The following is a 461,373-nucleotide window of genomic DNA, read 5'->3' on the forward strand; positions in this document are numbered from 1 at the left end:
ACCCAAAACCCGATCGAGCAGGAGGGCACCTACACCCTGCCCGAGGCCCAGCTCGACCGCTTCATGTTCAAGATCAAGGTCGGCTACCCGACCGCCGAGCAGGAGCTGCAGATCATGCAGCGCATCGGCGGCGCCGCCAGCACCGCCAAGGTCGAGATCCAGCCGGTGATCAGCCCCGACGACATCGCCCAGGTCCAGCAGACCATGGACCGCATGATCGTCGAGCAGCCGGTCCAGAAGTACATCGTCGACGTCGTCGCCGCGACCCGCACGCCCGGCGCCGTCGGCCTCGAGAAGCTGGCCCCGTTCATCGACTTCGGCGCCTCGCCGCGCGCCACGATCGCCCTGTTCCAGGCCGCGCGCGCCCACGCCTTCATGCGCCACCGCGGCTACGTCAGCCCCGAGGACATCAAGGCCGTCGCGCCCGACATCCTGCGCCACCGCATCATCCTCTCTTACGAGGCCGAGGCCGAGGGCAAGACCGTCGAGGAGGTCGTGCGCGCGATCCTCGAGCACGTGCAGGTCCCGTAGCCGCCGCCATGGCCCGCCCGTCCGCCGATAAGTCGCCGCCGAGCCGGAGCGACGCCGAGGCCGCGAAGGAGCGCACCACCCAGCTCCTGCGCGAGATCCGTCGCATCGAGATCCAGACCTCGCGGCTCGTCAACCAGCACCTCGCCGGCTCGTACCAGTCGGTGTTCAAGGGCCAGGGCGTCGCCTTCTCCGAGGTCCGCGCCTACACCCCCGGCGACGACGTGCGCGCGATCGACTGGAACGTCACCGCGCGCACCGGCGAGCCCCACGTCAAGCTGTTCACCGAGGAGCGCGAGCTCACCGTCATGCTCGTCGTCGACATGTCGGGCAGCCTCGACCTCGGCTCGCGCGACTACGACAAGCGCCAGCTGGTGGCCCGCCTGGCCGCCACCTTCGCCTTCTCGGCGATCCGCAACAACGACCGCGTCGGCCTGATCGGCTTCACCGACGGCGTCGAGGTGTTCGTCCCGCCGCGCAGCGGTCGCAAGCACGTGCTCGCGGTCGTGCAGCAGGTGCTGACCCACGTGCCGCAGAGCCGGGCCACCCGCGTCGCCAGCGGCCTCGAATACCTGGCGCGGCTCGGTCAGCGCCACACCGTCGCCATCCTCATCAGCGACTTCGTCGACGCCGTCCCCGACGACGCCCCCGAGGCCGCCCGCGCCTTCGAGCACGCGCTCAAGATGGTGCGCCGCCGCCACGACCTGATCCCGATTCGCGTCGAGGATCCGCTCGAGCTCGAGCTGCCGGCCCTTGGCCTCGTCGCCCTCGAGGACCTCGAGCTGCTCGGCCTCGGCGGCGACAGCTTCCTCGACCTCAGCCCGCGACGGGCAAAAAAATACCGCGCCCGCGTCGACGCCGAGCGCGCCCGCCTCGACCAACTGCTGCGCAAGCTCAGCCTCGACAGCATGTCGATCCGCTGCGGCGACAACTGGCAGCAGCCCCTCGTCAACTTCTTCGCCCGTCGGGCCCGGAGGATGCGCCGGTGATGCTGTCGTTCGTCCACGGTCTGCTGCTCGCCGCCCTGCTCGCCCCGGCCCTCGCGCCCGCTCCCGAGCCCGAGCCCGCTCGAGGCCCCGCGCCCGAACCCGCCGACGCCCCCGCCCCCGCGAACCCGTCCGCGCCTCCGCCCGCGCGAGGCCCCGCGCCCGAGCCCGCCGACGCCCCCGCACGAGGCCCCGCGCCCGAGCCCGCCGACGCCCCTGCGCCCGCGCGTGGCCCCGCACCCGCCCCCGCGCCGAGCGTCGCCCCGATCGCCGCCGCGCCGCTCGACGAACCTGTCCCCGAGGACATGGCCGCTGCGCCAGCCCTCGACAGCCCGGTGGCGATCAGCGCGCGCGTGACCCCCGACCCCTCGCAGATCGGCGACCTCCTCAAGCTCGAGGTCACCGTCGCCTACCCGACCGGCTACGCCGTCAACGTCCCGCTCGGGCTCAAGCTCGACCCGATGTACCTGGTGTCGGTCGAGGAGAGCGAGCCCGAGAGCACTGGCCAGGGCCTGCGCAAGGTCTTCACCTTCACGATCCAGCAGTTCGCCGTCGGCGAGGGCAAGACCCCGAGCTTCCCGATCACCTACGTCGCCCCCGACGGCGCCGTGCAGACCGCCCAGGTCCCGTCGCACAACTTCGGCGTCACCGCGCTGCTGGCCAACGAGGCCGACCCCAAGCGCCAGGGCGAGGACCCCCCGGTCTCGCTCGAATACCCCAACAACACCGCCGAGACCGCGATCTACTTCACCGCCGGCGCGCTGGTGGCCGGCTTCGTCTCGGCGCTGCTGTGGCTGCGCTGGCGTCGGCGGCCGCGCCCCGTCGTCCTGCCGCCGCCCGAACCGGCTGACCGCGTCGCCCTGCGCGCGCTCGATCGCCTCAAGGAGGCCGACTACGCCGGCCGCGGCGAGTTCCAGCTGCACTACCTCATGCTCACCGAGATCCTCAAGGGCTACCTCGAGGGCCGCTTCGGCATCGACGCCCTCGAGCGCACCACCGACGAGCTGCGGGCCGCCCTGCTCCGCTCCGAGGCCGAGATCGCCCCGCTCAAGCCGACCGACGTGATCCGCTTCCTTCAGCAGTGCGACCTCGTCAAGTTCGCCCGCTTCGCCCCGCCGCCGACCGAGGCCGCCGCCGCCGTCGAGCAGGCCCGCGGCATGGTCGTGGCCACCACCGCGGTCGCGGCCGCCCCGACGACCGGTCCCAAGGACCAGGTCCCGAAGGACAGGGCCCCCGAGACATTGCCCCAAGACCAGGGTGCAAAGGACATGTCCTCCGCGCCAGCCCACAAGTACCCGCCCGAGTCGGACATCCCGACCGAGCCGGTGCCGCGGTTCAAGGGGGGTGACGAGTGAGCGCCCCCGCCGAGCGGCTCGTCGCCGTGCTGCGCAACCTCATGCCGATCCTCGGCTTCGCCGGGCTCGCCGTCGCCCTGGCGCTGGCGGGCCTCGCCGCCTACCTCGGGTCCGACCTGCGCCACGTCGTCATCGCCTCGCCGTGGTGGCTGCTGGCGGCCCTCGTGCCCCTGCTGGCGGTGGTCATCCGCGGCGTCGTCTCGCCGCGCCCGGCCACGCTTCGGTTCTCGCGCGCGAGCTCGGCCCGCCGCCTCGGCCCCGGCCTGGCCGCCCGCCTCGCCCACCTGCCCGACGGCCTGCGCCTGGCCGCCGCGATCTTGCTGGCGCTCGCGCTGGCGCGCCCCGAGTCGAGCCGCGCCACCGACCGCGTCGAGCACAAGGGCATCGACATCGTCGTCGCGCTCGACCTGTCCGACTCGATGGAGGCCGACGACCTGTACCCCAACCGCCTCGAGGCGGCCAAGGACGTCATCGACAGCTTCATCGCCCGCCGCCGCCACGACCGCGTCGGCATGGTCGCGTTCGGGGCCACCGCCACCACCGTCTCGCCGCTGACCGTCGACCACGGCGTGCTGCGCCAGCTCGTGCGTCGCCTGCAGCTCGGCAGCTTCGACGGCAGCAAGACCGCCATCGGCGCCGGCCTCGGCCAGGCGCTCAATCGCCTCAAGGAGCCCGACGCCGGCAGCGGTGAGTCCGGCGCCGAGAGCAAGGTCATCGTCCTGCTCACCGACGGCGTCCACAACGCCGAGGGCGTCGACCCCGACTCGATGGCGCGCATGGCCGCCGACCGCGGCGTCCACGTCTACACCGTCCTGATCGGCCGTCAGGCCGCCTCCACCGACCCCGCCCGGCTCGAGCGGATCGCCAGCACCACCGGCGGCTACGCCTACACCGCCGTCGATCAGCAGGCCCTCGTCACCACCTTCCAGGACCTGCTCAACAAGCTCGATCGCTCCGTCATCCTCGGCGAGCACATCCGCGCCCAGCTGTTCCACCTGGTCCTGTGGCCCGCCCTGCTCCTCCTCATGCTCGACATCCTGCTCCGCTCGACCCGCCTGCGGAGGTTCCCATGAGCAGCCTCGTACATGTCTCCAAGGACATGCCCCTTCGAGCATGCCCCCGAGGCCATGCACTCTCGGACATGTCTCTCGCGCACGCCGCGGAGGCCCGCACGAGCCCCGCCGCCCGAGCACCGGCCGCGCTCTCCCGGACTCCTCGCTCGCGCGCGCCCGTGGCCCTCCTCTCCACGTGTCTCCAAGGACATGCCCTTCCGGGCATGCTCCTCGGGACATGCGCTCCTGAACATGTCCCTCAAGCCCGCCCGCGGAGGTGCGCATGAGCCCCGCCGAAGTGGTCCGCGACCTGGCCCAGGACGCCGAGACGAAGGACGTCCTGACCCTCTTCGAGGAGGTCGTGCTCGCCCGCGAGGACCTGTTGTGGCTGCTCGTGCTGGTGCCGCTGGCCGCGGCGGCCTACCTCTGGGCCGCCCGCCAGCGCCGGCGCGGCCTCGCCAGCCTCGGCAGCCCGATCCTGGTCGAGCGCCTGGTCGGCAGCGTCAACCATGCCAGCCGGGTCGTCGCCGCCGTCGTCTCCGTGCTCGCGGTGCTGCTGCTGTCGGCCGGCCTCATGCGCGTGCAGTACGGCGGCGAGACCACCATCGTCGCCACCACCGGCCTCGACATCGTGCTCGCCGTCGACTACAGCAAATCGATGCTCGCCCGCGACGTCTACCCGTCGCGCAGCGAGCGACTCGCCGCCGAACTGCAGCGCTTCCTCGACGAGGCCGACCGTCGCGGCGACCGCGTCGGCCTGGTGGTGTTCGCCGGCGCCGCGCGCGGCCTGCCCGTCAGCCGCGACGCTCGCGTCCTCAAGCTCTACCTCGACAAGGCCGACCCGCGCACCGAGAACCCCGGCGGCACCGCGATCGGCAAGGCGCTCAAGCTCGCGCTCACCTTCCTCATCGATGCCCGCCGCGCCGCCGCGGCCGGTCCCGAAGGCGGCCCGACCAAATCGATCCCGACCAGGGAAGGCAAGGCCGTCGAGGACATCCCGCCCTCCGAGTCCGACCAGGTCGTCATCCTCCTGACCGACGGCGAAGACACCGTCTCGCGCCCGCTCGAGATCGCCGCCGAGGCGGCCAAGCTGGGCGTACGGATCTACACCGTCGGCATCGGCTCGAAGTCCGGCGAACCGATCCAGAAGTTCGACAGCGAGGGCAACCCCGACGGCTTCGTCACCGACGAGCAGGGCAACTACCTCATGACCCGCGTCGACGAGGCCACCCTCAAGGACATCGCCAAGACCACCGGCGGCGACTACGTCCTCGTCGAGCCCGACAAGTTCGGCCTCGACCGCGTGTCCGAGTGGATCCGCGAGCTCTCGAAGGGCCAGCGCGAGGACACGGTCACCGCCCACCGCGAGGAGGGTTACGCCTTCCTCATCATCCCCGCGCTGCTGCTGCTCGCGCTGTCGCTCGCGCTGCCCGAGCGCAAGAAGGGGCCCTGATCGATGCAGCTCTGCCGGACACCCGTCTCCCCGCCCCGCAAGAAGGGGCCCTGATCGATGCAGCTCTGCCGGACACCCCTCTCCCCGCCCCGCGAGAAAGGGCCCTGATCGATGCAGTTCTGCCGGACATCCTCCGTCGCCCCGCCCCGCGAGAAAGGACGCTGACCCCGTGCCGCTCGTATCGACCAGTAAGTTGCTCGCCGTCATCCTCGCTGCCGGCTGGCTCGCCGAGGCGCTCGCCGGCAAGAACGGCGACATCGAGGCCGGTATCGCCGCCTACACCAGCGGCGACCACGAAGCCGCCCTCGCCGCTTACGCCGCCGCCGAGGCCGAGTTCGGCGAGCGCCCCGAGATCTTCTACAACCGCGGCCTGGCGCTCGTCGCCAAGGGCGACAAGGACGAGGCCCGCAAGGCGTTCGAGCGCGGCACCGAGTCCACGCACCCCGACGTCCACTCGAGCTCCGAATACGAGCTCGGCAACCTCGACCTCGACGCCGAGGCCTTCGACCCCGCCATCGAGCACTACATCAAGTGCCTCAAGGCCAAGCCCGACCACGCCAACGCCAAGTGGAACCTCGAGCTCGCCCTGCTGAAGAAGAAGCAGAAAGAGGAAGAGGAGAAGAAGAAGCAAGAGGAAGAAAAGAAGGACGAAGAGAACAAGGACGAAGAGAAAAAGGACGAAGAGAAGCAGGACGAAGAGAAAAAGGACGAGCAGAAGCAGGACGAGAAGAAGGACGAAGAGAAAAAGGACGAGCAGAAACAGGACGAGAAGAAGGACGAAGAGAAAAAGGACGAGCAGAAGCAGGACGAGCAGAAGCAAGACCAGCAGAAGCAAGACCAGCAGAAGCAGGACGAGCAGAAGCAGGAGAAGGGCGAGCAGCCCCAGCCGCAACCGCAGCCTCAGCTCGACAAGGCCGACCTCGACAAGGCGCTCGAGCAGCTCGACGCCGAGGACAACTTCCAGCTCGACCGCCCCTCGCGCCAGATCCGCGTGGAGAAGGACTGGTGACCATGAGGGCCGACCTCCAGCTCGACCGAGCCTCGCCCCGACTCCGGACGGAGAACGACTGGTGACCGCGGCGCCGCATCGCCCAGGCCAGCGCGGCCAATCCTCGCCCTCGCTTCACCTGCCCGATGAGCCAGGCGAAGCGCACGCGACCTCTGCCGCCCTTCCGCCCCCTGCGCCCGATCCTCACCACCTCGCCCGTCGCCGCCTCTTGCAGCTCGCCGGCGCCGCAGGGCTCGGCCTCTATCTATCCCCGAGGACAGCTCGCGCCGACACCAAGTCGCGCATCGTCGCCGAGATTGATCGCGAACGGGTCGAGGTCGGCGAGGCCTTCGAGCTCACCGTCCAGGTCGACAGCGAAGGCGAGCGCGGCGCCGAGGTCCCCGAGCCAGTGCTGCCCGACATGACGGCTCTCGGCCTGCAGATCGTCGGCATGCCGGCCAACTACCGCAGCACCAGCAGCTCGTTCAGCTTCGGCACCGGCCGCGGCTCGACGATGACGACCCGCACGACTCAGACCAGCGTCTACACCCTCATCGCCAGCAAACCCGGCCGCATCGAGCTGCCGGTGCACATCCTGGAGGGCAAGACGAAGGTGACGCCGCCGCGGATCCCGGCGATCGAGGTCACCGGCCAGGCCGCCCCGACCGAGCCGGTCCCGGCGGCCGCCGACGGCCCGACCGAGCCGCAGGGCGACATCTTCCTGTGGACCCGCCTCGACAAGCCGACCCTGTTCGTCGGCGAACAGCTGACGTACACGCTCGAGATCTACGAGCGCCTGCCCTTCCTGCAGATCCAGCTGCGTCAGTTGCCGGGCTTCCAGGACTTTTGGAGCGAGGAGCTGCCTCAGGGCCAGATGCGCCAGGCGGTCGTCGGCAACACCGCCTACCGCGTCCACCCCGGGCTCCGGCGGGCCCTGTTTCCCCAGCGCGCCGGCACCCTCACCCTCTCGCCCGCCGAAGTCGGCATCGGCATGCGCCGCCGGATCACCGGCCGTCCCGTCACCGTCGAGGTCAAGCCGCTGCCCGCCGGCGCCCCCGCCGGCTTCTCGCCCAACAACGTCGGCGTGTACTCCATCCGCGCCGAAGCCGACCGCACCAACATCAAGGTCGGCGAGCCCTTTACGCTCACCGTCGCCATTCAGGGCACCGGCAACATCCGCGTCATCGACCCGGGCGCCTGGCCCGAGATGCCCGGCCTGCGCCGCTACGAGCCCAAGATCGAGACCGACGTGACCACCGGCGCGCAGCTCGGCGGCGAACGGCGCTACGCCTTCCTCGTCATCCCCGAGCGCGGCGGTACGCTGACCGTCCCACCGCACACGTTCCACTACTTCGATCCGGCCAGCGAGAGCTACCAGACCGCCACCAGCGCCCCGATCGAGCTCACCGTCGCCGGCGATCCGAACGCCGCCCCGACGCTCGCCAGCGACGCTCCGCCGCCCGCCGCCGCCGAGGAGGAGGGCATCCTGGCGCCGATCGTCGAGCCGGCCGCGTTGCCGCGGGCGACGCCGTCGCCCTCGTGGCTCACACCGTCGCGCTGGGCCTGGGCCATGGCGGGAGCGCCCGTGCTCCTGGCTCTCGGGACAGCTGCTTCCGCGCTTTGGCGCCGGCTCGGCCCCGACGAACACAGCCGGGCCGCCGCCGCCAGAGCCGCCAAACAGCGCGAGCTGCTGGCCCAGGCCGAACGCGGACTCGGCACCGGCGAGGGCTTCTATCCCGCCCTCGCCCAGCTGCTTCAAGCTGCCGCGATCGATCGCGCCGGCCCCGAGGGCGAAGGCCTGCCCCGTCACGCCCTGCTCGCCTTGCTGGCCGGCAAGGGCGTCTCCTCCGCCGACTGCGAGCGCTTGCGAGACCTGCTCGATCGCTGCGACGCCGCCCGGTTCGGCGCCCGCGGCGAATCTGCCAGCGAGCGGGAGGTCGCCCTCCAGGCCGCACGCGAGCTCCTGCACAGCTCGGCCGCCTTGAAGCCGGGCTCGCCCGCACGACCGCCCTCGTGAGCCACCCGCCCCCGGTCGTGCCGGTCGGCCTCCCCCCGACACCCGCGGGCCCTCGCGCTCGCCCGCAGCCTGCCGTCCTCCGAGGCTCTCCTGAACCGCCCTGACCCCGCCTCCTCGCCCGACCGAACCCAGGACTCGTCCCCGCCTCCGCCGCGCGACCGACCCCGCTCGACAGAACTCATGACCCGCATGCGAATCCGCGCGCTCTCGATCTTCGCCCTGTTCGCGCTCACGGCCGCCTCTGCGCGCGCCGACGTGGTCGACGACGCCTTCGCGCGCGGCAACGCCCTGGCGGCCGCGCGCGACTATGCAGGCGCCGTGCGGGCGTACGAGGACGCCGAGGCGCTGCTGCCCGGCCGCAGCGCCGCCCTGTCGTTCAACCTCGGCACCGCGTATGCGCAGCTCGGCGAGCTCGGTGCCGCGACGTATCACCTGCGCCGCGCCCTGCAGCCGCAAGCCGAGGCCAGCGTCGACATCGCCGAGGCCGCGCGCCGCAACCTCGGCGTGGTCCGGCAACGAGCCGAGGTCGCCGCCACCGCCGCCAACCTCCAGATCGATCGACCCGAGACGTGGCGCGACGCGGCCCTGTCGGCCCTCCGCTCGCCCGCGTTCGGCTGGTTGTCGGTCATCGCCGGCTGGCTGGCGCTGCTGTTGTGGATCACCCGGGCCCGCTACCGCGAAGCTGCCCGCAGCGCCCTCGCCGGTCTCGCCGCGGTCCTGGCCGCGCTCTATCTGGTGATCGGCGGCCTCCACGGCTACGCGCTGCGCACCGAACTCGGCGCCCCGCAAGCGATCGCGCTGCCGGCCAAGCTCGAGGTCCGCGAAGGCCCAGGTATTCACCGCAAGACCGTCTTCACCGTGCAGGGCGGGAGCCGTCTGAGCCTCGTCGAGCGCGGCGCCGGTTGGGGTCGTGTCCGTCTGCCCGGCGGGCTCGAAGGTTGGGCGCCGCTGTCGGGCCTCGGCGAACTCGCTGCGCCGCCACGCCGCCTGGCCAGCGAACCATCGTCGCCGTGAAGCTCTTGCGCTATCGCCCGCGTTCGCGTCCATTCGCAGCGTACAGCCGTCCGATCGCAGCGACGCTTGCAGACCTGCCTTCGCCCGGAGTGTGACCGTCGCCCGAACATCGTGGAGCGACTGCCGCCCGCGCGCTCCGCGTGTCGCCCGCCGCGTCCGGGTCGAAAATGGGCGTAGCGTTTTTTCACTGCCACGATACTGTAAACGTGTCGTGCTCGCGGTCCTCGCCACCAAGATTCGCAGCAACGGTGAAGGGTCGGTCGTAACCGCCATCAAGAAGCCATACGAGGGCTTTCTGATCAGCGAGCCGATGGTCGGGCGAGGCATGGTGATCTTCCGCGACCCCAATGGCCGTCGCATGGTGACGACCGTGGTGCGCAGGATCTTGACCACCGCCGAGACCGAGGGCCGCGAGGACCCGCGCGAGCGCCGGCTGATGTACGTCGAGACCGAAAACTCCGTGTATCGGCTGGCCTTCCTCGACGCCTCGCGCCACGCCGCCTCCGCCGCCAGCGGCTGAACCCCGCCCCTGGCAGCTCGCCGGCGCCTCGCCCGAGCGAAGGTCCGCTCGCTCTCGCAGCCCGAGCTGCGACGGAGCGCAGCCGAGGCGCTCACGATGCCGGCTCCTCTGCGGCCTTCGCCGCGACCAGACTCGCGCTCGTCGGGCCGCTCGAATCACCCGTCGCTGAACTCGCCCGCGAGCCGCTGTCGGTATCGCCATGCGCCGCCGGCCCACCCAGCGTCATGGACCCGAGGATTGTCGATACACCGATCGTCTGAACCATCGCTCGCCAGGCTACTCGCTCCGCGACGCCGCGCAATGGACGACTCGAGTTGGTGCTCACGAACTCCAGTGGGGTATCCGCGGCCGAGCACAGAGCATGTCCCATCGAACATGTCCTCACAGACATGCGATGATCATGCCAGCCCACGCGCACGCTGCAAGACACAACCGAGCTTGGGGCTCACCAACTCCGCTTGCGAGTTTGCCTCACGCCGGTGCCCACGAAAAAGCACTGGTTCGAGATCCACCGCCAGCTACATCTCTCGTCACCATGCTCGAAGCCATCGCTCCACGAGCCGACCCCGCGACGCCCGAGGCCTGCCCGTCACCCGGGGATGTCGGCCGCGAACTCGAGCACCACTGTCTCCGCCGGCATCGCCGACGACGGGGCCACCAACGATCCGATCGTCCACCCCTGCCCGCCGCTGGCCCGCAGGGCCTCGACCAGCGCCGCAGCCCGCTCAGCGGGCACGGTGAGCAGCAGCCCGCCGCTGGTCTGGGCGTCGGCGGCGAGGATGGTCCGCAGCGGTTCTTCGCGGCCCTCGACGACCAGGTTCGGCCGCACGAACGCCAGGTTGGCCTTCGAGCCGCCCGGGACGCGTCCGGCCGCCGCGTGGCCGAGCGCCCCGGGCAACGCGGGCAACGCCGCCATGTCGAGGCGCGCCGCCAGCTGCGACCCGCGGAGGATGTTGCGCAAGTGCCCGAGCAGGCCGAAGCCGGTCACGTCGGTACAAGCGGTCACGCCGAAGCCGCGCGCGATCGCCAGCGCCGGGCCGTTCAGCGTCGTCATGCTGGCGATCGCCGCGGCCATTTCGCCCGCCTCCGCCTGCCCCTGCTTGATCGCCTGGGCGATGAAGCCGGTCCCCAGCGCCTTGGTCAGCACCAGCGCCTGTCCTTCGCGCCCTGTCCGATTCGACAGGACCTCCGAGACAGCCACCTCGCCCGTCACGCTGAGCCCGAATTTGAGCTCCCCGTCGCGGACGGTATGGCCGCCGACCACCGCCACGCCGGCGCGGCTGCAGGCCCGCGCCGCGCCGCGCAGGATCGCCTGCAGCACCGACAGCGGCAGCTTGTCGTCGGGGAAGCCGACGATGTTGAGGGCGAACAGCGGGCGCCCGCCCATCGCGTAGACGTCCGACAGCGCGTTGCAGGCGGCGATCTCGCCGAACGTCTCGGGGTCGTCGACCAGCGGCGCGATGACGTCGACGGTCAGCACGGTCGCCCGCGTCGGGTCGTCGCCGACGCGCACGACCGCCGCGTCGTCGGCGAACTCCGTGCCGACGATGACCCGCGCGTCACCCCGTTCTTCGGGCGGGGGCATGCCCTCCAGGACCTGAACCAGGTCACCCAGCCGCAGCTTGGCGGCTCAACCTCCGCCGCGGGCAAACTCGGTCAAGCGGAGCGGTCGGGGGGCATCGCGCGGATCGTCGGGCTCGCTGCTCATGCACGAGCAGTGTATCGCAGACCCCGGGCCGCTACACTGCGGCGCATGGCCAAGCCCGTGCGTGACCTGGTCCTCGGGACCGCCGGCCACATCGACCACGGCAAGACCGCCCTGGTCCGCGCCCTCACCGGCGTCGACACCGATCGCCTGCCCGAGGAGAAGCGCCGCGGGATCACCATCGACCTCGGCTTCGCCGCCTGGCAGCTCGGCCCCGGCCTGGTCGCCAGCATCGTCGACGTGCCCGGTCACGAGGCCTTCGTCCGCACCATGGTCGCGGGCGCCGGCGGGGTCGACGCCGTGCTCCTGGTCGTCTCGGCCGAGGAGGGCGTGATGCCGCAGACGCGCGAGCATCTGCTCGTCTGCCGCCTCCTCGGCATCACCCACGGCGTGGTCGCCCTCAGCAAGGTCGATCGCCTGAACGGCGACGACGAGGCCCTCGCGCTGGCTGAAGCCGACGTGCGCGCCGCCCTCGAGGAGCTGGCCCCGGGCCTCGCCGCCGCCCCGATCCTGCCCTGTTCGGCGCACACCGGCGCCGGCATCTCCGAGCTCTCCGCCGCCGTCCGTCGCGTCGCCGCGGCGCTGCCCGCCCGCCCCACGCGTGACCGCCCGATCCTCCCGATCGATCGCTGCTTCGTCCTCAAGGGCCACGGCACCGTCGTCACCGGCACCTTGCTCTCGGGCCAGCTCGAGATCGCCGCCGATCCCTACCTCACCCTCGTCCCTGGCGAGCAGCGCCCGGTCCGCCCGCTGCGGGCCCGCGCCCTGCATGTTCGCGGGGCCGCGGCCACGCGCGTGCCGGCGGGCGCGCGCGCGGCGGTCAACCTCGGCGGGGTCGCGGTCGCCGAGTTGGCCCGCGGCGACGTGCTCACCCGCGGTCACCGGGTCGTCGCCGCGGCGGCCGTCCACGTCCTCCTCGAGCACCTGCCGCACGACACCCGCACCTGGCGCAGCGGCACCAGCGTCCAGGTCTGCGCCGGCACCGCGCACACCACCGGTCGCCTCGATCCCCTGGGTCCGCGGGACGGCGACGAAGATGCCCCGAAGACCATGTCCATTCCGCCAGGTGCTTCGGCGCTGGTGCGGATCCGCCTCGACGCTCCTCTGCCCGCCTGGCACGGCCAGCGGCTGGTCCTCCGCAGCCAGGGCGGCGACCTCGTCCACGGCCATACGTGCGGCGGCGGCGTCGTCGTCGACCCCGGGCCTCGCCCGGGCCGGGGCCAGCGGAGCCGCTGGCTGCGGGTCGCTCGCGCCCTCGCGGGATCGGACCTGCGCGCCCGCGTGACCGCGCTGCTGGCCGATGCCGGCGCCCTCGCCATCTCGCGCGACGAGCTCGAGCTGCGGGCCGGTACGCACGATCTCGATGCTGTCCTTTCAGACATGTGCCAGAGCACCGACGCCGTGCGGCTCGGCGACAGCCGACACGTCGCCGCCGCCGTGCTGCCCGAGCTGGCCGCCGCTGCCGTCGCCGTCGCCGTGCGGTTCCAGGCCGCCCACCCCGACCGCCCCGGTCTGTCGCGCGCCGCCTTGCTCGGCGGCCTGCCCGGCCGCGTCGCGCCCGACGTCGCAGCAGCCGCCCTCGACCACGCGCTCGCCCGCGGGCTGCTGGAGCTGCGGGGCGACGTGCTCGTGCGCGGCGGCACCGAGCCCACGCCGGGCCTCTCGCCGATCGGGCACAAGGTCCTCGATCTCTACATCCGCGCTGGCGTCGCCCCGCCCACCCTTAAAGAGGTACAGGCCGCGGCCAACCTCGGCGAGCGCCAGGCCCTCGACACGCTGACCGCCCTGCAGAAGGCCGGCGTCCTGGTGCGGGTCTCCCCCGATCTCTCGCTCGCCCGCGAGCACCACGCCGCGCTGGTCGACAAAGTCCGGTCTCACCTGCGCACGAGCCCGCAAATCGACGTTCAGGCGCTCAAGGCGTTGACGGGTCTGTCGCGCAAGTTCGTGGTGCCCTTCCTCGAGCACCTGGACCGGCTGGGCATCACTCGCCGGCAAGGCGAGGCCCGAATCGCGGGTCCAAAGCTCCACGTTTGAGCAGCGCCGCCATGCGAGAGCTAGTGACTCGCTCGCCGCCGACCACCCTCTCGCACCCGGTCGTCCCTTTGCACGCCATCCTCGCGCTCGTTCGCGCGGGCGCTTCCTACATGTCCCTTGCGCAAGGTGTCCCAATGCCGGTCCGTGACGAGCCTCGCGCCTCCCGTCCCTGTACAAGCTGGCGGCGAGCCGATACCGTACGCCGCATGCATGCTGTCACCTCGGCCTCGCCGACGGCTCGGTTCGCCGTCTCGCCGGGGTACGACGGCACGCCGTCAACCTCAGCTCCGTCCCGGTCCTAGCGGGGCAGGAGGGTCCAAGTGGGTCGCCTCAAGATATTCTCGCTGTTCTTCGGCGTCGGCCTCGTATCTGCGCTCGCCCCGATGCTCGTGGGCGGCTGCACGCAGTGCGAAGAGTTCCGCGAATGCACCACCAAGCCGGGCCTGCGCTATGTCGAGTGCGGCAACACCCAGCACGAGTTCAACGACGGCGTCTCGGTCGAGGACGAGGACATCGCCTGGGATTATTGCTACTGCAACAGCAGCCGGCTGCAGTGCGAGAACGGCTCGAGCCTGCGCATGTGCAATTACATGACCGTCGACGGCAGCACCGCCGCCCAGTACAACGACGGCACGGTCGCCGAGCTCACCACCGCGGTCGCGGGCTGCCTCGAATACACCGGCTGCGCCATCGAGACCGCGCGCTGCAACTACGGCAGCTGGTATCTCAACTGTTCGCGCGGCGAGGAGCGGGCCTTCGTCAGCGGCGCCGGCGCCGTCTTCAAGGACGAGAAGAACGCCGTCGACACCTGCGTCGCCCGCGGCCCCGGCGGCTTCCTCTGCACGCCGATCATCAGCGACTGCGAGGACCTCGACTCGTGCGCCAGCAGCAAGGCCTGCAGCGAGTTCTGTTCCAAGCCCGCCTGCTTCAACAACAAGAACGCCGCGAGTTGCATCGCCGACCCCGCGTGCCGGTGGACCCCGCAATGACCGCGCCTCGCACCCTCCTCGCCGCGGCGCTCTCGACCGCGCTCGCCCTCCCGGCCCCCGCCCTCGCCGCGCCCGCGCCTGTGCCCGTGGCCGCCGCGCCCGTCGACTGGTCGTCCACCTTCACGCCGGCCGGCGCCAGCGCCCACCTCGGCGACAAGAAGCCCAACGTCATCGTCATCGCCGCCAACCCCGGTTCGCAGGCGGCCTCGGCGGTGTTCCGCTCGGCGCTCACCGCCTCGCGGAAGGCCGGCGTGGTGATCGACGGCCAGGCGCTCGGCGCCGTCGAGAGCCTCGACGACCGCGCCATCATCGACCGCGCCAAGGTCCTCCCGGTCCAGCAGATCGTCATCGTCCGCGTGTTCGAGGGCAGCCCCGGCGACCCGCCCAGCTTCATCGCCATGGGCTACGGCACCGACGGCACCGTCTCCGTCGCGCTCAGCGGCACCGCCGGCGTCCCCCTGCCCGAGCCGGAGATGCCGACCGAGGTCAGCGTGCCCGACGCGGTCCCCGACACCGCGGAGGAGGGCCCCAAGGAGCCGGAGGAGTCGGACGAGGCCAAGCGAGCCCGCGAGGCGGCCGAGCAGGAGTACGCGGCCAAGCGCCTCGACGGCACCTGGGGCGCGCTGCGCCAGGGCACTCCGGGCACCTCGATCACTCCGATGCAGTTCTACGCCGCGATCGGCCGCGATGACCTCGCGCGTCAGGTCGACAGGCGCAAGAAGACCCGCCTCGGCGTCGCCCTCGGCGGCGGCATCGCCGGCGGCGGCCTGCTCGCGGTCGGCCTCACCTTCCTGATCCTCAACGCCACCGCAGCCCAGAACGGCCCCGATTTCGGCGCCGACGACCCGCTGCGGGGCGGCACCGATCGCATCCGCTACCCGCTGTCGATGCCCGTCTCGGGCACGCTGCTCGGCGTCGGCGCGGCCCTCCTCATCGGCATGGGCGTGTTCCTCGGCGTCTACAAGGCCCACCCGGTCGGCCGCCGCGAGGTCCCCGGCCTCATCGACCGCCACAACCGCGAGCTCCGCCAGAAGCTCGGCCTGGCCGGCGAGACCGCCAGCGTCCGCCTCGCTCCCAGCCTCGGCGCCAGCAACGGCCTCGTGCTCATCGGCCGCTTCTGAAGCAGGCCTGTCTCTCGGGACATGCTCTTCGGAGCATGTCCCTTCAGCCAGTCAGCACCGCCCGCACCGCCGTCGCCAGCGCGGCCTCCTCCTCCGGCGCGACCGTCCGCAGGTCGAGCAGCAGCTCGCCCCCGCTGACGCGCCCGACCACGCCGGCCCGCCGCAGCGCCGCCGCCGTCGCGGTCGGATCGGCCGTCGGCACCGCCAGCGCCGCGCTCGCCATCACGTCGCCCGGCAGCGAGCCGCCGCCGACGGTCGCCTCGCTGTCCCGGACCTGCCCCAAAGGCCAGCCGAGCAGCTGCGCCAGCGCCCCGGCCCGCGCGCGCAGCTGCTCCGCCGCCGGCGCCATCATGCGCCGCAGCGGCAGCGTTTCGGCCTGCCCGCTCGCGTAGGCGATCGCGGTCGCGTGCAGCGCCGCGACCGTGGTCTTGTCGGGCCGGAGGGCCCGCGCCAGCGGATGCCTGCGGCACTTCCCGACCAGCGCGGCCGAGCCGGCGAGCAGCCCCGCTTGCGGCCCGCCCAGCAGCTTGTCGCCGCTGCACGTCACGAGCTCTGCCCCCTGGGCCAGGTACTCCTGGACCGTCGGCTCGTCGCCCGCGATCCCGCCCAGCGAGCCCGACCCGAGATCGGCGATGAGCGGCGCCCCGCGCTCGCGGCCCAGCGCCGCCAGCTCGCCCAGCGTCGGCTGGTGGACGAACCCCGCCTGCAAGAAGTTGCTGAGGTGCACCCACAGGATCGCCGACGCCCCCGCCGATTGCCCCGGCAGCTCGCCCGCCAGCCCCGCGGCGTAGTCGGCCACGTGCGTCCGGTTGGTGCTGCCCGCCTCCCACACCTGCGCCCCGCCGGCCGCCGCCATCTCGGCCACGCGAAAGCCGTCGCCGATCTCCACCATCTGCCCGCGCGACAGCACCACCCCGCCCGGCCGGCCCACCGCCGTGCACGCCAGCAACAGCGCCGCAGCCCCGTTGTTGACCACGTGCACGTCCTCGGTCCCGAGCAGCGCTGCCAACAGCGGCCGCAGCCACGTCAGTCGCGACCCGCGCCGTCCCGTCTCGACCTCGAACTCGAGCTCGCAGTTGCCCGCCGCCGCCGTCATCGCCGCGACTGCCTCTCGGGACAGGGGCGCCCGCCCGAGGTTGGTGTGCAGCAGCACTCCGGTCGCGTTGATCAGCGCCCGCGGCCGCGGCGTCATCACCTCGGCCAGCCGCCTGGCCACCTCGCCGGCGATCGCCTCGACCTCGGGCGCCTCGGCGATCTCGCCGGCCTGCGCCCGCCGCCGCAGCTCCGCCAGCACCTCGTGGACCTGGCGCTTCTGGATCGTCCGCAGCGCCGGCGACGACGCGAGCGCCGGGTGTTCGAGGATCCGATCGACGCGGGGCAGGCGGAGCGACATGCCCTCTACTGCTGCCACAAGAGCAGCGCCACGACGAGCGCCGCGAACCCCAGCGTCGCCGCGGCCGGCAGCAGCAGCGACTCGCCCGACTCGCCCGCCAGGGCCTGCCGCACCCGCGTCACCGTCACCTCGCCCCCGCGCCGCAGCGCCGCGTCGACCTGCGCGCCCGGGTGGTGCACGCGTAAGGAGATCCCCCCGACCACGATCACGTCGCCGTGGGCCAGCGGCGTCGCCCCGACCAGCGCCGTGCCGTCGCGGTACACCCCGTTCTTGCTGCCCAGGTCGGTCACCGTCAGCCCCTCCGGCGTCACGTCGAGCGCCGCGTGCACCCGCGACACGTCGTCGCCCGCCAGCATCACCGCCACCCCGGCCTCGCGGCCGACCAGCGCCCGCCCTGGCCGCAGCGCGTGCGTCCGACCGCGCCCCGCTCCGCTCTCCTCGCGCACGAAGATCTCCGGCTCACGACCCACGCCGCGACCATAGCTCATCTCGCGCCCCCGAGCGCCACGAACGCCCCGTCGATCCAGCACTCCGGCCCGTCCGGCCCCGCCCCGATCACCACCCGTCGCAGCCGCGTCCTCGCCTGGCACGCCTCCAGTTGTACCCGCAACGACTTGAGCACAGGTCCTTCGGGACATGTCCCTTCGAACATCATCCCGGCCCGCTCGAGCTCCGCCTGCACCGCCGCGGCCGCCGGCGGGCTGCGCGGCGCGACCACCTGCGCAGCCCCGCGAAAGCCCAGCGCCGCCAGCAATTCCGGCCACGCCTCCGGCCCCAGCCACGGGTCGCGCACGCACGCCAGCGACCGATCGCTCGCCGCCGGCACGATCACCGCTGCGCTGCGCGGGCCCCCGATCGCCACCCACGCCCGCGGCGGCTCCAGCGGCCGCTCGCGCCCGACCCACACCAGCGCCGCCAGCACTCCCACGCACGGCAACGTCCCCGGCACCCAGCGCAGCACCGCCGGTCGCCGCACGAACCATCGCAGCCCCAGCCCGATCGTCGCCAGCCCCGCGAGCAGCGGCCACGGCGGCTCCGGCACCTGCGCGAACAGGCTCGCCAGATCGATCACCACCTGCCCGCCGAGCGCCGCCGGTCGCAGCGCCTCCGGCCCCCACCACGGCGCCGCCGCCAGCCCCACGATCCCGAGCGGCAGCACCCACAGCGTGAACACCGGCACCGCGATCACGTTGGCCACCACCCCGATCAGCGACGCCTGCCCGAAGTGCACCAGAACGATCGGCAATGTCCCGAAGGACACCCGCCAGCTCTGCGCCACCAGCCCGCGCGGCGCCTCCGGGTGGACCAGCACCGCCATCGCCGCCAGCGACAGGTGCAGCCCCGGATCCAGCGCCCACGCCGGTCGCCACGCCAGCATCGCCGCGGCCGTCCACGCCAGCGCCGTCAGCCCGTGCCCCGGCCGGCCCGTCAGCGTCGCCACTTGAGCCAGCCCGAACATCACCGCCGCCCGCAACGCCGGGGGTTCGCCGCCTGTAACCCCCAGGTAGGCCAGCACCGGCAGCCACGCCAGCGCTGCCGCCAGCGTCAGCGATCCACCGAGCAGCAGACCGGCGCGCAGCAGCGGCCCCTGGACCAGCGCCGCTGCCACTGCCACGTTCATCCCGCTGACCGCCACCACGTGGCCGAGTCCTGCCCTTCGCAGCGCTGTCCGGCGTTCGGGCGCGAGCGCCGCGGGCTGGCCCAGCACCGACGCCACCACGAAGCCCAGCGCCGGGTCGCCGCGTGCGGCTCGCGTCGTCCCGTCGCGCAGCTCGGCCACTGCCCGCCAGTAACCCTCGCTCCGCGGCCCCGCACGCCACGCGTTCTCCACCGAAAACGCCGCCACGGCCCCGTCGCGGGCTGGATCGAAGCTCCCCGCACCCGGCCACGACGGACCCTCGCGACGCGCGAGATCTCCGGCCTTGAGCCAGATTGGATCGCCCGCTGCAAGCGGACAAATCGCCTCGGGTACGTGCAGGGACCACACATTCGAGCTCCCTGCCGGTGTCGCAAACACGGCACAGCCCGCCGCTGCAGGGGCGCTCGCCCCGCGGACCGTCACGCGGATCAGCCCGGGCCCCGCGATCTCCGGCGCCTCCGCTTGCGGCAGCCGCCCACGCGCCGCCCCGGCCAGGCCTGCTGCCAGCACCACCGCGGGCGCTGCCAGCTTGCGGAGCCGCTGGCTCGCCGCTGCCGACAGCCCTGCCGCGCCTGCCAGCGCTGCTGAGTCTGCCCAGCCCGCATGCGCGAAACCGAGCACGACACCCATACACCAGGCCAGGCAGAAACACAGCGGCAGCACCTGGAAGAGTCGCTGCGACGGCGTTTCTTTTTGCAGCAGGGCGAGCGCGGACTTGCTCTGCCCTAGGACCTCGGATGCACTGCGAAATTGCCAGCGCCGGCCACGTGGCCCTACACTAGGCCCAATCGTGCTGCTGACGAAGATCTGGGCTGCAATCCTCGCATGCCTCGCGACGGCCTTCCTCGCGGGTATGTTCCTCCTGTCTTTTGGGACCGCTGGAGGCTTCACGGACGCGGACCGTGCCGCACTCAAGGCGAAGACCGAGGCCGGTGTGGTCGCGCTCGAGGCCGCGATCCAGGCCTCACCCGTCGCGCGAGCGCCGGCGATCCTGGCCGATCCGTATCTCAAACTCGCGCTCAATCCGGGTCAGCCCGGAGTCGGCAAGGTGACCCCGCCGTCGCTGGCTGACGCCTTCGCCACCGCCGCCAATTCGGCCGTGCTGTCCGACAACACGCAGATGACCGTCGGCCTGTTCGACAAGTCGGGCGCGCTGCTGGTGTACGCCGGCGGCGGGCACGACGAGCTCGTCGAGGCCGCGCTGCTGCCCAACTTCGTCACTGCCGCGACCGACAAGGAAGACCAGTTCTCCGCGGCGCTGCGCGGCTCGCTGCACGTCGTGCGGATCTCCAAGTCCGACGAGGCCAACCGGCGGCTCGTCGCCATTCACCCGCTCGACCTCGGCGCCAACTCGATCTTCCGCCGGATCCTCGGCACGCAGAACCCTGCCGCCCTGGTGCGCAGCGGTCAGCCGCTCGAGAACACCCTGATCAACCCCGGCAACAGCGGCGACGCGCTCACCAAGTTCGCCACGGAGCACGGCAAGGACGCCCCCGGCGTCGGTGCCAGCGACGCCTACAAGGTCGGCGACGGCCTCAACGCCCGCATCGGCTCGATCGGTCGTGTGCCCGGGCCTGCCGGCGCCGGCGACGACGGCACCATGCTCGTCGTGCTCTCGGCCAACACCGCCGCTGCCGGGCAGAAGGACCTGTTCTCCGCCCTCAGCGACGCCAAGGCCAACGGCTTGAGCGGCGAGCACCTCGCCATCCTCCTGTTCGTCCTCGCCATCGGCCTCGCCCTCGCCCTGTACTTGCCGAACCTCGAGGCCGCCAACCCGATCCGTCGCCTCACCGCCGAGTTCACCGCCATGCGGCTCGGCTCGCAGCAGCAGCTCTTCTACGACACCTACGGCACCGGCCCCGTCGCCGACCTCGCCAAGTCGGCGCACGCCTATCACGAGGCCCTGCGCTCGAGCCTCGCCGCCGGCGTCGCCGACGAAGACGTCGATCCCAGCGGTCGCGCCTCGCGGCGCGTCCAGGCCGTCAGCCCCACGCGTTCGCACCGCAAGGTCGGGCGCACCGGCGCTGCCGATCGCATCGACGCTGCGCCCGTGGTCGCCACCCCGGGCCCGGCCGAGGACGAGGCGCCGACCATGGCGCACCCCTCCTTGCCGTCCTCGAGTCAGCCGGCCGCCGGCCGCGGTCCTGGCTTCTTCACCATGCCTGCGACCAAGCCGCTGCGCTCGCGCGAGACCGTCATCGGCAACCTGATGACGATGGACAACGACGCCCAGGGCGCCGGGCCCGAGCCGGCCAAGGACGACGCCGTGCGCGAGGCCTACTACCAGGAGGTCTTCGAGGAGTTCGTGAAGTTCAAGCTCGAGAACAACGAGCCGATCGACAACTTCACCTACGAGAAATTCGCCACCAAGCTGCGGGCCAACACCGCCGAGCTGATGAAGCGGCCCGACGTGAAGGACGTGCAGTTCTCGGTCTACATCAAGGACGGCAAGGTCGCGCTCAAGGCGCGCGTCGTCCGCGGGTAAGCGCACGTCAGCGCGCGGCCCGAACGGGCTGCGAGCATCGAGGCCCGGGTCGGACCGCCATGGTCCCCCCGGGCCTCTGCATGTCCGCTGCATTACACTGGGCCCGATGCCGATCCTCAAAGTCGCCCAGATCGGGCACCCCGTGCTGCGCCAGAAGGCCCGCGAAGTCAGCCGCGAGGAGCTGCTGACCCCGGCGTTTCAGGCGTTCATCGACTCGATGATCGAGACCATGCGCGACGCCCAGGGCGCCGGCCTCGCCGCCAACCAGGTCCACGAGCCGGTGCGCGTGTGCGTCATCGAGGTCAAGGACAACCCGCGCTACCCCTACAAGCCCAACATCCCGCTGACGGTCCTCGTCAACCCCGTGCTGACCCCGCTGTGTGGCACGCGGTTCGAGAACTACGAGGGTTGCCTGTCGGTCCCCGACCTGCGCGGCATCGTCTATCGCTCGGTCGAGATCCGCGTCGAGGCGCTCGACCGCCTCGGCAACCCGATCGACAAGGTCGTCCGCGGCGTCACGGCCGGCACCTTCCAGCACGAGTGCGACCACCTCGACGGCATGCTGTTCGTCGACCGCGTCGAGGACCCTCGCACCTTCTGCACCTGGAAGGAGTTCGCCCGCCAGCACGAGGGCCGCTTCCGCGAGCACGTCAAGGAGCTCGTCGAGCACTACGGCTCCTGAGCGCCGCCACGCGCGACCTCGCCGCGGTGGTGCCTGCGTCCCCCTGAGCGCCGCGGATGTCCTGGCCGTGCCAGACTGACATGCCCCTTTGAACATGCCCGAACGGGCATGTCCGATGTGCCAGCTTCGGCTCGCGCTCGCCGCGGTCCGCCGGCGCGCAGCGGCGCCCGCAGACGCTGGCCCGCGGACCCGGCGATCTCGGGGTCCGAGCGGCCCGGGGCGGCGCGGACCCGGGTTCGGGCGGGCGCGTGCGGGCTTGCGATGGTACACTCGCGCCGCTCGTGACCCCCACGCGCCGCATCCTCGCCGCCAGCCTCGCCTCGCTGGCCCTGCACCTCTCGCCGCTCGTGCCCGGCGGGTGCGGCCTCGACATCAAGCTGGAGATGCCCGAGATCGAGTTCGAGGTCACGCAGTTCGAGACCGTCGAGCTCGACCAGGAGCTCAAGGGCGCCCCCCCGCCCGAGCCGCAGTCCGAGCCCGAGGTCACCCCGCCGCCGATGGGCCCTGACAAGCCGCCCGAGGGCGAGGGGCCCAAGCCCGAAGCCGAGCCGCCCAAGCCCAAGCCCAAGTTTGGCGAGAAGACCTCGCGCGTGGCCGAGCTCGGGCCTGGCAGCAGCAACTTCTTCATGTTGCTGGCGGCCAAGAAGGTCTCGGGCTTGCCGTTCGCCGAAGCGATCGTCGAGATCATGTCGCCGCTGCCCGACTTCGACTTCATCGTCACCGGCGGCGGCTTCCATGCCCTCAAGGACTTCAACTACATCGTCATCGCCAGCCCCAACCTGCGCGACCTGACCCAGACCTTCCTCGCCGTCGAGTATCGGCTGTCGCAGGCCGAGGTGCAGGCCGGCCTCGAGCGCGCCGCCGCGGCCGAGGGCCTCAAGATCGACTGGGAGGTCCGCGACGGGCGGACCATGGGCAACCCGCGGCCGGTCGCCAACCCCGACCAGGACGACGACCCGCGGTGGTTCGTCTTCCTCGACGAAGACGTCGCCGTCTACGTGCGCGAGGAGTTCTTGCCCGCGATCACCGAGGGCCCCGACGAGTCCAAGGGCAACACCGCCGGCAACTTCGTCGCCAACCTCACCAAGCTCAAGAGCTTCGCCGCCCGCGAGCCGCGGGCCGGCCTCCAGCTCGTCCTCAAGGACCTCCGCGCCAGCATCAAGCTCAAGGGCGAGCCCCCGTTCCCGATCCCCAACAACCTCGAGCTCATGGCCGAGGCCGCCGCCACGCCCGAGCTCATCATCAAGGCCGAGTACCTCGACGCCGTCGAGGCCGCCCAGATGGAGCGGCAGTGGACCGAGGACCTCCCGGCCTTCATGGACGCCAAGGTCCCGTTCTACGCCCGCTTCATGGTCCGCAGCTTCTACGACGCCACCGAGGTCGCCCGCGACGACAAGGCCCTCAACCTGCGCGCCGACTTCACCAAGGACCAGGCCAAGTTCATCCTCGAGCAGATCGCCGAGGGCGCGCGCCGCATGCTCCGCCGCACCCCCGAGCAGATCGAAGCCGCCCGCAAGCAGCGCGAGGAGATGTGGGCCGCGCGTAAGAACGGCAAGCTGAGCCCGAGCGAGGCGCTCACGCCGAAGGACCCCGGCAAGTCCGGCAAGCCCCCCGGCGAGCCCTTGCCGGCGCCCGGCGCCCCGCCCCCGCAGGACGGCGGCCCGGCCCCGAGCGCCCCGCCCGACGCGCCCGCGCCCGCGCCGACGCCCGCTCCCGCTCCCGCTCCGTCGCCCTGAGCAGCCGCGAGCTTCCAGCGCGAGTGACTCGCGCAGCAGACTCGCGGGGATGCTCGCGCTCGGCAACATCGACCGCGAACCGAAGCGCGACCTGCTGCACCGTCCGCGCGCCGCGGAGCTCGCCCCGTGCATCCGCGAGCCCGAGGCGCGAACCGAACCCCGCCGCAAACTTCGAACTCACCACGCTCGAGCTCGCCGCCGCATCCGCCGCGCTCGCCGACCGAGCTCGACGCCATGCCGCGGAGCGCCCGCGAGCGCTCCGCCCGCCCACCCATCTCCTCCTCGCAACTGTGGCCAGCGGCCCGCAGCGGCGCGTTCGAGCACATGTCCCTCAAGACATGTCCCTTCGACCCTCTCACAGCCCGCCGCTTCGTGGATCGGCGCCGGCCTGCGCGCTATCGTGGCGGCATGGCCTACCGACTCACCCGCAGCGAGTCCATCCATCAGGCCGCGCTGCGGATCGTCGACGAAGAGCTGGGCCAGGCGATCGCTCGCCTGCGTGAGGCCCACCCCGACGCTCCCGACACGCACACCCGCGTGCACGCGGCCCGCAAGGCGATCAAGCGCACCCGGGCCCTGGCTCGCCTGCTGCGCGACGGCCTCGGCGCCGGCTTTCACCGCGACAACCTCGACCTCCGCGACGCCGCCCGACGCCTCGCCGAGCGCCGTGACGCGGCCGTCGCCGCCGACGTGTTCACCGGCCTCTTCCCCGAGTCCGAGGGCGCGCTGGCCGTCGTCCGCGAGCGCCTCGCCGCCGTGCGCGACCAGGCCGTCGCCGGCGAGGACGCGCTCGACTCGGCCGCCGACGACCTCGCCCGCGTCCGCCAGCGCAGCGCCGACTGGCCCGCCCTGGCGCGGGGCTTCGACGCGCTCGAACCTGGCCTGAAGGCCAGCTACCGCCAGGGCCGCCAGGCCATGCGCGACGCCTTCGCCGACCCGAGCCCGGAGGCGTTCCACGCCTGGCGCAAGCGCGTCAAGGACCTCTGGTACCACACCCTGCTGCTGCAGAACGTCTGGAAAGGCGTGCAAGCGGCCTGGGCCGAGGCGATCGAGCAGCTCTCCGACGCGCTCGGCGAAGACCACGACCTCGAGGTCTTGCGCATGGCCCTCGGCCAGCACCGCGATCTCAACGCCGAGGCCCGCCGCGCCGTCCTTGCCCGCGCCGACGCCCGCAGCGCCGAGCTGCGCGCCCGCGCCTGGTCGCTCGGCCGCCGCCTCTACGCCGAACGCCCGCGCCGCTACATCGCGCGGATCAGCCACTACTGGCAGGTCTGGCGCAGCGGCCAACCCCGCCCGGCCGAACCCCGCCCCAGCCGCGGCGCCGAGGCCCCCAAGACCTCGCTGGCGCCCGATCCGGAGTTCATATGTCCCGGAGACCAGGTCGCCGAGGACATGGCCCAAAAGTCATGTGACGGCGATGACTGAAGCCCGACGCGCGGCCCGATCGACCCAGGCCGCGTGGCCGCGATCAGTCCTCGCCGACGTAGCCGTCCTCGAAGCAGTAGAGGCGCCGCGCGAAGTTACACTTGGAGGACAACGCGACCGTCCACTGCCGCTCGGCACGCCACGCCTCCCACGCTGGCCCCATCTCGACAGCCAATCCATTGAGCCCACGCATGGCTTGAAAGCGGCCCGCAGCCGATGTCCAGCTGTCGCAGTGGTCGAGCGGGTGCAGCACGTTCCCGAGGCCGGTGGTGTTGGTCCACACGAACTCCTCGGTCACCATCGCCCCGGTCTCGTCGATCGAGAGCCCGGTTCGTGGCCCGCTCGCCACCAGCTCGGCGAAGTCCGCCGCGATCACGCGCCCGTTGCGGAGGAAGTAGGGCACCTGCTGCAGATCGATCTGCTCGAACCGCGACGACGGCGACTGCGAACCGTCCGACAGCCACGCGCGGAACGTGTCGGCGTTGGCCAGCCCGACCGCCTTGGCCCGATCCCGACAGCGGATGTCGGCCCCGTCGAGCCCCCCGAGCGCGCCCGTGTAGACCTGGCTGGTCACGAACGCCAGACGCCCCTGCCACGTACAGCCCGCCCGGCACGGCGGCTCCTCGCCCGAGGCGACGCCGGTCCCGTTGAGGTCGCCCAGATCGCACACCTCGAAGCCCTCGTCGACGACCCCGTCCCCGCAGTGGGCCGCCAGCTGGCAGCCGTCGCAGCCGCCGTACTCGCTCGAGTTGCCGTCGCCGAGGTCGCACGCCTCCACGCCTGCCCGCACGAAGCCGTCGCCGCAGACCGCCGCGGCGCACTGGTGCGTGCACGCGCCATGGTCGGCGTTGGCGGGCCCGTCGTCGCACGCCTCGCCGGCATCGATCGCCCCGTCGCCGCAGTAGGACATGGCCTCGCCGGTGGAGGTGCTGGTGGTCCCGCCCGGATCGTCCGCCGTGGTGGTCGGCGCCTCGCCGGTGCTCTCCGTGCCGTCCGGCATCTCGCTGGTGGTCGCCGGGGCCGCGCTCGTCGTGCCCGGCTCGCTCGCCGTCGTCGCCGGCGCGCCCGGGTCCTCGCCCGTACAGCCATATGTCCCCCAGGACATGCCCGCAAAGACAGCCGCGATACGGATCCGCGTCAATGCCATCACGCGCCTTCGAAGCAGTAGAGGTGAGCCGACTCGAGGCATGTCGTGGGGTTCGCCACTGTGTCGAACGTCCAGGTCGAGTCGGTCGCCCCGGGCGTGCCGAAGTAGCCCGACTGATCGGCGAGCGTCGCCGACGTCCAGTCCTCGCAGTGCGTCGCACCCGGCACCGCCGAGCCGTCGGGCATCGTCCCGGTCCACGCGCCCGCGCCGGACACCAGCGCCCCGTGTTCGTCGCGGTCGATCGGCGCCAGCAGCGGCCCTGCGACCAGCGCGGCGAAGCTGACCGCCACCAGCGCCCCGTCGGGCCGCACGTAGCGGCCCTCGCCCGCGAACACCCGCTCACGCGCCGCTGCCGTCGAATCGCTGAGCCACGCCGTGTACGTCGCAAACGACGGCAGACCGCCCGCCTCGGCCAGCTGGCGGCAGATGCCGTCGGCGAACTCGAGCCCGCCGATGTCGTCGGGCCGGAACTTCTCGCTCGTGACGAAGACCACCCGCGCCCGCCGGCAGCCCGCGTCGCACCCCGCGTCGTCCGGGTCGTCGCACTCCTCGCCCTCGTCGACGATCCCGTCGCCGCAGACCGCCGCCGTCCCGCTGCTCGTGCCCGTCGTCGTCTGCCCCGCGGTCGTGCCCGTCGTCGTCTCGCCGTCGGACGTCGCCTCGCCGCTCTCCGTGCCCGTGCCCACCTCGCCGTCGCCCGTCGAGGTCATCACCCCCGTGTCCGCGTCGCCGCTGCTCGAGCCCGTCGAGGAGCTGGTGTCGGGCCGCTCCCAGTCGAACAGCTTGAGCCCCGGCGCCACGCACCCGGGCGCGAGCACGGCGAGGAGCACGAGCACGACGGACCGCATCGCCTTTCACCGTAGCAGCGCGCGAACACGCGCACAAGCCCTGCCCGTCCCCGCCAAACGCCGCTTACCGACAAGCGTGAAACCCGCACTCGCGCCGGCGCGCGTGGCCTCTGCGCGACATGTCTCTCGAGACATGTCGCGCCCGGGCTACGGCGTACTTCCGCCCCTCGCCGCGCGCCCTCGACCCGAGCTTTCTCCGTGTCCTCGACGAAATAACTTTAAGACATGTCCTTCACGACATGTCCCATGATTCATCATCCGCCGCCGCGCACCAGCCGTCGCAGCCACCGCCACGCGCGGACCCACCAGCTCGCCATCGGCTCCTCCAGCGTGTCCGCCGGCGAGGGCTGGCCGCTCCGAGCCAGCATCTCGGGCGTGATGTAGAGCCCGCGCATCGTCACCCGGCCCGGCTCGTGCTCGCCGATCGAAGGCCGCGCCAGCGGGGCGAACAGCCCCAGCGCCCGGCTGCGATACCCGAACCCGTCCGGCTCCGCGGAGCGCCAGAACTCGGGCTCCGACAGCCGCGCCGCCAGCTCCGGCTCGTCGGTGAGCGGCGTGACGCGGTAGCTGATCCAGAACATGTCCTCGAACCGCGGCTCGCTCAAGTACGCGACCACGCGGTCGTCGAGCACGACGTCCCACCCCTCCGACCGCCCGTAGTCGGTCGCCTTCAGCCGGCGCCCCGGCGCCTGTCGTTCGCCGCGACGAGCCACGCGTCGAGCATACCGCGCCAAGCCTCGCCTCTGCCGCGCGAGCTCGCGCCGCGAGCCATCGCCACGGCGCGAACCGCTGCGCCGCCGCTCAGCCCTGCGCCGCGCGGCGCAGCCGATCCGCGATCGCCCGCCCGAGCCCGACCTCGGGCACCGTCTCGACCACGATCGTCTCGACCTCTGGCGCGTCGAGCTCGCGCAGCGCGGCGAACAGCGCGTGCGCATAGCCCTCGAGCTCCGCCGGCATCACCTGCCAGCGACCGACGAACCCGGGCGGCCGCGGCCGCTGGCTCATCACCGCCACCGCGGGGCCGCCCAGCGCCGCCGCCTCGCCGGGCGCCACCAGCACCACCCGGGCCCGCGGCGCATAGTGACGGTGGCGCAGACCTGGCGATCGGGACATGGCCTCCGGGTCCTGTCCCGAGAGCACATCGACCTCGCCGACGGCCGCCCGCAGCGCCTCGAGCGGCAGCCCGCCCATGCGCAGCACCATCGGCACCGGCCGCGTCGCGTCGACCACCGTCGACTCGAGCCCGACCGCGCACGGCCCCCCGTCGAGGATCACCTCGACCACCCCGTCGAGGTCGGCGAGCACGTGCCCGGCGGTCGTCGGGCTCGGCCGGCCCGAGCGGTTGGCCGACGGCGCCGCCAGCGGCCGCCCGCACGCGCGCAGCAGGGCCAGCGCGGCCGGGTGGCCGGGGATCCGCACGGCCACGGTGTCTTGCCCGGCGGTGGTCGCGTCGGGCACGACGGCGGCGCGCGGCAGCACCAGCGTCAGCGGACCTGGCCATAAAGACATCAGCCGCTCGGCCGCCGGCGGCACCGATCGCGCCAGCGCTCGCGCCTGCTCCGGGGCCGCCACGTGCACGATCAGCGGGTTGTCGGCCGGCCGCCCCTTGGCCGCGAAGATCCGCCCCACCGCCGCCGCGTCGAGCGCGTCAGCGCCGAGGCCGTAGACCGTCTCGGTCGGGAACGCCACCAGCCCGCCGCGGCGCAGCACCTCGGCCGCGCGGGCGATCGCCGCCGGGTCGTCGGCCGGCAACAGGGCTGTCTTCACGGACATGTCTCTTCCGCCATCCCCGGCTGTCCGCCGGGACATGTCCTTCAGCTCATCTTCGCCAGCTCGAGCAGCGCTTCCTTCATCTGCAGCGCGTCGGCGAAGCGGTGGTGGACCTGCTTGCCGCACGCCTTGGCGAAGAACGCGTCCATCGCCCGCGCCTTCGCGGCCGGCACGCTGTCGGAGATGAAGTGGCTGACCGGCAGCGGCTCGCGCTCGCGGTGGGCCTGCAGCAGCGCGCGCGGGTGGGCGTCGAACAGGTCTTCGAACGGGTGGCGGCCGCCGGTGACCAGCTCGAAGAACGTCATGCCGAGCGCGTAGAGGTCGGCGCGGTGGTCGATGTAGTTGCCGGGGATCGTCTGCTCGGGGGCGATGTAGCGGGGGTCGCCCATGATGTGGTGCGTGTTGTGCGACGACAGGTCGGACAGGTCGCGCGCGACGCCGAAGTCGAGCAGCTTGACCACGCGCAGCAGCGGGTCGTGCGAGTCGCGGGTGACGAACACGTTGGCCGGCTTGATGTCGCAGTGCACGATCCGCCGCAGGTGGACGTAGCGCAGCGCGTCGAGGATCTGCGAGAAGATCTCGAGGATCACCGGGATGCCCATCGGCGTGCCGCTCTCGATGAACCAGCTGACGTCCTTGCCGCGCAGGTACTCCATCGCGAACCACAGCACGTCGAACTCCTCGGCCGTGCCGACCTGGCTGACGTGCACGAGGTTGTGGTGCATGAAGCTCGCGCACATGCGGGCCTCGCGGCGGAAGTGGCGATGCGCCCACTCGGGCACGTCGTTCTTCATCACCTTGAGGGCGATGTAGCGGTTCATCAGGCGGTCGAACGCCTTGTAGACCTTGCTCATGCCGCCCTCGCCGAGGCGCTGCACGATCTCGAACTGGCTCGTGCCCGTCACCACCGTGCCGGGCGGCAGCTCCGTGCCCTGGTAGCCCTCGTACTGCGAGGTCGACGTCGGCGTGATGCCCGTCATCCCGGCGTGAGGCCGATTGCCGGTGTTTTGATCCTCGTTGGACACGTGGGGGAGCGCGGCGGGGTTGGGCTAGGTTATGCAACCTACACCACCTGGTCCCGTCTCGTCAGCCGTCCTCGCGGGGGCCGGGGCGGCGGGTCCGATGCAGGTCGCGGCGCGCACCTTAGCCGCTAGTGCGGGTGGAGCACAAAAGACAGGCGGGCGGCGCGGTGGGGCGAAATCGCCACCCCCGCGCCGCCCGCCTGCTCGGCGCCCGGGGCGCCGAACGAACGATGTTCAGACGCCGAGCTCGAGGCTGACGGCGACGCCGTGGACCACCGCCGCGGTGCGCACCGCGTCGTGGATCTGCTCCGCCGTGCCGCCGGCCTCGCGGATCGTCTTCTCGTGGGAGACGACGCACCGCTCGCAGCCGAAGACGGCGCTGACGGCCAGGCAGAACAGCTCAAAGTCGAGCTTCGAGCTGTGCGGCTTGGCGATCCGGGTCATGCGCAGGCGGGCCGGTAGCTTGTCGTAGTCCTCGCTGCCGACCATGTGCTTGAACCGGTAGTACACGTTGTTCATCGCCATCAGCGCCGCCGCGGCGCGGGCGTCCTCGACGGTCGCCGCGTCGACTTGCTCGCGCGCGGCGTCGATGAGCACCTGGGTCAGGGTCGCGTTGCGGGAAGCGATGGCGCAGGCCACCGCGATCCCCCAGCGCTGCGCCGCGGTCAGCGACGACTCCTGCAGGACGTTCTGCAGGTTCACCTTGAGGTCCCTGGCGGCCTCGGGGAGCGACTCTCGCAGTGATTCGATGGTGTTGGCCATGGTGTCCTCCTTCCTTCGCGACCCTATCCGCTGCCCGTGCTTACGGGTTGAGGGTCGCCTCGCCCTTCTGCCAGTTGCACGGGCACAGCTCGTCGGTCTGCAGACCGTCGAGCACGCGCAGCACCTCGCCGACGTTGCGGCCGACCGACAGGTCGTTGACCGAGACCCAGCGGATGGTGCCCTGGGGGTCGACGATGAAGGTCGCGCGCAGCGGCACGCCGTCCTTGTGCAGGATGCCGAGCGCCTGCGACAGCTCGCGCTTGGTGTCGGCGACCATCGGGATCTTCAGATCGCGCAGGTCGTCGTGGTTGTTACGCCACGCCAGGTGGACGAAGTGGGTGTCGGTGCTGACGCCGAGGACCTGCGCGTCGCGGTCGGAGAAGTCGCCGCTGCGACGGCCGAACTCGGCGATCTCGGTCGGGCAGATGAACGTGAAGTCCATCGGCCAGAAGAAGAACACCCGCCACTTGCCGGTGTAGCTCTTGTCGTTGATCTCGGTGAACTCTTTGCCCTTGTCGCGGCTGACGACGGCCTGGAGGGCAAACTGGGGGAACTGATCGCCTACGGTCAACATGGTCTGGTCTCTCTTCCTTGGGCGAGCGGCAACGCTCGCGGACATGGGTGCAATAGCAGGCGCCGGACCATACGACAGAGTCAACGAAATCAGACACTTGTCCGTTTGCTCGGGGCCGGCCGACCCCGACCGGTCGTGGTCCACCGTCCCATCGGTACCGAAACACTGGCATTTCGGTGCCCGGCGATCCAGACTGGGGCCATGGACACCGACGATCTCCTGCGCCGCGGCCTCGACTGGGTGGCTCGGATCGCGCCCTACGACCTCGCCGCCGTGTTCACCCTCGACGACGGCGGCCTGGTCGTCCGCGCCGCCCGCGGCAACCTGGCCAGCCAGGTCCGCGGCCACCGCATCGACCTGGCGCGCTTCCCGACCCTGCGCGAGGCGCTCGAGACGCGCCGCGCCCGCGCCTTCACCGAGGACGATCACCGCCACGGCGACGGCGATCCCTTCGACGGCGTCCTGGACCTCTCGCCCGGCCACGCCTGCATGGTCGTGCCGCTGCACGCCGCCGGCCGCTCGCTCGGCGTGCTCACCCTCGACCGCACCCACTGCGAGCGCTATCCGCAGGCCGTGGTCGACCAGGTCGAGACCTACGGGCAGATCCTCGGCCTCGCGCTCGACAACGCCGAGCGCCGGGTCGTGCTCGAGACCCTGCGCGAGGCCGAGCTCGAGCGGGCCCGCGAGCAGGACGAGGTCGCCGCCGGCTACGGGGTGCTCGAGCGCAGCGCCAGCCCGGCCGTGCGGGCCGTGGCGGCGCGCGCCCGCCAGGTCGCCGCCACCGACACGCCGGTGCTGATCCTCGGCGAGACCGGCACCGGCAAGGAGCGGCTCGCCCGCGCCCTGCACCGCTGGAGCGCCCGCGCCGACCGGCCCTTCGTCGCTATCAACTGCGCGGCGATCCCCGCCTCGTTGCTCGAGAGCGAGTTGTTCGGCCACACCCGCGGCGCCTTCACCGGGGCCACGCGCGACCGCCTCGGCCGGTTCCAGCTGGCCAGCGGCGGCACGCTGCTGCTCGACGAGATCGGCGAGCTGCCGATCGAGCTGCAGGCCAAGCTGCTGCGCGTCGTGCAGGAGGGCGTGGTCGAGCCGGTCGGCAGCGACAAGAGCGTCAAGGTCGACGTCCGCCTGCTCGCCGCCACCCACGTCGACCTCGAGAAGGCGATCGCCGGCGGCCGCCTGCGCGAGGATCTTTACTATCGCCTGGCCGTGTTCCCGCTGCGCCTGCCGCCGCTGCGCCAGCGCCTCGAGGACCTGCCGCTGCTGTCCGCCGCGATGCTCGCCGAACAGAGCCAGCGGACCGGCCGCCGCGGCATGCGGATCAGCGAGGACGGCCTGACCCGCCTGCGCGCCCACGCCTGGCCGGGCAACCTGCGCGAGCTCAGCAACGTGCTCGAGCGCGCCACCATCGTCACCACCGGCGACGTGCTCGGCCCGGAGGCGTTCGAGCTCGGCGACATGTCCCATGCGCCAGGTCCCGTCGAGCCCGCGCTCACGGCCCCGCCGTCGGCCACGCCGATGCAGCACGACGGCCGGATCGCCACGCTCGAGGAGGTGACGGCCCTGCAGATCCAGCGGGTCCTGACCCACACGCGCGGGCGGATCTACGGCCCCGGCGGCGCCGCCGAGCTGCTCGGGGTCCCGCCCTCGACGCTGCAGAGCCGGATGAAAAAGCTCGGCGTCGCCCGCACCGCGTGAGGCGCGAGCGGCCAGCGGAGCCTCGCGGCGACGAGGCCCGACGTCTGCCAGATCCGTCCGAATGGACATGCCCGTTCGAGCATGCCCTTTCGGGCATGTCCACGACGACATGCCCTAAAGTTCAGCGACGCCTCAGCGGAACAGCAGGCTCCACAGCGCGTCGACCATCGACTCGGCCACGATCTCCTGCTTCACCGGCCGGCCGGTCTCGAGCTGGGGCGGCGGCGGTGGCACGCTGCGGGCGGCCGCGCGGGCGCGGGCCGCCTCGCCGATCGCCCGCCCGCCGGCCCGCAGGAACGCCTCCACCTCCTCGAGCTCGCCGGCGTCGAGGAACAGCCCGTGGTGGCGGCACTCGTCGACGATCACCCCGCTGATCGAGCCGAAGTTGCGGCGGTTCATCACCTCGCGGCAGCGCGGGCACTCGCGGTAGCGGACATCGGACTCGCGGGTCGCCGGCGCGGGCACGCGGGCGCGCAGGTCGGCCTCGTGCATGGCCCCGGTCCCGGGGCTGGGGTCGAGGCCGGAGGTCAGCACCTCGAGCTCGCCGGCGTCGAGCCAGATCCCGCCACAGCCCGCGCAGGTGTCGAACTCGATCCCGTGGCGGACGGCGGTCGCGTGCAGCGGCTCGCCGCAGCCCGGGCAATCGCCGCCGCGGGGCGTCCGGGCGCCCGGATCGCGGTACTCCGGCGGGCGAGCGGGCTCGTCGGGCAGCAGGTCGGCCAGGGCCTGTGAGATCCGGGCAGCGCGGGCGCGGGACTCCTCCGTCGGGCGGGGACGACGCATGACCGCACGATACCAGCGAACGCCCGGTCCCGTGGTAAGAAGCCCGCGAGCGCTCATGAGCACGACGCGAACCTTCCGCCGGATCTGCATCTTCTGCGGCTCGAACAGGGGTCTCGAGCCCGGCTTCGCCGAGGTCGCCCGCGGCGTCGGCGAGCACCTGGCCCGCAGCGGGATCGGCGTCGTCTACGGCGGCGGCAAGATCGGCCTCATGGGCGAAGTCGCTGACGCGGCCCTGCGCGCTGGCGGCCAGGTGTTCGGCGTCATCCCGCAGAAGCTGTGGGACGTCGAGGTCGGCCACGGCGGCCTCACCGAGCTGTTCGTGGTCGACAGCATGCACGCCCGCAAGATGATGATGGCCCAGCTCAGCGACGCCTTCATCGCCCTGCCCGGCGGCTTCGGCACGCTCGAGGAGCTGTTCGAGGCGATCACGTGGATGCAGCTCGGCTACCACCGCAAGCCGGTCGGCCTCGTCAACGTCGGCGGCTACTACGACCACCTGCTGGCCTTCCTCGACCACGGCGCCGCCCAGGGCTTCGTCCGTGACAGCCACCGCCCGCTGATGCTGGCGGCGCCCGACATCGGCGGCCTGATCGAGCAGATGGCCCACGTCGAGATCCCCCACTTCAGCCTCGGCCACGCCCCGCCGCGGCTGTAGCCGCGAGGCGCCCCGCCGCCCGGCTCACGCCGCAGCGCGCTGTCTCAATAGACATGTCCTCTCGGACATGTCTATTTCGCCATGTCCGGACGGACATGCCCCCGGGGGCATGACCTATCCGCCATGTCCGCGCAGCCAGGCCTCGATCTCGGCCCGGTCGGCGCTCGCGTCCAGCCCCGTCAGCTCCTCCGCGGCCGCGCGGGCCAGCGCGCGCGCCTCGGCCTGGGTCGCCTTGCGGGCCCAGCGGGTGCGGGCCAGCGCGAAGCGGGCCCACGCGGCGTCGCGCGGGCGCTCGTGGGCGGCGTACAGCTCGAGCGCGCGCTCGAACTGACGCGCCGCCTCGCCGACGCGGTTGCGGGCCAGCGCCACCTCGCCGAGGCCGGTCAGCGCCGGCGCCACGTCGAGGTCCTCGGGCCCGCGGGACGTCTGGAAGATGCCGAGCGCGCGCGTGTAGAAGCGGGCCGCCTTGTCGAGGTCGCCGCGCTGCAGGTGCAGCTCGCCGAGGCTCAGCAGCGCGTAGCCGACCTCCGGGTGCTCCGCGCCGAGGGCCTTGGCCGCGCCGACGGCCGCGCGCTCGAGCAGCTCCAGCGCCTTGGCCGACTCGCCGCGGCTGCGGTAGATGTTGCCGAGGTCTTGCTGGGCGTGCGACGCCTCGATGCTCTCGGCCCCATTGGTCTGCTCGCGGATCGCCAGCGCGCGCAGGCCGAGGCGCTCGGCCTTGTCGAGGTCGCCGCGGTCGAGCGCGAGGCGGGCCAGGTTGCCGAGCGCCAGCGCGACGTCGGGGTGCTCGGGCCCGAGGATCCGCTCGAACAGCTCGAGCGCCCGCTGGTAGCACACGCGCGCGTCCTCGAGGCGGTCGCGGCGGTAGTGCAGGTTGCCGCGGTTGTTGAGCGGCCCGGCCATCTCGAGCGCGTCGGCCCCGAGCTGCTCGCTGACGATCGTCAGGATCTGCTCCATCACCTCCTCGGCCTCGTCGAGTCGGCCGCGGTCGAGGTAGATGAGCCCGAGGATGTTGAGCGCCCAGGTGCCGCGCAGCGTGGTCGCCTCGCCCTGGGCCACGTTCATCGCCTGCGCCAGCCTGGCCCAGCGGATGCCCTCCTCGTGGCGAGCCATGCGACCGCCGACGAGGTCGGCCATGCCGGTGACGATGTCGGTGAGCAGCGCGTCCTGGCCGGTCTCGGCCGCCAGCACCATCGCCTCGTCGAGCCACGCCTCGGCCTGCTTGAGGTCGGAGACATCGCTGGCGAACATCGCCGCGCGGAAGCGGGCCAGCGCCGCCAGCGGGCGCCAGCCGACCGCGTCAGCCTCGGGGATCAGCGCGCGGCTCTGCCCCAGCCCCTCCTGAAAGCGACCGGTCACCCCGAGCGTCCGCACCTGCCGCAGCGCCTGGCGCACGCGCAGCACCTCGGCGCGCACCTGCTCGTCGGCGGGCGGCGGCGACTGGCGGGCCAGATACGACAGGTCGAGGCAGGTCGTCGGCGGCGGCAGGTCGCTCACCGCCGCGACCGCGTGCTGGACCGCGTCGGCGTCGATCGCCGCGAACCGCTCGAGCGTGCCGTCGAACGCCCAGCGCGCGTCGAGCAGGCACTCCTCGGCGCGGCCGACCAGGTCGCTCGACCAGCGCGGATCGATGCGGGGCATCATGCACAGCCGCGACTTGGCGTCCGCCCACGACGCGGTGAACACCTCGACGATCGCCGACGCGCGCCGGAACGTGCGCTCGCCGAGCGCCGGCGCCGCGGCGATGAACGCCGCCTCCACGCCCGGCCGCGCCGCCGCCCACTGCGTCACCAGCTCCTGCCCGCCGTCCCAGCACGCCTCGGCCTGCCAGCGGCCCTGCACCTGCGTGTACCCGACCTCGCCGGCGATCACGGCCCCGAGCCCGAGCACCGCCGCCGCCGCGAACCTTCGCCGTCGCCGCGGCGTCCCGCTCTCGAGCTCGGCCAGCAGCGCCGCCATCGACGGCCACCGCTGCGCCGGCTCGCTCTGCATCCCGCGCTCGATCGCCTGCCGCAGCCACGACGGCACCTTCGCCCCCGCCGGCGGCTCGCGCCGCTTGTTGCCGAGGATCGCCGCGCGAAAGTCCTCCGTCGTCTTGCCCGCGTACGGCCGCTCGCCGTACAGCCCCTCCCACAGCGACACGCAGAACGCGAACTGATCGGTGCGCGCGTCGACGACCGCGCCGTTCCAGTGCTCGGGCGCCATGTAGGCCGGCGTGCCCATCAGCGAGCCCGCCTCCGTCACTCCGCTCCACAGCACCGCCGTCGGCGCCCGCATCACCGTGTTCTCCTCCGGGCTGCGCGTCGCCAGCTCGCCGCGCGCCAGCCCGAAGTCCATCACCCGCACGCGGCCGTCCTTGCCGACCATCGCGTTGAGCGGCTTGAAGTCGCGGTGGACCAGGCCCGCGCTGTGGGCCGCCGCCAGCCCGCGCCCGGCCTGCAAGTACGCGCCGAGGATCTCCCGCGGCCCGTGCAGCTTGACCCACGCGTGCAGCGTCGAGCCCGACACGTACTCCATCGCCAGGTAGAGCGTGTTGGCGTACTCGCCGACCTCGAACACCTGGACCACGTTGGGGTGTGACAGCAGCGCCAGCGCCTGGGCCTCGCGGCGCATGCGGTCGCGCTCGTCGGCCCCGCCGCTGCCGCGCAGCAGCTTGATCGCCACGCGGCGGTTGAGGTCGGCGTCGTAGCCGAGCAGCACGCGGCCCTGCGCCCCGGCGCCGAGGCTGCCGAGCACGTGGAAGCGGCCGATCCGGCGCGGGAGGCCGTCGCCCTCGTCGCGCGGCGCCGCCTCCACGCGGGTCTTGTCGTCCTCGGGGGGGCCGGGCATGCGGGCCGACGAGCATAACCGGCTTCGCCGCGCGGCCCCAAGTGGTCTCGCGCCCGCACGCCCGCGAACGCGTACGCGTGATTCTGCGCCGCGGCTCGGGCCGCCGCGTCCGCTGCGAGTCGTGCGGCCACGCAAGAACCTGGCCCGAAGACCAGGTCCTCAAGCACCCTCGCCGCGCTCCGCTAGACCAGCCGGGCCACCTTGGCGCCGAACAGCCGCTCGAGCGCCGACATCAGCTTGTCGTCGGCCCTGACCCCGAACTTGTCGCCGAACACCACCTGCCCGGCGTAGCGGTCGGACACCACCTCGAGCTCCATCGAGCAGGCGCCGGCGTTGTCGGCCACGATCTGCTTGAGACGGAGGATCCGCTCGGGCGTCAGCTGCTCGAGCTGGACCTTGAGCAGGACCTTGCGGGTCGACTGCTCGCGCAGCGTGCGGACCTCCTGCACCGACTCGACCAGGATCTTGAACTTGCTCGCCTCGCCGTCGTCGCCGGTCTCGACCTCGCACTTGCCGGTCACGAACACCGGCTCGCTGCCGATCTGCGCCAGCCGCTCGCCGAGCGACAGGCCGGTCGCCTCGTCGCTGCGGGCGTAGGTCTTGGGGAACACCACCGACTCGACGCGGCCGAACTGGTCCTCGAGCTGGAAGAAGCCCATCGCCCCCTTGCCGCTGCGGGTCTGGACCTCGCGCAGGTCGCAGATCACCCCGGCGATCGTGACCTCCTGGCCGTTGTGCTTGGGCTCGATCTGTCCCGTGCGACAGGTCGCGTGCTTGTCGACGTCCTGCTGGTAGCGGTCGAGCGGGTGGCCCGTCAGGTAGAAGCCGAGCGCCTCGCGCTCCTTGAGCAGCTCCTCGCGCGGCTCCCACGGCTCGACCTCCGGATACTCCTCGGTGTAGACTGGCGCCGAGTCGGCGATCGCGTCGAACAGCCCGAACTGGCCCGAGTCGCGGTCGCGCGAGGCGCCCTGGCCCTGCTCGATCGCCCGCTCGATCGCCGCGTGCAGGCACGCCCGGCCGCGCTTGCCGCTGATCGCGTCGAGCGCCCCGGCGCACACCAGGCCTTCTTGCGTGCGCTTGTTGACCTTCTTGAGGTCGACGCGGCGGCACACCTCGAACAGCGACGTGAACGCGCCGTCGACCGAGCGCGCGGCCAGGATCGCGTCGACCGCGTTCTCGCCGACGCCGCGGATGCCGGCCAGGCCGAAGCGGATCTGCTCGTCGAAGCCCTCACCCTCGCGCTTGCGGCGGACCACCGAGAAGTCGCGGCCCGACTCGTTGATGTCGGGGGCCAGCACCACGAGGCCCATCGCGCGCGCCTCGGCGATGAACTTGACGACGTTGTCGTTGTTCGACTTGTCGCAGGTCATCAGCGCCGCCATGAACGAGGCCGGGAAGTGGTGCTTGAGGTAGCCGGTCTGATAGGTGATGAGGCCGTAGGCCGCCGAGTGCGACTTGTTGAAGCCGTAGCCGGCGAACTTGTCGATGAGGTCGAAGATCTCCTCGGCCTTGGCGTTGGGGATGTTCGACGACGTGGCGCAGCCCTCGACGAACAAGGCCCGCTGCTTGTCCATCTCCGACTTCTTCTTCTTGCCCATCGCGCGGCGCATCATGTCGGCCGCCCCGAGCGAGAAGCCGGCCAGCACCTGCGCCGCCTGCATGACCTGCTCCTGGTACACGAACACGCCGTAGGTCTCCTTGAGGACCTCGGTCAGCAGCTCGTGCGGGTACTCGATGGCGCGCCGGCCGTGCTTGCACTCGATGAACTGGTCGACCATGCCGCCCTCGAGCGGGCCCGGGCGGTACAGCGCCACCGCGGCGACGATGTCGCCGAAGCAGTCGGGGCGCAGCTTCTTCAGCAGGTCCTTGAAGCCCGAGGATTCGAGCTGGAACACGCCGGTGGTGTCGCCGCGGCTGATCATCTCGAAGACGCCGGCGTCGTCCATGGGGATCGCGCCGAGGTCGAACGGGTCGTCCTTGGGCCGGTGCTCGTTGACGAGGCGCACCGCGGTGTCGAGCACCGTCAGCGTCTTGAGGCCGAGGAAGTCGAACTTGACCAGGCCGGCCAGCTCGACGTCGGTCATCGTGAACTGGGTGACGATCTTGCCGTCGGCCTGGAAGCACGGCACGTGCTCCCACAGGTCGCGGTTGCCGATGACGATGCCGGCCGCGTGCATGCCCGCGTGGCGGTTCAGGCCCTCGAGCGCCTGGCCGATCTTCAGCACCTCGGCGACGCGGCCGTCCTCGCGGGCGCGCAGGCGCAGCTTGCTGGCCGCCTCGGCGATCATGATCGCGTCCGACAGCTTGGCCGCCGCCTCCGGGCTCTCCTTGGCCTTGGACTTGAGCGGCTCGGGGTCGGTCATCGCCATCGACAGCGTCACCTTCGGGCCCTCGGGCACGTGCTTGGCGATCTCGTTGGCCTCCGACGGCTGCAGGCCCATCACCCGGCACACGTCGCGCACGAGGCCGCGGGCCTTGAGGCTGTGGAACGTGGCGATCTGGCCGACCCGCCCCGCGCCGTAGCGCTCGGTGACGTAGCGGATCACCTCCTCGCGCCGGTCCATGCAGAAATCGATGTCGAAGTCGGGCATGCTGACGCGCTCCGGGTTGAGGAAGCGCTCGAACAGCAGGCTGTACTGGATCGGGTCGAGGTCGGTGATGCGCAGCGCGTAGGCCACCAGGCTGCCCGCGCCCGAGCCGCGGCCCGGGCCGACCGGCACGCCGATCTTCTTGGCGTGGGCGATGAAGTCCCACACGATCAAGAAGTAGCCGGGGAACTTCATCTGCGTGATGACCCCGAGCTCGTAGTCGAGGCGCTGGCGGTACATGTCGGGGTCGAACACCTGCCCGCGCCGCTGCAGCTCGCCGAACCGCTCCTCGAGGCCCTTGTGGGCCACCTTGCGCAGGTAGCCGGGCAGGTCCTCTTCTGTCCCATCGGGCAGCTTGAAGTCCGGCAGCTCGGGCTTGCCGAGCTTGAGCTCGACGTTGCAGCGGCGGGCGATCTCGCCGGCGTTCTCGAACGCGCTCGGGTAGTTCGACCCGAAGTAGCTCAGCATCTGGTCGGGCGTCTTGATGTAGAACGCGTCGCACTCGTGCTTCATCCGCTTGGGGTCGTCGAGCGTGCGCCCCTGGCCCATGCACATCAGCACCTCGTGCGCGTGGGCCTCGTCCTGGTTGACGTAGTGACAGTCGTTGGTGGCCACCAGCGGCACGCCGCAGTCGATCGACAGCTGGGCCAGCGCCGCGTTGACCCGCTCCTGGTCGGCCATGCCGTTCGGCTGCAGCTCGAGGTAGTACGAGCCCGGCTCGAAGATCGACTTGTACTCGAGCACCGTCTGGCGCGCCGCGTCCATGTCGCCGCCGTTGATGAGGCGCGAGATGTGGCCGCCGAGGCACGCCGAGAGCCCGATGAGCCCCGCGCTGTGCTCCCGCAGGATCTTCCGGTCGATCCGCGGGTTGTAGTAAAATCCCTCGAGGTGGCCCTTCGAGACCAAGAACTGCAGGTTCTTGAACCCGACCTCGTCGCGGGCCAGGAGCACCAGGTGGTAGTTCTTCCGGTCGGTCTTGGCGTGCATGTCGCCGTCGGACACGTACGCCTCGCAGCCGAAGATCGGCTTGACGCCGGCGGCCTTGGCCTCCTGGTAGAACTGCAGCGCGCCGAACATGTTGCCGTGGTCGGTCACGGCGACGGCGTTCATGCCCCGCTGCTTGACGATCTTGCAGAGATCCTTGGTCCGGATCGCGCCGTCGAGCAGGCTGTACTGCGAGTGCAGGTGCAAGTGGGCGAAGTCCGCGCCCCCGCCAGGGATGCTGCCGTCGGCTGCCATGGCCGAAGGCTTACCACGCCTCGCGCCGCGCTCGCGTGCCTCGCCCTCGCGACGCTCGCATGCTCTCGTCACACCGAGGTCGACAGCGGGGACGGCGCAGCGGGATCCACCCGGCCAGCCGCGGGCGAACGCACCGTCCACCTCGCCCTGGAGACCGCGTTCCACTCGCTGGATCCAGCCGACGCGGGCGACGCCGTCAGCCGTCGCTTGACCTCACAGATCTTCGACACGTTGCTCGACTGGGATCCACACGCCGATCCCCCGCGCCTCGTGCCCGAGCTGCTCGCCGACCTGCCCGAGATCAGCCCCGACGGTCTCACTTATTCGTTGCGCTTGCGGGAGGGTCCGCGGTTCCAGCGCGACACCTGTCTCAAAGACCAGGCGCGTCCCGTCCGCGCCGGCGACGTCGCGGCCTCGCTGCTGCGCATCCGCCCGGACAAGCACGCCGCGTGGTCGCTGCTGGCCGGCCGGATCGCCGGCCTCGACGCCTGGCATCGCACGCCCGACGAGCGCGCGCCGATCACCGCCGACGACGCGGCCGGCACCGTCACTCTCCGGCTCACGCGCCCGCAGCCGGAGTTCGCGGCGATCCTCGCCCACCCCGCGCTGGCGATCGTCCCGCCCGAGTGCGTCGATCACTACGACGGCTCGGCGCCCGAGCGCCCGCGGTTCGCCCGCCATCCGGTGGGCAGCGGGCCCTATCGCCTCGACCACGCCGCCAGCGAGTTCCCACGCACCGCCGTGCTCGTGGCCACCGACGCGCCGCGCCCGTACCCGCAGCCGCCCGGGCGGCCGCCGCTGCCGTGCACGCAGGCACCCGCGGCCGCGCGCGTGGTGCTGACCCACTTCCAGCACGGCGAGCCGGCCCTGCGCGCCTTCCAGGCCGGCGAGCTGGCGGCGATCGTGCCCGGCCAGGCGCAGTTCGCCGAGGTGGTGGCGCTCGGGCGACCTGTCCCCGGGGCCCTGCCCTCCGGGACAGGTCTCGAAAAATTCCCGGTCGCCGCGATCGACCTCCTCTACTTCAACATGGCGAGCCCGGAGATCGGGCATCACCCCGACCCGGCCCGCGCGCGCGAGAACCTGGCCCTGCGCCGCGCGATCGCCCGCGCGTTCGATGTCCCGCGCTACCTCGAGGTCGTGCGCAACGACGCGTGGGCCGAGGCTAGCGCCAGCGTGCTGCCGCGCGAGGTCTCGCCGCGCGTCGATCTCGCGGACGCACCGGCCCGGCCCGACCTCGCCGGCGCGCTGCAGATCCTCGCCGACGCCGGCCTGTCCCACAGGACATTTGTCTTGAACTACTGGGGCGGCCCCAGCGAGCCCGAGCGGCAAGAGGCCGCGCTCCTGCGCGAGTTCCTGCGCCCGCTCGGCGTCGACCTCCGCTTCACCCCGCGCGACAATTTCCTGTTCGACCCGGGCCTGCGCGCCTCGGCCCACCTGTTCGGCCTCCGCTTCGACGCCGACTACCTCGACCCGAGCAATTTCTTGTCGTCGCTGACCTGCCAGGCCCCCGACAACCTGGCCGGCTTCTGCGACCCGGGCTACGACGCCGCCTACGCCGCCTTCGCCGCCCTGCCCCCCGGCCCGACCCGCGACGACGCAGCCCGCCGCCTCCAGGCGCTGCTCGGCGAGCAGATGCCCGTGCGACCGATCGATCAACCGAGCGCGTGGTACCTCCACCAGCGCTGGCTCGGCGGACTGGTCCGCCACCCGCTGGCCGGCCTGCGCATCGAGCTGCTGTGCCCCGACATGCCCTGAAGGACATGCGCCGTCTCAATGCATCTTGAGACATGTCCATGAGAGCATGCCTCTTTGGACATAAACTTTCGCGCATGCTCTGGGAGACATGTTCCGATTGCCGAGGAGCGAGTGAAGCGCCGGGCTCCATTGAAGCGGGCCGCCAGAGCGCGGGGTCAGCGGAGTTTGAGCCGCAGCCGCACGCGCGAGGTCTCGTCGCTCACCGGATAGCGCACCGACTCCAGCTCGTCGCGCACGCATCCCTGCCACGACGAGGCCGACGCGTCGATCGGCACGGGCTCGAGGTTCAGGCTGCCGACGACGCCGCGACCCCGCGTGATCGACACATCCGCGGCGATCACCGGCGGAGCACCGACACACGCGCGAAGCGCCGCGAGGGCCCCGAGCGTCGCGGTCGTCGCCTCCGCGGTCGTCACGGTCGCTGCCGTCGCCATTCCGGCTTTCACCGCACGCGTCACCGGCTCCGAACCGGGCTTCACCGCGCGCCGCGACGGACGAACCGGGACGGGGTCGACGCCGACCTGCGGCGGCTCGCTCGGCGGTCCCTGCGACGGCTCGACCCGCGTCGTCTCGCTCGTCGTCGCCTCCAGCGAGATCGGCTCGTTCTTCGCCTCGATCTGCGTCGGCTCGGCTCGTGCCGGCTCGCTCCGCTGCGATGATTCGGGCGGTGCTTCCGGGCCCGTGAGCGCGGACAACAACGACGCGAGCACAGCTCCGATCACGCCCCCACCCGCGAGCCTCCACCACACCGCAGGACCGAAGGCGGGCGCCGGGCTCGGCGACGCCGGCAGCGAAGCCGCTTGCATCGCGGCTGCCTGGGATGGGGCCGCCGGTGATGCCGGAGCCGCCGCGCGCGAGGCGACCGAGCTGGGAGCGCGGAGCTCCTGGATCGACGCCGCGGTGCTGCGAAGCATCTGCCCGAAGTGCGCCATCGTCACCGTGCGCCGCTCGGGCTCGGGCGCCAGGACCTCCGCGAGCTGCTCCAGGAGCTCGCTCTCGGCCAGCTCCGGCGCCGCTTCGAGCAACACTTCGCGAAGTCGATCGTCGAGCGCTTCGCGGGGGCCGGCGTCGATGATCTTGTGGACCCGCGCGCCGCCGTTGCGCTCGCCGGTCACGAGCGAGTACAGGATGAGGCCCAGGGAGTACACGTCGCTCAGGCGCGTGTGTTTGATGCCGCGCAAGATCTCGGGCGCGACCCAATCGGGTTGCCCGAAGTTGGGGCCCGTGTCGCCGCGGTGCGGCGGCGCCTCGGCGTAGCGCTGATCGGAGGCGGCGAAGAAGTGATCGAGGAGGCGACAGTCGCTCAGATCGATCACGCGGACCCGCGGCGTGGTCCCTTGCTCGAGGATGAAGTTGCCCGGGTGGACGTCGCCGTGGATGATGCCCCGGCTGTGGGCCTCGCTCAGCGCCTCGGCGATCTCAGCGACGGTCTCGACCGCCGCGAGCGCATCGAGCCGGCCCCGCGCGAGCCGCTCCGCCAGGGTTGCGCCCGGGATGTACTCCTCGACGAGGTACCACGCACCATCTTCGCAGTGATCGCAGTCGTGAATGCGGACGAACGCCGGGTGCGACAGCTTCTGCAGCGCCGTCGCCTCGCGGCAGATCTTCGAGGCGCGCGGCTTGGCCTCCGTCCGCGGGCCGATCTTGACGATGACCTCGCAGTCGAGCACGTGGTGGTACGCGCGCCAGGTCTGACCGTTGCGCGTCTCGGCGAGGCGGAGCCGGAGCTCGAGGCGACGCTCGAACAGCTGCGGCGTGACGGTCGCGCTGCACGGATCGCCGCTCGTCGCCTCGGAGCACATCGGCTCGGGTGTCGGCGCCGGGCCCTTGTCCGCGGGCACCGGCCACACATGCAGCGCCGGCCGCAGCGTCGGGTCCGCCGCGCGCTGCGGCCACACGTGGGCGCCCGCGACCACCAGCCGCTCACGCAGCTCGGCCATCGTCGCCGGCCGCCGCTCCACCTCGGGATCGCCGGCCGCGAGCACGACGCGCTGCAAGGGCACGGGCGTGTCCTCCAGCCCCTGCGGCCAATCGGTCGCCGGGCGCCGCGCCAACAATCGATAGAGCGTGCGACCCAGGCCGAACACGTCGGTCCGCGCGTCGATCGTGTCCCCGGCCTCCGGCGGCCTGTAGCCCTCCGTCCCGAGCGGGATCCCGACGGCGGTCGGATGCCGGGGCGGCTTCAGCTCGAGCGTCGCCTCCGGCGTGACCTTGGCGAGCCCGAAGTCGACGAGCTTCGCGTCCTGTCCCGACCACATGATGTTCGACGCCTTGACGTCGCGGTGGATCACGCCGGCCGCGTGCGCTTGCATGAGCGCCTCCGCGATCTGGACCCCGATCCGCCACACCTCCACCGGCATGAGCCGCTTCGCCGCGCCGCACCACTGGTCGAGCGGCGCGCCGTCGATGAAGGCCGTGGCGATGTAATAACCGTGCGGGGTCTTGTCGCAGTCGATGAACTCGGCGATGTGCGGGTGCCTCAGCCTGGCGAGGATCCTGCCCTCACGATAGAACCTCTCCTCGCTGGCCGCGTCGAGCTCGGGGTGGAGCACCTTCACCGCGATCGTCCCGCCGCCTCGCAGGTCGTGCGCGCGATACATGCTCGCCGTCTCGTTGTCGTAGATGCGAGCTTCGAGCCGGAAGCGATCGCCCAACACGCAGCCGGCGAGATCGACGCGAGCAGGCGAGCGAGGTGAGGGCGGCATCCCCGTGAGCGTGGCGTGACGCGGTCGAACAGGTCAACCGCACCGCGAGGCCAGCATGGACACGCGCGCCGAGGTCGGCGACAACGAGGCCATGTCGCTCCGCGCCGCGCTGTCCCTCGTGCTCGCCGGCCCCGCTCTCGCGGCTCCTCCCGGCGCGCCGCTCATCCCGCCGGACGCCGACAACGTCGCCCTGTGGGACCACCTGAACGCCGCCGATCCGTCGCTCACGACGGCGCCGGCGCCGGTCGAGCGCGCCGTCGCGGTGGCCGAGCTCGCCGAGGCCAGGCTCGCCGGGGCGGACGCCGTCGACGTGATCGAGCTGCTCATGCTCGCGAGCGGAGCCCGCCGCGTCGCCTACCAGCGCACCGATGGAACGCAGCGCGGTCTACATCTTTGCGCCCTGCTGCACGACGCGGAGGTGGTGCTCGGCCGCCCGGAGCTGGCCTCCGCGGTCGTCGAGTCGGCCACCAAGTTCCGCGACGAGGCGCGAGCTGGTCTCACGAGTCACCCGACCGCGCCCTGCGTGGCACCTGCGAGTGTGAGCAACGAAATAAAAGCAGTACCCGAAGGCCCTGCGCCGCTCACCGAGACGGCTGACGCTCCGCCGCCCCGCCGACCCATCGCGAAGCTCGCCGCCGGCTCCGCCCTCGCGGTCGTCGGCGTGGCACTGGCGTGCGGCGCCTTCGCCAGCCTGGCCGGTCGACGCCGCGCCGACGTTTCCATCGCCGAGCTCAACGCCGCCTGGGTCGCCGAAGATCGCAGCCCGACCCTGCAAGAGCTCGAGCTCGGCGCCGCGGCGAACCGTCGCTACGAACGGCTCGGGACGGCGGCGTTGGTGCTTGGCATCGCCGGAGGTGTAAGCCTGCTTACAGGCCTTGCAGTGGCCCTCGCTCCGCAGCGCGCCGCCTCACGCGCGCGAGTTCGCGCCAGCGGCGCTGGGCTCGTATATACCTTCTGAAGCGCCCGCCGGGAGCTCTCGATGGTCCTCCGCCTCTGCCTCTCCCTTGTCCTCGCCCTCGTCACGCTCGCCGGCTGCACCGCGGACGCTCCGTCGTACGCCGCGCTGACGGCCGCCGCGAATCTGTCCGAAGGGACAGGCAGCACCACCACCGAATCGACGACGCACCTCCCCGCGGACACGACCGCGCCGTCGACGACGACGGGCGCGACCATGGGCGCGGCGGACAGCGGCACGAGCGACGCGAGCGCGAGCGAGGCCGGCCCGACCACCGCCGACGACGCCGAACTGCTGCCGCCGCAGATCCTCGCGGTCGACATGCCCGACGCGGTCCACATGGCCGGGCCGGTCGCGGTGCAGGTGACCGCCGAGCGCGCGACTGCGGTCCGGGCCACGCTCGACGGGCTCGAGCTGGCGCCGTTCGTGGATCAGGGCGGCGGCGTGTGGCTCGGCGCGGTGCCGATCTTCGGCTCGGTCGACGAAGGTGATCACGTGGTCGAGGTGACGGCGACCCACGGGCCGCTGCTCGCCACCTGGCCGCCGCTGTCGCTCTCGGTCTCGACGCCGGAGCCGGGCACGCAGGCGTGGGCGGTGCTCGCCCCGCCGGCCTCGACGACGCGGCGGGCGGCGGTCACCCCCGAGGGCGATCTGCTCGAGGTCGGCGCCTCGGAGGTCGAAGGCGTGATGAAGCCGGCGATCCGCAAGCGCTCCGCCAAGAACGGCGGCGAGCCGTGGCCCGAGGGCACGATCGTGCTCGACGCCCGCGAAGGCTCGGCGGACGCGATCGCGGTGCGGGCCGACGGGTGGATGTGGGTGGCGATGAACGTCGCCGACCCCAACAATAAAAAGTGGCAGCCGCGGATCGTCCTGCTCGACGCCGAAGGCCACGCGACGGGCGTCGAAGCACCGACCGAACCCGGACCCTCGGTGCGTGGCATCGCGGCGACCGAGGACGGCGGGTTCTTCGCGGTAGGCTTCGGCGCATCGGGTTTCGGAGACATCGACGTCGCGCACTGGCGGATGACCGGCGAGGACGTGGCGACCGCGACGGCGAAGCGGTGGGACTACTGGCCCATGGGCAACAAGGCCTTCCAGCACACGTTCGACGACATGGCCTTCGACGTCGTCGTTACAGATGGTGTCGCCTGGGTGGTCGGCGCGAGCACTGGTGACCACGATGAGCTCAAAATAAAACTGACCCGTGGCTTCGTCGTGCGCCTGGACGTGGAAACCGGCGCGCAGCTCGGACCCGGGTTTGTCGCCGCGCCCGTGACGTTGTGGCGTCACAGCATGTTCCTCGCCGCAAGTCACCATCCCGACGGTGTCATCGTCACTGGCAACGAGAGCACCATCGATGGCATCGACCAGCGAATCACGGTCCAGGCGTTCGACGCCAGCGGCGCGCGCATTTACCACAAGAGTGAATGGATCGCGACCGTCGCGTATGGGACCGGCGTCGCGTGGAGCGTCCACGGAGCCGTCCTTGCCACCGGCGCCGTGCACGACGGCGACGGACTCCGCGGCATCCTCTACGGTCGCGGGGCACCCGGCCTCAACTTCGATCACTGGTTCCCCGGAACTGAGCCCTCCGCGGCGAATGGGCTCGCCCTGGACGCCTACGAACAGGTGTACCTGGTCGGCGAACGAACCATCGGCGGCGTGCGGCAGGCACGAGCCGCACGGATCCACCGATAAGCGCCGCTCACTGCGGTATGAAACTGTTGCACGCCTCTTGGACGAGGCTCGCGGCGGCGCCGTTGAAAAACGTCGCGTACTGCTCTGCGCAGCAGTCGCCGTCATCGTGATAGGGGAACTGTTCGATCACGTCCGTCAGGTGCATCGGGCCGGGGGGGTCGTTGTAGGTGCAGCCCGGAACCGGCTCACCCACAAGCAACTGCGGCACGATGGCGAGGGCGACGATCGCATCCTCGTCGCCGCCCTTTGCTGCCACCACGGCATCGCGGACTTTCTTCGCGCTCAGGATCGATTGGTCGTCCTCGCGATCCATGATGAACACGAACACCAGGAGCGCGTCGGGCCGCAGAAAGCCGGCGTTACAGCCGTCGGGCCCGTTGAGCTCGGGCGAGAGCGCCGCGACCAGCGAGTCGGCCAGCGGCGGATCGGCCCCCCATGTACCCACCTGCGCGATGCACTTGAACGCCTCGATCGGGTCCGGCTCCCCCGCGATGATGTAGCGGTTGCCACCGTACAGGTCACAAGGCTTGTTGTACGCGTAGGCGCCTGCGTTGAACACGAGCCCTGCGCCCCGGGTCTTGTCGCACGTCCAAACTTGATCGACGTACTTCCCGCACTCGTAGTCGGGGGCGTACTCACCGCAGTTGCCCATGTTCAAACAGAAATCCGGCGATTCGCATTGCTGGCCGCGCCACATCTTGTCGGCGTTGATCGAGATGACGTGCGGATCGAAGTCGGCGAAGTCGTTCGCTATGGTCTCCATGAAACCGGGCAGGCTGGCGATGAGCTGTTCCTGCTCGGTCACCATCGTGTGCAGCGCCGAGATCGCGAACACGAAGTCGATCTTGCCCTTGCAGCCCGCGGGTGTCGGATCGCCGAGGTCCGGCGGCAGTTGCATGTCGAACGTCGACGCTGCGCCCGAGTCGCTCGCCGCGCTGCTGTCCTCCGAGCTGCCGCTGGTGGACGTCGAGGTCGAACTCATCGTCGTGTCCGAGCTGCTCGAGGTATGCGCCACCGAAGTGACGCCCGGGCCCGTCGAGAACCCCGGCGAGTTGTCGGCGCCGCAGCCGAGCGCGAGGACAGCGGCGAGGACGAGGGGACGCATGCCGTTCAGAGCCTAGCTCGGCCAGGCGCGCGATGTCACGCATTTCTGCGTCCGCACCGCTCTGGTGGCCATCAGCCTCGCCTCCGGAACCGGTGCGCCTGAACAGCTTCCGCCGGTCGTCGAGGCCGCCTCGGGCAGCGACCTCTGTCTCCGGGCGCGAGCCACTGCCCCGGGCCGCGAGTGGAGGTCACCGCATCCCATCCTCTTCTTCGGCAGCAGCGGAAGCATCCGTGCCTCGGTGCACGGCATCGCGGCGACCGAGGACGGCGGCTTCACTGCGGTATGAAGCTGTTGCACGCCTCGTGCACGAGGCTCGCGGCGGCGCCGTTGAAGAACGGCGCGTAGTTCTCCGCGCATACGTCGCCATCGTCGTGGTAGGGGAACTGCTCGATTACCTCGATCAAGTGCTGGGGACCCGGAGGATCATTGTAGGTGCAGCCCATGACCGGGTCGCCCACAAGCAACTGCGGGACGATCGCCAGCGCGACGACGGCGTCTTCGTCGCCCCCCTTCGCCGCCATGACGGCATCCCGGACCTTCTTCGCACTCAAGGTCGATTCGTCATCCTCGTTGTCCTTGATGAGCACGAACACCAGGAGCGCGTCGGGCCGCAGAAAGCCGGCGTTGCAGCCCTCGGGCCCGTTCATGTCGGGCGTAAGCGCCGCGACCAGCGAATCGGCGAGCGGTGAATCGTCGCCGAACGTGCCCACCTGCGCGATGCACTTGAACGCCTCGATCGGGTCCGGCTCCTCCGCGATGATATAGCGGTTCCCACCGTACAGGTCACAAGGCTTGTTGTACGCGTAGGCGCCCGCGTTGAACACGAGCCCTGCGCCCCGGGTCTTGTCGCACGTCCAAACTTGATCGACGTACTTCCCGCACTCGTAGTCGGGGGCGTACTCACCGCAGTTGCCCATGTTCAAACAGAAATCAGGCGACTCGCACTGCTGGCCGCGCCACATCTTGTCGGCGTTGATCGAGATGACGTGCGGATCGAAGTCGGCGAAGTCGTTCGCTATGGTCTCCATGAAGCCGGGCAGGCTGGCGATGAGCTGTTCCTGCTCGGTCACCATCGTGTGCAGCGCCGAGATCGCGAACACGAAGTCGATCTTGCCCTTGCAGCCCGCGGGTGTCGGATCGCCGAGGTCCGGCGGCAGTTGCATGTCGAACGTCGACGCCGCGCCCGAGCCGCTCGCCGCGCTGCTGTCCTCCGAGCTGCCGCTGGTGGACGTCGAAGTCGAAGTCATCATCATGTCCGAGCTGCTCGAGGTATGCGCCACCGAAGTGACGCCCGGGCCCGTCGAGAACCCCGGCGAGTTGTCGGCGCCGCAGCCGAGCGCGAGGACAGCGGCGAGGACGAGGGGACGCATGCCGTTTGGAGCCTAGCCCGGCCAGGCGCGCGATGTCACGCATTTCTGCGTCGGCGTCATCCTGTCGCCCGGTCGCCTCGCCTCCTCGACCTGTGCGCCTGGGCGGCTTGCGTCGGCCTTGCCGGTCGTCGAGGCCGCCTCGGGCAGCGACCTCTGTCTCCGGGCGCGAGCCACTGCCTCGGGCCGCGAGTGGAGGTCACCGCATCCCATCCTCTTCTTCGGCAGCAGCAGAGGCATTCATCACCGACTGCATGAGACCCGCGCCCTCACCGATGAGCGTCTCTCACCGGGGGACGAAGCTCCTCCACGCCCCGTGGACGAGGCTCGGCATTCGGACGACGCGCATGCTCTTGCTTCCTCATGTTACATGTCCCTTTCGACATGTCCCTTAAAACATCCTCGACGCGAGCTCGACGCGTCCTCGCTCACAGCCACGACCCGAGCGTCAGCGACAGGGTCAGCGTCTCGGCCACGCCTCTGCCCTTGAACTGCACCATGTCGATCGCCCCCTCGGCTCCGATGAGGAACCGCTTGCCGACCCGGCCCCAGATGCCGACGCCGAGCCCGTAGTGATACGCATCGGCCGCGCCGACCTCGACGCGCGCCCGTCCGGTCGCGAACCGGTGGCTGTAGCCGCCGCGCAGCAGCATGTAGCCGAACGCCCGGCGGTTGACCGCGCCGAGCCGCAGCTCCGGCGCCAGGTGCAGCGTGCGGTCGAACCCGGTGGTCCGGCGGTCGACCATCTCGTAGCCGGCGCGGCCGCCGAACGCGACAGCGAACCCGCCGCTGGCCCGGAACACCCCGATCGACCCGCCGATCGCCGCGCCCGGGCGATAGTCCGCCAGCACGAACGCCGCCGGGTCGACGCGCAGGTAGCCGCGCAGGCAGCCCATCGCCTGTCCTTCGCGCCAGCCCGGGCACCGCGGCTCCGCGGCGGCCGCCGCCGGCACCAGCCCGATCCACAGCCCCAAAAGTGGCGCCCAGCGCATCGACCGGACACTGTGACCGCACTCTTGCGCGCAGCAATCGCCGCCCGCGAGCCCAGCGACGCGGCGCACAGGCGATAATTGCGCCCCGTCACGCGCCCGCCTCTTTACGCCCCGCGCGCCTCTGCTAGCCTGCGCGCCACGAATCGCATGCAACGCACCTTCGCCATCATCAAGCCAGACGCCGTCGCCGCCGGTCACCAGGGCGGGATCCTCGCCGCGCTTCAGGAGTCCGGCCTGCGCCTCGTCGCCATCAAGGCCATTCGCCTCTCCACCGCCCAGGCCGAGGGCTTCTACGCGGTCCACTCGGCCCGCCCGTTCTTCCGCAGCCTCGTCACCTTCATGACCGAGGGTCCGGTGGTCGCCATGGTCCTCGAGGGCGAGGACGCCATCGCCAAGTGGCGCGGCCTGATGGGCCCGACCGACGCCACCAAGGCCGGCAAGGAGACCCTCCGCGGCCGCTTCGGCACCAGCATCGAGCGCAACGCCACCCACGGCTCCGACGCGCCCGACACCGCCGCCTACGAGATCGGCTTCTTCTTCAGCGGCCTCGAGCTCGCCGGCCTGTGAGCCGCCCGGGCGCCCTCGCATCACCTGTCCCATGAGCCAGCTCGTCGCCATCCGCGGTCCCGCGCGCGGCCTCCCCAAGGATGGCCCGCCGAACCTGCGCGACCTCGATCGCGACGGCCTCGCCGCCTGGCTCTCGGGGCACCTCGAGGGCGCCCCGCGCCACCGCGTCGGCCAGCTGTTCCGCTGGCTGCACGGTCGGCGCGCACCTGACTTTTCGGCCATGTCCGACGTGCCAGCCGCCGATCGGGCCCGCCTGGCCGCCCAGGCCAGCCTGCGCCGGCTCGACGTCGGCACCGTGCTGCACGCCCGCGACGGCACCCGCAAGCTGCGGCTCGTCACCGTCGACGGCCAGTCGATCGAGAGCGTGCTGATCCCCAACGACGAGCGCGGCTACACCCAGTGCGTCTCGTCGCAGGTCGGCTGCGCGCTGACGTGCCGGTTCTGCGCCACCGCCAGCCTCGGCTTCCAGCGCAACCTCGCCACCTGGGAGATCGTCGACCAGGTCTACCAGGCCCAGGACCTGCTGGCCCGGGACGGGGGCGAGTACGCGCCGCGGATCACCAACATCGTCTTCATGGGCATGGGCGAGCCGCTGCACAACTACAACCAGGTGCGGCGAGCCATCGAGCTGCTGACCGACCCTGACGGCGCCGGCCTGGCGGCGCGCCGGATCACGATCTCCTCCTCGGGCCTGGTCCCGGCGATCGAGCGGTTCGCCGGCGACCCGCTGGCCAAGGAGGTCGGCCTGGCGATCAGCCTCAACGCCACCACCGACGCGGTGCGCGACGAGGTCATGCCGATCAACACCCGCTGGAACATCGCCGCCCTGCTGGCCGCGGTCCGCTCGGTCCCCCCGCACCGTCGCCGCTACGTGACCTTCGAGTACGTCCTGCTGGCCGGCGTCAACGACAGCGACGACGACGTCCGCCGGCTGGCCGCGCTGGTCGGCGACATCCGCTGCCAGATCAACCTGATCCCCTTCAACCCCCATCCGCACGCCCCCTACGGCCGACCCAGCGCCGCCCGTGTGCGCCGCTTCCTCGACCTGTGCCGCGCCGCCGGCCTGCGCGCCTACGTCCGCACCCCGCGCGGCGACGACATCGGCGCCGCCTGCGGCCAGCTGGCGCTGTCCGGCGACAAGCCTTCGGGACATGTCCCTTCCGACATGTCCTCTGCGACATAGCACCGGACCGCGCGGCCCGAATCCGCGCGTGGGGCCGCGGCGGCCGGCGTGGTAGCCTGCGGCCCGACGTGGCCGGCCCCGGAGACACCCAAGCGCCCCGCGCCGGCGCCTCGGAGCTGGACGCGACCACGGCCCCGCCCGCGCTTTCGGCCAGGGACCCGCTCGCCACCGTCGCCAGCGCCAGGCCAGCCCCGCCGGTCCACGACCCGCTCGCCACCGTCGCCAGCGCCAGGCCGGCCCCGCCGGTCCACGACCCGCTCGCCACGATCGCCAGCGCCAAGCCGCAGTGGGACGCCCCCGCGCCGGGCGAGCGCGACGCCGCCGGTCCGCCGCGGATCGGTCGCTTCGTGGTCCTGCGCGAGGTCGGCCGCGGCGCGATGGGGGTCGTCTACGCCGGCTACGACGAGGAGCTCGACCGCCGCGTCGCGCTCAAGTTGGTCCAGACCAGCGGCCACGACGACCCCTCGTTCGGCCGCGCCCAGCTGCTGCGCGAGGCCCAGGCGCTGGCCCGCCTCACCCACCCCAACGTCGTCGCCGTCCACGAGGCCGGCGAGTTCCGCGGCGCCGTCTTCATCGCCATGGAGTACGTCGACGGCGTCGACCTCCACCGCTGGCTGGCGCAGGCGCCCCGCAGCTGGCGCGAGATCGTCGCCGCTCTGCGCCAGGCCGGCGAGGGCCTGCGCGCCGCCCACGACGGCGGCCTGGTCCACCGCGACTTCAAGCCGAGCAACGTGCTCGTCGGCGCCGACGGCCGCGTCCGCGTCGCCGACTTCGGGCTCGCCACCCGGCGCGGAAGGACAGGTTCTTCGGGACATGTCCCGAAGACCACGTCACCGCTGATCACCGCCGAGGCCCTGGCGACCCTCGCCGGCAGCGGCGCGCTGATCGGCACCCCCGCTTACATGGCGCCGGAGCAGCTGCGACGCGAGCCGGCCACCGCCGCCAGCGACCAGTTCGCGTTCTGCGTCACCCTCTACGAGGCGCTGTACGGCCGGCGCCCGTTCACCGGCGACACCCTCGAGGTCCTCGCCGAGCACGTGCTGCACGCCGAGCCGCCGCCGGCCGCGCCCGACCCGCGCGTGCCGCAGTGGCTGCACGCCGTGCTCGTGCGCGGCCTGGCCAAGGATCCCGCGCGCCGCCACGCCGGCATGGCCGAGCTGCTCGAGCTGCTCGGCCGCGATCCCGAGGCCGAGCGCCGGCGCACCCGTCAGCGGCTGCTGCAGATCGCCGTCGCCGTGGCCGCCACCGTGATCGTCGTGCTCGGCGGCGTCGCGGCCACCCGCGCGCTGGTCCGCGCCACCGACGAGCGCCGCGCCGAGGCCCGCCTCGACGTGCTGCGCGGCCAGCTCACCGCCCTCACCGTCGCCCGCAAGCCCGACGAGGCCGCCCGCCTGTTCGCCGCCTTCGCCGCCCTGCCCGACAACCGCGGCACCGCGGCCCTGGCCCGCGCCTACCGCGAGTGGGGCGAGGCCCAGACCGACCCCGCCGCCGCCATCGACGCCCACGCCGGCGCCTACATCGCCGCGCGCACCCGCGAGGACCAGGCCGCCGCCCTGCGCCTGCTCGCCCTGCGCCTCGCCGACAGCCGCAACTTCACCGCCGCGGCCGCCGCCGTGGCCGCCCTCGACGCCCGCGCCCCCGAGCTCGCCGGCGACCCCCAGCTCGCCGGCCTGCGCCTGGCCGCCGCCCTCGACCGCCGCGACCTGCCGGCCGCCCGCGCCGCCCTCGACCGCCTGCCGGGCGACGATCCGAGGAGGTCTTACGGACATGTCCTTGAGAACATGTCCTCGGGGACATTCATCGCCCGCACCGCGATCGGCCAGCGCCGCGGGGTCGACCCCGAGTTCACCGTCGGCGACTTCGACGGCGACGGCCGCCTCGAGCTGGCCACCCACGCCGACCAGCGCGAGTCGGTGGTGGTGCTGCGCGCCGACCCGAGCCTCACGCGCGTGGCCGAGGTGCCGGCCCCCGGCCTCGCCGCCGCCGCACGCATCTTGCCGCCCGCGCTCGGCGGCGAACCACTGCTGCTGCTCGGGTTCGAGAACCCTGGCGGCATCGGCGACGCCTTCGTCCGCTACGCCGTCCACCCCGCGCACGCCGGCCCGAAACTTCACGAGTGGCTCGACAGCGCGGTCCTCGGGGCCGCCGTCGCCGACCTCGACGGTGACGGCCGGGCCGAGCTCTACACCGGCAGCGGCCCGTACGCCCGCAAGCTGCGGCAGACCGCTCTGGATCCTCAAGGCGCGTGGCAGACCCGGCCCGCCCACCCCTCGACTGACGCCGCCATCTCCGACATCAACGCCGTGCTCGCCGGCGACCTCGACGGCGACGGCCGGGCCGAGCTCGTGGTCGTCGCCGGCCCGTGGTCGGCCTACGACGTCCGCGTGTTGCAGGCCGGCGACGACGGCCGCCTGCGCATGCTGGCCCGCCGCAGCCTCGGCTTCGTCGAGTCGGCGGTGCTGCTGCGGGCCGGCGGCGAGCTGCGGATCGCCGCCACCAAGCGCGACGACTACCCCAACCCCGGCCGCTTCTCCGAGGCCGCCCCGTACGGCGAACCCGAGGGCCTCTACGTGCTCGCGCTCGACGGCGACACGCTGGCCACGCGCCAGCACTTCGCGCTGCCCGAGGGCGCCGAGCCGCGCTCCGGGCCTCGCTGGCTGCGCGTCGTCGACCTCGACGGCGACGGCGTCGACGACCTCGTGGCCGAGAGCGCGCACGACCTGGCGATCCACCGCGGCGACGGCGAGGCCTTGCAGGCGCCGCTGCGGCTCGCCGGCGTGCACGTGCGCGCCGCCGCCGACTTCGACGCCGACCCCGCTCACGAGCTCCTGGTCGTCTTGCCCGGCGACGGCGACAACCTCGTCATCCTCGGCGCCGGCGACACCCCGCTGCCCGCCATCGACCGCCCCGAGCCCGAGGCCCGGCCGATCGGCGCCGTCTCCGACCCCGCGCTCGTCGACGCCTGGCAGCACGCCGAGGAGCTGGCCGCCATCGGCCTGCCGCGCCGCAGCGCCGACGAGCTGGCCGCCATCGCCCGCCTCTCGGAACATGCCCATGAGGACATGCTCCTTCGGGCAGCCGATCTCTACGCCGCCGCCGAAGCGCACGCCCTCGCCGCCGAGCACTACCTCGCCGCCGCCGCCAGCCCCGACCTGGCCGCGCGCGCCCTGGCCGGCGCGATCGCCAGCCGGCGCGCCCTCGGCGACTACGCGGCCGCGCTCGAGCTCGCGGTCCGCCGCGCCGCCCTGCCCGGCCTCGACCTCCGGATCCGCCGCGAGGCCGAGGCCGAGCTCGACGCCCTGCGCCGGGCCACCGCCCAGCGCCCGACGCTCGCGCTCCGCTTCGATCGCCCGCTCGATCCGTCGTGGCGCGTGTTCGACCCGCTGTCGTTCGCCCGCAGCCCCGGCGACGGCAGCCTGTCCCTTCAGACATCCGCCGATCGCGTGCTCGCCGAGTTCCCGCTCGAGTGGGACCGCGGCACCACCTCGCTCACCGTCGACGGTGCGCTCGGTGACCTCGAGTGGGGCAGCCACCTGACCATCGCCGTCACCCCGGTCGACGGCGACGACATCTACCTCGGCGTGCGCGCCGAGTCGCGCGGCCGCAGCGAGCGGCCCGAACAGAACGTCACCCCCGTCACCGGCGCCAACGGCAACCTCGGCTTCTACGGCCTCTCGCTCCCCCCCGGCGGGTCGCGGCGCTTCCGCGTCGGCATTCATCACTTCCCCGACCTCGGCACCGCCCACCTCGAGCTCGCCACCGACGGCGAAGCGCCGCGGCGGGTCGTGCTGCGCCAGGGCCCGCAGTCGCCGCCGCCCGGCCCGCTGCGCCTGCGGATCCTCAGCCGGCCCGTCCAGCCGAGCAGCGTCGCCGACCTGCAGGTGTTCGCGATCGAGATGGTCGGCCTGCGCCGCGGCACCCTGCCGGCGAGCCCGAGCGCGGACGACCCGTGGCGCGCGGTCGCCCGGCTGATCGCCGAGGACGAGATCGACGCCGCGCTCGAGCGCCTCGCCACTGCCCCGGCCGCCGCTCCCGAGGCGCTGTGGCGCGTCGACCTGCTGGCCCGCACCGGCCGCATCGACGACGCCGCCGCGGCCTTGCGCACCAGCCTCGCCGGCCTCGCCGAGGACCACCCGTTCCACGCGCGCCTGCGCCAGCGGCTCATGCGCGACCCCGACAACTTCATCCTCGCGGCCAAGCGCGTGCTCGGGCCGGCGCTGTACGACCTGTTCGTGGACCCGAGCCGGCTCGAGTACACGTGGCGACCGGCGCGGATCCGTCATCACCTCGCCGACCTCGCCGACCTGCCGGTGACGCTGCCCGAGCGCGCCAGCGCCGACGCCCGCCGCCACCATCGCAACGCCCTGTACCTGCGCGGCTTCGCCTGGCAGCGCGCCGGTCGCTACGACCACGCCCTGCGCGACCTCGAGGCCGTGCTCCCGCTGCTCACCGAGTCGGACGACGCGCCCATGCGCAAGTACGTGCTGCGCCGCCTCGTCGACGCCAGCATCCACATGCGCGACCCGACCCGCGCGCGCCGGTGGATCACCGCGGCCCTGCTCGAGTCGCAGACCGCCGACCTCCTGCTCGAGGGCCTGCGCCAGCGCCCCGGCGTCGAAGCGATCTTCACCTCCGCCGACTGGGCCCGCTTCGAGGCGCTCACGCGCCGCTGACGCTTGCCGGCCGCGCGGGCGCCAGGTATTCGTGTCCCCAGGAGGAGACCGCCATGAGGAAGCTGCGCGCGAGCGGCCCCCCGAAGCTGGAGGGCGAATCCCCGCTCCTGACCGCCGACGACCTCGCGGTGTGGTTCCACTGCTCGCGGCGAGCCGTCTACGACCGCGTCTTCCGCAACCAGATCCCCGGCGTCGTCCGCCTCGGCCGCAGGCTCTACTTCGATCGCGTCACCATCCAGGAGTGGCTGCGCCGCCGCCTGCTCGGCGCCCCGCCCGAAGACCTCGAGTTCCACTGACTCAGTGGAAGTAGCGCTGGATCTGCCCGCCGTTCTGCTCGAACTCGAAGGCGAACCCGAACTCGATCAGCCCCGTCCGCGGATCGATCAACTGCGCCGGCGGGTTGCCGAACGGCGCCGCCGCCCGCACCGCGCGGATCGCCTCCTCGTCGAGGTAACCCAGCCCGGCCGGCCGGTCGATCGAGATCTTGTGGATCGAGCCGTCGGGGTTGAGGCGGATGTAGAGCGACGTCACCCACGACTTGGTGCCGACCTTCATGCTGTCCGACGCCCGGCGCTCGTGCAGCGGGCCCGGCTCCCAGTGGCCGGCCACCGCGTCGCGCACCCGGTTGAAGAACGACGCGTACTTCCAGCGGCGCGAGTTGAGGACGTTGTCGGCCCCCTCGGGCACGTTCTTGTCGATCGAGTCCATCGTCCCGGCCTGGCCGAGCGCTCGCTCCATCGACCCTGGCGTGCCGCGCAGCCCCGGGTTGCCGCCCGGCGCTGCACCGCCTGGCGCCAGCGGCATCGGCCCCAGCGCGCCCGGATCGACCTGCGGCCCCTCCGGCTGCAACCCCTCGCGCACGCTCGGCGCCTGCTGCGGACGCCGCTTGTTCGGCGAGTTGTCCGCGTCGGGCGCGGTGCCCGGCAGCATCGGCAGCCCGCCCGGCGTCGGCCGCACGTTCGGCGCGCGCGTCTCCTTGTCGGTCGACTGGTCGAACTCCGACAGGTACTTGGCGTCGTCGGGCGCCTTCTCCTTGCTCGTCCGGTCCTGCTTGATGAGGCGGCCCTTCGGCGGCTCGCGCGGCTGCGCCTCGGCCTCCGGCGGCGGCTCCTCCTCCGGGGGCACCAGCGCCACGTCCATCCACCCCTCCGAGCGCGGCAGCGGCGGCGTGTCCCAGCCGAGCTCGATGAGCTGGTTGCCCAGCGGCCACAGCACCAGGTGCACCAGCAGCGACGCCAGCAGCATGAAGACCACCAGGGTCAACCCGGAGTTGTCGCGCGGGCGTGGCATGGGCCGTCCCCAGTATAGCCGCCTCGGTCGCCAACGGCTGCGGTATACCCTGCGGCCGATGACCGTCACCGCCCGCCCGCTCTCCCCCGGCGCCGAGGCCCTGCTGGGGCGCGAGGTCCCCGTCCTCGACCTGGGCTTCGTCCAGCCGATCGACTACATGGGCAACGACAACGACATCGTTCAGGCCGCTCGCGTCAGCTACGGCCCGTCCACGCGCAAGGTCCACGACGACCGCGGCCTGCTGCGCTACCTCATGCGCCACCGGCACACCACGCCGTTCGAGATGTGCGAGGTCAAGTTCCGCTGCAAGATGCCGATCTTCGTCGCCCGCCAGTGGATCCGCCACCGGACGGCCAACGTCAACGAGATGTCGCTGCGCTACAGCGAGGCGCCCGACGAATTCTACGTCCCGGCGCTCGAGCACGTCACCCTGCAGTCGACGACCAACCGCCAGGGCCGCGACGCCGAGACCGCCGTCCCCGCCGAGCTGCGCGAGCGGGTGCGCGCCCTGCTGCACACCCGCCACGAGCAGCTCTACGCCGACTACCAGACCCTCGCCGGCGAGCTCGGGATCGCCCGCGAGCTCGCCCGCACCCTGCTGCCGGTGTCGCTTTACACGCAGTGGATCTGGAAGATCGACCTGCACAACCTGATGCATTTCCTCGACCTCCGCCTCGACCCCCACGCGCAGATCGAGATCCGCCTGTTCGCCGAGGCGATGGCCGGGTTCGTCCAGGCGTGGGTCCCGCAGTCGTGGGAGGCCTTCGTCGACTACCGCCGCGAGGCCCTGCCCCTCACCCGCCTCGACGGCGTGGCCCTGGCCCACATGCTGAAGGGCGAGGACGCCGACGCCGCCGCCGCCCGGGCCGGCCTCCAGGGCCGCGAGCTGCGCGAGTTCCACGACAAGCTGGCCCGCCTGCGCGGCCTGACCGAAGAGTCAGGTTCGTAGCGACATGTCCCCGAGGGCATGCCCCGAAGGGCATGTCTCGAAGCGCACCTCAGCCCGCGACCCGGCGCGCCACCACGATCGCCACGTCGTCGGGCAGCGCCCCGGAGCGCAGGCGCACGAGGTCGAGCAACCGCGCGGGGATCGCCGCCAGGTCCTGGCCCGTCACGACCTCCGCGATCGCCTCCAGGCGCGCATATTTCAACAGCCCGTCGGTCGCCAGGAGCAGGGTCGCGTCGCCCAGGCTGCCCGAAAAGGCCACCGGTGACGCGCACCGGCTCCCCAGCAGCGGCTTGCGCGGCTGACCCGCGGTGAGGTCGACGCAACGACCCGCGGCGTCGAACAGCAGCGCGCCCGAGTCCCCGACGCTGGCGCCGAAGATCCGTTCGCCGTCCACCCGGAGCACCACCGCCGTCGCCTCGCCGAGCGGCAGCTCGCGATCGACCCGGAGCAGCAGCTCCGCCCAGCCCGTCCCGTCCGGCAGCCTGAGGCTCGCCGCCACCGCCGCGATCACGGCCTCCGCCGCGGCCGCCCCGCCGCCGCTCCCGCCCGCGCCGTCGGCGACCACCAGCGTGGCGCCGCTCGCCAGCGGGAACACGCCCGCGCGGTCCTGGGCGCCCTCGAGCGCGCACGCGAGGGCCAGCGGTCGTCGGGGGTGCACGAGCGAATCGGAGACCACGATGTCGCCGAGCTTACCAGCTCCGCGCGCCCGCAGACCACCCGAACCTCCGAGGATGTCCCCGAGGGATAGGTCGCGCCCGTGACGTGTGGCCTCCGCGTCCACGCCTCCGCCGGCCCGTGGACGCGCAGGCCTGCTCCGCCTCAGGACGGTCAACAGCGTCACCTACGCCCCGCCGGAGTGGATCTGCAAGTACGGCTATCACTACGGCCCCTGCACGCACGTCTGCGGCGAGTGAGCGCCGACATGTCCGCAAGGACATGCATGGCATCACCTGCCTGAGATGGCCTCATGGACATGCCCTTTAAAACATGTCCATGAGGCCATCCAGCCGGAGCACGCCGCCTCCCCCTCATCCAAAACTTTCGCAGGACATGCGCCTTTCAAACATGTCCTCGAAGTCACAAGACCCGTCTCGGGCCCGCTCTCGGGCCTCCGACCCTCGCCGCGCGCACCCGCCCGCCTTCGCCGCAGATCGGCCCTGCGCCCCCTGCCGGCGCCACTGGCTTGCTCGCGGCCGTCCGCCCGTTCACCCTCTGCGGACGGCATGGCACTCCGTCGGCGCTCCGCCCTGCGGCTCATCGCTCTCCCCGCATTCGGCCTGCTGCTCGGCCTCGCCTGCGGCCCCGACGACGCCTGCCCGCGGGCCTCGTGGTGCGGCGAGGACGGCCGCTGGTCGCAGATCGTCACCCTCGTCGACGACGCCGTCCTCGTCGATCTCGACGGCGACGGCGAGGACGAGGCCGTCGTCCTCTCGCGCGAAGGTCAAAAGCTCACCCTCGCCCGCGGCACCGGCTCCCATGCCTGGCGCGCCAGCCTCGATCTCGTCGAGCGCCCGGTCGCGCTCGCGGCCTTGCCCGGCGAGGTCGCGGCCGCGCTGAACCACCCGCCGCGGATCGCCATCTTCGGCATGGACGGCGACGGCCGGCTGGTCCGCCGGCGCGACATCCCGCTGCGCGACGACCCGATGCGCCTCGACAGCGCCGACCTCGACGGTGACGGCGCCCCCGAGCTCGTGGTCACCATCCCTGACGCCAGGCGGATCGCCGTCGTCGACCCGCGCGACGGCACCGTGCGCGAGCACCCGGCCGGCCGCCAGCCGCTCGACGTCGAGGTCGGCGACGTCGACGGCGACGGCCACCGCGACGTCGTCGTCCTCGACCGGGGCGCCGACGCGCTGCTCGTGCTGCGCGGCGCCGGCGACGGCACGCTCGCGCCCGCGGTCGCCCACCCGTCGACGTGGCGCGGCTTCTGGCTCACGCTCGCCGATCACGACGGCGACGGCGACCTCGACGCCGTCACCCGCGACGCCCAAGCGGGGGTCGTGCTGTTCCACCGCAACGACGGCCACGCCCGCTTCTCGAGCCCTATCGGCCTCTCCACCGTCAGCACCAGCCCCATGCACCTCGGCCTGGCGGCCTCCCCCTCCGCGGCGAGCGGCCTGACGAGCGCCAGCTTCCCTTTCCACGAAGTCCTCACCACCTACGTCGGCAAGGGCGCGTCCTGGCTCGGCCGCGTCGACCGCAAGCTCGATGGAGCGCGATGGATCGGCCCCGGCACCGGCGGCCGGCTGCTGATCGGCTCCCGCCTCCACCTCGGCCGGTTCGCCTGGCGGGCCGGCCCCACGCCGCTGCAGGTGGCGCGAAACAGCGAGGTCAAGTTCTACCACGAGCGCGCGCTGGCCACCGGCGACCTCGACGGCGATCACCTGCTCGACATCGCCGCCTCGTCCGGCAATCACGTCCACCTGTTTCACGGCCGCGCCGACCGCGACTTCGAACCCGCCGAACCACTCCAGCTCGACGCCCCTGCGACCGCGATTGTCGTCGCCGACGTCACCGGCGACGGCCGTGACGACATCGTCGTCGACGACGGCGACGACGTGCGCGTCTTGATCGCCGGCGCCGACGTCCCGTTTCAGCTCGGCCCGCGCGTCGCCACCGGCATCCCCGCGCGCGCCCTGGTCGCGCTGCGCACCGGCGCCGACCAGCCGCCCGCGATCGCCGTGCTCGCCGCGCCGAAGAACTCCGGCGACCTCGAGGTCCCCGGCGCCCGGGTGATCCGTTTCGGCCCGGACGGCCTCGCCAGCGCCACTGCCGGCATCGACGGCCTGTTCGTCGACGTCCTCGTCCCCGTCGACCTCGACGCCGACGGCATCGACGAGCCCCTGGTCCTCGGCCGCCGCGACGGCGTCCCCGTGCTCGCCCACCTGATCCCTGCCGGCGCCGGGTTCGAGCTGGCCGCCGAGCACGACCTCTCGGGCCTCTCCGATTTCGTGCCCAGCAGGTGGTCTCGCCTCACCACGGCCGACCTCGACGGCGACGGCGACCCCGAGGTGTTCGTCGGCGACGTGTCCCGCCGCTGGCACCTGGACGGCCTCGCCGACGGCGCGCTCGTGGCGACGGCGGCGGACGTGCCCGCCCCGTCGCACCTGCGTGACCTCGACGGCGACCAGCGGCTCGACGCGGTGATGTACCGCGACCGCACCCTCGCGTACCAGCGCGGCCTCGGCGACGGGACCTTCGCGCCCGAGGTGCTCGAGCACGAGTTCGCGAGCGGCGACAGCGTCGCCTTCCCCTCGCGCCCCGACGCGCAGTTCGACCTCGCCCTGCTCGAATACGAGGGCATCAGCGCTCACCTCGTGCGCGAGGTGATGCGGCCGGTCCGCGACGGCGAGAGCTTCGGCCTGCTCGGGGCCGGCAGCGAGCTGCTGACCGGCGACCTCGACGGCGACGGCTGCGACGACGTGGCGATCCTCGGCGATGGCGGCATCAGCTGGCGCTGGGGCGGCGAGACGGACCCGCTCACCCGGTCCGATGGCATCTACTACAAGGGCTGGAGCCGCGGCCTGGCGATCGGCGACCTCGACGGCGACGGCGCCGCCGAGGTGCTCACCGCCGACTTCGTCAACGGCGTCGACGCCTTCAGCGCTGCGCAGCGCGTCGAGCGGAGGCTCGACCTCTCCCTGCTCACGACTGAGACGATCGAGAGCCTCGCGGTCGCCGACGTCGACCTCGACGGCCACCCCGACATCCTCGCCCTCCACATGAACGAAACCACCCGGCTGGACATCGCCTTCGGCGCCGCCGAGCCGTTCGCCTTCGAGCCGTGGCAGACCGTCGCCGACATCCCGGTCCGCGCGCTCGCGCGATTCCAGGTCGGCGACTTCGAGGGCGACGGCGACCCCGACGTGCTCGTCAACCTGCTCGAGAACTCCCCGGTGCTGCTGCGCAACGACGGCGGGGGCGCGTGGCAGCCGACCGGCGTGCGCGGCCAGCGGGCCTTCTTCGCGCCGGTGGGCGACCGCGCCGAGCTGGTGGCGCAGGACGGCGCCGCCGTCTACCGCCACGACGACGCCGACCTCGAGCGCCGCGTCGTCCTCCACGACGACATCGCCGGCTGGCTGGTGCAGGCCGCCGACGTCGACGGCGACGGCCGCTACGACCTCACCGTCAGCGAACAAGAAGGCACGGTCGCTTGGCTGCTCGGCGGCGACGCGCCCGTGCGGGTCCCCCTCGTCGACGAGGTGGCGCTCTCGGCCGTGGCCTACCCGGACGTCGACGGCGACGGCCGCCCCGACCTCGTCGCCCTCGCTGGCGGCGGCATGCTGGTCCGCCAGACCCGCCGGCCGTGACGCCGGCACGACATGTCCCCGCGGACATGTCCCATCGGCGCGCCGTAGCACCGCCGCTGCGACTGATGTCCCATCCAACATGTTACAAAGGACATATGACCGCCGGCGCGCCGCTGCGAATGATGTCGCATCCGACACATCCCCGAGGCCGCGCGCTCGACGGCCCGGGCGCGTCGCTCCGCCGATCCGGCTTACGCGATCACTCCGCCTCGCCCGCGGGCGGCTCCGCGTCCGCCTCCCACGCGTCCGGGTCGAGGTCCACCGCCTCCGCCATGTCGCGCCAGTCGAAGCCGAGCGCCTCGGCCGCGCGCAGCCACGCCTGCGCCTGCGAGGGCGAGCGCGGCACGCAATCGCCGGTCGCGTACATCACCCCGAGCGTCGCCGCCGACCGCCCGTGCCCGGCCTGCGCCGCCCGCTCGTACCACTCGAGCGCCCGCGCCGGGTCGCGCTCGACCCCGCTGCCGGTCGCATAAAAGCCGCCGAGGTTGCCCATCGCTCGCACGTTGCCGGCCTCGGCCGCCCGGCGGCACCACGCTACCGCGGCGACCTGGTCTTCGGGACATCCAGCCCCGCTGGTGTGGATCACGTACAGCTCGAACATCGAATCGGCGTGGCCGCACGCCGCCGCCTGCTCGTGAAACTCGCGCCCCCGCGCGAAGTCCCGGCCCGCGCCGCCCAGGTCGAGGCACGCGTACACCCCGAGCATGTAGTGCACCTGCCCGTCGTCGTCGCGCTCGCGGGCCGCGTGCAACCACGCGAGCGCCCGGGCCCCGCGCGCCGGATCGGCCGCCCGCCACGCGACCCGGGCCGCCAGCGCCGCCGCCGGAGCGTCGCCCGCCTGCGCCGCCGCTTCGACCGCCGCGAACGCTCCGGCGAGCTCGCCCGCCTGCAGCAGCAGGCGCGCCCGCTCGCGCGCCGCGGCGTGCAGCCCGAGCCCCGCCGCCTCGACCAGCGCCGCGTGGATCGCCGCCTCGAGCTCCGCCAGCACTTCGCCGCGCACCGGCTCGAGCCCGAGCATCGCGTCGGTGCCGCGAAACTCGAGCGCGACCGCGGCGTTGCGCGCCGCCTCGTAGAGCCTGGCCGCGTCACCGGAGCCGAGCAGCCGTTGCAGTTCGTCGCGCTTGAGGACGGCGTCGAGGGTGCGTGACATGGCGTACCGGCCCGAAGGTACACCGCTCGCGTGATACCGTCATCGCCCCGTGCTCGAGCCGCTGATCCTCGTCACGGCGACGATCGTCGCCGTCCTCCTCGTGGCCCGCTCGCTCGCGGGCGACCGCCAGATCCGGCGGGCGCTGCGGCGGCGCCGGGTGACGGCGATCGCTACCGTCCGCGACGGCGAGCACGTGCGGCTCCGCGGCCGCGTGGTCCTGCCGCCGGGCGCCCTCGCGGCGCCGCTGACCGGCCGGGCCTGCGCGTACTACGTCGCCATCGTCGACCAGCAGAGCGCCAACAACGACTGGCGCCAGCTCGCGCACGAGGAGCGCGCCGTCGCGTTCGACCTCGACGACGGCACCGGTCGGGCGCGCGTCGACATGGCCCGGTCGAAGGCGCTGGTCCTCCGCGATCACCGGACCCGCCGCGGCCCCGAGAGCGACCCCACCGCCGCGGAGCTGGCGTTCCTCGACCGCCAAAAGCTCGCGACCACCGACTTCCGCGGCCGCAAAGCCGCCACCCGCTTCTACGAGGGCGCCCTCCCTGCCGACGCGCAGATCACCGCGCTGGGCGTCGCCCGCGTCGAGCTCCGCGACGGCGAGCGCCACGTCGTCCTCACCGCCCCCAGCGACGCGCCGCTGTACCTGAGCGACGAGCCCCCGGTCGTCCAGGCCCCGTGAACAAGCTCGCAAGGACATGTCCTTTACGACATGTCCCAATCTTCATCCACCAAGAGCCGGCGCGCGGCTCCGGCACGCCCTGTCCCTTGAGACAGCCACGAAGATCGCGTCCGCGCTCCCGCGCGCGCAGCGCCGCAGGCCAGCGAGATCGACCGGCTCGCCCCCATGACCCCGCATGAGGCCGCCCCTGCACCCCTGGCCTTGCCGGCGCGCCGGACGGTCGTACACAGCGCACGCGAGGGCCGCCGTCATGCTCACCAAAATTCCGTTCACCGAGATCCTCAAGTCCGTCCCTGGCTTCTTCGGGATCCGCCTCGAGGAGCAGCCGAAATACGAGGTGGTCGAGACGCTGGACGACGTCGAGATCCGTCACTACGCGCCGGCGCTGCTGGCCCGCCTCACGGTCGAGGGCGAGCACGACAAGGCCGTCGACCAGGCCTTCGACCGCCTCGCCCGCTACATCTTCGGCGAGAACCACCCCCAGGTCCGCATGGCGATGACCGTCCCGGTCGAGCAGCACCCCGAGGGCGAGCCCGGAGCGCTGGCCGTCCCGACCGAGCCCCACCCCGAGGGCGAGCGCATGGCCATGACCGTCCCGGTCGTGCAGAAGCAGGGCGGCAACGGCTGGACCGTCGCCTTCTTCCTCTCCAACGAGCTCTTCACCTCCGAGGCGCCGCGCCCCGACGACCCCGCGATCGAGCTGATCCACGAGCCCGCGCGCACCGTCGCCGCCCTGCGCTACCGCGGCAACTCCTCCGAGAACAAGCGCGAGGACTCCCGCCGCCGCCTGCTCGCCGCCCTGGCCAACCACCCGCGCTGGCAGATCGCCGAGAACGTCTACTGGGCCCAGTACGACGCCCCCTTCACCCTCCCGTTCGCCAAGCGCAACGAGGCCCTGGTCGAGCTCGAGTCGCGCTGACCCGCCGCTCTCCTCCCGCGCGACCGACTCGCCGACTCACGCTCGACGCGCGCCGCGCCGACACGTCGAGTCATCCGCCGAAGAGCGCCGTGGAAGCGTGTTCGACCACGCCCGCGAGTTTGCCCGCCGAAGAGCGCCGCAGAGCCGCATCCTCCCCCTCGCCTCCGGCCTCGGCCTGCCCATCAGGACATGTCTTCGATGACATGTCCTGCGAGACACATCACTGCGCTCGCCGCCGGCGCCGCCCGGCCAGCAGCATCAGCGACGCCAGCCCTGCCAGCCCCGCGTCTCCGGCTCCGCTCGCGCAGCCGCAGCCGCGGTCGCCGAGCCCGTCGTCCTCCGCCCGCCCGGTGCCCTTCTGGCACGCGGGATCGGGCTCGAACGGCGCGTCGCTCTTCTCCTCCGGCGGCTTCGCCGCCCACTCGATCTCGAGCTCGTCGGACAGCGCCCCGAGCTGCGCCCGCAGCACCGCCCGTCGGCTCTCCGGCACCGTCGGCGGTGGCGCGCAGTTGTCCTCGATCGAGGTGTACTCCGGCGGCGCGGAGTCGTTGAAGCGCTCGAACGCCAGCTCGCCCTCGACCAGGCTCCACGTCACCGGCGCGCCGATCATCACCTTGCCCTCGCCGTCGCGCACGATCGCCCGCGCCCCGAACGGCGTGCCGGCGAAGGCCGCCACGATCTCGAGCGACGCCGCCTGCTCGACCGGCGTCGCCACCACCGTGGCCACCGGCAGCACCGCGCCCGCCACCTCGAGCGTGATCGTGCGCGTCTCCCCCGGGCCGACGCGCATCGGCCAGATCGTCTCGGTGTCCTCGATCGGCGTCAGCGCCTGCCCAGGTCCGCCGTCCGTCGCCGCCAGCACCCGCCCCTGCGCCAGGTCCCAGGCGACCCGCTCGCCCGCCCCGTCGATCACGTTGATGGGGAAGCCGACCGTCACGCCCGGCACCAGCCGCAGCGGCTCGTCCGCGGCCGGGATCCGGTCGGCCGGTCGCGACGAAAGCCGCTCGGCGAAGCGCTCCGCCTTCAGCTCCATGTGCCACTCGAGCCGCGCTCGCAACCCGTCGACGGGGACCACCTCGACGCGGAAGCGGTCGGGCAGGACCTCCCATTCTTCCTCGAGACAGACCGCGCTCGGCGTGTAATCGACCTGCACCCCGCTCGGCCCGTCGAGGATCACGCAGCCGCCGTCTTTGAACGGCACCCCCGCGATCGCCATGTCGTAACACTCCTCGGCACCGTGGACCGTTACGCTGCCCGCATCGAACTCCGCGAGGTCGAAGCACACGGTCGAGCCCTGCAGGGCGCGCAGCCCCGATGGCTGCTGGATCTCCGAATAGAACAGCGGCGACAGCGACACGCGGAGACGCCCCTCCTCGCTGTTGGGCTCCGTGCAGCCGCTCGCGGCCAGACAGACGCTCAGGACCAGGCACCCGGGGACGACGTGGACAATCCAATGAGACATAGGCCCTCAGGATCTGCGCCGCTCGGGGCGAAGTCAACTCTCGGCTGCCCGACCTCGCTACCTGGAAACAGCGCCGCCGACCCACCCCCGACCGCGAAGCCGACATCCTGTCCTTCGCGCCATGTCACCGCATCGACCTCGGGACCCGTCCGACCTCGAAGCATTGCAACTTCGCAAAGCCACCAGGACGGCCCCCGACCCCGCGGCCTCGATCGACCCCTCCGGGCGACGGGCGATCGGACGTGCACACCGGTCGCGGAGCCCCTGGAACGACACCGACGCCTCGCCGGGGTCGCCAAGTCCCCGCCTCTCCACGCGGCTCGTTCGTTCACTGTCTCTCGAGACATGTCTTTCATGACATGTCCATGAATACATGTCCGATTCGACATGTCTCACTCGACATGTCCATGACATCCATCTCACCCGCGCAGCAGCCCCAGCCCCGGCACGAAGCGACCCACCCGCCCCGCGTAGCTGCGGTACTTGCCGCCGTGCACGCGCAACAGATACGGCTCTTCGACCCAGCGCACCTGCAGCTCGACCGCGAGCAGCAGGCAGGCGAACGACGCCAGCGCCACCGCGTTCGGCAGCACCACCACCAGCGCCGCCGCCGTGAACAGCATGCACGAGAAGATCGGGTTTCGTACCAGCGCGAACGGCCCCGCCGTCACCAGCTCGGTCCGCTCCTCGCCGCGCACCCCGATCCGCCACGAGCGGCCCATCGCCGTCTGGGCCGCGTAGGTCGCCGCGATCCCGACCAGCACCGCCCCCCCGCCGAGGATGAACTGCCCCGGCCCGACCTCGGGCGACGCCACCCACCCGAGCAGCCCGGCGATCGGCGCCACCAGGCTGAGCACCACCCCCAGCACGAACAGCGCCCCGCCCCACCACTCCACAGAACCTGGCCTTCCGGACAGCCCATGAAACCCCGTCGACCCGGTCTGGCGCAGGTGCTGGTACGTGCGCAGGCCGAACGCGACGGCGTAAAAGCCGAGGATCATGAGCAGGGCGACGACTTCGAGACGCATACGAATTCCTCGCCCGCCAATGTGAACCCTGCAGCCGCTACAGGGTCAAGCGAAGAACGTCACGCCGCCGGCGCGCGCGGCCCGAAGCGGGCGTACACCGCCGGCAGCACCAGCAGGGTCAGCAGCGTCGCCGACACCAGCCCCCCGATCACCACCGTCGCCAGCGGCCGCTGGACCTCGCTGCCCGGCGCGCTCGACAGCGCCATCGGCACGAAGCCTAGCGCCGCCACCAGCGCCGTCGTCAGCACCGGGCGCAGCCGCAGCTCGGCCGCCTGCGCGATCGCCCCGACGTGGTCGGCCCCGTCCGCTTGCAGGCGCTGGGCGAAGGTCACCAGCACCAGGCCGTTGAGGACCGCGACGCCGAACAGGGCGATGAAGCCGACCCCGGCGGAGATCGAGAACGGCAGGTCGCGCAGCCACAGCGCCACCACCCCGCCGACCACCGCGAACGGCACCCCGAGGAAGATGATCACCGCCGCGCGCATCGACCCCAGCGCGGTCCACAGCATGAACACGATCAGCGCCAGGGCCAGCGGCACCACCACCACCAGGCGGTCGCGCGCCGCCAGGTAGTGCTCGAACGTCCCGCCGTACTCCACGCGATAGCCGACCGGCAGCGTCACCCCGGCGGCGATCGCCGCCTGCGCGTCCTCCACCGTCGAGCCGAGGTCGCGCCCGCGGACGTTGAACTCCACGATCACCCGCCGCGACTGCTTGTCGCGGTTGACCAGCACCGGCCCCGTCGTGTGCTGCAGCGTCGCCACGTCGCCCAGCGGCACGATCTGCCCCGTGTTCGCGCGCAGCGGGATCGCCGACAGCGAGTCGAGGTCGCCGGTGATCGGTTGGTCGAACTTCACCATCATGTCGAACCGGCGCTCGCCCTCGAGCACCTCGCCGACCTTGTGTCCGACCGCGATCGCCTCGGTCGTGATGTTGATGTCGGCGATCGTCAGCCCGTAGCGGGCCAGCTTGGTCCGGTCCGGATCGATGCGCAGGTACTGCAGCCCTTGCAGCTGCTCGACGCGGGCGTCGACCACCCCGCGCACCCCCTTCACCCGGTCCAGCACCGCCTGCCCGATCGTGCGCAGCGCCTCGAGGTCCGGCCCGTAGATCACCACCCCGACGTCCGAGCGGATGCCCGCCACCAACTCGTTGGTGCGCATCTGGATCGGCTGCGAGATCGCCCCTGCCACCTCCGGCACCGCCTGCTCGACCCGCTCCGACATCTCCTCGGCGATGTCGTCCTTCGTCAGCCCTGGCCGCCACGCGTCGCGGTCCTTCAGCTGCACGTACACGTCCGACTGCTCGACCCCCATCGGGTCCGTCGCGATCTCCGGCGAACCTGTCCGCGAGACCACATGCACGATCTCCGGGATCTCCCGCATCGCCCGCTCGATGCGCTCGCTCGTCGCCACCGACGCCGACAGCGCCGTCCCCGGCATCCGCCGCGCCTCGATCAGCAGATCGCCCTCGTCGAGCTGCGGCACGAACTGCGCGCCCAGGCGGCCGAACAGCGCCACCCCGCCGGCCAGCGCAAGAACCCCCACCATCATCGTCGCCCACCGCCAGCGCAGCGCCGCCCGCAGCACCGGCGTGTAGAGCTTGTGGACCGCGCGCAGCAGCAACGTCTCGCGCGCCTCCGCGTGCGGCTGCACCAGGTAGCTCGTCAGCACCGGCACCAGCGTCAGCGAAAAGATGAACGCCCCCGCCAGCGCCAGCAGCACCGTGTACGCCATCGGGTGGAACAGCTTGCCCTCCATCCCGGTGAGCGCGAGGATCGGCAGATAGACGATGGCGATGATGATCTCGCCGAACACCGCCGCCCCGCGGACCTCGAGCGTCGAGTCCTGGATCACCGCGATGCGCTGCTCGGTCGTCAGCGCCGCCCCGGCCTGCCGCCTTGCCTCGCCGAGCCGGCGGGCCGCGTTCTCGACCACGATCACCGCCCCGTCGACGATCAGCCCGAAATCGATCGCCCCCAGGCTCATCAGGTTGCCTGACAGCCCGGCCGCGTTCATCACGATGATCGCGAACAGCATCGCCAGCGGGATCGTCGTCGCCACCACCAGCCCCGCGCGCAGGTCGCCGAGCAGCAGCAGCAGCACCAGGATCACCAGCGCCGCGCCCTCCGCCAGGTTCGTGGCCACGGTGGTGATCGTGCGGTCGACCAGCAGCGTGCGGTCGTAGAACGGCTCGATGCGCACGCCCTCGGGCAGCGTCGGCGCCAGCGCCTCGAGCTTGTCCTTGATCCCCTGCGTGACCGTGCGCGAGTTCTCGCCCATCAGCATCAGCGCCACGCCGACCACCACCTCGCCCTCGCCGTCCTTCGTCGCCGCCCCGCGGCGCAGCTTGGGCCCGAAGCGCACATCGCCGACCGAGCTCACCGTGATCGGCACGCCTTGCGGCGTCGCCCCCAGCACCACCCGCTCGAGGTCCTCGCGGCTGCGGACCAGCCCGTTCGAGCCGATCACCACCTGCTCCTGGTTGCGCTCGACGTAGCCGCCGCCGGCGTTGGCGTTCGACTGCTCCAGCGCCGCCGCCACCTCGCCGATCGACAGCCTCAGCGCCTGCAACCGCTCTGGCCGCAGCACGATCTGGTACTCGCGGTTCTCGCCGCCGAAGCTGTTGGTCTCGACCACCCCCGGCACCATGCGCAGCTGCGGCCCGACGTACCAGTCGAGCAGCTCCTCGAGCTCCATCAGCGAGTGCTCCTCGCTGCGCAGCGTGAACTGATAGATCTCGCCGAGCCCGGTCGAGATCGGCCCCATCTCTGGCCTCCCGTAGGCCGCCGGCACCGCCTCGGTCGCCTCGCGCATGCGCTCGTTGATCAGCTGGCGCGCGAAGTAGATGTCGGTGCCGTCCTTGAACACCACCGTCACCACGCTGAGCCCGTACTTCGACACCGAGCGGACCTGCGTCATCTTCGGCAGGCCCGACATCGCCCGCTCGACCGGGATGCTGATGTACTGCTCGACCTCCACCGGTGACAGCGCCGGCGCGGCCGTGATCACCTGCACCTGCACGTTGGTGACATCGGGCACCGCGTCGATCGGCAGCTCGAGCGCCGCGCGCACCCCGACCACCACGAACAGCAGCGTCGCCACCAGCACCAGCGCCCGGTTGCGCAGCGACCACGCCACGATCACGGTCAGCGCGTGCATGTCTAGTGCCCGTGGTCCTCGCCGAACGTGCCCTTCAGCAGCACGCTCTTGAGCGTCCACGCCCCGCGCGTCACCACCGGCTCGCCCTCGCGCAGCCCCTGGAGGATCTCCACCACCCCCGGAGCCGCCGTCCCGAGCACCACCTCGTGCAGCTCGAACGCCCCGTCCTCGCCGCGCACGAACACCACCGTCTTGCCGGCGACCTCGATGATCGCGTCGCGCGGGACCGCCAGCACCGGCGTCGGTTCGGCCCGCGGATCGGTGACGGCGATCCGCGCCTTGCCGAACAGGCCCACGCGCAGGATGCCCTCGCGGTTGTCGATCGGGATGCGGGCCACCACCGTCTGCGCCTCGGCGTCGACCGTCGGCGCGAGGTACTCGATCTTCCCGTGGAAAGGGTGATCGGGGTACGCGTTGAGCTCGACCTCGACCGCCGCGCCGACGCGGATCTTCGCCAGCAGGTGCTCGAACAGGCGGGCCACGAACCACGCCCGCTCGAGGTCGACGATCGTCGCCAGCGTCTGCTCCGGCGTCACCGGCTGGCCCGGCACCACGTTGCGCTGCGTCACGAACCCGGCGATCGGCGCCCGCAGCGAGAACACCGTCGCCTTGCCCTTCGCGCCCAAACCGAGCGCCTGCAGCCGCTGCTTGGCCGCCTGCGACTCGGCCTCGAGCGCGGCCGCCTCGGCGCGCGCCGCCGCCAGCTCCTGCTGCGACGCCATGCTGCGCTCGGCCAGCGCCTCGAGCCGCGTCAGGTTGGCCCGCGCCGACGTCGTCCGCGCCTGCAACGACGCCAGGTCGGCGCGCAGGCTGCCGAGGCTCGGCGCGCGCACCGTCGCCAGCACCTGCCCCGCCTTAACGACGTCGCCCTCGCGGAACAGCACCTCCTCGACGATCCCGCCGACCTTCGCCGGCACCTGGGCCGTGCGCCCCGGATCGGCCTCGACGTGCCCGGTCGCGAACAACACCGGCGCGACCACCTGCCGCTGCACCGGCTCGCTCTGGATCTGCGCCTCCGCGATCACCTGCTCCGACAGCGCCACCCGGCTCGGCAGCTCGTCGTGTCCGTGGCCTTCCTCTTCGTGCTCGCCGTGCTCCCCGCCCTCGCCGTGCGCGTGCTCGTCCTCGCCCTGCGCGTGCGGCTCCGCCTCGACCGCCCGCGCCCCGCAGCCGAGCAGCAGCAGCGCCGTCATCACCATCATCGATCGCACCCTCTGCATCATGGCTGCACCCGCTCCGGCAACAGCCCCGTCACGCGCGCCAGCTCGACCGCGCCGAGGGCCAGCGCCCGCCGGGCTTCGAGGTGGGCCGCGAGGTACTCGAGCAGCGTCTGCTGCAGCACCACCGCGTCGCGGATCGAGACCCGCCCGACCGCCATCTCCTGCGCCAGCGCCTCGAGGTGGCCCTCCGCGCGCTGCAGGCGTTCGGCCTCGAACAACCCCAGCTCTGCCTTGCGGGCCTCGACCTCGCGCAGCGCCACCTCGACCTCCGCCTGCACCACTCTTCGCCAGCGCTCGACCTCTGCCTCGGCGCGGCGCGCCAGCGCCTTGCTCTCCGCGATCTCTCCCTTGTACGTGCGTCCGAGCGGGGCCGGCAGCACGATCGGGAACGCGATCCCGCCGCCCATCACCTGCTCCGCGAACCCGTCGCGCTGCGCGTAGAGCACCACGCTCGGGTTCGGCGCTCGCAGCCGGCGGAACATCTCGACCTGGCGCACGAACACCTCGCGCTCCGCCTTGGCCAGCTCGATCTCCGCCCGCTTCGTCAGCGCCGCCGCGATCAGCTGCGACAGATCTTCGGGCACCGGCAGCGGCGTCAGATCGCCCTCGACCTCGAGGCTCGCGCCCTCCTGCCCGAGCAGCCCGGCCAGCACCCCGCGCGCGGCCGCGATCCGGCGGTCCGCCTCGATCTGCTGCCGGCGCACCCGCACCGACGCCGCCACCACCACGTCCGTGTTGATGCCCGAGCCGAGCCCGGTGCGCTCGCTCGTGCGGGCCAGCTCGACCAGCGTCTCCGACGTTTTGGCGATGCGCCCGATCATCGCCTTCTGCTCGCGCGCCGCGATCCACTCGTACCAGGCCGTCAGCGCCGCCGCCGCGACATCGCGCCGACTCAGCTCGATCTGCCGCTCCGCCTGCGACACCTCCGCGTCGGCCATCGCCATCCGCTTGCGCCGCTGGCCCGCGATCTCGAGCTCCTGCGACACTCGCCCGAACACATTGATGTCGCGGTCACCGGTCCACAGCCCGACGCGGCGGGCCGCCGTCACCTCGACCTGCGGGTTGCTCGGCAGCAGCGTGCGCGCTCCCAGCTTGCGGCCCTGCGCCGCCTCGCGGCCGGCCTCGGCGGCGCGGATGCTCGGGTGCCCGGCCAGCGCGCAGGCGACCACCGCCGCGCGCCCGAGCGGCCCCTGACAGCTCGCCGGAGGCGGCGGCGCGGCCAGCAGGGCGGCGGTGAACAGCGCGGGGAGCAGCGGCATTCGGGCCTCGTGAAGCGACGATCCGCGCGCAGACCGTGCAGGCGGGTCGGCGTCGAGGCTAGACCTTGTAGCGACTACAGGGTCAAGCGAACCGGGCTGCCGGGCACGTGCGAGGTGACGCACGTTTCATCGCGTCGTGACAGGCGAGCGGCCGCGGAGCAAGCTCGGGTTGTGATCCGAGACGACGAGCAGATGACCATCGGTGCGCTCGGCCAAGCCACCGGCGTCGGCGCCGAGACCATCCGCTACTACGAGCGCATCGAGCTGCTGCCGCAGCCGGCCCGCACCTCCGGGGGTTACCGCGTCTACCGGCCCGAGCACGTCCGCCGCCTCAACTTCATCCGCCGCAGCCGCGAGCTCGGGCTCAGCATCGACGCCGTGCGCGAGCTGCTGTCGCTCGCCAGCGACCGCCTGCGCCCGTGCGCCCGCGTCGACCGCCTGGTCCGCGACCACATCCACGACCTCGACCACAAGATCGAGGGCCTCCAAAAATTGCGCAGCGCCCTGCAACGCCTGGCCGACTCGTGCCGCGGGGGCGGGCGCGTATCCGAGTGCCGGATCCTCGAAGCCCTGCAGGAGGCCGAGGAGGCCCTCGCCGGCCCTGACGTCGAGTGCGCCGAAGAAGACTGCGCGGGCCGACGCGCCAGCGACAAACAGCCCAAACCCCGCCGCGAGCGCCGCGCCTGAGAAGTTCTTCCTCGGTATCGTTCGAGCTGCGTTCCGCCTCGCCCGCGTGCTCCGCGGCCGCCTGGCGCCTCCATCCGCGCCGACCTCCTGCACCCGCTTCCTCGCTCCTCACCCCGGGCCGTTCGGCGTCCTCCTGCGCACAGCCTGCGCTCGCTCCCCCGCTCCTCACCCGGGCCGTTCGCCGTCCTCCTGCGCACCTCCGCCGTCCGCGCCCGCTTCGTCGATCTTCACCCTCGTGCCCTTCGCCTTTCGTCGCCCTGCTCTCACCCACGTGCCGCTCGCCTGCGTCGGTGGCATCCTCGCCTGACCTTGCGCGGCCTCTCCCTCTCGCTGCCCGCCGCGATCGGCTTCATCGCCCGCCGCGGGACCCCCGTGGTCCGCGGCCTGCCATCACCCTTCGACCGGCAGCTCGCGCAGCGCCGAAGCCCGCCTCGCGCTGACGGCTCGCGCCTGCGCCCGCTGCTCGCCTCGATCGCCGCTCTCGGCTCGGTGCCGGGCGAGCTCGCCTCCCGCACCGGCACCCAGCCCCCGCGATCACTCGCCATCCCCGCCTCCTCGGCTCTGCGGTCGCCCTTCGGTCGGAGGCGCGCATGAGGATCCTCGTGGTCGAGGACGACGAGCGGCTGCTGCAGCTGCTCCAGCGCGGCCTCGGCGAGGAGGGCCACCTCGTCGACGCATGCACCACCAGCGCCGACGCTCTCGGCCAGGCGCAGACCATCGCCTACGACGTCGTCCTGCTCGACTGGATGCTGCCCGACGGCGACGGCCTCTCGCTCTTGCGCGCCTGGCGGGCCCGCGGCGTCGACACCCCCGTCCTCATGTTGACCGCCCGCGGCAGCGTCGGCGAGCGCGTGCTCGGCCTGCGCACCGGCGCCGACGACTACCTCGTCAAGCCGTTCGACTTCAGCGAGCTGTTGGCTCGCATCGAGGTGCTCGCGCGTCGGCGCGGCGGCGACGTCGTCCACCTCCGCGCCGGCGACGTCGGCCTCGACACCCGCCAGCGCGCCCTCGTCCGCGGCGGCCGCGAGATCGCCCTCACCGCCCGCGAGTTCGCCCTGTGCAACCTCCTGTTCCGCCGCGTCGGCGAGGTCCTCACCCGCAGCGAGCTGCTCGCTGCCGTGTGGGGCCCGAGCTTCGACGGCGAGCCCAACGTCCTCGACGTCTACGTCGGCTACCTGCGCACCAAGCTGGCCCAGCTCGGCGACGATGCCCCCACCATCCGCGCCCAGCGCGGCGTCGGCTTCCGCCTGCTCCCCGGGGGCGAGCGATGATCGCCTCAGGACATGTCCTCGAGGGCATGCCCCATCGGCCATGTCCCTTGCGACATTCCCCGAAAGACATGCCCCCGAGGACAGCTATCATCCCCCTCGCCGCTCCCGCCCCGCGAGGCCGCCGATGACCCTGCGCCGCCGGCTGCTCCTGTTCGGCGCCGTCCTCCCGGCCGCGCTGCTCGCCCTCGCCCTCTTCCTCATCGGCCTCGTGCTCGACCACCTCCTGCTCGAGTCGGTCGATCGCGGCCTCACCTTGCAGGCCGCCAGCGAGTCCGTCAGCCTGTTCGATCGGCCAGGTCAGGACGCCCACCTCCACTTCGGCGACTCCCCGCTGGTCGCCGACCTGCAGCGCCTGCACCACCAGGGCGCCCTCTACGGCCCCGGCGGCGCCCGCCTGCTCGCCTACCCCGCCGACACCTACGCCCCCGCTGCCCTCACCGCCGCCGACGTCGCCCGCGCCCCCGCCTTGCAGACGCGCGTGCTCGCCAGCGGCGAGCGCGTCCGCGAGCTCTCGCTCGCCATCGACTCCCCGCGCGGCGAACCGCACGCGCTGTGGCTCGCCGTCTCGCTCGCCGCCAACGACGCCGCCCTCACCGCCTACGCCCGCGCCGCCGCCCTCATCGGCGCCGCCGTCACCCTGCTCATGCTCCTGCTGCAGGTCGCCCACGCCCGCGGCCTCGTCCACCGCGTGCAGCAGCTCCACGCCCACATGCAGCGCCTGCAGGAGGGCGACTTCTCGACCTTGCCGCCCGCCGATCCTGGCACCGACGTCATCGCCAGCCTGCGCCACGCCATCGCCGACGCCACTGACAAGCTGCGCACCGCCTCCGAGCTGCAGCACCGCCTCGTCGCCGACGCTGCCCACGAGCTGCGGACCCCGCTGACCGCCATGCGCATGGAGATCGACGTCACCCTGCGGCGCGAGCGGTCGCCCGAAGAGCTCGTCGACGCGCTCGCCCGCGTGCGCACCGAGGTCGACCGCCTCGGCGAGCTCGCCAGCAAGCTGCTGGCCATGGCCAGCCTGCGCCGGTCCGAGTGGGAGCGCGTCCCCCTCGACGCCGTCGCCAGCGTGCGCGACGCCCTCGCCAGCCACCGCGCCGTCGCCGAGCGCCGCGCCATCGCCCTCCACCTCCACGCCCCCGACGCTGCGCCGATCCGCGCCAACCCGGGCCCCCTGCGTCAGGCCGTCGACAACCTGCTCGCCAACGCCATCAAGTTCGCCCCGCCCGGCAGCGCCGTCGACATCACCGTGCGCGACGACGACACCGCGCTCGAGATCCTCGTCGAGGACCGCGGCCCCGGCGTCCCGCTCGAGCACCGCGAGACCATCTTCACCCCCTTCCGCCGCCTCCACCGCGGCGTCGACGGGGCAGGCCTCGGCCTCGCCATCGTCCGCGAGGTCGCCGAGGCCCACGGCGGCCGCGCCTGGGTCAGCGAGCGCCCCGGCGGCGGCGCCTGCTTCCACCTCGTCATCGCCCGCGCGTGAGCAGCCCGCGCTCCGGGACATGTCCACAAGGACATGCCCCATGGAACACTGTCTTCAAGACATGTTCACAAGGACAGTGCGCCAGACCGGCTGACGCGGAGCTCGAGCAGTCGGGTTGCGACCTCATGGAATATGTCCCCCCGGACAGCTCGTCCTCCACGTCCGCACGGCGACGTCCGAGCCAGGCGTCCGCGACCGCTGGCCCCCGAGGGGGTCGCGCGTTCACCCTTCTGGCGCGACCGTCAGCTCGGTCTGCAGTTCGACATCCGCGAAGGAGCGGATCGTGATCACGCGACAGGCCCGCACGACCCCGCGCAGGCGGCGGACCTCGCGAGACTCGCTCGACAGCCCCTCGCTGACATCGAACGGCTCCTTGGGGCGCTTGAAGCCGGGCGTGATGAGCAGTCGATCGGACAGGTACACGATCCCGGTGTCGAGATCGGTGATGACCGGCTCATGCGGCCGGTCCTGGCGGCTCTCACCGAACAGCCCGCCGGTCACGCGCTGGTACCACACCACCTCCACGCGATGCCCGACGGGAACCGCCGCCTGGTAGATGACCACGATCTTCTGCATGCCGCGGATGGTAGCCCGCCGACCCTCGCGCATGCACGCCCCGAGAGTGACGCCCGCGCAAGACTCACGACCACGAGCATGCCCGATGCTCGATCGCGCCTTTGTTTCGAGCGCTCGCCGCGAGTCGAGCGTCGCTCGATCGTGCCCTTGCTTCGAACGCTCGCCGCGAATCACGCGTCGCGCTCACTCGCTCCGAGCGACCGCCGCGAGACCTCGGCGCGGCGTGCCCCTCACCGCCTCGCTCTGCGCTTCGGAGCAGCAGCGACCCGCTTCGAACCGCCCTCTCGCGCTCGTCCATGCGACCCGCACTTTTCGCTTCGCGTGACGCCTCGAGCGCTCCCCTCACCGCCTCAACCGTCCGCCCGCGGCGTCTCGTCGAGCAGCCGCAGCGACCGGTCGGCGCACAGCTCGAAGCGCGGCCATCGCTCGGGCGTCTCGGCCCACAACGCTTCGCCTTCACGGTCGACGAATTCGCCGCGCAGGAACTCGATCATCGCGAACGCTCCCCACAGCCGCCGCACCCGCCCCGAACCCCACGCCGCGAGCTTCTGCGCCCGCGCGCTCGGCCGCGGCCACCCACGTACCTCGACCTGGCTCGCCAGCATGCGAAACTTCTGTGCCTGATGGGCCAGCCGCTCCGGCCGCAGCACCGCCTCCAAAAAAGCACCCGAGCGCAGGCTCATGCGCGGCAGCCACTGCGCCGCCGTCGCGGGCTCGCGCATCAGCGAGTCATACGCCGCGCGCCCCTCCGCGATCACGTGCCGCACCAGCAGGTTCAGGTGTTGATGCGTCTCGACGTCGAGCGGCGCCGCCCGCAGCCCCAGGATCGCCCGCAGGCCCCCCGCCACGAACAGCCGCTCGCAGCGGGCCATCCCCAGCAGCGCGTAGCGGCCGATCAGCCGCTCGAAGCGATCGCGCTGCCCCGCGCTCCAGCGCTCGCGCACCTGCCTCGTCAGCCCTGGCAGCTGCGACCAGTCCTTGCGATCGGTCGCCGCGAACATCGGCACGAACTCGTCCCACAGCGCGCCCACGTCGTCCGCCGTCAGCTCCGGCGCATGCGAGCACACCAGCGCGTGCGGGTCCTCGCCGGCCGCCGCGCGGCGCAGCAGCGGCCCCACACGCGAGCGGCGGATCCACGTCCAGTCCTCCGGCGCCCATAGCTCCGGCGGCGGCGGCCTGCCATCGAGCCACTCGTCGTCCACGCGCGCGCGCGGCAGGTGCGGCCCGACCAGCGTCCTTCGCCACCACGCCCCGCTCGCGCGCTGCTCCGCCGGCGTCGTCGGCTCCAGCATGTACATGCGCACCCGCGCCGCTCGCGGCGCCCCGCGCTCGCGCGGCAGCGAATCGCCGAAGCACAGCGGCGAGCGCAGCTGCCCCGCCAGCACCCGCCGCATCAATCGCCCCGCCCCCGAGCAGCGCGCATGCCCGTACGGATCCCAGCGCCCCGTCAAGTTGCGCAGCACGCTGGCCTCGTGGAACCCCGTCGCCTCGTACACGATCGCGTGGTCGAAGCGCGGGTGATGCGGCGCCACCCACCGAGGCGGCGAGCGCTCGGTCGTCGGCCACCAGCGCGGCGTCAGCGTGTGCCACTCGACCTCGTCCCACGTCACCTCGAGCGCGGGGCTCATCTTGATCGCCGGCGCCGAGCGGGGCGGAAACACCCCGTACGCGTGCAGCCACCGCAGCGGCTGCAGCCCCCGGAACACCACGATCGGCCAGCGCAACGCCGCCGGCACCGCCCGCTCCCACCACGGCCACAGCGTCCACGTGAACGACGCCCACGTGTTCAGCGGCAGGCACAGCAGCGCCCCGAACGTATGCACCACGATGAGCCCCTGCAGCGCCAGCGTCGACGCCGGCAGCCCCGGCGCGAACAGCTGCAGCGGCGCCGAAGCCGTCGCGCTGTCGAAGCACACCCCGCACAGCGCGATCGTCAGCAGGTTGAAGAACCCGTAGTTGCCGGTCGCCGCGATCGCCAGCATCAGCCCCGCCGTCGCCAGCGCGAACACCACGCTGGCCGGCCCCGGCACGAACACCGCGAACGGCAGCACCACCTCGATCGCAAACAGCAGCACCAGCGCGCCCTTGTGCACCCACATCGGCGCGCGGTGGACCAGCCACCCGAGCGGCGTCGGCAGCGGCTGGCGGATCACGAACCCGTGGAGGAATCCCGCGTCGGCCGGCGTCGAGCCGGCGAACTTTTGCTTGCCGAACCCGAACATCACCCGGAACAGCAGCAGCCGGAACAGCCACGCCAGCGCCGGCGTCGGCGCCCCGCTGGCCGCGACCTCGGGGGCCCATGCCAGCGCCGGCAGGAACATGGCCCAAAAGCCAGCTTCGAGCAGCAGGCTGTCCCACGGGTACACCAGCACCACCGCCCGATCGAGCGACAGATAGAGCGCCCAGCAGGCCAGGAACGCCAGCGGCGTGTGCGGCCCGCCGACGACGATCGTCAGCGCCGCAGCCAGCCCCAGCCACGGCAGCGCGCGCAGCCAGCGATCGCCGGCGTGCAGCCACAGCAACCCCGGAAAATACAGCCAGCGGCGCGGCGCCGCGAAGTCGCGCCGGATCGCCGCCATCAGCTCCGCCACCGGCGCCACCCCCTCGCGCCCCGCGAGCGGCACGACCTGGAACGTCAGCGAAGCGAACGCGATCGCGTACACCACCCCGATCCCGCGCGCCACGAGCCCCCACACCAGCTCCGGCGACGCGTGAGCGAGTTGGTCGAGGACCTCGATGCCGGCAGGCTCGCACGGACCCCGCCCACGAGCAAGCCGGCCATGAGCCCGCCGCCCGGCGCTTCACGACGCCTAAAACCTGTCCTCAAGGACATCTTCTAAAGTAGAACTCGCGAGAGCAGCCTGGCCCCGACCTCGCCGCCTCCGAAACCTGTCCTCAAGGACATCTCCGTGCCCGCGATGAGCAGGCCGACTCGACCTCGCCGTCTCCCGGACCCCACCTTCACCTGCGATCCGCCCGCATCACCGCGGAGCGAGACCCAGCGCCTCGGCGATTCGCGTCAGCTCGGCCTGCACCTCCGCCGACGGATCGCCCTCGGCCAGCCACGCCGACAGCTCCGCGCGCGCCGCCGGCCCGTCCAGCAGCTCGAGCGCGTCGGCCAACGACATCCGCAGCTCCGCATCGGCGTGGCGTCGCGTCACGCGCTGCAGCAGCGGCTCCGTCACCGCCTGCACCCCGGTATCGCCGAGTGCGTCGATCGCCTCGGCCGGCCCGTCGGCGTCCATGCAGGCCAGCAGCTCGCGCGCGACCGGCTCCGGGCGTTGCTTCGCCAGGTACTGCAGCAGCATCGCCGCGTCGTTGCCCACGAACCCGTCGAACAGCGACCGACTGCCGCGCAGGTGCCGGATCAGCGTCACCAGCAGCGGCACCGCCGTCTCGTCCATGCGCGCCGCCAGGGCCGAGTACTGCGCCTCACACTCCGCCAGGCTCGACGGCAGGTCCGCGAACGGCCCGTGCATCGAGGCCAGCTCCTGGTAGAGCTGTTCCACATCGCGGAAGTGCAGCGGCGTCGCGGTCATCGCGCGAGCTTGCCACGGCCGCCGCAAAACGGCCAAGCCTCCCCGAGACATGTCCCCGGGGACAGGCCCTTTCATGCGCAGCGCGAGCCTCGGCCCGCGCTGTCCTCTATACTCTCGCCGATGCCGAGCGACCTCGAGCGCGTCCTCGCCTACCACGAGCGCACCGCCCACCGGCCTGGTCGTTACGCCGCCTCGCTCGGCTACCTCGACTGGGCCACCCAGCCCAACCCCTTCCGCCTCTACGACGGCGCCGAGCGTCACCCGCTCCCGCGCGCCCATCCACATGTCTCCGAGGACAGCCCGACCTGGGCCGACCTGTTCCGCGGCCCCGTGCGCCCCCCCGCCGCGCTCGACCTCGACCTGCTCGGCTCGCTGTCCTTCCACGCCTTCGCCCTCGCCGCCTGGAAGCAGGCCGGCAGCTCGCGCTGGTCCCTGCGCGTCAACCCCTCGAGCGGCAACCTCCACCCGACCGAGGTCTACCTGCTCGCTGGCCCGCTCGTCGGCCTGTCCGATCGGCCAGGTCTCTACCACTACACCCCCCTGCTCCACGCCCTCGAGCGCCGCGCCGCCCTCGATCCCGACGCATGGCGAGCCCTCGAATTCCCCGGCGTCCTCGTCGGCCTGTCGTCGATCGCCTGGCGCGAGGCCTGGAAGTACGGCGAGCGGGCCTTCCGCTACTGCAACCACGACGTCGGCCACGCCATCGCCGCGCTCGCCTTCGCCGCCGCGCTCCACGGCTGGCGCGCCGTGCTCGTCGATCCGCTGGCCGACGATCGCCTCGCCGCCGTGCTCGGCCTCGCCGACCTCGGCGAAGGCGACGAGGCCGAGCACCCCGACTGCCTGCTCGCCCTCCTGCCCGCCGACATCCCGCTGACCCTCGACCCCGCCGCCGTCCTCGACCTCACCCCGGCCGCGCTCACGGGCGTCCCCAACCAGCTCAGCGAGGGTCACCACGAGTGGCCGATCCTCGCGGAGATCGCCGCCGCCACGACCCACCCCGCCGCCACCCCGCGCCCGTGGCCGCCCCCGCCGCGTCCCCGCGCGTGCGACCTCGAGGTCCCGGCCGCGCCGTTGATCCGCCGCCGCCGCAGCGCCGTCGCCATGGACGGCCGCACCGGCCTCACCGCGGCTGGCTTTTACGACATGCTCTTGCGGACATTGCCCGAAGGACAGCCGTTCGCCGCGCTCCCGTGGCGCCCGGCGGTCGACCTGGCGCTGATGGTCCACCGCGTCGCGGACGTCGAGCCCGGCCTCTACCTGCTCGTCCGCGAGCCCGCCCGCGCCGACCGCTGGCGCGCCGCCCTGCCCGACGCCACGTGGCAGGCCCCGCCCGGGTGCCCGCCCGAGCTGCCGCTCGTCAGCGTGCGCGCCGGCGACGTCCGCCGCCCCGCCGCCCTCGTCAGCTGCGCCCAGGACATCGCCGCCGACGGGGCCTTCGCCGCCGCCATGTTCGTCGACCTGCGCGCCGAGCTCGAGCGCGAGGGCCCGGCCCACTACCGGCGCCTGTTCTGGGAGACCGGCGCGATAGGTCAGCTGCTCTACCTCGAAGCCGAGGCCCTCGGCATCGCCGCCACCGGCATCGGCTGCTTCTTCGACGCGCCCACCCGCGACCTGCTCGGCCTGCCTGAAGCCGACGGCCTGCGCAGCCTCTACCACTTCACCGTCGGCGGCCGCGTCGAAGACGACCGCCTGCGCACCCACGACGCCTACCACCACCTCGAGCGATCGTGAGCGACGCCCACGACCCCGCCACCCTCGACGCCTATCACTGCCGTGAGCGCCCGTGAGCTCGGCGTCGCGCCGGACGATGCCCGGCGCACCCCGACGCCCATCACTGCCTCGAGCGCCTGTGAGCTCGGCGGCCGCATCGACGACTCCGCCTGCGCACCCTCGACGTACCGCCGCGCCGACGCCCCGCTTCATACCTTTGACGCCTGACCATGGCCGCGAACGCCGGCGCCGACGACCACGCCGGCGTCCCCTCGACGCCCGCCAGCGCCTCGAGGGTCTTTCAGCTCGGCGGCCACGCCGATGTCACCGCCGCTCACCGCGAGCACCCGTAGAGCGCGGCCGCGTCGACGAGACCTACCAGCGCGCAGGCCCTCGATGCCCGCCGCTGCCGCGAGCGCCCCCGCGCCGGCGGTTCCGGGCCCATCAGGCGGACTGCTCGCGGCTCGTGACGAGCGCATCGCTCGTCACGATACTTTCAGACATGCCCTCAGGAGCATGTCCTTTAGAGCATGTCTCTTTCGACATATCCTGAAGAACATGCTCGATGCGCCAGGCGTGCCAGCTCTCCCCGCCGAGCACGTCGACCAACCGGACCCGCGCCACCCACGGCCCCTCGCCGGTGAGCGCGAGCCACCCGCTGTCGGCGTCGAGCTCCCGCCGGTTCCGTGTCCGCGCCGCCGCGAACGCCGGGCGATGCGGCGACTGTCCCTCGCCGGCCTCCGCGATCGGCCGAGCGACGATGGCCCAGGACGCCGACCCCGCGCCGGCACTCTCCCCGGACGCCAGACCCTCCGGTGCAACCGCAGCCACCCGCGCCTGCGCCTCGCCGACACTCTCCCCCGATGCAGCCGCAGCCGCCCGCGAAGCCTCGCCCGCCAGCGCCGGCTCCTGCTCCGAAGTCTCCGCGTCCGCTTGCACTTCGCCGCTGCGAACGCCTCGTGTCGAGGCTTCGCCCGCCGCCGAACAAGCCGCGCCCTCTCCCGCCTCTGACAGTCCCGTCTCGCCGTCCGCGACGCGAGCCACCGCGCCGATCGCCGGCGACGCCGTCGCAAATTCGACCGACCACGCCTCGACCGCCGCGCGAGCATCCCCCGCCGTCGCCAGCGCCGCCGTCGCCCGCGTCGGCGCCGAGAACCGCGCCCCCTCCAGAGTCGCCTGCACGCGCAACCCCGGGCCCGCCGCCGCGACCGCGAACGTCACCGCGACCACCGGCCGCTCGCTCCACGGCGGCTCCCCGGCGTGCCCGCGCGGGTCGAGCAGGGCGCGCCGCAGCTGCAGGCAGACCACGCTCACGCCTGTCCCTTCGGCCAGCTCGGTGCCGGCCGGGAAACTCCACGCCCACGCCATCACCTCGAGCTTGCGCAGCCCGAGCCCCGCCGCGCTCGTCGCTGCCGCCGCCACCTCCGCGGCCGTCACCTCCCCGTCGAGCGGCCCGACCCACACCGCAGTGTCCCCCGCGATCCCCGTCACCCCGCCCGCGGCCGCCGCCCTGGCAGCGTCGCCGGCGATCTCCATCACTCCGCCGGTTGCCGCCGCCCTGGCAGCGTCCGCCGCGTTCCTCGTCACCCCGCCGGTTGCCGCCGCCCCGGCAGCGTCCCCCGCGTTCCCCGTCACCCCGCCCGCCGCCTGCGCCCCGCGCAGCCGCAGCACCGCGGCCGGCCACGGATCGGCCTGTCCCGAGAGCCAGATTGCGCGCTCCGCCGGCCCCAGCCCGGCGCGCACGAACCCGATACCTGGCTTTTCGGCCATGCGCGCGTGGGCCAGCTCGATCGCCGCGGCCGCGCTGTCGCAGCCGATCCATCGCCGCCCCAGCGCGTGCGCGGCCGCCAGCGTGGTCCCGGCGCCGCAGAAGAAATCGGCCACCAGCCCGCCGGGGTTCGAGCTGGCGGCGACGATCCGGCGCAGCAGGCTCTCGTTCTTCTGCGTGGCCCAGCCGGTCTTCTCGCGCGAAAAACTCTTGATCTGGATCGAGTCGAGCGAGTCGCCGCCGCGCAGCCGCCACTCGGCCGGGCTCGCGTTCCACACGTCCTCGACCGGCACGCCGCCCTGCTGGTCGGCCTCGCCCTTGCGCCGCCGGTACTCGCTCGGGTGCGCGTTGACCTGGCGGTGGAACACGAACCGCTGCGGGTCCTTGACGTAGAAGTAGATGAGGTCGTGGTTGCGGATCCAGTTGTTGGCCCGCGCCTTGAACCCCGAGATCCAGCCGACCCGCCACACGATCTCGCGCTGGAAACAGCCGGGCCCGAAGATCTCGTCGAGCAGCAGCTTCACCGCGTGACCGACGATCGGGTCGACGTGCACGTAGAGGCTGCCGTGCGGCGCCAGCAGGCGGTGGATCCGCCGCAGCCGCGGGTCCAGCATCTGCAGCAGCCCCGCGACCCCGCCGGGCCAGCGATCGCTGTAGGCCCGCGAGCGCAGCTCCGGCCCCTCCGCGTCGGCCCCGACCCGCGTCGTCCGCTCGAACTCGTGGCCGGTCGCGAACGGCGGGTCGATGTACACCAGGTCGATCGCCCCCGCGTGCGTCGCCATCAGCGCGTCCATCGCCAGCAGGTTGTCGCCGCCGACCAGCAGCCCCGGCGCCCGCGTCGGCTCGGCCTCGACCCCGCCGATCACCTGCTCGACCTGCAGCCCCAGCGAGCGCGCGGGCACCTCGACGCGCGCGCCGTCAGGCCCGTACTTGCCCGGCCACACCACCTCGACCGCGCCGCTTGCCGATCGTGGACGCGGCATGTCTCAAGGGACAGGTGGGGGCGGCGGCAGCTGCAGCTCCGGCTGCGACAGCGAGCGCACGTAGGCGACCAGGACCTTGAGGGTCGGCTCGCTGAAGTGCGGGAAGCTCGGCATGGTCGGCGGCCGCCCGCCACGGATCGATCGCCGCAGCCGCTCGTCGCTGAGGGTGCTCATGAACCCGGGGTCGGTCAGGTCGCGCACGCCCGCGACCTCCGGCAGCCCCTTGCCGTCATGGCCGTGGCAGCGGGCGCAGTTCTGGGCGAAGATCTTGGCCCCGGAGATGTCCCGCTCGGGCCCGGTCGGCTCATGACAGCCCGCCAGCAGCCCGGCGAACAACATGGCACTTCGGACATGTCCGAAAAGCCCGCCGCGCGCCCCGGACGGCGAGGCGGGAGCGTGCGCGCGCGGGTCAGCGGTGGCGGACATGCGCGGCGACCTTAGCAGAGTCACCGCCGCAGCGTCCCCACGTTCGACCTGCGACCGCGCGTCCCGGGTGACTCACCGACGCTCGGGCCGCGACCGTGACGGGCTCTCCTGGGCCGCTGGCGCGACCCTGCAGCGTCCCCGCGAGTCGGCGTTCAGCACTGCCTGGGCCCCTGTCAGCGCCGCGGCAGCAGCGTCAGCGCTCGCCCCGGCTGCAGCGCGTCGGCGGGCTCCTGGTCCGCGGGCCGCGGCACCGGCCGGGCGCGGATCCCCGCGTGCTGCGGCGAGGTCGTCGGTGGAAGCTGCGGGGGCGGCGCGCTCGGCGGCGTCGTCATCGGCGGCGCCGTCGTTTCCGGCGTCGGCGCCGGCGCGTTCGGGCCCGGCGGGCTGGCCGGCGGCGCGATCGTCGGCCCCGGCGCCGGGTACTGCACCGGCCCTTCGACGCGCGTGTTGCCGTCCTCGGTGAGGATATAGCCCTCGGCGTCGACCGCGGCGTCGGCCGGCGGGATGTAGTCGCCGTTCGGCGTCAGCAGCCCGAGGCGCATGCCCAGGCTGTCGTTGTAGATGTTGACCGCGCGGGCGTAGCCCGTCTCGGCCCGGCGGTAGAACACGCCGGCGGCGATCGCCAGGCCCACGGTCGCCAGCACGCTGCCGAGCATCACCGAGTTAGCCCCGTTCAGCTTCTGGAAATCGAAGCCTTCGCGGGCCGTCGCCGCCCCGCTGGCGATGAACAGCAGCCCCGTGACCGCCCCCAGCGCCGCCAGGATCCGCGAGCGCCGCAGCTCCTTGTAGGGCAGCGCCTCCGAGCTGTTCTTCTCCGAGCGGAGGATCGCGTCGAGCGACTGCCAGCTGCGCTTGGTCGCCATCGGGTGCAGGCCCTTGGTGTAGCGGGTCCCCTGCGGCTCCTCGTGGCGGAAGATCCAGTTCTCTTTGAGCGCCTTCTCGCGCTCGGCCCGATCCTTGATCGTCTCGAGCTTGGCGAAGTCGGTCGGCTGCAGCTGCGGCGTCAGCGACATGCACCCGCTCACGCAGAGGCACAGCGCGAGGACCAGGGGCGAGGGTCGGCGGGCGCGATTCACGTCGCTCTCACGCTAGCACGGACCGCCGGCGCTGCTAAGAGCCCCCGCGGGCCGCGCGAGCCTGCCCTGCCGTCCGCTGGCTGCAGCCACGCACGCCGGAGCGACCCGGAGTTCGGCCCCGGCGACGCATGGGTGTCACGACCCCAGGTGCGCAACTCGCTGCGGATCTACGTCCGGCACCGGTTTGGCGGCGGGCGGCGCTGCCACGGCCTCGGCTTGCCCGGCCGTCCTGGTCCGCCGGGCCCCGGCTTGCGCTGCCGCCTTGCGCAGGCGACGTCCGATGGCGTTCTGGTGATCGGCCGCCCGCTGCACGAGCTCCGGGTCGCCGGGCGCCTCCAGCGTCCGCGCCATCGTTCGCGCCAGCGCCGGCATCGTCAGCACGTCGACGAGGTTGTGGCCGACCACGCGGCGCACCGCCTCGCGCGCCCGGGCCTCGTGGGGCTCGCGCAGCGCCGCCCAGAACACCTCCGGGATCGCCCGCCCTGCGATGTCGCCGTCGCGCCGCACCCCCAGCTGCGTCCGCTCGAGCGTCGTCAGGCGGCAATCCGGCCCGCGCCCGCGCCACAGCCGGCGCGCGACTGGCAGCAGATCGAGGTGCGTCCCGGCCAGCGCGTCGGTCGGCAGCCCGCACCGGCGCAGCCGCCCGCGCAGCAGCGGCAGGTCGAAGCTCGCCCCGTTGAACGTCACCAGCGGCCCGCCGAGCGCCCGCAGCCGGGCCTCGAGGTCCGCCAGCAGCGCCGCCTCGCCCGACAATTGCGTCAGCAGCCACTGCTCGATCTGCCACCCGGCCTCGTCCAGCGTCGCCAGCCCGACCACGAACGCCACCGTGCCCGCCCCGTGCCCGAGCCCGGTCGACTCGGTGTCGAGAAACACTGGCCTTTTGGACATGTCCTGTTCGCCATGTCCGTAAAGCCATGTAAATGCCTTCTGCCACTCCGCCGGCCCCGGCAGCTCGAGCCCGCGGCCGACCAGCAGCGGCGGCCTGGCCCCGAGGCACGGCCAGCGCGTGACCTCGCGGACGAACCCCGCCCCCGGCGCGACGCCGGGCAAGGCAGGGGTGGCGCGCTCGCCCTCGAACCGCCCCATCCGCCGCCAAAGCGCCGGCCGAGTCGGCGCACCGCCGTCCAGCGGGCCCGGCCGCGAGGAGAGCGACACCTCGCGCCCGAGCTCGCCCGCAACACGAGCCGCGGGGCTCCTGTCCTCATCCTCTCGTCCCGCGACCTCGTCCGCCCGCGTCCGAGCCCCGGCCTCTCGCCCCGCAACTTCGCCAGGCAACACGGGCGACGGCCTCACCGCTCCGACCCCTCGCTCCCCAACCTCTTCAGGTCGCGCAGGCGATCGCACCAACGCACCTGCCCCTCGCTCCCCAACCTCCGCAGGCCGTGGCGCCGTCATCCCGCGCCCGCTCTGCCCGCCGAACTCTGCCAGCGGCCCGGCGATCGCAGCGCCGATCCTCTCTCCGACACTGACAGCCCCGCGACGCTCCGGCGGCGCGACCGTGAAATCGCGTAGATCTTCGGCTCTGCGACGGCTCTCGACCGGACTCGGCCGTGGGTTCGTCCCCGCGGCGATGATCTCCCCGTTGGCCGTCACCTTCGAGCGGTTCGGGCGTGCCCGCGACGTCCACAACACGTACGTCCCCGACACCCGCGGATCGATCCGCCGTTCCTCCGCACCTGCCCCTCCAGACAGCCCGCCTGCGCGGCCCGCCAATGCCGGCGCCCGCTCGCCCGCGCGATTCGTCGGACCTGTCCCTTCAGACAGCCCAGAATCTGCCAGCGCCCGCGCGCTCGTGCGTCCTGCCGGCTGCGCGTCGTTCAGAGCTGGCCGGCTCTCGCCCCGAACCTTCTGTCCCGCCGCGACCGGCGCCTCGCTCCCCGCAGCGCTCCGCGTCATCCCCGCCGAAACCCGCCGATCGCCGCTCCCCCGACCTGCCCCTTCGGACAGCCTACCCTGGCTCATCCCACCCGGCTGCCCGCTCGTCGCGCGCGACGGACTCGGCGGCCCGTCCGTCCCAACGGAAGAACTCTGCGGCTCGCTCGCCCTCGGCGAGCTCTGTGGCTCGCCTGCCGCCGTCCCGCCTGCCGGCTCGGAGACGCTGTCCTGCTCGCGGCGCCCGAGCGCCCGCTCGAACCGCCGCAGCAGCGCCGAGCTCACGCAGCCCCTCGCAGGCGGTCGCGCAGCGCCAGCAGCAGCGCCATCGCATCGGCGCGCAGGCTCTCGCGCGGCTGCGGCGGCCGGGTCACGTGGTTGGCCCCCGGCAGCGACTGCATCGCCGCGATCCGGCTCGCCAGCCCCTTGAGCCCTGGCGTCTCGCCGGCCCGCACGACCTCGCCGCCGCCGGTCCCGAGCGGCTCACCCGCTCCTTGCACCCCGAGGCACGTCGGGCAGCCGCGCGCGCAGCGGCAGTTCGTCACCGCCGCGATCACCCGCTCGAACAGCTCGGCCCCCAGCGCGTACGCCTGCGACGCCAGCCCGGCCCCGCCTGGCAGGTTGTCGTAGACCAGCAGGCACGGCGACGCCCCGGCCTGCATCACCGAATCAGTCGACACCCGGCCGCCGCGGCCCGCGATCACCGGCGCCCACGAACCGGCCTCGGCCGAGCCCGCCACCACCGCGTGGCCGAGGTCGTGCACGTCACACATCAGCAGCATCGCCGCGCAGTGGTGGACCGCGTGGCCGATCGCCAGCGCCGCCGCCGCGCGCCGACCCGGGTCGGGCACCAGCGACAGCGCCCACTCGCCGAACGTGAAGTGGACCGCCAGCGTGTGCAGCTCGAGGTCCGGCAGGTGCACCGGCCCGGCGCCCACGTTCTCGTGGGTGCGGAAGCGCAGCTTCTTGAAGCCCGGCACCGTGCGGACCAGGTGGGCGTAGCCGAGCCCGCGGCCGCGCGGCGGATCCGTCGCTATCGGCTCGACCAGGCGGACCTTCACCTGCGAGATCGCCTCGGTGTAGTAGGTCGCCTTGACCTCGCGGACGTACGCCTTGCGCGGCTGCCAGTCGAGGCGCAGCACCTCGTAGGTCGTGCCCTCGATTGAGTAGATCGCGCCCGGATGGAGGTAGAGCGGCCCGTCCTCGAAATCGACCTCGGCGAGCAGCCGCCCGTCGCTCGCCAGCCCCGGGGCCACCTCGAGCACCGTGAAGTTCTCCTCGAGCCCGCCGCGCAGGTCGACCTTGTCGGCCGGGAACGCGTCGCCGATCGTGAAGTAGCGGGCCGACCCGTCAGCCCCGCGCTCGCCGTGCAGCGCCCCGCGCTCGGCCAGGTACGCCAGCGCCGGCCCGATCTCGCCCGCCGCGATGCCCGGGTACACCACCGTCTCCGCCGGCGCCTCGCCGGGCGGCATCACGATCGGCAGCTCGTAGGCCGCGCAGCGCAGGTGCGGGATCAGGATCTCCGGGTTGTCCGGGTCGACCTGCGCCCGCTCGGGCGGCTCGTCGAACAGGAACCCCGGCGTCGCCGCGATGAACTGGTCGAGCGGGTCGGACGACAGCACCAGCGCCGTCAGCGACGGCGACAGCCGCCGGCCCGCCCGGCCCGCGCGCTGCAGCGTGGCCGCCCGCGTCCCCGGGTAGCCCGCCAGCACCACCGCGTCGAGCCCGCCGATGTCCATCCCGAGCTCGAGCGCATGCGTCGTCGCCACCACCTGCGCCTCGCCGTCCTGCAGCGCCTGTTCGACCTCGCGCCGGCGCTCCGGCAGGTAGCCGCCGCGGTAGCCGCGGATCTTCTTCTTCGCCAGCTCCGCGCGGGCCAGGGCCGCCGCGTCGACGCCGACCGGCTCGCCCGGCGTCACCCCGGCCTCGTCCTCGCGCAGGTAGCGGGTCAGCAGCTCTACCGCCTTGCGCGTGCGGCAGAACGCCAGCGTCGCCACCCCCGCCGCGCGGAACACCGAGGTCACCGCGCGCGTGACCTTGAGGTAGTCGCGGCGCACCCCGGTGGCCGGGTCGACGACCTTGGGGTTCAGGACCACGAACGTGCGCGTCCCGGTCGGCGCCCCGTCGCGGTCGACCAGCACGAAGTCGGGCCGGCCGGTGACCGCCGCCGCCAGCTCGCGCGGGTTGTGGATCGTCGCCGAGCAGCAGATGACCGTCGGCCGCGCCCCGTGGTAGGCGCACACCCGCCACAGCCGGCGCAGCACGTTGGCCACGTGGCTGCCGAACACCCCGCGGTACATGTGCAGCTCGTCGAGCACGACGTAGCGCAGCTCGGCCAGCAGCGGCCCCCAGCGCTCGTGGTGCGGCAAGATCCCGCGGTGCAGCATGTCCGGGTTGGTCGCCACCACGTGGGCCCGGGTGCGGGCCGCCTTGCGCTCCTCCGGCGGTGTGTCACCGTCGTAAGCGCCGGCGCCGATGATGCCCGGCCCCACCTCGGCCGCCAGCGCGCGCAGGCTCCGGACCTGGTCGCGCGCCAGCGCCTTGGTCGGGAACAGCAGCAGCGCCCGCGCCCGCGGGTCGTCGAGCGCCGCCTGGACGATCGGCGCGTGAAAACACAGCGACTTGCCCGACGCCGTCGAGGTCGCCAGCACGACATCCTGGCCGCCGCGGGCCGCCGCGATGGCCTCGGCCTGGTGCGTGTACGGCCGCGTCACGCCGCGCTTGGCCAGCGCAGACAGCAGCCGCTCGTCGAAGCCCGGCGGCCAATCGCCGTAGCTGCCGGCGCGCGCGGCGACTTCGTGCTCGGCCACGACATCGGCGTGGCGTCCCTGGCAGAGCTGCTCGCGAATCGCGTTCAGCCCGGCGCCATCCAAACCATTCGATAAAACATCAGGCTCCCCCGCGGCGGTTGAGGTACGTTCTAGACCGCTCGAACGTGCCTCTGTCTGAAGGAGGGAGCGCGCGCGGGGAAAGCCTGAAGAGTGCTCTAGCATCGTTGCCCAGGAAGCGTTGCACTGAACACTTGCCAGGTAGCTACATCCGTTCAGGATCCGCGTCAAGGACTTTGCAGGCCCGCAGAGCGGCCGCTATGCCGAGCAAAAAGAGGTTTTGGGCGCGTGCGGCGCTCACGCAAGCGGACTCGGCTCGATCAGCGCAAGGGCCGCAGATCGCAACATGGCCGGGAATCGAGCAGATCTCTCCCGCATCGGACATGGCGCCGCGAACAGCGCGGGCTTCCGACGCTGTCCCGATGGGCCCTCGATGGAGGCGCTCCCATTGGGGAGCTACTGGCTGATTCGCGTCGTCTCGTCCGCGCGCCCGTACGCGATGGACCGGGGACCGTGACTGACGCTGCTTCCGACGTCTTGCGCGAGCTTCTGTCCTGCTTCCGCGACTCCCTTCGAATCTTCTCCGAGCTCTCCGAGCTGCTTCGCGTTGCGTGCCGTCGTCGCGACGGCGACGACGATCGGTGCGCGCGCCGAACGACGACCGCGCCTCGAAAGGATCGATCACCTCCCGCACTTCGTCAAGTCGCGGCGAAAATTCTCGCGCCGAATTTTCTCGCGACGCGAGCCGCTCGCGAGCGCCGAACCTCGCGAGCGAGGCCCGACGCTTCTAAAAAGTTTCTACAGGTGATCGAGGTCGAGGCCGCCGACGACCCAGTAGCTGCCGAAGTCCTGGAGACCGTAGACGCCGATGCCGACGCGGTCGCTGCCGAGGATGGTGTGGTTGCCGTCGCCGAGCGGGCCGTCGTCCAGCTTCACGCGGGCCAGCGAGTAGCCGGTCGCACCGATCTGGACCGGCGCGACCACCGGCTGGCCGTCGACCGACACGCTCGTCCCGGTCTTGAGGATGATGTCGACGAAGTTGCTCGCCCACGACGGCGGGGCGTGGAACAGGTAGTCCTTGCGGTACTGCTCGGTGGCGGTGGCCAGCAGCATCGACGGGTCGGCCTCGCCGAAGCCGCCGCCCTGGCCGACCATGTACTGCGCGACCATGAACCGCTTGTCGGCCGAGACCTTGAAGCGGGCGGTCGTCGCCGCCAGCTCGACGAAATCACCGGCCTTGGCCAGGACCTTCGGCACCCCCTGGTCGGGCACGAAGGTCAGGGTCGTGTTCGCCTCGGCCGCGATAAACCGCACGACCTGGCCGTGGTCGGGCGTCCCGTTGGGCGACTGCCCCGGCGGCACGACGATGTACTCCTTCGCCAGCGCCTCGTAGGGGAACATCGCCTCCTCGAGGTGATCGCAGGCGTCGACGTTCGTGGGCACGTTGCTGCACTTGTGTCCGGCGATGACCTGGACCGGCTTGTCGGCGCTGACCCCGGTGCCGGTGAGGTCGCCGCCCGCCGCGGTGGCGACCTGCAGCACGTCGCCGGCGTTCAGCACGACCACGCCGGTGCCGTCGGCCGCGACCCCGCCGCCCGCCTGCACCTTGTTGCCGGTCGCCGACGGCGCCAGCGTCACCGTGGTCCCGTCCTCGCGCGCGGTCACGGCGTAGAAGCCGGGGTAGTTGAGCTGCGGGAAGTGCGGGTACGAGGCGACCACGTAGTCGCCGGTCCAGGCGTTGACCGGCAGCAGCAGCGACGCGTCATTGGTCGCCGACGCATAAAGAAGATTGTACTGGTAGACCGTGACCGGGCGGTCGCTGCGCAGCCGGTAGGCCCCCTCGGCGACCACGGCCGAGGGCCCGAGCCCCTTCGTCAGCGCGGGGATCCACGGCAGCGTGATCGCCTTGACGCTCTTGGCCGCGACCATCTCCTCCTTGATCAGCATCGCCCCGCGGGTGACCGTGATCGCCGCCGGCACGTCGGCGGTGTTGGCGACCACCGCCGCGAACACCTTGGTGCCGCTGTTGTAGCTGTCGTGCTGCAGCGTGATGGTCGGGTAGTAATCGCACCCGATGTAGTTGAGCTGCAGGTTCTCGATCACGCAGGCGCCGTCGCACAGCCCGATGTCCGGGTTGCAGGTGATGCCCTGCAGCTCGTCGCAGTCCTCGGCGACCTCGCTCGAGAGCCCGTCGGCGGCGCACTTCATGGCCACGTCGCCCTCGCAGAACGGCGTGTCGGGCACGCACGCGAGGCAGCCGACGCCGGGGCCGCAGGCCGCCTCGCACGGCTCGCTGCTCTCGAACCCGCCCATCCCGTCGCACACCTTGGCCTCGCCGTCCTCGCACACGATCTCGCCCTGCATGCACGGCGGCGGCGGCTCGGTTCCGCTCTCGCTGTCGGTCGCGGTCGCCGGCATCGTCGACGACTCGGTCCCCATCGTCGTCGACTCGGTCGCGCCCTCGGTCGTCGTCGAGGAAGTCGGCGCGCTCGTGCCGGTCATCCCCATCGTCGTGATCGTCTCGGTCCCGGGCTCGGACGTCGGCGGCGGCCCCTCGCTCGTGCCCGTCTCCGTCGTCGAAGTCGTCAGCTCGACCGTCGTCACCCCGGTCTGCGACGTCGTCGCCGAGGCCATCCCCTCCGGCGTCCCGCACCCCGACACCATCACACCCACGCCCACGAGAATCAGCCCAGACCGCAGCATAGCGGCCACTGTATCACGCCGTTTGCATTTGTACGCGCGTACAAATTCTGCTGGACCCGCTTACACATGTGTGCAAATTATCTGTAGTGCGCGTGAGCAACTCGGGCGAGGCGAAAACCACTCCTGATGGTCGCGAGGAGCGGGGCGACCGAACCGCGCAGGCGCTGCTCGTCGCAGCGCGCTCGGCGTTCTCGCGCGGCGGCTACGCGGCCGCCTCGGTGCGGGACATCGCGCGCGCCGCGGGCGTCAACCCGGCGCTCGTCCGCTATCACTTCGGCAGCAAAGAGGGCCTCTATCGCAAGGTCATCGACGAGGCGATGAGCGGCCTGCGGACCCGGTTGCTGGCGGCCTTCCACCAGGCCGGCGCGCCGCGCGAGCGGATTCATCGGGTCATCGGCGCCTACCTCGACCACCTCGCGCAGGAGCGCGACTTCCCGCGGCTGATCCAGCGCGCGCTCCTCAACAACGACCCGCACCTGCGCCGGGTCGCGCACGAATATCTGCACCCGCTGGTCGACACGCTCAAGCCGTTCGTCGGTCGGCGGGTCGCTGGCACACTCGGCAGCCTCGAAGAGGTCATCGTCTCGGTGTTCGGGGCCATCATCGCGCCCTTCCTCTACGAGCCGCTGCTCAACGACCTGTTCCGCCGCGACGTGCTGTCGCCCGCCGCGCTCAAGCGGCGCCGCCGGCACATCGAGGCCCTCGTGGAAATCACCCTGGCCCAGCTGCTCCCGGAAACGGTCTAATTTTATGTCCACCGTCCGCCTCACCGACCCTATCGACATCGGCGCGCTCCGCCTGCCCAACCGCCTCTACCGCGCGCCCGTGCTCGAGGGTGCGGGCGGCGCCGACGACCCGGCCGCCGTCTACGCCCGCCACTTCGTGCCCAACGCCGCCGCGGGCGTCGGACTCATCATTCAGGGCAACACGATCGTCTGTCCCGAGGGCCGCACCTCGCCGGGCATGTCGGCGATCGGCGAACGCGAGCGCATGCTCGCCCTCGCCCCGCTGACGCGCGCGGTCCACGACGCGGGCGGCAAGATCGTCACGCAGCTCGGCCACGGCGGCCTGTTCGCGCTCGAGGGCTGGCACACCAAGTTCGCCCCGGTCCGCAGCTCGCCGCCGTACGCCCCGAGCCCGCTGCCGCTGTGGCTGCGCGCGCTGCATCGCAGCCAGACGCACGTGCTCACCACCGCGGAGGTCCAACAATTGATCGCCCGCTTCGGCCACGTGGCCGCCTGGGCGCGCGAGGCCGGCTACGACGGCGTGCAGCTGGCGGCCAGCAACGCCAAGCTGCTGCATCAATTCCTCAGCCCGATCTTCAACCGCCGCCGCGATCGTTACGGCGGCGACATCCACGGGCGCATGACCTTCATCCGCGAGATCCGCGAGGCCATCGCCCGCGAGGCCGGGGCCGACTTCCCGGTCCTCCTCAAATACACCGCCGTCGAGCTGACCCCGATCGGCCGCGGCATCGACCTCGGCGAGGGCGTCGAGATCGCGCGTATGGCCGAGGCCGCCGGCTTCGCCGCGCTGACGCCGGTGATCGCCGACGCGCTGCCCAACACCTCGATCGCCCGCGGCGAGTTCCCGCGCGCCTCGTTCGACAACCCCGGCCTGCGCCGCCGCCTGCTCGAGGCCACCGGCAGCCGCATGCGCGCCGCCCTGGTCCACGTCGGCATGTTCCTGTCCTCGCGCAAGTACCCGCTCTCGCCGATGTGGAACCGCGAAGTCTTCCGCGCGATCAAGGCGGCGGTCAGCTTGCCGGTGTTCGCGGTCGGAGGCATCCGCACGCCCGCCGAGGCGGCCGAGATCCTGGCCCGCGGCGAGGCCGACATGATCGGCATCGGCCGCCCGTTCTACGCCGAGCCCGACCTGGCCCGCCGCTTCCTCGCCGCCTCCGGCCCGTCCGACACCACCGCCACCGCCTGCGAGAGCTGCAACCGCTGCATCGTCCCGCAGATGCTGGGGATGCCGGGCGTCTGCTACAACCCCGGTAGCTTGCGCGCGGCGAAGATTCGCTCGCCTTTGCGCGCCGTGCCGGGCGTAGCATCTGCGGTTGGGACTCCATCAGATGACTCCATGTCAGGCCCGCGGGAACGGGTCCGTTCTGTCGGCTAGCAGTGCGAGCGGAGCGCGTCAAGAGTCAAGATCGACACGCGCGTGCAGGGCCGAGGTCGACGTCGGGCGGCGCGGCGCAGCGGCGCGGCTCGCGGCTCGCCGGAGCTGCGACTCCCCGAAGCTGCGGTAGGATCCGCGTCATGACTCTCCGCAAGAAGTGTCCCCGGTGCGGCAAGGAAAAGCCGCTCGATGATTTCCACCACTCCGACGACGCCGCGGACCGGCATCAGGGCTACTGCAAAAAATGTAACAATGAACGGCAGTATGAGCCGGGCGGCGCTGCCTATCCGAAGAAGCGGTCGTAGTTCACGCGTCACGTAACGGGCGGCGCACGCGCTAGTATGGGCACGTGCGCCGCTTCTTTATTCGCGGCGGTGGACTCGTGATCGCGCCACCGCTGTGCTGTGTGGTCGGCCTCCGGCGAGGGACGGGAACATGACCGACACCACCCGATCCCCACTACACCTCGCCGAGACTCTCATCGGCGCGGCGCTCGCCTTGTTCATCTCCCTGATCGCACGGACAGGCTGCGACTACCAGGTTGCGGGCCATGTCCGCGAGGACAGGCCATCGCCGCCGCCGCCGCTCGCCTCTCCATCGCTGCCGGCGCCGCCGGACGCCTCCGGCGCCCTCGGTCCGCGTGAGGACGCCGCGCTCGTCCCACGAGGGCGCGTAGGCGGCGACGAGACGCAGCGAGGTAAGCGTCGGCCATATCGGGGCAGGCCCGCCCCGAAACGACTCCACGGGGCGGGCTAGGCCGCGCTGGGGCGGGAACCCCAGCGAAGGCCCGACGACCCGGCTCGCGCTCCGCGTGGGCCGGGTCTTCGACTTCCCGGCGCGCAAGACTCGCCTGCGGCAGCGACAAGGCACGTTCTCGACCTCCTCCACCGGCTCTCCCGTCGTCGACCTCGACGTCCGGCGGCGCCAAGGACAGCGCCGCCGCGAGCACCGCCGGCGTCTCGACCTTCGACATGGACCCCGCGCCCAACCTCGGCGATCCGCAGTTCGAGGGGGGCAAGGGCAAGGTAGCCAGCGCAGCGGCGGACGTGAGCTTCGCAACCGGCGGGCGCGCCGGTGCGTCCGGCGAAATTCCGCGTGCGCGGGGTTGCCAGGCCACCATGCGGCGTGTACGCCTGGCCCAAGTATGTCGAATCCACCCCGTCTCCCTCAGTCCGAAGCCGAATTCCTGGAAATACTCGGAATTCTAAGCCAATTGACCGCTGATCCGGCCACGCTCGGCGAGCTTGTTCGTCCGCTGACGCCGGAGGATGAAGCGCTGCTCGCCCTCGATCCGGCGACGCTTCCAGCGGACCAGCGACAGGCGCACGCGAACGCCAGGCTGCGCCAGCTCTTCCAGGCCCACGTGAACCCGTCGACCGACCTGGGCCCGTCGACGATGCCCGATCTGGGCACGCTGACGATGCCCGACCTGGGCACGCCGACGATGCCCGACCTGGGCACGCTGACGATGCCCGACCTGGGCACGCCGACGATGCCCGACCTGGGCACGCTGACGATGCCCCACCTCGACCCGCCGACGATGCCCGACCTGGGCACGCTGACGATGCCCCACCTCGACCTGCCGGCGATGCCCGACTTCGGCCTGTCCGACCCGGGCCCGCTGACGCCAGAGGATGAAGCGCTGATCGCCCTCGATCCGGCGACGCTTACGCCGGAACAGAGGCGAGCGCGCGCGCTCGCCATGGCGCGCAAGCTCCTGCGACCGCCCGAGTAGCCCCGACAGGGCACTCGACCGAAGGCTCGGCCCGCGCCTGCTGGCCGAGCCTTTGGCTTTTCTGTCCGGTGATGCGCGAGACAGCGCGCGCCGGCCGGGGTAGACTTGACACATGCGCCGCCTTGCGCTGCTCGCCGCCGCTGCCGCCCTCGCGGGCTGCGGCACCGACAACTCGCCGGGGTTCTCCACGGGGCCCGGCGTGACGTCCGTGACGACGCTGGGGACCTCGACCTCGTCCACCAGCTCGGCCGGCTCGTCGTCGTCGACCTCGACGTCCGGCGGCGCCGAGGACAGCGCCGCCGCCAGCACCGCCGGCGTCTCGACGTTCGACATGGACCCCGCGCCCGACGTCGGCGATCCGCAACCCGAGGGGTGCAAGGGCAAGATCGATTTCCTGTTCGTGATCAGCGCCTTCGGCACGATGCGCCACGAACAAGATCAACTCCTGGCGAGCTACGACGGCTTCGTGGACGTGTTGGCGTCGAAGTTCGCCGACTTCGACCGGCACGTGATCAGCGTGAACACGGACGAGTTTTGGCGGGGCACGGGCTGCGAAGAGCCCGAGTTCTGTGGGAACGCGGGTAACTGCGGCCCATACGCGATGGACTACGTCTGCGGCTCGTACGCCGACACCGTGTTCAAGTGCGACCGGACCCGCGGCGCCGGCCTGCTCTACAACGCCGGCCCGCACGCCACGAACCACGTGTGCGAGCTCGACGGGGGAAACCGCTACATCATCAACGGCGCGACGGACCCGGACGCGTTCGCCTGCATCGCGCAGGTGGGGACCTTCGGCGCCAATTCACCGATCGCCGACACGCTCGTCGCGGCTGTGTCCGGCGAGCTCAACGGCCCGGGCGGCTGCAACGAGGGCTTTCTCCGCGACGACGCCCTGCTCGTGTTCGTCCTCATCATGGACAACGAGGACGAGCAATCGGTCCTGAGCGCGAAAAAAGTTCATGACGCGGTGGTGGCCGCCAAGGGCGGGGACGAGCACGCGGTCGTCGGCCTGGCGATCATCCCGCAGCCGCTAGAGGGCGAGCCCGTGCCAGATTGCGTCTACGACGACGGCCTTTGGCAGCAACACCTACGCGAAGTCGTGCAGACCTTCGACTACCACCGCGAAGGCAACATCTGCGCCGACAGCTACGACGGGTTCTTCAGCGAGGCCGCCGATCTCGTTCACGAGGCGTGTAACGCGTTCATCCCTCAGTGAGCCGCGCTCACTGCCGCACGAGCGCCGCCCGGGCGTACTGAACGCCAGCGGTGGTCAGCTCGCCGACCGGGAACACTTGATCCCAGGGGTCGACCGCGACGCCGTAGACCGCGGACGCCTCCGGGCCGGACGAGAATTTGTGCTCGTACACAAGACCCTTGCGCCCGAGCACAACGCCGCGGAGCAACCCGCCGACCTTCACCACGCCCCCGGCGATCACCCCGCCATGCGCACTCACGGCGACGCCGGTCCCGTACGCGACATCAGCGGCCGCCTCGGGAACCCACCATAGCCGGGCCCCGCTGGCGTCGTAAAGCGCCAGCTCGATCCGCTGCGACGTCCCGTCGCCCGTCGCCCCGTAGCCGACGACGACCACGCCGTCCGGATGTGCCGCGGCGCCGAGATACATCCCTTGCCGCCAGCCGCCGCTTACCTCTTGCACGATCACCGGGTCGAGTCGCGCGCCGGTTTCAAGATCCAGGGGCACGAGGACGCCGCGTGACTCCGTCCAAATGCCGTTGTGTTCCCCGACGCTCGCGCCGGCGACCCACGCGACGCCGTCCTTGATCACCACGTCGAACGCGAGGTCGTCGAAGGAGTGTTTAAAGAGCTCGTTGCCGTTCGGGACGTGGTCCCACCCCTTCGCGCTCACGACCGCGACGCCCTCGGCGGTCATGCGCCAGACCTTGATGTCCGTGTCGCCGTAGCCCGAGGCCCCGAAGCCGACCGCGATGCAGCCGCCCGCGTCGTCGCTGGCGATGCCCCGCACCGTCGACCCCGCATCGGTCGGCATCTCCACGCCGGTCTCCTGGCCCTCGGCGTCGAGCAAGACGATCCGCGGCCGCCACTTTTTGTCCGCCTGGCGGACGTTCATAGCGACCCAGATCTCGCCGGACGGCGTCAGCGCGACCGCATCGACCGCGCCCTCGCGTGAGTCGAGCACGATCGTTCCCTCGGCCCAGATCTCCGCGCCGTCCTCGCCTCGGCGCTTCCGGATCGACGGGCGCAGCGCGCCGTCGATCAAGACGGCGCCGACCTCGATCGCGTCCCCCTCGGGGGTGGCGACGATGCGCCGCGAGATCGAGCCGCTCGGCCCGAGCCTGCCCCACGCGAGATCGCCGGGCGCGGGCGCGGCGACCTCGAACATCACCGGCGGCCACACGTGCGCGAGCGGCCCGCGCGTGGCGGTCACTTCGAGTACGTGCGCGCCGTTGTCCACGGCGCCGTAGCAGGGCGCGGCGCCGGTCCACACGCCCCCACCCTGGTCGGTGAACGGCTCCAGCTCGGCGCCGTCGAGCGTGGCGCGCACGAGGCTCGCGCCGCCCTCGGTCGTCACCGTCACCGGCACCGGGCCGGCGAGGTGGACTTTCGCGGGCACGTCGACGTCGAGGATCCGCGGCGGGACAAACTCGGCGTTGCCGGCCGTGCTGCCGGCCTCGCTCGTGCCCGTCGCGTCCGTCGTGCCCTCGTAGTCGCCGGTCGCCGGGCTCGGCTCGTCGCTTGTGCTCGCGGGGCCGGTCGTCTCCGCCGCTCCGCCCTCGCTGCTCGTACCTGTCCCGTGGGTCATGTCGTTGGCCAAGAAGTCGGCCCACGACGGCGCGTGATCGGCACAGGCGCCGAACGCGAAGAGCATGCAGAGGGACAAAGCGCGAGCGCGGTTCATGGCGACCTCCGAGCGCAAAGCGGCTCAGAACGAGTATACAAAGCCGGCGCCGCCGGCGCGCGCTCTCGCGCGTGAGCCTGCGCGGGTCGGCGCGAACAGGACTGCCGCGCTTGTAATTAGGCTTACACACGCAACAGTGAGCAGGGCAGGCCATGTCGCATCGAGCCGGACATAGCGGTCGTTGGCGCCGTGCGCCGCGGCCCGTTCGGCGGCCGTGTACTCGCGGCCTCGCGCGGCGTCGACGATGGCGCCGAGTTCGGCTTCCGCCTGCTCACGTCGCACGAGGGCGCCGGCCATGCCCCCGAGCAAGCCGAGCCCGATCCCGCCGAGCACGGAGGCCGCGATCACGCGGCCGCGAGGTCTCCACGGCGGCCTGTCCTTCGCGCCAGGCTCGGGCATGCTGTCCTTCGCGCCAGGTTGCGGCCCCGGTCCTTCGGCCCGCGGCCCGGTCGTCGGCGTCGGCTCGGTCGTCGACGGCTCGGTCGTCGGCGGCTCGGTCGTCGGCGCCGGCTCGGGCGTCGGCTCGGCCGGCGCCGACGCGGGGCACTCTGCGTCCGCCTTGTCCACGAGGGACGCGTCGGTCGCTTCGAGCTCGACCCACGCGGCCTCCTCCTTCGGGGTGGCGAAGCCCCCTCGCGCGACTAAGCCGCGCGCCACGTCGAGAGCTTCGCACAGGTGGGCGACGTCCCCCGTCGTGCGGTAGAGCGCGCGCAGGCTGTCGTGGACGCCATAGAGCGCCGTGGGAGCGTGGACACCCGGGGCGGCGGCTCGCTCGCGGTGCAGCTTCAACGCGAGCTCCAGCTTGCCCTCGTTGAAGGCCGCGACGGCCTCGGCCTCCGAGGGCGGCGGGACGAGCATGGTCGACACCAGGACGAGGCGGAGCAACATGGCGACCTCCTACCGAGGGAAAAACGTGTGTTGCCGCTGCCCTTTGGCGACGCGAAGATCGAAGTGATCCAGGGCCTCGCGGATACACCCCGTCTCGGGCGAGCCCGAGGCGAGACCTCGAACGCTGGGCGGCTCGTCGGCGGCGATGGTCGTCAAGAGCGGCTCGGGTTCGATCTTCGCGCGCTTCAGGCAAGCCCGTGCGCGAGCCTCGGCCCGCCGCATGCGCTTCGCCCACGGCTCGGGCCGCGGCAGCTCGGGCGACTCGACGACCGCGCTCGCGGCCGCAGGCTCGACGACCTCGGGCGACTCGACGGCCGCGCTCGCGGCTGCGAACTCGATGACCGCGCTCGCGGCCGCGGGCTCGACGACCGCGCTCGCGGCCGCGGGCTCGACGACCCGCGGCGGCTCGGGCGACCCGACGACCGCGCTCGCGGCCGCAGGCTCGACGACGGGAGGCGCGACGACCCGCGGCTCGGCGGCGGGCGACTCGACGACCGCCGGCTCGCTCGGCGCGGCCGCCCACAGGAGAGCCACGGTCGCGCCGACGCCAAGGGCGAACGATGCGAGGGAGGCCCCGAGGACGAACGGCAGCGATGGTCGCTTCGCCGGCGCCGCCAGGCGCGACTGCACGATCTCGAGTGCCCGGACCAGCTCGGCCATGCTGCGGTGGCGCTCCGCTACACGCGACACGCCGCGCCGAAGCTCCACGACCAGCGGCCCGAGCTCGGGCGCAAACTCCTCCGCTCGGATCTCGCGGTGGCGCCACACCTCCCGCGCATACAAACGCCGCCCGGTGATCATCTCGTAGAGGACGACGCAGACCGAGAACACGTCCGTACCTGGCGAGACCTTGCCCTCGTTGACCCACTGCGGGCACATGTACGCCGGATTCCCGATCCACTCCATCTCCGCCGTCCGCCAGCGCTTGCCGGCCTCGGTCGGATCGCGTAGGTGCGGCTGCTCGTAGTAGTCCGCGGTCAAAAGTGCCGCACCGAAGTCGATCAGGCGCACGCGCTCGCCTTCGAGGATCACATTGTCCGGCTTCACGTCGCGATGGATCACGCCGGCGTTGTGAACCGCCGCGAGCACACGGCCGAGGTCGATCGCCAGCGCGAGCGCTCGCGCGGGCGGTATCGTCGTCTCACGGCGCAAGCGGTCGCGGATCGTCTCGCCCGAAATGATCTGCATGGCGAAGTAAGGCTCGCCCTCGGTCTCTCCGATGTCGTAGATCGCCGGGACGCCCGAGTGCCCGATCGCCGCGAGCGCTCGGTATTCCCGCCGAAAGCGCTCCGTGAAGCTCGTGTCCGCATAGCTCGGCTTGATCCGCTTGATCGCCACGTTGCGACAGGCGACGCGATCGTATGCGAGCTGAACGACGCCCATTCCGCCCACGCCGAGCGTTCGCAGCAGCGTGTATCGCCCGGCGAAGGGACCGAGCGGCAGGCCGGCCGCTTCCACCGGAGGCGCGTCGTCGTCGTCGTCGCCGAAGCCCGCGTCGAGCACCGGACTCACGTCGATCGGCGGATCGAGCAGGCCGAAGGTCAACTCCCGCGGGGCCGGACGGGTGATATCGGCGGGGTCGAGCGGCGGGAACGGGCTATCCGCGAGGACGGTCAAGGCGCGCTCCTTCTCACTTGGGGGCCGGCAGCGGGGCGAAGATGACCTCGTACTCCTGGCGCCGCGAGGACGTGACGGGCGTGTCGCCCGCGAGATCGTCGCGCTCCGGCCAGGTGATGAAGCCGTGCTCCACGGCGCTTGCGAGGCGATTCTCGCAGCGACAGGGGTTCTCGGGATCCACGTGCTCGCAGACGTAGTCGAGATATTCGCCCAGGTCTTGACGCGCGCGTGTGTAGGCAGTGTTCGCGCCGGTCGCGGTGCCGAAAATCGCAGACACCTCGTCGCGCGAGAGCCCGAGAATGACACGCAAGATGAATGCGGCGCGCGGGGCCGCGGACAGGTTCATCAGGACGGTCGTCAGGCACTTGCGCTGTACCTCGTGCTGGAGCACGTACAGCCGCCGCGGGTCGCCGCGGATCAACGGGTGTCCCATTCCGAGCTTGGTCGTCCCGTCGAACCGCCCGAGGCTCTCGTCGAGGTTGAACCCGTGAACCCGGTGGCGAGCGGAGAACAAGCGGATGACCTGCCGGAGGCGCCCGAACAAGTCGGCCGCGGGCTCGGCGATCGGCTCTCCCTGTAAACGCCTCGCGCCCGGCCGCTTGTATTCGTGCTGACGCAGGCCCGGGCGCTTGTACGCGCCGGGCGGGTGGCCAGGCAGCACGTCTGGGGCATCCGGCTGGAGCATCGCCATGCCCGCCTCACGCGAGCCTGCCATCCAGGTAGCGAACAACACCACGAGCGGGTGTTCGGCGGGCGGCCGCTCGGCGGGGGAGTCTTGTTGTGCGGCGGAGCCCGAGGATTCAGGGGTCGGGGTGGCCATCGACGTCCGATGTTGCAGCGGAAGCGCGCTTCCGTCCAGCCGGCCGACGGGCCGGAGGGCGGACGCGCGCCCTGGCCAGGCCAGGAGCGGCTATCCTCTGTCTATCATATGCCCATCCTCTGGATCAATGCTTGTTTGCGCGCACCGCGGCATGCGCGCGGCAAAACGCCACCTCCGCTCACCCGTACCTCGCGAATTTTGCAAAGGCGGCGCGCCGCATCCGACCTATCTCCTGTGACCTTCAACGGGCGTTCCGGTTCGGCTGAGGAGTGCCGACCGGGTCGGCAGCGGCGCGCCCCTGCCGAGATACGCGACCGCCGTATCTCCTGTTCAAAGGGGTCACGGATCGCCTCGTAACGGCATCTGACGCCCCGTCTAGCCGTTCGGCGGCCCCGTTGGCCCCCTCGCTCCCTCCAGAATAGGGCGGCGTCCCTCGGTCGCCTCGCAACGAGGTCAGTAGCCTCGCACTGCGGCACCGACATCCCGCCGCGGAGTTCAACCCCATGCAGACCTCGATCCGTGTCCTCCCGACGCAGCCCCAGCTCCTCGTCCTCCCGACGCAGACCCCGATTCAGAACCCGACGTCCGCCCCCGTCTTCCGCGTCGTCCCCGCCACGGCGGCGGCCGTGTTCTGGGTGCTGCTGACGCTCCTGCCGTCCCTGCTGCTCCGGACTTCCTGTGGCTGCCAGGTTGGCGGACACATCAGCGAGGCGCCGCGCTTCGTGAAGCCTGGACCTCGTTAGGCCCCCGTCAAACGTCCATCACGGGTCGGACCTCGTAGTCGGTCCGCCCCAGGTGCTTCCGAGCCCACTCGGTCGCTTCGCCCGGGGTCCGGAACATCCCGCGGGTGAGCACGGAGAACGGGCCCGACGCCTCGGTCGGGTGCCACATCGTGCGGCCCGTCTTGGTGTACGGGATCACGACCGTGTAATAGGCCGGCGCTTCGCCCCCGCGCCCGCTCCCGCGGGCGGCCTCCGCCGCCATCTCCAGGCCCGTCGCCAGGGCGTCGGCGAGGTCGTCGGTCTGATAGCCCTCGTCCTCGGAGCCGCCGGCGACGGCGACGCGGTAGTCGTTCCCATCGTACTCGAGTGTAACCCCGACCGCTTCGAGCTGCGCGCGGGCGCGGTCCGCCGTCAGCCGAGCGGCCCGCGTTGCCGACCTCGCCGACGACTTCGCCCGCTTCGCCGGCGACTTCGCCCGCCTCGCGGCGGACTGGCGCTTCTTTCCCAAGGTCTTGACGGCGGCGCGGCGGGCGGCGTTCGTGCGAGGCATCGGCCGATATGGCGCGAGATGTCCTTGTGGCGCCGGCCGAGCACGATGGCGAACCCCGCGCGCCGCAACCGGCCAGGCTGCGGCCCGGGCGGTGCCAGCCGCGAAGGATCGGCGCGAGCTCGAGGACGCGGCCTTCGGCCTCCGTCCAGCCCGCGCAGATGCCGGCTCGCTGCGCCTGCCTGACCCTCAAGCCCAAGCGGTCCGCCAGGATGCGGGGATCGCCATGCCGCCCGTGTAATGCCAATCCGCGCCGCCGTCCTTCAGCCCGAGCTGATTTATCGCGTACTCCCCGATCGACCTCCAAAGATCGGGACCCGGGCAATTGCTCTTTTTCGCTTCCCACTGACGATGCGCGTACACGTGCGTGATCGACGGGTAAAGCTGCCGGAGGCCGGCGATCAGCCTCCGGCCCGCGTTGACCTGCTGGGGTGCATCCTGCAGGTGATTCGCCCCGAAAGCCTCGGGCTTCCACCATTTTCCGTCCGCGCTTGGATAGTTGCCTTCAAACTCGATCGTGATCGAAAACGGGTTCGCCAGCGACGAGCCAAACCGCATTTGCTGGATCGGGTCGAAGTTCATCACGACGGAGCCGTCGCGCCTCACGACGAAGTGCGCGCGAACCTCGGCCCATTTCGGATTGCTGGGCTGCCAGGTGAAACCCGTCTGATGCAGGACGAGCGCCCGGACATCCGAGGGCGAGCGCCGGCGGCGAATGTATGATTTCGGCGCCTTGCCGCGGAGGTCGACCAGCGCGACGGGGAGGTCGAGCGGGTTGGGCGCGTCGTCGTCGGGGGCGGGCGCTTGCGGCCCCGGCTGCGGCGTGGGCCCCGGCTTGGGCGTGGTCTTCTGCGGCGGGCCCGCGAGGGCGAGGACGACCGCCAGGGCGACGGCGAAGCCGACGAGCGAGCGAGACACGCCCGATATGGCCGGCGCGGACGCCGGCGCGCCGCTAGGCTAGGAGCTTGCGCACGAATCCATGCGACGCGGGTTGAGCGTCAACGAACAGCGGCGAGGAAGCGCAGGGCGCGTTGGGACGCATCTATCTCCGCCGCCATCACCTTCCGCAAGAATGAGGGCAACCCATCCATGGTGACGACGTGGACGAACGTGTCCTTCTCGGGATAGTGCGCGCTACCCACGGTAAAGCGGACTAGGGCGTGGTCCACTGGCTCGAGCTTCAGCCCGTCGGGTCCGTCTACGGCGGCGAGCAAGTTTCCGTCGAGCACGATCAGCGGCACGACGACGGCGAATATCCTCACCTCTGTCTTTTTGTCGCCCTCGACGACGCATAAGGGTTGGATCTCGGCGGACGCCTTCGCCACCTTCACTGCGGCCTCAAACCAGGCATCCGCTGCCTTGTCGGTTCTGTGTTGATGGATCGAGGTAGACAGATGCTGGGGGACCAACGACATGCCACAGAAGGCGTCGTCGAGAGCGAGGACGTCACCCTTTGTGTCGCGAGGGTGAGCCCCACCGACCGGAATTTTCGCCAGTTCCCGGTCGAACCACTCCGGAAGTTCCGACTCGATGGTCCCCCGAGGGTCGAACATGTCTGGCGGCAATTTGTCCCCGAGGATCCATATATAGCCGCTCTTCACTTCTCCGACGATTTGGTGGTGGAACTCTCGAGCGTCCTTCAGACCGCCTATGCGCTGGGCAAAGATGTCCACCTCTCGGGTCGTACCGCCATTGGCGCCATCCCGATCCAGGTAGTAGAAAGCCCAGCTCTCGAAGCCCTCATTCGCGAAGATCTTGCGGGCCCTCAGTTCAGAGCCGAATCCGCCCTCGCTCAGCTCATTAAGAATTTGTAGGCGCTCTCCGTCGGCCATGTCCGCCCACCGGGCGGGTTTGGGCCTTTTGGGTTTGTTCATGGCGGGAGGACACCACGAGAAGTTCTCGCCAGCGACCGGCGCATCGGCGCCTCCGCGTGAGGTACATCATTCCTTTCACCCGAGGTGGGCTCGGGCGAAAGTTGCTTCCCCAGCCTATCTCACCAGGGCGCCCCGGGGCCCCGTGAAGCGTTCCCGGGGAAGGGCCTGGCAGGCGAGCACCGCGACTCGCTCCGACGCGCTCGTCGGCCGGCGCCACCACGTTTCGCCCGGTCGCCACACCTGCCAGCCGTGAACGTCGTCGCCGGCGCCCCATTGGGCCGCCGCGCCGCGGTAGCGGACGCGCATCACGGCGGCATCGGCGGCATGTCCTCGCCGCGGTCGAGGCGCTCGGCCAGCGCGGTCAGCTCACAGTCGCCGTCGAGGATCTGGAGCGCGAGCGTCGCCCCTTGCGCCACGCCGCTCGCCGGGTAGTTGGCGCACAGGCGATGAATCGCCGCGAGCCGGTCGCGGTACTGCCCGCCGTGGATCAGCATGGCTTTCGCGGCGTCCTCGGGGGTGATCGGCTGGCCGAAGACCTTGGAGAGCTTGGCCGTGACCCCCGCGGAGAGGCCGAACCCGATCACGCGTCCGATCGGGGAGTCGAGCGCCTCGCCAATGAACGCGCGAGCTTCCTTGATGGTCGAGCCCCAAGAGTCCGCAACGAGCAACTGGTCGAGCGCCTGGCGGGTCTGCACAATCGCCTGGGCTCCACCGGCGAGGCTGTCGAGCGTCTGGCGGCGATAGTCCGTCGCCCGGGCATCAAGCTCCCACGCCGCCGTAAGCTGGGCCGATGCGTGGTCTTGACATTTCTTGACGATCCCGATCGTCCGGTCGACGCATACTTCCTCGACCTTCGAGAGCTTGTCCCATTCGCTATTGCGGCGAGCGCGGAGTGAGCGCAGTTCCTCGCGGGCCTCGGCGATCTGCGCGTCGAGGCGCCCGAGCTCGGCGCGGGCGCTGGCCACGTCGGGCGCCCCGGCCTCGCCGACAATCTCGACCGCGCTCGCGCTGCCGTCGTCGTCGTCGTCGCCGGCCTGCCCCTCGCAGTACCGGTCGCCGACGTACAGACGCGGCCGCCCGGCGCGGTGCCGCCGGTTGTGCGAGCGCAGGGTCTTTTCCAGGCGCAGCGCGTCGTCGGGCGTCGTTTCCCAGGTGAGCATGCGCCGGCCGACGATCGGGCTTCCCGCCTGCGCCGCCTCCCTGCGCCCGGGCTGCGGGATCGTGACGGTGATCCAGACCCGCTCTTCGGCCTCGGCGTCGATCGGCTCGTCGTGGTCGCTCACCGGCAACTATGGCCGCCGGCAACGTTGCTGCGCCGGCGCCCCGCCGCCCAACGGGCGGGGCGCCGCCGTCTGCGAGCGTAGGACGCTCTTCGTTAACTAGTTAATTCCGTAAAGCAGATCGCGCGCGCGCGGTCAGACCGCCGCGGCCGTGGACGCGAGCTTCCGGCGCCGGTGACGTCGCAACACTCCAGGAACGCGGGCCACGCCGCGATCTGATGTCGCAGGTTCGTGGACGCGCGCTCTGGGCAGGGGTCGCAGTGCGGGCCGAGCCGCAGTCAACCCCCACGCGGGGCCCGGGAGCGGACCGCCGGTCGCGACACCTCACGGCCCACGGCCACCGGTGCGATCTCCCTGCGCAAGCCGGAACCCTTGCGGTAGCGGCGACGCGTCCGGTACCGTCCGCGCGGTGTCCTTCCCCCTTACAACCGAGGATTTGGCGAAATTGGCCAATCTCAGCATACCCACCATTCGGGAATGGCGGACGCTCGGGCTATTCGTCGGGGTCAAGACGACGAAGAAGGGCGGAAGCGGTGGGGTGCGGATCTTGTGGGCGGCCTCGGCTGCGGACAGGGTGGCGGAGATCGTGAAGCTCAAGGGCGAGGGCTGGGGTAACGACGCCCTGCGCGAGAAATTCGAGGCAGAGGCGAAAGCGCAGCAGAACGGCTAGTTACCCCGCGTTCGGCGGCAGCCGGCGCTCGACCTCACACCGAGGCCAGCCGGACGCAACAGCCGCAGGACGCGCTCGCCCATGTGGCGCTCGTCCGACAGGACGGCGAGCTCGACGCTCGAGTCGGCCTCGCCGCGCGTCGATCGTCAGCGGCCGAGGCGCCACACGCGCACGCCGCGCGCCAATTCGCGCAAGGGTGCATGCCCTCCGCTTGGCACCTCGTAGAGGCTCAGTTATCCTGTGCAAACGATGCCGAAGCCGCCGGACAGATTGCTGACAAGAGTCAAAGAGGTCATTGGGGACCACCAACCGATCGGTATGTTGGAAATCCTCCGCGCGATCACCCCTACTCCAGAACAGGAGACCCGAGCTGCGATCGAGCACTTGGTCCAGCGTGGTGAAATCGGGTTCGACGTTCAAATGAAATTGCGGGCAGATTCAGCCAGCCGGTAGGATTGCCAATGCGCAATGGTCGATTCTCCAACGCGGCCGGCCAGGACCAACGGAAGGACTTCGCCCGCGATCGGGACCGCATCCTTTACTGCAGTGCCTTTCGTCGTCTCGCGGGGGTCACTCAAGTGGCCAGCGCGTCCGAAGGTGTCCTGTTTCACAATAGGATGATCCATAGCCTCAAGGTGGGACAAATTGCGCGTCGGCTTGTTGAGCAGGCGCTGGAGCAGAATAAAGCGCTAGATATCGATCCAGAGGTCGCCGAAGCCGCTGGGCTGGCTCACGACCTTGGCCATCCACCCTTTGGCCATATCGGAGAGGAGACCCTTAGCGAGCTACTAAAGGAACTCGGAGATCCTGAGGGCTATGAAGGTAATCCTCAGTCCTTCCGAATTCTTGTGCGACTAGCCATCCGTTTCGACGATACGCCCGGCCTGGACCTCACGAGGGCTACCCTGGCCGCCGTCATGAAATACCCGTGGCTACACAAGAAGGATGATCCGAAGAAAGGGCGCAAATGGGCAGCGTACCACTCGGACGAACCAATGTTCAAGTTCGCGCGTGAAGGGCACGAGGCAGATCGCCCCACGCTTGAGGCCCAGATTATGGATTGGGCAGATGATATTGCCTACTCCGTGCATGATCTCGAGGATTTTCACCGAGCAGGGATGATTCACTGGTCGCAGATTCAAGAGAAGCTAGAGCTTGAAGCAATCATCAGCGGGGCTCGCGCCAAGTGGCCCGATGCTCCAACAGACGCGGTCAAACGACTTGAGGACGCAGCCCAACGGCTCTTCGCCATACTTCCAAGCCAAATGCGGGAGCCATTCGTAGGTAATGCAGATCAAAGACGAAAGCTCCGTTGGTGGACATCGACGTTGATTGGTCGGTACGTGCAACAAACCAGTGTAGAGGAAAAGCGGGTCACTAAACCTCCGGAATTCGAGGACGAGGTTCGCTTCCTCAAGCAAATTACATGGCGCTACGTGATCGAGAACACAGCCCTCGCTGGCCAGCAATTCGGCCAGCGAAAGATACTCAGCGAATTATTCCATGATCTCCACGAGATAGCCCGGTCGCCCAAACTGCGTAATGCCTTTCCTCATCGTAGCCGACATCTTCTCTCAGAGGAGGGAATTCAATACCCTCGTGCTGTGGCCGATGCGCTAGCGAGCATGACTGAAGCCGAGGTCGTGGCGTTGCATATGCGCTTGCGCGGAATCGATGGCGGTACGGTGCTGAACCCTATCGTTCGTTGAGAGCGCCTGCGAGAGTTTGCCGCGCCTAAGCGCGACGACCGCGCCGCGGCCTGCCCGCGCTACACAAGCCGCGGCTCGCGGCGATGGCCGCGAAGCGCGGCCCGGACGAGAGCGTCGTCGGGAGGCAGCGCCACCCGCAGATCCAGGATCAGCGAACCGGCCTCGCCCTTGGCCGAGCGGATGCCGCGGCCGCGCAGGCGCAGCGGCCGAAGGGGGGCGTGAGGCTGGCCCGGCAGCCGGACCGCCACGTCGCCCCACGGGGTCGGCGTCGTGATCTCCGCCTCCGTGATCACGTCATACAAGCTCACCTCCAGCTCCCCGCGCAAGTCGAGCCCGTCCCGGCGCCACGGACTGTAATCGACCTCCACGACGATCGCCGGCGCCCGCCCGCCTCCCCGGTCGAGCTCGACCGGCAACACGTCGCCCACGTTGACCCCGGGCGGCACGCGGACGACCCCGCCGAACCCGCCATAGTCCACCAGCATCGAACCGCCGCGCCACGCCGCCGGGCCCGACAGGCGCAGATTTACGATCCGCGTCGCCCGCGAGGGAGGCGGCGGAGCGGGGGCCGGCGGCTCCGGTTGCTCGAAGAGCGCAAGGGCCTGTGACAGGCGGCGGGCTTCCTCGGCCGCCGCGGCGTCATGCGGCCGCCGGTCCGGGTGAACCGCGGCGATCCGTCGCCGGAAGGCTCGGCGCCCCTCCTCGGGGGAGGCGTCGACGGGGATCCCCAGAATCCCCGCGGCCCATGCACGATCATTCGTCATAGGCCCCCCGAAACAGTGCGAGCAATCGGAGCCCCCGCGACCGCGCCCGATCCAGCACCGCCGACAGATCGACGCCGCGCGCGCTGGCCAGTAGCAGGGCGAGATACACCTCGCGGACGAGGCCCCGCGCCTCGCGCCGCCCCGCTTCGAGCCTGCTCACCGTGCAGCGGTCGAGCCCGAGCAGGTCGGCGAGCTCGCGTTGCGACAACGGACCCCCGCGCCCGAGCCGAGCGCGAGCCCGGCGAATGTCATTAGGCTGCATCCGCGGCGATATGGCGCCGCAGGGTGCGACTGTGCCGCCCGCACGGCCGTCCGCGCGGCGCGCTCGCCAGATCCGGCGAAATGGCTGCCGCAGCAGGAACCAAGTCCGAGCAGATCGAGAAGTGGCGCGATAAGTACCACGACGCGCGCAAGGCGGCGGAAGAGACCATCGCCGAATACAAGAAGAAGGCGGCGCGCTTCTGGAAAGAGGACATGCCGACCGTCGCCAAGTACGGCGGTGCGGGCGCGCTGCTCGGCTTGTGGGCCGGCTCCTACCTTTACGACAAGATGGCCGAATGGTTCGGCGCTGATTCGTATCTGGCCCTCTACGGGACCGCCGCGCTCGGCGTGGTCGTCGTGGCCTTCGCGCCGAAGATCGTCCGCGGTGCGGTGAGGAAGACCGAACAGCAGGGTCCTGCGATTGCCGCCCTTTCGGGCTTTGGCGTCGGTCTGGCGGGCATTGGGGCCTGGCGGGCTTGGCAGGACTACAGCGCGACGAACGCCTGATTTTCGCTGGTGATTGGAGATAACATCAATGTCGGCACCGATTGACATTCCGGCAATTGCGGCGCAACTCCAGGCGCAGGGTTACAACGACGCCGCGCGGATTCTCCTCGCCGGCGGCGAGGGTGCGCGGGCAATCTGCGCCCTTCTCGGGAACGGCGCGTCGCCCACGCCGTCGCTTTCCAACGCACTCGCGGCGGGCGGCAACACGGCGAGCATGCAGCAGCAGCAGCCGGCCGCGCCCGCTGGGGGCTGCGGCTGCGGCCCCCGCGGTGGCGGTGGCGGCTGCGGTGGCGGTGCGTGCGGCCTCAAGGGGCCCTGCGTCACCACGGATTCCTACGTGTGCGCGACGCCGCCGGCGACGCAGCCGTCGACGGCTCCTGTGCCCGGCGCTCCGTCCGCGGTCCCCGTCGTCGTCCCGCCGTCGGTGGGAAGCTGGAATTGCGAGACCGTGCGGCCGGATCTGGCGCCTTGCGAGGTCGGCCGCATCCGCCGCGAGGACAAGCTCATCACCGTCAGCGAGGCCACGCTCGCCGGTCCGCTCGCCGCCGGCGACACGATCGGAACGATCATCGCGGAGGTCGGCATTTCGCACAATCTCTGCGTCGACTCCCTGGCGGTGGAGATCGAGACCAACGGCGTTCGCGTCCCGGTCACGATCGGCCAGGTCATGCTACAGGGCGAGCGCATCGCCCAGGACCCCCAGGGGCCCTACGTGCATGTCTGGGAGTGGTCCGAGCCGGAGCGTCCGGACTACGTCGGGATCACCGACTCGCGCTGCGCCTGCAAGGAGCTTTGCGTGTGCGTGCCCGCCGAGGGCCGCGCGCGGCTCACGTTCGATCTGCCGAGCGCCGTCGCGGGCGGCTCTACGCTCGTCGTGACCGTCTGGGGCCGCCGTACGTGCTGGCTCACCTCCTGCGGTCCCTGCCCGCCGTGCCAGATCTGCGGCCAGGCGACGATCACGCCGGCCGAGGACGCGCTGGCGCCGAACACCCTCTACGCGGTCGCGTAATCCACGGGCCCGCCGCCGGGCCCGCGTGAGGTAATAGCAATGACTCCGATTGTGATTGGCGGCCTCTTGCTGTTCCTCTTGTTCGGGGGTCAGAAAAAGGCGGGCAATACCGTGAAGCCGGACCCCGGCTTCGCGCCGCGGCCCGAGCTCGAAACGCTCGCCTGTGCCGACGTGCTGGCCACGCGGCCGGAGGTTCATGCCGGGCTCGCACGCGGGCTGATCCCCTGGCGCGATTGGCTCGTCGCCGTCGCGTTCAACCGGGTTTATGGCGTGTGGCCCGATCCGGGGAACGCGGCGCACGATGCTCGCGCGAAGCTCCTGGGGACCTGCGTAGATGCCGGCCTCGACGACGCGCCGCCGCCGCCCAACTCGGATCCGGAGCTTCCGGAAATCAGCCCGGCGCCGACGCCGGGATCGTTCTACGCGATCAAGGGCGGCGACGTGCTCTTCGCTATCTCGTCGGCCGCGTACGGGACGAAGTCGGGCACGCCGGCCAACTATCAGGCCGCGAAGAAGATCAACGACGACCCCTATAACGCCCGCTTCAAGCGGCCGATCGCGGAGGTCGCCCCGAACGAAAAAGGGCTGTGGTCGGCGCGGATCACCTTCAAGCCCGTTTTCGGGTCGTTCTTGCAGCAGTACGCCGACGCGGCGGACGGCAGCCAGGGCGACGGCGGCAACTTCGCAATCCTCAAGATCCCGGAGTAACGGCCGTGGCGCTGCTTCCAGTCGACAAGGCCGCATATGCCGTCGTGCGCACGATGATCGCCGCGGGCGCTGCGGCGTGGGACGCGTGGGCGAAGAGCGGCGAAGCGAAGTGGCCGGACTCGAAGCCACACACGCGCGAGCTCGCGGACACGATCTTTCGCTACGTCCCGCGCATGGCGGTGCAAATCCCCGCGGGCGAAGACAACTGCCCGACCGAGCAGGACCGAGCCACCGGCACCTGCACGGCGATGCGCTACGACCGCGTTTTCTCGCCGCAGAACCGCCACCGGCTGATCGCGGCGCTCGACGCCCGTAGCAGCGTCGAGGTGCGCGCGGCATTCGCCGCGGTGCCCACGGACGGCGGCGATCTCGAGTGGTGGGCCACGGCGCTCGCCGCCGGAGCCTTGATCGCGATCGGCGGCCTCCCGTTCGCCGGCGCCGTCGTGGTCAAGGTCGCGGGGTTCTTGCTGGCCGCATGGGCGGCCTATGGGTTTGTGACGCCCAAGACGCCGAACGGGCAGTCGCTCGCGCAGAAATACGCAGCCCTCGTCGGTGACGGCCTCGAAGCCATCCTCGCCGGGGCGAACTCGGTCCTGCAAGTCGCACTCGTCGCCGCAGGCGGATATTTCCTCTACCAGCTCTTCTTTTCGGGGTCGCGGTGAGCCTCATCCTGTGGGGGCTCGGCCTGGCCGTGGTCGCGACCATGGCCACGCCGCCGGCGAAGGCGGCCTCCGTCCCGCAGGCGCCCGCCGGGCCGCCGCTCGCGCCGCCGTCCGGCTGGGACGACGCGCTGCCGCTTCCCACCGCGGCCGACGTCCAGGGTTTCGACCTCCTGACCAACTGGGGCGCGACTCCCGAATCGTTGCGGCCGTTGTTCGCGCTCGTGGAAATCAAGTCGCGGATCGCCGGCGCCGCGCGCTTCCTCGCGCTCGCCGCCCGCCGCGAGAGCGCGTTCGTTCTCACCGCGCACAACAAGAGCTCCGGCGAGCGCACGGCGAGCGCGAACGCCTACAGCAACAACAAGGCCAAGCGGCCCCCGCTCGTGTACGGCGCAGCGGCGGCGGCGTGGGGGTCGGGCGGCCTCTTCGGCCTCCTGGGGCCTTATTTCCTGTGGACGGGGATCCAGGAATTGGGCGGTGCGGCGCCCCTCCTGGGCTCGCCGCCGGAGATCATGTTCCTCCCGCGGGTCGCGGCCTTCGCCGGCGCCGTGTACATGCAGCGGATCCTGGCGAATTACCGCGTCGACGACGTGGCCGACATCAAGGTCGGCTGGGCGTCCCCCTCGCTGCTCGGCAACGGCCGGGGCGGCGCCACGTACAAAAAGGTTCGCGCCCGGTTCCTCGAGGACTCCGCGAAGCTGGGGATCAAGCTGAATGCGCCGCCGACGCTCCCCCCGAAATTGAGCGCCGCAGCGTGGCCAGGTGTCGCTGCCGTCTTCGAGGGCGTCGTCGGCACACCGCCGCGGCTCGCATGAGGCGCGCGCGCGCCATATCCGGCCGTGCCGCCCGCGAAGCTGAAGGGATACCCGAAGGTCTACAGCGTCGGCCGCTGGCGCGGCGCCGCCGCGGTACGCCGCGAGCACGGCGGCCAGGGAACGCTTACCGAGTTCTCGATCCAGCTCGCCCCCGACAGCGAGCCGCGGAAATTCGTGGGGCGGGGGCCGACGCCTGGCCACCGGCGGACGGATGCGATCCGCCAGGCACGCGAGGCCGCCGGCTTGCCCGCCCTGCCGCTGCGGCCTCGCAAGCCCCGCCAGCCGGGGCCGAGCGTCGCGGCGGCGTTGCAGGCCCCGGAGCGAGCGGAGACGCGGCGCCGGCTGGTCAACCGCGTGCGGGAGGTCGACGCCGACCACGCCCTCGCACTGGACCTCGAGGGCGCGGCCTGGCACCTGCTGGCGGACGCTGGCGACCTCGTCCTCGTCGGCGACGACGGGGAGCAGGTCGAGCGCTACCCCGGCCCGGAGAGCGCCGCCGACGAATTGCTGCGGCGCTTCGGCCCGGCGGTCGTCGACGCCGCCCGCGTGCGTCGTTTCTTCAACGCGCACGAGAAGGCCTATCCCCGCGGGTGGATCAAGCGAGCCGCGGAAGACCGCGCGCGCCAGCGCGACCGCGACCGCGACCGCGACGACCTCTTGCGGCGCATCGTCGACGCGCTCGCGGCCGGGCCGAAAAACGAGAGCGTGCTCGGGTGGACCTTGAAAGCGGACACCCGGGACGTGATGGACGCGATCCGGCTCGGCCTGGGTCGGAGCGTGCTGCGCTACGCGCCTACGTTCAGCGCGGGGGGCGGCGACCAATTCGAGCGCAACGATCAACCGTGGGGCCCCGGGCCCCGCGGCCACTACCCCTCCGGGCCGCAGCCGCCGCCGCGCTCGGCGCCCGAGGTTCAAGGCTCGGACGCACCGGCGGAAGCCCGCGCGGCGCGGAAGAAGTCGGCGAAGCGAAAGAAGCCGTCCAAGCGGAAGAAACCGGCGAAGCGAAAGAAGCCGGCCACGCGGAAGCCGAAGCCCCGGCCTCGCTGCGCGGGCTCGGTGCGGGCGGTGGTCGAGCGGGCCGAGAAGCTGAAAGCCCGCTATGACAACCTGGTCGCCGAACGGGCGGCCCGTCTAACAACGCGCCAGGCAAACCAGCGCGATGGGCTGATCGCGCGGCAGGCCGAGCGCGAGAAGCACCTGGCGGCCCTGGTGACGGGTCCGAAGAGCCCAGGGGCCCGGCGCCTGGCCGAGGCCGAAAAACGCCATGGGAGCCGCCTGCGCGCGCTGGAGGCCAAGCACAAAGCGGCCCTGGCCGCGCTGCCGCGCGCGGTCGAGTGCGAGATCCTCGGCGGAGCGCGGGCGCGGCGGGCCGTCGTTCGCGGCTGCGCCGACCTGTGCGGCCTCAACGTGGCCGGCGGCGTCGGCGGCGACGCCACGACGATCGCATTGCCGTCCGCGCGCGGGACTCCGCGTGTGTTGCCCGCGCGCTTCGTGCTCGTAGACGCCGAGACGCTGCGCCCGAGTCACGACCCGATCAGCTTTGAGCCGCGCGCCGACTACCCCGACGAGACGCAAGAACGGCGGTACGAGGATGACCCGGCCGAAAAATACAAGGTCGACATGATCGGCCAGAACATGATCCCCGGGTTGGTGCAGAACACCAACTCCGGCGCCGTGGACGGGACGCCGATCATCACGATCGACAAGATCGTCTTGAGCGGCAACGGGCGGGCCATGGGCGTGATCCGGCACTACCGCCGCGGGCGCACGGTGCTTTCCGACTTCCTGCGCATACAGATTCAGATCTTCGGCATCGACCCCCGCGCGCTCGCCCGCGTGAAAAACCCTGTGGTCGTGCGCGTGATCGACGTGCCCGCCGCGGACCGGGCGAGGCTCGTCCGCGACTTCAATACGGGCCTCACGCAGCAAATGTCGGCCGCGGACGAAGCCGCCGCGCTCGCCCGCCAGCTCCCCCCGGACCTACCGGCGATGCTGCGCGCCGGCGGGGCCGACGAGGGGCTCGGACCCTACCTCGCGAGCAAGGCGAGCGCGCCCCTCGTGGGCGCCTTGGAGCGGTCGGGCTTCATCAACCGCGCAAACCGGGCGCGCCTGATCAGCGACGACGGCCTGCTCACCCAAGAGGCGCGTGACGACGTGGCGCGGATGCTCGTCGCCGCTGTGTTGCCGCTCGACCTCGCGGAGCGAAGCCCCGAGCTCGCCCGCGCTGCCGAGCGGTCGGCCGCGGCCTGGCTCGTCGCCGCGGGCGCTGGCTCGGCCTGGGATGTCCGCCCGACGCTGGCCGCCGCCGGCCGAGACTATCTGTCCCTTCGGGCATCCGGCGCGTGTCTCTCGCGTTGGCGGGAGCAAGGGAGCATGGAGCCGCGGCAGGCAACGGGCCCCATGGCAAGCACCATGCTCGAGATCCTCGACCTCGCCGCGTCACGCCCCGTCGTCTTCTCGAAGATCGCGGCCGCCTACGCCAAGGCGAGCCGCGCGGGCGGTCTCTTCGGACAGGCGGATCCCGGCGAAGCACTGCGCCAGGCCGCGGCCGACAACCACGTCGACCCGGCGAGCGCCAACAGTCGGCGTCGCTGCGCACGCAAGGCGGCCTGAGTGCCCGAGGTCGCCGTCGCCGTCGCGCTCCTGGTCGCGCTCGTCTTCTTCCTCGGCGGCGTCGCGGCCCTCGTCGCCGTGCTCCGCGTGTTGCCGCGGCGCGTGGTGGCGCCGTTGTGCGCGGCGATCGACCGCGCGGGCGAGCGGCTCGACTCGCTGGAGCGGCGCCACGGCGAGCGCCTCGACGCGCTGGAGCGAGACGCGCGCGCGTGTGCTGGCCGCACGCCGCCGTAAGGGTCCCGCGCGCCAGATCGGCCATGCTTCGCGGACCGTTTAACGTGTATGTCGACGAGGCCGGCAATCAGAGCCTCAAGCCGGCCGTGTCGGGCGGCGGCGGTCCGCCGCGGTCGCTGCTCCAGTCGCTGGAGAGCAACATCCGGATCGTGATCGCCCGCTCGGCGATCGAGTACGTGTCCGGCTACTTCGCCGACCTCACCGCAGCCGGCAACGACGACGACATTTACATCCCCGCACCGATCACCGGGGCCCTCACGTCGATCCGGATCGTCGCCGGGTTCCAACCGTCCGCGAACATGCCGATCCAGGCGGCGATCGGCGGGACGAACGTCACCGACGGCCTCGTCACCATCCTCTCGACCGATGGCGCGGGCACCGTCCGCAGCGCCAGCCCGACCGGCCAGAATGCGGTCACGGCAGGCACCACCGCAATCCGGCTGCGTCACAACGCGACGAACACAGTCGCCGGTCACGCCTGGGTCGTTCTCGGCTTCTCGCACGGGTGACGCCATGTCGGGGCATTTTCAGGTCTTCATCGACGAGGGCGGAGCTTCGGTCCTCAAGCCCGCGGCGGCCGGCGGCGGCGGCGGTCCTTCGGCGGCGACGATGCGCGCGCTGAACGCCAGCGTAGCGACCGCCGTTGCGCGGTCGGTCGAGTGGGTCGGCGGGTTCCTGCCGAATCTCACCCTTGGCTTTTCGACGGCGCGCATCTTGCCTCCGCGGAATTCGACCATCGTCGCGTGCAACATGGCGATCGACTTCAACCCGACCGGGTCCATCCGGCTCTCGTTCCGGGTCGGGCTGACGATCTTCGGACAGGTGGTCTTTACGGCGTCGGACACGGCTGGCACCGTCAAGCCGGTCGATCTGGCGCCCGGCACCACGATCGCCGGGCTCCAGAGCATCGAAGTTATCGACAGCGGAATCGCCAACACCAGCGCCGGACACGGACACGTGTTTTTCGGGTTCGCGTAGGTGCCCGCGGCACAAGCGGGGGGACAGCGGCCATATGCGCCGATGCTCCCCCGCCGCCTCGCGTTGTTGCTCCCCAACGCGCTCACCCTGATCGGTCTCGTCCTCGGCCTCGCCGGCGCGCTCGCTCTCCAAAGGGGGGAGGTCGCGGGCGCCGCCAGCCTCTTGGTTGGTGGCCAGGTCGCGGACGTGCTCGACGGGGTGGCCGCGCGTCGGTTCAACGCGAGCACGGCGGCGGGGGCGCTCTTTGACTGGCACGCCGACTGCGCCGTCGCGGCTGCCGTCGCGTTCGCAGCCGGCGTCGCGTGGGCGATCCCGGTGTTCGTGCTCGTGCAGGCTTGGGCGCGCGTGCATGACGAGCGCGTGAGCGGCCGAACCGCCGCCATGCTCGGCGTCGTGGGGCTGGCGCTGGGGGCGTGGTGATGGAGCGGCCCGGCCCTTGGGAAGCGGTAGCGGAGGGTGCGATCTTCGCGTTCGCTATCTTCATCCTCCTCGGCTACGTGCTCGCCGGCGCATGACGACCCTCGACGCGCACCCCCGGCCCGCGCCGCCCTGGCTGGCCGCGATCGCAATGGCCGTCGCGGCGTATGTCGGCGCGGACCGCTGCGTCATGGCGCAGGCGGAGCCGGCGCCCGTTGACACGCGCGAGTCGAGCACCGACAACCGGGACGCCATGAGCTTCCCCCTCGCCGCCGCCCTGGTGTCGCTGCTCCTGCCGTTCGCCCTCCTCTCCGCATGCCGCGAGCCCGAGCCGGTCGAGCTGCCGAAGGACGGCGAATCCTGCAAGGTGGTCGACGACGGCGACGCGCCGTGCGCCGAGGGCCTGACGTGCAACACCGGCGACGGCTACCTCGGCAAGGACGGCCACTGCGCGACCGCCTGCGAGGGCGACGGCGAGTGCGAGGACGGGCAATTCTGCAACGACGAGGGCGCTTGCACGTGGACATGCAAGGCCGAGGTCGACTCCTGCCCGGTGGCGTCCGTCGAGCTCTTCTGCACGGCTGACGAGGGCGGCTTCTGCGTCGGCGCGGTCTGAGCGTCGGCACGGTGTGAGCGACGCGGCGTCCGCGGCGTCGCGTCCGAGCGACGCAGCGAACGCCGGCCGTGCCATATCCGGCCGTGAGCGTCCTCGACCTCGTCCGCGAAGAGACGGGCCTCGACCTGTCCAACGCAAAATTGACGGTCGACAAGCTCGCGCCGGCGTTCGCCGAGCGGATCGACGTGGTCCTGCACGACCTGGATCGCGCGCTCGAGATCAGCCGGAAGATCATGGACGCGTATCGGATGCTCCTGGTCGCGCCCTCCCCGGTGGCCGCGATTGGCGTGGCGTACAACGCGATCAAGAGCGCCTGGGGTTACTTGCAGGGCGAGGCCAACAAGAAGGCCGCCGAGAACCTCGAACGCCGCGCCGCCACGCGCGCCGCCTTCGTCGCCAGGTACTACACCCGCGGCGCCTGGTCGCAGGTGTGCATGAGCTCGAAAGCACCGACGCCCAAGGCGCTCGACTTGACCAAGGGGACGAAGAAGGCCGGGGCCCACCTGAGCCAGTACGACCCCTATTACGTGTGGCACGCGAGCCGCGTCGCGCAGTCCCAGATCCTCATGCCCACGTGGTCGGGGCCGCCATACGACGAGCCGGTCGTGCAGCCCGACCTGTGGGAAAAGGGTTTTTCTTGGCCGGAGCCGACGTTGCTCGGGGGGTTTCGCGGCCTCGCCTGCGGCGAGCCGCCGGGTGTGAAGCAGCCGAACGAGCCTTGCGCACTTGAGGTCTGGTGGGACAAGCCGGCGCCCGTGGGCCCGATCCCTGGGGCCTACGTTGAGAAGTATTGGGGCAACGCGCCGAACAAGGGCTCGCCGGACGCGGCCAACGTGCTCGACGCTTCGGTCCTGGTGAGGGGCTACGCGCCGCCGCCGGGGTACACGTATCTTTTTTCGTGGGGCACGTACCCCTGGAGCGGCTGGCAAGGCCCTCCGGGTGGCTCGTCCGGGTCTCCGATCTTCGACAAGTCCGCGGACATGGCGGCTCTCGCCGCGGCGATTCACAGCCTCACGCCGCTTCACGCACAAATCCCGTGGGACGATGTCGCCCGGGCCTATCGCCACTTCGTGCAGGTCAGCGGGTGGCGCAAACTGAAGCCGCTTCCGGACAAGCAAGTCGACGCCGGCGTCTACCTGGACGCGGAGCGCCTGCCGACCTCGACCTCGGCGCTGCCGCTCCCGATCCCTGAGACGGGATATCCGTGGGAGGTCATCCGAGAGATCGAGCTCTTGTTCCGTAGCTTCTTCCGGATCCGGCGAGCGGCCATCTACCAGTGGGCGTTCACCTCTGACCAGTTTAAGGCCGCCTGCAAGACTTCGCGCGATCCTCTCCTGCGCACGCTGGCCAACGGCGCCGAGCCCCCCGAACACGGCCCCTGGAAAGCGTGGGACCCCCTCGGCGAGGGGTGGGACGGCGGCATGACCGAGCCCGCGCCGCAGGCGGGCAAGCCCCCCGGGCCGGGGGTGTGGGGCAGCCCGAAGAACCTGACCGCAGGCCCGGGTCCCGGCGAGGTCGTCGCCGTCGCCGCCGGCGGTTATCTGCTCTACCGGCTGTTCCTTTGACCATGCGCGCCGCCTCCGCTCTCGTCCTCTTGCTCGCCTGCGGCCCGACGCCGCCGGCGACCTCGGCCACCAGCTCGGGCACGACCTCGGGCACGACCTCGACCAGCTCGGGCACGACCTCGACCAGCTCGGGCACGACCTCGACCAGCTCGGGCACGACCTCGGCGACGTCGATGGACGCGCCCACGACCGGCTGCGGCGAGCCGACCGCGGGCTTTTGTGAAGAGCACCCTTGGGGCCGGCCGACGTGCGGCAAGCCCGTCAGCGCGGCCGCCTGCGTAGAGCTTTGGGACGCGCTGACCGGCTGTGTGGACGCGTGCGCTTACATCGCATGTGCCGACGCGCTTATCGCCGCGCCGTGCGGCGAGCGCCCCTCGATCTGCGACCCGCTGATCGCGTGCCCTCCTGAGTGAACGCATGGCCGAGCCGCAGCCGCAGCCGACCAGCCTGACTCCGCCGCAGCGACCTCCCGAGCCCGTCGCGCAGCGTCAGGAGTTCCCGTTCCTCCATCGTCTTGACGCGCGTCGACGCCAGGAACGCGGCGCTGGCGGCCTGTTCGCGCGGCGGGAGTGCGGCCAGCGTGCCGCTCAGCCGCGGCAAGGGCGACTCGCCGAGGCGTCGAGGGTCAGCGCGGCGGCGGCCGAGCGGAGCCGTGGGCCACGCTGAGCGGGTGTGTGGACGCCTGCAGCTACATCGCTTAGTGGCCTCCAATCTGGACCCATTGTTCGCGTTCCTACCGGACTGAACGCTTGGCGGGACCCGCTGATCGCGTGCGAACGCTTGGCGGACAAGTGCCCAAGCCCGAACGTCGACCCAGGCGAACTCTGACGCAATTCTCGCAGGCGCTCGGACATATGTCCATGTGACTTGGACGATTGCCCGGTTCATCCGAACACATGTCCGGAACTCGGAGCGCATCCGAGCGAACCTAACATCCGTAGAGTGCGCATCTGCAGACAAGTCTTCGAAATCACTTCCCTCAACAAACTGGGGAGTCGCCGAAGTGGCGCCCGGAGCGCCGCATGCAGAACGCCATTCTCGTGCACCATTCAGCCAATCCCATGTATCCCTCTCGCACCATCTCCACGTTTGCTACCGTGCTCCTCATGCTCGCGGCCTGCAAGCATCCCACGCCCGGTGACCTGCCACCGACGTCCGCCACGGAGGGCGACACGAATCCCACGGCCCCTCCGATGTCCTCCTCCGACCCGACGCTGCCCACCACCTCGCTGCCCACCACGGGGGGCGGAGACGACCCTGTATGGGAGGGCTGTCTGGGCACCGCCGACGGCGTGAATTCCGCCTTCGTGCACCAGTGCGCGGGCACCGGGACCGCAATCGTCCGGTTCGACGTCGAAGTCTCGGGAAACCCAGTCGTGATCCCCCCCTTCCCGCCGCGGCCGGTCACCTTCGGGCCCGGGGTGGAGGGCGAAAGCTACGAAGAGCCCAAGGTGATGGCGTGCTGCGCTCCGGCGTTCGATGATGAGGAAGACATGGTGCTCCAGCCACACTACATGGCCTGTTACCGTGACCTCGCGGAACAAGCGTGCAGGTCCCTCTGGTCGCAAATCCTCGCCCTCAAAGACAATCCGGACGTCCCTAACGTCGCGAATCCGCAACTCCAGAACCTGGCGGACTGGGTCGCGGAACATCAGCTGGAGTGCTTCACGGAGCTCTGGAAGAATTCCGGCGCCATCGACCATGAGCCGCAGAACGCCACCGACTTCTTCACTCTGAACCGTACCTGGGTGCTGGGCGAGGGTGCCGATACGCTCAATATCAAAAACGTCGAGTTCGAAATCCAGGATGCCGAGGTCAGCGACATCTTTATTCCGGCAAATGCCGCCACATGGGGCCTCTGCCGCAGCGCCAGCGACAACAACGACTTCCACTTCCTCGAGGTCGACCCGTCGGACGGGTACGTCTTCACGCTCTTCGAAGGAGATGCCGAACTGCTCGGGCCAGGCACTCCCGCCTACGAGGGCTCCGCCGAATTCTCCGCGAACTCGTTTATCTCCACTCATGATTCGGAGGTCGGAGTGTGGATCGATGCGCTGCAGCTCGACACGGCAGAACCTGCAGTGATTACGAACGGCACGACTTCCACGACAGTGGACCGCGCCCGCGTCGCCTTGCTGCATGCAGTGCACGCGACCCCGGTTGGCACCTTCCTGTTCGAGATCGATCCCGGTGGCGCCCAGTTCTTTGTCTCCGGGTTCGCGGATGGGGAAGCCAGCGTCGAAACGGTCTACAACGCGTCGACGATCGAGATTGATCGCGCGCCTCCGATGCTCGTGGATCCGGAATACGTGTGGACGGTTTCCCCGTTCGACCTCGTGTATGAGGACGCCAACGAGGATGAGTGGACCCTCGCGATCGGGACGCTTATCTTCAGCCCCTGAGCCCACGGAGTCGCCTCACAATGCTCCCCGCCAGCCCACCACGCTCGTGCATCTTACTCTTGGCCGGTCTCCTCGTGGTGGGCGGCGGATGCCGTGACCGGGAGCGTCCGCCGATCGTCTGGGCCGGGGAGCACGTCCAAGTCGGCACCGACCTGGACCTCGACGCCTGGTGTCCGGGAACGTTGACGCTGCTGGACAGTCACACAGCTCTGCTGAAAGAGATGTTCGACGCCCCGGCGGACCATGTCGTGACATACTATCTGTACCCTTCTCCCATCAGCGATCGTATCTGCCCAAAGCCCAGTACGGCTTGCTACCTCCCGGATGAGGGCGCAGCGGTCACGACCGATCTCTTCAATCTCCACGAGATCGTGCATGCTGTCCAGTGGGCCCACGGCGGCATGCCTCATGTTTTTGACGAGGGTGCCGCGACCTATTGGGGGGGAAGAGGGCATGGCGCAGGCGCAGAGGACGCTCGTGGCCTCCAATTCCGCTCTTTGATAGATAACGCGTGGTCTGAGGGCCTCGGAAGTAGGGGATACTGGCTCGCCGCGAAATTCACGTCTTACCTGATCCACGCCAACGGCTTGGAGTCGTACGTCGCGCTCTTGAAGGCGACCTCATGGGACCAGTCTCGCGCGAATTTCGAGAAGACGTTCGATCAAGCCATGGGGATGACGCTGGACGACGCGATAAGCGACTACGAGGCGGAGTTGGAGTGGTGGTACTGCGATGCACCCGCCACGCAGTACTGGTTTCATGGGTGCGCGCAACCAGGCGACGTGCTTCCAACCGGCGAGACGACACACTTCGATCTGGACATTTCCTGTGCCGATCCCGAAGTCGTTGGACCATCGTCGCACGCATCTCCCGATGGTACCCTGAGGATCTGGCGAGACATCACCCTCGAACTCACGAGCACGGACCAGTTCATCACATTTGACGCCCCCCAGGACGGTGAACCCAGCACCGTGCTGGTGGAGCTCAAGCCCTGCACTACGGATTGTTCCCTGGCGCTAACCGAAACGGTGCGCTTGAACCCGGGTCCGGACGGTACCGAGTTCAGCCCTTCCGTGCTGCCTGGCCGCTACGTCCTGCGCGTGAGCCGCGCTGCCGAGGACCCGGGCCCTGTCCAAATTCGCTGGCTTCAAGCCGGGTCATGATCGAGCTGTTCACCCATCCGTCGCTTCCGCCAGCATCGCGCCGGTGCTGACCGGCTTCGCGTACGAGATCCGACCGAGCAAACGGAGCCTACTCCTCTGGGGTAAAGGCGTCGACGTGGGCCATCCGTAACAGCGCCTCCACGGCGAGTTCGACCAGTTCGGTATGCAGCACGGCGGGCAGTGCGAGCTGTTCACGCCGCCGACGCTTCAAGCGGCGATGCAGGCGCGGCCACTCCACGAGCAACGCGCGCTCCCCCGCGGCGGCGGCCTCGGCGAAGGTGGCGGCGTCGAGCTCGACAGCCGGCCCGCCGCGGCCGGACACGTTGAAGCGCCCGGCCCGCGTCAGCTCGATCGAGACGTGGGCCGCGTCGGTACCGAGGATCCACACCCCCGGCCTGACCTCGTCCCACGAGGGCTTTTTCTTCACCGCTTCGCGCTCCGGCGCTCGCGGCGTAAGCGTCCGGCGAGCTACGTCGTGACGAGGAGCCAGCCGAGGACCTACAAGAGGGCCTCGGAGGCTGAATGTCGAAAGAGAGTGATGAAGATCGTGATGACCGTGGCGCGGTCGTGCTGCAGCCCGAGCCGCCGGCGCGAGGGACGTTCGCGCTGCTGATCCCGAGCGACATGTCGTGGCAGGCGAGCTCGTTCGGCGGTGCGCTGCGGCTGGACTTCCGACCGATGCGGCCGAGAGACCGGGCGGCCCGAGCGCGGGCGAAGGTCAAGCCATGAGCACGGCGACGGAGGCGACGTGGCGCAAGCGGGTCGACGGCTGGATCGCCAGCGGTCAGACCTGCAAGGAGTACGCGGCGCGCATCCGGGTCAATCCACACACGCTGGGATGGTGGAAATGGCGCCTGCATGCGGCGCGGGCCGATGCATGCGACCAGGGCGCGGGCGAGGCCGGCTTCGTCGAGGTGACGCAGGAGGTCGGTGCCTTGCTGACGACCGAGCCCGGCGTGCTCGAGCTCGAGGTCGGGTGCGTGGTGCTCCGGATCCGTGGCCATGTCGAGGCCGACATGCTCGGGCGCGTGCTCGATGTGCTGGAGGGGCGACGATGATCCCGGCGTCGGTGCGGATCTTCGTATGCACCGAGCCGCAGGACATGCGGCGCGGGTTCGATGCGCTCGCGCTCACCGTGCGGCAGGTGATCGGCGAGGACCCGCGCGGCGGGGCGGTCTTCGTGTTCGCCAGTCGCAGGTCCGATCGCGTGAAGGTGCTGTGGTGGGACCGTAACGGCTACTGCCTGATGTACAAGCGGCTGCATCGAGCGCTGTTCCGCGTACCGGCGACGGACGAGCCGTCGCAGCGCTCGGTGGTCGTCGACACGAAGGACTTCGCGGAGCTGCTGCGGGGCGTCGAGCGAGCCCCACGCCGCGAGGGTCGAAATCGCTCTTGACGTGAATGCTCAAAAGCGTACGTAGGAGGCGTGACCGAGGTCGAGCTCGTCCGCCATGAACTCGAGAGCCGCATGCGCGAGCATGCGGACACGATCGACAAGCTGACCGCCGAGCGCGAGCGGTACAAGACGCTGTACATGGAGCTGCTCGAGCGCTGCAAGCTGCTCGAGAAGGGCATCGTGGTCGGCAAGAAGGCCGAGCGCTTCACCGCCGGCGACGATCCGCAGCTCGCCCTGCAGATCCTCGAGATGATGCTCGCCGGCCGCGACGTCGTCGTGGAGCAGGTCGAGGAAGAGCTCGAGCTCGACGACGCCGAGGATGAAGACGCCCACGACAACGAGGTCGATCGTCCTGCGTCTACCCGGCGACGCTCTCGCGGCCGTCGGCCCCTTCCCGAGAATCTCCCGCGGGTCGAGATCGAGGTCCTGCCGCCCGAGGTCGTGCGCGAGGGCCTCGACGCGTTCCAGCGGATCGGCCAGGTCGTCAGCGAGGTCGTCGAACGTCGACCGGCCTCGCTCGTCGTCGCGCGGATCGTCCGGCCGAAGTTTGTCCGCAAGGGTGAGGCGCCGGGCACGGTCGAGGACCAGGCGATCGAGGCACCGGCGGTGCAGATTGCCGAGCGGCTGGAGCTGCCGATCGAGCGCGGCCTCGCCGGCCCCGGGCTGCTCGCCGACACGATCGTCCATCGCTGGCAAGACCACCTGCCCGCGAACCGCCTCGAGGCGCTCTACGCCCGCGACGGGCTGCAGCTCGCGCGCTCGACGATCTGCGGCTGGCACGAGCAACTCGCGGATCTCGTCGAGCCGCTCGTTGAGGCGATGTTTGCCGACGCCTTCACGCAGCCCTATCTCTGCACTGACGCGACCGGCGTCCTCGTGCAGGCAAAGGAGCAGTGCCAGCGCGCCCACTTCTGGGTGCTCGTGGCGCCGGAGCGCCACGTCCTCTTCCGCTTCTCGCCGGCCCACGACAGCGAGGCCGTCGATCGGCTGCTGAAGGGCTACACGGGCTATCTCGTCGCCGACGCCCACGCGGTCTACGATCATTTGTACGCGAGCGGCGATGTCGTCGAGGTCGGCTGCTGGGCCCACTGCAGGAGGTACTTCTTCAAGTGCCTCGGTTCGGAGCCAGAGCTGGCCCGGCACGCGCTGTCGCTGATCAAGGCGCTCTTCAAGATCGAGCGCGCGCTGGCGACGGCGCCCCGCAAGAAGCGAGAGTCGGTCCGCCAGGCGAAGTCGAGACCGATCGTCGACGCCTTCTTCCTCTGGTGCGACCAGCAGGCCGCGCTCGCCCTCGATGGTACGCCGCTCGCCAAAGCCCTCGGCTACGCCCGCAATCAGCGGATCGCCCTGCAGCGCTTCCTTGGCGACGGCCGGCTGCCCCTCGAGAACAACATCTCCGAGCGCAACCTCCGGCGCGAGGTCATCGGCCGCAAGAACTGGCTGTTCCTCGGCAGCGAGGAGGGCGCCCGCGCCAACACACTCTTCGTGTCGCTCCTGGCGAGCTGCCAGCTCCACCGGATCGAGCCCTGGGCATACCTCCGCGACCTGCTGTGCCTGCTCCCGTCGTGGCCCCGGCGCCGCGTCCTCGAGCTCGCACCGGCCTTCTGGCAGGAGACTCTGAAACAGGAGGACACTCAGCAGCGGCTCGCCACCAACGTCTTCCGCGGCGTGTCCCTCGGGAAGCATACGAGCGAGGTGTAGCCGAACGGCGGGTCAGCCGGCAACGTAGCTCGCCGGACGCATACCTCGCGGCGGCCAGGCGCCGCGGCGGGCGTGTGGGGCGGCTCGTCGCGCGGCGGTGCCTCGAGACGGCGATCGGTCTCGACCTGCCCGTCGCGCAGCCCGTCAGCGTCGGCCATCGCGCGCGACAGCGCCGCCGACGTGAGCGCCCCGATCGCATGCGCCCGGCTCCACCGCGGCGGACTCCCGAGCCCGTCCCGGAGCGCCAGGAGTTCGCGTTCCTCCATCGTCTCGACGCGCGTCGACGCCAAGAACGCCGCCACGGCAGCAGCCCGCAGCGGGGTCTGTTCGCGCGGCGGGAGGGCGGCCAGCGTGCCGCTCAACTCCGCGGCGAGGCCGGCGGACAGCCGCTCGACGACCTCGGCGCCTTTGAGCGGCGACGGCTCGCCGAGAGCGTCGGCGTAGGCGCGCTGGTTCTGCGCCTGCGCGCGCACTTCGGCGAGGGCTGCTTCGAGGCCGCTGGCCTGCTCTTCGAGGTCGATCGCGATCTGCAACGCCGCGGCGTGCTCAGGGTTCGTTTGTGCGGTGGTCATGCTGCTCTCCGTTCCAAGGGTGCAAAGCGGGTCTGTTGGGCAATCCATGCAAGCTTGATCAGGTCCTCGGGGCCGTGGCGATTCTTCGCGACGCGCAACTCGGCGAGCCCGGCTGCGGCGGCCCGCTTGTCGGCGGTCGCATCGACGGTCAGCGTCAGCTCGGGCCGGTGCAGCAGCCCGACGAAATCCGCCTCCGCCTCGATGTCTCCGCCCTCGCGCAGATCTTCGAGCGTGGGCCGCTGATCGGCCCGTCCCGCCGCCATGCGGTTGACCTGCGCCAACGCGAGGACAGGCGCTTCCGCGGCCTTCGCAAGATCCTTGAGGGCCCGCGCGATGTCCCCGATCTCCGTGTATCGCTGCTCGCGCCGGTCGCTGCGCGCCTTTTGCAGGTAGTCGATCACGATCAACGGTGGGACTTGTTGGTCGACGGCGGTCGCGCGGAAGGCCATGGCCCGGCTGCGGATCTCGGCGACATCGCGGGTGCGATCGTCGATCCAGAACGGCGCGAGCCCCAGCCGACACCAGCCGTCCGCGAGGGCCTGCCGCGCGTGTTCGGGCGGCGTCTGGGACCGCACCGCGGCGAGGTCGCAGCGGCTCTCGCGGGCAAGGGCGCGCTCGATCAATTGCGTAGCCGTCATTTCGAGCGAGAAGAAGAGAACGGGCCGCAACGGCCGCTCGCCGGCGACGACCTGGCGCGAGCGCGGGACGGCGAGGTCGCACGCGATTCCGATCGCTAGCGCCGTCTTGCCTACGCGCGGCCTGGCCCCGAGGACATATAGATTCCCGGGCTCCATCCCGCCGCCGAGCACCTTGTCGAGCTCGGGGAAGCCGAACGGGACCCGCGGCGGGGGCCCAGCGGCCCAGCGCTCGCCGAGGTGTTGCAGCACGTCGCGGGCGCAGGTCGGGCCCTCGGCAGCGACGGCCGGCGCATCGCGCCCGATCTCGGCGAGCAGTTCTTCGACGGCCGCCGGCTCCGCCTCCGGGTCCCGCGCCGCCTCGGCCACGCGGAGCGCGGCTTCGCGGACCCGCCTGATGCGCGCGCGCCTGCGGATCTCTGCGGCATAGCGCCGCAAGATCGGCGCCGCGCGGGTGGCCTCCTCGCCGAGCCGGGCAAGTGAGCGCCCCGCGAGCTTGTGCTCGCCGCGGCCCCGGATCTCGTCCTCGACGGAAAGCACGTCGATCGGGACGCCCCGCGCCGCAAGCTCCAGCACGGCCCCCCAGATCTCCCGGTGGCCCTGGCCGTCCTCGAAGTCGTCCACGCGCAGCCATGCGACTTGCGCGAGCAGGCCGGAGAACACCAGCACCGACGCCAACACTACGCGCTCCGCCTCTTGCGCCGGGCGACTTGCGTTCATCCGTTCACCATGTGTCTAAATGGTCCTGTTCTATAGGTCATGTCTGTTCGGACATGGCCTTAGCGCGACTCGGTGCGGCGCCGGATCCGTTCGCACGCGCGCCGCCAACGCGAGCGGACCTGCTGCGGGCGCAGCCCCGGGTCGCTATCGTGCAGACGCGCCAGGATCACTTGCCGCTGCGCGTCCGTGACCAGGTCCAGGCAAGCCCGCAGCCTGCGCCCCGCGTCCTTGGCGTCGGGCTCGTCCCGCGCGACCAACCCGGCCACGCCGTCCCCGATGAAGACGATCCGCCCGGCCTGCCGTTGGAGTTTCCTGCACACCGTTTGAATCCCCCAGCGCAGGTGGGTCGCGAATCGCACGCTGCGGCCGAGGTCGAACGAGCGGACCCGGTCGACCAGCACGGCGCCGACCTCGGCCTCGACCTCGTCCGCGTCGACGCGCGCGGCGGCGGCCAGGGTGCGAGCCAGGGCCCTCGCATACGGCAGAAATGCCCGCATGATCGCGGCCTCGTCGCGGGCCTCGAACATGCGGCGCTCGTCCTCGGCGTCGACGAACTGGGCGCTACAGCGGCTCACGGGCGCCTCTCCCTGGCGAGCGCGACGACCTCGGGCGGAAGGCCGCCCCGATCGGCAGCACGAAGGAGCGGCGCGAGCTTGGCGGCGCGTTCGCGGTCGAGCCGCTCGGCCTGGTCGCGGCACTCGGCGGCGACGGCGAGGTAGGCGCGCGCCGCTCCCCGAAGCCTGCCCGTTTCGACCTGTCTCCCAGGACATGCCACGCGAGTCACGGAGTACCCCCGATCCAGCGCGGCGCAGGCAGCGGCGACGGGCGAGGCCGCGGCCGCGGCCGGGTGGGCCTCGGCGGCATCGACAGCGGCAGGCCAGGGGCGGCCCCGGCGAGCATCGGGACCCAGCGGGCCTTGTGCTCCCGTGCGCGCGAAATCTGAGCGTGCCCCGCAAGGGTGAGGCGCCAGCCGCGGCGCGTGTGCCAGTCGATCCGCGGGGCGTCGGCGAGAGCGGCCCGGACCAGCTCGACCCCGTAGCGCTCGACGATGCGGGCGGCGCGGACGCGCTCGACCGGCCGCACAGGTGCGAGGGCGCCGGCGGCCCCGCGCACAGGATCGGCAGGCGCGAGCGTCCAGCCGGTCCGCAAGTGGCCCTCGACGCGCCGGCGCTCGCGGTGGATCGCGCCGGCCTCTTCGAGACGGCGCAGGTGGCGATACACCGTCGCGCGGTGAAGGCCGGACAGCGCGGCGAGCCGATCGGCGCTCGGGCAGGCCCACCCGCCCGCGAGCTCGCGCCGCAGCACGTCCAACAAGGGCCTCGCCTGCTCATTCAGACAGCTATTTTCCGCCATGTTAGCGACCCTCCCGGCGCTGCTCAGCCTCCCAGCGCGCGAGCCTGGCGACTTCGTGGCGAAGCACGTCAATCCGTCCCCGCATGTCGTCGGCCAAGTTCTCCCGCATGGTCTTGATCGCCGCCGCCTCCTCGGAGAGGCGGACCGCTTCCGCAGCGAGGCGAGCCGCGTCCTCCCGCACCCGAGTCTCAAGGCCCGCGCTCGCGGCCATCTCCTCGCGGAAGCGGTCCTCCAAGCCGCTGATCAGGGCTTCGAGCTCGCGCACGCGCGGATTCACCGTGGGCCCGAAGGCGGCGTCGCGGTAAAAGGCCACCGTCCCCACGTCGAGACGGGTCTTGCCGGCGATCGCCTCGTCGCTCCATCCCTCCGTATAGAGCCCCGTCTCGACCTGGAAGTGAGCGTCCAGAAGATCGTACATGTCCCGCAGGGCGCGTGCGGCCTCGGGCGAGGGGCGGCCTCCTGCGTCGAGCGCCGGCGAGGGCTCCGGCTGCGACGTTGCGGACACCGGCGGCGTTACCGGCCGCGGGGCGGACGGCGGCGTCGTGGGCGGCCGCGCGATGCTGTGTGCGGGGTGCTGAATGACCTTCGCGTCGTCGCCGTGCTTACCTGTCGCTTCCTCGCTGTGTTTACGCATGTTCTTTGATTCCTGGCACTTTGGACAGGTTGCTTTCTCGCCGTCGCGCACGACAGCCCACCCGAGCCGCGTCCATCGCTGCGTGACGGCGATCGGGTTGATCTGCGGCTTGAAGGTTGCGAAGTCGCGGCGCTCGCAGGCTCCGCACACGATCCACATGCCCGTGCGCCCGTGTTCATCGCGACCAAAGACGAGGGCGTGCTTTCCCTCGAATTGGGACGGCCGGGTCTTGCTCTCGCTGCAGCGGATCAGCACGCGGCCGCCTCCGCGTCGATCTCAAGCTCGCGCTGCTCCCAGGGCGAGCGGGCGCCGGCGGCCCGCGCCAACATCTCGGCGAGCAAGTGTGCGCCCTCGCGGCAGGTCGCGTCGTACCGCGGAAGCGCAACCAGCCGGCGCTGCCACGCGGGCGAGCTGACCTCCACTTCCCACGGGGGCCCCTTGATCCGAAGCGTCGCGCCGGCCCATGTCGCGGTGTACGTGTCCCAAAGGACACCATGCGGATCGTCGTGGGCGAGGTCGGGTGCCCAACCCGCGCCCGGCCGCGAGCCTGGCCAAGCCACACCCGCCGCAAACAGTTGCCGCCATGCGGCGCCGAGGTGATGAAGCCGGTCCGCCGCGTGCTCGGGTCCGATGTTCCCGGCCTCGACCCACCGGCGACAGGCTTCTGCGGCCAACTCCCCGGGCAGCCGCCGCCGGCCGCGAGCATCGAGCGCGGCCGACACGAGCGTCGCGGCGGTGCGCGCGTTGTCGGCCAGGTCGACTTGTCCCTTGCGCGCGCGAGGCCATGGCACGGCGCGCGCCGTGGCCGCTTCGGCCGCGCGGACGAGGTCGTCGACGGCCGGGGCAACCCCCGCGGCCCGCGCCAGCATCCCGAGCGCGTCGCCGACGATCACCACGTGACGAGCCCGGAGACGCGACAGAGCGTCTCGGGCGCTGTCGTCGTTGAGCGCCAGCGTCTCAAACGTGCCGAGCAGAGAGTCGAGCCCAGGGAGGCGGACGAGCCGGGCGAGCTGCTCGCCCGCCGCGCTCTCAAAGGCCCGCGGTCCCCAGGTGCCCGCGGCGGCAGTCAACGGGCCGACAAGCAGCGGGCGCACGCCGTCGGGGATCGGGAGGGCCACCGGGCGCCCGTCGAGCTCCGCCCACGCCAGGCCGGCCAGCGAGGCCGCAGCGCCAGGGGCACGGAGCGACGCGCGCGACTTGTCGAGTTCGAGCGCGGCCGCGAGGGCCGGACCGAGGTCGAGCCGCCGATACTCCGCGCCGGCCGCCGGCCACTGGCCAAGCGGGCCCGCCACCACGCGCCCCTCGTCGAGCCCGACGATCCACCAGCCGCGGACCGTGACAGGACGCCGGCCGCGAGCAGGCATCAACGCGACGGCGGTCTGTAACGCTTGATCAACTTCACCCATTGCTGAACCTCATGCGCGAGCGGCGAGCCCGAGGCGGGCCGCCCTCTCGCACAGCCAAAGGGCCGTCGTGCTCGCGGCCTCTACGCGCACGGGCCTCCGCCGCCGGGGCCGACGGCCGGCGACCTTCGCCACCTGCTCCCGCACGATCAGATCGAACGACAGGCGGGCCACAAACATCGCGCCATAGAGCGCACTCGGGCCGCCGCACGCGGCGGCCTCTGCGGGTGTGTAGTTCATAGACATGTCTCTCGGGTCGGGCTCTCTCACGGGAGCAAGTCCGCCTCGTAGATGAACACCAGCAATGAACGGACGCGGTAGCGAAGGACCTCGCCGCTTGGCGCGTAGACAAACGCCGTGAGGGACGCCGAGGCACCGACGCGATCGGCGGCCTCCTCGGCGGCCTCCTCGGGCGATGCGGCGTCGATCTCGATCTCCTCCGCGTGGCCCGAGATCCGGACATGGTACTTGGGACAGGTCACATCGCCCCCCCGGTCGCGTGAGCGAGGCGGCCCGAAAGCGCGTTCGACCCAGGACGCTCCGCCCCTTCGCCGTAGATCTCGCGGGTCATCTTGGGGTCATGGCCAAGCGCCCACGCGATGTCATCGATCGGCGCGCCCTCCTCCATGCTCAGGTGGACGAAGCTGTGGCGGAGGTCGTGCGGATGCGGCCACGGCTTCGGCAGGCCGGCCAGGATTACAGCCTCCCGCATCACACGCCACACGGCGGTCTTGAGGCTTTCGGGATCATGGGTCCCGAAGAGCGGGCCGCGGACGCGGGGGCCCCACGTCCCTTGCTTCCCGAACATCAGCTCGATCTGCTTCGCGGCGACCCGAGCGGCATCGTCGTCAACGGCGATCTTCCGCTCCTTGCCCGACTTCGTGCGGACCAACTTGATCTTGTTCCCGCGGATGTCGCCGGCGTCGACGCGCGCCATCTCGTCGATGCGCGTCCCGGAGAGAAGCAGCATGCGAAAGAGCGTGTGCGGTGCCGTGTGATGCGCGAGGTCCTGGCCTTCGAGCCGACGCCGACTCCCGTCCTCGACGCGCGCGTCGTACAGGTCCGCCGCGACGGCCCGCAGGTCTCGCATTTCCTCAGACGTGATCGGCCGCGGAGGCTTGCGGCGATGCTTGGCCCGGACCCCGTAGTCCGGATCGCACTGGATCACGCCGCGGGCGCGCGCGAAGCGAAGCAGGTTCCGCAAGCGAGCTAGACAAGCCTTCGCAGCCGAGCTCCCCGCGTTCTTGCAAAGCCCCTTGTACCAGGCATCGATGATCTCGGCGGTGAGGTCGACGGCGCGGAACTCGGCGAGCGCCGGCCGCTCCGTCCCGGTGTGCTCGGGCTTCTGCGCGCGCTCCCGGAGCTTGGTGCGCAGGTACCGATACGCGCGCACCGACTTCGGCCGCAGGTGGCCGAGCGCCTCTTGCTCGATCTTGTCGGCGAGCCAGTGATCGGCGACGAGCTGCACCGTCGCCTCCGGAGTGAGGGGAGCGAGCGCCGCGCTGTCGATCGTCTCTTCGGGCTTGCGCTTCCGCTTGGAAGTCCGCGGGACGACTTCGTGCGTCGGCTGGCCGGTCGTCTCGCCGACCCTGCGCAGGTGGGCGAGCAGGCGGCCCAAGCACTTGACGAGCTTGCGGGCGACAGGCTCGTGGTAGGACTTGCAGAGTTCGGCGAACCAGGCGCGCACGACCGGCGGATGCAACGCGGTGGTCGGCAACGCAGCGAGCGACCCGAGACGGCGCAAGAGCATCGCGGCGTCCGTGTGCCCGCGAAACCCGAGGTCGCCGTCCCGCTCCCTGGCCTTCAGGTGTTCGAGCCAATCCCGCGCGGCGGCCTCGACCGAACCAGCCGGCGGCCCCGCAGGGTCGAGGCCAGGGAACGCGACCTCATGGGCACGCGCGTGATTCAGGATCGAGGTCAGCGAGCGCCGCGCGGTCGCGGCAACGCTCGGGGTGTAAGCGTGCGCAACCGTCGACACCCATTGCTCGATCGTCTCGGGGGTGAGCTTGCTTGCCCGTACGTCACGCAAGCCGCCGACCTGGGATCGGCTCGCTCGGCTCGACCGACCTCCGCGGCAAGTCGAGGGCGGTCGCGCTCGCGCTCGCTTGCTCGCCGACGCGACGCTCGGAGCGCTCGGCGGAAGGTGCTGGGGATGTCGGAAGCTCGCTACAACCCCGGCATCCACAAGCTGCGCCGCCACGCCAGCGGCCCGAGCGCCGCGGCGAAGAACGTCGCCTGATCGAACAGACCTGCTGTAAAGGACATGCTCTCGAAGTCATGTCCCTTCACACATGCTCCGAGGGCCACGCGATTCGCCGGGCTCGGGCCCGGCGATCGCGAGCACCAGCGGCGGCCACCCAGCGGCCACCCAGGCCGGCGAGCTCGCGCTGCGACGACAAACCCCGGCGCCGGGAGCCCATCGGAAATAAACGCATGGGGCCGAAGTGTTGTCGTGCCATGCGTTCGGGCTGGCTCGCGCTGGCGCTCGCGGGCTGCGCGGCGCGCTCGACCTCGACGGTCCCATCGGCGACCGAGCCCGAGCGCGTGAGCGCGGCGGTCCCGGCGGGCGCTGCCGTCTTCGTCGACCCACCGCCTCCGCCGTGTCCCGCCTCCGGGTGGCTCACGGCCGAGGTGTTGATTGGGCCGTGGAGCATCCGCTACGGATCTGCCCGGGGCACGCACACGCTGATGCAGCACGCGAAGCGCGACGATTACCTGGCCGATGGGACAGTTCACGGCGTGCGCCTGGTCCGTCCCGTGTCCTACCGCGATCGCTGGCAGGTGAGCGGCGGCAGCATGCTCGCGCTGCCGGACCAGGAACAGCGCAGCGAGCTCACGGGCTCCTGGCACGTCGACGAGACCGGCCTGCTCGAGCTGCGCTGGATCGGGCCGCAGCGGACCGAGATGACACGAGGGCGGGTGTGGGTCGACATCGAGGCCGGACCCCAACCCCACGCGCGGCTGCACCGACACCCGCTGACGCGCGGCGCCGACGAGGTGTGGCGCAGCGAGGTCTTTACCGAGGTCACGGAGGCCGGCGTGACCCGCGGCTTCACCAGCCGGATCGAGCTGCGCTTCGAGCCGCCGTTGCAGTCGAGCCCGTCGTCGTGCGGGGTGGAGATCCGCCGTGAGCTCGCGGTCTGGGGCGGCGGCCCGCCTGCCACGTGGAAAGACCGCGCGCGCGGCCTGTGCACTGTCGAGGGCCGCCAGGTTCGCATCGAGCCGGACGAGCGCCGACCCGGACGCTGGCCGGAACACGACGCTCGGCTACAGGGCGCCTACGCGCCGCTCGAGTTCGGCAGCTACGCGTGGATCGCCGCCGATATCCTCGTCGGCGGCCACGACTGGGAACCACACTCCCGCGGCCGCCCCGTGGAGCCGCCGATCCTTTGGCACGACGCCGCAGGCCGCGGCTGGTGCACGCCGGGACGTCCATAAGATGTCCTTGAAGACATGTCCCTAGGCACATGTCCTGGGGTCGGGCGTTCGCCGCCCCTGGCCTCAGCGCCGGCGCCGGCGCAGCAGCCCGACGAGCCCGAGCAGCCCGAGGGCCGCGCCCGGCGACGCGTCGCTGCGGCAGCCGCAGCCCTCCTCCTTCTTCGGCGACGTCCCGTCGCTGGTCCCGCCGTCGCTGGTCGCACCGCCGGTGGTGCTCGAGCTCCCGGCCGTCTCGCCCGTCACTCCGGCCGTCGCGCCCGTCGTCCCGCCCGTCTCGCCCGTCGACCCCGTGGTCCCCGTCGTCCCCGTGCCCGTGGCGGTGGTCGTCGCCGTCCCCATCGGATCGCAGTAGCCGCATTTCTTGCCGGGCTCCCCGGGGCAGTCCTTCTCGACGCAGTACCCGTCGCCCAGGTCCGAATAACAGGACGACCCCAGCTCCTGGTCCAGGCAGGCCATGTAAGGATCGGGGTCGGGCGCGACGTCGGCGCGGGCCGTGGTGCCGACGAGGAGCAGCGGGGACGCGAACAGGAGCACGAGAGCAGAGCGCATGGCCGGCAAGATAGCGGATCGGCGCTCGTCTCGGAATCACCGCCGCTCATGGGACGCCGCCGATCGATGTCGAGCGCCCCGCTCGGATTGGGGTCCGCCGCCGACGCGGGATCGCGCACCCATGGCCCCTCGGTCGCCAGGGCCTCATCTCGTGCGCATCGCATGTCCTTGAGGACATGCCTAAAACATCATGTTCATACGAACATGCCCCTCGGGGCATGTCGAAAATTTCACCGCACGAGCTGGCCCACGAACCTCGCCGTCGCCGCCAGCGTCTCCTCGGGCCGCTCGCGGTACGGGCTGTGTCCGCACCCCGCAAGCAGCAGCGTCTCGACCGGCCCGGCCACCCCGCCGGCGATCGCCTGCACCTGCGCGATCGTCCCGTACGCGTCGTCTTCGCCCTGGATCACCAGCGTCGGCGCCGTCACCTGCGGCAGGTAGCCCTCGAGGTTCCAGCGCCGGAACGCCGGGTCGAGCCACGCCTCGCACCAGCCGCGGAACGCCGCCTCCACGTTTTCGCCATGGTGCCGCTGCAGGCGCGCCCGCAGCTCGCCCGCCTCGTACTCGCGCTTCGCCGCCGCGATGCTGCGCACCGACACCTCCTCGCAGAACACGTGCGGCGCCATCAGCACCAGCCCGGCCACCCGTTCGCGCCCGGCCGTCGCCGCGTGGACCAGCGCGATCGACCCGCCGTCGCTGTGCCCGACCAGGATCGCCGAGCGCACCCCCGCCGCGTCGAGCACCGCGCCGACCACCGCCTCGCCCTCGCGCTGCATGTAGTCGAGCGGCCGCGGCAGCGCGATCGTCTGCGAGCGGCCGTAGCCGGCGCGGCTGTACACCAGCGCCCCGCAGCCGGTCGCCGCGACCAGCCGCTCGGGGAAATCGCGCCACAGGCTCACGCAGCCGAGCCCCTCGTGCAGCAGCACCAGCGTCGGCGCCTCGGCCGGCCCGGGCCCGACCCACCGGTACTCGAGCCGCTGCCCTGCCGCCGTCAGATAGCCTGTCTCTTGCGACATGCCTGATTCAACATGTCCTTCCAGACATACCCATCACACCGAACTCGGCAGTCTCTCGCGCCATGTCTTCAGAGCAGCTGCCCGTGGTGCGGCTGGGCCGGCTCGGGCAGCTCGGTTTCGCCGAGGCGCTGGCGCAGGTCGAGCTCGATCGTGCGGCACAGCGCCGACAGCGGCAGGTCGTTGGGATCGCTGCCGAACGGATCTTGGATCTCCTCGCCGAGCGCGTCGAGCCCGTAGAACGCGTACGACATCATCACCACCACCACCGGTGTCATCAGCCCCAGCGGCAGCAGCACCCCGAACGGCAGCGCGTAGCAGTAGGCGCCGATGATGTGGCGCAGCAGCACCTGATAGGCGAACGGGATCGGCGTATTGGCGATCCGCTCGCACCCGCCCTGCACGTCGGTCAGCGCCGTCAGCGTCTGGTGCAGCAGGCTCAGGTGCATCGGATGGATGAGCTCGGCGCGATAGGCCTCGTCGAGCTGCTCCGCCATCCGCTGGACCAGCGCATTGGGTCGGTTGCGCTCGGTCTTTATCTGCTCGAGCTCGCTGGCCGACATGAACGGCGCGAGGTCGGTCACCATCGTCTCCTCGCCGCGCAGCCGCATCCGCAGCGCGTGCGGGAACGCCATCACCAGGTAGATCAGGCGCCGGCGCCGCTCCAGCACCGCCGCGCCGTCCCCCGCGCCGACCAGCGTCTGCACCTGGCGCGCCAGCGTCCTGCAGGTATTGACCAGTTGGCCCCACAGCCGCCGGCCCTCCCAGTAGCGGTCGTAGGCCGTGTTGATGCGGAAGCCGAGGAAGATGCTGAGGACGAAGCCGATCAGCGTAAACGGCAGCGGCGTCACGTCGCGGCCGTCGAGCCAGCCGTAGCGCATGTGGCCCAGCGTCATCACCAGGGCGAACGTCCCGTTGAACGTCAGGCGCCGCCAGATCCGCGACAGCGTCGTCCCGCGGGCCGCGAACATGAAATACAGCCAGGACCCCCTGGTCGTGACGATCATCCGCGGCGAAGGTAGCCGTTCGGCGCCCGAAAGATCCACGCCGCGTGACGCGCGGCCGCGCCCTCGCTACCCTCCGCGGGCATGCCGGCTCACGACCGCCCCGTCGCCCGCGAAGACCTCGCCGCCGCCCTCGACATCCTCGGCAAGCGGCACCTCGTGCTCTCGATCCACGACGTCTCGTTTCCCGGGCGCGACGACGAAGATCTCGGGCGCGGCTCGCCGTACAGCGGCGGCGGTCGGGCCTTCCTCGGCTTCGTGCGCCAGCTCGGGTTCACCGGCGTGCAGCTCGGCCCGCAGGGACAGACCTCGCGCTACAACCCCTCGCCGTACGACGGCGCCCTGTTCGCCCGCGACATCCTCTCGATCGCCCTGCGCCCGCTCGCCGACGACCCCGCCTACGGCAACGTCCTCCCGCGCGGCGACCTCGACGACCTCCTGCGCGGACGGCCGGCGCGGCCTCGCCAGGGGATCACCGAACAGGCCGACTACGCCGCCGTGTGGCCGCGCCAGCTGGCCGCGCTCGCCAGCGCCTGGCACGGCTTCAGCCGTCGCCGCGCCGCCGGCGATCCGTCGGTCGCCGACCTCGCCGCCGCCTTCGACGGGTTCGTCGGCGAGCACGCCGGCTGGCTCGCGCCGGCCGGGCTGTACGAGGTCCTGTCGACCGCCTACCGGACCGGAGGGACATGGTCCGGAGCACATGGTCTTCGGGTCAGCTTCGACGGATCGCACTGGAGGAGCTGGCCGCGAGACCAGGAACTTTGGGTCAGCAAGAGCGCGCACGCGACGGCGCGGCGGGCCGGCCTGTCGCGGACCTACGCGCGCGAGCTCGAGTTCCTCGCCTTCTGCCAGCTGCTCGCAGCCCGCCAGCACGCCGCCCTGCGCGCCGAGCTGGCCGCGCGGCCGGGCCTGCCGGCCCTGCGGCTGTTCGGCGATCTCCAGGTGGGGATCTCCGTCGCCGACACCTGGGCGCTGCACGACCTGTTCTTGCCCGGCTATGCGATGGGCGCGCCGCCGAGCCGCACCAACCCCGACGGCCAGCCGTGGGGCTACCCGGTGCTCGACCCGCGGCTCTACCACGGGTCTGGCGGCCTCGGCCCGGCGCTGCGGCTGGTGGCCGCGCGCACCGACGCGATGCTGCGCGACTACGACGGCCTGCGCGTCGACCACCCGCACGGCCTGGTGTGCCCGTGGGTCTACCGCACCGACGAGCTCGACGCCTACCGCGCCGTCCAGGGCGGCGCGCGCCTGTTCGAATCGCCATGTCTCTCGGACCATCCGCGCCTCGCCCCGTACGCGATCGCGCGCGAAGACCAGCTCGACCAGGCCCTGCCGCGCCACGCCGACCGGTGGGTCCGCGCGCTCGACGACGACCAGGTCACCCGCTACGGCGCCCAGCTCGACGTCGTCCTCGGCGCCGCGCAGGCGCACGGCCGCGCGCTCGAGGACGTGTTGTGCGAAGTCCTCAGCACCCAGCCCTACCCGCTGCAGCGGGTGCTCGAGGGCCACGGCCTGGGCCGCTTCCGGGTCACGCAAAAGGCCAACCTGACCGACCCGAACGACGTTTATCGCAGCGAGAACGCCCGCCCCGAGGACTGGGTGATGCTCGGCAACCACGACACCCCGCCGATCTGGCGCCTCGCGGCCTCATGGCACGGGACCCCGCTCGCAGCCGCGCAGGCCGAGTACTTGTGCGGACGTCTGGGGTCGCGCAGCGACGACGACCCATTGCGCGCGCGCATGCTCGCCGACCCCGCCGCCCTCGTGCACGCCAAGTTCGCCGACCTGCTGGTGTGCCCCGCGCGCCAAGTGGCCGTGTTCATGAGCGACTTGTTCGGCGCCCACGACATCTACAACGCCCCCGGCGTGGTCGATCCGGACAACTGGACCCTGCGCCTGCGACCCGGCTGCGAGGCCGCGTACTGGCCGGCAGCGGCCCGCGGAGCGGCGCTCGACCTCGGGTGGGCCCTGGCGATCGCGCTGCGGTCGCGCGGCCCCGCTTGCGCGTCCGAGCACGCCGAACTGATCGCCAGGCTCGAGCGCGGCCTCGGGCGGCCGTGCTAGCCTGCAAGCGGCTCCCCCGCCATGAAGCTCCCCGTGCAGGTGCAAGCGCCGCCTGAGCAGCCGCGCACCGAAGTCGGCCTGCCGCGCGCGGCCGGCGAACGTATCCGCGAGACCATGGCGGTGGCGATCCAATTCGCCAACACGGCGATCCTGCCGGACCTCGCGCTGTCGCCGACGATGAGCACGCCGCCCGAAGAAGGCGGCATGGAGCGAACCGGTCCGCAGCCGCCGCCGGCGACTGCATTGACGGGCCAGGTCGGCCCGTACCGGATCTTGCGGCCGCTCGGGGCCGGCGGCATGGGGGCCGTGTACGAGGCGACCGATACGCGCACGGGCCAGCGCGTGGCCGTCAAGTCGCTGCTGCGCATGGGCCCGTCGGAGCTTCACCGCTTCAAGTACGAGTTCCGCAGCATGGCCGAGGTCGGTCACCCGAACCTCGTCACGCTCTACGAGCTGCACTCGCAGAGCGACCTGTGGCTCATCACCATGGAGTACGTCGGCGGCGTCGACCTGTGCACGGCGCTCCGCGCCCTCGTGCGCGCGCCCGACAGCGACCGCCGGCTGCGCGCGCTGATCCGCCAGCTCGTCCTCGGCGTCACCGCGCTGCATGAGCAGGGCCTGCTGCACCGCGACCTCAAGCCCTCGAACGTGCTCGTCACCTCGGGCGGCCGCGTCGTCATCCTCGACTTCGGCCTGGTCGCCGCGATCACTCGCACCAACAGCAACGAGACCCCGGCGGGCACTCCTCTTTACATGTCGCCCGAGCAGTGCGCCGGCCAGCTCGCGACCCCCGCGAGCGACTGGTACGCCGTCGGCGTGATGCTCTACGAGGCGCTGACCGGCAAGCTGCCGTTCACCGGCGGCTACGCCCAGATCTTCCTCGCCAAGCAGTGCGAGGAGCCGGCCCCGCCGCGCGGCCCCGGCCTGCCCGACGACCTCGCGGCGCTGATCTCCGAGCTGCTGCGCCGCGACCCCGAGAAGCGCGCCTCCGGGGCCAAGCTGCTGGCGTGGTGCGGCGGCGCGGCGCTGTCGCCGGCGCCGGCGATGGCCAGCAGCTCGATCCTGTTCGGTCGCAAGGCCGAGCTCGACGCGCTCGACGAGGGCCTCGCCGCCGCCGCCCGCGGCCGCACCGCCTGCGTCTACCTGCGCGGTCAACCCGGCGTCGGCAAGACCGGCCTCGTCCACGGCTTCCTCGGCGCCCTCCAGCCACGCGGCGACGTCGTCGCCCTCACCGCTCGCTGCTACCAGCACGAGACCGTCCCCTTCAAGGCCTTCGACAGCCTCGTCGACGCCCTCGCCGATCACCTCGGCGCGCTCGAGCCGTTCGAACTCACCCCGCTGCTCGGCACCCACACCGGCGAGCTCGCGCGCGTGTTCCCGGTGCTGCAGCGCGTGTCCGCCGTGCGCGAGCTGGCCCAGAGCGCCCGCGCCGGCGTGTCCGACCAGGAGTCGCGGCGCAAGGCCTTCGCCGCGCTCAAGCGCCTGCTCGCCGCCCTGGCCGCGCGCCGCCGGCTGGTCCTGTTCCTCGACGATTTCCACTGGAGCGACGCCGACAGCGTGCGCCTGCTGTCCGAGCTGCTGGCCCCGCCCGAAGCCCCGGCGCTGCTGCTGGTCGTCGCCTATCACACCGAGTGGCCCGGCTCGCCGCTGGTCCGCCACGAGTTCGAGCGCCTGCAGCTACGCGTCCTGCCCGAGCTCCACGTCGCCCGCCTCGACGTCGGCCGCCTCGACGAGCGCGACGCCCACGCCGCCGCGCGCGCCCTGCTGGTCGCCGCCGGCCTGCCGCCCGAGCCGTGGGCCGCCGCGATCGCCGACGAGGCCCGCGGCGACTCCTACGTGCTCGAGGCCCTCGTCCACGAGCTCACCCACGCCGACCTCGCCACCCTCACGCCCGAGTCCCTGTCCTTCGAGACATGTCTCCAGACGCGGGTCGACAACCTCTTCCCCGGCGACCGCGCCGCGCTCGAGCTGGTGGCCGCCGCCGGCGCCCCGCTGCCGACCGGCCTGCTCGCGCGCTCGCTCGGCGACCCTTCCGACATCCACGCCCGCCTGGCCCGCCTGCACGCCACCCGCCTGGTCCAGCTCGGCCGCCGCAACCACGCGCCCAGCGTCGAGCCGCTGCATGACCGCGGCCGCGCTCTGGTCGTGCGCGCCTTCTCGCCCGACCGCGCCCGCCAGCTGCACCGCCTGCTCGCCGACACCGCGCTGCAGCTCGGCCGCCCCGACGCCGAGTTCATGGCCCGTCACCTGTTCGCCGCCGGCGACCGCGAGCGCGCGGCCACCTACGCCGAGCGGGCCGGCAAGGCCGCCGCCGACGCCCTCGCCTTCGCCCGCGCCGCCGAGCTGCATGAGCTGGCCCTGCGCTGCACCCCCGAGTCGTGGCCGCGCATGGTCGCCTGCGCCCGCGCCAAGGTCGACGCCGGCCTCGGCCTCGAGGCCGCGCCGATCTTCCTCCGCGCCGCCGAAAAGGCCCCGCCGGGCCAGCGCGCCGAGCTGCGCGTCCGCGCCTGCGAGCAGTACTTCGCGGTCGGCGAGACGGCCCGCGGCGAGGCTGTCCTCAAGGACCTGCTCGAAGGGACAGGCTTCTCCGACCCCGGCAGCGGCGAGGTCCTGGCCGCCGCCTTCCAGACCGAGGTCGCCGCGCTGCTCGGCGGCGCCGAGCCGGACATGTCTTACGGGACAGGTTCCGAACCGGCCGCGCAGTCCGACGCGCTGTGGGCCGCCGCCAAGGGCCTGTTCATCCACAGCCCGGTGCGCTCGGCCTACTTCGCCGCCCGCAGCGCCGCGATCGCCCGCGCCGTCGGCGACGAGGCCCGCCACGTCCGCGGCATGGTCATCGTCCGCGCGCTGTGGGCCGCCGCCGGCGACTCCGCTGCCTTGACCCGCCTGCGCGGCATCATCGACGACTACCTGCGCCGCCGCGACGATCCCTACATCGTCGGCCTCTCGGTCCTGTTCGACGGCATCTCCGCCGTCAGCCGCGGCCGCTGGGCCGACGCCATGCGCGACCTCGAGTTCGGCATCACCCACCTGCGCCAGCGCTGCACCAACATCGCCTGGGAGTGCAACTTCGGCGCCGTCATGCTCATGAGCTTGCTCGAGTCGCGCGGCGAGCTGCGGGCCATCGCCCTGCGCAGCGCCGTCATGAGCGAGCAGGCCCAGCAGACCGGCGACTCGATGGTCGAGTTCGTCGCCGCCTACTACAGCGCCCTCGTCCTGCTCGCCGCCGACGCCCCCTCCGACGCGCGCGAGGTCGTCGCCCGCGCCGTCCGCCTCGGCAACGTCGCCGCCGGTTCGGCCGCCGGCCTGCGCGCCTCGATGATTGAGGCCCTCTGCGCCCAGTACGCCGGCGAGATCGCCATCGCCTGGACCGAGGTCGAGCGCGTCACCGCCCTGCTCGCTGCCGGCGGCGCCGCCTTCACCAAGAACCAGCGCGCCAACTTCATCAGTCTCCACGGACAGGTCGCATTGGCCATGGCCGAACGGTCAGGTACCGGCGACGCCCGCGAGCCCTACCTGGCCGCCGCCGCCGCCGACGCCGACGCCCTCAAGCAGATCGGCAACGCCGGCGCGCTCGCCTCCGCCGCCCTCCTCGACGCCGCCGCCCTGGCCCTCCGCGCCGCCGCCGCCCCCACCGTCGTCGAGGCCCTGCACGCCGCCGCCGAGGCCTTCGACGCCGCCGACATGCCGCTCGCCGCCGCCGCCGCCCGCCTCCGCCTCGGCACCTGGATCGGCGGATCCGAAGGCGAGCAGATGATCGCCCGCAGCGAAGCCTTCATGCGCCTGCAAGCGATCGCCTGCCCGGCCCGGTGGGTCATCACCAACACCCCCGGCCTGTCCCCGCCGCTGTGACATCGGCAAGGACATGTCCCGAAGGACATGTCACCGTTCGCTTGGCAACCTCGCGCGCCGGCGATATCGTTGAACGCGATGTCTCCCGCCGAAGCCACGCCGTCGTCGGCGCTGCCCGCCCGCCCCGAGGCGCAGAGTCTTCGCGTCGATGCGCTCGTCCACGACATCCTGTCCGGCCGGGTCCGCATCCCGGAAGTTCCCTCGAGTTGGGAGCCGAGCGACGTCCTCGCCCTGCTCGACAGCATGGATCGCGGCTACCCGATCGGCATCCTGCTCCTGTGGCAGCGGCCCGCGCCGCCCAAACGGCTCGTCTACGGCAGCGTCACGCTCGACGTCCCTGCCTGCGCCGACGCCTTGTGGGTCGTCGACGGCCAACAGCGCCTCCTCGCGCTGCTGCGGGTCTTCGCGGGCGCCGGTCGTCCCACGGAGTCGTACGCGGTGTCCTACGACCTCGAACGAGCCACATTCGAGCGGACGCACGGCGACTTCGACCCGCACGCCCTCCCGCTCACCGAGGTCCTCGATCCCGCGCGCCTGAACGCCTGGCTGAGCGCGCGCTCGGTGAGCAGCCGCCACCGACAGGCCGCGCTTCACCTCGGCGAGCGGCTGCGCGAATACACGATCCCGGCATACGTGCTCGGCACCCCTGACGAGACCGTCGTGTATGACCTCTACCGCCGCGTCAATGCTCCACACCGACGCCTCGCCCACGAAGCCGTGTTCGCAGCGCTCCATCGACGCGGCACCTCGGGGCCCCAGACACTCCGAGAGGTCGCCGAAGGTCTGGCGGACCTCGACTTCGGCCCACTCGAAGAACATGTCTTGAAGGGCATGTTCTTCGAGCCATCTCATTCATTGAATGCGATCGAAGGCGTCATCCGTGCGACCGTCCAGTTCTTGCGGGAAGACGCCGGAATCCCTCACGTCTCGCTCGTCCCGGTCCCGTCGTCCCTCTCCGTCCTGTCCCGCGTCCTCGCTCGCTTCCCCGCCGCCCATCCGCGCACCCGCGAGCTCCTGTCGCGCTGGCTCTGGCGCGACGCGCTCGCGGGCGCCCGTCACGGTGACCCCTCGCGGCAGCCAGAACTGAGGGCCATCGAGACCGAAGACGAATACTCGGCCGTCGGGAGCCTGTTGCGCTGCGCCGCGCCTCACCCGGCCGCGGACATCTTCCAGGATGGCGTCTTCGACCCCGGCTCGCCGGCTTCGCGGGTTCACCTGCTCGCGCTCCTCGACCTGGGCCCCCGTCACCTCGCCGATGGCACGCCCGTCACTCCGGCTCGACCGGCCGACGCCTGCGCCTACCAGCCGCTGATTCGTCCCATCGTCCCCAATCTGCCCGAGGGCGCTCACGAGCTCGACAACCTCATATTGCATCCCTCAGGGCTGGACGGGCTCGTCTCCCTCATCATCGCCTGCGAGTCGAGGGAGTTGCTGGCGACCCATGCCATTCCGCTGCCCGCCCGGGACGCGCTGCAGGCAGGGCACCTCGCGCAGTTCCTCCAGCTCCGCCACGCCGACATCCACACGCAGCTCCGTCGCTTCATCGACCGGCGAGCCCAGTGGCACGAGGCCGACACTCCGCCCGTCGAGGCGCTCCGGCTCGGAGGCGACTGATCATGCGTCTGGCCATCCTGCTCGGTGACATCGACGTCGCCCGCCTCGTGCGACGCGATGACGGCACCGTCGAGCTCACGTTCCTCGCGGACTACCGCGTGTCGTACCCGCGGCCGGTGCTCGGCCTCCACTACCTCGACAAACTGACGCGTCCCCTCCCCTTCACGTCCGGCCTCCCGTCGTTCTTCACCAATCTCTTGCCCGAAGCCGACGGTCCGCTCCGACGCCTCATCGTCCACGCCGCCGGGATCCGCGAACATCAGGAGCTCCGCCTCCTCGCCCATCTCGGCGAAGATCTGCCCGGCGCCGTCATTGTCCGCCCGCTCGACAGCTTCGAGGATCACGAGGCACCGAGCCCCGAGCTCGGCACCACGCCGCCACCGGCCACTGGCAACAAGCTGCGGTTCTCGCTCGCCGGCGTCCAGCTCAAGTATTCGATGGTCCGCCACGGCAAGGGGCTCACCTTGCCGGCCAGCGGCCGAGGCGGCGACTGGATCGTCAAGCTGCCCGACGCCGAGTACGAGCGCGTGCCCGAGAACGAGTACGCGGTCATGAGCTGGGCGCGCGAGAGCGGCATCGAAGTCCCCGAGTTCGACCTCGTCCCTCACGCCGACCTCGTCGGCCTGCCGGACCGCCGCATCGTCCGGGACGAGCTCTGCTTCGCCATCCGCCGCTTCGACCGTCTCCCCGGCGACCGCGTCCACATCGAAGATTTCGCCCAGGTCAACGGCGTCCATCCTTTCCGCAAGTACGACGACGAGCGTCCCGTCGCGGCGCGCCTCAACTTCGAGACGCTGGCCAACCAGATCCTCACCTTTTGCGGTGAAGCCGACCTGCGCCAATTCATCCTTCGCCTCGTCTTCACCGTCCTGTCCGGCAACGCCGACGCCCACCTCAAGAACTGGTCGCTCATCTATCCTGATGGCCGCACCCCACGTCTGAGCCCCGCCTACGACCAGGTGGCGACCATCGCCTACATCCCCTCGGATGAACTCGCCCTACCGTTCGCAAACTCTCTATCCTTCGAGACGGCCACTGTCGACGCCTTCCGCCGCCTCGCCCGCAAGCTCCGCCGCGACCCCGACGAGATGGAGCGATGGGTCACCGAGGACGTGGAGCGCATCATGGACGCCTGGACCACCCACGCTGCCGGCCTCCCGCTCCCCCTGGAAGCCCGCTTCGCCCTCGACCAGCACCACAAGCGTCTGCGCGCCACAGGAACCTTGCTCAAGTAAGTTGCCCCGAGGGACATGCCCGCTCGGACATGCCCCTCGCGCCAGCCCTCACAGCACGAACGGGATCACCGCTTTGCGGCTCGCCGGGTACTCGGGGAACTTCTGCTTGTACCACTTGTGGTGCGCCACCGCCCGCGGCACCAGGTTGGCCGCCGTGAACACCGCGAACGACAGCCCGGCGACCGACCAGGTGGCGATCGCCCAGCCCGTCCACTCGAGCAGCTCGCCGAAGTAGTTCGGGCACGAGATCAGCTCGTAGAGCCCGCCGCGGGGAATTTTGTAGCCCTTCTCGCCCGGCTTGCGCAGGCTGGCCAGGACCGCGTCGGCGCGGCGGTTGATGCGGTAGCCGAGCACGAACAGCCCGACCCCGATCCACAGCCGCGGGTCCAGCAGCCACGACAGCTCGTAGCGGCCGAACTCGCCGATCCAGCGCGCGTTCACGTAGGCGTTGACGAGGTTGAACACGAACCCCATCGCCACCACCGTGACCGGCGTGTGGCCGCCCGGGCGGATCTTCAGCGGGAAGATGAACGCCCGCTGGATGTAGTGCGACTGCCACAGCACCAGCAGCAGCAGCGGCACCAGGCTCCACGCACCGGCGAAGAACACCGCCAGAAACCACAGCACCGACGGCGACTCCATCACCATCCACGCCAGCCGCGTGTCCATCTGCGGCCCCCACCCCTCGCGCGCGTGGCGACCGTACGGCGCGACGATGAACAGCAGCGCCGGCACCGTCAGCGCGGCGACGAGGAACACTCCCTGGACCAGCAGCGTGTGAAACTCGAGCTCCGACATCCCCGCGAGTAGACCACACCGCCCCGGCCCCCGTCGCCCCCGCCGCGTGCGCTATTCGACGCCCGCCGGCCCCCGTCCGCGATCACCCGCTCACGCCGGGGAATCCCCCGCGCCTGTCCTTCACAACATGCTCCGAAGGCCAGCCTATGTCAGCGTCACGGCCAGCGCGGCGGCTGGCGAGCGGACCCTGGGCGCCCGGCCTCCCATGCTCCGAGGGGGAGTCTCGATCCTCGCCACGACGGACGCGACCGGCTCACGGGCGCACGCTCTCGAACTCCCCAACCTGGTCTCTGCCGCTCGGCTCACCCGGCGCTGCGGTCACTGCAGCGCCCGCCGCAGCGCCCCGGCGATCTCGCTCAACGCCGGCCGCGCGTTCGAGAGCCCGCCCGACGCGCTGACGTGCCCGTGGAACATCCCGCGGTGGCACGCGAACGCGACGGGCACCCCGGCCGCCTCGAGCTTGCCCGCGAACGCCTCGCCCTCGTCGCGCAGCGGATCGAACCCGGCGGTGAACACCGCGGCCGGCGGCGCCCCGGCCACGTCCGCGAACCATGGCGACGCCCGCGGGTCGCGCCCGTCCTCGGCGCCGCGCAGGTAGTGGCCCATGAACCACTCCATCGTCTCCTTCTCGAGGAAGAACCCCTTGCCGAGGCTCTCGATCGACGGGAACGACATCGTCAGGTCGACCGCCGGATAGATGAGCAGCTGAAACACCGGCCGCACCGCGTCGCCGCGGGTCTCGAGCCCGACCACCGCCGACAGGTTGCCGCCCGCGCTGTCGCCCGCCACCGCGATCCGCTTCGGATCGATCCCGAGCGCGCCGGCGCTGGCGACCACATGACGGAACGCCGCCACCGCGTCGTCGGCCGCCGCCGGGAACCGATGCTCGGGCGCCAGGCGGTAGTCGACGGCGATGACGACGCAGCGGGCCTCGTCGGCGAGGATCCGGCACACGGGATCATGCGAGTCGAGGCCGCCGACGACGAACCCGCCGCCGTGAAAATACACCGTCGCCGGCGCCAGCGCGGCCAGCCCCCGCGGCCGGTAGATCCGCACCGCGAGCTCACCACCTGGCCCCTGGAACCTGTCCTCAGAGACAGTCTCCAGGGTCGGCGCCAGCGGGGCCAGCATCGCCGTGTTGATGTCCATCTCCCGCCGGGCCCGCGCGACCGAGAGCTCGTGGAAATGCGGCCGCCGCATCCGCCGCTGCATCGCCAGCATGTGCTGCACCTGCGGGTCGAGCGTGTGCCCGTCGCGCTCGACCGGCCCGCCGCCCGCCAGCCTCCGCTGCAACGAGTCCGGCAGCGACAGCAGCAGCCGCGCAGCGAACGCCTGGAACCTGTGAGACACGGACAGCGGCTTCCCCATCGCCGCGACGATACCCGATCGCCCGCCCCCGCGCATCACCGCCGCCATGTCCCGTTCGACATGTCCTTCAGGACACCCGACCCCGCGGCGTCGCGTCCCCGGGCGGTTACGGCGAACCAGCGTTCTCGGGCGCGCTGGCCAGCAGCTCCTCGAGCACCTGCATGGCCCCGCCGATCCGCAGCAGCGTGTCGCGCACCTCCATCTGCTTGCCCTCGAGCTCGCGCAGCAGCTTCTGCCCGCCGTCGAATTCGCGCCGGAGTTCGGCGAGCCGCGCCTCGATCATGCTCCGCTCCATCCCCACCCTATAACACGCGGACCACGACGCCGACGCCGGTTTCATCCGCGACGCACGCGGCCGGCTCGCGCGGCCCAGCGCCGCCGCCTCCGCGGCCGCGCCACCCCCTCGCAACACGGGAACGCGCTCGGGTCCGCCCCGTCGCCACCGCACCCCGGCAGCTCCGGCTCAGCTGCGCACCTGGCGAGAGCAGGCACCGCCGCGATCACGGAGTGCATGTCCCCGAGAACATGCCTCTTAGAGCATGCCCCAAACGACATGTCCTGAAGTTTCTCCTAAAAAACTCACCCCGCGCGCCGCGTCCGTCGCCGCCCGCGGCGCTCCTGTCGGCGCGGCGCCAGCAGCCAGCGGTCCTCCGCCACCTCGTCGAAGCCCATCGCCGCCACGATCGCGGGCAGCTCCTCGGCCGCGCAGCCGATCCACCCCGCCAGCTCCTCCGGCAGCGCCGCCGGCCCCGCGCGCGTCGCTGCCAGCACCTTATTGAACACACGCTCTGCGACGTCGGCCCGGATCGCCCGCGGCCCGAACGGCGGGAACCCGAGCGCGTGCCAGGCTGCCACGTCCCCCTCGTCGTCCAGCGCCACCGAGCGCGCCTCGTCCGGCGGCGTCACCCATGAGCCCGAGCGCGCCGCCCACAGCGCCGCGCGCCGCTCGATCGCCCACGTCGTCAGCAGCTCCGGCGAGAACACCACCAGCTCCCCGAGCTTCAGCCCCAGCCGCCCCAGCAGCCGCCGGTCTTCGCCCGTCAGGGCGCGCACCTGCGGCTCGGCGCGGGCCCGCAGCACCGACCCCAGCCCCTGCTCGAGCTGGTACAGCAGCCCGCGCGCGGCCGGGCTCGGCGTCGGCCCCTCCGGCAGCGCCCGCAGCGACGCCAGCAGCTCCGCCACCATGTCGCGGGTCCACGCCACCATGCGGCGGCGGACCTGCGCGATCGAACCTGCCCCCATGGACATGTCCGCGAGGACCTGTACTTCGGGGCGCAGCAGATCGGGCCCGCGGGTCATCTGCGCCGCCGGCCGGCCCGCCAGCGCGATCCGCCCGCGCGCATCGACGGCGAAGGCCCCGTGCGGTGCCGCCACGATCGCCTCCGCCGGGCTCGGCGCCGGTGCCTCGCCGACCTCCGGCAGCTGCAGCGCCCGCAGGCGCCCGAACGGGCTGTCCTTCGGGCCAGGTTTGTTGCGGGCCCGCGCCGTCGCCCGCGGGTCGACGAACGCCTGCGTCAGCCGGTCGTGCAGCGCGTCGCTCAACCGGTCCTCGATCGCCCGCGTCCACTCCTGCCAGCGCGCCGGCGCCTCGATCCACCCCGGTCGATGGCTGATGTACGTCCACGTCCGCACCGCCGCGATCCGGCTCATCAGCGCCTCGATGTCGCCCTCGGTGTCGTCGAGCCGCCGCACCCGCCGCTCGATCCACCCGGGGTCGAGCTTGCCGTGCCTGGCGAGCTGCAGGTACACCGCCGCGAGCAGCCGGGCGTGCGAGCCCTCGAGCAGCTTGCGAAAGTCGGGGATCCGGCACACCTCCCACAGCAGCTCGACGGCGCCGGGCAGCTGCGCGAGGGCCCGCACTTCGGTCATGCCCGCCAGCTCGACCAGCACGTCTTCGTCGTCGCTGCGCTCGAGCAGCTGCAGCCCTGGCCGCTGCGGCCGCTGCCGCAGCGAGCGCGCCAGCGCCTCGATGCTGGTGAAGTCGAGCTCGGGGTTGCGCCACACCAGCCGCTCCACCGGCGGGAATTGATGGCGCTCGATCGCCATCACCAGGCCCTGCGGCAACGGCCCCAGCGCCGCCAGCGGCCCGAACGTCCCGTCCTTGGTGTAGCGGCCGGCCCGCCCGGCGATCTGCGCCAGCTCGGCGGCCTCGAGCGGCCGGTTCGTGCGCCCGTCGAACTTGCCCAGCGCCGCGAACGCGACGTGGTCGACGTCCATGTTGAGCCCCATCCCGATCGCGTCGGTCGCCACGATGTAGTCGACCTCGCCGGCCTGGTACATCGCCACCTGGGCGTTGCGCGTCCGCGGCGACAACGCCCCCAGCACCACCGCCGCCCCGCCGCGACGCCGCCGCAGCTGCTCCGCCAGCGCGTACACCTGGTCGGCCGAGAACGCCACCACCGCCGAGCGCGGCGGCAGCTGCGTCAGCTCGAGCGGCGCCACCCCGCGCAGGCGAGAGAACCGCGGGTGTCGCTCGATCCGCGCCGTCGGCACCAGCGTCTCCACCGCCGCCGTCATCGTGTCCGACCCGAGGAACATGGTCTCGGAGACACCTCGCGCTCGCATCAACCTGTCCGTAAAGACATGTCCGCGCTCGCGGTGGCCCGCCAGCTGGATCTCGTCGACCGCCAGGAACTCGACGTCCTTGTTCTCCGGCATCGACTCGACCGTGCACACCCAGTAGCGCGGCCGCGCCGGTACTCGCTTCTCCTCGCCCGTCACCAGGGCCACCGCCGCCTCGCCGACCTCCGCCGTCACGCGGTCGTAGACCTCGCGCGCCAGCAGCCGCAGCGGCAGCCCGATCACCCCGGTGCGGTGGGCCAGCAGCTGGGTCACCGCGCGGTGCGTCTTGCCGGTGTTGGTCGGCCCGAGCAGCGCCGTGATCGTCGACATCGCGTGGTCTCTCCGGAGCGTCCGCTCCGCGTGGGTGAGGTCAGCGGCTGGCGCGGAAGGCCCGCAGCTGGACCCCGAAGGAGCTATGCACTTGCGTCCCGGGCACCCACAGCGCCAGCATCGCGGGGGAAATCACCCTCGCACGATACGCCGCGCCCGCCGCCCCGGCAACCCGGGCACAGCGCCCGCGCGGCCCGGCCGGCGATCGCCGCCGCGGCGCCCGCGGACGTCGTGCGCGGCGGGATCTCCGCAACTCGCCGGCCGCGTCCGGCCGGAGCCCCCCGACTCCGGGCATGTCGCTTCGAACATGCCCCCGAGGACATGCCCGAAGCGACATGCCCCTGCGGACATGCCCCGCGAGACAGCCTCGCGCCTCAGAACTTCCCGGACACGAACGCCATCGGCCGCATCACCTTCCCGGCGCCGCGCATCGCCGAGGTGAAGAACGACAGCACCGCCGTCTGCACCCCGACCCGCACCTCGGTCCCGCGCACCCGGTACTGCAGCTTCGGCTGGACCAGCCCGACCCCCGCGCCCATCGCCGGCGCCGACAGCAGCGCCGCCGAAAAGCTGTCGAGGCGCCGGTGCTTCGGCGTCAGCTCGAGCGCCCACATCGGCTGCAGCTGGTACTCGAAGCCGCGAAACGGCCGCGACAGATCGATCATCGGCGACCAGGTCAGGAAGTGCTCCTGCTTGAGCACGAACACCCCTGCGAGATCCCACTCGCGCGGCGGCGCGGTCATCGGCGGCGAGAGCACCGCCGGCGCCTGCATGAGCCATCCTGCCAGCGACGCGATCGTGATCACGCTCCCACCATACGCCGCGCCCTGCGCCCCGACAACTCGCGCCGCTCGCTCGCTCGCCGACCGGGTCCAGGGGTCGGGGAGACACTGTTCGCGGCGGGATCTCCGCGCTCGTGCTATCGTCCGCGCGTGACCGTCAACCCGCTCCTGCGCGTGCAGTTCCGCGTCCCCTTCGACCAGATCCGGCCCGAGCACGTCGAGCCCGCGATCGCCGAGCTCCTCACCGACGCCCGCGCCGAACTCCAGGCCATCGCCGCCGCCCCCGGGCCGCGCACCTTCGACAACACGCTCGGCGCGCTCGAGACCGCGACCGAGCGGCTCGAGTTCGCGATGACGCTGGTCGGCCACCTCGAGAGCGTCGCCACCACGCCCGAGCTGCGCGCCGCCCACAACGCGGTCCAGGGCCCGATCGCCGAGTTCTTCGCCCAGATCCCGCTCGACGCCGGGCTGTGGCAGGCGCTGCAGGAGTTCAGCCGCACGCCCGAGGCCGCCGCGCTGACCGGCGCGCGCAAGCGGCTGCTGGAGCGCACCCTCGACGATTTCCGCCGCCAGGGCGCCGAGCTCGACCCCGCCGGCAAGGCCCGCCTCGCCGAGCTCAGCGCCGAGCTGGCCCAGATCACCACGCAATACTCCGAGCACGTGCTCGACGGCACCAACGCCTACGAGCTGTGGATCACCGACCCGGCTGACCTCGCAGGCCTGCCGCAGTCGGCGATCGACGCCGCGCGGGCCGGCGCCGAGGCCAAGGGCCGCCCGAGCGCGTGGCGGTTCACCCTGCAGCAGCCGAGCTTCGCCCCGTTCGTGACCTACGCCGACAGCCCCAAGCTGCGCGAGGAGATCTGGCGCGCCGCCAACATCTGCGCCAGCGACGGCCCGCACGACAACCGCGAGCTGCTGCGCCGGATCTTGCTGCTGCGCCGCGAGCAGGCCGCGCTGCTCGGGTTCCGCGACTTCGCCGACTTCGTGCTCAAGCCGCGCATGGCCAAAGACGGCGCCAGCGCCCGCGCCTTCGTCGACCGCCTGGCCGCCCGCACCGAGGCCGCCTTCGCCGCCGAAGCGCGTGACCTCCACGCCTTCCGCCAGCAGCTCGAAGGGCCGGCCGCCCCCGCGCCTGCGGCCTGGGACCTCGCCTATTACGCCGAGAAGCAGCGGCGCGCCCTCTACGACTTCGACGACGAGGCGCTGCGCCCCTACTTCCCGGTCGAGTCGGTGCTGAAGGGCCTGTTCGAGCTCGTCGGCGACCTCTACGGCGTGCGCGTCGAGCCGGTCGACGACTTCGCCACCTGGCACCCCGACGTGCGCACCTACGCCGTGCGCGACGGCGACGCCCTGCTCGGGGTGTTCTACGCCGACCTGTTCCCGCGCGAGCAGAAGCGCAGCGGCGCGTGGATGAACGCGCTGGTGACCGGCCGCCCTGACGGCCGCGGCGGCTTCGGCCCGCACCTCGGCCTCATCTGCGGCAACCTCACCCCGCCGATCGGCGACCGCCCGGCGCTGCTCACCCACGACGAGGTCGAGACGATCTTCCACGAGTTCGGCCACCTGCTGCACCACCTGCTCACGCGCGTCGAGCTGCGCAGCCAGGCCGGCACCAACGTCGCCTGGGACTTCGTCGAGCTGCCGTCGCAGATCATGGAGAACTGGTGCTGGGAGCGAGCCGCGCTCGACCGCTTCGCCCGCCACGTCGACACCGGCGCGCCAGTGCCCGACGAGCTGGTGAGCCGCATGCTGAGCGCCCGCAACTTCCGCGCCGCCTCGGCGATGATGCGCCAGCTCAGCTTCGCCACCGTCGACCTCGAGCTGCACCGCGGCTCGCTGCCGGCCACGCCGGCGGAGATCCTCGCGCGCGCCCGCGAGATCATGAATCGCTTCAGCTCCGCCCCGCTGCCCGGCGACTACGCGATGGTGTGCCGCTTCGGCCACCTGTTCTCGAGCCCGGTCGCCTACGCCGCCGGCTACTACTCGTACAAGTGGGCCGAGGTGCTCGACGCCGACGCCTTCACCCGCTTCCAGGGCCAGGGCCTGTTCGACCGCGAAGTCGGCCTCGCCTTCCGCCGCGCGATCCTCGAGCGCGGCGACAGCGACGACCCGGCCGCCCTGTTCCGCGCCTTCATGGGCCGCGACCCCGACCCCGAGGCCCTGCTGCGCCGCGCCGGCCTGGCCGCCGCCTGACCTTTCGGACCTGCCCCATGCGACCTGTCCTCCAAAACATGTCCATTGGCGCAGGTCCGAGCGCTGCCTCGCCTGTCCCGACGCCCACGCCGCCCGGGACCTATCCCGCCAACCTGTCCCTCGGGACATCTCGCTCCCCCTCTATCCACACCCCCCTCGCCGCCTGACCGCGGAGACCCTATGCGACCCGTACTCATCGGACTGTCCTGCGGGACATCCTATCCCGACCCCGGCCGCGCGCTGTTCCTCGGCAAGTCGCTCGACTACGGCGAGCAGCGGCTGTCGGCCGCGCTGGCCCGCGCCGGCGCCTTGCCGTTCCTCCTGCCTGTCCTTCCGGACACCTCGATGCTGGTCGCGCTGGTCGAGCGGGTCGACGCGCTGGTCCTGAGCGGCGGCAGCGACGTCGCCCCCGGCGTCTACGGCGAGGCCCCGCTGCGCCCCGAGTGGGCCGGCGACCCGGCCCGCGACGCCTACGAGCAGGCGCTGCTCGGCGCCGCGCTGGCCCAGGGCAAGCCGGTGCTCGGGGTCTGCCGCGGCATCCAGCTGCTCAACGCCGCCCTCGGCGGCAGCCTCTACCAGGACATCGGCTTCCAGGTCCCGGGCGCGCTGGTCCACCGCGACCCCGCCCGCTACGACGACAACGAGCACCCGGTGCGACTGCTCGCGGAGTCATGGCTGGCCGCGCTCTACGGCGCGCCCGAGCTGCTCGTCAACTCCGTCCACCACCAGGCCATCAAGGCCCTCGCGCCCGGCCTGCGCGCCTGCGCGTGGGCGCCCGACGGCATCATCGAGGCCGCCGCCGACGAGCGCCGTGACATCTACGGCGTGCAGTGGCACCCCGAGTGGCTCGACCGCGAGAGCCCGCACTTCGCCCGCCGCTGCGCCGGCGACCCGATCTTCAGCGCCTTTGTCGCCCGCGTCCGCGTCCGCGCCGGCGTCGCGTGAGCGCGGCTCTCACGACCGCGCGCCCTCGCATCACCAGCGCCGCAGCCGCTCGTGACGCGCAGTCGCGACGCCGCGCCGGCGCGGCGTGCATCGGCGCTCACTCGCGCCTTGCGGGCCTGTCACGACGATCTCGCCGCGATGTCCGATCGGCGTCGCCTGGATCTCCCGATCGGTTTCCGATAGCCTGCGCGATCATGCTCGCTCGCCCTGCGGCCCTGCTCTCGACCTTCGTCCTCCTCCTCGGCTGCGGCGGCGACGATCGCCCTGGCGGCGACACCGAGACCACCGGCCTCACCTCGGGCGACCCGGGCAGCGACGCCGCGACCGCCGCACCGACCACCACCGACGCGACCTCCGGGACAGGAACTTCAGGACAGGACCCTACGGGCATGTCCTCCGAGACAGACGACGTCACCACCGCCGATCCGCCGGTGACCACCACTGAAGATCCGCCCGACACCACCGGCGGCCCGGGCCCCGCCCCTGGCGCCCTGTGCGAGCCGGTCCCGAAGTGTGACGCCGCCCCGCCGACCATCCCTGGCCAGGGCGAGCCGGAGGGTGAGTACTCGCGCGGGCGCGACATGTTCTACGTCGAGGGCGAGGAGCAGTGGGTGATCGCCAAGTTCACCAAGTGGGGCTTCCCCGCCGACAAGGACATCGAGGGCAGCGCCGTCCACCTGTTCCTCGACCGCGGCTGCGCCGGCGAGTGGGAGGACCTCGGCGTCGCCATCACCACCGTCGAGGGCGAGCACGCGCCGGTCCAGGGCGTCGACGACTCCGGCGGCCGCGTCTATTACAAGATCTCCCAGTCCGACCAGCTTGAGCCGGGCCGTCACCGCGTGCACGGCGTCGTCGAGGAGTTCTGGGACACCGTCGACATCACCATCGACGTCGTCCCGGCCGGCGCCCCGATCTTCGTCAGCGACGTCGACGGCACCCTCACCACCAGCGAGAGCGAGGAGGCCTGGGACTTCTTGCTCGGCGACATCCCCGAGGCCAACCCGTTCGCCGCCGAGGCGCTGAGCCTGCTCGCGTCGAAGGGTTATCGCCCCATGTACTTGACCGCCCGGCCCGAGTGGCTCGACCGGCGCACGCGCGAGTTCGTGGCCCTGCGCGGCTTCCCCGCCGGGATCATTCACACCACGCTCACGTACACCGGCGGCATGGGCGACACCGCCGCCGCCTACAAGACCGGAGAATTTCAGCTACTCAAAGACAAGGGCCTCGTCCCGACCTGGCTGTTCGGCAACAAGGACAGCGACGCCGAGGCCTTCGAGTCGACCATGATCCCGACCGACCAGCGCGTGCTGTTCCAGTTCACCGACGCCGTCCACGGCGCCCGGCGGATCGAGAGCTACCAGGAGCTCCTCGCCGAATTCGAAGCCCTGCCCGACCTGTGCGGCCGATGAAGACCGGCACCTTGCTCGCCCTCGGGGCCGTCACCCTCGGCCTGTTCGGCTACACCCTGTGCCAGCTCGGCGGCCGCCCGCCCGAGCGGCCCGCCGAGGTCGCCCGCGCCGCCGCCGCCAAGAAGACCCGGGAGGCCGTCCAGTTCCGCGACCTCCGCGACGAGCAGGACGCCCGCGCCGCGCTCGCCGTGTCGCTGCGCAGCCGGCTCGAGCGCGCCCTCGAGGCCCCCGAGGAGCTGCCGCCGCTGCCGACCCCCAACGACCGACTCGAGGCCGAGACCGCCTTCGAGGTCGTCATGGGTCAGATCGAGGGCCTCGCCGACAAGGGCGGCCCCCACCCCAAGGGCAAGCGCAAGCGGCTCTACCGGGCCGCCAACGACGCCTTCGCCGCCCTCTCCAATCACCTCGACGGCCACGACCCGCGCGACCGCCTCGCCCTCGAGGACGCCCACGTCCGCCTCAAGGTCATGCTGCGCGAGATCGACGCCGGCCCGCCGGGCTCCTGACCCGAAGCGCATGTCCCCGGCGCCATGTTCTCCAGGACATGTTTTTAAGAACATGCCCCCGGAGACATGTTCATCCACGGTTCCGCAATTATCGAGACCGCCGGGCCTCGCGGCCGCGGCGGTCTCGCGCGGGCCCTCGCCCGCCTAGCGGTCGAGGAACAGCCCCGCCTGGATCTTCGTCTTCTTCTTCATCGCCGCGGCACCTCCCGGCTTCACGCTACCACGGCCCTCCAGCCGGCCTCGCGCCGCGGTTTCGCGCCCCGCTCACCGGCCCCGCGCGTGCTATCGTGAGCGCCTCGTGCAGCTCCGCGCCCGCGTCGCGCTCCTCTTCGCTGCCGTCCTCGCCTGTCACGACGACGCGGCCGAGGCCGACCCGCACGCCGTCGACTACGGCGACGCCTGCCGCGAGTCCGACTGCGCCCCCGAGATCCCGATGACCGGCCAGGTCTCGCCCGCCTTCGTCGAGCTCGACATCGCCATGCGCCAGTTCGTCAAGGCCCGCTGCGTCGGCGCCGGCGTGCTCAGCGTGTCGCTCCGCGGCCGTCGCGTCTACAAGCGCGGCTTCGGGCGCATGGCGGGCCCGGCCGCCGCCGACATGCCCGGGTGCAACGACGGCCCCATGGCCGACGTCGATCGCTTCCAGCCCGAGGCCACGTTCGTCCAGCCCGACACCCCGCTGCGCCTCGGCAGCGTCTCCAAGTTCCTGACCGCCGCCATGGCCCGCCGGCTGATCGGCGCCCGCATCGAGCAACATGGCCTTCAGGACATGTACCCGACGCCGTCCCACGCGCGCATCGCCGACCCCGCCCTCGGTCTGCTCCCGCCCGACCTGCTCGCCGCCTTCGCCGGCGCCCGCTGCGGCCCCGTCACCGTCGACGACGTCGCCGCCGGCTGCACCCGCAGCTGCGGCGACGCCGGCCCCGACGTGCGCTGGCGCGACGTCACCGTCGGCGACCTGCTCGCCCACACCAGCGGCCTGCCCGGCAAGGCCGCCAACTGGGGCGCCCACGTCGTCCCCAACTTCGGCGCCCTGCGCGGCTTCACCGGCGAGGCCGACTGGGCCGCCGAGGACGCCGCCCTGCGCGCTCGCTACCCCGAGTTCGCCGGCGACATCGAAGCCACGCGGACCTGGCTGCAGCAGACCCTCCCGGCCCGCCACGTCTATTTCGTCAGCCGCTACGATCGCCGCGACACCGACCCGCAGCGCGAGTGGCTCGGCGTCTTCCTCACCCGCTGCCTCGTGCGCGACCCCGCGGGCGCCAGCGACGACGGCGCGTTCAAGGGCCCCTACTCCAACACCAACTACGCCGTCCTCGACAGCGTCGTCGCCCATCTGTCCGCCAGCGGCCGCTACGCCGCCGAGGCCGGCCACCCCGAGCAGCACGCCGACTCGGCCCTGCGCGAGTTCCTCGCCGACCTCGAGCTGGGGGGCGGCGTCGCCAGCGTCGAGGCCATCTTCCGCACCCCCGCGGCCCAGGGCTCACCTGCCCTTTCGGACATCCCCGAGCTGCGCGCCTGGGACGGCCGCACCTACCGCCCGCTCGACTGGGAGGACAAGCGGCCCTACTGCGTGTGGCAGGGCGATCGCTGCGACTTCTCGCCCTGGCTCGCGCGCAAGTCGACCCGCCCGCGCTGGGACTTCGCCGGCCTGCCCGCGCCCCTGGGCGTCCCGCTCGCCGGCCAGGCGCTCACCGCCGGCACCGGCGCGCTGTCGGCCGAGGCGCCCGCGCTGCTGCGGATCGTCCACCGCTACGCCCTCGGCGACGACGACATCCTGCAAGGTCGTCCGCGCGAGAGCTGCGGCGAGGCCTGCAATTTCGTCATGGACAAGGCCGGCTCGCTCGGCGGCGGTCGGGCCTACGCCATCAGCCTGCCCGGCGGGACCCGGGAAGTCACCCTGCCCGGCCTCGCGCCCGACGGCCGCCTCTCCGACCTCGGCCCGCGCCTGCGCCTCGCCATCACCGAGCCCGCCGACGTCGACGTCGTCGTCATGGTCGGCCAGAGTGACGACGGCCGTGACGCCGGCAGCGTGGTCTACAGCGACCTCGACGAGATGATCCGCTTCGGCCTCTCGCGCGTCGACTGGGCCGCCGTCGAGGCCGAGCTGGCGGCTCAGGCCATCCGCGTGGTCGGCCTCGCGATCGACGATCGCGGCGACGCCAACTACTGGTGCGCCGACGATCGGCTCACCGTGCGCCGCGGCGACCCGGCCGGCGTGTCGAACGGCGAGCTGCTCAGCCGCGACCCTTACCGCCTGCCCGCCACCCGGATCGGCGTCGACGTCGTCGCCGTCGCCCGCGCCCTCGATCGCCCCGGCGACCAGGTCGTCGCCTGGTATGACGACGGCCACGTCGGTCGCGGCGATCCCCACGACCTCCGCGGCGCCGCGCGGCCCGAGCCCTACCGCCCCGCCCCCGGCCGGACCTATCGCGACCTCGCCGCCGTCGTCGTCACCCCGGCCGGCGAGGCGATCGCCCTCTATCACGACGGCGCCGCCAGCTTCGGCACCCTCACCGACCTCGCCGCCCACGGTCTCGGGCGCTTCGAGGGCCGCGACCCCGTCAGCGTCGACGCGCTCGCCCTCGCCCCTGACGGCCGCCTGTTCGTCCTGCACCGCGACGGCAGCGTCGACATCACCGACCTCGCCGCCTTCGCGCGCGACGAGTGAGCCGCGACCGCGATCACAGGCGACGGCTCAGTGGCGACCTCCTGTCGGCCCGCGCACGCCCGCGCGCCGCTCCGCCTCGCATCACCCGGCCCACGCCTTCGACTCCGTCCCTTACGAGCCCGCGTTCGCTGTTTCCGGCCGCGCCCGCGGCAAAATCACCGCCCTCGCAATTTTTCCTCCCGCCGCGGCGACTCCACGCCAGGACGGTGACGCTCATCATGCCCAGCCCTGCGAACAGTCCTTCGACCGCCTCACCCCATGACATGGTTGCCGTGGCGACCCTCGCACCTGGCGGCGCCGCGACCCCTCGACCTGTCCCGGGGGGCGCCCTATGCTCGGAGAGCCGGCCCGCCGCCGGGTGTTTGCATAGGGATGACGCCACCATGACTCGCCGCACGCTCGCCGCCGTGTTCTCCTCCCGTCCCGAGCTGCGCCCTGCTCGCGCCCTGCTCTCCCCGACCTGGCTGGGCGCCCTCGCCGTCCTCGGCGTCAACGACCACCTGCTCAAGGGCGCCGGCATCCTGCCCGGCGGTCTCACCGGCAAGCTCAGCGACTTCGCCGGCATGATCGTCGCCCCCGCCCTGCTCGCCGCCCTGCTCGGCGTCCGCAGCCGCCGCGGCCTGCTCCACTGTCACATCGCCGTCGGCCTGGTGTTCGCCCTCATCAACCTCTCGCCCGCCTGCGCCGACGCGTGGAGCTGGCTGATGGGCCTCGTCGGCTTCCCCTGGACCATCACCGTCGACCCGACCGACCTGGTCGCCCTCCCGGCCCTCGCGCTCGGCTGGCGCGTCCTCGTCCCGGCCATGCGGCCCGCCGCTCGACCTGTCTCTTCGGTCAGCCTCTCTCGCTGGCCCTCGCGCCCCGAGTTCGGCGCCGCCGCGCTCGGCTCGCTGCTGTGCGTCGCCACCAGCGACACCGGCGACGACGAAGGCGGCTGGGACACCGAGGGCGACCTGCTCTACCAGGACTTCCAGGGCGACGTGTACCTGCACAACAGTGACATCGACCGCGAGCTCGTCGTCCGCGTCCGCGACCTCCGCGAGGGCGTCGAGATCGACTGCTTCAACGCCCAGGGCAAGCCCGGCGTGCTGTTCTCCGACGCCCTCTTCGGCGAGGGCCAGACCTGGTCGATCCCCCCCGGCGCCAACGTCCCCGTCCGCGGCGACCTCGACCGCGTCTCCCGCGACTGCTACGCCGTCCTCGTCACCAGCAACACCATCGAGCCGACCGTCCTGTTCTGGAACAGCGGTGACATCGGGCTCGACTGGATCCCCGGCCAGCACGCCGACAGCGGCGAGTACCTCGCCGGCGCCGTCATCCTCACCGCCGACGAGGACGGCCGGGCCACGATCACCGACTCGCGGCAGCCGATCGTCTTCCCCCAGCGCGACCCCGCCGACGACGCCTACATCCCCGGCGACGACGCCGGCCGCGTCGCGTGGAGCAAGCCTCCGATCGGCGTCCACCGGATCGCCGACCTCGCGCTCGGCAGCGACGGCTGCGCCGCCTTCGACCTCGACGCTGGCCTGCCCCGCTTCTACTTCTGCAGCCCGCTGACCGAGCTCCCGTTCGCGGCCGGCCAGTACCTCTCGGTCGTCGACCAGGGCGACCGCCTCCTGCTCGAGCGCGCCCCCGATCCCGGCGACCCGACCCCGTTCGGCGCGGTCGAGGTCGTCGCCTCGCGCGGCAACCACCTCGTGACCATCAGCGGCGCCACTCTGGCCGCCAAGCCGGAGTTCGACGTCGAGCTCGGCCCCGAGCTCACCTGCGGCACCGTCGCCCAGCCGCAGACCTTCAGCGCCTCGTTCGGCGGCCAGATCGTCCAGTTCCGCCCCGGCGAGACCGTCGAGCTCGACGACGGCGCCAGCCACCTCGTCCTCCACGGCGTCCACGCCGAGCGGCGCATCATCCTCGCCCCCGACTGCGCCGAGGGCCCCGACGCGCTCGGCGACGACCTCGAGCTCGTCTACGTGCGGACCGCCTCGCAACAGCAGCCCTGACCTTTTCTACCTGCCCTTAAGTACAGGAACAAAAAGCCATGCCACGCATCGACCTCCGCCTCGGCCTGTCTCTCCTGCTCCTCGCTCCCGCCTGCGGCGACGACGGCGGCGCCAAGGACGCCAGCGCCTCCGGCGGCGAGGACGGCGGCAGCCTCGGCGCCGGCCAGGGCGGCGCCCAGGACTTCGGCCAGTTCAAGCAGATCCTCGAGCAGGGCGGGATCCCCGGCCCCGAGACCCTCGACGACGTCGGCTTCTTCAACGAGCACAAGATCGACCTGCCCAAGCCGACCTGCACCGGCGACGTCTGTCTCCACGGCCTCTACGGCGAGATGGGCAACATGATCTCCGGCTCGAACTGCATCACCGTGCTGATCGGCCTCAACACCGCCATCGACGTCGCCAAGCTCGAGCGCCCGCCGCTCAACCTCGCCCTCGTCATCGACAGCAGCGGCTCCATGGAGGGCGAGCCGATGCAGTACGTCCGCGAGGGCCTGCTGCGCATGATCGACGCCCTCGACCCCAGCGACCGCATCACCCTCGTCGACTTCGACAGCGACGCCGAGGTCAAGGTCGAGTACATCACCGGCAGCGACCCCGCGCTGTACCAGGCCATCAACCAGCTCGAGGCCGACGGCGGCACCAACATCTACGACGGCCTGCGCACCGGCTTCGAGCTCATGGCCGCCCACGCCGATCCTGGCCGGCAGAACCGCGTCGTCTTCCTGTCCGACGGCATGGCCACCGAGGGCATCACCAACGACGCCAAGATCCTCGCCATGGCCCAGGGCTACAGCGAGCAGGGCTACGGCCTCACCACCATCGGCGTCGGCCGCGACTTCGACGTGTCGCTCATGCGCACCCTGTCCGAGCAGGGCAGCGGCGCCTTTTACTTCCTCGAGGACCCCGCCGCCGTGCAGGAGGTCTTCGTCGAGGAGGTCACCGCCTTCCTCGTCCCGCTCGCCGAAGACGTCACGATCACCGCCGACATCGTCGACAACTACATCCTCCGGGCCGTACGCGGCACCAAGCTGTCGACCCTCGAGGGCAACCACGGCACCATCGAGATCCCCAACCTCCAGCTCGCCCACCGCGAGACCGTCGACGACAACGACGACGGCCGGCGCGGCGGCGGCGGGGCGATCCTGCTCGAGCTGCTGCCGCGCAACAGCCAGCCGCGGGTCGCCGACGTCGGCGAGCTCAAGCTGCGTTACCGCGACCCGGTCAACAAGCAGTACATCGAGGAGGTCGCCGCCATCAAGACGACCGTCGACCCCGACAAGATCGACCTCGAGCAGGGCGTGTTCGACAACCCCAGCAGCGAGAAGGGGTTCGTCATGCTCAACATCTACGTCGGCTTCGACATGGCGGCCACCCGCGCCGCCCAGGGCGACCTCGCCGGCGCGCTCAACATCCTCGAGAACCTCGACGGCGCCGTCGACGGCTGGCTCGTCGACCATCCCGACTTCGACATCGAGGATGACCTCAAGTACATCCGCATGTTCGCCGACAACCTCGTCGCCGCCGGCGCCAACGCCGATCCCGACGTGCCGATGCCCGCGCCCGAGCCGTGGCCGCAGGACTGAAGCGACCTGTTCTCGCGGAGATGTGCGTTCGCCGCCGCGCGGGGCGAACGCGAGTCCGCGCGGGCGCCGTCGCGCGCGCTCCCGGGCGCCTGCGCCCGCGGTGGCACCCTGCCCGCGATCCGGCGACACTCTGACCCCGCGCCCATGGTCCCCGTCGATCGCCACCGCCTGACCAACCTCCCCTTCGGGCGCAAGCTGATGGCCTCGGCCGCCCTGCTCCTGGGCCTCGGCCTGTTCTTCGGCGGCTGGATCGTCAGCGTCCAGCTGACCCGGTGGCAGACCTCGACGGTCGCGCTGTTTCAGTGGGGCGAGCGGCTCGAGATCTTGCGCCTGCGCCACGCTCAGGTGTTCTGGGCCCTGTTCCTCGGCCACTTCGTCTCGCTGGCGCTGGTCACCGGCGTGTCCGCCTTCTTGCTGCGGCAGGTCGCCCTGGCCCGCGGCGCGCGCAAGGCGTTGATCGGCGGCCTCGTCATCCTCGGCGTGCTCGACATCGCCTGCTGGCTGCTGCTGCCGATGTGGGAGGGCGCCTCGGCGCTGCTCGGCGGCGCCATCATCCTCGAGTCGATCCTGCTGCTCTACGTCGCCCTGCACCCGCTGCGCGACATGTGGATCTACCGCCGCTGGACCGGCACCGGCGGCCCGCCGGTGCGCGTCGCTATCGTGGGCGGCGGCTTCGCCGGCCTCTACGCCGCGCTGCACCTCGACCGCCGGCTCGGCTACCACAAGGACCTGCAGGTCAGCGTCATCGATCGTCGCAACTACTTCCTGTTCCCGCCGCTCCTGCCGAGCGTCGCCGCCGGCTCGATCGAGACCCGCCAGGTCACCTACCCCTTCCGTCGGATCTTCGAGGCCGCCAACGTCACGTTCAAGAAGGAGAACGTCGACACCATCGACCTCGACACCAGGACCATCCGCGCCCGCGTCGACGTCGACGACAACCCGATCACCGGCGAGCCCGAGACCATCTGGTGCGAGACCCAGTACGACATCCTCGTCCTCTGCCCCGGCTCCGACACCAACACCTTCAACACGCCGGGGGTCAAGCAGTACGCCTTCTTCATGCGCGAGCTCGGCGACGCGATCGCCGTCCGCAACCACATCATCGACAACTTCGAGCGGGCCGCGCGTGAGACCGACGTCGAGCGGCGGCGCGAGCAGCTGACCTTCGTCGTCGTCGGCGCCGGGCCGACCGGCGTCGAGCTGGCGGCCGAGACCCGCGACCTCATCGACCACATCCTCATGAGCCGCTACCCCGAGATCGATCCGGGGGAGGTCGGCGTGGTGATGATCCAGTCCGGCGACCAGATCTTGCCCGGCTGGCACAAGACGGTGGTCGGCAGCGCCGAGGGTCGGCTGCGCAAGCTGCGGGTCGACCTCCGCCTGAGCCGCCGCGTCGTCAACGTCACCCCGTTCGCCGTCACCCTCGACGACGGCACCAAGATCGCCACCCGCACCTGTGTCTGGTGCGCCGGCGTCAAGCCGTCGCCGCTGCTGGCCGCCTGCAAGCTGCCGCTGCACCGCTCCGGCCGCGTCGAGATCGGCGACGACCTGCGGGTCAAGGGCCGCGACGACGTGTTCGTGCTCGGCGACGCCGCCTTCCTGCTCCACGAGGGTGTCCCGCTGCCGCCGCTCGGCCAGGTCGCGTTCCAGCAGGGCCAGCACGCCGCCACCAACATCGACCTGCTGATCCGCAAGCAGCCGACGAAGCCCTTCAAGTACTTCAACTTCGGCGCCCTCGTCTCGGTCGGCGACAAGTTCGCCGCCGTCGACCTGTTCGGCGTGCGGATCTCCGGCTTCATCGCCTGGTGGGTGTGGCGCACGCTCTACCTCGCCAAGTTGGTCGGCTTCGGCAACAAGGTCCGCGTCGTCCTCGACTGGACCCTCGACCTCATCGTCGAGCGATCGATCTCGCAGATCGCCGCCGACCGGCAGGACTTCTCGGGCAACAAGTTCGCCGACAACGTCCCGCTCGCCGCTCGCCCGCGCCCGCAGGACGGCGTGCCTGACGGATTGTCAGCGCCGCCGCCCCCGACCGTGCCAACCCAACAAGCCCCGGTGGCCCCGACCGCGCCGCCGGCCTGAATTGGCCGCCTCCTCGCGCGAACGGCCGCTGGCATCGTCCTTGCTCAGGGACGAGGTATGGTCCTCGCGCGCTCGCTCTTCGCCCTCACGCTCCTCTCCGGCTCGCTCGCCCACGCGGCCGCCCCCGCCTCCCCGGCCCCGGCTCTGACCCGGCCCGCCGAGGCCGTCGTGGCTGCGCGGATCCCCGTCACCTACCGCGACGTCTACGCGCTCGCAGGTGTCCTGAAGGACATCTTCGCCGTCCACCCCGAGCGCGGTGACGTGCGCGCCATCCTCTCCGACAGGAACGACTCGGTCCTCGTCGTGTTCGCCACCCCGACCGGTCACGCCGAGGTCCGCCGCGTCCTCGCCGGCCTGCTCCCCGGCCCGCCGTGAACCCACGCGCCGCGCGGCCGCTCGACCGGGCGCGCCTCGCGTCTGCGCGACCTCCTGCGCGCACCGCTCGCGCGACCGATCGCCGCGCGCTGCCGTTCGCCGCCCCATCGATCTCTCACCCGCTCCGAAACCGACCCGACCCAAAGGACATGTCCCCATGCGCAGCTTCCTCCGCACCCTCGCCTTCCCGATCGCTTGCGCCCTCACCGGCGCCGCCGCGGCCCTCTTCGTCGTCACCGTGAACCAGGCCCCCGCGCCCGCCTGCCCAGCGGCGCCCACGATCCATATCCGCCACGAGATGCAGGCGCTGGCCACGGCGCCCAGCCTCCACGAGCGACGAGCAGCCCGCGTCGCGCCCCCGCGCGTGGCTCCGGTCGCCTTTGTCCACCCCACCGTCGCCGCGCCCGCGCGCGTCGCCCCGGTCGCCTTTGTCCACCCGACCATCGCCGCGCCCGCGCCCTTCGACGACCCCAGGAGCCGCCTCGAGGTCCCGGCGGGCGCCGTGCGCTGCGTCGAGACCGGCCGCTGCGTCGTCGACCTCGGCTTCTACCAGACCCTCCGGCGCGACCCGTCGCTGCTGGCCCGCGAGGCGCACATCCTCCCCTCGCTGAAGGACGGCCACATGCGCGGCCTCAAGCTCTACGCGATCCGCTCCGGCAGCTTGCCGAGCCTGCTCGGGCTCAAGAACGGCGACCTCCTGACCCGCCTCAACGGCGTCCCGCTCGACCAGGAGGGCGGCGCCAGCATCGCCGGGGCAGTGGTGGGGCTCATCCGCGACCGCGAGCAGCCGATCATCCGCATGGACATCGAGCGCAAGGGCCAGCCGATCGCCGTCTCGATCGACGTCGCCTCGCTGAAGGAGGCGCTGCAACCCGCCTCCGCGGGCCACTGACCCGCGCTCGATAGGACATGCCCCTGAGAGCATGCTCCATGCGACATGTGCATGCGAGCATGTCCCTTGCGACATGTATCGATGTACGCCGCGAGGCGAAGGACGACCCGATCCAGGCGCGACGGATGAGCCGTCGCGCCCTCGCTTTCACGCCGCCGAGCCCCGGCGCCGGCGTGCGAGCAGCCCCAGCGCGGCCAGCCACCACGCACCGACCGGCGCCGACCCGCGGCAGCCGCAGCCCTCGTCCGTGCCCACGCCCGCGGTCCCGCTCATGCCTGCGCTCGCGTCGGGCGCGCCCGTGACCTCGTCCTCGCCCGTTGACGAATCCTCCCCCGTCTCCGCGCTGCCCGAGTCGCCCGCGCTCGAAGTCCCCGTCGAGCTCGGGTCCGCGGGCGGCGGCAACGGCAGCGGGTCGGATGGCAGCGGCGGCGCCGGGTTGACCGCCAGCACCCGGACCTCGAGCTGATCGTCCGGCGGACCGCCGCCGAGCGGCTCGTCGGCGAACCACGTCGTGCCCTCCTGCACCAGCGAGAGCGTCTGCGACACCTCGCCCGGGGCCGACGCGCACAGGCGGAACTCGAACCGGCCGACCGCCCCGGGCGCTACCTCGCCGGCGGTCGCCACCCGCGTCGACGACAGCCACGTGTTCGGGTCATGCAACGGCGACGGCTGATCGCGCGGCGTCGGGGCCAGCCGCGTGTCGCCGTCCCAGCTCGCGTCGCCGGTGTTGCGCAGATCGATCCACGCCTCGATGCACTCGCCGACGATCAGCAGCACCGGCGGCTGCGAGGCCAGCGGGAACGACTGCCCGACGTACTCGGCCCGGTAGTCCGGCGTCCCGCACGGCCCGCTCGTCGGCGGCCCGCCGCCCCACCACTCCCAGTGCCAGTCCTCGCTCGGCACCGTCGCCTCGAACCCGAACTCGTCGCCGTGCGCCTCGAGCCACCCGAGCACCCCGGCCGCCGCGGTGTTGAGGTCGAGCGCGTGCCCGCTCTGGTGATTGCTGTAACCTGGCTTCGCGGCCAGGTTGCAGTTGTTGCAATTGCAGTTGATGTAACAGTTGTAGAGGTACTGCTGCTCCGCCATCGTGCGGAACCCGCTGACGACCTTGATGCCGACGCCGTCGGCCGCGGCCGCCTGCTGCATCGCGTAGAAGGCGTTGGCGGTCTCGACCTCGACCGGCTTGCCGTCGACGGTGACGACCGTGATCGCGTACGGATCGCCCTGCACGTAACCGACGTCCTCGTGCTCGTCGCAGTCGATCGCGTACGTCGGCATCAGCGAGCCGTCGAAGTAGACCGGGTCGTCGGGCTCCGGCTCGTGCGGCCCGGCCCACGCCGGACCCGCGAGCACGATCGAACCGAGCGCGACGCCGACCATCCATGGTGCTTCGTGCATTTCCGCCCCCTCGTACCGCAATTAGCCCCGGTCCCGCGGGCGCGCAAGCCTCGCTTCTCGCCCGCGCGAGCCGGGCGTAACCTCGAGGTCCGTGATCGACACACGCGACGTCGTCCATGCGCCTCCTGGCCCGCTCTCCCTCGCCGCCCGCGGCGTAAGCCTGCCCGCGGCGGCGGCGTTTCGCAGGCCGATGTCCGCCCCTCGCTCGGTGCCCCGCGTCCTCGGCCTCGGTCTCCTCCTGTGCGACCTCCTCGCCTGCGCTCCGACGATCCGGACCCCGCTCAAGCAGGCCCTCCCCTCGGTCACCGGCGACTCGAGCACCGCCACCGGCCCCTGCCTCGGCGAACCCGCGCGCATCGATCTGGGCGGTCCGGCCGTCGGGGGTGCGCTCGCCGACCTCGACGGCGACGGCGTCAAGGACCTCGCGCTCGCGGCCCTGGGCCCCGGCGGCGGCGCGGCGGTGTTCTTCCGCCACGACGGCCAGGGCGGCCTCGAGCCGTCGATGCGCGTCCCGATCCCGCAGACGCCCACGGCGATCGTCGCGGGTGACTTCAACAACGACGGCCTCGACGACCTGGTGATCGGGGCCGCCGATCCGCCGGCGCTGCACGTGCTGCTGGCCCGCGGCCGCGGCGAGTTCATCGCCGGCGCGACGCCGCTGCGCGTCGCCCCCGAGGCGCTGTGGGTGGCCCGCGTCGACGGCGACGAGAGCCTCGATCTGCTGGCGCTCGACGCCGGCGGCAAGGCGGTCCGCACCCTGCTCGGCGACGGCCACGGCGAGTGGAAGGAGGGCAAGCGCAGCGCCCTGCCGGCCCGCGTGCAGCCGGCCGCGCTGACCCTGGTCGACGCCGACCGCGACCAGATCCTCGACCTGGCTGTCCTCGGGGACAGCCGCAGCGACGCCGTCGTCACCCTCGTCCGCGGCGACGGTCGCGGCGAGTTCGGCAAGACGCTGCAGCGACGGGTGGTCGGTCGCGGCGCGCGGGCCCTGCTCGGCGCGCCGCTGGCCGGCGACGACGGCCACGACCTGCTCGCCCTCGTCGACGCCGCGGGCCCCGGCGCGGGCAGCCCGGTCGCCGCCGTGCTGGTCCACAACGGCCCGCTCGAGTACGCGGCCGTCGGCTACTTCGTGCCCGGCCCGCTCGGCGACGCGACCCTGTCCGACCTGGACCGCGACGGCGACCTCGACCTCGTCAGCGCGGCCGCCGACGGCAGCGCCGTGCACGTCGTGCCCGGCGACGGCCGCGGCGGCTTCGCCCAGGCCCAGTCCCGCCGCGCCACCGGCCTCGGCGCCGCGGTCCTGGTGCTCGACGGCAACCGCCCCACGGTCCTCGCCTTCGGCCCCGGCTCGCAGCAGCTGCACGTGTTCCCGGTCACCCGCTGCGGCGGCTGAGCCTCCTCCGAGGTCGCCCGCGCGGACCGCAGCCGTCGCGGAGCCTCCGCACATGCCCCAAGGAACCTTCCTGAAGGTCATGCTGCGGACGAGCACCCGAATTCGCCGCCTCGATGTTCGAACATGCTCCTTCGAGCATGCTCCTTCGAGCATGTCGAAACGAACATGCTCTCTTGAACATGTCTTCGAGTGAAGTACGGCGAGAAGCGATACGCGGTGAGACGACCTGACCCTTCGAGCAGGCGGTCCTCGCCCGACGTCGTCCGCTCCTGAAGAAGGCCCCGCCGCGGATTCGGGGACCGCGCAGATCGTCTCGAGCGCGCAGCCGCTGCGACGATCGGGCTGGTTCTCGCGCGAGGGCCAGGCGCGCGATGGCCCCTCACGCGCAGATCCGTGCCCTCCGTGCGCGTCGAGCACGTCGGGATCGTGGCGTGCGCAGGGCTCGAGAACGCCTCCTCGCGCCGCGCCCGACCAGCTTCTCGGGTCGCGTGCGCCGACCCCCACCGTCGCCACCCGCCGCCCGGCCGGCGCGCCAGCAGGTGGGACGCGCTCGCCCGTACCGACCGGAGTTCAGTCGGTGAAGCCTCGCCTGCGACCGCGACGGCGGCGAAAGAAGAATTGCGAGGCTCGTCGCTCGCCGGTCGTTCTCGACCGTCGGCGGCGCACGCTGCCGGCGCAGCGGTCGAAAGCGCCGCGCAGTCTCGGCATCGCGCCCCACTCCAGCGATCGTCGACGACGCCGCGGGGTGCGGGATCGATCGCGCCGCACGTGCGAGCCTGCGCGACGCGTCTTGTTCGCCAGCGCGAGGTCGCGAGGCTCATGTCGCGCCGGTCGCTCGCGCGCCGCGTGCTCGTGCTCGCTGTCGCGGCGTCCGACGTCGTGGACCGCGGGAGCGAACTCGTGAACACAACAAACATCGAGAGCATGACAACGCCGACGACGATCACGTCGAAGGGGTCATATCGCGCCCGCGCCGCCCGCAGCACCGGTTTTCGCGCATTGTTGCGTGATCACCAACAGATTCTCCGCGGCGATACAGTTTCTGCGATGCGGTTCGGGCGGCTCTTGGCGAACGTGGCGGGCGGCGGCGTGGCGATCTTCGGAGCGCTCGCTTGCGGCGACGATTCGCCGGGTGCGATGACGATGCCGAACGAGAGCGCGACCGAGGTCATGGGCTCGACGTCGGCGCCCGCGCAGACCACCTCGGGCGAACCGTCGCCGACCACCACCGACGCGCCCACCACCGATCCAGGCACCGACTCCACCGGCGGACAGATGACCACCGGCGAGGTCATCGGGACCACCGCGGACACCACCGAGGCGACCGACGCGAGCAGCACCACGGGCCCCGGCGGGCCCCGCTGTCCCGCCGGCGAGCTCGCGTGTGACGGCGACGTCGCGCTCACCTGCGACGACGACGGCAACATCATCGAGACCACGCCGTGCCCCGAGGTGTGTGTGCCGACCCTCGGTTGCGTGCTGTGCGTGCCGGGCACCGACGTGTGCGACGGCCCCGTCTCGAAGCACTGCCGCGCCGACGGCCTCGGCCTCGAGGAGAGCCTGTGCGACCCGCTGCAGGGCCTGCTGTGCGAGCCTGACAGCGGCCGCTGCGTCGGCGACTGTGCCAGTGACGCCCTGACCGCCAGCTACATCGGCTGCGACTACTACCCGACGGTCACGCCCAACATCGTCGCCGCCAACTTCGACTTCGCGGTCGCGGTCTCCAACACCACCGACGAGCCGGCGCAGATCACCATCACCCGCGACGACGTGGTCGTCGACAGCTTCGAGGTCGCGGCGGGCGAGGTCGAGGTCGCCCCGCTGCCGTGGATCGCCGCGCTCAAGGAGCCCAAGGCGAGCACGATCGTCCAGGCCGGCGCCTATCGCCTGCGCTCCGACCGGCCGGTCTCGGTCTATCAATACAGCCCGCTCGAGTACGACAAGCGCGACAAGTTCTCCTACTCGAACGACGCCAGCCTGCTGCTGCCGACCAACGTGTGGGGCGCGGCGACCCGCGTGATCACCCGCAACACCTTCGGCGCGCTGCCCGGCGCCTACGTCGTGGTCGCGCGCATCGACGGCACCCTGGTCGAGCTCACCCCGTCCAAGACCGGCGCGCCGGTGCTGCCGGGCGGCGGCGTCACGGCCGACGGCCACGGCCAGGCGCTGCTCAACGCCGGGGATGTCCTTTTGGTCATCTCGGGCGTGGCCGGCGGCACGCCCGATCAGGCCGACCTGACCGGCACCCTCGTCAGCGCCTCGGCCCCGGTGCAGGTGATCGGCGCTCACGCCTGCACCAACATCCCGTTCGACAAGCAGGCCTGCGACCACCTCGAGGAGAGCAACCTGCCGCTGCAGAACCTCGCCAGCGGCTATTTCCTGACCACCCCGCTGGTCAAGCCGCCCAAGCAGCCGGCCGCCAAGAAGGCGCGCATGATCCGGATCGTCGCCACCGCGCCCGGCACCAGCCTCACCTACGACCCGCCGCAACCTGGCGCTCCGAGCATGCTCGAACAGCCAGGTGACTACGCCGAGTTCACCTCGGCGCACGACCTGTGGATCGGCGCCAACCACCGGATCGCCGTCGCCGAGTACATGCTCGGCCAGGACGCCGGCGGCAACACCGGCGACCCCGCCATGACCGTCGCCGTCCCGCCCGAGCTGTTCCGCACCACCTACGCCATCCACGCCCCCACCAACTACGAGAGCAACTACGTCAACGTGGTCGCCCCCACCGGCGTCACCGTGACCCTCGACGGCAACCCGGTCCCCGAGCCCGGATGGACGGCGATCGGCAAGACCGGCTGGTCGGTGGCCCGCCTGCCGCTCGCCAACAAGGGCGACGGTGACCACCGGCTGACCTCCGACCACCCCTTCGGCGTGCAGGTCTACGGCTACGGCCAGTACACGAGTTACTGGTACCCGGGCGGCCTCAACCTCGCGCCGCTCCCCTGACGGCCCACTCGGAGCGCAAACTTCGGACATCTCCTGGCCTGCACGGCGGTCCAGGCAGGTGAATTCATGCCCACCAGCGAGAGGATTTCGAACTCTCAGCCGTCGACGAGCGCGGAGATCGTGGCGACCTCGGCGTCCGCGCGTGTGAGAGCTGCCAGCATCTCGGCGGCGCAGGCGGCACGATCGGCGGACACCGCGAGGACCGCTGGCATGAGCGTGTGGAGATCGCGGACGGTGCAGACCCGGTCGAGCGCCGGGCCGAGCAGCTCGAGGGCTTCCGGGAGATGGCCCATCGCGGCGAGCTCGACGACGATCGGCGCCACCGCTGCGGCCGCCAGCGGCTCGAAGCGCGCCAGGGCCAGCGCCGCCTCGATCTGGTCGGTCGCCAGCCGGGCCGCGACGAGCTCCGGTTGCAGGTCTTGGATCAACGAGACCAGGCCCTCTTCGCCGACGAACGCGCGCTCCATCAAGGCGAGCGCGCCTGCCTCGTCGCCGCGCAAGCCGAGGGCCGCCGCCGCCGCGAAGATCGTCCTGCCGGGGCGCGCCTGGCGGAACCGCGCCGTCATGTCGGGCGCGTCGCGCCACTCGGCGAGCGCTCGCTCGAGGCGGCGCTGGCCCTGCGGCGTGAACCACTTGTCGTCGGCGACGAGGCCGAGCTCGCGTTGGCCGGCGGCGACTTCGACGACGAAGTTGCGTCCGTCGTCGAGCGTCGCAGCGACCTTGTCGAGGGCTTCGCGGGTGATCGCGGCGACGACCTCGCGGGCCCGCGGGCGATCGCTGCTGGCGTGCATCGCCGCGAACTCGAGGCGAGCCTCGCGCAACTCGCCGGCGGTCAGCAGCCCTTCGCCGTACTGCTCGACCATCTCGGGCTCGGCAGCCTCGGCGCTGGCCCGCCACGAGGGCGCCCGCGCATCGTCCGGGCACGCCCGCGCGAGCCGGGCGGGCAGCCAGCGCGGCGGGTACGCCAGCGCGAGCGCGCCGTCGGGGTCGCCGCCGCGGACGAACGCGTCCACCACGTCTCGTCGCAGGGGCCCGTGGAACCGCGGAGCGACCGCGGCGAGCTCGCCTGCAGCCAGGGCCGCGGCGATCACGGCCCGCCCGGCATAAGACGGCACGCCGATGAAATCGGACGCTTGCGTGTCGAGCACGTGCTGGCGCGCCTCGGCGGCCGCGTCGGCGTCGCCGCGGCGCGCGTGGAGGATCCACAGCGCCGCGGCGATGGCACAGTGAGCCTCGCTGGCGCGATCGATCCGCGGGAACGCGCTCGTGAGGGCCTCGAGGTAGGCGGTCTCCATCTCCGGGTCGAGCTGCGCGCGCACCAGATACCACGCCAGCTCGGCCGCATGCGCCTTGTCGGGGTTGCTGGGAAGCACGCGGTGGAGCGCGATCAACGACACATTCGCGTCGTCAAGCTCGTGCTGGACCAGCAGGTCGACCACCTGATCGTCCTGGCCCGCCGGGACGCTCGTGAAGGCCTCGGCGAGCAGCTCGCGCGCCAGCTCGTCGCGGCCGCCGTCGCGCAGCGCCTGGGAGACCCGGCTGAGGGCCGCCGAGCGCGAGAACCACCGGCCCTGGACCGGGTGGGCACGCGCCCACGCGAGGGCGAGCTCGAGCTCCCCCGCCGCAACGGCTGCCTCGCCGAAGGTCCAGCCGAGCCCGAACGCGATGTCGATGACGGCGAACCGCGGCAGCGCATGGCACCAGCGCCGGGCGCAGGCTTCGTGGGTCGCAGGCGTGGTCACGAGGGGACCATAGCAGTGACGCACGGCTCGGCGATATCCGCCACGGCTCCGGAGGTCGCGACAGTGGCAGGTCCGCCGCCGGTGTACGGCCCGGGCCGTACCTGTCACTCGGTGCCGACCTTGCTCGCCGGGGCGGGTGAGGCCCCTACGTGCTCAAGGCGTCCGCCCGCCATGCGGCCTGGCGACCGCGCTACGGGCCATTTGCCAGTACACCCGCGACGGGTACCCGGGCGGCATCGCCTCTGAAGTTTCCGAAGGGACATGCCCTCACGGACATGCCCCATGCGTCATGCCCCATCGGACATGCCCCATCGGACATGCCCTCGCGGACATGCCTTAGCGCGACGCGATCGCCCGCACGCCGCCGGCCAGCAGGTGCAGGCCGAGCCCGTGCTCCGGCAGCGTCCCGGCCTCGCGCTGGGCGATCCAGTGCGGGTGGTTCTCCGGGTACAGGTACGCCTCCGGGTGCGGCATCAGCCCGAACACGCGGCCGCTCGGGTCGCACAGGCCGGCGATCCCACCTGGCGAGCCGTCGGGGTTGTCGGGCCAGCGCTCGGTCGGCGCCCCGGTCTCGTCGGCGTAGCGGACCGGGATGAGATGCCTGTCCTCGAGGACCTGTCGCAACGGACCTGTCTCGAAGACCAGCTTGCCCTCGCCGTGGCGGCTCGGCAGCTCGATGGTCGGCGGCAGGTCGCGGGTGAACACGCACGGGCTGGCGCGGTCGACCGCCAGGCGGACCCACGCGTCCCAGTAGCCGAGGCGGTCGTTCATCACCAGCGAGACCCGCTGCTGCAGCCCGGGCTCCAGGCCCGGCAACAGGCCCAGCTTGACGATGGTCTGAAAGCCGTTGCAGATGCCGAGCACCAGCCCGCCGGCCTCGACGTGGCGCTGCAGCCGTTCGCCCATGCGGTAGCGCAGGCGGTTGGCGAACACCCGGCCGCTGGCGATGTGGTCGCCGAAGCTGAAGCCGCCGATGAACACCACCAGCGGGTGGCCGGCCAGCGCGTCGTCGTCGGCGATCGCGTCGGCGACGTGGCGCGCGGTCACCCGGGCCCCGATCGTCTGCAGCGCGGCGCACGTCTCGGCCTCGCAGTTGAGGCCGTAGCCGGTCAGGACCAGCGCGCGCACCTCGGCGGCGCCCTCGATCGCCAGCGGGTTCATCGCTGCACCTCCTGCGCCCGCGCCGGCAGCGGCGCCGGTGGCCCGTGCAGCGCCGCCGGGCGGAACCGTTCGCGCAGCGCCGCCGCCGTCAATTCGACGATCGTCTGGGCTCCACGGCGCACGCGGAGCCAGCCGCCGCCGTCCTCGCCCGGCGCCGCGACCTGCCCCAGCGCCTGCAGCCCGTGCCCGCCGAGCCGCGCGGTCAGCTCGCCCGCGGCCGCCGGCTTGCACGTGAAGACGATGCGCCCGGTGCTCTCGCTGAACAGGAACTCGGCTGGCGTCAAGGACATGTCCTCCGGGACCGGTCGCAAAAGCTCATCGGTGACGGCGACCTCGAGCCCGAGCTCGCCGGCCAGCGTCATGTGGGCCAGGGCGACCGCCAGGCCGCCGCGGCCGGCGACGTGGGCCGAGCGGACCAGGCCGGCGTCGCGCGCCGCGGCGAAGGCGGCGTAGCGGGCCGCCGCGGCCGCGAGGTCGGTCGTCGGCACGCCGTGCAGGACGAGCCCGCGCTGGCGCGACAGCTCGCTGCCGCCGAGGTGCCGGCCGGTCGGGCCGAGCACGAACACGAGGTCGCCAGCGGCGATCGGCGCCAGGTCGAGGGCGCGCCGCACGTCGGGCATCTGACCGATCACCGAGACCAGCAGGGTCGGCGGGATCGAGATCTTCACGCCGCCGAGGTGGGCGTCGTTCTTCATCGAGTCCTTGCCGCTGACGAGCGGGACCCCGAACGCCTCGCAGGCGGCCCGCAGGCCCTCGCAGCAGCGCACCAGCTGGGCCAGCTTGTGCTCGCCGTCGGGCGTCTTGTCGCTCTGCACCGGGTCCGGCCAGCAGAAGTTGTCGAGCGCCGCCAGCCGATCGATCCGCGCCCCCGCGCACAGCGCCCGCCGCACCGCCTCGTCGACGCACGCGCGCGCCATCGCGTCGGTGTCGAGGTCGCCGTAGTGCGGGTGCACGCCCTCGGCCAGGATCACGCCCTCGGGACGCAGGTGACGCGCGCGCATCACCGTCGCCGTCGACGGCACGTCCTGACGGGCCCCGACCCACGGCTTGACCACCGACAGGCCCTTGACCTCGTGGTCGTAGCGGCGCCCCAGGTGCTCGTGCGAGGCCATGTTCGGCCGCACCAGCATGTCCAAGAGGTCATGGCCGATCGAACCTGGCGCATCGGCCAGGCGCTGCTCGCCGAGCACCGCGGCGACCGCTGCCGGCGCGCTCTCGGGCCGCGCCGGCGGGCTCCAACGGGCCCGCAGCGGCACCCGCGGGGTGCCCTCGTGGAGGAACTCGAGGCCCAGGTCGAGCACCGGCTTGCCGGCCCAGGTGGCGCGCAGCCGGCCGCTGCTCGTGAACTCGCCGAGCGGGGTGGCCTCGACCTCGCGCCGGCGGGCCAGCTCGAGCAAGGCCTCGAGCCTGTCCTTCGGGACAGCCAGCGTCATGCGCTCCTGAGCCTCGGAGATCAGGACCTCCCACGGCATCAGCCCGGGGTACTTGAGCGGCGCGAGCGCGAGGTCGATGTCGGCGCCGCCGGTGAAGGTGGCCATCTCGCCGATCGACGACGAAAGGCCGCCGGCGCCGTTGTCGGTGAGGCCGCTGTAGAGCCCGAGCTCGCGCGCCTCGGTCAGGAAGTCGGCGACCATCTTCTGCGTGATCGGGTCGCCGATCTGGACCGCCTGCACCGGCGACGACTCGTCGAGCTCGACGCTCGAGAAGGTGGCGCCGTGGATGCCGTCCTTGCCGATGCGCCCGCCGAGCATGACGACGACGTCGCCGGCGCGCACGACCTTCTCGGCGGTCGGGCGCCCGGCCGAGGTCACCGGCATGACCGCGACGGTGCCGCAATAGACCAGCGGCTTGCCGGCGTAGCGGGCGTCGAACAGCTCCCAGCCGCGGCTGTAGGGGATGCCGGATTGATTGCCGCCGTCGATGACGCCGCGGTGCACGCCGTCGCGGATCTTCCGCGGATGCATGAGCCCGGGCGGCAGCTGGCCGGCGAAGTCGGGCTCGCCGAAGCAATAGCCCCACACGTTGGTCAGCAGGTCGGCGCCGAGGCCGGTGCCGAGGCTGTCACGATTGACGCCGACGATGCCGGTCATGGCCCCGCCATACGGGTCGAGGGCCGACGGCGAGTTGTGCGTCTCGACCTTGTAGACGAGGTGATCGGCGTCGCTGAAGCGGACCACGCCGGCGTTGTCGTGGAACACCGAGACGAGGAACGGCGCGTCGCCGTCGTCCGCCGCCCGGGCCGCCGCGATCGCCTCGGTGGCCCCGCGGATGTACGTGCGGAACAGGCCGCGATCGATCGTCCGCGTGGCGCCGTCAGGGTCGGTGTACTCGATCGGCGCGGCGAAGATCTTGTGCTTGCAGTGCTCGCTCCACGTCTGCGCCAGGCACTCGAGCTCGGCGTCGGTCGGGTCGCGGCCGAGATCCACGAAGTGGCGCTGAATGGCCCGCATCTCCGTGAGCGTCAGCGCGAGCATGCCCTGCGTGCTGATCCGCATCAGCGTCGCGTCGTCGGCCGCGCCCAGCGCCACGGTGGCGACCACCGCCTCGTGGACCCCGCCGGCCCGCGGCACCGCGAACGCCTGCGGCCGCGGCGAGCGCTCGAGCGTCGCCCGCTCGATCAGCGGGTTGTGCAGCTCTCGCGCCGCTCGCTCGGCGTGGGCCTCCTCGAGGCCCCAGATCGCATAGGTGGTGCCCGTATAGACCTGCCCGCGCAGGGCCCGGCCGAGGCAGTCCTCCGCGGCTCGCTTGACGCTGGTGCCGACGCTGTCGGTCACGCCGGGGCGAAAGCCGATCGTCAGCAGCCAGGGATGGCCGGCGGCCCCCGCGGGCGCGCCGAAGTCGTCGGCGAGGGCGCCGATGGCCCCGACCTCGGCGACCGGATCGGTGAGCGCCGCGAGCACCTGCCGGGCCTCGTCCGGGCTGATGTCCAGATCGAGCCAATAGACCTTGCGCGACCGCAGGCCGGTCGGGTGCAGACCCGCGAGCTGCGCACCGGTCGCCGTCGCCAGCGCGTCGCTCAGGTCCGGCCGTACCGCGATCTCGAGCCGATACGTGCAGAGCTCGGGGACCGTCTCATGTGGATGCTCCGCTGATCGCTGGGCCACGGGGCCTTGCTTGGCGCAGGACCACTCCGCTGTCAATCGCGCCTCCGGCCGGCTAGAGAGGAGTTTCCGCAAGGTCGAGCCTTGACAACCGCGATCCCGTCATGCAAAAGTCCGGACGAGGCTGACGCTTGGAGTGTCTGGTCTGGCGACTTCGTCGCCGTGACGAGTCGCTCGCTCGTTGTGATTTCCGTGGCGTCGGCACGGCCCTTTACGGGCTTCGCATACCGCTCCGAGGTTCATCTGTGAACAATCTGCCCCCCGGCCCTGCGGGCCTTGTGGACGATCGGCAAGAGCCGGTCCGTGACGCTTGGGCCGAGTCCCTGCGCGAAGTATTCGTCGACGTCATCAAGCAGCTGCCGAGCACCGTCACGCTCGGCGAGTTGGTCGAGGTCACGCGACAGAACCCCGCCCTCGCCCCGGTGCTCGATCACTACACCGTCCAGGAGCTCATCGACCTGGTGAAGGACCGCCCGCGCTCGGCCGACCCGCTCGGCGCCGCCGCTGCGGCCGCCGTCGCCGCCGCCGCCGCCGCCAAGGTCAGCGAGCCGCAGTTCGACGAGGACGGCAACCCGCTGCTCGACCTCGACGCCGGCTCGGCCGTCATCCGCCGCCGCGCCGACGCGCCCGACGGCGACCTCCGCCTGCTGCGCGCCCTCCTGCGCCAGAAGACCGGCCGCCGCGAGCCCGAGCTCGTGCAGGCCACCGGCCTCGCCTCCGACCAGGTGCGCCTGATCCTCCGCAACCTGCGGACCCGCGGCTACATCCACATCGAAGGCACCGGCGTCAAGCGCCGCGTCAAGATCACCCGCCACGGGGCCGGCTACCTGCGCAAGCTCGACCCCACGGCCGTGATCGCCTGAGCTGCTCGCTGTCCCGCGGAGCATGTCCTCCGCGCCATGCTCGTCAGGACATGTCCTGAAGCGCATGTGCTCTCGGTCGTCCGCGACGCGTCCGCCCCCCTGACCTCCCCCGCGCACGAAAAGCCCCGCCGCGTCGCCGCGAGCGGGGCTCTCGTCACGCCCAGATACGGATGGTAGGGCGGCGGCGCGGGCTCAGCCCGGCACTTCCAGGGTCTCGCGGAGGATGCCGGCGAGGCAGTTGATCGCGTCCGAGAAGTCGTCGTCGCAGATCGACTCGATGCAGCAGCGGACCTTGTCGTCCTCGTTCAGCGACTGGCACACGTCGATGACGCGGGTGTTGGGGATCGCCTGGCCGGTGGCGGCGTCGGTGCAGCCGGGCCCGATGCCGAAGTCGTACTCCTTCTGCGCCGGGCTGTCGGTGTCGCCGGGCAGGATGTCGCCCTGGTTCCACACGCGGTAGACGAGGTCGAGCACGCCGCCGGCGGTCGGCTCGAACGGCGGCTCCGGGTTGTGCTCGGTCACCTTCGGCACGCCGAGGATGCCGAGCATGATGACGTCCTTCTTCTTCTGCTGGACCAGGTTGGTCTTGAGGTAGCCGATGTAGCGCGACAGCGGCTGCAGCACGCCCTTGTCCTCGGACATGCAGCTCTCGTAGATGCCGTCGGCGTTGGCGTCGACGCACGACACGCCGGCGTTGAAGCACGTCGCGCTGGTCGGCTCGTCCTTGACGCCTGGCTGGCCCGGCGTGTCCTCCCAGTACTGGTTGAACATCGGGTCGCTGGCGAGCTGCGGGTCGAAGTACTTGTAGTCCTTGACCGAGCACTCTGCCTCGTCCGTCAGGACGACGATCGCCAGCACCGCGCCGTCACGCAGGAACGGCTTGTTGCCCTGGTTCCACGGCTTGTTCGGGTCGAGCGCCTGCAGCATCGTCTCGAGCGGCGCCTCCATGCCGCAGCCGTCGATGCCCTGCGGGCCGATGCACGACAGCGCCTGCGCGACCGGGTCGCCGCCGTTCGGGTCGGCGTTGAGGATGTTGTCCTGGTCGAGCTGGAAGTTGATGAACGGGTCCGACGGGACCACCGAGCCCTTGCAGCCGTTGTTGCAGGCCTGCTCGACCTGGACCGGGTTGGCGCCGAGACCAGTGAAGCGGCCGATGCGGTCGACGCACGCGGTGTTGATCGGCGCGCCCTTGGCCGGGTCGTAGTCGGGCTTCTCGAACGGCGAACACAGCGGGTGACCGAAGTCGGTCGTCGTCACCATGATGTTGATGTTCGCGTTCACCGGCTTCTCGTTCTCGTCGGTGACGTTGCGCAGCTTGTCGATCAAGTACGGGAAGTTGGCCGCGAGGTTGGTCTGCTCCTCGCCCATCGTCCCCGAGTTGTCGATCACGAACAGCACGTCGAGCAGGTTGCACGCCGAGTCGGTGCCGCAGCTGCTCGCCGACGAGTCGTCCGGCGGCAGGTCGAACTTCATGCCCCCGGTCGTCGGGTTGACCGAGGTCATGCCCTCGGTCTCGTCAGGACCGGAGGTGAGCGTCAGGCCACCGGCGATCCCCGTCATCTGATTGGTGGTGACGTTGTCGGTGTCAGCCTTGTTGTCGTCGCCGCAACCGAAGAGCGCGAGCCCGAGCACGGAGAGGACGGTGAGGCGCTGTAAGTGTGAACGCTGAATGGTCATGTGAGCTCCCTGGCGGGCCGTGCCGCGCGAGCAGTCCTTCGTGCCACCATCGCACATGCTCGCAGCACAGCGCCACGGAAATTCGTGGCGCTAAGCGTGAGGCATTCCGTCCCCACGTTCGCAAAGATGGGCGAGAGAACTCACGATTACGTGCGACGCCTTCGCCCTGCGATGACACGGGCGGCAGCACCGCCGGCCATGCACGCGAACTTCGTCGCGCACTGTCCGAGCGCGCGCGCTGACGCGGGCTCGCGCGCGCTCAGAAGGTCGCCTGCAGCTGCAAGCGCACCTGGTCCATCGCGCCAGTGAACGCCGAGCTGTAGAGGCGGAGATAGTCGAGCTGCAGCTTGAGGAAGTGACGGGCGAAGAACACGTTCACCACGCCGCCCACCTCGGTCTGATCGGGCAAGCTCGTGCCGTGGCGCGCCGCGATCCCGCGCGAGCCGCCATAGCGCACGCCCAGCTCGAGCGGCGTATACGGGATCAGGTAGCCCGCCTGCGCGAAGTAGCCGATGCCGTTGCGCGCGGCGACGGGCGTGAGCGGCTGACCCATGAGATCGACGGCGTTGCCGGGGATCCGCCAGCCGTTCCGCCAAAAGAAGGCGCTGTCGAGCGAGAAACCGGCGATCCGGAAACTCAGATCGGCGGTCGCGTTGTGGGTGCTGGTCAAGCCGCCGTCGGCCGGGATGGCGCCGGCAAAGCCATGGGTGTCGTGCGGGTCGCGATCGATGAAGCCGTAGGCACCGCCGATGAGCATGCGCGGCTTCATGCTGCGGTCGAGGTCCGACTCCTCGAGGTCGTCGTACTGGCCGAACGGCAGCACCTCGAAGCGGCCGAGGTACATCAGGCCAAAGTTGCTCGGGCCGTACTTGGCGATGCCGTCGCCAAGGTAGACGCCGAGGTAGTAGCGCAGCTTGCCGAGCCCGGCGATGTCCTTCGAGCGCAGGTCGAGGCCGATGTCGCGATCGAAGGTGAACTCGTTGTTGGCCAGCGAGCGATCGACGAACTGCAAGCTCGTGATCTTGTTCATCCGCTGGTGGTTGTAAGGGACCTTGTACTGACCGACGACGAGGGTGAAGTCGCGGAAGCGGTCGAAGGTGAAGAACCAGTCGAGGATCGGCGAGCGGTGCGGGACGCCGTCCTTGAACCCGAGCTCGGCCGGCGCGAACGTGAGGGCGATGCGGTACTTGATGTTCTTGGTGAACACGTTGCCGCTCAGCCACACGCGCGCGCGCCGGAACTGCAGCGTGAGGTCGGTGTGCTCGGCGGGGCCGGGGCCCTGATCGGTGCCGGGCTGGCCGGGCACGTGCAGCACGCTCGCCTGCAGCTGCATGAAGGCGTTGAAAGCGAGCGAGAAGCGACCGCTGGCGCTGGCGACCTCGAGGCCGACGCCGGGCCGCCACTTGGTGCGGCCGTCAGCGGTGATCGGGTCCTCCGCCATGCGCGCGGCCTCCCACCGCGGCGCCCACTTCGAGGGCGGGGGCGTCGCGGGTGTGGCGGGCGTCACCTGAGCGGCGGCCCGCGGGGCCGCAGCCGGGGTCACGACCGGCGTCGCAGCCGGCGCCGGGGCAGCGACGCCCGGGCTCGTCGCGGGCGCGGGGCTCGGCGTCGCGGCCGGCGTCTCAGCGGGGGCGTCGCTCGCGGGCGGCGGCAGATCCGGCGACGGCGTCGGCTCCCACGGACCGGGAGACGCGAGGGCGACGAGCCCGCAGAGAAGCGTGACGTGCATGGCGGCTATGTGCGGGAACAGCCCCCGCGCTGTCCAATGAATGTACTTTCACCGGATCACAGCACGACGTTCACCAATTTGCCGGGCACGTAGACGACCCGCCGCGGGGTCTTGCCCTCGAGGTGCCGGGCCAGCTCGGGCGAGCCCATGACCAGCTTCACGACTTCGTCTTCGGAGATCCCGACAGCCACCTGCAGCTCGGCCCGTCGCTTGCCCCCGATCTGGACCACCAGCGGGAACGTGTCCTCCGTCAACCACGCGTCGTCGGCCGCGGGCCACGGCTCCTGCGCCAGCGAACGCGGGTGCCCCAGCGATTGCCAGATCTCCTCGGCCAGGTGCGGCGCGAACGGCGACAGCAGCAGCACGAACTGCTCGAGCGAGTCCCGCGGCAGCGGCTCGTCGGGCGCGGCGATATCGCGCACGTAGACCATCATCGCCGAGATCGCGGTGTTGAAGGCCAGCCGGTCGATGCGCTCGCTGACGGCGGCGATGGTCTTGTGCAGCAGCCGGCGCTGGCGGTCGGTGCCCTCGCCCGGGACCGTCTCACCTGACTCGAAGGCCAGGCGATGCACGCGCTGGAGGAAGCGGAAGCAGCCGGCCACGCCGTCGGTCTGCCACGGGGCGCTGTGCTCGAGCGGGCCCATGAACATCTCGTACAGGCGCATGGTGTCGGCGCCGTACTGGCGGATGACGTCGTCGGGATTGACGACGTTGCCGCGCGACTTGCTCATCTTGTCCCACTGGATCGTGACCGGGGCGCCGCTGTCCTTGACGCGCCACTGGTCGGTGTTCGCCAGCTGCTCGACCTGGAACGGCAGGAACGAGTTGACGCGCCCGTCGGGCAGCTTCTGCTGGTAGGTCGCGCCGAGCACCATGCCCTGGTTGACCAGCTTCTGGAACGGCTCGCGCGTGCCGACGTGGCCGAGGTCGAACAGGACCTTGTGCCAGAACCGCGAGTAGAGCAGGTGCAGCACCGCGTGCTCGGCCCCGCCGATGTAGAGGTCGACCGGCAGCCAGTAGTCCGCGGCCTCCCGGCTGAACGGCGCCAGGTCGTTGCTCGGGTCCATGAAGCGCAGGTAGTACCAGCAGCTGCCGGCCCACTGCGGCATCGTGTTGACCTCGCGCAGGCCGTGGCCCGCCGGGCCGTCGTAGCGGCGCCACTCCTCGGCCTTGGCCAGCGGCGGCTCGCCCGACTCGCTCGGCTGGTAGTCGTCGATCGCCGGCAGCGTCACCGGCAGCTCGCCGTCGGTCACCGGGAACACAACCCCATCCTCGCCGTGGACCAGCGGGAACGGCTCGCCCCAGTAGCGCTGGCGCGAGAACAGCCAGTCGCGCAGCTTGTAGGTCACGCGCCTGGTCCCGAGGCCCTGTCCTTCGAGCCAGGCGATGATCTTGCTCTTGGCGTCGGACGTCGCCAGGCCGTCGAGCAGCCCGGAGTTGACCGCCGTGCCGTCGCCGACGTGCGGCGCCTCGGCGATCGGCTTGTCGCCGCCCGACACGACCTCGACGATCGGCAGGCCGAACGCGGTGGCGAACGCGTGGTCGCGCTCGTCGTGGCCGGGCACCGCCATGATCGCGCCGGTGCCGTAGCCCATCAGCACGTAGTCGCTGATCCAGATCGGGATGCGCTGCTGATTGACGGGGTTGATGGCGAAGGCGCCGGTGAACTCGCCGGTCTTGTTGCCCTCGGCGGCCTCGGCCTGGCGGTCGCGCTCGCTGCGGGTGGCCGCGCGGGCGACGTAGGCGGTCACGGCGTCGCGCCGCTCGGGCGCGGTGATCGCCGCGACCAGCGGGTGCTCGGGCGCCAGCACCATGTAGGTCGCGCCGAACAGGGTGTCCGGGCGGGTGGTGAAGACCGTCAGCTTGCCCTCGGGACCTGTCCGATCGGCCAGCTGGAAGTCGACCTCGGCGCCCTCGGAGCGGCCGATCCAGTTGCGCTGCATCTCGAGCACGCTGGTCGGCCAGTCGAGGCCCTCGAGGTCGGCGATCAGGCGCTCGGCGTAGGCGGTGATGCGCATCATCCACTGGCGCATCGCCCGGCGGACCACCGTGTAGCCCTGCTCGACGTGCTCGGCGACCTCCTCGTTGGCGAGCACGATGCGCAACTCGGGGCACCAGTTGACCGGCGCGTCGTGGAGGTAGGCCAGGCGGCGCGCGTCACGGTAGGCGCGGACCGCCGCCTCGCCGCTCGCGGTCACCTCGGCGGGGATCGGCAGCTCGGCGATCGGCCGCGCGCGCCTGGCCTCGGCGTCGTAGAACGAGTCGTAGATCTGCAGGAAGATCCACTGCGTCCACTTGAAGTAGCGCGGGTCGGTGGTGTCGACCTCGCGCTCCCAGTCGTACGAGAAGCCGAGCGTCTTGAGCTGGCGCTTGAAGTTGACGATGCACTCGGCCGTGCGCTTGGCCGGGTGAGTGCCCGTCTTCATCGCGTAGCGCTCGGCCGGCAGCCCGAACGCGTCCCAGCCCATCGGGTGGAGCACGTTGTAGCCGCGCATGCGCTTGTAGCGGGCGACGATGTCGGTCGCGGTGTAGCCCTCGGGGTGGCCGACGTGGAGGCCGTCGCCCGAGGGGTACGGGAACATGTCGAGGACGTAGTACTTGGGCCGCTCGGGGTCGACCTCGGCGGCGAAGGTGCGGTGCTCGTCCCAGTACCGCTGCCAGCGGGCTTCGATCGCGCGAAATTCGTAGGTCATGGCGCGCCGCAACGCTAAGCCGAGCGCGCGCGATTGCCAAGAGAAACCCGCGGCGGCTCCGCGGAGGATCCGCCCGTCCGCGACCTCGGCGTGGACCGGTCGACTGCGGCGCGGCCCGACGGCCTCCGCGACCGGTCCGGCGACCTGCCTGACGCAGGCGCGGCCCGCCGCGACCGGCGCTCAGGGCTCCGGGCAGGGCCCGGAGCGGGGCGTCACGGCGATCGTCGCACCGGCCTCGACCTGGACCTTCGTCACCAGCGTGACCTCTTCCTTGCCGGGGCCGAAGCAGCGGCCGACGTAGCCGGTGTCGGTGAGCGCGCGGGCCTCGATGTGCCAGCGCCCGGCCGACCCGACGACCACCCGCATCTCCGCCGAGTTCTGGCTCGCGGGACAGGTGGCGGCGTCGCCGACCACCTCCTCGTACGGATCGACCTTGATCGTGCACGGGGCCGGCGGCGCCTGCTCGCAGCCGACCTTGGTCGCGCGCAGCGACACCGTGGTCGCGCCGTTGGTGCCGCACAGGTCGATGACGTCGACCTGCGCCACGATCTCGACCTCGCCCGGCGTCGCCCCGGGCGGGGTCGTCGTCGACCCGCTGCTGCCGCTCTCGGTGCTCGCGCCGCCGTCGTCGCCGCAGGCCATGACCAGCGCCAACGAACCTGTCCCCAGGAACCTGCTCCAAAGTCTCATCAAAGCTCCGTCTCCGTGCCCGTGTCGCCGCGCATCCTGTTTACATGCCCCATGGGTCATGTCCCCAAGGACATGTCCTGAAGCATCCTCGGCCCCCGCGCCTCGCCGACCTGTCCCGAAGTATCATCGCCGGCTCACTTGCCCTTGCCCTTGCCGGTGTTGGTCTTCGGCTTGCCCTGCGGCTCGACGTGCTTGTCGCCGCGCGCGCCCTTGCCGGTGGTCGCCGCGGCCCCGCCCTCGACGGCCTGCTTGCTGGCCTTGAGGACATCCTGCCACACCTTCTTGCGACCGGCCGGCAGCGCCGCGAGGCGGCCCGTCACCTCGGCCTCGACCGCCGGCCAGGTCTTGCCCTGGGCCAGCACCGTCGCGAACGCGGCCTCGATCGCCTCCGCGTAGTGCTTCGCCACATCGACCTTCGCCACCGCGCCGGCCTCGCTGAGCAGCTTGCCGCTGGCGACGAACTTGTTCTTGCAGGCCGCGTCGACCTGGGCCCGCGCCGCCGTGGCCGCCGCGATCTCGGCGTCGACCTCGGCCAGCCCGGTGCCCGCGTCGCTCGCCGTGGCCGCCAGCGGCAGGCCCGACCACAGGTCGCGCAGCTGCACGACGAGCAGCTGCGCGTGCTTCTGGCTGGCCCGCAGCGCGTCGCCGAGGTCCGCGTTGGCGTCCGCCTGGGCCTGCGTCTTGCCGGCCGTCATCTGCGCGCACAGTGCAACCTGCGCGACCGTGAAGCGGCGCAGATCGAGCGCGAGCTGCCGGCCCGCCGCCGCCGCGTCGGCCTGTCCTTCGGGACCGGTCGCCGCCCGCCCGAGCGCCTTGAGCGGCTCGGCCCCGCGACCCTCCTGGCGCCGGCTGACCTCGAGGTCCGCCTCGACCGCGGCGGCCGTGTAGCCCGCCCCGCCGGCCGCGAGGATCTCGGCCAGCCGCGCCGGCCCGGCGCTGTAGCCCCCGGCGGCCCCGTCGACCGTCAGCGCCGGCCCCTTGTACTTGCCGGTCTTGGCCTGCAGCGGCTGCTCGGCGGCCTTGGGCGCCTTGAGCAGCGCGAACGTCACCCGCGTCGGTCCGACGTAGCTGGTCTTCACGCTCTTGCCTGCCAGCGTGAATTTGGTCTTGTCGGTCAGCTCGCGCCCGCGGATCTCGCCCTCGACGCCCTTGCCTTCGGGACCTGTCCAATAGGACATGGCCTCCACGACAGGCGTCTTGATCACCGCGACCGGCTTCTTGCTGGCGAACTCGCGGCCCTGCGAGACCGCGACCAGCGGCTGGTCGGTCGGCGCGTCGTCGGGCAGCGTCAGCGTCACCTTCGACTTGCTGGCCGGCGCCTCGGGCTGCAGACTCACCTGTCCCAAGCGCCAGGTGGTGACCGCGTCGAGGTTCTTGCCGCTGATCTTGAGCGTGCCGGGCGCGCCGACCTCCTTGGGCACCGTCGTCAGCCCCGGCGTCGGGTGGACCGTGAACGCCACCGCCGAGCCCTTCTTGCGCGCCTCGGCCTTGAGGTCGCCCGACTTGGCGCCCTTGGCGATCGTCACCGTCGCCTTGGTCTCGCCCTGCTCGCCGGCCTTGAGCGGCTTGCTGCCGAGCTTGAACTTGGCCGCCTCGAGGTGCGCGCCGGTGAGCGCCACGCTGTCGCCCTCGAACGCCGCCGTCGGGCTCACCGCCGTCAGCGCCGGCGCGTAGAAGATCTCGTAGTCCTTCTTCAGCGCCGCCTCGCCGCCGACGCTCGTCACCGCCAGCGGCCCGGTGGTCCCCGCCGGCGCGGTGAAGCGGAGCGACGTCGCCCCGAGCTCGTCGACCTTCACCGGCGCGCCCGCGAGCGTCAGCGTCGTCACCCGGTCGAGGTTCTTGCCCTTGAGCGTCACGACCTCGCCGGGCGCCGCGAACTTCGGCGACGCGCTCGTGAGCCCCGGCGCCTTGACGAAGCCGGTGACCGCCAGCTCGGCGACCTTCTTCTTGGCCCGCTTGAGGAGCAGCTTCTTGGCGCTCTTGGTCTTGAGCGGCACGGTCGCGGAGATCGAGCCGGCCGTGATCTTCACTTCCTCGAGCGCGATCGCGTCGAGCATGACGACGTCGCCTTCGACGAAGTCCGTGCCGGTGATCGTGATCGTGTCGCCGGCGCCGAACTCCGCCGGAGTCACGGCCTGCAGCGTCGGCGCGGCGGAGGCCTCCGCGGGCGTCTGCTCGGCCCGCACCGGCGCCGCGGCGGCGAGCAAGATCGCGACCCCGATCGCCGCGCCGATCACGTTCGCTCCAGAACCCGACCACGTCATGACGCGCACCGGCGAAGATTCGCCCCGCGAGCCGGCGATCGTCAAGGTATCCTCGCCGGCGCCGTATGCCATCGCGTCGACTGTCGCTGTTCTCCGCCTCGCTCGTGTCCCTCGCGATGATCCCGCTGGCCGGCGCCGCCGAGCCGACCGGCAAGCACGCTGCCGGCAACAAGACCCTCGGCAAGCCGCTCGCGCGCGTCGTCGCCGCGGATCATCCGGCCGCGCGTCCGCGGCCGCTGAGCCTCGCGCAGGCGGGCAAGGCCGCCGCCCCGGCGCCGTTCGTGCGGGCCGCGCTGATCGATCTCGCAGCGCGCTCGAGCGAGCCGGCGCGGGTCCGCCTCGATCCCGCGCACGGCACCTTGCGGCGCTTCGACGGCCGTGTCGCCAACCCGCACGGCCTCGGCGTGCGCGCGTGCGAGGCCCTGCTCGCCGAGCACCGCGACGTGCTCGGCCTCGCCGCCGCCCCGGGCGCGGCCGATCTCGTGCAGACGCGCGTCATCAATGGCGACGCCGGCGACCTCGCGCTCCACTACGACGTCCGCTTCCGCGGCCTGCCGGTGTGGGGCGCCGAGGTCCGGGCTCACTTCGACGCCAGCGGCGCCCTCACCTCGATCGCCGCGCAGAACCTCGGCCGCCTCGATCCGCCGCAGCTCGTCAAGTTCGGGGCCGACGCCGCCCGCGTCCGCGCCCGTCGTGCCAACGGCCCTGACGCCGTCGATCGCCGCGCCGTCGACCTCGGCCCCGCCGAGCTCGGCGTATGGCCGCAGAGCCACGATCGCGGCGGCGTGCTCGCCTGGCGCCTGCTTCAGACCGTCAGCCTCGCCGAAGGCGGCTATCAACACTTCGAGACCTACGTCGACGCCGAGGCCGGCCGCGTGCTCGCTCGCCGCCCGCTCGTCGCCACCGAGACCGTCAACTCGACCACCGGCACCGCCAACGATCACTTCGGCAAGCAGGTCACCCTGCGACTCTCGCACTACCCGGGCAAGGGCGAGTACGGCCTCTACGACCGCAGCAAGGGCCTCGCCGCCGCCACCTTGCAGACCCTCGACGCCGGCAACAGCGACCTTCCGGGCAACGCCGCGCTGGCCACCAGCAAGACCAAGACCGCGTGGACGGCCGCCGAGGCGACCGCGCACGCCCACATGCAGAAGGTCATCGACTACTTCCAGGCCACCCACGCCCGCAACTCGTGGGACGGCAAGGGCGCCGCGGTCGAGCAGCTCATCCACTACGGCCAGGCCTACAACAACGCCTTTTGGGACCCGTACAACAAGCACATGGCCATCGGCGACGGCGACAAGTTGATCTTCAAGGAGTTCACGCGCTCGCTCGACGTCTCGGCCCACGAGTACAGCCACGCCGTCATCACCGGCACCGCCAACCTCGTCTATCAGAACCAGCCGGGCGCGCTCAACGAGAGCTTCGCCGACGTCATGGCGATGATGATCGACCGCGACGACTGGGTCCTCGGCGAGGACGTGGTCGGCCCCGGCTTCGGCGCCCCGTTCGCGCGCAGCTTCATCGATCCCAATTTGGGCGGTCAGCCCAAGCACATGGAGAAGATCTACAAGGGCACCGACGACTACGGCGGCGTCCACATCAACAGCGGGATCCCCAACCACGCCGCCTACCGCCTCGCCATCGCCCGCAGCCGCGAGCTCGTCGAGAAGGTCTGGTACCGCACCCTCTACAAGGGCCACATCGGCAGCCAGGCCAGCTTCGTCGACATGGCCCAGGGGACAGTCGCCGCCTGCAAGGAGCTCATCGCGCTCGGCCAGGCCACCGGCGCCGACTGCACCGCCACCGCCGAGGCGTGGGTCGACGTCGGCGTGCTCGCGGCCAGCGACGTGCCGAAGGACGGCTGCCCTGACAAGTCGTCCGAGAAGGACGGCCTGTGCTACTGCGACCCCGGCTTCGTCCCCAGCGGCGACGGCACCGCCTGCGTCGCGCTCGGCGGCGTCGACTGCCCCGCCAACTCGATCGAGGCCAACGGCCTGTGTCTGTGCCAGGACGGCTTCAAGCCCAACCAGGACGGCAGCCAGTGCGTCGCCGAGCAGAACGGCTGCCCGCTCAACTCCGGCTGGGACGCCGCCAAAAAGAAGTGCGTGTGCGACCCCGGCTTCGAGGGCGCCCCCAACGCGCCTGACGGCAAGTGCGAGCCTGTCGAGAGCGACTGCCCGGCCGACGCGCACCCCGAGTGGGCCGACCCGATGGACCAGGCCGACTACACCTGCGCCTGCAACGACAACTTCGAGGACGACGGCAACGGCAACTGCGTCGTCATCGCCGGCACCTGCGGCAACGAGTCGTTCTTCGGCCGCTGCGACGGCGACACCCTCGTCTACTGCCAGCCCGGCGTGCCCGACGACGAGATCCACGGCATCGACTGCGCCGGCGAGGGCCTCGTGTGCGGCAAGTTCGACTCCGTCGTCGGCTACGACTGCCTCAACCCTGACGGCAAGGGAGCGGCCGCCACCTGCGACGCTGACGGCTATCAGGAGTGCGGCGCGGGCAACCCGTTCTGCGTGTCCGAGCAGGACGCATCCACCGGCTTCTGCTCGCACGAGTGCAAGGCCGGCGGCGACTGTGAGAGCGCCTACGACTGCTGCGCCAGCGTCTCCGACGGCACCCGCGCCTGCCTCGTCGATCCGTACTGCGCCGAGAACATCGACACCAAGGCCACCTGCAAGGACATCCCCGGCGGCAGCACCTTCCACGGCAAGTGCGTCGGCGACGTGCTCGTCTACTGCGACGGCTCGACCGGCGTCACCCAGGAGGTCTTCTGCGTCAAGGAGGGCAAGGAGTGCGGCTTCGTCGACAAGGCGACCGGCTACAGCTGCGTCGACCCTGACTCGGGCGCCTTGCCGGAGGCGCCGGCCGACTGGTGCCCGCACGAGAAGGACGGCAGCTGCGACGTGCCCGACCTGTGCCCCGAGGGCTCCGACGGCGCCGACTGCAACGCGTGCGGCGACATCGGCGAGGCCGGCGCCTGCGACGGCGACCTGCTCAAGTTCTGCGACCCCGACGACGGCCTCGTCACCACCGACTGCGCCGCCACGCCGACCACCCCGAGCTGCGGCCCGGGCGACGACGGCACGTTCGCCTGCGGCCCCGGCCCCGGCCCCGACGACCCGACCACCGGCGGCCCCGGCAGCGACAGCGAGGGCTCGGACAGCACCGGCGAGGCCCCCAGCTCCGACACCGCCACCGCCGGCGAGGTCGGCACGATCACCTGCGCCTGCCGCAGCGACGCCCCCGTCGACTGGCGCCAGCTGCTGCTCGCCGCCCCGCTGCTGCTCCGCCGGCGCCGCAAGCATGGCTGAAAGAGCATGTCTCTCCGGGCATGCCCTTCGGGGCATGTCTCCGAGGACATGTATCTCTATAAAATCTCCGAAGCGCTGGCCTGCTCCGATGGGGCTGGTCGGTATGGCTACGAGCTCGAGATTCCGTCAGCCTCGCCCGCCGAAATCATCCGAGGCCGCGAGACCGGGCCCCACGCTCGAGCCCGATGGACATCCCTGCCTTGTCCTGCTCTCCTGTGTGCTCGCCATGGCTAAAAACTCGCCGACGAGACACGACCGTATGCATCGGCCCTCGCGGCCGTCCGCGCTCCCTGCTCTGCTCGCGGCCGGTTTGGTCCTCGGCCTCTCCGCCAGCGCCTCCGCGGCCTGCGTCGACGAGGCCACCTGCACCGTCAAGAAGCCGCTCCTGCTGTTCGTGCTCGACTACTCGACCTCGATGAACAGCCCGATCTCCGGCCCGCTGACCCGCTGGCAGGCCGCGGTCGACGGCCTCGTCGATCTCCTCGCGGAGAACGACGGCCTGCTCGCCGATCAGCTGCAGATCGGCGTGCTGCGCTTCGGCCACGATCCCGCGCCCGCGATCGCCGGCACCGCGATCGCCGGCGACGCCTCCGGCCTGGTCGACGGCCAGCGCCTCGACATCGGTTTTTATGATGCGCTCGCGCCCGACCATGCCTACCTGCAATGCAACGGCGACGCCCTGACCACCGCCCTGTTCGCCGTCCCGACGCCCCTCGACGGTCAGCCTGACGGCATCGAGTCCTGGACCGGCGGCGCCCTCGCACAGGCCAAAACCTACTTGCAGCAGACCCTCGCCGATCACCCGCTCGACCTCGGCACGCGCGACGCGGCGATCGTGCTCGTCACCGACGGCCCGTGGACCGACCCCTCCGGCGCCACCGAGCTGGCCCCACCGGACGCCGACCCCGCCCTCGTCGCCGCCGACCTTCTCAATGACATGTCCGTTCGGACATACGTGGTCGCGCTCGGCGAGGCTGCCAATCAGCCCTGGGCCGACGCGATCGGCGTCGCCGGCGGCACCGGCTCCGCGCGCCTCGGCCTGTCCTTGCAGGGCCTGAACACCTCCCTCGCGGCGAGCGCCCGCGCCGTCGCCCGGGACGTCCGTCTGCCGCGGTGCAGCCCGACCATGGCGCGAGCGACGGTGCTGCTCGACGCCTCGTCGTCGCTGCTCAACATCAACGGCGGCACCCAGGCCGGCCCCATGGGCACCACGTCCTGGGACCAGATCCGCGACGCCCTCACCGGCACCGCCTCGCTGTTCGACCGCCCCGTCCTCGCCAGCACGCGCGAGCACTTCTCGCTCTTCGGCCTTTCCGTGTTCGGCCACGACACGCCCGCGCCCGGCGAGCAGCAGCGCCTCGTCGACTACGGCCTGTGTCACGAGGCCCAGTTCGCCTGGGCTCTCGATCCCGAGACCTCGTGCGAGCTGCCAGGTTGCATCGATCCATGGCAGGCCCGCCCATCACCTGGACCTTCAAAAATTCCGCCGACGAGCCCGCCCTGCCGTTCGCCGGGCCCGTCGTCAGCCACATGCCGCGCTGCGACCTCCACCCCAACAACCCCCAGGCGTGCACCGGCTCCGGCAGCTACCTCCACCTCGGCCTCGAGCTCGTGCAAGCCGACCTCGCCGCCTACAGGTCCGCCTGCCTGGCCGACGGCGCCGCCATGCCGTGCACCGCGACGACCCCGTTCGTCAACGTCCTGATCGTCGACAGCCCCTACAACTCGAGCGACGCCGCGGTCCAGGTCCCGCTCGAGGCGATGCACGCCGCCGGCGTCACCACCCGCGTGATCGGCTTCGGCGAGCTCCTCGGCCTGCCGCTGCTCACCACCCAGCTCGACGCCATGGCCGCCTGGGGCTCGGGCGGGCTCGAGCCCCCGCTCGAAGCCAAGAACCAGCTGCAGCTCGAGGCCGCGCTGGCGAGCATCGCCGATGGTTTGCCCGCCGATCCGTGCTGCGACACCCGCGTGTGCAGCCCGGCCAGCTCCTGCGGCGACGGCATCGTCGACTTCGGCGAAGAGTGCGACGACGGCAACGGCCAGACCGGCGACGGCTGCAAACCCAACTGCTTCCTCGAGCCGCCCGACGAGACCACCACCGGCGACGAGACCACCACCGGCGACGCGACCGACACCGCGACCGACACGGCCTCGACCACCGGCACCTCGACCACCGACGCGATCACCAGCACGACCTCGACCGACACGACCTCGACCACCGGCACCTCGACCACCGACGCCATCACCGGCACCACCTCGACCACCACGCTCGACCCGACGACGACGACGACCGCGACGACCTTCGTCCCCACGACCGACGGCCCGCCCACCACGCAGGGCCCCGGCGACACCTCCGACACGACCGCCAGCAGCAGCAGCGCCACCGACTCCGCAGGCACCGGCGGCATGAACGCGAGCGACGGTTGCAACTGCAACAGCGACCCATCCCGCGACCTCGGGCCCGCCTTCTTGTTGGCCCTCGCCGCCCTCGCCCGCCGACGCCGTGACAGGGCCGTTTCGCCCTGTCTCTGAAGCCATGTCTCTGCGGCACCCAGGGGTCGAGCGGGTGCTCGATCCACCGGGGCTCTCAAACAAGTTGCGCGCTCACGTCGACCGCGTGAACTCGTCGATCTCGCCGCGCAGCCACGCCGTGAAGTCCGCGTAGTCGTGCGCCTCGGCCGACACCCGGGCCCCGCCCTCGCGCTTGCGGGCGAACAGCGGCTCCTCGGCGTGGTGGCGGCACACCGGGTATTCTGGCCCGGGCGCGCTGGTGTCGAAGCACCACTGCCCGCCCCCCCCGGCGTCGGCGAACGCCACCAGGTGGTCGGTGACGATCGCGTACTCGCTGCCGTCGTCGTCGACCCACCGCACCCCGGGCCCGACGCGCACGTGCTCGCGCGTGTGCGCGGCCGCCTCGCGCGGCGTGTACGCGCACAGCTCCACCACCTCGCCGGCCGCGTCGAGCACCCGCAGCGAGCCGAACGACGCCATGAACGCGCTCCAGCTCGGCGGCGGCGAGAACTCGACCTCCGGCCGCAGCGCCGCCACTAGTTCGCTCAGCACCGCCGGTGGCACCGCCCCGTAGACCGCCCCGAGGTCGCGCTCGGCCGCCACGGCGATCAGCCCGTAGACCAACTCGTCGAGGCCGCCGCTGCCCCCCTTGCCCTTCGCAACTGTCTTTCGCGCCATGTCCTCTCCGACCTTGCCCTTCGGACCTGCCCTCTACGCCATGTCCGGATCGACCTTGCCCTTCGGACCTGTCCTCCATGACATGTCCGAGAGCCCCCGGCCCCGGCCTCGCGCTTCGGACCTGTCCTTCATTCCCTGCCCCGAGCGCCTCAGAAGCGCAGGCGCAGCCCCGCCCCGCCGGTCCATTGCAGCCGCGTCGGCCCGAGGGCGATGCTGTCGAGCTTGCGCTTCGACTTGACCGCCTGCACCAGTAGGCCGATGGCTGCCCCGGTCACGAACAGGCCGAAGAGCCCGCTCCAGTAGCCGCCGGCCACCAGCCCGCCCTTCGGCTTCTCCGCCTCTTTCATGGGCAGGCCGCCCATAGCGTTCCAGTCCAGCGCCTCCGCGTACTCCTTCTTGCGCTGGACATGGATCGTCAGCATCGCCGCCGCGCCCCCGAGCGCCCCGAGCCCGAGCACCAGCAGCCCGGCGCCGAGCCCGATCTGCCGCTTGTACGCGCCGGCGATCCGCACCCGCCGTCGGCCGAGCTCGTCGATGCGCTGATCGACCAGCATCTGCTCGTCGGGCGACGCGTGCGGGCGGAACGCCTGGTACTCGCTCACCGCGGTGTTGAGCTTGCCCTGCGCCTCCGCCAGCACCGCCAGGTTGAAGTGCATCGGCCGCCAGTTCGGCGCGAAGAAGGCCACCCGGCGGAACTCCGCCTCCGAACCGACGTAGTTCCCCTTATTAAAATGGTCGACCGCCTTGAAGGCGTGCTTCTGCGCCTGAGGGTTAAGCGCCTCCGTCAGCTCCGCGCTCGCCGGCTCCGGCTGCTCCGCCTCGGCCGGCTCCCCCGCCTCGCGCGCATGGACCGTCGTGGGCGCGGCCAGCGAGGCCGCGCACGCGCAGGCCACGGCCGCGCGGCCGAGCCTTCGACATGCTGTTTCGGACATCTTCATGGCCGCTCGCCTCTCGGACCGGCTCTCCGGCGCCTCGACACCTGTCTCGAACAACATGTCCCTCACGCCATGCCCCGAAGGTCAGAAGCGCAGCGTGACCCCGGCCCCGCCGTTCCACTTGAGGCGGGTCTTGCCGAGGTTGATGCCGTCGAGCTGGCGCTTCGACTTGATGGCGTTGCGCAGCGGGATGATCGAGTACGTCGTCAGCAGCAGGCCGACGATCACGACGTAGATGCCGCCGTACAGCATCAGCTTCCCGCGCCGCTCGAACTTGTCGGACTCTTCGCGGAGGCCGGCCGCATGCTCCGCGTACTCGTTGTAACATTGGCTGCCCACGTCCGGCTGAGGACAGTTATTCCCCATCTGAACGACCGTCTCCGCCGCCGCGTCCCACTCCTTGGCCTTCTCGGTCTGCTTCGGCCCGAGGATGAACATCGCCACCGCGCCGCCGATCGCTCCGACCCCGAGCGTCATCGCCGTCGCGCTGAGCGCGATCTGCCGCTTGTACGCCCCTGCGATGTTCGTCTTCCGTCGCCCCAGCTCGTCGAGCCGCTGATCGACCACCATTTGCTCGTCGGGCGACCCGTGCGGCCGGAATTCCTTGTACTCCGACACCGCCGTCCCGAGCTTGCCCTGCGCCTCCGCCAGCACCCCCAAATTGAAGTGCAGCGGCCGCCAGCGCGGCGCGAAGAAAGCCACCCGGCGCCACTCCTCTTCCGAGTCGACGAACGCCCCATTTTTAAAATGTTCGATCGCCTTGACCGCGTGCTTTTGGGCCTGCGCGTTCAGCTCCTCCGAAGTCTCCGCCGACGACGGCGCCGGCCCCTCCGGCTCGGTCGCCGACGCCACCGACGGCGTCGCCAGCGAGGCGGCACAGATCACCGCGACCGCCGCCCGGCCCAGCTTGCGTCCTGTCCCTTCGAACATGTTCCTTGAACCTTGCAGCAGCATCACTCGCCGTCCTTCGGCACGATCTCATAGGACTTCGTCACCCGCGACCAGCGGGAGATCGGCACCTGCGCCAGCGCCTTCTCCAGCTTGTCCGCGTAGGCCAGGCCCTCGCCGGCGTCCATCGCCGCCGGCTTGAAGCGGTCGAAGTCCTCGCGGTGGGTGAACGCGTAGACCACCAGCGTCTCGCGGGCGGGCGTGTTCGGGTCGCGCAGGCTCGCCGCGATCGCCTTCTCGTCGGGCGTCGGCAGGACCAGGCTGGCCTTGCCCTTGATCGTCGGCAGCGGCACCGAGTCGCTCGGATACACCACCCCGCCGGCCGCGGTCTCCTCGAGCGCGATGACGATCAGGTACGCCGTCTCGCTGGCCGAGAACTCGAAGTGGACCCGCTCGCCGTCGACGAACTTCTCCGGCATCTTGACCCAGAAGTCGAACTGCTTCTGCTGGGCCGCGCGGTCGTAGGAGAACGCGTACGCCTGCGGGTCGCCCCACTCCATCGAGTCGAGCGCCTCCGTCGCCGCCTCGCGGCCGCCCTGGACGCCGATGCCGCCCTTGCCCACGCGGCCCTTCGCCGCGCCCTCGGCCGAGCGGACCAGCTTGCGGAAGCCCGAGCCGACGCGGACCGACTTGACGATCACCTCGCCGCACGGCCCGTCGGTGTCGGCGGTCAGCGTCTTCACGTTCTGGATCTCGTACTCCGCCTCGACCGAGCGGCCGTAGCGGGCCTCGAGCTTGAGCATGTCCATGTAGCCGCCGGCGAACGCCGTCAGGTCGCCGAGGCCGACGCGGTACTTCTTCTTGTAGCTCGACGACGACTCCTTGACCCGGACCTCGCAGCCGGGCGCGCGCTCGTCCGCGATCGTCCACGCCCCCGCCGTCGTCACCCGCACCTGGCGGCCGAGCAGCGCCTCGGCGTCGCCGGTCGGCTCGAGCAGGAAGTGGGTGTCGGACGAGAACCCGCCGATCTTCTCCGCCACCTCGGAGTCGGCCTTGGGCGCGGCCAGGAAGCCTTGCTTCGTACATGCCCCGAGGGACATGCCCCCGAGGACAGCCATCACGACCCACGCGGCGCGGCTCATCGCGAGTACCCCCACGAGACGATGAACTCGTCGGCGGCGCTGAGCTTCTTGCCGAGCGTCAGGTGCGGCGTCTGCTCGCGGTTGGCCTTCTTGGCCTCGCGCTTGACCCGGGGCCCGATCCACTCCGCCAGCTCCTTGAGCGAGATCTGGCCGTCGCCGTTGATGTCGCCCTGGCCGCTGCCGATCGCCTCGATCAGGTACTTCGAGAACAGCCCGCCCGAGCCGTCGGCGGCCGGGCCCGAGATCTCGGCGCCCGACGAGGCCGACAGCATCGCCACGCGGGTCTGCGGCTTCACGTCCTCGATGCGGACCAGCGGGCGCGTCCCCGGGGCCAGGACCGAGCGGCCGCCGGCGCCGGAGAAGCACGAGTCGGCCATCGCCAGCACGTCCTTCGCCTTGGTCTTCTCGAGGTCGCCGAGCACCTCGGTCATCGGGATCGCCGTGTCCTTGAGGTACTGCGGATCGCCGTCGAACGGCACGATGTAGCTGACGCCGGTCGTCGGCTCGGGCGCCCCGTGGCCGCTGAAATAGAAGTACACCCGGCCGCCGCTGGGCACGTTGGCCTGCAGCCAGCGCATCTGCTTGGCGATGTCGGTGCGGCTGGCGCGGTCGTCGAGCAGCACCTTGATGTTGTCCTCGGGCACGCCGAGGGTGACCCGCGCCAGCTCGGCGAACTTCTCCGCGTCCGAGCGGGCCCCGCCGGCCGGCGTCACGTCGCGGTACTTCTCGATGCCGACGATCAGCGCGTACGCGGTCGGCTGAGGCGACGCCGACACCATCGACGCGCCCTTGCTGCCGCCGCCGCCGCCGCCGCCGTTGTTCTTGATCCGCGCGCTCGGCTCGTCGCCGGTGGCCCGCCAGTCGGAGCTGCCGGAGTCGCCGGAGCCGCCGACTTCGTTGCTCGCCATCCGCGAGTCGCCGCCGCCGGAGCCGAGCGAGCCGGCGTCGACGCGCAGCTCGGAGGGGATGATGAGGGGCGGGAGCTCGTCGACCGGGGTGGCGGTGGCGATCTGCTGTTGTTTGCAGGCCGGCGCCAGGAGCAGCGCGGCGAGGGGTAAAACGATGCGACGCGACACGGGGGACATCCATATCCGTGCGCCGCTGCTACAGTCAACGCACCCCCGGATGATTGAAGTCGTCGATCTCACCAAGTCCTTCCCGATCTCGCGCCAGCAACGGCGCGAGCAGGCTGCCGCGGGGCCTCCAGCACCCGGCGCCGCGCCGGCTCCTGGAGCCGCGGGCGCGTCGAGCCTCCAGGCTGTCGCCGGCGCCAGCTTCCGCTGCCTGCCCGGACGCGTATTCGCCCTCCTCGGGCCCAACGGCGCCGGCAAGACCACCGTCTTGCGCATGATCGCCACCCTGCTGCGCCCTGACGGCGGGCGGATCTCGATCGCCGGCGTCGATGCCCTGGCCGACCCGGTCGCGGCCCGCCGCCGGCTCGGCTTCCTCACCGGCTCGACCAAGCTTTACGAGCGCCTGACCGCCGAGGAGAACGTGCGCTACGCCGCCGACCTCCACGGCGTCGGCGCCGCGGACTACAAGCGCCGCCGCGACGCCCTGTTCGCCGCGCTCGGCATCGACGCCTACGCCGGCCGCCGCGCGGGCCAGCTCTCGACCGGCATGAAGCAGAAGGTCGCAATCGCCCGCACCATCATCCACGACCCCGAGGTGGTCGTGTTCGACGAGGCCACCTCCGGGCTCGACGTCATCGCCGCGCGGGCCATCATCCAGCTGATCCAGGACTGCCGCGCCCGGGGCAAGACCGTCCTGTTCTCGACCCACATCATGAGCGAGGTGACGATGCTCGCCGACGACCTCGCGGTGGTCCATCGCGGCCGCCTGCTGGCGATGGGCGGCCTCGAGGAGGTCCTGGCCCGCGCCGTCGACGAGCGCGGCCAGCGGCGCACGCTCGAGGACGAATTCGTGCGGCTCGTCGACGCCGCCGAGGAGGTGCGGACATGAGTTCGCCGGCCCTGGTCGTCTTCCGCAAGGAGCTGCGCGACACCCTCCGCGACCGCCGCACGCTGATCGCGATGGTCGTCGTGCCCTTGCTGCTGTTCCCGCTGTTGATGGTGGGCATGGCCAAGTTCTCGCAGTCGCGGGCCGCCGAGGCGCGCGACAAGACCCTCGCCGTGGCCGTCGCGGACGCCGAGGCCGGAGCCGGCCGCGGCTCCGGCCTGGCCGATTTCCTGCGCCACGAGCCCGGCCTCGAGATCACCGAGGTCCAGGACGTCATGGCCCTGCCCGAGCGCGTGCGCACCGAGGAGCTCGACGCCGCGATCGTCATCCCCGCCGGCTACGCCGCCGCCGTGGCCGCCCACCAGCCCGCGCCGCTGCAGCTGCTCCACAAGTCGAGCGACGACTTCGACATCCCACGCACCCGGCTCGAGCAGACGCTCGCGCGCTTCGAGCAGAAGCTGCTCGAGGAGCGCCTGCGCGGCCTCGGCATCGAGCCGCGCTCGATCGACCCGCTCGACATCCAGCGGACCGACGTCGTCAGCTCGCGCGAGCTGTTCGGCAAGCTGCTCGGCGGCCTCCTGCCGTACATGTTCATCATCTTCTGCTTCACCGGCGGCATGTACCCGGCCATCGACCTGGCCGCCGGCGAGAAGGAGCGCGGCACCCTCGAGACCCTGCTGTCGTCGCCGGCCAGCCGCCTGCAGATCACCCTCGGCAAGTTCGCCGTCGTCACCCTCACCGGCTTCACCTCGGCGCTGCTGGCCACCGTCGGCATGTACGTCAGCGTCCAGAGCGTCTCTGGCATCCCGCCGGCGGTCCTCGCCGCGGTCCAGAGCGTGCTCGCGCCCGGCACGATCGCCCTCGTGCTGGCCCTGCTGCTGCCGCTCAGCGTGTTCTTCGCCGGGCTGCTGCTGATGCTGTCGCTGTACGCCCGCTCCTACAAGGAGGCGATGAGCATCATCAGCCCGCTCATGATCGTCGTCGTCGTGCCGGCCGCGATCGCCCTGGCCCCGGGCGTACGCCTCGGCGTCGCCACCGCCCTGGTGCCGGTCCTCAACGTCTCGCTGGCGACCCGCGAGATCATCGCCGGCACCGCCGAGCCGCTGCACCTCGCGCTGGTGTTCGCCTCGCTGCTGCTGCTGGCCGCTGGCAGCATGGTCGCGTGCGCCCGCTGGTTCTCCCGCGAGGACATCGTGTTCCGCTCATGAAGCAGATCCCGCCCCCGCATCGGCGGGAGGCGGGTCGTCCGCTCCAGTCGCAGTTCACCCGGGCGCATGGCTGGGGCCGTCGTGCGCCCCCTGATAGCGGGCCGTGAAGCCCCTCGCCGCAATGATCACACATGGGCGAGCGCCCCATGAACAAAGGTACGACGGGTGGCGACGAGGTCCGGCCTGCACCCCGCCGGGCCGACCTGTTGCGGGGCATTGGCGCCCCCGAGCGCGCGCCAATGTCGTCTATCGCCCCCCGAATGATGATTGTTCGCAACTCATCATTGCGATGGGAGCGGGTCACGGACGCCTGTCCGGCGGACAATTGACCATTCCTGCGAATCGAGCTTCTGGAGCATCACGCCAATATCGGCGGCATGCGGCTGCGCGGCGACTCTATGCATATGTAAGACACGCCCCTCCGCCGCCGCAATACCCCGCCGGCGCGGGCCGCGAAAAACCATTTCCACACCTTCACACCGCCGTGGTAGGGTGGCTGCGTGAATGGGAGGAGCGTAATGACGGACTCAAATCGCGTGATCCTGGTGGCCTCGATGCTGTGTCTCGGGGGCGCGTGTTATGAGGGCACCGACGGCGGTGCCGAGGCCGCCGACGCGCGCGAGACCGAGTACAACGCCGAGGTGCTGAACGGCCCCGTGCTGCAGGGCCCGGTGCTGAACGGTATGGTCCTCCAGGGGATGATCCTCAATGGCCCGGTCCTCAATGGTCCCGTCCTCCAGGGTCCCGTCCTCAACGGCCCCGTCCTCCAGGGCCCCGTCCTCAACGGAATCAAGCTCAACGGCCCCGTCCTCCAGGGCCCCGTCCTCAACGCCCCCGTCCTCAGCGGCACCCTGTTCTCGGGCAAGGTCCTGAAAAACGGCAAGCCGGTCACCGTCCAGGGCGCCGACTTCATCGGCTCGGAGTGGAACCTCCACATCGGCACCCACATCGACGGGGTCGACCACTACGAGGATTACGTGCTGCGCTTCGACAACATCTACCAGTCGGAGGAGCAAGACGACGTCTACCTCTACGATATCGTGCACCGGCCGAAGAGCGGCGGCCCGTGGAAGTCGCTGTGCGTCGACGAGAACAACCTGCCGGTCCCGGCCGTCCCGCTGCGCAACTACTGGAACCTCGAGACCGGCGATCGCATCGACACCGACAACGTCATCACCTTCGCCTGCAAGAACGCCGTCCTCGCCAAGTGTACCCTGTGGGGCTACCGCCCGTGGGCCAGCGCGACCCGCTGCAAGGACTACGAGAAGGGCAAGAAGTGCGGCCCGATGAGCCTCACCGATTACCACCAGGCGTGTACCCGCATGGCCCGCGCCGACTACTGCGGCAACGGCGAGCCGTGGACGATCAACGGCAACGCGATCGACCTGTGGGACCACCTGACGCCGCAGATCGAGGCGCCGACCACCAATTGGTTCATCGAGGCCGAGTGGACGCCCGAGGGCGCCTACTGTCTCAACGACATCCGCATGCAGTCGCTCAAGCAGCAGGGCCACTACCCGGCCTGCTTCCTCGACAAGAAGGGCAAGCCGAAGACCATCCAGGACTGCGGCTCGCTCAAGAACCACCGCGCGCTCATCACCAGCACGTTCAACAAGAACGAGGCCGATGACGACGACGACGACGACGACGACGACGACGACGATTGCGGCAAGGGCGGCAAGGGCCACGGCCACGGCCACGGCCACGGCCACGATCACGACGATTGATCATACCTGCCCGCACGCGCACCCGGCCGTCGCCCGCGACGCGCCGGGTGTCGTCATTCGCGAATCACAGCACCCGCTCGGCGCCGGCGATCGTCGGCGCGGCGCTCACGACGCCCGCGCCTGGGCCCGGTAGCGCGTCGGCGTCGTGCCCGCCCAGCGCTGAAACGCGCGCGTGAACGAGTTCAGCTCCTCGAACCCGAGCAGGAACGCCACCAGGCCAGCGTCGAGCTCGGTGCGCGTCAGCAACCGCCGCGCCGCCTGCTCGCGCACCTCGTCGAGCAACTGTTGATAGTTGGTCCCGGCCGCCTCCAGGCGGCGCTGGAGCGTGCGCGGGCTGACCCGCAGGTCGCGCGCGACCTTTTCGACCGAGGGGCGCTCGCCGCACATGCAGCGGCACATCGCCAGCCGCGCCTCGTCGGCGAGCGGGCGGCGCTGCCCGTTCGCGGCGGGCTCGACTTCGAGGCCCGGCAGCAGCAGCGCCAGCAGCTCGGCCTCGTGGCGCACGAACGGCTCGGCGAGCGCGGCCGCCGGCAGCACCAGCAGATCGGTCGGCGCCTCGAACTGGACCGGGCAGCCGAAATGCCGCACCAGCAGCGCCGCGTCGGCCCGCCGCCGCGTCAGCTCGACCCGCCGCGGCGCGATCGGCTGGCGCGTGCCGCGTCGCAACAGCGCCAGCATCGACGCGAACGTCGCGTCGACGAGCAGCCGCGGCGGGTCGCGCTCGGCCAGCAGCCACTGGCATCGCACCCGCGCCTCGTCGTCGACGCGCGTCACCGTCACCTCCTCGGGGCACTCGAGCTGCCTGAACCTGCCGAGCTTGGCCAGCGCGTCGCCGACGTCCGCCGCGTGCAGGGCCGCCAGCGCGGCCCTGTCGAATCGCTGCGCCAGCGCCTCGGCCCCGAGCCGCAGCCCGAGGTCGGGCGCATCGGCGAGCGCCTCGATCGCCTGCCACACCGCGAAGAACTCGGCGGTCGTGAGGCGCCCGCGCGGCGGTCCCGGCTCCGCCGACGAGACCCCGGCGCGCGCGAGGATCTGCGCGACGTCGAGGCCGAGCGCGGCCAGCCGCGCGAGCATTACCCCGGGGACGGGGACCAGGTCCGCCATCGCGCTCATCGTCGCACGGCCGGCGGCATCGCCGCCACCGCTGGCGAACCCCGGGACCGCCGCGAAATCGCTCGTCCCGCGGCGCCACCTCGCTGGCCACCGAACATCGGCCGCGAGCGACCCACATCGCCTGTCGCTGTCCTCCGGCGAGCAGCGTCCGCGGCTCGCGGAGAATCACATGTCCCGATGGACATGTGCTCATGGCCATCCTCGGCTGTCCCCCAGGACAGCCAGTCTCCTGCCCGCCCGCTACCCCGGCGCGCACAGGTGCGCGCTCAGGACCGCCACTGGCTGGTCCCACAGCCGCTCGTAGGCCACGCTGAGCAGCTCGCGCGAGCGGCGGCCGCGGCGGTAGGCCGCGCGCAGGCGGCCGAGGTAGGCCCCGAAGCCGCGGACCCCGTCACGGCGGACCCGCAGCGCCGTCGAGAACACCAGCACCAGCGCGGCCGAGGGCACCCCGAGGTTGCCGAACACGAACGCCTGCAGCTCCATCTCGCCGAGCTCGTCGGTGGAATAGCCGGTGATCACGTGGAACAGGTCGTGCGTCTCGCGGTAGCGCTTGCCGAGGTAGTCGACGTCGTTTTCGACCGGGAACGAAGTCACGAACGGCTGGATGCCGTTGGCGCGGAAGTAGCGGACGAACTCGTGGCCGAGCGTGCCCTCGGGCAGGCGCGCTAGCGCGTCGAGGTCGAGCTCGCGCCCCTGCAGCGTCGGCCGATCGGCCAGCAGGCGCCGGCCCGGCTCGCTGTCGCGCCAGGCCCGGGCCAGCCCGCGGTACACGTCGCTGTCCATGCACACGTTGAGCAGCGGCCCGTAGATCGGGTGGCCGGCGTCGTTCTTGAGCACGTTGAGCGCCCGCACCCCGAGCCGCAGCCGCGTCGCCAGCGACGCCCCCTCCGGCAGGCTCGGGATCGCGGTCGGCTCCTGCGGGCCTGGGGACGGCTGCTGCATGTTCTTCGGCGTAGCACAAGTGGACAGTGGTGTCCATTTACGGATCGGCATACAGTCCCGCCGTGGCCGCCGACGCCCACGACTCGCCCCCCCGCCGCCGCGACGCCCAGGACAACCGCGAGCGCCTGGTCGCCGCCGCCCGCGAGGTGTTCGCCGAGAGCGGCTTCGAGGTCCCGCTCGACGCCATCGCCCGCCGCGCCGGCGTCGGCCGGGCCACGCTCTACCGCAACTTCCCCGACCGCTACGCCCTCGGCTCGGCGATCTTCGAGCACAACCTCGCCGCCCTCGAGGCGCTCGCCCGCGCCCACGCCCGCGACCCCGCGGCCTTCACCGCCCTGCTGTCCGCGATCATCGAGCAGCAGATCGCCAGCCACGCGCTCGTCCCCGCGCTGCTGAGCGGCCCGACCGCCCCCGACCTGCACGCGCTGCGCAGCCGCATGATCCGCCTGCTCGCCGGCCCCCTGCGGCGGGCCCAGGCCGCCGGCGCGATCCGCCCCGACCTGGTCTCCGCCGACGTCCTGGCCGTGATCGCCATGATCTCGGCCGCGGTCCTCCACGCCCCCTCGGTCGCCGCCCGCCGCCGCCGCGCCGCCCGGGCCCTCCAGCTCATGCTCGACGGCCTGGTCCCGCGCACCTGAATGCGCGGGCCGTGGGTCCCGATCGACATGTCTGCCAGGACATGTCCCCGTGGACAGTCATCCACACGCGCTCGCTCCGAAGAACGGGCCCGACCGCCTTGACGCATCGCCTGGCGTAACATGCATGTCCTTTAAGACATGTCCTCATGACATCGCTCCGAGTCAAATTCGAGCAGGTCTCACTTGAATCGAGCCCGCCTTCGCCTCGTTGCCCTCGGCTCGCATCGAGTCTCACGAAGACAAACAGCTGTCAGCGCGCCCGCCGGGGCGGCGCCGCCAGCCAGCGCGCCAGCTCCTCCGCCGCCGCCGCGAACTCGAACGCCTTGGCGTTGACCCCGAGCTGGGTCATCGCCCCCATCACGAACGACGTCACCACTCGCGCCCCCGCGGCGGGATCGAGGTCGGCGCGCAGCTCCCCGCGGGCCACCCCTTCGCGCAGCAGCTCCTCGACCATCCCGGCCCAGAACTCGTGGAGCGCGCGAAAGGCCGCCCGCGCCGACCGATCGCGCTGGCCTCGCAGCACCAGTTCCTGGAGCACTCGTCCGAGCTCGCGGTCCTCGCGGAACGACGCGCCCGCGCTCGCCAGGTGGGCCGCCAACCCCTCGCCGCCGCCGTGGCGGGCGCTCGCCGTCACGAACTTGTCGCGTACGTGGGCGATCACCGCCACTACCAGCGCCTCTTTGCTGCCGAAGTGGTAGTGCAGCGTCGAGATGTTGACCCCCGCGCGAGCCGCCACCTCGCGCGTGCGCAGGCCCTCGAGCCCGCGCTCGGCGATCGTCGCATAGGCGGCCTCGAGCAGCGCCGCTCGCCGCTCGTCCGCCCCCGGCCGCGCCCGCTCCGGCTTCGCCTTCCGCGCGCTCGCGCGAACCCCCGCGGCCTCCACCTCGACCGCCGAACGGCGCGGCGACTTCTCAGCCCGCCGCGGCGCTGGCCCCGTCCCGGCCCGCCGCGAAGCCCTCCCCGAGGTCCCCGCCGCCGGATCGTCCGCCCCCGGCTCACGCCGCTTCGTCCCGCGCCTCGCCGTCGGCTCCCGCGCCTCCTCCTGGCCCTTCTTCGCCATCTCGCCGGGCGACGGTAGGCGCGGGCGCGCCCCCGGTCAAGCGCCTTGACCCGCCCGTCCGCCCGGCGTAGACGTCCAACCACATGATTCAATCATTTGATTGAATCCATCGGAGGACCCATGTTGAAAGCCCTGCGCAACCGAACGATCGCCGCCGCCTTCGCCGCCTGGACCACCGCCGTGCGCGCCCGCCGGGTGCTCACGAGCCTCTTGCGCCCGCGCCTGCGCCTGCTCGATCACGTCACGATCCCCGTCGACGACCTCGCCGTCGCCCGCCGCTTCTACTGCGACGTGCTCGGCGGCGCCTTCCTGCTCGAGATCGATGCCGCCGCGCTGGCCCGGTTCGGCCGCCCGCCCGCGCCCGACGGCGGTGACGGCACCTTCCACGTCTCGGTCTACCTCGGCGGCGCCACCCGCATCGACCTGTTCCTCCAGCGCGACGGCCAGCCCGCCCCGCTGCGCGGCCACCCGCACTACGCCTTCCGCGTGACCCCGCGCGACCTGCTGCGCTTTCAGGACCGCCTCCGCGCCCACGGCGTCCCGACCGAGGGCCCGCTGCAGCTCGGCTTCCCCGGCCAGGCCTCGCTCTACTTCAACGACCCCGCCGGCAACCTGCTCGAGCTGACCTGCACCGGCTTCCCGCGGGCGATCCCCGTGCGTCCGCCCGACCTCACCGGCCTCGCCTGGACCCCCGCGTGAGCCGCCGCAGAGTCATCTATCCCTCGGTACATGTCCTCTCGAACATGCCCATCGAGACATGCTCTTCAGAGCATGTCCCGAACTTATTTCTTGAGCCCGCGGTACTTGAAGCCGATCGTCAGCTCCTCGTCGAGCGCCAGCAACTTCTCGAAGTGGACCTCGCGGCCCTGCAGCGGCAGGCTGACCGGCACCGGCATCGCCCCGTCGCCGAGCGACCCGCCCGGGGCCGCCTGCTCCCGCGCGTTCTCCATCACCTGCGGCGTCGCCGTCTGCACGTAGTTCATGTCCTCGGCCGGGATCGGGTTCGAGAGGTAGCGGACCTTGCGGAGGTTGCCGTCGATCGACAGGCGCTTGATCTTGGCGTCGTCGGGCGCGTACACGGTCCAGGCCACGTACGTGCTCGGCGCGTCGGCCCGCGGCAGCGTCGCCGCGAATTGCCCGCGGCCGTTGCCAGCCGGCGGCGCCCCGTTCTCGACGTACACGATCTCGACCTCGAACGCCGCCAGCTCGCCGCCCGCCGCCTGCGAGCGAACCAGCGGGATCATCACCCGCTTGTCGGCCGCCAGGGCCGGCTGGACCGCGCGCCCGCCGACCGACGCGCTCCACAGCTCGCCGCCCTTCGGCAGGGCCAGGCGCAGGAATTGGCGCCGGTTGTTGCGGATCCGGTACTTCACCGAAGTAAGGCGCCGACCCTCGCGGGTCCACATCGTGCGCGCGCGCGTCTCGTCGAGCAGCGTCACCAGCACGTCGGCGTCGACGTGCTGCCACGCGCTCAGCGGGATGCTGACATCGGTGCCGAGGTACTTGTAGCCGAGCAGCACCGGCTGCCCGGTGATGCCGAGGATCGCCGCCGGCAGCGCGCGCACGTCGACCGGCGTCGCGCCCTTGACGTCGCCGGCGTCGACCTCGAGGTTGCCGCGCGACTCGACCCCGACGAACCCGCGCGTGCGCTCGACCCCGACCGGCACCGGCACCGGCGCGGCGATGTCCTTGATGTCGCCGCGCACCACCTTCTCCATCTCGATGCGCAGCGCGTAGGCCCCCTTGGCCGCGTAGTTGAGCTGGACCGCGAGGTTGCCCTCGCCGTCGACCTTCCACTCGCGCACGCCGGCGCCGACCACGTCGAGCACCGTCATGTCCTTGGGCACCTTGAGCGCCAGCTTGTCGACGCCGGTGAAAAGGATCGTGTACTGCGCGGTGGTGGTCGCGCGCATGAGCCCCTCGCCGAGGCTGACCAGCGTGTAGACCTCGCTCAGCACCCGGCTGGCCTGCTGCGCCGCCTTCGGCAACTCGCGCTGCCACTTGACCTCGAGCGCCCCCGTCGACGGCAGCACCGCCTCGACCACCCGCTTGTCGCCGACCACCTTGTCCGACTGCAGCTTGGCGCCCGCGACCGTGAAGTCGAGGTCCTCGCGGGCCGGCACCGACAGCACCGCCGAAGTCGCGCCGGCCGGCGACAGCTGGAACGACACCGCCGACGAGCCCTCCGCCGTGGTCACCGCCGCCGCGAACGTCACGTCGAGGTTGAGCGCCCCGCGCTGCTGCGTCACGAGCACGTAGTGCCCGTCCTCGATGACCACCGCCGCCTCGGCGTTGCCGATCTTCGCCGACTCGAGCGCCACCGTCGCCGGCAAGAACGGCACCTTGACGAAGCCCTTGGCCCGCAGCACCTCGACCCTGAACCTGGCCTTGAAGACAGCCGCGTACGGCTCGCCGTCCTTGACCTGGACCTCGCCCTCGTAGCGGGCCGACGACAGCGCGTAGTCGAGCGGCGCCGTCGTCTCCTCCGCCCGGGTCTTCTCGTACAGCTTGAGGAACTCGTCGAGCTTCATCACCACCCGCTCTGGGTCGTCGGGCGCGGCCGCGGCGGTGACGGGCGACAGGGACAACAAGGTGACGAGGGCGATCGCTGGGCTGCGCATGACTGGGTTCATTCCTTGGCGATGAGCGGCTCCTTCGCCGAGATCTCGACCGCGTACGCGGCCCCGGCGGGGAGCAGGAGTCTTTGATAACGGACGGCCTCGCCGACCGCGGGCACGACCACCGACAGCGCCGAGGCGTGGACCGTCGGCGTCGGCATGCCGGCCAGGTTGGGGCTGTCCTTCGCGCCAGGTGGCTCACGCCGCTCGCGCTCGGCCTTGAACTTGGTGTCGAGCGAATCGCGGCTCCGCACGGACCCACGACGGCTGCGCAGACCGGCCCGCCGCTGGACCACCACGACCTCGGCGGCGGTGCGTACGACGGGCATCGCAGAATCCACTGCGACCCCCGGCGCGGCCTTCAGCGGCACCACATCGACCACGGCCGTGAAGTCGCGCGCCCTCGGGGCGACCGGCGCGGGCGTGGTCGCCGACGGCGGCTCGACGCCGCCTGCGAGCTCGCCGCCCGCGACCTCCGCTTCATCGGTCGGCGCCGGCTCGGCGTTCACCGCGACCTCGGGCGGCTTCTCGACCGCGTCGGCCGGCACCTTCGCCGCGTCCCGCACCGCGACCTCGCGCGGCGCCTCGACCTCGTCCGCGGCGGCCTTCGCATCACCGCCGTCGGGCCGCACCAGCGCCCCCGCGACGTCGTCGCTCTCGAAGTCGTAGACCGAGCTGCCCGCCGACTTCGCCATCTTCCCGGGCTTCTTGGCCCGCCGGCCGGCCCGCACCGCCGACGATTTGCTCTGGACCTGCTGGTACTCCTTCGCCAGCGCCGCATTGGTCCATTTCTGATCGACCGACTCGCTCTGCTCGAGCTGCGCCAGCTTGTCGCCGACCGCCAGCGCCTGCTGATAGCTCGACGCCGACGCCGCGTAGTCACCCCGCGCGCGCTCCTCCTCGGCCTGCTGCTTCAGCGCGACCTGGGCCTGCACGTCCGCGTACGCGCGCGCCTTGGCCTGCTCGCGCACGCGACGCTGAAGCGACATGTCCTGAGAGACAGATGATTTCCCCGCCACGACATCGAGGTTGCTCTGCAGGCGGGCGATGTTCTCGTTCTTGGCCCCCATCCCGCGCAGCGCGTCGAGCTTGTCCTGGGCCGCCCCGAAGTCGTTGCGCATCCACGCCTGGACCGCGTCCTGGAACACCATGTCGGCCTGGGCCGCCCCGACCTCGCCGACCCCGAGCCCGTAGGTGATGCCCTCGCCGCGGGTGAACGCCGCCACCACGTCGCCGTCGCCCGCGTGCTTGCGCGAGCGGTACCCGGGCGGCAGGTGCAGCGTCAGCCGCGACACCGCGACCGGGGCGTCGAGCGTCGGCAGCTGCAGCGCCCTCGTCTCGCGCCGGCGCCACGCGCCCGACTCCCCGAGCAAGATCACCTCGACCGGGAACGACAGCAGCCCCGTCACCGTCTCGACCGAGCGCAGCAGCGGCACGATCCAGCTGCCGTCCCTGGCCCGGGCCGGCGCCGCCGTCTGCCCGCCGACGCGCACCCCGATCACCTTGAAGCCCGCTGGCGGCGTCACCCGCAGGTGCGCCGCGCGCTCGTTGCGGACCTCGTAGTGGGCCCGCACCAGCGCCCGCCCCTCGCGGCTGGTGGCGATCGTGTACGCCGCGACGTCGACGACCACCGGCGGCCCCTCGAGCGGCACGAACCGCAGCAGGCTCAGGCTGCCCGCCGCCGCGCTGCCCTGCTGCACCAGCGCGGTCGTGGCTGTCCCTTCGACCAGGCCCTGCGCCCACGCCGGCAGCGTCGACGCGGCCACGTAGCTCCAGCCCGGCGCCTCGGGCACCGCCTCGACCTCGCCGTCGCGCGCCAGCTGCAGCGCGACCTCGCTGTGGAACACCCCGACCGGCGCGACCCTCGGCAGGTTCACCCGCGACTCGGCGGCCTTGCCGATCGGCGCCGACCAGCGCAGCTCGAGCTCGACGCGGTCGCGCACCGGCGCCTGCAGCTCGACGCGCACGCGGTCGCCCTCGCGCACGAACCCGCGGACGTTGACGCCGACCACCTCGAGATCGCCGCCGAGCCCCGCCGTCTCGAGCTCGAGCTTCGCCACCTCGCCCCGCCGCACCTCCCACACCGCGCGGGCCCGGCCGCGCAGCTCGGCGTCGCCGACCGTCACGCCGATCCCCACCTTCGCCACCACCATCGGCGGGCGATCGGCCGCCGGCGCCGGCGGGGTCACGAACGCCAGCGCGATCGCTCGCGCCCCGCTCCACTGCTTCTCGCCCACCGTCAGCGCCGCCGCCCCGTCGACCCGCAGCCCCGGCGTCAGCCCGGCCGGCGCGCTCGCCACGATCGTCCCGCGCACCGCCGGCAGCAGCTCGAGCGCCACCGCCTCGCGCGTCGGATCGCCGGGCACGAACGCCTCGACCACCAGCTCCACGCTGCCCGCGACCCGCCCGGCCACGATCGTCGCGCCCTCGGCGTCGACCTTGAGCGTCGCCGGGGCCGCGCCCCAGCGCGCCGACACCACCCGCAAGCCCGGCGAGCCGGCGAACAACAGGCCGCTGAACCAACCTGCCCCGAAGGACCGGATCGTCCAGCGCCCGCGCAGCTGCAGCCCGCCGTCGACTGGCCGAAAGGACAGCTCGCGCCGTTCGACCCAGGGCGTCGGCGCAGCGACCTCGAGCGGCGGCCCTGTCAGTGCACGATGGCGCTCGCCGGCGATCTCCGCCGTCCCCGAGGTCGGGGCCACCAGGGCGAGCACGAGCGCGAGCAACACGACGCGGCGACGCTACCCGCGTGCCCGCACCCCGGCAACCGGCTGAACATCGGACGTCGCGGCGACTAGCCCGGGGCGAACATGTCCCAAAAATCACACTGCTGCGCGCGCACGCCATTGAATAGACCCGGCGGCTCGTCGAGCAGCGCGCCGTTGTCGTCCGCCGCCACGTACGGCGGCCAGGTCAGGTCCGCGCCGCCCGGATCGCCGGTGGCCGCGAAGCGGGCCCACGCCGCCTGCAGTCGCTGCGAGATCGCCAGGTCGTCCGCGTTCGGCTCGTACATCGCCGGCTCCGGGAGCACCGCCCCCCAGGCGGCGAACACGTAGATCAGCTCGAGCCCGTGGAACGCCGCCTTGGTGGCGTTCGGCAGCGCGTCGTAGCCGTCGTAGGCGAAGTGGTAGCGGAACACCGGCGCGTCCTGGCCGGCGTCGGCCGCCCGCGCGGCCCGGCGCGCCCCGCAGATGAACTTGAGGTCCGACGTGAGCGCGACGTAGGCCGCCTGCCCGTCGTCGCCGTAGTCGCCCGCCGGGTACTGCGCCAGCACCATCGCCGCCAGCGGCCCGAACGTCGCGTGCACCAGCCCCTCGTACTGCGCCACCGTCAGCGGCGGCACCCCCTTGGCCGTCTCGTCGGCGTTGGCCCCGAACACCAGCGGCACCGCGTTATGTGTCCCTTCGGACATGGCCTCGAGGGCAGGTTTCGGGATCACCACCCCGTCCACGTGCGGCCCCCAGCCCTGCCCGAGCGCCGCCACGTCGGGGTAGCCGTCGGGCTGCAGCGACAGGATATCGGCGATCGCCAGGCCGCGCAGGCACGCCGCTGCATCGGGCACCTCCGCGCAGCCCGAGGCCGCGAGCCACGGCCCGGCGATGTCGGCCGCGTACTTCGCCGGCGCCCGCTCGTTGCACGAGCCGCTCTGCACGATCGCCCGCTGGAACAGCCCCGCCGCCCGCGGCGAGCCGATCAGGCTGCACGTGTTCACCGCCCCCGCCGACTCGCCGAACAGCAGCACCCGCTGCGGATCGCCGCCGAACCCGGCGATGTTGTCCTGCACCCACCGCAGCGCCAGCACCTGGTCGAGCAGCCCGTAGTTGCCCGACACCTGCTCCCGCGACTCGGCCGCCAGCGCGTCGGCGGCCAAGAAGCCGAGCGCGCCGAGCCGGTAGTTGAGCGTCACCACCACCACGTCCTGCGCGGTCGCCAGCGCCGCCCCGTCGTACAGCGGATCGTCGCTGCCGCCGGTCGCGTTGCCGCCGCCGTGGATGAACACCAGCACCGGCCGCTGCCCATCGCCGGGCGCCGGCGTCCACACGTTGAGCGTCAGACAATCCTCGTCGCCGAGCATCGCCACGACTTGCCCCTGCCCATCCTTCTCGATCTGCGGGCAGCGCGGCCCGAGCTCGCTCGCCGGCGTCGGCCCGGCCACGCACATGCGCGGCTCCGGCGGGCGAAACCGCAGCGCGCCGACCGGCGGCTCGGCGTAGCGGACCCCGCGAAACGCCACGACCTCGGCCAGCTGCTCACCCGCGAGCGCCCCGCCCGTGGTCTTCACGATCGTCGGCCCCGGCGCGACGTCGGCCCCGCACCCGCTCGGCCCGACGCCCGTCGTGTCGGTCGACGCCTCGCCCGTCAGCGCGGTCGTCGTGCCCGCCGCGGTCGAATCACCGGAAGTCGTCGGTACGCCCGGATCGTCGGAGCCCCCGGGCGCGCTCGCCGTCGTCGACGCGATCGCCAGCGAATCATCGGTCCCGCTGCTCGAGGCCGCCGTGCTGCACCCGAGCACCGAGGCCACCACCGCCGCCCACCCCTCGCGCCTCACCATGGCCCCCAGGATGTCCGGACCCACGCGCGCACACAAGCGCCACGGACTCACCGGGTGCACGCGCGCCGAGGCCCGCTCACATCAACGAGCCGGCGCGCGCCGTGCAAGACCACGTGCCGAAGAACGTGTACTCGCGCTTGCACTCCGCCAGGAACGGCCCGCCCTTGGTCTGGAACTGGTACGTGCGGCCGGTGACGCCCGTCGAGTGGCCGTTCGGCTCGGCGTCGCCCTTCAGCTCGCACGCCTCCGGCGTCTGGCCGATCGCCTTGCACACCGCGTTGCGCGCGTCCCCCTGCGTCTCGCGGAAGTTCTGCGCGTTCACGTAGCCCTGATAGCCGATGAACAGCGACGCCGCGAAGATGAAGTACCAAAGGAATTGGCGCATGACGGGCATGCTCGCACATCGCCCGCGCCCGCGACAGCCCCCTGAACCGCGCTCGCCGCGGCGGCGGACTCAGAAGCGGACCGTCATCCGCAGCGTGCCCAGCAGATACCCCGGCGTGAGGTTCAGCGACTTCAGCTCGCTGAAGCGGACGTTGTAGCGGAACTGGGCCCCGAAGCTGAAGTGCCGCCGCACCAGCAGATCGACGGCCAGCCCGAGGTACATCTCGCCGATGGTGGTGACCTCGCAGACCTTCGCGGCGCTGCACTTCAGGCCCACGTCGCACCCACCGTTGGCCATGCAAGCTTCGCCGCGCTGCCCCGTCACCCCGCCGGTCGGCGTCACCACCCGCAGGCCCGCCACCCCGACCTCGATGAGCGGCAAGAACCGCCCGAGGTCGAGCGCGAACACCGGCCCGGCCCCGTACCCCATCACGTGGATCGTGCCCGGCGGCGCCGTGCGCACGACCTCCATCTCGACCTGCACCCGCTCCTCGCCGACCGGGTGCCCCGAGTACATGCCGATCGCGCGGACCCAGATCCAGCGATACGCCTGCACGTCGAACTCGGCGCTGACGCCGGCCCCGTGGATCCGCTGCGGCTGGTTATTGACGAGCCGCCCCTGGAACGGCAGCCGCAACATCGCGTAGGCGGGCGCCAGCGTCAGCGCGAACCGCCGCCGCGCCGACCATCCCTGACGAATGTCGGGTCGCGTGCGCGGCGGGTGCGTGGCGATCTGGTTGTTCGGCGCGCGCATGAACGGCGCGTCGTTCGGATCGCTCGGCACCGGCGGCAGCTCGTCCCCGGCCACCCGCGGACTTTTTCCAGGCGCAGCGCCAGCGTTCGCGCCACCGCGTGAAGTGCCACCATTCGCGCCCGCGTTCCCCTGCGGAGCCACCCCGTTCGCGCCCGGCGGGCCCGAGGCGCCTCCGTCCGCTGGAGCTGGCGGCTCGCTCGTCTGCGGCTTCGTTTCACTCGCGCGCGGCCCCTCGTCGGGCTTGGCTTCCTGCCTCTCGCCCTCGGTCACCGGCGGCTCCCACGGCGGCAGTTCGCTCGCCCGAGCCGCCCCGGCCGCTCCCAGCGCGAAGACCAGCGCGAGCCCGAGCTGCACGGATCCCTGTGTGCGCACGCCGGGCAATCCTGCGCCAGGCTACCACGTCGCCGCCCCACCGGTGAGTTGTCACCTTACCCACATATCACACCTTAACTTACCAAACCCGCCAAACGCCCCTGCGACCGCCTGGAGGCCCGAATCGGCAGCATCACCCCTTCATCAAACTCGCCCGCGACACCCACGGCCAGCCACGAGGCGCGACCCCCGACCCGCCCGTCGAGCGCCGAGAGTACAGTCGAAAATTACCGGCGAGATCCAAGAGTACATGCTCGAAAGGACATTACCTCGAGAACATGTCTATCATAACATTTCCCCAAAGACATGCCCTCGAAGACATGTCCTTATGACCTTACCCTCTCCCGCATCGTCCACGTCGTCGGCAGCGCGCGAGCATGCCTTCATGCATCACCGGCCGACCTCGAGACGCCCCCGTCACCGGTCGCCCACGCACACCGCCGCCCCGTGCCACGGCGTGCAGCGCCCGTGCGCGCACGGGTTGTCCGCGTCGCACGGCGAGAAGCAGGCGTTGCTGGCGAACGCGTGCACCTGTCCTTCTGGACACATCGGTGCGAACAGCGGATCATGGCGCACGCACCCCAACAGCGCCTCGCACCCGTCCTTCACCTTCGCCGCCTGCCCCGCCTTGCACACGGCATACAGCGCGGGGTCGCCCCACATCGCGTCGCACGTGTCGCAGCCGCACAGCTCGTCCGGCGGCTGCGTGAACGTCAGCCGCCGCTCCGGCTCGTCCCGCAGCGCCACCACCTCCGTCACCAGCCGCGCCCCCTGCCAGCGGATCCGCAGCTCGCCCGCCCCGTCGAGCCGGTGCAGCTTCGCGGTCAGCGGCGCGCCGATCGCCAGCGGCGTCACCAGCGTCATCCCCGTCGCCGTCGTCATCCGCATCGCCGCCGGCGAGCCGCCCTCGATCACCTCGATCTCGCGCACCGGCTCGACATCGTCGGCGGCCGACAGCCGCAGCTTGAGCCACCCGCCGAGCTGCTGCACCGTGCCCGTCGCCCACGCCGCTTCGCCGAGCTCGACCGCCTGCGCCCCGTCCCACGCCAGCTGCGTCGGCGCGTAACGCATCCCTTCGGGCAGGCCCGGCGCGGGCACCGGCGGCGGAAGTGGCCGCGCCAGCCGCTCGCCCAGCGCCTCGGCCAGCGCCGCGTGCCCGCGCGCCGTCATGTGGATGTCACGATCGAGGAACGCCCCCGGCTGGGCCGCGCGCAGGGCCGCGGTCGCGTCGAAGCTGCGGATCCGCAGGTCCTCCGCGTTCGCCACCAGGTCACCGAGCAGCACCTGCGACGGCCGCATGTCGGGCCCCTGCTCGACCCCGTACTTGGCCCACTCGCCGGCGTCGACCTGCACGTCGAACGGCAGCGCCACCACCACCAGCTCCGCCCCGTGCGCCGCGCACAGCGCCTTGAACTCGGCCAGGTACGCCGCGAACACCGACTGCGGCCGCGACCGCGGCGCGCTGCGCTCCAGCTCGGCCAGCACCGCCTCGCGCGAGTCGACCAGCGTCGCCGCGGCCGCCTGCAGCTCGCGCAGCCGGGCCGCCTGCTGTTTGGCGAACTTGCGCTGCTGCTTCTTGTAGTCGTCGCGCCGCGCCACTGCCTCGCGGATCAGCTCCGCCGTCACCTCGAGCGACCGCCCGCTCTCCGCCAGCTTCTCGTTGCTGACGATGTCACCCGGCCGACCCGCCGCGATCTGCTGCCAGAACTCCGACGGCTCGGCATACAGCAACTCGTCCTCCAGCGCCCGCAGCTGGTCTCGCTGCTCGCGCAGCGGCTGACCGAGCGCGTCGACCTGCGCGCGCGAGGCCCCGCGCCGCACCTCGTGCTCCGCCGCCACCGCGGCCTGCTGCGCCTGCGTAAGCACGCTCGCGTGCACGAGGTCCTGCCAGCCGCCCTCCGACGGCGTCCCCGGATCGAGCGGCCGCCCCCCCGCGTCGTCGCTCTCGGGCGCGCCCGCCGAGCCGCGCGCGTGCAGCCACCGGCGCACCGCGTACACCGCGTGCGAGCGCGACATCAGCCATGCGCGCCCCGGGAACTGCGGCATCTCGGCGGGCGCCGTCTCGCGGCGCACCGCCCAGCCGTCCCACACCGCGTGGCGCTCGGTGTTCGGCCGCTCGAGCTCGAACGGATCGTTGACGAAGTTGAGCACCACCACCACCGTCGCCGGCTTGCGCGACGTCAGCAGCTCGCGCGCCACCTCGAGGTACTCGCGCGGCCCGTAGGTCGGCACCCCCGCGTTGATCACCGGCCGACCTGTCCTTTCGGCCAGCCCCACCGAGAACGTCTCGTCGTCCGCGACCCCGAGCCCGAACACCTGCGAATCGCCGACCACCACGATCTCGCCCGCCTGCGGCGCCGGCCACTCGGGCCCGCGGTAACCGCTGGCATTGACGTGAATCGAGGTCCGCGGGTTGGGCGGCAGCCGGAACTCCATCGCCGCCCCCGGCTGCAGCCGCACCCCGAGCTGCGGATCGGCGACATAGAAATTCACGTGCGGAAATGCCCACTCGTCGCGCATCGCGAATGCGCACTCGGTGGCCACCAGCCCCAGCCCCAGCCCGACCGCGATCTGGCCCGCGATCACGAGCCTTCGACGACGAACAGCGGGGCGCGGATCGGTGGCCATGCGCGGCGCCAACGCCCGGCGGGGCGCGGCGGCTCACCGTAACATCGACCCGCCCGCGCCTCCTACGGGCAATTCATCGAAGTCACCATCTGCCCCTTCGTCGGCACCCCGCACTCGACGAAGCTGAGCGGGATCGACTGGCATTTGCTCTGCCCGCAATTCTCCTGCCGCATCACGTGCGCGTGCCGCCCCGTCGAATAGCCGGTCGAGCCCGACAGCCCGATCGTCTGCCCGCGCTTCACCACCTGCCCGAGCGTCACCTGGACCTCGTTGAGGTGCTTGTAATAGCTCGACGTATTGTCGCCGTGCAGGATGACCACCAGGTTGCCGTACGGCCCGCACTCCGGCCCGCCGCCGTTGTAGCAGGGGTCGCCGGGCCCGGTCTCGGCGAAGATGTGGTGGACCGTGCCGTCGGCCATCGCCAGCAGCGGCGTGTTGAGCCCGAGCCCGAAGTCGAACGCGTAGAAGTCCTTGCCCTGGTGGCTGACCCCGCCGTCGTTGCCCTGCGTCACCTTGACCGACATCCCGCACGCCAGCGGCAAGTAGAACCCGTCCGGCGCCGCCGGCTTCTCGTCGAGCGTACAGGACACGAAGTTCGAGAACACGAAGCCGTCGGGCTCGGCGATCTGATACCAGAGCGAGTTGCCGTCGATCGTCTCGCCCGCGACCGCCGCGACCGTGTCGACCAGCGCCCCGTTCGCCAGCGTCGCCACCGCGTCCTCGGCCGTCGACGGCGACGGACGCACGTTCAGCACCTCGCCCGCCGGCACCATCACCCGCAGCCGCGGGCACTCGGCCAGCGGATCGCCGGTGGTGCCCGTCGTCGTCGTCGTCGTCGACTCGATCTCGCCGTCGCTCGTGCTCGTCGACTCGCCCGTCGCGCCCGAGGTCGGCGGTCCCGTCATCCACGCGTCGGTGACCGGCCCCGGGCCCTCGCCGCCGCTCGTCGTGCCATCCTCGCCCGTGGTCGTCAGCGGCCCGGGGAACGTCGTCGTCGGCTGTCCGCCCGTGAAGAGGAGCTGCTGAGAATCACCGCATGCGGCGATCGTGAGGGCGAGCAACCAACGGCGTTCGAGGCGCATGCTCCCGGGTTACCGGATCACTCGCGCGTTTTCAAGCGTGGATGAATCCTTATCGAGTCGACGACGCGCCCGGGTCCATCGCCGCGTGCTCGCCGGGCCCCGTGTTAGGCTCCGCGGCCTCGGGATGCTCGCACCACAGCGATTTTTCATCACCGGATGTGCCAGCGGCATCGGTCGGCACGCCGCCGACGTCCTCCTCGCGGCCGGCCACACCGTATTCGCCACCGACGTCCGGCTGGAGCCGCTGCAGGACTTCGCCGCCGCCCGCGAATGGCCGGTCCAGCGGGCTCACTGTCGCGGCCTCGACGTGCGCGACCCAGTCGCCTGGGAGGCCGTGTTCGGCGAGGCCGCGCGGGTCATGGGCGGCGTCGACGTCATGCTCAACGTCGCCGGCTACCTCAAGCCCGGTTACTGCCTCGAGGCCGACCCCCTCGAGGTCGATCGCCACTTCGACATCAACACCAAGGGCGTCGTGCACGGCACCCGCATCGCCGCCCAGCACATGGTCGCGCGCGGCCGCGGCCACATCATCAACGTCGCCTCGCTCGCCAGCCTCGCCCCCGTCCCCGGCATCGCCCTCTACAGCGCCTCCAAGTACGCCGTGCGGGCCTTCTCGCTGGCCGCCGCGCAGGAGCTGCGACCCCGCGGCGTCGCCCTCACCGTCGTCTGTCCCGACGCCGTGCGCACCCCCATGCTCGACCTCCAGCTCCACTACGGCGAGGCCGAGCTGACCTTCTCCGGCTCGCGCCTCCTCACCCCCGACGACGTCGTCCGGGCGATCGTCGACGACGTCCTGCCGCGCCGCCCGCTGCTGCTGGCCCTGCCGCGCTCGCGCGCCTGGCTGGCCCGGATCGCCGACCTGTTCCCGCGCACCTCGCACTGGATCGAGCCGCTGCTGCGCAGGATCGGCCGCAACCGCCAGCGACGCATGCGCGGCGAGCCGAACTGATCACCACCTGTCCCGCGAGACACCTCGACATGGCCCACGGGACAGCCCATCAAAACATGTCCCGAGAGACAGATCGCGTGAGCCCGCCATGACCACCGACAAGCGCAACACCCCGATCGTCGCCGCCGAGGCCGCGCCGCGCGTGCGGCCCAGCGTCTACCCGCCCGAGTTCGCCCGCCGGGTCGAGGGCCGGATCAAGCGGCCGCTCGGCGACCTGTTCGGCCTCGTCAACTTCGGCGTCAACCACACCCGCCTGTCGCCCGGCTCGTGCAGCGCGCTGCGGCACGCCCACACCCGCCAGGACGAGTTCGTCTACGTGCTCGAGGGTCGCCCGACCCTCGTCACCGACGCCGGCGAGTTCGAGCTCGAGCCTGGCATGTGCATCGGCTTCCCGGCCGGCTCCGGCGAGGCGCACCACATCCTCAACCTCACCGAGCACGACGTCGTCCTGCTCGAGGTCGGCGACCGCAGCCCCGGCGACGCCGTCAGCTATCCGACCGACGACCTCGTCGGCATCTTCGAGAACGGCCGCTGGCATTTCACCCGCAAGGACGGCTCGGCCTACTGAGACGCCCTCGCCCGCATGTCCCCGAGGACATCTCCCGACGACCATGGCCGCCACCCGCGCGCCCGAAAGCTCGAAGGCCGTCCGACCCGCGGAGCGGGAGGGACGGCCTCGAATGTTGCGGAACGGGAGGGATTCGAACCCTCGGTAGAGTTTCCCCTACACAGGTTTAGCAAACCTGCGCCTTCAGCCACTCGGCCACCATTCCATGCGCAGTCAGGTTGTCGGACGCCGCGTCCCAGGGGGGCCCGCGGGGTCTCGGAACCTAGCCGCATCGCTCGCCGGTTGCAAGGGTCCGGGGCACCCGCCAAAATCACACCCCGACCGACAGCACAGCGGCGCCTTGTGAGATCTGGCCGCCCCCGCCACACTCAGCGCGAGTGTCTCCCGCCGCCACCGATCGGATCTCGGTCATCGCCAGCGAGATCGTCACCGCGGTCGGCTGCTTCGCCGCCGGCCTGGTGCTGATCCTGGGGATCCCCGGCGTCGCCGACGGCCTGCGCGCCGCCTTCGCCGCGCTGTTCGGCCAGCCGGTGCTGCCGCCGGACCAGGCCAAGATTGCCCTGTCGATGGCGCTGACCCCGATCGCCACCCTGTGCGGCGCCTTCCTTTACGACCGCCTCGGCCGCTTGTTCGATCCCGGCCCGCTGCCCCCGCTCGTGCCGGCCGCGCAGCAGCCCCGCCTGCCCCGGGCCGCGACGATCTCCCTCGTCTACCTCTGCACCGCCGTGGTCGGCAGCTACGCCCTCGGCTTCCTCATGCAGCTGCTGGGCGCCCCGATCGCCGAGCAGCGGCTGGTCCTCGACCTCGTCGCCGCCGGCGGCCCCGCCCTCGCCAGCCTGGTGTTCTCGGCCCTCGCGCTGGCCCCGCTCGGCGAGGAGCTGTTCTTCCGCGGCCTCGTGTTCCGCCGGATCGCTCACCGCGCCGGCATGTGGCCCGCGCTCGTCACCTCGTCCCTGCTGTTCGCCGTCTTCCACGGCAACCTCCAGGGCCTCGTCGTCTATCTCTGGCTCGGGCTGGTGTTCGCCGGGGTCTACGCGGCCACCGGGCGGCTGTCCTGCGCCGTCGCCGTGCATTTCGGCAACAACGCCATCACCTTGCTGACCCTGCTGGCCCCGCGGGGCGACGGGGCGACCTGAGCCAGACTTGTGATGTAGCGCTCGTTTTAATCGCGCGGAAGTTCTTGCTCCCGGCCCGGGCCCCTGGTAGGTTTCGCCGCCCCTGCACCACACGTGCCGGGGTTTTGCATCCGTAGCTCAGTTGGATAGAGCGTCGGTCTACGGAACCGAAAGTCGTAGGTTCGAATCCTTCCGGATGCGCAGCGAGAGGGGCCCCCACCGGGGCCTCTCTCGCTTTCTGCGTCTGCAGATCTTCCCGCCGAGGCCGCCGCGAGGGTCGACGCCTGCTCGACGCGGCGTCGGCTCGCCGGTCGATCGTCCGCGAGCCGGCGACCTCGGCCGCGCCGGTCCGCGGCCCCCGCCTGTCGCGCCGGAGCATGAATCTTCGGACATGTCCCTTCAGACATGCCTGAAGGGTCATCCCTCTTCGCTCCAGCCCGGTCGCGATGATGTCACCTGGGGCGAGGCCCGCGCGGCCCGTGGGGGCCATTTGCCCACTGGCGCGCGTCCTTGCCCCGGTGGTAGATCGTCGCGCACACCGCCTATGCTTCGTCCGCGCGCGCTCATCCCCAGTGTCACCGTCGGCCTCGTTCTCGCGGCCCTCGCCTGCAACCTCACCCCTGACGCGAGCACCACCGACTCGGGTGACAGCGACACCGACGCCAGCACCGAGGGCACCGACACGAGCAACGAGCCGACCACCGCCGGCCCGACCACCGACGAGCCGCCGACGACCAGCAGCCCCGGCACCACCGACGGGACCGAGACCGGCACCTCGACCACCACCACGGACACCGACACGACCGCGGGCCCGACCACCGAGACCGGCACCACCGGCCCCGACCCCGCCGGCGTCACCATCTACGACATCCAGGGCGGCACCATCGCCGAGAAGACCGTCGTCACCGTCAAGGGCGTCGTCATCACCTCGCCGGTCCGCATCGACAACATGGGCAAGGGCACCATCTTCGTCCAGGACCCGCAGGGCGGCGAGCTGTCGGGCATCGCCGTGTTCCTCTACGAAGAGGTGGCGATGAACTTCGGCGTCAAGCCGGGCGTGATCGTCGACATCACCGGCGAGTACACCGAGTTCTTCGGCGAGAGCCAGATCCAGGTCACCAGCGTCGACGCGATCGTCGAGGTCGGCCAGGGCGAGTCGCCGCCGCCGGTGGTGGTCGCCGCCGCCGACATCGCCACCGGCGGCGCCAAGGCCGAGGCCTACGAGGGCGTGCTCGTCCAGGTCGAGGACGTCACCGTCACCAACCCCGCCGTCGATCAGAGCGACTTCGAGGTCGAGGGCGGCCTGCGGATCAACGACTTCTTCCTGTTCCCGCAGATGGAGAAGCCCGTGGTCGTCAACGGCCAGGTGTTCACCACCATCGCCGGCCCGCTGCGCTACAGCTACGACAACCACAAGATCGCCCCGCGCGCCGCCGCCGACCTCGTCTCCGGCGTCGTCCCGCCGGCCGAGGAGCAGACGATCTACGCCATCCAGGAGGGCACGCTGCCGGTGCAGACCCCGGTGCTGATCAAGGGCGCGATCGTCACCTCGCCGCTCACCTTCAAGAAGGACGGCTTCTTCATTCAGGACCCGATGGGCGGCGAGCACTCGGGCATCTACGTCTACGTCGGCAACAAGGCCGTCGACGTCAAGCCGGGCGACGTGGTCGACGTCGAGGGCATCTACGACGAGTTCTTCGAGAACTCGCAGATCGAGGTCGCCGACGCGGCCAAGATCGTCGTCACCGGCAGCGGCGCCATCCCGGCCCCCGAGGTCGTGTCCGCGGCCGACGTGGCCACCGGCGGCCCGCTGCAGGAGGCCTACGAGGGCGTGCTCGTCACCGTCGAGAACGTCCAGGTCGCCGCGATCAACGCGATGTTCGGCGACTTCGAGCTCACCTCCGGCCTGCTCGTCGACGACATCTTCATCGCCAAGGTCGACTGGAAGCTGCCGATGGTCGCCGACATGTTCGCCTCGCTGACCGGCCCGCTGACGTTCACCTTCGAAGAGGCCCGGCTGCTCCCGCGCACGCCCGCCGACATCGTGCCCTGAGCGGAGATCGCCTTGCACGATAGCGCGCAGCACGCGCTCGACCTCCGATACATGCGCGCCGCTCTGGCGATCGCCGAAGCGGCCGCGGCCGCCGGCGACGTCCCGGTCGGCGCGCTGGTCGTGCTGGACGGCGTGATCCTCGGGGTCGGCGGCAACACCCGCGAGCAGGGCGCCGACCCGACCGGCCACGCCGAGATCGTCGCCCTGCGCGAGGCGTGCGCCGCTCGCCGGCGCTGGCGCGTCGACGGCGCGACGCTCTACGTGACCCTGGAGCCGTGTCCGATGTGCGCCGGCGCGATCGTCAACGCCCGCGTCGCCCGCCTCGTGTACGGCGCCGCCGATCCCAAGGCCGGCGCCGTCCGCTCGCTCTTCAACCTCTGCGACGACCCGCGCCTCAACCACCGCCTGGCCGTCGTCCCCGGCGTGCTCGCCGGCGAGTCGGCCGCGCTCTTGCAAGCTTTCTTCCGCCGCGCCCGCGCCCGCGATAAAACCGGGCGGGGACCGAAGACGCGTGTCTGATCTCGCCGCCGTCCAGCAGCTCCTGGCGCACGGGCGCCTCAGCGTCGACCGCTGCGAGCGCGGCCGCACCACCTTCCTCTCGCACCTCGGCGCCGCCGCCAAGTTGGTCCCCGGCGCCTGGCTCGGCCACCGCGACCTGCTCTACGCGCTCGCGCTCGCCAACCTCAGCCCGACCCAGCGCAGCAGCCTCGCCCGCGCCGTGCTCGTCGAGCACGGCCGCGAGTTCGGCGTCGGTCGCCTGTCCCTCGTGACATGTCCTTCGGGACTCCCGCACGGCGGCAGCTCGCTCCTGCTGCGCCCGCGCGGCGGCGGCCCGACCTGCCTCTACACCTGGGCGCTCGGCCCTGGCGCCGGCCTGCCCGCCTGCGAGTGGCTGCTGCTGCGCGCCCTCCCGGGCTGGGCCCTGGACGCCCCGCCGGCCCCGCTCGCCCACGCCGGCCTGGCCACCTTGCACGCGCTCGGCATGCACGTCGAGATCCTGTGCGCCACCGCCACCTGCGCCCGCCAGATCCAGGAGCACGCGCTCGGCGACCTCCCGTTCGGCGCCCACCCGCGGTTCGCCCCGCACCTCGACGGCGTGGTCCGCCCCGGCGGCGACGAGCCGGCCACCATCCGCCTGAGCCCGCACGACGCCTTCGACCCGCGTACTTTCGGACAGGTCGCAAAGAACAGGTCCCAAGAGCCAGCCTCCGCCATCGCCCTGGTCCTCGTCGACGCACCCCTTACCGTGCGAGCCGCCGTCGATACCTGGCTCAAAGGACAGCCGGCGCGCCGCCAGGTCGAGGTCGTCGCCGCTAGCTGCCCCGGCCGCCTCGGCCGCGACGCCCTCGCCGCCCTGTGGCGCAGCGGCGGCCAGCCGCAGGTGCTCCTGCGCGGCGACCCGGCCTGGACCGCGCCCGCGCACGCGTGGCTGCAGAGCCTCGGCGCCACGGTCGCCGCCCAGCACGACGACGGCACCCAGCTCGGCCTGTTCGGCTGACCTCCGCGCTCCCCGTCACCTCGCAGCGGTACGGCCGCGCTCCGAGTCGTGGCGAATCGATGTCGCCCCCGCGCTCGTGCACCGCGCCGCCCAGTCCCCGCGCGATCGACCTCGCTCCGCGCCGCCGAGTCCCCGCGAACGACCTCGCCGCCCGAGCCGCGCCGCCCGATCCCGCGAACGGCTTCGCCGCCGAGTTCCATGAACACCTCGGTCGTTGCCCGGATCTCCCGTCGCCGACGCCTCGCCTCGAGCTTTGCGATTCGGCGCCCGCGCCGGCCCATGTTGCCTCGCAGCGCCTCGGAGCGGCCTCATGACGCGCTCCGCGCCCCGGGCCCGCGTGTTTTCGCGCATACCGTCGTCGCGCCGCGGCCTGGAGGCTCGCCCGGGCTTTCTCTACAATCGCCGCCAACGCGCGAATGGACAACCGACCCTTGCCGCCCTGGTTGCCGCTGCTCCTCGGGCTTCTCGCCGGAATCGCCGTCCTCGGCGGTCTCGATCCTGTCTATCCCGGCGCCATCGCCTTGCTGACCGGCGCCGCCGGTTACTACATCGGCATGCAGGCCGACAAGCAGCTCGCGCGGGCCGGCGACGAGCGGCAGGCCCTGCGTGAGGTCGAGGCGCGCAGCCACCAGTCCGAGCGCGCCCTGCACGACGCCACCGCCCACGCGCAGAGCCTCCAGACCCAGGTCCAGGAGCTCGCCGGGCGCCTGCAGAATTGCCAGGCCCACGGTCAGGAGCTCGCCGCTCGTCTGCAGGCCGACGCCCATCAGCTGCGCAACGCCGAGCTCGAGCAGCGCAGCCTCACCGCTCGCCTGCAGGAGGTCACCGCGCGCGCCCAGGAGCAGGCCGGGCGGGCCCAGGCCGCCGAGGTGCGGCTCGCCGATCTCGAGACCCGCCTGCAGGACGCCCAGTCCGAGAACCGCGCCCTGCAGCAGAGCGTGCGCGGCGGCGTGCCCGAGCTCGACGTCCTGCGCAACGAGCTCGAGACCGTGCGCCGCGGCGCCAACGAGACCCGGCACCGCCTCACCAGCGAGCTCGAGGCCTCCCGGCGCGAGCAAGAGGCCACCGCCGCCGATCTCGGGCGGATCCAGGGCCGCCTCGCCGAGGCGCTCAACCAGCGCGACGGCGCCGTGCGCGACGCCGAGGAGCTGCGGCGCATGCTCGACGAGGGCGGCCTGAGCTCCCGGGGCATCGACGCCGAGGCCACCGCGCTCATGCAGGAGCTGTCCGAGGGGCTCGGCACCACCACCGGCGCGCTCGAGGAGACCTCGCAGGCGCTCAACAACGTCAACGGCGGCCTCAAGGGCATCGCCGACAACGTCGAGCTGCTGGCCAGCAACGCCGAGGAGAGCGCCAGCTCGATCCTCGAGATGGCCGCCGCCAACGACGAGGTCGCCGAGAGCATGTTGAACCTCGCCGCCAGCGTGCAGGAGACCGCCACCTCGATCGAGGAGATGACCTACTCGGTCAAGGAGGTCGCCAAGAACATCGAGGCGCTGAGCTCCACCGCCGAGGAGACCTCGCTGGCGATGACCGCCATGGACACCTCGATCCAGCAGGTCGAGAACAACGCCAACGAGACCGCCGGCCTGTCCGAAGAGGTGGTGTGGGCCGCCGAGGGCGGCGTCGACGCCATCAACCAGACCATCGAGGTCATCAACCTGATCAAGACCTACTCGGCCGACGGCGTGGCCGTCATCAGCCGCCTGGGCGAGCGCATCAGCGAGATCGGCAAGATCCTCAGCGTCATCGACGACGTGTCCGAGCAGACCAACCTGCTCGCGCTCAACGCCGCCATCATCGCCGCCCAGGCCGGCGAGCACGGCAAGGGCTTCGCCGTCGTCGCCGACGAGATCAAGGACCTCGCCGAGCGCTCCGCCAGCAGCACCAAGGAGATCGCCGACATCATCAAGGCCGTCCAGCGCGAGAGCCGGAACGCCGTCGAGGCGGTGCAGCGCTCGAGCAAGTCGGTCGACGACGGCGTGCGCGTCAGCCACCAGGCCGAGGACGCGCTCAAGCGGATCTCCGACGCCGCCCGCCGCTCCACCGGCATGGTCCGCGAGATCGCCCGCGTCGCCGTCCAGCAGACCCAGAACTCCAAGCAGGTCACCGACGCCATCAACGTCGTCGCTACCACCGTGCAGCAGGTCGCCACCGCCACCAGCGAGCAGGCCCGCGGCGCCGAGCAGATCATGCGCTCGGCCGAGAAGATGAAGACGATCACCCGCCACGTCGAGCGCTCGACCCAGGAGCAGACCCGCGGCTCGCGCCAGATCACCCGCGCGATCGAGACGATCAGCGAGATGGTCAGCCAGCTCAGCAAGGCCCACCGGGCCCAGACCCAGGGCGCCGACCAGATCGTCGAGGGCCTCAAGTCGGTCAAGGAGGGCATGACCTACCAGCGCAGCCTCTACGAGCAGCTCAGCTCGAGCGTCGGCGTCACCCCGCCGCGCCGCCAGCCCTCGCGCAACAGCAAGCCCGGCCCCGCGCGCATGTGACCTCGAGGGCATGTCCGCGGGGACATGCCCGTGGGGACATGCCCCTTCGCGCATGTCCCCGGGGACAAGAGCCGCCTCCGTGCGGCCCCCCGCCCAGCTCTGTCCTGCCCCCCGACCCGCGCCCGCTCGCCCCGCCGCCTGCCGCCCGGCCCTCCGCGCGGGCCCTGTACCTCGGACCAGCTCGCCGCCCGCCGCCTGGCCCTCCGCGCGACCTGTCCCTCGGACCAGCTCGCCGCCTGCCGCTCTGGCCCTCCACGCGGACCTGTCCCTCGGACCAGCTCGCCGCCTGCCGCCGGCCCTCTACGCGGGCCTTGGACCTCGGACCAGCTCCGCGACGCGCCGCCGGCCTTCTACGCGGGCCTTGGACCTCGGACCAGCTCCGCGACGCGCCGCCGGCCCTCTACGCGGGCCTGTCCCTCGAACCAGCTCGCCGCCTGCCGCCTGCCCCTCCGCCGGACCCTCCGCGGACCTGTCCCTCGGACCAGCTCGCCGCCTGCCGCCTGCCTTTCTCCTCGACTCCAGCGGCCCATCGGGTAGCTGTCGCTCAGTCGCGGACCTGTCCCTCGGACCAGCTCGCCGCCTGCCGCCTGCCTTTCTCCGCGGACCTGTCCCTCGGACCAGCTCGCCGCCTGCCTCTCTACGCGGACCTGTCCCTCCGGCCAGCCTCGCTGCCTGCTCCTCCGCGTAAACCTGTCCCTCGGACCAGCCTCACCGCCTGCCCTTCCGCGCCGACCTGTCCCTTGGACCAGCCTCGCCGCCTGCCCCTGACGGCTCCCTGCAGGCCGCCGGCGATCGCTCACCTGTCCGGGCGTCGCCGCGCCGGCGCGTGCGGGACGTCCCTGGCGTCCCGTGCCGGCCCGTGGAGGCCCTCGGGGCTGCCCGCGCGCTCGCCCGCGCAGACTGCGCCCCCGGCCCGCTCGCCCGCGCCGCGGGACACTGCTATGGTCTGCCGGTGTTCGGCATCGGCATCACCGAGATGATCCTGGTCGGGCTCGTCGCCTTGATGCTCTTCTCCCCGCGCGAGCTGCCCAGCCTGATCAAGACCCTGGCCGGCATCTACGGCAGCATCCGCCGCACGGCCGAGCAGTTCCGGGCCCAGGTCATGGAGGCCGACGAGCTGCGCGAGCCGATCGAGGAGATCCGGGCCGCCTACCACGGCACCAAGGCCGAGCTCGACGGGGCCCGCGACGTCGCCCGCCGCGAGCTCCAGCGCGCCCGCATGGAGGTCGTCAAGGCCCAGCAGAAGATCAACGAGATCGCCCGCGAAGAGGCCAAGCGCCCGCCTGTCCCTGGGGACATGCTCGCCGGGACAGGTCCTTCGACGCAGGTCTCTTCGGCCAGCCAGGCCGTCGCCGCCGCCTCCGCTGCCACGGCCGCCGCCTCCGCGGCCACGGCCGCTGCCTCCGCTGCCACGGCCGCCGCTGCCGCCTCGTCCGCCGCCGCCGAGGCCCCGACCGCCACCGCCTCGACCGTCGCCGCCGAGGCTGCCCCGCGCGCCGTCCCGGCCGCCGCCACCGTCTCGACCGTCGCCGCCGAAGCCGCCCCGCGCGCCGTCCCGGTCGCCGGCACCGTCTCCTCCGCCCCGCCCGAGGCGGTCCCGCGCGCCGTCCCGGTGCCGGGCGCCGTCCCGGTCGAACCCGCCTCGCGCGTGGCCGCGCCGGGCCGCCCCGTCAACGAGCGTGACGTCGCATGAGCGCCGCCCAGACCCCGCCCGCCTCCGCACCGCTGCCGGCCGTCGTGCCGCCGCCCTCCAACGGCCTCGACGGCCTCGCCGAGGGCCCCGAGGGCGACCAGCCGATGTCGTTCTGGGACCACATCGGCGAGCTGCGCAACCGCCTCGTCAAGGCCTTCCTCGGCCTCGTCGTCGCCTGCATCCTCTGCTTCGTCTACGCCACCGAGCTGCGCGAGTTCTTGGCCGCGCCGCTGCACACCGCCTGGGCCGCGGCCGGCATGGCCGGCAAGCCCGAGCTGCAGGTGCTGGCGATGATGGACGCCTTCATGACCGACATGCGCGTGGCGGTCGCGGCCGGCATCTTCCTCGCCGCGCCGATCGGCTTCTACCAGCTGTGGATGTTCATCGCTCCCGGCCTCTACTCGCGCGAGAAGCGGTACGTCATCCCGTTCGTGGCCACCTCGGTGCTCATGTTCGTGGCCGGCGCCGCCTTCTGCTACGTGGCAGTGCTGCCGTGGACGATCCAGTGGCTGCTCTCGTACACCCAGAGCACCAGCGGCGCCGAGACGACCGTCGCCTATCACCTGACGCTCAACGACTACATCCGCGACGCCACCAAGATCCTGGTCGCCTTCGGCGCCGTGTTCGAGTTCCCGCTGCTGATCGCCTTCCTCAGCTTCGCCGGCGTGCTCAGCCACCGCGGCCTGCTGCGGTTCTGGAAGATCTCGGTCATCGCCATCTTCGTCATCGCCGCCGTGCTCACCCCGCCCGAGCCGGTCTCGCAGCTGATGATGGCCTTCCCGATGGTCGGGCTGTTCTTCCTCAGCGTCGGCGTCTCGTACCTGATCACGCGCAGCCGTGAACGCGCCGCCGGCCTCGTCACCCCCGAGCCGGTCCCGCCCGCGCCCGACGATCCCGAGGCCTGACCCTCGTCGCCTGGCCGCACCTCGCGGCGCATGCCTCGCGCCGCAACCGTAGCGGCGAATCCGAGATCGGGTGAGCCCAGCGCGGCGCGACCGTGATGTCGACGATCGAGCCGCGCGCGAGGTCGTCGCTGACGACGCCTCGGCGGCCCGAGGTCGGCCGATCCCGCCGCTCACGTCACCACGCGTCAGGCTGCCGTCACGTCGGCGCTCCGTACGGATCGCGGATGCACGCCGCCGTCCGTCCGCCGGGCGCTGGCCTCGCCGCCTCGACCGACCTCGCGGCGCGGCCCGGCGGCGCGCTCCGGCGAGGTCGCGGGCCTTCGGGTCTGCGAGGCGAGTTTGCGCAATTTTTTGCGGTCTCCCGCGTCGGCCAAAACCTTCCCCGCGGCGCGCAACTCGCCTATTCTTTGCGCCCCATGTTCCAGCTTCGCTTCTCGCCGCTCCTGGCCGTGTTCCTCGCCGTACCTGTGCTCCTGTCCGCCTGCGTGTGCGGCCCCGGGCCCAACGTGGGCGGTTACGACGACCCCTCCGGCAAAGACCCGCCGCGCTCGCTCCAGGGCGTCAAGTTCATCGAGAGCGAGAAGGGCGAGCCCGAGGTCATCGGCTGCGCCGACGGCCAGCGCGAGGGCTTCGCCGACCTCACCCGGCACAAGCGGGTCGCCGGCTGCCTCGCCACCTGGGAGGGCACCAAGAGCCTGCGCGACAAGCCGACCGGCAAGGTCTGCGGCGACGACAAGGGCGTCTGCACCTCGCCCGCCGACGCCTGCTCCAAGGGCTGGCACGTGTGCGGCTACCAGGGCAAGCACGAGGACCTCAAGCGGCACACCACCGCCAACGCCTGCAACAAAGAGGCGGGCCCCGGCAAGTTCGTCGCTGCCATGAGCCACGGTCAGACCGAGGACCTGTGCCCGCCGCCGCCGACCGCCGAGACCGTGTTCCCGTGCATGGACTCGGGCATCTGCTCCGAGCCGGTCTGCTGCGGTGACGGCTGCGCGTTCGGCAAGTGCCGCGACGCCATCTGGCGCGGCCAGACCAAGATCTCGCTCGGCAAGGCCGAGGGCTGCGGCTCGGTCACCTCCGAGCGCAACGGCGGCATCCTGTGCTGCTACGACGGCGACGGCGACCCCGCCGCGGCCGCTGGCGGCGAGACCCCGCCCGCCGGCGCCGACCCGACCACCCCGCCCGCCGGCACCGACCCGGGCACGCCGCCGACCGGCGCCGCTCCGACCGGCACCCTGCCGACCGGCGCCCCGGCTGGCGCCGCTCCGACCGGCACCACCCCGGCCCCGTCGACCGCCACGCCCACCGACCTCACCGTCCCGACCGGCGGCCCCGCTCCGACCCCCGGCACCAGCGCCAAGAAGCCCGGCTCCAAGTAGCCGACCTCGCGGCCTGCCGCGCCTGACTCGAGGGACATGCCCACCCGGGCATGTCCCTTTTCGCATGTCCTCGCGAACATGTTCGCGAGAACATGTCCGAACCGCCATGCGCTGCAGGCCTTGAACTGCCGCCCGGACCTGTCCGCAGAGCCAGCCGACAACCCGAACTCCCGCCTTCGACCTGTCCGCAGAGCCAGCCGACGCCCTCGCGCCGACCCGATGAGCCCCCGCGCCCGACCTGTCCGCAGAGCCAGCCGACGCCCTCGCGTCGAGCTCGATCCTCTGACCTGCCCCCGAGGACAGCCAGCCGCGAGATGCCCCGTGCAGCGCTTCAGGCCGCGATCTCGCCGCTGCGCACGCCGCTGACGTAGTGACCGAGCGCGTGCAGCTCCGGCCGCATCACCTCCATCACCGGCGACGTCGTCACGTCCGTCGCGTGCCCCCAGAACTGCAGGCGGCGCCCGATCCACTCCGCGTCCGCGCCGACCGGCGGCAGCTGGACCGCGCGCAGGCGCAGGGCCGCGTGGCATCGCAGCCACGCGCCGGTGCTGCGGTCGCGCACGCCCACGCACTCGTCGGCCCGCAGGTGATACTCCGTGTGCTTGGTCGCAAACACGCGATGACGGCGGCGGTTCTTCGGGTTCATGCGACGGAGCGTGCCAAACCCGCCTGCCGCACCGCAAAAAACCGGCGTACTTCGGCGGGCGCGGCCGACGCACCTGCTACACTCCCTGCATCGTGTCGACCTCGCCGTTTGCGAATCTGCCGCGCTTCCGGCCCGCCAGCTTCTGGTTGTTGGTCGCCGCCACGGCCACCAGCGGGTTCGTCTCCGACCTGCCGCTCGCCGACCGGCTCCTGCTCGGCGCCTCGTTCGTCGCCGACCCCGCCCCCTGGCAGCCGCTCACCGCGCCGTTCCTGTTCCCCAACGGCCAGCTCGCCGGCCTCATCGGTACGGGCCTGCTGCAGTGGTTCGTCGGCAGCCGCGTCGAGGCGCGGCTCGGCCCCGCGCGCTACCTCGGCCTCGTCCTCGGCGGGGCCGTCCTCGGCTACCTCGCGCTCGGCCTCGTCGGCCTGGCCGTGCCCGCCGCCCTCGCGGTCCCGCACGGCGGCACCATCCCGATCGACATCGCCGCCGTGGTCGCGTTCGGCGTGCTGTTCGCCCGCGACCCGCTGGCGCTGTTCGGCCTCCTGCCGATCACCGCGCGCAGCTTCGCCAGCGTCGCCGTCGCGCTCCTGCTCCTCGGCCCGCTGCTGCGCGGCGGCTGGCCCGACATCGTGCCCGGCCTGGTCGCCGCCGGCATCGCCCTCGGCGTCACCCGTCGCTGGCAAAAGCAGCCCGCGTCCGGCAAAGTCGGCCCGCGCAAGGCCAGCAAGAGCAAGCGCCCGCGCCACCTGCGGATCGTCGACGGCCGCGAGCAGTACCTGAATTGACGCTCCGCCCCGCGCTCACGGACCTGTCCCCGGCGACCTGTCCCTGACGACCTGTCCCGCGCGACCTGTCCCTACAACCATCCTTGAATGACGAGCCCGAAGTGACCTTCCGAAGCGACGAGCCGCGCGAAGCGGCGATGACGACCAGCGTGGCCCGGCCGGCGCCGTCGCGGCCGCTGCGTCGCGTGATGCTGCGGGTCACCGACGGCCCCGACCGCGACGCCCAGGTGCAGACCGCCCGGCCGCGGCTGACGATCGGCCGCAGCGCGGTCAACGACCTCGTGCTGACCGACAGCTCGATCAGCGGCCTGCACGCCGAGCTGCTGCTCGGGGCCGGCGGCCCGCACGGCGCGGTGCTGCTGCGCGACCTCGGCAGCACCAACGGCACCCACGTCGGCGGGGTGCGGATCCGCGAGGCGTGGATCGAGCCGGGCGCGACGCTGCACGTCGGCAAGACCGCGATCGCGTTCCTCGCCGAGGACGAGGTCCAGGTCCCGATCTCGCGCCAGACCCACTTCGGCGCGCTGCTCGGCTCCAGCCCCGGCATGCGCGAGCTGTTCGCCGTGCTCGAGCGCATCGCCGACACCGACATGAGCGTGCTCGTCGGCGGCGAGACCGGCTCGGGCAAGGAGCTGGTGGCGCGCGCGCTGCACGACGAGTCGCCGCGGCACAAGGGCCCGTTCGTGGTCCTCGACTGCAGCGCCCTGCCGCGCGAGCTGGCCGAGGCCGCGATCCTCGGCCACCGCAAGGGCGCCTTCACCAGCGCGCTCGAGAGCCGCGCCGGCGCGTTCGAGGAGGCCCACGGCGGCACCCTCTTCCTCGACGAGATCGGCGAGCTGCCGCTCGAGCTGCAGCCCAAGCTGCTGCGCGTGCTCGACCGCCGCGAGGTCCAGCGCATCGGCGAGACCCAGGTCCGCAAGGTCGACGTCCGCGTGGTCGCGGCGACCCACCGCGACCTCAAGACGATGGTCGGCCAGGGCACCTTCCGCGAGGACCTGTACTTCCGCCTGTCGGTCATGACCGTCGAGCTGCCGCCGCTGCGCGAGCGCGGCGACGACATCGCCCTGCTGGCCGAGAAGTTCGTCGGCGACTTCACCCGCCCGCGCGGCGGCGGCGTCGTGCTCAGCCCGGCCGCCCGCCGGGCCCTCGCCGCTCACCCCTGGCCCGGCAACGTCCGCGAGCTCAAGAACACCATCGAGCGCGCGGTCCACTTCGCCAGCGCCGGGGTGATCGAGCCCGCCGACCTGTTCCTCGGCCGCCCGGGCCGCCCGGTGCCCGCCCCCGCGCCCGTCGCCTCGCTGCCCACCCTCGCCGGCGAGGAGGTGCTGTTCACCCAGCCGTTCAAGGAGGCCAAGCAGACCCTGCTCGACGCCTTCGAGCGCCGCTACTTCGCCCGCCTGCTCGAGCAGCACGACGGCAACCTCAGCCGCGCCTCCGCCGCCGCCGGCATCACCCGCTACTACCTGCGCGAGCTGCTGAAGCGCCTCGGCCTCCACCGCGTGAAGGACGAAGAGCCATGACCCGAGAGACATGTCTCCAAGGCCATCCCGAGGCGGCCCGCGCCGCCGCGGGGCCGGCGGATCCTGACATGCCCTGCCCCGAAGGACAGGTCGCTCCGCTCCCGGCGATCGCGCTCCGCCCCTCGACCTCCGCCGCGACCGCCCTCGAAGCTGTCCTCTCGACCATGTCCTCCGAGACCTGTCCCTCCGGACATCCTCGCTCCCCCATCCCCGCGGTCCTGCGCACCGCCGCCTTGATCTGCTGGGCCGCGCTGGCGGGCGCCTGCGGCAATCGCAGCGGCGACCCGGTGCGCACGGCCCAGGCCTTCACCGCCGCGGTCCAGCGCGGCGACATGGACGCCGTCTACGGGCTGATCGAGCGCGCCGCCAGCGAGCAATTGGTCGCCGCCGCCGCCCAGGCCTCCGACCAGGTCGGCGGGCGCCGGCGCATCGAGCCGGCCGAGATGCTGCAGATCGTCGACGTCGACCCCAACTTCGAGCTGGCCAGCGCCGAGCTGCTCGGCGACGTCGACCTCGCCGACGCCGAGGACGGCACCTTCGCCCAGGTGCGCCTGAACGGCAGCCAGCAAGAGAGCCACACGCTCACGCTCGTGCGCGAAGAAGGCGCCTGGCGTGTACGGATCCCCCTGCCTCCGCTTAACTCTACCGCCACTACCCCATGAACTCGTTCGAACCACGCCCCACCGGCCGCCCCGCCGTCGTCGGCTGGCTGCTGCCGTTCTTCTGTGTCAGCGCCGCCCTGCTCGCCCACTGGCTGCTCAGCGTCCCGCCCGGCCCGTTGCCGCCGCCCGTCGCCAAAGAGGCCCCGCCCAAGCCGAGCCCGGCCCCTGCTGCCGGCGGCGACGACGACGACGACAAGGACAAGGCCGGCTTCGAACCCTTCACCTCGCCGCGCGCCGACGGCCTGCTCGCGCAGCTGCACGGGGCCTACGACGCCGTCGGGTTCAAGGCCGAGCCGACCTTCGAGGCCTGGAGCGTGGCCCACCGCCCGCTCATCACCCAGATCATCACCGCCACCCGCCTGCAGGCGTTCAAGGGCGTCGTGCCTTCCCCCTCGGTGTCGACCTCGAACGTCGAGTGTCACACCATCCGCTGCCGCTTCACGCTGTCGAGCAGCAAGCAGGAGGACCTGCAGCTGCTCCTCGACTCGGTCGCCACCCTGCAGCTCGACGGCGCCCCGCTGTGGCACACCTGGAAGCCTGACGAGATCGCCGAGGAGCCGACCAAGCGCGCCAACGCCAAGCCGCGCATGCGCACGCAGGTGGTCGTGTCGTTCGCCCGCGACCTGCCCAAGCTCGACCAGATCAAGCTGCAGTCGGGCGCGCCGCTCAAGCCGGCCTCGATCACGCCGGTCAAGGTCCCCGGCGCGACCCCGGGCGCGCCGACCACGAACCCGTTCGGCCCCGCAGGCACGGCCATGGGCCCGCACCCGTCCACCTCGATGCCCGGCAGCACGGCTCAGCCCAGCAGCACGGCTCAGCCCAGCACCGCCAAGCCCGGCAGCGCCGCCAAGCCCGGCAGCACCGCCACGCCCGGCAGCACCGCCACGCCCGGCAGCACGCCGAGCACCAAGCCGCCTGCGCACGCGCCCTGAGCCTCCTCGCAGCTCGTGTCTCGCTCGCAGAGACACCAGCGCCCGCGCACGCGCCCTGAGGCTCCTCGCAGCTCGTGTCTCGCTCGCAGAGACACCAGCGCCCGCGCACGCGCCCTGAGCCTCCTCGCAGCTCGGTGTCTCGCTCGCGGAGACACCAGACTGCCCGCGCACGCGCCCTGAGGCTCCTCGCAGCTCGGTGTCTCGCTCGCCAAGACACCAGACTGCACGCGCACGCGCCCTGAGGCTCCTCGCAGCTCGGTGTCTCGCTCGCAGAGACACCAGCGGACGCGTGCCTGCCACCGCCGTCCTGGCGACCACGGCGATCCAGCGCTTTCGTGCCCGCGCTGACGCGCACCCGCGGCCCTCATCCGGCAGCGCCGATGATGTTGCGTCCGAATCCTCCGCGAGCATGCGCGGCCGCGACCGCCCCGACAGCGACGGCGATTTCAGCTTGCTCTCGAGTTCTCGCGTCCACGGCCGCGAGGGCGCGCCCGGCCCGGCGGCCGTCACCCGCGGCTGCTACGCTGCCTGCGTGCCACGCACCGCGCTCGGCCTCCTCCTCTCCCTCGGCAGCCTCGCAGCCTGCGGCCCGGGCGACCGCCTCGAAGGCACGCTGTCGGTCGACAGCGAAGAATATGGCGCATGGACCATGTCCCCGACGACATGTGTCTCGGGCGAGCGCCGCCAGTTCTTCGGCGTCGATCTGACCGAGCGCGGCGACAACGGCAGCGGCGTGCGGATCGTCGACGACCCGGTCGACGGCTACTCGCTGGCGATGAACATCCCCGACCACGACCTCGCGCTCGTCGTCACCGCCGCCAGCAAGTGCGAGGTGTTCGACGTCCACCTCGAGCGCGGCAACGTCCGCGTCAACAACATCTGGGCCGTCCAGGGCCACGCGATCCTCGAGTGCCGCGCCGACGGGATGGAGATCGTCGCCGACTTCCAGTTTTCGGGCTGTACCTAAGGACATGCCGTTATCGACATGTCCCCATGGACATGCCCGATCGGGCATGCCATCTTCGCCAGCCGCTCAGAAGTTCACCCGCAGCCCGAGCCCGAGCCCGCGCGGGAGCGGCAGCGGGGCCACGATGGGGCGGCCGCGCCGGGCCAGACCGACGTCCCGGAGGTCGCGCAGCGGCACGGCCCAGCGGTTCCACAACATCGAGCCGGCGATCATCGCCGCGAAGGCGGCCGAGGTGGTCGCGGCCGCGGCGATGCCGATCATCGCCTTGCCCTCGAAGAGCTCGGTGCGGGCCGTCTCGACCCAGAAATAGATCGCCGGCCCGATGGCGGCGATCCCCCAGAACGTCACGCCGATCCCGAGCCCGCGGCGGACCCTGAACCGGCGCTTGGCGAACTCGAGGAACGTGTCCGTCTCGCCGTCCTCCTCGACATCCTCCTCGTAGGACTCCCAGGCGCCGCTCAGATCCATCCCGGTGATTCCCTCGAGATTGCGGTACTCGCGGTACTGCCGGCCCATCCCGGCCGGCTCGGGCACCTCGGTGTCGAGCGGCGTGAAGGGATCGGCGACGGCAGCGGTCTCCGGCGCTGGCGCCATCTCCCCCGCAGGCGCGGTCTCCGGCGCTGGCGCGACGTCCTGCGCCCCGGCGATCGGCTGCAATCCGGCGCCCAACAACCACACCGACACGACGCTCACCATGCCGCCGATCGTATCCCGCCCGCTTCGGGCAAACACGCAGCAACGTGTTTCATCGCCTCCCCGAGCGCGACGCACGATCGCCGCACACCGTCGAGCCGTGCTCGAGTGATGCCGCGGAGTACATCGTTCAAGCCGCGACGATCGGCGAGCCGGCTTTCCATGCGCACGCGCCGCCTTCTCGCGCCGTCTTTGGCGAAGCCGTCCATGCACCGCGAAGGCGACGAGCTTCGCCACAGCCGGCACTCCAGTTCACGAAACCAACCGAAGCGCGACGAGCAGCCCGGGCGCACTCGCGTCTGCCGGCATGGAGCGGCCGCGCCGCACAACACTATCTACATGTCTTTTCATACATGCTCTCATGGGCATGTCTGATGAACAATGTCCTATGAAACATGTTCTTTTGAACATGCCCGTCCGAGCATGTCGCCTCACCAAGGTCGCATCCCTCGACCATCTTCCGCGCGCGGTCCGTCGTGTCTTCGCCGACGAGCGCCTCGCCTCGCGTCTCCACCCGCGAGCGCCTCGCCTCGCGTCTCCACCCTCGAGCGCCTCGCGCCCCTCGCTCGCGAAGCGGCCGGAGGCGACGGTACGTCGCGCTCCGGCCGGCGGTCTCGAGCCTCTGCGCTGATTAGCCGCTGAGCTTCTTCTTCAGCTCTTCGAGCTGGGCGTCGACCTCGGCGGCCTTGAGGTCGTCGGCGCTGAGCTCTTCCGCGGGCGGGGCCGACTTCGCGTCGCCGCGGCCGGAGCCGAGCTGGCGCGGGTCTTCGGACTTGCCGGCGGTGAGGGCCATCTTGCGCTTGAGGGCCTCGAGCTGGTCGTCGACATTACCGGCCTCGAGCGCCTTGAACTGCGACTCCAGGCTGCCTTCCTCGAGCACGCCGCCGATCTCCGAAGTCGCCTCGGCCTCGGCCTCGAGCTGCGTGACGCGCTCGGACATGCGGCCGAAGGTGTCGAACGACGAGGTCGAGTTGATGCTCGACAGCGTCTCGTTGATCGTGCGCTGGGCCTCGGCTCGCTTCTGGCGCGAGACCAGCAGGTTGCGCTTGCGCTTGGCCTCCTCGATCTTCGAGTCGAGGCCGCGGAGGGCGACCTTGAGCTGCTCGACCGAGTTCTTCTGGGCCTCCCACTGGTCCTTGAGCTGCGAGGCGACCTCGTCGTGGTCGCCCTTGCGCTGCAGGGCAGCGCGGGCGAGGGTCTCGTCGCCGGCCTTGAGGGCCAGCATCGCCTTCTTCTCCCACTCGGCCGCCTTGGTAGCCTCCTGCTCCCATTGCTTCTTGATGCGCTTCTCATCGGCGATGGCGATCGCCACCTGCTTCTTGGCCTCGATGAGCTGCTGCTTCATGTCGACCAACACCTGATTGAGCATCTTCTCCGGGTCTTCGGCCCGGTTGATGAGCTCGTTGATGTTGGAGCGGATGAGGGTGCCGAGGCGTGAAAAAAGTCCCATCTCAGTTGCCCTCCTGGATCTCGATGTGGGTCGGGGCGGGGCGCCACGGGCTGAGCTGTTCGAGATGGCCGTCGATGGCCATCGCAATGTCCTCGATCATGGCCTGGAACTCGCTGAAATCGAGGTCCGCGAGCTGATGCGCGCCCGACAGCAGGATCTGGTCGCCGTCGAGCGCGTAGGCGCAATGCAGCGTGGTGTCGTTGAACTCGAGCAACCGGCGGAACAGCCCCGTGTGATCGGGCGTCGCCGCGGTGACCGCGAAGATCGGCGACGAGTAGAGCACGATCGGCTCGTCGATGCGGACCACGATGCGGATGCCCGAGTGACTCTCAGGCCCGACCACCCAGGTGTCGTCGGAGACCTTCTCGTGGGGCAGCTCCATCCGGAGCATGTACGATTCCAGCGTTTCTGCGTGACTCATGAGGGTTCGTTGGGCCGGGGGCGGCGGCAGCGGCCGGAGCGGACGCATCGAGCCAGTGAGACAAGTCTGTGGCCCGCCTGCGGCACCTGAGCCCGGCAGCACGCCCGAGGTCAGCCACTATACGCGACGGCCCGCGGGGGCGGCAACCCAAACCCCGTCAGGCGCGCCGCTTTGCAGCCGCACGGGCCCGTGGTATCCGAAAGCGGCCCGCTCGACCGACGAACTCCCTGCCGGGGCCGCGCCGGTTTTACGGTCGCGGGGGCCTGAAACACCCCGACCGGGCTCCACGGAGCGCCTCCTCGTCATGACAAACCCTGCTCGGCGTCCTCACCCGCCTCGCTCTTTCGCCCCCTGCTGCCGCCGAGGGCCCGGTCGATGAGCGCGCGCGAAGCGGGCGCAGGCGAGGGCCGCGTGCCGCGGCACGTCGGCATCATCATGGACGGCAACGGCCGCTGGGCGCGGCAAAAGGGCCTGCCGCGCGAGGTCGGCCACGAGCACGGCGCCGACGCCGTCCGCCGGGTGGTCCGCGCCGCCCGCGAGCTCGGCGTCGAGGCGCTGACGCTGTTCGCGTTCTCGAGCCAAAATTGGGACCGGCCGCCGCAGGAGGTGTTTCACCTCATGCAGCTGCTCAACCGCTACCTGCTCGAGGAGCGGGCCGAGATCCTCGACAACCAGATCCGGCTGACCACCGTCGGCGACACCGAGCGCCTGCCGAGCTACGTGCGCGACCCGATGCGCGAGCTCATCGCCGCCTCGGCCGACAACCAGAAGATGACGCTGTGCCTGGCGCTCAGCTACGGCGGGCGCGAGATGATCACCGACGCCGCCCGGCGCATCGCCCGCGCCGTGCAGGCCGGCAGCCTGCGCCCCGACGAGATCGACCCCAAGACCTTCGCCTCGTACCTCGACTCGAGCCGCCATCTGCCGTCGCTCGACCTCTTGATCCGCACCAGCGGCGAGCACCGGATCTCCAACTTCTTCCTGTGGGAGGTCGCTTACGCCGAGCTGTTCTTCACCGAGGTGCTGTGGCCCGACTTCGCGCGCGAGCACCTGATGGAGGCGCTCGATGACTTCAGTCGCCGCGAGCGCCGCTTCGGGCTGCTCCCCGGCGAGTCCGACGCCGACGCGCTCGACGAGCCGCCGGCCGTCGGGATCTTCCCCGCGCAACGAGGCAAGGGCTGACGTGGCCGATCTGATCAAGCGCTTGTGGACGGCGATCGTCCTCGTCCCGATCCTGTTGGTCGCCCTGTTCGTCGACCGCTCGCCGTGGAGCATCCTCGCCATGTCGGTGCTGTTCGGCGGCTTCGCCCTCGACGAGTACCTGCGCATGGCGCTGCCGCAGCGCTCGCTGTCGGGCCCGGCCGCGCTGGCGGGCCCGGAGTACGGCCTGCGCGCGATCCTGGGGGCGATCGGCGCCGCCGTGATCGCGCTGCCGATGGTGTTCGGCGCCGGCCGGGTGCTGCCGCCGCTGCTGATGTTCTCGGTGATCGCCGTCGCCCTGGTGCTGCTGGCGCGCAAGCAGGCGCTCGAGCAGGCCGGCCGGCACATGTCGGTGTGCCTCGCGGGGCTGCTCTACGTGCCGCTGCTCGCCTCGCTGTGGCCGCAGATCAAGCACGTGTTCGGGCCCGGCTGGCTGTTCGTCACCCTGGCGATCGCGTTCATGTCCGACACCGGGGCGTACGCCTTCGGCCGCCTGTGGGGCAAGCACAAGCTCTACCCGGCGGTCAGCCCCGGCAAGACGTGGGAGGGCTCGCTCGGCGGCCTCGTCGGCGCCAACGTGGCCACGGTGGGCTTCGGCTCGGCGTTCCTGCTGCCCGAACTCGGGGTCGGCCACGCGATCGTGCTCGGCGTCCTCGGCTCGCTCGCCGGCCAGGTCGGCGACCTGTTCGAGTCGATGCTCAAGCGCAGCCACGGCGTCAAGGACTCCGGCAACCTGCTGCCCGGCCACGGCGGCATGCTCGACCGCGTCGACGCGCTGCTGTTCGTCGGCCCGGTCGTCTACTACTTCGCCGCCAACGTGGTGTTCGCCGGCGGCCTCCGCGGATGAACGAAAGGGCATGTCCCTTCGGACATGCCCTTCGTGACACTGACCAAGGGCCATGTCCGCGAGGACATGGCCCTTCGCGCTACTGGCAGCGCGGCGCGGTGAACGTGCCCTCGAGCTGGGGCTTGGTGTCGAAGAACGGGGAGTCGACGTGGCACAGGCGGCCCACGACCTCCTTGTCGTCGATCGAGATCAGCTCGAAGGTGGCGCTGAAGCTGCCGCCGCCGAACGGGCACAGGTCGGGCCCGTCCACCTCGCCGGCCTCCATCGCGTGGCCGGTGACGTCGGGCCCGAGCAGGTGGTAGAGGCCGGGCGTCTGGTAGGCCACGGGGATCCGGATCGACACCTGCCAGTTGTTGCCGCACTCGACGCCGGCGTTCGGGTCGGCGCAGGTGGCCACCTGGTTCGAGAGCCGCACGTGCAGCGTGTTCGGGTCGGACGGCTCGCCGCCGCTGGTGCCGGAGCTGCCGCCGGTCGGATCGGGATCGGGGGGCACCTGCGCGTCGGTGTAGGCCAGCGCGGCGGCGTCGATCTCGATCGCCTCGCCCTCGCACGGGGTCGGCTCCGGCGGCACGTCACCCGAGGTGGCCGAGGTGACGGTGCTCGAGGCCGAGGTCATGCCGGTCGGGTCGGCGCCGGTGGTGGCCCCGCTGGTGCCCGGGTCGGTGTCGCTGTCGGGGTTCGGCCAGGTGGTCGCGCTCGTGCCCGGGCTGCTGGCCGAGCTGCCGCCGCTGGTGGTCAGCGGGTCGCCCTCGGTGGCGCCGCCGGTCGAGCTGTCGCCGTCAGTGCCGTCGCTGGCACTACCGCTGGAGCTGCTGTCGACGCTGGCGGTGTCGGAGTCGCTGGGCTTCGAGTCGCACCCGAGCGCGAGCGCGGCGACGAGGCTGAGGCAGGAGAAGCTGTAAGAACGCATGCGGTGGAGTTAGCACGCGCCGCCACGGCCCGCACCGGGGAAGCCACGCGGCTTCGATGTGCGCGCGGCCCATGACAGGTGCGTCGCACGATGACGCGCGCGCGTGTCAGCGGCGATTCGTCGTTCTCCGGCCGCGAGAGCCCGCTGCACGCGGGCCGGCGCGCGCGAGGGCTCGCCGCGACATGACCTCGATGTCAGGGTCCGAGATCGATCTGCAGCGTACCGCCCTGCGCGATGTCGCCGTGCACGAGGCGCGGCTGCGCCAGCGGCTGGCCTTGCCAGCTCGCCGAGGCGGACCCGAGCGCGTCGTCGGAGGTCACCGGCGCGACGATCCGCAGGTCGCCGCCCTCGAGGTGCAAGATCGCCTCGCTGAAGATCGGGCTGCCGAGCAGATAGAAGTCGGTGCCCGCGATCGGGAACACGCCGAGCGCCGCGAACGCGAGCCAGGCGCTCATCGTCCCGCCGTCGTCGTTGCCGGGCAGGCCCGACGGCGTGTCGCCGTAGCGGTTGCGCAGCACCCATCGCGACCAGCGCGCGCTGCCGGCGTGATCGCCCAGGGCGCTGAACACGAACGGCGCGTGGATGTCGGGCTCGTTGCCCTGCCAGTAGTATTTCTGCGGCATGAGGCCGAGCACCTCCGCCTCGGAGTCGACGAAGAACTGCTGCAGCCGGGTCATCGCCGCCGCCGGCCCGCCCATCGCTTCGGCCAGCCCCTCCATGTCGTGCGGCGCGTACCAGGCGTACTGCAGCGCGTTGCCCTCGGCGTAGTAGTCCTGCCAGATCAGCGGATCGGTCACCGCCACGAACGCGCCGGCCTCGGAGCGCGCGACCAGCAGCTGTTGCGCCGGGTCCCACACGTTCTTCCAGAAGCCGGCCCGCTCGGCGAACATCGCCGCGTCCTCGGGCTCGCCGAGCACCTCGGCCAGGGTCGCCAGAGCGAAGTCGTTGTAGGCCGACTCGAGCGTCCACGACGACGAGCTGGCGCCCGCCTCGACCGGGACGTAGCCGAGCTCGATGTACTTGTCGACCGCCATGCGCCCGCCGTACGGCGAGCCGGGCGGCACCGGGGCCATCGCCGTCGCGCGCATCGCCGCGTAGGCCGAGGCCAGCCCGATCTCGTCCGGATCGAAGCCCTTGAGGACGCTGTCGGCGTAGACCACCGTCGCGCTCTCGCCGTCCATGCCGTTGGTGTAGCCGGTGCCCAGCGGCCAGCGCGGCATCCATCCGCCGTCCTCGGCCATCCGCGTCAGCGAGCGCAGCATGTCGCGCTGGTACTCCGGATAGAGCAGCGTGAGCAGCGGGTGCAGCGTGCGGAACGTGTCCCACAGCGAGAAGTCGGTGTAGTACGGCCCGTCGGAGTTGTGGACCGCATCGTCGAGCCCGCGGTAGCTGCCGTCGACGTCGCTGGCCAGCGTCGGCATCAGGAGCGCGTGATAGATGGCGGTGTAGAACAGCCGGAAATCGCGGCCGCTGTCGCCGCGCACCTGCACGCGCGCGAGCTCGTGCTCCCACGCGGCCTCGGCGGCGCCCCGCGCGGCCTCGAAGTCGAGCTCCGGCGCCTCGGCGGCGAGGTTCATCGCCGCGTGCTCGGCGTCGACGAACGACAGCCCGACGCCGACGACCACCGGCTCGCCCGGCTCGAAGCGCAGATAGGCGCCCACCGCCTCGCCCTCCTGCGCGCCCACTCCGGCCTGCGGCTCGCCGTCGTTCCAGCTGCCGAACTCGACGAACGGCCGCGAGGCTCGCAGCGCGTAGTAGACCTTGACCCCGCCGTGGCGCTCCGAGTAACCGCCGGACACGTGGTGGTGGCCGCGGATCTCCCCGGCCCCGGCGTCGACCTCGACCTGCCCGCTGACAGTCTCGACGTCGGGCAGCCCGTGCGCGAGATCGAGGATCACCACCGGCTCCTGTCCTTCGGGGAAGGTGAAGCGCTGCAGGCCGACCCGCGCCGTCGCCGTCAGCTCGGCCGCGATCCCGCCGGCGAGGGTGACCGCGTAGTAGCCGGGGCTGGCCGTCTCCGTGGCCTTGTCGAGCGCGAGCCGATAGCCGTTCGGTTCGGTCTTGGCGGGGCTCATGCCGAGGCTCGGCATCACCCGCACGGACCCGTAGTCGACGATGCCGGTGCCGTGCATGCGCGTCTGCGAGAAGCCCTGCACCTCGGTGTCGTCGTAGTGGTAGCCGGCGCAGTGCGAGAAGCCGAGCGCGAAGCCGCCGGCGAGGGTGGTGTCGGGGCCGGGCCGGGCCAGGCCGAACGGCACCTGCGGACCTGGATACGCGCTCCCGACCCCGTAGCCGGATCCACCGGTGCCGATGAACGGGTTGACGTGCTGGACCAGCGGCGCCGGGGCGAACATGCCCGGAAGTTCAGGTTCTTCGGGACCTGTCGTCGGGGACAGGCTCGTCGCGTCGCCGGTGCTGCCGGTGGTCGTCACGCCGGTGCCGCCGGTGGTGCTGCTGCCGCCCTCGCTCTCGGTCGCGCCCGCCGACGGCGAGCCGTTGCAAGCTGCGAGCAAGAACGCGGCAGGGAGCAGACGCGGGAGCATGATCGCATCCTACTCCCGGCCGCGGACCCCGCGCCGGCCGTGAGAGATGAGTTATGCGGGCATGACCCGCCGCCTCTGGATAGCCAGCCGGAGCCGTCGCTCGCCCGGCTAGCGGGCGACATCACCGATGTCGGGGGTGCCAGGCCACCAACGTCCCGAAACGCGACCGGGAACGCCCGGTCACTCGCGCGAGTGACTCGCCGTTCCATCGGCGATATGACCTGCCTGCAAGCGCAGGTCGAAGCCCCCGCGGCCGTTCACAGCTTCTCGTCGTAGCTGCGCGGCTCGTGATCCATCATCGATTTGCAGCCGACGATCTGCGTCACGGGGACGCGGTCGCGGTCGGGAAACAGCACGAAATCCTCGCCCGACTCGGTGACCACGTCGAGCACCTGGGCCTGGAAGGTCTCGCCGCTGCGCAGCTCGACCTGCACGGGCCGCTTGAAGTGGGCGGACTCTTCGAGCATGTCGAGGAAATCACAACGTCCGGTCGGCTCTGTCTGCTGCATGGGCTCTCCTGCTTCCGCGGTCGCAGAAACCATGGTCGCGCCCGGAGTCGGAGGCAAGCTCGGCCGCCGCACCGCGAGAACGAGCGGGCTTTCACCGCACCGCCGACGCGGCGAACTCACCCGCAGATGCCCGGCTCGACCCGCAGCCGCTCGACCAGCAGCTCGGGCAGCTGCGCGAAGGTCCCGGCCGCCAACTCTTCCTGCAGCGCCGCGATCGCCCGCGTCGAGGTGAAGCACACCTCGGCCGGGATCTCACCGTGCCACGCGGCGAACTCCATGCCGCGCGTGCCCTCGGCCCACAGCTCGGCCAGAGTGGCGAACCCCAGCCGCACCAGCGAGTCGCGCATGCCCTCGGCGATCCACGGCGGCTCCTCGGTCACCAGCGACCCGAGCCCGCTGCGACAGGCGACGCCGTGCAGCAACCACGCGCGGATGAGGTCGCGCTGCGCCGGCGTCATCGCCGAGAAGGTGTCGCGCTGCTGGCTGGCGACCAGCCACGGATCGATCACGGCCCCCCAGACCTCGTGAAAGCTCGCGCTCCGCAGCCACTCCGCGCTGATCATCCCGGCAGCATGCCACGCCCGCGCGGAGCCGGACAAGCATGCGAGATTCAGCTCCCGAGCCGAGCCCGTCGAAGGACCAGGCCGCGCCAGTCATGCCCCGAAGAGCCTCCTGGCCCCTCTCCTGGCGTATGCCTCCCGCATGTCCCAAGAGACAGTGACCGGGGCTCACGGCGCCAGCTTGACGTCGGCCTCCACCGCGAACGCGCGGCCCCAGTCGTACAGCGACTGCAGCACCGTTCGCAGCGACTCGCCCCGCTCGGTCAGCGCGTAGTGCTCGTGACCCGCGACGGCCGAGCGGCAGACCAGGCCGATCTCCTCGAGCTCGCGCAGCCGCTGCGTCAGCATCTTGTCGCTGAGCCCCACGACCTGGCGCCGCAGCTCGCCGTAGCGCAGCGGACCCTGTTTGAGCCGGGCCAGGAGCACCGTCTTCCACTTGCCGCCGAGCACCTCGAGGGCCAGCTCGACCGGACAGCCGAAGGTTCGCGACAGGTCGGTCACGCCTTCATCATGCCCGTCGCGCCGCGCCCACGCACCATCCGGTGCGTTGAACTGCGGCCGCGTCCGAACGATTCTCGGCGCCGATGATCGTCGAGTACATCCGCTACCGCGTGCCCACCGATCCCGCCGCCTTCGAGGCCGCCTACGCCCGCGCCAGCACCTCCCTGCGCGAGGCCCCGCAGTGCCTGGCCTACGAGCTGACGCGCTGCGAGGAGGCGCCCGACCACTACATCCTGCGCATCGAGTGGCTATCGACCGAGGCGCACCTGCAGGGCTTCCGCCACGGCCCGCAGTTCGGCCCGTTCTTGAGCGAGATCCGCCCGTACGTCGCCCAGATCGAAGAGATGCGCCACTACGCCCCGACCGGCCTGACCTGGCGCCGCGACGCCTGACGATCGGGACATGCCCCCCGGCGCATCGAGGATCAGGTCACCCGCGAGGTGACGACCACCGCAAGATCGTCCAAGTACGTCGCCGGGCGCCGTCGTAGGCTCGATCGAACATGCTCGATCGGACATGCCCGATCGAGCATGCCCGGAAGAACATGTCCCGAGACGCTCAGCCCGGCCGCGCCCGCTCGCGGCGGGTCGTCAGGCGCCAGCGGACCAGCGACTCGATCAGCAGCAGCAGCGCCACCAGCAGCACCAGCGGGCGCCAGCGCGGGTAGCGGGCGGCGGCCAGCACCTCGTCGCCTTCGATCTGCGGGCCCGCGACCGTCACCAGCGTCGTGTCGCTCTCGGCCGGGTCGACCTGCACCGCGAAGCGCAGCGGCGGCTCGTCGTCGCCGCGCTCGACCGTGTAGTGACCCGGCAGCCACGTATCTTTAAAAACGGCTTCGCCGTGGCCGTCGGGCACCGCTGCCAGCCGCTCGCCGGTCGGCGAGATCACCGTCGCTGGCCGGTCGCCGGGCAAGATCCGCGGCTCGCCGACCCGCAGCACCGCGCCGGCCGCACCTTGCTGGCTGGCGTCGAGGTACGCCACCAGGCGCTCGACCAGCGGCACGAAACCTGGCCGAAGGGGCAGGTCCGACCAGTCGCGGTCGATCGACGTGGTCAGCAGGGCCACGCGGCCGCGGCCGTGCGCGCGGGTGACCAGGGCCGGGGCGCCGCTGGTGAAGCTGAGCGCCACGTCGGACGCGCGGGCGGCGTCGGGCTCGAGCAGGAACAGGCGACGGGTACGGGCGCCGAGCAGGCCGAGATCGTCGCCGAGCCCGCGCAGGGCCGGGTGGGCCAGGTTGGCCGGCGCCAGCGCCTCGGTGCGGTTCTCGGTGCGGCCGGGCGCGGTGCCGACGACCAGGGCCTCACGCAGGCGCAGCGGCAGCAGCTCGCCGAGGCGATCGTTGTAGGCGCTGGCCTCGACTCGCTCGCCGACGGTCACCAGCAGGCCGAGCCCCTCCTCGACGCGCCGGGTCAGCGCCGTCGCGGCGTCGGGGGCCGGCGCGCGCACGTTGGCGAGCACCACCACGTCGACGCCGGCGAGCGGCCTCGGCTCGCGCAGGCGGGCCTCGAGCTGATCGGGCGCCAGACCGTGCACGCGCAGGCGCCGGCCGGGCGCGGCGGCCAGCGCGGTGGCGAGGAAGAACACCTCGTCGTGGGCCCGCATCTCGCTCGGGTCGCCGTTGACGAGCACGATGTCGAGCTCGTCCTCGCCGGCCAGCCAGAAGTGCCGCACCTCGTCGCCGGGCAGCGGATCGCCCTGCAGCTCGACCAGCGCCAGCGCGGCCGGGCTCGGCCCGTCGCCGATCAGCGTGTGCGTGAACTCGACCCGCGCCTCACCGGCGAGCGGGACCATGACGTCGGCTCGCGCGACCTCCTCGCCGCCGAGCTGCATCGCCACCGCCACGCGGCGCAGGTTGTCCGGCTGGACCGGCCCCGGCGCGTGCCGGCGGACCACGCCCCACACCCGCACCGCTCGCGGGTCGAGGTCGCGCGCGGGCTCCCAGCCGACTGAATCAAGGGACATGTGCTCCGGGACAGGCGGCAGCGCATCGAGGCTGCCGAGCGCCGGCACCGGCAGCACCGGCGTGTCGGGGCCCGCGGTCTCGGGCAGGCTGCCGAGGCCACGCGCGGTCGGGTCGCCGATGGCGTAGATCGCCCGCCGGCGCCCGCCGGCGTCCGCCCGCAGCAGCGCCGCCGCGACCGGCAGACCGCCGTCGAGCGGCCACGCCCCGGCCCGCGGCGCCCCGCCGGCCACCCACTCGCCGATCGCCTCGCGCGCGAGCCCGAGGTCGGCCGACAGCTCGAGCCGCGGACCCGACGGATCGCTGGTGACGAGCCCGACCCGGCTGCCCGGCGGCAACGCGTCGACCACCGCGGCCGCGGCGTCGGCGGCCCCGTCGAGGGCGCGCATGCCATCTGTCCTCAGGGACATGCTCAAAGAGCCGTCCACCAGCAGGATCGCGTCGTGCGGCTCGCCGAGGACCGCCACGCGCGCTCGCCCCGAGCTGACCGGCCGCGCCAGCGCCAGCGCCAGCAGGGCCAGCGCGGCCAGCCGCAGCCCGAGCAGCAGGCGGTCGCGCAGGTGCCGGCGCATGGTCACGACCTCGTCGCCGGTGCGGACGAAGCGGAGCGCGGCGAAGGCGATCTTGCGCGGCTCCTCGCGCCCGCGCAGGTGGGCGGCCAGCGGCGCGGCCAGGCCGAGCAAGCCGAGCAGCAGGAGCGGCGCCAGCAGGCTCACGCGACGGCCTCCGGTTGACGCTCGTCAAACACTCTGTCCCCGAGGACATGCGCCGCCGATGCGCCGCGCCCCGTCGGGCTCACCCCGCCACGGCTGTCCTCGAAGACAGGCATCACGCCCGCGCCTCCTCCAGCGCCGGCTCGCCTTGCAGCGCCCGCAGCAGCCCGAGGAAGGCTGCGGTCACCGGCGTGTCGGTGACCACGCGGTGGCACACCAGCCCGCGCGCCAGGCACCCGCCCGCGAACCCGGCCAGATACGCGCGCAGTCGCTGCAGGTAGGCCGCGCGCAGGCTGGCGCCCAGGCCCTCGACCTCCGGGCGCGCGCCGCGGACGTCCTCGAGCCGCAGCAGCTCGCGCCCCGACCACGGGAACTCGAGCTCGTCGCGGTGCAGCACCTGCAACAGCACGACCGCGTGGCCGCGCCCGGCCAGGGCCGCGAGCTCGTCGAGCAGGCCGGCCTCGGCCGCGGGGAGACCTGGCTCTTCGGGCATGTCCCCCGCGACATGTCCTTCGGAGCAAGGGTCGAGGAAGTCGGACACCAGCACGACCAGGCTGCGCCGCGGCAGCTGCGGCCCGACCGCGCCGACCAGCCGCGGCCACGGGCAGTTGCCCGCGGGCGGGCGCGCCAGCGCCTCGGCCAGCGCCAGCAGCCGCCGCGCGCCGCCCTGCGGCCGCACCTGCTGCAGCTCGACGCCGCCCGCCCCGCCGCTGGCCAGGCCGAGCCGGTCGCCCTGGCGCGCGCCCAGGCTGGCCAGCCCGGCCACCAGCGCCGCCGCGTAGGTCGATTTGCGCTCGGGACCTGTCCCGTAGGACATGCCCCCGGAGCCGTCCAGCAGGAACACCGCCGACAGCACGTCCTCGGCGTCGTGCTGGCGCAGCACGAAGCGGTCGTCGCGGGCCGCGGCGCGCCAGTCGAGCCGGCGCAGGTCGTCGCCGGCGACGTACGGCCGGTGCCCGCGGAACACGTCGCCGGAGCCCGCCCGGGCCGCGAGGTGCCGCCCGGGCCGCCCGCCCCACACGGCCTGGCCGACCCGCAGCACCCGCCCGCGCAGCAGCTCGCGCAGCTCCGGCGGCAGCACGGCGGCGAGGGCGATGTCCGGGTCGGGTCCTGAGGACATGGCGGAGAGCTCAGGCCGCGACGGGCGGCAGGTGGCATGTCCGCGAGGACATGGCGAATGGGACATGCGCGAAAGCGCAGCTCACGAGGGGCCGCTGCGGGGGAGCGTCGGCCTCGCTCGCGGCTGGCCGCGAGGACATGGCGAAAACGACATGTCCGAAAGAACACTCGCAGGCCGCGCCCGGGAGAGCGGCGGCGGCGGGCGTATCGGACCGTGAGGACATGGCGGGAGGTTCAGGCGCGCACGGCGGCGAGCACCTGGGCGACGAGCTCGTCGGCGCCGACGCCCCGGCTCTCGGCGATGAAGCTGCGGACCAATCGGTGGGCCAGCACGGGCGCGGCCAGAGCCCGCACGTCGTCGGTGGTGACGGCAGGCCGACCGTCGAGCGCGGCGCGGGCCTGGGCCGCGGCGACCAGCTGCTGGCCCGCGCGCGGCCCGGCGCCCCACTGGATCAGCTCGCGCAGCCCCTTGGGGCAGGTGGCTTCGCTGGGCCGGGTCGCGCGCAGCAGGGCGACCGCGTGGGAGACGACGGAGGCGGGCACGGGGATCCGTCGCACCAGCGCCTGATGAGCGGTGAGCTCGGCGGGGGTCAGGAGCGGCTGCAGCTCGGGCGCCGGCTCGGCCCCGAGCGCGACGATATGCCGCTCGTCCTCTTCGGTCGGATAACCGACGACGATCTGCAGCATGAAGCGATCGAGCTGGGCCTCGGGCAGCGGGTACGTACCCTCCTGCTCGATCGGGTTCTGGGTGGCGAACACGTGGAACGGCAGCGGCAGCGGGTGCGTGCGCCCGCCGGCGCTGACCCGCGCCTCCTGCATCGCCTGCAGCAGCGCGGCCTGGGTCTTCGGCGGGGTCCGGTTGATCTCGTCGGCCAGCAGCAGGTTGCAGAACACCGGCCCGGGCACGAACCGGAAGTTGCGCCGGCCGCTGACCGGGTCCTCCTCGAGCACGTCGCTGCCGGTGATGTCGGCCGGCATCAGGTCGGGCGTGAACTGCACCCGCGAGAACTGCAGCTCGAGCGCGTGCGCCAGGCTGCTGACGAGCAGCGTCTTGGCCAGCCCGGGCACGCCGACGAACAGGCCGTGGCCGCCGGCGAACAAGCACACGAGCAGGTGGTCGATGACCCCTTGCTGACCGACGATGCGCCGGTGCAGCTGCTCGACCAGGCGCTCGCGGCTGCGGGCGAGCGCCTGCAACGCTTCGCGGTCGTCAGGAACGGCGGTCGATGGGGCGGTCGCGGGCACGGGGCGCGGAGTATAGCGCGTCAACGCGGAGCCACCGGCCGCTTCGTCGCGCGCCGGGCCGCGAACAGCTCGCGCGCGCTGGCGACGGTGGCCGCCCGCTGCACCCAGCGCAACAGCTGGGCTCGCCGCCTGCACTCGGCGATCGTGCGCCGCTGCGTCGCGGTCACGGCGATCGCCCGCGCGTCGAGGATGGCGAACAGGGCCTCGTGAAGCCCTGCGAGCTCGCCCTCCTCCTTCGCCTGTCGCGCCTCGCGGCGGGCCCGATGCAGCGGGGCCATGAGCTGGCCGAAGATCGAGCGCCGATAGAGGTACACGAAGGGGCGGAGCAGTTCTTCGTCGCTCAGGGGCTGCATGGCGTCGACTCCGAGCTCGGCGCGCGCGGCGGCGCCGAGAAACACACGGACGAGATCAGTGTAAAGAGGGCGACGCGCGCTGTCGAGCATGGTCACGCCGGCGAGCGCGGCGCGGCCGATGGCGGCGGCTCGTGGACCGCGGCCGTGGGCCAGCACCGACAGGACCGCGAGCTCGGGTCGGCGCCTCGCCTCGGGTGCGCGGGTGACTTGCGGGATCTGTTCCGGCCCCAGCACGTCCGGCACCAGGATCCAGCGGCCGTCGCCCATGTCGATCGGTCGGCTGCACCAGCGCGCCACCGCCGGCCGGGTCGTCAGCACCAGCAAGCGCACGGGGCATTGCAGCCGCCGGCGCAGCGACGCCAGGTAGACCGGCCAGACCCACCGCTTGGCCGGGTCGCAGCGCAGCTGCGCCTCGACGACGATCGCCAGCGCTGGCCGACCGCCCTTGCCGGTCAGCGTCAGCACGAGGTCGGCGCGCACCTCGGCCGGATCGATCTCGGCGAACTCGCCCTCGACCACCTGCACCGCGGTGAATCGCGGCAACGGCGCCGCGCAACCCTCACGCAGCAGCGTGGCGACGAGAGGCGGCGCGCGGCGCAGCAGCTCGAGCAGGACGGTGTGCGGGAGCGAGGGCATGTCGACCCTGACAGGTCGGTCGCCGCGACGTCGGTTTTGCGCGCGGCAGCGGTGAGTCAGCGCACTGCAATCACCTGCACCCGCGGACATGACCCAAAAGACAGCCGCCAGCCTGTCGGCTCGGCGACGACTTCGGCTAAAACCCGTGGACGGGGCGACCGCGAATTTCCCGCCCCGCACGGAGACAGGCGATGGCGAGCTTCAACGAGATCTTGAGTCAGGTGAAGCGCCAGGTCCGCGAGGTGTCGGTCGAGGACACGCGGGCCCAGGTCCACGGGGCGGGCGGCGAGCCGCCGCCGGTGCTCGTCGACATCCGCGAGCGCGACGAGTACGAGCAGGGCTTCGTCGGCAAGGCCGAGTGGATCCCGCGCGGCTTCCTCGAGCTGAAGATCGAGGACCTGGTGCCCGACCGCGGCCGCGAGGTCATCCTCTACTGCGCCGGCGGCACCCGCTCGGCGCTGGCGGCCCGCTCGCTGCAGGAGCTCGGCTACGAGAAGGTCTCCTCGATGGCCGGGGGCTTCCGCGCGTGGAAGCAGGCCGGCTACGCGTTCGAGCGCCCGCGCAACCTCTCGGCCGAGCAGATCAAGCGCTACAGCCGGCACATCATGCTGCCCGAGGTGGGTGAGCTCGGGCAGGGCAAGCTGCTCGACGCCAAGGTGCTGTGCCTCGGCGCCGGCGGGCTCGGCTCGCCGTCCAGCCTCTACCTGGCCGCGGCCGGCGTCGGCACCATCGGCATGGTCGACGACGACCTCGTCGACGAGAGCAACCTGCAGCGGCAGATCCTCCACAACATGGAGCGGCTCGGCATGCCCAAGGTCGAGAGCGCCCGCAAGACGCTGCAGGCGCTCAACCCCGACGTCAAGGTGATCGCCCACCAGACCCGCCTCACCTCCGAGAACATCCTCGAGATCATCGGCGGCTACGACCTCATCGTCGACGGCGCCGACAACTTCCCGACCCGCTACCTGCTCAACGACGCCGCGCTCAAGCTCGGCAAGCCGGTCGTGCACGCCTCCATCTTCCGGTTCGAGGGCCAGCTGACGACCTTCCTGCCGCACGAGGGCCCGTGCTACCGCTGCCTCTACCCCGACCCGCCCCCGCCCGGCATGGCCCCGTCGTGCCAGGAGGCCGGCGTGCTCGGCGTGCTGCCCGGCATCGTCGGCACCTTGCAGGCCAACGAGGCGCTCAAGATCATCCTCGGCGCCGGCACCACCCTGTCCGGCCGCCTGCTGGTGTTCGACGCCCTCGGCACCAAGTGGCGCACGCTCAAGCTGCGCAAGGACCCGGAGTGCCGGGTCTGCTCGAAGCAGCCCGAGGACATCGAGCTGATCGACTACGAGGCGTTCTGCTCGATCGCCGGCTGAGCCTGGCTCTCGCGGCATGTCCGTGAGGGCATGAACCAAGGGACATGCCCGTTCGGGCATGTCCCTTGATGCACGTCCCGGCCGCGGCCGGCGCGGCCCGCCTCAGCGGTCCTCGCGGATCCGCCGGGCCAACTCCTCGTGCTCCGGGTACGGCGGCACGATCACCTCCGGCTCCGGCGCGCGCAGGGCCTCGGGCGCCGCGAACAGATCGGCGACCAGCCCGGGCGCCGCCTTCGGCTTCGCCGGCCCGAGCACCCGGTCGCGGTGGCGCGGCGCGTAGGCCTGCTTGAGCGCGACCACCCGCCGCAGCGCCGGCTCGACCAGCGCGTCGGGCAGGTGCTCGAGCAGGCGCAGCGACTCGTCGCGGAGATCGGCCTTGCTGCACACCAGCAGCGCGTCGAGCCCGGCCTCGAGGCTCCAGCGGACCCGCTGCTCCGGGGTGAAGTGATCGGCGACCGCCTTCATCTCGAGGTCGTCGCTGAACACCACCCCGTCGTAGCCGAGCTCGCCGCGCAGCAACTGCATCACCGGCGGCGACAGGGTCGCCGGCCGCTTGCGGTCGAGCGCCTCGAACAGCACGTGGGCCGACATGACGCTGGCGACCCCGGCCTTGGCCGCGGCGGCGAACGGGACCAGCTCGACCTCCCGCAGGCGGTCGAGATCGTGCGGCAGGCGGGGCAGCTCGAGGTGGCTGTCGGAGCGAGTGTCGCCGTGCCCCGGGAAATGCTTGGCGCACGCGGCCACCCCGGCCCCCTGCATCGCCGTGACGAAGGCCGCGGCGTGGCGGGCCACCCGGGCCGGCTCGGCCGCGAAGCTGCGATCGCCGATCACCGGGTTGGCCGGGTTGGTGTCGACGTCGACCACCGGCGCGAAGTCGAGGCCGATCCCGAGGTCGGACAGCTCACGCGCCAGCGCCTCGGCCACCGCCGCCGTGGTCGTCGGCTCGTCGCGCCGCCCGAGCGCTCGCATCGGCGGCCACACGGTCCAGGGGGCCTTGAGGCGCTGAACGCGCCCTCCCTCCTGATCGATGCCCACCAGCAGCGGCACGTCCGGCGGGGCCGCCTCGTGCAGCGCACGCACCAGCCCGCGCAGCTGCGCCGGACCTTCGATGTTGCGAGCGAAGAGGATCACGCCGCCGATCCGGCCCTGGCCGAGCAGGCGGGCGAGATCCGGCGGGACCGTCGTCCCCTCGAAGCCGACGAACAAGAGCTGACCGGGCTGCCACCACGACGCCATCGCCGCGAGGGTACGGGGCCGGGGCGCGCGCCGCAAATTGGCCGCCGGCCCCGAAAGCGCCGCACGACGATCGGCCGAACTCCAGCGGCGAGTGACTTGTTCCCGAGATTCCCGCGATCGGAGCGAGCGGGCTGGTTGACGCACCACCCCGTGGTTGTTAGCGTCCGGCGCCTCGCCGATGCCGACCTCTCCGTTTTCGCGGCCACACCGCCTCTTCTGGCTGATCCCGGCCTTCGGCCTCGTCAACCTGTTCAACGGTTCTTCCACCGCGCACGCGCAGGGCCCCATGGGCGGCGGCATGGGCATGGGCGGAGGAGGCATGGGCGGCATGGGCCCGATGGGCGGCGGCGGCATGCCGGGCCAGGGCGGCCAGGGCGGCGACAAGAAGAAGGAAGGCCCCGCCGAGGCGGCGCCGAAGGACAAGAAGGCGCTGCAGCCGATCGAGCCGGTGCCGGCGCAGCCCCGCGGCCTGCGGCAGCTGCAGCTGTTCGAGCTGCACGGCTACATGCGCATGCGCGCCGACTACTTCCACCGCCTCGACCTCGGCGGCGGCAAGAGCAACCAGTCGACGATCGGCACCAACTACGCCGACAACGCCGCGCTCGAGAACCCGTACTTCGTGCCGCCGTCGGTCGCGGCCGAGACGGTCGGCGGCTTCGGCGAGGGCGCGACCGCCAGCGACGTCAACTGCGTCGGCTCGCTGACCGGCCTCGGCATCAACGCCAGCAAGGCCAGCCGCCGCTGCGGCCGCCGCAACGGGTTCGCCAGCGCCAACATGCGCTTCCGCATCGAGCCCACGCTGCACATCACCGACACCGTCAAGGTCCACGCGCAGCTCGACGCGCTCGACAACATGGTCCTCGGCAGCACGCCGGACTCGCTGCTCGGCGACAACCCCAACGCGCCGATCGACCTGTTCACGCGCACCCAGCTGCCGCCGTCGGACATGCGCAACAGCGGCCGCGACAGCATCGTCGTCAAGCGCGCGTACGGCCACATCCGCTTCGGCTGGGGCCTCGACATCAAGTTCGGCCGCATGCCGCACCACTGGGGCATGGGCATCGTCGCCAACGACGGCAACGGCTACTACCGTGGCGAGGCGGCCGACATCGTCCGCATGCTCGACATGGACTACGGCGACTCGGTCGACTCGCTGCGCCTCGGGTTCGACTTCGGCAAGGACCGCCGCAGCACCCACACGCTCGAGTTCTCGTGGGACTGGGCCTCGAGCGGCCCGACCACCGCGCAGATCTTCGGCCCGTACTACGGCCCGTACCAGCAGGACCACACCACCGGTCAGACCTTCAGCGTCGAGAAGTTCGACAACGTCTATCAGTGGCGCCTGTCGATCCTCCGCCGCGACGACCCGGCCATGCTGCAGCGCAAGCTGTCGCTCGGGCGCCCGGTCATCAACTACGGTGCGATCGTGTGGGCCCGTTACCAGGCGGTCGACCGCGTCACCGGCACCCCCGGCATCGGCATCGACCCCCAGCAGAACGACATCTACGGCTCCGACATCGGCAGCTCGGGCAACCAGTACTACGACCAGCTGCAGGACTACGCCAACGTCCTGGTCCGCCGGCGCGCGCTGGTGTTCACGCCCGACGTGTGGTTCCGCGTCAACTGGAAGACCCTCCGCGTCGAGCTCGAGGGCGCCGCCGTGCTCGGCCGGTTCCATGAGATCAACGACCGCGGCGCGTTCGACATCTCGCAGGGCAACGACCGCGACGACGTCTATACGATCAACGGCCCCGACATGGGCCGCCGCTGGCTGACCCAGTTCGGCTACGCGCTCGAGTTCAAGTACGGCCTGTTCAAGGACAAGTTCCACCTCGGCCTCGACCACGGGTTCGCCTCCGGCGACAACGACCCGCGGTTCCGCTACAACACCCCGTGGAACTCGAACCTCGACGATCGCACGTGGTCGAAGTTCCGCTTCAACCCGGCCTACTTCTCCGACCTGCTGCTGTTCCGCGAGCTGCTCGGCACCGCCAGCAACGCCGCGTACTTCAAGCCCTGGCTGGCGTTCTACTTCTTCGACAACAACTTCTCCGGCCGCCTCGACATCGAGTACGCCGTCGCCCCCCAGAAGATCAACACGTGGGGCAACAAGGCCAACTACGGCCTCGAGATCGACGCGGCGTTCCGCTACCACGACCGCCAGGAGCCGATCTTCTTCCAGATCCAGTACGGCGTGATGTTCCCGTTCGGCGCGTTCAACCGCGGCGTCGAGTACAGCCCCGACGGCACCCTCGCCGGCCTGCCCAACAACGGCGACCCCAAGGCCGCCCAGACCGTGCAAGCCCAGCTCGGCATCCGCTTCTAGCAGCGGGCCGGCGGCCGGACCCGCTTGCGACGGGTCCGGAGCCCTGCACACGCACGACACGACGCCGCGACCCCGCGACGACGGATCGGCCTCCTCCCGCGCCAGGCCCTGCGCGCCGCGAGGGCGCCATCCTCGTCTGCGAGCCCGTGCGCGCGGGTTCATGCCGCAGAGCTTGCCCCGTCCCGGCGGTCGACGTAGACCTGCTCGCAACCCGGTCCGCCCGCGACCTGCGCTCGGCCGGTCGCCTCATCTGTCCCTCGCGCCATGTCCCTCGCGACATGTCCCGCGCGACATGTTCTAAAAAGACACAGGTCCCATGAGCAAGGTCAAAAAGCCCCAGCAGCGCTGGGTGTGCCAGGCGTGCGGCGCGGTCTCGTCCGGGTGGTACGGCAAGTGCCCGGCCTGCGACGCCTGGAACTCGATCGAGGAGGAGGTCGCGGCCCCGTCGCCCGGCGAGCGGCCGGCCGGTCCGGGCAAGGTGGTGGCCTCGACGGAGGCGCAGACGATCGTCGACCGCCAGCCCCGCCGCCCGTGCGGCCTGCAGGAGATCGATCGGGTCCTCGGCGGCGGTCTGGTCCCCGGCAGCGTGGTGCTGCTCGGCGGGCCGCCGGGGATCGGCAAGTCGACGCTGCTGCTGCAGGCCTCGGTCGGGCTCGCGCGGCGCAACGGCGTCGTGCTCTACGCCAGCGGCGAGGAGTCGGTGGCCCAGGTCGCGTCCCGCTGCGGTCGCCTCGGCGCCAGCCACCCGGGCCTCCTGCTGATGGCCGAGACCCGCCTCGAAGAGATCTTGAGCACCGCCCAGGAGCGCGCCAAGACCCTCGCCGCCCTCATCGTCGACTCGGTCCAGACCGTGCACAGCGGCGCCCAGGACGGCCTGCCGGGCAACATCAGCCAGATCCGCGCCGTCACCTCGGCCCTGGTCGGCTTCGCCAAGACCCACGGCGTCCCCGTCGTCGTCGTCGGCCACGTCACCAAGGACGGCCAGCTCGCCGGCCCGCGCCTGCTCGAGCACCTGGTCGACGCCGTGCTCTCGTTCGAGGGCGACGAGGAGCGGGCGATCCGCATGCTGCGGGCCACCAAGAACCGCTACGGCAGCACCCAGGAGCTCGGCGTGTTCGAGATGCGCGGCGACGGCCTGCGCGAGATCACCAACCCCTCCGAGGCCTTCATCACCGACCGCGACAGCCCCGCGATCGGCTCGTGCATCACCGCCAGCCTCGAGGGCTCGCGCCCGCTGCTGCTCGAGGTCCAGGCGCTGCTGGCCGCCGCGTTCGGCAACCCGCGCCGCACCTGCGTCGGCGTCGACCCGGTCCGCCTCGCCATGCTGCTCGCCGTGCTCGACCGCCACGCCGGCGTGTTCGCCCTCGACCAGGACGTGTTCGTCAACGTCGTCGGCGGCATGCGCCTCGGCGAGCCCGCCAGCGACCTCGCGGTCCTGCTCGCCGTCGCCTCCTCGCACCGCCGCCAGCCGCTCCCGCCCGGCCTGTGCGTGTTCGGCGAGGTCGGCCTCACCGGCGAGCTGCGCCCCGCGCCTCGCACCGACGCTCGCCTGTCCGAGGCCGCCCGCCTGGGCATGAAGCGGGTGCTCCTTCCGACAGGTCCCAAACAACATGCCCTTTCGGCCAGGAAGCTGAAAGAGCAGCTCGACGTCGAGGTCCGCCTGGCCCGCACCGTCGGCGAGGCGCTCGATCTGGCGTTCAGCTGAGCCTCACGGCGTCCGCGTCAGCCGGCGCCCTCGCGCGCCTCAGCGGCAGGAGGCACCTGCTTCAATGCAAGCGGCCCCCTGCCCTCGCGCGCTTCCACGGCAGGACGCGAGGGCCGAGCCCTGCGCGCGCCTCTTCGTCACCGGGGCTCACACGCGCCGGCGTCCGCTCAGCGCATGCACACGCGAGCGCGCAGCTTCGGGTCGTCGCCGAGCCCTTCGCGCGCCTCGACCGTCACGCCCGGGAACGGCATCCACTCGTCGTACGACGTGCCCATGTACTTGCTCGAGTGTGGCACCAGCACGAACCCGCCGGCGAGCTGCGGCACCCAGTCCTTCGGCTCGCCGAGCGGCTTGAGGTCGATCGGCTCGATCCCCGAGTTGCCGTCGCCGACGAAATCGACGATCCCGAGCGGCTGCGAGGCCGCCTGGACCGGCTGGGGATCGCCGCCCCAATCCATGGCGCACCCGTTCCCGACCTGGGCCCCGCACTCGAAGCAGTGGAACGACGCCAGCCCGTTGGCGCAGCCGGTCGCCCCGTCGCCGTCGCCCTCGTCCCACTCCAGGCTCGCGTCCAGCACGTGGACGGCGAACTTCAGGTCGCTGTGGACGTTCTTCTGGTACTGCGCCCACATCTCGAGGTGGATCGACTCGATCTGCTCGGACTCGATCGGCCCGTTCTTCGACACCAGCCGGCCGTCCTGTAGCGGGAACCGCAGCGCCATCACGCTGGTGCCGGTATACGCGGGGCCGATGTTGCCGTTGTCTTTGAACAGCGACACCGTCGGCGCCCTGCCGAAGCTGACGTGCTTGCACTCCAGCATGGAGTACTCGACCGGCAGGTCGCTGAGCGTGCAGCCCGTGCCGACGCCGTCGTTCGCGTCGCTGAAGAACGTGTCGGCCGCGACCGGGACGTCGACGAAGCAACAGCCCTCCATGTCGAGCTGATCGCCGGGGCACAGGAACGGCTCGCCGGTGGTCTCGGTCGTCGGGTTCGGCCCGGTCGTCGTGCTGGGGTCCGACGACACGGTCGACGTGATGTCGTCGGTGGTGCTGGTCGTGGTCGGCGGATCGCCCGTCACGGTGACCGGCGGATCGAGCGTGGTCGGCTCGCTCGGGCCGACCGAAGTCATGCTCTGCGAGCTGCTGTCGGTGACGGGGTCCCAGGTGTCGAGGAACAGCGGGTTCGGCTTCGAACAGCCGCCTGCGAGCGCCCCGCCCAGGAGGATCGCCGTGAACGAGCTCCGCGTCATCGAACACCCACCCTAACACAAACGCCCCGGGTTCGCCGCTGCGGCGGGGCCGGCGGCACCTGAGCGCGTTTTGATCCCCGGTCCTCCTCGCAATTTGCGCCGGCCTCGACTACATCGCCTGAATGTCCGGCGCACCCGAGCTCTACGACATCTACGAGCGCTCCAACGAGGCCGTCACCCAGGAGTTCGACGTCCGCCTCCCGCTGTGCGAGGGCGCCGTCCCCGACGAGCTGCGCGGCGTGTTGTTCCGCAACGGCCCCGGGCGGCTCGAGCTGTACGGCCATCGCTACGGGCATTTGTTCGACGGCGACGGGCACATCAACCGCTTCGCCTTTGACGGTCGTGGGGTCACCTACCGCAACCGCTACGTCCGCACTCGCGAGTTTCTCGCCGAGGAGTCGGCCCGGCGGATCCTCTTTCGCAACTTCGGCACCAACATCCCCGGCGGCCTGCTGAAGAACCTCCTGCGCACCCGGTTCAAGAACGTCGCCAACACCAGCGTCGTCCTCCACGGCGGCAAGCTGCTCGCGCTGTGGGAGGCCGGCTGGCCGCACCGGCTCGACCCCGGCAACCTCGACACCCTCGCCCGCGACGACCTCGGCGGCGCCCTGGAGAACCCCGGCAGCTTCATCGAGCGCATGGTCGCCCCCGAGCTGCCGTTCAGCGCCCACCCCAAGGTCTGCCCCGTCACCGGCGAGCTCTTCAATTTCGGCCTGGCCGCCACCGGCACCCGCTCGCGCCTGTGCCTCTACCGCGTCGACGCCAGCGGGCGGGCCGCCCGGCCCGAGTTCATCGACCTGCCGGGTGGTTACTTCATCCACGACTTCGTGCTGACCGCCCGCCATCGCGTCTTCTTCCTCACGCCGACCGCCTTCGACCTGCGCAAGATGCTGCTCGGCCTGGCGCCGCCGGTGCAGACCATGCGCGCCCTGCCCGGGCCGACGCAGATCCTCGTCGTCGACCGCGACAGCACCGCGCACCGCCGCACCGAGACCAGCGGCTGCTTCATCTTCCACTTCCCCAACGGCTTCGAGGACGAGCACGGCACGATCTTCGTCGACGGCTTCCGCATGCAGCGGTTCCCCGACCTCAACCCGCGGCCCGACCGGCCCGAGGATCACGTCAAGCCGTACCTCACGCGCTACCGCATCGACCCGGACGGCGGCGTCAGCGAGCAGACGCTCACCGATCACACCGGCGAGCTCGGCACGATCCGCCAGGACCGCATCAGCCGACGCCACCGCTACGCCTGGTCGATCGGCTCCGCCCCCGGCCGCAAGGCCCCGTTCTCGACCGGTCTCCTCAAGATCGACTGCGACGCCGCCACCACCACGTTCCGCGACTTCGGCCCCGCCCTCGCCGGCGAGCCGGTGTTCGTGCCCCGCCCCGGAGGCGCCGACGAGGACGACGGCTGGCTGCTGTCGATGCACTACGTCGACGACGAGCGCGCCAACCACCTGCTGGTCCTCGACGCCCGCGACCTCGCCACCGTCGCCCGCCTGCGCTTGCCCCACGCCACGCCGCTCGGCTTCCACGGCACCTTCGTGGCCGACGCCGAGGACTGACGCTTCGGACATGCCCTCGAGGACATGCCCTTTCGCGCATGTCCGTGCGGGCATGTCCCCTGCGACATGCCTCGAAGACGACCCGGGCGCGCGCCCTCGCGCTCGTTAGGAAAAGACGACGGTCGTCACAGCAGCGGCCGCAGGTGCTCGCGGGCCCACGCGTCCAGGCTCGTCGGCGTCGTCGTCGCCGCGGTCCTTCGATCTTCGGCGACGAAGCCCTCGCGCATCCCGGCCGCCATGCCGACGATCGCCTCGATCTGCGGCTTCGACATGCCGGCCTGCGCCAGCGCGGCGCGGACCTCGTCGTCGGAGCTCTGGACCGCCGCGATGCGCCGGCCCAGCGCCTGCGACAGCACGCCCGCCGCCTCGACGAAGCTGAGGTCGCGCGGGCCGTGGACCGCCTGCACCTGGCGGCCGGTCCACGTCGTCGAGAGCAACCGCGCCGCCGCCACCTCGCCGATGTCGCGCGGATCGACCCACGGCAGCGGGCGATCGATCGCCATCGCGGTCGCCAGCACGCCGCCGCGGAGCGACTCCACCTCGAGCAGCAAGTTGGTGAAGAAATAGCCGCAGCGCAGGTGCGTGACCGCCACGCCGAGCCCGTCGAGCGCGACCTCGGTCGCGGCCAGCCCGTCGATGTCGCCCATCCCGTGGCGCCTCTCGGCGCCGACGCTCGACTGGAAGACCACGCGCGGGATGGCGTTCTCCCGCACCGCGCGGACCAGGTTGGCGGCCAGCCGCGCGTAACCTTCGAGCGGGTCGTCGGCGCCGGTCGGCGGCGCCACCCAGTACAGCGCCGTCGCGCCCCGCGTGGCGGCGACGACGGCGTCGGCGTCGAGTTGGTCGGCCTCGACGACCTCGACCCGCTCGCGCAGCGCGGCGTCGATGCGGGCGGCGCTGCGCACCAGCACCCGGGGTCGTTCGCCGGCCTGGACCAGCAGGTGGGTCACGCGCGAGCCGACATGCCCGGTCGGCGTGGTCACGACGATGCTCATGGCGCTCCCCTCTCTGTCTCTTGGGTCATGTCACAGACCGCACGGCGCGACGCGCCGTACTGTCTCTCGGGTCATATCACCGACCGCACAGCGCGACGCGCCGTGCTGACTCTTAAGCCATGCCGCCGCCCGCACGGCGCGGTGACTCTCTCTGTCTCTTGGGTCATGTCACCGCCCGCACGGCGCGACGACCTTGAACGGTAGCGTCGCGCCGCTGGCTCGCGTGGCCAGCCGGCGGGGCCTCTACTTGCCGGCGGCCTTGACCGGCCCGCCCTTGCCCTTGCCGGGCTCCGGCTCCGGCTCCGGCGCCTTGCCGCCGCGCGGGCCGCCGCGGCCCTTGCCCTCGTCGGAGTCGCCGGCGGCCGGCACCATCTTGATGGGCCCGCCCTTGGCCGGCCCGTCGCCGTCGCCGGGGGGCTGCGCCACCGGCACGGTGGCCTGATGCGCCGGCGTGATGCCGTGCTTGGCCAGGATCTCCGACTCGATCTTGTTGAAGATGTCGGTGTTCTCCTTGAGGAACTTCTTGGCGTTCTCGCGGCCCTGGCCGATGCGCTCGCCGCGGTAGCTCAGCCACGCGCCGGCCTTCTCGACCACCTTGGCCTCGACGCCCATGTCGATCACCGCGCCCTCGCGGCTGACTCCCTCGCCGTAGGTGATGTCGAACTCGACCTCGCGGAACGGCGGCGCCAGCTTGTTCTTGACCACCTTGACGCGCGTGCGGTTGCCGACCACCTGCTCGCCCTCCTTGATCGCGCCGATGCGGCGGATGTCGAGGCGGACCGACGAGTAGAACTTGAGCGCGTTGCCGCCGGTGGTCGTCTCCGGGCTGCCGAACATCACGCCGATCTTCATGCGCAGCTGGTTGATGAAGATGACCATCGTGCGGCTGCGGGCGACCGCGCCGGTCAGCTTGCGCAGCGCCTGGCTCATCAGGCGCGCCTGCAGGCCGACGTGGCTGTCGCCCATCTCGCCCTCGAGCTCGGCCTTCGGCGTCAGCGCCGCCACCGAGTCGACGACGATGACGTCGATCGCGCCCGAGCGGACCAGCGTCTCGCAGATCTCGAGCGCCTGCTCGCCGAAGTCGGGCTGCGAGACCAGCAGGTCCTCGGTGCGCACGCCGATCTTGCGGGCGTAGCTGACGTCGAGGGCGTGCTCGGCGTCGATGAAGGCGCACACGCCGCCGCGGCGCTGGGCCTCGGCCACCACGTGCAGGGTCAGCGTCGTCTTGCCCGACGACTCCGGCCCGTAAATCTCGACGATGCGCCCGCGCGGCAGCCCGCCGATGCCGAGCGCGATGTCCAGCGGGACCGCGCCGGTCGAGATCACGCCGACCTCGCCTGACGGCATCTTGCCGTCCTTGAGCCGCATGATCGAGCCCTTGCCGAACTGCTTCTCGATGGTCTGCAGGGCCAGCTCGATCGCGGAGTCGCGCTGATTAAGAGCGGGAGGGGTCGGGGGTGTCGTGGCCATGAGCGTTTTGGATCCTCAGTGCGCGGTCTAGCGCCCGCGCATGATCTATAGGAGAACAAGTGTTCCGTATCAAGCGCTTTCGGCCCTTGAAATCCCCTGGATCGCCTCCCCGGGCGCTTCTCCCGGTTTTTCGCCGCCGCGCCGGCCTCCGCTCCGGCCGGCGATCCCCGGTCACAGCGGGCCCGCGGGGACCCGCCCGGCCAGCATGTCCTGCTCCTGGGCCGCGGAGAACGGCGGCGCCAGCAGGCTCGCGTCGCGCTGGCGCGAGCGAAAGTACTCGAAGATGTAGCGCATGCGGTCGCCGAGTTGCGACCAGTCGTCGGCCCCCGAGCCCTGCGCCTCCGGCCCGCCGAACCCGAGCCAGTCCTCGACCCGGTCGGCCAGCCCGAGCCGGCGCTCGCGCGCCTCGTAGGCGCCCAGCTCCTCCGTGAGCTGCACCAGCCGCGGGTGCTCCAGCCGCGCCAGCCCGTCGGGCCACAGCGGCTGCCCCGGCGGCGCCGGCAGGTCGAAGCCGAGCCGCAGCACCTGCCCCGGCAGCGCCATCGTCATCATCAATTCGGTGGCCGCCCGGCGCACCACCACGCCCAGCGCCGCCGCCACCGGCCCCTCGACCACGCCCTGCAGGTCGGTCAGCGGGGCCGACAGCGCCCCGGCGATGTACGGCTGGAGCCGCGTCTGCTCGTGCAGCCCGCACAGCCCGTTGGCCAGCAGCACCAGCTCGGCGCGGATCGCCGGCGAGCGCTCGTGCAGGGCCATGAAGTAGTAGTGAAGCGCCTCGCGCAGCATCGTCTGCCCGCCCTGCGGCTGCCGCTCCAGCGCCCCGTCGGCCGCGAGCGTCACCACGTCGGGCAGGCTCGGCCCCTCGCTGAAACGCCCCACCACGTCGGCCAGCCGCTCCTCGGTGCGCGCCGCGGGCTCGGCGAAGGCCGCCGAAAAGGCCGCGAACGCCTCCCCCAGCTCCGCGAACACGATCGTGTTGCCGCCGCCGACGTGGCGAGCGACCTGCGCCAGCGCCCGCCGCACCGGCGCGCCCACGGCCACGCCGACCGGCAACCCGGGCAGCCGCGCGGCCAGGATCGCCGACACCCCCGCCCCGAGCTCCTCTTCGCGGATGAACTGCCCGGCCTGCTTCGACGCCCACACGGCGAAGATCGGCCAGGCGAAGTCGCCCTGGCCCAGCAGCTGCGCCATCGCCAGCGTGAGGCGGTGATACCCGCGTGTGATCAGGAGGTTGCGCAGGACCGGCTGGTCCGCCATCGCCACGATCTCGCGCACCCGCTCGGGCGTGATCCCATCCACCATCCTCTCATCTTGCCCCGGATTCGCCCGGCAGAGGCCGCTCCCGAGCGGAGCGCCCGCCTCCGCCTCGACGGGCTATCGTGACCCCCGTGCCGACTCGCCCACGCCGCTCCCCGCCCCGAACCCGCGGCGTGCGCGTCGCGGAGCCGCGCGTCTGCTCCACGCGACCGGCCCGCGCGAACGAACCCGCGAGCCAACCCGCGTCCACGAGCCCACTCTCGCAACCTACGTCCGCGCGACTTCGCCTCGCCTCTGCGAGCCCGCTCTCGCAACCTCTGCCCGCACGACTCCGCCTCGCCGCCGCTTCCCTGCTCTCGCAACCGCCCGCCCGGCCTCGCCCGCCTCGTCCCGCGCCGAGCTCCGCGGTCCGCCTCGCGCTCATGCTCCTGTGCGTGCTCGCCGGCGCCTGTCGCCCGCGCGCCGAGGAGCCGCCGGCCGAGGACCGCGTCGTCCTCTCGATCGTCGGCACCAGCGACCTCCACGGCCACCTGCGCGCCCTCCCGCTGCTGGCCGCCCACCTCGAAGCGCTGCGACGCGAGCGCGCCGGGGCCGGCGGCGGCGTCGTCCTGGTCGACGCCGGCGACATGTTCCAGGGCACCCTCGAGTCGAACCTCGTCGAGGGCGCCAGCGTCGTCGATGCCTACGCCGCGCTCGGCTACGACGCCGTGACCATCGGCAACCACGAGTTCGATTTCGGTCCGATCGGCCCGAGGGCTACTGCCACGCCGCCGTTCGGCGCAGGCGAGGCCGACCCGCGCGGGGCCCTGCTGGCGCGCATCGTTCAAGCCCCGTTCCCCTTCCTGTCGGCCAACCTGCGCCGCAAGGACAGCGCACCGCTGGGCCTCGGCGTGCCCTCGCAGATGATCGAGCGCGCCGGCATCAAGGTCGGCATCGTCGGCGTGACCACCGAGGCCACCCCGCACACCACCATCGCCGCCAACGTCGCCGACCTCGAGGTCGCCCCGCTGGCCGCCGCGATCGCCAGCGAGGCCGCCTCGCTGCGCGCCCGCGGGGCCGCGGTGATCGTCGTCGCGGCGCACGCCGGCGGCCGCTGCACCGGCTTCGCCGACCCCGACGACCTGGCGGTCTGCGAGGCCGACCACGAGATCATGGCCGTCGCCCGCGCCCTCCCGCCCGGCGCCGTCGACGTCATCGTCGCTGGCCACACCCACCAGGCCATGGCCCACCGCGTCGCCGGTGTGGCGATCGTCCAGTCGTACGCGCTCGGGGTCGCCTTCGGCCGCGTCGACCTGGTCGTCGATAAAACTTCGGGACATGTCGTATCGAACATGGTCCACGCGCCACGTCGCCTGTGCGCCGCGGCCGAGGCCGACCCCGACGATCCGCTGTCGGTCTGCGATCCACGCGACGACGACGGCCGGCCCCTGACGCCCGACCCCGCGGTGGCCGCCGTGATCGCCCCGGCCCTGGCGACCGCCGACGCGATGCGCGAGCGCCCGCTCGGGCCGACGATCGCCGCCCCGTTCGTGGCCCGACGCCGCGGCGAGAACGCCGTCGGCAACCTGTTCGTCGACCTCATGCTGCGGGCCCGGCCCGACGCCGACGTCGCCATCATCAACGGCGGTGGCGTGCGCGCCGACCTGCCCGCCGGACCGCTGCGCTACGGGGCGCTGTACGAGGCGTTCCCGTTCGACAACCGGTTCGCCCGCGTGAAGCTGCGCGCCGGCGACTTCGCGGCGATGATCGCCGGCAGCCTCGGCGGCGGCGCCTTCTTCTCGCTCGGCGGCCTGGACGCGGTCGCCACCTGCGACGGCCCCGACCTCCGCGTCAGCCTGCAGGCCGCCGGGGTCACGCTCGCGGCGGATCAGGAGATCGTGGTGCTCGCCAGCGACTTCCTGGCCACCGGCGGCGACCGGGCCTTCGCCGGCCTGCAGGAGCGCGGCCTGGCGACCGTCACGCTCGAGGAGGACCCACCGCTGCGCGAGGCCCTGGCCGCCGAGCTCGAGAAGCTCGGCCCCGCCACGCTGGCGCCGCTCGCCTACCACGACCCCGAGCACCCGCGGATCCGCGCCCCCGGCGAGCCACCGGTCCGCTGCCCGTGACCGCGGCGAGCTCCGGAGGCCCGCGCTGCAGCATGTCCACGAGGACATGCCCTGTGAGGCATGTCCTTTAGAGCATGCCCCCTTCGACATGCCCCCTTCGACATGTCCCCTTCGACATGTCCCTTTCGACGAGCGCCGGCTGACGCGGGCCCACGAACTCAATTTTTAAGAACATGTCCCGCGCTACATGACCCGAGGGCCACCCGCCGCCGCGCCGCGCCTCTCGCCGCGACTCGGCCGCGACTCCCCGGCGCGCCGGCGTTCACCGCCAAAACGCCTGCCTGCGGCGAGCGAGATCTTCCTGGCGTGAAGTCGCCGGAGGATTGTGCGGCGAGCGTCTGGAAAACTCTCAAGCTTCGAGTTCGCGGACCTCGGCGAGGCCGCGAGCCACCAGGCGGTCCCACACCAGCTTGAGGGCCACCATCCCTGCCGTGTGCTGGATGAGCGCCCGGTCGCCCCACAGTTGCACGCGCTTGTGCGTGCACGTCTCGGCGTCCGCGACCGCGAAGTCGACCGTGCCGACCGGCTTCTCGGGCGAGCCGCCGCCGGGTCCGGCGATACCGGTGATGCTGACGGCCAGATCGACGCCCAGCGCCCGTCGCGCGCCCTCGGCCATCTCGCGCGCCACCGGTTCGGACACCGCCCCATGGGTGGCGAGACTGTCCTCCGTGACCCCCAAGATCCCCGTCTTCACGCTGTTGGCGTAGGCCACCACCCCGCCGAGGACCACGTCCGAGGAGCCGGCCACAGCGGTGAGCCGCGCGGCCACCCGTCCCCCGGTACAGGACTCGGCGGTGCCGAGGGTGAGGCCCGCCTGGCGACAGGCGGCCAGCACCCGCACCTCGAGCTCGGCCTCGCCGATGCCGTAGAGCGAGCGGCCGAGCGCCGCCTCGAACGGGGCGTCGAAGCTGCGCAGCTCCTCTTCCGTGGCCCGGGCCCCGCCCTCGCCGGCCAGCGCCTCGAGGATCAGCAGCACCTGCGGCGTCGCGGCCCGGTAGTGGAGGTAGACGGCCGCGAGCCCCGCCGAGCGGGCCCGCGCCGCGGCAAGAATCGGCTCCACGTCGACCGCCACGGCCGATTCGCCGCGGCCGATCAGGCGATACACGCGCCGCAGCGGCTCGGGCAGGGCGAACCGCCGGCGCAGCCGCGGCTCGATCTGCTCGGCCATCATCTTCTTCATCTCGCGCGGGACCCCGGGCATGCAGGCCACGAGGGTGCCGCGCGGCAGGTCGACGGCGAAGCCCGGGGCCGTACCGACCGGGTTCGGCAACACGTCGCAGCCCGCCGGCAGGTCGGCCTGCTTGCGATTGATGTCCGGCATGGGTCGGCCGAAGCCGGCGAACACGGCCGCGATCGCGGCCTCGGAGGCGGCGTCGCGGACCAGCGGGACGCCGGCGGCGAGCGCGACGGCCTCGGCGGTGAGGTCGTCCGACGTGGGGCCGAGGCCGCCGGAGACGAGGCAGAGATCGACCGCGCCGTCGCCGACGGCGGCCACGATCTCGGGGATCCGGTCGCGGACCGAAAGCGCCCGGACGACCTCGAAGCCCAGGCGTCGACAGCGTTCGCCGAGGTACGCCAGGTTGGTGTTGACCGTGTCTCCAGCCAACAATTCGTCGCCGATGGTGAGGATCTGGGCCGTGGGCATCGCCCGGGCACCCTAGCACCCCTCTGCGCGCGACGGCCTGGGCGCGGGTGGCTCGGCGGTGCGGGCTGGAGCGCCCTCCGCGCGCCCGGTCGCCGGTCTTTCCGCGCTTGCGAGGGTCCGCTAGGATAAACGCCACCGTGCGACTTCGTTACGCTGCCAAGACCGATGTGGGCATGAAGCGCGCCCACAACGAGGATTACTTCTCGCTGATCGAAGACGAGAAGGTGTTCCTGGTCGCCGATGGCATGGGCGGGCACGCGTGCGGCGAGGTCGCGAGCAAGCTCTCCGGCGACGTGATCAGCGAGTTCTACATGCACTCGAAGGACATGGACGCGACGTGGCCGTACCGCTACGACCCGAACCTGTCCTATCCCGAGAACCGCATGGTCGCCGCCGTGAGGCTGGCCAACGCGCGCATCTACGACGCCGCGCAAAAGAACCCGAACCTGCGCGGCATGGGCACCACGATCGTCGGCTGCATGTTCGTCGGCGACCACGTCTACATCTCCCACGTCGGCGACTCGCGCTGCTACCGGATCAACGCCGAGATCAAGCAGCTCACGCGCGACCACTCGCTGCTCGAGGACTACAAGGACGCGCGGCCCGACATGAGCGAGGAAGAGGCCCGCAACTTCCCGCACAAGAACGTCATCACGCGCGCGCTCGGCATGCGCGACACGGTCCAGGTCGACATCACCAAGCACCAGGTGAACGACGGCGACCAGTTCGTGCTCTGCTCCGACGGCCTGTCGGGCATGGTCGACGACAAGACGATCTTCAAGATCGTGCGCGAGGCCAGCACCCTCGAGAACGCGGTCGCCGAGCTGATCGAGCAGGCCAACCGCGCCGGCGGGACCGACAACATCACCGCCATGCTGATCCAGTGCAACCTCTGACCTGCGGCGCCCACCGGCTCCGCGGCTCGCTCGCTCCCCACCCCATCTTCACGGGTGAATTCTCGTGACCACAGACTCTCCCGCCAATCGCCGCGCCGAGGCCCGCCACCCGGTCCACTTCGAGGTCGACTGCACCTCGGGTGACACCTTTCTCTACGCCCACATCACCGACATCTCGTCGATGGGCATCTTCATCTCGACCGACAAGCCGCTGCCGGTCGGCACCGCGCTGCAGCTCGCGTTCACGCCGCGCGCCGACGCCGGCCAGCCGACGCCGCAGCGGCTCGAGCTGACGGGCGAGGTCATGTGGAGCACGACCGGGCAGGTCGCGCCCGACAAGCCGGGCATGGGCGTGCGCTTCGATCACGCCGCCCCGAAGACGCGCAGCCGCCTGCTCGAGCTGGTGCGCGCGATCGCGTACCTCGACGTCACGACCGACATCAAGCCCTGAGCCCGGCCTCCGCCCGGGCGCTCTCTCGCCCTGCTGGCCCGTATGTCCCTTCGGACACCCAACGACCGTCCCGGCGGCGAGGCCGGAGGCGACGAGCCGTCCGTCGAGCCGCGACGGATCGGCCGGTTCGCCCTGCTCAGACGTCTCGGCGCCGGGACGATGGGCGTGGTCTATGCCGCCTACGACCCGCAGCTCGACCGCAAGGTCGCGGTCAAGCTGCTGAAGCGCAGCGACGGCGGCGAGACGAGCACGCGCTGGCAAGACCGGCTGCTGCGCGAGGCCCAGGCGCTGGCCAAGCTGTCGCACCCCAACGTGGTCCAGATCCACGAGGTCGGCTTCCACGGCGACGAGGTGTTCGTCGCCATGGAGTTCGTCACCGGGATGACCCTTCGGACATGGCTCTCGGAGCAGCGTCGGAGCTGGCGCGAGGTCGCGGCGGTGTTCGCCCAGGCGGCGCGCGGGCTGGCGGCGGCGCACGCGGCCGGGCTGGTCCACCGCGACGTGAAGCCCGACAACATCCTGGTCGGTGACGACGGCCGGGTCCGCGTGGTCGACTTCGGGCTGGTCCGCTTCGGCGACGAGGACGACGAGGAGCACACCGACGAGGTCCCGCTGGCGCGGGCGCACGCGACCCGCACGGCCTCGGGGATCTTGCTGGGGACGCCGGCGTACATGTCGCCGGAGCAGTTCCGCGGCCGCCCGGCCGACGCGCTGTCGGATCAGTTCAGCCTGTGCGTGGCGCTCTACGAGGCGCTGCACGGCGAGCGGCCGTTCGCCGGCGAGACCGCCGACGAGGTCGCGCACGCGGTCGTGCGCGGCCAGCTGGCGCCGCGGCTCGAGCGACCGGTTCCGGCCTGGCTGCAGCGGCTGGTGCTGCGCGGCCTGGCCCACGACCCCGGCGCGCGCTGGCCCGGCCTCGACGCCCTGGCCGCCGAGCTGGCCCGCGACCACGGCCGCCGTCGCCGCGTCGTAGCGATCGCGACCGCCACGACGGCCGCGCTCGTGGCCGTGCTCGCGGCTGTCCTTTGGGTCAGCTCGTGGCGCGACCGCGAGGCCCAGGCCCAGGCCGAGGCGCTGGCCGCCGGGCGCCTGCGCGCGGCCGAGGACAGCATCGACGAGTTCCTCCGCGCCGGTCGCCAGGCCGACGCCGCCGCCGTGCTCGACGCCTTCGTCGCCGTGCCCGAGCACCGCACCACCCGCGCCCTCGCCGACGCCCTGCGCAGCTGGGGCGACCGCATGCGCGCCCGCGACGACATCCCGGCCGCCCGCGCCGCCTATGCCCGCGCCTACGCGGCCGCGCTCGACACCACCGCCGAGCGCACGATCCTCGGCGACTTCGTGCGCCTGTTCCACGAGCAGTGGTCGTGGGACCAGCTCGGCAACCTGTGCACCCTGCTCGCCGGCCAGGCGCCCGCGAGCCCGTGGGCCGGACGCTGCGCCGAGGCGGCGTTCGCCCGCCGTGACTTCGCCGCGATCGCCGAGGCCCGCGCGCGCACGCCCGGCGATCCGACCCTCACCGACCTCGCGCCGCTGGCCGCCGCCTGGGCCGTGGCCACCCCGCTCGGCCACGATGTCCTCGGCGCCGGCACCCTCTCGCCGCCCGGCGCCGCGGAGCCCGAGCTCTACCTCCACGTCGACAGCCCCGCGCCCGGCCGCCTCGACGTCGTCCGCCCGACCCCCGCGCTGCCGCCGGTGCGCAGCTACGCGCTGCCGAGCCGGTTGCCCGCGCGCCTGCAGCCCCTGTCTCTCGGGCCAGGTCAGCCGCCGCTGCTGGTCACCTGGAGCGCCGCCCACCGCCGCGTCTCGCTGGCGGCCGCCGGCCCCGAGCGCCTGGCCGAGCTGATCAGCGTCACCGGCGACGAGCCGCTCGGGGCCGCCGTCGCCGACCTCGACGGCGACGGCGCGCGCGAGGTCTACGTCGGCACCGGTCCGTACGGGCGGGTGCTCCTGTCCTTTCGGACAGGAGCCGACGGGACCTGGCGCGTCGACCATCCGCACCCCGAGACCGACGCTACCAACTCCGACATCAACGCGGTGATCGCCGCCGACCTCGACGGCGACGGCGCCGAGGAGCTGGCGATCGCCGCCGGTCCGTGGCGCGCCTTCGACGTCCGCGTGCTCCGCCCCGGCAAGGGCCGCGCGCTCGAGTTGGTCGCGCGCCGCAAGCTCGGCGCCGTGGTCGGCCTCGCCCCGCTGCGCACCGCCGCCGGCGAGCTCCTGCTCGTCGCCGCCAAGACCGACTACTACCCGAGCAAGATCGCCTTCTCCGCCGAGAACCCCACCGGGCCGCCCGCCGGCGTTTATCTGCTGCGCCTCGCCGGCCGCGAGCTCGAGACCGTGCAGTTCCTGCCCGCGCCGCGTCGCGCCGGCGCGGCCGCCCCGGTCGACCTGCACCGGCTCTACGTCGGCGACCTCGACGGCGACGGCCTCGACGACATCCTGCTCGGCGTCCACGACCCCGAGCTGCAGCCGGGCTTCAGCGTGATCCACCGCCAGCGCCGCGACGGCAGCTTCGGCGCGGCGATCCTGGCCGGCTTCCAGCCGGTCGCGCTGGTCGAGGTCGACGGCGACCCGGCGGCGGAGTTGGTCGTGCGCACCACGGTGGCGACCACCAGCCAGGAGTCGTGGCTGCTCGGCGCCGGCGACGAGGCCACGCCGACGCTGCCGCTCGCGCGCGCGCCCCAGTCGGCGCCGACGCCCGCGCTGGCCGATCCGCTGCTGGCCCGGGCGTGGGAGCGCGCCGAGGAGCTGGCCAGGCTCGACCTGTCCTCCGAGGCAGCTCGCGCCCTCGACGACCTCGCCGGCCTCCTGCCCGACGCGCCGCGCACCGCCGCGCGCCTGCGGGCCGCCGCGCTGCACGAGGCCGCCGGCGATCACCTCGCCGCCGCCGAGCGGTTCGAGCAACTCGGCGAGCAGACCGACGCGCTGCTCGGGGCGGCCCGCGCCTACGAGCGGGCCGGTCGGTTCGCCGACGCCCTGCGAGTGACGCGGCTCCTCGCCAAGCGCGACGACCTGCCGCGCGCCGATGCGGCCCACGTGCGCGACCGCGTGGCCCAGCTGGCCGGGATCGTCGAGGACGTCGAGGTCGTCGCCCTGCGCTTCGACCAGCCGCTGGCGACGCCGTGGCAGATCGACGACCCGACCACCGCGCACCAGGACCTCGTCGGCCAGCACCTGCAGATCGACGCCTTCGCCGGCCACGGCCCGATCGCCCGCTTCCCGTTCGAGTGGTCGACCGGCCCGCTCGGCCTCCAGGTCGACCTCGCGCTCGAGCGCGGGGAGTGGGGCTCGGGCCTGGTGATCGGCGTGCGCCCGGTCGGCAGCCCGGCCCTGCTGTCGGCCGTGCGCATCGACATCATCGGCGGCGGCGGCATGTTCCGCCGCCGCCACCTGTGCCAGGTCGCGGGCCTCGAGGAGCACATCCTGACCCAGGAGTCAGGCGAAGATCCGGCCCGCCCCGGCCACCTCCGCCTCACCCTCGAGCTGCTGCCCGAGCTGGGCCAGATCGTCTGCAGCGCCGTCGTCGACGGCGTCCGCCACGAGCGTCGCTCGCGGCTCACCACCGAGGCCATGCCGCCGCCGGGCCGCTACGAGCTGGTCGTCATGCCGAGCAGCTTCGGCGACCCGGCCAGCCTGTGGAGCTCGGCCAAGCTGCGCGCGCTGACCCTCCGCGGGGCCCGCCGCAGCGCCGCGACCGAGGAGTCGGCGATCGCCTACGCGGCGCGCCTGCTGGTCCAGGGCGAGGCCGAGTCGGCGCTGGTCGAGCTCGAGCGGCTCCCGGGCGACGACCCGAAGCTGGCGATCTGGCGCGCGCTGGCGCTGTCGGAGCTCGGCCGCTGGCACGAGGCCACCGCGGCCCTGCGGCCCGGCCTGCTCGAACACCCGTCGGCCCGCGCGGCCCTGCTCGGCCTGATGCGCGCGCGCCGGCAGACGATCGCCCCGCTGGTCCGCGCCGCCTTCGGCACCGGCTACTTCCGCCTGTTCTGGGAGGCGATGGACGACGTGCTGCGCCACCACGGCGACCCGCTGATCGAGCGCACGCTGACGACCGATCTGTCGGACCTCGGCGAGTTCCGCCCGGCCGCCGGCGACGTCGATGGACATGTCCTCAAGGTCAGGTTGCTGTTCGAGCGCGGCCGGGCCTGGAGCGCGCTGAAGCAGGAGCAGCGGGCCCGCGTCGACCTGGCCGCCGCCGCGGCGCTGGCCGCCCTGCTGCCGGCCGCCCGCCGCACCGACCTCGACATCGACTACGAGCGCGCCGCCCTCGAGGCGGTGGCCGGCCGCCGCGACGCCGCCCGCGAATTCGCCGACCGCGCCCTCCGCAACGCCCCCGCCCGCGAGCTGATGGCCGACCGCATCCGCTTCGACCCCCGCTTCGCCGCCCTCGCCGACGACGCCGCCTGGCAGGCGCTGCTCGGCAACTAGCCCGAACGGACATGTTCTGAAGATTATGCTCCGAGAGACATGCTCGATGGAGCATGTCCTTTAGGACCTATGATCGACCCGTTTCACGACCGTGCCGCGGGTCTGGCGACGAAGAGCCGGACTCCCGAAGGCCTGACGCCCGCGGCGGTCCTCCGTCGCGCAGCCCTCGACGCCGACTGACCAATCTTTAAGAACATGTCCCTTCGATCATGCTCGATCGAGCATGCCCGAAGAGACATCCTCTTCACTTCGGTCCGACGACCTCGCCGCCGACGATCGTCGCGCGCACCGCGGCCGTGCGCAGCTCGAGCGGCGACATCTTCGTGATGTCGCCGGCGAAGCAGGTCAGGTCGGCCAGCATCCCCGGCGCCAGCGTGCCCGCCCACCGCTCGCGGCGGGCCGCGAACGCGGCCCCGCGGGTGAAGGCCGCCAGCGCCTCGTCCAGCGTCAGCCGCTGATCGGGCAACCACCCGCCGGGCGGCTCTCCCTGCGGGTCCTGGCGGGTGATCGCCGCGTACAGCCCGAACGTCGGCTCGACCTCCTCGACCGGGAAGTCGGAGCCGAACGCCAGCGGCACCCCGGCCGCGAGGAAGCGGCGCCACGCGTACGCCCCCGCCAGCCGCTGCGCGCCGACCCGCTGCTCGGTCCACGCCATGTCGCTGGTCGCGTGGGTCGGCTGCATGCTGGCGATCGCCCCGAGCTCGGCGAACCGCGGGATGTCGGCGAGGTCGACGATCTGCGCGTGCTCGACCCGCAGCCGGTGATCGGCCGGCGCCTGCGAGCCGGCCAGCGCCTCGAGCACCGCGCGGATGGCCGCGTCGCCGATCGCGTGCGCGGCCACCTGGTACCGGTGCGCCTGCGCCTGCGTCAGCACCGTCGCCAGCTGCCCCGGCGCGTGCTGGAACATGCCCGTGTGGCCCGGCCGATCGCTGTACGGCTGCAGCAGCGCCGCCCCGCGGCTGCCGAGCGCGCCGTCGACGTAGATCTTGACCCCCTGCAGGGCATAGCGATCGTCCGCGGCTGGCCGATCGGCCAGGTCGGGGAGGCCGTCGCCCAGGCGGAACCACGACTCGTCGGCGTAACCGACCATGCGCAGCTTGAGCAGGCCCTCGGCCGCCAGCTCGCGCAGCAAGCGATCGACATGGCGGGCCACGCCCATCTCGTGCACGCCGACCAGCCCGCGGGCCAGCGCGTAGTCCTGGGCCAGCAGCAGCCGCCGCCGCAGCTCCGGCTCCGGGGGCGCCGGCGTCGGCATCAGGTCCATCGCCGCGTCGATGAGCACCCCCGTCGGCTCGCGCCCTGACGGCCCGTCGCGCAGCAGCACCTCGCCCCCGGTCGGCACCTCCGTCGCCGCCGTGATCCCGGCCGCGCGCAGCGCCGCCGCGTTGGCCCAGCCGGCGTGACCGTCGACGCGGCGCAGCCACACCGGCCGCTCGGGGAACGCGGCCGTCAGCGGATCGTGGCCCGGCATGGCCGCGCCCTGCCAGAGGTTCTGGTCCCAGCCGCGGCCGGTGATCCAGCCGTCGGGCGGGGCGTCGCGGCGCACGCGTTCGACCACCTCGGCGATCGACCGCGCCCCGCGGAGATCGACCTCGACCAGCGCCGAGCCGAGCCCCACCAAATGGGCGTGCGCGTCGGTGAGCCCCGGCACCGCGCTGCCGCCGGCCAGATCGATGACCTGTCCCCGGGGACAGTCGCGGGCCAGCGACTCGGCCGCGGCCCCGCGCGCGACCACTCGCCCGTCCGCCGCCGCGACCGCGCGCGTGATCGGCTCCCGCGGATCGCCGGTCCAGATCGTGCCGCCGCGGACGACCAGCAATCCCTTTCCCTGGTCCGGAGGACAGGTCGCACCGGAGCTGCGCCCGCCCGCACGGCACGCGATCAGCGCGGATGCCCCCGCGAGCCAGCTCCGGCGGCTCAGAAACCGGGCGCGCACGTCGCCCTCCGTCGCTGTGGTCCAGTTCGGTTGCGCTGCATGCGAGGCGCAGCATAACCACCGCGGCCGCGCCGGACCACCGGCGCCAAGGAGACCGCGATGACCTCCCTCAAAGACACCCTTGAAAACAGCATGCAGGAGCTCCGGACGCTGCGCGACGAGATCCGCGTCCGCCTCAACCTCGCCGGCAAGGAGGCCCGCGACCGCTGGGAGCAGCAGCTCGAGCCCCACGTCGAGAAGCTCGAGCAGCAGATCCGCAGCGCCACCGACTCCACGATCGAGTCGATCCGCGACGCCATCGAGCGCGCCCGCACCTCCTTCCACGAGTACCGGGCCCAGCTGACCCAGGGCAGCGCCGGCGGCGTCACCGGCGGCGGCGAGGAGCCCGACTTCTCCCGCGTCGACCCCAAGTCGTGACGCCGCGCGCCGCGCCGGCGCGCTGAGAGGCAGGTCCTGCCGGACGTGCCCGCTCGAGCCCCCGGCCCGGTACCGGCGCCGACAGAGGGCATGTCCTCGCGGACATGCCCTCTCATTCATGGCTTCAAGCACATGGCGCGAAGGACATGTCCCTCGCGCCACGCAACTCACCTCACGTCACAGCTCGATTACAGGTGCGGCTCGCCGTGCAGGTCGTCGAGGCCGAACAGCGCCTCCTCGAGCCCGAGGTCGAGCGCCTCCCACGCGACGCCGGCGTCGTGCGAGCGGAGCACCACCCCGTGGTCGCCGACCGCCTGGCCCTGACCGTCGATCGCCAGGTGCAGCGCCCTCAGCGCGAGGCCCGGCTCGAGCAGCTCCTGGGCGCTGTCGCCGAGATTATCGTCGAGGCGGAGCACCACGCCCGCCGCGCCGACCGCGACCACCAGGTCGGCGGTGCGGGAGATCCGTACCGCGTGCAGGTCGCGGCGCGTGGGCGTCGGCAGGCTCGACCAATGGGCCCCGCCGTCGTCCGAGCGCACGACCAGGCCGCCGGCGCCGACGGCCACCATGCTCTCGCCGTCCGGCGTCACCGCGATGCCCGACAGCGGGCCCTCCGAGGTCGTGAACACCGGCTTCAGCACCTCGCCGTCGAGCTGCCAGATCTGCCCGCTCGCCGTCGTCAGCCACGCGTACGTCCCCTTGGCCGTCGTCGTCACCGAAGTGAAGTCGGCCTCCGCGTCGGGCACCGCGCGGAAGCTGTGGCCGTCGTCGTCGGAGCGCAGCACGATGCCGTCGCCGGCGATGTACGCCGGGGTCGTGCCCGACAGGATCACCGCCCGCAGCGGCGCGCGCGTGCCGACGTCGATCGTCTTCCAGGTCTCGCCGCTGTCGTCGGTGCGCAGCACCACCCCGTCGTCGCCGACGGCCACGCCGGTCGCCTCGCCCTTGCAAGCGATCGCCCGCAGGTCGCCCTCGACCTCGAGCGGGTAGTACCAGACGTCGCCCTCGGGGTTGAGGCGGACCATCGTCGCGTCCTCGCCGACCGCCCACGCGCCGGAGCCGCCGGAGGTCGAGGTGTTCTTCTTGTCGTCGTCGTTACAGCCGACGAGCGGCGCCATCAGCACGAGGAGGATCGGGGTGAGCGCTCGGAGCTTCATGCTCCGACGCTAACCGCCGCCCGACGGCCTCACAAGCAAAAATGCGCGGATTCGCCAGGCCCCGCAGGTGTCCCGCCCGGCCCCCACGCCCCGCAAACTCCGTTCTCTGGCCCGCTCGGGGCCACTTCAGGAGCATGACCATTCAGACATGTCTGTTCGGACATGCAGATGCGGCGCGGCGGAGGCGAACCCAGCGAACCCAGGCGTGACCCGTCGGCGAGAGTGATGCACGGCTCGCCGTCGCCGCGCGCGCGCGGCTCACTGACACACGGGGCCAGGGCCGTCGGCGATGGTGATGCACTTCTTGCCGTCGCCGCACTTGCCGTGCGGGCAGGGGATCCCACAAGTCTGAAACTTGGGGCCGCGCGGGCCGGCGACCCCGTAGTACTCGATGCAGGTCTCACCGGCGCCGCAGGTGATGTCGCCGCAGCGCGGACCGGCCTCTTCGGCGGGGCTCGGCGGGGCGCTGGCGGCCGCGAGGGTGACGCTGCCGTCGGACCACCACGCGCACTCGCGGGCCACGCAGCCACACTTCGCGCCGGCGGGGATCTGCACCTCGAGCGCGTCGCAGGTGCCCGGCGACGACTCACCCGCCGCACACACCTCGTCCGAGCAGCCGCCGCGATGACACGCCGCGTCGTCGCTGCAGTCGTTCTCGAGACCTGTCCCTTCGAACCTGGCGTAAAGGGCATGGTCCTTGGGCACCAGCAGGACCCGCGCGGGCTCGCTCTCGGCCGGCTGCGGCGACTCCGAGCCCTTGCAGGCGGGGGTGGCCACGAGGGCCGCGAGAGCGACGACGACGAGCGCGCGGAAGAGCATCGGGCGGGAGCTTAGCACTCCGGCCCGGTCACGATCACAGCGGCTCGCAGAAGCGGGCCAAGATCGTCTTCACGCCGACGCCCGGGAAGTTGATGGCGAGCTTGACGTTGCTGCCGGTGCCGTCCCAGCCGACCAGCGTGCCCTCGCCGTACTGGCGGTGGCGCACCGCCATGCCCTTGTAGAGCGCCGGCGCGTCGCCCCCGACCGCGGCCGGCCCCCGCCGCGCGGGCGCGGCCACGCCCTCGTCGTAGACGATGTCGCTGTTCCACGACGACTCGCGCACGGGCGCCGGCGCTCGCGGCGGCGCGCTCGGCAGCGACAACCCCTGCGGCACCGCCATCGCCTCGCGCCGGACCACCCCGGGCACCCGCCCGCGCACCGAGTCCGGCGGCAGGTCGCGCACGAACCGCGACGGCGTGCCGATGAACTCCTGGTTGTAGAGCCGCCGCCGCTTGGCCCACGTGATCACCAGCTGCCGCTTGGCCCGCGTGACCGCGACGTAGGCGAGCCGCCGCTCCTCCTCGATCTGCGCCCGCTCCTCGGGGCGCAGCCGCCGGCCCTCCTCGCGCGCCGCGTCCTCGCCCGCGATCACGCGCGAGTGCGGGAACACCTTCTCCTCCATGCCGGTGAGGATGACCTTCTCGAACTCGAGCCCCTTGGCGCTGTGGATCGTCATCAGCCGCACGGCCCGGACCTCGCCGCGTCCGCCGCCGTCGGCGTCGGCGACCAGGCTGACCTGCTCGAGGTAGTCGGCCAGGGTCTGGTCCGGGTGCTCCTGCACGAAATCAGTCAGCGCGCCGACGAACTCGTCGAGGTTCTCGACCCGCGCCTCCGCCTCGTCGCTGCCCTCGTGGACCAGAGCGTCGCGATAACCTGTCCTTTCGAGCACCTCGGTCGCGAGCTGACCGAGCGGCACCCCGGCGTGCAGACGCGCGGCGAGCTCGTCGATCATGGCGACGAACGCGTGCAGGCGCTTGGCCGCCGCGCCGCTGACCCCGGCCTCCTCGGGCGCGCGCGCGATCGTCAGCAGCGAGACGTTGCGGTTGGCCGCGAGCGCGGTGAGGCGGCCGACGGTGGTGTCGCCGATCCCGCGGGCCGGCTCGTTGACGATGCGGGTGAAGTCGAGGTCGCTGTTGGGGTTCTGCAGCAGGCGCAGATAAGCCAGCGTGTCCTTGATCTCCTTGCGCTCGAAGAACCCGAGCCCGCCGAAGATCGCGTAGCGCATGCCGCGGTCGGTCAGCTGCTGCTCGATCACCCGCGACTGCGCGTGCGTGCGGTAGAAGACCGCGATCTCCTCCGCCGGGATGTCTTCGTTGAGCGCGTCGAGGATCTCGTTGACGACGAAGCGGGCCTCCTCGCGCTCGTCCTCGCAGGCGCGCAGCGTCACCAGCGAGCCGTCGCCGAGCTCGCTCCACAGCGTCTTGCCGAGCCGGCCCTCGTTGCGGCGGATGATCGCGTCGGCGCAGCGCAGGATGTGGCCGGTGCTGCGGTAGTTCTGCTCGAGGCGGATCAGCTCGCAGCCGGGTCGCTGATCGGGGAAGCCGAGGATCTGCGACACGTCGGCGCCGCGCCAGCCGTAGATCGCCTGGTCGTCGTCACCGACCACGCACAGCTGGGCCCGGCCCGACAGCAGCTCGACCAGCCGCGCCTGGACCGGGTTGGTGTCCTGATACTCGTCGACGACGACGTGGAGGAACCGCCGCTTGAGCCCGATCACCGGGTCGACGTCGACCAACTGCGCGCCCGGCCGCGGCTGCTCCGTCCCGGCCTTTTCCAGCAGCTTGACCGCCAGCACCAGCAGGTCGCCGAAGTCGGCCGCGTCGGCGGCCCGCAGCAGCTCTTCGTAGCGGCGCCCGAGCAGCGCGACCAGCCGCGTCATGAAGCCCTCGAGCCCGAGCTGCTCGACCTGCGAGATCGTGAGCCCGCGGTTCTTGAGCTGATCGAGGTGGCCGAGGATCGCCCGCGGCTTGACCTGGTCCTCGTCGCGGTTCAACTCCTTGAACACGCGCTTCATCAGGCGGGTCTGGTCGTCGGTGTCGTAGATGGCGAAGTTGCGCGACAGCCCGACCGACTCGCCGTGGCGGCGGAGGATCCGCGCCGAGATCGAGTGGAACGTGCCGACCCATAGCTGCGACACGTCGACCTTGCCCTCGCACATCTTCTCCATGCGCGCGCGCATCTCGGCGGCGGCCTTGTTGGTGAAGGTGACGGCGAGGATCCGCCACGGCGGCACGCCCTCGTCCATGAGCGCGGCGACGCGGTGGGTGATGACGCGGGTCTTGCCGGTGCCTGCGCCGGCGAGCACGAGGAGCGGCGAGCCGCGGTGCTCGACCGCCGCCTGCTGGGCCGGGTTCAACTGCACGGCCCGGGCCTATACCACGGCTTCGCGGACCGGCGCGAACGCGAACTCGACGCCACGGGCGTCGAGCTCGACCCGCACCTCGCGCCGCCGGCTGTCGCCGATGTCGCCGGGCTCGTCGACGATCCGCGCCGGACGCACCTGCTGCAGCACGACGGTGAAGCCGACCGCGGGCGCCCCGAGCGTCAAGGTCGCGGCGCGCCCGTTGCTGCGCCCGGCCTGGACCGCCTCGAGCCAGCGCGTGAACCCGAGGGCCTTGTTCTCCGCAAGCACCAGCGCGAGCCGTCCGACCGTCGGCGGCTCGACCCGACGCACGGTGTGGAGCCCGTCGTCGCCGGGCGGACGCTCGATGCGCTGGCGGATCGTGAGGCCCTCGATCCGCCGCACCTGGCTGCACGCCTCCTCGAGCCCGTCGATGTGCAGCTCGGGATCGGTGGCCGGCAGCGGCCTGCGAGCCTCGATCGCCTCGCCGCCGAGGTGCCCGCCGTTGTAGCTGCGCCGCGAGCCGTGCAGGCTGAACTTGACGCCCAGCTTCAAGCTGTCCCGAAAGCCATATTCGTAGGAGGCCAGCGAGAGCTCGGTGACGACGCCGCCGGCGAAGCTGAGGCGGCTCATCTCGGCGGTGCCGTCGTCGGCGAGGATCACCTGGCCGCGCACCGGCGTCGGTCGGCTCGCCGTCATCGACGCCGCGACCCAGGCGTAGAGCTCGTGCGGCATGCCGGGCCAGCAGCGCAGCGTCAGCTCCTCGTAGCGGTCGATCCGGACGGGGCCCCCGAGCTCACCGGAGGTGAACGCACCCGAGACGTCGGTGAGCCACCCGCAGGGCTTGCCGTCCAACTCGAGCGCGTACTTGTTGGACGTCGGCCCGCGTTTGCTCGGCGCCGTCTTCACCGAATCACCGTCCCCCGGGGCCGACCTTAGCACGGGGACGGCGCGCGCCGCCTAGCCCCAAAACCACGAGCCGACCGGCACCGCGGATCGCGGGCCGGGCGCGGCTTCGGGCCCCGGACGCGCTCACGGGCCGCCGCCGATCCACGAGAACGAGCTGCTGGCGCTGGCCGAGTAGGAGCTGCTGACGGTCGCGACCTGCGAGCCGGTCGCCGCCTGCGAGCCGCTGCCGCTCGAATTTGCCAGGGTGGCGTGGGCGGGGATCCGCACGGTGAAGGTGGAGCCCATCCCGGGTGTGCTCTCGACGGTGATGTCGCCGCCCATCATGCGAACCAGGCGACGGCTGATCGCCAGGCCGAGCCCGGTGCCCTCGTACTTGCGCGACGACTCGAGGTCGCCGCGCGAGAACGGCTGGAACAGCTCGCGCACGATCTCGGGCGACATGCCGATGCCCGAGTCGGTGATCTTGAAGGTCACCCACTCGTCGATCGGCTCGCCCTGGCGGCCCGGCTCGCGCGCGACCGCGAGCTTGACCACGCCGGCCTCGGTGAACTTGCAGGCGTTGTGCAGCAGGTTGACCAGCGCCTGGCGCAGGCGGGTCTTGTCGACGGTGACGGCCCCGAGCCCCGCGGCCGGGCGGATCAGCTCGAGCCGGTTGCGCCGCGCCTCGGCCTGCGGGCGGATCATGCCGGCGACGTCGTGCACGAGGTCGTCGAGGGCGAAGGTCTCCCAGAACATGTCGATGCGCCCGGCCTCGATCTTCGACAGGTCGAGCACGTCGTTGATGATGTTGAGGAGGTACTTGCCGGCGCCGCGGATCTTCTCGAGGTCGGTGCTGGCCGCGCGCACGCCCTGGTCCTCGAGCTCGTCGCGCAGCAGCTCGGCGTAGCCGATGATCGCGTTGAGCGGCGTGCGCAGCTCGTGGCTCATGTTGGCGAGGAAGAAGCTCTTGGCCTGGTTGGCGCGGATCGCCTCGTCGCGGGCGCGGTTCAGCTGATCATTGACGCGCTGCAGCTCGGTGTTCGAGTGGATCAGCCGGCCCTCGGCGCGGTGGCTGGCGACGAAGAACAGCAGCGTCGGCCCGAGCGTCAGCGTGAAGGTCGTCAGGATCATCAGCAGGTAGGACCAGTGCTGGGCCGCCACCGTGACCGCCGAGCGCGGCGCGAGGGTGTAGTTCGACAGCTCGCCGACGAAGAAGCTGACGACCACGAAGCCGATGCAGAAGATGATCTGGGCCCGCTCGCGCGCCTCGAAGCACACCAGCGGGAAGCCGATGATCGGGAACATGATGAACTGCAGGCCGGCCGGCTCGCCCAGCATCGAGGCGAAGAACACGATCGCGGTGCAGCAGCAGATGCACAGGCCGATCCGCGAGACGTTGAACCAGCCGAACTTGTTGGTCGCCATGCAGGCGAAGTAGGCCAACCAGAACGGGATGATCGTCAGCGCCTCGGCGTAGAGGCCGAGCGTGACGAACAGGCCCATGTACGCGAGGATGACCGCGAGGCAGACGACGAAGACCTGGTTGGTCAACATCACGCGCGCCGCGAGGGCGGGGGAGCCCGTGTAGGGGACCCCCCACAGCATCGCAGCGCGGAGTCTGTTCCAGAGAGAGCTCGGCACAGCCGGGATGACCTCTTTACCACGGCCGCGCCGTTCTAGCGAACCGCCGCCGCGAGCGCCGCGGCCTCCAGCGGCGCGTCTCGGTCCGTCCTCGCCCCGAGCTGCCGGCCCGTCACCGGCGGCGACCCAGGTCCGCGAACGCCCCGTGCAGCGATGTGCGCCACACCCCAGCGCGCGTGCGACGTGCGACGATCTCCTGCCCCCTCGCCCCGCGCCGCGTCATCCGCACGACCTCGCCTCGCCGCCGCGAGGGACGCCCGAGCCCGCGACGATCGCCGCGGGCTCGCCTCGTCACGCCGCCGCGCTGCCGTAGCTGCGCATGCTGAGGCGGGCGCGGTAGCGCATCGTCTCCTGCATCCACACCAGGTTGCCGCGGACGAACGACCCCAGGTCGGCGACGTAGCCGAGCACCGCCGGCGCGCCCAGGCCCTGGTAGTCGCGCAGGCTGGCCGCCAGCGCGTCGAACGCGTCCTCCTCGGCGCTCTGCATCGCCATCGCCCGGGTCAGCGCCTCGTCGAGCCCGAGGTTCTGGTCGGCCTGCAACACGAGCACGAGGTTGTGCGGGTTCTGCTCGACCATCTCCTTCTCGAGCGAGCCGATGTCGTTGGCCCAGCAGATCGCGTTGTTGGCCAGCAGCTCGAGCTGTTGCACCACCACGTGCTGACGGACGTCGCCGAGCGACTCGTGGCGGACCAGCTCGATGAGGGCGAACACCACCCCGGCGGCGCCGGTGAAGGGCCGCATCTTCAGGTAGATCGGCAGCGCCGGTCGGAGCTGGTGCAGCAGGTTCCGCAGCTCCCACACGTTGCTCTGGAAGTAGCGCTCGACCTCGGCGACAAACCGCGGCATGAAGCCTTGCGCGGCCCACGCTGCGGTGCGCGCGCCCAGCTCGGCCAGCATGTGGACCAGCGGCTCGTCGTCGTCGAGCGGCGGGCTGCCGCGGAGCACCGCCGACATCCGCACCTGCGCATCGTGAAGACGCTTCAGCGGATCGGGGGCGGCGGCGACGTCGTCACACAGGGCGTCGTCGTAGAAGAACAGCCAGGTGATCCAGTCGCACACGAGGCGCAGCTCGGCCAGCGGGGCCCGGGGCAGGCCCCGCGCGGCCAAACGGGCGAACTTCGCCGCCTGCAGCTTGCGCAGCCGGCCCGGGCTCAGCGCGACCGCGGGGAAGAAGCGCAGCACCCACGCGATCCCCTCGCGCTCCACGAGCTCCGCATACCGGTTGATCGGAGCAGCGTGCGGTTCAAAGATCGACGTCTGAAGCAGCGAGGACATCTTGGTTCCGAAGAGCAACCCCTGCGGTGATCCATCCCAACCCATGCCAAGCTTATCCCGTGATGATGCCACTTCATGGCACGACTCGCAGCCGCTTCAACCTCACCATTCGGTGGTGATATACTTCTGCACAGGTGTTCGAGCGCCCCACTCTCACGGCCCTCGCGTGGCTCGCCGTTTGCGCCGCGCTCGGCCTCGTCGCTGCGGCTCGGGGCAGTGAGGCTCAGGTGTGGGGCCTGATCCCCGCAGCCCACAAACCTGTGATCGAGATCGACTTGCGCGTTCGCCTCGACGACGGCGCGCCGGACGAGGCCCTCGAGGCCGCGGTCGCGGCACTGGAGCCGCTCGCCGGTCGCTGCCCGCTGGCCCCGCCGCCGGCCGAGGCCCGCCGCTGGCTCGACGCCCACGCGCTCTCGCTGCTGCCGCGCGACTATCACGCGGCGCTCGCCGACCGGCTCGCGCCGGATGCCCTGCGTTCGGCCATCGCCGGGGCCAGGGCTCGGCTCGCCAGTCCGTTCGCCGGGCTCGTCGGTGACGACCTGCGCCGCGACCCGCTGCGCCTCGCAGAGCTCGCCCCGCAGCTGTCCGGTCGCCTCGGCTTCCTCGCCGACGCCGGCCCCGAGGCGTCGGTCCGCGGCGACCTCGTGGCCCCTGACGGGCGCGCCGCTCTCCTCTGCTTCCACACCGGCGGTTCGGCCCACGAGCTGCGCGCCGGTGCGGCCGCGCTCGTGGCCGGGCACCCGGTCTCGCTGTCCGTGGTCGGCGCCCCGGCCCGCGACGAAGCGGCCTCGGCCGCCATGGCCGCCGCTCCGCGGGTGCTGACGACGCTGGCCGCCGCGCTCACCCTGGTCCTCGCGCTCGCGTTCCGCAGCGTGCGCCCGGTGGTCGCCCTGCTGCTGGCGATCCTCGGCCCTGCGGCGCTGCTGGCCGTCCTCGTCGCGCCGCTCGGCCTGCTCGACCTGCCGCTGCTCGCGCTCGCTGTCGGCATCTCCGCCGCTCCGGCGCGCCCTGACTGGACGACCACCGCTCTCTCTGCCCTCGCCCTGACCCCACTCCTTCTCACGCCGTACCCGGCCTGGCAGACCTGGGGTCTGGCGTGGGCAGCGGGCCTCGCCGCCGCCGGCCTGGCGCGGCGCCTGGTCCAGCCCGCGTTGGCCGCCTGGCTCGGCAAGCCGGCGGGCGAGCGGGCCCCGTTCGCCCGCCCCGACCCGCCGCCGCTGCGCCTCGGCCTGGCCCTCGCGGCCGCGGCCGCGTGCGCGCTGATCCTGTCCTTTGGGGCATGGTCTTCACGACATGTCCGTTTCGACAGCCCGAGCCCGCTGCCGCTGGCCGCCCCCGAGCTGGCGGCCGCCGAGGCGGCGGTGCGGGCCGAGTTCTTCCGCCCCGAGGACGTCGCGCTGCTCCACAGCCGCGGCGCCGATCCGGAGGAGGCGCTGGCGCGCGCGGCCGAGGAGCTGCCGGCGCTGCTGTCGTTGGTGCCGACCCGCATCGATCGCGTCGACGCGCCCGGGGCCTTCGTGGTCGCCGAGCCCGAGCTCGAGGCCCGCCTCGACGGCCTGCTGGCCCTCGACATCCGCGGCCGGCTCGAGCTGCTGCGCACGACGATCGCCGAGTTCGGCATGCGCCCCGACGCGTTCGGCGAGTTCATCCGCGGCGCCGGCGACGACCTGCGCCAGCCGCCGAGCCCCGAGGCCGCGCTGGCCGGCCCGCTCGGGCCGTGGCTGACCGGCAAGTTCGGCCCCGACGGCGTCGTCACCCGCGCCTATCTCGCCAGCGAACCGGACGCCCTGCCGGCGGAGCTCGACCTGCGCGGCCCCGGCGTGTTCGCCCGCTCCGAGCACGACCGCTTCTCCGCCCGCGCCGGCGCGATCGCGGCCGCCGGCGCGTGGCTGTCGGCGCTGGTCGTGTGGCTGGCGACCCGCCGCCTGGCCCTGGCCCTGGCCCTGGCCCTGGCCGCGATCGTGGCCCAGTGCGGCCTGCTGATCCTCCTCCACGCGCTGGGCCGCTCGTTCGGCCCGCTGACCCTGCCGGTGTTCCTGCTGGCCGGCTCCGCCGCGGTGGTCGCCGGCCTACGCGCGGTCCGGGCCCTGGCCGCCGGCCGCCCGTGGATCGACCCCGGCCGCCTCGCCAACGCCCTCGGCCCGCTCGCCGCCGCCCTGGCCCTGCTGGCCGCCCCCGAGCCGGTCTGGCGCTCGCTCGCGATCGCGGCCGGCCTGGCCGTCCTGTGCGCCCACGGCGTCGGCGGCCTGCTCGGCCCCCTGCTCTACTCCCTCACCAGCCGCGCCGGCGAACGCTTCTACCGCCGCCGCGCCTGACACGTCCCGTGCGCCAAGCCCTTGCTTCAGGCGAAATGAACCAAAGGACATGTCCTCCAGCACCTTGCCCATGCGACCTGTCTCCTCGGACATACCCGATTCGCCCGCTCGAGGCCGCTACACGGCGCTCGGCAGACAACATGAACTTGGGGACATGTCCCCCAGAGCATGGCTCATGAGCCCTGTCCTATCGACCATCCTTCCGCCCGTCGCGCCACCCCCCTCGCGCTCGCGGGTGCTCCCGCCGGTCCTCGCCCCGTCCGCGTGATCGCATGAGCTCGCGCCGCACGTTCCTCTGCCTCGCCGCCGGCGCCCTCGCGCTGACCGCCGACCGTGCCGTGGCCCAGGCGCCGGTGGTCGATCGCCAGCTCGCGCGCCGGCTCGAGCTGTGGGCCAAGGCCGCCGCGGGCACGCGCGTGCTGGTGGCCCGCTACGCGCTGACCCGCCAGTCGACGCTGCTGCAGGAGCCGCTCAAGACGGCCGGCACCCTGCTGGCGCGCGCCCCGGACACCCTGGTCCTGCGCGACGACACCCGCGCCGGCGCGACCACTCGCCTGGCGCGCGGCCGGCTCGAGATCCGCCCCAACGACCCCGCCCTGCCGGCGCTGGCCGAGGCCCCGAGCCCGACCGTCACCTGGCTCTTCGAACACGTCCTGGCGCTGTTCAGCGTCCCCGAGGGCGCGGGCGAGCCGAGCGCCGCGCTGCAGGCCGACGCCCGCCTGACCGTCCCGCGCGGACCGGGTCACCTGCTGTCGATCACCCCGCGCCGCGACCACCCGGCGCGCCGGGAGATCCGCGACCTCGTGGTCCACCTCGACCCGCACACCGGCGACGTCGACCAGCTCGACCTCGTCGAGGCCGGCGGCGACAAGCTCCTCATCACCTTCAGCCAGCGCCGCCGCGACGCGCCCGACGACGAGGTCGCGGCGCTGCTGCAACCGACATGATCTTCAGGACAGGTCGAGACGGCGCACCGGCGACCTGGCTTCGAGGACAGGCCACGATTACGACCGACCTGACCTTCCAGCCGGGTCGCCAGGCCGTCGCGCCACCGCTGCAAGCAACCTGACCTTCCATCCAGGTCATCACCGGCACGCCAGCGACATGACCTTCAGGACAGGTATCCGCCGCGATCGACCTGACAATCCAGCCAGGCCACCGCTGCAAGCACTCTTCCAGCCAGGTCATCACCGGCGCGCCAGCGACATGACCTTCAGGACAGGTATCCGCCGCGATCGGCCTGCCCTTCCTGCCAGGTTATCGCGGCATACCGGCGGCCTGCCACCGCTCTAGTCGACCTCACGGCGCGCCGGTCGACCTGACCTTCGGGACACATCGTGCGCCGCGCCGGTCATGCGCCCTCTCTCGGGCCGCTCCCCCGCCGAACCGCGGTCATCCTCTCGCCGCTCCGGCGTGCATCGGGCGGGCGCGGCGAGATCTCGAAAGGGCGGCCACGGCGGCCGGCGCCCTCGTCTGCCACCACCGACAGGATCCGCGGGAAGACCCGCTCACGGCCTCGGGATTCGCCTCGCCGCGGGTGCGGCTGGCTCACGCGACCGCGGCTGCTTCGCCGCGGCCGCAGCGGACAAGCCTCACGGCGGCGCGCTCGCGCCATGCGGGCGCGGGCCGGGCCGCCTGCGAACAGCGTCCTCGCGCTCAGCTCTGCCCGGGACCGAGCGCCTTCGGGCCGGAGCCGCGCATCCACAGGTAACCCACCCCGCCGAGCAGCAAGATGGGCCAGAACGCCAGCGCTGCGTAGGCCACGGCGGCCGAGCTCACGCCGGTCAGGGCTGCGGCGCCTGCTGCGGCGCCAGGGGTCGCCTTGCGCTGCTTGCGGTAGGCGTAAGTGGCGCCGGCGGTGCCGCAGCCGATGAGAAGCGCGAGAAGCATGAGCAGAGGCCTCCGGAAAAAGCGGTGTGTCGCAGTATAGTGCTTTTACGAGGCGGGGCGAGCGGACTGGACGCCGGGCGGACGGCGGCTGATACTTCGCCCGTGGCAGACGACCGGAAGAGCATCAGCGCCCGCGATTCGCGGCCGAGGGCTGCGGGCCCGGGCCCCGCGGGCGGACCGCAGCAGGACCGCCAGAGGCGAGAGCGCGGCCGAGGCCCGCGTGAGGGTGGCGAGTCGGCGGGTGGCAGCGAGGCTGGAGCCGACGCTCGCCCGCCGCGCGAGGGTGTGGCTGACGCCCGCCCGCCGCGCGAGGGTGGAGCCGACGCTCGCCCGCCGCGCGAGGGTGCGGCCGACGCTCGCCCGCCGCGCGACGGCGACCGTGGCGACCGGCGCCCGGGCGACGGCCCGCGTGGCGACCGGCCGCGGCGCGACGACGGCCCGCGCGGCGATCGGCGCGACGACCGACGCGACGACCGACGCGGCGGTCCGCCCCCGCGCCGCGACTCCTCCTCCTCCCCGCTGACCGCCTCGCTGTTCAGCGCCGTCCAGGACAAAGAGATGCCGTGCCGGATCGCCGGCTGCGAGAACACCTGGACCTGGTTCGCCGCCCAGCAGATCCGCGGCTTCGGCCAGCGCCCGCCCGATCGCATGTGCGATCATCACCTGACCCAGTTCAGCGAGCTGTCCGACCGCGAGGTCCACTGCCGCACCCCTGGCTGCCCCAACACCTGGCTGTGGAAGCGCGGGGCTCAGCTGGCCGAGCTGCAGCGCCACGGGCGGCTGAAGAAGCCGGCCCGGCTGTGCAACGAGTGCGTCGCCGCCGAGCGCGAGACCGGCGACGCCGAGATGCCCTGCAAGGTCGAGGGTTGTCGGCGCAGCTGGATCTGGACGCGTGACGCCCAGCTGCGCCACCGCCTGTGGGTCCTGCGTCAGCGGGCCCGCGCCCGCGCCGTCGAGGCCCGCCACGAGTCGGCCGCCGCGGCCGAGGTCGAGGCGACCGCCGACGCGCCTGTCCCTTCGGACCTGTCCTCCGAGACACCCGTCGAGGTCGGCACGCCTGTCCTCGAGGCCATGTCCCCGGCGACCGACGAGGCCGCGCCCGCGGGCGGCGAGGCGCACGAGGTCGGCGACAGCAAGGCCGGGCCGGGCAAGAAGCGCCGGCGCCGGCGCAAGCAGCACGTGCGCGCCGAGCCGGACCCCGAGGGTCCGCCGCAGCGCATGTGTGGCCTATGCGCGCAGAAGCTCGGGCGCCTGGTCCCGCGCGAGGTCCCGTGCAAGGTGCACGGCTGCGTGCGCACCTGGACGTGGGACCGCGCCGGCCAGCTGCGCGCGTGGGTGCTGTCGGGCAGCGACGACGTCGAGTTCGAGCCGGCGGCGCCGAAGCGCATGTGCGAGGCCTGCCGCGAGTTCTGCCGCAAGCACCCCGACCGCGAGATCCACTGCGGCCGGCCCGGCTGCCCGTCGGTGTGGATGTACAAGACCGGCGCCCAGCTGCAGGCCTTCCTGGCCGGGCGGCTGCAGGACCCGCTCAAGCTGTGCGACGAGTGCGCCAAGGGCGAGTTCGCCAAGACGATCGAGGAGGCCGGCCTGCCCGAGGGCGCCGAGATCATGCCGTGCGTGGTCCCGGCGTGCGACGGCAACTGGGTCTACATGCCGGGCCAGAAGCTGATGCACGTGCCCGACGGCGAGCTGGCGCCCGACCGCATGTGCCTCAAGTGCAAGCGTGAGCGCGGCCTGGCTCCCCCCGAGGAGATCGTCGGCGAACCCATCGGCGAGCTCGAGGTCTCGCCGGAGGACACCGAGGCGTCTGACGACGAGAGCGACGCCGACGAGCTGCTGGCCGACGATCCGGAGCCCGCGCACGACGACGGCGCTCACGACGCCGCCGATGACGCCGCTCACGACGACGCCGCTCACGACGCCGCCGATGACGCCGCTCACGACGACGCCGCTCACGACGCCGCCGATGACGCCGCTCACGACGACGCCGCCGCCGCCGACGACGAGCCGCAGACGGACGAAGAGCCGGCCGCGGACGACGAGACCGCGACTTCGGATTGACGGGGCCGAGCGTCGCGTGCGAGCCTCCGCGGGCGCACGCGACGCTGCTCTCTCGACCGCGTCCTCCCGCTCTCGGACCTCCGGGTCCGCCTCACGCACCAGCGACTCCGACCGCTCCCGCGTGCGCGACCTCTCCGACCGGACCTCGAGCCTCGCGCCCGGGTCCGGTCCTCCTGCCCGCCGCTTCGGGCACCTGTCTCTCGGCACAGGGCCGAACGAACAGGCCCCTTCGTACAGGTCCTCTCGCACAGGAACTTCGAGACAGGTCCCTTCGGCCATGGCCGCCAACCCGCTCCCGCGCTCCTTCGCCCTGGCCGAGACCCGCCGCCGCTACGAGGTCACCCCGCGGACCCTCGACGACGAGCTGCTGCGGATGGCCCGCGGCGACCGCGGCTGCCTCGGTGACGCCGTCTCGGGCTTCGGCGCGGTCGGCGTCCTGCTCACGGCCGTGCTCGCGTACATGGGCTTCCTCGGGGCCGGCTTCATGGTGGTGTTCGCCGGCCTGATGATCGGCGGCTTCGTCCTCAGCTCGGCCGCCCAGGCCCGCAGCGGCCCGGCCCGCTACAAGGCGCTGACCGAGGGCCCGCTGGCGCTCGGCCGCGTGCTGCGGGCCGACCCGGCCCTGTTCGAGCCCGGCGACGTGCCCTACCCCGCGCTGGTGGTGTTCGCCGTCGACGCCCCGCACCGGTTCGACGCCGACTATCTCCACGGCGTCGCCGCGGCGCTGCAGGCCCTGCGCGACGGCGGCGATGCGCCCGCGGAGCAGGCCGAGGTCGCGGCGATGCTGCGCGACCCCAACCGGATCGCCCCGCTGCGCCTGCCGCCCGCGCTCGCCGGCGCCGGCGATGCCTGGCTCGGCGTCATCAGCGTCGACCCGCGCCGCCTGCCCGCGCGCCGCATCGAGGACCACCTGGTCCCGGTGATCGCCGCGCCCGGCCTCGCGTTCGTCGAGCACGTGTGAGCCCGCCGCGTCGAGGACCACCGGGTCCCGGTGATCGCCGCGCCCGGCCTCGCGTTCGTCGAGCACGTGTGAGCCCGCCGCGTCGAGGACCACCGGGTCCCGGTGATCGCCGCGCCCGGCCTCGCGTTCGTCGAGCACGTGTGAGCCCGCCGCGTCGAGGACCACCGGGTCCCGGTGATCGCCGCGCCCGGCCTCGCGTTCGTCGAGCACGTGTGAGCCCGCCGCGTCCGTCGAGCGCAGGCCAGCGATGGGCCAGCGGCGGTGGCTGCCTGTCTCTCCGGACAGGTCCATGAGCCGCGGCTCCGCGCGCTGGCGCGCGGCCGGCCTCGACAACCGCGCGAGCGCCAGGGTATGACCGGGCGGGGCGAGGTCGCTCGCCGAGGAGCCCGATGAAGCAGCCTGTCCGAATCGCCCTGTCTGTTGCGCTCTGTCTCTTGGGACATGGCTGCAAGGCCAGCTCCCCCTCGACCGAGCCCGAGCCCGCCGCCGCCGCGCCCGAGCCCGCGCCCGCGCCCGCTCCGGCGGCCAGCGGTCCGGAGGTGTGGGTCGGCGCGGTCGAGCTGCCCGGCGACGCCAAGCTGCGGTTCATCGCCCGCCTCGACCCGCCGCGACCCGACGACCCCGAGGCGGCGTGGAGCGGCCGGCTCGACATCCCGGCCCAGAGCATCAAGGACTTCCCGCTGCAGGACGTGCGCGTCGCCGCCGACGGCGTCGATTTCGTGCTCGCCCCGCCCGGCGCGCCCGAGAACCAGTGGGCCATCTTCAGCTTCGACCGCGAGGCCGGGGCCGACGACGTCAAGGGCAGCCTGAGCCAGGCCGGTCAGAGCCTGCCGGCCACCGCGCGCAAGCTGAAGCCGGGCGAGCCGACCGACGTCGCGCCGAAGCGGCCGCAAGAGCCGAAGCCGCCGTTCCCGTACGCGACCCGCGAGGCCGCGTTCGTCAGCGCCGCCAAGGACAAGGTCGCCCTGGCCGGCAGCTTCACCCTGCCCGAAGGGACAGGTCCGTTCCCGGCCGTGGTCCTGCTGACCGGCTCCGGCCCGCAGGACCGCGACGAGTCGCTGATGGGCCACCGCCCGTTCCTCGTGCTCGCCGATCACCTGACCCGCGCCGGTTTCGCGGTGCTGCGCTTCGACGACCGCGGCGTCGGCGGCTCGAAGGGCGACCTCGACAAGGCGACCCAGCTCGACCTCGTCGGCGACGCCCGCGGCGCGCTCGACTGGCTGGGCCAGCAGCCCGAGGTCGACAAGACCAAGCTCGGACTCATCGGTCACAGCGAGGGGGCGATGATCGCCGCCCGCACCGGCGCCGCCGACAAGCGCGTCGGCGCGGTCGTGATGCTGGCCGGGCCCGGCGTGACCGGCAAGGAGATCCTGGTCCAGCAGATGATCGCCCTGGCCCGCGCGCGCGGGCTGGCCCAGGCCGACATCGACGCCCAGGTGGCGCTGCAGAAGCAATTGCTCGACGGCCTGGTCGCCAAGAAGAAGCGCGCCGACCTCGAGCCGATCCTGCGCAAGCTGGTGGCCCTGCAGACGGGCGGCGCGACGCCGGAGCAGCTCGACGCGCTGGTCGGCGCGTCGCTGGCGTCGCTCGACACGCCGTGGTTCCACGATTTCCTCAAGGCCGACCCACGCACCGACCTGCGCAAGCTGAAGAAGACGCCCGTGCTGGCGCTGATCGGCGCGCTCGACCTGCAGGTGCCGGCCGACGGCAACCTCCCCGAGCTCGAGCAGGCGCTGGCCAAGGCCGGCAACAAGGACGCGACCGTCAAGTCGCTGCCCGGCCTCAACCACCTGTTCCAGCACGCCAAGACCGGCTCGCCCGGCGAGTACGGCGAGATCGAAGAGACGATGGCCCCCGAGCTGCTCGGTGAGGTCTCGAGCTGGCTGCGCACGCGCTGGCCCGCGCCCTGACGCGGTAGAGCGCCTCGCGGCCGAGCAGCCGCGGAGACAAGACGGCCTTGTCGAAGTGTCCTCGAGGACATATCGATAAGGCTGTTGTTTTAGATGCACGCCCATGGCCACATGGTCCACCTGTGGCTATGGGTGCGCATGGGTCCTGTCTCCGCCGGCACGCGCATGTCAGTTTGACAGGAACCTGTCAATCTCTCGCGCCCATGGCCACGGGTGCGTATGGGTCCGCGTACCTCGCTGTCTCGTCGCCACGAACATCTCCATGGCGCCGAATTCAATTTGACAGGTACCTGCCCATCGCGCAGAGTCGCCGGCGTGGCGCGATGGACGGACAGAGGGCTCGCCTTCACCGATCTGATCCTCGAGGTGTTCCGGCTCAACGGTCTCCTGCTCGCGGCCGGTGACCAGCTCGCCGCGCCTTCGGGCCTCACCAGCGCGCGCTGGCAGGTGCTCGGCGTCGCCGATCACGGGCCGGTGACGGTCGCCCAGGTCGCGCGGACCATGGGCCTGAAGCGCCAGAGCGTGCAGCAGACAGCTGACGCGCTCGCGCGTGACGGCTTCGTCGTGTTCGTCGACGACCCCGACGACGCCCGCGCCCGGCGCATCGCCCTCACCACCGCCGGGCGTCGGGCCCTGCGCGCCGTCGAGGCGCGGCACGCAGTGTGGGTCGAGGGCCTGGCCGCGCGCGTCGACCTCACCGCGCTGCAGGCCACCGTCGCCGCCCTGCGCGACGCCGTGCACCTGCTGCAATCGCCGCCGCGCGCCCGTGGCCGCCCGAGAAAGGACTGACGCCCCGCATGCACCCCGAGACGATGATCCCCGTGCTCCCGAGCGTGTCGCTCGCCGACACCCTCGCCTTTTACCGGCTGCTCGGCTTCGAGGTCACCTACCAGCAGGCCAGGCCTTACGTCTACGCGGCGACCCGCCGCGGCGGCATGGAGGTCCACTTCATGGGCATCCCGGAGCTCGACCCCAAGGGCGCCTACAGCACCTGCCTGGTGATGGTGCCCGAGGTCGAGCAGCTGCACGCGACCTTCGCCGGGGCGCTGCGCGGCGGCTACGGCAAGCTGCCGATCGCCGGCATCCCGCGGATCACCCGCATGAAGCCGGGCCAGACCCGCTTCACGATCGTCGACGTCGCCGGCAACTCGCTCGTCTTCATCAAGAAGGACGCCGGCGGCAGCGAGGACGAGGAGCCGCTCGAGGCCGTCAAGCGCCGGCCCGGCGAATCGCGGCTGGCCCACGGGGTCCGCTTCGCCGCCCGCCTGCGCGATTTTAAAAATGACGACGAAATGGCGGCGCGGGTCCTCGACCTGGCCTTGGCCCGCCCCGACCCCGGCGACCCGTTCGAGCGCGCCCGGGCCCTCGCGGCCCGCATCGAGCTGGCGATCGCCCTCGGCCAACCCGACCGCGCCGATGCCCTCGGCGCCGAGCTGGCGGCGCTGCCACTGTCGCCCGAACAGCGCGACGAGCTCGCGGCCGAGCTCGAGCGGGCCCACGCGCTCGAGCGCTCGCAAGCGTGAAGGCTGTCCCGCAGGACATGTCCTTCGGGATGTCCGGCCCCGACGCCCGCTCGAGCGCTCGCTCGCAAGCCTGATTGCTGTCCCGCAGGACATGTCCTCCGGGACACTCCAAAATCCCCTCTGGCGCCCGCCTCGCCGGCCAGCGGCCTCCTCCGCGCCGCGCCGCCGCGATCGCCCGCGAGTCGGACCTCGCCCGCCGCGCCGGCCCGCGCCCGCCACCCTGAACTCGTGCCGCGCCTCGCCTTTGCGACGCTCGCCGGCCTGCTCGGCGCCTGCGGTCCGTCGGCCGACAGCAAAGCCCCGCGCGACGACGAGTACCCGCCGACGATCCAGCCCTACGACGACGACGACGCCGACGCGAACGCCGACCTGCCGGCGTGGCATTCGCTCGGGGGGGCGATCGCCGAACCAGCCGCCACCCTGAGCGCCGACGGTCGCCTCGAGGTGTTCGTGCGCGGCCGCGACGGGGCGCTGTGGCACATCCATCAGGTCGCGCCGAACAGCGGCTGGTCGGAGTGGAGCTCGCTCGGCGGCCGGCTCGACGGCGGCGTCGTCGTCGTCGTCGGCGAGGACGGCGACGGCCAGCTCGACGTGCTCGCGCGCGGCAGCGACGGCGCGCTGTGGCACCTGCGGCAGACCGGGCCGAAGCACGCGTGGCCGAGCTGGAAGCGGCTCGGCGGGCAGCTCGTCGCCGGCGACCGGCCCTCGGTGGTGCGCGGCCTCGACGATCGCCTCGAGGTGTTCGTGCGCGCGCCCGACCGCCAGGTCCACCACCTGCGCGAGCTGCCCGGGTCGGCGTGGAGCCGCTGGTACGTGCTCCCTGGCGCCGTCGGTCCGGTCACCGCCGCGCGCGACGGCGACGGTCGCCTCGCCCTGTTCGCCCGCGGGGACGACGGTCGACTGGTGCACCGGCGCCAGCTCGCGCGCGACGGCGGATGGAGCGAGTGGACCGCGCTCGCCGGACCCATCGCCGGCCGCCCCGCGGTGGCCCGCAACCACGACGGCCGGCTCGAGGTGTTCGCTCGCACGGACGCCGGCGACCTGGGCCACGCGTGGCAGACGGCCCCGGGCGGGGGCTGGTCGCGCTGGGCCTCGCTCGGCGGCGCGCCCGCTGACCCGGTGGCGATCGCCGGGCCCGACGGCCGCCTCGAGGTGTTCACCCGCGGCCTCGACCACGCGCTGTGGCGGATCGGCCAGATCACGCCCGGCGGCGCCTGGTCGCCCTGGAGCTCGCTCGGCGGCGCCTTCGCCGATGTGCCCGCGATCGCCCCCAACCAGGACGGCCGCCTCGAGGCCTTCGTGCGCGGCACCGACGGCGCGCTGTGGCACCGCTGGCAGACCCGCCCGGGCTGCTGCTGGTGAACCGCTGCTTCGTAAAGAATATTCGAAAGAACATGCGCAAAAGGCCATGTCCCGAAGGACATGGCCTTTGGCACCTATCTCTTATGCCATCAAGCCCGGCGCGCGCGCCAGCGGTCGCGCAGGGTCTTGCCCTGGCGCCACAGCCAGATGCCGACCACCACGTAGACCTCGAGCGCGAGCAGCAGCAGCAGCGGGTCGTAGGGCGCGCGCAGGCGGGTGTCGCCGAAGTAGATCGCGGCGGTGATCATCAGCGCCACCACGTGGAGGGCGATGAGGCCGTAGTTGGCGACCGTGCGGCGCATGAACAGGGTCACGAGGCCGAGCACCACCGGCGCGACGACGAAGGTGGTGTAGAGGCCCTGCCACCAGATCGCGCGCGGGCGCCATAGGTCGCGGCCGGAGTCGGGCCACGGCGTGTTGTAGCCGGCCAGCAGCAGCATGTTGACGATGCCGTACTTGATCTGGCCGAGAATGCCGGTCTTGCGGATGCACTTGGCCATCAGCGCGTCGAGGGCCTTGGCGTCGGCGATGTAGCCGCGGTACTCGAGCTCGGGGCCGAGCGCCGGGTCGAGCTGGACCCACGAGCGCGGCGCCGTCTTGGCCCGCTTCTCGAGCTGGATCAGCGGCGGCGGCCCGAAGCGGATCTTGCCGCGCCCGGGCTCGGTCGGCGCCGCGGTGGCCTTCTTGTTGTGGCAGCGACCGAACAGCTGGTTGAACTTGCCGTTCTCGCTGACGAGGCCGAAGCGGCCGGTGTGGTGGTGCATGCGCGCGACCGAGAACCCGAGCACCGCGATCAGCGGGATGCCGGCGAACACCAGGTGACGCCAGCGCACGTTCGGCAGCGCCTTGCGCCACACCAGCCACAACAGCCCGAACAGCGCGATCGACATCAGGATCTGCGGCCGGCAGGCGGTCGCCAGCGCGGCGGTGACGCCGGTGGCCCAGGCGTCGCGGCTGCGGCCCTCCTGGACCAGGCGGACCAGGTAGAACATCGACGCCATCATGAACACGCCGAACGGGATCTCGCTCAGCGTGTAGCCGCCGAGCGAGATCAGCGGGTAGTAGAACACCAGCAGCGTGCCGAGCAGCGGCGGGATCCACTTGCGCGGGCTGATGCGCGCCGCGATCCGGTAGGCGTAGGCGACCATGCCGGTGCCCATCAACGCGTAGGCGATGCCGATCGCGGTGAAGTTGTCCTTGCCGAACAGGTACTTGATCAGCGCCAGGATGAAGTGCGTCCCGTAGGGGAAGAACGCGTGGTACTCGTTGGGCGCGCCGAACTTGTCGACCATCTGGTCGGCCCGCGAGACGTAGCCCTTCATGTCCGAAGAGACATAGTCGCCGAGCGGGTGGACCACGAGGTTCCAGTGCAGGCGGACGAGGAAGGCGCCCAGCACGATGACGAGCGGCCAGCGGTTGCGGTAGAGCCAGTCGAGGACGCGTTGCACGGGCACCAGAGGGGGCGGAGAGTAGCAGCGTTCCGCACGCCGCGGGAGGCGCGAGCGGGGCCTTCACGCCCCGCCGGCGACGCGGGCGCGGGCGCGCCCCGTCGCAATTGCGCAGCCTCACGGGCGCCCCGCGACGGGACGCCCGCGAGGCGGCGCGCTCGGTTCAGTTCTGCGGGAACTCGACCCAGTGCGCGTCGCTCAGGTCGGCGAGCGCGCTGGCCTTGAGGCCCACGTCGGACAGCGTGAACACCTGCTCGCCGATGACGATCGAGCGGCGCAGCATCGGCGAGTAGTAGCAGCCGTAGTACTCGTCCCAGCACTCCTCGACCACCGGCTCGGGGTGCTGGACCTCGCCGATCAGCGAGATGCCGTCCTCCTTGTCGACGCGGAAGCCGAACGCGCCCTGCTCCCAGGAGTAGCCGATGTTCTCGTCGTAGGTGCCCCACTCGAGCGGCAGCATCGCCAGGCCCGTCTTGCCCCACCACAGGAACGCCTTGTGGTCGAACAGCGCCTCGGACCAGCCCCAGTCGTCGCCGATCGTGGCCTTGTGCAGCTGCTTGGGCGCGGCGTCGTCGGACACGTCGAACAGGCTGAGCTGGAGGCCGAGCAGCTGGCCCTCCTCGGTGCCGTCCATGCCGACGCCGAGGATCAGATCCTCGCCTACGGGGTGGAGGTAAGCCGAGTAGCCCGGGATCTTCAGCTCGCCGGCGACGACCGGCTTGGTCGGGTCGCTGACGTCGACGGTGTAGAGCGGGTCGGTCTGGCGGAAGGTGACCACGTAGCCCTTGTCGCCGATGAAGCGCACGCCGTGGATCTGCTCGGTCTTGCCGAGGCCGCCGACCTGGCCGATCTGCTGCAGCTCGTCGCCCTCTTGGCGCAGCACGCTGACGAAGCTCTCCGAGGTGGCCTGGTCCCAGCCGAGGCTGTCGGTGCTGGCCACCCGCAGGTCGCCCTCGTGCTCCGACATCGCCCACTGGCTGAGCAGCCAGCCGCGCACCGAGCCCGACGCGACGTAGTTGGCGCGCGAGCGGTCCTGGATGTCGAACTTGTGGACGTACGTGGTGCGGCCTTGCTCCTCGGCCGAGGCCTCCGGGTCCCAGTCGGCCGGGTTCCACGGGGTCGTCGCCACGTAGAGGTTCTGCTTCGAGGCGTAGACCGTCTCGCCCTCGGAGAACACGCCGACGCCGCCGGTCGGCGCCAGGTGGCCGTCGAGGTCGACCGTCAGCACGCCGAGGGTCGAAAGGCCCGAGTACTCGCCGGTGTGCATGACATCGTCGCAGGCCAGCAGCACGCCGCTGGTGACCGCGGCTTGCCCGTTGGACATGTCCTCACGGACATAGCGCGGCAGCCAGTTCTCGATCGTCGAGGCGTCGATGACCGAGCTGTTGTGCACCTTCGACTGCGCCAGCGCGATCTTCCACATGTGCTCGTAGAGCGCCTCGGTGCCGCCGCCCTGCTCGAACGCCGAGTAGTCGAAGAACTCGTACGGGTCCTTGAACTTCAGGCCGTTCGGGGCCGAGCGCACGACCACGCGGGCGACGCCTTCGACCATGCGGGCGCTGACCAGGTCGCCGGTGATGTGGAGGTTCGACACGATCTTCATCGCGTCGGGGTTGGCGATGTCGACCTCGATCAGGCGGGTGATGCCGGCGTAGTAGTCGGGGCCGAAGTACTGCTGGAGGTCGACCCCGGCCGGCTGCGGCGCGCCTTCCCAGTCGCCGTAGTAGTACGGCGAGCTGCGGACCAGCAGCAGCGCGCGGTCCTCGTGCATGAACAGCTGCGCGTCGCGGACGTCGGCGCCGATCTCGAGCGAGCTGCGCAGGGTCGGCGAGGCGCCCGACGCGTCGACGAAGTGGAGCCTGCCGCCCGCGAACGCCAGGATCCGCTCGCCGTCGGTCTTGACGATGTCGGGCTCGTCGACGCCCGCCTCCTGCACGTTGGTGCCGGAGTAGTCGTCGCCCTCGACGCCGCCGTTGTCGCCGCCGTCCTGCGGGGCCTCGCCGCCGTCGCCGCCGCTGGACTCGCCGCCGCTGTCGGTGCCGCCGGTGGAGAGGCCGCCGCCGTCACCGACAGGATCGCCGAACCAGCCGCTGCTGTAGTCGTAGCCCTGAAGGTTGCCGTACTTCTCGATCAGGCCCTTGGCCTCGCCCTTGGTGTACCCGAGCAGGTCGTCGCAGCTGTCGAAGCCGTAGAGGACGCGCGGGTTGAGGTCGCCGCCGCCGGGCGACTCCCGGTCCGAGCAGCCGGTGGCGAGGGCGCCGAGGAAGAGGAAGGCGGGGAGCGCGAGCGCGTAGGGGCGGGACATAACGAGTTCTCCGAGTGCGAGGGCGACCGGGCGGCCGCGACCTTGAAAGGTGAGGGTCGCCGGGGGGTCTCCGCAGCGATGCCGCCCCTTCAGCACGCTGCGTGCCAACGGCTCCCGGAGGCCACTGGCGGGCTTCGCGGCGGTTTTGGCCGGACCCGCGCGCCCGGGGCCCGCGGCACTGCGACCCAGGCGCCCGGACATCGACGCCAGCCCGCGGCGCCGCCGCTGCGACGATCTTTTCACGAGCCAACTCACGAGGTGCAGCCGGCTGCTCCGCCCGGGTGTGCGGGGTGGCTGCCGGGCGGCGCAGCGTCCGCCGCCGCAGACGCGCTGCGAACTTCCGCTCACACCTCAGAGAAACATAAAGACAGGTCCTTTCGGACATGTCCGTTGGAACATATGTGCATTGACCGCCAGGGCCTGAAGCTCGCAGCGGGCGCCTCGCCGCGTTGACATGATCTTGATGTTGACGAAATCTTGACCGCCAGAGGTTCTGGCATGAAATCCACCAAGATCATCACGATGACCGTGGCGTGCACGCTTGGGCTCGGCATGGCCGGGGTAAAGACCGCGTACGGCAAGAGCGACGACACTGACCGCATGGTCGAAATCGACGGCGAGGCGGCCGCGCCGATCGCGGTGGAATCGCGCGACATCATGCTGCCGGCCGCCGACCACGCCCAGGGGCTCTCGATCCCGGCGCGCGTGTTCCAGCCGAAGTTCGCCGAGGGCGCCAGCCCCGGCCCGGCGGTCCTGGTGATGCACGGCTCGGGCGGCCTGCACAAGATGCCGAACGGCGACGACGCCGGCGCGTGCAGCCGCCAGCTCGAGAATCAATACGAGCGCTGGGGCCAGGAGCTGGCGGAGCGCGGCTACGTGGTGCTGATGCCGTCCTCTTACACCGCCCGCGGCTTCTGCGACATGCACACCGACGTCGAGCGGATCCCCGCCGGCTTCGACGAGCGCCCCGAGGCCATCCTCAGCCGCCTCTACGACCTCGACGTGGCCGCGCGCTACCTCTGCGACATGGACGGCGTCGACTGCGACCGCCTCGGCGTGCTCGGCTTCTCGCACGGCGCGACCATGGCCATGCTCGCGCTCCACTGGCAGATGGACCACGCGCTCGACTATTACCGCGAGCACTCGCCGGACCGCGAGGACATCGATTTCGCGCTGCCGAACCTCTCGGAGGATCGGCCCGCGTTCAAGGTCGGCGTGGCCTACTACCCCGGCTGCGGCACCGACGGGTTCCTCCCGCGCGAGACCGACGACGGGGCCGACGTCGAGAACAAGTACTTCCCGACCGCCGACCTCTACGTCCTCCACGCCGAGCGCGACGCGCTGGCCAAGATCTGCACCGTCGACCCCGACGTGAAGGGTGCCACCGGCGAGCGCGAGATCCAGTCGGCGCAGGTCGCCGCCGAGCTGGGTGTCGACGACCGCTACAACATCGAGGTCTACGCGCAGGCCGGCCACGGCTTCGACTCCGACGAAGAGGACGCGAACGAGCCCGGCAACCCCGACGCCGCCGCGCACGCGCGCACGGTCGCGCTGCGCCAGCTCTATTCGCACCTGAACTGATCAGATTCGCCCGCGCCTAGCGCCTCACGCGCACCGCACACCTGTCCCTTGTGACAGGTGCCGCAATTGTCCCAGCCACGCCCCGCGGCGCCGCGACGGTCCCGCGCCACCGCACACACGGCCGCCGACGTGACGCAGATTGCTTGTCGCGTCGGCGGCCTTTCCTACTTTGGGAGGCGTTACAGGGGGGGCATTGTATGCCGACGAGAGTGGGAAACACGGTTGCGTATACTCGTAGGATTGCGTCGTGGGCGACGCTGCTGACGGTGGTCGGCGGCTGTCCGAACGACGATACCGGCATCACCAGCGCGACCGACGGCGGCAGCGGCTCCGGCGATTCGGCGACGCCCGCGACCGACGGCGCCGTCCCGACCACCTCGGGCATGTCGGGCTCCGGGAGCGAGCCGACCGGCTGGCAGACCACCGGCACCACCGACCCCGTCGGCCCGTGCGGCGCCGATCCGCTGTGCGGCATCCCGCCGGAGGAGCACGAGCCCACGCCCAAGCCCGACGGCCTCCCGAGCCCCTTACCGGGCGTCTATGACGACCAGGGCCCGGCGCCGCTCGACAACGGGTTCCGCTCGCTGATGGGCTTCCCCAACCGCCAGCGCGCGCTGCTCGAGGAGCGCGTGGTCCGGCTCTACGACCCCGGCAGCCCCGAGTTCCGCAAGTACCTGTCGGTCGACGAATGGATGGACGACCACGCGCCGCTCGAGTCCGACGTCGAGATCGTCAAGGCGTGGCTCAAGTCGCGCCACTTCACGGTCAACTTCGAGGCCAAGAACCGCCTGCTCCTCCACTTCTCGGGCACGGTCAAGGACTTCAACGAGAGCTTCGCCACCGAGCTGCACATCTGCATGCGCAAGAACCCGCTGCACAGCGGCGACCCGTTCCCGGTCTATTGCACGCTGGACAGCTTCACCCTGCCCAAATTCGTGGCCGAGCGCACCAACGGCCTGGCGACCGCGGACCTGCCGGCCGAGACCGGCTCGCTGGTCAAGGAGGTCGGCGAGGTGATCGAGGACTACCCGGGCGACCAGGCCTACGGCCCGCCGGCGTTCTTCGGCGCCTACGACATGCTGCCGCTGTTCGAGGCCGGCTACACCGGCCAGGGCTCGGCGGTCGGGGTGGTCGGCGCCGGCACCTATCATTCGATCGATCTGCAGATCTTCTGGAAATCGTTCGGCATCACGCGGGCGCTGCCGACCCGCGTGTCGCTGATGGAGCCGGTGTTCGAGCGCATCACCGAGACCGTGCTCGACACGCAGTGGTCGTCGTCGCTGGCGCCGGGGGCCGACGCGTACGTGTACGAGGGCCCCGACGCCCGCAACACCGCGCTGCTGTTCGCCTGGAACGAGGGGGTCGGCGACAACAAGGTCGACGTGCTGTCGACCTCGTTCGCCCACCGCGAGGACGCCGAGGCCAAGACGCTGCGCCACCAGTACGACGAATCGGCGCTGATGGGCGCGGCGATCGGCATGACCCTGCTGTCGGCCAGCGGCGACTCGGCCAACCCCGACACGCCGTGCTCGAGCCCGTACGTGACCTGCGTCGGCGGCACCAACCTGGAGGCCACCCCCGACGGCGAGCTCCACGACGAGACCGCCTGGTCGCTGTCGGGCTCGGGCCAGTCGAAGTCGTTCGCGCGGCCCTACTGGCAGGAGGGCGACGTCGACAGCAAGACCCGCTCGATGTGCGACCTGTCGCTGTCGTCCTCGCCGGAGAACCCGATGTGGATGCGCCGCTGGACCAAATGGGAGGCCTACGGCGGGACGTCGTTCGCCTCGCCCGCGTTCGCCGGGATGGTCGCGGTCATCAACAGCTACCGCAAGGCCCACGGCAAGCCGCGCGTCGGCTTCCTCAACCCGCTGCTCTATCTGCACGGCCCGACCCGCGCGACCTTCCGCGACATCACCGAGGGCGCGACCAAATACTGGGAAGCGGGCGTCGGTTGGGACTACCCGACCGGCCTCGGCGCACCCGATATCGCCGCCCTCGCCGAGGTCATCCCCTGAGGCCGCGCGCGGGCCCCTGCGCCCGCGCGTAGCGTCGAGGCGGGTCGACTTCGGCCCGTCCTGTGGAACGTGGACTCCGGGAGATGTGCGATGACTCCGTTCGAATTGCTCCCGCACGGCGGGCTCGACCAATCGATCCTCATCCCGGTCCTGGTCGGGGTCTACGTCGCCCTGCTCTTCACCGAGACGTTCGGCTGGGTGTTCGTCGGCCTGGTCGTGCCCGGCTACCTGGCGTCGGTGCTGGCGCTGCAGCCGACCACCGCCGCGGTGATCGTGCTCGAGGCGATCGTCACCTACCTGCTGGCCCGCGGCCTGGCCTACGCGCTGGCGCCGACCGGCGTGTGGGCGCCGTTCTTCGGCCGCGACCGCTTCTTCGTGATCGTCCTCGCCAGCGTGCTGGTCCGCCAGCACGACCAGCTGTGGATCTTGCCGGCGCTGTCGTCGTGGCTCGAGCTGCAGATGGGCACCGAGCTGCCGCCCGTGCGCGAGTTCTACAGCATCGGCCTGGTGCTGGTGCCGCTGACGGCCAACATGCTGTGGAAGCCGGGCCTCTTGCGCGGGCTCGGCCCGCTCGCGGTCGTCGTCGGCCTGACCTACGCGATCCTCGAGCTGGTCCTGCTGCCGCTGACCAACCTGTCGCTGTCGTCGTTCGAGCTGCTCTACGAGGACAGCGCGATCGACTTCCTCGGCCACGCGCGCGCCTACGTGCTGCTGCTGACCACCGCGACGCTGGCCGCCCGCTTCAACCTGCGGTACGGCTGGGACTTCGGCGGCATCCTCGTGCCGGCGCTGCTCGGCCTGCTGTGGTTCACGCCGATCGAGATGATGGTGACGCTGGCCGAGGCCTGCATCCTGTGGAGCATCACCAAGCTGCTGCTGCGCTACACCCCGCTGAAGCGCTACAACCTCGAGGGCCCGCGCAAGCTGGCGCTGGTGTTCACCCTCAGCGTCGCGCTCAAGTGGCTGCTGTCGCTGATCGTCAGCGTCGCCATGCCCGGCGTGCGCGCCCGCGAGCTGTTCGGCTTCGGCTACCTGCTGTCGACCCTGCTGGCGATCCGCATGCTGCCGAAGAAGGCGACGCGGCGGGTGCTGCTGCCGACCATCACCACCGCGTTCGCCGGGTGGCTGATCGGCAGCGCCCTCGGCCTCGGCCTCGACATCGCCGCGCCGGTGCCGACCCCGGTGCCGGCCTTCAACCCGCGCAACACCAGCGATCGCCTGCTGCGCAGCGAGGCGGGCGCGCTCGCGCTGGGCCACGTGCGCGCCGAACTCGCCCCGCCGCGCCTCGACGCGCCGCCAGCGTCCGCGCTCGTCGCCCACGCTGAGGCCTGGTCGGCGCTGGCCGCATGGATCGCCGCGCCGACCGACGACGCGGCCGCGACCGCCCGCGACGCGGCCGCCCGCGCCGACCTCGGCATCCACGCGATGAGCGCCCCGACCGGTCTCTTCCACCATGTCTCTTACGCCATCTCACCGATCGAGCGCGGGGTCGTGCACACCAGCTGGCCGTCGGCGCTGGTGGTGCCCGGCGCGAGCGGGCCGGCGATCGTGGTCCCGCGGCCGGTCGCCGAGGCGCCCGCCGCCGAGGCCGCAGGCCCGCTGTGCGCCGCGCTGGCGTGCCGCCTCGTCCTCGTCGCCGGGCGCGATCAGGTGCCCGGCGTGATCGACATGACCTTCTCGGCCGCGCTGGCGCGCCTCGCCCCCGAAGGCGCGGTCGAGCTGCGCGCCGACTTCGACGCCCCGCCCGGACAGCCGCTCGTCCACCTCGAGGCCGCCGCGCCGATCGGCGCGCCGGCGCTGCAGCCGACCAGCCCGCGCGGCGTGGCCGGCCTGCCGCCGATGGCCGTGGCCGAGGGCGCCCCGCCGCTGCTGCTCGGCGCCCCGTGGGGCGAGGGCCGCCGCGCCGTGGTGCGCATGCACCCCGAGACGATGCGCGCCAGCCTGCTGCAGGGCGCGCCCGAGATCCGCAGCGCCCCCGCGCTGATGCCGTGGCTCGCCGAGCAGGTGCGGGCGTGGAGCGAGCGGCCCGACAGCGGCCTGGCCGCGCCGTCGGTCGCCGAGCTGACCTTCCTCGAGCGCCACGTCGCCGAGCCGCTGATCCACGGCTTCACCGAGGACCGCGCGCTCGCGGCCCGGTTCGCCCGCCTGGTCGACGCCGAGGTGTGGCAGCTGCGCGACTGCGGCTCGCGCCGGCCGTGCCGCGCCCTCGTGGCCGGCGGCGAGATCCTGGTCCTCGGGACAGGTCCCTCCCGGCTCGTGATCGAGGCCATCCGCGTGCCCGAAGAAGCCGGCACCTGGCGCCTCGCCGCCGAGCTGTTCAGCGCCGCCAGCGGCCGCGCGCTGCTGATCGCCATCAGCCGCTCGGGCGCCGGCATGTCGGCGTTCACCCCGGCGCAGGCGCTGCACCAGGCGCTGTCGGCCGACGAGGCCGGGACCCCGCGCACGATCGTGCAGATCCGCGGCCTCGGGGCCCGCCCCGGCGCGCCCGCCGACGCGCTGGCGATCGGCCGCCCGCGCGCCGGCATCGGCGAGCTTCCACCTGTCCTCGCGGACATGTTGACCATGTCCGGCCCGCTGGCGTTCGTGCCGCGCTGGCGCCTGCTCGAGGACGCCCCCGAGCTGGCCGCGCTGGTCGGCGTGCGCGACGCCTTGATCGCCTTCTCGGCCGCCTTCACCGCCGACGCCGCCGCCATCCTGTGGTTCCCGCCCGCCCTGCGCCGCGTCTACGCGCTCGGCGACCCGTGCCTCGACCTGCGCCGGCTGTCGGCGCTCGACCTGGTCCCGACCGGCCGCAGCTGCGGCGCGTGGGTCCGCGACGAGGCCGCGCTGGCGCTCGGCGGGGTCGCGCCCGGCGCCCAGGATGCCCGAACGGTCATGTCCAAAAAGACAGCTCAGGACGACCCTCCGGCGCGTCGCCAGGCCGCCGAGGCCCGCGCCGCCGCGGCCCGCGCCAAGGCGGGCCCTGGCGTCACCGTCACCACCACCGCCGACTTCATGGCCGCGCTGGCGCAGGTCGAGGCCTACGCCGAGTCGAACAACCTCCACTGGTTGCGCCTGGTGCTGGCCGAGCCGGGCCTGCGCCTGCAAGCCGGGCTCGGGCGCACCACCGGCCGCGGGTTCCTCTCGCTGTGCGAGACCGCGGGCGACCGCCGCTGCGCGATCGTCTGGCTCGGCCCCGCCCTGGCCGGCCGCACCGTCGTGCCGAGCAAGATGCGCGCGGTCGGCCCCGCCCTGTGGCGGCGCAACCGGACCCTGCTCGTCGACGGGGAGGAGCGCTGATGCAGCCCGATCGCTCGCTGTGGCGGCGCGGCGGCCCGCTCGCCAGCCGTCGCCTCGCCTTGCCGACCCTGGTGGCCCTGCTCACCGCCATGGTCCTGGCCGCCCGCGGCCCCGCGGCCGTCGAGGAGGAGGCCGCCGACGACATGTTGACCGCGACCAGCGAGCGCATGATCGCCTACGTCCTGACGCCCGAGCACGGGCCGCGCTTCCGCCTGCCCGGCGGCCCCGAGTTGGTCCGCGTCACCGCCCACCTGGTGCTCCCGAGCGGCCAGACCTACGTGCCGACCCGCCGCTACGGGTTCGGCCTCGAGGCGACCTTGCGCGCGCCCAACGGCGAGATCCTGTGGCGGCGCCAGCTCTCCGATCGCACCGACCAGACCAAGGCCGGCCACGGCGACGGCGGGTGGATCTACGAGGCCGCGTTCGCGGCCGACCACCGCTACGAGCTGGCCGACAGCGCCGGCCTCGAGCTGTCGCTGCCGAGCTGCCCGCCCTCCTCCACGCTCGAGCTGCGGCTGTCCCAAGAGACAGGCATCCTCGGCAGCGACGGCAACAAGATCGCCGTCCCGTTCACCAACCCGAGCGCCCTCGTCCGCGTCCACCGCCGCGTCGACCTCGGGCTCGCCGGCGAGAGCCTGCGCCGCAGCGCCACCCAGGCCGCGCTCGGCAAGGCGCGCCTGGCCGCCTCCACCTTCCTCCCCTGGCACGCCCTGCGCGAGGCTCACCGGGCCCACGCCGAGGCCGAGGCGTGGGAGCGCATGCCCGCCGAGGGCCGCGCCGGCGTCGACTACCGCGGCGAGAGCGTCTACGTGGCCGCTGGCCCGCCGCCCGCGCCGCCGCCTCCCGAGCCGCCCGCGCTGGCGATCGCCCCCGGTCAGGCGGCGATCGTCCACCTGCTCGGCCCTGGCACCGCGACCGTGCGCACCCGCGGGACCGCGACGGTCTCGACCGACATGCCGCAGGAGATCGCCGTGCGCACCCGCTGGCTCGGCCCGTTCCCCGCCGGCCCCGACCCGCTGCCGGCCTCGCCGCCGACCTCGATGCTCTCGATCCCGATCACCGACGCCTGGCAGGAGCAGGCGATCGCTCTGGCCGCCGGCTGGACCGCGATCGAGCTGTCGACCGCCGTCGGCGCCGCCGACGTCCAGGTGGTCGCCAGCGACGGCGCCCGCCACCCGACCACCGACGAGGCCGGCGGCGACGCGGCCCGCGAGTCGACCTTCGCCGCCCTGCGCATGCCGGCCGAGACCGAGCGCAGCGGCTGCGCCAACGCCCGCCTGACCTACCGCGCCGCCTGCACCTTGACGACCCCGCCTCCGCCGCCCTCGGCGCTGATCCCCGTCGACCTGCGGACCTTGCCGCTCTACCGCATCGGCCCCGACGTCGCGCCGCTGTCGTTCAACCTGATCGGCCCCGAGGACATCTACACCCGGACCCTGCGCTTCGACGTCCGCTCGCTCGGCGTCGTCGCCCCGGTCCGCCTCGGCCTCGAGTTCCTCGACGCCCGCGGCCACGTCGTCGCCGCCCACGAGCTGCTGGCCGAGCCGACCGGCCTGTCGCTGTTCGAGCGGGCCCGCCCGCCCTCGTCGTTCTTCGCCGAGTCGGCCGGCGGCGGCGACGACGAGGAGGGCCAGGTCCCGTCGCTGTTGCCCGCGCTCGGCCTCGCTCTGGCCGAGCGGCCCGTCAGCGAGCCGGTCTCGCTGCGCCTGCTCGCCCCGCCCGAGGCCGTGCGCCTGCAGCTCACCGGCGGCTCGCCGGCGCTGCTCGACGTCCGCACCGTCCTGCCGCCCCCGGCCGACGAGGTCGGCGGCTCGCCATGGGTCTGGCCTTACGACCAGGTGGTGGTCGACGACGAGCGCTGGCGCTACGCCCCGCGGCGGCGCGACCGGTGGTTCCCGCTGCGCGCGGAGGACCACGTGCTGCGCCGCGCCGCCGGCCAGGTGATGCCGCTGCAGGCCCAGATCCGCCGCGAATACGAGCCGCCGCGGCCGACCACCGACGGCCCGTGGATCACCGAGCGCCCGCGCAACGCAGCCCAGCGGCTCGACATCCTCGAGCTGGTGCCGCTGGCGCGCCGCGACGAGACCATCGCCAACTGGGGCCCCGGCGAGGTCTCCGTGTTGCGCCCCGGCGTGGTCGAGAAGATCGACCTGCGCCGCGGCTTCGCCCGCCCCACGCGCATGCGCTACCACGCCATCGGCGCCGGCGTGCGCGCGCTCGGCCAGGACATCGCCCTCCGGATCAACGAAGAGGACGACGACTGGCTCATCACCGCCCGCGCCGAGAGCCGCCGGATCGCGCGGCCCAAGGGCGGGCTCGTGTCCCTGCTGTGGAACTCCGGACCGGAAGCCGTGCGCCTCCTCGTCAACCGCCCCACCCTGTCCGGCGCGCCGATCTACACCGCGCGCCAGATCTACCGCCTCGGCGACAACGCCCTCACGATCGACGTGCCCAAGCGCGGCGGCATCGTCGAGGCCCTGCACGTCGTCGTCTACTGGCTCGAGGGCGCGCCGACCACCGCGACCTCGTTGAAAGTGGCGATCGACGGCGGCGCGCCCAGGCGCCACGGCGCCCGCGGCGTCAACGTCTCGCAGGCCGAGCACTCGGTGGTCCTGATCCCCGACTCCGGCACCGAGCTGCTGCGGACCGACCGCGACACCCCCGTCCGCGCCCAGCGGACCACCTTCACCATCCGCCTCGGCGACGACCTCGCCCCGGGCCGCCACTCCGTCACGTTCCGCCGCGACAGCGGCGCCCCGGTGTGGCTGCGCCTGTTCCGCGAGGCCCCGAAGAGCCAGGGCGCCGCCCCCGATCTCGAGCTCGGCCATGACGACTGATTCCCCCGATCACCTCATGTCTTATGGGACATGTCCTCATGGGCATGTCTTAAAAGACACTATTTTGGCCTCCCCGGCCCCCCTCTGTCCTCGCGGCCGCGCGGCCCCGGCGGTTACATGTCCCTCCGGACAGGTCACATCGCCGCCCGCGAAGCCCCCGGGCGGCCGCTCGCACCTCGCCGCGACGCACGCCCCGGGTCAGCCGATCCCTCTCCCGGCCGCCCGCGCCTATCCCCCCGCCTCGCCCGTCATCCCGCCCGGAGCCCCGCCCCCGCCCGCTGCGAGCCGGCCCGATCGCGGGTCCGCGTCGACCGCCGCGGGCCAGGGCGACCCGCGCCTCGCCGTGGCCGCGACCCTGCTCGACCCGCGGCTCGTGGCCCTGAGCCAGGCGCCGCAGGTCCGCCCGCCCGCCGTCCCCGGGCGGCCCGCGGCGCCGATCGCCCGCCCGCTCGCCGGCCCCGCAGAACCGCCCGCCGTCCCCACCTGTCCCCCAGGACATCTTAAAAATTCTCCCCCGCGCCCGCCCGCCTATCCCTCGGGACAGCTCGCAAGCCCCCGCTCGGCGCCCCTCATCGCCAGCCCATCGCCAGGCCTACGGCCCACCTACCCCTCGGGACAGCTCGCCATTACCCCCGCGTCGCCCAGCTCTTGTCCCGCCCTACAAGCCACCTGTCCCGCGGGACAGCTCGCCCATTCACCCTCCCCGACCGCGAGCCCGTCACTCGCCCTACAAGCCACCTATCCCTCGGGACAGATCGCCAGCTCGCCTGCGGCCCTGCCGGCAGCGAACCCATCCATCGACCCGCGCTCGCGCCCCGCCGCCCCGCGCCCGCCCGCCGTGCCTGCCCACCCGGCCCGGGCCGCGCGCCCCCCCGGCCACCCCGCCCAGCTCGCCGCCGGCGGTCCGCTGCAGCCTCCGCTCGCCACCTGTCCCGCGGGCCAGCCCGCCCACCTCCGCAACACCTGTCCTGAAGGCCAGCCGAGCTCCCCGCTCGCCGACCCGCCGCCGCGCCCGCCGGGCGCGCGCGGCTGGGCCATCGTCCTCGCGCTCTCGGCCGGCTGCCAGGGCAGCACCTGCGACTGCACCGACCCCGACCGGCCCGGCTGGGGCGCGCGCGCCCTGTTCAAAAATGACCGTACGGACATGCCCCCATGGACAGGTCCCGAAGACCAGCCTGCCTCGGCCGCGCTGACCGGCGAGCGCCCGCGTCCGCCGGCCCGGCCGCTCGACGCCTACACCATGATCGACCCGACCGAGCTCCGCCAACGGCTGTGGACCGAGCCGCCGCCGCCCTTCTACGTCCCGCCGACCCCCGAGCGCACGGCCGCCTTCGAGGCGCTGATGCGCGGCCTGCTGGCCACGCCGACCCCCGAGCCCGAGGCGCTCGGCGAGCTCGCCTGGGCCGCCGGTTACGAGGTCCACGCCTGGTACGTCTCCGGCCAGCGCCTGCTCGCCGCCGTCGAGCCGCGGACCCAGCAGACCGGCGGCGGCGCCTACCTCGTGCGCGTCGACGACGGCCCGGCCGCCGCCGCGCGCCCCGTCATCCTCCAGGCCCCGCACGCCTTCCACGACCTCGGCACCGAGCGGATCGCCCTCGCCCTGGCCCTGCGCGGCGACGGCTGGCCGCGCGCGCTGTTCGTCAACACCGTCCACCGCTACCTCGACACCGACGGCCAGCGCCGCGAACGCGACGGCGCCCCCGCCGACCCCTGCCACAACCCGCAGCATTTATTCTCGGTCGCCACCGCCGCCGCGCTCGACGCCCTGCCGCGCGTCGAGGTCGTGCAGATCCACGGCTTCAGCGAGGACGACGAACCACTCGGCCCCGCCGCAGTCGTCAGCGCCGGCGACCGCGTCGCCGCCACCACCCGCACCCGCGAGGTCGCCCAGCGCCTGCGCGGCGGCCTCGGCGTCGAGGTCGCCCTGTTCCCCGACGACCGCACCCGCCTCGGCGCCACCGCCAACGCCCAGGGCCGGCTGGTCCGCTCCCGCGGCGGCGCGGCCCGCTTCGTCCACATCGAGCTGTCGCACGAGCTGCGGCGGCGGATCCAGCGCGACGCGCGGGCCCTGGCCAGCCTGGCCGAGGCGCTCCGCCCCGACCCCCGCGACCCCGATGAAACGCTCGGCCTCGGCCCGCCCTCGCGCCCGCTCTGACCTGTCCTTCGCGACATTTCCCTCGGGACATGTCGCGCGTCGCTCTCGGCCCCTCCCCCGCAGGAGCACCCCGTGTCCACCGCCCTCCGCATCGCCTCGTGGCTGCTCGCCGCCGCCGCGCTGATCCCCCACGACGCCAGCGCCCGCCCCGGCCGCGCCGCCGCGCCGCTGGCCGACCCGGCCGTGCGCGCCGCCGTCGAGTGGCGCCCGGTCGAGGTCGTGCCGGTGGCGCTGACCGGCCCCGCGCCGTGGACCGCGACCGCGCCCGCCGAGGCCCCCACGGCCACCAGCGCGGTCGTCGGCCCCGACGCCGGCGCGATCGTCCGCCTCGGCTCCCTCGCGGTCCTGCAGATCCGCGCCGAGCCGGTCCGCGGCGGGGGTCGGCCCGCGCCGCTGCAGTTCTGGCGCCGCTCCGGCGAGCCCGAGGCCGGCCGCGCCGCCGTGCTCGAGCCGGCGATCGAGGTGGCCCCGGGGACATGGCTTTTGGAACATCCGCCCGGCGGGCCCGGCGAATGGCTGGTCCACGCCGCCGAGCCGACGCGGATCACCGCCCTCGCCCCCACGCCGCGCACCGGCGAGCTGATCTGGGAGCACGTGCTCGGGGCGACCCTCGAGTGGATCGATCACGGCGGACCGCCGCCGCCGCTGCCCGACCTGCCGACCTTCGCCGACCTGCGCCGCGAGCTGCTGGCCGACGCGGCCATCGCCGCGGCCCTGTTAAAAAGTGACCCGAAGGACATGTCCCTTCAGGCAGCCGTCCGGGCCTGGCGCGGCGCCGCCGCGGTCCAGCGGATCACCGCCATGCGCCCGCCCGGCCGCCCGACCTTCGCGCTCGAGACGAGCCCGCGCCCGCTGGCCGACGCCGCCCCCTTCGACCTCGACGGCCGCCCGTTCCAGCGCACCGCCGGCCATCGCAGCTGGGACCTCGAGCTGACCGGCCCGGGGGTGGCGTGGATCTCCGCCAGGCTCCTGGGACAGGACCCGAAGGCCAGCCTCTCGGTGCACGCCGGCGGCCGCCTGTTGGTCCGCGAGCGCCTCGCCCCCGAGACCCCGTGCCTGCCCGAGGCCGCCGAGTGCCGGATCGGCGGCCCCGAGCGCGAGCTCGCCGTGCCGCTCGCGCCCGGGCTTCACACCTACCGCCTGCAGCTCGACGGCGACGCCGCGCTGCTGCGGGTCCGGACCGGCCGCACTCTCGAGCGGCTGGCCGGCGCGCTGCGCCGCGAGAGCACCCTCGACCTGCTGCGCCTCGGCCGACGCGCCCTGGCCCGCTCGCGCTCGCCCCGGGCCGCGCTGGTCGACGCCCTGCTGGCCCAGGTCGAGGGCCGCCCGCTGCCGACCCTCGCCAAACGCCCGAGCCCGCCGCCGCTGGCCCTGGCCCACGATTGGTTGCAGGCGCAACAGGACGACCTGCCGCCGGCCCGCCGCCGCCAGCTGGCCTGGTCGCTGGCCCGCGCCGCCGACATGGTCAAAGACCGCGACCTCGCCGCTCGCGGTCGCGCCGCCGGCATCGAGCTGCTGGCCGGCACCGACGACGCCGGCCTGGCCCGCCGCCTGCTCGGCCCACGCCCGAGCGAGGCCCCGGCCCGCGCGCTGGCGGCCGCCTCGCGCCTGCTCGACGGCCCGCCGCTGCCGCTGGCCAGCCCGATGCTGGCGCTGTTCGAGCGGGCCCGCCGGCTCGACCCGTACGACGCCGAGCTGCGCGCGGCCTACCGCGACCACTGGCAGGCGACGCGCTGGTCGGCGCTGCAGCCGAGCGACGAGGGCCCGCGGCCGCTGCTGTGGATCGAGCACCTGCCCGCCGACCCGGCCCGGGCCCCGACCAGCGCGTCGCTGTGGACCTGGCCGAACGCACATGTGCAAACGGTCATGGCCCCGCCGCTGCCGGAGGCGCCGCGGCGACCGGCGCTGCTGCGGCTGTACGCCCGCGCCTCCGCCGGCCTGACGGTGACGGTCGACGACGCGCGCTGGCGGACCTTGCCGCTGGCGCCGCTCGAGCTGCTCGAGCTGGCGCTGCCGCCCGGCCCGCACGCGCTCACGGTCGCCGGCCCGAGCGGCAGCGAGGTGTGGTCGTCGCTGCCGCCCACGCCCCCGCGCGCCCCCGACGCCCGCCTGCTCCGCCTGTGGCGCGCCGACGCCGAGCACCCGGCCCGCTTCGTCCTGCCCGGCGAGCCGGCCCACGCCCGCGTCGACATCCGCGCCCTCGATGCCGTCACCCCCACCCGCGTCGACCTGATCCTCAAGACCGACACCGGCCTGCGCCGCCGCTTCAGCGTCGAGCTGCGCCCGGTCGAAGGCACGGCGATCCCGCTCGACGGCAGCCCCCGCGTCGGCCCCCCGACCAGCGTGCTGGTCCCCCTCGACCTGCGCGCCCGCGCCCTCGAGGTCCAGCTCGCCGGCCCGGGCCCCGCGGTCGCCGTGTCCGCCGCCGTGCGCGCCCCCGGCATGGGCGAACCATTGCCCGGAGCTGTCCCCCAGGACAGCAGCGAGACCACGATCCTCGCCGGCACAAAAGGACATGCCCCCGAGGACATGTCCTCAAAGACTCTCACCGGTTCACTCGCCGCCGGCACCCCGGGCGAGCCCGGCCCGCCCGCGCCCACCGCTCCCGACTCACCTGTCCCCGGGGACAGCCCGATCGAGACCCCGGCCGCCGCGCTCGAGCGGGCCAGCCGCGGCCTGCTGGTCCGCCCGAACGACCCGGACCTGCTGCTCGTCCGCGCCGGCGCCTTGCTCGACCTCGACCAGCGGACCTACGCCCTGTCCGACTGGACCCGCGTCGCCGCCCACCCGCTGCCGCCGGTCCTGCGCCCGCGCGCGCTCGCCCTCGGGCGCCGGATCGAGGCGCTCGGCGCCCCCAGCCACATCGACGTCACCACCGACGTGCCGGTCCTCGTCGCCCCCGCGCTCGCGGCCGCCGGCCTCGACGACCTCGCCCTCGCCCGCCTGGCCCCCGCGGCCGCCCGCGCCCGCGAGGCCGGCCCCGCCGCCGGCCTCGCCGCCCTCGACGCCCTCGCGCCCGCGAGCGCCCCCGCCGCGTCCGACATGTCCCAAAAGACACCCGGACGCTCCTCGCCCGCCACGAAGGACATGTCCCAGGGGACATCCCGAGAGCCCGCCGCGTCCTCCCGCCGCCCCGCCGCGCCTGCGAGCGCCGCCGCCGCCTCCTCGCCCGGGGGCCTCGCTCCGGCTGCCGAAAAGGACATGTCCCGAGGGACATCCTCGACCTCCCTCGCTCCGGGCGACCTGTCCTCGCGGCCATCCTCGCTGCTCGCCGCGCCTACGGCCGCCGCGTCCTCGACCCCTGGCGACCTGTCCTCTCGGACATCCTCGCACGACCTGTCCCCCGGGACAGCCAAAGCCCTCCCATTGAAACCACCCGCCCGCCCGCAGGCCGACCCGGCCGAGCTCGCGCTGCGGGCCGCCCTGCTCGACGCCGCCGCGCGCCCCGACGAGGCCTTCCGCGCCTGGCACCGGGTCTACGCCGCCACCGATCGCTGGCAGGTCGGCCTCGCCGGCGTGCGCAGCGCCCTCGCGGCGCTCGACGAGCCTGCCACCAGCCCCGTCGGCGCCGGCCTCGCCTACGGCCTGGCCCTGCGCGTCCGCCCCGCGATCCGCACCCCCGCCCTCGACCGCCTCGCCAACATCGCCGGCGAGCGCAGTCGCTGGTCGCACCTGATCCTCAGCGAGGAACGCGGCAGCCGTGAGCACGTCGACCTGCCCAAGAAGCCCGCGCCCGCCACCGGCACCGCCGACACCCGCGCCACCTTGCTCGCCGCCCCGTTCCCGGCCAAGGGCGCCCTCATGCTGCGCCCCGGCGTGCCCGTGCTGATCGACCTCGCCCGCGGTCACGACGCGCTCGGCTTCGAGCTGTGGTGCCGCGAGGTCCGCCCCGAGCTCGGCGGCGTCGCCCCCAGCGTGCGCTTCTGGATGGGCGAGGAATTGCTGCACACCCAGGCCGTCGCCGCCGGCACCCTCACCCTCGCCGAGTTCGCGGTCCCGGCCCGCGACGCCGTCACCCTCGAGCTCGACGACGCCAGCCACGCCTACCTGTGCCTGGCCCGCCTGCGCCGCCCCGAGGCCCGCCAGACCGCCCGCACCGACCGCTGGCACGTCGCCCGCGCCCGCCGCCCCGTCGAGTTCATCGTCCTGGGCCCCACCACCGTCCAGATCGAGGTCCACGGCCACGCCGTCTCCGACGTCAGCGTCGCCCTCGCCCGCGGCAGCGAGCCGTTCGGCCCAGCCCGCCCGCTCGGAAGTCTCTCGGGACATGTCCCTTCGGGCCTGGCCCAAAATTCCAAAGACCTCACCCTGCACCCGCCGATCCAGGTCCTCACCCTCGCCGACTCCGGCCCGCTGCGCATGCGCCTGGCCCCCGGCGTCGGCTCGGCGATGGTGCGCGTGCACCAGCGGCTCGACGCCGAGGCCGAGCCGCCGCCGCCGCGACCGCCGCGGCGGCGCCCGGCTCGCCTGGCCGAAGAGACAGCTCCACCCGCCCCCGCGCCGCACCCCACCCCCGCCGTGCCGCCGGACCAGCGCCACGTCCAGAAATTCGGCACCCCCTACGTCGACCTCCACCTCGGCACCGACGACCTCGAGGACAGCGACGACCTGCGCCCGCGCGCCTCCGGCATCATCCGCCTCGGCTGGGCCCGCGAGCTGCTGGCGCGTCGCCTGTGGATCGAGGTCAACCCCGAGCTGCGCCCGCGCGAGGGCACCGCTCTGGTCGCTGGCGGTCGCCTCGGCTTCCAGGCCCTGTTCCCCCGCGCCGGCCTGCGCGCGTGGGTCAGCGCCGCCGGCCTGGTCCAGACCGAGCACGCGCTGCAGCCGTGGAGCCTGCGCGCCGAGGGTCGCCTCGATCGCCCGACCTGGCTGGCCCCGCGCCTGCAGCTGTTGCCCGGCCTCGACCTCGCCTACCGCTACCAGTCGCTCGCCGAGGGCCACGGCTTCGCGCGCGGCGAGCTGCACCCGCGCGTCTACCAGTGGTACGTCGAGGATCATCCGCTGGTGTTCCGGCCGACCCTCGACCTGCGGGTCGTCGCCTGGCAGGACGCGCGCGTGGTCGTCGGCGCCGACATGATGCCGAACAGCGACTTCCGCAGCGTCGACCAGGTCAGCATGCACGCCGGCATCGCCGGCGCCCTCGCCCTCTACGGCCGCGTCGTCCCCGAGTTCGCGCTCGACTACGAGGCCTCCCTGCGGCTCGCCGATCCCGACCGCCAGAAGACCTACCTGCGCAGCCGGATCCTCGCCGGCCTCGGCGTCGGCATCTGGCTCACCGACGGCGTCCGCCTCGCCTTCGGCGTCCGCAACAACCTCTACCTCTCCTCGCTGTACCCGGCGCGCAACGGCCTCGACCTGTGGCTGCGCCTCGACCTGCCCCTCGGTCGTGGCTTGCGCGACTTCGGCCCGCTCGAGATGCCCTTCCGCGCCGCCCGCGAGCACCGCCTGTGGCGCCAGGAGCCGACACCATGACCGCCATCATCGACGCGATCACCGAGGCCATCCTCCGCCCCCTCGACCCCCTGACCGCGCGTCTGCGGGCCCGGGCCGCCGCCGCCCTGGCCGCGCGCCTGGCCGCCAGCGCCGACGTCCCGCCGGCCCTGCGGCCCGACCTGTTCGAGCTCGCCGGCCTGCGCCGCGCCCCCGAGCGGCGCGCCCTCGTCACCGAACATGCCCTCAAGGACATTGTCGCAAGGACATGTCTCTGCATTCATGTGCTGCGCCGCGAGCACGCCCTGCTGCAGTCGCGCGAGGCCGAGCTGGTGGCCGCCGCGCTGGCTGCCAAGGACCCGAGCACCCAGCAGGCGGTCCTGGCCGCGGCGATCCGCCGCCACGCCCGCGGCTTCCGCCAGCGCCAGGCCGACCTGCGCGCGCTCGGCCGCTGGCTCGACCACGACGCCCTGCGCGAGCGCCTGGCCGCCGAGCAGGCCCTGCTCGAGGAGCAGGTCGAGCTGGCCGTGCGCCTGGTCGGCGCCGCCCCGGCCGAGGTCGCCTACGACGAGCGCGCCGAGGTGTTCCCCTGTCTGATCAGCCAGCTCACCTGGCTGCCGCGCTTCACCCTGCGCCTGGCCTGTCTCGAAGCCCTCTCGGCCCTGCTCGACCGCCTCGCCGAGGCTGGCCAGGCCCACGAGCTCGACCTCGACCTCGACCTCCGCCTCGCCACCGCCGCCCGCGGCCGCGCCGGCGACTCCGCCGAGCACCCGTGGGTCCAGGCCGCCGCCCTGGCCCTGCTCGACCGCGTCTCGCTCGACGCCCCCGAGGGCTCGCGCTTCGCCATCCCGCAGCTGCACCTGCGCGCCGGGGCCCGCCGCGAGCACCGCGGCTACGCCCCCACCGCCGAGGCGCTCGAGCTGGCCGAGGCGCGCCTCATCAGCCCTCGTGGCGGCCCCCGCGATTTCCTCGTGCGCGCCCTCGTCGTCGAATTTTTGGCCCGTCGCGCCACCCGCGGCCGCGACCCGATCCGCTGCGTCGACATCCTCTTCAACGCCGTCGACGACGCCAGCGAGCACGTCCGGATCTGCCTGTGCGCCGCCGCCGTCGCGGTCCGCCCGGTCGACCCGCGCGGCGTCGCCTTGCTGACGATCCTCGCTGGCGACGGCAGCGCCCGCGTGCGCGCCGCGGCCGTGCGCGGCCTGTTGCGCGGCCCCATCGACGCCCCGTTGCTCGCCCCCCTGCTCGCCGACGAGGCCTCGCCGTTGGTCCTGCGGCTCGCCTGCGCCGAGATCGTCAAGATGTCCGCCGGCACCTGGCACGCCGACCCCGGCAACTTCCTCCGGCTCAGCGCCGCGCTGGTGACGATCGCCACCCGCGACGATCACCCCCCGGTCGTGCACGAGGCCGCCGCCGCCGCCCTGCAGGCGATCGACAGCGCCCTCGACCCGGCGCGCCGCGCCTGGACCGACGTGTTCGCCGAGGCCCTCTCGCGCACCCCGCCCGGCCACGCCGTGCGCGTGTCGCTGCGGCGGCCCGACCTGCCGCCCCCCGGCGACGCCGCCTGGCTCGGGCGGATCCTCGCCGCCCTCACCCGCGAGGACTGGGGCATCGACGCCCATGTCCGCAAGGACAGCATCCTCCTGTGCCGCGGCGACCGCTGGGGCGCCCGCCTGTGGCGCGCCTGGCACGAGCTGCGCCACCCCGGCCCCAACAAGCGCCAGGGCTTCTCGCACGTGCGCGGGCGGATCCTCCGCGGCGACCTGCGGGCCCACTCCGGCCGCCTCCACGAGGTCGTCGCCACCGAGGTCCCCGGCGAGCGCGTCCACAGCGAGCGCGAGGGCGGCTGGGGCCGTCACCTCCCGCTCGTCGACGACCTCCTCGGCCTGCCCGTGCTGCGTCCCCGCGTCGTGCGCGTCGTCAGCAGCCAGGGCACCACCGAGCTGCGCTGGCGCCGGCCGCTGCTGCAGCGGATCGCCGCCCACCTGCGCCTCACCGTCCGCTACGCCCAGCTCGCCGAGCTGCGCCGCCAGGCCCTCGACGCCCTCGAGCCGGCCGCCCGCGCCGCCTACGCCCGCGTCCTGCGCGAGCAGTACGGCGTCGAGCTCTACTTCGTGCCGCACCCGGCCCCCTGCGCCTCGCTGGCCCGCACGGCCCCCGCGCAGCTGCTGCAGCTGTTCGGCGCCGGCGAGCCGCGCGGCGAGCCCGTCTACACCAGCGTCGACATCCCCGTGACCCAGTCGGTGAGCCTCGCCGCCGAGGTCGCGCGCGCCGTCTCGTCCCCGCAGCCGGCCGCCGCCTCGGCGATGACCGGCCTCGGCGCCCTGCTGGTGTTCGCCCCGCCCGAGCTGCCCGACCTCGCGCAACCTGTCCTCGGGGACATCTTCACCCTCAGCGGCAGCAGCCAGACCGCGCTCGCCTACTTCCTCGCCGCCCTCGCGGCCATGCTGTTCATCGGCACCTACCTGCGCACCCGCTCGATCGCCCGCGACCGCGCCGCCATCCCGCTCGTCATCGGCGGCTGGGGCACCCGCGGCAAGTCGGGCACCGAGCGGCTCAAGGCCGGCCTGTTCCACGGCCTCGGCTACCGCGTGTTCGCCAAGACCACCGGCTGCGAGGCCATGTTCATCCACGCCCAGCCGCGCGGCCAGGCGATGGAGATCTATACGTTCCGCCCGTACGGCAAGGCGACGATCTGGGAGCAGCGCACGCTGCTCAACCTGGCCGCGAAGACCGGCAGCGACGTGTTCCTGTGGGAGTGCATGGCGCTCAACCCGGCCTATGTGGAGATCTTGCAGCACCACTGGATGCGCGACGACGCGGCGACGATCACCAACTGTTACCCCGACCACGAGGACATCCAGGGCCCGGCCGGGATGGACGTGGCCGAGGTGATCGCCCGCTTCGTGCCGACCACCGCGCGCACCGTCACCAGCGAGATCAACTTCCTGCCGGTGCTGCGCCAGGCCGCCGGCCAGCGCGGCAGCGACCTCGACGCCGTCGACGAGTTCGCCGGCGACCTGCTGCCGGCCGACCTGCTGGCGCTCATCCCCTACGACGAGCACCCGCGCAACGTCGCCCTGGTGGCCCGCCTCGCCGAGCACCTCGGCCTCGACCGCACCCTGGCGATCGCCACCATGGCCGAGCACGTGGTCCCCGACCTCGGCGTGCTCAAGCGCTACGGCCCCGCCCGCGTGGCCGGCCGCACGCTCGAGTTCATCAACGGCTGCTCGGCCAACGAGCGCGCCGGCTTCCTCTCCAACTGGCGCCGCACCGGCTGCGACCGCCTCGACCTCGACAAGGAGCCCGACCGCTACGTCGTCACCGTCGTCAACAACCGCGAGGACCGGGTCGCCCGCTCGCAGGTGTTCGCCCGCCTGCTCGTCGAAGACGTCGCCGCCGACCGCCACGTGCTCATCGGCACCAACACCCAGGGCCTGGTCGGCTACCTGCGCGAGGCCCTCGACGGCTTCCTCGCCGCCCAGGAGGTCGTGACCGGCGACGACCTGTCCGATGGGCCAGCCGGCCTCGCGCGCGCCCACCAGCGCCTGACCCGCCTGCTCGCCCGCGTGCGCCCGGTCGCCGCCGAGGCCCTGCCCGGCCAGCTCGTGATCTACGGCCACGGCGCCGGCCGCTCGCTCGCCGGCGTGCGCGACGAGATCGCCCGCCGCTGCGCGCCCTACCTCGGCGACGACCCGCGCGCCAGCATCAACCTCGATGAGGTCCTGACCGTCGTGCGCAACGAGCTGAACCCGTGGCTGGTCGGCCTTGTCGAGTCCGCGGACGTGCTCGAGGACAGCGACCCGCCCGAGTGCGTGCGCCTCGCCAGCCCGCAGGAGGTCGCCGATCACTTCCTGCGCCAGCTCGCGCGCACGGCCGTGTGCGTGCGCCTGCGGGCCCGCGTCGAGGCCGCCTTCGAGGCCGGCGCCGCCGGCATGCCGCTCGGCCTGGTCCACGCCGCCGTGCGCGACGCCTATCGCCATTTGTTCATGGACCTCGTCGAGGTCGTCGTCGACCCGCTTACCACCGGCGACCAGGTCATCCTCCGCTGCGCCCTCACCGTCCCGCCCGGCGTGCGCGCCATCCTCATGGGCACCCAGAACATCAAGGGCACCGGCCTCGATTTCGTCTACCGCTGGACCGCCCTCGACCTCGCCCAGCAGAACCTGCTCGCCCTCGCCAGCCACGAGCCCGAGGTCCGCCGCCAGGCCCTGCAGCGCCTCGCCCAGCCCCCCGACCCCGGCCTCGTCGACGCCGGCCTCGTCGCAGCCCAGCTCGAGCAGCGCATCCCCTACGACGGCGAAGCCGAGCTGCAGAGCTTCGCCGCCGCCCGCGCCCGCGCCCTCCATCAGACCCGCCTCGCCGACCTCTCCGCCGGCCCCGCCCGCGGCGGTCGCCACGACAAATTCCTCGGCTGGCTCGAGAGCTGCGTCGAATTCATCGACGGCGCCCGCCGCTACTACATCGCCCGCCAGGTCATGCGCGACCTCGTCACCCTCCGCATCAGCCACGCCCGCGCCGCCGCCGTCATGCGCGAGCTCGACAGCCGCGCCAAAGGCGGCTGGCTCATCCGCGGCCTCCGCCACCGCAACGGCTCGCCGTGACCCGTTGGGGCCGCGAGGTCGACCTGTTACCCTCGCCGCACCCGTGCCGACGCCCCTCCGCCTCACCCACGCGAGCCTGCACCGCTTCAAGGCGGCCTATGCGCTGGAAGGCGTCCCCCTGCGCCCGTTCAACGTGATCATCGGCCGCAACGGCGCCGGCAAGAGCACCCTGCTCGAGGGGCTGCAATGGATCGACGCCGCGATTCGCGGCACGGTCAACACCGCCTGCGACCGCTACAACGGCATCGCCGATCTCGTCAATCACCGCTACGCAAAGGGCGCTCGCGGCTTCGAGCTCCACACCCGACTGGAGTCCGCCGAGGGAGCGTTCGCCGACCATCATTGCAATGTCGTCGAAGTATTCGAAGACATCGCGACTGTCGGCTCCGAGCGGCTGCAGATCGGCCGACCCGGGAGCTCGCCGAGCGAAGTCCTATGGACCGAGAGGCACGAGCAGGACGTCCGCTTCTCCCCGCAGGGCAAGTTCGACCTCAGCGATCGTCTGGCGCTGTCGCGGATCGACGAGTTGATGGTCGATCCCCAGTTGCCCCTCCATGGCTCGGACATCGCCGAGTTCTGGAAGAACGCGGTCTTCTTGCGCCTCGAGCCGACCGACCTCGCGCAGGGCGGCATCCTCCGCCGACCCTCGCTCGCGCCGCTGCTCGACGAGCGCGGCGCGATGTTGCCGGCCCTCATCGACGAACTGGGCGAAGAAGGCCGCGAGGAGCTCGCCGACATGCTGCGGTCGGTGCTCCCCGACTTTCACGGCGTCGAGGTCTTTCGCGGCGGCGACAGCCGCAGCGGCAACTACGCGCTCCACGAGGACATCGTCTACCGCGGGCCCGCCGGCAAGAAGAGTTTTCGGATCCCCTCGTGGATGCTCTCCGAGGGCACCCGGCGCATGACCGCGATCTTCGCCCTGCTCGCCCATCGCCCTGGCCCCAGCCTCCTTTGCATCGAGGAGGTCGAGAACGGCCTCGACCCGATCTCCGTGCGCAAGGTCCTCGGCTACCTCAAGGAGGCCAGCCTGCGCGGCGTGCAGGTCCTCGTCACCACCCATTCGCCGTGGCTGCTCGACGACGTCGAAGTGGACGACGTCCTGGTCGTGCGCCGAGCCCTCGGCGACACCACGTACACCCGCCTCGCCGACGATCCTGCCAGTCAGCAAAGCGACCCGCGCGTCCGTCCTGGCGGGCGCTACCTCGACCTGCTCGAGTCCTGAACGCTCATGCGCATCGCGCTCTTCGTCGAGGGCAGCGCCCCGCTCGGCAGCAAGGACCACTGCGCCCGCCTGTGGAACGGCACGCTCCTGCCCGCGCTCGGCTGCGCCCCCGTCCAATTCATCGTCCCGATCGGCAAGGACGCCATCTCGCGGCTCCGTGGCCTCCGCACCAGCAGCTCCGCCCCCGGCCTCGACGCGAAGATCCAGGCACTCCTTCGCAATGAGAAGCTCGACCCCGACGTCGACGCCCTCGTGATCGCCTGGGACCTCGAGCCGATCGATCGAGGTCAGCGCCGCTGCGCCTGGGACGAGAAGATCGACCTCTATCGCAAGCTCTCGGAGTCGCCCTTGTTGAAGGGCACCGGTTGGGCCAGGGACGCCGCCCGGCGGGCCGCCGCGCTCGAGCGATTCCGTGGCCTGCCTCCCAGCGGCGCGAACCACAGCCGCGTCACCCCCGGCTCGGTCCTCGCATTGTGCATGCAGCCGATGTTCGAGGCGCTGCTCGCCCGCGACGGCCGGGCCCTGCGCCGCGCTCTCGGCCTCACGACCGATCCGGAGGGCTGGCCGAGCGGGTGGGGTCGGTCGGACCTCCGCGATCCGAGCGCCGAGCTGCTCGAACCAGCGATCGCCGCCCTGCGACGCATTCGCCCGCGCCCGCCGGTCCGCCGACAGATCCGCGAGACCTGGGCCAACGCCAAGGACGAATGGGGTGAGTACATCCTGCGGCAGCTGTTCGCCGATCCCGAGCAGGCCGCACAGCTCCTGGCGCACCCGATCGCCCGCCGGCTCTCGCACGTGCTGCCGCGCGCCTCGTGACAGCGGGCGAGGGACCGCCGAGGAGCTCGAGGCGCACGCACGCTCACGCCACCGCGTCCCTTGGTAGGCACGCTGCCGCGTCCGCTCGGGTTCGGTGACATTCGCGAAGCATCGGCCTCGTCGATGCCTCCACATCCGCGTCGCTCGCATCATCCTCCTCTCCTCGCTGAAGATGCTCCCCGCGCCCGCGGTCCGGCGGCACCCGGCTCCATTGCCCGCACTCTCCCTCAGCACATTCCGCGCTCGCGGACTCGCATCCATCCCCGGCGAAGCGACCTCTTGCGGCGCGAACTGCCAGGATTTCCCATTCGATGCGGATCAGTCCGCTCGCCGCCCTCCCTATTTTGACGGTCCGGGGAGAGTCTGCGCCCGCAGAATGCCCCCCCGGTGCCGCTTCTACGCACGTCCGGATCCGCATCAGAACAACGTTCAAGCGCCAAATCCTTGAGCTCCGGCTCCTGCGGACTGTGCGCACCACCCCAGATTCCCGCATTTCGCGCACCCTCCCGGACAGCTGTCCAGGAGAAAAGCGGGCGCAACCGGGCTCGGGTCTCGGCCCCCCAGATTGGCTCCTGAGCCCGCCAAACGCCGTTATCGGAGCGTTCTCCGGACCCTCGCGTCATTTCCGGGCCTGTTCGCGCTTCGTCACCTTACGATTTTTCATTGCTCGTCGTGCCCCTCTGGATCAGCCAAGGTGCATGCAGCCCCGCAACAAGACCCTCTACATGCTCTCCTTCGTGTTCGCCGCGGCCTGCTCGCGCACCTCTCCGGACACCAGTACGCCGGAGCCGGTCGTGGAACCTTCCCCGGCCGCGACTGCGCCGTCGGAGCGGAACACGGCCGATGACGAGATCTTCGGCGTCCTCGACACCATCAATGGTGAGGCGGTTGCCCACGGCGAATACATGAAGAAGTGGGCCAAGACCCAGAAGGTCAAGGAGTTCGCCGCCATGATGATCAACGACCACGAATTCGTGCGTGAGCGCGAAAAGAAGGTCCGCGACGCCCTCGACCTGCGCGCCACGACCAGCCGGCTCGCCAGCGACATCGAGCAGGATTCGAAGCAGAAGCTCGACACCATGGGCAAGATCGACAAGGGCGACTCGCTCGACAAGGCCTACATCGACATTCAGGTCGACGTGCACGCCACCTGGCTGTCCGCGCTCGACAACAAGCTCATCCCCTTCGCGCAGACCGACGAGCTGCGGGACGAGCTCGAGGAAGTGCGCAAGATCGTCGAGAGTCACTACAACCTCGCGGTCGACATGCGCAACAGCCTCAAGACCGGCAAGTGACGCCTGGCACCCCTGGCTTCTCGCTTGAACTACCGCCTCGCTTGAATTGACATCGCCACCGTCACGATCGCCTGGGCCCGCCGTTCGGCGCCCGGAGCCGGGCAGGATCCGCCACCTCGCCCCCGATACCGACCCATTAATGCTACCTCGAGCGACCCTTCGAGCCGCGGACGGACACTTCTTACGGTCCACGGCCCTCCCTGCGGATCCTGCCCGGCACTGAGAGGAGACCACCATGCTGCGCGACCTCGCCACCGAGAACACCAGGGTTCCGGCCCAGGACTCCGCCCATCGCCCGCTCACCGCGTATTTCCGCGACCTCGCCGAAGTCAACGTCATGACGAAGGACGAGGAGACCACCGCGGCCCTCAAGATCGCCGACCTGCGCAAGGGACTCTGGGTGGCGATCCTCAACTATCCCCCGTTCGTCGGCCCGATCTGCGCCCTCGTGCGCCAGCGCCTCGACGACGACACCTGCCCGGTCGACGCCCTCGACGCGCTCGAGACGACCTCGCGGACGCTGCGCGACCGCGACCTGCGCTGCCACCATGACGCCTTCCACGCCGCGCGCAACGACCTCGCCGTCGCCATGCTCGCGGCCGACGTCGACAACGAGCTCGCCGACGCGATCCTCGCCGACCTCGACAGCCTCGAGGGCGACCGCAAGGCCGCCGTCGCGCTCGCTGTCAACCCGCCCCGCCGCGGCAGCCTCCCCTTCGCCCGCTTCGCCGCCGACGTCCGCAAGCAGCACGCCGCGCTGATGGCCGCCAAGAACGCCTTCGTGCGCGCCAACCTGCGCCTCGTCGTCGCCCTCGCGCGTCGCTTCCACCGCGGCACCGTCCCTCTGCAGGACCTCATCCAGGAGGGCAACCTCGGCCTGATCAAGGCCGTCGACCGCTTCGACCCCGCCCGCGGCTGCCGCTTCTCGACCTACGGCTCGTGGTGGATCCGCCACGCCATCAGCCGCTCGATCGCCGACAAGGCCCGCAGCGTCCGCCTGCCGGTCCACATGGTCGACGCGTGCAACAAGGTCACCAGGGCCCGCCGCGAGTTCGAGGCCCGCGAGGGCCGCGAGCCCACCGACAAGGAGCTGTCGGTCGTCAGCGGCGTCAGCGTCGAGCGGATCGCCCGCATGGGTTGGTCGCTCATCGAGACCCCGCTGAGCCTCGCCCTGCCCGCCTCGCGCGACGGGGAGGCCAGCCTCGTCGACACCGTCGCCGACCCCGACCACGTCGCCCCGTCGGAGGTGCTCGACCGCGACCTCATGCACTCCCAGCTGCAGGAGGTGTTCGCCCAGCTCTCCCCGCTCGAGGCCGACATCCTGCGCAAGCGCGTCGGCCTCGACGGCGAGGACGAGATGACGCTCAAGGAGATCGGCGCCGGTTACTCGCTGTCGCGCGAGCGGATCCGTCAGCTCCAGGAGGGCGCGCTGGCCAAGCTGCGCGCCGAGTTCTCGCGCCGACAACTGATGTGACAAGGGCCGTCGGCGGCGCGGCGCGGACCCCAGGTCTTCCCGCTCGCCCGCTTCGCGAGGTCGATCTTCGCACCCAAACGGGCCGAGCTCCGCTGCTCGCCCGCGGAAACGATCTCCCGCTCGCGTCGCCGACCGGTCTGCCCCTCTCCCCCAAACCTCAGCGCGCTCCGACCCGGCCCCGCAGCCATGGCCCGGTCGGAGCGCGTCTCTCTTTCTCCCTCTTCTGAGATGAAGAGGAGCTGTCCCCCAGGACAGCTCTCCCTCTCCCCCACCTCACGCGCTCCGGTCGGCCCCCACACCCACGGCCGGCCGGAGCGCGCCTCCGTTCAAGCTCTGTCCCCCGATTCGCCCCGCACCCACGCCGGAGCGCGCCTCCGTTCAAAGCTCTGTCATCGACCTGTCTCTCGGGACATGCCATGCTCCAGCGCGCCGCTGGAGCACGGCAGCCAGCGGCTGCCGCGCACGCTCGCTTTCGCGGCTCCCGCTCCGGAATCACCTGTCCCTCGAGACATCCGGTGATTCCCGCGTGGCGAATCGCCACAGTCGCGATTCGCCACACATTCATACCTCCCCGGAATTCGCGCTGGGAGCTCCACGCAGGCGCCCCGCGGCCGCTTCGGCTACTTTCCGCCGCATGTCCCTCCCTCGTGCATCGCTCGCGTCGCTCGCCATCCTGCTCGTCCTCGTCTCACCCGCGTGCGGCGGCGACGGCGGCGACGCCACCGACAGCACCACCGACGACACCACCGCGGGCACCGACGACACCACCGCGAGCACCGACGACACCACCGCGGGAACCGGGCAGCCGACCACCGGCGAAGGCGACCCGAGCGGCGCGGCGATCGACGCCCCGGCCGAGACCTGGACGTGGGTCCCGTTCCCCGACGCCTATTGTGCCAATGGTGAAACCACCGGCATCGCCGTCAACCTCACCGGCCGCAGCGACCGCGTCGTCCTCTACCTCGAGGGCGGCGGCGCCTGCTGGGACGAGGCCACCTGCTACACCATGAACGCCAGCGCCCACGTCGCCGACGGCTACGGCGAGGCCGAGTTCGCCGCCGAGTTCGACCCGCAGCTGCCCAAGGTCGCCACCGCGCAGATCTTCGACCGCGACGACCCGATGAACCCGTTCCGCGACATGAGCTACGTCTACGTCCCGTACTGCACCGGTGACATGCACGGCGGCGACAACGTCGTCACCTACGGCGAGCGCACCACCATGCACGTCGGCGGCGCCAACCTGCGCGCCTACCTCGAGCGGATCGTCCCGACCTTCGCCGACGCCGGGCGGGCCTACCTCGTCGGCGCCAGCGCCGGCGGCTACGGCTCGACCTTCCACTGGTGGCGCGTGCAGGCGGCCTTCGGCGACGTGCGCGTCGACCTCGTCGACGACTCCGGCCCCCCGCTCGACCCGCCCTACCTGGCCAAGGAGCTGTCCGACACCTGGCGCACCCAGTGGAACCTCGCCGCCTCGATGCCGCCCGACTGCCCCGAATGCCGCGAGACCTTCGGCGCGCTCTACGATTATTACGGGGCCCATCACACCACCCAGCGCTGGGCCTTGCTCTCGTACACCCGCGACTGGATCGTGCCGATCTACTTCGGCTTCGATCTCGACGAGTTCCCGCAAGCGATCGCCGAGATCGTGCAATCCCGCGTCGCCCCCCACGAGCACGCCCGCTATTTCCTGGTCGACGCCGTCGGCCACGTCCTGCTCACGGCCCCGTTCCCGCTGCTCAGCGCCGGCGTCGACCTCCAGGCCTGGCTCGGCCAGATGGTCGCCGACGACCCCGCCTGGGCCAGCGTCGACCCGTGACCGGCGGAGGATCCGGGCCCCCCAATCATGGCACTCGGATCCGCGCCGACGATTCTCGGCGAGTGCGCGACGGCTCGATCCGCCGCGCCTCGATCGAGGTCATCCTTCGCCTCGCCCCGCCGGCGAAGCGGAAGTCACGCCAGGGCGAGTCGCGCCTCCAGGACCACGAATCACCGCAGCTCGCTCCTCTCGTCATTCCTCGCGCGGCGTCGTCGTCCAGCGTGAGCGCATCTCCGAGCGGGTCGCCGGCCCGAGCTTGCCTGGTGCGATCGACCACATCAGCCGCGGCTCGCCGAACGGCAATGGGTCGACCGCCGTGTTCCACGTGCGCCAGCCCTTCCCGTACGTCTCGCGCAGCTCGCCCATCAGCTCTGCGTGGGCCGCCCCCGTCAGCCCTGGCGCCACCAGCACCCCGCTGTCGACCTCCCCCGCGTGCGCGTGCCAGTACTGGCGCTCGATCGCCGGCAGCGTCGCGTACAGCCGCGGCGAGATCACGTACTCCACCCCCGTCAGGTGCGCCCCCGCGTCGGTCCCGTCGAACAGCACGCACTGGCTGAATTCCGCGTTGTGCTGGCCGCAGAAGAACAGCGCCCGGTCCGGCAGGCCCTCCTCGGTCGTCTCGCGCTTGGCCCGCGTGTAGCCGTCGAGGACCAGCAGCTGCTGCTCGATCGCCGTCCGATCTTGCGGCCCCAGCGTCCCGCCCTCGAGCGCGCGGATCGTCGCCGAGCGGGCGGCCTCGTCGCGGCGCGCCGGCCCGTCCCCGGCCGCGCCGCCGCCCTTCACGGCCGACCCGGCCGGCCCGCCGCGGCCGTGGCAGCCCGCCAGCCCGAGCAGCGCGCACAGCGGCAGCCGGGCGCGGGCCGGGAGCGCCCCTCGCATGTCGTGGCCATGGCCCCGGCTGCGCTTGCGCGCCAGCGGCCGGGCCGTCGCCGGCCGCTCGCCGGCACCTCGGGACATGTCCTTCAGGACATCTTGCTGCGATTGCGGTCATCGCCGCGCCCGCCCCGGCCCCGGGCGCGCTGGCACGGGCGCGAACGGGCCGGTCCGGCGCGCTTCGGCTATCCTGCCGGCCATGCCCGACCCTGGCGACGCCCCGGACGACGCCTCGCGCGCGGCCCAGAGCATCGCCGCGCGCGAGGTCCGGCGGATCAAGGCCGCGGCGCACGCCAAGCTGTTCGGGCGCGACGCCGCCGCCCCGCCGGCCCAGCCGCACCGGATCGCCCGCTACGCGGTCCTGCAGTCGCTCGGCGTCGGCGGCATGGGCGAGGTCTACCTCGCCTACGACGACAAGCTCGCGCGCGACGTCGCCATCAAGCTGGTCCGGCTCGACCGCGGCGGCGGGCTCGAGCGGGCCTCCTCGCGGCTCCTCCGCGAGGCCCAGGCCCTGGCCCAGCTGTCGCACCCCAACGTCGTCCAAGTCTACGAGACCGGCAACTTCGAGGGTCGGGTCTTCATCGCCATGGAGTTCGTCCGCGGCGTGCACATGCGGCGATGGCTCGAGACCGCCCCGCGGACCTGGCGGCAGGTGCTCGACGCCTATCTCCAGGCCGGCGAGGGCCTCGCCGCCGCCCACCGCCGCGCCATGGTCCACCGCGACTTCAAGCCCGAGAACGTGCTCGTCGGCGACGACGGCCGGGTCCGCGTCGTCGATTTCGGCCTCGTCCGCAGCGCCCCCGACCCTGACGCCCCCGCCGACGTCCCCGACAACGTCAGCGCCGACGACCTCGAGCGCAGCTCGCGGTTGACCCAGAGCGGCGCGCTCATGGGCACCCCCTCGTACATGTCCCCGGAGCAGTTCCAGGGCCTCAAGGCGACCGAAAAGAGCGACCAGTTCGCCTTCTGCGTCGCCCTCTACCGCGGCCTCTACGGCTGGCACCCGTTCGCCTCCGAGACCCGCGCCGAGCTCAAGCGGCGCGTCATGACCGGCCAGATCGCCGCCCCCCCGCGCGACGCCAAGGTCCCGCCGGGCATCTACACCGTGCTCGTGCGCGGCCTGCACGCCGACCCCGCCCAGCGCTACCCCTCGATGGAGGCGCTGCTGGCGGCCCTGGTCGCCCCGCCGCGGCGGCGCCGGGTCGGCCTGATCCTCGCCGCCGGCCTCGCCGGCCTGTGCGCCGTCATCGTCGCCGCCGCCAGTCCGCGCGTCGACCACGCCTGCGAGTGGGCCGCCGCCGCCGAGCTGCCCGCGCCGGGCACCAGCCTCGCCGGCGCCTTCGACGGCATCGACCTGCCGTTCGCCGCCGCCACCGCCGCGCGCGCCGGCGCCCAGCTCGACCGCTACGCCGCCGACCTCGGGCGGGCCCGCGCCGCCGCCTGCTCGGGCCCGCTCGCCGCCGAGCCGCTGCGCGAGCGCCACCGCGCCTGCCTCGACCGCCGCACCCGCGACCTCGCGGTCGTCACCGGCGCCCTCGCGCGCCTGCGCCCCAGCCAGCTCGGCGACGCCGAGCGCTTGGCCGAGTCGCTGCCCGCCATCGCCCCCTGCTTCGACCCCGGCAACCTCGTCGGCCCCGGCCCCCCCGCCCCCGACCTCGCCGCCGCCCTCGACGAGGCCCGCGTCTCGGCCCTCGCCGGCCGCCCCAGCGACGCCGCCCGCCAGGTCGAGCGCGTCCTCAAGGAGGTCGGCGGCGACCCGCTGCGCGCCGAGGCGGCCGCCCTGCTCGGCCACGTCTCGTGCGCCCGCGGCCTCGCCCAGCAGGGCCGCGACCAGCTCGGGTCCGCGCTCCAGCTCGCCATCACCCACCGCGACGACGACCTCGTCGCCGACGTCCAGCGCTACCTCGCCGAATGCACCGGCGACGAGGTCGTGGCCCGCCTCGCCGGCGCCACCGCCGAGCGCCTGCGCGACCCCAGGCGCCTCACCGAGGTCGCCCTGCTGCGCGCCGAGCTGCTGGCCGCCCAGGGCGACCCGACCAGCGCCCAGATGCTCCTGCGCGACACCCTCGGCCGCGCCGACGACCGCCCCGCCACCGCCGCCCGCGTCGAGATGCTGCGCGGCCGCATGCTCGCGCTCCAGGGCGGCAACCACGAGGCCCGCGCCCACCTCGACCAGGCCCTCGCCCTGCTCGCCGGCCTCCCGCGCCACCCCGCCGTCGCCGACGTGCTCGAGGAGCGCGCCCGCCTCCACCTCCGCCTCGGCGAAAAAGCCGACGCCCGCCTCCGCTTCGGCGAAGCCCTGGCGATCCGCGCCGCCCTGCCCGGCCAGGACGCCGCCCTCGCCCGCCTCCACCTCGCCCTCGCCGACCTCGCCGCCGCCGCCGCCGAGCGCAGCCGGGCCCACCGCCACTACGCCGACGCCGTCACCCACGCCAACCGCCTGCCCGACCTGCTGCCCGGCCAGGAGTTCACCCGCGCCAAGCTGGCGCGCGATACGGCCACCGGCAAGCCCCAGCCGGGTGAATGGCCGCCGCGCCTGCCGTGAGCGCGCGATACGGCCACCGGCAAGCCCCTGCCGGGCGCCTGGCCGCCGCGCCTGCCGTGAGCGCGCGATACGGCCACCGGCAAGCCCCTGCCGGTGAATGGCCGCCGCGCCTGCCGTGAACCTTCGACATGTCCGAACGGACATGTCCGAAGATTCCGCCCCGCCACGCCGCGCGAATGCCGTCCGCGCCCGCCCACAGCGCCTCAGGCCGCCGCCGCAGCAGCCGTCCTCCGCCTGATTCACGCAGCGTGCGCGCGAGGCCACGCGTCCTCGGTCGACCCCCGATGCGTCTCACCGCAATGCGTGTTCGTCGCCGCCGATCTTCCGCGGTATGGTCCGCCGATGCATCGCGGAATCATTACCCTTGCCATCGTGCTCACGGCCGCCTGCGGCCCCGGAAAATCCGACGACACCGAGACGGGCGAGCCCACCACCGCCGCCACCACCGAGACGGACCCGCCGACCACCGGCACCACCACGAGCACGGGCGATCCGCCCACCGGCACCACCGATACGACCACCACCGGCACCGCCGGCTCGAGCACGACCTCGGAGCCGGGCACCAGCATCGGGACCACCGGCGACTCCGAAGATTTCGACCAACTCGGCGCCTGCGCCGTGCCCATGGTGTGCGAGGAGTTCTTCCACGGCGACGGCGAGGCTCAGGGCCACTGGGACGGGCCCGAGGGCTTCCTCGACATCGAGCGCTGCATCCTCACCGGCCTGCGCGACGCCACCCCGGGCCGCTACGTCTACGGCATCAACACCCAGGTCGCCAACGGCGGCTCGCTGGACAAGGCCAACATCATCGTCCACGCCGATCGCACCGTCACCTTCGCCGAGCACTTCTCGGGCAGCTTCTTCGACAGCGACACCGACAGCAGCACCGAGGTGTTCACCCCGGCCCAGACCTGTACGATCGTCGACGCCGCGTTCTTCGACAATTGCTTCGAGAACCACGACGATTGGTCGCACTACGCCGAATGCATGAAGATCGAGAAGTGGTGGACCGACTGCGTCGCCATGGGCCCCCGCTGCGAATAACCGCGCCGCCGCCTCGAGTCCTCGTCGATGCCTCGCGCCTGAACGCGAGGACATGTCCATTCAAACATACGCACAGGCGCCGGTGTCGTGCCCGCGAACGCGAGCCCATGGGCCGGCTTCGGCCGACCGAATCATGAGACTCGCTTCCTGCCCGTTCGAGCGACGCATTCCAGCCGTCCGCGCCGGCGATCGGATGCGGGTGCTCGTGGATCGCCCCACCCGGTGATCCGCGAGCCCTGCGCGACCCAGTCCTCAAAGGCAGACAGACCCCGCCGAATCCCCCGAACACGCCCGAATGGCGCCTCCCCGCGGCCCCGGCCCCGCCGCAACCAGCCCCTCGCCACCGCAGCCTCCACACCTCATCTCGCCGTTGCGATCGCCCCCCGGGGGATGGTGTATCGTGCGCCCGAGGTGCCCTTCCTCGAAGCAAGACCGCGCGGCCGCCCGGACCCTTTGTGGCGCGCCGCGCTGGCTGGCCTGCTCGCGGCCCTGCTCGCCCTCCCGACCGCCTCCGCCGCCCCTGCCGCCGCCCCGGACCCTGCCGCTGTCGACGCCGGCTTTCGCAGCGGCCAGGACGCCTTTGATCGCCGCGACTACCCGGCGGCCGCGCGCACCTGGACCCGCACCGCCGACCTGTTGCCCGAGACCGCCGAGCACCGGGACAACCGCGCCGGCATCTACGAGTACATCGTCGACGCTTACCAGCGAGCCCTGGCCCAGGACCCCTCGCCGCCGCTGCTCGAGGAGGCGCTCGCCGTCCTCGACGCCTACGCTGACGCCCACGCGGCCGCCCATCCCGGCCTCGAGCTGCCCGCCCCGGTCGCCGAGGCCCGGCGATCGCTGCGGGCCCGGCTCGCCGAGCTCCAGCCCGCCCCCGCCCCGGTCGAGCCCGAACGCCCCGCCCCCGCACCCCCCGTCCGACCCGACCCGCCGAAGCCCTGGAAGGGCCTCGTGATCGGCGGTGGCGTGGCTCTCGGCGCCGGCGTGGCGATGCTGGCGATGTTCGGGGCCGGCCTCACGCGGCTGCGCGCCCACGAGGACGATTTCGAGTCGCCCTCGCGGACTTGTGACACCGGAGCGCTCGTCGGCGAGTGCGCGGAGATCCACGCCCGTGGCAAGTCCGCCGACGCCCTCGCCACCGCCGGCCTCTACGCCGCCCCCGTGCTGCTCGGTGCCGGCGTCGCGCTGCTCGTCGTCGGCTTGCGGCGCCGGTCCGCCGCCCAGCGCTTCGCGCCGACCCTCGGCCGGTCGTCGATCGGGGCGACCTGGACGCTCCAATTCTGAATCGGACCAGGCGGGACCTTCGATGCCAATTCGCGCGCGATTCACCCCTGCCCTGGCCACGCTCGCCACCTCGGCCTGTTTCTTCAATCCCGGCAGTCCGTACGCCAACGGCACCACCGGCGATATCGACACCACGAACGTCGCCACCACCGCTCCCACCTCGACCTCCGGGGTGGCCCCGAATTGCGGCGACCTCGTCCTCGATCCCGGCGAAGAGTGCGACGACGGTCAGGCCGGCAACGGCGCCTGCACCCCCGATTGCAAGGACAACGTCTGCGGTGACGGCTGGCTCGGCCCCGGTGAGCTCTGCGACGACGACACCGCGACCTGCATCGATTGCCAGCGCGTCGTCTGCTCCGACGGCGTCGTCGCCGGCGACGAGCAGTGCGACGACGGCAACGGCAGCAACAGCGACGCCTGCACCAACGCCTGCAAGAACGCCACCTGCGGCGACGGCTTCCTGCACGAGGGGACCGAGCAGTGCGACGACGGCAACCCCAGCGACGCCGACGGCTGCATCGACTGCCATGAGGCCGTGTGCGGCGACGGCGTCGTGTGGCAGGACGTCGAGGGCTGCGACGACGGCAACCAGGTCAACGACGACGCCTGCTCCAACAATTGCGCCCTGGCCTCCTGCGGCGACGGCATCGTCGGCCCCGGCGAGGCCTGCGACGACGGCAACGACAGCGACGCCGACGCCTGCCTCAACACCTGCAAGGACGCCTTCTGCGGCGACGGCTTCGTCCTCGTCGGCGTCGAGGCCTGCGACGACGGCAACCAGCTCGACAACGACGCCTGCCTCGCCAATTGCGTGATCGCCTCCTGCGGCGACGGCCACGTCCACGACGGCGTCGAGGCCTGCGACGACGGCAACGCCACAGACGGCGACCTCTGCTCCAACGCCTGCGCTGCCAACCCCAAGCGCGTGTTCGTCAGCAGCAAGATGTACACCGGCGCCCTCGGCGGGGTCACCGGCGCCGATACGAAGTGCAAGTCGATGGCACAGGCCGCCGGCCTCGGCGGCAACTGGAAGGCCTGGATCTCCGGTGCCGACGACAGCAGCGCCCCCGCCGCGCGCTTCACCCGGTCGATCGGCGGCTACTTCTTGCCGAACGGGACCCAAGTCGCCAACAACTGGGACGACCTCGTCGACGGCCTCCTGCAGGCGAAGATCGGCCAGCACGAGCCCGGCGCCAACGTCCAAGGAGTGGGCCACACCGTGGTCCACACCAACACCAAAGCCGACGGCACGCGGACCGGCGACGCTCATTGCGCCGGCTGGACCAGCGATTCGGCCGACCTCTCGACCGCCCGTGGTTCGATGGCCCACGCGAACGTGCGCTGGACCGAAGACGACGTCCACTACTGCAGCATCGCGGCGCGCATCTACTGTTTCGAGCAGTAGGACACGGACTTTGCCAACCACCTGATCGCGCTCGCCTTTCGCCCCAAGTCCGCGTCCTGGCACAGAAATTCTGCTGACACTTGAGAGCCCGCGAGTCCCCAGGACTCGCGGGCTTCGACCTGTGTCTTGGAGAGCTGGTGGAGACGCTCCAGGTCCGCGCGACGGCGATCGCCTCGGCGCGCGTCTCGGGGTCGAGCCAGACCGGCGAGGCCGTAGCCGGCTTCCTCGGCGAATCAGGCGACCACGAAGGCGGCGAGGTCGGCGAGCGTCGCACCGGTGGCGTGCCCGGCCGCTGACAGGGCCTCGGGGGCGACGTCCAGGCGATTGAGCCAGAACGTCGGGAAGCCGAACCACGCGGCCCCGGCGGCGTCCCAGCCGCCGAACGCGGCGAATACGATCTGCTCGCGCGCGAGGCCGAGTGCGGCCGGCCCCAGCGCGTACGCCCGCGGGCTCGGCTTGAAGGTCCGAGCGCGGTGGGTGCTGATGTGCGCGTCGAACAGGTCGGCGAGCCCCGCGTGCTCGAGCAGCCGCGCGAGCATCGACGGCGAATAGTTGGCAAGCGGGGCCAGGCGCAGGCCGTCGCGCCGCCACGCCTCGAGAGCGGCGCGGGTGTCGGGCCACGGCGTGAGCTCGGAATACGCGGCCACGAGCCGGCGCCGGTCGGCGGCGGACAGGCTCAAGCCGCGCGCGCCGGCGGCGTAGTCGAGGGCTTCGCCGGTGACGATCTCGAAGTCCTGGTACTGCCCGGCGGTGGCGCGCAGCCATGCATATTCGAACTGGCGGACGCGCCATTCACGGCATAGATCGGCGGCCTCACCGGGAGCGACGGCCTCGGCGACCCACTCGACGCCACGCGGATCGAAGAGAGTGAACAGGTCGAAACAGATCCCACGGATGGTGGCGCGCCCGCTCGGGGGCGGCTGTGGGCCGCTGGCGGCCGGTCTGGGCCTGCACGCGCCGAGCAGCCCGCCGGCGCCCGCGACCAACTGAAGGAATCGGCGGCGAGACATACGACGAGGATCGCGGGTCCGGGCGCCGCTGTCGATTGGCGATCGGCGTACCGCGTCTATGCATCTTTGTATGGGCCGCGTATGCTGGCGCGCAGTGCTCGACTGGGACGACCTGCGCTTCTCCGCACCCCGCAAAGCACGGCCCGAAGCACCACGGCCCGCACCCGCACGACCCCGGCCCTGCCCGCCCCGGCCCGCGATAGAGGCGCGCGCCGCCTCCGCCCTGCAACTCCGGGCGACAGGTGCGAGCGCCGACGGCGACCACCGCAGCCGTCGCGGGCTCATTCGCCGCCTATTCGTCGACGAACTCGACGAGTTGGAGGTCCGCCGAGACGCGCGGCCACTTCGTGCTCACGCTTCGAGCGCTGCCGCTCGAGACGAGGATGCGCTCGAGGTAGACCTCGATGTCGACGCGACCGAAGTCGAGGTTGGCGAAGTAGTCGTCGACCGGCACGATGAAGAGCTCGCCCCTGGCCCGATCCACACGGAGCGCCGTGCTGTGATAGGAGTGGAACGCGTCGAAGAGGAGCGTGTCGGCGTCGAAGTTGCCGCACGTCTCCGTCCAATCGGTGAAGAAGACAGTCTCGATGTCGGGGATGCAGATGACCCCGACGAGGAACGGCGCCCCGTCGGTGGGCCGCGGCGCCTCGTGGATCGCCGCCCAGAAGTCGCCGCCTTCGTCGGCCGCCTCGTGCCAGGCGAGCGGCACGCGGCTCTCGACGGCGAGCGGCACCGTCGGGTCGTGGATGCCGTCGGCGAAGCCGCCGCGCGACGAGTGGAACGCGAGCGACAGGCCGTTCATCTGCTGATAGAAGCTCCGCAAGGCCGCCGGGAGGGCGAACCCCAGCTTGGCCTCGACGCGCGCGAGCTGCTCGTCCGTCGCGCCGGGCGGCGTCGCCAGACGAAGGATGCGGAGCCCGTTCTCTCGCGCGCCGGCGAGGCTCGCCTCGAGCCGCGCGCGGTAGTCGACGAGCGGCGGGCCGAGCAGCTCGCGCACGTCGGCCTCGGCGACGACCCGTGCCCCGCGAGCGCGGGCTCGCTCGGCCATGTCCGACGACGCTTCTCGCACGACGACGAGGGTCTCCGCGTCGACGGGGACGGCGTCCGTCAGCCAGCTCTCGCTGACGAACGCTCCACGGCTCTCGAACAGATAACCGAGCTCGCGGGACGTACCGACGCTCGTGAGGCCAGGCTGCAGGATGACGTTGACATGGCGGAGGGGCTGGATGGTCATGAGCGGTCTCGTTCTTCAGGTGGCCGGCGCGCGCCCGCCCCTCGTCGAGCGTGACGAGGGCTCGGCGGGCCTTCAGGTGACGCGCGGGCGCGCAACCATGACACCGGAGCGTGCGGGCGTGTAGAGGAGGGGTCGCAGGCGCGATTGGGATGAAAGACGAGGGCGGAGCGTCTTCGCATGCTCTCGCATCCATGCGATTCATCCTCGCGCGCATGCGAGGCTGAGATCGGCACGAGCGCCGCTGGTCTGCGCGACGCCGACGTCCGCGGTGCCGCAGGCGCGCCCCCGCACGCGATCAGGCTGGCGACGCGCTCCAGCGCGACCGGACCGAGCTCGCGGTCGTACGTCGCGCTGAGCCGTGCGGAGTCGAGGTCGAGCGGGACCCACCGCTGCGAAGTCCCTCGCGGACGCCATGAGACCCGCGCCTGATGAGCGGCACGAACCTGCCGGCGAGATGTGGAGGATCTGTGGAGGATCGTCGACATGCACGCGCGCGCGGCCTCCGGGTCGGCGATGACCCCACCGCTTCGTGATAGCGTCGGACCCGGAGGAGCAATTGATGGCGCGACATCCCAACATCCTGCTTATCATGACCGACGAGGAGCGTTACCCGCCTTGCTACGAGAGCGACGCGCTGCGGGCATTCCGGCGTGAACAGCTCCCCGGCCAGGCGGCCCTGCGGGCCCGCGCCACCGAGTTCCACCGCCATTACGCGGCCTCCGTCGCCTGCGCGCCGAGCCGGGCCAGCCTGTTCACCGGCCATTACCCCACCCTCCACGGCGTCCGCGCCACCGACGGCGCCGCCAAGGCCGCCCGCGATCCCGACGTGTATTGGCTCGACCCGAACACCGTCCCGACCATGGGTCATTACTTCCGCGCCGCCGGCTATCGCACCTACTACCGCGGCAAATGGCACGTCTCGCACGCCGACCTCGTCACCCCTGACACCCATGCATCGCTGGCGAGCAGCGACGACGGCGGCGTCCCGCTCGTCGAGACCACCGCCCTCTACGCCGCCAGCGAGCGGCTCGCCCCGCACGGCTTCTCCGGGTGGATCGGCCCCGACCCGCACGGCCCCGCGCAATCCAACTGCGGCCTCCTGCGCGACCCGCTGTTCGGCGACCAGATAGAGCAGACGTTCGACGCGCTCGAGGCCGGGGACGACGCCGCCCCGTGGCTCGCCGTGGCCTCCTTCGTCAACCCGCACGACATCGTCCTGTTCGGGCTGCTGTGGCGCTCGTGGGGCTACGACCTGTTCGACGACAGCGTGCCCGAGATCGACGCGCCGCCGACCCAGGACGAGTCGCTGCGGACCAAGCCGAGCTGTCAGGCCGACTTCATCGACAAGTACCGCAAGATCTTCATCGCCCAGCCGCAGACCGCGAATTATCGTCGGTTCTATTATTATTTGCACAAGCTCGTCGACGCCCAGGTAAACCGCGTGCTGCAGCGCCTGGCCGCCTCGCGCTTCGCCGATGACACCGTCATCGTCTACACCTCCGACCACGGCGACATGCTCGGCGCCCACGGCGGCATGCATCAGAAGTGGCACAACGTCTACGACGAGAGCTGGCGCGTCCCGCTGCTGGTCGCCGGGCCCGGCATCCCGGCCGGACGGCGCGTCGATCGCCCCACGTCGCACGTCGACCTGCTGCCGACCCTGCTCGGCCTCGCCGGGCTCGACGCCGCCGCGCTGTCCGCCGACCTGGCGCGCACCCACAGCGAGGCGCTGCCGCTGCCCGGCCGCGACCTGTCGCCGCTGCTGCGCGGCGGCGCCGGCGAGGACGCGCCGATCTATCTCATGACCGAGGACGAAGTGTCCGAAGGCCTCGACCAGACCTCGACCGTCGGGCTCGCCTACGACGCCGTCGAGGAGCCGGCCAAGGTCGAAGCCGTGCTCACCCGCCTCGACCCCGACGGTCCGCTCTACAAGTACGCCCGCTACTACGAGCAGTCACAGATCGGCGTAGACGGCCCGCCGCGGCGTCAGCGCGAGGAGTTCGAGCTCTACGACCTGGACGCCGATCCGACCGAGCTCGTCAACCTCGCGCACCGCAAACACGACGATCACCGCACCCGCGCGACGCAGGCGCGGCTGGCGGCGCTGCTCGACGAGGTCCGGGCGCAGAAGGCCCTGCACCCGCGCCGACGCGGCTAAGTGAACCACGCGAGCCGTTTCACGCGGCCCTCGGGGGTCCGGGAGACGACTCGCGTCTTTCGTCCCGCGCGCGCCCCGAGCAGCCGCCTTGCCCGCGGGATGGCGAGCGCGCGGCGCTCCTGTTCTCGCGCCGGCTGCGGACCCGCGCGACCTGGCGGCCTGGCGCTCACCGTGCATGCACTGCGACGGCGAGTGCGGACAGTCGAGGGCGCTTCAATGTTGCGCGCGCGTCGACCCGCGCCATGGTGACGGGACAGCGCCTGTCGCCACGACCTCTTTCATGTTCGCCACCGGTACCGAGGATAGTTGCCCGACGGTCGGCGGCCGCAGGGTCGACGAGACGGCGAAGCGCGGCATTACGACCTCTGGCGGCGCGGCTTTGATCTCGTGGACAAGTGGGAGCTCCGTGCCGTTCGCGCTCGTGGGCGGCGTGGCAGGCGCGCGGTGGACCGGCGGTGCGTTCGACGGAGCCGTGCCGTGAGCCCCGTGCCGTCATCCTCCGCGATCGGAGCGTCGCCATGACGATTCCGATCGCGGAGCGAATCCAGTGCGACGCGCTGCGGCGCAAGCTGGTGCCGGTCGAGGAGGCCGTCCAGCACGTGCGCAGCGGCGATGTCCTCGCCGTCAGCGGGTTCACCAAGGCGGGTGAGCCCAAGGCGTTCTTGCCGGCCCTCGCCCGCCACCTCGCCACCCTCCCCGACGCGCGCATCAGCGTCTACAGCGGAGCCTCGCTGTCGGAGGAGGTCGAGGGTCCTCTCGCGCCGTTCATCGCCCGCCGCGGGCCCTACATGGCGAGCGCCGCGTCACGCCGGTTGATCCACGCCGGCAAGATGCAGTACGCCGACGCGCACCTGTCTCACTTCGCCCGCGGCCTGATGTACGGGTTCTACGGCGACATCGATCTGGCGGTCGTCGAGGTCTCGCGGATCCGTCCGGACGGCAGCGTCGTTCTCTCCTCGTCGGTCGGCATCTCGGCGGAGGCGCTGGCGCGCGCCCGGGCCGTCATCCTCGAGGTCAATACGACGATCCCCGACTTTACCGGCATGCACGACATCGTGCTGCCGCCGGCGCCGCCGACCATCGGCTGGCCCGTGCCCGTCACCGGCGTGCGCGACCGCGTCGGTCTCCCCTACGTCCTGCTCGATATGGCCAAGGTGATCGCCGTCATCGAATCGTGCCAGCCCGACTTCCCGGTAGCGTTTCGGGCTGGCGGAGCCGCCTGCGACGCGATCGCCGACCACGTCCTCGCCTTCCTCGGCGAGTGCCGCGATCGCTTCGGCTGGCATCACTGGGTCCCGCCGCTGCAATCGGGGGTGGGCAACATCGCCAATGCGGTGATCGCCGGGCTTGCCCGCTCGCCGTTCCAGCGCCTGCACTTCTGGACCGAGGTGTTTCAGGAGGGCCTCCTCGGGGTGGTCGCCGACCGCGACCGGTTCGCGGGTGCCTCGGCGTCGGCGATCTCGCTAGCCGACACGGCGCCGGCGCGCGTCGAGGCGCTCATGCGGGCGGCCCGAGGTGACCTCGTCCTGCGGCCGATGTGGATGTCCAACAACCCGGAGCTCATCGCCCGACTTCACGTCGTCGCCATGAACACGCCGATCGAGGTCGACATCTATGGCCACGCCAATTCGACGCGCGTCGACGGCTCGCGGGTCGTCAACGGGCTCGGCGGGAGCGGCGATTTCTTCCGCAACGCCTACCTCAGCGTCGCCCACACGCCCTCGGTGCGGACCCTCCGCGACGGTCGCACGATCTCGTGCGTGTTGCCGTACGTGAGCCACGTCGACCACACTGAGCACGACATCAAGTGCATCGTCACCGAGCACGGCTACGCGACCACCTTCGGCATCCGCTCGCCGCGGGCCCGCGCCGGCGAGATCATCGACCGCTGCGCTCACCCGCACTTCCGCCCGCTCCTCCACGAGTACGTGGCGATGGCAGGCGAAGGCGACGAACCGCGGCTGCTGGCGACGGACCGGCTCGAAGGGTGGTGGCGTGATTATGACGCGGCCTGCACCGCGTTCCCACGCGGACCCGGGTGCGCATCGCAAGGTGCTTGACCGGCCCCGGCTTGGCTCGGCATCACCCGGCACGCGCCGCGGCGCCGATCGAGCTCGTGTTGGAGTGGCAGAGACGGCGCGGCCTGCGGCTGTTCTCGTCAGCGCACGCATCGCCGTCCGTCTGTATGACAACCGCCAGCCGCCGCCGCGCATCCGTGACGCTCGAGGCAGGCCCCATACCTCCGTCGTTCGCACGTTCGCTTGACCGGATTGTACGTATAAGCTCTAGCTTCCGCGCCGACCCATGGAGCGCCAGGCGCGAATCGTCGGGTCGTGAACGAAGCCGATGTCGCTGCTGTCTGCGCCGCTCACCGTCGCCCTGCTGGTCGCACCGACGCCCTCGTCTGCGAGTTGTCGGGGCCCGCTCGGTCGCGCGGCGGTGGTCGCCTGTGCGCTCGCCCAGCACCCGAGCAAGGCGCTCGAGCTGGCGCGCGTGGTCGGGCTGCTGCGGGAGAGTGTTTGAGCATGCGGAGGTCGTCGCTGTTGGCGCTGTCGCTCGTCGGCTGTGGCGCGCGGCCGGTCGAGAGCGGCGGGCACGACGGAGCCAAGCCCCACGAGCTGCCGCGCCGCGTCGAGCTGTCGAAGCAGGTGATCGTGGAGGCGAACATCCAGACCGAGCCCGTGCAGCGCCGGGTGGTGGCGCCGGTGCTGCTCTCGGTGGGGAGAGTCGAGGCCGATCCGGGACGCACGGCGCAGGTGCCCGTCAAGGTCGGCGGGATCGTCGAACAGGTGCTGTTCCGCGAGGGCGACCTGGTGAAGCAGGGCCAGGTGATGGCGACGGTGCGCGCGCCGGCCCTCGGGAGCCTGCGTGCCGACCTGGCGTCGCTGCGGGCGCGGACGACCTCCGCGCGCTCGAACCTGCGACGGCTGCAGGCGCTGGCCCAGCGCAACATGACGTCGCTGCAGGAGCTGGCGGCCGCGCGCGCCGAGGCCACCGCCCTCGAGGCCGAGGCGGCGGCGGCGAAGGAGCGGCTGCAGGCGCTCGGGCTGAGGGCGAAGGGCGACCCGGTGGTGTTCCAGCTGCGCGCGCCGATCTCTGGCCACGTCCTGCAGCGCAACGTGGTGACCGGTCAGCCTGTGACGCCGGAGCAGACGCTGGCGACGATCGCCGACCTCGACCACGCATGGTTCATCGCCCGCCTGTTCGAGCACTTGCTGGCGAAGGTCCGCGTTGGCGCGGCGGTCGAGGTCGAGCTCAACGCGTATCCCGACCACCCCCTTCACGGGACGCTCGATTATATCGCGCCCAGGGTCGACGCCGAGGCGCAGACGGTGGTCGCACGCGTCCCGCTCGACAACCGTGAGGACCTCCTGCGCATCGGCCTGTTCGGCAAGGCGAGGATCGTCGTGACGGACCACGGAGCCTCGCCCGAGCCTCGCCTCGCGGTCCCGCGCGACGCGATCGTCGACGTCGCCGGCATGACGATGGTGTTCGTGCGCGCCGAGGACGGAGCGTTCGAGCCGCATGAAGTGGTTCTCGGGACGGCGGGCGAGGGGGTCGTGGAGATCCTGCGAGGCCTACGCGAGGGCGAGTCGGCGGTGACGCACGGGGCGTGGACACTCAAGAGCGTGCTGCTCAAGAGCACCTTCGGTGAGGAGCCCGGGCACTAGGCATGCATGCGCTGACCGCGATCGTCGGATGGTCGCTGCGCAACCGGGCGCTGGTGCTGGCGGCAACGCTGCTGTTCGTCGCCGCCGGCGCACGAGCGGCGTTGCAGCTGCCGATCGACGCGGTGCCTGATGCCACCAACATCCAGGTGCAGGTGATCACCACCGCGCCGGCGTTGTCGCCGGTCGAGGTCGAGCAGTATATCAGCGTTCCAGTCGAGCGGGCGATGTCCGGCTTGCCGCGGGTGACGCAGATCCGCTCGCTCTCGAAGTACGGGCTCAGCGTGGTGACGGTGGTGTTCGACGACGAGATCGACATCTACTTCGCGCGCCAGCTGGTCAACGAGCGCATGCGTGAGGCGAGCGACGCGGTGCCCGCGGCCTACGGACGGCCGGAGATGGGGCCCATCTCGACCGGGCTGGGCGAGATTTACCAGTTCACGCTGCGCAGCGAGACGCATTCGTTGATGGAGCTGGAGGAGCTGCTGCACTGGTACATCGGGCCCCAGCTGCGGACGGTGCCGGGCGTGGTCGAGCTCAACAGCTTCGGCGGCGAGAACCGAGAGTACCAGGTGGTGCTGCACCCGGAGCGGCTACAGGCGATGCGCCTGTCGATCGATCAGGTCGCCGAGGCGCTCGGGCGCTCCAACGCGAACGCCGGCGGCGGGTACGTCGAGCGCAATGGCGAGCAGGTGGTGATCGGCTCGAACGGCCTGGTCCGCCGCCGCGAAGACCTCGAGCGCGTGGTTCTCGGTTCGACACCACAAGGGACGCCCATCACGGTGAGCGAGGTCGGCGAGGTCCGCTTCGGGCCCAAGCTTCGGCGCGGTGCGGCCACCCAGGACGGCGAGGGCGAGGTCGTGGTCGCTGTGACGCTGATGCTGATGGGCGAGAACTCGCGCACCGTCACGCGGGGCATCAAAGAGAAGCTGGCCGCGTTGGCGCCGTCCCTGCCCGAGGGCATGCGCATCGAGCCGTTCTACGACCGCACTCGGCTGGTAGAACGCACGATCCACACCGTCGCCACCAATCTCGCCGAAGGCGCCGCGCTGGTGCTGCTCCTGTTGTTCCTCGTGCTTGGCGATCTACGGGCGGGCCTGGTGGTGGCGACGACGATCCCGCTGGCGATGTTGTTCGCCGTCATCGTGATGAACTCGGCGGGGCTGTCGGGCAACTTGATGAGTCTCGGCGCGATCGACTTCGGCCTCATCGTCGACGGCGCAGTGATCGTGGTCGAGAACGCGGCCCGCAGGCTCGGCGAGGCGAGCCGCCGCGCCGGGGCGCACCTGTCCGAGGAGCAGAGGATCGCGGTGATCCAGGAGTCGACGGTCGAGGTACGCGGAGCCGCGGTGTTCGGCGAGATGATCATCGCCATCGTCTACCTGCCGATCCTCGCCCTCACCGGCATGGAGGGGAAGCTGTTCCACCCGATGGCGTACACGGTGCTGCTGGCGCTGGCAGGCGCGTTTATCTTCTCGCTGACGCTGGTGCCGGTTCTGACGAGCTACCTCGTGAGACCGCCGCCCGACGCGCGCGAGACGCTCCTGCTCCGCGCGGTTCACCGGGTGTACACGCCGATGCTGCACGCGGTGTTGCGGCGGCGCCGGCTGACCATCACCGTGGGGGTGCTGGTGTTGGTAGCCGGGGCGGCGCTGTTTGGCCGCCTGGGCGCGCAGTTCGTGCCGCAGCTCGACGAGGGCGACCTGCTGCTCGAGGCGCGGCGACTGCCTGGGACGGCGCTGTCGACGTCGGTGACGACGAATGGCCGGATCGAGCGCGCGCTGCGGGAGATCCCGGAGATCGTCCACGTGGTCTCTCGGACAGGCTCGCCGCAGATCGCCACCGATCCGATGGGAGTCGAGTCGTCCGACGTGTACGTGCAGCTCAAGGAGCGCGACGCCTGGCGGCCGGGACTGACGAAGGACGATATTGCCGCCCAGATGTCGGCGCTGGTCGAGATGGCGGTGCCGGAGGTCTCGGGGGCGATCACGCAGCCGATCCAGATGCGCACCAATGAATTGGTGGCAGGCATCCGGTCGGATGCAGGGGTCGTGATCTATGGGCCCGACCTCGCCGCGCTGCGAACGCTGGGCGAGTCGGTGCTGGATAGAGTGAAGGGGGTGACAGGGGTCGTAGACGCCCGAGTCGAGCAACTGCAGGGGTTGCAGTACCTGCGCATCGACCCCGACCGCAACAGGCTCGCTCGCTACGGGCTGACAATCGCCGACATCAGCCTCGCCACGGAGGCGATCGCGGTCGGGCACAAGGTCGGCGAGGTGCTGGAGGGCGAGCGCAGGTTCGACATCATGGTGAAGTTCGAGTGTCCCATCACCGGCGACCTCGATACTCTGTCGGCGCTCCCGTTGCGCGGGAACCAGGGACAGCTCGTGCCGCTCGGAGACGTGGCGAGCCTGCAGCACCTGACGGGGCCGGTGCTGGTCAATCGCGACCAACAGTCGCGACGGGTGATCGTCGAGTTCAACGTCCGCGGGCGCGACCTGGTGTCGACGGTGGAAGCGGTACAGGCGGCGCTCGCAGGCGGACTCACGCTGCCGGTCGGCTACCGCCTCGGGTACGGCGGGTCGTTCGAACAGTATATCGCCGCCCGCAATCGCCTGGCGATGGTGGTACCGCTGGCATTGGCGCTGATCCTGTTCATGTTATGGACCGCGCTGAGGTCGATCCGCTCGGCCGCGATTATCTTCCTCGGGGTGCCGTTCGCGGTGGTCGGCGGGGTGATCGCCCTGTGGTTGCGCGATCTGCCGTTCTCGATCTCCGCCGGGGTCGGCTTCATCGCCCTGTTCGGCGTCGCCGTCCTCAACGGCCTCGTGCTGGTGACCTTCGCCCAGCGTCTGCAGGCTGACGGCGCCAACCGGGTCGCGGCGATCGCCCAGGCCGCGGAACTGCGGCTGCGCCCGGTTCTGACGACGGCGCTGGTGGCGGCGCTGGGATTCGTGCCGATGGCACTTTCGACCGCGCCGGGCAGCGAGGTCCAGCGGCCGCTGGCGACGGTCGTGATCGGCGGCCTGGTGTCGGCGATGCTGCTGACGCTGCTGGTCTTGCCGGCGGTGTACGCCCGCTTCGGGCCGAGCGCCAGCGCCGGCATCAACGCGCGCGCGCCTTCGTGAATGTCGTACGAGCGAGCTCCAGCGTCGCCGTCTCAGCCGGCCGGCAGGAGGCTCCGCCTCACGCGCTCCCAGCCGAAGCCCGAGATGACTGAAAACAACCCCGGACAGACTGCGCACAGCTCGCCGCTGCCACGGGGGAGGAGGGCGTGTCATCGGCCATGCAGGGCCAGGCAGACGGCTCTGGCGCTCGCGCGCCAGCCTCCGACAGGCGACCGAGCGTCCGCTCAGTTCAGGTGATAGCGGGTTCCCCTGGCTTTTCCGGACCAGGTGAGCTCCCCGGCCTCGATGAGGCGGTTGAGACCTGCGCGGACCTGCATGTTGGAACCACCGATGCGCTCTTGAACTTGTGAGGCACTCACGGGGCCTCCGATCGCCGTCACGACCTCGAGAAGCCGCTTGTCGAATGCTTCGCGGCCGGCATGCGTTCGCGTATTGACGTCCGCCCCATCGACCGCTTTCGTCGGGCCAGACTTGGCCGAGGCAGCCTTGCCCCCCGGAGCATCTCGGACGGGGGCGTGTGCGCCATGATGCCCTTGCAAGTCAGAGAGGGTGATCGAGCGCAGCAGTGAGCCGAGCTCTCCGCGCGCCAACTGCTGCAGCTCCACGAGGGTTAGCTGGGGGTGCTGAAGCAGGAGCTCGATCAGGAGCTCACGCTTGCGGTCTTCCATTGCGGCCACGAGATCGAACTTGGACACGGCCGCGACAGTAGCACGCTTGCGTAGGTGTCTGTACGCTCGTTCCGTCGTCGCTCCCGACCGAGCCCCGCCGAGCGCGAGTCGCGGCCGCGGGTATCGAACGGGCCGAGTGTGTCGTGCTCCCTGTCACTGGCCTCAGTCGCACCCCGGCGCTGTCGCTATACGAGCAGCGACTCGCACCGCGCGGTCGTCGAAAGCGCAAGACCGTCCCGACACGACCGACGAGCGAACGGCTGCAAGAGCCGGCCGGGAGGTCGTGGCGCTCGCGCAAAGGTGGTCCAATTCTACGGCCCTCTCCATGCCGAGCCGTACCGACGAAGCGCCGACGCACGCCGTCTCGACCGGCGCGGGCGACCGCCACGCGCGCCCCTTGCAGGCGCGACGGGCGCGACGGGCCGAGGCACGCGTGGGGGTCGAGGCCGACCCCATGCGGGCCATGACTGCGGCGCTGTCCGAAGCCTTTGCGCAGCTCCGCAGCTCCGAGCGCGGTCTGACCGACCGCGAGGTGCGAGACCGCCTCGCGGCGCTCGGGCTCAACGAGGTCGTGCCTCCCCAGCGCGCCAACCTGGTGCGCGACGTCCTGGCCCGCTTCACCAACCCGTTGATCGCCATCCTCGCGTTCGCCAGCCTCGTCTCGCTGTCGCTCGGGGACCTCGTCAACGCGAGCATCATCCTCGTGATGATCGCCCTGAGCATCGCGCTCGAGACGTTTCAGACCCGCCGTTCGCAGGCCGCGGCCGAGCGGTTGCGGGGTCGCGTCGCGCCCGAGGCCACCGCCCTGCGAGACGGGCACTTCATCAGGGTCCCGCAGCGCGAGCTGGTGCCGGGCGACGTCGTGCGCCTGGCCGCCGGCGCCCTCGTCCCGGCCGATTGTCGCCTCGTCACCGCCAGGGACTTGCACGTGCAACAGGCCGCCCTGACCGGCGAGCCCCTGCCCGCCGAAAAGGAGGCCACCGCGGACCCGGCCGGCGATGTCCGCGATCCGGCCGGGATGGCCCACGCCGTCTTCCTCGGCACCTCGGTCGTCAGCGGTGTCGCCACGGCGCTGGTGGTCGCCACCGGCGCGCGCACTCAATTCGGCGACATCGCCCGCGCGCTCGCCCGCCGGGGCCCGCGAACCGAGTTCGAGGTCGGCATGTTCGACTTCGGCGCCTTCATCCTGAAGACGGTCGTCTTCCTGGTGCTGTTCGTGTTCGTGATCGCGGCGGCGGGCCACCGCCCCGTGCTCGAGGCGCTGCTGTTCGCGCTCGCGCTCGCCGTCGGGCTCACGCCTGAGTTCCTGCCGATGATCACGACAGTCACGCTCGGAGAGGGCGCGCTGCGAATGGCGAAGCAGCGGGTCATCGTCAAGAACCTGGCGGCGATCCAGAACCTCGGCAGCATCGACGTGCTGTGCTGCGACAAGACCGGCACCCTCACGGAGGGGCGGATGACCCTCGAGCGCCACGTCGATCCGTTCGGGGCCGCGGACGAGCGCCCGCTCCGGCTCGCCAGCATCAACAGCTTCTTCGAGAGCGGCATCGACTACGGCTTCGACGACGCGGTGCTCGACCGCGCTGGCATCGATCCGCTCGACGCCGCCGTGCTGCGCCACGAGCACCCCGATCTGCGGGGATGGCGAAAGCTCGACGAGCTCCCCTTCGACTTCGAACGCCGCCGCATCAGCATCCTCGCCGAGAAGGACGGCGCGAGCCTCCTCGTCACCAAAGGCGCGCCGGAGGGCTTGCTGGCGCAGGCGACCTCCTGCGAGACGGGCGGCGCTCGGCGGCCCCTCGACGCCGAGCTGCGCGCGCGCTGCGAGGCGACGTTCCGGGAGCTCTCCACCCACGGTTACCGCGTGCTCGCCGTGGCCTACAAAGAGATCAGCGCCGTCGCGCCGCTGCGCGCGGGCGACGAGGCCGGCCTCACCCTCGCCGGCTTCCTCGCCTTTGTCGACGCGCCGCTCCTCGGCGCGGCTCGAGTGCTCGCGGCGCTCGCCGCCGAGGGTGTGCGGGTCAAGATCGTCAGCGGCGACAACGAGCTCGTCGTGCGTCACATCGCCGATCGCGTCGGCATCGATCCGGGCCAGCTCCTCCTCGGCGCCGAGGTCGACCGCCTCGGCGACGCCGCGCTCGGCAAGGTCGCCGAGGAGACCCGCCTCTTCGCCCGGGTCTCGCCCGCGCACAAGAGCCGCATCATCCGCGCGCTCCGGGCCCGCGGCCACGTCGTCGGCTACCTCGGCGACGGCATCAATGACGCCCCCTCCCTCCACGGCGCCGATGTCGGGATCTCCGTCGCCGGCGCCGTGGACGTGGCCCGCGACGCCGCCGAAGTCATCCTGCTCGAGCGCGACCTCGGGGTCCTCCTCGCCGGCATCCTTGAGGGTCGGCGCGCCTTCGGCAACGTCATGAAGTACGTCCTGATGGGGACGAGCTCCAACTTCGGCAACATGGTCAGCATGGCCGGGGCCTTCGTCATCCTGCCGTTCTTGCCGATGCTCCCGACCCAGATCTTGCTCAACAACTTCCTTTACGACCTGGCGCAGATCACGATCCCGACCGACAACGTCGACCCTGGCTTCCTCAAGAAGCCGCGGCGGTGGGACATCGGCCTGATCCGTCGCTTCATGGTCGTCCTCGGCCCGGTCAGTTCGCTCTACGACATCCTCACGTTCTACGCGCTCCTCCACCTGTTCCATGCGTCGCCCGCGCTGTTCCACACCGGGTGGTTCGTCGAGTCCCTGGTCACGCAGACGCTGGTGTTGTTCGTCATTCGTACCGCCGCGCGCCCGTGGGACAGCCGGCCGAGCCGGCCGCTCGTGCTCACCGCGCTGGCCGTCGTAATCACCGCGCTCGTGCTGCCCTGGACGCCGCTCGCCACCCCGCTCGGGTTCGTCGCGCTACCGCCGGGGTTCTTCCTGTTCCTCGTCGTCGTCGCCGTCACCTATCTGGCGTTCGTCGAGGGCGTCAAGCGCCGGCTGTTCGCTCGGTTCCTCGAGTAGCGGCAGCACACGGCGCATTGTGTCGTGGCCGGCAGCCGAGCGCACGGCATGCGGACGCCGCGCAGCTCGATACGGACGGCGGGGAGGATTCCCACGCGGCGCCGCCGCTCCCGAGACAATGGCTTCTCGCGCTCGGGCGCGGCATAGCTGTCGCGTCGGGCGCAGTTGATGCTCCAAACGAACTTCGATCTCACCACAGGCCTCGGCTCGGCGGAGGCGGCGCTTCGATTGGCGCGCGACGGAGCGAATGAGCTGTCGAGCCACGCTCAGCGGACGTTGCTGAGCGACGCGCTGGCGCTCGTGCGCGAACCGATGTCGCTGCTGCTCGTCGCGTGCGGGGCGATCTATCTCGTCCTCGGCGACGTCCACGAATCCATCATGTTGCTGGCGTTCGTGCTCTTCATCATGGGCATCACGCTCGTGCAAGAGCGGAAGACGGAGCGCGCGCTCGCGGCCCTGCGCGACATGACGAGCCCGCGCGCGCTCGTGATCCGCGACGGACGGCGCGTCCGGATCCCCGGAAGAGAGGTCGTGTCGGGCGACCTCCTCGTGCTCTCCGAGGGCGATCGAGTGCCGGCCGACGTGGCCGTGCTCGATAGCAGTCATCTCACCGTCGACGAGTCGCTGCTGACGGGCGAGTCCGTCGCGGTGCGCAAGACGGCGTGGGACGGCGCGGCAGCGGTCTCTCGGCCAGGTGGCGAGGATCTGTCGTTCGCGTTCGCGGGCACGCTCGTGGTCGAAGGGACAGCCGTCGCCCGGGTCCACACCATCGGCGCGGCCACCGAGATCGGGCGCATCGGCGCGGCGCTCGAGCGGTCCGTGCCCGAGCAGACGACGCTCCAGCGAGAGACTCGGCGATTGGTCCGCCGCCTGGCATGGGTCGGAGGGGCGCTCTCGTTGCTCGTGGTGGTCGTCCACGGCGTCGCGCGTTCGAGCTGGCTCGAGGGCCTGCTGGCCGGGATCACCCTCGCCATGGCGATCCTCCCGAACGAGTTCCCGGTCGTGGTCACCATCTTCCTCGCCCTCGGCGCGCAGCGCCTGGCCAAGCGCCGCGTCCTCACGCGCCGGATCCCCGCCATCGAAGCCATCGGCTCGGCGACGGTGCTGTGCGTCGACAAGACCGGGACGCTGACCGAAAATCGCATGGCCGTGCAGACGATCGCGGCCGACGGCGAATCTTTCGACGCTCGTCGCCTCGAACACGAGCCGCTGCCGGAGGCCTTTCACGAGGCGGTCGAGTACAGCATCCTGGCCAGTCGCCAAGACCCGTTCGACCCGATGGAGCGCGCGTTCAAGGAGCTCGGCGAGCAACGCTTGGCGGGCACGGAGCACCTTCACCCCGACTGGACCCTGGTGCGCGAGTATCCGCTGTCGCGCGAGCTGCTCGCCGTGACGCAGGTGTGGCGCGCGCCGGGCGAGGCCGCGCTCGTCGTCGCCACCAAGGGCGCCCCCGAAGCCGTCGCCGACCTGTGTCACCTCGACGAGCAGGCCCGGACGCGGCTGCGCGGGCAGGTCGAGCGCCTCGGCGCGGACGGCCTGCGCGTGCTGGCCGTCGCGCGTGGCCGCGTCCGCGACGCCCCACCGGCGATCGCACACGACATGGACTACGAGTTCGTCGGCCTCGTGGGCCTCGCCGATCCCGTGCGCAAGCACGTCCCGAGGACCGTCGCCGAATGTCATGCCGCAGGGATCCGCGTGGTCATGATCACCGGCGACTATCCGGCCACGGCCGCGGCCATCGCCGGCCAGATCGGGCTCGACGCCGCCGGCGCGGTCGTCACCGGGACCGAAGTCGCGTCGATGACGGACGCCGAGCTGCAGGCATGCGTAGGCGACACCGCCGTGTTCGCGCGTGTCCTCCCCGAGCAAAAGTTGCGGATCGTCGAGGCATTGCGGACCGCCGGGGAGATCGTCGCCATGACCGGGGACGGCGTGAACGATGCCCCGGCGCTGAAGGCCGCCGACATCGGTGTCGCCATGGGCGGGCGCGGCACCGACGTGGCGCGCGAGGCGGCCACTCTCGTGCTGCTCGACGACGACTTCGCTTCGCTGGTGGACAGCGTCCGCTCGGGACGCCGTATCATCGACAACCTTCGCAAGGCGCTCGCGTACATCCTCGCGGTGCATGTGCCGATCGTCGGTCTCACCTTGATCCCCATTTTTTTGGGATGGCCGCTCGTGTTGCTGCCGATCCACATCGCGTTCCTGCACCTCGTGATCGACCCGGCTTGCTCCGTCGTCTTCGAGGCCGAGCCGGAGGAGGCCGATGTGATGCTCCGTCCGCCGCGGGACCCGCGGGCGCCGCTCTTCGATCGCCGCTCCATCGCCCTGAGCCTGGTTCAGGGCGCGCTCGTGATGCTCGTCGTCGTCGCGGTCTACGGTCTCGCGTTGAGTCGTGGGCGCGGAGAAGCCGACGCCAGGGGGTTGACGTTCACAACCTTCATGGTGGCCAACCTGGGCCTCATCTTCACCAATCGCACGTGGTCTCGGGTACGGACCGCGATCAGGGGCCGAAATGCTGCGCTCTGGTGGGTGACCGGCGGCGCGGTCGTCTTCCTCGCGCTCGTCCTCTACGTGCCGGGCCTGCGGGAGCTGTTCCGGTTCGCCCCCCTGCGACCGCGCGACATTCTGTTCTGCATCGGCGCGGGCGTCCTGAGCGTGTCGTGGTTCGAAGCCTTCAAGGCCATCCGGCCGCGTGAGAGGCACGGGATCGCTGCGGTCGCACCCGTTGAACGACGGGCTCTCGCGAGCGAAACCTTGCTCCGCGGGGAGGCAGCCCCGACAGAACGACCCTCCGCTGGCGTGGTCCGAAAAGCCAGCCCATGAAATCCCGCATGCTCCGAAACCCTCACTCTCTGGCGCTCCAGCTCTTCGGAATCGCTCACCAGATCGCCGGTGCGATCGCCGAGGGCAGCATCGACGACCAAAGCTTCTTTCCGGGTCGGCTGACTCGCAGTCAACTGGCCGAGGGGCTAGCCAGCCATCTGCTCACGGTTCGCCCGATTCCAGGGGAGGCGATCATCTACATGCAGGTCGAGAGCCGCCCGAACGCGGAAGCGTGGCGCGTCAAGCTGCCGTTCTGGACGGTGGAGGAAGGCGGTCGCAGCGACCTGTGCCTGTGTTTGCACATCCGTCGCCAAGGCGCGGAGCTGGTCGGTCAGATCGAGGACGTTCATCCCTCCACACAGTCGCTGGCGACCGCGTAACCGCGAGAGTGGAGCGAACCGCGACACCAACGCCTCGATCGCCGATCGGACCCGGACGGGCGGCCACGCCCCGCGCGCCCATGACGCCCGGCCCACCAGGCCCGATCACCTCGTGGAGCGCGCCGTTTGAGCTCTCGGCCCAGCACCGACGCTCAGGCCAATGTGCGACGGGCGGCATCGAGCAACAGCCGGCGCTCGGCGCTCGCCATTACGTGGCGGGAGGCATCGACGGCGTCGACATTGACCGAGATGGAGGTGATCCCGAGCCGCACGAGGGTCTCGGCGAACTCGGGGCGATTCGAGGGCGCCTGCCCGCAGAGGGATGTCGTGAGGCCGTGAGCCTTCGCGGCGTGGATGATGCGGGCAATCGCGTCGACGACCGCCTCGTCGGCCTCATCGAACAGCTCGGCGCAGATCTGCGAATCGCGGTCGACACCCAGCATGAGCTGCGTCAGATCGTTCGAGCCGATCGAGACGCCGTGGATCCCCAGCTTGGCGTAATGAGGGATCCAATACGCCACCGAGGGGACCTCGGCCATGATCCAGCGCAGCAGCCCTCTGTCCCGCCCGAGCGGGCTCGCGTCGACCCGCTCGAGGCAGCGCTGGAGCTCCCAGCGTGTGCGGACGAAAGGGATCATGAGATGAATGTTAGGGGTCTGTTCGCGCACTTGTGCGAGCGTCTCGAGCTCTAGGTCGAACAGCGCCGGATCCTTGACGTAGCGGAAACACCCCCGGTAGCCGATCATCGGGTTGTCCTCGCGGGGCTCGTGGTGCTCGCCGCCCGAGAGGTTGCGGAACTCGTTGGTACGGAAGTCGTACGTCCGATAGACCACCGGGCGCGGCATGAACGCGCGGGTGATCCGCAGCAGGTGCTCTCGCATAGCCTCGATGAACTTTCGACCGCCGCCCTGCGCGACGATCTCTTGGGGGTGTCGGCCGCCGAGCGTGTCGAGGATCATGAACTCGGCGCGCAGAAGGCCGACCCCGTCGACCGGCAGCGCAGCTGCCTCCGCGGCGCGATCGGCCATGGCGAGGTTTACGTAGAGGCGCGTGGACAGGGTCGTCGAGACTGCCTGGGCCGCTGCGCGGGCTTCGGTCGGCGGAGCCGTCGCTCCAGACGGTGCGGCGCCGGCGTAAACCTTGCCCTGGCGGCCGTCCACCGTGACGAGCTCCCCGTCGCGCAGCACGCGAGTCGCCTCGCGTGCGCCGACGATGCAGGGGATCCGCAGCTCGCGGCTGACGATCGCCGCGTGGCAAGTCATGCCGCCCGAGTCGGTGACGATCGCCGCGGCGCGGCGCATCGTCGGCACCCAGTCGGGCGAGGTCATGGGCGCGACCAACACCTCCCGAGGCTGCAGACGCTCCGCCTCGGCGAGGCTCATCAACACACGCACATTCCCAGCGGCGACGCCGGGCGAGGCGCCGAGTCCGGCGATCAACGCTGGGCCCGCCGTGGCATCTGCCGGGCCCTCTGCGGCAGGTGTAAGCGTCGTGATCGGGCGCGCCTGCACCAACGAAAACGCGCCCCCGGCCTCCGCCCATTCGATGTCCTGCGGCGCGCCGTAATGCCGCTCGACGCGCTGGCCGAGCCTGGCGAGCTCGATCAACGCGCCGTCGTCCAGGACTCGGCGCCCTGCCTCCTGAGCTGCGAGGACGATCTTCTGCTCGCGGCCGTCCGCGTCGCGAACGATCTTGAAGGCCTTTCGACCGATACGGACCGAACGCACCCTCGGGCCCTCCTTGTCGAGGACGTACGTGTCCACTTCGACCTGGCCGCCGACGACGACCTCCCCGAGCCCGAACGCGGCCTCGATCACGAGCGTGTCCCGATCGCCCGTCGAGGGATCGGCGGTGAAGAGCACGCCCGAGCGCTCGGCGGGGACCATCGCCTGCACGACGACGGCGAGGGACGGCTCCTCGGTCATCGCCGCGGCCTTGCGGTAGCTGAGCACGCGCGGCCCGTAGGCGGATTTCCAGCACGCGAGGACCTGCTCGATCAGGGCTTCTTCGCCGACGACATTGGTGAAACTCTCGTGCATGCCAGCAAAGGAGGTCGTGGCGGTGTCCTCACTCGGCGCCGACGATCGAACCGCGACGGCTGTTCCTGGCCCGAGCTGCGCGTACGCGGTCGTGAGCGCCGCCCGGACGTCGCGCGGCACGCCAGCGCTCTCGACGAGCGCCTGCATCTTCGTGGACGCGGACGCGAGCGCCTGAGGGTCGCTCTCGTCCAATTCTGCGAACAGGCTGCGCAGCTCCCCGCGCACACCAGCGGCGTCAAGCGCTGCGAGAAACGCCGCCGTGGTGACGACGAAGCCATCGGGAACGGGCATTCCGTTGCGCGCCATCTCTCCGAGGTTGGCGCCTTTGCCCCCCGCAAGAGGCAGGTCCGTGCGAGAGAGATCCTTGAACCAAACGATGGACTCGGTCATATCCACTCCGGCCGGCGAACGACGGCATGCGGTGCATTCGCGCCGCATGCGGACAGTCTGAATTCCTCTCGAGATCGGCGCGACGGATGAGCGGTAGACCCCGCTTTGTCGCGGCTATCCCGTCGGCGTACCAGACCAGGGTGGCACGAGGTTCGCCCTGGCGCCATGACGGAGGGGTTGGCCACCCCGGCCGGCGGTCGACCGTTATGCTCGCCCGCCAGTTCAGTCGAGTTCGACGAGGCCCCGTGAATCTGGCGAGCGCAAGATGTGGCTCCGGGGAATCCATGAAGCAGCCGAATCATGACAGGCGGATGACCTGGGCTGGCAGTCGACTCGTCCGGCGGTCAGTCCGAACGTAGCCGACAGGGGTCGGGCTCTTCCCCGACGCGCAGCCCACGCCCTGAAAGGATGTTCCCTTGCCACCAGCCCCCGCTTTCACCGACCCTCGTGTTGGTGTTTCAGCACACAACCGCGTCGCTCGCAGAGTGCGCCGGCTGCCTCCCGACCACGATCCTCGAATGGCGGCGCCTCGGCCTCTTCGCGGGGATCGAGACGAGCCGGACCAGCGCCGGCAAGAGCAAGGGAGTCCAACTGCTCTGGCACACCGACGCGCTGGAGCGGGTCAAGGAGATCGTGGCGCTCAAGGCGCAGGGTTACAACACCGAGCGGCTCCAGGCCTATTTTCGTGAGCCCGAGTCCCGCAAGAAGCGGGCGAAGAAGACGGGCGGACGCGCGATGTCAGCCCCGCCGCTCAAGCCGCTGCGGACCACACGCAAGACGGCCGCCGAGCAGCCGAGGCAGAGAGTCACGCCGTCAGCCGAGACACCCAAGAAGCGCAAGACTTCGCCCGCAGCGACGAGCAAGGCGCCGAAGCGCAAGCCTCGGTAGCTCGGCGAGTTCAGGCTTCCTCGGGGACAAAGCCCGAGCGGAGCCTGCGGTCGTACGCCTCGATGATGCTGCGGCGCAGTTCTTCGGCGATGCAGGCGTCTCTGTTGGCCTTCTCTTGACGCTCAGAGGAGGCAGCCGCGATGTTGTGCCGCAGCGACTCGTCGTCGCACGAGCGCGCGAAGCCTCGCGCCCGCAGCTCGACGAGGCACGCGCCCTTGTACACGGCCCGCTCCGGTGAATCCGGTAGGCCGAGGATTCGGTCGAGCTCCGCATCGCTGCAGATGTCGGCGATGCGCCGCGCGTCGCGCTCGAGGAAACACGCCTCCCGGTAGGCCCTCCCGAGCGGCGTATCGGGCGCAAAGGCGACGATGCGGTCGAGGTCTTCGTCGTCGCATCGACAGGCGAACTCCCGTGCGCGCTGGCGCCACCATGCGGGGTTGGGGTCATCGGCCGGCTCAACGACGTCGAGGAGGAGGTTCATCGACCTGGGGCCTCCCCAGCGCCGGCAGCACGAATGATCACCCGCGGGCGCTTCGCGCCTCCATCGCCCGCCGTATCGATGCCCCGCACCTCGCCCGCCACGCTCCTGTACATGCGGCAGACGGGCCCATGCTCGCCGCCCTGGCCACCGCATTCGCATGGCGCACTGCGCCGCTCCGCGGCCTGGCGGGCCCGGTCCTCTCGTTGACGAGCACGACAGGTCTCCGTGAGCCGGGTCGAATTGCTCGGCAGCATGTCACAGATCGCGGCGAACCGCCCGCACGCGCACAGCTCAGGCATCTGCGCACCCCTCCGCCTCGATTCGGATCGAGGCCACCGCCCGCACGGCTGCGTCCCGCTCTTCCCGCGCCAGCGCCAACGCCCTCTCGACCTCCTGCACCTGAGCCTCGAGGCGGCGCTTGTCCTCCAAGAGCTCGCCGATCTGCAGGATCAGCGACGCAGCCCAATACGTCGCAGTGCCCACCACGATGAAGAGACCTCCGAACAGCAAACGAGAGTCGCCATAGTGGACGCCGGCGACGACCAGGCATAGAGCGACGATACAAGCTTCGATCGGCACACGATCCTCCGGGCAGGCGGCGAGCCGCGCCGTTGCGCCGTTGCACGCGGCGCCGCGGTGCACTTCACCGTTATTTCATTCTCATTCTATCATGGGTTCATGTTGGTTCCAGAGCGATTTTTTACATCGCTACTCTGGAGGGGTCCAGGGCCCTCCGCAAGGGCGGCGCACCTGGCGCAGGTGTCATAACTGTCTCGAAGCTCCCCCAGCAAATCTGACGGCGCCGTGGGGCGCTCATGCCGGCTGATCCGGGTGAGCGCCGCAGGTCAGCGATGGTCGCGCCAGCCTCGGCAAATCGAAACATACTGGTTCGCGTGAGCAGCATGTTATGGCAAGTTCGACGCGATGACGCCCGTCTCGACTCAGGATGAAGCCTGCACGCTCGCGCATCCCACCACCTCGTCTTTTGCCGCCTGGATGGCAGGCTCCGCTGAGGGCGGTCAGAACGCGGTGAAAGACGCGAATCTGTCGACAGCCGATCGGTCCGCGCAGCTCACTGCCGTCTTTCAGGTGTTCCTGAACAGCCAGCGCTACACGCCGAAGAAGAACCTCGACTCGATGCTCCGCAGCGATCCGACGTGCGTCGGCGTCGAAGATCATCCCCTGATCGGCCGCGACAAGCGCCGCCTGCACGTCCTCCAGCGCGAGCTGCAGCGCGCCTGTCTCACGGCCACGCTGCTCAACCTACCCGTCGCTCGGCGCGCGGGCTTCATCTTGATCGATGTGCTGGGGTTCAGTGAGGGCGAGGTCGCCAAGATCTTGGACACGACCCCTTCCGCCGTTCACACGGGGGTCGGGCGAGCGAGGCGGGAGCTCACTTCGTATCTCGAGCCGCGCTGCGAGCACATGGACCCCGCCAATCCCTGCCATTGCGAGACGCGCCTCGGCATCGCCCTCGAGCGGGGCTTCATCACCTGGCCCGACCGCGATGATCTCGACGGCGACGTCCCGCTCGTCAGCCGCACGATCTGCCCCGACGCCGAGCGGCTGTACGCCAGGCTGCCGGGGCCCCTGCCTTCGCCCCGCAGCCCGGAGACGACATGTCGCTGAAGAGCCCGCAGCAGGAGGGCCTCGTGTTCGGCCGCTTCAAGCCGGTGCGCCAGCTCGGCATCGGCGCGATGGCGGTGGTGCACCTGGCGCACGACGTGCTGGGGCACCGTGATGTCGCGCTGAAGCGGATGCATCGCGTCGTGCCCGTGATGGTCGAGCGGTTCAAGCGGGAGTACCGCGCGCTCGCCGGCATTCGTCACCTCGGGGTGCCGGCGATCTTCGACATCGGCGAGTCGGAGTCCGGCGAACCCTACTTCACGATGGAGGTCGTCACGGGCGAGACGCTCGAGCTCCACATTCGACGCGGGCCGGTCGAGCCGGTCCGCGCGCTCACGCTGGCGATCGAGCTCGGGCGCGTCTTGATGGCGGTTCACGCGGCCGGCGTGGTCCATCGTGACGTGAAGCCCAGCAACGTGATCATCGAGCCGGGCGATCGCGTTCGCCTGCTCGACTTCGGGATCTGCTGCCTCACCGAGGACTACTACCGGCAGCCGCACCTGCGGGGCGTCACGGCCGAGGCCGAACGCTGGCAAACGCTCGACGTACGCGGCCTCGGCAACGAGCACTACGTCGACCCGCAGCTCGCCACGGTCGGGACCTCGCCGCAGAACGACGTGTTCTCGGTCTGTGTCATCCTCTACGAGTTGGTCACGGGCCGACCGCTGTTCGACTCGGACGCGCGGCGCTTCGGAGAGATCGACGAGGCCGAGTTTCGGCCGGCGCTCGCGCCGCTGGTGACCGAGCTGCGGCGCGGCGTTGCTGAGCCGCTGTCCCGCCATCGCAGCATGGCGGAGCTGGTAAAGGCCCTGGAGGTCGTGCGCGGGCGGATCGTCGGTCCGCTCGCCGAACAGACGCGGGCCGCCACGCCCGCACCGCCTGCACCGCCGCGCGCCTGGGTGGCATCGCTGTTGTGTCTCGCCCTGGGCGGCCTGGGCGGGGCTGCGATCGGGCGCTTGGCGTCGCCGAGCGAGCGCGAGCCCTCGCCCGTGGCCGTCGTGTCCTCTCAGCCGACGACCTCACCCGCGCTCGACATCTCGACGCCGCCACCGTCGCCGCTCCCTGCATCGGCTGCGCCATCCCCCGCGAACCGCGAATCTCCGCCACCGACGACGGCGATCGTCGAGCCGGCTCGCAAGCCCGCAGCGAAGCTCCCGGAGACCTTCGAGGGTCGCATACGTCATGCCGAGGCGCGCGCGCGCCGATGCCTGATGAAGGCGAACGCGAAGCCTCGTCCCCTCGATGTGACCATCGCCGCCGACAAACCGCCGAGTGTGTGGGGCGCGGCGTCCGAATCGCCCGAGGCGCGGTGCATCCGCGAAGCTCTCGCCCACTTCAAGCTGACGGTCGTCCAGGGCCAGCGGCAGCACACCTTCTTCGAGGAGACCTGAGCATGCTCGTCCATCTTCTGCTCGCCGTAAGCCTGCTCGCACCACCGTCGAAGGGCTCACCGCCGTCCAAGGCGGCCGCCCAGAAGGCGTTCAACGACGGCAATTGGCAAGCTGCGCTCGACCTGTACCTCGCGCTCGCCGAGGCCCCCGGCGTGCACCCGCCGAACGCCCTTGTCGGCGCGCATGACAGCCTCCGCGCGCTCCACGATGCAGCGCCGAGCGACGCGCACATCTGCCGCGCGCTGGCCCTCGCGCGTGAGGTCCTCCACCGCGACGACCTGTCCGACGACGAGCGGGCCTACTGGGCCGAGCTCGCGGCCGATGACGCGGCGAGAGCGGGTGCAGGGTGTGCCGGCGAGGGGTCGCCGAGCGAACCCATCGAGGTCGACGAAGCCCCCACCACAACGCCTGCGCAGGCACAGACACCCGAGGGACCAGTGTCGGCACTGGCGACGCGAGCCCCCGAGCCGCGACGCCCGACCGCCCGCGTCGTCACCGGCTCTCTCCTCTCTATCGTCGGCGCGAGCCTCGTGGGCGGGACCATCGGCGTCCTCGTGCGGCGAGATCGTACGGACGAGAAGATCGCCGCGATCACGACGACCTTGCTCGCCGAGAACCGAGGGCCGACCTCAGCCGAATCGGAAGTCGCCTCAGCAGCTCGTGCATCCTTTAAAGAGGATCGAACAACCGCGTGGGCGCTCGGGATCATCGGGAGTGTAAGCCTGCTTACAGGTTTGACGCTCGCGCTGATTCCGGCACGCCCATCATCATCTGCGCGACTCCGCGCCAACGCGGCAGGAATCGTGTATTCCTTCTAAGAGAAGAGGTTGTCCGTGAACTGTCGACCCCGTCTGGCCATTATTTTTGTCGCGCTCGCGCTCGTAGCATGCGCCCTGGAGCCGCCGTCGTACGCGGCCTACACCGCGGCGGTCGACCTCCTGACCGAAGAGACAGGTGGGAGTACTTCGACGACGACGATCGCGACCGACTCCACCGCGAGCATGACCTCCGGCCTCACGACTTCCGAGGCGCCTCCCGCGACGACCGAGATCGGCACCGAGAGCGGCAGCGACACAGGGACGACCAGCGGCGACGCTCAACCCCTCCCCCTCGATGTCGAGCTGTTCTTGAACCCGTCGTCGGTGAGTACCGTCGGCGAGGTGAAGATCGACGTGTGGACGTCGCGGCCGGTGGCGACGATCGACATCTTCGACGGCGACAAGCCGATCGTGCTCGGAGCGGCCCCCAAGGCGCCGGTCACCATGCTCGAGGTGACTTCCGACCAGATCCCCGGTGATGGCATTCGCAAGATCCGCGCCGTCGGCCACACCGAGGACGGCGTGAGCGACCAGGCGGAGAAGGACCTGCTCATCGACGTTGCGCCGGGAGGAACCGACGTGTGGCCGCCCTACGTGCACGCCGGATCGATCAGCGGCTTCACCGGCGTGGTGCTGCTCGACAACCAGTCGATCGCGGCGTGCGGCTTCCTCGAGACGAAGGAGGGTCTCGTGGCGATCGTGGTCCAGCTCGACGGTGCGACAGGCAAGGTCGAGAAAGGACCGATCTCCCTCGGCAAGGTCGCGTTCGCGGCCGCAGGCAGCGGGCCGGCGATCGCCCGCGGGGACGACGGCGCCGTCTACGTGGCCTCGACGCGCGCGGGCTCGACGTGGGCCGTGTCCAAGGTGCGGACCGGCGATCCGCTGCCGCTGGTGTGGACGGCGACGGGTGAGCTGAAGACCAAGGCCTTCGGCATCGAGTTCGCGGGCGACCGCGTGATCGTCGTCGGGGCCATCGAGATCGCTCCCGGCACCCATGACCTCAAGGTCTGGTGGCTCGCGGCCCACGACGGCGAATTGCTCGACGAGAGGACCTTCGCCATGGCTGCGCAAGATGACAAGATCAACGCGTACGACGAACTCGCTCGCGCGGCGGCGATCGTCGACGGAGAACTGGTCGTGGTCGGCGAACGCGAGATCCAGGGGAAGTTCAACTGGCTCTACCGTCGCACGGTCGTGCTGCGTTTCTCTCTCGACAACGAGTTGCTCGACGAGTGGACCTCCCCCGGTGAACTGCTGGAGGAGGACGCTGGGATGGCCGTGACGCCGCTACGCGACGGAGGCTTCGCCGTCACGGGCTGGGGCCGAAACCTGAACACCATCCGCCAGGTGCAGACGCGGTGGTTCTCTCCCGTCGGTGAGGCTGGTCCGGTACGGACCGAGGCCACGCCAGGGAGCGACGCGATCGCCTACGCGATCGGCGAGGACCGCGAAGGCAAGCTCGTCCTCGCGGGCTCGCGCACCACGCCGGCGACGGACGCGGATGCGTGGATCTTCGCCATCCCGGGCCCGCTCGGTGCTCACACGTGGGATGTCATCCGCAGCGGGCCAGGCAAGGGGCCCGACGAGGCCGCGGACCTCGCCATCGGTCCGTGGGGCCACGTGTCCGTCGTCGGCGGCGAGTTCGCCGACCTGCAGCCACGAGCCTTTGCCATGCGCCTCTACCCCTGACCGCTGTGCTCTCGCGGCTGGCGGGTCCTCTCTGCGACTCGAGGACCCGTGTGCACGACTCACTGCGGGACGAACACGTCGCACTGGGTCTTGATCTTCGCCGCGGCCTCCGCGAAGTAGCCCGCGTAGCCCTGCTCGTTGCATATCGAGCCGAACACCGAGTGAGGCAGCAGCTCGGTCCAGTTCCGGAGTTCGTGGAAACCGGGGGGAATCCCCGCGTAGCCGCACAGTCCGTCCGGGTCGTCGATGTCGTTCGTGATGACGAGCAGCACCACCGCATCCGCGTCGCCCCCCTTGGCATCGACCAGCGCGTTTGCCCAGTCCTGCGCCGTGCCTTCACTGTTCTCGTCCGCCGTGTCCTGGACGACCACGACGACGAGCAGGGCATCATCGCGGAGGAATCCCGCGTTGCAGCTACCCACGCTGTTGAGCTCGCTCGCCACGGCTTTCACCGTGACCTCGGCGACGTTGGCTGCGCCGTCGATGCCCACCGAGGCGATGCAGGTGAACGCGTCTTCGAGTTCGGGCTGGCCGGACGTGATGTAGCGACGGCCGCTGGCGAGGTCGCACCGCTTGTTGCTCGCGTGCTCGCCGATCGGATACGTGACGCCCGCGCCGCGGATCTCGTCACATGGCTCGTGCTCGACCCCGCAGGGGTACTTGGGCACCTCGGGGCAGAAGTCCTCGCAGTTGGCGCAGAGGATGGGATGGCCCCACAGCGGGGACGTGTTCGCCGACAGGATGTGGTAGTCGAAGTCCGCGAACTCGCCCTCGAGCGTGCCGATGAAGCCCGGGAAGCTCGACTTCAACCAGCCCTGCGCGTCCTCCATCGTCCAGTCGGAGCTGATCGTGAACATGAAGTCGATCTTGCCCTTGCAGCCCGCCGGCGGCTTGTCGCCCCCGTCGGGCGGCACACCTCCGTCCGGGATGCCGCCCGCGGAGCTGTCGGAGTTGCCGGTCGAGCTCGCCGCAGCCGAGTCCTCACCCGAAGTGCTCGACCCGCCCGTCGTCGAGGTCGACGTGGTCTCGGCGCCGGTGGAAGTCGTCGCCGGCGGCGCCGTCGTGATGCTCGTGCTGAACCCCGAGTTCTGCCCGTCGCCGTTGTTGCAGGCGAAGACGGCGGCGGCAGCGAGCACGAGACGGCGCATGACCTCCGCAGCGTAGCGCGGCCAACGCGCGAAGTCGAGAGCGTGAGCGCGGGCGCAACTCCCTCCTGGGTGGGGTTGGCCGCTTCGCCGCCCGCAGCAGGGTGAAGTTGGCGTCGAGCGTGCGATTCGGGCCAGGATGCTCGCGGTCGCGCCGCATGGACCGGGCCTACCAATGGCCAACCACCCGGGGCGATTGCGACACCGGTGCAGGCCCCGCCTGCTTCCAGGATTGCTTGACCTGCTCCACCATGAGTGGCTTGGTCGATGGACCAACCGCGATGCCCGGAACCTCAGAGCGAGACGATATCCTGGAACGCTGCGATCACGAGGCCGGTCACTTCGTAGTCGGAGTCGTGCTCGCGCAACGTCATGCAGACTTCAAGTTTATTCCCAGGTACGTGAGTGTGCTTTCTCGGGTTGGATCAGGGGGGCGTGTTGCGTTTATGTATGCAGAAGAACCACCGATTTTGCAGCACGCGTTGATGTGCTACGCCGGAGCCCATGCTCAGGTCCTCTGCGCACTGATGCGGCATCATTCGAAATCGAATACCCGGCCGAGTCAGGCTGATGTCGAAGCGCAATTGAAGAGAGCTCTACCTCATGCCGGTGCGGATCTTGAACTGGCAGAAGCTCATAGCAAATTCGAGACCCTCGACCAGGTGGACGGGTCAGTGAACTCGGGTTCGGGTCAGAGAAATCGTGGGAGCGATGGACATCATTGTTGTGCATGGCTCCTTCTGCGCCGGACTCGCAGCCGACGAGGCTGGGGATCGCTCTTGCTGCAGGCCGCGCCTCTCTGACACACGGCCTCATGGTTCAGCGGTAGCGACGGAACTCGGCCATCAGCCGCTCCAACAGGACCGGCTTGCGAAGAACCGCGTCAGCCCCCATCCCTGCCACCAAGTCCGCATCCCTGTCCACCGAGCCCGACATGATGATCACCGGGATGGGGGCCATCGTCGGCTCTGATAGTTGCGCAGCCCGAAACTCCCATCCGCTCATGAGCGGCATCCTGAGATCCAGGAGAATGACCAGCGGTGCTCCAGCCCCCCCCGGCATCAAATCGGCGCGCAGTTGCGCGAGGGCCTCGATACCGTTCGCCGCCGTGGCGACCTTGAACCCTTGGAATTGCAAGAGCCGGCCAAGGAGCTCGCGCACGTCGGGATCGTCCTCCACGACCAAGATCCGCCGCATGGCCTGAGCATCGCAGGGCGTAGAACCTCGCGCAACATAGTACACACGATGTTTGGCGAAGCGGCCTCAACAGAATCCGACGGCGAGTGTCGTGGTGCGCCCCACCGCGACCACGCCCGTTCGTTCGAGCGCGGGCGTCGCGCGCATACGTCCTCTGCTCGCCGCATGCCGCGACCGCTCGAGGCTGCGCGGCCAGAGGGCGGCGCGTCGCTCGGGAGCTGCGTGACCACGCACGCGGACGTATCGGAAATTCCCTGGCTGACGAGCAGGCCGAGCTCCCGACGCCGTTCGGCGGAGCGTCCGGCGAGCGTGTCACCCTCCCTCGTGGCCCTTCTCTTGCCCAGGCGCAAGTTCACTCGGGCGCGGTCAACAGATGCGTGGGAGCTGCTCCCCCGCGAGCAGGTCGAGCGTGTGGCTGCCGCCGAGGCCGGTCTTCAAGACCACCACGCGCGGATGAGCTTCGACCACCTGGCCGATGCGCGCGGCGCCTGACCCGAGCGTCGCAAGCGCTCGCTCCACGGACGCTGCCGGGACCATCAGCGTCATTCGACCCTCACAGGCCACGTGGAGCGGATCGAGGCCGAGCAACTCGCACGCGCCGCGCACGGGCTCGCTGACGGGGATCGCCGGCTCGTCGAGGAGCACGCCGACATTCGCGTCCATGGCGATCTCGTTCAGCGCCGCGGCCAGCCCGCCGCGGGTGAGGTCGCGGAGACAGTGCAGCGTCACGCCCGCGGCGAGCAAGGCGGCCACGCAGCTCGCCAGCGCCGCGCAGTCGCTCTCGATCGGGGACGCGAACGCGAGCCCCTCGCGGACCGACAGCACCGCGATCCCGTGCCGCCCGAGATCGCCGCTCACGAGCACCGCATCTCCGGGCTGCACGCGGTGAGGTCCGATGTCGACGCCCGGAGGGACGAGCCCGACCCCCGTGGTGGTGATGAACACGCCGTCCCCCTTGCCGCGATCGACGACCTTCGTATCCCCTGTCACGATCGCCACGCCCGCCTCGGTGGCGGCGTCACGCATCGATTCGACGATGCGCCGGAGCGCTGCGAGCGCGAGGCCCTCCTCGAGGATGAACGCCGCCGTGAGATGGAGGGGCCGGGCTCCCGCCATCGCCAGGTCGTTGACCGTGCCGAAGACCGCGAGGCGACCGATGTCGCCGCCCGGAAAGAAGAGAGGCTTGACCACGTAGCTATCGGTCGTCAGCGCGACCCGCCCTCGGGAAGTGACGTCGGGGACGACATCGACGACAGCGCTGTCGTGACGCGCGAGCAGCGTCGGATTGGCGAAGGCCGGCAAGAACACGCCCTCGATGAGCTGGCGCATGCGTCGTCCGCCGCCGCCGTGGGCCAACTGCACCGTGGACGGCGGGTGCTGCGTCGGGCAGGCGGAGGCCAGCCTTTCCCGGTCAGACGACATCGCGCGCGCTCCGAGGTCGGTACCGGAAGTAGGCCGCGCAGGCGCCCTCGGCCGACACCATGGTCGCACCTACCGGTGAATCCGGCGTGCAACGTGTGCCGAACGCCGGGCAGTCGGTGGGCCTCTTGCGGCCCTGAAGCACGAGCCCGCTGATGCACTCTGCCGGCTCCGCGGCGGCGCCAGCCGACATGCCGAACCGCAGCGTGGCGTCGAACGCGGCGAACGAGGGCCGAAGCGCCAGCCCGCTCGCCGGGAGCTCGCCCAGGCCGCGCCAGCGACGAGGCACGACCTCGAAGACTTCGTGCAACAGACGCCGCGCCGCCTCGTTCCCGCGCGGGCCGACCGCACGCTCGTACTGGTTGGTGACCACGGCGCGCCCCTCCTCGAGCTGGCGCAGGCACATGTGGATCCCCTGCAAGAGGTCGAGCGGCTCGAAGCCGGTCACGACGATCGGCACGCCGTAATCGCGGGCCAACCGCTCGTACTCGTCGGTACCCATGATCGTGCAGACGTGGCCCGCGGCGAGGAACCCGTCGACGCGCCGATCGGAGGCGCTCAGGATCGCTGCGAGCGCGGGGGGGACGAGGACGTGCGAGACCAGGAGCGAGAAATTTCGCACCCGATCGATCCGGGCCCGGTGCGCGGCCATGGCGTGCGCAGGCGCGGTCGTCTCGAACCCCACGGCCAGGAACACGACCTCTCGCGCGGGGTTTTGCCGCGCCAGCGCGAGGGCGTCCAGCGCGGAGTAGACCACCCGCACGTCGCCGCCCTTCGCCTTGACGGTGAACAAGTCGCCGTCGGAGCCCGGCACGCGCAGCATGTCACCGTAGGAACAAAACGTCACCTCGGGCCGACCCGCCAGCGCCAGCGCCTGATCGAGGATCTCGCACGGAGTCACGCACACTGGACATCCCGGACCGTGCAGCAGCGAGACCTCGGGCGGCAGCAGCTCCTCGATTCCGAAGCGAACGATCGCGTGGGTCTGCCCACCGCACACCTCCATGATCGACCACGGGCGCGTTACGACGCGCCGGATGGCAGCGATGAAACGTCGCGCCTCCGCGCCGCTCCTGTACTCGTCGACGTATTTCACGGGTGCGGCTCCTCGGGTAGGACCTCGCCGAGCGCGTCCAGGTACGCGAATACGCGTGCCGCAGCTGCTGCATCAATGAGGCCGATAGCGAACCCCGCGTGCACGATCACGAAGTCACCCTCGGCGGCTTCGGGGGCGTACACGAGGCTCACCTCCTTGACCACGCCGCCGAAGGAGACGCGCCCCATCCGCAGCTCGTCGCTGGCGATGCTCAACACTTCACCGGGTACTCCGAGACACATGACTTCGCTCCTGCCACCGATGCGTCACCACCCACGACTGTCCGAGCGACAGACCCCCATCGTTCGGCGGCGCCAGCGACGGGGAGTAAACCGTGAATCCGGCCCTCTCGAGGCGCCTCCGCGTCGACGTGGCGAGGCGGAGGTTCTGGAAGCAGCCGCCCGCGAGCGCCACTGCGGGGATGGCTGCTCTACGGGCGAGCTCAGCCGCCAGCCATGCCAGCGCTTCGTGGAAGCGAGCGCTCACGACCGCCACGGGCACGCCTCGGCGTCGATCCGCCACGACCTCCAGCACCAAAGGCTCCCAGTCGACGACGATCGGCGCCGAGCCGCGCAACACAAGGGGGTAGGGCTCTGCGTCCTCGACGTCCTCTGCGACGTACTCGAGCTCCATGGCCGCTTGGCCCTCAAAACTCGATTGCTCGCGCACGCCGGCGAGCGCAGCCACGACGTCAAACAGCCGGCCCACGCTGGTCGTGCGTGGCGCGTTGAGGCCGCGCTCCAGCATCGCATCGAGCACCGCGAGCTCGCACGGAGAAAACCAGGCGGCAGCGATGGCGGAGAAGCCCGCCTCGCCTATCGCATGAAGCGCGCCGGCGGCGGCGCGACGGCCGTCGCGGATCGCCGCGTCGCCGCCCGGCAGCCTGAACGAGCGCAGGTGCGCGAAGCGAAGCGCCCGCGCCCCATCACACACGAGCGCCTCGCCGCCCCAGAGATCGCCGTCCTCCCCGTAGCCGCTCCCGTCCCACGCCAGGCCGAGCAACGGACCCTGGAGGCTGTGCTCGGCGGCACAAGCGGCCACGTGCGCGTGATGGTGCTGCACTCGCTCGAGCGGGACTTCGTGCTCCGCAGCGAGCACCTCGGCGAGGCGCGTGGAGGCGTAGTCGGGGTGCAGGTCGCAGGCGATGACCTCGAGGCGGCCGTGCAGGAAGCGGAGCAGGTCGCGGGCTGTGCGTCCGAGCAGCGCTCTCGCCGATTCGCAGTCGAGGTCGCCGAGGTGTTGGCTGACCACGACCTCGCGACCCACTGCGAGCGTGATCGTGGACTTGAGGTGGCCGCCGAGGCAAAGCACGGGGGGTCCGTCCTCCGTGCGAAGGAACGAGCGCGGCACGAAGCCTCGTGCCCGTCTCAGGATCTCGAGCCCGTTGGGCCCGATGCGGACGACCGAATCGTCGAGCGGGCGGGCGATCGGCCGGTCGTGTGCGAGGAACAGATCGGCGACCGCGCCGAGACGCTCGCGGGCCTCCGCGTCGTCGATGCAGATCGGCTCGCTCGAGAGGTTGCCGCTCGTACACACCAGCGGACCGCCGACGTCGGAGAGCAGCAGCCGGTGGAGCGGCGAAGCGGCGAGCATGGCGCCGACGCGAGGGTTGTTCGGGGCGACCTCGGCCGCGAGCGAGGAGAGCCTCGATCGCCGCACCAGCACGATCGGCGCCGCGGGCGACAGGAGCGCGTGGAGCTCGTCGTCCGCCACGTCGCAGTCGCGACGGAGCGTGGCGAGCGAGGGGAACATCACCGCGAACGGCTTCTCCTCGCGTCCTTTGCGACGTCGGAGCCGCGCCACCGCCGACGAGCTCGTCGCGTCCACGAGGAGCTGGTAACCGCCGACACCTTTCACTGCACACACCTGCCCATCGCGGAGGAACTGCACCGCGGCCGCCAGCGCGCCCTCCTCCGCCGCGCTCGTCCTGCCCATCGCGTCGAGCGCCGCGAGCCTGGGTCCGCATTGCGGGCAGGCGATCGGCTGCGCGTGGAACCGTCGATCCGAGGAATCCTCGTACTCTCGCGCGCAATCGTCGCAGAGCGTGAACGAGCGCAGTGTCGTGCGCGTGCGGTCGTAGGGGAGGGCCTCGATCACCGACCACCGAGGTCCGCAAATCGTGCAATTGGTGAAGGGGTAGCGGTAGCGGCGCTCGCCGGGCGTGGCGATCTCGCGCGCACATTCGTCGCACGGAGCACTGTCAGGCGGCAACGCGACCCCGGAGGCGTCCCCCACCCGGCTGGCGAGGATCTGGAAGTCCGAGCTGCCGCGCAGTTCGACCTGTCGGCTGACGAGCGTGACGACGCGCGCGCCTGGGGGCGGTCGTCGCCTCAGGGCTTCACCTCGAGCTGCACGCCGTCGGCCTCGTTGCGGACCCACCCCGACAGCCCCATCTGCCCCGCCAGGCGACAGACGAACGGACGAAAACCTACCGCTTGCAGGACGCCCCGCAGGGCGATCGAGAGCCGCTGAGCGCCGAGGTTCATTCGACCTCGATGGATTCGACGCCGAGACCGGGCTCGCGGGCCAGCACCGCCTCGGTGCTCTCGCACCGGGGGCACAGGAGCACGTGGTGCTCGGGTTCGTAGACGAGGTCACAGTCCCCGCAACGAGCCTCGATGCGCGAGACCGAGAGCACGAGCCGCGCGCCCTCGGCCAGCGTGCCGCGGGCGCAGGCCTCGAAGTGGAAGGCCACGCTGTCTGCCGACAGCGACTCTGTTTCGGCGACCCACCCGCGGACGGCGCTCACATGTCTGGCGCCGGCCACACGGGCCTGCTCGATCGCGGCGGTCAAAATTTGCCTGGCGATGGATGACTCGTGCATTCGTGCCCTCCGGACGTGTTCTCTCCCAGCATGGCCACCACGGCCCGCACCGCGGCTTCCACGGCTGCCGCCGCCGTCAGCGAGAGCTCCTCAGCGAGCCTCTCCGGCCGCTCGATCTCGAGGCCGACGATCTGGATCTCGGGCGCCACGGACTCCGGGTACAGGGCGCGCGCCAGCGCGACCGCGGCGGGAAGGTCGAGTCCGTGCGTCGAGATCGCCACCAGTTGCTGCGCGTCGAAGTCCTCCGGCGTAGCGACATGGAGGTGCCCCAATGCTCCGGAACCGAGGACGGCGTCGACCACGATCACGCGATCAACGCCCGTGAGGCGCGCGATCAGCTCCGTGGTGCTGGCGACGAAGTCGACCTGAACGTCGTCGAGGTCCAGACTTCGCAGCCGCTCCGCCACCCGGATCCCCACCCCGTCGTCGCCCGCGAGGCGTTGCCCCACGCCGATCACCCGCGCGCTCATGCCTCCACCTGCTCGATCCGCAGGGTAAGGAAGTGCGCCGCGCAGGAGATGCAGGGATCATGATTCCGGATCGCCTGCTCCGCCCGCGCGGTCGCGGCCTTGTGGGACAGCCCTGCTAACACCGGCGCCATCGCCCGCAGATCGTCTTCGATGCAGCGCTGATTCTGCGAGGTCGGCGGGACGATCTTCGCGTCCGTGATGAGACCGTCGTCACCGATTGAATAGCGGTGGTAAAGAATGCCGCGCGGCGCCTCGGTGCACCCATGGCCCAGCCCGGGCGCACATGGGACGTCCTCCGAGGCCACCGTCGGAGGGTCGTACGAGCGCACGAGCCGCGCCGCCTCGTCAAACGCCTGGATCGTCTCCACAGCGCGCGCCAGGATGCTCTTGAAAGGATTCGTGCATGGCGGGACGAAGCCGACGTCCTCGGCCGCGGCTCGGGCTCGCGGCGACAGCCGGTCGAAGTTGAGGTTGAAGCGCGAGAGAGGGCCGCAGAGGTAGGCGCCGCGGCCGTTGCGCTGTGACTGCAGCGCGCTCGAGTGCTGGACGTGCTCTTCCGTGAAGTGGGCGTCGTACTCGTGCGCCGCGATGTCGAGGCCCGCGCTGGAGACGATGCGCCCCTCGTTCATGGGGTACTCGTCGGGATGACGAAGGGCGACGAATTCATACTCCCTGCGGAAATCGGGGTAGGAGAAGCCGGCTGTCCAGCGCAGGAGAGCCTCGGCAGCGTCGAGGCCCCACTCGAGCTCGGGGAGCAGCGCCAGCAACTCGGAGCGCGACGGGGCGCGGTAGAAGCCTCCGACCTTGATGTTGATCGGGTGGATCTCGCGGCCACCCAGCAGGGTCATGATCGCGTTCCCTGCTTTCTTCATCCGCAGTCCGCGCTTGACCTCGTCCGGGTGGGACTTCGCCATGGTGAGCGCGTCGGGAAAGCCGAGGAAATCGGGGGTGTGCAGCATCACCATGTGCAAGAGGTGGCTCTCGATCCACTCACCGCAGTAGAGCAGGCGCCGGAGGGCCCGCACCGCGGGCTCGACGCGCAGGCCGTGCGCGGCCTCGATCGCATGACAGGCGCTCATCTGGTATGCGACCGGGCAGATGCCGCAGATCCGGGACGTGATGTCGGGCGCTTCGAGCTGCGCGCGACCACGCAGGAGCGCCTCGAAGAAGCGCGGCGGCTCGAAGATCCGCAGCTGCACCTCTTCGGCCGTCTCGCCGCGGAGGCGGATGAAGAGCGCGCCCTCTCCCTCGACGCGGGCGAGATAATCGACCTTGATGGTCCTAGTCGCCATGCGACAGCCCCTCCTGGCGGAACGGTCCGGCGTTGGCGTTGAAGGTGTGGAAATACCGACGCACGCCGCCTTCGCTCACGCCCATCTGCACGAAGCCGCGGGCCAGCGCGGCGGTGTTGGGCGCCTCGGCGGGGCCGTAGCAGCCGTAACAGCCGCGGATGTAGCTCGGGCAGAGGGCGCCGCAGCCGGCATGGGTCACCGGTCCCATGCAGGGGGTACCGTGGGCCACCATGACGCAGACGGTGCCGCGCATCTTGCACTCGACGCAGGTGCTGTGCGAGGCGATCGCGGGCCGACGGCCGTGGAGGTATGCGCTCAGCACCTCGAGCAGCTGCCGCTTGTCGATCGGACAGCCTCGCAGTTCGAAGTCGACGGGCACGTGTTCGGCGATCGCGGTCGAGGTGGTGAGCGAGTCGATGTAGTCAGGCCGCGCGTACACCACGCGCAGCATCTCCGCGTGATCCCGGAAGTTGCGCAGCGCCTGGATCCCGCCGGCCGTGGCGCACGCGCCGATGGTCACGAGGGACCGCGAGACGGCCCGCACTCGCCGGATGCGCTCGGCGTCGTCGGCCGTCGTGATCGACCCCTCGACCAGCGATACTTCGTAGGGGCCGCCCACGTCCGCGCTGGTCGCCTCCCGGAAATAGGCGATCTGCAGCGCGTCGGCGATCGCCAGGAGCTCATCCTCGCAATCGAGGAGCGTGAGCTGGCAGCCGTCGCAGGAGGCGAACTTCCACACCGCCAGCTTGGGGCGTCGCTTCCTCGGCATTTCAGATCTCCCTCACGTAGAACAGGCGCTCGATGCGATCGAAGCGGTAGACGGGGCCGTCCTTGCACACGAACGTGGGGCCGTACTGACAATGGCCGCAGAAGCCGACGCCGCACTTCATGCTCCGCTCCATGGACACGTGGATCCGCTCGTGCGGCACGCCGCGGCGCTCGAGCTCACGGACCGCGAAGCGCATCATCACCTCGGGGCCGCAGAGCAGCGCGACCGTCGCCGCGGGGTCGAGCTCGACCTCGGCGATCAGCGCCGGCACCACCGCCACCGTGCCCCTGAACGATGTGTCGGCCCGATCGACGGTGACCTCCACGGTCACGTCGAACCGGCTGCGCCAGCGCTCCAGCTCCTTGCGGAAGATGAAGTCGGCCGGCGAGCGGAACCCGGCCAGCACGATCACTCGGCGATACAGGCTCCGGGCCGCGAGCGCGTGGAGGATCGCGGGGCGCAGCGGCGCGACGCCGAGGCCGCCCGCGACGAACAGCAAGTCCTGGTCGCGGGCCTCGGCCAGGGGCCACGCGCTGCCGAACGGGCCGCGGACGCCGATGGTATCGCCCTTGCGGAGGCCCTGCATGGCCCGCGTCACCGCGCCCACCGCCCGGATCGTGTGGACCAGCTCCTCGGGTCGGTTCGGGTCGCCGCTGATCGAGATCGGCACCTCGCCCGCGCCGAAGGCGTAGAGCATGTTGAATTGCCCGGGCGCGAACGAGAAGCCCGCGCCTGAGGGCGCCGCGAGGTGCCAGGTGAACACGTCGGGCAGCTCGCGGTCCACCCGGCTGATGCGGGCGAACGCCGGGACCATGGGGTCGAACAGCGGGATCGGCGTGGTCATGGCGAGGCCTTGTAGACGTCGAGCCGCTGGAGTCGCACGCGCTCGAGCCGATGGTAGGTCAGGGCGAGCAGACGCTTCATCAACACGTATCCGAGCTCGTGATCGGCCTCCATCTTGCGGTAGAGGCACGCCCCGTCGAGCGCGAGGGCCACGACCGGATCGAGCGCGCGCGCGTCGAGGTGCACGCGCGGCGGTAGTGAGGGATCGGCGCCGTCGAGCCTGGTCCACGAGAGGCCGAGCACATCGCCGGCGCCGACCGTTTCGACCCGTACCGCGCCGCGCCCGGGGACGTGGACCTCGAGAGAGGCACGACCGGCGCGCAGGAGGTAGAACGTCCTGGCCTCTTCGCCCTCGCGGAGAAGGAACTGTCCGGGCTGGAAGCGCACGTTCTTCGTGCAACCGACCAAAACCGCGTGGTGCGCTCGACCCAGGCCGTCGAGGAACGGGTGGGCAGCGAGGAGCCGGGCCAGATCGTCCATCGGGCTCCCGTCATGCGACCGGCACGTCCGCGCGGAGCGCCGCGGCTTCTTCGGTGATGTCGATCCCGACCGGGCACCAGGTGATGCAGCGGCCGCACCCGACGCAGCCCGAGGTTCCGTATTGATCGATCCAGCTGGCGAGCTTGTGGGTGAGCCATTGACGGTACCGCGCCCGCAGCGACGGCCGCACGCTGCCTCCGTGTACGTACGAGTGATCGAGCGTGAAGCAAGAGTCCCACCGGCGCTCCCGCGTCGCCGTCGCGCCAGCGAGATCCGTCGTATCGACCGTCGTGCTGCAGAAGCAAGTCGGGCACACGAGCGTGCAGTTGGTACAGCCGAGGCAGCGTTCGGCCACCTGTGCCCATCTGGGGTGCTCCTGGTTGGCGTAGAAGAGCGACTTGATGTCGCGCGTGTCCATGTGCCGACCCATGTTCGCGGTCGCAGCGGCGGTGACGGCGGACGCGGCCGCGTGGTCAGCCTCGCTCGCCGGCGCGTGCTCGACGCGAGCGAGGAGGTCGGCACCCGCCGCCGATCCGACCTCGACCACGAAGCGGTGCGGGCCGCCGCTCAGGAGCTCCGTCAGCGCGAGATCGAAGCCGCCGCTCGCCCGTGGCCCTGTGCCCATCGACGCGCAGAAGCAGGTGCCGCTCGGCTCTCCGCAATTGACAGCCACGACGAACACGCCGCGCCGACGCGACGCATAGTCGGCGTCGACATGATGTCCCCCGACGAACACCCGATCTTGAACCGCGATCGCCTGCAGCTCGCACGAGCGAACGCCGATCAGCGCGAGCTTCCGGTCGATCGGGGGCTCGGGCGTCAACACCGGGCCGCCCGCGCCCCTCCGCAGCTGGAAGAGCCGGATCGAGGGCGGAAAGAACTCGCGCTTGTGGGACTGCGGACCGACCGCATAGCCGAACAGCGCCTGGTCGGCGCGACGGCGCAGCCGGTAACGGCCGGGCGCTTGCTCGTCGCCGACGCCTACTGGAAGGTCCTCGATGCCGCGCAGCTGGTCGTGGACGATCGCGCCGTCACGGACGGTCGGCCCCACGACGAGATAACCATCATCGCGCAGATGCTGAAGGAGAGACGCGAGTCCGTCACGAAGGAGCAGGACGCTCGCATTGATGTCGGGTCTCGGATGCACCATGCTCGCTCCGGCGCGGCCTGCGGCCGGCCATGGACCGATGAACGATGCGAGAATGCCGTCCCGCGTCGAGCAGGTCCGACGGCGATCGCACCGATTCGACGATTCGCCCGCCCACAAGCCAGGAGCCCGCGCGGGCGAACCACAGTCTGCCGCGGGACGCGCCACAGCGAAGTAACCCGTGGTGGCCCCAGTGCGGCTCGCGCCAGCGACCACCCGGACGACCGGCGCTCCACACTCTCGAACCCACGTCCGCCCGTTCTCACCGCTCTACGACGAGGTCGACCACTGCTCGACCCGCCTCCGCATGGACGCTCGACGGCCCCACGGTGCTCCATACGCCGATGCCGGGGTTCAGCGCCGCGCTCGCCATCGACCTGGTGCCGGGCGCGATCGTCCTCGGTCTCCTGCACGTCTACCTCGGCTTGCGCGGGGCTCAGTCCGCCAACGTGAAGGTCCCGGCATGATTGGCCGCAGCGTCGCGGCAGTGTCCGGGGCATTGCGGCGCTGCAACGGCTCTGACATGGTGATCGTCGGGACGCGACCAGGCGTCCAACCCGACCGGCCCGGAGGTCACTCGACATGATCACGTTGGAGATGCGCGGCGCGTGGCGGGAGCTAGAACGCAAGCTCCGTCCGTTCGTCGCGCGCCGCGTCGCCGGGCCGACGCCGAAGATGTCCTCCAGGACATTTTCTTGCGCATGCAGAAGAGCTTGCCCCACCTCCGTGACGAGGATCGTTTCGGGCCGTGGGTGTACCAGGTCGCCCGGAGCGCCATCGTCGACCACCAGCGCGCGGCCCTGCGGCACCCGCTGGCGTCTCTCGAAGCTGCCGACGAGCCCGCCGCGGACGACCCCTCCGCCCACCGATCCCCGTCCGAGCGCGTAGGGCCCGATGATTCCGCGGGGCGTGGAGTCGCGCCGGCGTTCGCCCTCGGACGCAAGACATCTGCGGACGCCGCCGACCTTCTCCTGGCCATTCCCGGCTGCTCGGGTTCGACGGAGACATCACTGGCAGGCGCCGTCCCACTCGTGGGCGCCGATGCTGAGCGGCAGCGTGCGGGGCAGGCCGCGGAGGTCCGCCGGCGCGTAGGCGGTGATGTCGCGGCCGCCCTTCGTCACCGTGCAGGGGGACTGGGCGTCGAGGAGCAGGTCGTCTTCGGGGCCGACGAGGACGTCCGGCAGCTTGAGATTGGCCGAGGCGTTCGCGCCCAGGCCGTTCTCGAACTGCACCACCGTCGTCCACTGCCGGGAGGGGTTGGAGCCCCGCAGCACCTCGTCGCAGTTGAAGACGTTGTTGCGCGCGTGGCTCGGGACGGACGTGCCGCTCATGGACTGGATGCACGCGACCACGTCGTCGTGCTTGCCTTCGATCAGGTTGTTGTCGACGATCGGCTGGGCCGACTGATCGAGGTAGAGCCCGCGCGCGGGGCCGCCGCCGTTGAGGTAGATGCTGTTGCCCAGCACCTTCGAGGCGCCGCCGCTGAGCTGGATGGCGAACGCGCCGCCTGGCACGTTGGACAGGTCGAGCACGTTGGCCACGAATGCGCCGTTCGAGGCCGAGGCGTGGATGGCTCGCGCGCCGCCGGTGGCCTTGGGGCTCTGGAAGCGGAAGCGGTTGGCGACGACGGTCGGGTGCCCGTCGACGACGCGGAGGCCGTAGGCCTGGATATCGGGGATGGCGACGATCGGCTCGAGGACGTTGTTGCTGATCGTCGCGTCCCCCCGGACGAAGACGGCCGCGCGATAGGTGCCGCGGGCGACGCCGACGTGAAAGCCGTCGATCACGGTGCCCGCCTGCACGCCGGTGGGGACCTCGATCGCCCGGTGGGGATCGGTCGCGGACGAGGAGAGCGTGACGAGCGAGGCGTCGACGATCTTGGTGACGTGTTGAGAGGGATCTCGCTCGCCCCAGTCAGCCCGGTAGCCGCCGTACAGCGAGATGCCGTCGACAATCACGATGTGGTCGCCGTTGGAGTAGTCGATCGTGTACTCGCCCTCGGCGACGCGGATCGTGTCGATGGTGCCGAGCTGCGCGGCCTGGTCGATGGCCCACTGGATGGTGCGCAGCGGCAGGTCTGCGGTGCCGGGATTGCTGTTCAGGCCGTCAGGGTGGACGTAGAGCACGTTCGCGTCGCCGCCGCCGTCGGTGGTGCTGCCGTCGCTGCTCGAGCCGCCGGTCGTTGTGCCGGTGGTGTCGGTGGTGCCGTCAGTGGTGGCGCCCGTGGTGGTGCCCGTGGTGTCGGTGGTGGTGTCGGTGGTGGCGCCCGTGGTGGTGCCCGTGGTGTCCGTGGTGGTGCCCGTGGTGTCGGTGGTGGCGCCCGTGGTGGTGCCCGTGGTGTCCGTGGTGGTGTCCGTGGTGGTCTCCGTGGTGGCGCCCGTGGTGTCGTCTACGCCCTCGGTGGTGGAATCGCCGGTGAGCGAATCATCGGTGGTTGGGTCGCCGGTGAGCGAGGTGCTGGTCGGCGTGGGGCCGGTCGACGTGCTGGGAGCCTCGGTGGTGGTCGTGCCGGGGTCGCCGGGGGTCGTCGCGTCCGAGGTCGAGCCGGTCGCGTCGTCGGTGGTCGCGGCGGTGGAGCTGGTCTCACCGGAGGCGGAGCTGTCTCCGCCGACGCCGCCGCACGCCGGGCCGATGCCCAGCGCGGTCACGATCAGGAAGGAGCGCCACTCATGAAAGTCAGCGAGTCGGTGCATGGGGCGCACGATGTCACGCGGACCCCGGCCCTGCACAGGGCGGGGTCGACGCGGGCATGTATCGTGAGTGCTCCCAAACATCGCGGCGACGGGAGTCGTGCCGGCGCTCTCGCGGAGCGGCGGCGAGATTGCGCGGTCTCATACTCGCATCCGCGCAATTATGACTCGCATGGATGCGAGATTCGACGCGCGGGCCGACGAAGACGTGCGGCGCCGCGCCTCGTGGTGTAACGGCGGTCCTACCGATCGGACAGCGTGCCGAGAAAGGCGACGATGTCGCGCTCCTCTGCGGTCGTGAGCCCGAGGTTGCCGACCTTGGCGGTCTCGAGATTGTCCGCCACTTCAGGTGCCGGCCAGCACGTGCGCTTCTCCCCTGGATCCCCCGGCGCGCACGTCGGGAGGACGGCGCGCGTGTTGTAGAAATGGACCATCTCCTCGAGGCTCTTGAAATAGCCGTTGTGCCCGTAGGCCTTGACGAACGACCCGTAGGGCCGCTTGTCGACGTTGCGCAGGGTCGGGACCTTGTGTTTGCCGTTGTTCTCGGCCGCCAAGCTGGCGTATTCGGGCCGCGTGGCGAGGAAGCTGCCGAGCCCGAGATCGACGAACGCCGCGCCGAGCGGGTTGACGGCGGGCGGCTGGGTGTAGAACGGATTCTCCGGGTTCTTCGGCGCCCCGAGGTTCGCGTACGTGAAGTCGGTGAACAGCGGCGGCACATTGCCGTCGCTCACGATCGCGTGGCAGGTGTCGCAGCCGGCCTTGCCGCGAAACAGGGCGAGGCCGCGGAGCTCCTGGTCGTCGAGCGCTGCCTCGCCTGCGAGGTACGCGTCGAACCGCGAGCTGAAGGCGCTCATCTCCCGCGATGCTTCGTAGCGCTCGATCGACCGCGCGATGGCGGCGAACGCCGCGTCGACGTCGTCGCAGATGCCCTGGCCCCAGACCTGGCGCAGCAGCAGCGAATAGCCCGAGTGCGGGCTGCATACTCGCTTCACCACCGCGGCCGCGTCCGGCAGGGCTTGTTCGAGCGGGTTGAGGAACGGGCCTTGCGCTTGGTCGGCTGCCGGGTTGCCGAGCTTCTCGCCGGTGGCGCGACCGTCCCAGAAGGCACCGCCGACGAACTCGCCGTTCTTCTTGTCGCGGTGAAGGATCGGACTGAACGACGCGTACGCGCTGCTCGGTGGTTTGCGGGCGCCGAAGCGACCGGCCACCGATCCCTCGTAGACGGCACCGTGCATGTCGATGGCCTCGATCGGCCCAGTCCAGCCCACTTCCAGGCCATGGCAGTCACTGCAGTCCTGATTGCCGCGGGCGGACAACCTCTCGTCGAAGAAGAGCAACTTTCCCAGTTGCTCCTTGGCGCTGAGCCCGGCCCCGGGCGCGCCGCGTCCGGTTCTGGGCGGATCGGCGAAGACGACCGTGCTGGCGGCGACGACCAGCACGCCCAATGCGACCGTCCCGGTGAGAGTTAGGCTTCTCATTCGAACATCCTTCGACGCCCACCGAGCGCACGGGGGTGCGACAGCTACCGGATGGGCTGCGTCCTCTCCGGGGTACCGCCCGGGCCCCGCATGTCAATCGAGGGACGTGCGAACGACGGGCGCCAGTGCGATGGGACAGGTCCAGCCGCGGACCTGCTCGCCAGGTCGACCGCGGCGCGGAAGAACCGTGCGCGGGGTCCGCCGCCGCGCGCGGGTGGGTGGGCGACGGTCACTTCGTCGCGAGCGGGGTGCGGAGGCGATGCCCTCATGCCGACTTTCGGGGGGCGCCGTCCTCGTGACGACCCTCGCGCTCGAGCCACGGATAGATGTTGGTATTCTCGACCTCGGCGTGCCTGCGCATGAGCTCCACGAGAAGCTCGATCGCGGGTGCACGGATCTCGTGCAGTTGGATCTGCAGCCCCAGACTCTCGAGCGCCTGGAGGATCTCGGCGTGTTGCGCCGAGAGCGTATCGACCATCTCACGACATTCGGGGCCCCGGCGGGCGAACTCTGGGAACACCTGCTCCTGCTCGAATCGAAAGTGGTTCTCGATGTCGCGGATGAACCCGGTCCACACGGCGTCGACTTCGCCCCAGGCCCCTGCATTGGCGAAGTTGCACAGGTCGTCGAACTCCTGATCGAAGGCGACGTGGTCGTCATGAAGGCGGCGGGCGACGCCGGCCATGTCTCGAGAATTCGTCTTTTTCCGCATCCCGAGAGCTTCCCCCCCCGCGCCCCGGCGGCCAGCGAGAGTATTGCGCCCAGCCCGGGGACCGGGAATGGGCAGGCCCAGGCCGGACGACGACCGGGCCCATGCATCCATAGCGCCCGATGGCGCGTCTGGCGCCAGGAGTCGCGCGCGCCGCGAGGGCGGCTCGAATTGATGTGTCGCCCTGGGCGACGCGCACGAGGGCGTGCAACACCTTGAGCCTGAAATCCACTTCCTCCTCGCCAGAGCTCTCCACGTCACAAAGGGCGACCGCACCCGCGTGCTCTCCGAGGCGCGCAGGGCCGCCGATGGCTTCGGCGCGGCCAGCGAGGGCAAGGCGAAGGAACTCGCAGAGGTCGAGGCGTTCCTGGCGAAGCACAAAGATGCCCGGTGACCAGGAGGCCGCGTCCCGAACGTCACGAGGCTCGGGGCCGCTGGGCGCGCGCCGTCTGGGGTATGCACCGGGAGGTGTGCCCAGCGACGCCACAGAGTTGGCACGCCAGAGGGCAAGGGGCGGCAGCGGACGCAGGCGTGCGAGCTCGCGCTGCGCTGGCTGCAGCACCATGGCCAGCTCGAGTCCGCCCAATATGTGCTGCGCGGGCTCTTGTATGCAGCCCCCCCGCCTGCCGTCCTCGACTACGCGCTGGTGTGGGTCACGCTGCACCGCGGGGACGAGCTGCGGTTCGTGGCCCTCCCGCTGCTGCGCCGCCCGGAACTCGACGACACCCGCTGGTGCGTGTGCGCCGACCTCGTGTGTCAGCGGGTGAACGAGGATCCCCGGTGGCGCTCCGACAAGGAGGAACATCTCTCCCGCGCTCCCGCATTTGTCACACTCCGTCGCCCATCAGCGTGCGGCTCTCGGGTTTGCCGCCGTTCCAGTGGATCATCTGGAGGTACCAGCCCTCGTGGTATTGGTCCTCGTAGAGCACCTCGTCGAGGCCGTCGCCGTCGATGTCGACGAGGGCGAAGAAGGTGGCGGCGCCGAGGACGTCGGCGACGGCGAAGAACTCGACGGCGCCGTCGGTTCTGGTGAAGAGCACGCCCGAGACTTCGAAGTCATCCTCGCCGCTCTTCGCCATCGCGTGGACGAACGCGACGTGCGAGCGTCCGCCCGGGAAGCGGCCGGGGAACAGCTTGACGTGCTTCTCGGCGATCATCGTCTTGCGCACGTGCGGGCGCAGGTCCTCGTCGAGCTTGGGCAAGAGCGCCTCCACGATGCGACCGAGGGCGCCGGGCGCGAGCGCGGCCGGGGCGAGCGGCTTGGGCGCGACCAGCTTCGCGGTCGTGGCCGCGTGGCCGCGGAGGGCGATCGCCCAGCCCTTCGCGCGCGGCTGCGCCGGCCCGAGATCGACCTTGAAGTGCAGTGAGGCCGAGCCGCCCGGGACGCTGGCGCCGAAGCCCGCGGCGCTCCGCTGCTCGGCGCCCGCGAGGGTCACCAGCGTCCAGGGCTCGCCGTGCGCGAAGCCGACGGGCAGGCCGGCGTCGCCGGGCGCGAAGGGCTCGATGAAGGGCGAGTCCTCCCTGTCGCCCAGCGCCGCCAGTCGCCGGTCGAGCGGGCCGGTGTCGATCCCCTCGAAGTTGATGATGTCGACCGCCCAGGTGCGAGTCTCGGGGTCGAGCGCAGCGGCGTACACCCCGAGCGGCACGAGCGGGGTCGCGGGCAGCGGGTCCGGGGTGGCGACGTTCGCCGGCGGAGCGAGCGGGTCCGGGGTCGCGGGGGCCGTCGTCGCGGGCGCCGTGAGGTTCGCGGGCGGGTCCGGGGTCACAGGGGCGGCCGGCGCATTCGCAGCGGCGACGGCCGCAGGCGAGCTTTCGACCGGCGCGGCGGCGGGGTGCGGGGCCCCGGATGGGTCCGAGGAGGCGGTGCAGGCGGCCCCGATCAGCGCGGCGGTCAGGGGTAAAGTTGTCCACCGACGCATGACATCCCGCGGGGCGCTCATGGACGTATCATCCGCCCGAAGCGCGAGCGGCGTCCACTGCCGGGTACGAGCGCAGGGGGCGAGGGCGCGCGAGGGCTGAACGTGATGACCCGGGCCCAGGCGTGTGCCGTGGGCGTTGGCGCGCTACCGCCGCTCCAGGCGCGCCCCCTCACCGACGATAGACGCGCCGTGAGGTCGAGCCGCCCGGCCCCACGCGAGAGCGCCGGGCGCTAGCGCGGCGACCTCGAACATCACCGGCGGCCACCCGTGCGAGAGCGGCCCGAGGGGGGCGATCACTTCGAGCACGTGCACAGGTGCTTCATCCCGAGTTTCGTCGTCCCGTCGAACCGTCCGAGGCTCTCGTCGAGGTCGAACCCATGAGTCTTATGGCGAGCGGAGAACAAGCGGGCGACCTGCCGGAGGCGCCCGAACAAGTCGGCAGCGGGCTCGCGGATGGACTCTCCCCGCTGGTGATGCGTGCCCGGGCGCTTGTATTCTTGTTGCCGCAGGCCCGGTCGGCAGCGACGAGGGCGCGCGCGTCAACACCATCTTCGTCTCGCTCCTGGCCATCTGCCAGCTCCAAGGCATCGAGCCCTGGGACTATCTGCGCGACCTCTTCTGCCTGCTCCCCTCCTGGCCGATGAGCCGCGTCCTCGAGCTCGCCCCGGCGTTCTGGAAGCAGACTCTCCAGCAAGAGGACACTCAGCAGCGCCTCGCCGCCAACGTCTTCCGGGCGGTCGCGCTCGCCGAGCATGCACTGTGCTGTATCGCCCGTGGCCTTTCGGGCCAGGGGATTCTGGGCCGACAGGGCCGGCTGGCTGAAAGTGCAGGCGCCGGGCCGCCCGCGTCACGTTGCGCTCGGCGAGCAGGGAGTCGAGCGCGACGAGCAAATTGAGGTCGAGGCCGAGGTCGCCGGGCTGGTGCGGAGGCTGTCGTGGTCGGCGCGCAGGGTCGCGGACCTGCTGCGCAAGCACGCGCAGGCGCTCAAACCCCGCATCGAACACCTAGCGATATCCTCGGTGATCGCATCATCCTGGAATGCGAACACAGCGTTGAACCTGCTTACAACTGTCACAGGTTTAAGCCCCGGACAATTCGGGACCCGATGCAGGCCTTGCGCATCGTTGAAGCGCCATTGGAGGCGCTATCTCTGCCACAAAGTCCGCATCCGTGTCCACCGAGCCCGACATGATGATCACAGGGTTCGGAGCCAGTGCCGGATCCAACAGTTGCGCAGCCCGAAATTCCCATCCGCTCATTATCGGCATCCTGAGTTCCAGGAGAATGACAGACGGTGCTCCAGACCCCCCTGGCGCAAGATCGGCGCGAAGTTGCGCGAGGGCGTCGACACCGTTCGACGCCGTGACGACCTTGAACCCTTGGACTTGCAAAAGTAGTGCAAGCATCTCGCGTGCGTCGGGATCGTCCTCGACGACCAGAATCCGCTGCATTGACTGAGCATCGCAGGGCGCGACTCCTCACGCAACAGGCCGACACAACGCTTGGACATGCGGCCTCAGCAGCGCTTGCCATCTATACAGCCACCGCGGCAACGACGAGGCGGAGAACGGGTCAGCGCGCAGTTCAGGCCGACGAGAGGACCACGACAGCGACGGCGGCGCGGCTCAGCTTCTGCCGCATCTCGCGGCAAGGGCCGAGGCGCCGGGCGCCGGCCGGCGAGAGATGAATCCGCATGCCGGCGCGCGTCTCCCGGCATGGGAGGCGCAAGCCGCGCTCTGTGTTTTTGTGCCATCAACCGCTTGCATGCTGAGGTGTGGCACGGTATTTATAGGGCACGCGGGTGCGTGCCTGCGTAGGGTGTGACGGGAGGGCCGTCACAGGTTCTGGAGTGGTCGGGCCGCCATTCCGCAGATCGCAGGAGCGATCGCGGAAGACAACCCGATGCCACCGAACCTGCTGGACTTTGTGTCCGCACCGACCCTCATCAACACTGTCGTGGCTGGAGACGCGCTCTGCCCTCTCGTGAGACGGGCTCTTCGTGTTCGTCGTCGTCCGCCGTCGCGGGACCGACACGCCGTCGATGGTGACGTTGCACCTGTCGGCCGTGCTTGCGCGGGCAAAGCGGGCGCAGCCGCCGCTCCGCGGGCACTGCCTTTCCGTCGCGGGACCGCCGGTAACGTGCCCCTCGCCGCCGGTGTCTTCTTGTTTCACCTCGGACGAAGTCCTCCACGGTGAATGCGGTCGATCGGCTGACCATACGGACTCCGACGAGGAGACGCAGGCTTCCATAAGCGTCTCCGCGTGCCGGGATCCTGTCATTTACGTTTGTTCGCGGTTCGAACCCGGGAGCGCTCGCTATGTCCATCTCCGAAATCGCCGACAACAAGTGGGAACTCGAAGCATCCAAGGCACCGATCGCAACCCCCGGCGGGGTGCTGCAGATCCTCGTCATCACCTTCTTCGCGGGCTTGTTCGCGTGGATGGTGGTGTTCGCCTTCCAGGGCATCTTTGGCGCCAGGCGTGACAGCCTCGCAGATCAATACGGAAGGCTCACCGTGGACGGCAAGCCAGCACCCGCCGCTGCGCCCGCCTCCCAGTGATCATGCGCGGCCCCGGCCTCGCGGAGGCAGGCTCGTGCGCGCCATGCGACCCATCTCGCGCGAATCATCGCACGTGAAGCTCTTCGTCAGACCTGCTGCCAGCGCGAGATAGACTCACACACAATCCAAGGGTGCGCCGGCGTTCGGTTCGCTGGTGCAGGTTTTAGCTCACCCCGTCCACAGACGGTTGTGAGCGCTGAAATGGTCGGGCCGCCATTTCGCATGCCGCGCTCTGCGGCTGTGGAGGCGAACCGTGCAACAAACAAATATCATCGAGGACGCGCCGGCTCCGGCTGGATGCGCGCTGCGACTGTTCTGGATGCTCATCGGCAACGCGATCGTGTACGCGTCGCTGGCCGTGATCGCAATGGAAGGGGCTGCTTTCCCCTCCCCACTCGACGGCGTCGTCTGGGTCACCGTCGTTCTCAGCATCATCGCGCGAAGGGTCGACATCACACGATGGAGCGGCAAGACGGCCAGCGGCGAACCGGCCTCGCTGGTCCACTGGCGCCGCTTCTCGGCGACCCTGCTCGTCATGACCGCGGTGGCATCGGCTCTCGCCCATTGGATCGGTAAGTGAGGCTGTCCGCAGCCGGCCTCGCGCCCGCCTGTAAACAGCGGTAACAGCGCCAACTCCCCGCGGAGTCTTGCGCTTCGGCGACGCGCGGGTGCTGGGCGACACGGAGGTGGCAGCCGCACGGCTCACTCGCCGCTGGCGTCCGCCTCCGGAGGCCTGCCGCCCTCGTCATCGACGAGATCCTCGAGATCGTCGGCCGATCGCCCCTGGATCGACGCCAACCACTGGTCGAAATCGCCGAGAGTCGACGCCCTCAGCTCCGGTCTGGCCGCAAGCTCGGTGATGATCCCGCGCAGCATCTCGCGTCCGCGGCGGAGGCGGCTGCGGACGGTGCCCTCAGGGATCTCGAGCACCTGGGCGATCTCTCGGCTGAGCAGCCCCTCCCAATAGAAGAGCTCAAGCGCGGTCTGGAGGTCGAGCGGGAGCCGCCGGAGCGCGCGCAGGAGAAGCGCCTGCTCCTCGCTCTCGACGACGATCTGGGTGACCGAGAGGTCGAGGTCGGCGACCCGCGAGGCGTGGAGCTCTTCGCCCTCGTCCTTCGGCGCCCAGCGCTCGCGGTACTTGAGCAGGACCTTCCTGGCGATCGCGAAGAGGAACGTGCGGAAGGAGGCGTCCTGGCGGAAGCGCTCCTTGGCGCTGACGCAACCGAGGAAGGTCTCCTGCACGAGATCGTCGGCGTCGCGCGGGACCTTGTTGCAGAAGAAGCGGTAGACCGACTCGAAGTGGCGCTCGAAGAGCACCTCGCCGGCGAGCGCGTCGCCTCCTCGCCAGGCGTCGAGGAGCTCGAGATCCGAGCGCGTCGTCGTCTTGGAAGTGTGAGACAAGGCGCGGATAATCGACGCCAGGCGGGGGAAACGCAACCGGAGCGGTCGATGGAAGAGAGTCTGCGTTTGCGAGGAATCCGCCTCGACCACGGCGCGATCGAGATCCAGATGGCCCGGAGCCAGGCCCGCGCCCGCCTCTTCGGTCGCCCGGCCGAGCCGATTCGCCTCGGCCGCTTCGTCGTGCTCCGCCGCGTCGGCAGCGGCGGTATGGGCGTGGTCTACGAGGCGTACGACCCGCAGCTCGATCGCAAGGTCGCGCTCAAGCTCCTGCGCTCCGACGTCGGGGGGAGCGCCGTGCTCACGTCCCAGTTACGTCTCGACGAGCTCAGCGCCGAGGCCCGGGCGATGGCCCGCCTGTCCCATCCCAACGTCGTGACCGTCTTCGATGTCGGCGAGGTCGACGGTCGGGTCTACATCGCGATGGAGTACGTCGCGCCACCGACGCTGCGTGGCTGGCTCGAGGCGGAGCCACGGAGCGTCGCGGCGATCGTCGCGGTGATGCTCGAGGCGGGCGCCGGCCTCGCGGCGGCTCACCGCGCCGGGCTGGTCCACCGCGACTTCAAGCCGGAGAACGTAGTCGTCCCCAGCGGTGAGCCTGTGCGGGTGATGGATTTCGGCCTCGCCCGCCGCCTCGAGCCGCTGTTCGAACGACTCGAGCGCTCCGGCATGAGCGCCCTGGCGACCCGCGAGGGGGTGCTGACGACCCAGCTCGCCGGCACCCCGCTCTACATGGCCCCCGAGCAGTTCCATCCCGGGGCGATCGACGTCCGCGCCGATCAGTGGGCGTTCTGCGCGACGCTCTTCGAGGCGCTCCACGGGCGCCCGCCCTTCAGCCTCGGCGAGCGGCTGCTCGGCTCGGCTCGGCTCCGCCTGCCGACCGAGGCGCGCAGTGGGCCGATCCCCCCGCCGCTCAACGCAGTCCTGCGGCGCGGCCTCAGCTTCGATCCGGCGCAGCGCTTCGAGTCGATGGACGCGCTCCTCGAGTGCCTGCGACCATCGCGTCGACGGAGCCGCGCGCCGCTCTTGGGGCTCGCCGCGGCCGCGGTCATCGCTGCGGTCACGGCCGGGCTCCTCGGCGCCCGGCCGCCCGTCGCCGACCCATGCCCTGCCCGTGAGGACAGGCTCCGCGCGGCCTGGAGCGAGGCCGACGCCGCCCAGCTCCACGCCCGCTTCGCCGAGTCCGGCCTCGCCTACGCCGCGACGAGCGCGGAGCGGACCGCGGCCCTCTTCGACCGTTACGGCGAGGAGTGGATCGCCGCCGAACGTTTGGTCTGCCTCCTCGGCCGCAGCGGCGCCGAAGCGCGGGTGAGCGAGCGCGGCGCCTGCCTCGACGAGCGCCTCGAGGCCCTGGCGGTCACTCGCGACGAGCTCCTCGAGGGCGCAGCGGGGGATCTGCCGCTGACGGTCGAGCGGTCGGTGTCGCTGGCTACCCGACTGCCCCCGATCCGCGGCTGCGAGCAGGCGCAGCTCGTCCCGACCACCGATCCCCTCGACCGCCAGGCGCGGCGGCGGCTGTCTCGTCACGCGAGTCGAGCGCGCGCGCGCGTCCAGGCCCGCCGCCTCGACGCCGCCGAGGCGGCGCTCGTCGAGGCACGAGCCGACGGCGGCAGCGACCACCCCGAGAGCGAGGCCGTCCTCGCGCTGCTCGAGGCTGAGCTCGCGCTCCTGCGAGCGCAGCCCGAGCGGGCGCACGAGCGCCTCGATCGAGTGATCGAGGTCGCGGGTCGGGAACGCCTGGTCGACCTCGTCGCCGAGGCGGCCGTGATGCAGGCCGAGGTCGAGGCCGGCCTGCGGGTGAACGCCAGCGTCGCTCGCGACATCCTCCGCGTCGCCCGCGTGGCCCTGGCCGTCTCCGATCCCGGGCCTCAAGCGCGGGGCCGTCTCGAGCTGGTCCAGGCCCGCGTGGAGTACGACAGCAGCCACTTCGAGGCGGGGCGGCGGGCGACCGAGGCGGCGATCGAGGCGTTCACCGAGGCCGGCGCTCGCGGCCGTCTCAAGCTCAGCGAGGGACTGCAGATGCTGGCGATCCAGACCTTCGGCGCCGGCGAGTACGAGCAGGCCCGCGCCTTCGCAGAGCAGTCCGAGGGCTTGCAGCTCGAGCTCCTCGGCGCGTCCCACCCCGACCTCGCCAAGACGGCCCTGGTCCTCGGCGCCGTCGATCTCGTCGACGGCCGCGGCGAGCGGGCCGTCGCCCAATTCCGCCGCGCCGCCGCTCTCCAGGCCGAGAGCCTGGGTAGCGAACACCCGCACGTCGCGCAGACCTTGATCAACCTCGGCAACGCCTACCTCGAGCTCGGCGAGCACGCGGCCGCCCTCGCGGAGTACGAGCGCGCCCTTGCGATCTTGCAGCCGGTGCTCGGGCGCGACGATCCCAGAGTCCTCGCTTGCCTCGCCAATATCGGCGGTAGCCACCGCGGCCTCGGCGAGGCGTCCCGGGCCGAGGCGGTCTTCCGCGAGGTCATCGTTCGCAGCCGCGGCCTCGGAGAGCCGGGTGCCGCGACTCTCTCCCTGGCGCTCGGCAACCTCGCCCGCGCGCTCCATGATCAAGGCCGCTTCGCCGAGGCCGAGGACACCTACGAAGAGGCGCTGGTCCTCCGCCGCTCGGTCTTCGGCGACGAGCACCCGAAGACCGCCGCGCTCTACGACGATCTCGGCCGGTTCTACATCGACACCGGCCGCTACCGGGACGCGACGCCGCTGATCGAGCGCGGCAAGGCGATCCGGTCCGCCAGCTTCGGCGCCCACCACGTCGAGTACGCACGCAGCGAGGTGAGCCTTGGCCTCCTCGACCTCGCCCGGGGCCGCAGCGACGAGGCGATCGATCGCATCGACCGCGCCCTCGATCGGCTCGAGCGCGACGGCCGGGCCGAAGCCCGGGGCGACGCCCGCTTGAACCTCGCACGCGCCCTCAGCCAGCGCGGCCACCCCGGGGACCTCGAGCGCGCCCGCGCTCTGATCGCCCGCTGCCGCGAGGGCCCCGCGGGCGCGCCTTACGTCGCCGAGCTCGCGGCCTGGTGCGCCTCGCTAGGCGGCAGGGCCCCTTGCGACTGAACGCGGGCGACGAGCACGCGACCGAGCGGGCTGCTGCCGATCCGCGCCACCACGTGCTCGATCAGCGGCCGCGCCACAGGGCAGGCAAAGCGGTGCGGTGCCTCGGGGGGGGCGTCGACCCGCTCGCTCGGAACCGCCTCGCCGAGATGGAGGCGGCTGCAAGCCTGACTGAAAGGACAGCTCTCGCAGGCGCCCATACGCTCGCTGCGGGCGGCGAGGGTGCGGGCGTAAGCCGGAGCGGCAAAGCTGGCGACCGCACCAGGCTCGAAGAAATTGCCGATCCGTCCGGCGGGCGTGTAGCTGTCGCCGTAGGTATAGGTCTCGCCGTCGGTGTCGACCACCAGCGCCCACTCGCCGCGGCTCGGATCGTAGGCGAGGCCGGGCTCGCCGCGAAGGTACCTGAGCGCCGTCCACACGTACTGGTCGATCGGCTCGACCGTGATCCTCCGCGGAGACGCCATCACCCGCTCTGCGAGCCGCAGCATCGCCTCGCGGACCTGGTCTTGGCGCAAGCCGAGGCCGTGGCAGCGACCCGCGCCCGCGTCGAAATCGAGGATCGGCAGGAGGCGGAAGTCGACGCCCTGCGCGTACCAGAAGTCGAAGATCGCGTCGACACGCGCGAGGTTGCCGCGGTGGAGGACGCTGATCCCGCCGAAGGGCACCCCCGCCGCGCGCAGACGCTCGAAGTTGCGGAGCACCGCCTCGTGGCGCTCGCGGCCGGTGATGTCGACCCGGGCGCCGCCGACGACGTCGTGAGAGACGCCGACACCGACGCGGGTCTCGCGGAGCATCGCCAGGCTCGCCTCCGACAGGCGGACAAGGTTGGTCTGGAGCTCGACCCGGGTGCGCAGCGGCTCTCCGGCGAAGATCTCGTCGCGGAGCTCGAGGAGCTCGCGGACCAGCGCCGGCGGCAGGAGCAGCGGCTCGCCGCCGTGAAGCACGAGGTGGAGGACCCGGGGCTGCGCCGGCAGCGTCCGCGCGTAGTCGCGGATGTTGAGGAAGAGCTGGCGAAGCTGCGCCGGCTCCATCCGCGCGGGATCTCCGAGCTGGTCGTACTCAAAGCAGTACTCGCAGCGCAGGTTGCAGAGCTTGGACAGCTTGATCACCACGTGGAGATGGTGCGTGGATGGGGCACGGCGCGCGTTCATCCGTCTACTCCTGGACCGCCGCTAGCACTCCACCCACACACCGGGCTGCGGCTGGCACATCGACCAGACGCTCACCTCGCCGTTGCCGGACAACCCCTCGCCCCAGATGGAGCCGATCAGGCCGCCTGCCCCGATCTCGGCGATGATTCCGTCCGGGAACACGTAGAAGCCCTGCGGCGCCGGGAGCACCTCGCCCTCGCCGGAGACGAGGATGGTGATCTGGCGGTCGCGGAGGATGGTCGCGTCGTAGGCGCTGGAGAGCTCGAAGAGAGAGACGAACTTCTCGACTCCCTCGGGCAGCTTGACCTCGTGCTTCTTGAGGAAGTGGATGACCTCCTTCTCGTAGCCGGAATGGATCGTGGTCTTGCACTCGTTCGGCTCGCCGGCGTGGGCGGTGCTGACGATCGCCGAGCCGAGCGAGCTCAAGAGATGATCGGCGACACCCGGCATCGAAGCGATGCAGAGGGCCGAGGCCGCGATGAACAGCACCTTGGGCCCCTGGGAGGGGCCATTCGTGGCGGTGCGAAGCGTCAGCGCGCTCGACTTCGGGTCAGAGGGATTGTTGAATCGGTAGGTCTCGTTGTTGTGCATGGCTTCGTCCGCGCCGAGGTCGGCTCGGCGCTCCGGTCGGGTAGTCCGGCAAAGGCCCGCCGTGATCACGGCCTCGACATTTTTTTCTGCGCGCGGATGGGACCTGTCGCCGACCGCTCCCGACGCACACGGACACCCGACCGCGGCCGCCTCGCGGTGGCGCTGCTCGGGGTCGGCAAATTCGACCGCGGGCGCCCGCCCTTGCACAGCGCCCGAACAAGAGCACGCAGCGCAGGTTCATGACGGCGGACAAACAGAGCGCCGCCGTCCTGCTCGTGGCGGCGCGTCCCCGCGAGCGTTCGCGCGGCGACGACCCACCGCGAGGCCGATGTCCTGGTGCTCGACGAGCCGACCGCCGCGCTCGATATCGACGCCGAGGCTGAGCTGTTCGCGCGCGTGCGCGAGCTCGCCGCCGCCGCACGGTCCTCCTGATCTCGCACCGCTTCGCCAACGTGCGCATCGCCGATCGAATCGTCGTGCTTGCGGCCAGTGGCGTCGTCGAGCAGGGCGATCACACCCGCCTGATGGCCGCCGACGGCGTCTACGCGGCGATGTTCTGCAAGCAGGCCCGCGGCTACGCGCCGGGCTGACGCTGCGTCGTCGGGCGGCATCGCGCGACGCGACGTGCATGTCCGCAGGCATAGAGGCGGGGCTCGCCGCATGCGTGACGGGCCGCGGGGGTAGGCTGGGGCTGTGCATCGCGCATACGCCACGTTTCGCCTGGCGGATGGCACCCAACGCTCGCTCGCTCCCGGCGAGCTGATCGGGAGGCTGTGGAGCGCCGGGCTGCAGATCGACGATCCGCGGGTGTCCGAGGGACACGCGATGCTAAGCCTGCGCGGCGGCGACTTGTGGCTTGGCGCTGCGACGGCGGCTCGCAGTCGGCGAGCGCAGCGTCGCCGAGGTGTGGCTCGAGCCGGGGCTGTGCATTGCCCTGGCGCAGGGGCTGGAGATCATGGTCGAGGCGGTCGAGCTGCCGGCGGAGGCGCTAGCCCCAGGGTTGCCACCACCGTGTTGCTCGGAATGTGCTCGCTGCAGGTACGCCCGCAGGTGCAGCTGTTCGCCCGTCACGAGCCCGACGCCCGTGCCGGATCTGGGACACCTGCGACGGCTGGCGCAGGGCCCAGGCATGCACCCTCGATGAGGTGGCCCCGAAGTAGTCGCGGACGGCGGCCTCCGCGAATAGACGCTTCCGACAGATCCGTGATCGTCGATCGTCGCGGTCTCCACGAACTGCTGTTGCGGCGTCGGATCGACCCCGCGCGGGCCAGCCGAGGTCTATCCGCTGAGGGGGAGCGGAGCGAACGGGGCGACCGACCGCCCCCCACCGTCCTTGGGCGGGTCGCTCCCCTCCGAGAGATCTTCCGGGGCCTCCTTCGGGAAGCAGACCCCGCCGTAAGGCTCATTTTTGTACTTACAGTATTCACCCTTGAGACATTCCTCGTCCTTGAAGCACCCCGGAATTGGACCGAACCTCGCGCTCTCCTCGTCTCCGGGATCCGCCTGGACACCCACCGCTTGCTCGCTCTCAAATTCTTCGGACTCGCAGCCGGCACCGACGAACCCCAAGAAGCACCCCAGCACCACCAGTTTTCTTGAAAAGCTATTCATTCTTTCATTGGCCCCAAAACATCCTATCAGATCTTTCTAAGAACAGCTCGCGTGTAAGGTGTGCCGGATCTGCGGTTCGTCGGCGCGCTCTTTTCGGCGTACCCTCCAGCGGCAGCGGCGGCGCGGGAGCAAAGGAGCGCCGTTGACGGACACCGCGGACATGGATGCTGGACTTCGGGATCTGTTGTTGGCGCCGACGTGGAGAGCATCGTCCCCGGGCGTTCGCTGAGGCCGCTCACTCGGGCCGACCTACCGCCGCTCCTCGGAGTCATCGCACTAGGGTGGCGTCTGCGGGGCTGCTGAAGTCTCGGCCGATGCCCATTCTCCGCGAGCACCTCGCCGCGCGCCCAGCCCTAGGCGAGTCCGGCCACCGCGCCGCTCTCGGCCCGGCGACGTGACGAGCCCGACATGGTCGCACGGCTGGGCACTCAGCGCCACGAACCAGGAGGGCCCCGCGCGCCCAGCGAGCCGAGGACCCAGGGGCCGGACGGCGTCGCCGGTGCCAAGCACAAGTCGAAGTTGCCGTGGGCCCAGTCGTGCTCGCTGCGGTCGTCGCCGTCATGCCCCGCGCCTGCCGGGATCTGGAACCAGTCCAGGCTCGGGCGAGTGGGCCAGAACCATCGCGGCCCCGTGAGGAAGCCGGCGGCCTCAAGGTTGGCAGGCGGCTCGCCGCCCCGGAACTGCACCCGGAGTCGCCGCCGGTCCTCCGCCTCGGCGAAGTCGGTCGACTCGTGCAACTCGAGCAGAGACACCATGACCGGCTCGCGCAAGTCGAGAGCTCCGGTCAGCCCGATCGCTGGGGCAGCGCCGACACTCGCATCCACCTCACCTGGCCCGTCTGCGGGAGGACGATCGCCCTCGTCACGGACGACCGGGGCGCTGGCCGCCCCCGCGGTGACGTCGACTCGCTCAGGTTCAGCGGGCCTTCCGATCCGCTCCTCGCGCGCCCGCTCTGCGGCAGGTTCGAGCGGCTGAGAAACACTTTGAGGGTGAAGATGGACGAGCTCGCGGAGAACAGTCCCCAGCCGCTTGCGAACCGCGATGACTTGGGCACGGTCGCTAGCGGGCGCGGCCTCCCAGGCCCTCAGGATGGCGGCCAGCGCCAACAGGGGAGCCAGCGGCGACGAAGCCAGCTGGGCGACGGTTGCGGCATCACCTTCAGACAGGGAAGCGGCGTTCTCTGCGGCCACCGCAGTCAAGGCTTCCGCCGAGGCCTTGTGATGAGCAGCGCTTACCTGCTCGAGTGTCCCCAAGGCCTCGACAACACCCGCGTCCTGATCTTGGTGCGGACTGCCGGCGGACGTCCCGCCTACCCATGGCGAGCTCGGCGTCTTCGAGTGTGCCGGTGGCGTCGCCTCGGCGTTTTCCGCCAAAACCTCGCCGGTGGCCGACGCGGGGAAGCGGAACGGGATCGGCGTCTCCTCGAGCAGCCGGCGATGGAGCGCGGTCGACGGATCGTTCAGGCCGACGAGGTGGATGTGCCAAATCCGTTCCCCTTCATCTCGGGTGACGAGGCAAGTCCCCGCCGCGCGCAGCAAGTTGAGCGTGTCCGCCAGCGCCTCGAGCGTGATCTCGAACGACGGGTCGTGTCGCTGGACCGCGCCGCGGAGCACGCCCGTCAGCCCGACGAGGTCGTCGGAGCCCTTGAGGCTGCACTGAAACAGAGCGCGCAGTAGCCGGGGGAGGTACTTCTTACCCTTGAGCCTCCTGGGCCTGCATGGCTCCTGGACGCGCCGGGTGCCCTGCTCGAACCGCCGGCGCACCGGCTCGGAGCGCAGCGCCATCGCCCGGTGCTCGAGGCCCTTGAAGCAGCGCCAGACCACGTCCGGGATCGAGGGTCCGCCCATCACGTCAGTCGGCAGGCCGTGGACGATCCGCAGGTAGCGAGCCCGCGTGGCCGCCGAGACGCGCACGTGGTCGGGCACGGGTGACGGCTTCGAGCCGCTCGAGGCCGTCCTGACCCGCTGGAAGCTGCGCATGCGATCGACGAGCACTTCGCGGAGATCGAGCGGCGCCTTGATATCGAGGACGACCCGGCGCTGGCCCTCGACAAGAACGACCGCGACCTGCCGGCCGAGCGACACTAACAGGATCGTGTTGGACTCCTGCTCCGCCACGCCGACAAGGAAGCGTCCGTGCGTTGGCTTGAAGTACCGGCGCTGGTCGTCACCGAGACGAACCACGGGCGGCGGCAACTGGTGCGGATCGACGCTGTCACGGATCCGCGCCCAGGTCGCCTTCACATCCGCGAGCTCGCCGACCACCAGCGGCGTGACGAACTGACCGGCTTCTCCGACGTACGAGGCGTGCCAGTGCACCTCGTCGGACGGCGCCCCGCAGAAATGCACTTCTCCTCCTGAAGGCCAGGCGAACCTGAAGCGCTGCACCTGGGTTTCCAGATGGTTCACAGAGGCAGCCGTCTCGTCGACCAAGATCGATAGCCGCTCGCCCGCAGAGTACGCCTCGTACTCCGCGAACGCCTGGTCGATCGCCCAGTCGTCAGACCCCCCTTCCGCTGCCCTCACGTCCCCTCGCACTGTCACGATAGCATGGCGTCAAGGCGTGGGCTGCTCGGGTGCCTCATGAGGTAGGAACCCAACGAAGATTTGCGAACTTGTTTGCTTGTACGAGGGGACAGACGGTGCCTGTCCCGATGCTCTCCCGACCCTCCGGGCGCTGCAGCACTCGTTATTTGCGGGATATTAGCGGCCCCTTAGGGGACCAGCTTCCCGCCGCATGCGTGCCAACATCGGGACAACATCGGGACAATTCGCGGCCAGCAGTCTCCAGCAATGCTCGTACTTGAACATTCGATTGCTCAAAATTTCTGGTTGCACGCGGTTCGATCATCGGCTTGATTGGGTTCCCAGCGGAGGGTGAGGTCGATGCGGCGCATGGTCGTCAGCACAGCGGGTGGTGATATCGTCACGGAGAAGGATGTCGCCGAGGCACAGCTCGTCGGGGCGCTGGTCGACTGCTACCGCGTGTTGCCCGACGCCGCCGTCTACCTCGACGGCCAGCTCGTGCCGGAGGAGGCTCGCCGGGCGGCACTTGCGGCTCTGTCTGAAGGGACAGCGCCTGCGGCGGACCGGATCGCTGCGCCGCCGCTCGAGCCGGACAAGTTGAAGGACTACGGCGAAGTTCTCGCGCAGCTCTTCGACGACCTGCGCAAGGGCTACGTCCAGTCGATGAACGACCTGCACGACGTCTTCCGCCGCTACCGCGAGATGTGCCTCGACAACGAGCGGCGGTTCGCGGACGAGGTGGCGCAGCAACGCGCGCTCACACACAAGAGCCTCGCCGACGTCGACCTGCTCCGGCGCAGCGTCACGACCACCCAGCTCCTGAACGGCTTCGCGTCCGAGATGCGACCGCAGGCGCTCCACCAGGGCGGTCCGACGCTCACCGACTACGTCGCGGGGCTCGTGAGAGCCGTCGCCGGCGACAAGAAAAAATAGGGAGGAGAGGGAAGGAAGATGGCTCAAAAGACATCATGGTCCGCAGGACAGGTGCTCGCCCAGGCCGAGGGCTCGATCGGCACGACGCTGAGGGTCGCAGTCGCCAACTATTACAAGGGACAGGACCTCGGGACCGCGCAGGCGCTCCGGATGGTCGAGACCGACACCGAGGCCGCCGAGCTGGTCACGGCGATCCGCCAGGGTCGCGTCCATGAGGTCCTGATGGTGGCCGCGAGCGCCGCCCTGGGCGCGATCGCCGGAGCCCTGTCGCAGAAGGCTGTCAGCAACGCGACCGTGGGCGGCGTGCCGCCTGTGACCGCTCTCGGCGCCCTGCCGACGGTCGCCGGCCTGGCTGCGCCGATCAGCCTGTCCGGTCGCTCCATGCTCGCGGCGGGCGGCCTGTCATACATCACCGGCGCGGTGATCTACAGCATGCTGGCTCCGACGACGGAGGTCGCGCCATGAAGGGCTCGGTCCTCGCCCGGTTACGCCGCGTCTCGACCAGCCCCGAAGGCCGCGCCCTTGTACATGCCGTCGATGACGCTGGCCTCGAGTACAAGATCGAGGTCCCGCTCGAGGCTGTCCGTGGGGTCAGCCCCGACCAGGGCCACGTCCTCGTGCTCTCGTGGTCGATCGAGCCGAGCACGCGAGCCGCCGAGCCAGCTGCGGCATCGATTCCGGCCGAACCCTCCTCGACCGCGACGACGCGCGTTTCCACCACGAGCGAGGTGGATCGGGCGTTCATGGCGTTGATGGGCCGTCCCCGCGGCTCGACATCCGCCGCCGAGTCCGATCCCGCCACATCTACCTCCGTCTCGACCGCTACGAATAGCACCTCCCAGGGGCTCGCCGAACTGCTCGGCCTGAAACACATTTGACCTGACCTGGACCTCCAGACATTTAGCACCGCTCCTTCGCCCATTCGGGTGAGAGCCGAGAACACTCGTTTCAAAAATCAGGAGACACGATGGACACGGATACGCAAGAGAAGATGGAATTCCTCGGCCGCGAGATCGCCCAGAACCTCGCACGCATGGGCAACCCGGCCGTGTTGCCGGCCGGGCAGACCGAGCCGCCGGCCTGCGGCCTCGGCGTGCCGACGAGCGGCTGCGACAATCTGCTGTATGCCCCGATCACGGTGGCTCGATTCCGCCGTGGTGGCCGCACGAACATCGACCAGGCTGTCGAGGGCAAAATCCCGCTCGCGCCCGGCTCGTCCGTCATGCTGTCGCAGGCAGCCTATCCGCCCTGGGCCACGGGCTGCTACATGCTGCGGTACCGACTCGCCAACAACGGCAACAACCACGACGAGATCAAGATCGAGTGGTTCGTCGATTCCGAGCCGCTCGACGCGATCCAATACGGCAGCGAAATCTACAACACGGACAACACCGTGATCGGCCATGGCAAGCTCCCGATTCCCCTCGCCCTCGGCGAGCACTGCTGCATCGGCGGCAACAACCGCCTGCGGGTCCGGATCTCGCACACGGGCAACGCCAACCAGATCGAGAACATCCGCCTCCACGTCGAGCACGCCAACGCGGTCAAGTGCTGCAGCGCGTGCGCGTCCGGCCACGATTGTCAGAGCGGTTGTAAAAACTCCGCTGCGAAGTAGGAGCTGCCGTGCACAAGATCAAGCTCATCATCCGCGGCGGCTTCGACGGCCAGACTCCCGTCACCCAGGCACCGATCTTTCGTTTGGTCGAGGGCTGGAGCGAGGCGGAGCTGGAATCTCCGGCGGGCATTCTGCCTGCTGGCCTCTGGGGGCAGGTCCCCGCCGGGGACCCCTACCTTCTCCACGCCTGCCTGCTGACCGTGAACCCGCTCGACCCGCAGACCATGATCGAGGTACGGACCGGTGCGCCGACGCATACCCGGGCGCAGTACACTCCGAGCGCCGACAACCTACGGCTCACGCTCGTTCGTCCCAGCGACGAAATCCGTGTGGTCACCTCACCCCAAGGGATCGTGAAGCTCGAGCTGCTGGTCGAGAGTATCGGTGGCGTCAACGAGCTCGGTTCCCGTCTCTACGAATGGTCGGACGCGGCGAATAAGGCGCGCGACACCGGCGTCCGCGTGGTCCGCTTCGCCGCGAACGGCGCCATCCCGGGATGGCTCGGCACGCTCCACGTCATCTACGACAGCGTCAACGCCGGCAACATCACCCTTCCCCCGCGAGTGATCGTGCCGCTCGACGCGGTTCTCACGGTGACGCGCAAGGGGCCCGGCATCCCCACGCTCCTCGCCGCCGCCGGCGACTCGTTCGCCGGTGGCGTGATCGGTCAGGCCATCCAACGCAGCGGGTTCATCATGAACAACGGCGAGCAGTGGACCTGGGTCGCCGATTGATTGTGTGCGCCCGCGCCGAGACCCTCTCCATTCATCAAGGAGCATCACCATGGCCGTCATCGATAGACATCGCGTCGCCCGCCTCGTGGAGCTGTCTGCGGCCGAGCGCACCCTCAAGGGGCCCGAGCGACAACTGCGCGAGGAAGACGTCAAGCTGCTCATCAGGGCGGCCTATGATGACGCCATGGACGCGCCGCGTGCCGACTTCATGGCTCGCGTGCAGGGGGTGCCGACGAGCGCGTGGCCCTGGTCCGCGGTCCAGGTGATGGCGCCGCGCGGCGGAACTGGCGTCAGCCTTGGGGGCCTCGTCGGCGTGCCGAGACCCGCCCTGATCCCGGCGCTGCTCGTGCTGATCCGCGGCCAGGCGGACTCGGCGGATCTCGATCCAGGTAATCGGCTCCCCGAGCCGGGCTCGCCCGAGTTCGCTGAATGGGAGCCGCTGCAGAGGGCGCTCGATACCTGGGACACGCAGACGATCACGAAATCGATCGGCCCGCAGGGGTGGGTCAGCATGATTGGCAACACTTCGGGGCAGGCGCCGAGAGACACGGAAGACGGAGCGACCAGCGGGGCGCCCGCGGCGGGCACCTCACCCAACCCGCCCCCCAGCAGTGTGCCGGCGCCACAAACGCCCCCAACGCCGTCGGAGCTCACGTGGAAGCACCCCGCCGTGATCGCGGCTGGGGTTGCAGTCGCGGTCGCCACCGGCGCGGTCCTCTACTCACTCGCCCAGAGCCGGAGCCGCCGCGAGCTCGAAGACGTGCTCTCGCAACAGGAGGAGCAGCCGTGAACCGCGGGATCTGGATCACTCTGGGCACCGCGCTCGGCGTCGCCGGCGTCGGTGGAGCGCTCCTCCACAGCCGCCGCGCGAGCGCGGCGAGCCTACCCACTCCCGCGCCGGGTCCCGGCCCAGCTTCGGGCCCCGTGCCTGCGCCCGGCCCAGCACCGCACATCGAGCTGGCGCCGCTGCCCAGGGCCGCCGACGTCAACGGCGACCTCTCGACCAACTGGGGAGAGACGCCGGTCGACCTCCGGCCGCTCTTCGTGCTGATGGAAGAGATCGCAAGGATCCCGGGCTCGGCCCGCGTGTTCGCGGTGATCGCCTACCGCGAGTCTCGCTTCGTCACGACTGCCCACAATGGCAACGCAACCGACGAGCAGGACGAGCGCGACGGCTCGCGGCTCGCCTACGACAACAACAAGGCGAAGAACCCGCCGCTGCGCTACGGCGAGCATGCCGCAGAGTTCGGCAGTGGTGGTCTGTTCGGGGCGCTCGCGCCCTACTTCCTGTGGACCGGCGTGCCCGAGGTCCGCAGCAAGGCTCCGCTCCTGAACGCGCCGCCTGAGCTGGTCTTTCAGCCACGCGCGGCCGCCTTCGGCGCTGCCGTGTACATGCAGCGGATCCTGAGGAACTACCGCGTCGACGACATCGCCGACATCAAGGTGGGCTGGGCCAACCCCTCGCTGCTCGGCAGCGGGCGCGGTGGAACCAAATACCACGACGTCCGGGCCCGGTTCCTCACCGACGCAGTCTTCCTCGACATCGATCTGACCGACGCGACGACGATCCCCCCGAAGCTCGACGCCTCGGCGTGGCCCGGCGTGCCCGCTGTGTTCGCCGGCCTCGCCGGCGCCCTGCCCAAGGATCTCGCATGACCCCCGACCTCAGCTGCTACGGCGAACACATCCGCGGGCTCGCCGACCTCGTCGGCGATTTCGACCTGCGCTCGCCGATGGACGTGCATGCCTGGTACCGGGTGGAGTGGCAGGCGATCGCCGAGCTGCTCGGGTTCTCGCAGGAGCTGGAGGCGACGCTCGCCCCGCTCCGCGTCGTCCGCGACCGCGTGACCGCGACCAACCAGGCTGGCATCGACGCCTTCGCACGCTGGCTCCGCGGGCAACGACCTGGTCTTTCTGACAGCCACGCTCGCACCCAGGATGCCGTGCTGACGCAACTCGTCGCCACCGGCGAGGAGCGGGGCGAGATGTGGCGTGTGGCGGTCGACCCGACGACCCTCGCCACCGGCGCGTGTTACGACGACGGCGGCCAGCTCCGCCGCGCGTTCTACCCCGACACGGCGCCGGGGTACTTCGGAGACGGCTGGAACGGCCCGCCGCCGCGGGCGGAGAGCGCGTGCGGCTGGACCACGCCGCTCGTGCTGCACCTCGGCACCTTCCCGTGGGTATACAGCTCACGGATCGACGGGCCTGGCGTCGGCGCGCGCTGGGCCTCGAGCGCGAACATGCCGGCCGTCGCTGGGATGCGGGCCATGGCGCGGCTGCTCGAGCCCGGCGGAAACCTCAGCCAGGACGCCCGCCAGGTCGCGGCGATCTTCGAGCACTTCACCGCCCACACCGCGCCGCTCATCGCCCGCCTGCCCGTCTATCAGCCCGGCCGCGCCGTGGCCGGACAGCTCTACCGGCGCGCGGGCTTCCTGTATGTCCATCAGGGCAGCCTGCACCTCGCCGGTCTGTCCGGCCCTCGCGGTCGCATCACCGCTCCGGCCTACAACTACTCTCTGCGCCGCTTCGCCTGCTTCTTCGCGGTGCGACGCGCGGCCTTGCGGGCCCTCGTGGCGCTGCCGTCCAACCTCCAGCGGATCGCCGAGAGCTCGGGCGACCCGTGCCTGCGACGACACGTCGAGGAGGTGGCTCGTGCCGGCTGAACGCTGTCCACGCCACTCGACGAGCGGAACCGCGCTGGTCTACCCTGCGCGTATGAACGCTCGCGCCTTGATCGTCCCCGTCCTCCTTCTCCTTGTCGCCGACAGCGTCGGCTGCAAGGACGAGCCTACCGTCAACACGCCTGGTGAGTTCGGCGACCCATGCATCCCGGGCGAGAACGATGATACGCCCGATGGCTGCGTAGCTGGCATGGAGTGCTACGTGGGCTACTGCGAGGAAAAGTGCACTGAAGATATCGACTGCCAGGCAGTCGAAGGATGGAACCACGTCTGCGTGGCTGGGCTTTGTCACATCTCTTGCGATGGCGACACTGGTTGCCCCGAGACTCTTGGGGCCTCCCTGGTCTGTGGGGTCATCGGTACTTCGCGTTGGTGTGAAGCTAAGGATGATGAATTATGAAGTTCGATCCCAACAGCCGGCTTTTTGATCGAGTTCCTGATCTCTTCCAAAGCCCGTTTCCCGGCGCGGATGCCTACGCTGATAACGCATTTCAGGCTCTTCTGTCGAGGGCTATCGGGTCCGGACAGGGCCGAACGGTTGGTCAGGAACTTCTCACACAAGCAGGGGCCCAGGCGTGGAATCAGGCCACGCAGATGTTGTGGAAGTCCAAGGCGACACAGGCAGGCGATATTCTTGGCGACGTCTGGTCGAAAATTGCCTGGATTGATTCCAAGAAGGACTCCATTGCCGGCGTGTTGGCGGAGGTACCATTTCCGCTAACGACAGATCCGCAGCAACTTGTCAGCGCCATAGCTGGCGTGGCACTCGATCTAGCCCTCAACGCCGTAACCGCGGTGCCGGTGGTGGGGTGGATCGTGGGGATTGTGGTCGGCATCGGTCGCGCCTTGGCCCCTCTCTTCACGGGGCTCCTTAATGAGGACGACCAAGTTCTCGTCGAACGTCGTAATATGCTGCCTTGGCGTCGTTACAATGAGAAGATTGACCAATGGTGGGTCCAGAATTTTGTCAAGGTTGAAGCGGGAGGGTCCGACTGGACGCCGACGTTCTCACCACCCACCGAGGCGCACGCGTGGAGTCTCGCGGACGGCATTGATGAGGACGGTAACAAGATCGGGCAGGTGCTCGCGCCATTCTCGGGCAAGTCCGTTGCGTGGAACGGCGCCTACGGCTGCCTGCCCGGCACCTTTCGCGTCGCGGGGATCCTCCAGTATCGAGGCCGACCACAACCGCCGCACTCGGCGCTGCGCTTTTACAACGACGGCACGCTGATCCATCTCCACGGCGACTTCACGCAGACGGGCGACTTTTACCCCTCGCTTCAGCAACTCGCCGGCACGTGCTGGCAGCAGGTCGCGGCCGGCGGCCCCGATAGCTACAAAGTCGACTGCGTCGCCCTCGAGAAGCTGTGGCGCGACTGGTTCACGGCGCTCTACACCTCGGTGATGGACCAGGGCCACGGAGACTGGCTCCTCGGCTACCTCGCGCGCGAGGTCCACGGCGAGTGGCGGTTCGGCGCCAGCGCCTCCGGTGTCCTACGCCCCGAGGCCACGGACGGCACGACCGTTCCCCTTGTCACCCCAGGCACCTTCCAGAATGGGGCGCTGGCGTCCCCGCGGTCGCGGACGACCTGCATGTATAGCGACCTCGTGCTCAAGGACAAACCGCGGACCCAGAGCGGATATCTGCCGCAAAAATGGACGCGCGACGCCAAGACCAAAGAGTACGTTGCGCCGCAGATCTACGCCCAGACCGGCGGGCCCGGGATGGTCTGCGTCCCATGGCCGCCCGGCGAGCTGTTGCTCTCGAAGTACAAGCGGGCCGACGACATGATCGTCCTCCCCGCCGTTCGGGCGGTCGCCCAGCTCCAGCGGCGCCGGCTCTCACGCAGCCTCGACTGCGCCTACGTCCGCCCCGACGCGGTCGGCGACAAGCCGGCCTACGCCGCCTTCCGCGACGCTTCGCTGAGGGCCCATTGCATCGAGATGCGCAAGCGCCTGCTTCAGCACCCGTCGCGGATGCTCGTCGAGTACGAGACGGCGCGCGAGGTCGACCCCGAGTACGCGAGCGCTCTCAAGGACGCCGGCGTGCCGACGAACGCGATCCAGCGCGGGGCGGCCAAGCTCGGGCTGCGCGGCTCCGCCGGGGCCGAGGCGCTCGACCCGAAGACCCCGGCGCCCGATCGGCCTGTGCTACCGCAGGGCGGACTACCCTTTGACCCGGATCCCGAGCGGGACCGCGGCGGCCCCCGATGGCTCGGCCCCGCGGTACTCGGCGGCGCCGCACTCGCCACGACGATCGCCGTCGCGGTCGGCGTCGCGCGAAGCAGAAGAACCAATGCACGATAGGGAGGTGGAATGTGAAGTGGGGACTTCAGCATGTCAAGGTGACGCTCGAGGAGAGCGAATCAGGGGAGACCGTCGTCATCCAGCAGAGCTCGGATGGCCGCGTCACTTGTGAACGCGGAAAGCAGAGCAAATCCGAAAGCGCGGCAAACCATGCACCGCGTGCTGCCAGGACCAAGACCGAGGCTTCCACGTCGGTCCCGGCGAAGCCGGTAGCGGAGAAGCGGCGCGAGGGGGAGGCACGCGCGGCCGAGGACAAACCGAAGGCCAGGGCCGCCGCAAAGAAGCCACGCGTCTCACAACCGGCAAGCCCGCCGAGCGGTGGCCGACGCACGTCGCTCGAGTGGATGCCGGTCAAAGATCACAAGTACGACGGCTTCGCCGCCCCGTCCGGCGCGGGGCATTTCAAGGCGCTGATTGCCGAGGGTACGCAGTGGGCGCTGTTCTTCGAGATCAAGGGCATCGTGGTCAAACCCATCGCCTGCTTCGGCAAGGTCTCTGAAGCGAAGAAGCGCGCGCAGAAGCTCCACGATGCTGGCTGGCCCGAGTCCGAGTTCGGTCCTCTCACGGCGGGTCTGATCGCGCGCGCTTGCCCTGCGCCGGCGGGGAGGGCCGACGAGGGCACACAGCGAGGCGAAGAGCGGAAGGCCGCGCCAGAGACCGAGGAGAACCCGGCGCCCCCGAGGGTCGCGCCAAAGGCCAAGGAGAAGCCGGCCGTATCAAAGACCAAGGAGAAGCCGGCCGCGCAAGGGCCCGAGGAGAAGCCGGCCGCCCCGGAGCCCGAACCGAGGGGCCCGAGCAAGTCCGAAGCAGCCCAGGATCAGGAGCTGATGAGCGGCTTCACCAGCGAGATCGAAAAGGCCCTCGACGAGGACGAGGACGAGGACGACTGACATGTCTCATCAGCCAGGATCCATCTACAAGATCGGCGGCCGACGCTACGTCGACAGCCAGGCCGTTTACAACCTCGCCGACGCCCACGAGGTCGTCGCGCAGCATGACGGCTGGCGCGTGATGCTCGGCGCGGGTGCGGTCCATTGCGCCCGCGTCGAGGACCGCCCCGAGCTCCCGCGTCAGCGCGGCGCCCTCTACGAGCTGTCCGCCGCGGGCGGCGCGAGCCTCAAGGCCCAGCGAGCCACGTGGCTCTCCCAGGGCCTCGTCCAGCCCGGCGGCACCTTCGACGCCTGGCCCGGCGACCCGCCGGCGAAACCCGGCTGCGGCGGCTGCGGCAAGACCTGCGGCTGCGGCCCCTGCCGCCTCGAGCACGACACTGGCGAAGAGCATTCGTAGGAGAGACCTATGAAGCCCGCCGAGCTCCTCAAGATCGTCTTGCCGCGCTGGCGCGCGAAGATGTCGCAGCAGTTCTCGCTGGCGACGCTCGATGGCTTTGTCCGTCGAAACCGTGCCACGCTCGAAGAACTCGTCGCGCGCGCGCTCGCAAGTCGCCAGGCCGCGCACGGTGCATTGCCGGAGACTCCCGAGGAGTTCGCCGCTTACGACCGGCTCGTCGCGCGTGAACGGCCCCAGGATGCCGAGTCGGACGAGGCCGTCCTGACGCGGTTGTTCGAGCGAATCGACGAGTTGTTCGCCGAGGGCTACCGGGAGCTCCTGGTGCTCCGCAACGTCGGGCTCGAGTTCGTCGATGCACGCGCCGAGGCCATCCTTCTGCGCAAGGCCGGCTGGGACTCCGTGCCGCTCCTTCTCGGCCGCCCCGCGCTCGCCTTCGTCATCGCCGGCGCTGTCATGGCGGTCCGTGACTCGATGGGCAGCCTCGCTATCCATCCGGACCAAAGAGGCAAGCTGAACCATCTCCACTTCGACCTCAACCGGGCCGAGCAGCGAGTCGTCGATCTATACGAGGCCATCGACATCGGGAGCGACACCAAGGAGCGCCTGGGGCGCTTCGCGGAATCCCTCTGGAAGCTCGCACGCGCCGCCTGACTGCCGTCGATCGCCTCCCTCGCATACGGAGATCCTCATGACCCCCGCTGCCATCCTCGACAAGCTTCTGCCCCGCTGGCGCACCAAGCTGTCGCCGAACTACTCGCCCGAGTACATCGACGGCTTCATTCAACGCAACCGCCCCATGCTCGAGGCCGTCGTCGCGCGCACGATGATGCTGCGCCGAATCAAGCGGGGCGACCCGCCCAAGACAGTCGACGAGTTCGCGGTCTACGCGAAGCTCGTCGCGCGCGAGCGGCCGAAGGACGCGGAGCCCGACGCCGCCGTGGTCAAGCGCGTGCTGAAGCGCATGGATAAGATGCTCGCCCGCAAGGGGGATCCGGCCGGCCAGGAAGCCGCGGGCGCATTCGGCGTCGAGTACGCCGAGCTTCGCGCCGAGGCGATTCTCCTGCGACGGGCCGGCTGGGATGCGGTCCCGCTGCTCCTACGCCGACCCTCGCTGGCGCTCTTCTCCGCCGGCTCGGTCGTCGTCGTTCGCGACGCCCAGAAGTCGCTGCACTTCTTCCCTGGCCTTGAGGATAGCGGGGAGAAGATCCGCGCCGATGTGGCGGAGGTGCAGAGGCGTGTCCTGCAGCTCCGTGACGGCATCGTCGACGCCGCCCGCTTCGATCGCTACGCCATGGCTCTGTGGACGCGCGCCCGCGCCGGTGGCACCTCGGCCACCCCCTCGCGCGAGATCGAGACCCCGCCCGACCTGCGCGACAAGTCGTGGCGCACCGAGGCCAACCTCCAGGCGATGCGCCTCGTGCTGTCCAAAGAGCCAGGCGAGCTCACCGCCGAGGACCTCCAGGCCCTCGCGCAATATTCGGGCTGGGGCGGCCTGTCGATCGACAGCGTCAAGAAGATGCTCCCGCCCGAGCTCGTCCCCGAGTCCTTCGGCCTGATCCACGAGTATTACACCCCCACGGCGATCACCGAGTCGATCGCCGAGGCCTTGTGCTCCCTGCTGCCCGAGCTTGCCGGCAACGACGGCATCGTCCGAGCACTGGAACCCAGCGCGGGCGTCGGTCGCCTGATCCGCGCGTTCAGCCCGCGCCGCTGCCTCGCGCTCGAGGCCGGCGGCCAGATCAAGAAGATCGCCTGGACGGCCGTCGAGTTCTCCAAGGTCAGCTCAACGCTGCTCCGCGCGCTGCGCCCTGACGTCGACCTCTACCACCTGCCCTTCGAGCGCTGGGTCCGCGACGAGGGCCCCCGCTATCAGGGCACCTTCGGCCTCATCGTCTCCAACCCGCCCTACGGCGAGCGCGGCGCGATGGCCCGCGAGGACCCCGACGAGTTTTACAAGGAGAAGCGCGCCTTCGCATACTTCATGCGACGCGCGCTCGACCTCCTGGTCCCGGGTGGTGTCGGCGTGTTCCTGATCCCCGCCGGCTTCATGAGCGGCAACCTCAATCGCAACCTGCGCGAGAAGCTGCTGCGCCGCCATCACCTGCTCGGAGCCTTCCGCCTGCCGAGTCACGATCGCAAGGGGCGCGAGACGGTGCCCGGTGCGTCGGTCGTGATGGACGTCGTCTTCTGGCGCAGCCGCGGCGGCGAGCTGACCGAGGTCGACCCTGCCGATGACTTCATCCTCGACGGCGACTACTTCAAACATCACCCGGACCACGTCCTCGGAAAGGAGGACGGCTCATTTGCCGGGGACGACGAGGCCGGCATGGCGCGGAGCTGGCGCTACAAGGTCACAGGCGACTTCAAGGGTCTGCCTCCGATCGAGCCGCGGCCCGTCTGCACCGCCTGCGTGCTCACGTCGATCGTGCAGCGCGACGATGTCGGTACATTTCAAACGGTCGCGCGCGAGGACGATGGCATCCCCGCCGACGTCGACGAAGATTTGCGCCCGGCGCTCGAGCTCGGCCGCCGCGTCGGCCGCTACCTCGTCGCTGTCGGCGCCGACGAGGCCGACAGGGCCGCGCAGCTCTGGCCCGAGCTCCACACTGCGCTCCGCGACTTCTCCACGAGCTTCGGGAACCCCTGGCGCTCCAAGCCCCTGCGCGAGCTCGCCGAGGGCCGCCGCAAGCTCGCCACGGCCCAGCAGGTCCTCAACGCCTTCGAGAAGACCGGCAGCGTCGTCCCCGCGCTGCGGGAGGCGCCGGCGGTCGCGCCGAAGTTCTCCGGCCAGCCCGACGATGTCATCGCCCAGGCCGAGGGGCTCTTTCGCCAGCAGCGCGCCCTGACCGTCGCGCAGCTCATGAGCTTCCATCAGCGCCAGGGCGGCACGCTCTCGACCGAAGCCACCCTCGCGGCTCTCCTCGCTGCCGGCTGGAACCTCGACGGCGACGCATGGGATCAGCTCCTCCCGAGCGACGCCTACCTGACGGGCAACGATCTGTGGGAGCGCCACGACCGCGCCGTCGAGCGCGCCCGTCGCGGCGACGAGCAGGCCAAGGTGCAGGCTCGCCGGTTGCTCGAGGCGATCAAGCCCGCTGTCTTCGATGACCTCACCGACATCAGCCCCCAGCACGGCTACGTCCCGCTGGACCTCGTCGCCGGCTGGATCTCCGCGACGTTGAACGGCCGCTACGGCGCCATCGAGCTCGAACGCAAGGGCGGCTTCGTGCAGGTCCGCGGTCACGATTACACAGCCGAGAACCTGCCCCCGATGGCGCCGGAGACCCTCGCGTTCCTTGGCTACTACAATCACGACCCCGAGCTCTTCCGGCCGCCGCAGGAGAAGCGGGAGCGCGACGCTGGGCCTACGAGCCGCGAGGATCGGGCCGCCAAGAAGCAGAGCCTCGCCGAGCGACGGCTGGCCCTGGCGAAGAAGTGGGACGAGTCGTTCAGGGCGTGGGTCGCCGCCGACGAAGCCCGACGTGAGCAGCTCGTCCACGCCTACAACCGAATCGCGCGCGGCCGCGTCGTCCCGACGTTCTCGCCCGAGCCCCTCGACATCGTCCGCTGGGGCTCGCACGCGCCGAAGCTCAAGCCGCACCAGATCGCCGGCGCACGCCGCGTGCTCGCGCAGCGTGGCGGCCTCGTCGCCTTCGACGTCGGCGTCGGCAAGACCTACACGGCGCTGGCGATCATCGCCCGCGCGCGCCAGGAGGGCTGGGTCCGGCGCCCCGTGATCCTCGTGCCCGGCTCTCTCGTGTGGAAGTGGCACGACGACATCCTCTGCACGTTGCCCGACTACCGCGTCGTGGTGATCGGCTCGAAGCGCAAGCGGATCACGCGCGGCGTCCGAAAGGACGTCATCACCTCCGAGACCGACACCCCGCAGGAGCGGGCGAAGAAGTGGATCGCGCTCCAGACCGGTCAGGCCGACGTCGCCGTGCTCAGCTACGACGCGCTCGCGCGCACCAAGATGAACGAGGACGCGGTGATGGCCTATGTCGAGCAGGTCGAGGCCGTCTCGCGCTCGATCGCCCTCCGCAAGCGGACGCTCGAGGAGAAGGCGAAGAACGCCAAGCAGCGCGACAAGCTGACCGAGCGCGAGCGGGCGTTGCTCGAGCATGGCGTGCGCGCGTGGGTCGAGGAGATCCTCGCGCTGCCCTCCGACTGGGAGTACGACCCGGGCGTCGCATGGGACGAGCTCGGCATCGACATGCTCGTGATCGACGAGGCCGCTGCGTTCAAGAACCTCTACAAGCCGCAGGCGCGCGAGGACGGGGTGCCGAAGTTTATGGGTGGCGGTGGCGAGGGCTCCGACCGCGCCTGGCAGGTCGACTTCCGCGCGGCCGCCGTGCGCCGCCAGACCGGTGGCGCCGGCATCGTCCTGCTCACCGCGACGCCCGCGAAGAACAGCCCGCTCGAGTTCTACAACCTGATCCAGTTCATCGACCCCGCCGCCTTCACCAGGTCCGGCATTCGCGACCCCGAGCAGTTCATCGATCGGTTCCTCAAGATCGAATACCGCGAGGTCCTCGACGCCGCCTTCGACGTCACGAAGAAGAGCGCCGTGACCGGGTTCAAGAACCTCGATGACCTCCGCACGATCATCTTCACCTACGGCGAGTTCCGCACCGCCGCCGAGGTCGGCCTCAAGCTGCCGCGCCCGCTCGTCGAGACCCTCACGATCACGATGGACGAGGAGCAGGAGGCGAAGTACGCCCGCTACGTCGCGCAGATCGAGCGGATCCTCGAGAACCCGAACCCTGAAGGGGGCGAGAGCTACGCGATCCTCGGCCTCCTCGCGCGCCTGTCGCTGATCGCTCTGCACGCGTCGCTCGAGGACGGCTACAGCTACAAGACCGCGCTCGAGGGCGGCACGGTCCAGAAGCGCGTGTATCAAGACGGCGAGCCCGTCGAGGTCACTGTCCGGCTCGGTCGCCCGACCTACGAGAGCCCGAAGCTGACCGAATGCGCGAAGCGGGTCGCAGCGAGCCCGCACTGCGGCCACATCATCTTCTGCGAGCCCACGGCGGTTCATCAGTGGATGCGCGAGGTCCTGGTGAAGCACGGGATCCCGCGCGAACGGATCGCCATCCTCAACGCCGAGGAGACCGCCCCCGCCGACCGGATCCGGATCGCCCGCGAGTTCAACGGTCTGTCCTCGGAGCCCCCCGCGCCCGGCACGTGCGCGCGTCCCACCGACAGCGCCATCGCGCCGAAGTACGACGTCGTCATCGCCAACTCGGTCGCCTACGAGGGCATCGACCTGCAGGTCCGGACCTGCACCATCCACCACCTCGATCTGCCCTGGACCCCCGCCGACCTCGAGCAGCGCAACGGCCGAGCCGTGCGCCAGGGCAACACGCTCGGCACCGTCCAGATCTTCTACTACTTCGCCGACGGCTCGACCGATGGTTACCGATTCTCGCTCATCGACGGCAAGGCCGGCTGGCTCGGGGAGCTGATCAAGTCGCAGGTCCGCGACACCAACAACCCCGCGGCGCAGCAGCAACTCACGCCCGAGGACATCCTCCTGATGATCTCGCGCAACAAGGAGAAGACGCGCGCGTTGCTCGAGGAGAAGCGGAAGCGCCAGGTCGAGGAGGCGCGCGCCAGGATCGCCAAGGAGGCCGCGCGCCTGCTCCGGCAGGCGGCAGGCCGCTTCCGCGACGCCCGCACGAGCGCCGACCCGGAGCGCGCCGCCCGTCTGCGCGACGAGGGTGAACAGCGCCTCGCCGACCTCGAGCAGGTCAGCCCGGACGCGTGGCCGTGGGCGCCGTGGATGTACGCCGTCCGCGACGCGGACATGATCATCCCCGAGAACGGTGGCGCCCCGGTCTACGAGGGTCTGCGCGTCGCCCGGCCCCGCGCCGGTGCGCCGGACCAGCTCGAATACCTCGAGTTCGGCCAGATCGTCAGCACCGACGAGGGCGACAAGATCGGCCTACGGGCCGCGGGCTCGCCGGGCTGGCAGCTCATCGCCTACACCGGCACGCTCAACGGAACGCCCATCGCCGCCCGCGAGCTCCCGCGCGATGGCGGCCCGCTGTGGCCCGACGACGACGACGCGCGCACAGGCGCCGCGATCGAGAAGAAGATCGACGAGGTCTTTCGCTACGGCCGATTCGAGAGCCTGCGCTGGCGCGGCGCCAGCGACGTCTGGCTGGAGAAGTGGTGGCCGCGCTTCGAGACGCCAATCACGGAGGGCCTCGCGCGGTCGCACCAGCGTGAGCAGGTGCCCGTAGTCGACGCCGAGGGCCTGGCGATCGCTACGGGCGCGGAGCTTCGCGGCGCCTCGATCGTCCCGCCAACCCGCGCCGGCTGGCAGGGCTTCCTCGAGCTCGCCCCGTCGAGCGGCGAGAGTTTTACCAACCTGAAGGACATCGGCCTGGCCTGGTGGGGCCGCAAGGTCCCGCAGGACCTGCTCTCGAAGCAGCGCAACTTCCTGCGCCACTTGATCGCGCCACGCCTGCTGGACGATCCCGCGTACCGCAACGCCCGCGAGAACTCCGACGCCCAGAACGCGCGCATCGAAAACGACAAGGCGCTCGGCCGAGTGATGCTGGCCCTCTTCAACGAAGATCCCGAGAGCCACGGCGAGCTCTACCGCCGCTTCTCCGACGACGAGGCGTTCCGCCGCTCGCTCCACGAGCAAGCCTTCGCCGAGACCTACTCGACGAGCGGAAAACCACGGCAGGGCGCATCAGAGAGCGACGCGGCTGAGCCCGAGGACCGCGACCAGCGCATGGCCGACCTCCCGCCAGCGACGACCGACGAGACTCGCCCACGTGCGGGACAGGCTGCCGCCAAACAGCTCGCGCGCAGACTTCGGGCCTTGCTGAGCGGCGTCAAGATCGGGCGCTTCCGGTATCACACGCCGCATAGCGAGGCGAGCGGGGACGAAGTCGAGATTGACTTCGTAGGCGAGTCGCCGGACGCACCGATTCTCACTCTGCGCGCGGCGCCCCGGCAGGGCAGCGAGATCGATCTCCGGGGCGAGCTCGCCGACGAAGACGGCGAGCTCGTCGCCAGCTTCGGCTGGATCGCCATCGAGCTCCGGGACCTTATCGCCATGAAAGAGACCTCGTTCGCGCACTGGTTCGGTATGCCCGTCGTCGCCGAGCCGAGGCTGTCGCCCGTGATGCGCGAGGCCCTCGCTGCGCTCCGCGCGGAGGAAGAAGCGAAGCCCTATGACATGTACTTCTGGCCAGGTGTCCATGATGCGACCCGGGACAGCCTGATCGCCCGTGGACTGGTAGAAGCCCTGGAGAACAAGAAGGGCGGAGCCCCCCACTTCAGGACGACCGCGGCGGGCCGGGCCAAGCTGGCCGAAATCGGAAGCCCAGTGGCAGCAACTGCCAGCGCGCCGCCCGTGAGCGACCCCGGCCAGCCCTACGAAGAGGCCCGCGGCGCGATCAAGGCGCTGGGCTTGCCGATCAAGAAGTACGCGTACTACGTCACCCAGGCCGAGACCGCGGTCGCCAGCGGCAAGAGCTACCTGCCCATCGTCGAGCGGGCGCGCAAGACTGCCGAGAAGCTCAAAGGCGACAGCGGCGACGGCAAGCCGAGGAGCCGCGTGGTTCCGCAAACCACAGGCTCCCGCCAACGGCTCGTCGACGTCGTGCTCGACACCTTCAACGCCTCGCCGCGCTGGCGCCTCGCCCAGCTACGCACGCGCCCCAACGGCCACGTGCTCGTCGTCTACCCCGAGGGCCGCGACCCGGACGGGGCGGTGGCCGCGATCGACATCGTCATGGAGGAGGTCGACGACGTCCGCTGGCTCGACGGAGGGGTCCCACGAGCCGACCAGGACACGATCATGGAGCGCCTCGACCGTGCTCTGTGGGCCGCCTTCGAAGTGCGCGAGGAGGAGGAACGAACGAGCCAAGCCGACAAGGAGGGAGCCGACAAGGAGGGAGCCGAAACTCCCTCGCCCATCCAGGGACTCATCGAAATGATGGAGCGGCGCAGCAAGTCCCTCGGGGCACGTTCAGACATCAGCCTCGACCTCGCGCGCGGCGACGGCTACGGGCAAATCGCGGAGGCCCTGCGCGACCTCGCCGAACCGTCTGGTCCCGCCGTCGACGAACTCGAGCGCTGGCTCGAGTCGGCGCAGCTCATGGACGCGGCCCTTGTGCTGCGTCGCCGCCAGGACGCGCCGCCCCGGGAACTTCTCGCCAATCTGTGGACCGAGGTTCTATCCGCGCTCCCGCTTGATGAGATCGAGGTGGCGGAGTCCGGCGAAATGCTTGTGCCCGAGGGTGCGCTGTTCGGTGAGATCCGCAAGGAGTTCGTCCTCGAGCGAGTAGAGGACAACGGGCGCGTGTCGTTGCGGCGGATCAGTGTCTTCATGACCCCTGACATGGAGGGCTCTCCAGCCGAGCGCACCGAGCGCGCACGCCGCAAGGCGTTTGAGCCGGAGGCAGAGCGCGCCGAGGACGAGCGTGTGTTCTGGATCGAGGACTTCAAGGGCCGTGTGAACGAAGGATCCCGCGTGCATCGACGGTTGCGTGACGCAAAGTTCTTCGTCGATCTCTACAGAAGGATCGGCGACTTCCACGACAACCTTCTTCGAGCACCGAAGACCCTCCAGGATGTCCGCATGCTGCTCTACTGGACGGCGGCCATGCTCGACGCCCCATTGTGCCAGGGAGACGTCAAGGCGCGGGCAATCATCGCTTTCGAGCAGGCCAAGGCGTATTACGACACCGCCCGCAGCCGGCTGATTGAGGGCAGCACCGCCGATGCCGTCCGCCGCCTGCACGAGGCCATGCGGCGGATCAGCGCCGCGGCGGCCGAGATAGCAAAGAGTTGCGGCGAGGGGCAGATCGACATCGCCGTCACGCCGCCGCACCTGCCGGTGCGACCCGAGGACAAGGCCGCGATCGAGGGCGGCGAGGTGGAGGTGAGACCATGACCGAACAACAGTTCATGCAGCGGACGCAGGAGCGGATCGAGCAGCTCCGCGACGAGCAACGGCGCCTCCATGAGCGGCTGGCGACGGACCTGAGGCAGATGCAGGGCCTGAGGATGGGCCTCGGCGTCCTCGCGGGTACCCTCGCGCTGGGCCTCGGCCTGAGCGTCGGCTACCAGATCGGGAGGCGATGAGATGGCCGAAGCACTCACCAAGTCGCAGTCGGAGGTCGACAACGTGCTGTTCGACGCTACCGAACACCAGCGAACGTTTGCCCTCAATTACGGCGACGCCGTCGATAAGCTCAGGCGCAAGCTCGTTCACGAGGTCACGATCGCCACGACGGTGGGACTCGTGCTCGGGGGTCTCGTCGGCACGATTGTCGGCATGAGGAGGCGCTGACCATGGCTCGCTCATCCGAGTGGGAGAAGCTGGAGATGGCGCAGGGCGACCCGAAACCCACATGGCCGCTGCCGACGGTGACACCGAAGTTTGCGACCTGGAGCGTCGGCGGCGGCAGGCCCTACGGCTGCGAGACCGACAAGTGCGAGCGATGGCACGCAGGCGTCGATCTCACCGGCGCACCGGATGGCGCGCTGATCCTCGCGCCCGAGGACGCGCTGGTCGTCGGCATCGATCGCGGCTGGAGCGAGGGCTCCAAGGCGGCGTTCCTGCGCACCAGCTCGGGCCTGTTCGTGGTGCTCGGGGGCTTCAAGGCCGGCTCGCACAAGGAATACGGCATCACGACCGGCCAGCAGGTGCGCAAGGGCGACAAGCTCGGGCGCGTGCTCGGCTCCTACGGGATGATTCACCTCGAAACGTACATCTCCGAGACGCGCACCGCGAACTCCGTGTGGTGGAGGACCGAACCCCCGCCGGACGGTTTGATGAACCCGACCAACTACGTCGAGCGGATGGTCGGCGACAAGGTCTCCCTGCTCCAGACGCAGCAGCGACTCGAGGCGCTCAAGACCCTCGGCTACTACAAGGGCGACCTCAGCGCGACGTGGGGGGCGACCTCCACGGAGGCGCTACGCGCCGCCCAGGCGGCTCTCGGGATTGGGGTCGACGGCAAGTGGGGACCCGAGACGGAGGATGCGATCCAGCGCGCCCTGGCCACGATCCAGGGCTGCTCCGCCGATGAGTGCAGCCCCTCGAGCGGCAGCGCGGTCACAGATGGGGCGAGCTCGGATCCTCTGAGAGCCGTCAGCCGGGTCGGCTGGTGGATCATCGGCGGCGCGACCGTCGCCGGCGTCGCCATCGGTCTTGCGGTAGCAATGCGAGCCCGCGAGGAGTAGCGGGTACCTCTCGTAAGGATGGAGGATAAACATGAATGACCAACGTCGCATGCCGACTCTCGCGACAGAACTGTCGGTGTTCTCGTGCCATCAATCCGAGCTCATCGCTGGCGTCTTGAGCAAGCACCCGAACCTCGCTTCACTCCTGGTACGGATCGCGGAGCAGGTTTCGCGCGTTTTCAGGAGCGAGACGGTCAAGCAGCTTCGACTGCGCCCCAGCTCGGGGCCATACCCTGCCGAGGATGTCGGTCTCGTGGTGGATATCGTCGTTACCGCAGATGAGTCAGATGCCCGCGCATCGCTCGGCCGATTCGACGAAGAGTGGTGGTTCGAGGCGTCGGGGCGGTGTCCCGTCGAGATCGTCATCGACATCCGCCGGGAATGAGAGTGTGCCATGAATCGTGCGTTCCTCGTCACCGCTCTCGTCACCGGCTCGGCACTGGTCGGCGCAGGCTATCTCCTGCGCAGCAGACCGCATGGGCGAGCGTTGCCTTCGAGCATCATTCCAATCGTCACGCCGGTGATCGACGTAAGGGTGGCGGAGCACGTGCTCGGGGTGATGGAGCGTCTCCCGGGAGACGAAGTCACGCTGCTCCTTCACACCGCCGGCGGGTGCGTGACGTCGTGCGTGATGATCGCCAATGCATTGCGAGAATTCGAGCGCTCGACGGCGATCGTCCCCTACATGGCGCTCTCGGGTGGCACGCTGATCGCCCTCAACGCACAGCAGCTCGAGATGGGCCGCGGGGCGTCGCTCTCGGCGGTCGACCCCATCGTCAGCGGACAACGGGCCCGACACCTGCCTGACGAAGAACCGCCGAGCGGAATCGCCGCGATCGCCCGTGAGTACGAGGTCGCCATGGCCCGGTACGTCCGCGAGACCCTGGCCGCGCGGCTGCCAGAAATGGGTGAGTCAGCGGTCAAGCGCGCGATGGACGTGTTCATGGGAGAGCACGCGCCGCACGAATGGCCGATCCGCCGGCAAGAGGTCGAGGCGCTCGGTCTTACTGTCGGCCCGGCGGCGCGTTCCTGGGCTGAAATGGTCGATGTGTATCGAAAGAGGTGGTGGTGATGTCGGAAATGAGCGAGCAGACCGTAGCGAAGGTGACCTGCGAGGCGCCAGGCGAGGAGCAGCCTCGCGTCGAGGTCCTGAGCGAAGCACTCTGCACCGCGTCCGAGCTGCGCCAGGCGGTCATCGCCGGCGCGATCACCTCGGGGATCTTCTGCACGATCGTGGGCATGGGTATCGGCTACTTGCTCGCCCCGCGCAGGGGGAGGGATTAGCGATGCAGTTCTCGATGCTCAACCTGCTGGCGGGCCGCCGGCACCAGCTCGGCGCCCTGGTATTGATGCGCGGCGAGACCTTCATCGAGACGATCGAAGAGGGCGGCATGGCCGTGTTCCTCGTGCTGCGCGGTACGGCGACGGTCTCGCGCCAGCGCGCGGGAGCCCAGGCCGGTCTGCACCTGACGCCGCGCCTCGGTGAACCCGTGTGGCTGACGAGCCCGGGGACCTACTGCGTGGTCGCCAAGGATCAGGTCGTCGGCGTGCGGATGCTGAAGACGGGAGGTGGATCTTGAGCTTCGGCGGGCTCGAGATGGAGACCGCGCCGGAGACGGCGAGCTTCCGGCACTACCGCCGCCGGATGTGGCAGGCGATCCGCACACGGTTCGAGGAGGCGGTGGTCGGAGCGCGAATGCTGGGCCTCGACGACGACGAGGCGTGCAAGGTCGCCGCGCGATCTATCCGGGGGGACATCCGTGCCTTCATGTCGGAGCTCTTGACGCTCGCCCCGGTGCCGGCGCTCCTCGAGTTCCTCCCCGCTGGCCGGGACTGGGGTACGGCCGGTGAGCGGCTGTTTCAGCAAAGCGACGCGGTCACGGCGCTGATTGATAGCGCGTACCCGCGACCGACCTGGACCGAGCTCGGCTCCTTGAGCCCGCAAGCTGCCGAGGACGACGCGCAGTGGTCGGCCTGGGCGACATCGTGGGCCGCGACGCTCGGTGCCACCGACTCCGCGGCCGAGAAGGCGCTGGCCCCTGAACCGGCCACTTCGACGATGTCCGATGCGAAGGAGCCCTGGTCGCTGCGGAGGTGGGCCCCATGGCTCGCCAGCGCGGCGGCGGTGATCAGTGCCACCACGATCGTGGTGGCGACGACGAGGAAATAGGGCCCGAGGACCGAGCGCAGGGCTTCGGCCATCGGAGTGCGTGGGAGACGGGCAAGGGAGGCAGGAGGACAGCCATGAAAATCTTCGACGGTGTGGAACTGAAGCCAGCATTGAGTCCGACCATGCAAGGGGCCATCTCGTGGGCGCTCTTGATCGCCAACACGTTGATCGAGGCGGGAAACTGCCGCGACGAGCGACAGGCCAGGGAGTCGGGGACGACAAGGCCGACCACGCTCGAGCAAGTGATGCAGCAGTCGGGCCTTCGGATCCCCGGGATCGAGGAGGCGCTCCAGGAATTGATGGGCGGTACCGAGGAAGCCAAGCAGGCCGCCGAGCTGCTCATCAACAATCCCGATCCGGCGGTGCTCTTGCAGAAGTTCGCCCAGCACTTCGGACTCACAATCATGGCGGAGCCAGCCGCACCCGCCACCGCGGCAGCGCCCCAAGCAAGCGCCTCGACGACGCCGCCATCACCGGCGTGCCCGCCGTTCGGATCGCCGAGCTCGGTCCCACCCACGATGGCCGCGCCCGCCGCTTCGGCGATCCGGGCAACACCGCATTCTCGTCCGGACCTCACTCACCAGGCCCGCGACGCCGCCCCGCACCCCATGGACGCGCCCGCCTTGCGGCCGCCACAGTTCCGGGCCGACTTCACCCGCGAGGCCCGTGAGGCCGTGAAGGCCACCGCAAGCGCTTCTCCACCCGAGAGCACCTCCAAGTCGCCCGAGTCCGCCGACTCCCGCGCCTCGCTGGTCGAGATGGTTGAGCGCCAGCTCGGGGCGCTGCGTCGCAGGATGGAGATGCACCAGGCCGAGATCGATGAACGTATCGGTCATGCGGAGTCCGAGCTCGGCGCCCTGCGGGAGCGGCTCCGCGAGCTCCTCACGGCTCCGCGGCCGCGCGCGCGCGAACCTGTCCCTGCGACCATGGCCGCCGCTTTCGAGGTGCCAACAGTCGTCGAGCCTCGAGTAGCATCCGCGAGGGATAGCACGCCTGAGCGCCAGCCCCCTGCAGCGGAGACCGGAGGCGGCAGCGCCGTCGAGAGGTTTGAGGATGTCGCCGAGCCGCTTCCACTCGTGGCGACCGAGAACGAAGTCGTCCACGCTGTCGAGCTCGTTGGCGCCTTCGGAGACGAGGTCGAGGCGCAACACAGGCAGAGCACCACGCGTCTCAGTCGGGTCGAGCACGAACTTCACGTGATGCGTGATCTCGTCGCGCGCGCTGAAGAGGTGGCGCAGTCCGAGGAAGCAGGGGCGGCAAGTGGCTGACAACAAAGATGTCGCCGTCCTGGCGAAGAAAGTCTACGAGCTCACGACGCTGAACCCTGACGAGCTCGAGGTCCGCAAGTGGGAGGCCCTGTTGATCGTCAACGCCGTGATCAGCTCGGCGACACCTGCCGGCATCGCCAAGGCCCACGGCGACAAGGACGCCCGCTGGGGTGCGCAGATCCAACAGGAGGGGATCCTGTCGAGGCTCCACCCGAAATGGCTGCTGCGTACCGACGACGGCAAGCCCCCGGCGCTCCAGCATGTGTTGGAGAGCGCCTTGGACAATCCGTGCCGCGACCTCCGCACCCGCCTCCAGATGCTCCAGCTCATCCTACCGGCAGATCGTGAGCCGCTGACCGAACTCGTGCGAGCCTTTCAAGCGGACGCGTGGGCGGGTGCGCGGGGAGAAGCGCGCGAGCAGTTCGTCACGAAGATGCGCGGGATTTCGAAGGAGTGGTTTCGGGACCCGTGGCTGACAGTGCTGCCCCGCGACGGTCACCCGCCGCCCGTCTCGCTCCTGGTCGAGAACCAGGGCCCGACCCACGACGGGGGCTGGCACGACGACCCCTCCGACGACACATCCTGGGAGCAGGCCAAGTTCGGCTGGGCCGATGCGATACGCACCTGGGACGTGGACTTCCTGCGCGATAACCCGCTGAGCGAGCTTTACCTGACCGTGGAGGAGACGGCGAGCGAGGTCGCGTCGGGAGCCAACGAAGCAGCGAGGGGCATTGCCACGATTCTGAAGTGGGCCCCTTACCTCGCCGCGGGGATCGCCGTCCTCGGTCTGACCACGGCGGCCGTGGTCGCCGTGCGGCGGTGAGCTCGGCGGACGACGAGCATAGAACGAAGGGATGCGTCCGCGCGGCGCGAAGGGAGAAGTCGGGATGGTCATCGCGTTCTACAACGATCTGGGCGGCATCAACGGGGAGCGTCGCCATGGCGCTGCCTAAGCTCGCTGCGCGCGTCATCCTCGGCTACGTCGGACTGGTCGAAGGAACAGCCGCGCTGATCCGTTTCAAGGAGCGCTCGACGGCCTTTCAGATGGCCGCCGAGCGCGCCACGGCCCTCGGACGCCGGCTCGTCGTCGTCGGTGACCCCGACGCGGGCATGCACACTCGACTCATGCGGGCCTACGGCTGCGGTGACGTGTGCATCGATATGAATGGTTGCCCGGGGTGCCCGATCACCATCGTCGCCGACATCACCAAAGGTCCGGTTGCGGACATCGCCGACGACTCATCGGTCGTGTTCGTCTCGTGCGTCCTCGAGTACGTGTCCGATCTGAACGCGGCTCTCCGCGAGATCGCGCGGCTCGCCGGCAGCCCCGAGAACGTATTTGTCGTGACTGTGCAGCCGTGGACCCTGACCGCGCGCCTGTACCCCGGTGCGCGCTGGCGAGGCACGGTCGGTAACGCCGCCGGGGCGCAGACCGTCGACATGAAGCAGGTCGGCCTCGAGGAGAAACTCGTCGTCACCGGGGCGCTGGGCCTGGCGCTCGCGGCCGCGTTCTGGCCGAGGAAGCGGTGAGCGCCGTGTCCGAGACGAACGCCGAGCAGGCTCTAGAGCTCGCGCGGGCCGAGGCACGAACCCTGGCGGACCAACTCCGCCAGGCCCGCGCGGACCTTCACCGGCTGGGCATCGCCGACCAGAACCGGGCTCTCGTCTGCGCGGCCGTATCCGGCGCACTCGGCATCCTATGTGGCGTCGGCATCGGGTTGAGCATCCGAAAAAAGTGAGCACGTGATTGACGGAGGAGGTGGGTGGTGAAAACAGGACATGGTCCAGAGAGCGGTCCACGGACGACTGGCCTCGGATGTCGGGCAACGACCGAGGAGAAGCCCCATCCTTACAATATAGCGGGCCTCAGGACTAGATCTGTCCCTTCGGACATAAGGGAGGAGATCCACCATGAGCAGGGTCCGGCGGCCGTGAGGTCGCCCGAGGCAACGAAACTGCCGTTGACGCTCATGACCGTCGAGGAGCTCGCTCTACTGCTCAACACCAGCAAAGGGGCTGTCTATGCACGGCTCTCCCGCGGGGGGATCCCTGGTGCCGTCCGGCTCGGTCGAACCTTGCGCTTCGACCCCCGGATCATCGCACAATGGCTCTCGGCGAACAGTGCGAGCGCGGGAGGTCAACCATGATCAAGCTGCGCCCGTGGAAGGGATCGAAGAATGAATTTGAAGTCGACATCATCGTGGGCGGCGTCCAGGGACAGACCCTGCGACGCCGCCTCAAGGCCCCGGTCACCGGCAGGACCAACGCGGAGCGCTGGGCGCGCACGCTCGAGCAGGAGCTCTTCGCGCAGCTCCTCGCGCTTGGGCAGGCGCCGGATCCAAAGTCCGGTGCCGAGCCCCAGAAGTTGCCAGCGCCGACGTTACATGCGTTCGCACGCGAGTTCCTCGAACTGTGCGAGACCGACCGCCTCGGAATCAACACGCGCATGAACTACGACGTCCACCTGCGCCTCTACCTGCTCCCGGCACTCGGCCGGCGGCGGCTCGACGAGATCACGCCGCAGGACATCACCAAGCTCAAGAAGTCGCTGTCGAAGAAGTCGCATAATACCAGCTGCGAGGTCCTGAAGACTCTGCGCCGGGTCCTCAACCGCGCAATCGCGGAAAAAAAGATCGAGTGCGCGCCGGTGGAGTTCGATATCCCGCGCCGGGTCCATCGACTTCCAATCGCGTACGACGATCAAGAACAGGAGGCCCTCCTGGCCGCTGCGCAAGCACTCGGGCCCATGTACGTCGCTATCGTGCTCCTCGGGATCGATGGTGGCCTGCGGCGGGGCGAAATTCTCGGCCTCCAGTGGGCGGACATCGCCCTAAAGCGTGCTGAGATGGTCATCCGACACAACGTCGTCCGAGGCAAGCTCGATGCCCCGAAGGGCAGGACTGAGGACAACATCGGCATCACGAAGCGCCTGGCCCAAGCTCTCGAGACGCACCCGCGGACGGGCCCCTTCGTCTTCGACAACAAGGGGAGCCATTTCAAGGAGCACAACATGAATGCGTGGATGAGGGCCCTGGTGAAGCTGGCCGGTCTGCCCTGGCGCGGCACCCATGTCCTCCGCAAGACCTGCGGTACCCGGATCGCCGATGGTGGTGGCGGCGTGGCGGCCGTCGCCACCCACCTCCGGCACAAGGACCTCGGGACCGCGAGCCGGTACATCGACCGCCGCGGCGCTACCTCGCGTGCGCTTAAGGCGCTGGAGAGCTAGTGGAGGCGCAATATCGCTCTCCGCTAAACCGTTGAAATGAACTAATAATTCTAGATAAACTTCACTGTTTCGAGCAATAGGGGAAAGGGTCATAGTTTGACGACACAATCAGTTAAAGTCCGCTTTAAACTTCACTGCACCGGGCGAGACGGAAGCATGATTGGCAAGTGCTCGCCGTCGAAGGACCGCCAGGTGCACTCATTCACTTGTCGATACTCGATGGAGAGCGAAGCTATGAGCGTGAGGAAGTACTCGCGCGAGCGAGAGAATGCATTGAAAACTCAGATGATCTCTCAAAATTTATCAACGCACTGAGCTAGCTTGCGTCATCAACCTAGAGTTGATGCAATCGAATTTCAATGACCCGTTCGCGGCTCGATTGCCGTGGATGCACGGTAATGCCTACGTCGAGCCTGTTGCCGCGGCCGCGCACGGTGCAGTGGTGCTCCTCGCGCGTGGCTGGGAAGAGCTACTGGGCGAACACCTGCCCGCACTGCCGCGCCATGCAGGGCGACCACTACGTGCGAACCTCGATTCTCTACTACAACCAGGAACTCGCGGAGGAGGTCGAACAGCACCTCAAGCCAAGCGGTCCGGTGACCGCTTGACTCAAGTTGTACGCGACTTGAGGCGATCGGGTGGGGCGGCAGTATGCAGTGGTCAGGTGATGGGTCGGATCGGGCAGCGAACCGGCGGATCGATGTCAGCGTGGCGAACGAGATTGTGCTCGGCGGGGTACGCCGGAAGCACGCGTGTCAGTGAGTTCCGCGCCGGGAATCGAGTCGTGCTCTCTGATGAGCTGCCTGTCTCGCCCGCGAGATCGAGGGGACGAAAGATCTGTCCGCGGTCGCTTCACGCACCACCGGATGGTCCTCGAGCCGGTGACGGTGGCGCTGGCCGAGGTGGACTCGGTGGACGAACCATCGTCGCCCGCGTGCCGTCCTTGTTGAGCGTGAGGCCGGCGGGGTCGACGACGGCCTAGCTGGCGATCGACCGGAGCGCGCCGCGAGCCTGACCAGGCATGATCAAGCATGATCAACCATAACCATGCTTGATCATGCTTGATCATGCTTGATCCGGAGGACCAGCCGGAGACGGCGACTCGGATCGACGAAGAAGCCACGTCGATCCTGAAGTGACGAAAAATCTGGCAGACCGCGAACGGTTGATATATAGTAGCCTCAACGTTGTGGTCCCCGGCCTGTCGCCGGGTGCGCGACGTCATGGGAGTTACAATGATCATGCGTTGTCTCGTCATTTCCACGCTCTTTGCCATCACCCTGACCGCCTGCGAGGACGATCTCACCGAGGAGGAACTCGATATCATTGCCGAGGAGGCTGAGCAGGCCGAAGTGGAGTTCGAGCCTCCCGCCATGATGCCCGAGCCCATGCCCGAGCCCGACCCCGAGCCTGTGACCTGAGGCGTTGGCTGCGCGCGCCACGTCGACGACGGGGCCGTTGTCGTCGACGGGCGCAGCGGACGAGGCCTGGCGCGAGCGCCTTTGCACGCCCCGCCGCAGCGCGGCTCTGCGCGTGCTTCAGTGGGAGGTCGACCGCGGCTTGCGACGCGCGCCGATGCTTCATCACGACGTCCATGAATGTCCACGCGCCTCTCCCCAGCGATGAATCGATAGCGTCGAGCGATGTGTCTCGACCGCGTGCCCCGCACATTCTCGTCGCCATGGGGACAAATGTTGCCCGTGCCGGACGGGCCTCGTCTCGCTCCTCGACAGTGCGCAATAAACTTGGCAAATAGGGACTCTCATGACCTACACTTTGCCGCGGCTCCGCGACCGGCTCTGCGTCGCCGGCTTCATCGCGTTTTGGCTCGTGCCACTGGTGTGGCATGGGTTCGTCTCGCCGGCCCGGCTCCCTGGCGAGCCGGCGATTTTCCACCGCTGGCACAGCATCAGCTGCCTGTTCACCGACAGGCCGAATCAGCGCAACACCTACTACGTCCAGGTGCGCTATTTCGGTCAGTCCGAGTGGGAGACCCTCGACCTCGCCGGCTACTTCGAGATGGAGCCCTTCGGCTACCGCACCCGTATGCACCGATATCTCGTGCGATGGCGGGGCAAGAAGTCGCGCGGGCGCGAGGAGTTGGCCGCCTGGCTGTATCGTCGCCACGCCGAGCTGCACCCGGACCGCGAGCTGCCGAGCGAGCTGCGCTTCGTCCACGCCTGGACGATCCCCAGCGTCGACGAGCCGCCGACCGGCGACGCTCGCCCGCCCCCGCTGTCGGAGTTCCCCGAGGAGCGCACCCAAATCATGTCGCTACACGCGCCGCCGCCGGAGCTCGCAGATGCGCATCACTGACGGCTGGAACCGCTACTGGTACGGCCCAGTGCCGGCCGTCCGCCTGGCCGCGTTCCGCCAGGCGATCCTGTTCATGCTGGCGATCTATATGCTCGCCCGCTGGATGTACGCCGCCGAATGGTTGACCGAGGCTGGCTTTCACCCCTCGCGCGTCGCCGACCGCGTCAACACCCCGAAGCTGCCTCTGCTGCCTCCTGCCCTGCTGCAGGTGTTCGGCCTCGGCCTCCTCGCCAGCATCGTTTTCGCCCTCGTCGGCTGGCTGCGCCGCCCGGCCACGATCGTCGCGCTGTTGCTGGTCGTCTACGTCACGTTCGTCGACCCGGTCTCGGCCTTCACCCTCAATCATCTGTTCATCCTGTCGCTGTTGGTCCTGGCCCTCGCACCGGCACCGTCGAGTGACGGTACGATGCCCGCCTGGCTGGTGCGCGTGCTGCAGCTGACCCTCCTCGTGCATTATGCCAGCTCGGGCATATGCAAGTCCCTGCGCGGCGACTGGCTCATCAGCCATGACGTGTTGTGGGCCCAGCTGCAGAACGTCTACATGACCGATGCGGCGGCCCTGTTCGTGCGCCTGACGCCGACCTGGGCGATGACCCTGCTGCAGCACGCCGCCCTCGGCTTCGAGCTGCTCGCGCCGCTGCTGATCGGCGTCCGCCGGCTGCGGCCCTTCGGCCTGGCCATCGGCGTCGCCATGCACGTCATGATCGCCGTGACCATGCATTTGCTGTTCTATTTCAGCGCGCAGATGCTGTGCTTCTATCTGCTGTTCCTGGACGCCGAGTCCCTGCGGCGCTGGCACGTCCGCCTGGGCCTCCGGCATATGTAGCGACATGAGCCGGCCGCGCGTGTGCGGCGTACGAACTCGGGATACATGACCTCGCCCTGCTGGGCCCCGCCTTCGAGCGTGTCGACGCGAGCAGCAGGTCGCCCGAGGCAACGAAGCGCTGGGCGCGCACGCTCGAGCAGGAGCTCTTCGCGCAGCTCCTCGCGCTTGGGCAGGCGCCGGATCTAAAGTCCGGCGCAGAGCCCCAGAAGTTGCCAGCGCCGACGTTCCATGCGTTCGCACGCGAGTTCCTCGAACTGTGCGAGACCGACCGCCTCGGAATCAACACGCGCATGAACTACGACGTCCACCTGCCCCTCTACCTACTCCCGGCACTCGGCCGGCGGCGGCTCGACGAGATCACGCCGCAGGATATCACCAAGCTCAAGAAATCGCTGGCGAAGAAGTCGCATAACACCAGCTGCGAGGTCCTGAAGACTCTGCGCCGGGTACTCAACGGCGCAATCGCGGAAAGAAAGATCGAGTGCGCGCCGGTGGAGTTCGACATCCCGCGTCGGGGTCCATCGACTTCCAATCGCGTACGATGATCACGAACAGGAGGCCCTCCTGGCCCGGTCTGCCCTGGCGCGGCACCCGTGTCCTCCGCAAGACCTGCGGCACCCGGATCGCCGATGGTGGTGGCGGCGTAGCGGCCGTCGCCACCCACCTCCGGCACAAGGACCTCGGGACCGCGAGCCGGTACATCGACCGCCGCGGCGCTACCTCGCGTGCGCTTAAGGCGCTGGAGAGCTAGTGGAGGCGCAATATCGCTCTCCGCTAAATCGTAGAAATGAACTAATAATTCTAGATAAACTTCACTGCTTCGAGCAATGACCCGAGCCAGGCCCTCGCGATGACCGCCGCCTCCCCCGACCGTCTGCTCGGCACCGTCCTCGAGGGCCGCTACGAGCTCCTCAGCGTGCTCGGGCGCGGCGGCATGGGCAGCGTCTACATCGCCGAGGACGTCCATCTGCGCCGGCGCTGCGCCCTCAAGGTCCTGCACCCGCATTTTGCCGAGGAGCGGGCCCACGTCGAGCGCTTCCTGCGGGAGGCGCAGATGATCGCCCGGCTCGAGCACCCCAACATCGTCGACATCTACTCGTTCGGCGAAGACCCCTCGGGCCTGGTCTTCTTCGCCATGGAGCTGCTGCAGGGCGAAGATCTCTACACGCGGCTCAAGGCCAGGGACACCCGGCCCTACGACATCCACGAGGCCTGCCTGTGGGCGCTCCAGCTCGCCCGCGCCGTCGGCTGCGTGCACGACGGCGGCCTCATTCACCGCGACCTCAAGACCCCCAACATCTTCCTCGCCCGCAAGCGCGACGGCGAGGAAGTCGTCAAGCTGCTCGATTTCGGCATCGCCCGGCCCGAGGAGGGCTCCGAGCTGACCCGCACCGGCGTGCTGCTCGGCACGCCGACGTACATGTCGCCCGAGCAGATCCAGAACGCCGCGCTCGATCGCCGGACCGACATCTACTCGTTCGGGGTCCTGCTGTTCCGGCTCGTCACCGGCCGCTTCCCGTTCACCGGCGAGATGGTCCACATCGCCATGGCCCACTGCCAGCAGCCGCCGCCGCGACCCACGGAGCTCGCCCCCGACGCCGGCATCTCGCCCGCGCTCGAGGCCATCATCCTGCGCGCGCTCGCCAAGCAGCCCGCCGACCGCTTCCAATCGATGCCCGACATCGAGGCCGCGCTGACGGACCTGCTGCGCGACGAGGCGCCGGAGCTGCTCCCTGTCTCTCGGGCCACGCGGAGCTCGGCCGGAACCTCGATCCGCGCCGCGACCTCGCTCTCGGCCCCGATCGCGAATGCCGCCGCCTCCTCGCTCTCGGCCCCGGTCGCCCACGCCGCCGCCTCCTCGCTCTCGGCCCCGCTCGCTTCCCCGCTCTCGACCCCCGAATCACTCGCGGCCGCGTCCTCGAAGTCGGCCGCGGTCTCGCCCTCATTCTCCGCCGCCGCCTCGATGTCGGGCGCTGCGGCTGCGGCCCCGGCCGCCTCGGCGAGCGCGGCTCCGGTCTCGCTCTCCGCCGCCTCCTCGGCCGCCGCGGCGCCCGAGGCCTCGATCGCTAGCGGCGCTGCGCCTTTCTCGGCCCCGGCCTCGCTCGCGCCCTCGCTCTCCGCCGCAGCGCCCTCCGCCTCGATCTCGAGCGGCGCTGCGCCTTCGACCTCGGCCGCGCTCTCGCTCGCCGATGCCGCCTCGCGCGCCGGCGATCCCGACGACGCGACCGACCCGACGCGCATCTTCATCGCGGGCGCTCCCGCGGCGACCGGACCTGCCGCCAGTCGCTGGCCGCTGCGCGCCGCCCTCGGCGGCGGCCTCGTCGTCCTGGTCATCGTCGCCGTCAGCCTGCTGCGCGGCCCGCCTGCGCCTCCCGCAGCGCCGCCCCCGACCGCCGCTGCGAACCTCGTCCCTGACCCGCCCGCGCCCGTCGAGCGAGCGGTCGTCGAGCCCGCAGCAGTCATCCCCGCCGCGCCCGTCGCCGAGCCCGCGCCCGACCCGTCGGTCGAGCCGGCCGCGTCCGACCCGTCGCCGAAGCTCGAGCCCGCCGCGTCCGTCCCGAAGGCCAAGGCCAGCGCCCCGCTCGACCCGCTCAAGCAGATCGAGCGCAAGGCCCTCGCCTGCCGGCGCAAGCACAAGGCTGTCGGCGGCCCGGCCGTCACCATCGACTATGCCATCGGCGCCGACGGCACGGTCACGAGATCGATCCCCTCGAGCGGCGGCCACCTCGGCGACTGCCTCGCCGACGCCGTGAAGAAGACCCGGTTCGAGCCCAAGCTGGTGTTCGGCCGCAAGCTGCAGCTCTGATCCGCGGCCGCCGGCAAGGCTCCAAGAAATTTGGTTCAAGCCCAAGCTGGTGTTCGGCCGCAAGCTGCAGCTCTGATCCGCGGCCGCCGCAGAGCTCCAGGAAGACCCGGTTCGAGCCCAAGCTGCAGCTCTGATCCCGGCCGCCGACAAACATCTCGAAGGACATGTCGCCAGGGACATGTCACTGAGAGCATGCCGCAAAGGACATGTCCTCGTGGACATGTCCACACGGCTCCTCGAGTTTCACCGCGGAGCGCCGGCCCGCCTCACCCTGGCCCCTGAAAGCCCCCGGCGCGGAACGTCAGCACCAGGGTGTCGCGGTGCCCGCCCGCCTCGTCCAGCGGCTGGATCGGCGTCGCCTCGTGGATCACCCGCGCGTCGTCCAGCAGCAGCAGCGTCCACGGCTCGCGCATCATGAAGCGCAGGCCGTGCGGGCCCTCGGCCTGGAACACGCGCGTCTCGCCGCCCTTGATCGCCCGGCGCGCCACCAGCACCACCACCACGAAATCGACCCCGTCGCGGTGCGCCCCCTCGGGGGTCGGGCGGCCGATCCCGTCCGAAGTGTCGATGCGGAACTGATGCGCCTCGACGAACCAGCGCGGCACAGCTGGCGCCAGCGCGCTGCACGTCGCACCCAGCCGCCGCAGCAGCGCCGCCCACACCGGCTGCGCCGTCACCTCCGGCAGCATCGGCTCGAACCACCGCTCCAGGCCGCCGTGCAGCGCGTTGTACTCGAGCGGCTGCCAGTGCGCCCGGTGCGGCGTGAGCTCGACCTGCAGCCCCTCGACGACGAAGCACGAGTGCCGGCGCCGGCGATAACGACCGCCGTCGCGCAAGTACGTGTCGGGCGGCAGATCGTCCCACGACGGCTGCAGCGCCTGCAGGTCGCCGAGCCCCTGAGGCAACCAGGACGCCAGGCCCCGGGCAGACACGAGCGCGTAACCGTCGCGGCGCACGGCCGCCTCGACGTCGGCGGGATCGGTGAAAGGAGGGATCGGCCGGGTCATCGCGGACAGGGAGCTCGCTCGGCGGCGAATGTACCACCCCCCGGGCCCGCTCGCGGCTCGCCGCAGCCGTGGCCCGGGCCCGATCTCCTCGCTCGGTCGGCGTCCTGCTCAGCCCGAGTGCAGCGCCGCGATCGCGTCGAGATCGAAGCCGCCGCCGACGCCGCCGCACCAGGTGCTGTCGCCGTAGAACGCGACGCCGACGTCGACCAGGCGGACGTAGCGCGCGGACGACAGTCCGACGTCCGCGAGATCGAAGGCGTCACCACCCGCGGCCCCGGGGTCGGTCGGATCGATGCCGTTGTCCGGGCTGCTGAGCACCGGCGTCACCCCGGCGCAGCCGCGCGGCAGCTCCGCGGAGAGATCGCAGGGGAACACCTTCCAGGTCACCCCGTCCTCGCTGACCAGCACCTGCGCCGGCTCGACGAAGGTGATCGATCCGGCGACGAACGGGTTCTCGAACACGATGAAGTCCGGGCCCGGCCCGTCGACCAGCCCCGGATCGTCGAAGAAGACCGTGATCGTCCCGTCGCAGCCGAGCGACACCACGTCCACGCTCCCGTTCTCCACGCCGCGCCCGACAGGAGGCCCGAGGACGACCTCGGGCAGCAGGTCGTGCCCGAACGTCGCGCCGAACGGCGCGAACGATTCGACGCAGTCGATGAACGCATCGCTCGGCGCGTCGCCGGCTTCACACACGAACTCGACCGGGGACATGTCGAGCTCGACGGGCTCCGTGGTCCCGCCGGTCGTGGGTTCGCCGCCGGTGGACGTGCTGTCTCCGTCGGTCTCGTTGCCGCTGGGGTCGCCGCACGCGCAGAGCAGCGCGGCGGCCAGGCTGAGGGTCGTGGCGCGCGACATGGCTCGGGCCGTCACGGGGTCAGCGAGGTCCACGGGAAGCCGCTGCATCCCGTCATGAGGTCGGTCGGATCGGCGGCGGTCGCCGCCTCCGCTGCGGCCTCGTCGGCGGCGTCGAAGGCCGACTGGCAATAATAGACATCGTCCCCGTCGACGTGCCAATCGAAGCGCGAGAACAGATCGGGGTTGAAGGCGTTGTCCGCGTCGTTCTGGGCGACCAAACGATCGCGCTCGTTGTCGAAGCTGAGCACGTGAAAGACATCGGTGCCCATCGTCCAGGCGTCCGCGTCGATGGTGTGCTTGCCGCCGTACTGGTCGGTGTACTCGCCCTCGATCTCGGGCACCTCCGGCGCGTCGCCGGCGTCGTCACAGGCCGCCAGAGCCAGGCAGAAGGACAGCAGGAGGGTGTTTCGGGGCTGATTCAGCGTCATCATGATTCGTCTCGATCGTCGTCGTCGTCGTCCTGAGCTCGCGTGATGTCGTGATGGCGCGCCGGCACCCGCGGCGCGCGTACGGCCGGCGACGCGACCGCGAGCCCGGCGCGCGCGCGCTGCAGGCTCGTGTTCGTCGTCGTCTCGCTGTTGGTCTCGCCCTGCATCGCCGTTCCTCGCGTGAAGCCGCGGGGCGGGTGCCGGAGCAGAGGGTTCGACCTGCGAACGCCTTGCGCCGACCCTTCGCCCCCACGGGCGACCGGACACGACGCAGACGGAATCAGAGCAGGCGAACACGCTCGCGCGTGTGACTTGCACCTTGCCTCCCGCGAGGCGACCAGGTCGAACAGAGACGGATTTCTCCCGGCTCCGGGCGGTGGCAGGTATTCGGGCTCACGAGCGCTCCTCCGGGCGAACCAGGCGGATTCTCGCGTACCGTTGCGGGGCAGCCCCGGACTCGAACCGGGTTCCCTGTGAAACCATCCTCGGAGGAGGACGGCACCAGCGCCAACCCCAAGATATAGGGGTCGACTTCGCCCGTCAATCACAATCTGTGGTGATCACCCTGCACACGAGGACGCCGAGAATCTCTACCTGCGGAGAGCCACGCGGAAGGATCGCGGGATCGATCGCCGCGACGACGTCCGTCGCGCAGTCAGCGTGACGAGCCGAGGTCGCACCGCGCCGGAGCATCGAACAGCCACATGTCCCCGAGGACAGGTTCATCCCTGCGGTCGCACGAACAGCATGAAGATGGCGACCCCGGCGCCCACGAAGAGCGCGAGCAGCAGGAGCGCCTGACGAGCCTCGGCGGAGGAGTCCATCTTCACGACGCTAGCAGAGCGAAGCCGGAAGCGGACCGGCGCGGCATCGCGTCGCACCGCCGACGAGTCGTGCGACACCGCGTCGCGGCGCGAACGACTGCTCGACGCTGCTGCCGACGCGCGAGATCCTGCCCGGCGCGTCCGACGTCAGGCGGCCCGTGGTGGGCCCATCCTTCGCAGGTTTGTGCCCTGGCCGTCGGACGCATTCTTCACAGCCACGGATCGGCGAGCCGCGGGTCGTTCAAGAACGCGTCGTCGGTGAGGCTGTCGAGGAAGGCCAGCACGTCGGCGCGCTCGTCGTCCGTCAGCTCGAAGCCGCGGATGAAGCTGCTCTTGAACGGGTTGGCGCTGCCGACCCCGGCGTTTGGACCGCCCGTGATGGTACGTCCGCCGGCGGCGTAATGGTCGAGCACCTCGGACAGCGTCGCCACGCTGCCGTCGTGCATGTAGGGCGCCGTCACGGCGATGTTGCGCAGCGTCGGCACGCGGAAGCGGCCCATGTCGGCCGCCACGCCGGTGAACTCGTGAAGCCCCGTGTTGCCGGCGGGGTACCTGCCCTCGCCGTCGAGGTTGTAGAGGCCGGTATTATGAAAGATGCCGTTGCGCGGCGGCCTGCCCTCGTAGGCGATGCTGTCCTGAAAGTTGAAGCCGGCGTGACAATGGAAGCACTCGAGCCTCTCCGAGTTGAAGAGCGCCACGCCGCGCCGCGCCGACTCGGAGATGGCACCCCTGTCGCCGCCGAGGTAACGATCGAACGGCGAGTCGCCCGACAGCAAGCTGCGCTCGAAGCTGGCCAGCGCGCGCGTCACGTTCGTCAACGTGAAAGGGTCGTCGTCGTCCGGGTACGCCTCGGCGAACAGCGCCGCGTAGCGCGGCTCGCCGCGCAGCCGCTCGATCAGCACGTCCTCCATGCCGCGCAGCCCGAGCTCGACCGGGTCGAAGCCGAACAGCGGCGTCATCATCTGCATCTCGAGGTCGAGCAGCAGCGGATTGGCCCAGGTGTAGGTGGTCGAGTACGCGATGTTGACGAGGCTCATCGAGTTGCGAGCCGTAAGCTCGCCGGTCGAGCCGAGCGAGAGCACCTCGCCGTCGCTGAACGCGAGCTCCTGGCGGTGACAGCTGGCGCACGACTGGCTCTCGTTGCCGGACAGGCGCGCGTCGTAGAAGAGATGGCGCCCGAGCTCCACCTTCTCCGCGCTCATCGGGTTGTCCTCGGGCACGAGCGGCACAGGCAGGCCGACGCCGAGCGGCCACATGTAGCCGCGGTCCGGCTCGTCGTCGTCACAGGCGACGAGCGCCAGGCAGGCCGTCAGCGCGAGCGCGGCACGCATCACTGCACGCGGAAGATCGCCTGGTCGGCGGTGCTGTCGCCGCTGGTCCAGTCGAGGCCCAGCGGGCGGAACATCGACGAGCACAGCGCCTCGGGCCCGAAGGAGTGACAGGCGCAGGTCGTCTTGCCGTCCTTGTCCTCGCACTCGGCCGCCGGGGTCGCCAGCGTGAGGCCGCTGAACACCGCGCCCCAGTCGACGGCGACCTTGCCAGTCGCGGCGTCGAAGCCGTCGAGCACGATCTCGGGCCGGTTCGAGTTGGCGCAGGCCACGATCTCGCCGGCCATCGCGTCGCCCTCGCAGCCGATGCTTCCGACGTGCAGGCCGACCGTGGACGGCGCGTCGGCCTCGACGACGCCCCACGCCGTGAAGAAGATGTGCCCGTAGTTCCAGCTCCACGACATGGTGGTGTCGTTGAGCGGCGCCGGGGCCTGCGTGAGATCGGTGTGGTTCTGCTCCTGCGGCACGCCGATCTTGAAGCGCAGCCCGACGAATTCGTGCCCGCCGCCGTGCGCGCCGCCGTGCCGCGGCTGCGCTGCGACGACGCCCTTGAGGGTGGTGTGCAGCTCCGGCGTACCGTTGGCGCACGCGCCCGAGCCGTCCTCGAAGTCGATCAAAGCGACGCCGCCACCCTGGTGCACGCCGTCGTCCTCGATCGTGACCGGGTGCTCGTCGCCGTCGGCGGTGACGAGCCGGACATCGTGCACGTAGAAGCGGAAGTCCTGCGGCGTCGCGCTCGCGCCGTCCTTGCCGAGCCCGTCGTAGGTCTCGCCGCAGGCGAACGGCGCACCGCCGACGCGCCCCTCGAACACGATCTCGACGGGCTCGTCGGTGAGGCCCGGTTCGTGCGAATCGCAGGCGGGGACGAGCAGCGGGAGAAGGACGACGAGGCGGGGCAGTTTCATGGTTCGATGTGCCTGGGCAGCGGCACCGACCCTACGGAGGATCGAGCGCGCTGTCTCTGCGACGTGATGTCGCGGCACTTCTGTGGCGCGCGACGAGTCGGTCATTCGTGCGGAGCTTCTGCCAGGGGCCCTCGCACAGGGATGCATCGCCGGCGGCGGCCTCGCACTGCGTCCTGCGACCGTCGAGCTCGCCCGCCGAGAACGCCTCCGCAGCGGCGTCACACGGCGCCTCGGCCTCGCGCCGCTGGCGGACGTGCGACAGGCGGTCGCAGCGGCGCCAAAACTACATGTCCCTTGGGACATATCATTCTCCGGCTCATCCTCGCCTGCGTCGACGACATGCGACAGGCGGTCGCAGCGACACCCTCTCTACGTGTCTCTTGGGACATCTACAACTCCGGCTCACTCACGCCTGCGCCGAAGTCGATGCGCTCACCCGACGAGCCAGTCACGCGTCGAAGCTGAGCATGGCGTCGGGGTCGGCGCCGGTCGGGGTGGTGTCGGCGATGATAAAATTAGGGTCAGAGGGATCGGCGATCAAGATCGTGGGCATGGCAAGCTCCTGGCCGAATTCGAGGAGGACGACGGCCCGCTCAGCTTCGACGGCGCCGCGCCGACGCTCGCCGACCGCAGCACCCGCGAGCGCTGGCTGCAGAGCGCGCTCAAGGCCCTGGTCGCCCCCACCCTCACCGTCGACGGCCTAGTCGGTCCGCGCACCTTCCGGGCCGTGCAGCTGTTCCAGCGCCGCTCGCCGGCCCTCGGCGGCGGCCCGCTGACGGTCGACGGCCTGGTCGGACCACGCACCATCGCCGCGCTCGAGCGGCTGACTCGCAGCACCGCCCCGACCGCCGCGGCCGCACAACCTCCTTCGCCTCCCGCGACCGCGGCGACGCCGACCGCCGGCGCGCTGCAGGTGAGCGAGCGCCAGGTCGACGGCGTCACCGAGTACGCGATCCGCAGCGGCGACGACGAGGTGCGGTTCTCCTACTGGACCTCGAACTACCGCAATTACAAGCCCCACAACGTCAGCCGTCATTCGGGCGCGCGCAAGGGCCTGCTGGCGGACGCGCAGATCCTCGAGATCGGCTATTCGCGCAGCGAGCTCAAGATCTTGCAAGCCAACGCCCTGAAGGAGTCGGGCGGCGCGTTCGGGGCGATCAACACCTGGGACGACCAGCTCGTGTCGTGGGGCATGGCCCAATTCGCGGGCCAGGCGGGCACGCTGGCGGCGCTGCTGGCCGAGCTCAAGGAGAGCCCGCGCACCCGCGCCAGCTTCTCGCGGTGGTTCGTCGCCAACGGGCTCGACGTCGCCCGCGGCGAGTACCCGTGGAGGAACGGCCAGACCAAGGTCGGCTGGCACGTGGTGATCTCGACCCGCGACGGCCGGACCCTGCGCGGCAACGACGGCTGGAAGCACGCGCGCAGCGAGCCGCGGCTGCTCGGCGCGTTCATGCTGGCCGGCAACGATCCGGCGATCCAGCTCGGCCAGATCGAGTTCTGGCGCCGCGCCTTTTTGGCGCGCGCGATCGTCAAGCACGTCGGCAAGCGCGCCGACGGCTCGGGCGGCGGCGCCGTCCGCCGCTTCATCACCTCCGAGCGCGGCCTCGCGGTGCTGGTGCGCCTCCACAACTGGATGCCCGGCCACGTCGCGACCTGGTCGAATCGCTTCATCGCCGAGCTGCAGGCGAAAAACCCGAAGCTCGACCTCGCGGACCCCTTCCATTGGAGCCAGCAGCTCGAGGACGCGTTTGTCACCCGGGTCTGCGACGAGCGCAAGCGGGTCAAGTCCGGCAGCTACGACACCCTACTGCCCTCGACCTCTCGCGCACCCGCGGCAGCTTCGTGCTCACGGCCCCTACGAGGACGCCAGTAGCCCATGATGCACGCGTATGCCGAACATCGAAGTCAACACCCACGCGATTGGCGGAAGCCCCGCTGCTCACCCGCGACCTGCAGCACGAGGACCGGCTCAGCCGGCGTGTACCGGCGATGAGGCGCGGAGGGCGTCGATGCGCCACTCGAACTCCTGGCGGAGGTAGCGGCTGATGCCCAGGCCGCCGAAGCGCCGCCGGCCCTCGCGGTCGAGGAACCAGGTGGTGGGATAGGCCTGGACCCCGGCGCGGTCGGCGTAGCCGTCGTCCATCAGCACGGGGAACGGGAGCTGGCGCTCGCGCACCCACTGAGCGACGTCGCCGAGGCTGCCGCCGTAGTGGAGGCTGACCACGGCGACGTCGGGATCGTCGGCGTGAGCGGCGGCGAACGCCGAGAACTCGGGCAATTCCACCAAGCAGCCGCCGCAGGTCTTGAACCAGAAATGCAGCACGACGAGCTTGCCGCGCAGCGACGCGAGGGTGATCTCGCGGCCGTCGATGCTGCGCAGCGAGAAGTCGGGCGGGGTCGCGGCGGACTCGTCGTACTCGGCGAGGATCTTCCGCTTGCGGCGCTCGGCCGAGCGCGCCTCGACTTCCTCGAAGTACTGCGACAGGCCGCGGGCGCTGCCGGTGCGCGCGCGGTGGAGGTCGGCGAGGGCGTCGCGGCAGCGCTCGCCGCCCTCACCCGCCAGACCGAGGCCGGCGACGAGGTGGAGCTCGGCGGCGTCGAAGTCGCCGCGGCGGCGCGCGACCTCGGCGAGCCCGAGCTGGAGCTCGGCGAACGGTCCGAGGCCGTGGATCTCGGCGCGGCGGAAGGCGGTCTGGGCGTCGTCGAGGCGACCTGCCTTCAGGGCCAGGCCGCCAAGGGTCGTGTTGCCGTCCGATACGAGGGATCGGCGGATCAGGTCGATGTGCTCCGATCCGGCCTCGCGCCAGGCGCGGGCGTAGGCCTCGGTGGCCTCGACGCCGGCGCGCGCGAGCTCGCCGGCGCGCTCGTGATAGGGCGTGCGAGCGAACAGCGCGCGGGCGCCGTTGAGCTTCGGGTGCGGCTCCTCGGGGTCGTGGGCGACCATGTCCTCGACGGCTGCGAGGATCGCCTCGGGGGTGGCCGCGGGGTCGGCGAGGCGGGCCTCGAAGCGCCAGCGAGCGACGTCGGCGAGCTTGCTCGGGTCGTGGTGATGCGGGCGCGCGAGGAAGGCCGCGAGCATGGTGTCGCGCAGCAGCGCGGCCTCGGCGTCGGCGGGCGTGCTACCGGCGGCGCGGAGGTCGAGGCGGCGGTGCAGCACCGACTCGGCCTCGGGGCTGTCGGGGTGCTCGGCGAGGAGCCGCTGCTCGAGCGGCGCCGCGTGGCCGGCCCGCCCGAGACCACGCGCGCCCTCGACGGCGGCGAGCAGGATGTCGGGCCGGTCGGGGTGCCCGGCGACGGCCCCGTCGATGTCCGCGAGCACAGCTTCGACACCGCCGCCGGCGCCCGGCTGGAGCTGCGCCAGGTGCCAGCGCAGCCCCAGCAGCGCCGGCGCGTCGGGGGCGCGCCGGAGCCCGGCCTCGGCCCACGCGAGCGCCTCGACCGGCCGCCCGTGCTGCGCCAGCATCGACGCGGCCGCCTCGGCGACGGCGATGAACTCGGGGTCGTCTGGCGCGACGCCGCCGGCGAGCGACAGCGCCTCGGGCAGGCGCGTGGGGTCGCTGCGCGCCGCGTCGGAGAGGGCGAACACCCGCGCCGAGGCCGGCACGCCTGGTTCGGCGGCGGCGAGCGCGAGGAGCTGCGCGGGGCGTCGCATGTGTTTGAGCAGCCAGGCGCGCGCGACGACGGCGTCGGCGTGCTCGGGGAGGCTGTGGAGCAGCGCCTCGGAGCGGGCGAACAGCGTCGGCTCGATGTTGCCGCCGCCGAGGCCCGCGAGCACGGCCGCCAGCTCGGCCCACGGGTCACCTGGCTTTTCGGACAGCATGGCCGCGGCCAGCGTCGCGGCCTCGTCCAGGCGCCCGGCCGCCGCGACGCAGCCGATCCACCACGCGCGCAGGCGGCCGCTGGCGAGGTGCTGCCGCACGAGGGGCTCGCCGTCGCGGGCGCAACCAAAGCTGTCGAGGGCGGTGAGGCGGTCGCGCAGGACGTCGGCGGCGATGTCGGCGGGATCGAGGACGACCGGGGCCGGCCGCTCGGGCGCGGCGCGTGCACATCCGACGAGCGTCAGCGCGAGGGCGAGGGCGATGGTCGTTCGAACAGCAAGGGTGTCAGGCATCGTCGGCTCGTACGCGCGGCGGGAAGCGGCGATCTCTCGCCATTGTATATCAGGCGGATCGAAGCGCGTAGAGAGGCCGCGCTGCGAACCGGTCGCTGGCGGAATCATTGGAACGCGAGCGTCGCGCGGCCGTGGATCAGCTTGACCGGCGAACCGCCCTCCCAGCCCACGATCGTCAGGGTCGCGTCGCAGCCGATCGTGAGCTGGTACAGCATGGCCCCGAGACCATGAAACGGCCCGCCGGCGGCGACGCGAATGTCGGCGCACGCGGGTACCCCGGACGGTCCGAGGCCGCACAGAAATGCGGTGTGGATCTTGTCGCCGCCGGGCGGTCCGACCTGGGCGATCGCGGTGACCTCCGCGCCGCCGTCGCCGAGTCGGTCCGCCGCGACCACCTGCGTGACGTGGGCCAGCTGCGCCTCGTCCTCGCGGCGGTGCGGCCAGCGCGTGCGGGCCAGCGTGTGCGCCCACCAGCCCTGGGCGGTGCGCACCAGCAAGACGTGCTCGGGCAGGTTGTCCGGCCCGGGCGGCCGCCTCCCGTCGCCCGTCATGCAATGGACGATCTCCGCGAACGGCTCCGCTGTCATGTTCGCGCGGTCGGTGCAATCCGGCTGGAGCTCTTCGCGGGTCGCGAACGGCCCGCGCATCGGCTGACTCGGCCACACGCCGAGGTCGTGGCCCGGCGTGGCCGCGGCGTCGTCGATGAAATTATCGTGGTAGGGCGGCGGCACGATGAACGGCGCGGTGCAGGTCGAGGGCAGCGCGACCACCGGCGCCGCCACCACCGGCGCCGCCACCACCGGCGCCGCCACCACCGGCGCTGCGCTCGGCGGGGCCGGCGTCGACGGTGCGAATGTCGAAGCAGGACCCGGCGGCGGATCGGCGGTTTGGCCACCCGAACCACCGCAGGACAAGACGAGCGACAGGGCGGTGGTCTGGGCGCGGCGCACTGCGCATGTCTTACGCCCAAACCAGGTGCGAGGGTACACCGCGCCGGCTTCGAGCCGTGACGCCTGTGGCCGGCGCACCACTGCGATCAGGGCCGAGCGGTCGGGCTCGTCGATGACGCCGCGGCGCTGCGCCGGCGCTCTCGCACGCGCATCCCCGCCGCACCGACGATCACCAGCGCAAGGGCGATCGGCGGCTCCGGCACGGGGATGCTCGCCGAGTACCAGCCGGTCCCGCGGTGAACGGCCGCGTCGGCCGGCGGCACGTCCGCGACCACGAGGAGGTTGACGAGCGCGAGGCTGAGCATGTCGCCCAGCGTACTACGCCACGCGCCGGCGAGCGAAGCCGTCGGTCGGGTGTGGCCGTCGCGCCGCAGGGCGAGCTCATCCTGGTGACTCGGAGCGAGGCCTCTCGCTCCGGCGCACGCCGCGACCCGTGGCCGGAAGAGCGCGGCCGAGCCGTCGCTCAGGGCGTCGGCCGCGTGGTGCGGAGGAACATCGGTCGCCGGCGCTCGAGACCTGCGACGCCATGGACGCGCTGCCGGTCGCAAATCTCGACGGGCAATTCGCCGGTGAACCGCGGATCAGCGCGGTAGTATAGACCATATTCCATGCCGGTCATCGAGCTCGTCACGCCGATCCACGCCCCGATCGAGCGCTGCTTCGACCTCGCCCGCAGCGTCGAAGTCCACCTCGCCGGCGCGGGCGAGACCGGCGAGCGCGCGGTCGCGGGCGTCGTGCGCGGCCTCCTCGGCCCGGGCGACGAGGTCACCTGGCGCGCCCGTCACTTCGGCGTGTGGCAACTGCTGACCAGCAGGATCACCGTGTTCGAGCGCCCGCGTCGCTTCCGCGACTCGATGACGCGCGGCGCGTTCGCTCGCTTCGACCACGACCACCTGTTCGAGGCTGACGCCGATCGCACGATCATGCGCGACCGCTTCGACTTCACGTCGCCGCTCGGCCCGCTCGGTCGACTCGCCGACGCCCTGGTCCTCACTCGCTACATGCGCGGCTTCCTGGTCGAGCGCAACCGAATGCTGCGGGAGATCGCCGAATCGGACCGATGGAGCGAGCTCCTCGCAAATCGATGAATACGAATTCCCGCCGCTCGTGGCCATACCTTGTCCGCGCGCCCACGCAAGCGCGCCTCGCCGGCCGCGATCTACTCGAAGAGCGACAGGGGCACGGCGTCGGCCATCGCCTGGTAGCCGGCGTCGTTGGGATGCAGGTGATCGCCGCTATCGAACGCGGCGAGGATCCGGGTGGGGTGTTTTGGGTCGCGCACGGCCGCCTCGAAATCGATCATCCCATCGAACGCGTCGTTGTCGCGGATCCACGTATTGACGGTCTGCCGAATCTCCTCCCCCTCGAGTGAATAGTACGGCGGAAATGCGGCCTCGAACGGCATGATCGTGCCGACCAAGGCCGTGACCCCCTTCGCTCTCGCCTCATCGGCCAGCGACTCGAGTCCGTCGATCAGCTCGTCCGCCGTCACGCTCTCGGAGGGCCCGACGAACCCCGGCATGCCGATGTCGTTGATCCCGATCAGGATGATGGCATGACTCACTCCCGGCGTGCCGAGGACTTCACGCTCGAAGCGCGACAGCCCGCTCGGTCCGAGCGAGTCCCGCAGCAGCCGGTTTCCGCCGAGCCCGTGGTTGACGACCGCGACCGATCGGGTCTGCTCGTCCTCCTGCAAGCGCGCGAAGAGGCGATCCGGATAGCTTCTGGGCGCGTCGACGGTCGAGGAGGTCCCATCCGTGATCGAGTCGCCGAAAGTGACGACCACCCTGTCGGTCTCCGCCGACTCGACCTCGACGCCAGCGAGCCAGAAGGTCGACGACAGCGGGCCCGAATCGCTCAGGCGCTCGCTCGCCGCCTGGTTGCCGCTTGCGACCGCGTGCGTCCTCGACGAGAACGGGTGCCACGTCGCGAGTTCAGTCGGCTGCGAGACGTACACGCTGACGATCAGGCGGTCGCCCGGGCGGACCTCGAGGTCCACGTCGTCGCTCGTCACCTCGGCGGCCGCCGCGATCGTCACGCCCTGCCCGCCGCCGAATTGGACCGGCCGATCGCTCCCGGGCGCCGTGACGAGCGCCTCGAGCTCCTTCGCCACCCGGACCTCGGCGAGCTCGAGCGGCCGGCTCCCGAAGCGATTGGATAGCCGGAGCCGGACCCGATCGCCCGAGGCGGTGACGGTGACCGTCTGACGCAGCGTCTCGTCGCTGAAGCTGCGCGACTTCAGCTCGACGATCTCCGTGCCCGGCTCCATCATGCTCGTCGCCCAGCCGGCGACCCAGCGCGCGTCCGGCCCGGCGTCCGCGCCGCAGCCGGCAACGGCGAGGGCCAAAACGAACCCACCCCTCTTCGCCAGGCGGGTGAAATCAGGTCGCACGGTCCCATTCTTCATGAAATTCAGCATTGTTTGTGCCCTCGGTGGGCGCGGCGCCCCGGCCCCACCTGCTCGTCGAACGAGGGCCCGCCGGATCGACACGGCGAGCCGCAGGCGGGTCGTTTTTTTTAGGCTCTTCAGGGTTGAGGGTGGCGTGGGTTGCGCGCGAAATCGCGCCGTGATACCGTGCGCGAATGGCAGAGACCGAACTCTATGCCCGCATTCTCGGTATCGAGGCTCCCTGGCGTGTTGCTGCGGTGAAGCTGCAGCTCGGGCAGGGGCAGATCGTCATCGAGGTCGAGCACGACTCCGATGTGCCGACGAGGTGCCCGGAGTGTGACCAGGCTGTTCCCCGTCACGATACACGGACTCGTCGATGGCGGCACCTCGATACGTGTCAGTATCGGACGATCATCGAAGCCGGCGTACCGCGGACGTCGTGCCCGAAGCACGGTACGCTGACGATGCGCGTCTCTTGGGCGGACGGTAGCGCCCGGCTCACCGCGCTGTTCGAGGCGCTGGTGATCGACTGGCTCCGCGAGGCGTCGATCGCAGTGGTCGCGGAGCGCCTCGGCCTCTCGTGGGATCAGGTCGCCGGCGTCCAGGAGCGTGCAGTACAACGTGGACTCGAGCGCCGCGAGGTCGCGCTGCCGTCGATGCTCGCCGTCGACGAGACCTCCTTCCAGCGGCGCCACGAGTACGTCACGATCGTGCATGACCCGAAGTCCGCCAGCAAGCGGGTCATCCACGTCGCCGACGGACGCGGCAAAGGGGCCCTCAAGGGCTTCCTGAGCGGCTTTTCGCGCCCAGAGAGGGCTGCGGTCTCGGTGGTCGTCATGGACATGCACGAGCCCTACATTCAAGCTGTCCGCGAGGCCATCCCCGATGGCGACGCGAAGATCGCCTTCGACAAGTACCACGTCGCCGCGCGCCTCGGTCAAGCCGTCGACCACGTGCGACGCGAGGAACACCGCGCTCTCCACGGCCTCGGCGACGACCGGCTCAAGGGCACCAAGTACCTCTGGCTGCGCAACCCCGAACGGATGAGCAAGGAGGTCTGGGACGACTTCGAGGCGCTGCGGACGAGCTCGCTGCGGACGGCCCGCGCGTGGGCGCTCAAGGAGGCGGCGATGGAGGTCTGGGAGCACACCTCGCCGAGCAACATGCGGGATCAATGGGCCATGTGGTACGATTGGGCCATCCGCTCTCGCCTGGAGCCGATGAAGGCCGCCGCGCGCATGGTCAAGAATCACCTCGGCGGCATCATCCATGCAGCCACCGAACGGATCACCAACGCCTCTGCCGAGGGCCTCAACTCGGTCATCCAGAAGCTCAAGTACGTCGCCCGCGGCTTCCGTAACCGCGAGCGCTTCCGAGATGCGATCTACTTCCACCTCGGCGGCCTCGACCTCTATCCTGCCGGGATCACGCGCTGAATCAGCGGTATCCACCACAAACCCTGAAGAGCCTTTTTTTAAGGAGGGCGAGCGCGCCGGCGAATGGACACCCGCGCGGGCAGACTCATCGGTCAGATGATTTTCGCGCCCCCGCGAAAATCATGCGCCCGTGGCGCGGCTTCGGCGGCCTCGGAGTCGTCGACGAAAGCGCACTTCGCCGAGCTCGAATCGCATTGCGTCGTGCTGGTGAATGACCCGCGCGACGCTCATGCGTGGCGCGAGACCAGGACGTCACCGACACTCAATCGCAGCACGTGGCGGGCGACACTCCCGAGGAAGGGCTGGGCCAGGGGAGAGGTATGGTGCCCGACGGCGGTCAGATCCGGATCGAGCTGGGGGGCGGCGCGCTCGATCGTTTGCCGGGGCTCGCCGATCCTCAGGGCCACCTTCAAGCGGTCGGCGTCGACCTCGGCGTCGCGCAGGAACTCTTCGAGCGCCTCGAGGGCCCGACTTCGCGCGAAGGCCCTGTGTTCTCGGGCCTGCACGCGCAGCCCGGCGTTGCGGAGCAAGCTGGCGAACGGCGGCTCGTAAGCGTGCAGCACCCGCGCCGTGGCCTGCGGCGCGAGCCGCAGCGCGGACCGCAACGCCTGGGCGGCGGCGGGGCCCAGGTCGACGCAGGCGAGGAGCGTCCGGTAGGGCGCGCGCGCTGGCTTGCGGACGACCAGCACGTCCCCCGCGAGCTCCTGCTCGATCAGCCGCTCTGCCGTCGTGCCGAGCATCTGGTCGCGGAAGCGGAGGACGCCGCGCGCCCCGACCACCACGAGATTGGCCTTCAACCGGCGCGCCGTCGCGGCCAGCGCCGTCACGGGGGTGCCCGTCACGACGTGACCACGCACGTCGGCGCCGTGCCTGCGTGCGCTCGCCACCACGTCCTCGAGCCGCTCACGCGCGACCTCGGTCCCCGCCGCGACCTCGGGTTCGCGGCGCAGCCACGCCAGCAGCGAGCGGCGGCGCGGGCGGGCGACGTGTACGACCTCCAGCGTGGCGCCGGCCTCCGCCGCGAGGCGTGCGGCGCGAGCGACGGCGTTGTGAGCGGCGCTGGAGAAGTCGGTGGCGACGAGGATACGTTGCAGCATGGTCATGCTCCTTCGGGTAGAGAGAAAAGCTCGATGGCGGGCACCCATCCAATCACACAAAGGATAGCAGACCCTGCGGCTTCGGGTACTCACCACCGCCAAACAGGTCCGCGCTGCCACGATCGCCGAGAGCGACGCCATTCCGCAGTATTTCGCTCGACGCCCCCCGCTCGGCTCCGGCGCTTGAACATGGCCGCCCCGCCACGTCGACGGTGGCTCCCGCCGCCGGCTGCGGTGCGCGGGAGAGGGCATGGCGTTGCCGTTACAAACGCTTCGCGGATGTCTGTCGCGCCTGAAAGCGTGACGAAGCGCTCGAGATCCTTCGTCGCTGTCAGAATCTCACGAGACCTGGACGATGCTCACAGTCCAACCTTTCAGAGTTGAGGGTATTCGAGTTTGCCAGGCGGACGCCTGTTACCAATGTCGGAGATCGATCGGCCTCGCGGAGCATCGGTGGATCCCCCTGGGACACGCGAGCAAGGGCTCGAGTCTTGCGGCCGCATTCGCAGCGCAGGCTTCGAACACGCCCTGCAGATCGAGACGCCCGCGAGCGGGCGCACGTCACCTCCACAGCCGTCGCCGCCGTCACGCGACCAGGTACTCGACGCGCTCGCGGGCTCTCGGCGCACGGCATCCGGTCGAACGCATCGAAGCCAGCCTCGACGTCGCCGCCGCCGACGTCATGCACCGTCCAGCCAGGTCACGCAATCGTTCGGAATCCACGAACCATCCGACTCCGGGCAGGTGTCTGGGATGCCCGCACCGTCGCGGCGGTCACGGTCACGATGTCGATCGTGAAGTCCAGCCGAGCACCACCACCCTGATCCGCAGCAGCAAGAATCACGACTCCGTATCGCCGACGCGATATCTCGTTCGAGCCGCGCATTCTCCGGAACAAAGCTTCCCCGACGTCACCGATGACGCCAGCGATCGTTTGCCATCCCGGGCCCAGCGCGACCGCCGAGTGCGCGACTCGCTGCCGGTCACCAAGTGCCCGCCGCGGGCTTGCATCCCTGCCGGGGAACCAGCACCCTTGCGCGGGTGACCCCCGCGGACGAACAGAGCACGAGGAGGCGCACGTGGGGCGCGACGCTGCTGTTCGCGGTCGCGGCTGTGTTCGGTGCTGCCACCGGCTCGGCTGTCGGCATTGGCAGCTACGTATTCGTGTACGCCGAAGGCGCGTCCTACCTGACCGATGACCCGGGCGCGTGTGCCAACTGCCACGTCATGCGCGCGCACCTCGACGCCTGGTCGCGCTCGAGTCACCACGCCGTCGCGGTCTGTAACGATTGCCACGCCCCGCGCGGGCTGGTCGGGAAGTACGCCGTCAAGGCGATCAACGGCTGGAATCACTCGGTCGCGTTCGTCAGCGGCGAATTCGCCGAGCCGTTCCACGTCACCCCGATGAACCGCCGGGTCACCGAGGACGCGTGCCGGGCGTGCCACGGCGAGATCGTGGCGGCGATCGATCACCCCGGCGGCGACGCGGAGAGGCTCTCGTGTGTTCGTTGCCACCCCCGCGTCGGCCACGACGTGCAGTAAGCACAGCAGCCCATGAACGCCGAAACGAACCCCGAAAAACCCTCCGCGCAGCGGCCGCGACGCCGGCTGCTCATAGCGCTCGGCATCGGCGCCCTGGTCGCCGCGGTCGCCGCGGCCCTCGCGGTCGCCCTGCTGATCCGCGTCTTCGAGCACAAACAGGAGGCCAAGCACCCGTTCTTCCGCGTGGTCGAGCTCGACGAATCGAGCACCGACCCGGCCGTGTGGGCGCAGAATTTTCCCCACCATTACGATTCCTATGCCCGCACCGTCGATCAGGTGCGCACGCGTCACGGCGGCAGCGAGGCGGTCCTCCGCACCCCGTCCGACGCCGACCCGCGCTCCGTCGTCACGCAGTCGAAGCTGGCCGAGGACCCGCGCCTGGTGACGCTGTGGCGCGGCTACGCGTTCGCTCTGGATTTTCGCGAGGAGCGCGGTCACGCCTACATGCTCGATGATCAGACCTTCACCGGCCGCCACGCGGTCGAGCAGCCGGGCGCGTGCCTGAACTGTCACGCGTCGGTCGTCGCCACCTACCTCGAGCTCGGCGGCGGCGATGTGCGCGCCGGCTTCGACGCGCTCAACCGGATGCCCTACGCCCAGGCGCGCGAGCGTGTCTCTCACCCCGTCGCGTGCATCGATTGCCACGACCCGGCGACGATGCGCCTGCGGATCACCCGGCCTGCCTTCGCTACCGGTATCGCGGCACTGAAGGCCACGCAGGGCGTCGAGGACTACGACGTCCACGCGCAGGCGACCCGCCAGGAGATGCGCAGCTACGTGTGCGCGCAGTGCCACGTCGAGTATTACTTCGCCGGGCCCGACAAGACACTGACTTATCCGTGGCGCCAGGGCGCGCGCGCGGACGAGATCCTCGCCTACTACGACGAGATCGGCCACAAGGACTGGACGCACGCCACCACCGGCGCCGCCGCCCTGAAGGCCCAGCACCCCGAATTCGAGATGTGGCTTCAGGGCACCCACGCCCGCGCTGGCGTCGCCTGTGCCGACTGTCACATGCCGTACCAGCGCGTCGGCGCCGCGAAGGTCAGCAGCCATCACGTCCGCAGCCCGATGCTCGACATCAACGCCGCCTGTCAGACCTGCCACAAGGCGACCGAGGAGCAGCTGCGCGAGCGCGTCGAGACGATTCAGGGCCGTCACCTCGAGCTGCGCAATCTGGCGATGGACGCGGTCGTGCAGCTGATCGAGGCGATCGCGGCGGCGCAGGCGACACCGTCGCCCGACGAGCAGCGCCTCGCCGCGGCGCGCGAGTACCAGCGCAAGGCGCAATTTCTGCTCGACTTCGCGGAGGCCGAAAACTCGACCGGCTTCCACGCTCCGCAAGAAGCGGCCCGCGTGCTGGCGATGGCCATCGACCTGGCGCGACGCGGCCTCGTCGCCCTGTGGGCGCCCCCCGACTGAGGCGAGCGCCCGCGAGTCCGAAGGCCGGCGGCTCGACTCGTCGTGAGCCCGCCCGAGCGATGATCGCTCTTGGCCGATGAACGGCCGCGGTCTACGCATTATCGCCATGACGATTCCTTTCAGCGGAGAGAGACGCGGTGGGGCCAAGTTTCCGGTGTCCGGAATTCTCGGGATGGAATCGCTGCGCCGCTTGACGAGCTCACGGTCGTGCAGGACCATCCCCTCATGGTGCCGAAGAAGATCTTGTTGGCCACGGACCTGAGCTGTCGCAGCGATCGGGCCCTCGATCGGGCGACGATCCTGGCGAACCATTGGAACGCCCAATTGGTGGTCGTCCACGCGCTGCAGGGCTCGATCGAAGGCGAGGACCTCCCGTCCTGGCGCCGCAAGGCCGACCCGCGGCGAGCCGCCTGGCAGCGGGTGCAGCAGGACCTGCGTGACGCGAATCAGCTCGATGTGCAGATCGTGGTCGAGGACGCGGAGCCGTCCGCCCTGGTGCTCTCCACCGCCGAGCGCCTGGGCTGCGAGCTCATCATCACCGGCGTCGCCCGCGACGAGACGCTCGGCCGCATCATCCTCGGCACGACCGTCGAGCGCCTCCTCCACAAGTCGGCTGTGCCGCTGCTGGTGGTCAAGCGACGGCCGCGCGCGCTGTACCGCGAGGTGATGGTCGCCAGCGATCTCTCCGAGGGGTCGCGGCGCGCGTTGGAGGTCGCGCTGGCCCTGCTGCCAGCGGCTCACGTCAACCTGTTCCACAGCTTCGACGTGCCGTTCCGCGGGCTGATGAGCAACCCCGCAGCGGTCCGCGAGGCCAAGCGGGACGACGCGCTCATGGAATGCCGGGCGTTCCTCGCGGCGACGCCGGGATTGGCCCAATCGGGCCGGTCTGTCGGCATGCAGTGCGAGAGCGGATCGGTCGAGTCGCTCCTGCTCGAGCTGCTCCAGACGCGAGACATCGACCTGGTGGCGATGGGCACGCAGGGCCGCGGCTACCTCTCCGGTCGGCTGCTCGGCAGCGTCGCATTGAACCTGCTCAACAGCCTCCCGGTCGACATGCTGGTGACGCGCAGCCCGCGAACCTGATGGCAGCAGGACGCCGCGCATGCGTCCTGCGGCTGACCCACGACTGCGGTTCCGCGCGGCCCTGCAGTCGCGGCCGATCGGCCGCGACCCCTTGCTGTTCGCCACTCCGCCCACGGGGTAAGTCGCCGGACCGGGCAAGACCAGCAGGACCGCGACATCGACGATCTGCGGCCGGCGGAGCCGGGCACCGAGGTGCGACGCGCAGTGAGCGACGGACACGAGCAGAGCGGTCGGCGCGGCGTCGTCGACGAGCGTCTGTGGCGGTCCGCGAGCGCGAGGCGGATGTCGACTGCGACGCCACATATCGTGGCGGAGTGGCCTGACAGACCACTGCCCTTCGGCGAACGCGGTCAAGGGTCCGCGTATTGCCGAGCGGTGTCGTTGGTACGCGTTCTGCAATCCAGGTGGCGTCGCGGTTGACGCCGCGGCGTTCATCTCACCCTGGAAAGACAGATCGCTCATGTTCAACACCAATGTTCGTAGTTTCGTCGCGCTGACCACCCTGCTCGCCGGACTGCTCGCCGTGCCCGGCTGCGACGCGGGAGATCCGGCCGCCGCGAGCCTCGTCGCTTACACCCCCAACCTTGAGGATGCCGAGGATGCGGTCGCCGGCATGTCGCTGAAGCTCGCCGGTTCGGCCGCGATCGAGCTCGCCGACGGCGAGGTCGTCGAGCTCGCGCTCAGCGACGAGCAGCGCGCCACCCTCGAGTGCGACGGCGACGCGCGCGTCTCCCAGCTCCTCATCGATCCGCTACAGCTCGGGGACCGCGTCTTCGTGGCACCGGTGCTCGAGGCGACCTGTGACGGCGAGAGCCCGACGGCGCACATCAACCTGCGCGAGGCCGGCGAGTCGTGCGATGGCGAGGACTGCATCGCTTTCATCCCGGCGCTCGGCGGCGCCGGCGACCTGCCCTTGAGCGCGCCGCAGGGCCTGCCCGCGTCGGTTTGCCTGGCGCCGGGCAGCCACACCTGCATCGGCTGCGGCTTCGGTCGGGTGCGCACGAGGACCCTGACGTCGAGCACGTACGATCCGTCGACGGGCACCTGCTCCTACGGGTACACGTACGGCACATGCGACCACGACATGTGCACGATGTGAGCGCGGGGGTCGCGGGCCGGGGCTCGTGCTCGCGGCAGGCCTGTGGCGAGCTCCCGCTGCCCCGCGTGTGTACGAAGATCGCCGGGGCGTGGGCCGAAGTCGTCGGCCTTCGCCGCCATGACGACCCGAAGTTCGCCGCAGAGCTCGCGCCGCTCGGTCTCGCCGGCTCGCTGTACGGCCTCGTCACGCACGCCGACGAGAGGCCAGTGGTGGCAGGAAGAGACGGGTCAGAGCCCGGCCCCGCGAGGAACGCTGACGACGGATGAGCGGGCCGAGCTCGTCCGGTTACGCAAGGAATTGAAGCGGGTGGAGATGGAGCGCGACGTTTTAAAAAAAGCGGCGGCCTTCTTCGCCAGGGAGACGTGACCGTGTTCCAGGTGATCGCGGCGGAGGAGGCCAGTTTCCCGGTCAGCATGATGTGCGAGACCCTCGACGTCTCGCGGAGCGGCTACTATGCATGGAAGACACGTGAACCTTCGGTGAGATCGCGGGAGAACGCGGCCCTCGCCCAGGAAGTCCCGGAGATCCATGCCGCGAGCAGGCGGACCTACGGGAGCCCGCGAGTCCGCAGCGAACTACGAGGACGTGGCCGCAAGGTCAGCCGCAAGCGAGTAGCCCGGATTATGCGCGAGAAGGGAATCCAGGGCCGTCGGAGACCCAAATTCGCGAGGACGACCGACTCGAACCACAGACTCCCCGTGGCCGACAACGTCCTGGGGCGCAACTTCACCGCCAGCAAGCCCGACAAGGCGTGGGTCGCTGACATCACGTACGTGTGGACCCTCGAGGGCTGGCTCTACCTCGCGGTGATCATCGACCTGTTCTCGCGCCGCGTGGTCGGCTGGTCGATGGCCGACCACATGCGCACCGAACTGGTCCTCGGCGCGCTGAGGGCCGCGCTGGGGCACCTCCTCACCCGGGATGGTGCGAGGACGGCCATCTCGGAGTGGATCGAAGTATTCTACAATCGCCAGCGTCGCCACTCGTCGATCGGGTACTCGACCCCGATCGCCTACGAGGAGAGCTTCTACGCCGAGCAGGCGCAGACTCAAGCGGCATAAACAAAGTGTCCACTTTTTCGGGGCAATCCCAAAGGCAAGCTGTGGAGGACCGAGGACGATCCGCGCTCGCCGAGGCCCGAGCCCTGGTAGCGACGCTCGACGACCTCATCAAACGCATCGGCGGCTCTTGGGACGCCGTCACCCTCACTCGGGCTCATTGAGACGAATTGCCGCCGGGCGGAGCGCGACGACGCGCACCGGGAGAGGAAGCTGGTCCGTCGCTCGCCCACGCCGCTCTGGCTCGCGTACACTCGCGCTGAGGTCGCCTGTGCCGCCCTGCCCATTCTGCGCCATCCCCGACAGCCAGATCGTGTGGTCGGACGAGCTCGTGATCGCGGTGCGGGATCTCCATCCGGTCTCGCGCGGCCACACGCTCGTCATTCCCCGGCGCCACGTCGGCACCTGGTTCGACGCCAGCGCAGCCGAGCGGGAGGCCATTTGGCGAGCGGTCGACGCGATCAAGCACATGCTCGATGCCGGCGACAAGCCAGACGGGTACAACGTCGGTTTCAACGCGGGGGCCGCCGCAGGCCAGACGGTCATGCATCTCCACGTGCATGTCATCCCGCGTTACGTCGGCGACATGGACGATCCGCGCGGGGGGGTCCGCCACGTCATCCCCAGCCGCGGCAACTACCTCCGCGACACTCCGCCGCTCGCTTCGGGCGGCGAGGACGACCCGTTCGCCGCGCACGTCCTGCCGCTCCTGGCGCGCGCCGAAAAAGTCGACATCGTGTCAGCGTTCGTGCAGGCAAGCGGCCTTGAGCGGATTGAGCATCCCCTCGAGACCGCTCTGCGCGAGGGCGCTGTCATCCGGATCATCACTGGCGATTACCTTGAGATCACGCAGGTCGAGGCGCTCGAGCTCCTCCTCGACTGGCAGGCGACCCGGGGAGAGCGGGGGACGCTCGAGGCCAAGGTCGTCGAGGTTGCCGGGCTGCCCGGCCGTACGCGCTCGTTTCATCCCAAGGCCTGGCATCTTGAAGGCCCTGACTTCGGCGTCGCGTTTGTCGGCAGCTCGAACCTCTCGCGCTCGGCGCTCGACACCGGTATCGAATGGAACCTCAGGGTCGAACGCGATGCCGACGCTCGCGCGTGGGGCCGCATCCGTGACGCGTTCGCGGCGCTCTGGTCGAGAGCCAAGCCGCTCGACGCGACCTGGATCGCGGCCTATGCCGCCAGGGTACGCGCCCGTCCCGCCTCGGTGCCGCCGGGCGAGATCGAGGTCGATCCGCCCGTGCGGCTTGCCACGCCCCACGACGTGCAGAAGGAGGCGCTCGCGTGCCTGCGTGCGACTCGCGAACAGGGCCGACGCCGCGCCCTGGTCGTGCTCGCTACCGGCCTCGGCAAGACCTGGCTAGCGGCCTTCGACTTCGTCCAGCTGTGGGACGAGCTCGGCCGTGTACCGCGCCTCCTCTTTCTCGCCCATCGCCGTGAACTCCTGCGTCAGGCGGCCGGCACTTACCGGGCGCAGCTGCGCAGTCGCAACGTCAGCGCCCGCGTCGGCTGGTGCCTCGAAGATCTCGCGGACATCGGCGCCGATCTCGTGTTCGCCTCGATCGCCAAAGCCTCGCGCGCGCCGTGGATCGACCAGCTCGCCGCCGAGCGGTTCGACTATGTCGTCATTGACGAAGTGCACCACGCGGCTGCGGAGTCGTATCGCAAGATCCTCGCGCGTCTCGATCCGACGTTCCTGCTCGGTCTCACCGCCACCCCCGATCGTGCCGATGCTGCCGACATCCTCGGCTTGTTCGACGACCACGTCGCCTACCGCGCCGACCTCGCACGCGGGGTCCAGATCGGCCGCCTGGTTCCGTTTCGTTACTTCGGTGTCCGCGACGACATCGACTACAAAAACATCCCCTGGCGCCACCATCACTTCGATGCGGAACAGCTCGCCGCTGCGGCGCAGACCGAGCGCCGTATGCAAACGCTGTGGGTGTCCTGGCAGGCCCATCCAGGCACGCGCACGCTCGTGTTCTGCTGCAGCGTGGCGCACGCGGACTACGCCGCCGCCTGGCTGGCGGCGCGGGGCGTGCGAGTTGCCAAGGTTTACGCGGCCCCGGGCTCGGATGACCGCGACCTCGCATTGACACGCTTGCAGCGCGGCGAGCTCGACGCGATCTGTGCGATCGATATCTTCAATGAAGGCGTCGACGTCCCCGCGCTCGACCGCGTCGTCATGCTACGTCCGACTGAATCGAGCGTCGTCTTCCTGCAGCAGCTCGGGCGCGGGCTCCGGGCTGCTCCCGGCAAGCAGGCGGTGACGGTCCTCGACTTCGTCGGTAATCACAAGATCTTCCTTGAGCGTCTGCGAGCCCTGCTCTCGCTCGGAGATCGTGCCGCGGCGCTCGCCACACTGGTCGCCACCGGCCGCACCGAACTCCCGCACGGCTGCACCGTCGAGCTCGAGCTCGAGGCCAAGCGGATCCTCGAGAGCCTGTACCGCCTCGGTGGGGCCGAGCGCGTTGAACAAGCCTACCGGGAGCTGCGCGACACTCGCGACCATCGCCCGACCGCGGGCGAGTTGCAGCGTCTCGGATATGCGCCCGCCACCCTGCGCGCTCGCCACGGCAGCTGGTTCGCCTTCGTCGCTGCGGAAGGTGACCTCACGCCCGAACAGCTGCGCGTGCTCGACAGCGGCTTTCTGGACGACCTCGAAACCACCGAGATGACGAAGAGCTTCAAGATGGTGACGCTCGACGTGCTCCTCGACGCCGGCGCGCTGTTTTCCGGTCTGTCGGTCCGAGACCTCGCCCTCGGCGCCTGGAGTCGTCTGCGGCGCTCGCCTGAACTTCTGGCCGATGTGCTCGAGCACGATCGCTTGCCCGCAAATCCCGACGAGTCCGCCGCCCGCCGCTGGGTCGCCTACTGGCGAGACAATCCCATCGCGGCATGGACGGCCACCAAGAAGAAGAAACGGACGTGGTTCGTGGTCGACGAGGACGACCGCTTCCGTCTCGCGCTCCCACCCGATCCCGCGCTTCCCGGGCTCGTGCACGAGCTCGTCGACTACCGTCTCGCGCGCTACCGCGTGCCGATCAGCGACGACAGCTTTGTTTGCCGGGTAATCTGGAATAAACGCGACCCGATCATCAAGCTACCCCAGCGGGCGACCGAAAACGTCTCCGGGCAAGAACTCCCCGTTCGTCTGCCCGATGGCTCCGTCTGGCTGTTTCGCTTCGTCACGGGATTCTGCAACGTCGCGCGGCCCGTCGGGTCGGCTCGCAACCAGTTGCCAGATCTGCTGCGAAGGTGGTTCGGACCCGCCGCGGGTCAACCCGGCACCGCGTTTGACGTCCGCTTCGTCGCCAGCCCCGACGGGTTGTGGTGCGAGCCGGTGCAGAGCAACCTGCTCCCGTTCACCCGACGCGCCGTCGTCGCTTATCCGGACCTGCGCGCTGCGGCTGGTCCCGCGCTCGGGGAAGCCGAGCCGCCCGATTCCGAGCTCGTGCTGTTGCCGGTCGAGGGGGAAGCATCGGATCGGTTCGCGGTGCGTGTCTCCGGAACATCGATGGACGGCGGTTCGCATCCACTTCGCGACGGTGACTGGGCCATCCTCCGCTACTGCCGCAACTTGCCGGCGAGCGCGCTCACCAACTGCATCGCACTCATCCAGCTTCCCGAAGGCAGCTCGTGGCAGCTCAAGCGCATTGTCCAAAGCGAAGGCCGCTGGCGCCTGCTTTCCGACAACCCTGCGGGTCCGTCGTACGAAGCTACGGAGGACATGCGGGCGATTGCCCGCCTCGAGGGGTCGGTGCGGCCCGAAGATATCGCGCCACCCGTCGGTACGACCATCACGGATCTTGAAACCACCTTCGGCATCGCCCGGCCTGCCACCGGCCGATGGGGCGGCCATTTGTTTGTGTTCATCGACAGTCCCGGCCAGCTCGTCGCTCCCGACAGAGTGCGAGGGTCCGTCGCGCGCCGGCCAGCCGAGACCGCTTTCGTCCTCGCGCAGACCGACGGCGGATTTCAATACCTGGGTGTCGGGCGCTGGCAAGACGACGGATGGAAAATCCCCGACGTCGACTACCGGACGTGGCAGCGCTGGGGCGACGGACGCACCGTGTCCAGGGTCCTTCCAGATGGCAGCCTTGCCCGCGCGCAGCGAGTTGTCGACGTGCTCCTCGCCATGCCGAACGCGATGCTTGTCCAGGGGGGGCGGCGTGCCCGCGTTCTCGGTCCGTCGCAGCGCGGTGGGCTGCGTATCGACGGCGGCGAGGAAGGCTTTGCCGAGCGCTCAATCTCGCTGACCGATCTCGCATGGGTCGCTGTCGCAAGCGACGACGTGCAAGCCCATGGCGGCGTGCTCGACGAGGCGCGGGTCAACCGCGCGCGCTACCTCGACGGCACGCCCAAGGGCTCGACCCGGTGGATCGACACCGGCTGGGCGCTCGTTGCCTGGAAGCTGACCGAGCCTCGTCTGGGCTCGTTCGGGCCTCATCGTCCGGTTCGCGCTGACGGCTCGACGATCGACGCGACCTTTCGCCTGGAAGAGGTCGACGGCCGGCCGAGCATCGTGCTTGAGGCGCGCGGCGGAACCCGCGGTTCGGCCGACGCACGCAATACCGAGTATGCTGTGGGCCTCGAGTTCATCCTCGAGCGACTCGCCCAGGCCGAATTGACGCTCGCTGATGCGGCGATCGACACACGCGAGACGGCGCACCTCCCCATCGCAGCTCGACGCCTCGAGCTCGGGGGGTATCCGGTAAAAATCTTCGACGCAGCCGAACTTCGGCGTCGCCTGAGTACCGCTCAAGCGAAGGTCGGCAAGGCACCTGGCGCCCGGGCGGGCAACCCGACACGGCGGCTGCGCCTGTGGCCCGGCGGCGCTGAGCTCGACCTGCCGGCACTGGCGGCGCTCCTGGGGGTGTGAGAGGTCGGAAACCGTCTCGCTCGTCGCTTCGCCGGCCGAGTCCGCGAACCGCCGCAACTGGGTAGTGCCCATTCATTCAAAATTCCCGTCAACTCCCTCTGGACCGGCTGTAGCGATCATCCCGCCACGGATGCGCCGAACTCGAATACCCGTTCATCTCCCAGAACCCCAGCTTCTCGCGCGTCAGCAGCTGGATGCGGCTGATCCACTTCGACCCTTTCCACGCATACAGCTGCGGCGTGATCATGCGGACTGGCCCGCCGTGTTCCACGGCCAGCTCGCGGCCGTCGACCGTGTGGGCCAGCAGCACATCGGGTTTGAGCGCCTCCTCGAGCGCCACGTTCGTCGTGTAGCCGTCGTAGCCGTGGCACATCACGTGGACCGCCGTCGCTGTCGGGTGCACGCGCGCCATCAGGTCGGCGAAGCGCACGCCGACCCATTGCATGTCCATCTTCGACCACGACGTCACGCAATGGAAATCGCTGGTGTCGGTCGTCTGCGGCAGCGCCATGAAGGCCGCCCAGTCGAGCGT

At 71.3% G+C, this 461,373-nt stretch carries 356 protein-coding genes, 2 tRNA genes, 2 pseudogenes and 1 riboswitch (2 of these 361 running past the window's edge); of the genes and pseudogenes, 200 read left to right on the forward strand and 160 right to left on the reverse strand.

Features of this window, described 5'->3' with window-relative positions; translation table 11 throughout:
* The 9 genes from POL25_RS27005 to POL25_RS27045 form a co-directional block, all read left to right on the forward strand.
* Nucleotides 1–531, forward strand: partial view of an AAA family ATPase gene (locus POL25_RS27005; RefSeq protein ID WP_272089089.1) — the 3' portion only. Its footprint begins 477 nt before the window's first position; only the last 531 of its 1,008 coding nucleotides appear in the window; the start codon falls outside the window, past its left edge; its stop codon occupies nt 529–531.
* An 8-nt stretch (nt 532–539) separates the two neighbouring features.
* Nucleotides 540–1,517, forward strand: a complete 978-nt coding sequence (locus POL25_RS27010; RefSeq protein ID WP_272089091.1) for a DUF58 domain-containing protein — start codon at nt 540–542, stop codon at nt 1,515–1,517.
* Entirely contained in the window at nt 1,514–2,869 is a 1,356-nt protein-coding gene (locus tag POL25_RS27015; RefSeq protein ID WP_272089092.1) for a hypothetical protein, read from the forward strand. Before POL25_RS27010 ends, POL25_RS27015 begins: the two co-directional genes overlap by 4 nt.
* A complete protein-coding gene (locus POL25_RS27020; RefSeq protein ID WP_272089093.1) occupies nt 2,866–3,942 on the forward strand; it encodes a VWA domain-containing protein in 1,077 nt (358 codons plus the stop codon). Before POL25_RS27015 ends, POL25_RS27020 begins: the two co-directional genes overlap by 4 nt.
* Nucleotides 3,943–4,204: 262 nt before the next feature.
* Entirely contained in the window at nt 4,205–5,374 is a 1,170-nt protein-coding gene (locus POL25_RS27025; protein WP_272089094.1) for a vWA domain-containing protein, read from the forward strand.
* 169 nt (nt 5,375–5,543) lie between these two features.
* Nucleotides 5,544–6,383 carry a tetratricopeptide repeat protein gene (locus POL25_RS27030; RefSeq protein ID WP_272089095.1) on the forward strand — a complete coding sequence of 280 codons (840 nt, stop codon included), beginning with the start codon at nt 5,544–5,546 and terminating at the stop codon, nt 6,381–6,383.
* A gap of 208 nt (nt 6,384–6,591) precedes the next feature.
* Nucleotides 6,592–8,379 (forward strand): BatD family protein, encoded by a 1,788-nt coding sequence (locus POL25_RS27035; RefSeq protein WP_272089096.1) that lies wholly within the window; start codon nt 6,592–6,594, stop codon nt 8,377–8,379.
* A 189-nt stretch (nt 8,380–8,568) separates the two neighbouring features.
* Entirely contained in the window at nt 8,569–9,393 is an 825-nt protein-coding gene (locus POL25_RS27040) for an SH3 domain-containing protein (RefSeq protein ID WP_272089097.1), read from the forward strand.
* Nucleotides 9,394–9,604: 211 nt separating this feature from the next.
* Nucleotides 9,605–9,913, forward strand: coding sequence for a hypothetical protein (locus POL25_RS27045; RefSeq protein WP_272089098.1), 309 nt, complete (start codon nt 9,605–9,607; stop codon nt 9,911–9,913).
* A gap of 589 nt (nt 9,914–10,502) precedes the next feature.
* Here the strand turns inward: POL25_RS27045 and selD are convergent.
* The gene (gene selD, locus POL25_RS27050) at nt 10,503–11,621 is read right to left on the reverse strand and encodes a selenide, water dikinase SelD (protein ID WP_373372115.1); all 1,119 of its coding nucleotides are present in this window, start codon (nt 11,619–11,621) and stop codon (nt 10,503–10,505) included.
* A gap of 45 nt (nt 11,622–11,666) precedes the next feature.
* Between selD and selB the strand changes: the two genes are divergently transcribed.
* The 3 genes from selB (at nt 11,667) to POL25_RS27065 (ending at nt 15,762) form a co-directional block, all read left to right on the forward strand.
* A complete protein-coding gene (selB, locus tag POL25_RS27055) occupies nt 11,667–13,652 on the forward strand; it encodes a selenocysteine-specific translation elongation factor (RefSeq protein WP_272089099.1) in 1,986 nt (661 codons plus the stop codon).
* Nucleotides 13,653–13,972: 320 nt separating this feature from the next.
* On the forward strand, nt 13,973–14,641 hold the full coding sequence (locus POL25_RS27060) for a hypothetical protein (RefSeq protein ID WP_272089100.1): 669 nt from the start codon (nt 13,973–13,975) through the stop codon (nt 14,639–14,641).
* The gene (locus POL25_RS27065) at nt 14,638–15,762 is read left to right on the forward strand and encodes a hypothetical protein (RefSeq protein WP_272089101.1); all 1,125 of its coding nucleotides are present in this window, start codon (nt 14,638–14,640) and stop codon (nt 15,760–15,762) included. Before POL25_RS27060 ends, POL25_RS27065 begins: the two co-directional genes overlap by 4 nt.
* Nucleotides 15,763–15,805: 43 nt before the next feature.
* Here the strand turns inward: POL25_RS27065 and selA are convergent, their stop codons facing one another.
* From selA to POL25_RS27080, 3 genes are read right to left on the reverse strand one after another with little or no spacing between them, the layout of a single operon-like run.
* Complete coding sequence (selA, locus tag POL25_RS27070; protein WP_272089102.1) at nt 15,806–17,155, reverse strand: L-seryl-tRNA(Sec) selenium transferase; 1,350 nt, start codon at nt 17,153–17,155, stop codon at nt 15,806–15,808.
* Between the two features lie 5 nt (nt 17,156–17,160).
* Nucleotides 17,161–17,625, reverse strand: a complete 465-nt coding sequence (locus POL25_RS27075; protein WP_272089103.1) for an FHA domain-containing protein — start codon at nt 17,623–17,625, stop codon at nt 17,161–17,163.
* A gap of 14 nt (nt 17,626–17,639) precedes the next feature.
* Nucleotides 17,640–18,935, reverse strand: coding sequence for a ComEC/Rec2 family competence protein (locus POL25_RS27080; RefSeq protein WP_272089104.1), 1,296 nt, complete (start codon nt 18,933–18,935; stop codon nt 17,640–17,642).
* 649 nt (nt 18,936–19,584) lie between these two features.
* On the opposite strand from POL25_RS27080, the gene POL25_RS27085 reads away from it, so the two are divergent.
* The 4 genes from POL25_RS27085 to POL25_RS27100 all read left to right on the forward strand — a co-directional run bounded on the left by POL25_RS27085 (nt 19,585) and on the right by POL25_RS27100 (nt 25,122).
* Nucleotides 19,585–21,279 (forward strand): MXAN_5187 family protein, encoded by a 1,695-nt coding sequence (locus tag POL25_RS27085; protein WP_272089105.1) that lies wholly within the window; start codon nt 19,585–19,587, stop codon nt 21,277–21,279.
* 106 nt (nt 21,280–21,385) lie between these two features.
* On the forward strand, nt 21,386–21,961 hold the full coding sequence (def, locus tag POL25_RS27090) for a peptide deformylase (RefSeq protein WP_272089106.1): 576 nt from the start codon (nt 21,386–21,388) through the stop codon (nt 21,959–21,961).
* Between the two features lie 281 nt (nt 21,962–22,242).
* Nucleotides 22,243–23,697 carry a hypothetical protein gene (locus POL25_RS27095; RefSeq protein ID WP_272089107.1) on the forward strand — a complete coding sequence of 485 codons (1,455 nt, stop codon included), beginning with the start codon at nt 22,243–22,245 and terminating at the stop codon, nt 23,695–23,697.
* Nucleotides 23,698–24,105: 408 nt separating this feature from the next.
* Nucleotides 24,106–25,122: a CHAD domain-containing protein gene (locus tag POL25_RS27100; protein ID WP_272089108.1), complete on the forward strand. Its 1,017-nt coding sequence runs from the start codon at nt 24,106–24,108 to the stop codon at nt 25,120–25,122.
* Between the two features lie 43 nt (nt 25,123–25,165).
* Here POL25_RS27100 and POL25_RS27105 read toward each other — a convergent pair whose 3' ends face one another.
* The 7 genes from POL25_RS27105 to POL25_RS27135 all read right to left on the reverse strand — a co-directional run bounded on the left by POL25_RS27105 (nt 25,166) and on the right by POL25_RS27135 (nt 31,245).
* A complete protein-coding gene (locus POL25_RS27105; protein ID WP_272089109.1) occupies nt 25,166–26,227 on the reverse strand; it encodes a hypothetical protein in 1,062 nt (353 codons plus the stop codon).
* 41 nt (nt 26,228–26,268) lie between these two features.
* Nucleotides 26,269–27,117 (reverse strand): hypothetical protein, encoded by an 849-nt coding sequence (locus tag POL25_RS27110; RefSeq protein WP_272089110.1) that lies wholly within the window; start codon nt 27,115–27,117, stop codon nt 26,269–26,271.
* A gap of 254 nt (nt 27,118–27,371) precedes the next feature.
* Entirely contained in the window at nt 27,372–27,830 is a 459-nt protein-coding gene (locus POL25_RS27115; protein WP_272089111.1) for a hypothetical protein, read from the reverse strand.
* An 88-nt stretch (nt 27,831–27,918) separates the two neighbouring features.
* Entirely contained in the window at nt 27,919–28,890 is a 972-nt protein-coding gene (locus POL25_RS27120) for an L-threonylcarbamoyladenylate synthase (RefSeq protein ID WP_272089112.1), read from the reverse strand.
* Nucleotides 28,891–28,931: 41 nt separating this feature from the next.
* Entirely contained in the window at nt 28,932–29,912 is a 981-nt protein-coding gene (locus tag POL25_RS27125; protein ID WP_272089113.1) for a serine/threonine protein kinase, read from the reverse strand.
* Between the two features lie 231 nt (nt 29,913–30,143).
* Complete coding sequence (locus POL25_RS27130) at nt 30,144–30,671, reverse strand: carboxymuconolactone decarboxylase family protein (RefSeq protein WP_272089114.1); 528 nt, start codon at nt 30,669–30,671, stop codon at nt 30,144–30,146.
* 40 nt (nt 30,672–30,711) lie between these two features.
* The gene (locus POL25_RS27135; RefSeq protein ID WP_272089115.1) at nt 30,712–31,245 is read right to left on the reverse strand and encodes a peroxiredoxin; all 534 of its coding nucleotides are present in this window, start codon (nt 31,243–31,245) and stop codon (nt 30,712–30,714) included.
* Nucleotides 31,246–31,446: 201 nt separating this feature from the next.
* Between POL25_RS27135 and POL25_RS27140 the strand changes: the two genes are divergently transcribed.
* A complete protein-coding gene (locus tag POL25_RS27140) occupies nt 31,447–32,943 on the forward strand; it encodes a sigma 54-interacting transcriptional regulator (protein WP_272089116.1) in 1,497 nt (498 codons plus the stop codon).
* A gap of 132 nt (nt 32,944–33,075) precedes the next feature.
* Here the strand turns inward: POL25_RS27140 and POL25_RS27145 are convergent, their stop codons facing one another.
* Nucleotides 33,076–33,726, reverse strand: a complete 651-nt coding sequence (locus POL25_RS27145) for a zf-TFIIB domain-containing protein (protein WP_272089117.1) — start codon at nt 33,724–33,726, stop codon at nt 33,076–33,078.
* Nucleotides 33,727–33,781: 55 nt separating this feature from the next.
* On the opposite strand from POL25_RS27145, the gene POL25_RS27150 reads away from it, so the two are divergent.
* The gene (locus tag POL25_RS27150) at nt 33,782–34,381 is read left to right on the forward strand and encodes an LOG family protein (RefSeq protein WP_272089118.1); all 600 of its coding nucleotides are present in this window, start codon (nt 33,782–33,784) and stop codon (nt 34,379–34,381) included.
* 114 nt (nt 34,382–34,495) lie between these two features.
* Here POL25_RS27150 and POL25_RS27155 read toward each other — a convergent pair whose 3' ends face one another.
* Together POL25_RS27155 and dnaE are read right to left on the reverse strand one after the other, a co-directional pair.
* Complete coding sequence (locus POL25_RS27155) at nt 34,496–37,210, reverse strand: serine/threonine-protein kinase (RefSeq protein WP_272089119.1); 2,715 nt, start codon at nt 37,208–37,210, stop codon at nt 34,496–34,498.
* A 182-nt stretch (nt 37,211–37,392) separates the two neighbouring features.
* A complete protein-coding gene (dnaE, locus tag POL25_RS27160) occupies nt 37,393–41,037 on the reverse strand; it encodes a DNA polymerase III subunit alpha (protein ID WP_272089120.1) in 3,645 nt (1,214 codons plus the stop codon).
* Nucleotides 41,038–41,244: 207 nt separating this feature from the next.
* On the opposite strand from dnaE, the gene POL25_RS27165 reads away from it, so the two are divergent.
* The gene (locus tag POL25_RS27165) at nt 41,245–42,792 is read left to right on the forward strand and encodes an ABC transporter substrate-binding protein (RefSeq protein ID WP_272089121.1); all 1,548 of its coding nucleotides are present in this window, start codon (nt 41,245–41,247) and stop codon (nt 42,790–42,792) included.
* A 155-nt stretch (nt 42,793–42,947) separates the two neighbouring features.
* Here POL25_RS27165 and POL25_RS27170 read toward each other — a convergent pair whose 3' ends face one another.
* Nucleotides 42,948–45,497 carry a serine/threonine-protein kinase gene (locus POL25_RS27170; protein WP_272089122.1) on the reverse strand — a complete coding sequence of 850 codons (2,550 nt, stop codon included), beginning with the start codon at nt 45,495–45,497 and terminating at the stop codon, nt 42,948–42,950.
* Nucleotides 45,498–45,552: 55 nt separating this feature from the next.
* On the opposite strand from POL25_RS27170, the gene POL25_RS27175 reads away from it, so the two are divergent.
* Together POL25_RS27175 and POL25_RS27180 are read left to right on the forward strand one after the other, a co-directional pair.
* Nucleotides 45,553–46,455 (forward strand): hypothetical protein, encoded by a 903-nt coding sequence (locus POL25_RS27175; RefSeq protein WP_272089123.1) that lies wholly within the window; start codon nt 45,553–45,555, stop codon nt 46,453–46,455.
* 21 nt (nt 46,456–46,476) lie between these two features.
* Nucleotides 46,477–48,150, forward strand: coding sequence for a hypothetical protein (locus POL25_RS27180; protein WP_272089124.1), 1,674 nt, complete (start codon nt 46,477–46,479; stop codon nt 48,148–48,150).
* A 7-nt stretch (nt 48,151–48,157) separates the two neighbouring features.
* Here the strand turns inward: POL25_RS27180 and POL25_RS27185 are convergent, their stop codons facing one another.
* Nucleotides 48,158–49,048: a hypothetical protein gene (locus POL25_RS27185; RefSeq protein ID WP_272089125.1), complete on the reverse strand. Its 891-nt coding sequence runs from the start codon at nt 49,046–49,048 to the stop codon at nt 48,158–48,160.
* Here POL25_RS27185 and POL25_RS27190 point away from each other — a divergent pair.
* Nucleotides 49,047–49,271 carry a hypothetical protein gene (locus POL25_RS27190; RefSeq protein WP_272089126.1) on the forward strand — a complete coding sequence of 75 codons (225 nt, stop codon included), beginning with the start codon at nt 49,047–49,049 and terminating at the stop codon, nt 49,269–49,271. The genes POL25_RS27185 and POL25_RS27190 overlap by 2 nt on opposite strands.
* 256 nt (nt 49,272–49,527) lie before the next feature.
* Here the strand turns inward: POL25_RS27190 and POL25_RS27195 are convergent, their stop codons facing one another.
* Nucleotides 49,528–50,625, reverse strand: a complete 1,098-nt coding sequence (locus tag POL25_RS27195) for a hypothetical protein (RefSeq protein WP_272089127.1) — start codon at nt 50,623–50,625, stop codon at nt 49,528–49,530.
* 425 nt (nt 50,626–51,050) lie between these two features.
* Nucleotides 51,051–51,614 (reverse strand): hypothetical protein, encoded by a 564-nt coding sequence (locus tag POL25_RS27200; protein ID WP_272089128.1) that lies wholly within the window; start codon nt 51,612–51,614, stop codon nt 51,051–51,053.
* Nucleotides 51,615–51,761: 147 nt separating this feature from the next.
* On the opposite strand from POL25_RS27200, the gene ndk reads away from it, so the two are divergent.
* The 4 genes from ndk to POL25_RS27220 all read left to right on the forward strand — a co-directional run bounded on the left by ndk (nt 51,762) and on the right by POL25_RS27220 (nt 58,333).
* Entirely contained in the window at nt 51,762–52,181 is a 420-nt protein-coding gene (gene ndk / locus POL25_RS27205; protein ID WP_272089129.1) for a nucleoside-diphosphate kinase, read from the forward strand.
* Between the two features lie 31 nt (nt 52,182–52,212).
* Complete coding sequence (rlmN, locus tag POL25_RS27210; protein WP_272089130.1) at nt 52,213–53,364, forward strand: dual-specificity RNA methyltransferase RlmN; 1,152 nt, start codon at nt 52,213–52,215, stop codon at nt 53,362–53,364.
* 68 nt (nt 53,365–53,432) lie between these two features.
* The gene (locus POL25_RS27215; protein WP_272089131.1) at nt 53,433–58,037 is read left to right on the forward strand and encodes a serine/threonine-protein kinase; all 4,605 of its coding nucleotides are present in this window, start codon (nt 53,433–53,435) and stop codon (nt 58,035–58,037) included.
* Between the two features lie 53 nt (nt 58,038–58,090).
* Nucleotides 58,091–58,333: a helix-turn-helix domain-containing protein gene (locus POL25_RS27220; RefSeq protein ID WP_272089132.1), complete on the forward strand. Its 243-nt coding sequence runs from the start codon at nt 58,091–58,093 to the stop codon at nt 58,331–58,333.
* Between the two features lies 1 nt (nt 58,334).
* Here the strand turns inward: POL25_RS27220 and POL25_RS27225 are convergent, their stop codons facing one another.
* Nucleotides 58,335–59,327 (reverse strand): TonB family protein, encoded by a 993-nt coding sequence (locus POL25_RS27225; protein WP_272089133.1) that lies wholly within the window; start codon nt 59,325–59,327, stop codon nt 58,335–58,337.
* A gap of 58 nt (nt 59,328–59,385) precedes the next feature.
* Here POL25_RS27225 and thyX point away from each other — a divergent pair, with 58 nt between their 5' ends.
* Complete coding sequence (gene thyX / locus POL25_RS27230) at nt 59,386–60,276, forward strand: FAD-dependent thymidylate synthase (RefSeq protein ID WP_272089134.1); 891 nt, start codon at nt 59,386–59,388, stop codon at nt 60,274–60,276.
* A 49-nt stretch (nt 60,277–60,325) separates the two neighbouring features.
* Here thyX and POL25_RS27235 read toward each other — a convergent pair whose 3' ends face one another.
* Nucleotides 60,326–60,952 carry a PP2C family serine/threonine-protein phosphatase gene (locus tag POL25_RS27235; protein WP_272089135.1) on the reverse strand — a complete coding sequence of 209 codons (627 nt, stop codon included), beginning with the start codon at nt 60,950–60,952 and terminating at the stop codon, nt 60,326–60,328.
* A gap of 88 nt (nt 60,953–61,040) precedes the next feature.
* Between POL25_RS27235 and POL25_RS27240 the strand changes: the two genes are divergently transcribed.
* Both POL25_RS27240 and POL25_RS27245 read left to right on the forward strand, forming a co-directional pair.
* Nucleotides 61,041–61,190, forward strand: coding sequence for a hypothetical protein (locus POL25_RS27240; protein ID WP_272089136.1), 150 nt, complete (start codon nt 61,041–61,043; stop codon nt 61,188–61,190).
* A gap of 309 nt (nt 61,191–61,499) precedes the next feature.
* The gene (locus POL25_RS27245; RefSeq protein ID WP_272089137.1) at nt 61,500–64,586 is read left to right on the forward strand and encodes an FG-GAP repeat domain-containing protein; all 3,087 of its coding nucleotides are present in this window, start codon (nt 61,500–61,502) and stop codon (nt 64,584–64,586) included.
* 199 nt (nt 64,587–64,785) lie between these two features.
* Here the strand turns inward: POL25_RS27245 and POL25_RS27250 are convergent, their stop codons facing one another.
* The gene (locus POL25_RS27250) at nt 64,786–65,736 is read right to left on the reverse strand and encodes a tetratricopeptide repeat protein (RefSeq protein WP_272089138.1); all 951 of its coding nucleotides are present in this window, start codon (nt 65,734–65,736) and stop codon (nt 64,786–64,788) included.
* A gap of 49 nt (nt 65,737–65,785) precedes the next feature.
* Here POL25_RS27250 and POL25_RS27255 point away from each other — a divergent pair, with 49 nt between their 5' ends.
* Both POL25_RS27255 and POL25_RS27260 read left to right on the forward strand, forming a co-directional pair.
* Nucleotides 65,786–66,418, forward strand: coding sequence for a GIDE domain-containing protein (locus POL25_RS27255; RefSeq protein ID WP_272089139.1), 633 nt, complete (start codon nt 65,786–65,788; stop codon nt 66,416–66,418).
* Between the two features lie 250 nt (nt 66,419–66,668).
* The gene (locus POL25_RS27260; RefSeq protein WP_272089140.1) at nt 66,669–67,337 is read left to right on the forward strand and encodes an SOUL family heme-binding protein; all 669 of its coding nucleotides are present in this window, start codon (nt 66,669–66,671) and stop codon (nt 67,335–67,337) included.
* 220 nt (nt 67,338–67,557) lie between these two features.
* Here the strand turns inward: POL25_RS27260 and POL25_RS27265 are convergent, their stop codons facing one another.
* From POL25_RS27265 to POL25_RS27285, 5 genes are all read right to left on the reverse strand, one after another.
* Nucleotides 67,558–68,799: a hypothetical protein gene (locus POL25_RS27265; protein WP_272089141.1), complete on the reverse strand. Its 1,242-nt coding sequence runs from the start codon at nt 68,797–68,799 to the stop codon at nt 67,558–67,560.
* Nucleotides 68,800–69,218: 419 nt separating this feature from the next.
* On the reverse strand, nt 69,219–69,827 hold the full coding sequence (locus POL25_RS27270; RefSeq protein WP_272089142.1) for a methyltransferase family protein: 609 nt from the start codon (nt 69,825–69,827) through the stop codon (nt 69,219–69,221).
* A 59-nt stretch (nt 69,828–69,886) separates the two neighbouring features.
* Nucleotides 69,887–72,988 carry an efflux RND transporter permease subunit gene (locus POL25_RS27275; protein ID WP_272089143.1) on the reverse strand — a complete coding sequence of 1,034 codons (3,102 nt, stop codon included), beginning with the start codon at nt 72,986–72,988 and terminating at the stop codon, nt 69,887–69,889.
* 2 nt (nt 72,989–72,990) lie between these two features.
* The gene (locus POL25_RS27280; protein ID WP_272089144.1) at nt 72,991–74,211 is read right to left on the reverse strand and encodes an efflux RND transporter periplasmic adaptor subunit; all 1,221 of its coding nucleotides are present in this window, start codon (nt 74,209–74,211) and stop codon (nt 72,991–72,993) included.
* Nucleotides 74,208–75,467 (reverse strand): TolC family protein, encoded by a 1,260-nt coding sequence (locus POL25_RS27285; protein WP_272089145.1) that lies wholly within the window; start codon nt 75,465–75,467, stop codon nt 74,208–74,210. Before POL25_RS27285 ends, POL25_RS27280 begins: the two co-directional genes overlap by 4 nt.
* 171 nt (nt 75,468–75,638) lie before the next feature.
* Between POL25_RS27285 and POL25_RS27290 the strand changes: the two genes are divergently transcribed.
* From POL25_RS27290 to POL25_RS27300, 3 genes are all read left to right on the forward strand, one after another.
* Nucleotides 75,639–76,154 (forward strand): MerR family transcriptional regulator, encoded by a 516-nt coding sequence (locus POL25_RS27290; RefSeq protein WP_272089146.1) that lies wholly within the window; start codon nt 75,639–75,641, stop codon nt 76,152–76,154.
* A 590-nt stretch (nt 76,155–76,744) separates the two neighbouring features.
* Nucleotides 76,745–77,425: a response regulator transcription factor gene (locus tag POL25_RS27295; protein WP_272089147.1), complete on the forward strand. Its 681-nt coding sequence runs from the start codon at nt 76,745–76,747 to the stop codon at nt 77,423–77,425.
* 124 nt (nt 77,426–77,549) lie between these two features.
* Nucleotides 77,550–78,911: a sensor histidine kinase gene (locus POL25_RS27300; RefSeq protein ID WP_272089148.1), complete on the forward strand. Its 1,362-nt coding sequence runs from the start codon at nt 77,550–77,552 to the stop codon at nt 78,909–78,911.
* A gap of 222 nt (nt 78,912–79,133) precedes the next feature.
* Here the strand turns inward: POL25_RS27300 and POL25_RS27305 are convergent, their stop codons facing one another.
* The 3 genes from POL25_RS27305 to POL25_RS27315 all read right to left on the reverse strand — a co-directional run bounded on the left by POL25_RS27305 (nt 79,134) and on the right by POL25_RS27315 (nt 83,026).
* Nucleotides 79,134–79,487, reverse strand: a complete 354-nt coding sequence (locus POL25_RS27305) for a hypothetical protein (RefSeq protein ID WP_272089149.1) — start codon at nt 79,485–79,487, stop codon at nt 79,134–79,136.
* 350 nt (nt 79,488–79,837) lie between these two features.
* The gene (locus tag POL25_RS27310; RefSeq protein ID WP_272089150.1) at nt 79,838–82,171 is read right to left on the reverse strand and encodes a lipase maturation factor family protein; all 2,334 of its coding nucleotides are present in this window, start codon (nt 82,169–82,171) and stop codon (nt 79,838–79,840) included.
* Nucleotides 82,172–82,468: 297 nt separating this feature from the next.
* Entirely contained in the window at nt 82,469–83,026 is a 558-nt protein-coding gene (locus POL25_RS27315) for a HEAT repeat domain-containing protein (protein ID WP_272089151.1), read from the reverse strand.
* A 120-nt stretch (nt 83,027–83,146) separates the two neighbouring features.
* Here POL25_RS27315 and POL25_RS27320 point away from each other — a divergent pair, with 120 nt between their 5' ends.
* Both POL25_RS27320 and POL25_RS27325 read left to right on the forward strand, forming a co-directional pair.
* Nucleotides 83,147–84,757, forward strand: coding sequence for a nitroreductase family protein (locus POL25_RS27320; RefSeq protein ID WP_272089152.1), 1,611 nt, complete (start codon nt 83,147–83,149; stop codon nt 84,755–84,757).
* 209 nt (nt 84,758–84,966) lie between these two features.
* On the forward strand, nt 84,967–85,089 hold the full coding sequence (locus tag POL25_RS27325) for a hypothetical protein (protein WP_272089153.1): 123 nt from the start codon (nt 84,967–84,969) through the stop codon (nt 85,087–85,089).
* A gap of 91 nt (nt 85,090–85,180) precedes the next feature.
* On the opposite strand, the gene POL25_RS27330 is transcribed toward POL25_RS27325, so the two are convergent.
* From POL25_RS27330 to POL25_RS27355, 6 genes are all read right to left on the reverse strand, one after another.
* On the reverse strand, nt 85,181–87,487 hold the full coding sequence (locus POL25_RS27330; protein ID WP_272089154.1) for a DNA methyltransferase: 2,307 nt from the start codon (nt 87,485–87,487) through the stop codon (nt 85,181–85,183).
* Nucleotides 87,488–87,490: 3 nt separating this feature from the next.
* Nucleotides 87,491–87,913 (reverse strand): c-type cytochrome, encoded by a 423-nt coding sequence (locus POL25_RS27335; RefSeq protein WP_272089155.1) that lies wholly within the window; start codon nt 87,911–87,913, stop codon nt 87,491–87,493.
* Nucleotides 87,914–88,086: 173 nt separating this feature from the next.
* On the reverse strand, nt 88,087–88,989 hold the full coding sequence (locus tag POL25_RS27340) for a hypothetical protein (protein WP_272089156.1): 903 nt from the start codon (nt 88,987–88,989) through the stop codon (nt 88,087–88,089).
* 135 nt (nt 88,990–89,124) lie between these two features.
* The gene (locus POL25_RS27345; RefSeq protein ID WP_272089157.1) at nt 89,125–90,075 is read right to left on the reverse strand and encodes a ribonuclease H-like domain-containing protein; all 951 of its coding nucleotides are present in this window, start codon (nt 90,073–90,075) and stop codon (nt 89,125–89,127) included.
* Nucleotides 90,076–91,142: 1,067 nt separating this feature from the next.
* A complete protein-coding gene (locus POL25_RS27350) occupies nt 91,143–93,671 on the reverse strand; it encodes a DEAD/DEAH box helicase (RefSeq protein WP_272089158.1) in 2,529 nt (842 codons plus the stop codon).
* Between the two features lie 816 nt (nt 93,672–94,487).
* Nucleotides 94,488–96,392 (reverse strand): IgGFc-binding protein, encoded by a 1,905-nt coding sequence (locus POL25_RS27355; RefSeq protein ID WP_272089159.1) that lies wholly within the window; start codon nt 96,390–96,392, stop codon nt 94,488–94,490.
* Between the two features lie 92 nt (nt 96,393–96,484).
* On the opposite strand from POL25_RS27355, the gene POL25_RS27360 reads away from it, so the two are divergent.
* The 3 genes from POL25_RS27360 to POL25_RS27370 all read left to right on the forward strand — a co-directional run bounded on the left by POL25_RS27360 (nt 96,485) and on the right by POL25_RS27370 (nt 98,818).
* The gene (locus tag POL25_RS27360; RefSeq protein WP_272089160.1) at nt 96,485–97,138 is read left to right on the forward strand and encodes a TetR/AcrR family transcriptional regulator; all 654 of its coding nucleotides are present in this window, start codon (nt 96,485–96,487) and stop codon (nt 97,136–97,138) included.
* Nucleotides 97,139–97,142: 4 nt separating this feature from the next.
* Nucleotides 97,143–98,513, forward strand: coding sequence for an oxidoreductase (locus POL25_RS27365; RefSeq protein ID WP_272089161.1), 1,371 nt, complete (start codon nt 97,143–97,145; stop codon nt 98,511–98,513).
* Nucleotides 98,514–98,653: 140 nt separating this feature from the next.
* Nucleotides 98,654–98,818, forward strand: coding sequence for a hypothetical protein (locus POL25_RS27370; RefSeq protein ID WP_272089162.1), 165 nt, complete (start codon nt 98,654–98,656; stop codon nt 98,816–98,818).
* A gap of 899 nt (nt 98,819–99,717) precedes the next feature.
* On the opposite strand, the gene POL25_RS45010 is transcribed toward POL25_RS27370, so the two are convergent.
* On the reverse strand, nt 99,718–100,362 hold the full coding sequence (locus tag POL25_RS45010) for a bacteriophage T4 gp5 trimerization domain-containing protein (RefSeq protein ID WP_373372116.1): 645 nt from the start codon (nt 100,360–100,362) through the stop codon (nt 99,718–99,720).
* On the opposite strand from POL25_RS45010, the gene POL25_RS27380 reads away from it, so the two are divergent.
* Complete coding sequence (locus POL25_RS27380; protein ID WP_272089164.1) at nt 100,361–101,464, forward strand: hypothetical protein; 1,104 nt, start codon at nt 100,361–100,363, stop codon at nt 101,462–101,464. The genes POL25_RS45010 and POL25_RS27380 overlap by 2 nt on opposite strands.
* Before the next feature lie 7 nt (nt 101,465–101,471).
* On the opposite strand, the gene POL25_RS27385 is transcribed toward POL25_RS27380, so the two are convergent.
* From POL25_RS27385 to POL25_RS27400, 4 genes are read right to left on the reverse strand one after another with little or no spacing between them, the layout of a single operon-like run.
* A complete protein-coding gene (locus POL25_RS27385; protein WP_272089165.1) occupies nt 101,472–103,097 on the reverse strand; it encodes a hypothetical protein in 1,626 nt (541 codons plus the stop codon).
* A gap of 54 nt (nt 103,098–103,151) precedes the next feature.
* Nucleotides 103,152–104,015: a hypothetical protein gene (locus POL25_RS27390; protein ID WP_272089166.1), complete on the reverse strand. Its 864-nt coding sequence runs from the start codon at nt 104,013–104,015 to the stop codon at nt 103,152–103,154.
* Between the two features lie 9 nt (nt 104,016–104,024).
* Entirely contained in the window at nt 104,025–105,632 is a 1,608-nt protein-coding gene (locus tag POL25_RS27395) for a serine/threonine protein kinase (RefSeq protein ID WP_272089167.1), read from the reverse strand.
* Nucleotides 105,633–105,645: 13 nt separating this feature from the next.
* Nucleotides 105,646–106,452, reverse strand: a complete 807-nt coding sequence (locus POL25_RS27400) for a sigma-70 region 4 domain-containing protein (protein ID WP_272089168.1) — start codon at nt 106,450–106,452, stop codon at nt 105,646–105,648.
* 503 nt (nt 106,453–106,955) lie between these two features.
* On the opposite strand from POL25_RS27400, the gene POL25_RS27405 reads away from it, so the two are divergent.
* Nucleotides 106,956–107,195 carry a hypothetical protein gene (locus tag POL25_RS27405; protein ID WP_272089169.1) on the forward strand — a complete coding sequence of 80 codons (240 nt, stop codon included), beginning with the start codon at nt 106,956–106,958 and terminating at the stop codon, nt 107,193–107,195.
* Between the two features lie 7 nt (nt 107,196–107,202).
* Here POL25_RS27405 and POL25_RS27410 read toward each other — a convergent pair whose 3' ends face one another.
* The 4 genes from POL25_RS27410 to POL25_RS27425 form a co-directional block, all read right to left on the reverse strand.
* Complete coding sequence (locus POL25_RS27410; protein ID WP_272089170.1) at nt 107,203–107,724, reverse strand: hypothetical protein; 522 nt, start codon at nt 107,722–107,724, stop codon at nt 107,203–107,205.
* Between the two features lie 186 nt (nt 107,725–107,910).
* Complete coding sequence (locus POL25_RS27415; protein WP_272089171.1) at nt 107,911–108,639, reverse strand: peptidoglycan recognition protein family protein; 729 nt, start codon at nt 108,637–108,639, stop codon at nt 107,911–107,913.
* Between the two features lie 80 nt (nt 108,640–108,719).
* Nucleotides 108,720–109,595, reverse strand: coding sequence for a hypothetical protein (locus POL25_RS27420; protein WP_272089172.1), 876 nt, complete (start codon nt 109,593–109,595; stop codon nt 108,720–108,722).
* A gap of 305 nt (nt 109,596–109,900) precedes the next feature.
* A complete protein-coding gene (locus POL25_RS27425) occupies nt 109,901–110,878 on the reverse strand; it encodes a hypothetical protein (protein WP_272089173.1) in 978 nt (325 codons plus the stop codon).
* Nucleotides 110,879–111,284: 406 nt separating this feature from the next.
* Here POL25_RS27425 and POL25_RS27430 point away from each other — a divergent pair, with 406 nt between their 5' ends.
* Both POL25_RS27430 and POL25_RS27435 read left to right on the forward strand, forming a co-directional pair.
* Complete coding sequence (locus tag POL25_RS27430; RefSeq protein ID WP_272089174.1) at nt 111,285–111,545, forward strand: MerR family transcriptional regulator; 261 nt, start codon at nt 111,285–111,287, stop codon at nt 111,543–111,545.
* Nucleotides 111,546–112,006: 461 nt separating this feature from the next.
* Nucleotides 112,007–113,254, forward strand: coding sequence for a deoxyguanosinetriphosphate triphosphohydrolase family protein (locus POL25_RS27435; protein ID WP_272089175.1), 1,248 nt, complete (start codon nt 112,007–112,009; stop codon nt 113,252–113,254).
* Nucleotides 113,255–113,313: 59 nt separating this feature from the next.
* On the opposite strand, the gene POL25_RS27440 is transcribed toward POL25_RS27435, so the two are convergent.
* A complete protein-coding gene (locus POL25_RS27440) occupies nt 113,314–114,018 on the reverse strand; it encodes a DnaJ C-terminal domain-containing protein (protein ID WP_272089176.1) in 705 nt (234 codons plus the stop codon).
* Nucleotides 114,008–114,226: a helix-turn-helix domain-containing protein gene (locus POL25_RS27445; protein WP_272089177.1), complete on the reverse strand. Its 219-nt coding sequence runs from the start codon at nt 114,224–114,226 to the stop codon at nt 114,008–114,010. Before POL25_RS27445 ends, POL25_RS27440 begins: the two co-directional genes overlap by 11 nt.
* Nucleotides 114,227–114,303: 77 nt before the next feature.
* Here POL25_RS27445 and POL25_RS27450 point away from each other — a divergent pair, with 77 nt between their 5' ends.
* The 15 genes from POL25_RS27450 to POL25_RS27520 all read left to right on the forward strand — a co-directional run bounded on the left by POL25_RS27450 (nt 114,304) and on the right by POL25_RS27520 (nt 127,965).
* A complete protein-coding gene (locus tag POL25_RS27450) occupies nt 114,304–114,786 on the forward strand; it encodes a hypothetical protein (RefSeq protein ID WP_272089178.1) in 483 nt (160 codons plus the stop codon).
* A 28-nt stretch (nt 114,787–114,814) separates the two neighbouring features.
* A complete protein-coding gene (locus tag POL25_RS27455; protein WP_272089179.1) occupies nt 114,815–115,795 on the forward strand; it encodes a hypothetical protein in 981 nt (326 codons plus the stop codon).
* A gap of 39 nt (nt 115,796–115,834) precedes the next feature.
* Nucleotides 115,835–116,503 carry a hypothetical protein gene (locus POL25_RS27460; protein ID WP_272089180.1) on the forward strand — a complete coding sequence of 223 codons (669 nt, stop codon included), beginning with the start codon at nt 115,835–115,837 and terminating at the stop codon, nt 116,501–116,503.
* Between the two features lie 5 nt (nt 116,504–116,508).
* Nucleotides 116,509–117,165: a hypothetical protein gene (locus POL25_RS27465; protein WP_272089181.1), complete on the forward strand. Its 657-nt coding sequence runs from the start codon at nt 116,509–116,511 to the stop codon at nt 117,163–117,165.
* On the forward strand, nt 117,162–117,977 hold the full coding sequence (locus POL25_RS27470; protein ID WP_272089182.1) for a hypothetical protein: 816 nt from the start codon (nt 117,162–117,164) through the stop codon (nt 117,975–117,977). Before POL25_RS27465 ends, POL25_RS27470 begins: the two co-directional genes overlap by 4 nt.
* Before the next feature lie 24 nt (nt 117,978–118,001).
* Nucleotides 118,002–120,590: a hypothetical protein gene (locus POL25_RS27475; protein ID WP_272089183.1), complete on the forward strand. Its 2,589-nt coding sequence runs from the start codon at nt 118,002–118,004 to the stop codon at nt 120,588–120,590.
* Nucleotides 120,591–120,824, forward strand: coding sequence for a hypothetical protein (locus POL25_RS27480; protein WP_272089184.1), 234 nt, complete (start codon nt 120,591–120,593; stop codon nt 120,822–120,824).
* On the forward strand, nt 120,800–121,333 hold the full coding sequence (locus tag POL25_RS27485) for a hypothetical protein (protein WP_272089185.1): 534 nt from the start codon (nt 120,800–120,802) through the stop codon (nt 121,331–121,333). The genes POL25_RS27480 and POL25_RS27485 overlap by 25 nt, the downstream gene beginning before the upstream one ends.
* A gap of 100 nt (nt 121,334–121,433) precedes the next feature.
* Complete coding sequence (locus POL25_RS27490; protein ID WP_272089186.1) at nt 121,434–121,802, forward strand: hypothetical protein; 369 nt, start codon at nt 121,434–121,436, stop codon at nt 121,800–121,802.
* A gap of 42 nt (nt 121,803–121,844) precedes the next feature.
* Entirely contained in the window at nt 121,845–122,222 is a 378-nt protein-coding gene (locus POL25_RS27495) for a CDP-alcohol phosphatidyltransferase family protein (RefSeq protein ID WP_272089188.1), read from the forward strand.
* A gap of 91 nt (nt 122,223–122,313) precedes the next feature.
* The gene (locus POL25_RS27500) at nt 122,314–122,835 is read left to right on the forward strand and encodes a hypothetical protein (protein ID WP_272089189.1); all 522 of its coding nucleotides are present in this window, start codon (nt 122,314–122,316) and stop codon (nt 122,833–122,835) included.
* Between the two features lie 83 nt (nt 122,836–122,918).
* Nucleotides 122,919–124,400, forward strand: coding sequence for a hypothetical protein (locus POL25_RS27505; protein WP_272089190.1), 1,482 nt, complete (start codon nt 122,919–122,921; stop codon nt 124,398–124,400).
* A gap of 2 nt (nt 124,401–124,402) precedes the next feature.
* Nucleotides 124,403–124,813 carry a hypothetical protein gene (locus POL25_RS27510; protein ID WP_272089191.1) on the forward strand — a complete coding sequence of 137 codons (411 nt, stop codon included), beginning with the start codon at nt 124,403–124,405 and terminating at the stop codon, nt 124,811–124,813.
* 609 nt (nt 124,814–125,422) lie between these two features.
* On the forward strand, nt 125,423–126,802 hold the full coding sequence (locus POL25_RS27515) for a hypothetical protein (protein WP_272089192.1): 1,380 nt from the start codon (nt 125,423–125,425) through the stop codon (nt 126,800–126,802).
* 59 nt (nt 126,803–126,861) lie between these two features.
* On the forward strand, nt 126,862–127,965 hold the full coding sequence (locus POL25_RS27520; RefSeq protein WP_272089193.1) for a hypothetical protein: 1,104 nt from the start codon (nt 126,862–126,864) through the stop codon (nt 127,963–127,965).
* Nucleotides 127,966–128,053: 88 nt separating this feature from the next.
* Here POL25_RS27520 and POL25_RS27525 read toward each other — a convergent pair whose 3' ends face one another.
* Nucleotides 128,054–128,392, reverse strand: coding sequence for a hypothetical protein (locus POL25_RS27525; RefSeq protein ID WP_272089194.1), 339 nt, complete (start codon nt 128,390–128,392; stop codon nt 128,054–128,056).
* A 298-nt stretch (nt 128,393–128,690) separates the two neighbouring features.
* Between POL25_RS27525 and tnpA the strand changes: the two genes are divergently transcribed.
* The 3 genes from tnpA to tnpC are packed head-to-tail and all read left to right on the forward strand — an operon-like array spanning nt 128,691 to nt 131,062.
* Complete coding sequence (gene tnpA, locus POL25_RS27530; protein ID WP_272089195.1) at nt 128,691–129,023, forward strand: IS66 family insertion sequence element accessory protein TnpA; 333 nt, start codon at nt 128,691–128,693, stop codon at nt 129,021–129,023.
* On the forward strand, nt 129,020–129,361 hold the full coding sequence (gene tnpB, locus POL25_RS27535; protein WP_272089196.1) for an IS66 family insertion sequence element accessory protein TnpB: 342 nt from the start codon (nt 129,020–129,022) through the stop codon (nt 129,359–129,361). The genes tnpA and tnpB overlap by 4 nt, the downstream gene beginning before the upstream one ends.
* Before the next feature lie 30 nt (nt 129,362–129,391).
* Entirely contained in the window at nt 129,392–131,062 is a 1,671-nt protein-coding gene (gene tnpC / locus POL25_RS27540; protein ID WP_272089197.1) for an IS66 family transposase, read from the forward strand.
* Here tnpC and POL25_RS27545 read toward each other — a convergent pair.
* The 8 genes from POL25_RS27545 to POL25_RS27580 all read right to left on the reverse strand — a co-directional run bounded on the left by POL25_RS27545 (nt 130,996) and on the right by POL25_RS27580 (nt 138,408).
* On the reverse strand, nt 130,996–131,634 hold the full coding sequence (locus tag POL25_RS27545; protein ID WP_272089198.1) for a hypothetical protein: 639 nt from the start codon (nt 131,632–131,634) through the stop codon (nt 130,996–130,998). The genes tnpC and POL25_RS27545 overlap by 67 nt on opposite strands.
* Nucleotides 131,631–132,989: a replicative DNA helicase gene (locus POL25_RS27550; RefSeq protein WP_272089199.1), complete on the reverse strand. Its 1,359-nt coding sequence runs from the start codon at nt 132,987–132,989 to the stop codon at nt 131,631–131,633. Before POL25_RS27550 ends, POL25_RS27545 begins: the two co-directional genes overlap by 4 nt.
* A gap of 59 nt (nt 132,990–133,048) precedes the next feature.
* The gene (locus tag POL25_RS27555; RefSeq protein WP_272089200.1) at nt 133,049–133,516 is read right to left on the reverse strand and encodes a hypothetical protein; all 468 of its coding nucleotides are present in this window, start codon (nt 133,514–133,516) and stop codon (nt 133,049–133,051) included.
* A gap of 253 nt (nt 133,517–133,769) precedes the next feature.
* Entirely contained in the window at nt 133,770–134,294 is a 525-nt protein-coding gene (locus tag POL25_RS27560; RefSeq protein ID WP_272091136.1) for a helix-turn-helix domain-containing protein, read from the reverse strand.
* A 49-nt stretch (nt 134,295–134,343) separates the two neighbouring features.
* Complete coding sequence (locus tag POL25_RS27565) at nt 134,344–135,231, reverse strand: hypothetical protein (protein ID WP_272089201.1); 888 nt, start codon at nt 135,229–135,231, stop codon at nt 134,344–134,346.
* The gene (locus POL25_RS27570; RefSeq protein WP_272089202.1) at nt 135,225–136,382 is read right to left on the reverse strand and encodes a hypothetical protein; all 1,158 of its coding nucleotides are present in this window, start codon (nt 136,380–136,382) and stop codon (nt 135,225–135,227) included. The genes POL25_RS27565 and POL25_RS27570 overlap by 7 nt, the downstream gene beginning before the upstream one ends.
* Before the next feature lie 263 nt (nt 136,383–136,645).
* Nucleotides 136,646–136,861: a hypothetical protein gene (locus tag POL25_RS27575; protein WP_272089203.1), complete on the reverse strand. Its 216-nt coding sequence runs from the start codon at nt 136,859–136,861 to the stop codon at nt 136,646–136,648.
* Nucleotides 136,858–138,408: a tyrosine-type recombinase/integrase gene (locus tag POL25_RS27580; RefSeq protein ID WP_272089204.1), complete on the reverse strand. Its 1,551-nt coding sequence runs from the start codon at nt 138,406–138,408 to the stop codon at nt 136,858–136,860. Before POL25_RS27580 ends, POL25_RS27575 begins: the two co-directional genes overlap by 4 nt.
* Nucleotides 138,409–138,836: 428 nt before the next feature.
* Between POL25_RS27580 and POL25_RS27585 the strand changes: the two genes are divergently transcribed.
* Nucleotides 138,837–139,817 (forward strand): hypothetical protein, encoded by a 981-nt coding sequence (locus POL25_RS27585; RefSeq protein WP_272089205.1) that lies wholly within the window; start codon nt 138,837–138,839, stop codon nt 139,815–139,817.
* A gap of 63 nt (nt 139,818–139,880) precedes the next feature.
* Here POL25_RS27585 and POL25_RS27590 read toward each other — a convergent pair whose 3' ends face one another.
* From POL25_RS27590 to POL25_RS27600, 3 genes are all read right to left on the reverse strand, one after another.
* Nucleotides 139,881–140,366, reverse strand: a complete 486-nt coding sequence (locus tag POL25_RS27590; RefSeq protein ID WP_272089206.1) for an MYXO-CTERM sorting domain-containing protein — start codon at nt 140,364–140,366, stop codon at nt 139,881–139,883.
* Between the two features lie 230 nt (nt 140,367–140,596).
* Nucleotides 140,597–141,382, reverse strand: a complete 786-nt coding sequence (locus POL25_RS27595; RefSeq protein WP_272089207.1) for an alpha/beta fold hydrolase — start codon at nt 141,380–141,382, stop codon at nt 140,597–140,599.
* A 68-nt stretch (nt 141,383–141,450) separates the two neighbouring features.
* Complete coding sequence (locus tag POL25_RS27600; protein WP_272089208.1) at nt 141,451–142,386, reverse strand: bestrophin family protein; 936 nt, start codon at nt 142,384–142,386, stop codon at nt 141,451–141,453.
* Nucleotides 142,387–142,467: 81 nt separating this feature from the next.
* Between POL25_RS27600 and POL25_RS27605 the strand changes: the two genes are divergently transcribed.
* The 4 genes from POL25_RS27605 (at nt 142,468) to POL25_RS27620 (ending at nt 151,148) form a co-directional block, all read left to right on the forward strand.
* On the forward strand, nt 142,468–144,447 hold the full coding sequence (locus POL25_RS27605) for a 4-alpha-glucanotransferase (RefSeq protein ID WP_272089209.1): 1,980 nt from the start codon (nt 142,468–142,470) through the stop codon (nt 144,445–144,447).
* A gap of 21 nt (nt 144,448–144,468) precedes the next feature.
* The gene (locus tag POL25_RS27610; RefSeq protein ID WP_272089210.1) at nt 144,469–148,299 is read left to right on the forward strand and encodes a serine/threonine-protein kinase; all 3,831 of its coding nucleotides are present in this window, start codon (nt 144,469–144,471) and stop codon (nt 148,297–148,299) included.
* A 78-nt stretch (nt 148,300–148,377) separates the two neighbouring features.
* Nucleotides 148,378–149,913 (forward strand): DUF262 domain-containing protein, encoded by a 1,536-nt coding sequence (locus POL25_RS27615; protein ID WP_272089211.1) that lies wholly within the window; start codon nt 148,378–148,380, stop codon nt 149,911–149,913.
* A 2-nt stretch (nt 149,914–149,915) separates the two neighbouring features.
* Nucleotides 149,916–151,148, forward strand: a complete 1,233-nt coding sequence (locus tag POL25_RS27620; RefSeq protein WP_272089212.1) for a type II toxin-antitoxin system HipA family toxin — start codon at nt 149,916–149,918, stop codon at nt 151,146–151,148.
* A 48-nt stretch (nt 151,149–151,196) separates the two neighbouring features.
* Here POL25_RS27620 and POL25_RS27625 read toward each other — a convergent pair whose 3' ends face one another.
* The 5 genes from POL25_RS27625 to POL25_RS27645 form a co-directional block, all read right to left on the reverse strand.
* Complete coding sequence (locus POL25_RS27625; protein WP_272089213.1) at nt 151,197–151,946, reverse strand: DUF1295 domain-containing protein; 750 nt, start codon at nt 151,944–151,946, stop codon at nt 151,197–151,199.
* 318 nt (nt 151,947–152,264) lie between these two features.
* On the reverse strand, nt 152,265–153,314 hold the full coding sequence (locus POL25_RS27630) for an alpha/beta hydrolase (protein ID WP_272089214.1): 1,050 nt from the start codon (nt 153,312–153,314) through the stop codon (nt 152,265–152,267).
* Nucleotides 153,315–153,420: 106 nt separating this feature from the next.
* Complete coding sequence (locus POL25_RS27635; RefSeq protein ID WP_272089215.1) at nt 153,421–153,609, reverse strand: hypothetical protein; 189 nt, start codon at nt 153,607–153,609, stop codon at nt 153,421–153,423.
* Nucleotides 153,610–153,893: 284 nt separating this feature from the next.
* Nucleotides 153,894–156,206: a helicase-related protein gene (locus POL25_RS27640; RefSeq protein WP_272089216.1), complete on the reverse strand. Its 2,313-nt coding sequence runs from the start codon at nt 156,204–156,206 to the stop codon at nt 153,894–153,896.
* Between the two features lie 374 nt (nt 156,207–156,580).
* On the reverse strand, nt 156,581–157,012 hold the full coding sequence (locus tag POL25_RS27645; protein WP_272089217.1) for a hypothetical protein: 432 nt from the start codon (nt 157,010–157,012) through the stop codon (nt 156,581–156,583).
* A 126-nt stretch (nt 157,013–157,138) separates the two neighbouring features.
* Between POL25_RS27645 and POL25_RS27650 the strand changes: the two genes are divergently transcribed.
* The 10 genes from POL25_RS27650 (at nt 157,139) to POL25_RS27695 (ending at nt 171,641) form a co-directional block, all read left to right on the forward strand.
* Complete coding sequence (locus tag POL25_RS27650; protein ID WP_272089218.1) at nt 157,139–159,181, forward strand: M3 family metallopeptidase; 2,043 nt, start codon at nt 157,139–157,141, stop codon at nt 159,179–159,181.
* Between the two features lie 180 nt (nt 159,182–159,361).
* Nucleotides 159,362–160,126, forward strand: a complete 765-nt coding sequence (locus POL25_RS27655; protein ID WP_272089219.1) for a gamma-glutamyl-gamma-aminobutyrate hydrolase family protein — start codon at nt 159,362–159,364, stop codon at nt 160,124–160,126.
* A gap of 194 nt (nt 160,127–160,320) precedes the next feature.
* A complete protein-coding gene (locus POL25_RS27660) occupies nt 160,321–161,535 on the forward strand; it encodes an LNS2 domain-containing protein (protein WP_272089220.1) in 1,215 nt (404 codons plus the stop codon).
* Nucleotides 161,532–162,041: a hypothetical protein gene (locus POL25_RS27665; RefSeq protein WP_272089221.1), complete on the forward strand. Its 510-nt coding sequence runs from the start codon at nt 161,532–161,534 to the stop codon at nt 162,039–162,041. The genes POL25_RS27660 and POL25_RS27665 overlap by 4 nt, the downstream gene beginning before the upstream one ends.
* A 298-nt stretch (nt 162,042–162,339) precedes the next feature.
* The gene (locus POL25_RS27670; protein WP_272089222.1) at nt 162,340–164,709 is read left to right on the forward strand and encodes a serine hydrolase; all 2,370 of its coding nucleotides are present in this window, start codon (nt 162,340–162,342) and stop codon (nt 164,707–164,709) included.
* Nucleotides 164,710–165,092: 383 nt separating this feature from the next.
* Entirely contained in the window at nt 165,093–166,709 is a 1,617-nt protein-coding gene (locus tag POL25_RS27675; protein WP_272089223.1) for a hypothetical protein, read from the forward strand.
* A 38-nt stretch (nt 166,710–166,747) separates the two neighbouring features.
* Nucleotides 166,748–168,292 (forward strand): vWA domain-containing protein, encoded by a 1,545-nt coding sequence (locus POL25_RS27680; protein ID WP_272089224.1) that lies wholly within the window; start codon nt 166,748–166,750, stop codon nt 168,290–168,292.
* A gap of 144 nt (nt 168,293–168,436) precedes the next feature.
* Complete coding sequence (locus POL25_RS27685; RefSeq protein ID WP_272089225.1) at nt 168,437–170,374, forward strand: NAD(P)/FAD-dependent oxidoreductase; 1,938 nt, start codon at nt 168,437–168,439, stop codon at nt 170,372–170,374.
* A 57-nt stretch (nt 170,375–170,431) separates the two neighbouring features.
* A complete protein-coding gene (locus POL25_RS27690) occupies nt 170,432–170,749 on the forward strand; it encodes a hypothetical protein (RefSeq protein WP_272089226.1) in 318 nt (105 codons plus the stop codon).
* Nucleotides 170,750–170,906: 157 nt separating this feature from the next.
* Entirely contained in the window at nt 170,907–171,641 is a 735-nt protein-coding gene (locus POL25_RS27695) for a hypothetical protein (protein ID WP_272089227.1), read from the forward strand.
* 147 nt (nt 171,642–171,788) lie between these two features.
* On the opposite strand, the gene POL25_RS27700 is transcribed toward POL25_RS27695, so the two are convergent.
* Entirely contained in the window at nt 171,789–173,039 is a 1,251-nt protein-coding gene (locus POL25_RS27700) for a M15 family metallopeptidase (protein WP_272089228.1), read from the reverse strand.
* A 91-nt stretch (nt 173,040–173,130) separates the two neighbouring features.
* On the opposite strand from POL25_RS27700, the gene POL25_RS27705 reads away from it, so the two are divergent.
* Nucleotides 173,131–174,432 carry an FG-GAP repeat domain-containing protein gene (locus tag POL25_RS27705; protein ID WP_272089229.1) on the forward strand — a complete coding sequence of 434 codons (1,302 nt, stop codon included), beginning with the start codon at nt 173,131–173,133 and terminating at the stop codon, nt 174,430–174,432.
* Nucleotides 174,433–175,479: 1,047 nt separating this feature from the next.
* A complete protein-coding gene (locus POL25_RS27710) occupies nt 175,480–177,387 on the forward strand; it encodes an IgGFc-binding protein (protein ID WP_272089230.1) in 1,908 nt (635 codons plus the stop codon).
* A 95-nt stretch (nt 177,388–177,482) separates the two neighbouring features.
* On the opposite strand, the gene POL25_RS27715 is transcribed toward POL25_RS27710, so the two are convergent.
* The 3 genes from POL25_RS27715 to POL25_RS27725 all read right to left on the reverse strand — a co-directional run bounded on the left by POL25_RS27715 (nt 177,483) and on the right by POL25_RS27725 (nt 183,394).
* The gene (locus POL25_RS27715; RefSeq protein WP_272089231.1) at nt 177,483–179,129 is read right to left on the reverse strand and encodes a hypothetical protein; all 1,647 of its coding nucleotides are present in this window, start codon (nt 179,127–179,129) and stop codon (nt 177,483–177,485) included.
* 336 nt (nt 179,130–179,465) lie between these two features.
* Nucleotides 179,466–180,290, reverse strand: a complete 825-nt coding sequence (locus tag POL25_RS27720) for a phosphoribosylformylglycinamidine synthase subunit PurQ (RefSeq protein WP_272089232.1) — start codon at nt 180,288–180,290, stop codon at nt 179,466–179,468.
* On the reverse strand, nt 180,287–183,394 hold the full coding sequence (locus tag POL25_RS27725; RefSeq protein WP_272089233.1) for an AIR synthase-related protein: 3,108 nt from the start codon (nt 183,392–183,394) through the stop codon (nt 180,287–180,289). The genes POL25_RS27720 and POL25_RS27725 overlap by 4 nt, the downstream gene beginning before the upstream one ends.
* A 275-nt stretch (nt 183,395–183,669) precedes the next feature.
* Between POL25_RS27725 and POL25_RS27730 the strand changes: the two genes are divergently transcribed.
* On the forward strand, nt 183,670–184,254 hold the full coding sequence (locus POL25_RS27730; protein WP_272089234.1) for a hypothetical protein: 585 nt from the start codon (nt 183,670–183,672) through the stop codon (nt 184,252–184,254).
* Nucleotides 184,255–184,446: 192 nt separating this feature from the next.
* On the opposite strand, the gene POL25_RS27735 is transcribed toward POL25_RS27730, so the two are convergent.
* The 5 genes from POL25_RS27735 to POL25_RS27755 all read right to left on the reverse strand — a co-directional run bounded on the left by POL25_RS27735 (nt 184,447) and on the right by POL25_RS27755 (nt 193,379).
* Nucleotides 184,447–185,931: a hypothetical protein gene (locus POL25_RS27735; protein WP_272089235.1), complete on the reverse strand. Its 1,485-nt coding sequence runs from the start codon at nt 185,929–185,931 to the stop codon at nt 184,447–184,449.
* A 259-nt stretch (nt 185,932–186,190) separates the two neighbouring features.
* On the reverse strand, nt 186,191–187,660 hold the full coding sequence (locus POL25_RS27740) for a porin (protein ID WP_272089236.1): 1,470 nt from the start codon (nt 187,658–187,660) through the stop codon (nt 186,191–186,193).
* Between the two features lie 56 nt (nt 187,661–187,716).
* On the reverse strand, nt 187,717–190,353 hold the full coding sequence (leuS, locus tag POL25_RS27745) for a leucine--tRNA ligase (protein ID WP_272089237.1): 2,637 nt from the start codon (nt 190,351–190,353) through the stop codon (nt 187,717–187,719).
* 180 nt (nt 190,354–190,533) lie between these two features.
* A complete protein-coding gene (locus tag POL25_RS27750; protein ID WP_272089238.1) occupies nt 190,534–191,043 on the reverse strand; it encodes a hypothetical protein in 510 nt (169 codons plus the stop codon).
* A 134-nt stretch (nt 191,044–191,177) separates the two neighbouring features.
* Nucleotides 191,178–193,379: an IPT/TIG domain-containing protein gene (locus POL25_RS27755; protein WP_272089239.1), complete on the reverse strand. Its 2,202-nt coding sequence runs from the start codon at nt 193,377–193,379 to the stop codon at nt 191,178–191,180.
* Between POL25_RS27755 and POL25_RS27760 the strand changes: the two genes are divergently transcribed.
* The 3 genes from POL25_RS27760 to POL25_RS27770 all read left to right on the forward strand — a co-directional run bounded on the left by POL25_RS27760 (nt 193,373) and on the right by POL25_RS27770 (nt 199,165).
* The gene (locus tag POL25_RS27760) at nt 193,373–196,633 is read left to right on the forward strand and encodes a M4 family metallopeptidase (RefSeq protein ID WP_272089240.1); all 3,261 of its coding nucleotides are present in this window, start codon (nt 193,373–193,375) and stop codon (nt 196,631–196,633) included. The genes POL25_RS27755 and POL25_RS27760 overlap by 7 nt on opposite strands.
* A 259-nt stretch (nt 196,634–196,892) precedes the next feature.
* Nucleotides 196,893–198,338: a vWA domain-containing protein gene (locus POL25_RS27765; RefSeq protein WP_272089241.1), complete on the forward strand. Its 1,446-nt coding sequence runs from the start codon at nt 196,893–196,895 to the stop codon at nt 198,336–198,338.
* A complete protein-coding gene (locus POL25_RS27770) occupies nt 198,245–199,165 on the forward strand; it encodes an MYXO-CTERM sorting domain-containing protein (protein ID WP_272089242.1) in 921 nt (306 codons plus the stop codon). Before POL25_RS27765 ends, POL25_RS27770 begins: the two co-directional genes overlap by 94 nt.
* 72 nt (nt 199,166–199,237) lie before the next feature.
* Here the strand turns inward: POL25_RS27770 and POL25_RS27775 are convergent, their stop codons facing one another.
* From POL25_RS27775 to POL25_RS27795, 5 genes are all read right to left on the reverse strand, one after another.
* Nucleotides 199,238–199,822, reverse strand: coding sequence for an SMI1/KNR4 family protein (locus tag POL25_RS27775; RefSeq protein ID WP_272089243.1), 585 nt, complete (start codon nt 199,820–199,822; stop codon nt 199,238–199,240).
* A gap of 149 nt (nt 199,823–199,971) precedes the next feature.
* On the reverse strand, nt 199,972–200,760 hold the full coding sequence (locus POL25_RS27780) for a hypothetical protein (protein WP_272089244.1): 789 nt from the start codon (nt 200,758–200,760) through the stop codon (nt 199,972–199,974).
* An 81-nt stretch (nt 200,761–200,841) separates the two neighbouring features.
* Nucleotides 200,842–201,687: a hypothetical protein gene (locus POL25_RS27785; protein WP_272089245.1), complete on the reverse strand. Its 846-nt coding sequence runs from the start codon at nt 201,685–201,687 to the stop codon at nt 200,842–200,844.
* 23 nt (nt 201,688–201,710) lie between these two features.
* Nucleotides 201,711–202,745 carry a hypothetical protein gene (locus POL25_RS27790; RefSeq protein ID WP_272089246.1) on the reverse strand — a complete coding sequence of 345 codons (1,035 nt, stop codon included), beginning with the start codon at nt 202,743–202,745 and terminating at the stop codon, nt 201,711–201,713.
* A gap of 38 nt (nt 202,746–202,783) precedes the next feature.
* Nucleotides 202,784–203,863: a caspase family protein gene (locus POL25_RS27795; RefSeq protein ID WP_272089247.1), complete on the reverse strand. Its 1,080-nt coding sequence runs from the start codon at nt 203,861–203,863 to the stop codon at nt 202,784–202,786.
* A 49-nt stretch (nt 203,864–203,912) separates the two neighbouring features.
* Here POL25_RS27795 and POL25_RS27800 point away from each other — a divergent pair, with 49 nt between their 5' ends.
* From POL25_RS27800 to POL25_RS27810, 3 genes are all read left to right on the forward strand, one after another.
* Nucleotides 203,913–204,749 (forward strand): ABC transporter ATP-binding protein, encoded by an 837-nt coding sequence (locus tag POL25_RS27800; RefSeq protein WP_272089248.1) that lies wholly within the window; start codon nt 203,913–203,915, stop codon nt 204,747–204,749.
* Nucleotides 204,746–205,954 carry an ABC transporter permease gene (locus tag POL25_RS27805; protein ID WP_272089249.1) on the forward strand — a complete coding sequence of 403 codons (1,209 nt, stop codon included), beginning with the start codon at nt 204,746–204,748 and terminating at the stop codon, nt 205,952–205,954. Before POL25_RS27800 ends, POL25_RS27805 begins: the two co-directional genes overlap by 4 nt.
* A 518-nt stretch (nt 205,955–206,472) precedes the next feature.
* A complete protein-coding gene (locus POL25_RS27810) occupies nt 206,473–207,681 on the forward strand; it encodes an ADYC domain-containing protein (protein WP_272089250.1) in 1,209 nt (402 codons plus the stop codon).
* A gap of 105 nt (nt 207,682–207,786) precedes the next feature.
* Here the strand turns inward: POL25_RS27810 and POL25_RS27815 are convergent, their stop codons facing one another.
* A complete protein-coding gene (locus POL25_RS27815; protein ID WP_272089251.1) occupies nt 207,787–208,785 on the reverse strand; it encodes an AraC family transcriptional regulator in 999 nt (332 codons plus the stop codon).
* 249 nt (nt 208,786–209,034) lie between these two features.
* Nucleotides 209,035–209,736, reverse strand: a complete 702-nt coding sequence (locus POL25_RS27820) for a Coq4 family protein (RefSeq protein WP_272089252.1) — start codon at nt 209,734–209,736, stop codon at nt 209,035–209,037.
* Between the two features lie 62 nt (nt 209,737–209,798).
* Between POL25_RS27820 and POL25_RS27825 the strand changes: the two genes are divergently transcribed.
* Nucleotides 209,799–210,374 (forward strand): TetR/AcrR family transcriptional regulator, encoded by a 576-nt coding sequence (locus POL25_RS27825; protein ID WP_272089253.1) that lies wholly within the window; start codon nt 209,799–209,801, stop codon nt 210,372–210,374.
* 250 nt (nt 210,375–210,624) lie between these two features.
* On the opposite strand, the gene POL25_RS27830 is transcribed toward POL25_RS27825, so the two are convergent.
* Nucleotides 210,625–211,434 (reverse strand): TetR/AcrR family transcriptional regulator, encoded by an 810-nt coding sequence (locus POL25_RS27830; protein ID WP_272089254.1) that lies wholly within the window; start codon nt 211,432–211,434, stop codon nt 210,625–210,627.
* A 120-nt stretch (nt 211,435–211,554) separates the two neighbouring features.
* Between POL25_RS27830 and POL25_RS27835 the strand changes: the two genes are divergently transcribed.
* On the forward strand, nt 211,555–212,133 hold the full coding sequence (locus tag POL25_RS27835) for a VOC family protein (RefSeq protein ID WP_272089255.1): 579 nt from the start codon (nt 211,555–211,557) through the stop codon (nt 212,131–212,133).
* Nucleotides 212,134–212,216: 83 nt separating this feature from the next.
* Here POL25_RS27835 and POL25_RS27840 read toward each other — a convergent pair whose 3' ends face one another.
* The 7 genes from POL25_RS27840 to POL25_RS27870 all read right to left on the reverse strand — a co-directional run bounded on the left by POL25_RS27840 (nt 212,217) and on the right by POL25_RS27870 (nt 223,824).
* Entirely contained in the window at nt 212,217–214,055 is a 1,839-nt protein-coding gene (locus POL25_RS27840; protein ID WP_272089256.1) for a hypothetical protein, read from the reverse strand.
* Between the two features lie 8 nt (nt 214,056–214,063).
* Nucleotides 214,064–216,781 carry a hypothetical protein gene (locus POL25_RS27845; protein ID WP_272089257.1) on the reverse strand — a complete coding sequence of 906 codons (2,718 nt, stop codon included), beginning with the start codon at nt 216,779–216,781 and terminating at the stop codon, nt 214,064–214,066.
* Between the two features lie 65 nt (nt 216,782–216,846).
* Nucleotides 216,847–218,604 (reverse strand): carboxylesterase/lipase family protein, encoded by a 1,758-nt coding sequence (locus POL25_RS27850; protein ID WP_272089258.1) that lies wholly within the window; start codon nt 218,602–218,604, stop codon nt 216,847–216,849.
* A gap of 76 nt (nt 218,605–218,680) precedes the next feature.
* Nucleotides 218,681–218,989: a hypothetical protein gene (locus POL25_RS27855; RefSeq protein ID WP_272089259.1), complete on the reverse strand. Its 309-nt coding sequence runs from the start codon at nt 218,987–218,989 to the stop codon at nt 218,681–218,683.
* A gap of 69 nt (nt 218,990–219,058) precedes the next feature.
* Nucleotides 219,059–219,796 (reverse strand): hypothetical protein, encoded by a 738-nt coding sequence (locus tag POL25_RS27860; RefSeq protein ID WP_272089260.1) that lies wholly within the window; start codon nt 219,794–219,796, stop codon nt 219,059–219,061.
* Nucleotides 219,797–220,531: 735 nt separating this feature from the next.
* On the reverse strand, nt 220,532–222,700 hold the full coding sequence (locus POL25_RS27865; protein ID WP_272089261.1) for an alginate O-acetyltransferase AlgX-related protein: 2,169 nt from the start codon (nt 222,698–222,700) through the stop codon (nt 220,532–220,534).
* Between the two features lie 104 nt (nt 222,701–222,804).
* Entirely contained in the window at nt 222,805–223,824 is a 1,020-nt protein-coding gene (locus tag POL25_RS27870) for a peptidoglycan DD-metalloendopeptidase family protein (protein ID WP_272089262.1), read from the reverse strand.
* Nucleotides 223,825–223,948: 124 nt separating this feature from the next.
* Here POL25_RS27870 and POL25_RS27875 point away from each other — a divergent pair, with 124 nt between their 5' ends.
* The gene (locus POL25_RS27875) at nt 223,949–224,773 is read left to right on the forward strand and encodes an SDR family oxidoreductase (protein ID WP_272089263.1); all 825 of its coding nucleotides are present in this window, start codon (nt 223,949–223,951) and stop codon (nt 224,771–224,773) included.
* 88 nt (nt 224,774–224,861) lie between these two features.
* Complete coding sequence (locus tag POL25_RS27880) at nt 224,862–225,341, forward strand: cupin domain-containing protein (RefSeq protein WP_272089264.1); 480 nt, start codon at nt 224,862–224,864, stop codon at nt 225,339–225,341.
* Nucleotides 225,342–225,459: 118 nt separating this feature from the next.
* Here POL25_RS27880 and POL25_RS27885 read toward each other — a convergent pair.
* A tRNA-Ser gene (locus tag POL25_RS27885) sits at nt 225,460–225,546 on the reverse strand.
* 172 nt (nt 225,547–225,718) lie between these two features.
* Here POL25_RS27885 and POL25_RS44550 point away from each other — a divergent pair.
* The 9 genes from POL25_RS44550 (at nt 225,719) to POL25_RS27930 (ending at nt 236,482) form a co-directional block, all read left to right on the forward strand.
* On the forward strand, nt 225,719–226,477 hold the full coding sequence (locus tag POL25_RS44550) for a CPBP family intramembrane glutamic endopeptidase (protein WP_272089265.1): 759 nt from the start codon (nt 225,719–225,721) through the stop codon (nt 226,475–226,477).
* A gap of 106 nt (nt 226,478–226,583) precedes the next feature.
* A tRNA-Arg gene (locus tag POL25_RS27895) sits at nt 226,584–226,657 on the forward strand.
* A gap of 343 nt (nt 226,658–227,000) precedes the next feature.
* Entirely contained in the window at nt 227,001–228,509 is a 1,509-nt protein-coding gene (locus tag POL25_RS27900) for a single stranded DNA-binding domain-containing protein (protein ID WP_272089266.1), read from the forward strand.
* A 12-nt stretch (nt 228,510–228,521) separates the two neighbouring features.
* Entirely contained in the window at nt 228,522–229,028 is a 507-nt protein-coding gene (tadA, locus tag POL25_RS27905; RefSeq protein WP_276594417.1) for a tRNA adenosine(34) deaminase TadA, read from the forward strand.
* Nucleotides 229,021–230,007, forward strand: a complete 987-nt coding sequence (locus tag POL25_RS27910; RefSeq protein ID WP_272089267.1) for a hypothetical protein — start codon at nt 229,021–229,023, stop codon at nt 230,005–230,007. Before tadA ends, POL25_RS27910 begins: the two co-directional genes overlap by 8 nt.
* Before the next feature lie 416 nt (nt 230,008–230,423).
* Nucleotides 230,424–232,505: a methyl-accepting chemotaxis protein gene (locus tag POL25_RS27915; protein ID WP_272089268.1), complete on the forward strand. Its 2,082-nt coding sequence runs from the start codon at nt 230,424–230,426 to the stop codon at nt 232,503–232,505.
* A 952-nt stretch (nt 232,506–233,457) separates the two neighbouring features.
* Nucleotides 233,458–234,198: a Sec-independent protein translocase subunit TatA/TatB gene (locus POL25_RS27920; protein ID WP_272089269.1), complete on the forward strand. Its 741-nt coding sequence runs from the start codon at nt 233,458–233,460 to the stop codon at nt 234,196–234,198.
* Nucleotides 234,195–235,103 carry a twin-arginine translocase subunit TatC gene (gene tatC / locus POL25_RS27925; protein ID WP_272089270.1) on the forward strand — a complete coding sequence of 303 codons (909 nt, stop codon included), beginning with the start codon at nt 234,195–234,197 and terminating at the stop codon, nt 235,101–235,103. Before POL25_RS27920 ends, tatC begins: the two co-directional genes overlap by 4 nt.
* Nucleotides 235,104–235,519: 416 nt before the next feature.
* Nucleotides 235,520–236,482: a hypothetical protein gene (locus POL25_RS27930; RefSeq protein WP_272089271.1), complete on the forward strand. Its 963-nt coding sequence runs from the start codon at nt 235,520–235,522 to the stop codon at nt 236,480–236,482.
* Between the two features lie 331 nt (nt 236,483–236,813).
* Here POL25_RS27930 and POL25_RS27935 read toward each other — a convergent pair whose 3' ends face one another.
* A complete protein-coding gene (locus POL25_RS27935) occupies nt 236,814–237,128 on the reverse strand; it encodes a hypothetical protein (RefSeq protein ID WP_272089273.1) in 315 nt (104 codons plus the stop codon).
* Nucleotides 237,129–237,220: 92 nt separating this feature from the next.
* On the opposite strand from POL25_RS27935, the gene POL25_RS27940 reads away from it, so the two are divergent.
* The 5 genes from POL25_RS27940 (at nt 237,221) to POL25_RS27960 (ending at nt 241,994) form a co-directional block, all read left to right on the forward strand.
* The gene (locus tag POL25_RS27940; protein ID WP_272089274.1) at nt 237,221–237,913 is read left to right on the forward strand and encodes a hypothetical protein; all 693 of its coding nucleotides are present in this window, start codon (nt 237,221–237,223) and stop codon (nt 237,911–237,913) included.
* Nucleotides 237,914–238,014: 101 nt separating this feature from the next.
* Nucleotides 238,015–239,433, forward strand: coding sequence for a sigma 54-interacting transcriptional regulator (locus tag POL25_RS27945; RefSeq protein ID WP_272089275.1), 1,419 nt, complete (start codon nt 238,015–238,017; stop codon nt 239,431–239,433).
* Nucleotides 239,430–240,095: a hypothetical protein gene (locus POL25_RS27950; RefSeq protein ID WP_272089276.1), complete on the forward strand. Its 666-nt coding sequence runs from the start codon at nt 239,430–239,432 to the stop codon at nt 240,093–240,095. Before POL25_RS27945 ends, POL25_RS27950 begins: the two co-directional genes overlap by 4 nt.
* On the forward strand, nt 240,092–241,027 hold the full coding sequence (locus tag POL25_RS27955) for a hypothetical protein (protein WP_272089277.1): 936 nt from the start codon (nt 240,092–240,094) through the stop codon (nt 241,025–241,027). The genes POL25_RS27950 and POL25_RS27955 overlap by 4 nt, the downstream gene beginning before the upstream one ends.
* Before the next feature lie 409 nt (nt 241,028–241,436).
* On the forward strand, nt 241,437–241,994 hold the full coding sequence (locus tag POL25_RS27960; protein WP_272089278.1) for a hypothetical protein: 558 nt from the start codon (nt 241,437–241,439) through the stop codon (nt 241,992–241,994).
* Nucleotides 241,995–242,060: 66 nt separating this feature from the next.
* On the opposite strand, the gene POL25_RS27965 is transcribed toward POL25_RS27960, so the two are convergent.
* The 3 genes from POL25_RS27965 to POL25_RS27975 form a co-directional block, all read right to left on the reverse strand.
* Nucleotides 242,061–242,690 (reverse strand): hypothetical protein, encoded by a 630-nt coding sequence (locus POL25_RS27965; RefSeq protein WP_272089279.1) that lies wholly within the window; start codon nt 242,688–242,690, stop codon nt 242,061–242,063.
* 628 nt (nt 242,691–243,318) lie between these two features.
* Nucleotides 243,319–244,137, reverse strand: a complete 819-nt coding sequence (locus POL25_RS27970) for a PspA/IM30 family protein (RefSeq protein ID WP_272089280.1) — start codon at nt 244,135–244,137, stop codon at nt 243,319–243,321.
* A 1-nt stretch (nt 244,138) separates the two neighbouring features.
* A complete protein-coding gene (locus POL25_RS27975; protein WP_272089281.1) occupies nt 244,139–244,558 on the reverse strand; it encodes a YbjN domain-containing protein in 420 nt (139 codons plus the stop codon).
* Between the two features lie 375 nt (nt 244,559–244,933).
* Here POL25_RS27975 and uppS point away from each other — a divergent pair, with 375 nt between their 5' ends.
* Complete coding sequence (gene uppS / locus POL25_RS27980) at nt 244,934–245,740, forward strand: polyprenyl diphosphate synthase (protein WP_272089282.1); 807 nt, start codon at nt 244,934–244,936, stop codon at nt 245,738–245,740.
* 1 nt (nt 245,741) lies between these two features.
* A complete protein-coding gene (locus POL25_RS27985; RefSeq protein WP_272089283.1) occupies nt 245,742–246,605 on the forward strand; it encodes a phosphatidate cytidylyltransferase in 864 nt (287 codons plus the stop codon).
* Nucleotides 246,606–246,684: 79 nt separating this feature from the next.
* On the opposite strand, the gene POL25_RS27990 is transcribed toward POL25_RS27985, so the two are convergent.
* From POL25_RS27990 to POL25_RS28010, 5 genes are all read right to left on the reverse strand, one after another.
* A complete protein-coding gene (locus POL25_RS27990) occupies nt 246,685–247,515 on the reverse strand; it encodes a hypothetical protein (RefSeq protein ID WP_272089284.1) in 831 nt (276 codons plus the stop codon).
* Between the two features lie 194 nt (nt 247,516–247,709).
* Entirely contained in the window at nt 247,710–250,058 is a 2,349-nt protein-coding gene (locus POL25_RS27995; protein ID WP_272089285.1) for a GH92 family glycosyl hydrolase, read from the reverse strand.
* A 257-nt stretch (nt 250,059–250,315) separates the two neighbouring features.
* The gene (locus tag POL25_RS28000) at nt 250,316–250,567 is read right to left on the reverse strand and encodes a hypothetical protein (protein WP_272089286.1); all 252 of its coding nucleotides are present in this window, start codon (nt 250,565–250,567) and stop codon (nt 250,316–250,318) included.
* Nucleotides 250,568–250,683: 116 nt separating this feature from the next.
* Complete coding sequence (locus POL25_RS28005) at nt 250,684–251,130, reverse strand: hypothetical protein (RefSeq protein ID WP_272089287.1); 447 nt, start codon at nt 251,128–251,130, stop codon at nt 250,684–250,686.
* 165 nt (nt 251,131–251,295) lie between these two features.
* Complete coding sequence (locus POL25_RS28010; protein ID WP_272089288.1) at nt 251,296–251,628, reverse strand: winged helix-turn-helix transcriptional regulator; 333 nt, start codon at nt 251,626–251,628, stop codon at nt 251,296–251,298.
* 83 nt (nt 251,629–251,711) lie between these two features.
* On the opposite strand from POL25_RS28010, the gene POL25_RS28015 reads away from it, so the two are divergent.
* Nucleotides 251,712–252,020 carry a putative quinol monooxygenase gene (locus POL25_RS28015; RefSeq protein ID WP_272089289.1) on the forward strand — a complete coding sequence of 103 codons (309 nt, stop codon included), beginning with the start codon at nt 251,712–251,714 and terminating at the stop codon, nt 252,018–252,020.
* Between the two features lie 166 nt (nt 252,021–252,186).
* On the opposite strand, the gene POL25_RS28020 is transcribed toward POL25_RS28015, so the two are convergent.
* From POL25_RS28020 to POL25_RS28035, 4 genes are all read right to left on the reverse strand, one after another.
* Nucleotides 252,187–254,304: a BatA domain-containing protein gene (locus POL25_RS28020; protein WP_272089290.1), complete on the reverse strand. Its 2,118-nt coding sequence runs from the start codon at nt 254,302–254,304 to the stop codon at nt 252,187–252,189.
* A gap of 112 nt (nt 254,305–254,416) precedes the next feature.
* Nucleotides 254,417–255,421: a DUF58 domain-containing protein gene (locus tag POL25_RS28025; protein ID WP_272089291.1), complete on the reverse strand. Its 1,005-nt coding sequence runs from the start codon at nt 255,419–255,421 to the stop codon at nt 254,417–254,419.
* Between the two features lie 233 nt (nt 255,422–255,654).
* Nucleotides 255,655–256,689: an AAA family ATPase gene (locus tag POL25_RS28030; RefSeq protein WP_373372117.1), complete on the reverse strand. Its 1,035-nt coding sequence runs from the start codon at nt 256,687–256,689 to the stop codon at nt 255,655–255,657.
* A complete protein-coding gene (locus tag POL25_RS28035; protein ID WP_272089293.1) occupies nt 256,686–257,654 on the reverse strand; it encodes a hypothetical protein in 969 nt (322 codons plus the stop codon). Before POL25_RS28035 ends, POL25_RS28030 begins: the two co-directional genes overlap by 4 nt.
* A 191-nt stretch (nt 257,655–257,845) precedes the next feature.
* Between POL25_RS28035 and moeB the strand changes: the two genes are divergently transcribed.
* Nucleotides 257,846–259,018, forward strand: a complete 1,173-nt coding sequence (moeB, locus tag POL25_RS28040) for a molybdopterin-synthase adenylyltransferase MoeB (protein WP_272089294.1) — start codon at nt 257,846–257,848, stop codon at nt 259,016–259,018.
* A 102-nt stretch (nt 259,019–259,120) separates the two neighbouring features.
* Here the strand turns inward: moeB and nagZ are convergent, their stop codons facing one another.
* Entirely contained in the window at nt 259,121–260,254 is a 1,134-nt protein-coding gene (gene nagZ / locus POL25_RS28045) for a beta-N-acetylhexosaminidase (protein ID WP_272089295.1), read from the reverse strand.
* 178 nt (nt 260,255–260,432) lie between these two features.
* On the opposite strand from nagZ, the gene POL25_RS28050 reads away from it, so the two are divergent.
* Together POL25_RS28050 and radA are read left to right on the forward strand one after the other, a co-directional pair.
* The gene (locus POL25_RS28050; protein WP_272089296.1) at nt 260,433–262,580 is read left to right on the forward strand and encodes a TIGR04551 family protein; all 2,148 of its coding nucleotides are present in this window, start codon (nt 260,433–260,435) and stop codon (nt 262,578–262,580) included.
* 316 nt (nt 262,581–262,896) lie between these two features.
* The gene (gene radA / locus POL25_RS28055) at nt 262,897–264,285 is read left to right on the forward strand and encodes a DNA repair protein RadA (protein ID WP_272089297.1); all 1,389 of its coding nucleotides are present in this window, start codon (nt 262,897–262,899) and stop codon (nt 264,283–264,285) included.
* A 167-nt stretch (nt 264,286–264,452) separates the two neighbouring features.
* On the opposite strand, the gene POL25_RS28060 is transcribed toward radA, so the two are convergent.
* Nucleotides 264,453–265,535, reverse strand: coding sequence for a hypothetical protein (locus POL25_RS28060; protein ID WP_272089298.1), 1,083 nt, complete (start codon nt 265,533–265,535; stop codon nt 264,453–264,455).
* Nucleotides 265,536–265,657: 122 nt separating this feature from the next.
* Here POL25_RS28060 and POL25_RS28065 point away from each other — a divergent pair, with 122 nt between their 5' ends.
* Complete coding sequence (locus POL25_RS28065) at nt 265,658–267,100, forward strand: carotenoid oxygenase family protein (protein ID WP_272089299.1); 1,443 nt, start codon at nt 265,658–265,660, stop codon at nt 267,098–267,100.
* Between the two features lie 125 nt (nt 267,101–267,225).
* On the opposite strand, the gene POL25_RS28070 is transcribed toward POL25_RS28065, so the two are convergent.
* The 3 genes from POL25_RS28070 to POL25_RS28080 all read right to left on the reverse strand — a co-directional run bounded on the left by POL25_RS28070 (nt 267,226) and on the right by POL25_RS28080 (nt 270,867).
* Nucleotides 267,226–268,095, reverse strand: coding sequence for an NAD(P)H-binding protein (locus POL25_RS28070; protein WP_272089300.1), 870 nt, complete (start codon nt 268,093–268,095; stop codon nt 267,226–267,228).
* A 243-nt stretch (nt 268,096–268,338) separates the two neighbouring features.
* Nucleotides 268,339–269,565 (reverse strand): recombinase RecA, encoded by a 1,227-nt coding sequence (gene recA / locus POL25_RS28075; RefSeq protein WP_272089301.1) that lies wholly within the window; start codon nt 269,563–269,565, stop codon nt 268,339–268,341.
* Nucleotides 269,566–269,736: 171 nt separating this feature from the next.
* Nucleotides 269,737–270,867, reverse strand: a complete 1,131-nt coding sequence (locus POL25_RS28080) for a hypothetical protein (protein WP_272089302.1) — start codon at nt 270,865–270,867, stop codon at nt 269,737–269,739.
* A gap of 377 nt (nt 270,868–271,244) precedes the next feature.
* Between POL25_RS28080 and POL25_RS28085 the strand changes: the two genes are divergently transcribed.
* Nucleotides 271,245–272,927 (forward strand): bifunctional metallophosphatase/5'-nucleotidase, encoded by a 1,683-nt coding sequence (locus POL25_RS28085; RefSeq protein ID WP_272089303.1) that lies wholly within the window; start codon nt 271,245–271,247, stop codon nt 272,925–272,927.
* Nucleotides 272,928–273,276: 349 nt separating this feature from the next.
* On the opposite strand, the gene POL25_RS28090 is transcribed toward POL25_RS28085, so the two are convergent.
* A complete protein-coding gene (locus POL25_RS28090) occupies nt 273,277–274,572 on the reverse strand; it encodes a CinA family nicotinamide mononucleotide deamidase-related protein (protein ID WP_272089304.1) in 1,296 nt (431 codons plus the stop codon).
* A 137-nt stretch (nt 274,573–274,709) separates the two neighbouring features.
* Here POL25_RS28090 and POL25_RS28095 point away from each other — a divergent pair, with 137 nt between their 5' ends.
* The 3 genes from POL25_RS28095 to POL25_RS28105 all read left to right on the forward strand — a co-directional run bounded on the left by POL25_RS28095 (nt 274,710) and on the right by POL25_RS28105 (nt 280,344).
* On the forward strand, nt 274,710–275,468 hold the full coding sequence (locus POL25_RS28095) for a Stp1/IreP family PP2C-type Ser/Thr phosphatase (protein ID WP_272089305.1): 759 nt from the start codon (nt 274,710–274,712) through the stop codon (nt 275,466–275,468).
* Between the two features lie 64 nt (nt 275,469–275,532).
* Nucleotides 275,533–275,919, forward strand: a complete 387-nt coding sequence (locus POL25_RS28100; protein ID WP_272089306.1) for a TIGR02266 family protein — start codon at nt 275,533–275,535, stop codon at nt 275,917–275,919.
* Nucleotides 275,920–275,961: 42 nt separating this feature from the next.
* Nucleotides 275,962–280,344: a serine/threonine-protein kinase gene (locus POL25_RS28105; protein WP_272089307.1), complete on the forward strand. Its 4,383-nt coding sequence runs from the start codon at nt 275,962–275,964 to the stop codon at nt 280,342–280,344.
* Nucleotides 280,345–280,588: 244 nt separating this feature from the next.
* On the opposite strand, the gene POL25_RS28110 is transcribed toward POL25_RS28105, so the two are convergent.
* Nucleotides 280,589–282,163: an amidohydrolase gene (locus POL25_RS28110; protein WP_272089308.1), complete on the reverse strand. Its 1,575-nt coding sequence runs from the start codon at nt 282,161–282,163 to the stop codon at nt 280,589–280,591.
* Nucleotides 282,164–282,379: 216 nt separating this feature from the next.
* On the opposite strand from POL25_RS28110, the gene POL25_RS28115 reads away from it, so the two are divergent.
* Nucleotides 282,380–282,697 (forward strand): hypothetical protein, encoded by a 318-nt coding sequence (locus POL25_RS28115; protein ID WP_272089309.1) that lies wholly within the window; start codon nt 282,380–282,382, stop codon nt 282,695–282,697.
* Nucleotides 282,698–282,885: 188 nt separating this feature from the next.
* Here POL25_RS28115 and POL25_RS28120 read toward each other — a convergent pair whose 3' ends face one another.
* From POL25_RS28120 to POL25_RS28145, 6 genes are all read right to left on the reverse strand, one after another.
* Nucleotides 282,886–283,854, reverse strand: a complete 969-nt coding sequence (locus tag POL25_RS28120) for a WD40/YVTN/BNR-like repeat-containing protein (protein WP_272089310.1) — start codon at nt 283,852–283,854, stop codon at nt 282,886–282,888.
* A gap of 258 nt (nt 283,855–284,112) precedes the next feature.
* The gene (locus tag POL25_RS28125; RefSeq protein WP_272089311.1) at nt 284,113–284,673 is read right to left on the reverse strand and encodes a hypothetical protein; all 561 of its coding nucleotides are present in this window, start codon (nt 284,671–284,673) and stop codon (nt 284,113–284,115) included.
* A 34-nt stretch (nt 284,674–284,707) separates the two neighbouring features.
* The gene (locus POL25_RS28130) at nt 284,708–287,035 is read right to left on the reverse strand and encodes an ATP-dependent helicase (protein WP_272089312.1); all 2,328 of its coding nucleotides are present in this window, start codon (nt 287,033–287,035) and stop codon (nt 284,708–284,710) included.
* Nucleotides 287,036–287,044: 9 nt separating this feature from the next.
* On the reverse strand, nt 287,045–287,923 hold the full coding sequence (locus POL25_RS28135) for a hypothetical protein (RefSeq protein WP_272089313.1): 879 nt from the start codon (nt 287,921–287,923) through the stop codon (nt 287,045–287,047).
* A 123-nt stretch (nt 287,924–288,046) separates the two neighbouring features.
* Nucleotides 288,047–289,507, reverse strand: a complete 1,461-nt coding sequence (locus tag POL25_RS28140; protein WP_272089314.1) for a sensor histidine kinase — start codon at nt 289,505–289,507, stop codon at nt 288,047–288,049.
* 327 nt (nt 289,508–289,834) lie between these two features.
* Nucleotides 289,835–290,821, reverse strand: a complete 987-nt coding sequence (locus POL25_RS28145; protein WP_272089315.1) for a terpene synthase family protein — start codon at nt 290,819–290,821, stop codon at nt 289,835–289,837.
* A 134-nt stretch (nt 290,822–290,955) separates the two neighbouring features.
* Here POL25_RS28145 and POL25_RS28150 point away from each other — a divergent pair, with 134 nt between their 5' ends.
* Together POL25_RS28150 and POL25_RS28155 are read left to right on the forward strand one after the other, a co-directional pair.
* Entirely contained in the window at nt 290,956–293,136 is a 2,181-nt protein-coding gene (locus POL25_RS28150; RefSeq protein ID WP_272089316.1) for an MMPL family transporter, read from the forward strand.
* 272 nt (nt 293,137–293,408) lie between these two features.
* Complete coding sequence (locus tag POL25_RS28155; RefSeq protein WP_272089317.1) at nt 293,409–294,083, forward strand: LolA-like protein; 675 nt, start codon at nt 293,409–293,411, stop codon at nt 294,081–294,083.
* Between the two features lie 709 nt (nt 294,084–294,792).
* Here the strand turns inward: POL25_RS28155 and POL25_RS28160 are convergent.
* Nucleotides 294,793–295,026 carry a hypothetical protein gene (locus POL25_RS28160; protein ID WP_272089318.1) on the reverse strand — a complete coding sequence of 78 codons (234 nt, stop codon included), beginning with the start codon at nt 295,024–295,026 and terminating at the stop codon, nt 294,793–294,795.
* Between the two features lie 285 nt (nt 295,027–295,311).
* On the opposite strand from POL25_RS28160, the gene POL25_RS28165 reads away from it, so the two are divergent.
* The 6 genes from POL25_RS28165 (at nt 295,312) to POL25_RS28190 (ending at nt 302,843) form a co-directional block, all read left to right on the forward strand.
* Nucleotides 295,312–297,087 carry a hypothetical protein gene (locus tag POL25_RS28165; RefSeq protein ID WP_272089319.1) on the forward strand — a complete coding sequence of 592 codons (1,776 nt, stop codon included), beginning with the start codon at nt 295,312–295,314 and terminating at the stop codon, nt 297,085–297,087.
* A 277-nt stretch (nt 297,088–297,364) separates the two neighbouring features.
* Complete coding sequence (locus POL25_RS28170) at nt 297,365–298,048, forward strand: hypothetical protein (protein WP_272089320.1); 684 nt, start codon at nt 297,365–297,367, stop codon at nt 298,046–298,048.
* Nucleotides 298,049–298,437: 389 nt separating this feature from the next.
* Complete coding sequence (locus POL25_RS28175) at nt 298,438–299,958, forward strand: alpha/beta hydrolase family protein (RefSeq protein ID WP_272089321.1); 1,521 nt, start codon at nt 298,438–298,440, stop codon at nt 299,956–299,958.
* A 315-nt stretch (nt 299,959–300,273) separates the two neighbouring features.
* Nucleotides 300,274–300,747, forward strand: a complete 474-nt coding sequence (locus POL25_RS28180; RefSeq protein WP_272089322.1) for a MarR family winged helix-turn-helix transcriptional regulator — start codon at nt 300,274–300,276, stop codon at nt 300,745–300,747.
* A gap of 8 nt (nt 300,748–300,755) precedes the next feature.
* Nucleotides 300,756–301,481 carry a DUF8817 family protein gene (locus POL25_RS28185; RefSeq protein ID WP_272089323.1) on the forward strand — a complete coding sequence of 242 codons (726 nt, stop codon included), beginning with the start codon at nt 300,756–300,758 and terminating at the stop codon, nt 301,479–301,481.
* A gap of 228 nt (nt 301,482–301,709) precedes the next feature.
* Nucleotides 301,710–302,843: a PLL family lectin gene (locus POL25_RS28190; RefSeq protein WP_272089324.1), complete on the forward strand. Its 1,134-nt coding sequence runs from the start codon at nt 301,710–301,712 to the stop codon at nt 302,841–302,843.
* An 89-nt stretch (nt 302,844–302,932) separates the two neighbouring features.
* On the opposite strand, the gene POL25_RS28195 is transcribed toward POL25_RS28190, so the two are convergent.
* Nucleotides 302,933–304,291, reverse strand: coding sequence for an ArnT family glycosyltransferase (locus POL25_RS28195; protein WP_272089325.1), 1,359 nt, complete (start codon nt 304,289–304,291; stop codon nt 302,933–302,935).
* Between the two features lie 163 nt (nt 304,292–304,454).
* Entirely contained in the window at nt 304,455–306,596 is a 2,142-nt protein-coding gene (locus tag POL25_RS28200) for a beta-propeller domain-containing protein (protein WP_272089326.1), read from the reverse strand.
* A 498-nt stretch (nt 306,597–307,094) separates the two neighbouring features.
* Here POL25_RS28200 and POL25_RS28205 point away from each other — a divergent pair, with 498 nt between their 5' ends.
* The 12 genes from POL25_RS28205 to POL25_RS28260 all read left to right on the forward strand — a co-directional run bounded on the left by POL25_RS28205 (nt 307,095) and on the right by POL25_RS28260 (nt 335,120).
* Nucleotides 307,095–308,177, forward strand: a complete 1,083-nt coding sequence (locus POL25_RS28205; protein WP_272089327.1) for a dienelactone hydrolase family protein — start codon at nt 307,095–307,097, stop codon at nt 308,175–308,177.
* Nucleotides 308,178–308,443: 266 nt separating this feature from the next.
* Nucleotides 308,444–310,192 (forward strand): S53 family peptidase, encoded by a 1,749-nt coding sequence (locus tag POL25_RS28210; RefSeq protein ID WP_272089328.1) that lies wholly within the window; start codon nt 308,444–308,446, stop codon nt 310,190–310,192.
* Between the two features lie 90 nt (nt 310,193–310,282).
* A complete protein-coding gene (locus tag POL25_RS28215; RefSeq protein ID WP_272089329.1) occupies nt 310,283–313,471 on the forward strand; it encodes a poly-gamma-glutamate biosynthesis protein PgsC/CapC in 3,189 nt (1,062 codons plus the stop codon).
* Nucleotides 313,471–316,308 carry a hypothetical protein gene (locus POL25_RS28220; RefSeq protein WP_272089330.1) on the forward strand — a complete coding sequence of 946 codons (2,838 nt, stop codon included), beginning with the start codon at nt 313,471–313,473 and terminating at the stop codon, nt 316,306–316,308. The genes POL25_RS28215 and POL25_RS28220 overlap by 1 nt, the downstream gene beginning before the upstream one ends.
* Before the next feature lie 838 nt (nt 316,309–317,146).
* Nucleotides 317,147–318,463, forward strand: a complete 1,317-nt coding sequence (locus POL25_RS28225) for a hypothetical protein (protein WP_272089331.1) — start codon at nt 317,147–317,149, stop codon at nt 318,461–318,463.
* A 72-nt stretch (nt 318,464–318,535) separates the two neighbouring features.
* On the forward strand, nt 318,536–323,935 hold the full coding sequence (locus POL25_RS28230) for a hypothetical protein (RefSeq protein ID WP_272089332.1): 5,400 nt from the start codon (nt 318,536–318,538) through the stop codon (nt 323,933–323,935).
* Nucleotides 323,932–328,497, forward strand: a complete 4,566-nt coding sequence (locus POL25_RS28235; protein WP_272089333.1) for a hypothetical protein — start codon at nt 323,932–323,934, stop codon at nt 328,495–328,497. Before POL25_RS28230 ends, POL25_RS28235 begins: the two co-directional genes overlap by 4 nt.
* Before the next feature lie 43 nt (nt 328,498–328,540).
* On the forward strand, nt 328,541–329,719 hold the full coding sequence (locus tag POL25_RS28240; RefSeq protein WP_272089334.1) for an AAA family ATPase: 1,179 nt from the start codon (nt 328,541–328,543) through the stop codon (nt 329,717–329,719).
* Nucleotides 329,720–329,725: 6 nt separating this feature from the next.
* On the forward strand, nt 329,726–330,535 hold the full coding sequence (locus POL25_RS28245) for a hypothetical protein (protein ID WP_272089335.1): 810 nt from the start codon (nt 329,726–329,728) through the stop codon (nt 330,533–330,535).
* A gap of 698 nt (nt 330,536–331,233) precedes the next feature.
* Complete coding sequence (locus tag POL25_RS28250; RefSeq protein ID WP_272089336.1) at nt 331,234–331,830, forward strand: DUF4142 domain-containing protein; 597 nt, start codon at nt 331,234–331,236, stop codon at nt 331,828–331,830.
* Between the two features lie 235 nt (nt 331,831–332,065).
* On the forward strand, nt 332,066–333,304 hold the full coding sequence (locus POL25_RS28255) for a sigma-70 family RNA polymerase sigma factor (protein ID WP_272089337.1): 1,239 nt from the start codon (nt 332,066–332,068) through the stop codon (nt 333,302–333,304).
* A gap of 634 nt (nt 333,305–333,938) precedes the next feature.
* Nucleotides 333,939–335,120: a pectin acetylesterase-family hydrolase gene (locus POL25_RS28260; protein WP_272089338.1), complete on the forward strand. Its 1,182-nt coding sequence runs from the start codon at nt 333,939–333,941 to the stop codon at nt 335,118–335,120.
* A 192-nt stretch (nt 335,121–335,312) separates the two neighbouring features.
* Here POL25_RS28260 and POL25_RS28265 read toward each other — a convergent pair whose 3' ends face one another.
* Nucleotides 335,313–336,077, reverse strand: a complete 765-nt coding sequence (locus POL25_RS28265; protein WP_272089339.1) for a DUF1264 domain-containing protein — start codon at nt 336,075–336,077, stop codon at nt 335,313–335,315.
* A 115-nt stretch (nt 336,078–336,192) separates the two neighbouring features.
* Between POL25_RS28265 and POL25_RS28270 the strand changes: the two genes are divergently transcribed.
* The 4 genes from POL25_RS28270 (at nt 336,193) to POL25_RS28285 (ending at nt 342,271) form a co-directional block, all read left to right on the forward strand.
* Nucleotides 336,193–338,538 carry a serine/threonine-protein kinase gene (locus tag POL25_RS28270; protein WP_272089340.1) on the forward strand — a complete coding sequence of 782 codons (2,346 nt, stop codon included), beginning with the start codon at nt 336,193–336,195 and terminating at the stop codon, nt 338,536–338,538.
* Between the two features lie 342 nt (nt 338,539–338,880).
* Nucleotides 338,881–339,582 (forward strand): hypothetical protein, encoded by a 702-nt coding sequence (locus POL25_RS28275; RefSeq protein ID WP_272089341.1) that lies wholly within the window; start codon nt 338,881–338,883, stop codon nt 339,580–339,582.
* A 411-nt stretch (nt 339,583–339,993) separates the two neighbouring features.
* Nucleotides 339,994–340,866, forward strand: a complete 873-nt coding sequence (locus POL25_RS28280; RefSeq protein WP_272089342.1) for a hypothetical protein — start codon at nt 339,994–339,996, stop codon at nt 340,864–340,866.
* Nucleotides 340,867–340,888: 22 nt separating this feature from the next.
* The gene (locus POL25_RS28285; protein WP_272089343.1) at nt 340,889–342,271 is read left to right on the forward strand and encodes a DUF4215 domain-containing protein; all 1,383 of its coding nucleotides are present in this window, start codon (nt 340,889–340,891) and stop codon (nt 342,269–342,271) included.
* 233 nt (nt 342,272–342,504) lie between these two features.
* Here POL25_RS28285 and POL25_RS28290 read toward each other — a convergent pair whose 3' ends face one another.
* Complete coding sequence (locus tag POL25_RS28290; RefSeq protein WP_272089344.1) at nt 342,505–343,281, reverse strand: haloacid dehalogenase type II; 777 nt, start codon at nt 343,279–343,281, stop codon at nt 342,505–342,507.
* A 292-nt stretch (nt 343,282–343,573) separates the two neighbouring features.
* Complete coding sequence (locus POL25_RS28295; protein WP_272089345.1) at nt 343,574–344,515, reverse strand: SMI1/KNR4 family protein; 942 nt, start codon at nt 344,513–344,515, stop codon at nt 343,574–343,576.
* A gap of 559 nt (nt 344,516–345,074) precedes the next feature.
* Here POL25_RS28295 and POL25_RS28300 point away from each other — a divergent pair.
* From POL25_RS28300 to POL25_RS28320, 5 genes are all read left to right on the forward strand, one after another.
* Nucleotides 345,075–346,673 carry a sulfatase-like hydrolase/transferase gene (locus tag POL25_RS28300; protein ID WP_272089346.1) on the forward strand — a complete coding sequence of 533 codons (1,599 nt, stop codon included), beginning with the start codon at nt 345,075–345,077 and terminating at the stop codon, nt 346,671–346,673.
* Nucleotides 346,674–347,191: 518 nt separating this feature from the next.
* Nucleotides 347,192–348,733 (forward strand): acetyl-CoA hydrolase/transferase C-terminal domain-containing protein, encoded by a 1,542-nt coding sequence (locus POL25_RS28305; RefSeq protein ID WP_272089347.1) that lies wholly within the window; start codon nt 347,192–347,194, stop codon nt 348,731–348,733.
* A 286-nt stretch (nt 348,734–349,019) separates the two neighbouring features.
* Entirely contained in the window at nt 349,020–349,196 is a 177-nt protein-coding gene (locus tag POL25_RS28310; RefSeq protein WP_272089348.1) for a hypothetical protein, read from the forward strand.
* A gap of 2 nt (nt 349,197–349,198) precedes the next feature.
* Entirely contained in the window at nt 349,199–350,344 is a 1,146-nt protein-coding gene (locus POL25_RS28315; RefSeq protein ID WP_272089349.1) for an efflux RND transporter periplasmic adaptor subunit, read from the forward strand.
* A 2-nt stretch (nt 350,345–350,346) separates the two neighbouring features.
* Nucleotides 350,347–353,469, forward strand: a complete 3,123-nt coding sequence (locus tag POL25_RS28320; protein ID WP_272089350.1) for an efflux RND transporter permease subunit — start codon at nt 350,347–350,349, stop codon at nt 353,467–353,469.
* A 224-nt stretch (nt 353,470–353,693) separates the two neighbouring features.
* Here the strand turns inward: POL25_RS28320 and POL25_RS28325 are convergent, their stop codons facing one another.
* The gene (locus POL25_RS28325) at nt 353,694–354,164 is read right to left on the reverse strand and encodes a hypothetical protein (RefSeq protein WP_272089351.1); all 471 of its coding nucleotides are present in this window, start codon (nt 354,162–354,164) and stop codon (nt 353,694–353,696) included.
* A gap of 436 nt (nt 354,165–354,600) precedes the next feature.
* Between POL25_RS28325 and mgtA the strand changes: the two genes are divergently transcribed.
* From mgtA to POL25_RS28340, 3 genes are all read left to right on the forward strand, one after another.
* A complete protein-coding gene (gene mgtA / locus POL25_RS28330; RefSeq protein ID WP_373372130.1) occupies nt 354,601–357,144 on the forward strand; it encodes a magnesium-translocating P-type ATPase in 2,544 nt (847 codons plus the stop codon).
* A 168-nt stretch (nt 357,145–357,312) separates the two neighbouring features.
* Entirely contained in the window at nt 357,313–359,970 is a 2,658-nt protein-coding gene (locus POL25_RS28335) for a cation-translocating P-type ATPase (RefSeq protein ID WP_272089353.1), read from the forward strand.
* An 8-nt stretch (nt 359,971–359,978) separates the two neighbouring features.
* Nucleotides 359,979–360,350, forward strand: coding sequence for a DUF7668 domain-containing protein (locus POL25_RS28340; RefSeq protein WP_272089354.1), 372 nt, complete (start codon nt 359,979–359,981; stop codon nt 360,348–360,350).
* Nucleotides 360,351–360,502: 152 nt separating this feature from the next.
* On the opposite strand, the gene ppsA is transcribed toward POL25_RS28340, so the two are convergent.
* A complete protein-coding gene (gene ppsA / locus POL25_RS28345; RefSeq protein WP_272089355.1) occupies nt 360,503–362,779 on the reverse strand; it encodes a phosphoenolpyruvate synthase in 2,277 nt (758 codons plus the stop codon).
* A 453-nt stretch (nt 362,780–363,232) separates the two neighbouring features.
* Here ppsA and POL25_RS28350 point away from each other — a divergent pair, with 453 nt between their 5' ends.
* On the forward strand, nt 363,233–363,667 hold the full coding sequence (locus POL25_RS28350) for a hypothetical protein (protein ID WP_272089356.1): 435 nt from the start codon (nt 363,233–363,235) through the stop codon (nt 363,665–363,667).
* A 10-nt stretch (nt 363,668–363,677) separates the two neighbouring features.
* Here the strand turns inward: POL25_RS28350 and POL25_RS28355 are convergent, their stop codons facing one another.
* On the reverse strand, nt 363,678–364,148 hold the full coding sequence (locus POL25_RS28355) for a hypothetical protein (protein WP_272089357.1): 471 nt from the start codon (nt 364,146–364,148) through the stop codon (nt 363,678–363,680).
* A 291-nt stretch (nt 364,149–364,439) separates the two neighbouring features.
* Nucleotides 364,440–364,790 (reverse strand): hypothetical protein, encoded by a 351-nt coding sequence (locus tag POL25_RS28360; protein WP_272089358.1) that lies wholly within the window; start codon nt 364,788–364,790, stop codon nt 364,440–364,442.
* 282 nt (nt 364,791–365,072) lie between these two features.
* On the opposite strand from POL25_RS28360, the gene POL25_RS28365 reads away from it, so the two are divergent.
* From POL25_RS28365 to POL25_RS28380, 4 genes are read left to right on the forward strand one after another with little or no spacing between them, the layout of a single operon-like run.
* A complete protein-coding gene (locus POL25_RS28365) occupies nt 365,073–365,777 on the forward strand; it encodes a sigma factor-like helix-turn-helix DNA-binding protein (protein WP_272089359.1) in 705 nt (234 codons plus the stop codon).
* A 23-nt stretch (nt 365,778–365,800) separates the two neighbouring features.
* Nucleotides 365,801–367,165 carry a serine/threonine-protein kinase gene (locus tag POL25_RS28370; RefSeq protein ID WP_272089360.1) on the forward strand — a complete coding sequence of 455 codons (1,365 nt, stop codon included), beginning with the start codon at nt 365,801–365,803 and terminating at the stop codon, nt 367,163–367,165.
* A 2-nt stretch (nt 367,166–367,167) separates the two neighbouring features.
* Nucleotides 367,168–367,983, forward strand: a complete 816-nt coding sequence (locus POL25_RS28375; RefSeq protein WP_272089361.1) for a hypothetical protein — start codon at nt 367,168–367,170, stop codon at nt 367,981–367,983.
* 15 nt (nt 367,984–367,998) lie between these two features.
* Nucleotides 367,999–369,672 (forward strand): hypothetical protein, encoded by a 1,674-nt coding sequence (locus tag POL25_RS28380; protein WP_272089362.1) that lies wholly within the window; start codon nt 367,999–368,001, stop codon nt 369,670–369,672.
* A 59-nt stretch (nt 369,673–369,731) separates the two neighbouring features.
* On the opposite strand, the gene POL25_RS28385 is transcribed toward POL25_RS28380, so the two are convergent.
* From POL25_RS28385 to POL25_RS44555, 14 genes are all read right to left on the reverse strand, one after another.
* Nucleotides 369,732–370,820, reverse strand: a complete 1,089-nt coding sequence (locus POL25_RS28385; protein ID WP_272089363.1) for a hypothetical protein — start codon at nt 370,818–370,820, stop codon at nt 369,732–369,734.
* An 816-nt stretch (nt 370,821–371,636) separates the two neighbouring features.
* Nucleotides 371,637–372,014 carry a response regulator gene (locus POL25_RS28390; RefSeq protein WP_272089364.1) on the reverse strand — a complete coding sequence of 126 codons (378 nt, stop codon included), beginning with the start codon at nt 372,012–372,014 and terminating at the stop codon, nt 371,637–371,639.
* Nucleotides 372,015–372,380: 366 nt separating this feature from the next.
* Complete coding sequence (hypE, locus tag POL25_RS28395; protein WP_272089365.1) at nt 372,381–373,436, reverse strand: hydrogenase expression/formation protein HypE; 1,056 nt, start codon at nt 373,434–373,436, stop codon at nt 372,381–372,383.
* Nucleotides 373,426–374,529, reverse strand: coding sequence for a hydrogenase formation protein HypD (gene hypD, locus POL25_RS28400; protein WP_272089366.1), 1,104 nt, complete (start codon nt 374,527–374,529; stop codon nt 373,426–373,428). Before hypD ends, hypE begins: the two co-directional genes overlap by 11 nt.
* The gene (locus POL25_RS28405; protein WP_272089367.1) at nt 374,526–374,747 is read right to left on the reverse strand and encodes a HypC/HybG/HupF family hydrogenase formation chaperone; all 222 of its coding nucleotides are present in this window, start codon (nt 374,745–374,747) and stop codon (nt 374,526–374,528) included. The genes hypD and POL25_RS28405 overlap by 4 nt, the downstream gene beginning before the upstream one ends.
* 1 nt (nt 374,748) lies before the next feature.
* Nucleotides 374,749–376,908 (reverse strand): carbamoyltransferase HypF, encoded by a 2,160-nt coding sequence (gene hypF, locus POL25_RS28410; protein ID WP_272089368.1) that lies wholly within the window; start codon nt 376,906–376,908, stop codon nt 374,749–374,751.
* Nucleotides 376,860–377,015: an acylphosphatase gene (locus POL25_RS28415; protein WP_272089369.1), complete on the reverse strand. Its 156-nt coding sequence runs from the start codon at nt 377,013–377,015 to the stop codon at nt 376,860–376,862. The genes hypF and POL25_RS28415 overlap by 49 nt, the downstream gene beginning before the upstream one ends.
* A complete protein-coding gene (locus POL25_RS28420) occupies nt 377,012–377,353 on the reverse strand; it encodes a hydrogenase maturation nickel metallochaperone HypA/HybF (protein ID WP_272089370.1) in 342 nt (113 codons plus the stop codon). The genes POL25_RS28415 and POL25_RS28420 overlap by 4 nt, the downstream gene beginning before the upstream one ends.
* Complete coding sequence (locus tag POL25_RS28425; RefSeq protein WP_272089371.1) at nt 377,320–377,823, reverse strand: hydrogenase maturation protease; 504 nt, start codon at nt 377,821–377,823, stop codon at nt 377,320–377,322. Before POL25_RS28425 ends, POL25_RS28420 begins: the two co-directional genes overlap by 34 nt.
* Nucleotides 377,820–379,115 carry a Ni/Fe hydrogenase subunit alpha gene (locus POL25_RS28430; protein WP_272089372.1) on the reverse strand — a complete coding sequence of 432 codons (1,296 nt, stop codon included), beginning with the start codon at nt 379,113–379,115 and terminating at the stop codon, nt 377,820–377,822. Before POL25_RS28430 ends, POL25_RS28425 begins: the two co-directional genes overlap by 4 nt.
* Complete coding sequence (locus POL25_RS28435) at nt 379,105–379,884, reverse strand: NADH-quinone oxidoreductase subunit B family protein (RefSeq protein ID WP_272089373.1); 780 nt, start codon at nt 379,882–379,884, stop codon at nt 379,105–379,107. Before POL25_RS28435 ends, POL25_RS28430 begins: the two co-directional genes overlap by 11 nt.
* Nucleotide 379,885: 1 nt before the next feature.
* On the reverse strand, nt 379,886–380,728 hold the full coding sequence (locus POL25_RS28440) for an FAD/NAD(P)-binding protein (protein ID WP_272089374.1): 843 nt from the start codon (nt 380,726–380,728) through the stop codon (nt 379,886–379,888).
* A complete protein-coding gene (locus POL25_RS28445; RefSeq protein WP_272089375.1) occupies nt 380,725–381,207 on the reverse strand; it encodes a cyclic nucleotide-binding domain-containing protein in 483 nt (160 codons plus the stop codon). The genes POL25_RS28440 and POL25_RS28445 overlap by 4 nt, the downstream gene beginning before the upstream one ends.
* Nucleotides 381,208–381,217: 10 nt before the next feature.
* Complete coding sequence (locus POL25_RS44555) at nt 381,218–382,357, reverse strand: 4Fe-4S dicluster domain-containing protein (protein ID WP_373372131.1); 1,140 nt, start codon at nt 382,355–382,357, stop codon at nt 381,218–381,220.
* Nucleotides 382,358–382,698: 341 nt separating this feature from the next.
* On the opposite strand from POL25_RS44555, the gene POL25_RS28455 reads away from it, so the two are divergent.
* A complete protein-coding gene (locus POL25_RS28455) occupies nt 382,699–382,821 on the forward strand; it encodes a hypothetical protein (protein ID WP_272089377.1) in 123 nt (40 codons plus the stop codon).
* Between the two features lie 141 nt (nt 382,822–382,962).
* Nucleotides 382,963–383,142 (forward strand): annotated as a pseudogene (locus POL25_RS45015) (sigma factor); the annotation flags it as partial.
* A gap of 219 nt (nt 383,143–383,361) precedes the next feature.
* On the opposite strand, the gene POL25_RS28460 reads toward POL25_RS45015, so the two are convergent.
* From POL25_RS28460 to POL25_RS28470, 3 genes are all read right to left on the reverse strand, one after another.
* Entirely contained in the window at nt 383,362–385,047 is a 1,686-nt protein-coding gene (locus POL25_RS28460; RefSeq protein WP_272089378.1) for a right-handed parallel beta-helix repeat-containing protein, read from the reverse strand.
* A gap of 239 nt (nt 385,048–385,286) precedes the next feature.
* A complete protein-coding gene (locus POL25_RS28465; protein ID WP_272089379.1) occupies nt 385,287–386,522 on the reverse strand; it encodes a cytochrome-c peroxidase in 1,236 nt (411 codons plus the stop codon).
* Nucleotides 386,523–386,787: 265 nt separating this feature from the next.
* Nucleotides 386,788–387,207, reverse strand: a complete 420-nt coding sequence (locus POL25_RS28470; RefSeq protein ID WP_272089380.1) for a hemerythrin domain-containing protein — start codon at nt 387,205–387,207, stop codon at nt 386,788–386,790.
* A gap of 229 nt (nt 387,208–387,436) precedes the next feature.
* Between POL25_RS28470 and POL25_RS28475 the strand changes: the two genes are divergently transcribed.
* Complete coding sequence (locus POL25_RS28475) at nt 387,437–387,625, forward strand: hypothetical protein (protein ID WP_272089381.1); 189 nt, start codon at nt 387,437–387,439, stop codon at nt 387,623–387,625.
* A gap of 433 nt (nt 387,626–388,058) precedes the next feature.
* On the opposite strand, the gene POL25_RS28480 is transcribed toward POL25_RS28475, so the two are convergent.
* Both POL25_RS28480 and POL25_RS45020 read right to left on the reverse strand, forming a co-directional pair.
* Nucleotides 388,059–388,997: a hypothetical protein gene (locus tag POL25_RS28480; RefSeq protein WP_272089382.1), complete on the reverse strand. Its 939-nt coding sequence runs from the start codon at nt 388,995–388,997 to the stop codon at nt 388,059–388,061.
* 1,232 nt (nt 388,998–390,229) lie between these two features.
* Nucleotides 390,230–390,601 (reverse strand): response regulator, encoded by a 372-nt coding sequence (locus POL25_RS45020; protein WP_373372118.1) that lies wholly within the window; start codon nt 390,599–390,601, stop codon nt 390,230–390,232.
* Nucleotides 390,602–391,468: 867 nt separating this feature from the next.
* On the opposite strand from POL25_RS45020, the gene POL25_RS28490 reads away from it, so the two are divergent.
* Both POL25_RS28490 and POL25_RS28495 read left to right on the forward strand, forming a co-directional pair.
* Nucleotides 391,469–391,711, forward strand: a complete 243-nt coding sequence (locus POL25_RS28490; protein ID WP_272089384.1) for a hypothetical protein — start codon at nt 391,469–391,471, stop codon at nt 391,709–391,711.
* A 253-nt stretch (nt 391,712–391,964) separates the two neighbouring features.
* Nucleotides 391,965–392,291 carry a hypothetical protein gene (locus POL25_RS28495; RefSeq protein WP_272089385.1) on the forward strand — a complete coding sequence of 109 codons (327 nt, stop codon included), beginning with the start codon at nt 391,965–391,967 and terminating at the stop codon, nt 392,289–392,291.
* A gap of 122 nt (nt 392,292–392,413) precedes the next feature.
* Here the strand turns inward: POL25_RS28495 and POL25_RS28500 are convergent, their stop codons facing one another.
* Nucleotides 392,414–393,112 (reverse strand): RNA polymerase sigma factor, encoded by a 699-nt coding sequence (locus tag POL25_RS28500; protein WP_272089386.1) that lies wholly within the window; start codon nt 393,110–393,112, stop codon nt 392,414–392,416.
* Between the two features lie 66 nt (nt 393,113–393,178).
* Between POL25_RS28500 and POL25_RS28505 the strand changes: the two genes are divergently transcribed.
* Nucleotides 393,179–396,163 (forward strand): serine/threonine-protein kinase, encoded by a 2,985-nt coding sequence (locus POL25_RS28505; protein ID WP_272089387.1) that lies wholly within the window; start codon nt 393,179–393,181, stop codon nt 396,161–396,163.
* On the opposite strand, the gene POL25_RS28510 is transcribed toward POL25_RS28505, so the two are convergent.
* From POL25_RS28510 to POL25_RS28520, 3 genes are all read right to left on the reverse strand, one after another.
* Nucleotides 396,103–397,311 carry a radical SAM protein gene (locus POL25_RS28510; protein ID WP_272089388.1) on the reverse strand — a complete coding sequence of 403 codons (1,209 nt, stop codon included), beginning with the start codon at nt 397,309–397,311 and terminating at the stop codon, nt 396,103–396,105. The genes POL25_RS28505 and POL25_RS28510 overlap by 61 nt on opposite strands.
* A gap of 21 nt (nt 397,312–397,332) precedes the next feature.
* A complete protein-coding gene (locus POL25_RS28515; RefSeq protein WP_272089389.1) occupies nt 397,333–397,902 on the reverse strand; it encodes a hypothetical protein in 570 nt (189 codons plus the stop codon).
* A gap of 2,039 nt (nt 397,903–399,941) precedes the next feature.
* Nucleotides 399,942–402,038 carry a hypothetical protein gene (locus POL25_RS28520; protein ID WP_272089390.1) on the reverse strand — a complete coding sequence of 699 codons (2,097 nt, stop codon included), beginning with the start codon at nt 402,036–402,038 and terminating at the stop codon, nt 399,942–399,944.
* Between the two features lie 369 nt (nt 402,039–402,407).
* Between POL25_RS28520 and POL25_RS28525 the strand changes: the two genes are divergently transcribed.
* The 33 genes from POL25_RS28525 (at nt 402,408) to POL25_RS28680 (ending at nt 434,422) form a co-directional block, all read left to right on the forward strand.
* Nucleotides 402,408–402,971 (forward strand): hypothetical protein, encoded by a 564-nt coding sequence (locus POL25_RS28525; RefSeq protein ID WP_272089391.1) that lies wholly within the window; start codon nt 402,408–402,410, stop codon nt 402,969–402,971.
* Nucleotides 402,972–402,989: 18 nt separating this feature from the next.
* A complete protein-coding gene (locus POL25_RS28530) occupies nt 402,990–403,436 on the forward strand; it encodes a hypothetical protein (RefSeq protein WP_272089392.1) in 447 nt (148 codons plus the stop codon).
* Nucleotides 403,433–403,849 (forward strand): hypothetical protein, encoded by a 417-nt coding sequence (locus tag POL25_RS28535; protein WP_272089393.1) that lies wholly within the window; start codon nt 403,433–403,435, stop codon nt 403,847–403,849. The genes POL25_RS28530 and POL25_RS28535 overlap by 4 nt, the downstream gene beginning before the upstream one ends.
* Nucleotides 403,850–403,938: 89 nt before the next feature.
* A complete protein-coding gene (locus POL25_RS28540) occupies nt 403,939–404,586 on the forward strand; it encodes a hypothetical protein (protein WP_272089394.1) in 648 nt (215 codons plus the stop codon).
* 8 nt (nt 404,587–404,594) lie between these two features.
* Nucleotides 404,595–405,320 (forward strand): hypothetical protein, encoded by a 726-nt coding sequence (locus POL25_RS28545; RefSeq protein ID WP_272089395.1) that lies wholly within the window; start codon nt 404,595–404,597, stop codon nt 405,318–405,320.
* A 49-nt stretch (nt 405,321–405,369) separates the two neighbouring features.
* Complete coding sequence (locus POL25_RS28550; protein ID WP_272089396.1) at nt 405,370–406,110, forward strand: hypothetical protein; 741 nt, start codon at nt 405,370–405,372, stop codon at nt 406,108–406,110.
* Nucleotides 406,107–406,976: a hypothetical protein gene (locus POL25_RS28555; RefSeq protein ID WP_272089397.1), complete on the forward strand. Its 870-nt coding sequence runs from the start codon at nt 406,107–406,109 to the stop codon at nt 406,974–406,976. The genes POL25_RS28550 and POL25_RS28555 overlap by 4 nt, the downstream gene beginning before the upstream one ends.
* A complete protein-coding gene (locus POL25_RS28560) occupies nt 406,973–407,986 on the forward strand; it encodes a hypothetical protein (protein ID WP_272089398.1) in 1,014 nt (337 codons plus the stop codon). Before POL25_RS28555 ends, POL25_RS28560 begins: the two co-directional genes overlap by 4 nt.
* A 414-nt stretch (nt 407,987–408,400) precedes the next feature.
* Nucleotides 408,401–410,311 carry a hypothetical protein gene (locus POL25_RS28565; RefSeq protein ID WP_272089399.1) on the forward strand — a complete coding sequence of 637 codons (1,911 nt, stop codon included), beginning with the start codon at nt 408,401–408,403 and terminating at the stop codon, nt 410,309–410,311.
* Nucleotides 410,312–410,322: 11 nt separating this feature from the next.
* Nucleotides 410,323–411,201, forward strand: a complete 879-nt coding sequence (locus tag POL25_RS28570) for a hypothetical protein (protein ID WP_272089400.1) — start codon at nt 410,323–410,325, stop codon at nt 411,199–411,201.
* 1 nt (nt 411,202) lies between these two features.
* Nucleotides 411,203–411,598: a hypothetical protein gene (locus tag POL25_RS28575; RefSeq protein ID WP_272089401.1), complete on the forward strand. Its 396-nt coding sequence runs from the start codon at nt 411,203–411,205 to the stop codon at nt 411,596–411,598.
* A 9-nt stretch (nt 411,599–411,607) separates the two neighbouring features.
* Complete coding sequence (locus POL25_RS28580; protein WP_272089402.1) at nt 411,608–412,249, forward strand: hypothetical protein; 642 nt, start codon at nt 411,608–411,610, stop codon at nt 412,247–412,249.
* A gap of 37 nt (nt 412,250–412,286) precedes the next feature.
* On the forward strand, nt 412,287–420,515 hold the full coding sequence (locus POL25_RS28585) for an SNF2-related protein (RefSeq protein WP_272089403.1): 8,229 nt from the start codon (nt 412,287–412,289) through the stop codon (nt 420,513–420,515).
* On the forward strand, nt 420,512–420,706 hold the full coding sequence (locus POL25_RS28590; RefSeq protein ID WP_272089404.1) for a hypothetical protein: 195 nt from the start codon (nt 420,512–420,514) through the stop codon (nt 420,704–420,706). The genes POL25_RS28585 and POL25_RS28590 overlap by 4 nt, the downstream gene beginning before the upstream one ends.
* A gap of 1 nt (nt 420,707) precedes the next feature.
* Nucleotides 420,708–420,914, forward strand: a complete 207-nt coding sequence (locus tag POL25_RS28595) for a hypothetical protein (RefSeq protein WP_272089405.1) — start codon at nt 420,708–420,710, stop codon at nt 420,912–420,914.
* A 2-nt stretch (nt 420,915–420,916) separates the two neighbouring features.
* Nucleotides 420,917–421,810: a peptidoglycan-binding protein gene (locus POL25_RS28600; protein ID WP_272089406.1), complete on the forward strand. Its 894-nt coding sequence runs from the start codon at nt 420,917–420,919 to the stop codon at nt 421,808–421,810.
* Between the two features lie 31 nt (nt 421,811–421,841).
* Nucleotides 421,842–422,195, forward strand: a complete 354-nt coding sequence (locus POL25_RS28605; RefSeq protein ID WP_272089407.1) for a hypothetical protein — start codon at nt 421,842–421,844, stop codon at nt 422,193–422,195.
* Nucleotides 422,196–422,204: 9 nt separating this feature from the next.
* Nucleotides 422,205–422,882: an SDH family Clp fold serine proteinase gene (locus POL25_RS28610; protein WP_272089408.1), complete on the forward strand. Its 678-nt coding sequence runs from the start codon at nt 422,205–422,207 to the stop codon at nt 422,880–422,882.
* Between the two features lie 8 nt (nt 422,883–422,890).
* Nucleotides 422,891–423,094 (forward strand): hypothetical protein, encoded by a 204-nt coding sequence (locus POL25_RS28615; RefSeq protein ID WP_272089409.1) that lies wholly within the window; start codon nt 422,891–422,893, stop codon nt 423,092–423,094.
* A 2-nt stretch (nt 423,095–423,096) separates the two neighbouring features.
* Nucleotides 423,097–423,390, forward strand: a complete 294-nt coding sequence (locus POL25_RS28620) for a hypothetical protein (RefSeq protein WP_272089410.1) — start codon at nt 423,097–423,099, stop codon at nt 423,388–423,390.
* Nucleotides 423,387–423,980: a hypothetical protein gene (locus POL25_RS28625; RefSeq protein WP_272089411.1), complete on the forward strand. Its 594-nt coding sequence runs from the start codon at nt 423,387–423,389 to the stop codon at nt 423,978–423,980. Before POL25_RS28620 ends, POL25_RS28625 begins: the two co-directional genes overlap by 4 nt.
* 74 nt (nt 423,981–424,054) lie before the next feature.
* Nucleotides 424,055–425,248, forward strand: a complete 1,194-nt coding sequence (locus POL25_RS28630; protein WP_272089412.1) for a hypothetical protein — start codon at nt 424,055–424,057, stop codon at nt 425,246–425,248.
* On the forward strand, nt 425,241–426,071 hold the full coding sequence (locus tag POL25_RS28635; protein ID WP_272089413.1) for a hypothetical protein: 831 nt from the start codon (nt 425,241–425,243) through the stop codon (nt 426,069–426,071). Before POL25_RS28630 ends, POL25_RS28635 begins: the two co-directional genes overlap by 8 nt.
* A 116-nt stretch (nt 426,072–426,187) precedes the next feature.
* Entirely contained in the window at nt 426,188–426,778 is a 591-nt protein-coding gene (locus tag POL25_RS28640; protein ID WP_272089414.1) for a class I SAM-dependent methyltransferase, read from the forward strand.
* Entirely contained in the window at nt 426,775–426,987 is a 213-nt protein-coding gene (locus POL25_RS28645) for a hypothetical protein (protein WP_272089415.1), read from the forward strand. The genes POL25_RS28640 and POL25_RS28645 overlap by 4 nt, the downstream gene beginning before the upstream one ends.
* 231 nt (nt 426,988–427,218) lie before the next feature.
* Nucleotides 427,219–427,395 (forward strand): helix-turn-helix domain-containing protein, encoded by a 177-nt coding sequence (locus tag POL25_RS45025; RefSeq protein WP_373372119.1) that lies wholly within the window; start codon nt 427,219–427,221, stop codon nt 427,393–427,395.
* The gene (locus POL25_RS28650; RefSeq protein ID WP_272089416.1) at nt 427,392–428,474 is read left to right on the forward strand and encodes a tyrosine-type recombinase/integrase; all 1,083 of its coding nucleotides are present in this window, start codon (nt 427,392–427,394) and stop codon (nt 428,472–428,474) included. The genes POL25_RS45025 and POL25_RS28650 overlap by 4 nt, the downstream gene beginning before the upstream one ends.
* A gap of 455 nt (nt 428,475–428,929) precedes the next feature.
* Nucleotides 428,930–429,082 carry a hypothetical protein gene (locus POL25_RS28655; RefSeq protein ID WP_272089417.1) on the forward strand — a complete coding sequence of 51 codons (153 nt, stop codon included), beginning with the start codon at nt 428,930–428,932 and terminating at the stop codon, nt 429,080–429,082.
* A 633-nt stretch (nt 429,083–429,715) separates the two neighbouring features.
* Nucleotides 429,716–429,895 (forward strand): hypothetical protein, encoded by a 180-nt coding sequence (locus POL25_RS28660; protein WP_272089418.1) that lies wholly within the window; start codon nt 429,716–429,718, stop codon nt 429,893–429,895.
* Nucleotides 429,896–430,238: 343 nt separating this feature from the next.
* The gene (locus POL25_RS28665; RefSeq protein WP_272089419.1) at nt 430,239–430,790 is read left to right on the forward strand and encodes a hypothetical protein; all 552 of its coding nucleotides are present in this window, start codon (nt 430,239–430,241) and stop codon (nt 430,788–430,790) included.
* Nucleotides 430,777–431,616, forward strand: a complete 840-nt coding sequence (locus POL25_RS28670; RefSeq protein WP_272089420.1) for an HTTM domain-containing protein — start codon at nt 430,777–430,779, stop codon at nt 431,614–431,616. Before POL25_RS28665 ends, POL25_RS28670 begins: the two co-directional genes overlap by 14 nt.
* 209 nt (nt 431,617–431,825) lie before the next feature.
* Nucleotides 431,826–432,161, forward strand: a complete 336-nt coding sequence (locus POL25_RS28675; protein ID WP_272089421.1) for a phage integrase central domain-containing protein — start codon at nt 431,826–431,828, stop codon at nt 432,159–432,161.
* 305 nt (nt 432,162–432,466) lie between these two features.
* Nucleotides 432,467–434,422 carry a serine/threonine-protein kinase gene (locus tag POL25_RS28680; RefSeq protein ID WP_272089422.1) on the forward strand — a complete coding sequence of 652 codons (1,956 nt, stop codon included), beginning with the start codon at nt 432,467–432,469 and terminating at the stop codon, nt 434,420–434,422.
* 266 nt (nt 434,423–434,688) lie between these two features.
* Here POL25_RS28680 and POL25_RS28685 read toward each other — a convergent pair whose 3' ends face one another.
* The 6 genes from POL25_RS28685 to POL25_RS28710 all read right to left on the reverse strand — a co-directional run bounded on the left by POL25_RS28685 (nt 434,689) and on the right by POL25_RS28710 (nt 439,772).
* On the reverse strand, nt 434,689–435,429 hold the full coding sequence (locus POL25_RS28685; protein WP_272089423.1) for a 2OG-Fe dioxygenase family protein: 741 nt from the start codon (nt 435,427–435,429) through the stop codon (nt 434,689–434,691).
* Nucleotides 435,430–435,537: 108 nt separating this feature from the next.
* Complete coding sequence (locus tag POL25_RS28690) at nt 435,538–436,302, reverse strand: cell surface protein (protein ID WP_272089424.1); 765 nt, start codon at nt 436,300–436,302, stop codon at nt 435,538–435,540.
* On the reverse strand, nt 436,299–436,718 hold the full coding sequence (locus POL25_RS28695; protein WP_272089425.1) for a hypothetical protein: 420 nt from the start codon (nt 436,716–436,718) through the stop codon (nt 436,299–436,301). The genes POL25_RS28690 and POL25_RS28695 overlap by 4 nt, the downstream gene beginning before the upstream one ends.
* Nucleotides 436,715–436,882, reverse strand: a complete 168-nt coding sequence (locus POL25_RS28700) for a hypothetical protein (protein ID WP_272089426.1) — start codon at nt 436,880–436,882, stop codon at nt 436,715–436,717. The genes POL25_RS28695 and POL25_RS28700 overlap by 4 nt, the downstream gene beginning before the upstream one ends.
* 194 nt (nt 436,883–437,076) lie before the next feature.
* A riboswitch (cobalamin riboswitch) is annotated at nt 437,077–437,236 on the reverse strand.
* Between the two features lie 512 nt (nt 437,237–437,748).
* Nucleotides 437,749–438,870, reverse strand: coding sequence for a methanobactin export MATE transporter MbnM (locus POL25_RS28705; protein WP_272089427.1), 1,122 nt, complete (start codon nt 438,868–438,870; stop codon nt 437,749–437,751).
* The gene (locus POL25_RS28710; RefSeq protein WP_272089428.1) at nt 438,870–439,772 is read right to left on the reverse strand and encodes an MbnP family copper-binding protein; all 903 of its coding nucleotides are present in this window, start codon (nt 439,770–439,772) and stop codon (nt 438,870–438,872) included. The genes POL25_RS28705 and POL25_RS28710 overlap by 1 nt, the downstream gene beginning before the upstream one ends.
* A gap of 649 nt (nt 439,773–440,421) precedes the next feature.
* Between POL25_RS28710 and POL25_RS28715 the strand changes: the two genes are divergently transcribed.
* On the forward strand, nt 440,422–441,645 hold the full coding sequence (locus POL25_RS28715) for a peptidoglycan-binding domain-containing protein (protein ID WP_373372132.1): 1,224 nt from the start codon (nt 440,422–440,424) through the stop codon (nt 441,643–441,645).
* Between the two features lie 96 nt (nt 441,646–441,741).
* On the opposite strand, the gene POL25_RS28720 is transcribed toward POL25_RS28715, so the two are convergent.
* The 3 genes from POL25_RS28720 to POL25_RS28730 all read right to left on the reverse strand — a co-directional run bounded on the left by POL25_RS28720 (nt 441,742) and on the right by POL25_RS28730 (nt 445,138).
* A complete protein-coding gene (locus tag POL25_RS28720; protein ID WP_272089430.1) occupies nt 441,742–443,883 on the reverse strand; it encodes a redoxin domain-containing protein in 2,142 nt (713 codons plus the stop codon).
* 104 nt (nt 443,884–443,987) lie between these two features.
* The gene (locus POL25_RS28725; RefSeq protein WP_272089431.1) at nt 443,988–444,833 is read right to left on the reverse strand and encodes a hypothetical protein; all 846 of its coding nucleotides are present in this window, start codon (nt 444,831–444,833) and stop codon (nt 443,988–443,990) included.
* Between the two features lie 86 nt (nt 444,834–444,919).
* Nucleotides 444,920–445,138: a hypothetical protein gene (locus tag POL25_RS28730; protein ID WP_272089432.1), complete on the reverse strand. Its 219-nt coding sequence runs from the start codon at nt 445,136–445,138 to the stop codon at nt 444,920–444,922.
* A 303-nt stretch (nt 445,139–445,441) separates the two neighbouring features.
* On the opposite strand from POL25_RS28730, the gene POL25_RS28735 reads away from it, so the two are divergent.
* Nucleotides 445,442–445,921: an SRPBCC family protein gene (locus POL25_RS28735; protein WP_272089433.1), complete on the forward strand. Its 480-nt coding sequence runs from the start codon at nt 445,442–445,444 to the stop codon at nt 445,919–445,921.
* 71 nt (nt 445,922–445,992) lie between these two features.
* On the opposite strand, the gene POL25_RS28740 is transcribed toward POL25_RS28735, so the two are convergent.
* Together POL25_RS28740 and POL25_RS44560 are read right to left on the reverse strand one after the other, a co-directional pair.
* Complete coding sequence (locus POL25_RS28740; protein WP_272089434.1) at nt 445,993–447,240, reverse strand: SGNH/GDSL hydrolase family protein; 1,248 nt, start codon at nt 447,238–447,240, stop codon at nt 445,993–445,995.
* Between the two features lie 119 nt (nt 447,241–447,359).
* Nucleotides 447,360–447,527, reverse strand: a complete 168-nt coding sequence (locus POL25_RS44560; RefSeq protein WP_272087264.1) for a hypothetical protein — start codon at nt 447,525–447,527, stop codon at nt 447,360–447,362.
* Between the two features lie 9 nt (nt 447,528–447,536).
* Here POL25_RS44560 and POL25_RS28750 point away from each other — a divergent pair, with 9 nt between their 5' ends.
* Nucleotides 447,537–448,658, forward strand: coding sequence for an ISL3 family transposase (locus tag POL25_RS28750; RefSeq protein ID WP_272091138.1), 1,122 nt, complete (start codon nt 447,537–447,539; stop codon nt 448,656–448,658).
* Nucleotides 448,659–448,885: 227 nt separating this feature from the next.
* Here the strand turns inward: POL25_RS28750 and POL25_RS28755 are convergent, their stop codons facing one another.
* The gene (locus POL25_RS28755; protein ID WP_272089435.1) at nt 448,886–449,755 is read right to left on the reverse strand and encodes a universal stress protein; all 870 of its coding nucleotides are present in this window, start codon (nt 449,753–449,755) and stop codon (nt 448,886–448,888) included.
* A 1,041-nt stretch (nt 449,756–450,796) separates the two neighbouring features.
* On the opposite strand from POL25_RS28755, the gene nrfH reads away from it, so the two are divergent.
* The 6 genes and pseudogenes from nrfH to POL25_RS28785 all read left to right on the forward strand — a co-directional run bounded on the left by nrfH (nt 450,797) and on the right by POL25_RS28785 (nt 460,841).
* Nucleotides 450,797–451,297, forward strand: a complete 501-nt coding sequence (nrfH, locus tag POL25_RS28760) for a cytochrome c nitrite reductase small subunit (protein WP_308477905.1) — start codon at nt 450,797–450,799, stop codon at nt 451,295–451,297.
* A 12-nt stretch (nt 451,298–451,309) separates the two neighbouring features.
* Complete coding sequence (locus tag POL25_RS28765) at nt 451,310–452,719, forward strand: ammonia-forming cytochrome c nitrite reductase subunit c552 (RefSeq protein WP_272089436.1); 1,410 nt, start codon at nt 451,310–451,312, stop codon at nt 452,717–452,719.
* Nucleotides 452,720–452,926: 207 nt separating this feature from the next.
* Nucleotides 452,927–453,802 (forward strand): universal stress protein, encoded by an 876-nt coding sequence (locus POL25_RS28770; RefSeq protein WP_272089437.1) that lies wholly within the window; start codon nt 452,927–452,929, stop codon nt 453,800–453,802.
* 460 nt (nt 453,803–454,262) lie between these two features.
* A complete protein-coding gene (locus POL25_RS28775; RefSeq protein WP_272089438.1) occupies nt 454,263–454,901 on the forward strand; it encodes a hypothetical protein in 639 nt (212 codons plus the stop codon).
* A gap of 117 nt (nt 454,902–455,018) precedes the next feature.
* Nucleotides 455,019–455,962, forward strand: a pseudogene (locus POL25_RS28780) (IS3 family transposase).
* Nucleotides 455,963–456,230: 268 nt separating this feature from the next.
* On the forward strand, nt 456,231–460,841 hold the full coding sequence (locus tag POL25_RS28785) for a DEAD/DEAH box helicase family protein (RefSeq protein ID WP_272089439.1): 4,611 nt from the start codon (nt 456,231–456,233) through the stop codon (nt 460,839–460,841).
* 88 nt (nt 460,842–460,929) lie between these two features.
* Here the strand turns inward: POL25_RS28785 and POL25_RS28790 are convergent, their stop codons facing one another.
* A protein-coding gene (locus tag POL25_RS28790) for a molybdopterin-dependent oxidoreductase (protein WP_272089440.1) crosses the window boundary here: on the reverse strand, nt 460,930–461,373 show its 3' portion. Its footprint extends 270 nt past the window's final position; the window shows 444 of its 714 coding nt (coding positions 271–714); its start codon lies off the right edge, out of view; its stop codon occupies nt 460,930–460,932.

Origin of the sequence: Nannocystis bainbridge (assembly GCF_028368995.1) — a bacterium.
Taxonomy (GTDB): Bacteria; Myxococcota_A; Polyangia; order Nannocystales; family Nannocystaceae; genus Nannocystis; species Nannocystis bainbridge.

Bases quoted from the DNA above. Each gene is read 5' to 3' on its own strand.
- POL25_RS27010 (WP_272089091.1), top strand. From the start codon at position 540: ATGGCCCGCCCGTCCGCCGATAAGTCGCCGCCGAGCCGGAGCGACGCC.
- POL25_RS27025 (WP_272089094.1), top strand. From the start codon at position 4,205: ATGAGCCCCGCCGAAGTGGTCCGCGACCTGGCCCAGGACGCCGAGACG.
- POL25_RS27040 (WP_272089097.1), top strand. From the start codon at position 8,569: ATGCGAATCCGCGCGCTCTCGATCTTCGCCCTGTTCGCGCTCACGGCC.
- selB (WP_272089099.1), top strand. From the start codon at position 11,667: ATGGCCAAGCCCGTGCGTGACCTGGTCCTCGGGACCGCCGGCCACATC.
- POL25_RS27065 (WP_272089101.1), top strand. From the start codon at position 14,638: ATGACCGCGCCTCGCACCCTCCTCGCCGCGGCGCTCTCGACCGCGCTC.
- selA (WP_272089102.1), bottom strand. From the start codon at position 17,155: ATGTCGCTCCGCCTGCCCCGCGTCGATCGGATCCTCGAACACCCGGCG.
- def (WP_272089106.1), top strand. From the start codon at position 21,386: ATGCCGATCCTCAAAGTCGCCCAGATCGGGCACCCCGTGCTGCGCCAG.
- POL25_RS27100 (WP_272089108.1), top strand. From the start codon at position 24,106: ATGGCCTACCGACTCACCCGCAGCGAGTCCATCCATCAGGCCGCGCTG.
- POL25_RS27105 (WP_272089109.1), bottom strand. From the start codon at position 26,227: ATGTCCTGGGGGACATATGGCTGTACGGGCGAGGACCCGGGCGCGCCG.
- POL25_RS27110 (WP_272089110.1), bottom strand. From the start codon at position 27,117: ATGCGGTCCGTCGTGCTCGTGCTCCTCGCCGTGCTCGCGCCCGGGTGC.
- POL25_RS27120 (WP_272089112.1), bottom strand. From the start codon at position 28,890: ATGTCCGTGAAGACAGCCCTGTTGCCGGCCGACGACCCGGCGGCGATC.
- POL25_RS27130 (WP_272089114.1), bottom strand. From the start codon at position 30,671: ATGGCCAACACCATCGAATCACTGCGAGAGTCGCTCCCCGAGGCCGCC.
- POL25_RS27135 (WP_272089115.1), bottom strand. From the start codon at position 31,245: ATGTTGACCGTAGGCGATCAGTTCCCCCAGTTTGCCCTCCAGGCCGTC.
- POL25_RS27140 (WP_272089116.1), top strand. From the start codon at position 31,447: ATGGACACCGACGATCTCCTGCGCCGCGGCCTCGACTGGGTGGCTCGG.
- POL25_RS27145 (WP_272089117.1), bottom strand. From the start codon at position 33,726: ATGCGTCGTCCCCGCCCGACGGAGGAGTCCCGCGCCCGCGCTGCCCGG.
- POL25_RS27150 (WP_272089118.1), top strand. From the start codon at position 33,782: ATGAGCACGACGCGAACCTTCCGCCGGATCTGCATCTTCTGCGGCTCG.
- POL25_RS27155 (WP_272089119.1), bottom strand. From the start codon at position 37,210: ATGCCCGGCCCCCCCGAGGACGACAAGACCCGCGTGGAGGCGGCGCCG.
- dnaE (WP_272089120.1), bottom strand. From the start codon at position 41,037: ATGGCAGCCGACGGCAGCATCCCTGGCGGGGGCGCGGACTTCGCCCAC.
- POL25_RS27170 (WP_272089122.1), bottom strand. From the start codon at position 45,497: ATGCCGCCCTCACCTCGCTCGCCTGCTCGCGTCGATCTCGCCGGCTGC.
- POL25_RS27175 (WP_272089123.1), top strand. From the start codon at position 45,553: ATGGACACGCGCGCCGAGGTCGGCGACAACGAGGCCATGTCGCTCCGC.
- POL25_RS27180 (WP_272089124.1), top strand. From the start codon at position 46,477: ATGGTCCTCCGCCTCTGCCTCTCCCTTGTCCTCGCCCTCGTCACGCTC.
- POL25_RS27190 (WP_272089126.1), top strand. From the start codon at position 49,047: ATGTCGAACGTCGACGCTGCGCCCGAGTCGCTCGCCGCGCTGCTGTCC.
- POL25_RS27185 (WP_272089125.1), bottom strand. From the start codon at position 49,048: ATGCAACTGCCGCCGGACCTCGGCGATCCGACACCCGCGGGCTGCAAG.
- POL25_RS27195 (WP_272089127.1), bottom strand. From the start codon at position 50,625: ATGCGTCCCCTCGTCCTCGCCGCTGTCCTCGCGCTCGGCTGCGGCGCC.
- POL25_RS27200 (WP_272089128.1), bottom strand. From the start codon at position 51,614: ATGCGCTGGGCGCCACTTTTGGGGCTGTGGATCGGGCTGGTGCCGGCG.
- ndk (WP_272089129.1), top strand. From the start codon at position 51,762: ATGCAACGCACCTTCGCCATCATCAAGCCAGACGCCGTCGCCGCCGGT.
- rlmN (WP_272089130.1), top strand. From the start codon at position 52,213: ATGAGCCAGCTCGTCGCCATCCGCGGTCCCGCGCGCGGCCTCCCCAAG.
- POL25_RS27220 (WP_272089132.1), top strand. From the start codon at position 58,091: ATGAGGAAGCTGCGCGCGAGCGGCCCCCCGAAGCTGGAGGGCGAATCC.
- POL25_RS27225 (WP_272089133.1), bottom strand. From the start codon at position 59,327: ATGCCACGCCCGCGCGACAACTCCGGGTTGACCCTGGTGGTCTTCATG.
- thyX (WP_272089134.1), top strand. From the start codon at position 59,386: ATGACCGTCACCGCCCGCCCGCTCTCCCCCGGCGCCGAGGCCCTGCTG.
- POL25_RS27245 (WP_272089137.1), top strand. From the start codon at position 61,500: ATGGCACTCCGTCGGCGCTCCGCCCTGCGGCTCATCGCTCTCCCCGCA.
- POL25_RS27250 (WP_272089138.1), bottom strand. From the start codon at position 65,736: ATGTCACGCACCCTCGACGCCGTCCTCAAGCGCGACGAACTGCAACGG.
- POL25_RS27260 (WP_272089140.1), top strand. From the start codon at position 66,669: ATGCTCACCAAAATTCCGTTCACCGAGATCCTCAAGTCCGTCCCTGGC.
- POL25_RS27265 (WP_272089141.1), bottom strand. From the start codon at position 68,799: ATGTCTCATTGGATTGTCCACGTCGTCCCCGGGTGCCTGGTCCTGAGC.
- POL25_RS27270 (WP_272089142.1), bottom strand. From the start codon at position 69,827: ATGCGTCTCGAAGTCGTCGCCCTGCTCATGATCCTCGGCTTTTACGCC.
- POL25_RS27275 (WP_272089143.1), bottom strand. From the start codon at position 72,988: ATGCACGCGCTGACCGTGATCGTGGCGTGGTCGCTGCGCAACCGGGCG.
- POL25_RS27280 (WP_272089144.1), bottom strand. From the start codon at position 74,211: ATGATGCAGAGGGTGCGATCGATGATGGTGATGACGGCGCTGCTGCTG.
- POL25_RS27285 (WP_272089145.1), bottom strand. From the start codon at position 75,467: ATGCCGCTGCTCCCCGCGCTGTTCACCGCCGCCCTGCTGGCCGCGCCG.
- POL25_RS27295 (WP_272089147.1), top strand. From the start codon at position 76,745: ATGAGGATCCTCGTGGTCGAGGACGACGAGCGGCTGCTGCAGCTGCTC.
- POL25_RS27300 (WP_272089148.1), top strand. From the start codon at position 77,550: ATGACCCTGCGCCGCCGGCTGCTCCTGTTCGGCGCCGTCCTCCCGGCC.
- POL25_RS27305 (WP_272089149.1), bottom strand. From the start codon at position 79,487: ATGCAGAAGATCGTGGTCATCTACCAGGCGGCGGTTCCCGTCGGGCAT.
- POL25_RS27315 (WP_272089151.1), bottom strand. From the start codon at position 83,026: ATGACCGCGACGCCGCTGCACTTCCGCGATGTGGAACAGCTCTACCAG.
- POL25_RS27320 (WP_272089152.1), top strand. From the start codon at position 83,147: ATGCCGAGCGACCTCGAGCGCGTCCTCGCCTACCACGAGCGCACCGCC.
- POL25_RS27325 (WP_272089153.1), top strand. From the start codon at position 84,967: ATGGCCGCGAACGCCGGCGCCGACGACCACGCCGGCGTCCCCTCGACG.
- POL25_RS27330 (WP_272089154.1), bottom strand. From the start codon at position 87,487: ATGCCGCGTCCACGATCGGCAAGCGGCGCGGTCGAGGTGGTGTGGCCG.
- POL25_RS27335 (WP_272089155.1), bottom strand. From the start codon at position 87,913: ATGTCCGCCACCGCTGACCCGCGCGCGCACGCTCCCGCCTCGCCGTCC.
- POL25_RS27345 (WP_272089157.1), bottom strand. From the start codon at position 90,075: ATGGGGCGGTTCGAGGGCGAGCGCGCCACCCCTGCCTTGCCCGGCGTC.
- POL25_RS27355 (WP_272089159.1), bottom strand. From the start codon at position 96,392: ATGCTGCGGTCTGGGCTGATTCTCGTGGGCGTGGGTGTGATGGTGTCG.
- POL25_RS27365 (WP_272089161.1), top strand. From the start codon at position 97,143: ATGTCCACCGTCCGCCTCACCGACCCTATCGACATCGGCGCGCTCCGC.
- POL25_RS27370 (WP_272089162.1), top strand. From the start codon at position 98,654: ATGACTCTCCGCAAGAAGTGTCCCCGGTGCGGCAAGGAAAAGCCGCTC.
- POL25_RS27380 (WP_272089164.1), top strand. From the start codon at position 100,361: ATGCGCCGCCTTGCGCTGCTCGCCGCCGCTGCCGCCCTCGCGGGCTGC.
- POL25_RS45010 (WP_373372116.1), bottom strand. From the start codon at position 100,362: ATGTGTCAAGTCTACCCCGGCCGGCGCGCGCTGTCTCGCGCATCACCG.
- POL25_RS27385 (WP_272089165.1), bottom strand. From the start codon at position 103,097: ATGCTCTTCGCGTTCGGCGCCTGTGCCGATCACGCGCCGTCGTGGGCC.
- POL25_RS27390 (WP_272089166.1), bottom strand. From the start codon at position 104,015: ATGTTGCTCCGCCTCGTCCTGGTGTCGACCATGCTCGTCCCGCCGCCC.
- POL25_RS27400 (WP_272089168.1), bottom strand. From the start codon at position 106,452: ATGGCCACCCCGACCCCTGAATCCTCGGGCTCCGCCGCACAACAAGAC.
- POL25_RS27405 (WP_272089169.1), top strand. From the start codon at position 106,956: ATGCAGACCTCGATCCGTGTCCTCCCGACGCAGCCCCAGCTCCTCGTC.
- POL25_RS27410 (WP_272089170.1), bottom strand. From the start codon at position 107,724: ATGCCTCGCACGAACGCCGCCCGCCGCGCCGCCGTCAAGACCTTGGGA.
- POL25_RS27420 (WP_272089172.1), bottom strand. From the start codon at position 109,595: ATGAACAAACCCAAAAGGCCCAAACCCGCCCGGTGGGCGGACATGGCC.
- POL25_RS27435 (WP_272089175.1), top strand. From the start codon at position 112,007: ATGCGCAATGGTCGATTCTCCAACGCGGCCGGCCAGGACCAACGGAAG.
- POL25_RS27440 (WP_272089176.1), bottom strand. From the start codon at position 114,018: ATGACGAATGATCGTGCATGGGCCGCGGGGATTCTGGGGATCCCCGTC.
- POL25_RS27455 (WP_272089179.1), top strand. From the start codon at position 114,815: ATGTCGGCACCGATTGACATTCCGGCAATTGCGGCGCAACTCCAGGCG.
- POL25_RS27460 (WP_272089180.1), top strand. From the start codon at position 115,835: ATGACTCCGATTGTGATTGGCGGCCTCTTGCTGTTCCTCTTGTTCGGG.
- POL25_RS27490 (WP_272089186.1), top strand. From the start codon at position 121,434: ATGCGCGCGCTGAACGCCAGCGTAGCGACCGCCGTTGCGCGGTCGGTC.
- POL25_RS27495 (WP_272089188.1), top strand. From the start codon at position 121,845: ATGCTCCCCCGCCGCCTCGCGTTGTTGCTCCCCAACGCGCTCACCCTG.
- POL25_RS27500 (WP_272089189.1), top strand. From the start codon at position 122,314: ATGACGACCCTCGACGCGCACCCCCGGCCCGCGCCGCCCTGGCTGGCC.
- POL25_RS27510 (WP_272089191.1), top strand. From the start codon at position 124,403: ATGCGCGCCGCCTCCGCTCTCGTCCTCTTGCTCGCCTGCGGCCCGACG.
- POL25_RS27515 (WP_272089192.1), top strand. From the start codon at position 125,423: ATGCAGAACGCCATTCTCGTGCACCATTCAGCCAATCCCATGTATCCC.
- tnpA (WP_272089195.1), top strand. From the start codon at position 128,691: ATGAGCACGGCGACGGAGGCGACGTGGCGCAAGCGGGTCGACGGCTGG.
- tnpB (WP_272089196.1), top strand. From the start codon at position 129,020: ATGATCCCGGCGTCGGTGCGGATCTTCGTATGCACCGAGCCGCAGGAC.
- POL25_RS27545 (WP_272089198.1), bottom strand. From the start codon at position 131,634: ATGACCACCGCACAAACGAACCCTGAGCACGCCGCGGCGTTGCAGATC.
- POL25_RS27550 (WP_272089199.1), bottom strand. From the start codon at position 132,989: ATGAACGCAAGTCGCCCGGCGCAAGAGGCGGAGCGCGTAGTGTTGGCG.
- POL25_RS27555 (WP_272089200.1), bottom strand. From the start codon at position 133,516: ATGTTCGAGGCCCGCGACGAGGCCGCGATCATGCGGGCATTTCTGCCG.
- POL25_RS27570 (WP_272089202.1), bottom strand. From the start codon at position 136,382: ATGGGTGAAGTTGATCAAGCGTTACAGACCGCCGTCGCGTTGATGCCT.
- POL25_RS27585 (WP_272089205.1), top strand. From the start codon at position 138,837: ATGCGTTCGGGCTGGCTCGCGCTGGCGCTCGCGGGCTGCGCGGCGCGC.
- POL25_RS27590 (WP_272089206.1), bottom strand. From the start codon at position 140,366: ATGCGCTCTGCTCTCGTGCTCCTGTTCGCGTCCCCGCTGCTCCTCGTC.
- POL25_RS27595 (WP_272089207.1), bottom strand. From the start codon at position 141,382: ATGTCGCAAGAGACAGGCTATCTGACGGCGGCAGGGCAGCGGCTCGAG.
- POL25_RS27600 (WP_272089208.1), bottom strand. From the start codon at position 142,386: ATGATCGTCACGACCAGGGGGTCCTGGCTGTATTTCATGTTCGCGGCC.
- POL25_RS27605 (WP_272089209.1), top strand. From the start codon at position 142,468: ATGCCGGCTCACGACCGCCCCGTCGCCCGCGAAGACCTCGCCGCCGCC.
- POL25_RS27610 (WP_272089210.1), top strand. From the start codon at position 144,469: ATGAAGCTCCCCGTGCAGGTGCAAGCGCCGCCTGAGCAGCCGCGCACC.
- POL25_RS27615 (WP_272089211.1), top strand. From the start codon at position 148,378: ATGTCTCCCGCCGAAGCCACGCCGTCGTCGGCGCTGCCCGCCCGCCCC.
- POL25_RS27620 (WP_272089212.1), top strand. From the start codon at position 149,916: ATGCGTCTGGCCATCCTGCTCGGTGACATCGACGTCGCCCGCCTCGTG.
- POL25_RS27625 (WP_272089213.1), bottom strand. From the start codon at position 151,946: ATGTCGGAGCTCGAGTTTCACACGCTGCTGGTCCAGGGAGTGTTCCTC.
- POL25_RS27630 (WP_272089214.1), bottom strand. From the start codon at position 153,314: ATGGGGAAGCCGCTGTCCGTGTCTCACAGGTTCCAGGCGTTCGCTGCG.
- POL25_RS27635 (WP_272089215.1), bottom strand. From the start codon at position 153,609: ATGGAGCGGAGCATGATCGAGGCGCGGCTCGCCGAACTCCGGCGCGAA.
- POL25_RS27640 (WP_272089216.1), bottom strand. From the start codon at position 156,206: ATGTCGACGATCACGGCGCTGCTCGGGCCGACCAACACCGGCAAGACG.
- POL25_RS27655 (WP_272089219.1), top strand. From the start codon at position 159,362: ATGCGACCCGTACTCATCGGACTGTCCTGCGGGACATCCTATCCCGAC.
- POL25_RS27660 (WP_272089220.1), top strand. From the start codon at position 160,321: ATGCTCGCTCGCCCTGCGGCCCTGCTCTCGACCTTCGTCCTCCTCCTC.
- POL25_RS27665 (WP_272089221.1), top strand. From the start codon at position 161,532: ATGAAGACCGGCACCTTGCTCGCCCTCGGGGCCGTCACCCTCGGCCTG.
- POL25_RS27675 (WP_272089223.1), top strand. From the start codon at position 165,093: ATGACTCGCCGCACGCTCGCCGCCGTGTTCTCCTCCCGTCCCGAGCTG.
- POL25_RS27680 (WP_272089224.1), top strand. From the start codon at position 166,748: ATGCCACGCATCGACCTCCGCCTCGGCCTGTCTCTCCTGCTCCTCGCT.
- POL25_RS27685 (WP_272089225.1), top strand. From the start codon at position 168,437: ATGGTCCCCGTCGATCGCCACCGCCTGACCAACCTCCCCTTCGGGCGC.
- POL25_RS27690 (WP_272089226.1), top strand. From the start codon at position 170,432: ATGGTCCTCGCGCGCTCGCTCTTCGCCCTCACGCTCCTCTCCGGCTCG.
- POL25_RS27695 (WP_272089227.1), top strand. From the start codon at position 170,907: ATGCGCAGCTTCCTCCGCACCCTCGCCTTCCCGATCGCTTGCGCCCTC.
- POL25_RS27700 (WP_272089228.1), bottom strand. From the start codon at position 173,039: ATGCACGAAGCACCATGGATGGTCGGCGTCGCGCTCGGTTCGATCGTG.
- POL25_RS27710 (WP_272089230.1), top strand. From the start codon at position 175,480: ATGCGGTTCGGGCGGCTCTTGGCGAACGTGGCGGGCGGCGGCGTGGCG.
- POL25_RS27720 (WP_272089232.1), bottom strand. From the start codon at position 180,290: ATGAACCCGCTGGCGATCGAGGGCGCCGCCGAGGTGCGCGCGCTGGTC.
- POL25_RS27735 (WP_272089235.1), bottom strand. From the start codon at position 185,931: ATGACCATTCAGCGTTCACACTTACAGCGCCTCACCGTCCTCTCCGTG.
- POL25_RS27740 (WP_272089236.1), bottom strand. From the start codon at position 187,660: ATGCACGTCACGCTTCTCTGCGGGCTCGTCGCCCTCGCGTCTCCCGGT.
- leuS (WP_272089237.1), bottom strand. From the start codon at position 190,353: ATGACCTACGAATTTCGCGCGATCGAAGCCCGCTGGCAGCGGTACTGG.
- POL25_RS27750 (WP_272089238.1), bottom strand. From the start codon at position 191,043: ATGAGACTTTGGAGCAGGTTCCTGGGGACAGGTTCGTTGGCGCTGGTC.
- POL25_RS27760 (WP_272089240.1), top strand. From the start codon at position 193,373: ATGCCATCGCGTCGACTGTCGCTGTTCTCCGCCTCGCTCGTGTCCCTC.
- POL25_RS27755 (WP_272089239.1), bottom strand. From the start codon at position 193,379: ATGGCATACGGCGCCGGCGAGGATACCTTGACGATCGCCGGCTCGCGG.
- POL25_RS27765 (WP_272089241.1), top strand. From the start codon at position 196,893: ATGCATCGGCCCTCGCGGCCGTCCGCGCTCCCTGCTCTGCTCGCGGCC.
- POL25_RS27775 (WP_272089243.1), bottom strand. From the start codon at position 199,822: ATGGCGCGAAAGACAGTTGCGAAGGGCAAGGGGGGCAGCGGCGGCCTC.
- POL25_RS27780 (WP_272089244.1), bottom strand. From the start codon at position 200,760: ATGAAGATGTCCGAAACAGCATGTCGAAGGCTCGGCCGCGCGGCCGTG.
- POL25_RS27785 (WP_272089245.1), bottom strand. From the start codon at position 201,687: ATGTTCGAAGGGACAGGACGCAAGCTGGGCCGGGCGGCGGTCGCGGTG.
- POL25_RS27790 (WP_272089246.1), bottom strand. From the start codon at position 202,745: ATGTCCCTCGGGGCATGTACGAAGCAAGGCTTCCTGGCCGCGCCCAAG.
- POL25_RS27800 (WP_272089248.1), top strand. From the start codon at position 203,913: ATGATTGAAGTCGTCGATCTCACCAAGTCCTTCCCGATCTCGCGCCAG.
- POL25_RS27805 (WP_272089249.1), top strand. From the start codon at position 204,746: ATGAGTTCGCCGGCCCTGGTCGTCTTCCGCAAGGAGCTGCGCGACACC.
- POL25_RS27810 (WP_272089250.1), top strand. From the start codon at position 206,473: ATGACGGACTCAAATCGCGTGATCCTGGTGGCCTCGATGCTGTGTCTC.
- POL25_RS27815 (WP_272089251.1), bottom strand. From the start codon at position 208,785: ATGGCGGACCTGGTCCCCGTCCCCGGGGTAATGCTCGCGCGGCTGGCC.
- POL25_RS27820 (WP_272089252.1), bottom strand. From the start codon at position 209,736: ATGCAGCAGCCGTCCCCAGGCCCGCAGGAGCCGACCGCGATCCCGAGC.
- POL25_RS27830 (WP_272089254.1), bottom strand. From the start codon at position 211,434: ATGGCGAAGAAGGGCCAGGAGGAGGCGCGGGAGCCGACGGCGAGGCGC.
- POL25_RS27835 (WP_272089255.1), top strand. From the start codon at position 211,555: ATGTTGAAAGCCCTGCGCAACCGAACGATCGCCGCCGCCTTCGCCGCC.
- POL25_RS27840 (WP_272089256.1), bottom strand. From the start codon at position 214,055: ATGCGCAGCCCAGCGATCGCCCTCGTCACCTTGTTGTCCCTGTCGCCC.
- POL25_RS27850 (WP_272089258.1), bottom strand. From the start codon at position 218,604: ATGGTGAGGCGCGAGGGGTGGGCGGCGGTGGTGGCCTCGGTGCTCGGG.
- POL25_RS27855 (WP_272089259.1), bottom strand. From the start codon at position 218,989: ATGCGCCAATTCCTTTGGTACTTCATCTTCGCGGCGTCGCTGTTCATC.
- POL25_RS27870 (WP_272089262.1), bottom strand. From the start codon at position 223,824: ATGCGCCTCGAACGCCGTTGGTTGCTCGCCCTCACGATCGCCGCATGC.
- POL25_RS27875 (WP_272089263.1), top strand. From the start codon at position 223,949: ATGCTCGCACCACAGCGATTTTTCATCACCGGATGTGCCAGCGGCATC.
- POL25_RS27880 (WP_272089264.1), top strand. From the start codon at position 224,862: ATGACCACCGACAAGCGCAACACCCCGATCGTCGCCGCCGAGGCCGCG.
- POL25_RS27900 (WP_272089266.1), top strand. From the start codon at position 227,001: ATGCTTCGTCCGCGCGCGCTCATCCCCAGTGTCACCGTCGGCCTCGTT.
- POL25_RS27915 (WP_272089268.1), top strand. From the start codon at position 230,424: ATGGACAACCGACCCTTGCCGCCCTGGTTGCCGCTGCTCCTCGGGCTT.
- tatC (WP_272089270.1), top strand. From the start codon at position 234,195: ATGAGCGCCGCCCAGACCCCGCCCGCCTCCGCACCGCTGCCGGCCGTC.
- POL25_RS27930 (WP_272089271.1), top strand. From the start codon at position 235,520: ATGTTCCAGCTTCGCTTCTCGCCGCTCCTGGCCGTGTTCCTCGCCGTA.
- POL25_RS27935 (WP_272089273.1), bottom strand. From the start codon at position 237,128: ATGAACCCGAAGAACCGCCGCCGTCATCGCGTGTTTGCGACCAAGCAC.
- POL25_RS27950 (WP_272089276.1), top strand. From the start codon at position 239,430: ATGACCCGAGAGACATGTCTCCAAGGCCATCCCGAGGCGGCCCGCGCC.
- POL25_RS27955 (WP_272089277.1), top strand. From the start codon at position 240,092: ATGAACTCGTTCGAACCACGCCCCACCGGCCGCCCCGCCGTCGTCGGC.
- POL25_RS27960 (WP_272089278.1), top strand. From the start codon at position 241,437: ATGCGCGGCCGCGACCGCCCCGACAGCGACGGCGATTTCAGCTTGCTC.
- POL25_RS27965 (WP_272089279.1), bottom strand. From the start codon at position 242,690: ATGGTGAGCGTCGTGTCGGTGTGGTTGTTGGGCGCCGGATTGCAGCCG.
- POL25_RS27970 (WP_272089280.1), bottom strand. From the start codon at position 244,137: ATGGGACTTTTTTCACGCCTCGGCACCCTCATCCGCTCCAACATCAAC.
- POL25_RS27975 (WP_272089281.1), bottom strand. From the start codon at position 244,558: ATGAGTCACGCAGAAACGCTGGAATCGTACATGCTCCGGATGGAGCTG.
- uppS (WP_272089282.1), top strand. From the start codon at position 244,934: ATGAGCGCGCGCGAAGCGGGCGCAGGCGAGGGCCGCGTGCCGCGGCAC.
- POL25_RS27990 (WP_272089284.1), bottom strand. From the start codon at position 247,515: ATGCGTTCTTACAGCTTCTCCTGCCTCAGCCTCGTCGCCGCGCTCGCG.
- POL25_RS27995 (WP_272089285.1), bottom strand. From the start codon at position 250,058: ATGCTCCCGCGTCTGCTCCCTGCCGCGTTCTTGCTCGCAGCTTGCAAC.
- POL25_RS28000 (WP_272089286.1), bottom strand. From the start codon at position 250,567: ATGCAGCAGACAGAGCCGACCGGACGTTGTGATTTCCTCGACATGCTC.
- POL25_RS28005 (WP_272089287.1), bottom strand. From the start codon at position 251,130: ATGATCAGCGCGGAGTGGCTGCGGAGCGCGAGCTTTCACGAGGTCTGG.
- POL25_RS28015 (WP_272089289.1), top strand. From the start codon at position 251,712: ATGATCGTCGAGTACATCCGCTACCGCGTGCCCACCGATCCCGCCGCC.
- POL25_RS28025 (WP_272089291.1), bottom strand. From the start codon at position 255,421: ATGTCCTCAGGACCCGACCCGGACATCGCCCTCGCCGCCGTGCTGCCG.
- POL25_RS28035 (WP_272089293.1), bottom strand. From the start codon at position 257,654: ATGCCCTCGCTCCCGCACACCGTCCTGCTCGAGCTGCTGCGCCGCGCG.
- moeB (WP_272089294.1), top strand. From the start codon at position 257,846: ATGGCGAGCTTCAACGAGATCTTGAGTCAGGTGAAGCGCCAGGTCCGC.
- nagZ (WP_272089295.1), bottom strand. From the start codon at position 260,254: ATGGCGTCGTGGTGGCAGCCCGGTCAGCTCTTGTTCGTCGGCTTCGAG.
- POL25_RS28050 (WP_272089296.1), top strand. From the start codon at position 260,433: ATGCCGACCTCTCCGTTTTCGCGGCCACACCGCCTCTTCTGGCTGATC.
- radA (WP_272089297.1), top strand. From the start codon at position 262,897: ATGAGCAAGGTCAAAAAGCCCCAGCAGCGCTGGGTGTGCCAGGCGTGC.
- POL25_RS28060 (WP_272089298.1), bottom strand. From the start codon at position 265,535: ATGACGCGGAGCTCGTTCACGGCGATCCTCCTGGGCGGGGCGCTCGCA.
- POL25_RS28065 (WP_272089299.1), top strand. From the start codon at position 265,658: ATGTCCGGCGCACCCGAGCTCTACGACATCTACGAGCGCTCCAACGAG.
- POL25_RS28070 (WP_272089300.1), bottom strand. From the start codon at position 268,095: ATGAGCATCGTCGTGACCACGCCGACCGGGCATGTCGGCTCGCGCGTG.
- recA (WP_272089301.1), bottom strand. From the start codon at position 269,565: ATGGCCACGACACCCCCGACCCCTCCCGCTCTTAATCAGCGCGACTCC.
- POL25_RS28080 (WP_272089302.1), bottom strand. From the start codon at position 270,867: ATGGTGGATGGGATCACGCCCGAGCGGGTGCGCGAGATCGTGGCGATG.
- POL25_RS28085 (WP_272089303.1), top strand. From the start codon at position 271,245: ATGCTCCTGTGCGTGCTCGCCGGCGCCTGTCGCCCGCGCGCCGAGGAG.
- POL25_RS28090 (WP_272089304.1), bottom strand. From the start codon at position 274,572: ATGCCCACGGCCCAGATCCTCACCATCGGCGACGAATTGTTGGCTGGA.
- POL25_RS28105 (WP_272089307.1), top strand. From the start codon at position 275,962: ATGTCCCTTCGGACACCCAACGACCGTCCCGGCGGCGAGGCCGGAGGC.
- POL25_RS28115 (WP_272089309.1), top strand. From the start codon at position 282,380: ATGACCTCCCTCAAAGACACCCTTGAAAACAGCATGCAGGAGCTCCGG.
- POL25_RS28120 (WP_272089310.1), bottom strand. From the start codon at position 283,854: ATGAAGCTCCGAGCGCTCACCCCGATCCTCCTCGTGCTGATGGCGCCG.
- POL25_RS28125 (WP_272089311.1), bottom strand. From the start codon at position 284,673: ATGCTCTTCCGCGCGCTCGTCGTCGTCGCTCTCGCGGCCCTCGTGGCC.
- POL25_RS28140 (WP_272089314.1), bottom strand. From the start codon at position 289,507: ATGCTGTGGGGGGTCCCCTACACGGGCTCCCCCGCCCTCGCGGCGCGC.
- POL25_RS28145 (WP_272089315.1), bottom strand. From the start codon at position 290,821: ATGTCCTCGCTGCTTCAGACGTCGATCTTTGAACCGCACGCTGCTCCG.
- POL25_RS28155 (WP_272089317.1), top strand. From the start codon at position 293,409: ATGAGCTCGCGCCGCACGTTCCTCTGCCTCGCCGCCGGCGCCCTCGCG.
- POL25_RS28160 (WP_272089318.1), bottom strand. From the start codon at position 295,026: ATGCTTCTCGCGCTTCTCATCGGCTGCGGCACCGCCGGCGCCACTTAC.
- POL25_RS28170 (WP_272089320.1), top strand. From the start codon at position 297,365: ATGGCCGCCAACCCGCTCCCGCGCTCCTTCGCCCTGGCCGAGACCCGC.
- POL25_RS28175 (WP_272089321.1), top strand. From the start codon at position 298,438: ATGAAGCAGCCTGTCCGAATCGCCCTGTCTGTTGCGCTCTGTCTCTTG.
- POL25_RS28185 (WP_272089323.1), top strand. From the start codon at position 300,756: ATGCACCCCGAGACGATGATCCCCGTGCTCCCGAGCGTGTCGCTCGCC.
- POL25_RS28200 (WP_272089326.1), bottom strand. From the start codon at position 306,596: ATGTCCCGCCCCTACGCGCTCGCGCTCCCCGCCTTCCTCTTCCTCGGC.
- POL25_RS28205 (WP_272089327.1), top strand. From the start codon at position 307,095: ATGAAATCCACCAAGATCATCACGATGACCGTGGCGTGCACGCTTGGG.
- POL25_RS28215 (WP_272089329.1), top strand. From the start codon at position 310,283: ATGACTCCGTTCGAATTGCTCCCGCACGGCGGGCTCGACCAATCGATC.
- POL25_RS28220 (WP_272089330.1), top strand. From the start codon at position 313,471: ATGCAGCCCGATCGCTCGCTGTGGCGGCGCGGCGGCCCGCTCGCCAGC.
- POL25_RS28235 (WP_272089333.1), top strand. From the start codon at position 323,932: ATGACCGCCATCATCGACGCGATCACCGAGGCCATCCTCCGCCCCCTC.
- POL25_RS28245 (WP_272089335.1), top strand. From the start codon at position 329,726: ATGCGCATCGCGCTCTTCGTCGAGGGCAGCGCCCCGCTCGGCAGCAAG.
- POL25_RS28250 (WP_272089336.1), top strand. From the start codon at position 331,234: ATGCAGCCCCGCAACAAGACCCTCTACATGCTCTCCTTCGTGTTCGCC.
- POL25_RS28255 (WP_272089337.1), top strand. From the start codon at position 332,066: ATGCTGCGCGACCTCGCCACCGAGAACACCAGGGTTCCGGCCCAGGAC.
- POL25_RS28260 (WP_272089338.1), top strand. From the start codon at position 333,939: ATGTCCCTCCCTCGTGCATCGCTCGCGTCGCTCGCCATCCTGCTCGTC.
- POL25_RS28265 (WP_272089339.1), bottom strand. From the start codon at position 336,077: ATGTCCCGAGGTGCCGGCGAGCGGCCGGCGACGGCCCGGCCGCTGGCG.
- POL25_RS28270 (WP_272089340.1), top strand. From the start codon at position 336,193: ATGCCCGACCCTGGCGACGCCCCGGACGACGCCTCGCGCGCGGCCCAG.
- POL25_RS28275 (WP_272089341.1), top strand. From the start codon at position 338,881: ATGCATCGCGGAATCATTACCCTTGCCATCGTGCTCACGGCCGCCTGC.
- POL25_RS28285 (WP_272089343.1), top strand. From the start codon at position 340,889: ATGCCAATTCGCGCGCGATTCACCCCTGCCCTGGCCACGCTCGCCACC.
- POL25_RS28290 (WP_272089344.1), bottom strand. From the start codon at position 343,281: ATGTCTCGCCGCCGATTCCTTCAGTTGGTCGCGGGCGCCGGCGGGCTG.
- POL25_RS28295 (WP_272089345.1), bottom strand. From the start codon at position 344,515: ATGACCATCCAGCCCCTCCGCCATGTCAACGTCATCCTGCAGCCTGGC.
- POL25_RS28300 (WP_272089346.1), top strand. From the start codon at position 345,075: ATGGCGCGACATCCCAACATCCTGCTTATCATGACCGACGAGGAGCGT.
- POL25_RS28305 (WP_272089347.1), top strand. From the start codon at position 347,192: ATGACGATTCCGATCGCGGAGCGAATCCAGTGCGACGCGCTGCGGCGC.
- POL25_RS28310 (WP_272089348.1), top strand. From the start codon at position 349,020: ATGTCGCTGCTGTCTGCGCCGCTCACCGTCGCCCTGCTGGTCGCACCG.
- POL25_RS28315 (WP_272089349.1), top strand. From the start codon at position 349,199: ATGCGGAGGTCGTCGCTGTTGGCGCTGTCGCTCGTCGGCTGTGGCGCG.
- POL25_RS28320 (WP_272089350.1), top strand. From the start codon at position 350,347: ATGCATGCGCTGACCGCGATCGTCGGATGGTCGCTGCGCAACCGGGCG.
- mgtA (WP_373372130.1), top strand. From the start codon at position 354,601: ATGACTGCGGCGCTGTCCGAAGCCTTTGCGCAGCTCCGCAGCTCCGAG.
- POL25_RS28335 (WP_272089353.1), top strand. From the start codon at position 357,313: ATGCTCCAAACGAACTTCGATCTCACCACAGGCCTCGGCTCGGCGGAG.
- POL25_RS28340 (WP_272089354.1), top strand. From the start codon at position 359,979: ATGCTCCGAAACCCTCACTCTCTGGCGCTCCAGCTCTTCGGAATCGCT.
- ppsA (WP_272089355.1), bottom strand. From the start codon at position 362,779: ATGACCGAGTCCATCGTTTGGTTCAAGGATCTCTCTCGCACGGACCTG.
- POL25_RS28355 (WP_272089357.1), bottom strand. From the start codon at position 364,148: ATGAACCTCCTCCTCGACGTCGTTGAGCCGGCCGATGACCCCAACCCC.
- POL25_RS28365 (WP_272089359.1), top strand. From the start codon at position 365,073: ATGACGCCCGTCTCGACTCAGGATGAAGCCTGCACGCTCGCGCATCCC.
- POL25_RS28375 (WP_272089361.1), top strand. From the start codon at position 367,168: ATGCTCGTCCATCTTCTGCTCGCCGTAAGCCTGCTCGCACCACCGTCG.
- POL25_RS28385 (WP_272089363.1), bottom strand. From the start codon at position 370,820: ATGCGCCGTCTCGTGCTCGCTGCCGCCGCCGTCTTCGCCTGCAACAAC.
- POL25_RS28390 (WP_272089364.1), bottom strand. From the start codon at position 372,014: ATGCGGCGGATCTTGGTCGTGGAGGACGATCCCGACGTGCGCGAGCTC.
- hypE (WP_272089365.1), bottom strand. From the start codon at position 373,436: ATGTCGTCTGACCGGGAAAGGCTGGCCTCCGCCTGCCCGACGCAGCAC.
- POL25_RS28415 (WP_272089369.1), bottom strand. From the start codon at position 377,015: ATGAACCTCGGCGCTCAGCGGCTCTCGATCGCCCTGCGGGGCGTCCTG.
- POL25_RS28420 (WP_272089370.1), bottom strand. From the start codon at position 377,353: ATGCACGAGTCATCCATCGCCAGGCAAATTTTGACCGCCGCGATCGAG.
- POL25_RS28425 (WP_272089371.1), bottom strand. From the start codon at position 377,823: ATGAGCGCGCGGGTGATCGGCGTGGGGCAACGCCTCGCGGGCGACGAC.
- POL25_RS28430 (WP_272089372.1), bottom strand. From the start codon at position 379,115: ATGGCGACTAGGACCATCAAGGTCGATTATCTCGCCCGCGTCGAGGGA.
- POL25_RS28435 (WP_272089373.1), bottom strand. From the start codon at position 379,884: ATGCCGAGGAAGCGACGCCCCAAGCTGGCGGTGTGGAAGTTCGCCTCC.
- POL25_RS28440 (WP_272089374.1), bottom strand. From the start codon at position 380,728: ATGACCACGCCGATCCCGCTGTTCGACCCCATGGTCCCGGCGTTCGCC.
- POL25_RS28445 (WP_272089375.1), bottom strand. From the start codon at position 381,207: ATGGACGATCTGGCCCGGCTCCTCGCTGCCCACCCGTTCCTCGACGGC.
- POL25_RS44555 (WP_373372131.1), bottom strand. From the start codon at position 382,357: ATGGTGCATCCGAGACCCGACATCAATGCGAGCGTCCTGCTCCTTCGT.
- POL25_RS28455 (WP_272089377.1), top strand. From the start codon at position 382,699: ATGCCGGGGTTCAGCGCCGCGCTCGCCATCGACCTGGTGCCGGGCGCG.
- POL25_RS28460 (WP_272089378.1), bottom strand. From the start codon at position 385,047: ATGCACCGACTCGCTGACTTTCATGAGTGGCGCTCCTTCCTGATCGTG.
- POL25_RS28465 (WP_272089379.1), bottom strand. From the start codon at position 386,522: ATGAGAAGCCTAACTCTCACCGGGACGGTCGCATTGGGCGTGCTGGTC.
- POL25_RS28470 (WP_272089380.1), bottom strand. From the start codon at position 387,207: ATGGCCGGCGTCGCCCGCCGCCTTCATGACGACCACGTCGCCTTCGAT.
- POL25_RS45020 (WP_373372118.1), bottom strand. From the start codon at position 390,601: ATGCAGCGGATTCTGGTCGTCGAGGACGATCCCGACGCACGCGAGATG.
- POL25_RS28490 (WP_272089384.1), top strand. From the start codon at position 391,469: ATGTCCATCTCCGAAATCGCCGACAACAAGTGGGAACTCGAAGCATCC.
- POL25_RS28510 (WP_272089388.1), bottom strand. From the start codon at position 397,311: ATGAACGCGCGCCGTGCCCCATCCACGCACCATCTCCACGTGGTGATC.
- POL25_RS28515 (WP_272089389.1), bottom strand. From the start codon at position 397,902: ATGCACAACAACGAGACCTACCGATTCAACAATCCCTCTGACCCGAAG.
- POL25_RS28525 (WP_272089391.1), top strand. From the start codon at position 402,408: ATGGTCGTCAGCACAGCGGGTGGTGATATCGTCACGGAGAAGGATGTC.
- POL25_RS28530 (WP_272089392.1), top strand. From the start codon at position 402,990: ATGGCTCAAAAGACATCATGGTCCGCAGGACAGGTGCTCGCCCAGGCC.
- POL25_RS28535 (WP_272089393.1), top strand. From the start codon at position 403,433: ATGAAGGGCTCGGTCCTCGCCCGGTTACGCCGCGTCTCGACCAGCCCC.
- POL25_RS28540 (WP_272089394.1), top strand. From the start codon at position 403,939: ATGGACACGGATACGCAAGAGAAGATGGAATTCCTCGGCCGCGAGATC.
- POL25_RS28550 (WP_272089396.1), top strand. From the start codon at position 405,370: ATGGCCGTCATCGATAGACATCGCGTCGCCCGCCTCGTGGAGCTGTCT.
- POL25_RS28560 (WP_272089398.1), top strand. From the start codon at position 406,973: ATGACCCCCGACCTCAGCTGCTACGGCGAACACATCCGCGGGCTCGCC.
- POL25_RS28565 (WP_272089399.1), top strand. From the start codon at position 408,401: ATGAAGTTCGATCCCAACAGCCGGCTTTTTGATCGAGTTCCTGATCTC.
- POL25_RS28575 (WP_272089401.1), top strand. From the start codon at position 411,203: ATGTCTCATCAGCCAGGATCCATCTACAAGATCGGCGGCCGACGCTAC.
- POL25_RS28580 (WP_272089402.1), top strand. From the start codon at position 411,608: ATGAAGCCCGCCGAGCTCCTCAAGATCGTCTTGCCGCGCTGGCGCGCG.
- POL25_RS28585 (WP_272089403.1), top strand. From the start codon at position 412,287: ATGACCCCCGCTGCCATCCTCGACAAGCTTCTGCCCCGCTGGCGCACC.
- POL25_RS28590 (WP_272089404.1), top strand. From the start codon at position 420,512: ATGACCGAACAACAGTTCATGCAGCGGACGCAGGAGCGGATCGAGCAG.
- POL25_RS28595 (WP_272089405.1), top strand. From the start codon at position 420,708: ATGGCCGAAGCACTCACCAAGTCGCAGTCGGAGGTCGACAACGTGCTG.
- POL25_RS28600 (WP_272089406.1), top strand. From the start codon at position 420,917: ATGGCTCGCTCATCCGAGTGGGAGAAGCTGGAGATGGCGCAGGGCGAC.
- POL25_RS28605 (WP_272089407.1), top strand. From the start codon at position 421,842: ATGAATGACCAACGTCGCATGCCGACTCTCGCGACAGAACTGTCGGTG.
- POL25_RS28610 (WP_272089408.1), top strand. From the start codon at position 422,205: ATGAATCGTGCGTTCCTCGTCACCGCTCTCGTCACCGGCTCGGCACTG.
- POL25_RS28615 (WP_272089409.1), top strand. From the start codon at position 422,891: ATGAGCGAGCAGACCGTAGCGAAGGTGACCTGCGAGGCGCCAGGCGAG.
- POL25_RS28620 (WP_272089410.1), top strand. From the start codon at position 423,097: ATGCAGTTCTCGATGCTCAACCTGCTGGCGGGCCGCCGGCACCAGCTC.
- POL25_RS28630 (WP_272089412.1), top strand. From the start codon at position 424,055: ATGAAAATCTTCGACGGTGTGGAACTGAAGCCAGCATTGAGTCCGACC.
- POL25_RS28640 (WP_272089414.1), top strand. From the start codon at position 426,188: ATGGCGCTGCCTAAGCTCGCTGCGCGCGTCATCCTCGGCTACGTCGGA.
- POL25_RS45025 (WP_373372119.1), top strand. From the start codon at position 427,219: ATGACCGTCGAGGAGCTCGCTCTACTGCTCAACACCAGCAAAGGGGCT.
- POL25_RS28650 (WP_272089416.1), top strand. From the start codon at position 427,392: ATGATCAAGCTGCGCCCGTGGAAGGGATCGAAGAATGAATTTGAAGTC.
- POL25_RS28660 (WP_272089418.1), top strand. From the start codon at position 429,716: ATGCGTTGTCTCGTCATTTCCACGCTCTTTGCCATCACCCTGACCGCC.
- POL25_RS28665 (WP_272089419.1), top strand. From the start codon at position 430,239: ATGACCTACACTTTGCCGCGGCTCCGCGACCGGCTCTGCGTCGCCGGC.
- POL25_RS28670 (WP_272089420.1), top strand. From the start codon at position 430,777: ATGCGCATCACTGACGGCTGGAACCGCTACTGGTACGGCCCAGTGCCG.
- POL25_RS28680 (WP_272089422.1), top strand. From the start codon at position 432,467: ATGACCGCCGCCTCCCCCGACCGTCTGCTCGGCACCGTCCTCGAGGGC.
- POL25_RS28685 (WP_272089423.1), bottom strand. From the start codon at position 435,429: ATGACCCGGCCGATCCCTCCTTTCACCGATCCCGCCGACGTCGAGGCG.
- POL25_RS28695 (WP_272089425.1), bottom strand. From the start codon at position 436,718: ATGATGACGCTGAATCAGCCCCGAAACACCCTCCTGCTGTCCTTCTGC.
- POL25_RS28700 (WP_272089426.1), bottom strand. From the start codon at position 436,882: ATGCAGGGCGAGACCAACAGCGAGACGACGACGAACACGAGCCTGCAG.
- POL25_RS28705 (WP_272089427.1), bottom strand. From the start codon at position 438,870: ATGCGTGCCGCGCTCGCGCTGACGGCCTGCCTGGCGCTCGTCGCCTGT.
- POL25_RS28710 (WP_272089428.1), bottom strand. From the start codon at position 439,772: ATGAAACTGCCCCGCCTCGTCGTCCTTCTCCCGCTGCTCGTCCCCGCC.
- POL25_RS28720 (WP_272089430.1), bottom strand. From the start codon at position 443,883: ATGCCTGACACCCTTGCTGTTCGAACGACCATCGCCCTCGCCCTCGCG.
- POL25_RS28730 (WP_272089432.1), bottom strand. From the start codon at position 445,138: ATGCTCAGCCTCGCGCTCGTCAACCTCCTCGTGGTCGCGGACGTGCCG.
- POL25_RS28735 (WP_272089433.1), top strand. From the start codon at position 445,442: ATGCCGGTCATCGAGCTCGTCACGCCGATCCACGCCCCGATCGAGCGC.
- POL25_RS28740 (WP_272089434.1), bottom strand. From the start codon at position 447,240: ATGAAGAATGGGACCGTGCGACCTGATTTCACCCGCCTGGCGAAGAGG.
- POL25_RS28755 (WP_272089435.1), bottom strand. From the start codon at position 449,755: ATGCTGCAACGTATCCTCGTCGCCACCGACTTCTCCAGCGCCGCTCAC.
- POL25_RS28765 (WP_272089436.1), top strand. From the start codon at position 451,310: ATGAACGCCGAAACGAACCCCGAAAAACCCTCCGCGCAGCGGCCGCGA.
- POL25_RS28775 (WP_272089438.1), top strand. From the start codon at position 454,263: ATGTTCAACACCAATGTTCGTAGTTTCGTCGCGCTGACCACCCTGCTC.